We start from the raw sequence: 461373 nt of genomic DNA, 5'->3' as shown, positions 1-461373 counted from the left end.
ACTGGCTGGTGCGCGATCAGCTCAGTGCCGAAGTGCTACGCCGTTGCCTGCGTTATGCGCGCGAGCGTGGCCGTCTTAACGACACGGTGGAGCGTTTGGCCGAGCAGGATACGTTGACCGGGATTGCCAATCGCCAGGGCTTTCAAGCTTTGCTAGCCGCATGCTTGGGCGAGCAGGGCGGGCAGGGGCTGACCCTCGGCCATCTCGACCTGGATAACTTCCGCCGCGCCAACGATGCACTCGGCTATCAGGGCGGCGATAGTTTGATTCTGCAGGTAGTGGCGCGGATCAAGGCGCAGCTGCAAGAGGGTGACCAGGTGGCGCGCCTGGGCAGTGATGAATTTGCTCTATTGCTCGACAGTCGGCGCGACCCGCAGCGCGCCGAGCGTCTGGCTGTGAAACTCACTGAAGCCCTTGGCGAGCCTTACTGGATCGACGGCGAAAGCCTGTTGATCGGTTGCAGCCTGGGTCTGGCGCAGGCTCGCCCCGGCAGCAATGCCGACACGCTGATGTGGCATGCGCATATCGCCATGCAACAAGCCAAAAGTCATCAAGGCTGCAGCTTTTATATGTACGACGAGCGGGTCAACCGCAGCGCACGCAATCAGGCTGAATTAGAAAGCGAGCTACGCCGTGCTCTGCGCCGCGATGAGCTGGAGCTGCATTACCAGCCGCGCTTGTGTCTGCAGAGCGGCGTTATCGTCGGCCTGGAGGCGTTAGTACGCTGGCGGCACCGCGAGCATGGTCTGTTAGCGCCCAACGAATTCATACCGCTGGCCGAGGAAAGCGGGCTTATTGTGCCGCTGGGTTATTGGGTTATTTCGCGCGCTTTGCGCGACATGCAATGGCTGCTCGGGCGCGGTGTGCCGCCGCTGCACATGGCGATCAACCTGTCGTTCCGTCAGTTTCAGGACAGCCAGTTACTGCCAACCCTCAGCCGCCTGATTGAAGAGCGCGGCGTGGATGCGCAATGGCTGGAGTTCGAACTGACGGAAACCGCCGTGATGCGCCGCAGCGATCAGGTGCAGCAGACCATGCTGGCCCTCGCTCGCCTTGGTGTGCGTTTCTCTCTCGATGATTTTGGCACCGGCTTCTCGTCCTTTGTGCACTTGAATAACCTGCCGATCACCCTGCTGAAAATCGACAAGAGCTTTGTCGGCGGCATGGATGAACGCGCAGAGAATCGTCAGCTGGTGCGGGCGATGATCAACCTGGCGCACAACCTCGATCTGCAAGTGGTCGGCGAAGGTGTGGAAAACGCCGAGCAGCTGGCGCTGTTGCGCGAGTACGGCTGTGATCAGGCGCAGGGTTACCTGATCAGTAAGGCGTTGCCGCTCAGCGAGCTGGCGCGGTTTCTGGTGTTTGGCATGCGGCAGCCACTGCTGGGCCTTAACGGCTAATACGTGGCTTTGTCGACGTTGGCATGACGAGGCCCGGAATGACGCCGAGTCTGCTTCTTCATACCCCTACTGTGCTTTATGCGCCTCGCGCTGCGCCAGCTTCTGCTGGCGGTAGCTGATGGCGGCCGGCGGTACGGCGGTGACTTTGCCAGTCTCCAGCCAGCGCTTGAGGCGGTTGGCGTCGGCCATATGGGTGTATTTGCCGAAGGCATCGAGCACCACAAAGGCCACGGGGCGCTTATTCATCACGGTGTTCATCACCAGGCAGCGACCGGCCTCACCGGTGTAGCCGGTCTTGCTCAGCTGCACGCTCCAGCCAGGCTTGCGCACTAGGTTGTTGGTGTTGCGAAAGCCCAGGGTGTAGTTGGGTTTACGGAACGCCTGGGTTTTTTCCGAGGTGGTGGTGAATTGACGGATCAGCGGGTATTGATTCGCGGCCTTGAGCATCAGCACCAAGTCGCGAGCGTTGGAGACGTTGTGCTCCGATAGCCCGGTCGGCTCGGCGAAGTGCGAATGAGTCATGCCCAGCGCTTTGGCTTTGGCATTCATCGCCGCGACAAAGGCAGTGTGGCCGCCCGGGTAGTGGTGCGCCAGGCTCGACGCGGCGCGGTTCTCCGAGGCCATCAGCGCCAGCAGCAACATGTCGCGGCGGCTCAGCTCGCTGCCAATGCGCACGCGGGAGAACACCCCGTGCATTTCCTGGGTATCGCGGATCATGATGGGCAGCATTTGCTCCAACGGCAGCTTGGCGTCGAGGGTGACCATGGCGGTCATCAGTTTGCTTACCGAGGCAATCGGCACCACGCTGTCGGCATTACGCTCGTAGAGCACCTGATTGGTCTGCAGGTCGACCAGCAGCGCGCTGCCGGCGGCCAAGTCCTGTTGTTTGGGCGCGGCGGCCTGGGTATTCGATGTAACTACAACGCAGCTGCAAATCAGCAGCAGGTTTACGAGCGAATGGCGAATTTTCACAGAGGGCTTCACGGGCAGGTTAAAGGAGGGCGCAGAGCTGCCAAGTATACGGAAATCCAGGCCTGCGCTTGAGTGGCGAACCGACTTAAATTGTCATCAAAGCGCGCTATAGTGCGACCGCATTTATTGCCGTGAGTTGCGCCATGTCCGAGTCGTCTGCACACACCGCGCCGCCCGTAGTCAGCCTGCGTGAGGCCTTCTGGTTCTGGTTAAAACTCGGCCTGATCAGCTTCGGTGGGCCGGCGGGGCAGATCGCGATCATGCACCAGGAGCTGGTTGAGAAGCGGCGCTGGCTGTCCGAGCGGCGTTTTCTGCATGCGCTGAACTACTGCATGTTGCTGCCGGGGCCGGAGGCGCAACAACTGGCCACCTATATTGGCTGGTTGCTGCACCGCACCTGGGGCGGCGTGCTGGCCGGTGTGCTGTTCGTGCTGCCGTCACTGTTTATTCTGATCGGTCTGTCTTGGCTGTATATCGCCTACGGTGATGCGCCGCTGGTGGCGGGGCTTTTCTACGGGATCAAGCCGGCGGTCACCGCGATTGTGCTGCAGGCGGCCTGGCGCATTGGCTCGCGGGCGTTGCAGAACAACTGGCTGTGGGGGATTGCCGGGGCATCCTTTGTGGCGATCTTCGTCTTCAACCTGCCGTTTCCCTTGATCGTGATCGGCGCTGCGCTGCTCGGCTACCTCGGCGGCCGGTTCTTGCCCGAGCAGTTCAGCCTGGGCGGCGCGCATGCGGCGCAAAATAAGTCCTACGGTCCGGCGTTGATTGATGACAACAGCCCGCCGGCGGCGCATACGCGCTTTCGCGCCTCACGACTGGCGCTGTTGCTGTTGGTCGGCGCGCTGCTCTGGCTGCTGCCAATGGGCTTGCTGACTGCGCTGTATGGCTGGGGCGGTACGCTGACGCAGATGGCCTGGTTCTTTACCAAGGCCGCCCTGCTGACTTTCGGCGGTGCCTATGCGGTCCTGCCGTATGTCTATCAGGGCGCGATCGGCCACTACAGCTGGCTGACGCCAACGCAGATGATCGACGGCCTGGCCTTGGGTGAAAGCACGCCGGGGCCGCTGATCATGGTGGTGGCCTTTGTCGCGTTTATTGGTGCTTACCTGCAGCCGGTATTTGGCAGTGATTCGGGGTTTATCAGCGGCGCACTGGCAGCGGCGTTGGTTACCTGGTTCACCTTTCTGCCGTCTTTTCTGTTCATCCTCGCCGGCGGGCCGCTGGTGGAATCGACTCATGGCGAGCTGAAATTCACCGCGCCGCTGACAGCGATTACCGCCGCCGTGGTTGGGGTGATTCTCAACCTGGCGCTGTTCTTTGCCTACCACGTACTCTGGCCGCAGGGCTTTGCCGGCACATTCGACTGGCCGTCAGCGTTGCTTGCCCTGGCGGCTGCCGTGGCGTTGTTGCGCTTCAAGCGCGGAGTGATGGAGGTGCTGCTGGTCTCGGCGTTGGCCGGACTGGCGGTGTACTGGCTGCGCTGAAACAGCACACCCGCGGTGTAAGCCACGGATGTGCTGTGTGTCTGAGCGCTAGAGAAACCAGCGGTACTCCCGCGCGCTGACTTCCTGCATAAAGGCCAGATGGTCCTGGCGTTTGTTTTCGCAGTAGACCATCACAAACTCTTCGCCCAACCCCTGGTTGACCACCGGATGGTCACGCATGGCGCTGACCGCACCGAGCATGTCCTGGGGGAAGTCGATACCGCTGCTGCGGTCGTCGTTGAGCGGCGCAATCGGCTCTTTGCCAGCATCCAGGCCATGTTCCATGCCGATCAGGATGGCGGCCAGCACCAAGTACGGATTGGCGTCAGCGCCGGCCAGGCGGTGTTCGATGCGCAGGTTTTTACCGTCTGATTCGGGAATGCGGATGCACGCATCGCGGTCTTCATAACCCCAGCTGGCGCGGCTCGCGGCGTTAACCATGGCGCCGTAGCGGCGGAAGGCATTGTGGTTGGCCGAGAAGATCGGCATGCAATGCGGTAAAAGTTCCAGGCAGCCGGCCACGGCGTGGCGCATGGGGCGCTGGTCGTCGGCGGCCAGCAGGTTGTTGCCGGCGGCGTCATACAGGCTTACGTGCACGTGCATGCCGCTGCCTGGCGCCTGCAAGTAAGGCTTGCTCATAAAACTGGCACGCTGGCCGTGCTTAAGGGCTACGCCGCGGGTGCTGCGGCAGAACAAGGCGGCCCAGTCGGCGGCGCGCAGACCGTCGTCGCAATGACCGAAGTTGATCTCGAACTGGCCGGGCCCGAGTTCGGCGGTGATCACGTTGGCGTCTACGCCTTGCTCATTGGCGGCATCGACAATCTCGTGCAGCACATCGGCAAAGCGCGACAAACGTTCAATGTGCATGTTCGGCTGGTCATCTTCATCGCCGCACAGCGGATCGCGGGGGAACTGCGGCAGGCCGCCCTGCAGTTTTCGGTCGAACAGGTAGAACTCAAGTTCGAAGGCCACCACCGGGCGAATACCGCGTGCTGACAAGCGCTTGAGCACGCGGGCCAAGACCTCGCGCGGTTCGAACTCAATCGGTGCGGCGGTGCCGTCCGAGCTGATCAACATCTGCCCCAGCGGCTGACTTTCCCAGCGCACCGGCTTGAGCGTGCCGGGGATCAGCCGGCGCGGCGCGTCTGGGTCGCCGTCGTTAAAACAGTAGTCACCAATCGGATGCAGGCCACCCTGTACACCCAGCAGCACACAGTTTTGCGGGATTTTCAGCGGGCTGCCGGCGGCAACTTTTTCCAGCATGTCGATGGGGTAGCGCTTGCCGTAGAAATGCCCGGGAATATCCAGGCTGATCAGGTCGACGTAACGTACCTCAGGATGCGCGGCGCGGAAGGCGCGAACTTCGCTAAGCAGGTCGGGGAATTTCATTGTTGTTGTCATGGCGGTATCTGCGCGGATCAGGTGAAGATCCAAAGCACTCGTGTGGGTAAATCGGAAAGGTTGGCGTAGCGAAACTGTGCATGCGGCGGTAACTGGAAGCTGTCATTCGGGCCGAGCGTTACCGGTTCGGCGTCTTCGCCGTACCAGAGTGTCAGCTCGCCTTCGAGGACGAAGCCGCCTTGCTCGGAGCTGTCATTCAAGTGGCCCTCGCCGCTGGTGGCGCCGGACTGTAGGTGGCTTTCGAGCATTGAGAAGCCGCCGGCCATGGTCGGCGAGGCCAACACGTCGGTGATCCCGCCGGCGTAATACAGCGTGCGACGTTCACCGGGGCGGGTGACCCAGGGCACTTCACGCGGCTTGCTCAAGCTATAGAAGTAGGTGGTCGGCACACCGAGGATTTCGCTGATGGCGGTGAGGTCGGCCACGGTCGGGCGCGATAAGCCGCGCTCAACTTGCGAGAGAAAGCCCACCGAACGGTCGATGCGTGCGGCCAGCTCACCCAGGGTGATGTTCTTATGCTTACGCAGGTCGCGGATCAGGATCGCTAGACCTTCGATTTCTTCCTGCATGTCCATGGTTGGCCTTGTGATGGTGCCCGGAGGTCATCCGGGGATGGCTGAGCCGGATTACTTCCGGGCGTCAGGGTCAGATTGAATCGCGCAGCCGATACCAGGCCTTGCCCACCGCTTCGATAGGCGCAGCCAGCAGGTCGCCACCGGGGAAGCGTGGGTTGCTCAGCCCCTGATAGAGCTCAAGCAGGTCGCTGTCGCCAAGAATCGCGTCGCTGACTGCACGGGCGGCTGCCAGCGTCGGTAAGATGCCGTGGCCGGAGAAGCCTTGCAGCCAGTACTTCTGGCCCTGATGACCGACATCTGGAGTGCGCTGCATGGTGCAGTCGATATGCCCGCCCCAGCCGTAATCAATCTGCACACCGCGCAGTTGCGGGAACACCCGCTCTAGATAGGGTCGGGTGGCAGCGGGTACGTCGTTGGGAATGCCGCCGAGGTAGGTGCAGCCGCCGCCGAACAGCAGGCGGTTGTCCGGGGTGACGCGGAAGTAATCCGGCACGAACTGGTTATCGATGGCGCAGGTGCCGCGGGGGAACAGCGAGCGCGCCAGTTCTGGGTCCAATGGCGCGGTGGCGACTTGATAGGAGCCGACCGGCAGCAGGCGTTTCGCCAGTTGTGGGTCGAGCTTATCGATATAGGCGTTGCAGGCCAGTACCAGCAAATCGCTGCGTACTTCACCCTGTTCGGTGCGCGCCACATAGCCACCTGCGCTTTCGCGGTAGTCCAGCGCCTTGGTTTGTTCGAAAATCTGCCCGCCCGCGGCTTCAATAGCTGTCGCCAGGCCTTGGGCCAGTTTCAGTGGGTTGAGATGGGCTGCACCGGCGTCATGCAGGGCGGCCAAGTAACGCGGGCTGGCGATCCACTCGGGCAGCTGTTCTTTAGGGATAAAGCTCAGCTGCGAATAACCGTATTTCTGCTCGGCTTCTTCGAGGCTTTCCTGCAGCTGCTTCACCCGGCGCGGCAACACCGCGGTGTAGATTGCCCCGGTGCGGTAATCAATGTCGAAGTTGTGACGCTCAGGCAGCGCGCGCATTTCTTCGGTGGCCCAGACCATGCTGTCCCACAGGCGGCGCGCGCGCTCCAGGCCGAGGGCCTTTTCGAACGGTGGCATGTCGCACGACCAACCCGGCAACGCCTGCCCACCGTTACGCCCGGAGGCGGCCCAGGCCAGGCGACTGGCTTCCAGCACTACCACCTTCTTGCCGGCCAGGGCCAAGCGCAATGCGGTGTGCAGGCCGCTGAAGCCACCGCCGATGATCAAAACATCGCACTGCAATGGCGCCTGCAGGCGCGGACGCAGCGGGATTTGACCCGGGTAGGTGGCGGCGTAGTAGGTGCTGATGTGCTGGGCGGATTGTTTAAACATGGCGCGCCTCGTGAAATTATATTTAAATATTTTCATGAAAACTTACGCTATAAATTTCACAAAGCCAAGCTCGAGTGGCGTTCAGTGCTTACCCAATAAAAAAGGCCGACCCTAAAAAGGGGCGGCCTTTGTGTGTTTTGCGAATGGCTAAGCCTGCTGTTACTTGGGCAGCACCACCGAGTCGATGACGTGAATCACGCCGTTGCTGGTCTCGATATCCGCCGCAACGACCGAGGCTCCATCAACGCTGACGCCATTGCTGGTATCCAGCATCAGCTCACCACCTTGTACAGTTTTTAGCGCGGACTTACCGGCCAGGTCAGCCGCCATCAGCTTGCCCGGGACGACGTGGTAGGTGAGCACGGCCGTGAGTTTGTCCTTGTCAGCCAGCAAGGCGTCGAGGTCAGCCTTGGGGATCTTAGCGAATGCCGCATCATTGGGTGCGAAGACGGTGAAGGGCCCCTCACCTTTGAGGGTATCAACCAGGCCCGCTGCAGTGACGGCGGTTACCAGGGTGTTGAATTGACCGGCGGCGACAGCGGTGTCGACGATGTCTTTCTTATCGCCGTGCATGTCTGCAAAGGCCGGCATTGCCGCGACTGTAAGGGTGGCTGTCGCTAGCATCAGCGTGCGCTTGAGGCGTTGGGTGGTCGAAGTCAGTTGAGCAAACATAAAAATCTCCTGATACAGGGTTATTTGTTTTGCACAACGTTTGTACAATAATTTTGCACTGAGTTCCGGCTTCGACATGATTTGTAAAGTTTGATTGGCACGCGCAGATGCCGGCAAACACTTTGCCGGCAGTCTTAAGGGGTCGCGGGGTTGTGCTCTTCAGGCCGCTGGCGATAGGCCTAACGCACCTGATTACGGCCGCCATGTTTGGCTGCATACAGCGCCTGGTCGGCTTTCTCCAGCAGCTCGCTGGCGCTGTTTGAGGTGTCTGCGGTGGAGGCGACGCCGGCACTGAGAGTGACTGAGAATTCGCTGCCGCTGGCGATAAAGGTCAGTTCGGCGAACCGCTGGCGGATTTCGTCGAGCACCCCCCAGGCTTGCTCGGCAGTACAGTCGGGCAGTACCACGAGGAACTCCTCGCCACCGTAACGGCCTAGGCTGTCGATACGGCGCAGGCGCTGACGAAGCAAGTTGGCCAGGGCGCGGATTACGTTGTCGCCGGCGGCATGGCCGTAGTTGTCATTGACCTTCTTGAAAAAATCGATATCCAGCATGCCCACGCTGGCCGGTTTGCCGCTGCGCAGCGCGCGCTCCAGTTCGACGGCGGCTTGTTCTTTGATATCGGCGTGCTTAAGCAGACCAGTGAGGCTGTCGCGTGACAGCGCGTTACTCAGCAGCCGTGCGCGCTGGGCGCGTGAGAACACGGCGGCGACCAGGGCGTTATCGGAGATCGGTTTGGTGACAAAGTCATCACCGGCCTTGATCAGGGCACTCATTTGCCGGTTGATATCGGTTTCCGCTGACAGGTAGATGATCGGCACACGTAGCCACTCATCGTTCATGCGGATGATCTGTGCCAGTTCAGGGCCGGTACAGTCGGGCATATTGACATCCAGCAGGATGACTTCAGGGTTGAAATCACGCATGCGGGCAAAAATTTCGGCGGGCTCATACAGCATCTCTACACGCATGTTGGCGCCGCGCAGAATCAGGCTGAAACGGCTGGCCAATTCGCGGTCGTCGTCGATGACCAGCACCCGATAAGGTTCACCTTGCTGCTGGGAGAAACAGCGTTCCAGGCGGTTTTCTAGCTGCGGGATGTCTACCGGCTTGGTGAAGAAACCCATCGCGCCGACACGCACAGCTTCGAGGTGAGTGGCGAAATCGTTTTGGGTAGTGATCACCAGCAGCGGCAATGGCTCCGCCAAGCGCTCTTGCAGGCCAGCAGCATATTGCAGGCCGGTGAGGCTTTCGTCGGGCAGATTGACGTCGACGATCAAGGCATCCGGCAACTGCTGTTGCAAGGCGGCATCCAGCTCTGCGATACGCGAGAAGTGTTCAGCTTGGTAGCCGAAATTGTTGAGCGTTTGGCGCATGTTTTCGCCAATCGCCAGCTGATCTTCGAGTATGTAGATGCGCCGTGTGCTCTGCATAGGCTTGGTGAGAGGCGCTTTTTGTGGCGCTGGCATTTGTTTCGGATCGCTCTGAAACTCCTGCTTAGCCAGCAGTTGCAAGCTGTGGCTGAACGCCTGCAGACCCTGCTGTTCTTGCTGCAGGGTGTGCAGCCATTGATCGGCGTCCAGCTCCAGCTCGCGGGCACGTTGGCCGAGGCTGCTGAAGCCGAAGGTGCCGGCGGTACCCGCGAGTTTGTGCAGCTGGTCGCGCAGGCTCTGTAGCTGTTGTACCTGTTCCTGCGGGTCTGCGGTCTGCAGCAGGCGTTCGGCGCTCTGCCCCAGCGCGGGTAACTCTTCCTGCAGGCGCAAGGCGAAGGCGTCACTCAGTTGTTGCAGGTGCTGCTGCAATGTATTGGCCGCAGTATCGCCTTTACTCATGAACCTGGCTCCAGATTTTGCGCACCTGCGCGGCCAACTGCATCGGGTCAAAGGGCTTGATGATCACATCGCGGGCACCGAGGCTGCGGTAATGAGCAATTTCCGCTGGCTGCACCTTGGCAGTCATAAAGACCACCGGCACGTGGTTGATGTCGATTAGCCGCGCGATGCGCGCCAGCGTTTGCGGGCCGTCCATGTTCGGCATCATCACATCGAGGAGGATAAAATCCGGGGCAAAGCCCTGCAGTTGGTCCAGCGCATCTTGCCCGGATGAGCAGCTGAGCACCTGAAAGCCGCCGACTGCCTCCAAGGCGATTTTGGCCACGGCTTGGATCGAAGGATCATCTTCCACATGCAGGATACGTTGCAGGTCAGGCATGGCGGTTGTCCTCGGGTTGCTGTGGCAGCTCTGGCTGCGCTTTTGCGGCCAGATTAGTCAGTTCGAGCCAGAAAGTCGCGCCTTTACCCACGGTGGAGTCGAAGCCAATCTGCCCGCCCATGCGCTCGATGATTTCTTTGCTGATCGCCAAGCCCAGCCCCGTGCCACCTTTTTGCCGGGTGTCGGTGGCATCCGCTTGGGAAAATTTGCTGAAGATCCGCGCCTGGAAGTTTTCGGGTACGCCGGGGCCATGATCGGTCACGCTGATGCGCACGCCAGCGTCATGCTGTTGCACGCGGACTTCCACGCTCTGGCCCCGGGGCGAGAACTTCGCCGCATTTGACAGCAGGTTGGCCAGCACTTGGGCCAGGCGCAGTTTGTCGACGCGCACTCGGGCGTCGGTGGCCGGGCCTTGCAGCTTGAGCTGCACCTGGTAGCGGCTGGCGTACGGTTGGTTTTCTTCGATGGCCTGTTCCAGGAGCGGTTGCAGCGCCTCATCGTGCAGGGCGAAGAGCATCTTGCCCGCCACCAGTTTGTCCATGTCGAGCAGGTCGTTGATCAGCAGGTTGAGGCGCCCGCTATTGTCTTGGGCAATCTGCAGCATTTGCTGAATGGCGGCGGGCACTTCACCCAGCGCACCGCCGTTGATCAGACCCAGCGAACCCGCGATGGCGGTTAGCGGTGTGCGCAGTTCATGGCTGACGGTGGAGACGAACTCGCTCTTCATCCGCTCGATGCGTTTGCGTTCTTCGATATCGCGGATGACCGCAATAAAGCGACGTTCGCCCTGATAGCTGATCTGCGAGACGGCCAACTCGATGGTGAAGGATTCACCGTTGCTGCGCATGGCGCTCAGTTCGATGTCCTTACCGAGCATCTTCTGGATGCCGGTTTTCAGGAAGTGGCTGATATAGCGGGCACGCATCGAGCGGTGTGGTTCTGGCAGCAACAGGGTGGCACGGTGCCCTGAGACCTCCAGGTGGCTGTAGCCGAAAATGCGCTCGGCCGCGTGGTTGAAGGTTTCGATATAGCCCTGTTGGTCGACGGTGATGATCGCATCGAGGACGTTGTCGAGCAGGGCGCGCAGGTAGTCCTCGCGTTCGCGAATGGCCATTTCGGCGGCGATACGTTCGCTGAAGTCTTGAATCTGCGAGACGAAATGCACGGGTTGGCCGGCGCTGTCACGCACCAGCGACACGCTGAGCAAGGCCCAGATGATTCGTCCTTGGCTATCTAGGTAGCGTTTTTCCATCTCATAGGTGTTGATCTCACCGGCCAGCAACTCTTCTATATGCTGCAGGTCCGCGTCCAGGTCATCGGGGTGGGTGATCTGTTGGAAGCTGCTATGCAGCAGCTGTTCGCGGCTATAGCCGAGCATCTCGCAGAGCTGGTCGTTAACTTCCAGCCACTGCCCCTGCAGAGACACCAGCGCCATGCCCTGAGGGGCGGTACTGAAGGCGTTACGGAAGCGTTGTTGGCTCATTTGCAGCTGGTCTTCTACGCCTTTGCGGTCGCTGATGTCCCAGATAAACCCGGAGATCCATAGCAGTTGCCCCGCGTTGTCGTATTCCCCGCGGCCTTTTTCCCTTACCCAGACGCTATGGCCGTCGGCGTGTTGTACGCGGTAGGTGAGCTCGAAGGACTCTTGGCGCTCGATGGCGCTTAGTGCGTGGTAAGTAATAGGCAGGTCGTCGGGGTGCACCACGCTGGAAAAGCTGCGCACGCGATTGTTGATGAATTCATTGGCGGGGTAGCCACTGAGGGCGAAAACTTCCTCACTCAGGTAGCTCATGGTCCAGTTGGCATCGTTGCGGCAGCGGTATACCGCGCCGGGCAGGTTGGCCACCAGACCGCGGAAGCGGCTCTCGCTCTTCTGCAGGGAGCGGGTGGCTTGATGTAGGTCGTTAATATCGCTGGCAATGCCCAAGTAGCCGCTGATGGCGCCATGACTGTCGCGCATAGCACTGACGGTAAGATTGACGATGCGTGGTTCGCCATCCTTGCGCACATAGGTCCACTGGCGGGTTTCCGGTCCGCCCTTGTCCGGTATGCAGGTGAACACGTTAAAGCCGCTGATCTCGCAGCCTTCCTCGCGGCTGAGTTGAGCACCACGGGCCTGAATCTCATCGGCCAGGTGGAAGCGCACGGAGCTGTGCTGGCCAATGACGTCGGCGCTGTTATAGCCAAGCTGGCGTTCTGCTCCGGAGTTGAACAGGGTGATCTGACCCTGGATATCGGTGGTGATGATCGACACCCCGGTGGCCGAGTCGAGTACTGCCTGTAGAAAGAGCCGCGCTTCAAGGGCTTGCTCTTCATGGCGCAGGCGCTCCAGGGTGGCGCCGATCCAGCGGGCGAACAGGCGCAAGAACTCTTCATCCGCTTCATCGAAGGGAGCATGGCGTGCCTCACTGGCGGCATAGCACAGGGTGCCGAAGCGCTCACCGGCGACCCAGATGCTGGTGCCGATATAGCTTTCCAGGGCAAACAGCGGGTAGCAGGGGTGCGCGGCGTAGTGACTCTCGCCCATGTTCGCAATGGCCAGTACATCGTCGCCCTGCAGGGCGATGCTGCAGTAAGTGTCACCCAAGACAAAGCACTGACCATCATGCAGGCTGTCGGGCGGTGATACCTGAACCAGCACCTGGTAATTCTGCGCCTCAATCTGGCTGATGATGCCAATTGGCATGCCATAGAACTCTGCTCCCAATTGTAGGGCCTGACGCAGTTGTTCTTTTGTGCTCAGTTTGGGTAGTGCGGCAATTTCGTTGAGCGCGCGCAGGGCCGCCTGCTGACGCTGCCAGCGTTGTTGCGTCAGCGTCTGCTGACTGTCGCGGCGCAGCGCATCAAGCACCTGACCCAAGGTGGCCAGCAGTGGCTGCAGCTGTGTGATGAAGTCGTCGTAGCCGCCCTCGCGATTGGCCAGGCCGAGCATGCCGAGTAGTTCGCCATTGGCGTGAATCGGCAGACCAGCAAACGCCAGCAGCGGCGGGTGGCCTGGTGGCAAGCCAGCGCGTTTGGGATGGTTGACGGCATCGTTAGTGATCAACGGCTGACCGCTGCGAATCACCTGGCCAAACAGGCTGTCGAGGTTGCGAAATTCCAGGCCCTGCAGCATGTGGGCGTCATAAAAGGCACGGGTGTCTGCGTCCCAGGCGATATTGCTGATGGCGAAGGTGCGCAGAAAGCGCACGCCGCCATCGTCCTGCAAAATTTCACCGATAAAACCGAACTGACTGGCGCTAACTTCGAGAATCCGCACGAGTAATTTGTCGAAGGCTTCGCGCTGATTGTCTGTATTGATATAGACCGCCTGCGTCTCGGCGATCAGCGCCAGCAGTTGGCGTGACTGTTCAATGTGCTGGTTTTGCTCCTGCAGTGCGGCGTTGTGCTGACGGATCACCCGCTGGCTGCTGTGTCGGGTAGCCTGCAACAGCAATAACAACAGTGCTTCGGCGGCGCACCAAGCCAGCAGCCATTTACCCACCAGCCAACGCCGGTCGCTTTGGTGCTGGCTGAACAGTGTGCTGATATCGCGCCAGGTCAGGGCCAAGACCTGGCTGTCGCCACCACTCACGGCGGCTTGATAATCACTTAAACGCACCTGATTGAGCAGGTATGTGCGGCCTTGATCGTCCAGCAGTTTGAATGTATTGCCGGCCTCGGGCGCAGGCAGGCGCTGTTGCGCTTGCCAGTTCTGCACTTGCACCTGAGAGAAGCCTGCCAGGTGCCAGTATTCGCTGTTTGTAATGGGGGTGTGGCGCACGTCAGTGCTGCTGCCCGGCGCGCGGATCGAACGCTTGAACAGCAGGGCTACCCCCGCATCCAGTTCGTGATCCAGCTGTTGCAGGTAACCCAGTACATCGAGGCTGACTTCCAGCGCGCCGACGTTGGCGGGTCCCTCAAGGCTTGCTGCGCGCAGCGGCACGATGGCGCGCATGCTTAGGCTTTGCGCGCTGGCGATCAAACCAGCCGTCGTTGTGGACTGGGCCAGGCTGTCGAGCAGCATGGGTCGTTGCGCGCTGGGGAAGTCGGCAAACCATTGCGGCTTATGCACCCGCAGCAGCACCTCGGCTGCCGGGGCCAGGTGGACAAACAGAGCGAACGGACGAATGCTTTGCAGGTTGCGCCAGCGTGGGGCAAGGCGGGTGTAAAGCTGGTTACGAATGGCGTTGAGGCTTTGTATATCGATGGGTTCACTGCTTTGCAGGGCATGGGCCTGACGCACCAGTTCGATCAGCCAGGCGTCGGCGGCAATGGTTTCGGCCAGCAGTTGCGCCTGTTGCTGCAGCTCTTGCTGGCTGTTGCGCAAGGTCAGGCTTTGCAGCTCATGTTGCTTGGCGATCTGCTGGTCCCAAAGGGCTTGCTGCTGGTTTAGCGCAAGGCCGCCGAGGACGCTAAAAAATACCGCCAGACTGAGGCTGCCCAGGCCGACAATCCAGTGGATGGCGCTGAGCCTGTTCTGCTTATCCATCAAACGATCCCGTCATGCGCGTGCTCTTAAGTAAACGCATTCAAGCTAAACCTGCCAGCCTGCGCAGGCGTGCCTGCTCGGGGTCATCGTGGTTTGTGTTGAGTTCGCAGGCCGCGAGGCGCATTAGAATATTTTCACGTTTAACGTTACTGCTTGGCAGGGCGTAGCACGCGCCGATCAGTTCGCGTAGCTGCATGGGTAATTGCCACTGGGCCTTGATGCTGATGGCAAAGGGGCCGCTGAACTGGTCGAGCGCCTGCATGATTTGCTCTTCGCTGAAGCTCTGGCCACTGTCTTCCCACACCTGTGCCTGGTACAGCACGCACAGCTCTCCCATGCGGTGCAGCAGGGCGGCGCAATGGAACGGTGCCGGGTCCATGGCGCATTGCCGGGCGAGGCGGGTGCTGCGTTCGATCAGCTGTTCGGTGCTGTCCAGGTGCGCCTGGGCAAACAGGCTCAGCATGGGGTTCTGCAGCGCACTGGACTGGCGCAGCGCCAGGCCCATGGCCAGGTTGAGGCTGTTTTTGGCTCCCAGTTTTTGCAGGGCTTCGAGCAGGTTGGAGCAGGGCTTGCCGCCTGCGTTGTAGGCACTGCTATTGGCCACACCCAGCAGACGAACACTGAGTGCAGGGTCTTGTTGCCATTCACTGGCCAGCTGGCGCAGATCAATTTGCTCGCCTTTGAAACTTTGCAAAAGGCGGTCGCGCACCTGTGCGTTGAGAGGTAATTGCAGCTCGTTGCTAGGCAGGCTGTACAGGTGTGCAAGCAGGTCGTGTTGTGCGTCGTCGGCCTGCGGTGGTGGCTGGTCAATGTCTGGCGGCAGGAGGGTTTCCAGGCTGGCGGCAACATGCGCCGCTTGGAAGGGCTTGCTGATAAAGGCGTTGATCTTCAAGGCACGCACGGCCATTACGCTGGCGCGGTCGGAGCGCCCGGTAATCACCACTAGGGGCGTACTGCTGCTATCGCGGCGCACCTGCTCGAGCAAGCGGGTACCGGGCCCATCCGGCAGGTTCCAGTCACTGATGACCAAGTCGGCCGGTCGCTGTTGCCATTCCTGCAGGGCGGCGCTGACGCTGCTCAGGCACACCACTTGGCAATCAGGGCGTAGGCTGAGGACGATCTGTTTGAGCAGGTCGGCAATCCAGCTGTCGTCTTCAAGAATCATTACACGCATGGGTTACGCCTTGGTCGGTCGCGTGTCGACGCGAGATGTAAGCTGTGTGATCAGTTGTTCTGCCGGTTGAGGATGCCCGAAATAATAGCCCTGAGCATGGTCGCAACCGAGTTGCTGGAGCAACTCGACTTGCTCGACCCGCTCAATGCCCTCGGCCAGCACCTTGAGCCCGAGGCTATGACCGAGGGCGAGTACCGCGCGGGTGATCGCGACATCGCTCGGGTCGTGCGGCAGACCGCTAATAAAACTCCGGTCGATTTTCAGCTTATGCACCGGCAGGCGCTTGAGCCGTGCCAGGGAGCTGTAGCCGGTGCCAAAGTCATCGATGGCCAAGTGTATGCCGAGTGCGCGCAAGCGTTGGAGTAAGGCCAGTGCCGCGTCGGGGTTGTCCATCACCGCGCTTTCGGTCACTTCCAGCTCTAGGCATGCGGGGTGGAGGCCGGTAGCGCGCAGCACCTCGGCCACCCGTTGATCCAACTCACCACGGCTGAACAGCCGGCTGGAGACATTCACCGCCACAAACTTCAGGGCATGACCGGCGGTTTGCCAAGCGACCATCTGCCGGCAGCTTTGCTCCAGTACCCAGGCGTCGATCGTAGCAATCAGCCCGGTTTCTTCGGCTATCGGAATAAACTCACCCGGCGCAACTAGCCCGCGCTGCGGATGCTGCCAGCGCACGAGCGCTTCGACGCCGATCATTTCCTGGTTGCGCAGGCAGATCAGCGGTTGGTAGTAAACGCGCAGCTCTTGGTTGACCAGGGCGTGGCGCAAAGCGCTGGCCATATCGACACGCTGGCGTGCATGTTCAGTCAGCTCCTGGCTGTAGAAAGCATAGTTTTCTCGGCCGCTGTTCTTGGCCTTGAACAGCGCCGAGTCGGCATTGCGCACTATCTGTCCGGCGTCGTCGGCGTCGTCGGGGTACAGGCTGATACCGATGCTGGCGGTGATAAACAGCTCTTGCTGATTGACCTTAAAGGCCGCGCTCATGCAAACCTGCAGGCGCTGCGCCATCACCGCTGCCTGCTCGGCGCTGCTGCAGCCTTCGTCGAGCAGGCCGAATTCGTCACCGCCCAGGCGGGCCAGGGTCATGCGCTGACCGAGTTGTTGGCTAAGGCGTTTGCCAACATCCTTGAGCAGCAGGTCACCGATGTTGTGACCCAGGCTTTCATTGATGTGCTTGAAGTGATCGAGGTCGATCAGCAGCACCGCGCCGCTCTGGCCGTCGTGCCTGGCGCGCTCGAGGGCATGCTCGACACGTTCGGTGAATAGCAGGCGATTGGGCAGATCACTCAGCGGGTCGTGGTGGGCTAAATAGTCGAGCTCATTTTGTGAGCGTTTCAGTGCGCTGATGTCGGAGAACACCGCGACGTAGTGGCTGACCTCGCCCTGTTCATCGTGAATCACTCGGATGCATTGCCACTGCGGGTAAATTTCGCCGCTCTTACGCCGGTTCCACACCTCGCCGCTCCAAGCACCGTGGTTTTGCAGGGCATGCCAGAGGCTGCTGTAGAAGCTTTTATCGTGGCGACCGGATTTAAGGATGCTTGGCGATTGACCCAGAATTTCCGCTTCGCTGTAGCCGGTAATACGGGTGAACGCCGGGTTGCAGTGCACGACATGCTGCTGCGCATCAGTGACCAGCACACCTTCCTGAGTGGCATCGAACACCACCGCAGCTTGGCGCAGGCTGTCTTCGTCCTTGCGCTGCTGGGTGATATCGCTGGCGGTGCCGATCAGGTGTTCAGCGCGGCCTTGCTTGTCCAGCAGCAAACGCCCGCGTGCTTGAATCCAGCGATAGCTGCCGTCCTGGTGTTGCAGCCGGTAGCTCACCTCGTAAGGCGCTGTGCTGAGCGTGCTCATACGCCGCTGAATATTGCGCGCGAACGTCACGCGATCATCGGGATGCAGGCGTTGCTCCCAATGCTGACGGTTATCGCCCAAGGCTTCGGGGTGAAGGCCCAGCAGGGCGGTATAGCCGGGAGAAAAGTACACTTTGTGCTGTTGCAGGTCCCAGTCCCAAATGCCCCCCTCAGCAGCCTCCAGTGCTTGGTGCAGGCGCTTTTCACTGCGCTGCAGGGCTTGATGTCCTTGCTGCTGGTGCTGTTGATGGCTACGCAAAATCGAATACAGCAAGGCTGCGGTGAACAGTACAAACGCCAGCCCTTTGAGCAGCTGCGCGCGCTCCAGCTGCGGCAGTGGCAGGCTCAAGGTCATCAGGAATCCGTCGCTTAATAGCACCCAAATTGCTGCGGCACACGCATAGCTGAGGGTCAGGCGCCAAGCGCCTTGTGGAGCAGTCATGGGATAAACGCGAGTCCTTTACCTAAAGCCGGAAGTATAGATGCTGAGAGGCGGGCAACATTCTTATGCAAAAGACCAACTGGTTTTCTGATCAGGGTCAGGGATAATGCCTGTCGACGTGTGCTAATAATCGATACGTCTTTTCTTCTGCACGAGGCACACGGTCCATGTGGTACAACGGTTTTCTTGATCTGTCGGTCTGGCAGTTGGTCGCAGTTACCCTGCTGATGACGCACGTTACCATCGTTAGCGTCACGGTTTATCTGCATCGCTACTCGGCGCACCGCGCGCTGGAGCTGCATCCTGCACTGAAACACTTCTTCCGTTTCTGGCTGTGGCTGACCACGGCGCAGAACACCCGTGAATGGACCGCGATCCACCGCAAACACCACGCCAAGTGCGAAACCGTTGATGATCCGCACAGCCCAGTGGTCAAAGGCTTGAGCACTGTACTGCGTACTGGTGCTGAGCTGTACGCCGAAGAGGCAAAGAACCCGGAAACCCTGCGCATCTACGGTAAGAATTGCCCGGAAGACTGGATCGAACGCGACCTCTACTCGCGCTTCCCGGTTGCCGGCGTGATGCTCATGGGCTTTATCGATCTGGCCTTATTTGGTGCCGCAGGTATTACCATTTGGGCGGTCCAGATGATGTGGATACCGGTCTGGGCAGCGGGCGTGGTCAATGGTCTGGGCCATGCGGTCGGTTACCGCAACTTCGAATGCCGTGATGCTGCGACCAATCTGGTGCCTTGGGGCATCCTGATTGGTGGTGAAGAGTTGCATAACAACCATCACACCTACCCGAACAGCGCCAAATTGTCGGTGAAGAAGTGGGAGTTCGACATGGGCTGGTTCTGGATCAAGCTGTTCAGCCTGCTCGGCTTGGCCAAGGTACAGCGTGTCGCGCCCATCGCTCATCGCGTCGCCGGCAAGCGCAACCTGGACATGGACACTGCCATGGCCATCCTTAACAACCGTTTCCAGATCATGGCGCAGTACCGCAAGTTGGTGATCGCACCGCTGGTGCAGCAGGAGCTGGCCAAGGCCGATGCCTCTGTGCGCCACCACTTCTATCGTGCCAAACGCTTATTGTCGCGTGAGCCGAGCCTGCTCGATGACGGCCATCATGCGCGCATTCAGCGCATGCTTGAGCAGAGCCAAGCGCTGAAGGTGATCTACGAGAAGCGCCTGGCTCTGCAGCAGATCTGGGTCAAGACCAGCAGTAATGGCCACGACATGCTTGAGGCCATGAAGCTCTGGGTTAGCGACGCCGAGGCCAGCGGTATTCAGTCGCTGCGCGAGTTCGCCGAGCAGCTGAAAACCTATTCGCTGCGCCCCGCTAACGCCGCTTAATCCAGCGTCTGTTTGCATATACCCGCCACTCGGCGGGTTTTTATTGCCTGGCATTCAAGCAGATCAGGCTCCGGGTAGCATGGCGATAAACCGCCTTTTGTATTTATTGATAAGCAGAAATCCGCTTATTGCTGGCGCGGCAGTCCTTTCTACACCTGCTTGGATGGAAGCAGAGCCCAGTAGTACCAGGCTTGGCGAGCGCTTTGGCGTAGCTGGCATAGTATCTGCCTAGGACTCAGCGCATAACGGTCGGGATCAGCGGCCGACAATAACAATGAAGAGACCTGCACCATGATCTGCACCTGCCTATTGTTCTGTTCGCATTCTCCGGCTCGCGCCGAGCGCCCTCACGCGCCCACCTGATTTTGGTTATTGCACGATCGGCCCCTGGTCGCAGCACGCCTGTGCCTGCCTGCCGCCGGCCCCTGCAATAACCTCTCGAATTCGGTGCGTGCCTGCCGCTTCGCTGGTTTGAAGTCAGTTAGCGCACCGATGTGCAACCTACACATCACTGGAGAAAATATAATGAGAAAGACCTCCCTGGCACTGGCTGTTGCGGCCAGCACCTTGGGCTTGTCCCTGAGCCAAGCCGCCTTTGCCGACTTTATCGGCGACAGCAAAGCCACACTCGAAGCGCGTAACTTCTATTTCAACCGTGATTTCCGTGAAGGCACCGGCCAGTCCAAACGAGAAGAGTGGGCTCAAGGCTTTATTCTGCGCGCTGACTCTGGCTTCACCGAAGGCACTGTCGGCTTTGGTCTAGATGCCATTGGCATGGTTGGCTTCAAGCTGGATTCCGGTGGTGGTACCTCGGGTACAGATCTGCTTGTGCCAGATGGCCCAGCGAATATTCAGCCGAATGGCTCTCAGGATTACTCCTCTGATCTGGCCGTTGCCGCTAAAGCCAAAGTATCGAACAGCACGCTGCGCGTAGGCAGCATGCAGTTCAAAAACATGGCCATCGCTTCCAGCGACAGCCGCTTGACCCCGCAAGTATTTAGCGGTGGCCAACTGATCTCCCAGGAAATTAATGGGTTGACGCTGGATGCTGCGCGCATTCGCGAAGTGAACGATCGTAACTCGGGTGACTTCCAAGACATCCGCATCACTACCAGCAGCGGCGCGAATGGCGGCACTCGTGGTATCACCACGACCGGTGGTGCAGCCACTGACAAGTTCACTTACCTGGGTGGTACCTACAAGGTCAACGCTGATCTGACCGCGGCGTACTACCATTCCGAGCTGGACGATCTGTATAAGCAGAACTCGTTCAATTTGGTACACATGCTCCCGCTGGGCGACAAGCAGACCTTAAAAACTGATGTGCGCTACGCGCGCTCCACTGATGATGGTCGCAGCAACGTCGACAACAATGCGTTCGGCGCCATGATGACCTACGGTATTCAAGGTCACAGCTTCGGTCTGGGCTACCAGAAAATGAGTGGCGACACTGGTTTTGCCTACATCAACGGCACTGACCCGTTTCTGGTCAACTATGTTCAGATCGGTGACTTTTCCAATAAAGATGAGAAGTCTTGGCAAGCACGTTACGACTTCAACTTCGCATCGGTCGGCATTCCCGGTCTGACCTTTATGACTCGCTTCCTGAGCGGCGATAACATTGACCGTGGTAGCAACGTTTCTGAGGGCAAGGAGCGAGAGCGCAATACCGAGCTAATGTACGTATTCCAGGAAGGCGCGCTGAAGAACCTAGGTGTGCGCTGGCGCAACGCGGCGATGCGTAACAACTTCGGTCGCGATATCGACGAAAACCGCCTGATCGTCAGCTACACCCTGCCGCTGCTTTGATCGCGCGGTAACAGGCTAAGCGGTTATCCCCGCGCGGCCTAAGCAGAATAAAAAACCCGGACCTTGTTCCGGGTTTTTTGTGCGCGCTATTTATTAATGAGCAGTGAGTGCAGCGTCGTTGCTAAGGGCTGGGGAGGTTGAGCGCGCACCTAAGTAGAGGGTTGCTATTCAATATATAAAAGAATAGATTGTTTTTATCTTAATTGAGTTGCACGCCATGAACGCAGACGAAACCCCATTCGATATTCAGCAGTTGCGCGCCAATGCAGATGCGGCAGGGCAATTACTCAAAGCCCTGGGCAATCCGGATCGGCTGTTGTTGTTGTGTCAGCTTTCCCAGGGGGAGCGTAATGTCAGCGAGTTGGAGGCGCTGCTTGGTATTCAGCAGCCCACCTTGTCGCAGCAGTTAGCTGTGCTGCGCCGTGAGGGCCTCGTGGAGACCCGTCGCGAGGGCAAGCTAATCTATTACTGCATCAGCAGCCCGGCGGCGCTGGCGGTGATCAACACCCTTTATCAAGTGTTCTGCGCAGGTACCGAAAAATGACGATTGACTGGTACAACTTCACACCCTGGAGCGCCTTGGCCGGCGGCGCGCTGATCGGCCTGGCGGCGAGTCTGTTTGCCGTGATGAATGGCCGGGTGGCGGGTATTAGCGGTCTGCTCGGCAGCCTGTTGGGAGCCGGTGAGGGGCGCGGCGAAAAGGCCCTGTTTCTGCTCGGCATCCTGCTCGCGCCGTTGCTCTGGCAGCTGTTTAGCAAGCTGCCGGCAATTGAGATTCACACGGGCTGGTTGGCGCTGATAGTCGCCGGGTTGCTGGTTGGTATCGGTACCCGCTATGGCTCGGGCTGCACCAGTGGGCATGGCGTCTGCGGCTTATCGCGGTTATCGCCACGCTCATTGGCAGCCACTCTGAGCTTTATGGCGGCGGGCTTTGCCACCGTGTTTGTTTTACGTCACTTGCTGGGAGCCTGAGCATGCGCAAATTGATGGCGTTTCTCGCCGGTGTGATTTTCGGTATCGGCCTGCTGACGGCGGGTATGGCTAACCCGGCCAAAGTACTGGCTTTTCTCGACCTGACGGGCGCTTGGGATCCTTCGCTGGCGCTGGTAATGGCCGCAGCCATTGGCGTGGCGTTTTTGCCCTTCAGTTGGGCGGGCATGCAGCGCACCAGCCTGCTTGGCGCGCCGATGCAGTTACCCGGCAAGCGCGAGTTGGACCGCCGGTTAATCGGCGGCAGTCTGCTGTTTGGCATGGGCTGGGGGGTTGCCGGGATCTGTCCAGGCCCCGCGGTGGCGCTGCTGTTGACTGGACATGGGCAGGTGCTGGTGTTCGTGGCCGCGATGCTGGCGGGAATGCTTGTGTTTGCTGCGCTGGAACGCCAGCGCAGCTGAGTGAGGATCGGGAGATCACGATGAAAGCAAATATTGGCACCTTCGACCGCGCCCTACGCATTGCCGTAGGCCTTATTCTGATCGGCTTGAGCCTGAGCGGCGTGATTGGCTGGTGGGGGCTGATTGGCCTCGTACCACTGGCCACTGGGCTGTTTCGATCGTGTCCGGCGTATTCGCTGTTAGGCATCAATACCTGCAAGACCAAGCGTTAACCCACCGCGATACTGACCGGCTTAGCCGGTCAAGCTGGAGTTGCCATGTCACCGCTCATCCAGGCTTTTTTCCATTCCAACACCTCGACCTATAGCTATGTCGTCAGTGATCCGGCGACCGCGCAGTGCGCGATTATCGACTCGGTGCTCGACTATGACGCGGCTTCCGGGCGCACTGACTATGCCAGCGCCGATAAGCTGATCAGCGTCGTGCGCGAGCAGGGCCTCAGTGTGCAGTGGCTGCTGGAAACCCACGTGCATGCCGATCACCTGTCCGCCGCGCCCTATCTCAAGGCTGCCCTGGGCGGCCGCTTGGCGATTGGCGAGCAGATCCGCACCGTGCAAAACACCTTCGGTAAGTTGTTCAACGCCGGCAGCGAGTTTGCGGTTGATGGCCGCCAATTTGACCAGCTGTTCCAGGATGACCAGACCTTTCAGATCGGCACGTTGCATGCCCGCGCCCTGCATACGCCCGGACACACGCCCGCCTGCATGACCTACCTGATCAGCGATGCGGCGTTCGTTGGCGACACTCTGTTTATGCCGGATTACGGCACCGCCCGTTGTGATTTCCCTGGTGGCGATGCGCGCACGCTGTACCGCTCCATAAGCAAGCTGTTTGCCCTGCCGGGTAGCACCCAGCTGTTTATGTGCCACGATTACTTGGCCCCGGGGCGTGAGCAGCACTGTTATCAAACCACAGTGGCTGAGCAGCGAGCGCATAACGTGCATGTGCACCAGGGTATCGATGAAGAGGCATTTGTCGCCATGCGTCAGGCACGCGACGCCACCTTGGGCATGCCGGCGCTGATGTTACCGGCGGTGCAGGTGAATATGCGTGCCGGTCATTTGCCGCCTGCTGAAGACAATGGTGTGCGCTACCTCAAGGTGCCTTTGAATGTCTTATAAGTGGCCGCTGCTCAACACCGTGCGCGAATACGACCGCAGTCAGGCGGGCCGCGATCTATTGGCGGCCTGTTTAATATGCCTGTTATTGGTGCCGCAGGCGTTGGCCTACGCGCAGTTAGCCGGTCTCCCAGCCGTGGCAGGGATGTACGCGAGTATTTTGCCGTTAGTGGCGTATGCGCTGATCGGCGCAAGCCCCGGTGTGGCCTTGTCATTCGGCCCGGTGGCAGTCTTGGCGTTGATGACAGCTGCAGCGTTAGCGCCTATTGCTGCGGCCGGTACTGCGGCCTACAGTGCTGCCGCCGTGGGGCTAACCCTGTTGGTGGGTGCGCTGCTGCTGTTGATGGGCCTGTTACGCCTGGGCTTTATTGCCAATTTTCTCAGTCATCCGGTGATCTCCGGGTTTGTCAGTGGTGCCGCGGTACTCATTGCCGTGAGCCAGCTGCGCTATATCCTGGGCGTATCAGCCGATGGCCTGACCCTGCCGCAGGTGCTGCCTGCGCTGTATACCCAGTTAGCGGCGGTGCATCGGCCAACGCTGCTGTTGGGAGTGGCGAGCCTGGTGTTATTGGTGCTGCTACGTAACTTAAGCTTTTTAGGCATGCCTGCTGCTTGGGCGCAGCGGGTAAAACAGCTCAGCGCCCTGCTGGTTATGCTGTTGGCGATGGCCGTGGGTGCGCTGCTGCAGCTGGAAGAGCAAGGGGTCAAAGTGGTGGGGCAGGTGCCTGTTGGGTTGCCGACTTTGGGCCTGCCAAGCTTGGAGCTTGGCCTGTTGCGTGAACTGCTGCCCGCGGCGCTGCTGATTGCTCTGGTGGGGTTTGTTGAGTCGATCTCGATTGCCCAGAGCCTGGCCATGCGCAAGCGTCAGCTGATCAGCCCTGATCTGGAGCTGCTGGGGCAGGGCGCGGCCAACGTGGCCTCGGCTTTTAGTGGCGGGATGCCGGTGGCGGCGAGTTTTTCCCGTTCAGCGGTGGCTCGGCAAAGCAATATGGCCACGCCGCTGGTGGGGATCTTTGCTGCGGGCTTGATGCTGGCGGCAGTGCTGGGCCTGGCCCCAGTATTACGCCACCTGCCGCAGGCGGTCTTGGCGGCGAGTATTCTGGTCGCGGTGCTTGGCCTGGTCGATATACCGACCTTGCGCCACACCTGGCGCTACTCAAAGGCTGAGGGCGGTGCGCAGTTGGCCACCTTTTTCGGCGTGCTGCTGCAAGGGGTTGAGGCCGGCATCATGCTAGGCGTCGTGCTGTCGCTGTTGTTGTTTCTCTGGCGTACCAGCCGGCCACACATGGCAGTGGTGGGTCAGGTACCGGGCAGTCAGCATTTCCGCAATATCCAGCGCTATAAAACGGTACAGAGCGCCAGTGTGCTGTCGTTGCGGGTTGATGAAAGCCTGTATTTTCCCAACGCCCGTTATCTGGAAGCACGCATCGGCGAGCTGATTGCCGTGAGCCCTGAAGTACGCCATCTGGTGTTGATATGCTCGGGGGTCAACCAGATTGATGCCAGCGCGCTAGACGCTCTGGAGGCAATCGCCGAGCAGCTGAAGAGTGCCGAGGTGCAACTGCATCTGTCAGAGGTCAAAGGGCCGGTGATGGATCGGTTAAAACGCTCTGAGTTTCTCGAAAGCTTCGGCGGGCAAGTGTTCCTCAGCCAGTACCAAGCGTTGTGCACGCTGGATCCCTTGTGCGCGGTACGCGCACTGTCGCCTGAGTAACCGGCGTCTAGAGCAGTAGCACAGTGGCTAAGCCAAGGAAGGCGAAGAAGCCGACAACATCGGTCACCGTGGTCAAAATCACGCTGCCGGCCAAGGCGGGGTCGATGCCCATGCGATCCAGTATCAGCGGTATGGCCCAGCCCGCGAGGGCTGCACACAGCAGGTTGAGCAAAATAGCCGCGCCGAGTACGGCGCCGATGCCCCAATTGCCAAACCACCACACGGAAAGCAGGGCGATGACCACCGACCACAACAGGCCGTTGAGTATCGAGATGCCCAACTCGCGGTTGAGCAAGATGCGGATATTGCCTTTCTGCACTTGGCCCAAGGCCAGGCCGCGGATCACCAGGGTCAAGGTTTGGCTGCCGGCAATTCCGCCCATGCTGGCGACAATCGGCATCAGTACGGCCAGCGCCACCAGTTGCTCAAGGGTGGCCTGGAACAAGCCAATCACCCAGGCGGCACTGAACGCGGTGAGCAGGTTGATGCCCAGCCACACGGCACGTCGGCGTGAGCTGACCAATACGGGCGCGAAGATATCGGCTTCATCGTTCAAGCCGGCCATGTGCATCAGGGCGCGGTCGGAGTCTTCGCGGATCAAGTCGATAACATCATCCACAGTGATACGCCCGAGCAACCGGTTGTGTTCATCCACCACGGGCGCGGAAAGCAGGTCGTGATCCTGAAACAGCTGAGCCACTTGGTTACCGCTGGTGGTCACAAGGATGCCGGCGATGTCGTGGTGCATCAGCTCGCTAACCCGTTGCTCGAGTTCGGCCGTGACCAGCTCGCTGAGGCGCAAGGCGCCCTGATAATGGCCCTTACGGTCGACCACCATTAACAGGTCAGTTTGCGGCGGTAAGCGTTCCAGCAGGCGTAAGTAGCGCAGCACTGCGCTGGCGGTGACATCGGCGCGCACCTGAATTGGGTCGGCGTTCATCAGGCCGCCGGCCGAGTCCTCGGGGTAGGACAGCATCGACTCAAGTTGCTGGCGCTGCGCCGTGCTACTGGCATGCAGCAACTGGTTACCCAGTTCGGCAGGCAAGGCCTGGATCAGGTCGACGCGGTCATCCAGCTCAAGCTCAGCAGTGGCGGCGATCAGGTCTTCCGGGTCGAGTTCCCGGGCCAGTGCGGTGCGGATCTCGTCATGCAGGTAGGTGAGGACTTTGCCCGCTCGCTCGGTCTCTACCATGCTCCAGGCGTGATGGCGCTCTACCGGTGGCAAGGCTTCCAGCAAGCCGGCAACTTTGGCCGGGTGCATGCGGTGCAGCACTTTGCCCAGGCGTTTGAGTTTGCCCTGAGCCAGCGCTTGGCGCACCGCTTCCAGTTGGCTGCTCGGGGCGCTGTCCGTTTCGTCGTGCGGAGTCATGGCCTCAGCCGAATCGCCGGCCAACTGCGCCCGTAGGGTAGGACCCAGGTGATGCAGGGTGCGCTCTTCCAGTTCAGGACCGGTCTGTTGCCAGAGCTTCAGGCGCTGCTCTGTATCAAGCAGCTCTAGCAACGCGGCAATTTTACCGGGGTGCATGCGAGCCAGCAGTTTGCGTACGCGTTTATTCTTGCCGCTGCCCAGCGCCTGAATGATGGCGTTGGAGTCTGAGAGGCTGGGGTGGGACGCGTTATCACTGGAAGGGGGCGTGGATGATTTCATGGGCGTGAGAATAACACTCACATTGTGATGCAGGCATTTGCTTGCGCAGCGGGCGCGCAACAGCTGCCCCCAGGCCGCTAGAAAACGCCCGGCCTAGGCCGGGCGTTTGCGCTTAGCCGTGTTGCGGCGCAGGTTGCTGCTGGGTAATGCAGTGGATATTGCCGCCGCCCAAGAGGATCTCCCGGCCCGGCACCATGACTACGCGGTGCTGCGGGAACAGGCGCTGCAGGATTGCTTCTGCTTCGGTGTCCATCGGGTCGTCAAAGCTGGGCGCGATAATACCGCCGTTGACGATCAGGAAGTTGACGTAGGAACCCGCCAATCGGATTGACGGATCGCGTTCCTGGCTGCCCGCAACCAGATCGACGCCCGCGCATTCTTCGACGCTCGCATGCAGCGGGCCAGGAATCGGCATCTTGTGCACAATCAGCTGACGGCCTTGGGCATCACGGGCGCTCTCCAGCACGCGCATGGCAGCCTGGCAGCGTGGGTAGTTAGGGTCGTTTGCATCGTCAGTCCAGGCCAGCAGCACTTCGCCGGGGCGCACGTAGCAGCAGAAGTTATCGACGTGGCCGTCGGTTTCGTCGTTGAACAGGCCATCCGGCAGCCAGATTACCCTGTCGATGGCCAGGTGATCGGCGAGGTACTGCTCAATCTGCTCACGGTTCAGGTGCGGGTTGCGGTTGGGGTTGAGCAGGCATTCCTCGGTGGTGATCAGGGTGCCTTCACCATCCACGTGGATGGAGCCGCCTTCGAGGGTCAGCTCATCGGTGCGGTAGCGCTGCTGGCCTTCGATCTGCAGGATCTTGCGCGCCACCTGATCGTCACGTACCCAGCTGGCATAAAGGCCGCCATTGAGGCCGCCCCAGGCGTTGAACGCCCAATCCACACCGCGTACCTCACCGCTGTTGTTGGTGACGAAGGTCGGCCCGGTGTCACGTACCCAGGCGTCGTCGGTGCTGATTTCCACCACGCGGATATTGCTGTGGCTCAGGCGTTCGCAGGCGTTTTCGTACTGACTGGCGGATACACCAACGGTCACCGGCTCAAATTCGGCAATCGCTCTGGCTACGGCCGTAAACGCGGCTTGCGCCGGCTTGCCGCCCAGACGCCAGTTATCCGGGCGTTCGGGCCAGACCATCCACGTCTGGCTATGGGGTTCCCACTCGGCAGGCATGCGGAAACCGTCGGTGCGTGGGGTGCTGTTCAGGGTTGTCATTGGTTCACCAAAACATTGAGCGTAATCGGATGGGGTTAGCGTAGCGCTAGCCATCATGGGTATCACGCGCTGCGCGCATCGGCCCATCCTACAGGGTGGTCTTAGTCGCAGGCCAATTGGCCGTCGAGGGTCTTCAACGGTCCATAGAGGTTGGGCCGTCGGTCACGGAAGCTACCCCAGGCACTGCGGATATGCTCCAGCTGATCCAGGTCGAAGCTGTGCATCAGTACCGCCTCGTCGGTTTCGTTGGCTTCCTCAACCTTGGCGCCGAACGGGTCGGTAATAAACGACGAACCGTAGAAGGTAATGTGCGAGCCACTTTGCACTTCGCGGCCAATACGGTTGCTGGCAATCACCGGCATCAGGTTCGCCCCGGCATGGCCTTGCTGCACACGCTGCCAATGATCGCGCGAGCTGATGCTCGGGTCGTGCGGCTCACTGCCGATGGCAGTCGGGTAGAAGAGGATTTCCGCACCGAGCAGCGCCATGCTGCGCGCGCACTCGGGGAACCACTGATCCCAGCAGATGCCCACGCCAATCTTGGCGTAGCGGGTATTCCACACCTTGAAACCAGTATCGCCGGGGTTGAAGTAGTACTTCTCGTGATAGCCCGGGCCATCCGGGATATGGCTTTTCCGATAAATCCCGAGGTTACTGCCGTCGGCATCGATGATCGCGATGCTATTGAAGCGCGCGCGGCCGGCCAGCTCAAAGAAGCTGATCGGCAGTACCACCTGCAATTCCTTGGCGATTTTCTGGAAGTGCAGAATCGCCGGATTACGCTCAGCCGGGGTGGCCAGTTGCAGGTAGTCAGGGTTGGGCTTCTGGCAGAAGTACGGGGTTTCGAACAGTTCCTGCAGCAGGATGATCTGCGCGCCCTTGGCTGCGGCTTGACGCACCAGCTGCTCGGCCTTGGCGAGATTCGCGGCACTGTCCCAGGAGCAGGCCATTTGGGTGGCGGCGACGGTAACGATACGGGGCATTTCTTACACCTCAGGAGCCGTAGGGGCGTTTATCTGACGCTAGCGCAGGCCTGTGGCGGCGAAATAGCGCGCGCCGAGGCACTGTGGCTGGAGGGCTATTTATAGCCGATAAAAATCGGCTTTAAAAGTATCTGGAAGTAATTTTTTCCGCTTTAAACGATTTATATCGAATAAAAATCGAGATAAGCCGATGCGTCAGGCTGTTAAACCTTAGTGTGGGTGCGAAGGATTGCAGGCGTGGGGGGAGGCGCAGTGGGGCGGGTGAAGTGCAGGTGTGTGGTGGTGGGGAAGGTCAGGCGCTGTGGCGTTTATGCAGCTCGAATTGCTCGTGGCCGTCATCCCAGCCGGCTTCCCAGGCCGCAATCAATACATCCGCGGCGAGTGCGCGCGGGGTATTGGTTTGCCCGGTCAGCCCTGCCATGTAGCCCTGCTGGTAGGCCTTGTTGAGACTTTCCAGGCTCCAATGCTGGTCATTTTCAGTATTGCTGTCGGTGCAGCCCATGGTGGCAGCTCGCAGTGAATTCACACCTGCAATGCTAGTCGCAACGCCGGGGCGGGACTGTGCCGCTGATCCTGCTTTTGCCACCGCTGGCAGTTTATGTGATGCGGTTGGCAGCGTGCCGGCCGGGTGACGCCGGCACTTGCCTGGGCCTAATGCTGTTGCGGTTTAAATCGCCGGAGCGAGGATGCTGGCCTGATAGGCCGCAGCAAAGCTGTCGAAGTCGCCTTCTTCCTGGGCTTCCAGTTCGGCCTGATCAGCCAGCGACTTTGCTGCGCGGGCTTCAAAGAGGGTCTGCTGCTCGGCACTCAATGGCTGGCTGCGAAAGTACTCAGCGTGCAGTCTGCTCTGCTGCATGGCGAATGCGGTGAAGCTCAGGCCCTGTTGCAGCTGCGCGAGTACTTGTGCGGACGGCGTTAGGCTGGGGTCGGCGACCTTTGCCTGTTGCGCCTGCAAGGCTTGCCGGTGGGCGTTGCTGCCTTGGTTGTGGTCGAGTAACTCGGCCAGCGGCAGGATTTGCTCAAGCAGCTCACTGGCCCAGAGTTGTAGCGACACCGGCTGAGCATTGCGCTGCAGTTGCAGGCCTGGACGACGGCCTTCCTTGACCACGCTGAGAAAGTTATCGGTGCAGGCATGGCATTCAAGGTTTTCCAGCAGCGGGCTGTCCTGCATGGCGCAGAACAACAGGAAGGCATCAAGAAAGCGTGACTCAGTCAGGTCGATGCCCAGCGGCAGGAAGGGGTTGATGTCTAAGCAGCGCACTTCAACATACTGTACGCCGCGAGCCATGAGCGCCTGGATAGGGCGTTCACCGCTGTCGGTCACGCGCTTGGGGCGGATGTTCGAGTAGTACTCATTCTCGATCTGCAAGATATGCGTGTTCAGCTGCAGCCACTCGCCGTCGCGCTTCGCACCGATATCGACATAGGGTGGGTAGGGCGTGCCGACGGCCTGACGCAGGCTGTCGGTGTAGCTCTGCAGGTCGTTGTAGCAGGGGGTCAAATCAGCCTGGGCATTGCTTTGGTAGCCCAAGTCGCTCATGCGCAAACTGGTGGCATAGGGCAGATAAAGGGTCTCGGCGTCCAGTTCCTCTAACTGATGCGGGTTGCCACGCATAAAGCCCTTGTGCAGCGCCGGCGAGGCGCCGAACAGGTACATCAACAGCCAGCTGTAACGGCGGAAGTTACGGATCAAGGCGATATAACGCGCCGATTGATAATCGCGGGCGCTGCTGGTGTCATCTTCGGCCTGCTGTTGCCGCTGCCACAGCGCATCCGGCAGGGAAAAGTTGTAGTGAATGCCGGCGATGCACTGCATGGTCTTGCCGTAACGCAGCGCCAGGCCTTTGCGGTACACGTACTTGAGCTCGCCGATATGTGAATGACCATAGCGCGCGATGGGGATCGTTTCTTCGTCCGGTAAGGCGCAGGGCATCGACGGGCTCCACAGGTATTCGCCGTCGAGTTTGCTGTAGGCGAAGCGGTGGATCTGCTCAAGTTCGGCCAGGGTGGCCGCAGGGTCAGCCACAGCCGGGGTGATGAATTCCAGCAGCGATTCGGAGTAATCGGTGGTGATCTGCGTGTGCGTCAGTGCCGAGCCGAGGGTTGCAGGGTGCGGGGTCAGGGCGAGCTGGCCCGCGTCATCGACGCGCAGGCATTCGCGCTCTATGCCATGCAGGCATTGCGAGAGCAGGGAGAGGTTGGCCGGCTCAGCCAGGAGGGTCATGCGGCGGGAAAGAAGGTCGCTCAAGGTGTTTTCCTAGCTGGCAGGCGCCGAAAATATGGGGCAATTTTCACAATATGGGGTGCGTGTCTGCACTCTTCAAGTGGTTGGAGTGTACCCGTCGCGTCCTTGAGCGGATTGGCCGGAGGCGCCAATCGCCACCGGCTACAGATTGCCGTTCTGCGGATTATAGCTGCGGCTAACCGCAGCAATGCATCTTGTCACGGCAGCTCAGAGGCAGGCGAAGGTGCCTTGCGCCTTCGCGATCAGCTTGTCTTCCTGCCATACCTCGGCTTCGACCACCTGGGTGCGGCGACCGGCGTGGAGTACTTTGGCGTGGCACAGCACGCTGCCCTCAGCCACCGGACGGATGTAGTTGATCTTGCACTCCAGGGTGACGCTGCTTGGGCCGTCGTCTCCAAGGCTGTGACTGGCTTGACCCATGGCCGTATCAATCAGTGAGAACAGCGCGCCGCCATGCAGCTTGCCGTGCAAATTGCGCAGGTCGTCGGTGAGGGTCAGGCGCACACGTGCCTCGCCACCGCCGACCTGAAGAATAGCCAGGCCGAGCAGGCGGGAAAAGGCGCTGCTGGCGCCTACTGGGGTTGCCTCACTCATTTTTTCAACTGCTTGGCATTGGCAAACAGCGACGCCATGCCGCCGCTGGCCGGGGCCGGTTTGTCCTGGCTGGAGTGACGCTCGCTACGTGGCGCATTGCCGCCACCGCGGGATTGCCCGCCACGCGTCCCTTCGACTTTTTCGCCTGGGGTGTCGCCCATGCGCATCGACAGGGCGATGCGGTTACGTGGGATGTCCACTTCCATGACCTTGACCTTGACCACGTCGCCGGCTTTGACTGCTTCGTGCGGGTCCTTGATGAATTTTTCCGACAGCGCACTGATGTGTACCAGGCCATCCTGGTGCACGCCGATATCGACGAAGGCGCCGAAGTTGGTGACGTTGGTCACTACGCCTTCCAGCATCATGCCCAGCGTGAGGTCTTTGAGGGTTTCTACACCTTCCTGGAACTCGGCAGTCTTGAACTCTGGGCGCGGGTCGCGGCCGGGTTTTTCCAGCTCGCTGAGGATATCGCCGATGGTCACCAGGCCGAATTTATCGTCGGTGAACTGGTTGGGGTCGAGGCGCTTGAGAAAGCTGGAGTCGCCGATCAGTGAGCGAATATCGCGGCCGGTGTCGGCGGCGATGCGCTGCACCAGCGGGTAGGTTTCCGGGTGCACGGCGGAGGCGTCCAACGGGTTGCTGCCGTTCATCACGCGCAAGAAGCCCGCGGCCTGCTCGAAGGTTTTATCGCCCAGGCGCGGCACCTTGAGCAGTTCAGCGCGGCTGTTAAACGCGCCGTTAGCGTCACGGAAGGCGACGATATTCTGCGCCAGCGTGGTATTGAGCCCGGAGATGCGCGCCAGTAGCGCAGCGGAGGCAGTGTTCACATCGACGCCGACGGCGTTTACGCAGTCCTCGACCACCGCGTCCAGCGAGCGCGCCAGCTTGAGCTGCGAGACATCATGCTGGTACTGGCCGACGCCAATCGATTTCGGGTCGATTTTCACCAGCTCGGCCAGCGGGTCCTGCAGGCGGCGGGCGATGGAGACGGCACCGCGCAGCGACACGTCCATGTCCGGGAATTCTTTGGCGGCCAGCTCCGAGGCGGAATACACCGAGGCACCTGCCTCGCTAACCATGACTTTGGTCAGATTCAGGCCCGGTAACTTCTTGATCAGGTCGGCCGCCAGCTTGTCGGTCTCACGGCTGGCGGTGCCATTGCCGATCGAGATCAGATCAACGGCATGCTTGGCGCACAACTTGGCAAGGATCGCCAGGGTGCCGTCCCAGTCATTGCGCGGTGCATGCGGGTAAACCGTAGAGGTTTCCAGCACTTTGCCGGTGGCATCGACCACTGCCACCTTGCAGCCTGTGCGCAGGCCCGGGTCCAGCGCCAAGGTAGCGCGCGGCCCGGCTGGCGCGGCCAGCAGCAGGTCGTGCAGGTTACGCGCAAAGACGTTGATCGCTTCGTTTTCAGCGCCTTCGCGCAATTCGCCGAACAGGTCGGTTTCTAAGTGGGTGTAGAGCTTGACCTTCCAGGTCCAGCGCACCACTTCGCCGAGCCACTTGTCCGCAGCGCGGCCTCGGGCGCTGATGCCAAAGCGCTCACCGATCATGCCTTCGCAGGGATGCATGGCGCCGGGGGTTTCATCGCCGACCTTGAGACTGGCGCTGAGGATGCCTTCGTTGCGCCCGCGGAAAATCGCTAGAGCACGGTGCGACGGCGCGCCCTTGAGTTTTTCGTCGTGCTCAAAGTAGTCACGGAACTTGGCACCCTCGTTTTCTTTCCCGGTGATGACGCGGGCACTGAGGATGGCATGGTCTTTCAGGTAGCTGCGCAGGCTGGCCAGCAGGTTGGCGTCCTCGGCGAAGCGCTCCATAAGGATGTATTTGGCGCCTTCGAGCACCGCTTTGATGTCGGCAAAGCCTTTTTCGCCGTCGATAAAGCGTTCGGCTTCGCTTTCCGGCGTCAGCGTCGGGTCGTTGAACAGTGCATCGGCCAGTTCGCCGAGGCCGGCTTCCAGGGCGATCTGGCCCTTGGTGCGGCGCTTTTGCTTGAACGGCAGGTAGAGGTCTTCGAGGCGGGTTTTGGTTTCGGCCAGGTTGATTTCGCGGCTCAGCTCAGGCGTCAGCTTGCCTTGCTCATCAATGCTGGCGAGGATGCTGGCGCGGCGGTCGTCGAGTTCGCGCAGGTAGCGCAGGCGCTCTTCCAGGTTACGCAGCTGGGTGTCATCCAGGCTGCCGGTGACCTCTTTGCGGTAGCGGGCGATAAATGGCACGGTCGAGCCTTCATCGAGCAGCGCCACGGCTGCGGCGACCTGTTGCGGGCGTACGCCCAGTTCTTCGGCGATGCGGTTGTTGATGCTGAGCATATAAAAAGCTACCCACACTGAAACGAAAAACCGGCCACGCAGATCACGGGCCAGACACGAAAGCCGCGCATTATAAACACTGCCTGGTAGCGCACCGGGAACCGCACGGGGAAAAATCTGCTAACAATGGGCTGCACGTCAGCTGCGGCTCCTGAGCCATAATGCTGGCAATTGCACACTGCCAGCGCGTCCGCGCCCGGCGGATGCCTGGTCAAGGAGCTCCGAATGAGCAGCACTGCACTACCTGTTGAAGGCGAAAAAATCCTTATCGTCGATGACGACGCCCGCCTGCGCCGCTTGCTTGAGCGTTTCTTCGACGAGCAAGGCTATCGTGTGCGCGCCGTAGAGAACGTCGAGCAGATGGACCGCCTGCTGTCGCGTGAGTTGTTCCAACTGGTGGTGCTGGACTTGATGCTGCCGGGGGAGGATGGGTTATCCGCCTGCAAACGCCTGCGCGAAGCCAACAATCAGGTGCCGATCATCATGCTCACCGCCAAGGGCGATGAAGCCAGCCGGATTCAGGGCCTGGAGCTAGGCGCTGACGATTACTTGGCCAAACCGTTCAACCCACGCGAGCTGCTGGCGCGGATCAAGGCCGTGCTGCGCCGTCAGGCGCCGGTGGTGCCGGGTGCACCAGGCAGCGAGGATGAAAGCGTCAGCTTCGGTGAGTACGAACTATCCCTGGCCACCCGTGAGCTGAAGAAGGGTGATGAGGTGCATATGCTCACCACCGGCGAGTTCGCCGTGCTCAAGGCGCTGGTACAGCATGCGCGCGAGCCGCTGACCCGCGACAAGCTGATGAACCTGGCCCGTGGCCGCGAGTGGGACGCGTTGGAGCGCTCCATCGACGTGCAGATCTCGCGTCTGCGCCGGCTGATTGAACCGGATCCGTCCAAACCTCGCTATATCCAGACTGTATGGGGCGTGGGCTATGTGTTCGTGCCGGACGGTAATAAATAAACCGTGATTAAAACCCCGCTGTGGTTCCCGCAAAGTTTCTTCGCCCGCACCCTCTGGTTGGTGCTGATCGTGGTGCTGTTCTCCAAGGCGCTGACCTTGGTTTATCTGATGATGAACGAGGATGTGCTGGTTGACCGCCAGTACAGCCATGGCGCTGCACTGACCCTGCGCGCCTATTGGGCGGCAGACCCGGAAGATCGGGCCACCATCGCCGAGGCCGCCGGGCTCAAACGGGTGCCGCATGAGCAGGTGCCAGCCAACGAGCAGCATTGGCCTTACAGCGAGATTTTTCAGCGGCAGATGCAAACCGAATTGGGGCCGGAGACTGAGGTGCATGTCAGCGCCAAGAGCCCACCGGCGCTGTGGGTACATGCCCCGGCGCTGGGTGATGACTGGCTGCGTGTGCCGCTGTATCCGCACCCGTTGCGCGGGCAGCGGATCTGGAGCGTGCTCGGCTGGTTCCTGGCCATCGGTTTGCTGTCGACGGCAGCTGCCTGGATTTTCGTGCGTCAGCTCAGTGCGCCGCTCAAGCGCCTGGTGTTTGCCGCCCGGCAGATCGGTAAGGGCCGCAGCGTGCGCTTACCCGTCGGTGATACGCCGAGCGAAATGACCGAGGTGTATCGGGCCTTCAACCAGATGGCTGAAGATGTCGAGCAGGCGGCGCGCGAACGTGAGCTGATGCTCGCCGGGGTGTCGCATGACTTGCGTACGCCACTGACCCGGCTGCGCCTGTCCATGGAGTTTTTGCACACCGATTCGGAGCTGACCGAGGACATGGTCCGCGATATTGAGGACATGGACGCGATTCTCGATCAGTTCCTCGCGTTCATCCGCGATGGGCGTGACGAGCCATTGGAGCAACTTGATTTGCTTGAACTGGTTCGTGAAGTGGTCACCCCGTACAACCAGAAGCAGCAAAGCGTGCGGCTGTGCCTGGAACCCGTGCCAGCCTTTCCGTTGCGCCGAGTGTCGCTCAAGCGGCTGCTGGTCAACCTGATCGAAAACGCCCTGCGCTACGGTGGCAATGCGGTGGAGGTAGCGGTTTCCTTGTCGGGCGATCACAGCGCGCCCTATGTGGTGCTCAGTGTGCTTGATCGTGGCCAGGGGATTGATCCGGCCGAGCTGGGCAACATCATCAATCCCTTTATCCGTGGCGACCGCGCCCGTGGCGGCCAGGGTGCGGGGTTGGGGCTGGCCATCGTCAAGCGCATCGCTGCGTTGCATGGTGGCAGTGTCGAATTGCGCAACCGCTCCGGCGGTGGGTTGGAGGCGCGGGTTTGTTTACCGCTGGGGCTGCTATTGCCGCGCGACGCCGTATAAGCAGCGGCTTAGGCGTTGCCAGGTTAGGCAAAAGCGCGAATACCTGAGTGGCTAAACCGCTGGAAGGCCCCTTGGCATGCTGACCCTGTTACGCTGAGTCCTGTTTTATCAGCGCCACGACATGAGGTCCGCATGCCTGTCGTTCCACACCGCCTCTCGCTATGGACTTGGTTGCTGCCGCTACCATTGCTCTACCTGGCCACTTGGCTTGCCCTCGCAACTCAGTTCACTGACGGCGCGGCGCTCTGGTATCCACCGTTTGCCCTGGCCTTGGTCTTTGCCCTGTGGTGGGGGCCGCGCGTGCTGCTGGCGGTGTACCTCAATGCCATGTTGTCGATTCCGCTCTGGGGTCTCGAATGGCAATGGGCGCCCGTGTATGCCTTGCCAGAAACCCTAGGCGTAGCACTGGCTTGGGCGATGTTACGCCTGCGTCCATTTGATCCCGCCCTGCCTGACCTCAGCCATTTGCTGCGCTTTGTACCGCTAGGCGTGCTGCTGCCCGTCATGCCCATGGCGCTTGGGGTGCAAGGCAACCTTTGGCTGTTTGACCATGCGCTGCTGGAGCATGTGCCTGCGGGCAGCATGACCCTGTGGTTGGCCGATAGCCTGACGGCTCTGGCCATCAGCATCCCATTGCTGGTTTACCTGACGCCCTGGATGCGCCGCCGAGGCTGGTTGGCCGCGCCGGTGCTGAGCGGTTGCCAGCAGGTGCCTGAGGTGCTGCGTCAGGTGCCGCCTTGGCCATTGCTGTTATTGCTCTTAGCGGGCATGCCCTGGCTGCTTGGATTGCTGCCGCTGGCCCTGAATTTACCGCTGGTTGGCCTGATGATGCTGGCGCTGGCGCTGGTCTGGGGCTTTGCCGGTAGTATCTGCGGCGCGGTGCTCAGCGTGTTGATGATGTTGATCCTACCGTTGCTGCGGGGCCTGGGGGATGCGGCGGCCTGGCTCGACCCGCAGCGCTTGGAACTGCACGTCAGTGTGTTGTTGTTTATGCTCGCCACGCTGCTGGTGGGGCGCAGCTTGAGTGACCTGCGTCAGGCGCTGGCGCGCAGCGCGCAGATGCAGCAACAGTTGGCGCTGGCCAATTTGGCCCTGGAGGCCAGCCCGCTGGGCGTAATTATTGCTGATGCCCGACAGCCTGAGTTGCCGCTGATCTACTGCAACCCGGCCTTCGAACAGATTAGCGGTTACAGCCGCGATGAGGCCTTGGGCAACAGCTGGAGTTTTCTGTTGCGCGATGACCAGCAGCAACAGGACCTTAACCGTTTGCGCAAGGCGGTGCATGAGGGCATGGGCTGCGATGTGGTGCTGCGCAACTATCGCAAGAACGGTCAGCAGTTTTGCAATCAGATTACCCTCGCACCGATGCGTGATGAGCAGGGCATCAGCCACTTCGTTGCCCTGCAAAGTGATGTCACCGCCCGTGAGCAACTGGCAAGTCAGGTACGCTCGCAGAGTGATGAGTTGCTCAAACAGAGCCACCTGTTTAACCAGACCGAACACATTGCCAACCTCGGTGGTTGGGTGCTGAATGTGGCCGACAAGAGCATGGATTGGAGTGCCGGGTGTTTTCGCATTTATGAGCTTGACCCGAAAAACTTCACCCCGGACTTGGACAGCGCCTTGAGTTACCTGGATGCCAGTGGGCGCTTGCTTGCCGAGCAAACACTGCAGCAGCTAATTGATGGCCTCGAGCAATTTGATATTGAAGTACGCCTGTTAACGGGCAAGGGTAAAACCCGCTGGCTGCGCATTCGGGGTATTTCCGAGCGCGACGACGCCGGGCTGGTGAGGGTCTATGGAGCCCTGCAAGATGTCAGCGCGCGCAAGTACGCCGAACAGCAACTGCGCGAGCGTGATGAGCGCCTGCGGCTGTTCTTCGAAGCGCCGTTAATCGGCATGGCATTGACCAGCCCGACTCTTGCCTGGGATGAGGTCAATCACAAGCTCTGCAGCATTCTTGGGCGCAGCCGCGAGCAATTGCTAGCGTGCAGCTGGAACGAACTGTCACTGGAAGACGAGCTGCTGGTCGAGCAGCCGCTGCTCGACCAAGTACTCAGCGGCAGTCGTGAAGGCTTCGAGTTGGAAAAACGCTTTCGCCGTGCCGACGACAGCCTGGTGCACACACGGGTGAGCCTGCGTGCGGTGCGCCACAGCAACGGTCGGGCGCGGATGTTCCTGCTGTTGGTCGAGGACATCAGCCAGCGTCTGCAGGCCGAAGCGCGCTACCGTACCATCGTCGAGAATGCGCCTGAGGCCATCATGCTGTATGACCTGAGTGGCAGCTTTGTCGAGTGCAACGACAATGCCCTGCGTCTGCTGCGTTATACCCGCGATAACATTGCTAGCAAGCATGTGTATGAGCTCAGCCCGAACAAACAGGCGGATGGTCAGTTGACCTCTGAGTTAGGTCGGGTCTACCTGCATCGCGCGATAGCCGGCGAAACCCCAGTGTTCGATTGGCTTTACCGCGATAGCAAAGGCCGACAAATCCCCTGCGAAGTGCGCCTGGTGCTAATGCCCGGTGAGCCGGTGATGATTCGTTGCAGCATTACTGATATTTCCGATCGTCAGCGCTATCAGCGTGAGATTGAGCGACTGGCGTTCAGTGATGAGCTTACCGGCCTGCCCAACCGGCGCTTGCTGCTTGATCGCCTGCAGCACGCGATGAGCCGTGAGCTGCGTGAAAACACGCTCGGTGCGCTGCTGTTTATCGATCTCGATCACTTCAAAACGGTCAACGATAGCCTGGGACATCTGGTGGGCGACGGCCTCTTGCGCGAGGTGTCCGTGCGCCTGGCCAGTGGTTTGCGGGCCGAAGACACGCTGGCGCGCATGGGCGGTGATGAGTTTGTTGTGCTGCTTGAAGGGCTAGACAGCAACCCACAACTGGCGGCCGAAGCTGCGGCAATCACGGCGGGGAAACTGCTCAAAAGTCTGGTGGGCAGCTGCTGGATTGATGGCCATGAGCTGTCGATCAGCGCCAGTATCGGCATTGCCTTGCATCCGTTTGGCAGCCAAGTGGCCGCCGACGTACTGAAGCAGGCGGATACCGCCATGTATCAAGCGAAGCAGGGCGGGCGCAACGCCTTGCACTTCTTTGCTCCTGAGATGCAGGCTGCCATCGATCAGCGCCTGCAACTGCAGAGCGACCTGCGCCAGGCGGTGCAGCGTGATCAGCTGTATTTAGTCTTCCAGCCACAGTTAAGCCTGGCCAACCAGCAGATTACTGGCGCGGAAGTGTTGCTGCGTTGGGTGCACCCGGAGCGTGGCGAGATTATGCCAGGCGATTTTATCCCGCTGGCGGAAGAGACCGGGTTAATCGAAGAGTTGGGCAATTGGGTGTTGGAGCATGCTTGTGCAGCACTGGCGCGTTGGTTGCCGCAGTGGCCGCAGCTGGTGTTGGCGGTCAACCTCAGCCCGCGTGAGCTGCGCCAGCGCGGTTGCGTAGCGCGCATCAGTGAGTGTTTGCAGCGACACCAGGTGCCGGCTGCAGCCTTGGAGCTGGAGATCACCGAGGGTGTGTTGCTGGAGGATGTCGAGCAATGCATCAGCAATATGCAGGCGCTCAAGGCGCTGGGGGTGCGTTTTGCCATTGATGACTTCGGCACCGGCTATTCCTCACTGACCTACCTCAAGCGCTTACCGCTGGACCGTCTGAAAATCGACCGTAGCTTTACCTGGGACATGGACGGTGAAGATGGCAGCGGCCTGATGCTGGTGCAGACCATCCTGGTGATTGCCCGCAACCTGGGTTTGGAGTGCATCGCCGAAGGTATCGAAAGCCAGGCCCAGCTCGATTGTCTGCGCGAGCTGGGCTGCTCGCTGGGACAGGGTTATTACTTTAGTCGACCGCTTAGGGAGGCGGATTTTCTCGCCTGGGTGGAGCGGCACCCGCGGTAGGCTTGAGTCTGCGTTTCGACATTTCGGCCATCCTTGGCCGGGCTTTCGCCTAAGCGTGTATCAGCCCTTGCCCTTGGTGCGAGTCAGGTGCGGGCCACCATTCTTCTCGATGTACTGGATGATGATCCCAGCAACATCCTTGCCGGTGGTGTTTTCGATACCGGCCAGGCCGGGGGATGAGTTGACTTCCATCACCAGCGGGCCGTGATTGGAGCGCAGGATATCCACGCCCGCCACCGAGAGGCCCATGACCTTGGCGGCACGGATCGCGGTCATGCGCTCTTCCGGGGTGATTTTGATCAGGCTGGCGCTGCCGCCGCGGTGCAGGTTGGAGCGGAACTCGCCTGGCTTGGCCTGACGTTTCATCGCGGCGATGACCTTATCGCCTATGACCAAACAGCGGATATCGGCGCCGCCCGCTTCTTTGATGTATTCCTGCACCATGATGTTCTGCTTGAGGCCCATAAAGGCCTCGATCACCGACTCGGCGGCCTGCTGGGTTTCGCACAGCACCACGCCGATACCCTGGGTGCCCTCCAGCAGCTTGATGATCAGGGGTGCACCGTTGACCATCTCGATCAGGTCGGCGATATCATCCGGGGAGTGCGCGAAACCGGTTACGGGCAAGCCGATACCGCGCCGCGAGAGCAGTTGCAGTGAGCGCAGTTTGTCGCGTGAACGGCTGATGGCCACCGATTCGTTGAGCGGGAACACGCCCATCATCTCGAACTGACGCAGCACCGCGCAGCCATAAAAGGTCACCGACGCACCAATGCGCGGGATCACCGCATCAAAGCCCTCTAGCGGTTTACCACGGTAGTGGATCTGCGGCTTATGGCTGGCGATATTCATATAGGCCCGCAGGGTGTCGATCACCACCATTTCATGGCCCCGCGCTTGTCCGGCTTCGACCAGGCGGCGGGTTGAATACAGGCGCGGGTTGCGCGACAGCACGGCGATCTTCATTGGGCACCAGATGAGTCAGCAAGAATGGGTTTGTTTTGTACGTAAGTCAGCGCTGGGTTGACCAGCAACTGTCCGGCTATCAGCGCTTTTGAGCCTAGCAGCACGCGGTAGCGCATGGTCTTGCGGCACGTCAGGGTGAACTCCACCGGCCATTCGCGCTCGCCCAGGGTCAGATGGGTGCGGATCACATAGCGTGACTGGCTGTGGCCGTTTGAGCTTTTAATGGTTTTCAGCGAAACCAGCGGTGCCTCGCAGCGATGCCGACGTTGTACCAGGGTGCCAATGTGTGCGGTAAAACGTACCCAAGGCTCGCCATCGCGATCGAATGGCTGGATATCGCTGGCGTGCAGGCAGGACGTGCTGGCACCGGTATCGATCTTGGCACGCAGGCCGACCATGCCCAGCTGCGGCAGGTTGATCCATTCGCGCAGGCCGATCACACCCAATTGGTCAAATGTCTTCAAAGGGCCCATCCATCATATTTGCGCGCATTCTAGTTGGCCCTTATGACAACTGCATCAGGCAAAATGTCCACCTGCACCGCGTGAACAGTGAGGATTCGATGAGCGATACAAATGACGACAAGGTGCGCCTGGATAAATGGCTGTGGGCGGCGCGTTTCTTCAAGACCCGCGCCTTGGCCAAGGCCGCCATCGAGGGCGGCAAGGTGCATCACCGCGGCGAGCGTTGCAAGCCGGGTAAAGAGCCGAAAGTCGGCGACGTTTACCTGATTCGTAACGGTTTCGATGAGCGCAGCGTGGTCGTGCAGGCGCTGTCCGTGGTGCGCCGCGGTGCACCGGAAGCGCAAGCCTTGTATGCGGAAACGCCTGACAGTGTTGAGCGCCGCGAGCAGGCGGCGGCGCAGCGCAAAGCCGGCGCCTTGGGTATGCAGACCGATGGCCGGCCGAGCAAGAAGCAACGGCGGCAGCTGCATCAGTTTCGCGACAATCAAGAATAAAGCGCGGCGGTTGGCACAAGGCTAACCGCCGGTCAGCTCAGGCTAGCGTCCGCTGATGACGCTTAAACGGCCCAGTAGCGGGAGTTTGCTGAGCAAGCGCGTCAGCGGCTGAGTGGCCGCTTCCAGCCACTCACTGGCCTTGTAGGCAAAAGGTGTGAAGCAGGCCCAGGCCAGGCCCAGCAGTGCGAGGAATACACCGCCAACCAGGGCGTCCGAGCCCCAATGTGCGCCGGCCACTAGGCGTGGCAGCATAAACACCAAGGCCATTACCCAGATCAACAGTAAGCGCCAGTTACGCGCGAAGAAGCTCATAAACATCGCCCAGATCAGCAGCACTGAGGCGTGATCGCCCGGGAAGCTGCGGGTAGCGCTGTCTTTCATGTCCCAGCGCTCTTCCCAGCCGGGGAACAACTCGGTCAGCCGCGCCGCGCCTTCCACCACTAAGGATGCACTCGGGCGCTGCCAGCCCATCAGTTTGACCAGCTCGGCGAAGCCGACGCGAAACAGCAGCATGATGATCAGTGTCGCTAGGAAGGCATACAGCGCTTTGCGCACCTGTGCGCCGCTGAATACTAGGTCGGCCTTGAGCATCACGGCTAGCATCAGCACGCCAACGCCCATATCGACCGGCCGCATGCTGCCAATCGCCCAGGTTTTTGCCCACAGGCCAGTGTCATGTAAGGGCTGATTGAGCAGGTCGAAAAATTGCAGATCGAATTGATCCCAGAGCGCACGGCTCGGCGTCCATACCCAGCTGGCGAGCAGCAATAGGGCGGCAATATGGCAGGCGAGCAATGGGCGAGTGCGCCATTGATCATTGATAACGGGGCGGATCATGCAGAGGCATCCTTGTCATGGGTAGGGCTTAATGCGGCGGGAATCCTAGGGATTCAGTCTGCGGATTGCAAAGATTCGGGCCTCATTTTGTCGATAACTGTGATGCACGTAGCCGTCGATAGTTTTCGTCGGCAAGGCTGATAGATAAGAGGCGCTTGGTCAGGCGGGCGTTTGCGCCTAAAATCGCAGGCCGAGTCTCATCCAGTGAAGTTGGCATGCCTGATTTTTCCCAACGCTTCTTGTTCGACGACAGCGATATCCGCGGTGAGCTGGTCGGTCTGAACGACAGCTACAGCCATGTGCTGGCCAAACACAGCTACCCGCAACCGGTCGCTCAGCTGCTGGGTGAGCTGCTGGCCGCAGCCTCTCTGCTGATTGGCACAATAAAATTCGAGGGTCTACTGATCCTCCAGGCGCGCTCTTCTGGTGCGGTGCCGTTGCTGATGGTTGAGTGCTCTAGCGAAGGCGAGTTGCGTGGGATCGCGCGGTATCACGCTGAGCAGATTGGCGCTGATGCCAGCTTGCCTGAGCTGATGCCCGATGGCGTGCTGGCCATGACTGTTGACCCTAAAGCTGGGCAGCGTTATCAGGGCATTGTCGACCTTGAGGGTGAAACCTTGGCCGACTGCCTGACCAATTACTTCGCCACCTCCGAGCAGTTACCCACGCGTTTCTGGCTCAGTGCCGACGGCCAGGGCGCCCGTGGTCTGCTGCTGCAACAGTTGCCGGCCGACCGCTTGAAGGAAGCCGATGAGCGCGAAGCCAGCTGGCAGCATGCCATCGCCCTGGCCGATACCATCAAGGCTGAAGAGCTGCTGGGTCTGGATAACGAAACCTTGCTGCACCGCCTCTATCACCAAGAAGCATTGCGTTTGTTCGAGCCGCGCCCGCTGCAATTTGGTTGCAGCTGTTCGCGTGAGCGGTCCAGCCGTGCGCTGATCAGCCTCGGTCAGGCCGACGCTGAGGCATTGGTGCAGGAGCATGGTGGCCGCGTGGAAATCGACTGCCAGTTCTGTAACGAGCGCTACCTGTTTGATGCGGCCGACGTACTGCAGTTGTTTATCGATGGCAGCAGTGACGAACCATCGGATACGCGCCACTGAGACAAATAGCCGCAAACCGCGCCGCGGTGATCTGATCAGGAGCTGCACCTGCAGCCGGCTTTTCTGGCATAATCCGGCGCACTTTTTTCGCTGTAGTAGTGCGCCACTTTCTACTACAAAACGTTCGGAAGACTCGGCCGCTTGGCCGACGGGGACCCACATGACGCAAGCCAACAACGCCGTGCACACTGACATCAGCGCCGCCCAACTGGTCGAAGAAGCCCTTCGTCGCGGTGAAGGCGAGCTGGCCGCTAATGGCTCGCTGGTTGTTCGCACTGGCCATCGCACTGGTCGTTCGCCGGCTGACCGCTTCATCGTGCAAGAGCCGAGCACCGAGGCGAAAATCGCCTGGGGCGCGATCAACCGACCGTTCCCGGCCGACAAGTTCGACGCCCTGTGGGACCGCGTACAGGCGTTCTCCGATGCCCAAGACAGCTTCGTCTCCTACGTTCATGTAGGCTCTGCCGATGCGCACTACCTGCCGGTCAAGATGACCACTGCCACGGCTTGGCAGAACCTATTCGGCCGTTGCCTGTTCATCAACCCGGAGCAGTTCAATCCGGCGAGCAAAGACCAATGGCAAGTACTCAACGTGGCCAACTTTGAGTGCGTCCCCGAGCGTGACGGCACCAACTCTGACGGCTGTGTGATCATCAACTTCGCCGCTAAAAAGGTTCTGATCGCGGGCATGCGTTACGCCGGTGAGATGAAGAAGGCCATGTTCAGCGTACAGAACTTCCTGCTGCCGGACGCTGACGTACTGCCGATGCACTGTGCTGCCAACATTGGTGAAGAAGGCGACGTAACCCTGTTCTTCGGTCTGTCCGGCACCGGCAAGACCACCCTGTCCGCCGACCCGAGCCGTTACCTGATCGGTGACGACGAGCACGGCTGGGGTGTGGGCGTGGTGTTCAACATCGAAGGCGGCTGCTACGCCAAGTGCATCGACTTGTCTGAGAAGAACGAGCCGGTGATCTGGAAAGCCATCCAGTTTGGTGCCGTGCTAGAAAACGTCGTACTCGATGAGAATCGCGTACCGAACTACGCCGACGACAGCCTGACCCAGAACAGCCGTGCCGCCTACCCGCTGGAACTGATCGAGAAGCGCAGCGAGAAGAACCTCGGCGGCGAGCCGAATGCCGTGATCTTCCTGACCTGCGACCTGACCGGCGTGTTGCCACCAGTGTCGATCCTCAACGAAGAGCAAGCGGCTTACCACTTCCTCTCCGGTTACACCGCGTTGGTTGGCTCCACCGAAATGGGCAGCGGCGGCGGCATCAAGTCGACCTTCTCCACCTGCTTCGGCGCACCGTTCTTCCCGCGTCCAGCCGGCGAATACGCTGAGCTGCTGATCAAGCGCATCCGCGGCTTCGGTTCCAAGGTGTATCTGGTTAACACTGGCTGGACCGGTGGTGGCTACGGCGTGGGCAAGCGTTTCAACATCCCGACCACCCGTGGCGTGATCGCGGCTATTCAAAGCGGTGCACTAATCGGTACTGAAACCGAGCAGTTGCCGATCATCAACCTGAGCGTGCCGAAGTCGGTGCCAGGTGTTGAAACCAACCTGCTCAACCCGCGTAACACCTGGGCAGATCAGAACGCCTACGACGAAGCGGCTAAAGGTTTGGCGGGCTTGTTTATCGAGAACTTCAAAAAGTTCGACGTGTCCGCCGCCATCCGTAACGCGGGTCCACAGCTCTAAGCTGTAGCTCGTACGTTGAAAAACCGCCTTCACCGGCGGTTTTTTTATGCATGAGAAATCAATGTGATGGGCTGTAGGCGGCGCTTTAGCGGCGAGCTTCTCAGGGCTGCCGCGGCTAGCCGCTCCCACAACGAATAGGATCGTCAGAAACGGAAAAGCCACCCTGAGGTGGCTTTTTGTGCGTATCTGTAAGCAGATTAAGCACGTGGTTTACGTTGCATTGCATCTTGTTCGGGTGGCCGCTCTTCACGGCCTCAGTGTGGCTATGTAGTTGATTCGGGCCTCAGAACTAACGGGCTGGCAACTCAGGCTATTTCCAGTGCTTGTACCCCGTGGCTGTCGACTTGTGCATGGCTGGCTAGCGCCAGATAGGTGTCGATGTGTCACGGACAGCGCTGGGGCTTTCGAGTTGTATGGCAGCGTTAGCCTTTGGTCGGCACAGCTCACGGCGAACAGGCATGCTACCAACCGTTGTTCCCATCAGCCCGCTATTTGCAGGCGCCACTCCGTGTTGTTGGAGTGATGTGGTACGGCCATTTGGCCCTGATGAGCGATCTAGTTGGTAACCGGCAAGCTGCCGTTGAAACCAGATACCTGCATACTCGTTCCCTTTCTTTACCTACATGCATCCAATGTACCCCAGCAATCCCGGCTGCATTAGTTGGATTGGCAATAGCGCAATGTCTTGTAGGTCTTAATTGTTGTTTACCGCCGATGCGGTCAATGGAGTAACCGCTATGAGTACCCTCGAACGCGTATTTGGCTTTCAGCAACTGCGCCCAGGTCAGGAGCGGGTGGTGACTGCCGTGCTGGCGGGGCGTTCGGCGGCGGCGATCTTCCCCACCGGTTCAGGCAAGTCGTTGTGCTACCAGTTGCCGGCACTGCACCTGCCGCACCTGACCCTAGTGGTCTCGCCCTTATTGGCGTTGATGCAGGATCAGCTGGCGTTTCTGCATGGCCGAGGCATCAGCGCCGCCAGCATCGACTCGGCGCAAAGCCGCGAGGAGGCCAGTGCGGTAATGGCCAGGGCGAAATCCGGCGAGCTGAAGATTCTGATGATCTCGGTCGAGCGCCTGAAGAACGAGCGTTTTCGCAACTTCATCGCCCAGGTACCGATCTCTTTGCTGGTGATCGACGAGGCCCACTGCATTTCCGAGTGGGGGCACAACTTCCGCCCTGATTACCTCAAACTGCCGGATTACCAGCGCCAGTTCGGCATTCCCCAGGTGTTACTGCTCACTGCCACGGCGACGCCACCGGTGATTGCCGATATGCAGAAGAAGTTCGCTATCGCGGCAGATGATGTGGTCACCACCGGTTTCTACCGCGCCAACCTCAATTTGCTGGTCGAGCCGGTCAGCGGTGCCGATAAACAGCAGCGTTTGCAGCAATGGCTGGGCGCCAAAGCTGAGCAGCCGAGCATTGTTTACGTGACCCAGCAAAAAACCGCTGAGCAAGTGGCCGCGCGCCTGAGCCAGTGCGGTATTGCTGCCAGCGCTTACCACGCCGGCATGCCGCATGAGGCGCGCGAGGCGATACAGCGCCAGTTTATGGCGGGGCAGATTAACTGCATCGTCGCCACCATCGCCTTCGGCATGGGTATCGATAAGTCAGACATTCGCAACGTGGTGCACTTTGACCTGCCCAAATCCACCGAGAACTACAGCCAGGAAATCGGCCGCGCCGGGCGTGACGGCCAGCCATCCGACTGCCTGGTGCTGGCCAACCGCGACAGCCTCAACGTGCTGGAAAACTTCGTTTACGGCGATACGCCGGAGCTAGACGGCATTCGCTGTGTGCTCGATGAGCTGCTGAGTAGCAGCCAGGGCGGCGAATGGGAGCTGATGCTCAATCAGCTGTCCGAGCAGAGCAATATTCGCCAGCTGCCGCTGAAAACTCTGCTGGTGCAGTTAGAGCTGCGTGGCATCATCGCCCCGCGTTACGCCTATTTCGCCGAATACCGCTTCAAATACCTGCTAGAAACCGAGGCACTGTTGGCCAAATTCGACGGTGAGCGGCGGCAGTTTGTTGAGGCGCTGGTCAGTACTTCACAACGCGCGCGCACCTGGTCCACGGTGGATTTCGACCAGCTCTATGGGCAGCACCAAGCCGAGCGCGGCCGGGTGATCAAGGCGCTGGATTACTTCCAGGAAAAGGGCTGGATCGAGCTGGAAAGTAAGCAGATGACCGAGGTCTACGCACTGCTTGACCCCGCGTTTGATCCGGCGGCACTGAGCGCCGAATTACACGGCTATTTCAGCCAGCAGGAAGCCAGCGAAATTCGCCGGATTCACGCCATGCTCGCGCTGTTTGCCAGCGAGCAGTGCCTGAGCCAGCGTTTGGCTGCGTACTTCGGTGACGCCAATGCGCCGCAACAATGCGGGCACTGTTCGGTATGCCGTGGGCAGATTGCCCACCTGCCGGCGCCGCCGGCTTTGGCGCCGCTCAGCGAGAAGAGTTTGGATGAGCTGTGTGGCAGCTTTGTGCGCAAGCATCAGGAGCTGAAAGATTATGAGCCCAGCGCTGAGTGCTTGACGCGCTTTCTCTGCGGCATCAGCGTGCCGCTGTTTACCAAACTCAAGGCTCGCCAGCTCAGTGGTTTCGCGGCGCTGGGGGATTATCCCTACGCCGAGGTACGGGACTGGGCCGCTCGCCATAGAGCGCACGACTGATCGACCGCTTTGGTTTTAGGCCATTTACAGACCACGCATACCCTGCATCCATCACTGATAGCCGCGCGAGGGGCCGGTTAGCTCCGCGTCGACAACGCCTGTGCTTATCTTCTGGGCTGTCAGGGGCAGATCATGCGCCCACCGCTTGTGCACTGCTCAGTGTTATCCACCGCTGCCGTTTGCATGCGCACAGTAGCTTCGGAACTGACCACGAAACCGCGCCGGCTGCGGCAGATATCGCTGTATTCGTCGGTGGTGGCTTCTGACACCTCGCGGAAGCTACCGGCAACTTTTTTATGGTTGTACTTGGACGTCGAAACGAGCAAGTGATCGACCATGGGTACGATCAGCTTCATGCAGTACTGAACGCGGATTTTCAGCAGGTTGGCGTCTTGAATTGATACCGGGTTCTGTTGGGTGGGGCGGTACATGAGATTGTCGTTCGGAATGGCGTCCACATTCTCGCCATCACCCAGTAGGTTTGCGTGGCCTTCGGCCCATGCATCAAAGGCTGCGCTATCAGGGCTGACACGAGTAATCAGGACGAAGTTGTCGACCTCTTCAGCGGTGCGCTCGAGGGTGTTGGGGTTATCGAAGTGAGAGAACATCGGATACATGCCACGCAGCAGACCCCGACGCATGTCGGCGTACTGCGCATGGTTCATGGCGCCAATCCGCGCAGCTTGAAAGGTGGCGTAGTTCAGACCGTTTTTCGTTGAGTAGATCAATGCGGCTTGCACGGCACCGAAAATCAGCAAAATCAGCGCCGGGATGATGATGAGGAACTCCACCATTGCTTGAGCCTTCTGCGCTCGCCGGAACATCTTAAGGCTCCTTGACCGGGTCAGGGTCCGGTTGTGCGGTCAAGCGTAGTAGTTGCTCGGCATTGTGCAGTGCCTGTTCGGCGTGGGGCTGCTGGCGGTTGAGGTTGCGCTGCATTTCACTGGCGGTACGTAACGCTTCGCGCAATTGCACTTGTAGTAGGTTGTGCCATGCGCGGGCGTGTTGCGGGTCACGAACTAAGGCCTCCCGGTAGGCGCTGATTGCAGCGTTGACATCGCCCAGTCGAGCAAGGCTGTTAGCCATTTGGTAGCGTACGCCGGCATCGGTGGGCATGGCTTGAGCTAGGCGGCTGTAACCGTTGGCTGCCTGTTCATACTGCCCTGCTGCGTAGGCTTGGTCGGCACTCTTCTGTGTACTAACTAGGTCGGATGTTGGCAACAGGCCGGCGCAGCCGCTCAGCAGTAGGGCGCACAACGTGAGGATTAGATATCGCATAGCAAGTGATCTCCGGGTTCTATGCCTAGGCGTCGGGATTCTCCGGCAGCCAGTTCCAGTACGCTTGTGGCTCGCCAGCAGAGGCTGAACTGCCAGGGTGCGAGGGTATGGCGAATCTTTAGCACGCGCTGTTGGCTGTCGAGGTACAGCGCGTCAATTGCAAAGCGCATGAAGCAGCAGTGCACAGAGTTGCAGGGTTTAATCCACAAACCATGCCCCTGCGCCAAGGACCGCCGGCCGAGCAGGCCACGCAGCCGGGGAAGAGTGCTGAAGGCGAGCTCTAGCTGCAATTCCGTTGGCTTGCGTCCGGCGTGTTGATGGATCAGCTGGGCGTTCATGTCTGGCCCATGAACTTGACGACAATAGGGAACAGTAGGATCACGAAGGTCAGCGGGAAGATGAACATGATCAACGGGATGACCAGTTTCACCGGCGCCTGCATGGCGGTTTTCTCCGCACGCTGGAAGCGTTCCTCCAGGCGTTGCTGGGCCTGAATCTGCAAGGTGTTGCGCAAGCTGCTGCCCATCTTCTCGGCTTGGATCACAGATCGCACGAAGGTGGTGACATCCTTGAGATTGACGCGACTCTCCATGCGCTCCAACGCCTCGGCGCGCGGTAAGCCCGAGCGGATATCACGCAGCACGATACGAAACTCGTTCTTCATCGCGCCGTTAGGGCCTTTATCCACCGCTTGCTGCAGGGCGCCGAGGAAGTTCAGCCCAGCGTCCACGCACATGCTCAGGTACTCAAGAAACACCGGCAGATTACGGGTGATGTCGCGGTCGCGGCGCTTGTGCGTGTCGCTGATCCACATCATTGGCAAGGCGGCACCCATCAGCAGCATAAGCCCCAGCACCGGCCAGATAATGCCGGACTTACCGGTTGCCATGGGCACGGCCGCAACGATCGGGAAGAGCAGCGCCAAGGTAATGCAGAGCGCGAGGAAGTCTTCTGCGGTGAGCACATAAAGTGCGCCGGTTTTTTGCAGCTTGAGGTCCAGGCGATCCATGTGTTGCGGCGGGACGTTGCCGCAAAAAAAGTGGCTGATCATGCGTACCAGCGGCCAGATAGGCCGAACCCAGCCGGGCACCGGGTCCATGTAGGTGCGGTTCTCTTCGGGCAGAAGTGACAGCAGCCAGACGAACAGCAGCAGCGAACAGGTAACCGCGACGCCGAGGCCGGCGCTGCTGAGGAGAGCGAGCAGTTCAGTCATGGTTTAGGCGTCTATCCGGGTGATTCGTCTAATGGAAACAAAGCCCAGCACTTCCATAACCACCATCACGCACAACACCATTAGGCCGTTGCGGGTGGTATAGAGCTGGCTCATGGCCTCGGGTTCGATGGCACTAAGGATGCCGGCGAGGAACACCGGTAGCATCGCCATGAAGATGCCCTGGGCGCGGCCCTGAGCAGTCAAGCTGTCGATTTTGCCTTCCATCACGCGCTTGCGGCGCAACATCGCCGCCATGCTGTTGATGGTCTCCACCAAGTTGCCGCCGACCTCGCGGCTGATGCGGATGGCCGAGCTGGCCATGGTGAAGGAGGGCGTCGGGATGCGTTTTTCAAGCTGCAGCAAAGCATCTTCCAAGGTGACGCCCAAACGGATATTTTTGATCAGCAGGCCGAACTCTTGCGACAGCGGCGCCGGTGATTGCTGCACCACGTTCTCCAGCGCCATCGACAGGCTGGCGCCGGATTGCAGGCTGCCGGACAGCAGCATAAAGGCGTCCGGCAGTTGCTCTTCGAATTTCGCCAGGCGCTTCTTGTTCAGGTGTTTGAAAATCATCCGCGGTATGAACACCGCCACCACCGCGCCGCCCACCGTCAGCACCACAATTTGGAACAGCGCGTGGAGCAACAGCGGCACCAGCACCATCAGCATCAAGCTGACGATAAATAACTGGCGGCCGTTGGCGAAGATGAACATGTCCGCCATCTCGATTTCGGCGTTGCGCGAGAATTGTCGTTTGTAGAACGAAAAATAGTCCGAAATCCGATCGCCGAGTAGCACTGCAGCAATCCCAACCATCGCGCCGAGCGCGGCCAGGCAACCCAGTAGCAAGAGCTCGCTCATCGCGGAGCACCTTCGCGGAAAATTCCCAGATCAACTGGAATCCCGCGTTGCGCCAGTGCCTCATAGAACTCAGGTATTTGTCCGGTGGCCATGAAGTGGCCCTTAATCCGGCCATTCTCATCGAAGCCCGTTTGCTGGAAACGGAAGATTTCGTTGAGTTGAATGGTGCTTTGCTCCATCCCGGTGATTTCGCTGATGCTGGTTATGCGCCGGGAGCCGTCGCCGAAGCGGCTTTGTTGAACGATCAGTTGCACCGCCGAGGCGATTTGCTCGCGAATCGCTTGTACGGGCAGGTCCATGCCCGCCATCAACACCATGACTTCCAGTCGTCGCAACATGTCGCGCGGGTTGTTGGCGTGACCAGTGGTGAGCGAGCCATCGTGGCCAGTGTTCATTGCTTGCAGCATGTCCAGTGCTTCACCACCCCGGCACTCGCCGACCACGATGCGGTCGGGGCGCATCCGCAGGCAGTTGCGCACCAAGTCGCGGATGGTGACTTGGCCTTTGCCTTCCATGTTGGCCGGGCGCGCTTCCAGCGCGACCACGTGCGGTTGCACCAACTTCAGCTCGGCGGCGTCTTCCACGGTAACCACACGCTCTTCGATCGGGATGAAGTTGGAAAGGATGTTCAGTAGCGTGGTTTTACCTGAGCCGGTACCGCCAGACACGACGATGTTCAAGCGTTGCTCCACCGCGGTGCGCAGAAAGTCGACCATCTGCGGATTCACCGAGCCGTAGTTGATCAAGTCATCTGTGGTCAGCTTGTGGTCGGGGAATTTCCGGATGGTCAGACAGGCGCCGCGAAGCGCCAGCGGCGGGATGATGGCGTTCACCCGTGAGCCGTCTTTGAGGCGCGCATCGACCATGGGTGAGCTTTCATCGATGCGCCGACCCAGCGGTGAAATGATCCGCTCGATGGTTGAGAGAACGGCGGCGTTGGAGCTGAAGTTGATCGGCGTTTTCACCAGGCGGCCGGCGCGTTCAACGTAAATGTCGTTGTAGGCGTTGACCATGATCTCACTCACCGACTTGTCCGCGATCAGGTCTTCCAGCGGGCCTAGACCGACGGCTTCGTCGAGCACGATCTTGCGCAATGTTTCGGTATTTAGCGCCGGCATGCGACCGCCGACTTGGTTGAGAATCTCGTCGATCAGGTCAGAGAGGATCGTGCGCACCTGCCCCTGATCCATGCTGTCGAGGTTCATGCGGCGCAGGTCGAGGGCGCGGAACAGTTCAACCTGAACGAAACGCGACCACTCCATGTAGGACTGGTACAGGTCCTGCGATTCCTTAGCGTCGGATTCTTCTTGTGATTGGGCGTCTAGCAGGGCTGGGGCAATGCTCGGTGCGTCTTTGCTGAGTTCAGGTTGCAGAACCCGCACGCGTACTAGGTAGCCACCAATGGCAATGGCGTCCTCAGGTGCCAGAGGGCCGTGGCGTGACACTTGACTGCCGTTCACGCGAAGCTCGTAGCCGCGACTGACGTCTTCGACAAACAGGCCGGCCATGGATTGCTCAATGCGTGCATGAACCGCCGCAACCTTCCAGCCGCGCAGGCGGATTAAGCCGGTGCGCGCGCGTCCCAGTTCGCACTGGGCGCTGGTGCAGGTGAGTGTCTCCACCGGCTTGCCGTCACGGTAAGTGACTTCGATCTCGAACATGGGTGTGCCTTCAGTCAATCAGCTCGACGGAGCCGAAGTTTTCCTGGTAGCGCTGGAGCATCTTCTCTTCACGAGCGAGCTCTTTGGCGTTGGGCGAATCCGGTGCATCAGTGAGCAGGCGCGGGGTGATGAAAATCACCAATTCAGTGCGGTTGCCTTTGAAGCTCTTATTGCGGAAAAACGTGCCAATGAACGGCAGGTTTTTCAGCCAGACGATGCCTTCGTTGGCGGTTTGGCTGTCTTCGGTGACCAACCCGGAGAGCACCAAGGTCTCGCCGATTTTGAGCTGCACGTCGTTCTCAGTCCGGCGGGTTTTGAAGGCCGGGTACTCGCCGATTTGGTTGGCTTTGTCGAGCTGGCTGATCTCGGCTTTGACCTTGGTTGCAACTTGGTCCTTGCCGTACAGCTTGGGCTCGATGTTCAGCAGGATGCCGAAGTCTTTGTACTCAACAGAGGGGCCGCTGATGCTGCTGGTCACCACCGGTACTTCACCACCGACGGTCAGTTCGGCTTTGCCGCCGCTGCGTGCTGACAAACGCGGCGAAGCCAAGGTCAGTGCCGAACCGTTTCGCTCCAACAAGTTAATGCGCGAAGTCAGTTCGCTGGCAACCCCCCAGTAAGCATGTGGGGCGACGCCGCCGATAGTTTGGTTCAGAGCGTCGAACGTGCCAGTGCTGCTGGGAAACTGGCCGCGATATACGTTGTTGCTACCACCGTCAGCGTTGAACGCGAGGGTTGGGCCGTTGATCGAAGTGCTCCAGTTCACACCCAACTCTTCCACATCGTCCTTGGCGAACTCGGTGATGCGTACATCGAAGTAGATCATGGGCGAGTCGTATTCGGAGGCGGCTTGTGCCAGTACTAGAATGTCTTCGTAACGCTTCTGCACCAGCTCTATGCGATTCATATCCACTGCATCCAGTGCGCCATCGATGACGATTTGCCGCCCCACGGGCTGAATGCGAATACCTGGGATATGTCCTAGCATGGCGCGAACCTCTGCCAGCGCTTCGTCGGCATCGGCTCGGCCTGCGGCGCCGTTGTACTCTTCGGCCAGCACCACCACGTTGTCGTAGTACTTCACGGCCTCCTTGATCTGAGTGATGGCCTCTCGGCTCAGGCGGCCATCAATTACCACCTGCCGGCCGACCGTACGTAGGCGCACTCCAGGAATTTGCGACAGCATGGCGCGCAGTTCCGGCAGTTGACGATAGCCATTAGCTTTCACCACCACCACGTTCATCTGCGCTCGGGTACCGTCTTCGAACCAGAAGTGCACGGTGGTTTCGCCGCTTTCTTGGGCGGTCAGCACCACTTCTTCGTTTTTCAGCAGGGTAGCGCTGATGAGCTCTACGTTGCCCACGGCAACGCGCTCCACGCCGGGGGCTTCGAGGACGCGCACGTCGCCGTCGTAGAGCACCAGTGAGGACGGCAAGGAGTTTGCGTGAGCCGCCAGGCTCAAGAGCAGGGTGCCCAGTATTCCGACTAGAAATCGCATGGTGATTTGCCTTGTTGAATCGTGGTCATTCGTTGTGTCGCGGCCCCAGCGGGGGCCGCCGTTGGCTTATTCCAGACGCAAGGTCTGCACTGGCAATACGCCGGACTTGCCGGTGCCACCAGGGATGAACTGAATTGTGCGGTTGGCTTCACGACGCTGCGGGGTGCCGGCTACAGGTGCGCTTTCCACGCCGATCCGCACGTCTTTGGCGAGCACCTTGCCGGTGCTGTCGACGACCTTACCGTCGACTACCCGCCCGATGGCTTTGCCATCGGCGTTGTAAACGGTATCGCCGCGCACGGTGCCCAGTACGTTACCGTCGGCGTCGCGGACAACCAGTTCGGCGTCGCTCATCGGCTTACCGTCGCTGCCGAGCAGAGTTTGCTCGACCTTGCCCAGCACCTTGCCGTCGGCGCCCACTGCGACGCCGTTTTTGACGGTGCCAATGATTTTGCCGTCGGCGTCGATCAGTTGACCGTTGACCACTGTTCCGAGCACTGTGCCATCGGCGTCGCGAACCACTTCAGCGGTTTGCGCCAGCACGTTGCCTTGGGCATCAAGCAATTTGCCGTCGACCAGTTGTGCGCTGCTGCCGTCGGCACCGGGCAGTTGTGAGCGGCTCATGTCGATAATCCTGCCGCTGCTGTCCAGCGCGACATCGGTTTGCACCTCGCCGAGTTCTTTGCCATCCAGGCCAATGGCCTTACCGTCGGTGTAGGTGCCGATCACGTTGCCGAGTTGGTCCACCACCTTGCCGTCCACCACCTTGCCGATCACATTGCCGTCGGCATCACGCACCACTGTGGCACGCTCATGCAGGCGCAGCAGCGGGTCATCCTCGGCCAACCCACGGACGATACGGCCCATCACTTTGCCGTCTAGGCCGATGGCTTGACCATCGATAATGCGGCCGATGATTCGGCCGTTGGCGCCGACCACTTTGTCGCCAACGATACGTCCGAGGACCTTGCCGTCGGCGTCGAGCACCACGTCGACGGTTTCCGCCGGCAGCGGATCAAGCAAGCTCGAAACCATCACTTGGCCAAGCTTATCGGCGCTGGTGTCCTTAGGGTTGCGCAGCACTGCAACCAGCTCGCCGGCTTTCTCTGCCAGCTCAACGCGCGCGACCTGTTGTGGCGTGAGCGTCAGCGAGAGGGTTGAGAAGTTCATATTGAAGCCGTCGGGTGTGCTTCGATCGAAGTAGTTCTCGTACTTGCGGCCACCGGAGTCTTCGCGGCCAGCGGCCAACACCTCGATGTTTTCCAGAACCGTGATGACCACTTCATCGGAGTAGTTGAGCTGTTCCTGCATGCCGATGTCGGTGGCTGAGAAGGTGCCCAACAAATCAATGCGATCGCCGGGGCGGAGCATGCCGTCGAAGGAGTTGATTTTGCTGACTTTGACGGTCTTGACCCGTTTGCCCAGTTCGACTGTTTCGGAAAACCGCGACACGCCATCACGCTCCACGGCGTCCCAGGTGATCGGGCGACCGTTCTGCAGTGCCTGCAGGGTCATACGATTTTCAAGTTTGGGCCAGTCATCGGTGAGTACCGCATTGGAGGGCAAGTACTCACGCGGCATGTCCATGGCAGCAACGTTTTCGCGGGTCAACGATTGCGACTTGGGAATATCGACCTTTGGCACAATCACCGAGACTTTGACCTGGTCGACGGGCTTATAGGCGTCCCGGTATTGGGACTCCTTGGCCTTCAAGTATAGCCACCCGAGGGTTGCGGCAAGCACCCCGCAGCCGATAGCGATGATCAGCAGTTTTTTTCCGGAAACGGATGACATGTTGCTCCCCAATACTTAATCGGCCCAGTTGAGCCGGATCAAAATGTACGTTGCTCGACGAGTGTTCAAAGCCCACGGGTGTATCCCCGGTCGGCGGTTTATTTGCTAAGCATCCACTTCGATGTCACCGGGTCGTAGGTCGCTGTACTGAGACCGCCGCAGTCGCTGGCACTGGCATCGACGAAACCACCAGCACCTTTTATTGGACCAAGACTGAGACGCTGCGAGGGGTCGTTGAACTTGCTTTCCCACGCGCCGGAGAGCAGATCACCAGTCGCATAAATCGTGTTCCAGCCAGCTGGCATAACCAGGCATGGCTTGTAGCCGTCCCAGTTGCTGGTGGGGGCGACGTTGAATACCACGTTGACCAACTCTTCTTGCTGAGGGTCTTGGGTTTGGTCGAACGTGGGTTTTCCTTCTAACGTCTGCTTGATCGAATAGAGGCGGCCGTTGAGTTCGTAGCCGGTAACCTGAACCTTCCCATCCAGAATGTCGCTGGTCGTGCGCATCGGTTTGGCGCTGAGTCCGGTGGGCTGTGGGTCCAGTAGCTTGCGATCTGCGCTGGAGTAGTACTTACCTTTGTAGAGGTAGGCGAAGCCCACCACGTTGCCACCTAAGGTCATCGCCATCATCGGCAACTCGTTGCCGTTTTCGTCGACCCAGCGACGTTGGCTGGTGGCGCCCGGATAGAGGATGTTGCCGTCGGCGTCGACAAATACGCAGTCGCCGGCCGGCGTGCGCTGGCAAAATGCCAAGAAATCACCATTCTCATCGATCAGGGTGTCGCCCTTCATGCGCCCGATCGGCTTGTTGTACTGGTCGTACACCAGCTCGATCGAGGGCAGCTGTGAGTCTGCGTCGGGCAACTCCTCGTCGTAGGTCGGCGGCTTCTCCCCGTCGCCCTCACCTTCGGGCTCAGATTCGTTCTCGTTGAATTGCACCTTCGGGTTGTTGTAGACCTGAACCTTGTTCATTTCCCGTGACTGGTTTTCGTAGCCGTCGCGAACGTTGCTGTACAGCCGATTCACATCGCTGGTGGTAGCTACCAGAGCTGCACCGGTCACCCCGAGCACGACTAAGTACTCAGTCATGGATTGGCCGCATTGGCGAAAGCGATTCATCAACGATCCATCCTGTTGAGCAGTACCTGGGTTCGGCCTTGGGCGCGCAGCAGACCAACGGTCATGAGCTCACGGCCTTTGAGGTAGCTAAGGACGACCGCATGGTTCTGGGTGCTGCGTGACTCTAACGTCCAGCCTTGGGTTTGCAGTTCGGCCTCGTACCAGGCTTGGGTGCTGTGCAGGTCATTTTCACTGAGCAACAAGACCAGACGGCCTTTACGGATATCGTCGTCGCTGCGCATGTCGCTGATGACTTGCGCGTCATGGGGCACGGGCATGCCGCTGCCCAATGCGGTACTGCCGGCGTTGCGGGCTGGGGGGTTGGTCAACATCAGGTTGCCGTAGCTGTAGCGGTCGTTTTGAGCCTTAACCTGCAGCATCATCATGCAGTCCTTGTTGATGTGCAGAATCTGCTCCCAACCATTGAATTCGGTGTAGTCGACGGCGTCTTTCCATTGCTTGCCGTAATAGCTTTTGACTGCTTCAACGCTGGCTTGCACGCGGAAGCTGCGCCCGTTCAGGGCCATGTGGTTCCATTGCACGTTATTGCCCAGCGAGCTGACGAGCATGCCGTCCATGCGCGGGAAGTCGTCGTAATCGCAGTCCGCCTGAACACTCAGGCAGCACAGCAGGGCAAGGGCGGGTATGGGGCTTGGGCGCATAGTCAGTCTTTCGCGAAGTAGCAGTAACCAGTGAACTGGTTACAGTCGAAGTCGGTATCGGGCATGGGGTCGGTGTTGACCGGCGCAAAGTCGATTTCTTTGAAGGACGGCTCGAAGATGCCGATGATGCCGCGCAGGGTCTTCCAGATCGGGTTGTTCTCGACCGCTGTGCCGAGCACAAAGTTGCCGGCCTTGTCATGGAAGTGACTGTCGCTTTGCGCGACCCAGCCATCCGCCAACACTGCAGAGCGCGCCTTGATATCGAGATTACGCACGTGCCCTGGGAAGAGGTCTTGAGAGCCAAGCTTGCTGCCGGCCAAAGAAACAGGCAGCTCAACCTCAGACTTGTAAAAGTTGTGGATGGGATGGGCGACTTGGAGAAAGTCTTCGTCGCCTTGACCAAAGCTGAGAATGCTCACTACTTTAGCTACGCCGCCCATAACGTCGTTGTAGCTGTCGAGGATGGCGTAGGCGGTGGACGGCGTGCGCTCATTGCGTAGGCTGGAGTTGTCCGGCATCTCGCCACTGCTGAGCATGGATTGACCCTGGCCGTGGGTCCAACGCCAGAAGTGGTTGCTTTGGGTGCTGCTGTCGGCGCTGATGTCTTGCGGATCAAAGCTGTCGGCGGTGCTCTTGAACGACAGAATGCGGTGCTCGGCGGAGTTGAAAATCTGCGCGTCAGAGCGGGTCGCAAGGTGCCCCTCTGATGTGTCGATTTGTGTTGGCGTGGTTTCCCTGCCGCCGTTAGGGCCGTACCACACAGTGCGTTCCCATGCGGTGTAGCGGGCGACTTCTTGGGACTTGTAGGCCATGTCGGTCATCTTCGCGACTACCGGCACTAGCACGAATAGCAATAGCAAACAGCCCGCCGTCATCACGACGAACTCGGCCATTGCTTGTCCACGGTTAAGGCGCTGCATAGGAATCCAAGGCGCTGCCGATGCCTTCAACGGCTTTGTCGAGCACGGTGTCGGTGACGGTTTCGATGGCCGGTTTAGCAATCGGCTTGATCAAGGCTGGCAGTTTTTCCAGCAGGCGGTCACGGCCAGGATTGATCACGTAATCTGTGGCCAAACCGAGCATGAAACCGGAGACCGCTGACGGGGTGATGCTGTCCAGCCCCAGCACTTTGCGCAGGTCGATTTTGCCGGAGGCAATAAACTCCACGACTTTGCTGGGCTCGCGCAGGCGCGCATCCCAATAGGGGCTGTACTGATTGGGCGACTCATCGCGACCTGACGGTGGGGCAAAGTAAGTTTCCGCCGAGGAAATGCTCATCATCCGCTCGCCATCGCCCCACAGCAGTAGCAGCGGATTGTCCTGATCGCGCACTTTCTGGGTTTGCAGGGCAAAGGTACCGCGATTGATGTTTAGGCTTTCAGGGTTGTCGGCGGTACGTATCGAGCTCAGGGGCTTAGAAACCGCGACCGTAAACTCTTTACTGCGTCCAGTTTCGGCATGGTCCTCACCGAGCACGAAGAACGACGGCGAGCCGCTGTAGCCGTACTCTGTATCGCCTGGGCGGGCACCGTAAATGAACAGCGGTGGTACGAAGCCCCAGCCGTAGGTCACCGCATGCACCGGATGCATGGCTTCGCCATAAGGTCTTGGCTTGCCACTGATTAAACCTTGCGCTGGCGTGCCCCATTGCGTGGGCATTAGGTAGTTGTCGCCCTGATTGGTCACGAACTGATAAGTGGCGCCGCCCAACGGCAGGCCCAATCCAAAGTTGATGCCGTCGTCGAAAATGCTGATGCACCCCACCACCGGCATGCACAATTCAATAGCCAGTTTCAATTCCAGCTTGAAGCCCATTGAGCTGTAGTCGATGGAGCGCCAGCCGAACACCGGCATGCTTTTACCGGCAGCGGAAACGCTCAATGGGTTGTAGGTGTAGGCGGTACCGCCGTTGTTGAACACTCCAACCTGCAGGCCGAACTGGAACTTGATGTTGATGAACCCCAGCGGAATGGTTATTTCTGGTGTGCTGAGGTTGATCCCTGCAAACGGGCTGGTGGTGGGGTCGAAGCGACGGTCAGCCAGCCAAGTGTTGCGTTGTTCGTTAATTGTGGCGGCGAAGCGCCGCGACGCTTGCCGGGAACCCAAACCGTCCTTGGTGCCGGCGGCTGTTTTGCTATGCATTTCCGGGGCGAGGTTAACCAACATCGAACCGGGCGTGTGCGAGCCGACAAAGTCGGCTAGCAGATCGTCGGGTGCCTCTTCTTCAGTGCCCGCACCGCCTCCGGCTGCTCCACCGCCGGCCGCGCCGCCGCCAGCGGCATTGCCGCTGGCAGTTTGGGCACCACTGATCTGATCCAGCAGCATGTCCACCGGCAAGTAGTCGGCGAAGTAGGTAAGAATGAAGTTCTGCACGAGAAACAAACTGGAGAGCGGCGCCACTTCTAGGCGATCTCCAGGGCTCCCCTCAGGTCGTTCCATCTGGTGGCTGCGAACGATTTCGCCGGGTATTCGTGCTTGAGCCTCGAAGGTGGCGATGGCAAAGGCTTTTTGAAAGAAGCCCATGATGACGTTGAAGCTCGATACCACGTCTGGGTAGATCTTCATCACGGGGGTGGCCGCGGCGCGGACGCCGTAGCCAAGAATTTGGTAGGGCAGGGTAACGGCGTTGAGCACGTCGGCGATTGACGGCTTCGGCGGGATTAGCAGGATAGGCACCTGATACGCCGGGAAAGTGTTTACGAATGATGGGATTTCACTGTAGCGCTTGGCCCACGACATCAGTGCCACGACCTGTCCGAGGGACAGTTCGTTGGCGATGATCGCCCGGTTGGTGTAGGCAATCAGGTTCTGATGGCGAGCAAAAAGCTTGGCTTGCGAGTAAGCAGCAGCATCAGCAGCGTTTTCTACCTGCACGCGATCACGCGTGAGGATGCCCTGATTGAACACCAGAATCAGGGCTATCACGATAATGCCCATGAATAGCAGGCCAAATACCATGGCCTGCCCGCGCTGCTGCTTCACTGCGTCGCCTCCCTGCTAAGCCGCGCTTACTTGCGCTCTTCTTGCTTGAAGTTGCTCAGGTTGTGCTTGGTCTCGGCGGCGCCTTGGGCTGAAGCGCCGGTAGCCGCTGCGGTGCTTTTCGCTTCGCCGCCACCCAGCTCAGCCGCCATGTCGCCGACCTGCTCGCGCACGGTGCTGCCGAACAGGTTGTAAACCACGATGGCGGAGATCGCGATCAGGGCCACGATGATGATGTATTCAGTCATGCCTTGGCCAAGCTGACGGGTACGCGATTTGATCGACATGGAATTGCCCTCGGGACTCTGCAGAGTCGTGTGATGTTTATAAGTACAAGTAAGCGCGATAAGCGCCTGCTCGTTATTGACGGGCAAGTGCTATCAGCGGCCGATAGTTGCGCGACTTTCTTGGTCTCGAAAAGTTGCAGTCCCGCGTCGGTTTTTGACAGTAACGTAGGCCGACATAGAGCGCCCCCCCTGTTCAGATAGGTTCGGCAAAGATGGTGTGTTGGGGTGCGCGCGGGCTTATCGTGCGGCATGTTTTTTGCGCATGTCATGCCGTAGTCGAGTTGTCGCGCAACAATAATGCGTTACTCTCGGCCCGCTTAAGCCAAGCCAATACCGGCTGTGGTCATCGCGCCATGCGCGTTACAACACTGCATTTATTTCCTGGGGGGAGTATGTTTTGGTTGAGTAATTTTCGATCAACTAAAAATCGAATTAGTTGTTTTTTTGCTGCTATTTCATCTGCTTTTCGCCGATTTTCACTGATTTTTGTCCTGTGCGTGTCGCCTTTCGGGGCCGTGTCCGCAGCCTTGGACGAGGGGGCGACGGCCCCACTTTTGACCCTTCACGCAGATGGGCAAACGCTCGAACTGACTCAGGAGCAGCTTCTGGCATTGCCTCAGCAGCGGATTACCACCACTGCAGCCTGGCTGGAAGGAACCAAGGTGTTTGAGGGGCCGCTGGTGCGCGATGTACTGGCGCTGTTGGATGTTGAGCTGGGCGCCACGACGACTGTGACGCTGCGGACGCTGGATGACTACGAGATAACAGTCAGTCTGGAGGATTATCTGAGTTGGGATGTGATCATCGCCCATAGCATGGATGGCACTGCACTTTCGTTGCTCGACTATGGCCCTCTGTGGGTCGTTTATCCTCGCGACGACCATGCTGCATTGCAGGATTCGCGCTTCGATCATCGCTGGGCTTGGATGTTGAACAGCATCACCGTTAAACCTTAAGGAAGAGGCAGAACGCTCCTATGTCAGCCTGTATTTTGTGCATTGAAGATGAAGTCACGCTATTGGCTGACCTGGTTGAAGAATTGAATGCTGCCGGTTACCAGGTCATCGCTGCACACTCGGCTGATGAGGCATTGCTACTGCTGGAGCAGCAGCGCCCTGATTTGGTGCTGTGTGATGTCATGCTCGGTGGTGACAGTGCGCGGGACGGTTATTTTATTTACCACTACATTCGTGAGCAGCGGACTGACTTGGCAGATCTGCCGTTTATCTTCCTTACGGCGCTGGGGCAGCGCAGTGCCTTGCTGGACGCCAAGCGCATAGGCGTCGACGACTACCTGGTCAAACCTGTCGATTACGACATGCTGCTTGCTACCGTCAGTTCGCGGCTTGCACAGGTCAAGCGGTTGAATGGCTATTCGCTAAGCCGCCAAGGCAGTTTTCGTGAGCGTCTGCAAAGCATCTTCGCCCAGCTGCCGGGCGCGGTGTTGTTGTGTGACTCCGCGGGACAGTTGTTGTACGCCAACCCGATGGCGCAGCGCTTGGCGCAGGATGAGGGCGTTTGGACGCAGGACAGCCGTGGGCGACTGTGCTGGTTGGACATCACACCTGGCTCTTTGCAGACCTTTCAGCAGTACGCCACAGAGCTGAGTGCTGCTGCTTCCGGCGAGCGTCGGGTGCTGGCACTCGAGCGCTACAGTCACGCAGGTGCGGTGTTTATCAGTGTGTTGAGCTTGACTTCGGAGGTGCAGGCGCTGACTGACTCGACCGACAATCTGTTGGCGGTGTTTGTGTCCTGTGCGCAAAGTCGTTCGTTGCCAGAGTTGGAGACATTGCGCCTGATCTTCGCCCTGACGCCAACTGAGGCGCGGGTTGCCTTGTTGTTGGCGCAAGGGCAGCGCACGGATGAGGTGGCGCTTGCGTTGGGAGTCTCAGCCAGTACGGTGGCGTTCCACTTGCGTAATCTATTCTCGAAAACCGCAGTGACGCGTCAAGCGGATCTGGTCGCTCTGGTGCTGAGCGCCGGTTGGGCGCTGCCGGATTTGTCCGGTGCGGTGGCCCTAACGCCATGAGTCTGGAAGCTCAAAGTCGACAGCGGCTGCAATGGGCGGCGGTAGCTGCCGTGCTCTGTTTTGTCGTGCTACTCGGCTATACGCTCTACAAGCTACAGCGCTTGCAGGTGGAGTTGAGTACTGATGTTGGCGAGAACATGGTGTGGGCATTAAGCCAGGCGGTTTATCAAGGAGGCATGCTGCACCAGGCAGCACTGATTTCACCTACTGCGGCCAGTCATGCCGCGCAAGTTTTGCATCGCAACCTGCTCAAGGCCCGGCTAAAGATGCTCACCAGTGGTGGGCAATACGACTACATGAAGCGGGCGGGGGTTTTGTCAGAGTTGCAGCGTGCGGTGAGCATGCTTGAGCAGTCGCAGCTGGACTATGGCGGCGTGCAGAAGCTGATACAGCAGGTCGGTAATAAGGTGATGCTATCTGAGCGTGATATCGCCGGTGCGCGGCGTGATGCTCACCGCACATTGATGGTGCAGGTCATGCTTGCCGTGCTGGGCGTATTGCTTGCAGGCACCTTGCTGGGCTGGCAATTACTGAGCAGCCAGAGGCGCGCCAACGCCAGTTATGTAGAAATTGCCCGGCAACATGCGAAAACCCGTGAGTTGCTTGAGGCATTACAGCAGGAGCGGGCGAACAAGCTGCGTTATCGCGACTTCGTTTCATTGATGTCGCATCAATTGCGCACGCCGTTGGCGGTAATTGACTCAAGTGCGCAGCGTCTGCTGCGGCAGTTCCATAACGATGGACAGGTGCAAAATGTGAGTGATCGCTCTCTGCGCATTCGCAAGTCGGTTTACCAGCTCAATCAGCTTATAGGGCGTGTACTCGAGGGGTTGCGATTGGATGAGGATCTGGTTAGTAGCGGTGATCTGGCCTCTCTGGAGTTGCGCCGTTGTGATTGGCGAGAAGTGGTTGTAGACGCATTGGAGCGTTTCACTGAGTTACCAGTTTCGCGCTCTATTGAGTTGAGTGGTCTGGCTGTAGCTCAGGGCGAGGCCGCGCTGTGGGTCGACTGTGACCGTATGTGGTGCGTGGAAATTCTTAATAACCTGTTGTCCAATGCCGACAAATACAGCCCTGCTGGGCTGCCAATAGACGTGGCGGTTGAGGTGGCTGAGGGCACCTTGTATTGCCATGTGCGCGACTACGGGCAAGGGATCGCTGAGGGTGAGTTGGCGCGTGTATTCGAGCGTTTTTATCGGGGTGAGCAAACCCAGAACAGCGTCGGAGTCGGCTTGGGCCTTTCGATAGCGCAAACGCTTGCACACTGGCATGGCGGTAGTTTGACCGTGCGTAATACCGAGCAGGGCGGCGCGTGTTTTACCTTGGCACTGCCCGTGAGCACTACTGAATCAGCGCTTTTGCCGTCCTAGGTTCTGGGGTTAGGGCCTTTGTGCTGCTTGGCCTTGTTCTAAGGTCCATTCCAGCACCTCGCGGGCCAGTTGGTCGCTGGCCTGACCGAAGGCGTCGACTACGGCTGGCACCGAGGTGTCGTTGGCCGTTTGGCTGACGCTGAATCGGTGGCTGGCGAGGATGCGTCGCGTGCCACTTTGAACCAGTCGCGCTTCGAACAGGATGCGCGTGACCGGCTGGCCGTTCTGGTATTCGCTGTTAAAGGCGCGCAGGTCTCCGTTCAGTTCAAGGTCAGCCTGTAGGCGTGCGCTATCACTGCTGACTGCTTTGAGGCGGCCGTCATCGAGGAAGGCATCGATCAGCCGGTCGCGCAGCAGCAGCGGCGCGCGGTCACTCCAGCGTACGCCCTGATAGACACTGATCTGATCGCCGGGCGGCAGTACCGCAATCCGCGTGCTGTCGAGCAATTGGCTGCTGTACGGCGTGTTCACCCGCAGCGCCCAGTCGACGCTGGCTTCATGGCGGGGCAGGTTGGTGGCAGGCAGGCGGTAGGTGCTTAACACCTGGCTTTTCGGCAATACCGAGCAGGCGGCCAGGCTGCCAAGCAGCAACAGGGTGGCGAACAGGCGGAAGCGGCTCATGGTTGAAACTCCTTGATGGTGTCGCTGCGCAGCAGGTAGCCGGCCGGGTCTTCCTCCAGGCGGCGGGCGAAGGAGCGCAGGCTGCTGAGGGTTTCGCGCAGCTCGGCAATGGTCGGGCTCAGTTCGCCAATGCCCTGCAGGCCGCCGTCTAGCGCGCTGCGGTTGTCTACTAATAACTGTTCGACAGTGTTGCTGCTGCGCTCCAGCGAGGCCATCAGACGGCTGGCGCTGTCCATGGCCTCGCGGCCCTGGCCGCTGAGCAGTTGGTTGGCGTTTTGCATCAGGTCGGCGGCTTCCTGGCTGGCTTTGCTCATCTGCTGCAGGGCCTGGCGTAGTTCATCGCGCTGTGCAGCAACGCTCGCGCTGGTTTGCTCGATATTTTCTAGGGTGCGGGTAATACGCCCGATATTGTCACTGGAGAACAGCTGGTTGGCGCGGTCGAGCAGGCGCGTGACGCTGACGACCAGGTCTTCACCGTTAGCCATCAACCGCGACAGTGGCGAGGGGTCGGCGATGATTTCTGCGCGTTTGTTGTTCTGGCTTTCGAGTATCGGGCTCTCCGGGGTGCCGCCGTGTAACTGGATCAGCGCCGCGCCGGTAATCCCGGTAATCGACAAGCGGGCGCGGGTGTCTTGCTTGATCGGCGTATTGGCGTCGACCCGGATATGTGCGCGTACCTTGCGCGGATCTTGCGGGTCAAGGCGCAGGCTGATCACGTCGCCAACCTTGATGCCGCTATATTGCACCACGCTGCCTTTAGACAGGCCGCTGACGGCCTCGTTGAAAATCACGTCATAGTCGCGCAGTTCCTGATCCGATCCGGCGTTGCTCAGCCACAGGGCAAAGCCCAGCCCGGCTGCCGCCATTAATACGGTAAACAGGCCAATCAACACGTGGTGAGCACGCGGTTCCATTTAGTTTCTCCCTGGCGCGCCGCTGGCCGCCTGTTCGGCTGCGCGCCCGCGCGGCCCGTGAAAGTACTGGTGAATCCAAGGGTTGTCGGTGGCGGCTACGACGTCCAGGCGGTCGGCCACCAGTACGCGTTTTTCTGCCAGCACCGCGACCCGGTCGCAGATGGTGTAGAGCGTGTCGAGATCGTGGGTGACCAAAAACACGCTGAGACCCAGCGCATCGCGCAGGGTCAAAATCAACTGATCGAAGGCCGCGGCACCAATCGGATCAAGCCCGGCGGTGGGCTCGTCGAGAAATAGAATCTCCGGCTCCAGCGCCAGTGCGCGGGCCAGGGCCGCGCGCTTGATCATGCCGCCGGACAGCTCGGTCGGGTATTTGTCGCCGGCGTCGCGCGGTAGGCCGACCAGTGCCAACTTAACCTGAGCCAGGCGCTCGGCAGCTGCGCGGTTGAGGTTCGCGTGCTCGATCAACGGCAGGGCGATGTTCTCGGTCACGGTCAGCGAGGAAAACAGCGCGCCGCGTTGATAGAGCACGCCGAAACGCCGTTCCAGCTGTGAGCGCCGTTCGGGCGGCAGGCTCAGCAGTTCTTCATCGAACACCCGCACACTGCCGGCGTTAGCGCGGCGCAGGCCGAGAATGCTGCGCAGCAGCACCGACTTGCCGGTGCCCGAACCGCCGACCACACCCAGTACTTCACCGCGATAGAGGTCCAGGTCCAAGTCTTGATGCACGGTCTGGCTGCCGAAACGATTAACCAGCTGGCGCACTTCGATAATGGCTTCGTCTGTCACCAGCCCATCTCCATCAAAAATAGCGCGGCGAGGGCGTCGATCACGATCACCACAAAAATCGATTGGACCACGCTGGAGGTGGTGCGCTCACCGACCGATTGTGCGCTGCCGGTGACTTTGAAACCTTCCAAGCAGCCGATTACGGCGATCAGGAAGGCAAACACTGGCGCTTTGGCCATGCCGACCAGAAAGTGTTTGAGGGCGATATTTTCCTGCAGCATGGCCAGGTACATGGCCGGGGAAATATCCAGGCTCAGGGCGCACACCACTGCGCCGCCGAGAATGCCGCTGAGCATGGCAATAAAGGTCAGGATCGGCAGGGCGATCAGTAAGGCAAATACCCGTGGCAGCACCAGCAGCTCCAGCGGGTCGAGGCCTAGGGTGCGGATGGCGTCGATTTCCTCGTTGGCCTTCATCGAGCCAATTTGCGCAGTAAAAGCACTGGCCGTTCGGCCGGCTATCAAGATGGCGGTGAGCAGCACACCAAATTCGCGCAGGAAGGAGAACGCCACCAAGTCGACGGTGTAGATGCTCGCGCCAAAGTCCGCCAGCACCGTGGCGCCGAGAAAGGCCACCACAGCGCCGACCAGAAAGGTCAGTAGGGCAACGATGGGCACGGCATTCAGGCCGCTCTGTTGCAGGTGCGCGACCAGCGAGGTGATACGCCAGCGCTTCGGTCGCAGAGTGATGGCGGCCATTGCCGTCAGGGTCATGCCGATAAAGCCAAGCAGCGCCATGCCTTGCTGGCAAAGCTCTTCCAGGGACTGGCCGATTTGGCCGAAGAATTCGCGCCAGGCCGCGATGCGTTTGACCGGCGCGGCATCCCCAGCCTCGGCGATGGCGTTACCGACGGCCTGCAACAGCGCACGACGTTCGCTGGCCAAGCCCGGTGCATCCTTGGCCAATTTCGCCAAGCGCTGGCTACCGAGTAACTCCACCAGCAGGGCGGCGCCGGCGGTATCGAGTGCGCCGAGTTCTTGCAGGTCGACGCTGGCGGTGCTGCCCAGGGTGTCGCGCTGCGTCAGCACCTCAGCTTCTAGGCGGGCGTAATGCGCCAGCGTCCAGTCGCCACCGATGCGCAAGCCAGCGGGCGCATCCGTGCGATTGGATTCAAGCGGAGTCATAAACGGGGCTGTACTCATGGGCACAGCTTAACCTTGTCGTCGGCGTTACGCCCACCTGATGCCGCTAGGCTGCATGCCTACGCACGCTTAGCCTTGGCGAAATACCAGCGCTTTGAGTGCGCTGTCCGGCTGGCTGTCGGGAAATTCTGGCGGGTTGCTCAGGCGTTCGCTGAACTGCAGGCTGGGTGCTTCTTGGCCCATGGCCTGAATCAGATAGCCCGGACCAATTTCCGGCTCGTTGCTGCAGGCCAACACCAGGCCGTTATCGCTGAGCAAGTCGGGCAGGCGGCGCAGGACTTTCGGATAGTCCTTGCTCAGTACAAAGCTGCCGCGCTGGAAGGACGGCGGGTCGATAATGATCAGGTCATAGGGGCCGTACTTGGCCACCTTGCCCCAGGACTTGAACAGGTCATGACCGAGAAACACCACCTGGCTCAACTCATGCTGATTCAGCCGGTGGTTATCCCGACCCCGGCTGAGCGCGGCTTTGGCCATGTCCAGGTTAACCACCTGCTGCGCGCCGCCGGCCAACGCCGCCACTGAAAAGCCGCAGGTGTAGGCAAACAGATTGAGCACGCGTTTGCCCGCCGATTGCGCCTGCACCCATTGGCGGCCGTAGCGCATGTCGAGAAACAGTCCGGTGTTCTGCTTGCGGCCCAGATCGAGCCGGTAATGCAGGCCGTGCTCGTGGATGTCCCAGTGCTCCATGGGCTCGCCGAGTAACCATTGGGTGGGGCTTTCGGGCAGATAGCGTTGCTGCAGCAACAGACTGTGCGCGCCACTCTGTTGCCACGCAGTGGTTTGGCTGAGCGCCAGCAGCAGGGCCTGCAGCGCCTGCAGTTCGTCATCACTCACCGGTTTGAACAGCGCCACCAGCAGCACGCCTTGTAGCCAATCCACGGTGACCTGCTCCAGCCCTGGCCAGCAGCGACCACGGCCATGGAACAGGCGGCGGGTTTCTTGGGGCGCAGTATTTAGGGCGGTCATCAGGTGTTGCTGCAGGATGGCGAGAGCGGCTGGAGTCATGGGCATGGTCATTCTAGCGGGGTACGAATGTTAACAGGCCGTCGCGCAGGATCGCCTGTGTCGATGATTGTTATCGGTAAAGGCGTTTGGCATTGCCCCGACACAGTGCCTAGCATGGCTGCCTTTCTTAACTGCCCTGAAGGTACTCCCATGCATATTGATGAAGCCATTCGCAGCCGCCGCGCCGTCAAAGGTTATGACCCTGCATTCGCCCTCAGTGAGGCGGATAAGGACGAGCTGCTGCAGTTGGCGTTGCATGCGCCTTCGGCGTTTAACCTGCAGCATGTGCGCCTGGTTGAGGTCAGCGACCCGGCCCTGCGTCAGCAACTGCGTGAAGTGGCTTGGGGTCAGGCGCAGGTCACGGATGCGTCGATGCTGGTGGTGGTCTGCGCGCAAGTCGACAGCTGGCAGCAGAATGTCGGTCGCGTCTGGGAAGGTGCGCCTGAGGACGTGCAGAATTACATGACCGGCGCTATCGACACCTATTACCGCGACAAGCCCCAGGTGCAACGCGACGAAACCATGCGCAGCTGTGGCCTGACGGCGCAAACGCTGATGCTGGCCGCACGCGGCAAAGGCTTGGATTCCTGCCCGATGGATGGTTTCGATTTTGCTGCCGTGGCCAAGCTGATCAACCTGCCGGACAATTATGTGATTGCCCTGATGGTGGCGGTCGGCAAGAAAAGCCTCGAGCCGAAACCGCGCATCGGCAAGCTGCCATTCAATGAGGTGGTGCTGCGTAACCGCTTCTGATCGCGCCCAGGCTGCTTGTCTTACACGCATCGTCAGTCATCACTGTGATCAGCCTACGGCTATTCACACCCCTAAAGATGAGATGACAACGCGGTAGTTTGCAGCGACTCTGGCAGCTATGACTGGCCGACACTTATCGGCCAGTCATACATAAAAAGAAGCCCGAGGAGCCCGCATGTCTGTTGAACACTTGGACGTTTTGATCATTGGCGCGGGTTTGTCTGGCGTCGGTGCGGCCTATCACCTGATGAAGCATTGCCCCGGCAAACGCTTCGCTGTCCTCGAAGGCCGCGCGGCCCTGGGCGGCACCTGGGACCTGTTCCGTTATCCGGGCATCCGTTCCGATTCAGATATGTTCACCCTCGGCTACAACTTCAAACCCTGGACCCACCCGCTGGCGATTGCCGACGGCTCGTCGATCCGTCGATATATCGATGAAACCGCACGGGAAAACGGCATTCAGGAAAAGATTCGTTTTCAGCACAAGGTACTCAAGGCTGACTGGTGCAGCGAGCATGCCACCTGGACCTTACAGGTGCAGCGTGGTGATGATGCCGAGCCGATCAATTTGAGCTGCCAGCACCTGCTAATGTGCACCGGTTATTATCGCTATGAGGCGGGCTACACCCCTGAATTCAAAGGCCGTGAGCAGTTCCAGGGTGAGTTTATCCACCCGCAGCTGTGGCCGGAAAGCTTCGATTACAGCGGCAAAAACGTGGTGGTGATCGGCAGTGGCGCCACCGCCGTCACCCTGGTGCCGGCGATGACCGATAAAGCCAAGCATGTGACCATGTTGCAGCGCTCGCCAACCTATGTGGTGAGCCTGCCTGAGGGCGATCCGCTTTCCGCCTTCCTGCGCCGCTGGCTGCCGGAATCCTGGGTCTATCGTCTAGCCCGCACGCGCAATGTGGCCATGCAGATGGCTTTCTACACCCTTGCTAAGGTCTGGCCCAGCCTGGTGCGCAAGTTGCTGCTGGGCCTGGCCAAGCGCCAACTCGGCGCAGATTTCGACATGCGCCATTTCAGCCCACACTACAAACCTTGGGATGAGCGGGTGTGTGTGGTACCCAATGGAGACTTGTTCACGGTGCTTCGAGAAGGCAAGGCCTCAGTGGTGACCGAGCATATCGATGGGCTGACCGCCAAGGGAATCCGCTTGAAAACCGGTGAAGAACTGCCCGCAGATGTGATCATCAGCGCCACCGGCCTTGAGTTGCAGCTGTTTGGCGGCATGCAGGTAACGGTAGATGGTGTGCCCTTTGAGGCGGCTAAGAGCATGGGCTATCGCGGCATCATGCTGCGCGATCTGCCCAATGCTGCGGTAGTACTGGGTTACACCAACGCCAGCTGGACGCTCAAGGCTGACCTCTCCAGCGAGTATTACTGCCGCCTGATCAATCATATGGATGCCACGGGTATGCGCCAATGCACGCCGCGCGATCCGGCGCGGCAGATCAAGAACGCGCCATTTCTCGATCTGGCCTCCGGCTATATTCAGCGTGCGGCTGGCAAAATACCTAGTCAGGGCGACCGTGCACCCTGGAAGCTCTACCAGAACTACCTATTGGATTTAGCGCTGCTGCGTTACGGCAAGGTTGAGGACGGTTACTTGGCGTTCAGTTCACCGCAGGTCGGTACAACTAATGCTAGGGCCACAGCGGTCTAAGCTCAACAGCAAGGTAAGCCAGGCGCTATAAATAGGTGGTGCGTTATACCTATATAGGTGTGGTCACTTCTCACTTTGTGTCTGGGCATAAAACCGCTATTATTTTCAGCCGTTTTTACGGCTGAATGCCCAGCGTTCCTTGCTGTTGTTGCAGATGACGCCTTTAGAGGATGAGTGGAATGGAATCGTCTAATCAAGAACAACGCTACCTACCTGAGCTACGGGCTTATATAGACATGCTGCTAGCTAAGGGCTGGGTAATCGCCGAGCGTAACCCGTTGACCCTGCAATCTGGGCGTAAGAGTTGTAGGGTTATGCATGGGATGTTGATTGGTGATGCCACGATTTAGCGCCTGCCTTCGCTTTTATTAAGCCGCTGCCGATCATTGCTGATCAGCAGCGGCTTTTTTATACCGGTGCAATACCCCTGCGCGATGGCGATCAGTGGCGGAATTAGGCATACACCTTAAATCCGGCAACATGATGGTCATGGATTAAGCGAGACGTGACAGCTCAGGCGGGTAGGATGAACGCTATCCGCATGACTTATTACAACAAGAGGAAGCCTCATGCTGCCCTTTAGCTTTGCCACCACGGCGCAGATTCTTTGTGAAATCGGCGCGTCCCAGCGTTTGGCTGAACTTTGCCGCGAGCGCGGTGCGCAGCGGGTTTTGATTGTTACCGACCCGGGCATCAGCAAGCTGGGCCTGCTCGACGCGGTGTTGCCAGGCTTTGCGCCGGCCAGTGTCAGTGTCGAGGTATTCGATCAGGTAGTGGCCGATCCACCGGAGGCCATACTGCTCGCGGCGGTGATGCAGGCCAAAGTGCTCAAGGCGCAGCTGATTATCGGCTTTGGCGGTGGCAGCTCAATGGATGTCGCCAAGCTGGTGGCGCTGCTGGCGCACCCCGATTGCAGTCAAGAGCTGGCGCAGATATACGGCGTCGGTAATGCCCGTGGTCAACGCTTGCCGCTGATTCTGGTACCGACCACTGCCGGTACAGGTTCTGAAGTCACGCAGATTTCCATTATTACCACGGGCGAAACAACCAAAATGGGTGTGGTTTCGCCGCTGCTGCTGCCAGATTTAGCGCTGCTGGACGCCGAGCTGACCTTAGGCCTGCCGCCAGCAGTGACGGCCGCTACCGGGATCGACGCCATGGTGCACGCCATTGAGGCCTACACCAGCGCGCTGAAAAAGAATCCGCTGTCCGACCTATTAGCCCGTGAGGCCCTGCGCTTACTCGCCGCCAACCTTGATGAAGTGGTGCACAACGGCGCTAACTGCGAGGCGCGCCAGGCTATGCTGCTCGGCTCCTGCCTGGCGGGTCAGGCGTTTGCCAACGCGCCGGTGGCGGCGGTGCATGCACTGGCCTATCCACTGGGCGGGCACTTTCATATCCCTCATGGGCTGAGCAACGCGCTGGTGCTGCCGCATGTGCTGGGTTTTAACGCCAGCGTGGCCGCACCGCTGTATGCCGAACTGGCTCCGTTGGTAGTGGGCAAGCAGCTGCGCGCCGGCGGGGTGGTGCAGCAGACCGAGCAATTTATCGGTGCCCTCGCAGACTTCAGTGAGCGCAGCGGCTTACCAATGCGCTTACGCGATGCAGGCGTGCCGCAAGAGATGCTGCCAACTCTGGCCCGTGATGCCATGCAGCAGCAGCGTCTGCTGGTGAACAACCCGCGGGAAATGACCGAGGCTCATGCCCTGGCCATCTACCAAGTGGCTTACTGAGGTTGTTTCGCGGCTGAAGCTCTTCCCACAGGTGTGTTCTGCCCAGTGGAAGAGGCTTTGCCGCGATGTTTCTGTATTCCTGCCCCTTTCAAGGACTCCTGATGAGCCAACCCCAGCACCTGCGCAGCGATTACCGCCACCTTCAGCCGATCACCACGCGCTGGCACGACAATGATGTCTATGGTCATGTGAACAACGTGACTTATTACAGCTTCTTCGACAGTGCGGTGAACACCTACCTGATCGAAGTCGGGGGCTTGGATATCCACAGCGGTGATGTGGTCGGCTTTGTGGTCAGTTCGAGCTGTGACTACTTCGATTCCATTGCCTTTCCCGAACGTATCGAGATTGGCTTGCGCGTCGGCAAGCTGGGCAACAGCTCAGTGCAGTACGAGTTGGCGGTGTTCAAAGCGCGTGAAGACGAGGCCTGCGCGGCCGGACGCTTCGTGCATGTCTTTGTTGATCGCATCAGCAACCGGCCGGTGAGTATTCCCGAGAACCTGCGGGCGGCGCTGACAGTGCTGTTGATGGAGCCGACTGTGTCGGCTGCGCATTAGCGGCGAGCTTTGACGCTGCAGTCGCGGCTAAAGCGCCCCCACACAAGCAAAAAGCCGCTACTAGGCGGCTTTTTGCTGTTAGCGTTCATCACTTAGTGATGTTTGTGCTTCTTATGCTTCTTGTGTTTATTGCCATGGTAGTGGCCGCGATCGCGATCACCGCCGCCGGCGTATTCATTGGCCAGTGCGCCGCCGGCAGCGCCACCGAGGCCGGCACCGATAGTCGAGCCCGTGCTGCCGCCCACCTTGTTACCTAATACCGAACCACCGGCGGCGCCCAGACCGCCACCCAGTGCGGCTTCAGTCTTATTACCGTCACGCGCAGTAATCACGCCACCGGCAGCGCCGCCTAGGCCGGCACCAATGGCCGCGCCGGTGCTGCCGCCGACCTGCTGGCCAATCACGTTGCCCAAGGCGCCACCAATACCACCGCCAATGGCCACCTTGCCTGTGTCGCCAGCGAAGGCGAGAGGTGAGACCAAGGCACTGAATAACAGCGCAGAACATAATGTACGCATACGGCAACCTTCTTCGATAAATGGTCAGGCGGTGCGTTTGATTGACGCCCGCTGTATTCGGGCCCTGCATCCGCACCTCGGACCTTTTTTATAAAGTCCGAGGTGCAGCGTTAGACGCTGCATTAGCGGAAAATTCCCTGCCGCTGGTCGCGGTTGTGATTGCCGCCACACAACCAGTGGTTAAAGGATGCGGGTCTCGGCTTGGCTAGCCTGCAGGCGGATGGCGACGTACTTTGAGGTCGGGGTGAAGCTGCCGGTACCGTAGCTCTCCAGTGGCACCAACGGATTGGCCTCCGGGTAGTAGGCGGCCGCTTGCCCGGCGGGAATATCAAAAGCCAGCAGAGTAAAACCGGTGACCTTGCGCTCGATGCCGTCATCCCAGAGCGACTCGAGATCGACCTTCTGTCCCGGCTGTAAGCCCAGGCGCAGAATGTCTGCTTCGTTGGCAAACAGCACCTGACGCTGGCCTTTAACCCCGCGATAACGATCATCAAGGCCATAAATGGTGGTGTTGTACTGGTCGTGGGAGCGCAAGGTTTGCAGGATCAGGTCCGGCGTCTGCCCACTGTTACGCACCTGTGGAGGCAGCAAGTCGGCGGGCAGCGGGTTAGCCTTGAAGTTGGCTTTCTGGTTGGCCGTGAGCCAGCGCCGCTCTGCGGCGGCATTACCCAGATAGAAGCCGCCCGGGTGTTGCAGGCGTTGGTTAAAGTCGCTGAAGCCGGGAATGGTGTCGGCAATCAGCATGCGGATACGGCTGTAGTCAGCGATCAGCGCGTCCCAATCCACCGGGCGCTCACCCAAGGTGGCTTTGGCGATGCCCGCGACGATCGCCGGCTCCGAGCGCATCTGCTTGGATAGCGGTTCGAGCTGGCCGTAAGAGGCGTGGATCATGCTGAACGAGTCTTCAACCGTCACCGCCTGCGGGCCGTCGGCCTGGTGGTCGATGTCGGTACGGCCGAGGCACGGCAAGATTAGTGCATCCGTGCCGATGGTTAGGTGGCTGCGATTGAGTTTGGTGCTGATTTGCACGGTCAGCGCGCAACGGCTCAGCGCAGTATGGCTGCGTGGGCTGTCCGGGGTGGCTTGGGCAAAGTTACCACCCAGGCCAATAAACACCTTGGCCTGGCCATCGAGCATGGCGTTGATTGCCTCGACGGTGTTGTGGCCTTGCTGGCGCGGGACCTGAAATTTAAAACGCTGCTCAATGGCATCGAGGAAGGCGGTAGACGGCCGCTCATTGATGCCCATGGTGCGGTCACCCTGCACGTTGCTGTGCCCGCGTACTGGGCACAGGCCGGCACCCGGCCGGCCGAGGTTGCCGCGCAGCAACTGCAGGTTGACGATTTCCTGAATAGTCGCCACTGAGTTGTGGTGTTGGGTGATGCCCATGGCCCAGCAGATGATCACTCGCTCGGCGCGGCGGTAAAGCAGGGCCGCATGCTGCAGGTCATCCAGGCTGAGGCCGGATTGCTCCACCAGCGAGTCCCAGCTGCTGGCATCGAGCAACGCCAGGTAGTCGTCCACACCGTCGGTGTGTTCGGCAATAAAGGCCAGGTCGAATACCGCCGGCTCGCCTTTGGCCAGTGCCTCGCGGTGCCACTGCAGGAGGAACTTGGCCATCGCGCGCAAGGCCGCTAGATCGCCGCCCAGCGCCGGGCGGAAGAACGCGGTGTTCAATGGCTCGGAGCCATTGGTGAGCATTTCCAGGGCGTGTTGCGGGTGCTGAAAGCGCTCCAGGCCGCGCTCTTTCAGCGGGTTGAAGCACACCACTTGAGCGCCACGCTGCACCGCTTCGCGCAGGGGTTCGAGCATGCGTGGGTGGTTGGTGCCCGGGTTCTGGCCGAGCACGAAGATCGCGTCGCTGTGCTCGAAATCGGCGAAAGTGACGCTGCCCTTGCCCACACCGACACTCTGACCGAGGGCTACGCCGCTGGCTTCATGGCACATGTTCGAGCAGTCGGGAAAATTGTTGCTGCCAAAGGCGCGCACAAACAGCTGATACAGGTAGGCCGCTTCGTTACTGGCGCGGCCGGAGGTGTAGAACTCGGCCTGATTTGGGCTTTCCAGGTTGTTGAGATGCTGAGCAATCAGCTTGAAGGCGTCGTCCCAGCTGACCGGCAGGTAGTGATCGCTGGTCGCGTCATAGCGCATCGGCTCGGTCAGACGGCCCTGATATTCAAGCCAGTAGTCGCTCTGCTCGCGCAGCTGGCTGACGCTGTAGCGGGCGAAGAACGCCGCATCGACACGCCGCTTGGTGGCTTCCCAGTTAACCGCCTTGGCGCCGTTTTCACAGAACTTGATGTGGCCATCTTCCGGCGAGTCGCCCCAGGCGCAACCCGGGCAATCGAAACCGCCGTGCTGGTTGGTCTTGAGCAGCGCCCGCAGGTTCTTGAATGGCTGTTTACTGTCCAGCCAAAAGTGCGTGACGCTGCGCAGTGCGCCCCAGCCGGCAGCTGCACCCGAGTAAGGTTTATAACGTGGCTTGATTTCTTGCAGGCTCATGGTTACTTCGCTCCGGGCGCGGCTGGGCTGTAGACCCGCGGTGCACTCTGCTGGGGAATATGGATCAGGTTGAGGTTATGCCGGCGAGCCCATTGCACGCTCAGGCTGGTTGGCGCGGACAGGCTGACCAAGGTGCCAATACCGGCGCGCAACGCTTTGTGGATCAGTTCCAGGCTGCAGCGGCTGGTAACCACGGCAAAGCCCTGGCGCCGTTCACGGCCTTCGCGATGGAGGGCGCCGAGTAGTTTGTCGAGGGCGTTATGCCGGCCGATGTCTTCGCGGCACAGGCGGATCTCGCCCTGGCTGTCGACAAACAGCGCGGCATGCACCGCGCCGCTGTGACGGGCCAGGGTTTGTACACTTTGAATACGTTGGCGCAGCCCCTGCAAATGCGCGGCTGCAGGCAGTGTGCTGGGCGGCAGGCTGCACAGTTGCGGCAGGGCCTGTTCCAAGGCTTCCACCCCACATAAGCCGCAGCCGCTGGTGCCGGCCAGGGTCCGGCGTTGTTGCTTGAGTGCCCAGAACGCCCGGTTGCTGACCTGCACCTCGGCGCTTATGGCATTGTCATGTGGCTGGAGGCTGATGTCGTAGATGTCATCGAGCGAGTCGATCAGGCCGGCGCTGAGGCTGAAGCCGTAAATAAAGTCTTCCAGGTCGCTGGGCGAAACCATCATCACGCTGTGGCTGAGACCGTTATAGCTGATGGCCAGCGCAACTTCTTCGGCCAAAGCGGCGGCTCCGCCTTGCTGCTCGCAGGCCAGTTCGATATAGCTGTAGGCAGGTGCCGGTACCCGCGCAGGCGCTTGAGTGGTGCTGCTGGACGAAGCGTGATGGGGCATGGGCGAGAATTCCCGGCGACAAGATGTCTGTCCAGCCTAGGCCGCTATGCCGGGTGCGTCTAATTGTCGCTGCCGATGTAGTGATCGACGTGCTCTATCAAGCCTTAAGCGTGGGCCTTTCAGAGGCGCGCAGGCTGCAAAAGCCCCTGTGCCTCGGCGAAGCAGGCATCGGCCAGTGCGGAGCGCGGGGCGCTACGGCGCATGATCAGGCCCAGCGGAGCGAGGGTGTGGGCGTCTTCGATGGGCGTTAGCGCCAGGTGTTCGGTGAACTCTGCCAGGCCACTGTTGAGCGGCATGATCGCGCAACACAGTCCGGCGCTGACGGCTTGCAGCAGTTGGTGCACGGCGTCGGTTTCCAGCCGCGGGTTGGGCGTTAGACCGCGCGAGCGGAAGCTGTGATCGATGGACTGACGAAAATGCATGCCCGCCGAGAGCAGGCCGAGCGGCAGTTCGATCAGGCTTTCCCAGCGCAGGGCGGCACGGGTGAACTGAAAATGCCGACGGTCATACAGCAGGCCCATGCGCGTCTCGGCCAGTTCTAGGCTGTCAAAGTGCTCACGATCCAGGCGGTCGAGGTAAGACAGGCCGAGGTCCAGCTGATTACGCCCCAGGCGTTCGAGAATTTGCTCACTGCTCAGGGCAAACAGCTGAAAACGTAAGCCCGCATGCTGCTCGGCAAAAAACTGCACCAGGCGCATAGGGTCAAACCCGGCCAGCGGCACTACGCCCAAGCGCAGAGTGCCGACCAGCTGGCCACGACAGGCCGCCGCTTCGGCATACAGGCCGTCATGCGCGGCCATCAGGCTGCGGGCCCAGGCCAGAATGCGTTCGCCCTCGGCACTGAAGCCTTCGAAGCGCTGGCCGCGATGGACCAACTCCAGGCCCAGTTCATCTTCTAGCTGGCGCAGGCGCATGGACAAGGTCGGCTGGGTGATATGGCAACGTGCCGCCGCCTGGCCGAAATGCCGAGTCTCATCCAGGGCGATCAGGAACTTCAGCTGTTTGATATCCACAATGCATCCTTAAGGCCCAGGCTGTGCGGCGATTCTAGCAGGCTGCCGCAACGGATTTATCGCGCTGCAACCCAGTCATGTTTCAGGGTCTAGACTTTCAGCGCCGGGCATCATCGCTCGGCCCTTTCCCAAGGAATCAAGAGGAAGCCCTATGAGCCTATTTGCCTTTGTTAAAGATGCTGGTGTGAAACTGTGGGAGTCGCTGGTTGGTCAAGAAGCTCAGGCGGCTGAGTCGCTGGCGGCGCACATCACCAAGGTTGGTTTGGGCAACCCGGCTATTCAGTTGAGTGTCGAGGGTGAAAAGGTGACCGCCCGTGGCGAAGTGGCCAGCCAGGAAGAGAAGGAGAAAATTCTTTTGGCTCTGGGCAACGTTGCTGGCGTCTCTGAAGTAGAGGATCACATCACGGTGGCGACTCCGGCCCCGGCGGCACGCTTTGTCACGGTGAAGAAGGGCGACACCCTGAGCGCGATTGCCAAGGCTGAATACGGCAACGCCAACGCTTACCCGAAAATCTTCCAAGCTAACAAACCGATGCTCAGCCATCCGGACAAAATTTATCCGGGCCAGGTACTGCGTATCCCTGAGTAAGTTACGCTGTTTTGGGCGGCTGCGGCCGCCCATTCCCGTTGTTATAAGCCTTTCAGTAACGCCCGGTAATCCTCGACTGCGGCAAATTCCTCGGTATCTTTCGGCCCCGCTTGGCTGTCGGGCTGACGCACGGCCAGCAGGTGGCCGACGCCAAAGTGCGCGGCGCTGCGCAGAACCGGCAGGCTGTCATCGATAAACAGGCTGCGCGCCGCCGTAAAGGGGCAGTCCTGCTGCAGGGCGTGCCAGAACTGTTGGTCTTCCTTGGGGAAGCCATAGTCGTGGGAGCTGATCAGCCGGTCGAAATAGGGTGCCAGCTCGATGCGCTCCAGCTTCAGTGACAACGAGTCACGGTGCGCGTTGGTGATCATCACTACCTGCTTGCCGGCGTCGCGAATGGCGCTAATAAAGGTATCGGCATCTGGGCGCAGGGCGATCAGGTGCGCCACTTCACGCTTGAGATCGCGGATCGACAGGTTTAGCTCGCGGCTCCAGAAGTCTGTGCAATACCAGTTGAGCGTACCGGCGTGCTCCCGGAACAACGGCAGCAGTTCGGCGTCGGCGAGCGCACGGCTGATACCGTGGTGTTCGGCATAACGCTGCGGCAGGTGGTGCAACCAGAAGTGGTTGTCGAAGTGCAGGTCGAGCAGAGTGCCGTCCATATCCAGCAGGACGGTGTCGATGGCATTCCAGGGCAAAGCGGGCATGCGAACTCTTTGAGTGGGTGCGCAGGCGGTCGCGATTTGCGCCTTTGGCGTCGAGGTCGCGCAATCTCCTGGGCAGATAATAGGAAAAGGCACGTTATGATAACCCGCTATGTCCTGCCCAGGAGCTACCCCATGCGTCAGAAACCCACCGTGCTGGCCCGCGAAATTGTCGCCAGCAGCCGCTTGTTTCGTGTCGAAGAATTGCAGCTGCGCTTCAGTAATGGCGTCGAGCGCACTTATGAGCGCCTGGTGGGCAAGGGCTCTGGTTATGGCGCGGTGATGATTGTAGCGATGGCGGATGCTGAGCATGCCCTGCTGGTAGAGGAATATTGTGGTGGGACCGATGACTATCAGCTGTCATTGCCCAAGGGCTTGATTGAGCCGGGCGAAGACGTACTGGACGCGGCCAACCGTGAGCTTAAAGAAGAAGCCGGTTTTGGTGCGCGGCACCTGGAGCACCTTGCCGAGCTGAGCCTGTCGCCGGGTTATATGAGCCAGAAGATTCAGGTGGTATTGGCCCAGAATCTCTATGAAGAGCGCCTGCCCGGCGACGAGCCAGAGCCGATGCGCGTCGATAAAGCCAATCTGCGCGACCTGTCGGGCCTGATTCAGCAGCCACAATTCACCGAAGGCCGCGCCTTGGCAGCGCTGTATCTGGTCCGCGATCTGCTGATTCAACGTGGAGAATTTAAACTGTGAGCCACCCCCTGATTCCGGCCGTGATCGAGCTGGTGCGCCAAGCCGGTGCTGCCACCCTGCCGCACTGGCGGGCCAACGTAACGGTCAATGAGAAGGCCGACGCCTCACCGGTGACGGCGGCTGACCTGGCCGCACACCACCTCCTCAACGATGGCTTGCTGGCCCTCGTCCCGCATATCCCTGTGCTTTCCGAGGAGGCGGCTGACATTGCCTTGAGTGAGCGGGCGCAGTGGAGTACTTGGTGGCTGGTCGATCCGCTGGACGGGACCAAGGAATTTATCGCCGGCAGCGAGGAGTTCACTGTTAACGTCGCGCTGATCGAAAACGGTCGGGTGGTGTTTGGCGTGGTGGGCATTCCGGCCACCGGCCTGTGTTATTACGGCGGTGCCGGCCTGGGCGCTTGGCGCATTGATGCCGCGGGTGAGGGCGAGTCGATCAGTGTGCGTCTGGCGCCGCCGGAGACCTTTACCCTGGTCGCCAGCCGTCGCCATTCAAGTCCCGCGCAGGAAGCTTTGCTTGCAGGTTTGAGTGAGCGCTTCGGCGACTTGCAGATGGCTAACGTCGGCAGCTCATTGAAGTTCTGCCTGCTGGCCGAAGGCAATGCCGATTGCTACCCGCGCCTGGCCCCGACCTCGCAATGGGACACCGCAGCGGCCCAGGGCGTATTGGAAGGCGCAGGTGGCGAAGTGTTGACACTCAAGGGTGAAGCGCTGACCTATGAGGCGCGAGAGTCGTTGCTCAATCCGTACTTTCTTGCCCTGCCGGCTGCAGCCGCTTGGCGCGATGAGCTGATCCAGCTGGCCCGCGCGCTGGATTAAGCCAGCAACTTAGGATGGGTTAGCCGCCTAGCGGCGTTAGCCATTGCCGTATTTAAGGGGTGAGAGCGGTTGCTGGGTATCGCTGCGCTCAACCCAGCCTACGGCTACTGCTTAGGCTTGGCTCAGTCGAGCATGTCGCCGTAGCGTGCATCCTTCTTGAACACCAGCGGTTGGGCGAAGCCCGGCACCTTGATCTGCTCGGGGCTGATCTCGATCTGCTGATCGTCGATCAGATCGTTACCGAAGTTGTAGATGATCCCCAGTTGCCCCAGCAGTGCTTGCGCGTCGTAAGCCTGGGCGGCAGCTCGGGTGGCTTCGCGGCGCTGCAAGTAGGCGGCAAATGCTGCTTCACCATGGCGCTTGCGCAGCATGCGTTCAGCGACATGCGGTGCCAGCAGCAGGGCGCTGGCATTGTTGCCGCCAAAACCTTTGGAATTGATAAAGCACACATCCAGTTGCTGCGGCGCACGGGTGCGGTCAGTGGTGGCGAAGCTCAGGTGCTGCTGCCGTACATCGCCCGCCACCGCATCGATGGTTTTGATGCCGGGGATAATGCCGTACTTGAAACTGCCCAAGGCAGAGATCACTTGGTCGCCACTGGCAGCAGCCAGCGAGTGACCGACAAAGGCTTTTACCGCCGTCACCGGCCACTGTTCGATGGCAAAGGTGTTGGCGATCTGGTCGAGAATCACCGACTCGGTCACCCGGTTGGCCGGGGTGCTGGAACCGTGGGCGTGGACGAAGCTGCGCTCACGTACAGCCTCGATACCCAGCAGTTGCACGGCGCTGGCTACGGCCTTGGCCACCGTCAGGTAGTTGCCGGGGCCGGGGGCGGAGATGGATTTTTTGAAACCATCGGCGTTGATAAATACATCCGGCACGGCGCCGTGGATGTCGGCGCCCAGCTGCAGCGCCAGTTCATCATCCATCAGCACCACGAACTGGCAGGCTTCGGCCAGGGTAAAACCGCAGTTGTCGCCAAACGGGCGGCTGGCGCGGCGGAAGTCCACGTCATCGCTGCCTTGGATCTGCCGTAGGCCTTCCTCGGTGGCCAACGCGCCCATGGCGCCGTAACCCTCGATGCATTCCTGGTTGATCGGTGCTTCGCTGCTGCCAACGATGACCACCCGCGCCTTGCCCGAACTGATCTGCTCGATGCCTTTTTGCAGGTTGTAGAGGAAGCTGGCGCAGGCCCCGGTGATGCTGCCGGTGGTGCCGACGCTGCCCAGCACGTAGGCGTTGATAAAGTCCGCCGACATGGTGTTGAGGCCCAGGGCCAGCTGTTTGGCGGTGACCCGGCCGCCCTTGAGGCGGGACTGCATCAGGCCGCCGAAGCCGTTTTCGTCGAGCTGGCTCATGATGCAGCTGGAGAACACCGCGACTTCGTCGGGGGCCACGTGCTGCATGATGGTCTGCCAGTCGATGCCAGTGGCGCGCAGGGCATCGGTTACGCCGACAATGGTCATGGCCAGGCCGCGCGGGTGAAAGCGTGCGTTGTACAGCTCGCTCGGCTCGAAACCCGTAGGCAGCTGGCCGGCGGACTTCACCGGCAGGGCGCGGTAGCTGTCGACCTTGAACTCGCAGTTGTCATGCAGGGTGACTAGCACTTCGGTGGCGTTCAACTCGTCCACCGCCCAGTCCGACGGCAGTGGGTTTGGCAGGTGCTTGCGCAGGGTGATAAAGCTCAGCGGCTGGCCGGCTGTGGCGCTGATGTCGATGGTCTTCTGCCAGTGCGCTGCGTCGGGGTCCAAGTGCTGCTTCTCGATGCGGCGCACCAGGGTCGAGGCGATGATTTGCTCGGCGAAGCGGCTGTCGATCTCGGCCAGGCTGAGGAGGTTGCCCTGGTCGTCTTGGTAATCCTGATTAACCACTTTGACCAGCTTCATCATCACCGCCAGGCCCGCGAGGGTCTGCTGGCGGGCTGGCGTGTCCATGGATTCCAGCACCGTGCGGCGGAAACCATGGTGGAAGGAGCTACGCCCGGCTGCGTTATAGCCACCAAAACCAACGATCACAGGTAAACGTGAGGTCACTCGATAACTCCTTGAAAAGAAAACGCCGGACAAGCTCAGATAAAATGATGGCAGCTTGTCATGGCTGCTGGAGCGCTCTGCGGCGGGCGTTGTGCCTCGATGAGGTGCTCAGCATGGCTATGTGGATGCCTATGCTGACGTGATTGATGACCTGTGAGTCACGGTTTCGACCAAGGTAGCGCATCGCTAAAACCCCACCGCTGTTATGGTTTCTCCAGCCCAAGGTCCAGTTGGAGAATAACAATGCACAGCGTTAATCCTTACGAATACGGCATGCCGCGCGATGCGGCGAATTTTCAAGCGCTCAGCCCGTTGAGCTTTCTTGAGCGTGCCGCCAGTGTCTACCCGCAGCGCCTGGCGCTGATCAATGGCAGCCTGCGCCAGACCTGGGGTGAAACCTACGCCCGGAGTATCCGTTTGGCCTCGGCCTTGGCTCAACGCGGCATTGGTCTGGGCGATACCGTTGCGGTACTCGCGCCGAACGGCCCGGCAATGTTCGAAGCGCATTTTGGCGTGCCGATGTGCGGCGCTGTGCTGAATGCCATCAACACTCGTCTGGATGCCGAAGCCATTGCTTTTATCCTGCAGCACGGCGAGGCCAAAGTGCTGTTGGTGGATAAAGAGTTTGGCGAACTGGCGCAGCGGGTGGTCGGACACTTGCCGCAACAGCCGCTGGTGATCGCGATCGACGACCCCGAATACGCCGACGGCCTGCTAATTGGTCAGCTCGATTACGAGGCGTTGCTGGCTGAAGGCGACGCCGATTACGCCTGGCAGTTGCCGGTAGACGAGTGGCAGGCGATCTCGCTCAATTACACCTCTGGTACCACCGGCAACCCCAAGGGCGTGGTCTATCACCACCGCGGCGCGCACTTGAATGCGTTGTCTAATGCCATGTGCTGGGACATGAGCCGCTTCCCGGTGTACCTGTGGACGTTACCGATGTTCCATTGCAACGGCTGGTGTTTCCCTTGGGCGCTCGCCGCCTATGTTGGGGTTAACGTATGCCTACGCCATGTGCGCGCCGAGGCTATTTATCCAGCACTTGCCGAGCATGGCGTCGATCACTTCTGCGGTGCGCCGATTGTGCTGAACATGCTGTCCAACGCTTGCGATGAGTTGAAGGCGCTGAAGACTCAGCCGGTCAAAGTACTGACCGCCGGCGCTGCACCGCCAGCGGCGGTGATCGAAGCCATGGAGGCGTTAGAGTTCCGTGTCACCCACGTATACGGCCTGACCGAAACCTACGGCCCCAGCGTCGCTTGCGAATGGAAAAGCGAGTGGGACAGCGAAACGCCAGAGCAGCGCGCCCGCTTGAAATCCCGTCAGGGTGTGCGTGCGCCCTTGCTCGACGGCCTGATGGTGGCTGATCCGGACACGCTGCAGCCGGTGCCGAGGGATGGCCAAACCATCGGTGAAATCATGATGCGCGGCAACGTGGTGATGAAAGGCTACCTGAAGAACCCCACGGCCACCGCCGAGGCCTTTGCCGGCGGCTGGTTCCACTCCGGCGACCTGGCGGTGTGGCATGCCGATGGCTATATAGAGATCAAAGATCGCTCCAAGGACATCATCATTTCTGGCGGCGAAAACATTTCCTCCATCGAGGTGGAAGATGTGTTGTACCGCCATCCGCTGATTCTTGAGGCGGCGGTAGTGGCGATGGCCCACGCCAAATGGGGCGAAACGCCTTGCGCCTTCGTTACCCTAAAACCAGATGCCGAGCTGACGGCCGAGGAGTTGATCAGCTTCTGTCAGCAGCGTCTGGCGCGGTTCAAAGTGCCGGGTTACGTGGTGTTTAGCCCTTTGCCGAAAACCAGCACCGGCAAGGTGCAGAAGTTTGTTCTGCGTGAACAGGCCAAGGCTTTGGCCGCACAGCAGGCGGTGGCCTGAGCGCCGGGCTTTTAGCTCGCGTGGGCTAATGGTTGAACGGGCTTGTTACAGGTTTAGGTGTATGACGTGTTGAGAAACTAAATGCAATTCACTATTATTTGGCAACTTAACTCGTCTATACCAAGAGGCAGTCTCCATGCAGGTAAGCAAGTGTTTGTTAGCCGCACTCTCCCTCACGGCGTTGGCCGGCACCGTCCAGGCCGCCGATGAAGTGGTGGTTTACTCCGCGCGTATCGACGAGCTGATCAAGCCGGTTTTCGATGCCTACACCGCCAAGACCGGGGTCGCGGTGAAGTTCATCACCGATAAAGAAGCACCGCTGCTGGCGCGTCTCCAGGCTGAAGGTGAAAACACTCCGGCCGACATGCTGATCACCGTGGATGCCGGTAATCTCTGGCAGGCCGAGCAGCAAGGTGTGCTCAAGCCGCTCAAGTCTGCCGTGATCGATGCCAACATCCCGCCGCAATACCGTTCTTCCACCGGTGCCTGGACCGGTCTATCGCTGCGTGCGCGGACGATTTTCTACTCCACTGAGCGCGTTCAACCAAGCGAACTGTCGACCTACGAAGCCCTGGCCGACGAGAACTGGGAAGGTCGCCTGTGCCTGCGTACCAGCAAGAAGGTCTACAACCAGTCACTGACGGCCACTCTGATTGAGACCCATGGCGCGGCCAAGACCGAGGAAGTTATCAAGGGTTGGGTCAATAACCTCGCCACTGACGTCTTCGCCGATGACACCGCGCTGCTGCAGGCCATCGACGCCGGTCAGTGTGATGTCGGTATCACCAACACCTATTACTACGGCCGTCTGCACCAGCAGCAGCCGGATCTGAAAGTGAAGCCGTACTGGCCTAACCAGAATGACCGTGGTGTGCACGTCAATCTGGCCGGTGCCGGCGTAACCAAGTACGCCCCTCACGCCGACGCGGCGCAGAAGCTGCTGGAGTGGATGACCACCGAAGAGGCCCAGGCCCTGTTCGCCGGTCTCAACCAAGAGTTCCCGGCTAACCCGAAAGTACCGGCTTCCAAGGAAGTGCAGGCGTGGGGCAGCTTCAAGGCTGACGCCATTCCGGTTGAAGTGGCCGGCAAGCGTCAGGCTGAAGCCATCATGTTGATGGATCGCGCCGGCTGGAACTGATTCAGTTCTCGCATAACGTTGCCGTTATACTCGACGCCCCGGCTTAGTCCGGGGCGTTGTGTTTTCGCTGTCGAGCAAACTGTTTCGAGGATTTTGCGTGGCTCATCCCGCCCAGCGTCGCTGGTACCCCATCGCCTTTGCTGTTGCCTTGCTGGTGCTGCTACCACTGAGTGTTCTGCTGTTTAGCTGGCATGAAATCGACCAGAAGATCTGGGCGCACCTGTGGCAAACCCAGCTGCCGCGCTTGCTCGGCAATACCCTGGTGTTGGTGTTGGGGGTAGGCGTTGGGGTCACACTGCTGGGCGTCAGCCTGGCCTGGCTGACCAGCCTCTGCGAGTTTCCTGGGCGGCGCTGGCTGGATTGGGCGCTGATGCTGCCATTCGCCATTCCGGCCTATGTGCTGGCGTTTGTGTTTGTCGGCTTGCTGGATTTTGCCGGCCCGCTGCAAACCCTGCTGCGCGAGTGGTTCGGCAGCGGCGTGCGCTTCCCGCGTGTGCGCTCCACCGGCGGGGTGATCATCGTGTTGGTGCTGGTGTTCTACCCCTATGTTTACCTGTTGGCCCGTAATGCCTTCCTGGCTCAAGGCAAAGGGCTGATGGAAGCAGCGCGGGTCCTGGGCCTGAGCCCTTGGCGGGCCTTTTGGCGCGTTGCTCTGCCGATGGCGCGCCCAGCGATTGGCGCGGGGCTGGCGCTGGCGATCATGGAGACCTTGGCGGATTTTGGCGCGGTGTCGGTGTTCAATTTCGATACGTTTACCACTGCGATTTATAAGACCTGGTACGGCTTTTACAGCCTGACCAGCGCCACCCAACTGGCCAGCCTGCTGCTGCTGGCGGTGATGTTGGTGCTTTACGGCGAGCGGCGTGCCCGTGGTGCGGTGCGCCCGACTAATGAGCGGCCGCGCGGCAAGGCGCTGTATCACCTAAGCGGAGGCAAGGCCTTCGCTGCCAGTGCGTGGTGCGGCTTGGTGTTTGCCTGCGGGTTTGTCATTCCGCTTTTGCAGTTGATCGTCTGGTTCTGGCAGCGCGGCCGCTTTGACCTGGATGAGCGCTACAGCGCGTTAATCCTGCACACCCTGTATTTAGGCGCATTGGCGGCCTTGATCACCGTCAGCGTGGCGCTGCTGCTGGCTTTCGCCCGGCGTTTGGCACCGACTAGACTGATGCGCTCAACTATTGGCTTGGCCAACCTCGGCTACGCCTTACCCGGCTCGATGCTGGCGGTGGCGATCATGCTGGCTTTCAGTTACCTCGACCGTGAGCTGGTGATTCCGCTGTCCAGTTGGCTCGGTGGTGCTGGCAAGCCGGTGTTGTTAGGTAGCCTGTCGGCGCTGCTGCTGGCTTATTTGATCCGCTTTATGGCGGTGGCCTATGGCCCGTTGGAAAACAGCCTGGCACGCATTCGGCCTTCGCTGCCGGAGGCCTCGCGCAGCCTGGGCGTCGGCGGTGTCGGGCTGTTTTTCAAGGTGTACCTGCCCCTGCTGGTGCCGGGCGCATTGTCGGCCGCGCTGCTGGTGTTCGTCGATGTGCTCAAGGAAATGCCCGCGACCTTGCTGATGCGTCCCTTCGGCTGGGACACGCTGTCGGTGCGGGTATTTGAAATGACCAGTGAGGGCGAGTGGGCGCGTGCAGCGCTGCCAGCCCTGACCTTGGTGATGGTGGGCTTGTTACCGGTGGTTCTGCTGATCCGCCGTTCGGCGCGCCGCCTGGGCTAACGCGCCATGCGGCGGGGCTGGGATGACCGGCCCCGGTGTTGCGGCTACAATGCGCGCCATTCGCAGCGGCCCAGCCTTATTTTGCCCGCGCTTGCGCCCAATTCATCGGGTGTTAGCCGGGTTGCCGCTGCACTGCCCAGCCCGCAAGGAGATACTTATGGGACAGCGCACACCGCTCTACGACTTGCACCTCGCGTTGGGTGCCAAGATGGTTGATTTCGGCGGTTGGGACATGCCGTTGCACTATGGCTCGCAGGTCGAGGAGCACCACGAGGTGCGTCGCGACTGTGGGGTTTTCGATGTGTCGCACATGACCGTGGTGGATGTCAGCGGCAGCCAGGCTAAGGCTTACCTGCAACACCTGCTGGCCAACGATATCGAGCGCCTGCAAAGCATCGGCAAGGCCCTCTACAGCGCCATGCTCAACGAACAAGGCGGAGTAATAGATGATCTGATCGTCTATCTGATGGATTTCGGTTACCGCGTGGTGGCCAACGCATCGACCCGCGACAAGGACCTGGCCTGGATGCGCCTGCAAAGCGTCGACTTTGATGTGCAGCTGCTTGAACGTAATGAGCTGGCCATGCTGGCCATTCAGGGTCCACATGCCCGCAGCAAGACCGCCGAGCTTGTGAGCTCGTCCCGTGCCAGCCTTATCCAGGGCCTCAAACCGTTCGAAGGTCAGCCGGAGGGTGACTGGTTTATCGCCCGCACCGGTTATACCGGTGAAGACGGCCTGGAAATCATCTTGCCGGCCGGCGAGGTGGTGGCGTTTCTTAATGACTTGGTGGGTGCCGGTATTTCGCCAATAGGCCTGGGTGCGCGCGATACTCTGCGCCTGGAAGCCGGGCTTAACCTGTATGGCCAAGACATGGACGAAAGCGTCACGCCGCTGGTCGCTAACATCGGCTGGAGCATCGCTTGGGAGCCGGTCAACCGAGTATTCGTCGGCCGCAGCGCTCTGCACACGCAGCAGGCTAAGGGCGTTAATGCCAAGCTGGTAGGCTTGGTGCTGGAAGAGCGCGGCGTGCTACGTGCGCATCAGGTGGTGCGGGTTGAGGGGGTTGGTGATGGCGAAATCACCAGCGGTAGTTTTTCTCCAACCCTGGGTAAATCGATTGCCCTAGCGCGGGTGCCGGCAGCGACCAGCGAGCGTGCCGAGGTGGAAATTCGCGGTAAGTGGTACCCGGTGCGGGTGGTAAAACCGACCTTTGTACGTAACGGCAAGGCCCTTATCTGAGGGCCTGGCACGGATCTGCTGCACGTCGACGATACTGCGTTAAAAACAGCCTCGGCAAGCCGCTTACGGCTAACGCGCTTTAGCGCGATCCGAAGGATGAGGGGAACGAGTAATGCTCATTTACAATCAGTAAACTCTGTCTACTCGGCTGTTTTGCCTTGTCTCGCTCTAGCTCGCGAGATCCTGAAATATATTTTGAACACCAGGGCTGGCGCGAATAGTTGCATCAGACCTGTAGCCAGAAGGATCTGGGACGTCCCGCTAGCTGCTGCTGGGGCGGCTGTTACGAGTTAAAAGACTTTCTTTCGGTATGGCCAAGGCCTGCTAAATTTCCATGACGGCGCGGTCGCCGTCATGCCAGATAAGGAACCACACATGAGCAATATTCTCGCCGATCTGCGTTATGCCGCCAGCCATGAGTGGGCGCGCCTGGAAGCTGATGGCAGTGTTACCGTCGGTATTTCCGATCACGCTCAAGAAGCGTTGGGCGATGTGGTGTTCATCGAGCTGCCGGACGTTGGTAAAACGCTGAATGCTGGTCAGGAAGCGGGCGTGGTCGAGTCGGTTAAGGCTGCTTCGGATATCTATGCGCCGATCTCCGGTGAAGTGATTGCGATCAACGACGGCCTTGCCGACAGCCCGGAAAGCGTCAATAGCGATCCTTATGGCAGCTGGTTCTTCAAGCTCAAGCCGAGCGACGTCAGCGAGCTGGACAAGCTGCTCGACGCGGGCGCTTACAAGGCCACCGCCGACAGCGACGCCTGAGGCGTAGCGTTAAACGACAAAGCCCCGCATTGCGGGGCTTTGTCGTTTAACGGGCTTAAGATCAGCCCGGCTGCACGGCTTCAACCTGCAGCAGCACACCATTCTGACCGACCACCCGAACCGGCGTACCCGCCGGTAGGTCGGCGCCTACCACCAGCCACAAGCTGTCGCCGGCTTTAATCTTGCCGCGCCCGCCACTGATCGGCTCATGCAGCGCGAAGGTGCGGCCGACCAATTCGCTGCCGCGCTGGTTGAGTCCAGGTTGGTCAGAGGGTTTCGCCGCGCTGCGTTGACGCTGCCACCAGAACACCGCCGTCAGCACCGAGAGCAGGCCGAACAGAATGAACTGCCCAGCCCAAGGCAGGCCAGGGAACACAAACGTCAGCAGGCCGACGCTGGCAGCGGCCAAGCCGATCCACAGCAGGTAGCCACCGGCGCCGAACACTTCGAGAATTAGCAACAAGGTGCCGAAGGCCAGCCAGTTCCAGTACGACAGGTGCTGTAAAAAGTCCCACATGGATTAATCCTTCTTATCACCGAAGGTGGCCTTGACGATTTCGCCGATGCCGCCAACCGCGCCGATGACCTGGCTGGCTTCCAGTGGCATGAGGATCACCTTGCTGTTGTTGGCGCTGGCCAGTTTGCCAAGGGCTTCGATGTATTTCTGCGCAACGAAGTAGTTGACCGCCTGCACGTTACCGCTGGCGATGGCCTCGGACACCATGCGCGTGGCTTCGGCTTCCGCTTGGGCGGCCCGTTCGCGCGCCTCAGCTTCGAGGAAGGCTGCCTGGCGCTGGCCTTCGGCTTTGAGAATGTCACCCTGCTTCTGCCCTTCAGCGGTGAGGATGGCCGCTTGGCGCATGCCTTCGGCTTCAAGAATTTGCGCGCGCTTGATACGTTCGGCTTTCATCTGCCCAGACATGGCGGCCATCAGATCGGCGGGTGGGCTGATGTCTTTGATCTCGATGCGGGTGATCTTGATGCCCCAGGGCGCAGTAGCCTCATCGACGGTGCGCAGCAGCTTTTCGTTGATTGCATCGCGCTGGCCGAGCATGGCGTCCAGCTCCATAGAACCGAGGACGGTGCGGATATTAGTCATCACCAGGTTGCGGATGGCGTGCTCGAGGTTGTTCACCTCGTAAGCCGCCTGGGCCGCATTGATGATCTGGAAGAAGCAAATGGCGTCGATTTCTACCGTGGCGTTATCGGCGGTAATCACTTCTTGTGGTGGGATATCCAGCACATTTTCCATCACGTTGAGCTTGCGGCCAATTTTGTCCATCACAGGCACGATAATGTTGAGTCCTGGCTTGAGGGTGTTGGTGTAGCGGCCGAAGCGCTCGACCGTCCATTCCGAGCCTTGTGGTACAACCTTAAAGCCCATGAAGACGATGGCGACGGCGAGGCCGACAAACAGAAAAATGACGCTGCCGATTTCCATGTGGTGTAGCTCCTTGCTGAATGAAGAGTGCTGTTGAGTTATCTAAGCACAGTTGCTGTGAGAGCGGCTGTCGATGGTGTTGCAAGGTGCGCCGAGCAATCGACGTATCTGGCGATCAGGGCACATGCTGCGCCAGGGCCTGGATCAAACGGGCATCGCGGGCATAGATATCCGGGTAGTAGTGCAGAGTGCCATCGGCGCTGGCTTCGGCTGTCCAGTAGGCAATCAGCAGCGGCGCAGGACGCTGCAGCCGGTATTGCTGGGTCTTGCCACTGGTGATGCGCGTTTGTACCTGCTCCAGTTCACCCGGCATGAGTAACCAGGTGAGCAGGGTGTCGACGGCCTCAACCCGCACGCAGCCAGAACTAAAGGCGCGCGGTGCCTTGCTGAACAGCTGCTGGCTGGGGGTGTCGTGCAGGTACACCGCGAATGGATTGGCGAAGCGCAGTACAACCCGACCCAGCGGGTTGTGACTGCCGGACGACTGGCGCAGAAGTATCGCGCCGGGACGCTCCCAGTTAATGCTATTGGGGTCGAGCAGGTTGCCGTCGTAGTCGATTACGCTCATCTGGTGGCGTTCGAGGTAGCCAATGTCCTCGCGAATGGCCGGTAGTTTATCTTCGCGCAGGATGGTGGGCGGCACGGTCCAGGTCGGATTGAGGGTTAGCCGGTCAATGCGCGAGGTGAGTAGCGGTGTTTGCCGTTCGGCGCGGCCGACCTGGGTGCGGCTGCGCCAGAGCAGCTGATTGTGCCGCAGGACCTGTAACTCGGCGGCTGCGACATTGATCAGTACTTCGGCTTCGCGCATGTCATCGGCCAGCCAGCGCAGACGTTCGAGATTGGCGCGCAGTTGCTCGCGGCGCATCTGCGCGCTGATATTCAGCTCAGTCAGGCTGGCGGGGCCGAGAATGCCGTCTGGATTGAGGCCATGGTCGCGCTGGAAGTTCTCCACGGCAGACTGAGTGGCCTTGTCATAGACGCTGCCCAGTGTCTCGCCTGGCGCGTCCAGATAACCCTGAGCGAACAGCCGTGCGCGGAGTGCAGGCAGCCGCGCATCGTTGCCGTCGGGTTTGAGCAGTGGTCCGCCGGTCAGTGGTGTCCACAGGTTTAGCGGCTGCAGGCGGTATTGTGCGTAGGCGCTACGCAGCTGCTGGTATTGCACGGTGGCCGGCCGTGCGCTGGCAAAGGCTGCTGCAGGGGCTTGGAGGTGCAGCAAGGCCAGCGACAAGGTCGCCATGTTTAGGTCAGGATTGGTCTTGCCAGGTGCCTGCCAGACAGGTTCCAGCCGCTCTTGCAGCAAGCGGCCACGACGCAGATGCAGCAGGGCCTGTAGGTAACTGTGGCTGGTCAGCAGTTCGGCGCAATCGCGCTGCTCGTCGACGCCTTCCGCGACCAAGCTGGGCAGCTCATATTCGCTGGGCTGTAGGCCGTCATCAGCCAACTGCGTAAGCTGTTCGCGCAATTGCAGCAGTTGCGCGCCGCTTTGCCAGGCGGGTTGCCCGTCGCGTTGTGCATAGAAAGCCTGCAGCTGCCGCTGAGCATTCTCGTCTAGGCTGCTCGGTACTGCACTGCAATGCTGCGTCAGCTCAGCCAGTAACGGACGCAGATCGTCGCGGGTGGCGAAAGGCGCATCGGCAGCATTCGCGACCAGTGGCAGGGTGAGCAGGGCGATGCTCAGGTAAGGTGTGTGTTTTTTGAACAATCTACGGCTCCAGTCCTTGGCCTAAAAGCGGGTTTACCGCTGCCAGTATAGGGGGAGCAAGGTCAGATATTGTGGCCTTAGTTAGGCACTTGAGGTATTTGCGAATGTTTGGACGTGTTGGTCGGTTCTGCCTTATCAGTTTTTGTTTTTTTTGCATGCCGCTGGCCGCAATGGCAGCAGAAGATGGCCCGCTGAAGGACTTGTCGCGGATTGCCCCTGGGCTTAACCAGCAGGCCCTGCGCCATGCCCTGGCGGCGATGCAATGCGCGGTAAATCATGGCGCTGAACCGGCTCGCCGCTTAGCGGTGATCGATTATTCGCGGCCCTCCACCGAGCGGCGCCTGTGGATCTTCGATCTGCAAAGCAAGCGTCTGTTGTTACGCGATTTTGTCGCCCATGGCCGCCAGTCGGGAGAGAACTTTGCTGAGAGTTTCTCCAATCGCTTGGGTAGTCACCAGAGCAGCCTTGGCCTGTTTCGTACAGCCGAAAGCTACCGCGGTAAACATGGTTACTCCTTGCGCATGGACGGCTTGGAGCCGGGGCTGAATGATCTGGCCCGCGAACGCGCCATCGTCATTCACGGTGCGGCCTATGTCAGCCCGAGCCTGGTGCAAAGCCAAGGGCGGATTGGCCGTAGCCTGGGCTGCCCTGCGGTTCGCCCGGAGGTGGCGAGGATGGTGGTCGATCAGCTCAAGGGTGGTCAGTTTCTGTTTGCTTGGCACTCCAATCAGCGCTGGCTAGAGGGTTCCGCCTACCTGGATTGCAAACCGCAGCGGGTGGCGAGCAGCCCTGTCCGCCAGCCGCGGTTGCCACGAAGCTAAGCTTATTTCTGTTCGCTTTGCGGGGTCACCCGCAGTACTTCCTCAATTGTAGTCAGACCGGCGCCAACCTTCTGCGCGCCGGATAGACGCAGGCTGCGCATACCCTCCTTGAAGGCGTGCCGACGCAGGGCGATAAGGTCGGTGTCAGCGGTGATCAGTGGCTTCATCGCATCATTGATCAGCATGATTTCATACACCCCGGCTCGCCCGCGGTAGCCGGTGTCACGGCACTCCAGGCAGCCCACGGCCCGGTGCGCCTGGGTTGGTAGCGGCGCATTCCAGGGTTTAGTCAGGCTCTGCCAGTCGTCTTCACCCAGCTCATGCGGTGCCTTGCAATGCGGGCACAGGGTGCGCACCAGGCGCTGCGCCATCACCCCGAGCAGGGTGGCTTTGAGCAGGTAATGCGGCACGCCCAGTTCCAGCAGTCGCGTGATAGCGCTGGGCGCGTCGTTGGTGTGCAGGGTCGACAGCACTAGGTGGCCGGTCAGCGCTGCTTGGATCGCCATTTCGGCGGTTTCCAGGTCACGAATCTCGCCGACCATGATGATGTCCGGGTCCTGGCGCATCAACGCGCGCACGCCGCTGGCGAAGGTCAGGTCGATATTGTGCTGCACCTGCATTTGATTGAAGGCGCCTTCGATCATCTCGATGGGGTCTTCGATGGTGCAAACGTTAACTTCCTGAGTCGCCAGCTGCTTGAGCGTGGTGTACAGCGTGGTGGTCTTGCCTGAGCCGGTGGGGCCGGTGACCAAGATGATGCCGTTGGGCTGGGCGGTCATGCCCTGCCAGCGTTTCAGGTCATCGGCGGAGAAACCCAGCTGATCGAAGCTTTTCAGCAACACTTCCGGGTCGAAAATCCGCATCACCATTTTTTCGCCGAAGGCCGTCGGCATCGTCGACAGACGTAGCTCGACTTCGCCGCCGTCCGGGGTCTTGGTTTTGACTCGACCATCTTGCGGTTTGCGTTTTTCCGCCACGTTCATCCGGCCCAGACTTTTCAGGCGGCTGACGATGGCCATGGTCACTTGGGGCGGGAATTGATAAACGGTATGCAGCACACCGTCGATACGGAAGCGTACGCTGCCCTGCTCGCGGCGCGGCTCGATATGGATGTCGCTGGCGCGCTGGGTAAAGGCGTACTGGAAGAGCCAGTCGACGATATTGACGATATGCGCATCGTTGGCATCGGGCTCTTGGTCTTGTGCGCCAAGGTTGAGCAGCTGTTCGAAGTTGCCGCTGCCGCTGATTTTGCTGTCGCCGGCCGAGGCGCCACTGACCGATTTGGCCAGGCGATAAAACTCCACGGTAAAGCGTTGAATATCCGTTGGGCTGGCCACCACGCGCTTAATCGGGCGCTTGAGCACGTGGGTCAGGTCGATTTCCCAGCTCGACACCAAAGGTTCGCTGCTGGCGATGGTTACGCTGTCGTTATCCACCGCTACGGCGAGAATCTTATGACGTTGGGCGAAGGCATAGGACATCAGTGGGGTGATGGCGGCGACATCGATCTTCAGTGGGTCGATGCGCAGGAAGGGTTGCCCGCACTGCTCTGCTAGCCAGCGGGTCAGGCCTTCAATTTCGAGTTTTTTGCCTGGACGTTTGAGGTCGTCGAGGTGCTGGGCGGCGAGAAACTCCAACGGGTGTTGCTGGCTGCTGATGGTGCTACGGCGGATCGCCAGGCATTGCTCGGCATTGTCTTGATTGGTCCGGCCTTGGGCGACCAACTCACGCAGCAGGTCGGCGAGTTCCAACTGGCGATCATGGGTGGTCGAGACAAATGCGGACATAACGCTCCCTAGCGGTGCTGAAAACTAAGCAATGCCGGCAGCATGACGCCAAGCAGGCCGCCTGTCTGCCGACTTAATCCATTTTTGCATGGCCGCCGATACCTGCTTTGAGCCGGGTTTAGGCACGCTTGAGCGTTTTCACACCTTCAGCGGTACCGAGCAGCAGCAGGTCTGCTGGGCGTGCGGCAAACAGGCCGTTGGTGACGACGCCGACGATGGCGTTGATCTGGCTTTCCAATTCCGCCGGGTTGACGATCGACAGGTTAAATACGTCGAGGATGATATTGCCGTTATCAGTCAGCACGCCCTCGCGGTACACCGGGTCGCCGCCGAGTTTGACCAGCTGGCGGGCGACATGGCTGCGCGCCATTGGGATGACTTCCACCGGCAGCGGGAAGGCTCCGAGCAGGGGCACCAGCTTGCTGGCGTCGGCGATGCAGATAAAAGTTTGCGCCACAGCGGCAACGATCTTCTCGCGGGTCAGGGCTGCGCCGCCGCCTTTGATCAGGTTGAGGTGTTCGTCGCTTTCATCGGCCCCATCGACATAAAACTCCAGGTCGCTGACGGTGTTCAGCTCATACACCGGAATGCCGTGGCCCTTGAGGCGCGCGGCGGTGGCTTCGGAGCTGGCCACCGCACCGTCGAATTCGGTCTTGTGCTTGGCCAAGGCGTCGATAAAGCAGTTAGCGGTGGAGCCGGTACCGACGCCGATCACACTCTTGGCGTCGAGCTTGGGCAGAATAAAGTCGACGGCAGCCTGTGCGACGGCTTGCTTGAGTTGATCTTGATTCATCATGGGACACCTGGCGTGGGAGTGGGGGGAAGGGCTCAAATTATAGCGCGCCTGCGCCGCCAGTGAGCTGGCGGCCGGGAAAACCCCTGCGTTGTGTGGTCGTGCGGCGCGGCCCTGGGGTAGACTCGCGGACTTCCTGAAAAGACGCCTGCGATCACGCCATGCTCGAACAGTACGTTAAAAAGATCCTCACCTCGCGCGTTTATGACGTGGCGGTGGAAACTCCGCTGCACGTCGCTAACCAGCTTTCCGAGCGCTTGGGCAACCAGATTTTGCTCAAGCGTGAAGACCTGCAGCCGGTGTACTCGTTCAAGATTCGCGGGGCCTACAACAAGCTGGCGCAGCTGTCGGCTGAGGAGCAGGCGTGTGGCGTGGTCACTGCATCAGCGGGTAATCACGCCCAAGGTTTGGCGTTGGCGGCCAAGGTGCTGGGAGTCAAGGCCACTATCGTGATGCCTAAGACTACCCCGGAGATCAAGGTGCAAGGGGTGCGCTCGCGCGGCGGCAAAGTGGTGTTGCATGGCGACACCTTCCCCGAAGCGCTGGCGTATTCGCTGAAATTGGTCGACGAGAAGGGTTACATCTATATCCACCCCTACGACGATCCGCACACCATCGCTGGGCAGGGCACCATCGCCATGGAGATCCTCCGTCAGCAGCCGGGCAAGCTGGATGCGATCTTCGTTCCGGTTGGCGGCGGCGGGCTGATCGCCGGGATCGCCGCCTATGTGAAATACCTGCGTCCTGAGATCAAAATCATCGGTGTCGAGCCAGATGACTCCAATTGCCTGCAAGCTGCCATGGCCGCTGGTGAGCGGGTGGTGCTGTCGCAAGTCGGGCTGTTTGCTGATGGCGTGGCCGTGGCGCAGATCGGTTTGCACACTTTTGCGGTGTGCAAAGACTATGTCGATGAGGTGATCACCGTCAGCACCGACGAGATGTGCGCGGCGATCAAGGATATTTACGACGACACTCGCTCGATTACCGAACCAGCCGGTGCGCTCAGCGTGGCTGGGATCAAAAAGTATGTGGAGCGCGAAGGCTGTCGCGGCCAGGTTTTGGTAGGGATCGACTCCGGCGCCAATGTTAATTTCGATCGCCTACGCCATGTGGCTGAGCGCGCCGAGTTGGGCGAGAAGCGCGAAGCGATCATTGCCGTGACCATCCCCGAGCAGCCAGGTAGCTTCAAAGCGTTCTGCGAGGCCATCGGCAAACGGCAAATCACCGAATTTAACTACCGCTATCACCAAGACCGTGAAGCCCACATCTTTGTCGGCGTGCAGACTCATCCGGAGAATGATCCGCGTACTGCTCTGGTGCACGGCCTGCGTGAGCAAGGCTTCCCGGTGCTTGACCTGACCGATAACGAGTTGGCCAAGCTGCATATTCGCCACATGGTCGGTGGACATGCGGCGGCAGTGCCGGATGAAGTGGTGCTACGTTTCGAATTCCCCGAGCGGCCGGGCGCGCTGTTTAATTTCTTACAAAAGCTCGGTGGCCGCTGGAACATCTCGATGTTCCACTATCGCAACCACGGCGCTGCCGATGGCCGTGTGGTCGCAGGCCTGCAGGTGCCGAGCGCCGAGCGTCATCTGCTGCCGGCGGCGCTGGATGCCATCGGTTATCGCTATTGGGATGAGAGCGATAACCCAGCGTACAAACTCTTTCTTGGATAAGCCGGATACCCGGTAGGACTGAACTGATGGAACACTACCCGTTGCTGAAAATGCTGCACATGCTGCCCGGGATATTCTTGCTGCTGGGGGTTCTGGCGCATATTTTTATGCTGTGGAAGGCAGCGCGTAGCGGTGATACGGCCATATTGCAGCGCAAACTCAAACGGACCCGGCTGATTAGCCTGCCGGTGCTCGGTCTGCTGGCCTTGAGTTTGCCGGTAACGGGCTGGTGGCTAGTTGATTTAACCGGTTTACCCCTCAGCCAAACCTGGCTGCTGGCCAGCAGCGTGCTGTTTGCCGTGATGGTGCTGCTCGGTCTGTTGCTCAATGGCCGTCTGGCTGCTTGGCAAGCGTTGGGCGATCGCCCTGCACCCGCCAGCCTAAAGCGTCTTGCTGCAGTTTATGGCGTACTGATTATCGTGCTGTTGCTGACGATCATGGGCCTGATGGGCGCCAAGCCGGTTTGATTCTCTGACCCAGCAAAAACGCCGCCTGATTAGGCGGCGTTTTTCGTAGCGGCGGGTTTAGCGCAGCGAGATCACTGGCCAGCCACGTTTCTCGGCTTCGGCGCGCAGGTTCGGGTCGGGGTCGACGGCAAGCGGGTGGGTGACCTGTTCCAGTAATGGCAGGTCGTTCAGCGAGTCGCTGTAGAAGTAGCTATCGGCCAGGCTTAGACCGGTTTCGCCGAGCCAGCGGTTAAGGCGGGTGACCTTGCCTTCCTTGAAACATGGCACGTCGGTGGTGCGGCCGGTGTAGCGGTCATCAAGCATCTCGCACTCGGTCGCCAATAGGGTGTCGACCCCCAGGCGTGCGGCAATCGGCGCGGTAACGAAGCGGTTGGTGGCGGTGATGATGAGCAGCTTATCGCCGGCTTCGCGGTGCTCGGCGAGCAGTGCCTCGCCTTTTGCCAGGATGATCGGCTCGACGCAGTCGCGCATAAACTCGCGGTGCCACTGGGCCAGTTGAGCCATTTCGGTGCGGCCGAGGATTTCTAGGCTGAAATTCAGGTAGTCGGTGATGTTCAGGCACCCGGCTAAATAATCCTCATAAAACGCGTCGTTGCGCGCCTTGTAGGCAATGCCGTCGAGGATGCCACGCTCACACAGATAATCGCCCCAGGCGTGATCGCTGTCGCCGCCGAGTAGGGTGTTGTCGAGATCGAATAAAGCCAAACGCACGGGACACCTATGATCGCAAAGGTCTGAGGGGGCTGAGGATAACGGCTTTTAGAGGTCATTCCTATTACGCGGGCGGCTTGCGTTGCCGCTGCCGCAGCCTTTGTGGAACAATGCCGAAACATGCGTTTACGAGGTTGTGCGCCGTGATCGATTCTGATGGTTTTCGCCCTAATGTCGGCATCATTCTGACCAATGAAGTTGGTCAGGTGCTGTGGGCGCGTCGGATAAACCAGGACGCTTGGCAGTTCCCGCAAGGCGGGATTAATGACCATGAGTCGCCGGAAGACGCGCTGTACCGCGAATTGAACGAAGAAGTTGGCCTAGAGCAGCAGGATGTGAAAATTCTCGCCTGCACCCGTGGCTGGTTGCGTTATCGTCTGCCTCAGCGTTTGGTGCGCACGCACAGCCAACCGCTGTGCATTGGGCAGAAACAGAAGTGGTTTCTGCTGCGGTTAACTGGCACCGAGGACCGTGTGCGTATGGACCTGACCGGTAAGCCGGAATTCGACGGCTGGCGCTGGGTCAGTTACTGGTACCCGCTGGGCCAAGTGGTCACCTTCAAGCGCGAGGTTTACCGTCGCGCCTTAAAAGAACTCGCCCCGCGCCTCTTGGCGCGGGACTGATACAGGCTAGAGCCAAGCATGCTCAATACGCTGCGCAAAATTGTCCAGGAAGTAAACGCCGCCAAGGACCTTAACGCGGCGCTGGGCATTATCGTGCAGCGAGTGCGCGAGGCCATGGGCAGCCAGGTTTGCTCGGTCTACCTAATGGACTTGGAGACTAATCGCTTCGTGTTGATGGCCACCGAAGGCCTGAACAAGAAAGCCATAGGCAAAGTCAGCATGGCACCCAACGAGGGTTTGGTCGGCCTGGTCGGCACCCGCGAAGAGCCACTTAACCTCGAACACGCCTCCGAACACCCACGCTATCGCTACTTTGCCGAAACGGGCGAAGAGCGTTACGCCTCTTTCCTCGGCTCGCCGATTATTCACCACCGTCGGGTGATGGGTGTCTTGGTCGTCCAGCAAAAAGAACGACGCCAGTTCGACGAAGGTGAGGAAGCCTTCCTCGTCACCATGAGCGCCCAACTTGCCGGGGTTATCGCCCACGCCGAGGCCACCGGCTCGATCCGCGGCCTGGGTCGACAGGGCAAGGGTATTCAAGAAGCTAAGTTCGTCGGTGTGCCGGGCTCACCCGGTGCCGCTGTAGGTACGGCTGTGGTGGTGCTGCCACCGGCCGATCTAGACGTGGTACCCGACAAGTCCGTCGACGATATAGCCGCCGAACTGACCCTTTTTAATGACGCATTGGAAGGTGTTCGCAGCGACATGCGTGCGCTTTCGGCGAAGATGGCCACTCAGTTGCGCCCCGAAGAGCGTGCGCTGTTCGACGTGTACCTGATGATGCTGGAAGACGCCGCCCTCGGTAACGAGGTGGTCAAGGTCATCAAGACTGGCCAGTGGGCGCAGGGCGCGCTGCGTCAGGTGATCGGCGAGCATATCAATCGATTCGAGCTGATGGACGACGCCTACCTGCGCGAACGCGCCAGCGACGTCAAAGACCTCGGTCGGCGCTTGTTGGCTTATCTGCAGCAGGCACGGCAGCAAACACTGGTGTACCCGGACAACTGTATTCTGGTCAGCGAAGAACTGTCGCCTGCGATGCTTGGTGAGGTGCCGGAAGGCAAACTAGTCGGCTTGGTCTCGGTGCAGGGCTCGGGCAACTCGCATGTGGCGATCTTTGCTCGCGCCATGGGTATTCCCACGGTGATGGGCGCGGTCGATCTGCCGTATTCGAAGATCGATGGCATTCAGCTAATCGTCGACGGTTATCACGGCGAGGTGTTCACCAACCCCAGTGAAATATTGCGCAAGCAATACGCCGAAGTAGTTGAGGAAGAGCGTCAACTGGCCCAAGGCCTAGATGCATTACGTGGCTTGCCCTGCGAAACCCTCGACGGCCACCGCATGCCGCTGTGGGTTAACACCGGTCTGCTCGCCGATGTGAAGCGCGCCCAGGAACGCGGTGCAGAAGGCGTTGGCCTGTACCGCACCGAAGTGCCGTTTATGATCAAGGAGCGCTTCCCCAGCGAGAAGGAGCAGCTGGCGATTTATCGCGAGCAACTGGTCGCCTTCCATCCGCTGCCGGTGACCATGCGCAGTTTGGATATTGGTGGTGACAAGGCGTTGAGCTATTTCCCGATCAAGGAAGACAATCCCTTCCTCGGTTGGCGCGGCATTCGTGTGACCCTCGATCACCCGGAAATTTTCCTGGTACAAACCCGCGCCATGCTCAAAGCCAGCGAAGGCTTGGATAACCTGCGCATTCTGCTGCCGATGATTTCCGGCATTCAGGAGCTAGAAGAGGCGTTGCACTTGATTCACCGCGCTTGGGGCGAGGTGCGCGATGAAGGCACCGACGTGCCGCTACCGCCCATCGGCGTGATGATCGAAATTCCTGCTGCGGTCTATCAGGTGCGCGAGCTGGCGCGCCAGGTTGACTTCCTCTCGGTCGGCTCTAACGACCTGACCCAATACTTGTTAGCCGTGGACCGTAACAATCCACGGGTCGCCGACTTGTATGACTTCCTTCATCCAGCCGTGTTGCAGGCGTTGCAGATCGTTGTGGCAGGCGGGCATGCCGAAGGCAAGCCCGTGACCATCTGCGGCGAGATGGCCGGCGACCCTGCGGCGGCGGTATTGCTGATGGCCATGGGCTTCGATGGCCTATCAATGAACGCCACCAACCTGCCCAAGGTGAAGTGGTTGTTGCGTCAGATCAGCATGGGCAAGGCCCAAGAATTGCTCGCCCAAGTGATGAGCATCGACAGTCCGCAAGTGATCCACAGCACCTTGCAACTGGCCCTGCGCAACCTCGGCCTGGGTCGTATGATCAATCCGGCCTCGGATATTCAGGCCTGACAGGCGCTGAGCGGCTGATGGTCATTAGCAGCTCAACGCTACCTCGCCCAGATACGCCCCATTGACCCCAAAACTACGTTCCAGCAATTGGCGGCTGCCGTCTACATTGACGATCAATACCGTGCTGGCCCGTGTGCCGTAAGTCGGGCTGGCAATAAAGGCGCTGGACAGCAGGCGTTCGAAGGTCAGGCCGATACCGGTTTGCGGCAGGTCAGTGTCCGCCGCTTGGCTTGAGTCGGCCAATAGGTCGAGCAGTCGGTGTGGGTATGGCGCCTGCAGCTCGCTTTGCAGCGCGCTTTTGGTTCGTAACAGCTTGGGCCATGGCGTGTTTAGATCGGCATTCGATACTCCGTGCACGCCTTCAGCCAAGGCAGTGGCGCGTCTCTCCTGGGAGTTGAAGTGCCAGAGTTGTTGGTGATCACCCAGTAGCAAATTAAAACCGCTGTAGTGCGGGCTTTGCTCCTTCAGGTACTGGAGGAATTCGGCTGTACCTAGGTCGCCACCCAGAAAAGCTCGCGGTAACTCGCCTCGTGAGCGTGTGCCTAAGGCTAGGCTTGGGTTGCGGATATTGGTTAGGGCGGCAAAGCGCCCGTTTGGGCCGACACCCAGCCAGGTGCCGCCGGCCTGGAGATCGCGCCCGGCAAACACGCCCGGTGCATCAGGCCATTCGGCCAATACCTGGCTCGGGCGGTTATAGAATTCATCGCGGTTAGCCGCTACAAGCAGCGGCTGTGCATGGCCAGGGCGCCATGCTAGGACGATCAAGCACATGGCTTAGCTCCTTAATTTCGCCAGTACGCCGGCGCTGTCCAGCTCCGGCCCCATGTGCAAGCGTACCTTGCGCGCGCCGCAGCCCAGGCCAAGCTCCAGCAGAATACGTTCCTCGACCTGTGACAGGCCGCCTTCGAGCCGTTCCAATGGTTGAATTAATAGCTGTGGCGGTCGGCTCAGGCGCAGCAAACGCGTGGGCAGGAGTTCCGCTATTGCGCGCTGTAACAGGTGCTCGGCCACTGCAAAATCCGCCACCAGCAAGCGTTGATTGCTGAACGGTGGATCAGCTAGCAGGTGCAGCTCGCGGCCATTTTGCAGGTGCGTGAGGTGCATCTGGTTACAGCTCAACTTGAGGTACAGGGTCGGGCGCACGATGCTCTATTCCTTGGTCGCATCGTGGCACTGTACGCAAAGCCTGTGCGTACATCCATCGCCCAAACTAGAGTCCGGCCCTGTGCATCCGTTACCATGCTGGATTGTTTGCGGGGGTGCTGATGGAACTGCTGCTGTATTTAGTCTTGGGGGCTGCTGCTGGAACCTTGGCCGGGTTATTTGGCGTAGGGGGCGGCATTATCATCGTGCCGGTGTTGGTGCTGAGCTTTGCCGCGCAGGGCTTTGAGCCGGCGATCTTGACGCACCTGGCGGTCGGCACGTCGCTGGCGACCATCATCTTCACCTCGATCAATTCGGTGCTCGAACATCAGCGTAAAGGCGCGGTGTTGTGGCCGGTGTTTGCCTGGATGACTGTGGGCATTCTGCTCGGTGCCGGACTGGGCGCGATGACCGCCGCAGCCATTAAGGGCCCCATGCTGCAGAAGGTCATTGGTGTATTTGCCATCATCATCGCCCTGCAAATGGCCTTGGAACTGAAACCCAAAGCCAGCCGCACTGTCCCAGGCAAGCCCGGACTGGCCTTAGCCGGTAGCGTGATTGGCTGGGCCTCTGCAATTTTTGGGATTGGCGGCGGTTCGTTAACCGTGCCGTTCCTGACCTGGCGTGGTGTGGCAATGCAGAAAGCGGTGGCGACGTCTTCGGCTTGCGGCCTGCCGATTGCCATGGCCAGTGCCCTAAGTTTTATCTGGTTGGGTTGGCACAAGCCCGAGTTGCCGGAGTGGAGCCTGGGCTTTGTCTATCTGCCGGCGCTGGTGGGTATTGCTATTCCGAGCATGTACTTTGCCCGTGTCGGCGCACGCCTGGCGCACAAGCTGTCGCCACGCCTGCTCAAGCGTTTGTTTGCCTTGCTGCTGTTCAGCGTAGGCCTAAGTTTTCTGATTTGAGGAATTGAAATGCTGCCTTACCCGCAGATCGACCCGGTTGCACTAGCCCTCGGCCCGCTGAAAATTCACTGGTACGGCCTGATGTACCTGATTGGCATTGGCGGTGCCTGGTGGCTGGCTTCGCGGCGGGTCAACGCCTTCGCGCCGACCTGGAACAAGGAAAAACTCTCCGATCTGGTGTTCTGGGTGGCCATGGGCGTGATTCTCGGTGGCCGTCTGGGCTATGTGTTGTTTTACGACTTGGCGGCCTACATCGCCGAGCCGGTGCGCATGCTGCGCATCTGGGAAGGCGGCATGTCGTTCCACGGTGGCCTGATTGGCGTGATGCTGGCCACGTGGTGGTTCGGTAAGCGCAACAACAAGAGCTTCTTCGAACTGATGGATTTTATTGCCCCGTTGGTGCCGATCGGCCTGGGTGCCGGGCGCATCGGTAACTTCATCAACGCCGAGTTGTGGGGCAAGGCCACTGACGTGCCGTGGGCGATGGTCTTTCCCACTGACCCGCAGCAACTGGCGCGGCATCCCTCGCAGCTGTATCAGTTCGCCCTGGAAGGTGTGGCGCTGTTTGCCGTCCTCTGGTTCTACTCGCGTAAACCGCGGCCTACCATGGCCGTGTCCGGCATGTTCGCCGCGAGCTACGGGGTGTTCCGCTTTATCGTTGAATTTGTCCGCGTGCCGGATGCGCAGCTGGGCTACCTGGCCGGCGGCTGGCTAACCATGGGCCAGGTGCTCTGCGTACCGATGGTGCTCGGCGGCCTGGGCCTGATTGCCTATGCCTACAAACGTCAGGCTGCACAGGAGGCCGTGTAATGCAGCAATACCTTGACTTGATGCGCCTGGTGCGCAAGACCGGCACTTTCAAGGCTGACCGCACCGGCACCGGCACTTATAGTCTGTTTGCCCACCAGATGCGCTTCAACCTGGCCGATGGTTTCCCGCTGGTGACCACCAAGAAGTGCCACCTGAAATCAATCATTCACGAGCTGCTGTGGTTCCTCCAAGGCGACACCAACATCAAGTACCTGAAGGATAATGGGGTACGGATTTGGGACGAGTGGGCCGACGAAAACGGCGACTTGGGCCCGGTCTACGGCTATCAGTGGCGCAGTTGGCCGGCGCCGAACGGCGAGTCGATCGACCAGATCAGCAAACTGATTGAAATGATCAAAAAGAACCCGGACTCACGCCGCCTGATCGTCTCCGCGTGGAACCCGGCGCTGGTCGAGCAGATGGCGCTGCCGCCATGCCACGCGCTGTTCCAATTCTATGTGGCGGACGGCAAGCTCAGCTGCCAGCTGTATCAGCGCTCGGCGGATATTTTCCTCGGTGTGCCGTTCAACATCGCCAGCTATGCCTTGCTGACCCTGATGGTCGCTCAGGTCTGCGGCTTGCAGCCCGGCGACTTCATCTGGACCGGCGGCGACTGCCACCTGTACGCCAACCATATCGAGCAGACCGACTTGCAGCTGAGCCGAGAGCCGCTACCGCTGCCGACTATGAAAATAAACCCCGAGGTGAAGGACATTCTGGCCTTCAAATTCGAGGACTTCGAACTGCTCGGTTATCAGGCGCATCCGCACATCAGCGCGCCGGTGGCCGTCTGATCACGGGATGAGGCGGCTGTTTTTGTTACCCTGAGGCGTCTTTTAGTGGGGGAACAACGCATGCCGAGAGTTCTGATCGCCTTGTGGCTGATGCTGCTAGGGCTGAATGCGACGGCCGCAGAGCCGAACGAGCCTGTGCTGCGGGTGGGCATTACCGAGGTGCCGCCATTCGTGATCAAAGAGCCAGATGGCAGTTGGCGCGGCATCAGTATTGACCTGTGGAGCAGCGTTGCCAGTAAGGCGGGTTACCGGTTTGAGCTGCTGCCCATGCCGTTCGAGCGCTTGCTGCCGAGCCTGGAAGAGGGGCAGTTGGACGTAGTGGTGGGCGCGCTGACCATGACGGCCGAGCGTGAAGAACGCTTCGACTTTACCCATCCCTTTTATCGCACTGGCCTGGCTATCGGCTTACAGCGGGATGGCGACAAAAGTGGTTGGATGGCGCTTAAAGGGCTGTTGTCGTGGCAGTTTCTCAGTCTGATCGGCGGTTTAGCGGTGTTGTTGCTGCTGGTCGGTGCGTTGCTTTGGTTGTTTGAGCGACGCAATAACCAGGAGCAGTTTGGCGGTACGCCGGTGCAAGGCCTGGGCTCAAGTTTTTGGTGGGCGGCGGTGACCATGACCACTGTCGGTTATGGCGATAAAGCGCCGGTCACTCTGGGTGGGCGTTTGGTCGGGCTGGTGTGGATGTTTGCCGGCTTGATCATGGTGTCGACCTTCACTGCAGCGGTTGCCAGCATGCTCACCGTGGGTAATTTACAAGGCGGTATCCAGAGCGCCGAAGACCTGCGCCGCGCCCATGTGGCCAGTGTCGACAACACCTCCGGTGCGCTCTATCTGGAGAGCCAGCGTATTCGTCACAGCACCTACCCCAATGTGATAACAGCCATGCAGGCCGTTCAGCAAGGTGAGGCTGAGGCGGTGGTCTATGACTTGCCGATCATGCAGTACCGCAATGGTGAGCTAAACCAAGGTGGGCTGCGCTTGTTGCCGGGAACATTCGAGAACCAGTCCTACGCGTTTGCATTGGCCAGCGGTAGCCCTTACCGCGAGCGCATTAACCTGGAGTTACTGCGCGCGGTTGGCGAGGACGAATGGGCCAAGGTACAGCGGCTGTATTTGGGTGCGCCCTGAGTTCCGTGGCCTAGTCGACCTTTAGCAGCGCGGTTGCCAGCGCGTTGAGCTGTAGTTCGCGCTCGCTTTGTTGCAGTTGCGCAGCGGGATTGAGCGATGACCATTCAGGGTGGGCGCGGGCTTTGTGCAGGGCGTCCGGCAGTTTGCCTTCACGCCAGCTGGCGTCTTGCGGGGTGAGCAAGGTAATGGCGTCGACGGCGGCATGCCCGCGCGCTTCCAGCGCGTGCAGCAACCGCTGTTGGCGCAGGGCGAGCAAGCGCAGTACGGCGTCGTCGACGCTCAGCTCGCGCTGGCCTTTGAGTTTGCCTTTCAGCCGCTCGCCGTAGCTGCGCAGGGTTTGCGCGCTGCCGCCGATTAGTGCGCCGAGGGCGGCGGCTGCACCCAGGGTGATACCGCCGACCAGCAAATCAACGCCGACGCCGGTAGCTGCGCCTGCGGCCATACCGCCGCCGACTTTTACCCCAAGTTGCTTGAGGGTTTCCGGATTAAACAGGTCGTCACCCCAGCGACCGTCGAGCAAGGGTAGGTCGCCGGCTTTGGCGTCGTCTTGGCGGAAGGCGTATAGGCGCAGTAGCGCTTCCACGCTGCGTTGTTCGCGCTGACGAATGTTCTGGTGCAGATCGCGGATTGCGCCTTGCTCCAGCGTACTTTGCGCAGCCACGCTACGCCGATAGGCGGCGCAGTCGAGGAGCAGTTCGGCGATCAGTCGTGCGCCGTTGCTGCGGCGCAGTTGCCGTTGTGCCTGGTGGTCATCGATCAGCCGTTGCAATTGTGGTCGCGCTTTTTCCAGCAGCAATGCCAAGCTGTCGTACAGACGTCGCTCGCCGTCCAGCGGCGGCGCTACGCTGTCGAAGCACACCAGCGCATGCAGACCTAGCCGGGCCAGGGCCTCACGCCACTCTTGCTCGCGGTGCTGGCTGCTGCTGACAAAATTCAGTACCGGCAGTAGCGGCCGGCCGCACATGCTCAGCACGGCCAGTTCGTCACGGTATTTGGCCAGCACCGGTTCGCGGGCATCGATCACATACAGGCCGGCGTCGGAGGCGAGCAGTTGGCGCAGTACTTTGGCTTCCTGTTCAAAGCGTTGGCGCGCTTCGCTGCCATCCATAAAGCGCGACAATCGCGCCGGCCCATCCAAGCGTTCGCCAGGGCGATCCAGGCGTTCAAGGTAGTCGAGCAGGGCGATAGCGTCTTCCAGGCCCGGCGTGTCATAAAGCTCCAGCAGCGCCTCGCCATCGACAGACAGACGCGCCCCTTCGACATGCCGGGTGGTGCTGGGGCGATGCGAGACCTCGCCGAAGCCGACGTCGCGGGTCAGGGTGCGCAGCAACGAGGTTTTGCCGACATTGGTGTGGCCAACTACAGCCAGCTTGAGTGGTTTAGTCATGCCCATGCTCCAGCCAGCTGAACGGCGCACTGTCACTGTGGACAAGTTGCAGTTGCTCCAGCGCTCGGTGCCAGTCGCCCAAGCGAGCACTGTCCAGTGCTTCACCCGGTGGCGGTGGCAGCAGCCAGATGCGCGTGGCCGTGGCGCTGCGCGCCAGTTCGCCGAGCAGCGCCAGGCTACCGCGGTCCGGCGAGCGGCGCGGGTCACAGGCAATCAGCAGGCGCGCCGGAGGAAAACGGCTGAGTTGATCAAGCAGTTGCTTGCGCTGCTCGCGACTGTCTATTACCCCCGCATTGCTGATGCTATTGGGCAGTGCGGGCGGCCAGCTGCGTTGTGGGTCCAACTCGACCGCCACCAGCAACGCGCCCTGGCTATCGAATGCGTTATGCCCTGCCAGGGGCTGATGCAGTTGGGTGGGCGCGGCATCACATACGCCGAGACGTTCGCTGCTCGGTTGCAGGCGCTCACGCAGTAGGCTGTAGCCGGGTAAGTTGAGGTCCAGACTCAGTGCGGCACAGCCACGTCGCCAGCGCCACAGGCAAAACAGCAACAACCCTAGGCGCGGCAGCAGACCGTAGACCACCAGCACACCGACCAACCAGCCGGCCCAGCTCAGTCGCGCGCTTTCATTGGCCAGGGCGCTGTCGCCGCTGGCGCGGATCAGTTCGGCATCCGGCAGGCTGAAGCCGAGCAGCGCTGGCAGGCTGCCGAGGGCTTGGGTGAGGGCGATAAAGCTGTCGCCGCCGAGCAGGGTGCTTTCCCAGACAAAGCCGTAGCGCCGGGTAGCCAACAGGGCCAGCAGGGTCAGTAACGCTGTGAGCAGGGTCAGCAGCCAGAAGCCATGTACCAGCGCACCCAAGCCCCAGCGGCTCAGGCGTTGGCGTTGCAACATCAGTAACAGTGCGGGTGCCAGTTGCGCGGCTTGGGCGTCGCGGGCCAGTTTGGCGCTTAACCATAGCCAGAGATGCCCAAGAACACCTGCGCCGTCACGGCTCAGCAACAGGCCCAGCGCCCAGCCGAGCAGCAGAATTAAATTCAAACCGAGCAGGCTGCCCAGGGCCCAGAACACATTGACCGGACGCAAGCCGTCGCCCAACGCCGCCACCGCCAGGCCGCTGCCGCTGAGGATGGCCAGTAGCACCAGCAGCAAGCCGGCCAGGCGTGCGCCCTGCAGCCAATGCTGCAAAGCCTGCACCTGGCCATCGCGCTCGCCCAGTAGCCAGGCGCGGGTCTGGATGCGTTCGCCGAGTGCGCCGCCCTGGGCCTGGGTGTGGCGGATGATCTCGCTGTCTTCGAGGGGCCCGGCATGCTCTTCGCGCAGACGAATAGTTTCACTTAGCCAAAGGCGTTGTAGGCGGCTGGGCCGGGGGGGTTCGAGTGGGCGCACGCGACGTTCCGTAGGCGAGTGGTAAACAAAGGATAACCGCAGCAGGTGATGTATGGCACCGTTGTGCGCGTGTACGCTTGCGGTCAGCCCGTTAGGCTGTGGCTGCTATCGGATGCCGCATCGATCATTGCTGTGGGTCAATAACAATAAAAGCGAGTGCCATCGTGAAGTTACCGCATCTGGACTGGGTCAATCAGGACTCTCCGTACTTGCATCAGCATCAGCAGGGCTTTCGTTCGCTAAACTTTGACGGCGAGTTGGAGCAGGCGTTCAAGCGCTACCACGCTAATGTGTTCTTGCGTCGTATGCGCTGGGCGCTGCTGGTGGCGACGCTGCTGGCGCTGCTGTTTGTACTGCTGGATGCGATCAACCTGCCCGAGCCGCTGCGCAGTCGGGTATTGACGCTGCGCCTGGGGGTGATTCAGCCGCTGCTGTTGCTGGCCTGGTTGGCCACTTATCGGCGTGGTCTGCGTGATCATCTGCAGCTGATTGGCGGCGCTGTGGCACTGCTCTGCGGCCTGTCAGTGGCGGGGATTATCGGCCTGGCGCGTGCTCACAACTTTGCCCTGCCCTATGAAGGCATCATCCTGGTTACGGTGTTCTTCTACTTCCTCACCGGCTTACGTTTTACCACCGCAGTACTCTGTGGCTGGATAACTTTTCTGACGTATGTGGCCGTTGAGGTCGGTGTGGGGTTTGACGGCGAATTACTGCTGAGTAATGCCCTGTTTCTGCTCCTTGCCAATGTCATCGGCTCGGTCGGTTGTTATTCCCTGGAGTACTCCACGCGGCAGAATTTCCTTGCGCAGGGCTTATTACAGGATTTGGCTGAAAATGACTTTCTCACCGGGTTACTAAACCGTCGCGCTTTCACTGCGCGCGCCGAGCTCTGTTGGCGCCAGGCACAGCGTGAAAAAAAGCCACTGGGCGTGGTGATGATGGACGTGGATTTCTTCAAACGTTACAACGACCACTATGGCCATGCCGCCGGTGATGAAGCGCTGCGCCAAGTGGCTCAGGTTGTCGGTGAGCATGCGCGGCGGCCGCTGGATTGTGCGGCGCGTTATGGTGGTGAAGAGTTCGTGGGTATCTGGTATGGCCTGAGCGAAGAGCAATTGTTGGCGATTCTGGAAAGTATCCGCTCGGGCGTTGAGGCGTTGGCATTGAGCCATGCAGATTCAGAGGCGGCTAAAGTGGTTACGCTGAGTATCGGCATGGCGTATCTGTCGCCACAGCCGCAACACAGCTTGGAAGATGCTTTGCGGTTGGCCGATGTCGCGCTCTACCTGGCCAAAGAGCAAGGGCGTAACGGCGTCGTATCTAAGAAGCAGATCGGACGCGCAACTGGGTAGAGGTAAGGCTTCAATGATTGCAGCGGAGTCGGTATTCTCGCTGCTATGAAAAATTCATTGCCCCTCTGCTTGATTGCGGCCCTCGCGGAAAACCGTGTGATCGGCCGCGACAACCAACTGCCCTGGCACCTGCCAGCGGATCTCAAACACTTTAAGGCGCTGACCTTGGGTAAGCCGATCATCATGGGCCGTAAGACCTGGGACTCGCTCGGGCGGCCGCTGCCGGGCCGGCTCAATCTGGTGGTCAGCCGTCAGCCTGGTTTGCAACTGGAGGGTGCGGAAGTGTTTGCCAGCCTGGAGGCTGCACTTGAGCGTGCCGAGGCCTGGGCGCACGCCAATGATGCCGATGAGTTGATGCTGATCGGCGGCGCGCAGTTGTATGCGCTGGGCTTAGCCCAGGCCGAGCGGTTGTATCTGACGCGGGTTACGCTCAGCCCTGAGGGCGACGCCTATTTTCCTGCGTTGAATCTGACGCAGTGGCAGCTAAGTGAAAGTGCCGCACATACCGCCACGGCAGAAACCCCCGCTTATGTCTTCGAGACTTGGGAGCGGTGTATAGCGGGCTAACCCGATAGGCCGCCGCTACAGGGTTGGGCTTGAGTTAGAAGGCAAAACGCCACCTGAGTAGGTGGCGTTTTGCGTTAGGCGGTCGGTTTAGGTGTTGGCTTTGCTATCAGGAAGAAACCAGTTCATCAGCAGAGCGCAGATACCGCCGGTGGCAACGCCGGACTCCAGTACGTTGCGCAGTGCAGCGGGCATGTGCGCGAGAAATTCCGGCACCTGCGACACGCCCAGGCCCAAGGCCAGGGACACCGAGATGATCAGCAGGGCGCGGCGATCCAGATGTACGCCGGCAATAATGTTGATCCCGGCGGCGGCGACTGCACCAAACATCACTAACGCCGCGCCACCCAGTACCGGCTCTGGTACCGCTTGGATGACCCCCGCCACACTGGGGAACAAGCCGAGAATCACCAGCATGGCGGCAATCCACAGGCCAATGTGGCGGCTGGCGATGCCGGTCAGCTGAATCACCCCGTTGTTCTGCGCAAACACCGAGCTGGGGAAGGTGTTGAACAGCCCAGCCAGCAACGAGTTGGCCCCGTTGACCAGCACGCCGCCCTTGATCCGCCGCATCCAAACCGGGCCTTCGACCGGTTGACCGGAAATTTTACTGGTAGCGGTGACATCACCAATGGCTTCCAGCGAGGTCACCAAGTAGATCACCAGCATGGGAATAAACAGGCTCCAGGAAAAACCTAAACCAAAATGCAGCGGGATCGGCACCTGAAACAGCTCCGCTTCATGCATACCGGTGAAGTCCAAGCGGCCTAGATAACCGGCCAGGGCATAGCCGATCGCCAGAGCGATAACGATTGCGCAGCTGCGCAGCCAAACCAGCTGAATACGGTTGAGTACCACGATTACGCCCAGCACCACGCCGGACAGCAGCAGGTTTTCAGCGTTGGCAAAGGTGCCGTCGGCCATCGCCGAGAAGCCGCCGCCCATGCTGATCAGGCCGACCTTGATCAGGGTCAGGCCGATCATCAGCACCACGATGCCAGTGACCAGCGGCGAGATCAGCCGTTTGACGAACGGCAGGATGCGCGACACGCCCATCTCAATAAACGAACCGGCCATCACCACGCCGAAGATCGCCGCCATTACTGCTTCCACAGGCGTGCCTTGCTGCACCATCAATGCGCCGCCGGCAATCAGCGGGCCGACAAAGTTGAAGCTGGTGCCCTGCACGATCAGCAGCCCGGCACCGAAAGGTCCGAAGCGCTTGCACTGAACGAAGGTGGCGATCCCGGAGATCACCAGCGACATCGATACAATCAGGTTGGTATCGCGCGCTGACACGCCCAGCGCCTGGCAGATCAACAGGCCTGGGGTGACGATCGGCACAATGATCGCCAACAGGTGCTGCAAGGCCGCCAACAGGCTGATCAGGGGCTTGGGACGGTCTTCCAGACCGAACACCAATTCGTCGGTGGCAGGCGGTTTTTCGAGTGCGCTCATGGCGGTGCTCCGGAAAAAGAGCGCGATTCTACTGAGCAATACCCGCCTCGCCCAGCGCTGGCTGATACCTGGCCGCCGGTGGTGGTGTGCTGAATGGTCTTCGGGATGTATCGGCCACGCCCTAGCGGCAAGCGATATGTTTACAGCCAGCAGGGCTTAAGTTGCGGCATAAAAAACCCGGCGCAGGGGCCGGGTTCTTGTTGAGCTGGGGCCTAGGGCACCAGTTTCTCCAGCAACGCTTTATCGCGCACTGCACCTTTGTCAGCACTGGTGGCGAGTAGGGCGTAGGCCTTCAACGCCGTGGTGACTTTGCGTGGGCGATGTTCCACCGGCTTCCAGCCTTTTTTGTCTTGCTCGTGGCGACGGTGGGAGATTTCTTCGTCGCTGATCAGTAGGTTGATGGTGCGCTCGTGGATGTTGATCAGGATCTTGTCGCCTTCACGCACCAGGCCGATGGCGCCGCCTGCTGCGGCTTCTGGCGAGGCGTGACCGATGGACAGGCCCGACGTGCCGCCGGAAAAACGGCCGTCGGTGAGCAGGGCGCATTCTTTACCCAGGCCTTTGGACTTCAGGTACGAGGTCGGGTAGAGCATTTCCTGCATACCGGGGCCGCCTTTTGGCCCTTCGTAACGGATGATGACGATGTCGCCGGCCACCACTTCGTCCGCGAGGATGCCGCGTACCGCACTGTCCTGGCTCTCGAAGATTTTCGCATTGCCTTCGAAGATATGGATCGACTCATCCACGCCTGCGGTTTTCACCACACAGCCGTCGAGGGCGATGTTGCCGTAGAGCACGGCGAGACCGCCTTCTTGCGAGTACGCATGCTCGACGCTGCGGATGCAGCCGTTCTCTCGGTCGTCATCGACCGTATCCCAGCGTGTGCTCTGGCTGAACGCCGTCTGCGTGGGGATACCTGCCGGGCCGGCTTTAAAGAAGGTGTGCACGGCTTCGTCGGCCGTCTGGGTGATGTCCCACTTGGCGATGGCTTCGGCCATGGATGTGCTGTGCACGGTCGGCAGATCGGTGTGCAACAGGCCGCCACGGGCCAGCGAGCCAAGGATGCTGAAGATGCCGCCGGCGCGGTGCACGTCTTCCATGTGATATTTCTGGATGTTTGGCGCGACTTTGCACAGTTGCGGCACGACGCGGGACAGGCGATCGATGTCGCGCAGGTCGAAGTCGATTTCGGCTTCTTGGGCTGCGGCCAGCAGGTGCAGGATGGTGTTGGTCGAGCCGCCCATGGCGATGTCCAGCGTCATGGCATTTTCGAATGCCTTGAAGTTGGCGATATTGCGCGGCAATACCGACTCATCGTTGCCCTGGTAGTAGCGTTTGCACAGTTCGACCACGGTGCGCCCCGCTTGCAGGAACAGCTGCTCGCGGTCGCTGTGGGTGGCCAGGGTCGAACCATTGCCCGGTAGGGCCAGGCCCAGGGCTTCCATCAGGCAGTTCATCGAGTTGGCGGTAAACATGCCGGAGCAGCTGCCGCAGGTCGGGCAGGCGCTGCGCTCGTATTCGGCAACCGTCTCATCGCTGGCGCTTTCGTCAGCGGCAATCACCATGGCATCAACCAGGTCCAGGCCGTGGCTGGCCAGCTTGGTTTTGCCGGCTTCCATTGGGCCGCCGGAAACGAAAATTACCGGGATGTTCAGGCGCAGTGCAGCCATCAGCATGCCGGGGGTGATCTTGTCGCAGTTACTGATGCAGACGATAGCGTCGGCGCAGTGGGCGTTGACCATGTACTCGACGGAGTCGGCGATGATCTCGCGGCTCGGCAGCGAATAGAGCATGCCGTCGTGACCCATGGCGATGCCGTCATCGACCGCGATGGTGTTGAATTCTTTGGCGACGCCACCGGCGCGCTCGATTTCACGGGCGACCAGTTGTCCCATGTCTTTGAGGTGTACGTGGCCTGGTACGAACTGGGTAAAGGAGTTGGCAACGGCGATGATCGGCTTCTTGAAGTCTTCATCTTTCATCCCGGTGGCGCGCCACAGGGCGCGTGCGCCAGCCATGTTGCGGCCGTGGGTAGAGGTCTTCGAGCGGTAATCAGGCATGGCGATAAATCCTGCAAAGGCTAATCAGGTCACGCGTTCACAGACAATGGCGCTGTACTGGCAACGGGCTGTTAGTGCGTATGGTGAGCCGGGATCAGGCCCAAGGCAAACGCAAGTGTGCATTTGTGGGGCTGGGGCGCTGCTCGGCGCGGTGTTGGCGCTGGCGTGGCCGGGCTAAAGTCCGCCTAGATGTGGCAGGAGAACGCCGATTCTAATCCCAGGCGGCCTGAGGCGAAAGCGCGGGGTGCGCTTTCAATGTGCAGGGCGCTTATTCAATCTGCTCGATACCGCGCATGCGGGTGGCGCGTCGGCGCAGTAACTCGATGGTGATCAGCAGCACGATCGACATCAGAATCAGCAGGGTGGCGATGGCCAGAATGCTCGGGTTGATCTGCTCGCGCAGGCCCGAGAACATTTGCCGGGGAATGGTGCGTTGTTGTGGTCCGGCCATAAACAGGATCACCACTACTTCGTCGAACGAGGTGATAAAGGCGAACAGCGCGCCGCTAATCACGCCTGGACGAATCAGCGGCATGATGATGTCGAAGAACACCCGCAGCGGCGTTGCGCCCAGATTGATCGCGGCGCGCGCTAGGCTGTAGTCAAAACCGGTGAGGGTGGCGGTGACGGTGATGATCACAAACGGCGTGCCAAGGGCTGCGTGGGCAATGATGACGCCGAGGTAGTTACCGGCCAGGCCGAGGTCGGAATAGAAGAAGAACATGCCGGCGGCGGTGATGATCAACGGCACGATCATCGGAGACAGCAGCAGCGCGGTAATCAGCCGGCGCATCGGCATGTCGTCACGGGCCAAGCCTACCGCCGCGCAGGTGCCCAGCACGGTGGCCAGCAGGGTGGCGAAGAAGCCGATAAGAAAGCTGTTCTTGATTGCCAGCAGCCATTTGTCGTCGCTGAAAATCGCGCTGTACCAGCGCAGCGAGTAGGCCTCGGGCTGAAAGGTGAGCATGCCTTCGGTAAAGCTGAAAAACGGCTCGACGTTGAACGACAGCGGAATGATCACCAGGATCGGCATGATCAAAAACAGCAGCACCAGCCAGGAGCTGGTCTTCAACAACCAGCTACCCAAGTGATACCAAAAACCGTAATAGGCGGGAATCTTGGACATATCAGCTCATCCCAGTTTGATATTGCTGGCGCCGACAAAGCGGTCGTACAGCCAGTAGAGCAGCAGGATCAGCGCGAGTAGCAAGGAGCCCAGCGCGGCAGCCAGTTCCCAGTTGTTCGAGCGCTGCATGTGGAAGGCGATGATGTTGCTGATCATCTGCCCATCGGTGCCGCCGACCAGTGCCGGGGTGATGTAGTAGCCCACCGAGATGATGAACACCAGCAAAGCCCCGGCGCTCAGGCCCGGCAGGGTCATCGGGAAATAGATGCGGGCGAAGGCCGGAATCGGTCGCGCACCCAGCGACAGCGCCGCGCGCAGGTAGCTGGGATCGATGCCCCGCATCACGCTGTACAGCGGCAGAATCATGAATGGCAAGAGGATATGGGTCATTGCCACCACCGTGGCGAACGAGGTGTAGAGCATCTCGAAGGGTTGGCTGATGACGCCGATGCCGAGCAGGAAGGAGTTAATCACGCCATTGGTTTGTAGCAGCGCGATCCAGGCAGTGGTGCGCACCAGCAGCGAGGTCCAGAACGGCAACAGCACCAGCACCAGCAGCAGGTTGGCGCGGTTTTCCGGTAGGCGCGCCAGGTAATAGGCCAGCGGATAGCCGAGCAGGGCGCAAAAAATGGTGATGACCAACGCCATGCTCAGGGTCTTGCTGTACAGCTGCAGGTAGATCTGCGTGTCCTCGCGCACCTGGATGCCGTGTTCTTGGTCGAGTTCGAGGTCAAGGGCCGTCAGGTAGTAATCATAGGTATAGGGTTTGCCTGCGCGCTGGATGGCGAACCAGATATCCGGCCTGCTCCATTTGCGATGCGATTTGAGCAGGATCTCGCCACCTTGCTGTGCCAGTTGCTGGCTATCCAAGCGTGAGATTTTACGAGCGGTGGATTTGACCACGCTGGACATGCCAGCTGAAGCACGGTTGATTTCTTCGGCTAATTTGCCGGATTCACGCACTTTGGCCAAGCTGTGCAGCTCTTGGGCAAATACGTTCAGGGTTTGTTGGTCAGGAACCGTTTTGCCGTCCCAGCGTTGCAGCTCGCTCAGGGTCAGCGGAATCAGGGTGGCCACTGTGGGGTGGTGGACACTGCGCCAGAGCATGCTGGCAATCGGTGCAACAAAGCTCAGCAGGATAAAGATCAGCAACGGTACGACAAATAGAAAGGCGGTGAGGCGCTTCTTATTGCGGGCGCTGGAGGCTTGGCTGGCTTCGGTGCGGGTGAGAGTGGACAAGCGTTAACTCCTTAACCTGAAAGCGACACCCCGCGCCAATCCGCGCGGGGCGTCCGAGGTATTACTTCAGCAACCACTCGTTGAACTTCTCACCAAGGGACTCACCGTAGTCAGCCCAGAAGTCCGAGCCGGCCTGCATACCTTTGTCCAGGTGCGCGGTAGGCAGGTGTGGTGCCGCGCTCTGATCAGCCAGCGGCATGGAAGACTTGCGGGTCGGGCCATAGGCCACATCCGGCATGCCCGCTAGCGGCTTGGAGCCGGTGGCATAGGCGATGAACTTCAGGGCTAGGTCCTTTTTCTCCGAGCCTTTGACAATGGCCCAGGCGTCGAGGTCATAGACGTGGCCGTCCCAGACGATAACGAACGGCTTCTTCTCTTGGCGAATGGCGTCATAGAAGCGGCCGTTAGCGGATTGCACCAGCACGGCGCCGCCATCGTTGAGCAGCTGTGGAGCCTGCGACCACGAGTCGAACCAGACGATGTCCTGCTTGATGGTATCCAGCTTGGCAAAGGCGCGGGCCTGGCCTTCTGGGGTGGAGAGCATCTCGTATACGTCGCCCGGGGCTACGCCATCAGCCAGCAAGGCCCATTCCATGTTGACCTGTGGGCGTTTGCGCAGGGCCCGCTTACCAGGGATTTTGCTGGTGTCGAAGAAGTCGCTGATGCTCGCCGCCTTGGTGTCGCCGATGGTCTTCTCGTTGTAGGCGAACACTACCGACCAGACGATGTTGCCGACCGCGCATTCGCTGGCCAGCGCTTCGGGGATAAAGTCCTTGTCAGCAGGGACGCCATCGATGCCGGCCGGCAGGATGTCGTGAGGGATGGTTTCCAATAGCCCTTCGGAGCAGGCGCGCTCAAGATCGATGACTTCGAAGTCGACTACGTCCCACTGAATATTGCCGGATTCGACCTGGGCTTTGATCTCGGCGACGCCACCGGTGTAGTCCTCAAACAGGACTTTGTTGCCGGTGTCTTTCTGGAACGGATCAATCACATGTTTTTGCTGGGCTGCGCCATAGGCACCGCCCCAGGATACGACGGTCAGGGTTTCCTCGGCGCTGGCGGCGAAACTCGCCGTACCCAGTGCTGCTGCGAGGGCGAAGGTGGAAAAGCGGGTGGTCAGTGTTCTAGCCATTGCTAAGCTCCATTGCTTCTTATAGTTCAGGGTGTCGTGACGACGGGGCGATCAAGGGCTTGGCTGTCTTGCGGCAGCCAAGCCAGGGCGACTTCTTCCTTGGCACTGAGTTGCGGGGCGCTGCTGTCATTCATGTTCTTCACCACCAGCTCGGTGCCATCAGCAGTCATGAAGTGATAGCGAATGTATTCGCCGACATAGTGGCGGGTAACGAAACGTGCCATGACCTGATTGCCGGTGTTGCCGAGGCGCTCGGTAAAGCTGAGTTTCTCTGGGCGAATCGACACGGTCGTCGGCAGGCCGACTTCCGTGCAGTTGGCTTTCAGGGCGCTGATTAGGCCGCCAGCTTCAAGACGAACGTCTACGGTGTCCTCGTTAACGGCCTCGATCACGCCCTTGAGCTTATTGCTCTCGCCAATAAAGTCGGCGACGAATAGATTGGCCGGGCGCTCATACAGCACATGGGGCGCCGCGCATTGCTGAACGATGCCGCTTTCGAAGACGGCAATTCGATCGCTCATGGTCAGGGCTTCGGTCTGGTCGTGGGTCACGTAAATCACGGTGAAGCCGAGCTGCTCGTGCAGGCGCTTGATCTCGAACTGCATCTGCTCACGCAGCTTTTTGTCAAGGGCACCCAAGGGTTCGTCCATCAGCACGATATCTGGGGCGAAGATCAGCGCGCGGGCCAAGGCTACCCGTTGGCGTTGGCCGCCGGAGAGTTGACCAGGGAAGCGGTTGCCGAAATCCAGTAACTCGACCAGCGACAGGTATTCATCGACCTTCGCGTTAATCACGTCTTTGGGCTGCTTGCGGATCTTCAGCGGGTAAGCCAAGTTCTCGCGCAGGGTCATGTGCGGGAACAGTGCGTACTGCTGGAACACCATGCCGATATTGCGCTGATAAGGCGCGATGCTGGTGACTGAGCGACCGTTGATTAGGATCTCACCGCTGGTTAAGTCTTCGAAGCCAGCGAGCATCATCAAGCAGGTAGTTTTACCAGAGCCTGAAGGGCCGAGCAGAGTGATAAATTCGCCCTTGGCCACGTCCAGGTTGAAGTCCTTGACCACTAGGTTCTTGTGGTCATAGGTCTTTTTAACGTTGGTGAATTGCAGGAACGGTTTGTCCCCCGCTAGGTCAGCCATACCCCTCCCCAATTGTGTTCGGAACAGCTAGCGGCTTATGGTCGTTAGCTGAATGCTTGAGTCCGTCGGCTGCGGTGTTGAGCAGCGGGCAACGTGTTTGAGTGTTCAAACAAGGCAAGCACTGTGCCAGCACTGCTGCAGTGCATCGCGATCACTGCAGTACTGGCGTTTGAGCCTAGCCCAGTGGCGCGGTTGCGCCAGGCCGGTGTGGGGAGTTGTAACAGTGCGGGGCAGAAGGAAGCACTTGCCGAGATGCACTCGGCAGGTGCGCACGCTTAGACGTGATTGATATAACGGTGCACGTGCTGCGGAATTTAGCTGTTTGGCAGCAGGCGAACGGTCAGGCTCTTGATGTAACGGGTTTCGGCAATTGCTGGGTGGACAGGATGGTCCGGGCCTTGGCCGCCGCGTTCGAGTAGCTGGATATTGCGATCCAGATGACGTGCGCTGGTCAGCAGAATATTTTGCAGGTCATCTTCCGGCAGGTGCATGGAGCAGCTGGCGCTGATCAAGATGCCGTCCTTGTTGAGCAGGCGCATGGCTTGCTCATTTAGGCGGCGGTAGGCGCCTTCACCGTTCTTCAGGTCTTTCTTGCGTTTGATAAAGGCGGGCGGGTCGGCAACGATGACGTCGAAGCGCTCTTCCGAAGCCTTGAGCTGTTTCAGCGCTTCGAATACATCGCCTTCTACACAGGCCACTTTATCGGTCAGGCCGTTCAGCGCGGCGTTGCGCTCGACACCATCCAGGGCGAAGCCGGAAGCGTCGACACACATCACATCGCTCGCACCAAAGGCCGCAGCCTGAACACCCCAGCCGCCGATATAGCTGAACAGGTCGAGGACGCGTTTGCCTTTCACGTAGGGCGCTAGGCGTGCACGGTTCATGCGGTGGTCGTAGAACCAGCCGGTTTTCTGCCCGGCAATCACCGGGGCTTCGAACTTCACGCCGTTTTCTTCCAGGGCGACCCACTCCGGCACCACGCCGAACGAGGTCTCGACATAACGCTCAAGGCCCTCGGCATCGCGCGCTGCAGAGTCGTTCTTGAGCAGAATGCCGCTAGGCTTACACACCTGAATCAAGGCAGCGAGTACGTCATCCTTATGCCGCTCCATGGTGGCGGACGCCAGTTGCACCACCAGAATGTCGAAGAAACGGTCGACTACCAGGCCCGGCAACAGGTCGGAGTCGCCGAACACCAGGCGGTAGCAGGGCTTGTCGAAAAGCCGCTCGCGCAATGACAAGGCAACGTTAATACGATGCACCAGCAGCGATTTGTCCAGCACATGCTTGACGTCACGCGAGAGCAGGCGCGCGCAGATCAGGTTGTTCGGGCTCATCGCCACGATGCCCAGCGCTTTACCGCCGGCGGCTTCGAGGATGGCCTGGTCACCGGCCGCAAAGCCGCTCAGTGGCGTGGCGGCGACGTCGATTTCGTTGCTGTAGACCCACAGATGGCCGGCGCGCAGGCGTCGATCGGCGTTGGCTTTCAGGCGCAGGCTAGGCAGGGACATGCTGAGGGACTCCGAAAAAAGAGCGAAATTATAGCGGGTTAAGTAGCGTCGCGGCGGTTACAAAACACGTCTGTAGAAGTGTTGGGGTTTCGCTAAACTGCGCGCCACCTCTCATTTCGGTTTCCCCTGTCATGTCTCAAGAGCTCTCCGCCGACTATATCCGACAAGTACTGCAAGGCATCAGCGTGCCACCGCAGCCGCAGATCATGGTGGATTTGCAGATGGAACAGGTGATGCCCGATCCGGACCTGCGTGCAATCGCCAAGCTGATTGGCCAGGACCCGGGGTTGTCTGGCGCGCTATTGAAGCTGGTGAACTCACCGTTTTTCGGCCTGGCCAACCGTATTGCCTCAATTCAGCAGGCGGTTAACTTGCTGGGCTGCAATACGGTGATCAACCTGATCAATGCGCAGTCGATTCGCGGCGAGCTGACAGATGAAGCCATCGTCACCCTCAATCGCTTCTGGGATACCGCCCAAGATGTGGCCGTGACCTGCCTGAGTTTGGCCAAGCGCATCGGCTACCACTCGCCGGATGAGGCATACGCCCTTGGGCTGTTTCACAATTGTGGCATCCCGCTGATGCTCAAGCGCTTTCCCAATTATATGACTGTGCTGGAAGAGGCTTACGCGAGCGCCACCGATGAGCGCCGCGTGGTAGATACCGAAAATCGCCTGCTCAATACCAATCATGCGGTGGTCGGCTACTTCACCGCCAAGTCGTGGAACCTGCCGCTGCACCTGTGTGAGGCCATTGCCAGCCATCACAATGCCCTGGCGATCTTTACCGAAGACGCCAGTCGCGATGCGCAGTTGAAAACCCTGCTGGCGATTCTGAAGATGGCTGAGCACATTTGTGCCAGTCATCGGGTGCTTGGCAATCAAACTGAAGACTATGAGTGGCAGAGCATCGAGCAGCTGGTGTTGGAGTATGTCGGGCTATCGGAATATGACTTCGAAAACCTGCGCGAAAGCATTCGCGATATGGGCGCGCGTTAGCCCGCCTGGTTGCTTTCTGAGCATTCCTGCTAAGGTGAACGCCCCACTCGGATGGCTCCGCTGAGTACTTGTTATGCCAGAACTTCCTGAAGTAGAAACCACTCGTCGCGGCATTGCGCCCTATCTTGAGGGGCAGCGCGTCAGCCGGGTGATTGTGCGCGAACGGCGGCTGCGCTGGCCGATCCCCGAGGACTTGGATATTCAGCTGTCCGGGCAGCGTATCGAGTGCGTTGAGCGGCGTGCCAAGTACCTGTTGATCAAGGCCGAAACCGGCAGCCTTATTAGCCACCTAGGGATGTCCGGCAGCCTGCGCCTGGTCGAATGTGGCCTGCCGGCCGCTAAGCATGAGCACGTGGATATCGAGCTGGAGTCCGGACTGGCCTTGCGCTACACCGATCCACGCCGCTTCGGCGCGTTGCTCTGGAGCAGTGATCCGTTGGGCCATGTGCTGCTGAGTAAGCTGGGCCCGGAACCCTTGACCGATCTGTTCGGTGGCGAGCGCTTGTTTCAGCTGTCGCGCGGTCGGGTTATGGCGGTCAAACCCTTCATCATGGATAACGCCGTAGTGGTCGGCGTGGGCAACATCTATGCATCGGAGGCGCTATTTGCCGCCGGTATCGACCCGCGCCGTGAAGCGGGCTCTATATCGCGGGCGCGCTATTTAAAGCTGGCGACCGAGATCAAGCGCATCCTCGCCCATGCCATTGAGCGTGGCGGCACCACATTGCGCGACTTCGTTGGCGGCGATGGGCAGCCGGGCTACTTCCAGCAGGAACTATTCGTCTATGGCCGTGGCGGCGAGTTTTGCAAAAACTGCGGCAGTACCCTGCGCGAGATCAAACTGGGCCAGCGCGCCAGTGTTTACTGCCCGCACTGCCAGCGTTAGACCGGTTTAGCTGCTTAGGATTTGCTGCTGCGCCATGGCGAGACTGAGCCGAACACAATAATAAGAAACACCGAGGTCTTGATGTCCGCTAACTATCTGCCCCGTAACCCATTGGCTGAGTGGGTGGGGCGCACCGCTTTAAAGCTGCTGGGCTGGCGTGTTGACGGCGAGCTGCCGACGCTTGATAAGTTTGTTGTCATTGGCGCGCACCACACCTCCAACTGGGATTTCGTGATTTTTATCGCGGTGAAGTTCGTCCTGCGCCTGAATGCTCGTTGGTTTGGTAAACACACGATTTTTCGCTGGCCTTTTGGCGCGCTGATGCGTCTATGGGGCGGTATCGCCATTCGTCGTGAGCGCCAAGGCAATATCGTTGAACAAGCGGTGCGGGCGTTTAGCGAGCATGAGCAATTTGCGCTGATTTTGTCGCCAGAAGGCACGCGTAAAAAGGTTGAACGCTGGAAAATGGGCTTCTACCACATCGCCCAGGGCGCAGGCGTGCCGATCGTTCGTTGTGCTCTGGACTACCAGAATCGGCGAGTGTTTATCGGGCCGATTTTTATACCGACGGGGGACGAACCAGCTGACCTCGACACGATCCTGGCGTTTTACCGTCCATTTATCCCGAAAAAACCTGAATATGCCTTTTATGGGGATTGACGGGCGTCACGCTGACAATTGTTAATGCGCTGTTATAGTTAGTCTCACCGCCTCCTAATAGCTGAAGGATCGCCCCATGAAACTGTTCCGCTCAACCGCTGCTGCTCTGGCGCTGACCACTGGCCTGCTGGCGTTGCCAGCTCATGCTGAGGTAGCGCAGCAGAACACTAGCGGCGACCCTCTTTATACGGCCAACGCTCCAAAAGGCTATTCGATGATGGGTGACCTGCTGATCGCGCGGCCATTGCTGATCGGGGCAACTGCTATTGGCGTTGTGGCTTTTGTAGTTAGCCTGCCGTTCACTGCCCTGGGTGGCAATGTGGGTGAAGCCGCTCAATCGCTGGTCGTTGAGCCAGGTAAAGAAGCCTTTGTGCGCTGCCTGGGTTGCACCACCAGCGGTTATCGCCAGGACTGATAGCGTTGACTATGCCTGGCTACCGATTCAGGCTGGCGGCCAGGTGTGATTAAAGTGAGGCCCACCAGCAAGAGAATTACTGCGGTGCGTCCGGTTTGACTATCGCAGTGCCGATGCCTCTCGGGTCACTTGCCGCCTCAACACTCCCGTCCTGTTTGTCCCAGAACAGTACCTGCTGATTACCGTACTGTCGGCCTGTCGACTTTAACTGATGCCCCAGTGCGTTTAGCGCCGAGCGTTGTGCTGCGCTGAATGTGTCTGGCTCGTGCTCGATCAGGTCTGGACGGTACTGGTGGTGATACCGGCTGACGCTGGGCCAGCGGTCGATTGGCTGCTGATCCAGATACTCCAGCATCGCCAGCAGCACCATGCTGGGAATCCGGCTGCCGCCCGGCGTGCCGAAGCTGGCAAAGTCTTGACTGCTTTCGATAAAGCTCGGGCTCATGCTCGACAGTGGCCGTTTGCCGGCGGCAATGCTGTTGGCCTGACTGCCGCTCAGGCCATAGGCATTAGCACCTTGCACATCGGCGGCAAAGTCATCCATCTCATTGTTCAGCAATACCCCGGTACCCGGTACGGTGAAGGCCGCACCGAAGGGTAGGTTGACTGAGAGTGTCGCGGCTACCCCATTGCCCTCGGTGTCGAGCACCGAGAAGTGGGTGGTGTGATCGCCTTCTTTCCAAGGGTTGCTCGGCGGTAGACTGTCGCTCGGAGTGGCGTGATGCGGGTCGATGCTACTGGCCAATTGCTTCAGGTAGTCAGGGGCAAGCAGCTGGCGTGCAGGATTGCTGACAAAGTCGGGGTCGCCCAGTAAACCGCGATCACGATAGGCGCGCCGCAGGGTCTCGACGACCAGGTGGGTTCGCTGCACTGCGTCGGCCTGCCGCCAGGGTAGTTGCTGCAGCATCAGCAGGCTTTGCCCCAAGGCAATGCCGCCCGCTGACGGTGGCGGTGCGCTGATCAGCTCGCGGCCTTGATCAAGCTGGACGCGTAACGGCTGGCGTTCAACGATGCGGTACGCAGCCAGGTCGCTTAATGACCAGATGCCGCCTGCAGCTTGTACCGCCTGGACGAGTGTTTCGGCGACCTTGCCGTCGTAGAAACCTTGATGGCCCTCTGCGGCCAATTGCTCCAGCGTCAGGGCCAGTTCGGGTTGGCGCAGTAGGCTGAACTCTTCCGGTATTTCCCCTTTTTCGAGGAATAATCGCGCGGTTTCTGCATCATTGCGCATGGCCTCAATACGCCAGCTCACGCGCTCGCGATATACCCGGTCGATGCTGACGCCGCTGCGGGCCAGGCGAATGGCTGGCGCTAGCGAGTCGCGTAGTGGCAGGCGGCCGAAGCGTTCTGCCAGTTCCACCAGGGCTGCCGGCAAGCCGGGGATGGCGGCAGCTAGTGCGCCGTCTAGGGACAGTTTTTTGTCCACTTTGCCATCGACTTTGTACAAGTCGGCATCGGCTGCCAGTGGCGCACGTTCGCGCGCATCAAGGAAGCGATAAACTGGCGACTCGCCTGCTTCACGCAGCAGAAAGAAACCGCCGCCACCCAACCCCGAGCCGTAAGGTTCGACCACCGCCAGGGCGGCGCTGATCGCCACAGCCGCGTCAAAAGCATTACCGCCTAACGCCAGGGTTTCCTGGCCCGCCACGGTGGCGGCGGGATGCGCCGTGGCAATAGCAATGCGTTCAGGCTGAGTGGCGGCCTGCAGTTGCAAGGCACAAAAGAGGCCAAGCGCACCGAGTAGGTTGCGCCAGAGGAGGGGGCCGCGTATCAAGCGGCCGATCTTCATGCTTTACCAGTAATGATCAGGTACTTCTGCATCAGCTCATCCTTATTCTCGACATTGTTCTCGTCGAGTGGAATGCAGTCCACGGGACAAACCTGTTGGCACTGTGGCTCGTCGTAGTGGCCGACGCACTCGGTGCACAGGTTGGGGTCGATCTCATAAATTTCTTCGCCTTGGGAAATGGCGGCGTTAGGGCATTCGGGCTCGCAGACGTCGCAGTTGATGCAGTCGTCGGTGATGATCAGTGACATGAAATAACCACTCCTGCTGCAACACAGGGTTGCAGCCTTGAAAGACGCTTAGAGGCGATGCTGCAAATTGTGCCGTATCACGGCCGCGCATGCACGCGGCTTGCCTCGCTGTGCGGCTTAGCGTTTGAAGCGTTCGTTCAGTGCGGCGGCCACAGCCGGGTGCACGAAGTTGGAGATGTCGCCGTCCAGGGCAGCGATTTCTCGTACTAGCGTCGAGGAAATAAACGAGTATTTTTCCGATGGGGTGAGAAATAGACTTTCCACGTCGGGAACCAGCTGGCGATTCATATTGGCCAGCTGGAACTCGTATTCAAAGTCGGAGACTGCGCGCAGTCCACGCAAAAATACGTTGGCTCCTTGCTCCTTGGCAAAGTGTGCGAGCAAGGTAGAGAACCCCACCACCTCAACGTTGGGCAGGTGTTTGGTGACTTCCTGGGCCAGCTCTACGCGTTGCTCCAAGCTGAACAGTGGGTTCTTCTTCGGGCTGGCGGCTACCGCAATAATTACGCTGTCGAACAGCTTCGCGGCCCGCTCGACCAGGTCGCTGTGCCCCTTGGTGATGGGGTCGAAGGTGCCTGGGTATAACACTCGATTCATCGTGACGTCCTGGCGGGTCCGTTGGGGAGTCGGATGGTAGCGCAGTGATTCATCATGGCCAAGTCGGCTGCGGCTGAACAAGACTATTCACGGGCGCAGAGCGGCCCGTGAATACCTTGCCATCAGCTAGTTTTCAGGCGCTCGGCAAGTTTTGTCGCGAGTTTGGCGGTTAGGCCATATATCGACAGCTGTGGGTTGGCGCCGATGCTGGTGGGAAACAGCGAGCCGTCATGAATCGACAAATTGCTCAGTTGATGGTGACGACCCAGGCTATCGGTCACCGCGTGCTGTGGGTCTTCACCCATGGCGCAGCCACCCATCACATGGGCGCTGCCCAGGCGGGTGCGGTAGAGCTCCAGGCTAAGGCTGTCGATCAGGCTTTTCGCCTCGCCCAGTGTTTTCACGTAACCGGCGTCAGCATGCAACGGCAGCACGGCTTTAGCGCCGGCAGCGAACTGGACCTCGGCCATGGTATGGAACGCACGGCGTATCCCGTCCCAGGTGTAATCAGTCATCTGATAGTCGAGCACTGGGCTGCCATCACCGCGCAGCTCGACTTTGCCTTCAGCGCTGTTCGGGTGAAAACCATCGCGCATAAGGGCTAGCATCACATTGGTATTGGGTAACTGCTCCATGCGCATGGCGTTGTCGATGCCAAAGCGGCCGAGCATCGTGGCAGTGATGGCGGGTTGTAGCGGCGGCACTTCGAGCTTGTAGGACAGTCGCCCGGCTGCGCCGTCATCCCACTGGAAGTGGTCGGAATAAATTGACTGCGGCGCGCCATAGAACGGATTGATCACCTGCTCGAACAGCGCGGCCGAGAAATTCACCAAGTGCAGGTAGGTGCGTTTACCGGTGCGTTGATGCGGATCGGGAGCGCCCGAGCGCATGAGGATGCCCGGCGTGTTGATGCCACCGCCAGCGAGCACGTAGTGCTTGGCCTTAACGGTGATGCGGCGGCCGTTGGGCGTGACACTGCGTTCGTCCATGCCCAGGCATTCGATGCCCGTGACCTTGTCGCCCTCGAGCAGCAGGCGTTCGGCGCGCGCCAAATAGAGCAGTTCACCGCCTTTTTCCAGAGTCGCCGGAATGGTGGTGACCAGCATCGACTGTTTCGCGTTGGTCGGGCAGCCCAGACCGCAATATCCAAGGTTCCAGCAGCCGCGCACATTGCGCGGAATCACATGCCATCCATAGCCAAGTTTTTCGCAGCCGCTGCTGATCACGGCGTTGTTGGCGTTCGGTGGCACGGCCCAAGGCGCGACGCCCAAGCGTTGTTCCATCTGCTCGAACCAGGGCGCCATGTCTTGCGCGCTGTGACCTTTGACGCCATGTTCCGTGGCCCAGTGCTCTAGGGTCTGCGTGGGTGTTCGAAAGCTTGAGGTCCAGTTGATCAGCGTGGTGCCGCCCACCGCGCGACCCTGCATGATGGTAATCGCGCCATCCTTGCTCATGCGGCCGATGCCTTCTTGATACAGCTCGGCGTAGGCCTTGTCTTCGAGCATCTTGAAGTCGTCGCTGGTTTTAAGCGGGCCTTCCTCGATCAGCAGGACCTTAAAGCCTGCGGCGCTGAGGATTTCAGCTGTGGTGCCACCGCCTGCGCCGCTGCCAATGATGGCGACGTCGGCGTCAAGGGTCAGGTCGCTGTCCAGTTGCGAACCGTTATAGGTTTTCCAGCCGCTGGCCAGGCCTTGCTTGAACATGTCGGGTACAGGCATTTCGGATTCTCTTATGGTGCTGGACCGGCGTGCGGCTGTGCGATGGGTGTCGCAGTGCTCATCCCATCCTGCTTATGTATGGTTTTAGACAGTCGGTGGGCCGGGGTAGCCGCAGTGCGCCCACGACTCGGCGCGGCTGTACCAGCTCATCATCACCAGTTGCAGCAGTGAGGCATGGCCCATCTTCAGCTGCGCAAGAGAGCTGTTCTGCCAGCGTTCAAGAAATGCCACAACATCTGCCGGCGCTGCGTTTTGCCAGCTGCCCCATACGCCGGTGAGTGGCCCGCGGGTGAGGGGTAGAGTCAGCACATCGAACAGCTGTACGGTCAACTTGAGCAGTTCGGGCGACAGGTGGTTGAGGCTGTAATCAAGGTTCTCGATTGTGGCGCTAATAGCCTGCGGCATTTGCGCTGGAGCCACCGCGCCGGCAAGCATCACGGGTATCAGTGCTTGCAAAAAAGGCAGGTCAGACTCGCGAATCACCGCAAAGCCGGCTTTGGGTGTGTTCGCCGAACAGCCGCTGAGGGTGGCAGTCAGCCCTGCTGCTCCGAGCAGTGCTGTGCCCAACAGACCGACCTTGAGCAGGCTGCGGCGTGACAGGTTTGGCGAATCAAGCGTGGTGTCGTGCATTTATTGTTTTCACCCGATCAGGCCACTGCCCTGGTATGCCAGGGCAGGATGAAGTTAACGAACGAACAGTTTGTACACCAGTTTGTGTAGGGCTTTGCCGTAGGGCGGGTAGATCATTTTTGCAGCGTTGAAACGCTGCTTGATGAATACGCCCTTGGCCTTGCTGAAGGTCAGGAAGCCTTCATGGCCGTGGTAGTGGCCCATGCCGGAAGGGCCGACACCGCCGAACGGCATGTCGTCTTGGGCCACGTGCAGCAGGGTGTCGTTGAGGCACACGCCACCGGAGTGAGTCTCGTGGAGTACGCGTTGCTGTTCGCTCTTGTCATAGCCGAAGTAATAGAGCGCCAGCGGGCGGTCACGTTCGTTGATAAAGGCAAAGGCATCTTCCAGCTTGTCGTAGGGGATGATCGGCAGCAGCGGGCCGAAAATCTCGTCCTGCATCACCTTCATCTCATCGGTCACATTCAGCAGTACGGCATATGGCATGCGCCGACCCTGGGCGGCAGGGTAAAGCGGGATGACGGTAGCGCCCTTGCTTTCGGCGTCCTGCAGGTAGCCATTGAGGCGCTGCTGCTGACGCTCGTTGATGATTGCGGTGTAATCCGGGTTGTCCGCAAGCGTCGGGTAGAAGCTCTGCACCGCCGTGCGGTAGGCCTCAACAAAACCATCTACGCGGTCTTTCGGCACCAGCACGTAATCCGGGGCCACGCAGGTCTGGCCAGCGTTCATGGTCTTGCCGAAGGCGATACGCTCGGCTGCATCAGCCAGGGGTACGTCAGCACTGACGATGGCCGGCGACTTGCCGCCCAGTTCCAGGGTGACTGGCGTAAGGTTCTCGGCGGCGGCGCGCATCACGTGTTTGCCGATGCTGGTGGCGCCGGTGAACAGCAGGTGATCGAACGGTAATTTGGAGAAAGCCATGCCCACTTCGGCTTCGCCCATGACTACGGTCACCAGGTCCTCGGGGAAGACCTTGGTCAGCAGATCCTTGATCAGCTGCGAAGTCGCTGGGGTCGACTCGCTCATCTTGATCATCACCCGATTACCGGCTGAGAGTGCGCCGACCAGCGGGCCGATGGCGAGAAACAGCGGGTAATTCCACGGCACGATCACGCCAACCACGCCGAGCGGTTGGTAGATCACCCTGGCGGCGGCCGGCATAAATTGCATGCCGACACTGCGCCGTGAAGGTTTCATCCACTTCTTGATGCGTTTAGTGGCGTAGTGGATGCCATGCAAGCTCGGCATCAGTTCGGCAAGCAGGGTTTCATCGGCGCTGCGGTTGCTGAAATCCTGGCTGATGGCGCTGATCAACGCTTCCCGCTCGCTGCTGAGTAGCTCGCGCAGCGCGTTGAGCCACTGAATGCGCTGTTCCGCCGAGGGCATGGGGTTGGCTTTGTATGCCTGGCGCTGACGGGCAAAGCTGCTCTCCAGCTGGCTGATTTGCTGTTGGCTGTTGTGCAGGCTTTGTTCGAGATAAGAGACGTCGGCGACCATCATGCTGCTCCTTGGCGTTCTGGCAATGCGGTGCCTCAGATGAATTGAGACGACTGCCAAAAAGGTATGCTGGATTTTTAGAGCAATTGCTCTAATCTGTCAAATAACCTGTTGCGATCAGCCGACGAGCGCATATCAGTGAACTGAGCACCTTTGCTTGGGTTCGGCGCTGAGTAGCTCTTTAGGCGTGTGTGCGTGTACCTTTGCCGGGCTTTTGAATTGAGAATATTCCGCCTATGTCAGCCCCACTGAAAACCCGCGAACGCATCATTCAGGGTAGCCTGGCGCTGTTTAACGCCCAAGGCGAGCGTAGCGTCAGCACCAACCACATCGCGGCGCACCTGGGGATTTCACCGGGCAACCTGTATTACCACTTTCGCAATAAGCAGGCGATCATCGCTGAGTTGTTCGCCCTTTACGAAAGCCAGGTGGATACCTTCCTGCGCCGCCCTGAAGGCCGTACGCTGACTGTGCAGGACAAGACCTTCTATCTGGAGGCTCTGCTCGCGGCTATGTGGCATTACCGCTTCTTGCACCGCGACCTCGAGCACCTGCTGGAAAGCGATGCCGAGTTGGCTGAGCGTTACCGAATCTTTGCGCAGCGCTGCCTGGTGCAGGCGCAGTGCATCTATCAGGGGTTTGTCGAAGCCGGCATCTTGTTGATGGATGCGGCGCAAATCGAGGCGCTAACTCTCAATAGCTGGATCATCATGACGTCCTGGGTGCGTTTTCTCTGCACCACCCGCGGTAACCCCGGCGACCTCAGCGAAGAAATGCTCCGGCGTGGCATCTACCAAGTGCTGGCGCTGGAGGGAGGCTACACCGCCCCGCAGGCTCGTGAGGCGGTGGAGGCGTTGTACGCTAGGTTGCATGTGCCATTGGATAGAATTGTTCGCTGACTAAGGCCCCGGCAGTGCTTGACCATGCTCGGCTGGTTGTAGCTGAGCTGCCTGTCTTGGAAGCGGAGCAGTTTAGTGTCGGCGAGGCGCGTACACTAGATGCTTTAATATCTTATTCGCGTGTTGCGAAGTTACTGATTTGCATAAAATTAATGCAGTGTTGTCTGCAGATTATTGATCTTAAGTTTATATAAATCGTTGTTGCTTTTGGCGTCATTTAAATGGCGTTAGTGGTCGTAAGTTAGTTTGCTCTATGTGCCAGTATTGTGAATAATGGCGCGCCTTTATCGCGCTCTATTATTACAAAGTGAATGCGTAAGGCGTATCTAAGGATTTGTGTTAGGGATAATCAATTCAGCTTATGACCTTCAAGACTTTCCGCAAATATTTGCTGCCATATTTTGTTGGGCTATTGGCTGGTTTTTTTGGATCCTCCTCTTGGGCTTCTCAATCTCCAGGCGCGCCGCAGAGTGTCGCCTTCTGGTATGCCATCAACCCTCCTTTTAGTGAGCTCGCCCAGTTTGACTGGAGTGTGCTCGAGCCCGCGCATGTCCAAACAAAAGACATTGAGTTTCTGAAAGCGCAGGGTAATCAGCCATTTGCATATTTATCAGTCGGTGAGTTTGACGGTGACGTGACCTCGCTGGGGCAAGGCGCGCGAACCTCGACAGAAAAAAATGTGCGCAACCAGGCCTGGAACAGCCAGGTGATGCGCTTAACCTCACCCGTTTGGCGGGCGCATCTTTTAGCGCGAGCGGCATCACTGCGCAGTCAAGGCTATGTGGGCTTGTTTCTCGATACCCTCGATAGTTTCCAGCTATTGCCCGAGAGCGAGCGCGAGAACCAGCGTGTTGCCCTTAGAGATTTCCTGGTTGAGCTTCAGCAGCGCGAGCCCACCTTGAAGTTGTTTTTTAATCGGGGTTTTGAGGTGCTACCCGAGTTGCCAGGCGCTGCCGCAGCAGTAGCGGTGGAGTCAATTCATGCCGGCTGGGATGCGTCGCGGCGCTCATACCGGGTGGTCCCCCAGGCTGATCGTGACTGGCTTGAGGGGCACTTGCAGCCATTACGGGCCCAGGGTATCCCTCTGGTAGCGATTGACTACCTGCCGCCTGAGCGACGACAGGAGGCGCGTGAGCTAGCCAGGCAATTACAGGCTGAAGGTTTTATCCCGTTCGTTACGCTACCTGATCTCAACTATCTGGGCGTCAGCACTATTGAGGTTCAGCCGCGTCGAATTGCATTAGTGTTTGATCCTCGCGAAGGGCCGATTTACGAAAATGCGGGGCATACCTCCTTGGCAGGCCTGCTGGAATATTTAGGTTATCGGATCGACTATCTTCCGGCTGATGCATTGCCAGTCGAGCCTATGAGCGGCTTATATGCAGGCGTTGTGACCTGGATGACCAGCGGTTCGCCGGCCAATGCGCAGGCCTTCAATCAGTGGCTTTTAGCGCGTATTGATGAGCAGGTTCCGCTGGCGATTTTTGCTGGGCTGCCGACAGAAAATGCTGGCGTACTCAAGCGTTTGGGGCTGCGTTTCAGGTCTACTCCGTTGAGCGGCAAGGCCGAAGTTGTTGAGCATGATGCTGCGTTGCTGGGCAGCTTCGAAGCCCCTTTGGTCGTTCGTATTCGCGACCTTCCAGCGCTGACCACGCTCGAAGGTGGCCCGCAGCCTGCCTTGGCGCTAAAAGATGAAGAAGGTCGGGTGTTCACCCCCGTAGTGCTTGGGGATTGGGGGGGCTTGGCGCTTGCTCCATATGTATGGGAGGAGGGTGCTGATCAGCGCCGCTGGATCCTCGACCCTTTTGCGTTTATTCAGCGTGCGCTGCAATTGCCCTCGATCCCCCGGCCTGATGTGACCACCGAAAATGGTCGGCGCGTTGCGACTGTGCACATCGATGGCGATGGTTTTGTCTCACGCGCTGAGATTCCCGGTACACCCTACTCGGGCGTGGCGGTACTGAAGGATTTCATTCGGCCTAACCCCTTTCTGACCTCTGTCTCGGTGATCGAGGGTGAAGTAGGTCCGCGGGGGATGTATCCCCACCTTGCGCGCGAACTCGAGCCGATTGCGCGGGAGATTTTTGCCGACGACAAGGTTGAAGTGGCGACACACACGTTCAGTCATCCGTTTTTCTGGCAGCCGGAGCGGGCGGCAAAGCGTGAGGATTTTCAGGCCGAATACGGTTTAATGATGGCCATCCCCGGCTATAAAGAAATTGATTTCAAACGTGAAATCGAAGGCTCTCGGGATTACATCAATCAGCGTCTCACCACGGCTAAAAAACCCGTAAAAATGGTGTTCTGGTCAGGTGATGCCATGCCCGATGCAGCAACCATCAAGTTGGCCTATGACAATGGTCTGGCCAATGTTAATGGTGGCAATACCGCGCTGACTAACGCCTACTCTTCGCTGACGGGTCTTTACCCGCTGATTCGACCTACAGCTGGCGGTATTCACTATTACGCGCCGGTTATAAACGAGAACGTTTACACCAATCTATGGACTGGCCCGTATTACGGGTTTCGCGGTGTAATGGAAACCTTTGCCCTCACCGATAAGCCGCGCCGGCTTCGCGGTCTTCATCTTTACTACCATTTCTATTCGGGCACCAAGCAGGCCTCCATCAGGGCTATGCATGATATTTATCGCTCTATGCAGGCTGAAAAGCCCATTTCTCTGTGGATGAGTGATTACATTCCACGCATGCATGGGCTGCATCAGGCGAGCCTGGCCAAGCAAACTGATGGCAGTTGGCAAATTCGCGCCATGGACGGTTTACGTACTGTTCGCCTTGATCCGCAGTTAGGTTGGCCCGATCTGCGCCGCTCTCAGGGTATTGCCGGTGTGCGTGATATACCGCAAGGGCGCTATGTTCACCTCAGCAGCGATAATGCGTTGTTAGTGCTACGAGAAGACCGCGATAGTCGCCCGGCTCTAGAGGAGGCCAGCCTGCCATTGCAGGCATGGGACTATCTCGACGATAAGCGAGTGCGCCTTTCTTTTGCCGGTAATTTACCGCTGAGCTTCAGTGTGCGCGCGGCTGGCCGCTGCAGCCTGGTAGTGGCGGGTAAAACATACGCGGGTGTGCAACAGCAGGGGCTATGGCTATTTGATGTACCACAGACGCAGGTGCGCGATGCTCAACTCACCTGCCGTTAAAACCCGGCGTTTGCTCAGTCCTTGGGCACTCTTGCTGGTCGCACTCTTAATTGGCGGGTTATTGGTCCTGGTCTATAAGGGCGAAGATGTATTCCTGCCCGATGGCAAGCAGCCCGATGCTGTTTCCATCAACTATTCCGAACTTCTGCTTGAGGCGCACCCGCAGGATCAGGCGTTGCGTTTGACCCTCATTGAACAGTTGATTGCCCTTGGTGATTATCCGCGGGCGCGCAGTCATCTGCTGATGCTCGATCGAGAGGAAGTCGAAACCCTGGGCTTTTACCAGGCTGAACTGGATACCCTGCAAGCATTGGCCGACCCGGCGGGTATTGAACCTTCGCGTAAGCGTCAGTTGATTGAATTGTTTACCGCAGTCGAGCGCTCACCACTGTCCGACGCACAAAGGTTGCGTATCGCCAAGTACGCATTGGCGTTGGGCGCTCCGGGCATAGCGGCGCCTATTTACGAGCAAATGGCCGAGCGTGATCCAGACCGTCATGCCGAGTGGCTCGGAGAAGCCGCTAAGTGGTATCAGGCCAGTGGCGAGGCGGAGCACGCTGCGGGCCTTTATTTGCAGTTAATGGAGTCTGCCGTTACTGCAAAAGAGCGAAAGACTTATCTTGAGCAGGCCTTCTACAGCTTCTTGTCTGCTGATCGCAGCGAGCGTGCGGCTGAATTGCTGAGCCTGCACATGTCAGATTTAGCCGAAACAGATACCGTTTTGCTGGATGCTGCAGTGAGGGCTTCAGTCGGTAGCCATCGTTTTGATCTAGCCGCTTTATTTGTCCAGCGCTGGCGCACCTTGTTGCCACAAGACCCTGAGGCATTGGCGGTGGAGATGCGTCTGCATCTAGCCGCCGGTGATCTTGAGCGTGCCTGGGCCACGGGGCAGGTCATGCTTCAATCCCGTCCTGATGATCTTGAGTTGTTGACACAAATGGCCCAATTGGCAGAGTGGACTGCCCGGCCACAAGACGCCTTGCGCTATTGGGTAAGCGCCCTGCAGCTAAAAGAAGACAGCACCATTCGTGAGCATTCCTGGCGTCTGGCCGCCCAGCTGTTTGATTTTGATCAAGCCATTCCTTTATTGGCGCAGTTGGCTCAGCAGCGTCGGCTCTCCGATGAAGAGCTTGATGCGCTGGTGTACAGCCACCAATCACGCGGTACGCCTGAGCAAGGCGAGACCTGGTTGCGTAACTATTTGCGCTTTTATCCAGAGCAGAAGATAGCGTGGGTGCGTCTCCAGCAGATCTTGGAACATACCCTGCAGTATGACCAGGAGTCTCGAGTATGGGCTGAGATGGATAAGCGCTTCGGCCTGACTATCGCCCAGCGGGTCAGTTGGGCAGAGGTAGATTGGAAGCGATTTGATGTGCCTGCCGCATGGGCCACGCTGAATGCGATCGAACCTGACCAGGTGGAGGCCGATGCCTACTGGCGCTTGCGCGGCGACCTCGCGTGGGAGCTAGAGCGAGACGATGATGTGCGCATTGCCTATGAGCGGCTGTTGGCGCTGGGTGTGGCGTTGGGAAGCAATGCTGAAGAACGTCTGATTTTAATCTACACCAAGCAGGCACCCGAAAAAGCCCTGGCGCTGTTGATCGAGAGCTGGCAGCGGAGTGCAGATCAGCAGCGCTTGAGCAGCGCCTTAAACTTGGCCGAGCAACTCGGTGAATGGCAGCAGCTGCAAGCTTTGGTCGATCAGGCCAGTCGCCTGCCCAATGGTGCCCGCGTGTCCTCAGTGCTGAGTGCCCGCGGAGTGCTGGCCAGCCGCGCAGGGCGAATTGCTGAGGCCGAGCGTCTCTACCGCATGGGTTTGAGTCTATATCCGCGGCAAAGTGTGTTTCGTCAGCGTTTGCTTTGGCTGTTTATTGATCAGGACCGTAAAGACGAGTTACCGGTATTACTGGAGCAGTGGCAAAGTTTGGCGGCGGATGATGGTGGGCTATGGTTGCCCTTTGCCAGTGCCAATATGCTATTGAACCGAACTCGGCCTGCACTGGCTTGGTTCAGTGTGTACCTGAAAACGAATCCTCGTGACTGGCTGGTCCAGTCCGCCTATGCCGATGCGCTGGACAGTGCGGGCTATGCGGATAGAGCTATGCGCCTTCGCGCTTTCTTGGTTGCGCAGATCAAGCCCGTACAACTGGTCGGCAACCCAGAACGCTACAGCATGTACCTGCGCCTGTTGGCAAGTACGCAGTCACTGCGCAGCGCCAACCGGCAAGCACTGAGCTGGCAGGATGGCTCGTTGCCAATGCTACAGGTCTGGTTCACTCAATTCCTCGATCAATTAGACGCTAACAATCAGTCTGCGTTGAAGGATCACTGGATCGCTTGGGCGCGCAGTCAAGGATTGACCGTCAGCCGTTATGAACAGTTGCAAGAGGCGCTGCGCAATCAAAATCGTAATCAGTTGGAGCGCCTGCTCGCGGCAGGTGGGCTTGATCCTGCGCAGCGAGTCGAGACGCTCATGCGCCTTGCGCGCAGCGGCGCTGCGCTGGGCGAGGGCTTGGCTAATTTGTCTGATGAGCAGGCCTCAGTCGTACGTCAGCAGTTACTGCGCCAGACTGTGGAGCTGCACGAGCGCACGCCTCAAGGCGTGCAACTTGGTTGGCAGCAGCGAGACTTTGGTGGGCTTGAATTGTCCGGTCCGACACTGCAGGTAGCCCGCCATTTAGGCAATGACTGGTATGCGGACCTCAATCTCAGTCAAGGTCAATACGATGCAGATAGCCTCGACAGCCGGGTGTTGGGGACTGAGAGTAACGTCAAGCTGATGCTGCAGCGTGAGCAGCGTGATGGTGCTTACGCCCTCACTCTCGACGGTAGCTTGCGTGACGACGAGGACCGCCTTGGCTTTGGCGTGTCGCGGTCATGGCAAGTGTCTTCGCGTGACGAGCTACAGATCGAATTGGACTGGCACCGCGAGACCGACCAGGGCGGCTTGCTGCGTGCGCTGGGGATGCGTGACAGCCTGCGCTTGGGCGGACGTCACAGTTTATCGGCGCGCGACCAGCTCAACTGGTCATTGGGTCATCAGCGCTTTGCGACGCGCCAAGGTGATGCTGTCGGTAATGGCGAGGAACTCAATGTTGAGCTGACGCACGCGTTGTTTTTTGAAGGGCCGACGTGGCTTCTGCGCAGTGGCATGAGTTATCAGAAAAATCGGGTAGTAGATCAGCTCAATCCTGACTTACTCACCACGCGAGTGTTAACTATCAACGCGGGTACTGATGATGAAGATACGAACACTGAACCGGCTGAAGGTCCGCTGAACATTGAAGGGGCAGTGGGTAGCGATCTACTGCAAGACCGCTTTGGTCAGCTCTATATCGGCAGCACCTGGCGCCGTGGTTTTCCCGGCGCACTCAACCGTGGACGCGCTCAATACACCTGGCTGATAGATGTGCTTGCAGGCTGGCAGTGGACCGAGCAACAGTTTAATTACGCAATAAACACCGGCGTGGGAATGGAGGTGTTGGGTGATGACGAATTGGCCTTCACTTTCGGCTTTCAATCGGCACCGCAAAATACCGGTGGCGAGCCAGGTGGAACTTTTGGTGTGACCTACAGCGCCCGTTTCGGGCGTTGATCAGAGATTTAACAGGAGAAACGAACGATGTTATCCATTCGCTGCCTGGCCCTGGTGGCCGTTGCACTGTTAGCCACGGGCTGCTCCAGCTTTACTCGCGAAAGCGGTGAGACGTTGCCGCGTGACGCTCAGTGGGGGCTGTTGCCGCTGATTAATTTCTCCCAGGCGCCGCAAGCCGGTGAACGCAGTGAGCAGATTCTGCTCAGCGTTTTGGCAGAAGAAGGCCTGCGGCCGAGGATGTACCCAGTTGTGACGCAGAGCGAGATGCCGTTACTGGATGATCGCGAGCGCTTCAATCAGGCATTGGAGTGGGCGCGTCAGGAAAATCTCGACTACGTCGTCAGTGGCAGCGTCGAAGAATGGCAATACAAAAGCGGTCTGGATGGTGAGCCAGCGGTCGGTATCAGCCTGCAGGTTATCGAGCCGAATACGGGCCGTGTGGTCTGGAGCAACAGCGGCGCGCGCGCCGGCTGGTCACGCGAAAGCCTGGCAGGCACAGCGCAAAAGGTTTTACGTAAGCTTGTTGGCGACCTGACACTCGAGTAATGGGCATGGAATCGGCGCACAAGGACTTTACCCTGGCTCCACGCGCCAGTACGCGCGTGTCATGGCTGGAAACACTCTTATTGAGCGGGCTGGGCCTGGGGCTGGGCTATTGGCTGTCGCCCCAAGACCCGCTGCTTGTCCACAACACCTTCCCTTGGTTGGTGCTGGCACCCTTGCTGCTAGGTATGCGCTACGGCTTTGTACATGGCCTAGTCAGTGCAGTTTTACTAGTGCTGGCATTATTCGCCTACCGCACTGGCGGTTATGCGGTTTATCAAGATATCCCCGAGTCGTTTGTTGTCGGGGTCTTGGTCAGCGGTATGTTGGTGGGGGAGTTCCGCGATATCTGGGAACGTCGCTTGGAACGTCTGGACATGGCCAACGATTATCGGCAGTTACGCCTGGATGCCTTCACGCGTACGCACTACATCCTGCGAATCTCTCACGACCGTCTTGAGCAACGGGTGGCGGGTAATGATCGCAGCCTGCGCAGCTCGCTGCTGGGCTTGCGCAGTCAATTGCGTGCTCTGCCCCATGGCCATGATTCCCTGGCCACCCTGGCCGAAGCCATCATGAACTTGCTGGCGCAATATGGCTCGTTTCGAGTGGCAGGCCTTTACCGTGTCACGCCTGATGAGCAGATCGAGTTGCAACCACTGCACACCTTGGGCGTTTGCAAGCCCATGCAGGCTGACGATTTGCTGGTGCGGATGTGCCTCAAACGCGGCGAATTGGTCAGTGTGCGCGAAGACTTACTGGAGCGCGGCGAGAGCCGCGAGCACTCGCAGTACCAGGTTTGTATTCCGCTGATTGATACGGAAGGTCGCCTATTAGCAGTACTGGCTGTCGAACAGATGCCATTTTTCTCTTTTAACGACCGGACATTAAGCCTGTTGGCGATTCTCGCAGGTCACGTTGCCGACCTGTTACTGAGTGATCCGCAAGCGCTCCAGCTCGATGACAGCGATGCCCAGATATTTAGCCAAAACCTCAAGCGTTGCCTGCATGATGCCCGGCAGCATGACCTCGATGGTTATTTGCTGGGTTTTGAAGTCAGTCAGTCAGCTCATCGCGCAGAGTTGCTGAACCTGATTGAAAGCAGCCAGCGCGGTCTGGATTTGCACCTTAAATCAGCCGATCAATCTAATCCGTGCGTATTGGTGCTATTACCGCTTACTAGTGCGGAGGGCGCACAGGGCTACTTACAGCGGTTACACACCATGCTGACTGAGCGCTTTGGCTTGGACCAGACCCTAGAAAGCTTGGGTGTTCGCACCCATCGTTACGACATCGGTGTTGGACGAGAGCGTGAAGCGTTGCATCACTTCCTTTTCAATGAGTGTGGGTTCAATGATCAGCAAGTGGCTGTTTAGCGGCGCCGTTGTCTTTGAGTTAGGTAGTTGGGCGGCGTTATTGGATCGCATGTCGATCGAGGCCGCTACGCTTCTGTTTGTCTCTGCTCATGGTATGAGCAGCATTTTGCTGACGGCAGGTGTGTGGTTATTGCTACCCCGTCGTTATAAGTATCCCCTGCCGTGGAGTCCGCTGTTTATCTTCAGTCTGTCATTTTTTGTGCCTGTGCTGGGCGCTATTGGGGTCGCTGCTGCGGTCTTTCCCGCGCTGTACATGCCGCGCTCGCAGAAAGAAAAGGCCTGGGATTCTATGGGTGTGCCGGACCTGCCGTTTCGCCCTCAAGAACGTAACCGTGAACTGATGTTCCACGACGGCGGCTTGCAAGATGTGTTGCGCCATGCGCCTAACGCACAGAAGCGAGTTACGGCATTATTTGCTACTCGCCGAATGCCCAATAAAGACTCGATCCCGATCCTCAAGCTGGCGCTGCGCGACCCTGCGGACGACGTGCGATTGCTGGCCTACTCGATGCTTGATAAGCAAGAGGGCGATATCAACCACCGCATTCAGATTTCTTTGCAGCAACTTGACGAGGCCTCTGGCACTCACAAAGCAGCTGTGCATGCCACCTTGGCCCGATGGTATTGGGAGCTGGCATATCTCGGGCTGGCCCAAGGCAGTGTGCTTGAGCATGTGCTCAGGCAGGCCCGCGAGCATGTCGAGAGCGCTCTAGAGCTGGGGGCAGGCGATGGTGTGCACCTATTGGCGGGGCGCATCGCAATGGAGCTAGGCGACTTAGACCTTGCGGAGCAGCATTTGATGGAGGCCCAAGTGGCGGGGATCGATGTGGAAAAACTACTGCCTTTTCGGGCTGAAATCGAATTTTCTCGTGGCGAATACGGCGCGATTGCTGAGCAGTTGCGACAGCTCCCCGAGGAAATGCTGCAGCGCCCGCCTTTTGCAGCCTTGGCGAGATATTGGTTATGAAAACGCCTGCTACTGAGGCTCCTGTTGCAGATATCTGCCTGCTACTGGAGGGAACCTGGCCTTATGTTCGGGGCGGGGTGTCGAGCTGGGTCAATCAGCTGATTCTTGGCTTGCCTGAGCTGACGTTCTCGGTGTTTTTCATCGGTGGGCAAAGTGAGGCCTATGGCAAGCGGCAATACGCCATTCCAGCCAATGTGGTGCATATCGAAGAACACTTTCTCGAAAATGCCTGGAGGCCGGGCGATGCAGTGGTGGCTGCCAAGCGAGAAGGCCCGCGCAAGCTCATGCGCGATATGCATACATTTCTGCACCATCCTGACACCCCCAGCCTTGAACAGGGTCAGGCGATGCTGGAAAACCTAGCGAATGGTGTCATGAGCCTGGACGATGTGCTGCATAGTCGGGCGAACTGGGAGGCCATCACCGAAGGCTATATGCGCCATTGTAGTGATCCCTCTTTTGTTAATTATTTCTGGACGCTGCGCACCATGCAGGCACCATTGGTGATGCTGGCCGAAGCTGCTCGCCGGCTACCCAGAGCGCGAATGCTGCATTCTATTTCCACGGGTTATGCGGGGCTACTGGGCAGCATCCTGCAGCATCGATGGAAGTGCTCATACGTCATCAGTGAACACGGTATTTATACCAAGGAACGCAAGATTGACCTGGCCCAAGCCAGCTGGATTTCTGAAAGCCCAGATGAAATGCTGCGTACCGGCCTGGATGACGAGGTCAATTATATTCGTCGCCTGTGGATTCGTTTTTTTGAGCGAATCGGCTTGCTGGCCTATCGCTCCGCGGACCCGATCATTGCTTTATATGGCGGCAATCAGAAACAACAAATTACCGATGGAGCCGACCCTACTCGCACGCGGGTGATACCCAACGGTATCTCTATGGATGCCTGGAAAGACGCCATGCAGCTGCGACCCGAGGGTATTCCCAAGGTTGTGGGGTTAATTGGTCGAGTGGTACCGATCAAGGATGTAAAAACATTTATCCGCGCCATGCGTGGCGTGGTTAGCGCGATTCCAGAGGCTGAAGCGTGGGTCGTTGGACCGGAGGAGGAGGATCCTGAGTATGCGCAGGAGTGTCACAACCTAGTGCTTAGCCTGGGCCTGCAAGATAAGGTCAAATTTCTCGGTTTTCGCCAGATCCACGAACTGCTACCCACGCTGGGCATGATGGTGCTGACGTCGATCAGCGAGGCTCAGCCGTTAGTGATTCTTGAAGCCTGGGCTGCTGGTACGCCCGTTGTTACCAGTGACGTGGGCTCCTGCCGTGAGCTAATCGAAGGCGCGCCCGGCGAAGACAGTGAGCTCGGTCTTGCCGGTGAGGTAGTGGCCATCGCCGACCCGCAAGCGACTGCCCGGGCTATTGTCGAGCTGCTGAATAATCCGCAACGCTGGCATGCTGCCCAGGCGGTTGGGTTAGAGCGGGTTAACCGGTTCTATACCGAAACACTAATGCTAGAGCGCTATCGCACCCTGTACCGCGAAGCCATGGAGGCTGTTTGATATGGCGGGTATTGGCTTTGAACTGCGCAAAATTCTGTCTCGCGACTCCTATTCCGCAACGCTGCGGGCCTACTTATACGCCGGCCTGATCAGTTCCGGCCCCTGGGTGTTGTCGATCATCAGCGTGATGTTGATCGGGGTGATCAGTCTGGGAGTGGTAGTACCAGACAACACCGTGAGGCAGTTTCTGGTAACGGTGACGTACCTGATGGCCAGTTCGCTGATCTTTACCGGTGGCGCCCAGTTGTTTTTTACCCGGTTCATCTCCGACCGACTATTTGAAAAAAAGAACGACCGCATCCTGCCCAATCTACTGGGCATCATGTTGATTGTTACCTTGTCATCCGGGGTGCTGGCCAGCCTGGTGATGGGGCTGATGTTTGATGAGCCTTTCGCTTACCGGGTACTGGTGTTGGCTAACTTCGTCACGCTGTGCAATCTGTGGCTGGTGATCATTTTTCTGTCGGGGATGAAGGCTTACAACCGCATTATTGTGGTCATGCTGGTGGGCTATTCACTGATGGTGATGTGCGCGTTTTTGCTGCGTTTTTTGCACATGAGCGGGCTGTTGCTGGCGCTGTTGATTGGTCATGCCAGTCTGCTGTTTATGTTTCTGTTCGATATCTTGCGTGAGTACCCGGCGAAGCAGCTGATCGCCTTCGACTTTCTCAAGCGGCGTCAGGTCTTTATCAGCCTGCTAATTACGGGTTTTTGCTACAACTTGGGTATCTGGATCGATAAGTTCATCTTCTGGTTCAGCCCGCACACCTCGAGTCAGGTCATCGGCCCGTTGCGTGCCTCGATGCTCTATGACTTACCAATCTTCCTCGCTTATCTGGCAATCATTCCCGGTATGGCGGTGTTTTTGGTGCGTATCGAAACCGACTTTGCGGAGTGGTATGAGCGTTTGTTCTCGGCGATTCGTGGCGGGCAAACGCTGCAGCACATCGGCGTGCTCAAAGAGCAGATGATTCTCGCTATCCGCCAAGGTCTGTTGGAAATATGTAAGGTGCAGGGGCTGACGGTGGTTTTGCTGTTTCTCTTGGCGCCGGCAATGCTGGAGTGGCTGGGTATATCGGCCTATTACCTGCAGCTGTTCTATGTGGATCTGATCGGGGTCAGCATTCAGGTGGTCTTTATGGCGCTGCTGAATGTGTTCTTTTACCTCGATAAACGGGCCATCGTGCTGCAGTTGTGCGTGTTATTCGTGGTGCTCAATGCCGCTCTGACGCTGCTCAGCCTTTACATGGGGCCAACCTTCTATGGCTACGGCTTCACTCTGTCGCTGCTGGCGTGCGTGCTGCTCGGGTTGATGCGTCTTTCCAGCTCTTTGGAAGATTTGGAGTACGAAACATTTATGCTGAGTCGTTAACCCGATGACGCATAAGCCACTCAGGAATCCGCCGCTCCAGGTAGTAGCCCGGCTTGCTCAGGCTGCCTTCGACAAAACCGACATGGCCGCCGTGGGTGTGCAGTTCGAAGGTGATGCTCGCTGACAGCTCATTTGCTTCAGGCAGGCTGTGCGGGAATACGAAGGGGTCGTCAGCTGCATGGATGATCAGCGTCGGTGTCTCGATTTGGCCGAGGAAGTAGCGGCTGGAGGCGCGGCGGTAGTAGTCCTCAGCATCGGCATAGCCATGCAACGGCGCAGTGATGCGGCCGTCGAAATCCCAAAAAGTGCGCATGCCGTCCAGGGGGCCGAGTTTCTCTAGAGTAGAGAGCCGGTCGGTCATGCCTTGATGGGCGAACAGGCGCTGTTTGTCCTTCACGTAGGCGATCATCTCGCGCATAAAGCGGCGCTGGTAAACCCTGGAAAAGCCTATGCCGATGCGATCCGCGCACTGGTCCAAGCGAAACGGTACGGATACAGCTGCCGCACCCTGCAATTGGCTGTCCGCGCCGGTTTCCCCGAGGTACTTGAGCAGTACATTGCCGCCTAGCGAATAGCCCACCGCGTACAACGGCGCCATAGGTCGCTGGGCGCGCAGGTGGCGCACGGTTTCTGCGAGGTCCTCACTGGCGCCGGAGTGATAACCCCGGGCCAGCAGGTTGGGTTCACCGGAGCAGCCGCGCCAGTTTAGCGCCACGCTGGCCCAGCCTTGGGCCGCTAGTGTCTGCTGCAAACCCAGCACATACAGCGAGTCAGATGAGCCGGTCAGGCCATGCAACACCAGTACTAAGGGTGTGCTGGCTTCGTGCGGGCCGTGCCAGTCGAGGTCGAGAAAGTCGCCATCCTCCAACCACAGCCGTTCGCGCGTGCGCTCAAGCTTCGCCGGTTGCCGGCACATCGGGTTCCACAGTGTTTGCAGGTGCGGGCCGGGTAGCCACCAGGCGGGCTTGAAGGGCGTTTTCATGATTGCAGTATCAGGTGGCAAAGCGCTCAGGCTAGGGCCTGAGGCCGTGAAACGGAAGCGCTATGCGCCGGGCGAATGAGTGAACCTGAACGAGAGAGGGCTTCACGGTGTGAAGCCCGAGGGCTGTTCTTAGATCGCTGCCGTGCGCTGCCACAGCGCGTAATGCACCTGGCCTGCTTTCTGTTCGCGGTGTAAACGCCAGTTGCCAGGCATGCCGAGGCTGGAGGGCGAGTTTTCGCTTTCGGTGTAAACCCAGGCGTCGGCGGCAAGCCAGCCGTTTTGTTCCAGTAGGTTGCAGGCCGGGAGCAGCAAGTCCTGATTGAACGGCGGGTCGAGAAACACCAGGTCGAAAGCGATCGTTGCCGAGTGTTGCAGATAAGCCAGCGCATCGGTTTGCTGCAGTTGGCCGTTGTCGCATTGCAGCGTCAGCAGGTGGCTGCGCAAGCTGTTGACGGCCGCTGGATTGAGATCCAGTGCCAGAGCGCTGCCGGCACCACGGGACAGCGCTTCGAGAAACAACGCGCCGCTGCCGGCGAACAGGTCGAGCACCTTGGCCCCTTCCACGTAAGGCGCGAGCCAGTTGAACAGGGTCTCACGCACCCGGTTGGGTGTTGGCCGCAGGCCTGCAGCCATGGGGAAGTTGAACTGGCGCGAGCGCCATTGCCCGCCGATGATGCGCAGTTGGCCATCACCGCCATGGGCGGGTGCGGCTTTAGCTGGCTTGGGTCGCTTGCTCATCAATGCTCCGGGATTGCAGAAGGTTGTTCGGCGGGGGTATCGGTGGGTGGCGGCAGGTCTTTCTGCGCCACAGTCGGGCCCGCAGTGACGATCACCAGAGCATCCGTATCGAGGTGCTTGGCCATGGCGGCTTTGACCTGTTCGACGCTCAGCGCTTGCACGTCACGCATAAAGTCTTCCAAGTAGTTCAGCGGCAGGTCGTAAAAACCCATGGAGCCCAGCTGGCCGACGATGGCAGCGTTGCTGGCGGTGGACAGCGGGAAGCTACCGGCCAGCTCGCGCTTGGCGTTGTTCAGCTCGTCGGCAGTCGGACCGTTGGCGATGAAGTCGCTAAGCATGCTTTTTACCAGCAGCAGGGTGCCGTCGCTAAGTTCAGCGCGGGTCTGCAGGTTGATCATAAACGGCCCACGCGCCTGCATGGCGCTGAAGCCGGAGTAAACGCCGTAGGTCAGGCCACGCTTTTCGCGCACCTCGGTCATCAAGCGCGTGCCGAAGCCACCGCCGCCGAAGATTTGATTGCCCAAGTAAAGCGCAGCGTAGTCCGAGTCGCGGCGATCAATACCTAGCTGGGCGATCATCAGGTGGGTCTGGTTCGACGGAAACTCGATATGCTGCAGGCCGGCTTGCGGTGTTTCGGGCTGAGCGATACGTGGTAGCGCCGGGCCTTTAGGCAGCGCCGCAGACACCGCATTGGCCATGGCTTCAGCGTCGCTGCGCGAGAGGTCGCCGACCAGGGCGATGATCGCGTTATTCGCGGTGTAAGCCTTGGTGTGGAAGGCTTGCAGCTGTTCACGGCTGATGGCCGGGATCGACTCGGCGTTGCCGTCGCTGGGGTGGGCGTAAGGATGGCTGCCATAGAGCCGCTCGAACAGCGCCAGGCTGGCCAGCTTGCCGGGGTTCTGCTTCTGATATTCGAAGCCGGCCAGCAGCTGGTTCTTGATCCGCGCTAGCGAGTCTTCGGGGAAGGTCGGCTGGCCAATCACCTGATTGAACAGCTGCATGGCCGGCTCACGCTGCTCGGCGGCGCTGAGGCTGCGCAGGCTGGCGATGGCCATGTCGCGAAACGCGCCGTTTCCGAAGTTGGCACCGAGGTTTTCAAATCCAGCGGCAATCGCGCCGACATCCTTGCCCGGTACACCTTCGTTGAGCATGGCGTTGGTGAGCATGGCCAGGCCGGCGACGCCCTCGTCGTGGCTGCTGCCGGCGGCAAACGTCAGTTGCAGGTCGAACATCGGCAGCTCGCGGGCTTCAACGAACAGCACCTTGGCGCCTTCAGCGGTTTGCCAGGTCTGGATATTAAGGTCGCGGCGGCTCGGTGCTTGATCGCCGAGGGCGTCGAGGGATTCAATGCTGTTCGATTCTGCTGCTGGAGCAGGGGCTTGGCTGCTATCGGGGCGATTGATGATTAAGGCCAGCAGCGCTAGCAATATCAGTAGTGCCAGGCCGAGCAGGCCATAGCGTAGGCCGTTGCGCTCACTCATTGCCCTTCTCCTCAGGTAACACATGGGCGACGCTCAAGCGGTCGCGGGTGAAGAATGTCGTGGCGGCTTGCTGAATATCCGCCGGGGTGACGGCTTCTAGCTCGGCCAGCTCCTGATCGATTAGCTTCCATGACAGGCCAACGGTTTCCAATTGGCCGATGGCCGTGGCCTGGCTAGTGATGGAGTCGCGCTCATACACCAGCCCAGCAATCACTTGCGCCCGCACGCGCGCTAGTTCTTCGGCGCTGGGTGGGGTGTTCTGCAGGTCCTCTAGTTCACGCCACAAGCCAGCCTCCACTTGCTCCAGCGTCTTGCCAGTTTGCACGTTGGGCGTGGCGGACAGGATGAACAGGCTGTCGCCTCGGGAGAAACCGTCGTACCAGGCCGAAGCGCCAGACACCAGTTCTTCGCCACGCTCTAGGCGTGTTGGTAGGCGGGCGCTGTAGCCGCCATCCAGCAGGGCCGCTGCCAGACGCAGTGCATACACTTGGCGCGGCTGTTCGGCTGTGGCCAGGCCCGGTACGTTGAAGCCCATCATCAGGCTGGGTAGCTGGGTTTTCAGGTGAAGGGTGATGCGCCGCTCGCCGGGGGCGGCCAGCTCGCGTGGCACCTTGGCGGGGGGTACAGTGCGCTTTGGGATGGCGCCGAAATAACGTTCGGCAAGAGTCTTTACTTCAGCAACGCTGACGTCGCCGACCACCACCAGGGTGGCGTTGTTCGGCGCGTACCAGGCCTCGTACCAGGCGCGTAGTTCCTCAACAGTCATACGTTCAAGGTCGGCCATCCAGCCGATGGTTGGCGTGTGGTAGCCGCTGGCAGGGTAGGCCATGGCCTTGAAGCGCTCATAGGCCAGGCTTGAGGGTTTATCGTCGGTGCGCAGGCGGCGCTCTTCCTTGATGACCTCGATTTCTTTGGCGAATTCATCGGCTGGCAGCTTAAGGCTGGCCAGACGGTCGGCCTCCAGTTCCAGGGCGATGGCCAGGCGGTCACGGGCCAGTACTTGGTAGTAGGCGGTGTAGTCGTCACTGGTGAAGGCGTTTTCTTCAGCGCCGAGCTCACGCAGGATGCGCGAGGCGTCGCCTGGGCCAAGCTTGCGGCTGCCCTTGAACATCATGTGTTCGAGGGCGTGGGAGAGGCCGGTCTGGCCTGGCGTCTCGTAGCTAGAGCCAACTTTGTACCAGAGCTGGGAGACCACCACCGGGGCGCGATGGTCCTCGCGTACGATGACCTTGAGGCCATTATCCAGACTGAATTCGTGAGTCGGTTGCGGCGCGGCGGCAAAGGCCAGCAGCGGTGTACAGAGCACGCAGAGCAATAAGGCTGCAGTGCGTTGGGCAATCATAGGCATAGATTTTCGACCTGTCGGACGGGCCCGCTTGGATTTAGCGTCAGCGGGCGCGGAGGTGCTAGGATACGCATCCGTTTTACTGGCGACCACGCCTGCTAAAGCATCTGATTGTTACTGCGTGCACTCTTCAGCTTTTTACTGTTGCGTGAGTAATGCTTTTCAGAGCCTTAGCCCCGCGCGTCGCACCTTTGAGATAGCCGTCCTCCATGTTTGGTTCCAACGACGATAAGAACAAGCCCGTGCCCTCTGCGCCGGCCTCTGCCGAGAAGCCTGCGGAGAAAAAAGACCTGTTTGGCTGGCTGCGCAAGAAACCGCAAGCGCCGGTCAGCCCTGAGCCGCAACCAGTGCCTGCTAGTGAGGCTGCTGCCACGGCCGCTCCCGAGGTGCCCGCGCCCGCAGCCGTTGAACCAGTCAGCGACCGCCCTCTAGCCGAGGTGAAACCGCTCGACACTGCCACGACCGAGTCGCAACCTGCCCCGGTTGCCCCGGTTGCCCCGGTTGCCCCGGTTGCCCCGGTTGCCCCGGTTGAGCATGTTGCGGCTGCTCCTGAGGCGTCCGTGCAGCTTGAGTCGAGCACTGAGGTCCAGCCGCCGCGACCTTCGCGGTTTCGTATCAATGCCGGCAGCGAAGTGTTGCATGCCCATGTTGAGCCGCCTGTAGTCGCTGAGCCGGTCGTCGTCGAGCCGCCAGTCATCACTTTGCCAGCGGTTGAGCCGATTAAGAGTGCCGAAGAGAACCGCGCCGGTTTTCTCGAGCGTCTTAAGCAAGGCCTGTCGAAAACCAGCGCCAGCTTGGGCGAAGGCATGGCCAGCCTGTTTCTTGGCAAAAAGGCTATTGATGACGATCTGCTAGAGGACTTGGAGACACGCCTGCTGACTGCTGACGTTGGCGTCGAGGCCACTACGGCGATCATCGGCAACCTGACCAAGCGTGTCGCGCGCAAAGAATTGGCCGACAGCGGTGCGCTCTACAAAGCCCTGCAGGACGAACTGACCGCGCTGCTCAAACCAGTCGAGCAGCCGCTGAAGATTGATAGCAGCAAGCAACCCTATGTAATTCTGGTCGTCGGTGTGAATGGCGCGGGTAAGACCACCACCATCGGCAAGCTGGCGAAGAAGCTGCAACAGGATGGCAAGAAGGTCATGCTGGCCGCCGGTGACACCTTCCGCGCGGCGGCCGTCGAGCAGCTGCAGGTGTGGGGCGAGCGCAATAAAATCGCGGTGATCGCTCAACACACTGGTGCTGATTCCGCTTCGGTGATCTTCGATGCTGTGCAAGCGGCTAAGTCACGCGGTATGGACGTGCTGATCGCCGATACTGCTGGGCGTCTGCACACCAAAGACAACCTGATGGAAGAGTTAAAGAAAGTCCGCCGGGTGATCGGCAAGTTGGACGACACCGCCCCGCATGAAGTGCTGCTGGTGCTGGACGCTGGCACCGGGCAGAACGCGATCAACCAGGCCAAACAGTTCCACCAGACCGTCAACCTGACCGGCCTGACGCTGACCAAGCTGGACGGTACCGCCAAGGGCGGGGTGATCTTCGCCCTGGCCAAGCAGTTCGCCTTGCCGATTCGCTATATCGGCGTAGGCGAAGGTATCGACGACCTGCGCACTTTTGAGGCCGAGGCTTTCGTTCAGGCGCTGTTCGCGGAGAAATAGAATGATCAAATTCGAGCAGGTCGGTAAGCGCTATCCTAACGGCCACGTCGGGCTGCACGAACTGAGTTTCCATGTGCGCCGTGGCGAGTTCCTCTTCGTCACCGGTCATTCTGGTGCCGGCAAGAGCACGCTGCTTCGCCTGTTGCTGGCGATGGAGCGACCGAGCAGCGGCAAGTTGCTGCTGGCCGGACAGGACCTGTCGCACATCACCAATGCACAGATTCCGTTCCTGCGCCGGCAAATCGGCGTGGTGTTCCAGAATCACCAGTTGCTGTTCGACCGCAGTGTCTTCGATAACGTCGCGCTGCCGCTGCAGATCCTTGGCCTGGCCAAGGATGAGATCGGCAGCCGGGTGCGCACGGCACTGGAGCGCGTCTCTTTGGCTGACAAGGCCGAGCAGTACCCTGGCGATCTGTCCACCGGTCAGCAGCAACGCGTCGGCATCGCCCGCGCCGTGGTGCATCGTCCGGCCCTGCTGCTAGCGGATGAGCCCACCGGCAATCTTGACCCGCGTCTGGCGGCTGAAATCATGGGTGTGTTTGAAGACATCAACCGTTTGGGCACCACGGTACTGATTGCCAGTCACGACCTGGCACTAATCGCACGCATGCGCCACCGCATGCTGACCCTGCAGCGCGGCCGTTTGATTGGTGATGGGGAGGCTTTCGTATGAGCGCTACACGCATGCCGCCTCCGCAACCGGCGCAGCGCGTTGGCGCGGCGGCGAAAAAATCCGAGTCGCCGACCCCGGACGACGGCCCAAGCTTTTCCCATCAATTTCATGCCTGGCTGGAAAGCCACCGTGCGAGCCTAGTCGACAGCCTGCGCCGGCTGGGTAAGCAGCCGATTGGCAGTTTCTTTACCTGCCTGGTTATGGCCGTAGCCCTGAGTTTACCTATGGGCTTGGCGCTGCTGCTGGATAACGTCGAGCGCCTCGGTGGCTCCTGGCAGCGTGCGGCGCAGATCTCCCTGTTCTTGCAGATCGATGCCAGTGAGTCTCAGGGCCAGGCGCTGCGTGAGCAGATAGCCGCCATGGACGACGTAGCTGAGGCCGAGTGGATCAGTCGCGAACAAGCGCTGGCCGAATTCCAGCAGCAGTCGGGCCTCGGTGAGGCGCTAAAAGAGTTGCCGGATAACCCGCTGCCGGGTGTGATTGTGGTCACCCCGCAGGAGGTCGACAAAATTGCATTGGAAGCCTTACGTCTGCGCTTGGCCGAACTGCCACGGGTGCAGCAGGCGCAGTTGGATTTGGTGTGGGTCGAGCGCTTGAGCGCCATGCTCAAGCTCGGTGAGCGATTTGTCTTCGGTTTGACTCTGCTGCTGGTCATGGCGCTGTTGCTGGTGATCGGTAACACCATTCGCCTGCATATCGAAAATCGCCGCACCGAGATCGAGGTGATCAAGCTAGTCGGCGGCACCGACAGCTATGTGCGCCGGCCTTTCCTCTATATGGGTACGCTCTACGGCCTAGGTGCCGGGTTGCTGGCCTGGTTGCTGTTGGCTTATGGCCTTGGCTGGCTGAATGACGCGGTGGTGCGCCTAGCGGGTTTGTACGGCAGCGACTTTGCCCTGGATGGCGTGCCGGTAGCCGATGGTCTATCACTGCTGCTCGGCGCGGTACTGTTGGGCTATATTGGCGCCTGGCTGGCTGTCGCGCGGCACTTGAATGAATTGTCGCCTAGGTAGTAAGTTATTGTTTTGCTTGATGTTGACTATGTGTAAGGGAACTTGTAGGTACGCCCAAAGTCCCATTGAGCAGTGCTAGACTGCGTCACGATTTGTTAGTCGGAGGATCCAAATGTCCACTTCTTTGCAACCTGTTCATGCGCTGGTCCCGGGTGCCAACCTGGAAGCCTACGTGCATGCGGTAAACGGCATACCGCTGTTGACCCCTGAACAGGAGCGCGAGCTGGCGGAAAATCTTTTCTACAAACAAGACCTCGAAGCCGCTCGGCAAATGGTCTTGGCTCACCTGCGCTTTGTGGTGCATATCGCTCGTAGCTACTCTGGTTATGGCCTGGCCCAGGCTGACCTGATCCAAGAAGGCAACGTCGGCCTGATGAAGGCGGTCAAGCGTTTTAATCCGGAGATGGGTGTGCGCCTGGTGTCGTTCGCCGTGCACTGGATTCGCGCCGAGATTCACGAGTTCATCCTGCGTAACTGGCGCATCGTCAAAGTCGCCACGACCAAGGCGCAGCGTAAGTTGTTCTTCAACCTGCGCAGCCAGAAAAAGCGCCTGGCCTGGCTGAACAACGATGAAGTGCACGCGGTGGCTGAAAGCCTCGGTGTTGAGCCGCGTGAAGTGCGTGAGATGGAAAGCCGCCTGACTGGCCATGACATGGCCTTCGATCCGGCTGCCGAAGCGGATGACGAAAGCGCCTTCAAGTCGCCGGCCAACTACTTGGAAGACCATCGCTACGACCCGGCGCGGCAGTTGGAGGATTCCGACTGGAGCGACAGCTCCAGCGCCAATCTGCACGAAGCGTTGGAAGGCCTAGACGAACGCAGTCGTGACATCCTTTACCAGCGCTGGCTGGCTGAAGAGAAAGCCACGCTGCATGACCTGGCTGCCAAATACAATGTGTCTGCCGAGCGTATCCGTCAGCTGGAGAAGAACGCGATGAACAAGCTTAAAGGCACGATCGCCGCGTAAACCGCGCTACTGTCAGAAGCCGCACCCAGGTGCGGCTTTTTTATGGCCTGCCATCCCTGGCGGTCACCCTTCGGGCCGTCGCTGCGCGACGTTAAAAATCGCTCTCGGCGATTTTTTATGGTCAAGGAAAAACTCGATGAAATTACCGCCCATACGCCCGCAGCATTGGCTGATATTTGCCGTGGTTGCCGCCATGTTCTTTGCCTGGGGAGCGTGGTTGATGCGCCCGCAGCCGGCGGCACAACCTTTGCCCTGGCTGGCGCAGTGGCAAGCGGAGGTGCTTACGCCGCTTGCCGATGACAGGCTGAGTTTAGTGCACCTGCGTGATGCCTTAGACGGCGAGTTATGGCTGCAGCCCAATCTAAATGGTGCGCGCCTGCTGTATCGCGGCGAGCTGCAGGATGCTGATGGTAATTGGTCGCTGGAAGCGGAAGTGGGTCTGGAGCAAGCCGAGCGTGAGAGTCTGCTGGCGGCGGCCGGGCTGAAGCCGGCGGATAAAGAGCTGCTTCTTGGCAGTCAGCTGTTGGTGCCATTGGCTAATCGACCGATTGTAACGCTGACCCTGTTACCGCCAGCGCCGCTGGATGTGGCGCGGCTAGCTGCGAGCATCGGCCAGCCGCGCCTGACTCTGGAGCTGGCGGAGGGTCAGGCCTGGGTGTATCCCGAGCTGGGCATGACCGCGCATTTGCAAGATGAGCAGCTGTACTTCCTCTATGCCGTACCGCGCCATCTGCTCAAGCAGCGCTAGCTTGTCATCACTTAGGTAGCCACTCCCTGAACCAGTCTGGGCGATTTGATTGCAGACGGTTGAGGTAATGATTGCCGCCCAGTTGGCGCATTTGTTGGCGAATCCAGCTGGCGCGGCGGCTGATGTGGGCGCTGGGTCGGCTGGCGCTCCATTCGCGCGGGTTCGGCAGTACTGCGGCGAGCATACTTGCCTGCTGGCGTGACAGATAGGGCGCGCCGATGTTGAAGTGATGCTGCGCCGCCGCCTCGGCGCCGAATACGCCGTCACCCCATTCAACGCTATTGAGGTACACCTCAAGAATCCGCTGCTTCGGCCAAAGCAGTTCGACCAGCCCGGTGAACCACACCTCAATACCCTTGCGCAGCCAACTGCGGCCGGACCAGAGGAACAGGTTTTTCGCCACCTGTTGGCTGAGGGTGCTGGCGCCTCGCAGTGAGCCGCCTTGCTGGTTGTGCGCCAACGCGGCCTGGATCGCGGCGATATCGAAGCCCCAGTGCTCGGCAAACTTTTGATCTTCGCCGGCGATAACCGCCATCTTCAGGTCGTCCGGCAGTTCACTCCACGGGCGCCAGCTGCGCTGCAGATTGATGGGTTGGTCGTCGAGCCACGACTCGACCTTGCGCTCGACCATCAGCGCCGTGCCGGGTGGTGGTACCCAACGTAGCAACAGCACCAGTAAGACCGAGGCGAGCATCAACCAGAGCAGGAGTTTGAGCAGTCGACGGAGGAGGGATCGAAACATGCGAGCGGGGCCAGGCAAGGGTGCCGGGCATTATAGCGAGAGGTGAGGCGGGCACGCTGCTTTGTCGCGCCGTCAGTGGTCGATAGGTTTGCGTGCGCTGGGCGTATTAGTCGCGGGTCTGCCGCCGTCAGTGCCGGACGGCGGCAGTGGAGCAGCGGTTAAGCGAAGACGAAGTACTTGCGCACGGTTTCGACGACTTGCCAGGTACCGCGGAAGCCGACCTCAAGGACGAAAATATCGCCCGCTCGCAGGTGAACCGGTTCTTTGCCTTCCGGGGTGAGGATGCAGTAGCCCTCTTGGAAGTGGCAGTACTCCCAGCGGTCATATTCGACTTCCCAGGTGCCTGGCGTGCAGATCCAGGTGCCCATGATTTTCTTGCCGTCTTCAGAGGTGTAGGCGTTCAGGTTAACCGTGTGCGGGTCACCGGCGACTCGTTTCCACTTACACGCATCCAGCATGGGTACCGGCTGGGTGTCTCTGAGTACAGTAATAGAATTAGACATGATGCCTTCCATTGACAGGTAATCGGTGTGTTTGAGCGGCTACCATAGGCCAGCGCATACGCTCGGACATGTCTGTAACCGACCTGTTATGGCCTGGATTCCGTCCGGTCATTGCGCCGTGCGTATTGCTGCAGGATCAATCTGATATCCGATCACTCGAAGGAGTTGTGCATGCCACGTATTTATCTGCTGCTGGCCGCGCTGTTCGGCTTTAGTGGGGTTGCCTTAGGGGCTTTCGCCGCCCACGGCCTGAAAGCCCATTTGTCTGCCGAGTACCTGGTGGTGTTTCACACTGCGGTGCAGTACCAGATGATTCACGCTTTGGCGCTGTTTGGCGTCGGGCTGCTGGCCTTGCTGCGCCCGTCGCGCTTGGTCAGCTTCGCCGGCAGCTTATTTACTCTCGGTACCCTGCTGTTCTCTGGCAGCCTTTATGCGCTGACCTTGAGTGGTATCACTGCGCTGGGCATGGTTACCCCCTTGGGTGGCGTAGCGTTTCTCGCGGGTTGGGCATGTCTGGGTGTTGCTGCCTGGCAGCTGCCGGGCCGCTATGAGCCCTGACCCGTAAGTCAGAAAGCGTGACGGGCAGCAGCCTTTAGCCTTGGTCAACGCCGGTGATCAGGCTAGAATGCCGGCCCTTTTCCCGTTGGGAGCGAGCTGTCATGCGTATTCTGTTAAACGGTGAACCATTCGAATTGCCCGAGGGCGCAACCGTCGACGGGTTGATCGAGCGCCTGGATCTGGCCGGCCGCCGCGTCGCGGTAGAGCTCAATCTGGATATCGTGCCGCGCAGCCAGCACAGCGCCACCGCCCTGCGCGAGGGTGACCAGGTTGAGGTGGTGCATGCCATTGGTGGCGGTTGAAGGACGTTATCGTCCGCAGCCTGCCCGCCCATTTCAAGAGGATTACCCATGAGCCACGTTCCCAACGACAAACCCTTTACCCTGGCTGGCCGTACCTACCAGTCGCGCCTGCTGGTCGGTACCGGCAAGTACAAAGACCTCGAAGAAACCCGTCTGGCCATTGAAGCCTCGGGTGCCGAGATCGTTACCGTGGCGGTGCGCCGTACCAATATCGGGCAAAACCCGGACGAGCCGAACCTGTTGGATGTGATCAGCCCCGAGCGCTATACCATCCTGCCGAATACCGCCGGTTGCTACGACGCCGTTGAGGCGGTGCGCACCTGCCGTCTGGCCCGCGAACTGCTTGATGGCCATAAGCTGGTCAAGCTGGAAGTGCTGGCCGACCAGAAGACCCTGTTCCCTAACGTGATCGAAACCCTCAAGGCCGCTGAAGTGCTGGTCAAAGATGGTTTCGACGTGATGGTTTACACCAGCGATGACCCGATCATTGCCCGCGAACTGGCGGCCATGGGTTGTATCGCCGTGATGCCGTTGGCGGGTCTGATCGGCACCGGCTTGGGCATTTGCAACCCCTATAACCTGCGCATCATCCTCGAAGAGGCCACGGTGCCGGTATTGGTGGATGCCGGGGTCGGCACCGCATCCGATGCCACCATCGCCATGGAGCTGGGCTGCGAAGCGGTATTGATGAACAGCGCGATTGCCCATGCACAACATCCGATTTTGATGGGCGAGGCAATGAAGCACGCAATCATCGCCGGGCGTATGGCCTATCTGGCTGGACGCATGCCGAAGAAACTCTATGCCAGCGCTTCGTCGCCGCTGGATGGCCTGATCAAGTAAGAGCGCGTTTACGCTTTGCTGCGCTTCGGCCCTGCTGCGTTAAAAACAGGCTCGGAATGCTCATTTACAACTCGTAAACTCCGCTTCCTCGCCTGTTTTTGCCTTGCATGGCTCTAGCTCGCGAAATCGTAAAAGCACTCTAAAAGCACTTTAAGAGCACAGCATGACTGACTTGCCACAACAGCCCGAGCCGGCTGAAGACACCTCCAAGCACCGCGCGATCAAAAGTTTTGTCATGCGTGCCGGGCGCATGACTGAAGGGCAGCAGCGCGGCCTCGATCAAGGTTGGCCGAAGTTTGGCCTGCAACTGGAGGATGGCCTGCGCGACTTCGACCAGCTGTTTGGTCGCAGTGCGCCACGCACGTTCGAGATCGGCTTTGGCATGGGGCACTCAACCCTGGAAATGGCCGCCGCCTCGCCCGAGCAGGACTTTATCGGGGTTGAGGTGCACCGCCCCGGCGTTGGTGCGTTGCTCAACGGCCTGATGACGCAGAACCTCAACAACATGCGCGTGTACAGCTGCGATGCCATGGAAGTGCTGCGTGACTGTGTGGCCGATGCCAGCCTTGACCGCGTACTGCTGTTCTTCCCGGACCCATGGCACAAGGCCAAACATAACAAGCGCCGAATCGTCCAGCCGGCGTTTGCCGAACTGGTGCGGCAGAAGCTCAAGGTCGGCGGTGTGCTGCACATGGCCACCGATTGGCAGCCTTATGCCGAGTACATGCTGGAGGTGATGAATGTAGCCCCCGGCTATCAGAACCTGGCTGAAGATGGCCAATATGTGCCACGCCCGACAGAGCGCCCGACCACCAAGTTCGAACGCCGCGGCGAGCGCCTCGGCCATGGCGTGTGGGACTTGAAGTTCCAACGCATCAGCTGATTTTCCCCGCGCTGCAGCGACAGCGCTGCAAGACCATAAGCCAAGGATGATTGCACTAGATCGGAATAATCCGGCATCCGCTAGGACGGCGCCTCACCAAAACAACACATACACCTGGGCAGGATTGCCCGAGTCATAACAACAGCAGCCCTGCCACTGGCCAGGCTGCGAGGAGATCGCTGTGTTGAGAGTATTTACAATTCTGTTACTAGCAACCTGCGCGCTGCAGGCCCACGCCAAGGTCGACAGTGCCCAGGCCGCCCGCCTGGGCCAGGACCTGACCCCGCTGGGCGGTGAGCGCGCAGGTAATGCCGCCGGCACTATTCCAGCCTGGAACGGTGGCTTGGCGCAACCGCCGGCCAACTACCAACCGGGCATGCATCATCCCGACCCTTTCAGCAGCGACCCTGTGCTGTACCAGGTCAACAGTCAGAACCTGGCGCAATATCAGGCGCTGCTGCCGGCTGGGTTGCAGGCGTTACTGGAGAAGAACCCCGAGTACTTCCTGCGTGTGTTTCCAACCCGTCGCAGTGCGGCCGCACCACAGCGGATCTATGACGCCACGCGCTTCAACGCGCAGGCTGCCGAGCTGATTTCCGGCGGTAATGGGGTCGATGGTGTGGCGGCCGGGATTCCCTTCCCGCTGCCGCAAACCGGCCAGGAAGCGATCTGGAACCACATCATGCGCTACCGAGGTGACCAGATCAGCTTTGTCACCAACCAAGCGGCGGTGCTGTCTAACGGTGCTTACAACCTGCTCAAGCTGGAGCGTGATATTTACTTCCTCTACGGTCGTGAAGGCGTCACGCCGCAGGACCTGGACAACACCCTGTTCTACTACAAGTACAAGGTCGTCGCGCCGGCCAAGCTGTCCGGCTCGGCACTGGTGGTGCAGGAAACCCTCGATCAGGTGCTGGCGATCCGTAAGGCCTGGCGCTTCAACCGTGGCGAGCGCCGTGTGCGCCGCTTGCCGATGCTGGCCTATGACACCCTGCAGCCTGATACCAACGGCATGGCCACCGCCGACGTGGTTGACGCCTACAACGGTGCGCCGGACCGCTACGAGTGGACGCTGGTCGGCAAGCAAGAAAAACTGGTGCCGTACAACAGCTATGCCGTCCACCAGAAGGGCATTCCCTACGACAATATCCTGGGTCGCAACACCGTTAACCCTGACCTGTTGCGTTACGAGTTGCACCGCGTGTGGATAGTCGAAGCCCAACTGCGTAAAGGCTTCAGCCATCCGTACGCCAAGCGTCGCTTCTATATCGACGAGGACAGCTGGCAGGTGCTTGCCGTCGACCTGTATGACAAAAGCGGTGAGCTGAGTGGCGTGCAGGAAAGCCACCCGATCAGCTACTACGACGTGCCGATGTTCGGCAGCACCTTGGAAACCATCTACGACTTCAAAGGCGAGCGTTACTTTGTCGACGGCATGGACAACAACGAGCCGATGTACAACTTCAACGCCAAGCTGACGCCGCGCGATTTCACCCCGCAGGCGCTACGCCGCGAAGGAAACTGAGTTTCGGTTGCACGAAGAACCGCCTCTTCGTAGGCGGTTTTTTATTGGCTTTGCCAACCTTGGCCGGCGCAGATAGGCAATCCCGCAGCTTTCGATATGGGGGTTATTAGGACGATTGCTGGCGCTGACGCGGTGACAACTAAGCGTCCTCGTGTGTGATCCCAGCCGGGGGAGGGGCCGCATGACCGCCCCCGGCTATGTAAAATAGCCGCCGTCATCCTGGACTGGGTTAAGTGAGCGGTAGTTGTATGGATGTGGCATCCCCCCTGGCGGCCTATCGGCAGGCCATCGAGCAGCAGGGTTTCCAGTCGGATCAGGCGCAGTGGCAGGCCGCGCGTCTGCTGGAGGACTGCCAGCAGGCTTTGCACCGAGCCGACAGCGCTGAGTTAGTGCCGGCCGGGGTGTATCTCTGGGGCCCGGTGGGGCGCGGCAAGACCTGGCTGATGGATCAGTTCCATCGCAGCCTGCGGGTGCCGGCGCGCCGCCAACACTTCCATCATTTTATGAGTTGGGTGCATCGACGCCTATTTCAGCTGACTGGCACGCCAGATCCCTTGCGGGCGTTGGCGAGCGAGTTGAGTGAAGAAGTGCGAGTGCTGTGTTTCGATGAACTATTCGTCAATGACATCGGCGACGCAATGATTGTCGGCCCTCTGCTGCGTGCGATGTTTGAGGCAGGCGTGGTACTGGTCGCTACCTCTAATCAGCCGCCGCAGCAGCTGTATGCCGATGGCTTTAATCGTGAGCGCTTTCAGCCGGCGATTGCGGCGATCGAGCAGCACATGCAGGTGCTGGGCATCGATGGCGGTCAGGACCATCGGTTGCACCCCGGCGTTGTGCGCCAGCGCTATTGGGTTGCGCATCCGACGCAACCGAGTGGCTTGCATGAAGTATTCGAGCAGTTAGCCGCGGGACTGCCGGTATCCTGCGGACAGATTATGCTGGGTCGCCTAGCGATTAACGTGGTGCAGCACAGCGAGCAGGTACTCTGGTGTCGCTACGCCGAGTTATGTGAGCAGCCGCTGTCGGCCCTGGATTTCATCGGCCTGTGCGACCGTTTCGCCTCGATTGTGCTGAGCGAGGTGCCCAAACTGAGTGCGCAGCAACGCGCCGCGAAGATCGCCCGCGGCACTGAGGACGGCGTTGAGCGGGTGGCCGCTGGTGATCGCGAATTACCCGAGTTGTCGGTGCATGACGATAGTGTGCGGCGCTTTATCGCTTTGGTCGACGAATGCTACGACCGCCGCGTGCCGCTGTACCTGGAGGCCCAGGTGCCGCTGGAGCAGTTGTACACCCAGGGTTATCTGGCCTTCCCCTTCCGCCGCACCCTGAGCCGTCTGCATGAGATGCAGTTACAGCGCTTTACCGAAGCCTGAACGCGCCAGCGCCTGCCCTGTGGGCTGCCTACTAGTTACGGTCGGCGAGTATGCCGATGATAAAGAACACCAAGATCAGCATCGGCGCCAGGGTGAAGTTGTTAAACAAGCCCAGGCCCTTAGCCAGATAAGGCGTGGCGAAGATGATCAGCAAGCCATAACCCAAGGCGCAGAGCAACACGAAGATCAGCGTGCGCAAGATGAAGTTCATGCTGCTGGTGTTGCGTTGCACCCAGGCGTTGATGCCGGGGCCGAACAGCACCAGCAGGGTCGCCATGATGGTCAGCGAGATGTCGTAGAGGTGGCTGCGGCTCCAGCGCGACAGGGTGACGATCAGGTCGAGTAGCAGGTCCATCAAGGGTTCCTTAGCCGTGGTGGCGCGTGCGTTAGGGGAGAAAGTGTTGCAGCAGGTCGTTGAGGAACAACTGGCCTTCGCGGGTGGCGCTTAGGCGCGTCGGATCGCTGTGCAGCAGGCCGCGTTGCTGGGCCTCTGTACGTGCTGCCGCGAGCTGGCTCAACGGCAGGCCGGTGCGCTGAGTGAATAGCTCGCTGGCGGCGCCGTCTGTAAGACGCAGCACGTTCATCAGAAACTCGAAGGGCAACTCATCGGCACTCAGCACGCGCTCGCCGGCGTTGAAGCGCTTGCTGCTGTCGAGATAGTCCTTGGGCAGGCGGGTCTTCCAGCTGCGGCTAATGCGACCGTCTGGGCTGCTCAGCTTGGCGTGGGCGCCGGCACCGATGCCGAGAAAGTCGCCAAAGGTCCAGTAATTGAGATTATGCCGCGCCGCTTTGCCGGATTGGGCATAGGCCGAAACCTCGTACTGCGCATAGCCTTCAGCGGCCAGCAGGGCCTGCCCGGCCTCCTGAATATCCCAGAGGATGTCGTCCTCGGGCATCACCGGCGGCTGGTTCCAGAACACCGTGTTCGGCTCCACTGTCAGCTGGTACCAGGACAGGTGCGTCGGCTGTTGGGCGATGGCGATGCGCAAGTCGCTGAGGGCATCTTCAATGGACTGATCCGGCAGGCCGTGCATCAGGTCCAGGTTGAAATTATCGAAACCGGCGGCGCGAGCCATGTCGGCGGCGCACACGGCTTCATCGCCATCATGGATGCGCCCCAGCGCGATCAACTTGGGTGCCTGGAAGCTCTGCACGCCGATCGACAGGCGATTGATACCTAGGCTGCGGTAGTCGCGGAACTTGGCCTGCTCGAAGGTGCCTGGGTTGGCTTCCAGGGTGATTTCAATGTCTGGTGCAAACGCCACTCGCCGCTCAACGCCTTGCAGCAGGCGGCCGAGGGCCTTGGCTGAAAACAGGCTGGGCGTACCGCCGCCGAAGAAAATCGAGGTAAGTGGCCGGCCGTGTACCTGGCCCAAGTCGGCATCCAAGTCGGCGAGTAGGGCGTCGACGTAGGCTTCCTCCGGCAGATTCGGCCCGGCGGTATGGGAGTTGAAGTCGCAATACGGGCACTTCTTCACGCACCAAGGAATGTGCACATAGAGTGCCAGCGGCGGCAGCTCGAAGCCGCCGCTGGAGGAGTCGTTCATACCAGCCCCAACCGATGCTTCAGCAGGACCATGGCGCGGGCGCGGTGGCTGATCTGGTTCTTCTCGGCGGCCGGCAGCTCGGCGCTGGAGCAATCACGTTCGGGCACCCAGAACAGCGGGTCATAACCAAAACCTTCCACGCCCTGCGCGGTATGCAGAATGCGCCCGTGCCAGAGGCCTTCACAGATAATCGGCAGGGGGTCGTCAGCATGCCTTACCAGTGCCAGGCAGCAGACGAACTGCGCGCCGCGCTCGGCGTCCGGTACAGCCTGCAATACGTCGAGCAGCTTGGCATTATTGGCCGCATCACCCTGGCCATCGGCATAACGCGCCGAATAGATGCCCGGTGCGCCGCCGAGAAAGTCCACCGCCAGGCCGGAGTCGTCGGCCAAGGCCGGTAAGCCGGAAACCCGCGCCGCATTACGCGCCTTGAGAATGGCGTTTTCGATAAACGACAGGCCGGTTTCTTCCGGCTCGATGCTGGAAAATTCACCCACCGAGCGTACGCGAATGCTGCTGCCAAGCATGGCTTGTAGCTCTTTGAGCTTGCCGGCGTTATGGCTGGCCAGCACGAGTTCGTTGAAGAGGATCATTGGTCTGGGAAGACTTCCTGGTTGAACTCGATGCTATGCGCTACGCCATCGGCCGCGCGAACGGTGATGGTGAAACGCAGCAATTCTTGTTGATTGAAGGGGAACTGCGCCAGGTAATAGATGGCTTCACCTTCAGTCACCTGCTTGAAGGTCAGCGGCTGGTTGCGCCCGACCAGGTCTTTTACCTCGCCGCTGACGCTGGCGCTGCTGGCCTTGCCGTCCTTGAGCACGGAGATGTTGACCACGCCCAGGGTCTTGCTACGGACCAGGCCGTTGGCAGCGGCAATGTCCGGCTGCAGGAAGCTGGAGTTGAAGGCGATGTAGTGCACATCCAAATCGCCAAAGCTCTGCTTGCGTTCAGCGAGTGCGGGCAGACTTAGGCATAGGGCGATAAACAACAGGGCAATACGATGCATGGGGAATCTCCTGATTCAGTCTGAACAGCAGCCCTTTCAGCGGCTGGCGTGTGCGCCTAGGGGTGTTGCGCCGCTAATCCGGTAAATGCCGATTTCACCTAATAGATTAGGCCAGATACGACTAGCCCAGCCATGCCGGTGGTCGCGATCCACGGCCAGGCGGTCTTTGATTTTGGCCCCCTGGTCGTGGCACAGGTTTTCGAAATCTTCAAAGGTGCAGAAGTGGATGTTCGGAGTGTTGAACCAGGTGTACGGCAAAAAGTCCGACACCGGCATGCGGCCCTTGCTGGTGAGGTACCAGCGGCAGCGCCAGTGGGCGAAGTTGGGGAAGGTAATGATGCAGGTCTTGCCGACCCGGAGCATTTCCGCCAACACCCTGTCGGGGTAATGCAGGGCCTGCAGCGACTGGGTCATCACGACCACGTCGAAACTGCCGCTGGCAAAGTTGTTCAGGCCTTTATCGAGGTTCTGCTCGATCACGTTAACGCTTTTGCTCACGCACTGGGCGATATTGTCCGCGTCGATTTCCAGGCCGTAGCCGCTGACCTGCTTGTGTTCCGTCAGCCAGGCGAGCAACTCGCCGTTGCCGCAACCGAGGTCAAGCACGCGACTGCCGGCGGGAATCCACTCTTGGATGATTTCTAGATCCGCGCGCATGACTACACCTTAATCCGTTTCATATAGCTGTCGAATGCCTGCAGGTAACGCGGGATGGGGATCAGGAAGGCGTCGTGGCCCTGGGGGGCATCGATTTCCAAGTAACAGACGTTTTTCCGTGCGGCAGTCAGGGCATCGACGATCTCGCGCGAACGCAGCGGGGAAAAGCGCCAGTCAGTGGTAAAGGACATCACACAGAAGTCGGCGCTGACGCCGGCCAGGGTCTTGGCCAGGTCGCCCTCGTGATTGGCCGCCGGGTCGAAGTAATCGAGCGCTTTGGTCATCAGCAGGTAGGTGTTGGCATCGAAGCGGGTAGAGAACTCTTCGCCTTGATAGCGCAGGTAGCTTTCCACCTGGAATTCGACGCTGTGGAAGTCGTAGTTGAGCTTCTCACTCTTCAGCCCGCGGCCGAATTTCTCACCCATGGCGTCATCCGACAGGTAGGTGATGTGACCCACCATGCGCGCCAGCATCAAGCCACGCTTGGGAATCACGCCCTGTTCCTGGAAGTGCCCGCCATGGAACTGCGGATCGGTGAGGATCGCCTGGCGCGCGACTTCGTTGAAGGCGATGTTCTGCGCCGACAACTTGGGCGCCGAGGCAATTGCCAGGCAGTGGCGCACGCGCTCGGGGTAGCTGATGGTCCACTGCATGGCTTGCATGCCGCCGAGGCTACCGCCGACGACAGCGGCCCACTGCCGGATGCCGAGGCTATCGGCCAGGCGCGCCTGGCTGTGCACCCAGTCTTCCACGGTCATCACCGGGAAGTCCGCGCCAAACGGCTTGCCGGTGGCCGGGTTGAGGCTGCTGGGGCCGGTGGAGCCGTTACAGCCGCCGAGGTTGTTTAGGCTGACAACGAAAAATTTGTGGGTGTCGATGGGTTTGCCGGGGCCGATGCAGCTGTCCCACCAACCAGGCTTGCGGTCATCCACGCTGTGGTAGCCGGCGGCGTGGTGGTGGCCGGACAAGGCATGGCAGATCAGTACGGCGTTGCTGGCCGTGGCGTTGAGCTCGCCATAGGTTTCGAAGATCAGCTGATAGTCGGCCAGGCTGCGCCCGCAGGCCAATGCCAGCGGTTCTGCAAAGTGCAGAACCTGTGGAGTGACCAGGCCAACAGAGTCTTGGGGGAAAGCAATCGACATCGACCCTGCTCGCAATAAAGGAAGAGCCGCAGTCTAAAGAGCGCCGCCCCAGGCAGCAAGCGTGTGGGGCGGTGGAGACTGGCGGGGGAGTGTGTGCAGCTATTCGCCCATGCTCTGCGGGCGGGCGATTCCTGGCAGGTTGACCACCTTGGCTTGGCGTTGCACCGGTGCCGGGCGGCGCAGGACGCGCAGCATCTCGCTAGCCTGCGCCAGTTGCTGCTCCAGTTCGGTGCTGTAATGCGCCAGTTGCTGACCGCGCTGGCGCGCTTGCTGGGTTTCCTGGGCCAGGGCCTTGAGCCGCAGCATGTGGGTTTCCAGCAGCTGTTTGTGCTCAAGGGTGTGTTGCATCAAGGGCGTCAGTGCATCGCTGGCCCACTGTTCGGCGTCTTGACGCATGCGCTGGTGCAGGCCGATCACTTCCTGCACCAGGGTGGCGAAGAAGCGTCGGGTCAGGCTGCGTTGTTCGGTCAGCAGGGTTTTCAGCTGCAGGCGGAACTGGTCAGCCTTGCTCTGTTGTTGTTTGAGTTCACGCAGGTAGCGGCTAACGTTGAACTGCGGAGCGTCGACGCCATGCAACGGGTTCTCTTCGTTATGCCGGCGGTAGACGGCGGCGACCATTTTGTTAGCCATCTCCGCTTCTTGTACCAGGTTGTGCAGATCCTGCTCCACGCTGCGGAAAAATTGCAGGATCGCCTGGTTGATACCCAGGGTGGTCCAGCTGCCGGTGAGGCCCGAGCGCACCGTGTTCAGGTGTTCGTCCAGGCGCTCGCTACGCGATGCCTGGCGCAGTAGGTCGCCTTGTCGCTTGAGCAGGCGCTGGTTGGTTTTTAGACCCAACAAGCGTTTGTGGTGCTGGCTGTGGTCTTCCTTGGTTTTGGCGGTTAGCTCAAACAGCATCTGGCCATTATCGTGCTGGTGATTACTCAGCAAGGCCTGCTGTTCGTTAACCTTTTCTAAGCGCAGGTTGAGCACATGCTGGCTGTTTTGCAGCAGGGCCATGACCTGGAAGACCACGCGGTCTTCGAGCAGGCGCTCCTTTTGCGCGATGATGCGCTCGCACAGCAGGTTTTCCAGATTACTTATCTGGCTGCGCGTCAGCAGGTCGGCGTCTTTACGCACCTTGGCCAGCATCGCCTGCTTGGCCGACAGTGGCAGCACGTCTTCAGGGCGGATGCCCAGCTGCTTGGCGGTGTTGTTCTGAATGATACGGATCGCGTTTTGGACAAAGGCCTCACCCGCCAGGTCATCCCAGAGCACGTCGATCTTATTGAGTACGGCAAATAGGCAGGTCTGGGTGTCTTCGTCGAGTTGGCGGATATGCTGCTGCCAGACGGCCATGTCGCTGGCGGTGACGCCGGTGTCAGCCGACAGCAGAAAGATGATCGCCTGGGCGTTAGGTAGCATCGACAGGGTCAGTTCCGGCTCACTGCCGAGGGCATTCAGGCCGGGAGTGTCGAGGATGCGCAAGCCCTGACGTAGAAGCGGATGGTCGAAGTTGACCATGGCATGGCGCCAGGCGGGCACCAGTACTTCGCCTGGTCGGTGGGTGCTCTCCAGCATATCCGGGTGGAAGCCGAGGGCTATGGCTTGTTCAACCGGCATGGGCTTGCTGCGCGCCACTTGGTTAAAGGCCTGGACCATGTTGTCCGGGTCGCTGAGGTCCAGGGTGATATTCACCCAGTGCCGAGGCACACGCTTGAATTGCGCGATGCTGGCATCGGACACGCGGGTCTCGATGGGCAACAAACGAATATAAGAGCGTTCCGAATGCGGGTCAAAGAACAGCTCGGTGGGGCACATGGTAGTGCGCCCAGCCTGGGATGGCAGGATGCGCTGGCCATAAGACGAGAAGAATAGGCTGTTGATTAGCTCGGTTTTGCCGCGCGAAAATTCGCCGACAAAGGCCAGAGTAATGTGGTCGGTGCGCAGCAGTTTGAGCGCGCGTTCAAGCTTGCCTTCTACGGCCTCGGAGTTCAGCCGATTGCTCACCAGCCAGCTGCGGTAGCGGGTGATTTCGCGCATCAGCTCGCGCTTCCAGGCGACGTAGGCATCGACCTGCTGACTGAGACGTTGCATGCTCATCCTTGGCTTTCCTCTAGTTGGCGCATCCATTGTGGGGCTGTTGTGTGCGCCCTGATGAAACTGTGCACCGATTCAACGATGCCGCGCCTCAGGCTGGCGTGGCAGGCAATGGTTTAACTCCTGTGGAGTGGCGTCAGGCTCACTCAGTCCATGAATAAGCCTGCGAGGCATTATGCGGGTCGCAGCTGTGGCGTCAATTGCAGGCAGTCGCACGCCCGCCTTATGGTCGCTCAGGACGGCTGAATGGTTAGTTCGAGTGCGTCGGGTAGTTGCTGCGGCTGTTTGATGCGTACGCGTTTTTGCCGACTCTGCTGACCGCTTTCTAGGCTGACCTGGCTTTTACTCACGGCCAAGGCGCTGGCCAGAAAAGCCAGCAGGTGGGCGTTGGCTTTGCCGTCTACGGGCGGTGCGGTGAGGCGAATCTTCAAACGATCACCATGCAACCCCGCGAACTCGTCGCGGCTCGCCTTGGGCTGCAGGTGGCACTCAAGGATCAGGTCGTTGCCGTCCCAGCGGAAATGACTCATCTGCCGGTTAGATCGCCAGGCTTAAGCCTTTGAGCATGCCGGTCATGACCGCCAGGTTGCGGATCACCATCATGTCGATCAGGTTGAGAATCAAGAAGGCTACGATCGGCGACAGATCCAGCCCGCCCATGCTTGGCAAGATGCGGCGAATCGGCGACAGCAGCGGTTCGCATATTTGGTTGACCAAGCCTACCGCCGGGTTTTGGCTGCCTTGCGCGACCCAGGAGAGAATGACGCTGATGATCAAGGCAAAGAAGAACACCTTGAGGAACAGCGCGGTGACGCCAATGATCGACCAGACCAGCAACTGCACTGGGTTATCCAGGCCATAGCCGAGCAGCATCAGGGTCAGTGCCATCAGCACCAGCTGCACCAGAATCGCTAACACCAGCGACGCCAGGTCCAGCCCGGCAAGGCTGGGGATGACCTTGCGCAAGGGTTTCAGCAGCGGGTGAGTGGCGCGCACGATGAATTGGCTGAGCGGATTGTAGAAGTCCGCACGAACCAATTGCAGGATAAAACGCAGCAATACGATCAGCAGGTAAAGGCTACCAATGGTTTGCAGGATATAAACAGCAGCGGTGGTGAATCCAGTCATCTTCGTTCCTTATTGACCCAGTTGCTCGGCCAGTTCGGCAGAACGGTGGGCGGCAGCGTTAAGTGCTTTTTCGACCAATGCTTCGAAACCACCAGCCTGGAAACTCTTGATGGCAGCCTCGGTGGTGCCGGCGGGCGAGGTGACGCGGCGGCGCAGTTCGCTGGCATCGACATCGCTGGCCACGGCCATGCGCGCAGCCCCAAGGGCGGTGTGCAGGGTCAGTTGGGCGGCGGTGTCACGCGGCAGGCCGAGCTTCTCGCCGGCAGCAGTCATGGCTTCAATCAGCAGGAAGAAGTAGGCCGGACCGCTGCCAGAAACGGCCGTTACGGCGTCGATTTGCTCTTCTTTGTCCAGCCACAGTGCCAGGCCTACGGCGCTGAGCAGCTGTTCGGCCTGCTGACGCTGGTTTGGTGAGACCTGGGCGTTGCCATACAGGCCACTGACGCCCTGGCGCAGCAAGGCCGGGGTGTTGGGCATGCAGCGCACAATGGCACGTGGACCGAGCCAGTTTTCCAGGCTGGCGCAGCTGATGCCGGCGGCAATGGAGACCACCAGTTGCTGCTCGCCGATATTTGCGGCGAGGTCCAGGCAGACGTCTTTCATAACTTGCGGTTTTACCGAGAGCACGATGATGTCGGCATCTTTGATGGCGTCAGCGTTGGCGGCGAAGGTGTCGATGCCATGCTCGGTGCTAATTTTGCTGCGCTGTTCGGCTCCACGGTCACTGGCGCGAATGGCGCTGGCGTCGATGCCTTGCGCGCGCAGACCGCCGATCAAGCTGGCGGCCATATTGCCAGCGCCGATAAAGGCAATGCGGGGAGAGGTCATAGTGGTTTCCTTGGTCAGGATGAAGGCAAACTTAATCAGGGTGTGCTGTAGTCACGCGCGCCAAATAATGCGGTGCCGACGCGCACCCAGGTCGCGCCTTCGCCGATGGCCGCCTCCAAGTCATGGCTCATGCCCATGGACAAAGTGTCGAGGCCCAGGTTCAGACCTTGCTGCAGTTCGCGCAAACGGGCGAAAGCGGCGCGTTGCTCGGCGGGGTCGTCGGTGGGCTCAGGAATTGTCATCAATCCGCGCAGGTGCAGGTGCGGCAGTTGTGTAACTGCGTGTGCCAGTGCGCTCAGCTCGTCAGGGCTGCAGCCGGATTTACTGGCTTCGCCACTGACATTGACCTGCAGGCAGATATTTAACGGTGGCAGGTGCGCCGGACGCTGTGCAGACAGGCGTTCGGCTATTTTTAGACGGTCCACCGAGTGCACCCAGCTGAAGTGCTCGGCGATAGGTTTGGTTTTGTTGGACTGGATTGGGCCAATAAAATGCCAGGTCAGTGGCAAGTCATGCAGTTCGACCTGTTTATCCAGTGCTTCTTGCAGGTAGTTCTCGCCGAAATTCGCGGTGCCAGCGTTAAACGCCTGACGAATCGCCGCTGCAGGTTTTGTTTTGCTCACCGCGAGCAGGCCAATAGACCCACAATCTCGCTGTGAGGCTTGCGCCGCCTCACGTATGCGCACTCCGACCTTTGCAATATTCTCTGCTATCGTGGACATTACTCGCGCCCGCCGCCTGGGTTTAGCGGCATTCTACCTGCTTGTTTGTCATTAGGGAGTCCCATGGATATCACTGAATTGCTGGCCTTCAGCGCCAAGCAAGGTGCATCGGACCTGCACCTCTCCGCTGGCCTGCCCCCGATGATTCGGGTCGACGGTGACGTTCGCCGGATCAATTTGCCTGCACTGGACCATAAACAAGTGCATGCGCTGATCTACGACATCATGAACGACAAGCAGCGTAAGGATTTCGAGGAGTTCCTCGAGACCGACTTTTCCTTCGAAGTGCCGGGTGTGGCGCGCTTCCGGGTTAACGCCTTCAACCAGAATCGCGGTTCTGGTGCGGTATTTCGGACCATTCCGTCGAAAGTGCTGAGCATGGAAGACCTCGGCATGGGGGAGATCTTCCGCAAGATTTCCGATGTGCCGCGAGGTCTGGTGCTGGTTACCGGGCCGACTGGCTCGGGTAAGTCGACCACCCTGGCGGCGATGCTCGACTATATAAACAGCAATAAATACCACCACATTCTTACGGTCGAAGACCCAATCGAATTCGTGCATGAATCGAAAAAATGCCTGATTAACCAACGTGAGGTGCACCGCGACACCCTCGGTTTCTCCGAGGCCCTGCGCTCGGCGCTGCGCGAAGACCCGGACATCATTCTGGTCGGTGAGATGCGTGACCTGGAAACCATCCGCCTGGCCCTGACGGCCGCGGAAACCGGTCACCTGGTCTTCGGTACCCTGCACACCACCTCGGCGGCCAAGACCATCGACCGCGTGGTCGATGTATTCCCGGCCGAAGAGAAATCCATGGTCCGCTCCATGCTCTCCGAGTCCCTGCAATCAGTGATCTCGCAAACCCTGCTGAAGAAAATCGGTGGCGGTCGGGTGGCGGCCCACGAAATTATGATTGGTACCCCTGCCATCCGTAACCTGATCCGTGAGGACAAGGTCGCGCAGATGTACTCGGCCATCCAGACCGGCGGCTCGCTGGGCATGCAGACCCTAGATTCCTGCTTGAAGACTCTGGTTTCCAAGGGCATCGTCAGCCGTGAAGCGGCGCGCGAGAAGGCCAAGACACCGGAAAACTTCTAAATCGACAGTGCCTGGCAGGCAGTCGCCTGTCGGGTTCAGCCCAGCGGCAACACACGCGCCTGCCGCTGGCTCTTGCATAACCGCGTGATGCACATGGGCGAACAACGATGGAATTCGAAAAACTGCTGCGCCTGATGGTCGAAAAGGGCGGCTCTGACCTGTTTATTACCGCTGGCGTGCCGCCTTCGATGAAGGTTAACGGCAAGATCATGCCGATCACCAAGACACCCATGTCGCCTGAGCAGACCCGTGAAACCGTGCATTCGGTGATGAACGAACAACAGCGCCGCGACTTTACCGAGAATCACGAATGTAACTTCGCCATCAGCGCTCGCGGTGTTGGCCGTTTCCGCGTCAGTGCCTTTTACCAGCGTAACTTGGCCGGCATGGTGTTGCGGCGTATCGAGACCAATATCCCGACACTCGATGAGCTGAAACTACCGGAAATCCTCAAGAAGCTGGCGCTGACCAAGCGCGGTCTGGTGTTGTTTGTCGGCGCCACCGGTACTGGTAAATCGACCTCGCTGGCAGCGATGATCGGCTACCGCAACAAGAACAGCAGTGGCCATATCATCTCCATCGAAGACCCGATCGAATACATCCACCAGCATCAGAGCTGCATCGTTACCCAGCGTGAAGTCGGCATTGACACCGAATCTTTCGAGGTGGCGCTGAAGAACACTCTGCGTCAGGCCCCGGACGTGATTCTGATCGGCGAGGTGCGCACCCGTGAAACCATGGACCATGCGGTAGCCTTCGCTGAAACGGGCCATCTGTGTCTGGCCACCTTGCACGCCAACAACGCCAACCAGGCGCTGGACCGCATCATCAACTTCTTCCCGGCGGACCGGCAGAATCAGGTGTGGATGGACTTGTCGCTGAACCTTAAGGCCATCGTTGCCCAGCAGTTGATTCCGACGCCAGATGGCAAGGGCCGTCGCGCGGTGATCGAGGTGCTGATCAACACTCCGCTGGCGGCTGACCTGATTCGCAAGGGCGATGTGCACGAGCTCAAAGCACTGATGAAGCGCTCCACCGAGCTGGGTATGCAAACCTTCGATCAGGCGCTTTATACCCTCTACAGTCAGGGTGAGATCACCTACGAAGATGCGCTGCTCTATGCGGACTCGGCCAACGATCTGCGTCTGATGATCAAGCTCGGCTCGGAAACCGATGGTGATCACTTAAGTACTATGACCCAGGGGCTGTCGCTGGAAGTTAGTGATGAGGAGCCGGGTCGGCGTTTCCGCTGATAGGCGGTTTCTTCGCGACGTTGTAGCGGATGCTTTTGCCGGCTTGCTGGGCGACGGCTGTAGCCTGACCGTCGCGCTGAGCGCCCGCGCGGGCCTGGCTCATTAGCTGGGGAATCAGCGGACCTTCCGGCAGATTTTTCCAGAAGCGCACCGGTAGGCTGTTCTCCAAGGCGCTGCGGTTCAACCGTGCGGGATTAAAGGTGCTGCCGTAATAGGCCAGCCACAAAGCTTGCCCATCATCTTCCGGCGTTTGCGCCAGGCGCTGCCACTCATCCGGGCAGGGGCGCTGATAGTGCAAATGCCGGCCATCCCAGTAGATGCCGTCATCTGGCGTAGCAATCAGCCAGGTGCTGCGGCCCAGGCGTTCAGCGAAGTGTTCGCTGGCGCTGTGCAGAATGTCATGGGCGGGTTCGTGCCACGCCACCAGTTGCGGGCCTTCGACAGTCTCAGGGCGAGGGTGAAAGCGCACAAATGCATGCAGGTGATGGGCTTCACGGCGCACCGCTTTGAGTCGCTTATGCAGCTGGCTGCCGTCGATATCTCCGGGCAGCATGGCGGCGCGATCACCCTGAGCGACGCGCCAGAGAACTCGGTACAGCAGGCTCCAGCGATCTTCGACACGAAAGCATGCTGCGCTTTGCAGCAGCTCTAGCAGTTGCCTGGGAATTCGCGGCGGCTCAGCTGCAGGCTGAGTATTTACAGGGCTGGGTGCTTGGTCAAACAGGCCGCCGCTGTCGCCGTCACCCCGCCAGTTGACTTGATGCGGTGCCAGACCGTGGCACAGTAGCGTGCGAGCAGCCTCACGCCAGCCCGCAAAGCTGCCATCGAAGTGTGCGCTGTGCATTACCACAGCGCCATCTGGGCCGGTGCTTCACTCAATTGCTGGCGCAAGAGGAGTGACTCGCGGCTGGCCTGCAGTGGCCGGTAGTCTTGGGTGACGATAAAAGGCTTGGCCTTTTCCAGGGCGCAGCGCAAGCGCGTCAGGTCCTCAAAGCGGATACGTCGCTGGCGGCGTAGCGCGACCAAGCGTTTAGCGCTGAGTACGCCGATGCCGGGTACGCGGGCAATCATGGCGGGTTCGGCGCGGTTGAGATCAACCGGGAAATGCTCGCGGTTGTTCAGTGCCCAGGCCAGTTTAGGGTCGATATCCAGCGCTAGATTGCCAGGGCCACTGAGGAGCTCGCTGGCCTCGAAGCCATAACCGCGCATCAGAAAATCCGCCTGATACAGGCGATGTTCGCGCAGCAGCGGCGGCGCCTCGAAGGGCACGGTATTCGGGCTTTGCGGGATTGGACTGAAGGCTGAGTAGTAAACGCGGCGCAACCGATAGTTGTCATAGAGCGAGGCGGCGGTGTGCAGGATGGTGCTGTCATCGGTGGCGTCTGCGCCAATAATCATCTGCGTGCTTTGCCCCGCGGGAGCGAAGCGTGGCGCACGTACTTCAACACGGGCTTCGCTTTCACCCAGATGAATCGAGTGCATGGCCTGCTTGATGGTGCGCAGCTGTTTCTCCGGTGCCAGGCGGATCAGGCTGGCCTCGGTGGGCAGTTCGATGTTGACGCTGAGCCGGTCGGCATAGCGCCCGGCTTCGGCAATCAACAGCGGATCGGCGTCCGGAATGGTCTTGAGGTGGATATAGCCGCGAAACTCATGCTCTTCGCGCAGCAGTTTAGCCACGCGGATGAGCTGCTCCATGGTGTAGTCGGCGGAGCGAATGATGCCCGAACTGAGAAACAGCCCGCTGATGCAGTTGCGCTTGTAGAAATCGATAGTCAGGGTCACCACTTCTTCCGGGGTAAAGCGCGCGCGGGGCACGTCGCTGGAGCGGCGGTTAACGCAGTACTGGCAGTCATACAGGCAGAAATTAGTCAGCAGGATTTTCAGCAGAGCCACGCAACGGCCGTCGGGGGTGAAGCTGTGGCAGATGCCCATGCCGCTGGTTGAGCCAATACCGCTCTTGCCCTTGGAGCTGCGTGTGGGGGCGCCGCTGCTGGCGCAGGAGGCGTCATATTTGGCGGCGTCGGCGAGCACGGTGAGTTTTTCGATGAGTTGCATAACGGCGCTCGCTTAACTGGTTATGCATACAGTATTTAGCAATGTTAGGCGAGTATCAAGCGCTGGTATTGCAACCTGTTCTGTGGATTTCCCCGCTTGGCGAACCTTGCGTAGAGTGTGACGTCAGATATAACTCACGCCATATTAGGAGGCACGCATATGCAGCGACAGGATACGCACAGCAAACTTATCGGCTATTTGCTATGGATTTTTGGCTTTCTCGGCGCCCACCGGTTTTATTACGGCAAGCCGGTGACCGGGACCATTTGGTTCTTCACCTTTGGCCTGCTGTTTGTTGGCTGGATTGTCGATCTATTCTTGATCCCCGCAATGGATCGCGAGGCTGATCTGCGCTTTACCGCGGGCGATACCGACTACAACGTGGCCTGGATTTTGCTGACCTTTCTCGGCATTTTCGGCGTGCACCGCATGTACCAGGGCAAGTGGATAACCGGGATTATCTACCTCTGTACTGGCGGTTTATTCTTGGTTGGCGTGTTGTACGATTTCTGGACGTTGAATACCCAAGTTTCGCTCAAGAACGCTCAGTGAGTGTGAATACGTTGGCAAAAATAAGCCCGCCAATTGGCGGGCTTATTGCGTTTGACGTTCGGGTTTACGCCTGGTAGCTGATATGCCCATCAATCAGGGTGTAGCGCACCGCGCCGGGCAGGCAATGACCAATAAAGGGGCAGTTGCTGCCTTTTGAAAACCAGCTTTCGCCCGCCAGCGTCGACGCCTGTGGATCGAACAATAGCAGGTCAGCCGCTGCGCCGACCTTGAGCCGGCCAAGCGGCAGGCTCAAGGCATCTGCTGGGCCGTTGCTCAAGCGTGCCAGCAGGGTAGGCAAGTCGAGTAGGCCATCTTGCACCAGGCTCATGGCCAGTGGCAGCAGCAGTTGTACGCTGCTGATGCCCGGCTCTGTAGCACCGAACGGTGCTAACTTGGCATCGCGCTCATGCGGCTGATGGTGGCTGGCAATGGCCGAAATAACACCGCTTTTCACGGCGGCGCGCAGGCCCTCACGGTCCGCCGCCGTGCGCAGAGGCGGCTGCACATGGTAAAGGCTGGAGAACCCTTCCAAGGCTTCGTCGGTGAGGATCAGCTGGTACATCGCCACGTCGGCCGTCACTGGTAAGCCGCGTGCTTGGGCGTCGGCGATCAGCTGGGCACCACGGGCGCTGGTCAGTTGGCTGAAATGCGCGCGCACACCCGTCTGTTCAACCAGCAGCAGGTCGCGGGCCAGGGCCACGGTCTCGGCGCTTTCCGGAATACCCGGTAGGCCGAGGAAGCTGGCCATTGCGCCTTCATGGGCCAGGCCGTCTTCGGCTAGATCGTGATCCTGAGAATTGAAGATTACCGTCAGATCGAAGGTGGCCGCGTATTCCAGCGCGCGGCGCAGGGTGCGGTTATTGCGAAAGCTATCGAGACCGTTGCCGAAGGCCACGCAGCCGGCGTCGCGCAGCGCCACCAGTTCTGCAAGCTGCTCGCCTTCCAGGCCTTTGCTGAGGGCGCCGATCGGAAAGACTTTGGTGTGTCCAGCCTCACGGGCGCGGTCGAGAATCAGCTCGGCTACGGCCGGGGTGTCGAGCACGGGCTTGGTAAAGGGTGGGCAACACAGGCTGGTGACGCCACCAGCGGCGGCGGCCAGGGTTTCCGTGGCAATACTGCCTTTACGGCTGTAGCCCGGTTCGCGCAGGGCGACATTGAGGTCGACTAGGCCCGGCGCAGCGACCAGGCCTTGAGCGTCGATGCTCTGCTGTGGCACGAAATCGGCTGGCGGTTGGCCAATGGCGACAATCTTGCCGCTTTCGATAAAGATGTCGGCGAGTTGATCGAAGCCGCTGCTGGGGTCGATCACTCGGGCGCCAAGGATACGGATGCGCATCAGTTCTGCTCCTCGGCATCTTGATTGAGTTGGCGTTGGGCGTTTTGCCCGCTCATGGTCATGGACAGCACGGCCATGCGAATAGCGATGCCGTAGGTGACCTGGTTAAGGATCACCGATTGCGGGCCGTCGGCGACCGCTGACTCGATCTCAACGCCGCGGTTGATCGGCCCTGGGTGCATCACCAGTGCATCGGGTTTAGCCAGCTTTAAGCGCTCTTCGGTCAGGCCGAACAGGCGGTAGAACTCACCTTCGCTGGGCAGCAGGCCACCGGTCATGCGCTCACGCTGCAAACGCAGCATGATCACCACATCGACGTCCTTGAGGCCTTCAGCCATGTCGCTGTAAACGCTGACGCCGTATTGTTCGATACCAACCGGCAGCAGGGTCTTTGGCGCGATCACGCGGATGTCCGGGCAACCTAGAGTCTTCAGCGCCAGCATGTTGGAGCGTGCGACCCGCGAGTGCAGGATGTCACCGACAATCGCCACCGAAAGGTTCTCGAAACTGCCCTTATGGCGGCGGATGGTCAGCATGTCGAGCATGCCCTGAGTTGGGTGCGCGTGGCGGCCGTCGCCGCCGTTGATGATTGCTAGGTTCGGGCAGACATGCTCGGCGATAAAGTGCGCGGCTCCGGAGTCACCGTGACGCACCACGAAAATATCGGCGGCCATGGCTTCGAGGTTGCGCAGGGTGTCGAACAGGGTTTCGCCCTTGCTGGTCGAACTGGTCGACACATTAAGGCTGATTACGTCGGCGGACAGGCGTTGGGCGGCCAGCTCGAAGGTGGTGCGGGTGCGTGTGGAGTTCTCGAAGAACACATTGCACACGGTCTTGCCGCGCAGCAGTGGGACTTTCTTTACGGCCCTTTCGCCGACTTCAAGGAAGGAGTCGGCGGTGTCGAGAATTTCTGTCAGCAGTTCGCGCGGCAGGCCGTCGATGGACAGAAAGTGGCGCAGCTGGCCTTGGTCGTTAAGCTGCAGCGGGCGCTTGGTTGCTAGGGTCGTCATCGGGCGAGTCTCAGTTGGCAAGCGTCTGGAGTTCGAGGGTCAGCGGCGTCGGGCCGGACAGTTTTACCCGTTGATCCGCGGTCAGCGACAGGGTCGCGCCGACCACGTCGGGGCGTATCGGCAGTTCGCGGGCATCCAGATCGAGCAGGCTGACCAGGGTTACGCTGGCAGGGCGGCCATAGTCAAACAGCTCGTTGAGCGCGGCGCGGATAGTGCGGCCGCTCATCAGCACGTCGTCTATCAGCACCAGGTGCTGGCCTTCGATTTCGAACGGCAGTTCGGACGGCTGCACCTGTGGGTGCAGCCCGTTCTGGGTGAAGTCGTCACGGTAGAAGGACACATCGAGGATACCCAGCGCGTCGTCACGGTTCAGCGTCGCAAGCAGTGCTTGGGCCACCCAGACGCCGCCGGTGCGGATGCCAATAAAACGCGGCTCGCTGATCCGCCGCTTATTCAGGTGGCTGGTCAGCGCGGCGGCCATTTGCGGTAGCAGTTCGGCCGGGTTGGGTAAGCTCATGGCAACACTCCAGGTACAGATTCGGCGGGCAGTTAGCCCGAGCAATTTTCTTCTAGCCAGCCTTGCAATAACAACGCAGCGGCAAGGGCGTCGACCGGGCGTTCGCGGTAGCCGCTGGTTTGCCCCTGCTGCAGTCGTTGGCCCTTGGCCTCGTAAGTGGTCAGGCGTTCGTCATGGGTGTGTACGGGCAGGTTGAAGCGGCCGTTGAGGCGGCGGGCGAATTTTTCCGCGCGCTCGCTCATCTCGCTTTTCGTGCCGTCCATGTTCAGTGGCAGGCCGACGACAATGGCGTCCGGCTGCCATTCCTTGATCAGGGCCTCGACTTGCTGCCAGTCCGGTACGCCGTTCTGGGCCTTGAGGATGCACAGTTCACGGGCTTGGCCGGTGATGATCTGGCCGACAGCCACGCCGATCTGTTTGCTGCCGTAATCGAAGCCCAGCAGCAGTCGCAGTGGCTTTGCCTTGATTTCAGTCATCAGGCGTGTCCCGTTTGTGAGGTGAGCAGGCTGAGGTTGACGCCCAGGCGTGAGGCGGCGGCGTTGAGGCGCTGATCGAAGGGCAGGTCGAAGAGGATGCTCGCGTCCGCCGGGCACGTTAGCCAGGCGTTATCGACCAGCTCGGTCTCCAGTTGCCCAGCCTCCCAGCCGGCATAGCCGAGGGTAATCAGGTATTTCTCGGGGCCGCTGCCATCTGCAATCGCGAACAGCACGTCCTGAGACGTCGACAGACCCAGCTCGCCCAGTTCCAACGTCGCTTGGTACTGTGGACCACTGGGGTGTAAGACAAAGCCGCGATCAGTCTGCACCGGGCCGCCCGTAAAGATCGGCAGGCTCTGACACAACACCGGTGGCTCGTCATCCGGGCGCAGCTGTTCGAGAACGTCGGCCAAACTGAGGCCGTTGGGCTTGTTGATGATCAAGCCCATGGCGCCATGTTCGTTGTGGTCGATCAGGTAAGTGACCGACTGCGCAAAGCGCGGATCAGCCATGTGCGGCATGGCAATCAGGAAGTGGTGCTTGAGGTAGCTGGGGTTGGCATCTTTCATGAGGGTAGTTTGGAGCTTTGCGCGGCAAGCCTCAAGCTTCAAACTTTTAGCCTGGATTACAGCGAGCTGCTTTTGTGCGGTGGCTTAGTTGCTCGACAGCCGGTCACCGCGGGCGAAGCGCCAAGTGCGGATGATTTCCAGGCGGTCGACATCGGCCAGGTCCCCGGTGAAAGGGGCAAACGGCGCGGCCAGGCGCACGATGCGCAGGGCAGCCTGGTCTAGCAGGCGCTGCCCGGAGGATTCCAGTACCTGCACCTCGAATAGCGTGCCATCGCGATTGATGGATACCAGCAATCGCAGGTTGCCGTAGATGCCCTGGCGGCGAGCATCATCGGGATAGTTGAGGTTGCCAACGCGCTCGACCTTTTTGCGCCACTCATCTTTGTACCACGCGCCTTTGTCGCGCATGGTCGAGGCCGCGCTAATGCGATGGACTTTCGGTCGTTTGGCGTATTGCTGCACTTCTAGGGCGAGTTCGGCTTCCAGGCTGGCGATTTCCGAGGACAGTTGCGCGCTGTCGAATACGGGTACCGGTCGTGCTTGCGGTGTGGGTTTGGCTTCTTCGCGTTTGACCGGAGTTTTTTGCTGTTGCGGCGCGCGGGTGGCAACCGCTGCTTTGGGCGCTTGTTGGCGCACGGCGGGTTGTTGCGGGGCGGCGGGCGGCGTTATTCGTTTGACTTCGCTATCCTGAAACAGCGCCTGCTCAGTGGTTTTCGGTGCGGCTTTGTGTTCCAGGGTGCCGCTGCCTTGTTGATTGTCTTGGGCGAGGAAGTCGGCCTCTTTAGGCTTTTCCTCGCTTTTGAAGGTGGAGAGGGTGATCTCCAGGGTTTTACTGATCTGACTGGGCTCGGCCAGGGTAAACCCCAGGCCGAGGATCAATGCGGCATGCAGCACGGCGGCGAGGAACAGGGTAAAGCCCAAGCGGTCCGCCGGCTTGACGCCGGCGCTGGAAAGTTCAGGGAGTTGGGCTGCTGCGTTCATCGCACTTTAGGTCTGCTCAGGTTGCTGCGCAGTCTGCCGAGGGTGCATGGAAAAGTCTATGAAGCACTGCGCGCATTGAGCTTCTCGGCAATCTTGTCCATCAGGCGTTCGCCGATTCGCGTATCAAAGGCCTCGTCGATCTCGCGGATGCAGGTCGGGCTGGTAACGTTGATCTCAGTCAGGTGCTCACCGATCACGTCCAAACCGACAAATAGCAGGCCTTTCTCACGCAGTGTTGGGCCGACGGCCGCGGCAATTTCACGGTCGCGATCGCTCAGTGGCCTGGCTTCACCACGGCCCCCAGCGGCGAGGTTGCCACGGGTTTCGCCGGCCGCCGGAATGCGTGCCAGGCAATAAGGCACGGGTTCGCCGTCGATCATCAGGATGCGCTTGTCGCCATCTTTGATCGCGGGCAGATAACCTTGAACCATGATCTGTTGCTGACCGTGGTTGGTCAGGGCCTCGAGAATCACCGAAAGGTTAGGATCGCCCTCGCGATGACGAAATATCATCGATCCGCCCATACCATCGAGTGGTTTGAGAATGATGTCACGCTGCTCTTTGGCAAACTCGCGCAGAATGTCGCCTCTACGGCTCACCACGGTCGGCGGGGTGTATTCGCTGAACTGGGTGGCAAAGTACTTTTCATTGCAGTCGCGCAGACTTTGCGGACGGTTGACCACCAGCGTACCGGCTTGCTCGGCTTGTTCCAGCAGGTAAGTGGAGTAGACGAACTCGTTATCGAAGGGCGGATCCTTGCGCATCAGGATCACATCCAGCTCGCTTAGCGCGACATCCTGCTCAATGCCCAGCTCGAACCAGTGTTGCGGGTCGTTGAAAACATTAAGCTCTGAAAGCCGAGCGCGAGCTTCACCCTTGGCTTGGTAAAGGTCTTTCTGTTCCATATAAAAGAGGGTCCAGCCGCGCGCTTTGGCAGCTAGTAACATGGCCAGCGAACTGTCCTTCTTGAAGGCGATCTGGGCGATAGGATCCATGACAATGCCGAGGCGGACGCTCATGGCGGTGTTCTCCGTAAAATGGCAGCGATTAAAGTGTGTTATGACGCGATATGGCGTCAGGGTGGCGCTGACAAGTCAGGGGGTCAAGGAAAAACCTTGGCCCAGTCCGGCTTATAGATTGCATCTGGAGAGTGTGCTAAAAAGGCCCGACGATTGGGGGTTAGCCCGTCGGTGACAGGGCCTCAAGCGCACTGCTATAACGCAAAAATAACGATTCACCGAGGCGATGGTAGGGCAGACATGGAACAGCATTCCGAGGGTTTGAGGGTGATGGTGATCGACGATTCAAAAACGATTCGTCGTACCGCGGAAACCCTGCTGAAAAAGGTGGGCTGCGAGGTAATTACCGCAGTTGACGGTTTCGATGCTTTGGCAAAGATCGCTGATACCCATCCAAATATCATTTTTGTCGACATTATGATGCCGCGGCTCGATGGCTATCAGACCTGCGCCTTGATCAAGAACAACAGCGCTTTCAAATCCACTCCGGTGATCATGCTGTCTTCTAAAGATGGTTTGTTCGATAAGGCCAAGGGTCGCATCGTAGGCTCCGATCAATACCTGACCAAGCCCTTCAGTAAAGAAGAGCTGCTCGGTGCGATTAAGGCCCATGTGCCCGGCTTTGTACCGGTGGAACAAGCGTCCTGACGCCTAGCTGATCAGCTGGACGTCTTTTTAAAGTATTGGGAAGCACCATGGCTCGAATTCTGATTGTTGATGACTCGCCGACTGAAATGTACAAACTGACTGCCATGCTGGAAAAGCACGGCCATCAGGTACTGAAAGCGGAAAATGGTGCCGACGGCGTCGCCCTGGCACGCCAGGAAAAGCCGGACGCCGTCCTGATGGATATCGTCATGCCTGGCCTCAATGGTTTTCAGGCAACCCGTCAGTTGACCAAGGATGCTGACACCAGCCACATCCCGGTGATCATCGTCACCACCAAAGATCAAGAAACCGACAAGGTCTGGGGCAAGCGCCAGGGCGCGAAGGATTACCTGACCAAACCGGTGGATGAAGCCACTCTGGTTAAAACCTTGAATGCGGTATTGGCCGGTTAAACCGAGTCAGTCGGCAATTAAAAAAGAATAAGGCCGCAGCTGGCATGTCCGACGCGCAAACACCTTTTCAAACACTTCTGGATATCGATAGGCTCTGTCGTTCACTGGCTGCTGGGTTGCCTTCGCAGCAAGCGGTCGTGCAAACCTGGAGCGGTATCGGTTTTCGTATGGGTGAGCGGTTTTTCGTCGCGCCCATGGGCGAGGTTGGCGAGGTTCTGCATGAGCCGCGTTTCACCTTGCTGCCTGGCGTGAAAAGTTGGGTTAAGGGCGTAGCCAACGTGCGCGGCCGCTTGTTACCGGTCATGGATCTGTGCGGCTTCTTTGGCAACGAGTTGTCGCCGCTGCGCAAAAAACGCCGTGTGCTGGTGGTCGATCACCAGGACGTCTTTGCCGGCCTCACGGTCGACGAAGTCTTCGGTATGCAGCATTTTCCGGTGGACACTTTCTCCGAGCAGCTGCCGCCGCTCGAGGCATCCATCACACCTTTTATTCACGGAGTATTCCAACGTGAACAGCCCTGGCTGGTGTTCAGCCCACACGCGCTGGCCCAAAACTCGGGTTTTCTCGATGTGGCGTATTAACAGTTTATCGGTGGGGTCGGCATTGCCGGCCTTTTGGCGTTACATGGGAACCGTAGTGCGGTCGGTCCAGGCGGGGGCCAGTAAATGAAAAAACTAAATGCAGGTAATTTGTTAGCAGGTACGCGCAGTAGCACGTTGATTGCGGGGCTGTTTATTGTCCTGATTGTTTCGATTGTGTTGTTGTTCGCCAACTTCGCCTACATCAACACCCAATCCAACTACGACACAGAATACATCGGCCACGCCGGTGAGCTGCGCGTTTTGTCCCAGCGTATCGCTAAGAACTCTACTGAAGCCGCCGCTGGTACGCCAGAAGCGTTCGGCTTGCTGCGTGACGCGCGCAACGACTTCCAAGCGCGTTGGGGCTATCTGACTGATGGTAACGAAGAAACTGGGCTGCCTGCAGCGCCTGAGGCTCTGCAGCCACAGATCGCTGTGGTGCAACAGGATTGGGATACGCTGCGGCAGAACACCGACGCCATTCTGGCCAACGAACAGACCGTTCTGTCGCTGCACCAGGTAGCCGCCACTCTGGCGGAAACCATCCCGCAGCTGCAGGTCGAGTACGAGGAAGTCGTCGACATTCTGCTGGAAAGCGGTGCGCCGGCGGCTCAGGTATCCGTCGCTCAGCGTCAATCCTTGCTGGCAGAACGTATTCTCGGTTCGGTTAACAAGGTACTGGCCGGTGACCAAGATTCGGTGCAGGCTGCCGATATGTTTGGTCGTGATGCTAGCCTTTTCGGTCGCGTATTGAGCGCGATGCTGGAAGGCAACGCTGCCATGGAGATCTCCCAGGTAGCCGACACAGAAGCGCTCGAGCGTCTCGCTGAAATCTCCGAGCTGTTTGAGTTCGTTTCCGGTTCGGTGGACGAGATTCTGGAAACCTCACCTGAACTGTTTCAAGTGCGCGAGTCGGCGAACGTGATCTTTACCGTTTCGCAGACGCTGCTGGATAAGGCTTCCAGCCTAGCAGTCGGCTTCGACGATCAAGCCACTGGGCGTGCGATCAACACCTTGGTCGGCTATGTGCTCGCGGCGCTGGCGCTGGGCTCGATCATTCTGATCGGTCTGGTGATGGTGCGTGAAACTAACAGTCGCCTGGCCTCCACTGCCGAGAAGAACGAACGTAACCAAACTGCGATTTTGCGACTGCTCGACGAAATCGCTGACCTCGCCGATGGCGACTTGACTGTAGCGGCGACGGTAACCGAAGACTTCACCGGTGCCATTGCCGACTCCATCAACTACTCCATCGACCAGCTGCGTGATCTGGTAGCCACGATTAACCTGACCGCCGTTCAGGTAGCCGGTGCCGCCCAGGAAACCCAGGCCACAGCGATGCATCTGGCCGAGGCTTCCGAGCATCAGGCTCAGGAAATTGCCGGTGCCTCAGCGGCGATTAACGAGATGGCCGTGTCGATTGATCAGGTGTCTGCGAACGCCTCGGAGTCCTCCGCGGTAGCGGAACGCTCGGTAGCGATCGCCAACAAAGGCAACGAAGTGGTGCACAACACCATCACCGGCATGGATAACATCCGTGAGCAGATCCAGGACACCTCGAAACGTATTAAGCGTCTCGGTGAATCGTCCCAGGAGATTGGCGATATCGTTAGCCTGATTAACGACATTGCTGACCAAACTAATATCCTCGCACTGAACGCCGCGATCCAGGCCTCCATGGCCGGTGACGCAGGTCGAGGCTTCGCCGTAGTAGCGGACGAAGTACAACGCCTCGCAGAACGCTCTTCTGCCGCAACCAAGCAAATCGAGGCGCTGGTTAAGACGATTCAGACCGACACCAACGAAGCCGTTATCTCGATGGAACAAACGACTTCCGAAGTGGTGCGCGGTGCGCGTCTGGCGCAGGACGCCGGGGTCGCGCTGGAGGAGATCGAGAAAGTATCCAAGACCCTTGCGGCCTTGATTCAGAACATCTCCAACGCCGCACGCCAGCAGGCCTCTTCGGCAGGCCACATTTCCAACACGATGAACGTCATTCAGGAAATTACCTCGCAAACCTCGTCCGGTACCACTGCAACCGCCAAGAGCATTGGTAACCTGGCCAAGATGGCCAGTGAGATGCGTAAGTCGGTATCCGGCTTTACCTTGCCGGGCGGAGAGCAGGCCTAAGGTTGCCGTTGCAGTTGGCCGAAAGGCTGGCTGCAAAGGGCTATGGTCTTAAGCGAGGGGCACGACATGCAGTCAGGCGTTTGGGCCTTGCAGCCTCTGGCAGACATGACAGTCACGGAGTTTCGTGACTGGCAGGTGCTGCTAGAGGAGCGTACTGGGGTCGTTCTCAATGAGCGGCGACAGGCGTTTTTGCAAACCAATCTGAGTGCGCGCATGCGTGAACTGGGTGTGGCGGATTACGCCACGTACTACCAGCAGGTAACCGATGGCCCCCGCGGTGCAGTGGAGTGGTCGACCCTGCTGGATCGGCTGACTGTGCAGGAAACTCGTTTTTTTCGTCATCGCCCATCCTTTGACGTGCTCGAAGGTTATTTACGCGAGCGTTTGCAGCAAGGCATGACGCAACCATGGGAACTCTGGAGCGTGGGCTGTGCCAGTGGCGAAGAACCTTATTCGCTGGCTATCAGTGCTGCAGAAGTATTGCGTAACAGTGAGTATCCGGAGCATTTCGGCGTAACAGGCACCGATATCAGCCTGAATGCGCTGAGTAAGGCGCGTGATGGTCAATATGGCGCACGCCGTCTGGAGCAATTGGATGCTGACCTCTGCCAGCGCTACTTCCTGGCTCAGGATGATGGACGTTTCAAAGTGTTGCCGAGCCTGGCGGCGCGCGTGTGTTGCGCGCGGCTCAATGTACTCGAGCTGGCCAAGGCACCCATGTCCGGTATGGACGTTATTTTTTGTCAGAACTTGTTGATCTATTTTCGTCGCTGGCGTCGCCGCGAGATTCTCAACCGCCTGGCCGAGCGCCTGGCGCCCGGAGGACTGCTGGTGGTGGGGGTGGGCGAAGTAGCAGGTTGGCAGCATCCGGAGTTGATCCCGGTGGCCGACGAGCGAGTGCTGGCGTTTACCCGCAAGGGATAAGGCAGAAGAGCCAAGTTTATGAGTGGAGTGGCTATGGGTGATCGGCACGATTATGTCGCCCTGGAATGGGTTAAAGGCGAGATCGCGGAAACCCTGAAACAGGCGCGTCAGGCGTTGGAGGCGTTCGTTGAGAACCCCCAGGACGCTACGCGCATGCGTTTCTGCCAGACCTATGTGCATCAGGTGCTGGGTACCCTGCAGATGGTCGAGTTCTTTGGCGCGGCGCTGCTCGCTGAAGAAATGGAACAGCTGGCTGGTGCGCTGATTGATGGCCGGGTGACCAACCAGGGTGAAGCCCTGGAAGTGCTGATGCAGTCGATTCTGCAGTTGCCGGTTTACCTCGATCGTATCCAGACTGCTCGCCGCGACCTGCCGATGGTTGTGCTGCCACTGCTCAATGACCTGCGTGCTGCCCGCGGTGAAAAACTGCTCTCGGAAACTAGCCTGTTTGCCCCAGACATGTCCGGGCGCAACGCTGCACTCTCCAGTGATTCCATCGCGCAGCTGAGCACTGCCGAGCTGCCAGGACTGTTGCGTAAGCTGCGGCAGATGCTGCAGATGGCCTTGGTTGGGGTGATCCGCAATCAGGACGTGCCGACCAACCTGAGCTATATGGCACGGGTGTTCGCCCGCCTGGAAAACCTGTGTAAAGACTCGCCCCTGGGCCCTCTGTGGCAGATTGCCTCGGGTGTGGTCGAAGGCCTGGCTAACGGCAGCGTAGCCAACGGTTCTTCTGTGCGTACGTTATTACGCCAGGTGGATAAAGAGCTCAAACGCTTGCTTGAGCAGGGGGCTGAAGGTCTGAATCAGCCTGCACCTGATGAGCTGAGCAAGAACCTGCTGTTCTATGTGGCGAAATCCACGGCTCAATCGCCACGCGTACGTAGCCTTAAAGACCAATACCGCCTAGACGATGCACTGCCGGACAATGATGTTGTCGATGAAGAGCGTGCGCGCCTGGCCGGTCCCGACCGCGATGCCATGCGTTCGGTGGTGGCCGCGCTCTGTGAAGAGCTGGTCCGCGTCAAAGACAGCCTCGATCTATTTGTCCGCAGCGACCGCACCCAGGTGGTTGATCTGGAAGCGTTGGCCGCACCGCTCAAACAAATTGCCGACACCCTTGCCGTTTTAGGCTTTAGCCAGCCGCGTAAAGTCATTGTCGACCAACTCGATGTGGTCAATGGCCTGGCCAAAGGCCAAGGTGAACCCAGCGATGCGGTACTGATGGATGTCGCCGGGGCGCTGTTGTATGTCGAGGCAACGCTGGCCGGCATGGTCGGACCTGCACAGGATGGCGGTCGTGAAGAAAGCCATCTGCCGACCACCGACGTAGCGCAGATTCACCAGTTGGTGATCAAAGAAGCGCGCACCGGCCTGGAGCAGGCCAAAGACGCGATCATCGAATTTATCGCTTCTCAGTGGAACCATGAGCACTTGGCCCGCGTGCCGGAGCTACTGACTCAGGTGCGTGGCGGCCTGGCCATGATTCCGCTGCAGCGCGCCGCCGATCTGCTCAACGCCTGCAACCGTTATATCCAGGAACAACTGCTGGCGCGCAAGGCCGTACCTAACTGGCAAAACCTCGACACCCTAGCGGACGCCATCACCAGCGTTGAGTACTATCTTGAACGTTTGGCCGAAGACCATGCCAGTCAGGGCGACCTGATTCTTGATGTGGCCGAAGAAAGCCTGGAAAGTCTGGGCTACCCGCTGAAAGAAAAACCGTCGATTCTTGACCGTATTGAGCCGCCAGCAGAGACCTTCGCGCCATTGGCCGATCCGCTAGATGACATGGAGGTGCTGATTGACGAGCCGGAGCCGGCGGCCGAGCGCGAGCCGAGCCTAGAACCGCTTGACGAAGAGCCGTTGAGCCTGGATTTAGCTGATGATTTCAGCGCCGAGTTTGCTGATTTGAATTCGACCGCCCTGGATGCGCAGTCGGCTGAGCTTGAGCTTACAGATTTCAGTAGTGACCTGAGTGATACCGAGCTGTTGCCACTGGCTGAAACCCCGGAAGAGCAGTCATTTGCTGGCGAAGAGTTGCCGCTTGGCAGCTTTGACCTGGATGAAAGCGACAGTCCAGCCAACTGGGATGAGTCCGAGTTGGCCGCGCTAGAATTGCCTGAAGTTGACTTGCCGAGTGCCCTGCTGAACAACGAGTCGGCGCCGCCTGTCGCCGAAAAAGCCCTATCGATGGCTGATGTCATGGCCGCTCCCGTTCAGGCGATTAATCCCCCAGCACACGATGTGCCACCAAGCCTGTTGCCACCTCCGGCCGATGAAGAGCCGATTGATGAAGAGCTCATGGAGGTCTTTATTGAGGAGGTAGGTGAAGTACTCGAAACTATCGCCGAGTATTTCCCGCAGTGGTGCGTAAACACTGATCACAAGGATGCCCTAAGCGAAATCCGCCGCGCCTTTCATACGCTTAAGGGCAGTGGGCGCATGGTTCGTGCCCTGGTTATCGGTGAGTTGGGCTGGTCAATTGAAAACCTGCTCAACCGTGTGCTCGACCGCAGTATCCAGCCTGGCACCGAGGTGCAGCAGGTGATCGCCGATGTGGTCGCCCTGATGCCAGCTCTGGTTGATGAATTTGCCAATAAGGCACAGCGTCAGCGTGACGATGTCGACTATTTGGCGGCCACGGCCCACGCTTTGGCCAAAGGCCGAAGCCTCCCAAAACCTGAAGCCCCGGTTGAGCAGGTAGCTGAGCCCGAGGGTCTGCCGACCGCTACCGACGAGAGCGGCGCAGACGACGAAGGCCTGGACCCGCAGCTGTTGGAGATTTTCCGTAACGAAGCGGAGATGCATCTCGATACCCTTGTCGGCTTCCTAGCCGACTGTGCTCAAGAGTTGCCGCAGCCTGTCACTGACGATCTGCAGCGCGCCTTGCACACCCTCAAAGGTAGCGCCTCGATGGCCGGCATTCTGCCGGTGGCAGAGATCGCTTCGCCGTTAGAGAAGCTGGTTAAGGAATTTAAAGCCAACCTGATCCCCATGGACCTGGCTGAAGCGGAGTTGCTGAGCAGCGCCGAGAAACTCTTCCGCCTCGGGCTTGAGCAGCTGGAAAGCCAGCCGTTGGGCGTTTTGCCGGGTGCTGCCGAATTCCTTGAGCGCGTGCAGAAGTTGCACAATGAACGTCTCGAGCACGCGGAAAACAGTCGGCAGAGCGATCAGGGCGGAGGAAAGCGCGACCCGCAGATGATCAGTATCTTCTTGGCTGAAGGCATGGATATCCTGCTGGATGCCGAAGATCTGCTGCGCAAATGGCGCGAGCACCCGACCGAGCGCCAGGAACTCAGCTCCCTGCTGGACGAGTTGACCACCCTCGGCCGCGGTGCAGAGATGGCCGACCTGCCGCAAATTGACGAACTCTGCGAAGCCCTGCTCGACCTTTATGGTGCGGTTGAAGAGGGCCGCCTAGCCGTCAGCGAGCGTTTCTTCAGCGAGGCTGAGCAAGCCCACGAAGCCCTGATTGGGATGATGGATCAGGTGGCAGCCGGTTTGCAGGTCAGCGCTGCCCCTGAGCGCGTGGCGGCATTGCGCAGTTTGCTGATGGAAGCGCTGGACCCCAATACCCTGGCGCTGCTGTCCAATGACGGCGCATCCGGTATCGAGATTGTTGAGCTGGCTGATGCCACCGCAGCACTTGAAGCGCTCAGTGAGGATGAGTCGTCTGGCGCTGGCGTGCAGCTACCAGAATCTGTCGAGGTCGACAGCGAGGCGCCGACTGCTTCGCTCTACGAGTCCCTCGACGAGGAAATGGTGTCGATCTTTCTCGAAGAAGCCGTGGATATTCTGGACAGTGCCGGCCAGGCACTGGAGCGCTGGTTGGCTGATCCAGACAACAAAGCCGCACTGTCATCCTTGCAGCGTGATCTGCACACCCTTAAGGGTGGTGCACGCATGGCCGAAATTCGCCCGATTGGCGATCTCGCCCATGAGCTCGAATCATTGTACGAAGGCCTGGTGGATCGCCGTTACAGCGCCTCCCCAGCGTTGGCGAGTCTCTTGCAGCAAAGCCATGACAGCTTGGCGCAATTGCTAGAACAGTTGCAGGCCCGCGCGGTGATGCCTTCCCCGGTGGCGTTGATTGAAGCCATTCGCAGCTTCCGCCAGAGTGGTGGGCAAAGCTTGCCGGTCAGCCCCGCGATGCCTGAGCCTGCTGCCGAAGCCGAAGCCGAAGCCGAAGCCGAAGCCGAAGCCGAAGCCGAAGCCGAAGCCGAACCGGTGATCGAGTTGTTAGATCTGCTAGAGCCTGAGCTCGAAGCTGACGAAGAGATCGATTTTGGTATTCTTGCGGATGAGCCGCAAGACGCGCTGGACAGCCAGCCATTGGCAACCGAGTCGCTAGGAATCGAAGTGACCGAGCTGCCTGTCGTCGACCTCGACGACCCTGCTTTGGTCGAACCCGAAGCGGAAGCCGAGCTCGAAGGGGCTGCGCTTCCGGATATTACGTCCGAGCAGGCCGATGTAGCGCCGGCGCCCGCGGTCATTGAAGACGAGCGCGATCCAGAGCTTGTAGAGATCTTTCTTGAGGAAGGCTTCGACATCATCGACAGCGCCGGTGCGGCCCTGCAACGCTGGATGGACGACGTCAACAACAGCCTTGACCTGGAATCGCTGCAGCGTGATTTACACACCCTCAAGGGTGGTGCGCGCATGGCTGAAATCCGTGAAATCGGTGACTTGGCCCACGAGCTGGAGTTCCTCTACGAAGGTCTTGGCGACGGCCGGTTACGCGCCAGTCAAGAGCTGTTCAGCCTGCTCCAGGCCTGTCACGACAGCCTGGCGGAGATGCTGGAAGCTGTGCGCGGCAAGCACAGCGTGCCGAGTGGTGAGGCACTGATCGATACCATCAAGCGCTTCCGCGCGAACCCGGATGAGCAGCTGAGCATGCCGTCTGCGGTTGCTCTTAAAGCCGCCGATGACCAGCCGGATGAAGATGAGTCGGACATCCTCGACATCTTCCTTGAGGAAGCGGATGACCTGCTGGAAGCCATGGAAGTGGCGATTGGTCGCTGGGAGGCTGATCGTGAAGACGCCAGCGCCATCGATGATATGTTGCGCACCCTGCACACCCTCAAAGGCGGTGCACGCCTAGCTGGGCAAAAACGTTTGGGCGACCTCAGCCACAACCTCGAACACCATCTAACAGAGGCGCAGGCTCAAGGTGCACCTTGGCCGCAGAGCCTGTTTGTCGATGTGCAGTCGGGTTTTGAAGGGTTACAGCAGGAGCTCGAGATTCTGCGCCAACGCTTGAATGACAGCCTGCTCGACGACGCTGCGCCTGCTTCATCCGTCGCGCCAGCAGCGCGCCTGCCGGAGTTGAGCACGCCGATTGTGGCAGCCAGTGCCATGCCCGCTCAGGAGCTGGTGGCCAAGGTATTGCCATTCGTGCGCCGCGCACAAGAGGCTGCGCAGGAAGCCGCATCGCGTCGTGCGCCGCAGGAACTGGTCAAAGTACCTGCCGAATTGCTCGAAGGCCTGGTTAACCTGGCTGGTGAAACCTCGATTTTCCGTGGCCGTGTCGAACAGCAGGTGAGTGACTTCGGTTTCACCCTGAGTGAGATGGAGTCCACCATTGACCGCGTGCGTGATCAGCTGCGCCGCCTCGATACCGAAACTCAGGCGCAGATCCTCAGCCGCATCGAGGCTGAAGCGGAGCGTGTGGGCTATGAAGATTTCGACCCGTTGGAGATGGACCGTCACTCGCAGCTGCAGCAGCTGTCGCGTGCCCTGTTTGAGTCGGCTTCCGACTTGCTCGACCTGAAAGAAACCTTGGCGGCGCGTAACCGCGATGCGGAAACCCTGTTGCTGCAACAGGCGCGGGTCAACTCCGAGCTGCAGGAAGGCTTGATGCGTACGCGCATGGTGCCGTTCGACCGCCTGGTGCCGCGTTTGCGCCGTATTGTGCGGCAGATATCCGGTGAGTTGGGTAAGCAAGTCGAATTTGTCGTCGGCAACGCTGATGGCGAGATGGACCGTACCGTCCTTGAACGTATCGTCGCGCCGCTGGAACACATGCTGCGTAACGCCGTTGACCACGGCATTGAAGCCGCTGATGTGCGCCGCGCTGCCGGTAAGCCGGAGCAGGGCAGCATTCGCCTGGCGCTCGGTCGCGAGGGTGGCGATATTGTCATGACGCTGGCGGATGACGGCGGCGGTATTCGTCTGGATGCGGTCAAGCGCAAAGCCATTGAGCGCGGCTTGATGGACGCTGACTCCGACCTTACCGATTACGAAGTCCTGCAGTTTATTCTCGAGGCCGGTTTCTCCACGGCTGAGAAGGTCACGCAGATCTCCGGTCGTGGCGTCGGCATGGATGTGGTGCATTCGGAAGTGAAGCAGCTGGGTGGCTCGATGAGTATCGAGTCGCTGCCTGGCACCGGCACCACCTTTACCATTCGCCTGCCGTTCACCGTGTCGGTTAACCGTGCGCTGATGGTGTTGTCCGGTGAAGACCTGTACGCCATTCCGTTGAACACCATTGAAGGTATCGTGCGGGTTTCCCCCTACGAGCTGGAAGCCTATTACGCCCCCGATGCACCGCGCTTCGAGTATGCCGGGCAGAGCTATGAGCTGCGCTACCTAGGCGACCTGCTCAACAACGGCCAGCAGCCCAAGCTGGTTGGCCAGAGCCTACCGTTGCCGGTGATTCTGGTGCGCTCCAAGGAGCATGCGGTAGCGGTGCAGGTCGACTCCCTGGCCGGTTCCCGCGAGATCGTGGTGAAGAGCCTCGGCCCGCAGTTCGCCGGCGTGCACGGGATCTCCGGTGCCACCATCCTCGGTGACGGCCGCGTAGTGGTGATTCTTGATCTGCTGGCGACCATTCGTGTGCTGCACGCGCATCTGCTTACCCAGTTGCAACCGCGCCAGCTTAAGCAATCAGCCAGCGCCGCCGAGATCGAGGCGGATCGGCCGACGCTGGTCATGGTGGTCGATGACTCGGTCACCGTGCGCAAGGTCACTAGCCGTCTGCTTGAGCGAAACGGCATGAATGTGCTGACCGCTAAAGACGGTGTCGATGCCATTTCGCAGCTGCAGGATCGCAAGCCCGACATCATGCTGCTGGATATTGAAATGCCGCGCATGGACGGCTTTGAAGTCGCGACCCTGGTGCGCCACGATGAAGGCCTGAAAGACCTGCCGATCATCATGATCACCTCGCGTACCGGAGAAAAGCACCGTGAGCGGGCCATGAGCCTCGGCGTCAACGAATACCTGGGTAAGCCTTACCAAGAGTCCTTGTTGCTCGAAACCATTCAGCAACTGGTGGGTCGCCACCCGGTAAACCGCACATGATCGAGAAAACTGCAGCCCGCATCGCGGTGATTGCCGACACCTCGTTGCAGCGCCATGTGCTGCAGCAAGCCTTAACGGGTAGCGGCTATCAGGTGGTGATGAACAGCGATCCGGCACGTCTCGATCAGGCCACCCTGAGCGCTTGCGAGACTGATCTGTGGCTGGTTGATCTGGCGCAGTCGGATGATTCGCCGCTGATCGATAACTTGATGGAAAACGCCGTGGTTCCCGTGCTGTTTGGCGAAGGCCACGCACCTGAGCGTCATTCGGAAAACTACCCGCGCTGGGAGCGGCGGCTGTTCGGCAAGCTGAAGAAGCTGGTTGGCGACCCGTCGCAAGCCGTTGGCCAGAGCCTGGAAGCCTTGCTGGCTGAAGCGCAGCGTCCAACGCGTCTGGACTTGCCTGCCGCGCTGGCGGACACCCCGCTGGTGGCTGGTGAGCCGGCCCGGCAGGTCTGGTTGCTGGCGGCCTCCTTGGGTGGTCCGGCTGCAGTGAAAGCTTTTCTCGACGCTTTGCCGGGCGGATTGCCGGTGGGCTTCGTCTACGCCCAACATATTGATGCCAGCTTTGAGAACATGCTGCCGCAGGCGGTGGGCCGACACAGCCAATGGCATGTCAATCTGGCGCGCCAGGGTGATGCGCTGCGGTGCGGTGAAGTGGTGGTGGTGCCGATCAGTCACGAGCTGGGCTTCGACGATGAAGGCCAGATGCTGATAGCCGAACGCGGTTGGCCCGAACCCTACAGCCCGTCGATCGATCAGATGATGCTCAATCTGGCCCAGCATTTTGGCGCGCTGAGCGGCGTCATTGCCTTCAGCGGTATGGGCAGCGACGGCAGTGCGGCGGCGGCTTATGTGATCCGCCAGGGTGGCTTGATCTGGACCCAGCGCGGCGACAGCTGCGCCTGCCCGAGCATGCCGGACAGCCTGCGTGAAGCGGGCTACAGCAGCTTTAGCGGTGATCCGCGCGAGTTGGCCGCCGCCCTGGTCAACCACTTGGCCGAGCAGTGCCGTTAACCCGGGGCATCGCCCTGTACAGGATAAATTTATGAGCCAAGCCGTCGCCACGCAGAACAGCGCCACTAGCCTGACGGGCCTGTTGATGCAGTTGACTGATCGAACTTTGCTCCTGCCCAACGTGGCGGTCGCCGAGCTAATCCCTTACCGTGCGCCGCAGGTCAGTGAAGGTATGCCCAGCTGGTTTCTGGGGCAGATTGCCTGGCGTGATCTACGCCTGCCGCTGTTGTCGTTCGAGGCTGCGTCGGATGGCCAGGCGACTGTTAGCTCAGGCTCTCGAGTGGCGGTGATCAATGCCTTGGGCGGTCGTCCAGCGGTCAAGTTTATTGCCGTACTGGTGCAAGGTATTCCACGTTCGATCAAGGTCGGTGCCGAGCTGGTGCGGGCGGGTGTCACTTTGTCACCGCTGGAGCTGGATGCGGTGCAATTTGGTGAAGCCGTGTTGAAGATTCCGGATCTGCTTGGCTTGGAACAGAAGCTGGCTGACGCCGGATTGATCTGATCGCTAATAAACTAAAAAGCCCGCGTTAGCGGGCTTTTTTATGACTTGAGCTTACTTAGAAGTCGCCCCACAGCTGTTGCGCCACACTCAACGCCGCCACCGGCGCGGTTTCTGTACGCAGTACCCGCGGGCCGAGGCGCGCGGCATGAAAGTTGTGACTCTTGGCCAGCGCCACTTCGTTGTCGCTGAGACCGCCTTCCGGACCGATCAAGAGCGCCAGGGACTTAGGCTGCGGGTGACTGGCCCAGGGTTCGGCAACTGGGTGCAGCACCAGCTTCAACTCGGCGCTGGTGTGCACCAGCCATTCGTTGAGGCTGATCGGTGGGTGAATGATCGGCAGCACCGAGCGGCCGCATTGTTCGCAGGCGCTGATTGCCACTTGTCGCCAGTGGGCCATGCGCTTGTCAGCGCGCTCGTCCTTGAGGCGCACTTCACAGCGCTCGCTGACGATCAAGCTGATTTCATTGGCGCCCAGCTCGGTGGCCTTTTGAATCGCCCAGTCCATCCGCTCGCCGCGTGACAAGCCCTGGCCCAGGTGAGTATGCAGGGGTGATTCAGTCTGGCCGGTGAATGACTCGCGCAGCTCGACGCGCACGTTTTTCTTACCCACCTCGATCAGTTCGCCCAGGTATTCCTGGCCACTGCCGTCGAACAATTGCACCGCATCACCGACAGCGTGGCGCAAGACGCGGCCGATGTAGTGGGCCTGGCCTTCCGGCAGCTCGTGCTGGCCGAGGGACAGGGTGGCATCGATAAAGAAACGAGAGAGGCGCATGGAATGATCGCTGCAGCGGCACAGTTGAGGCGGCAAGCTTACCGCCTCAGCGGCGCCGCTTACAGTCGATCGACGGCGAAGGTTTAGCCTGGGTCACGAAAATCCGGGTAGTTGGCATTGCCTTGCGCCACGCTGACCGAGGTGCGGGTGGCGATGTCGATGCCCTCAGTGGCCACTTCGGCGAGAAAGTCGATCTGTTCGGGGGTGATCACGTAGGGCGGCAGGAAGTACACCACGCTGCCCAGCGGGCGCAGCAGCGCGCCACGCGTGAGGGCGTGCTGGAATACTTTGAGGCCACGACGTTCCTGCCAGGGGTAAGCAGTTTTGCTGGCTTTGTCCTGGACCATCTCGATGGCCAGCGCCATGCCGGTTTGACGTACCTCGGCGACATTTGGGTGGTCGACCAGGTGCGCGGTGGCGCTGGCCATGCGCGCGGCCAGCGCTTTATTGGCCTCGATTACATTGTCCTGCTCGAAGATGTCCAGGGTTGCCAGGGCCGCCGCGCAGGCCAGCGGGTTGCCGGTGTAACTGTGTGAGTGCAGGAAGGCGCGCAGGGTCGAATAGTCGTCATAGAACGCTTCATACACCTCGTTGGTGGTCAGGCACGCCGCTAGGGGTAAATAGCCACCGGTGAGGGCTTTCGACAGGCAGAGGAAATCCGGACGGATACCCGCCTGTTCGCAGGCGAACATGGTGCCGGTGCGGCCGAAGCCCACGGCAATCTCGTCGTGGATCAGGTGCACGCCAAAGCGGTCGCAGGCTTCACGCAGCAGCCTGAGGTAAATCGGGTGGTACATGCGCATGCCGCCAGCGCCCTGAATCAGCGGCTCGACTATCACCGCGGCGACCTCATGGCCATGCTCGGCCAGGGTCTGCTCCATATGGGCGAACATGACCCGCGAGTGGGCTTCCCAGCTCACGCCTTCGGGGCGGTGGTAACAGTCCGGGCTGGGCACTTTGATGGTGTCGAGCAAAAGCGCTTTGTAGGTGTCGGTAAACAGCGCGACATCGCCCACCGACATCGCCGCGATGGTTTCGCCATGGTAGCTGTTGCTCAGGGTGACGAAGCGCTTCTTCGCCGGTTTGCCGACGTTGAGCCAGTAATGAAAGCTCATCTTCAGCGCGACTTCGATGCACGAAGAGCCATTGTCGGCGTAGAACACCCGGTCGAGGCCAGCGGGCGTCATCTTAACCAGTCGCTCGGACAGCTCGATCACCGGTTGATGGCTAAAGCCGGCAAGAATTACGTGCTCCAGCTGATCAACCTGATCTTTGATGCGCTGGTTGATGCGCGGGTTGGCGTGACCGAACACGTTGACCCACCAGGAGCTGACGGCATCGATATAGCGCTTGCCGTCAAAGTCCTCCAGCCAAACACCTTCACCGCGTTTGATCGGCACCAGGGGCAATTGCTCGTGATCCTTCATTTGCGTGCAAGGGTGCCACAGCACCTTCAGGTCACGTTGCATCCACTGGTCATTCAGGCTCATCGGTTTATTCATCCCTCGACGCTTAATCTTCGGCACCAAGCCTATCAGAAGCACTGGCGTGGATGGACGGCACAGCGCTGTTCGATTGCCCTGGTCGCTTGCTGGCCGGCTCTATGCTGTAGCCTGTCGCCCAGCTACAGAACTTTACCGAGCCCCGCTAGACTAAAGTGGCTGAGGAAAATGACTGTAAGAAGCATCGTATTTCTCGATATTTCAAAGCGAAAAATTCCGCTTTTAGTCGATAGGTTTGTTGCTAGTCTTGCTTAGCTCGCGGCCCTGACCCTTATTTCTTGGAACGTTTGCAATGCAATGGCGCAATAGCTCTTCTCATTACGGTCTTGTCAGCATCCTGATGCACTGGTTGGTGGCAGTGGCCGTGTTCGGTTTGTTTGCTTTGGGCTACTGGATGGTCGGGTTGGACTATTACAGTGGCTGGTACAAGACTGCACCAGACCTGCACAAAAGCATTGGCTTGCTGCTGTTTGCTGTGATGTTGGGGCGGGTGTTGTGGCGTTGGATGAGCCCACCCCCGGCCAGTTTGCCGAACCATGGGCGGGTCACCCGCCTGGCCAGCAAGTTGGGCCATAGCGCGCTGTACCTGGGGCTGTTTGTGTTGATGATTGCCGGCTATTTAATCTCCACTGCAGATGGCCGTGGTATTGCGGTGTTTGGTCTGTTCGAGGTGCCTGCGACCCTGACCAGCATTCCCGACCAGGAAGATGTTGCTGGCCTGGTGCATGAGTACCTGGGCTGGGCGCTGGTGATCTTCGCTGGCATCCATGGATTGGCTGCACTGAAGCACCATTTTATTGATCGCGATCGGACGCTGATGCGCATGTTCGGGCGTTAGTTCTGGTTGTTGTTTCCGGGGCTGGGTTGGCCCCACCTCATATTCATAAGGAGCATGTCCATGTTGAAGAAAACTCTCGTAGCCTTGGCGCTTGGTGGTGCACTGATGGGCGCCGGTCAGGCGATGGCAGCGGATTACGCCATCGACAAGCAGGGCCAGCACGCCTTCGTTAACTTCAAGATCAGCCACCTGGGCTACAGCTGGCTGTACGGTACCTTCAAGGACTTCGACGGCAGCTTCAGCTTCGATGCGGCCAAGCCACAGGACAGTAAAGTCAACGTGACGCTGAACACCACCAGCGTTGACACCAACCACGCCGAGCGCGACAAGCACCTGCGCAGTGATGATTTTCTCAACGTTGGCGAGCATCCAACCGCCACCTTCGCCTCGACTGCAGTTAAATCAACGGGTGACGGTACTGCGGATATCACCGGTGACCTGACCCTCAATGGCGTGACCAAGCCGGTGGTGATTGCAGCCAAGTTCATCGGCGAAGGTAAGGATCCATGGGGCGGCTATCGCGCCGGCTTTGAAGGCAGCACCATGTTGAAACTGAAGGACTTCGATATCCAGAAAGACCTCGGCCCGGCTTCTCAAGAAGTTGAGCTGATCATCTCGGTAGAAGGTGTACGCAAGTAGGATGGCTTAACCGCGCAGCAGCGTAATCTATCGCTGCTTCAGCGGCAGCATCAACAAAAACGCCGCCCAATGGGCGGCGTTTTCGTGTGCGGCTAGCTGACTATGACTCTTCGCGGTTGCGCGTCAGCAGGGCCGGTTTTTCGCCACGCGGACGTGCGCTCGCCAGTTCGTCGAGCTGCTCGACCGTTGGCAGGCGATCCAGGCGTGAGCCTTTGTGCACGATCACCGGCTGCTTGTCGCGTGGGCTTTTCACTGCCGCTTCCGTGCGTGGCAGCTCATCGCGGTTCAGCGAGGTGGTGCGGGTGTCACGCGGCGGACGTGCACGGCCTGAACCATTACGGCCCTGAGCACCTTGTGCGCCTGAACCCGCGCTCTGGCGACGGCCTTGTGCGCCAGCGCCAGTACTTGTCGCGCCACCACCATTGCTGCGCGGCTTATTGGCCGGGCGAGCACCTTGACCGACGCCATTGCTCGCGCTTGGGCCAGTAGCAGGCGCGCCGGGCCGACGGCCACGGTTCTGCTGCTTGTTCTGGTTCGGGCTTACATAGTCGGCACGGTTGCCGAAATTATCGATTTCATCATCGCGAAACTCATCCGGCGCGCGATCCGGAGGCAGTGCGGGCACGGCTGGTGTGCTGGTGCGGGCCGATGACGTGGACGCGCTGCGGGGCTGTTGGCTGCGGCCGCCCTGGGGCTTACTGCGGCTGTTGTCACGACCGCTGTCCTTGCCTTTGTCCTTGCGGCCGCCGCCATGGCGTTCGCCTTCTGGCTTGGCGCCGCGCGGTTGGCGTGGTTTCTGCGGCTCACGCACTTCTGGGCGCTCGGCCTCAACGGTGCTGGCATCAAAGCCGAGCAGGTCGCCATCAGCGATTTTCTGCTTGGTCATGCGCTCAATGCCTTTGAGCAGCTTTTCTTCATCCGGAGCAACCATGGAGATCGCTTCACCGCTGCGGCCGGCACGGCCGGTGCGGCCAATGCGGTGCACGTAGTCTTCTTCGATATTCGGCAGTTCAAAGTTGACCACATGCGGCAGCTGGTCGATATCCAGGCCGCGGGCGGCGATATCGGTGGCAACCAGGATGCGTACATTGCCGGCTTTGAAGTCAGCCAAGGCTTTCGTGCGTGCGTTCTGGCTTTTATTGCCGTGGATCGCCACAGCCGTTAGACCGTGCTTATCCAAATACTCGGCCAGGCGGTTGGCGCCGTGCTTGGTGCGGGTAAACACCAGCACCTGTTCCCAGGCTCCGGCGGTTATCAGGTGTGCGAGCAAGGCGCGCTTGTGGCTGGCCTGGACGCGGAATACGCGCTGCTCGATACGCTCGACCGTAGTGTTTGGCGGCGTAACTTCGATGCGCTCCGGGTTGTGCAACAGCTTGCCGGCCAGGTCGGTGATGTCCTTCGAGAAAGTCGCCGAGAACAGCAGGTTCTGTCGTTTGGTCGGCAGCTTGGCGAGAACCTTCTTCACGTCATGGATAAAGCCCATGTCGAGCATGCGGTCGGCTTCGTCGAGGACAAGAATTTCCACGTGCGAGAGGTCGATGGCACGTTGGTTGGCCAGGTCGAGCAGGCGTCCGGGGCAAGCCACCAGTACGTCGACGCCTTTGGCCAGGGCCTGAACCTGAGGGTTCATGCCAACGCCGCCGAAGATACAGGCGCTGACGAATTTCAATTCGCGGGCATACAGCTTGAAGCTGTCATGCACCTGGGCGGCCAGTTCGCGGGTCGGGGTCAGCACCAGCACGCGCGGTTGTTTCGGGCCGTGTCGCTGTTCGCGATCCGGGTGGCCGTTGGGGAACAGTCGTTCGAGGATCGGCAGGGCAAAGCCGCCTGTCTTACCTGTACCCGTCTGGGCTGCAACCATCAGGTCACGGCCTTGCAACGCGGCGGGGATGGCCCGCTGTTGCACCGGAGTGGGTTGGGTGTAGCCGGCGGATTCGACCGCACGGACTAAAGCCTCGGAGAGACCGAGGGAGGCAAAGGACATGTGTAATCCTGTCTAGTGAGGGCATGGCCCTATGGGGTGTATTGCCTGGCTTGAATCACGCTTGGGGGGCGCAATCCCGTCCGGTACTACTGGCCTCTGGGGGCTAGCATCCGGGCGCAAGCCTGGCGGGAAGGCCAGAGTATAACAGAGCTAGGGTGATCTGCAGCATTGGCTTGCTTAACGGGTTGCGGCGTTACGCGATGCCGAGACTTGCTGAGCTTTTGCTGCAGGGTTGTAACGGGCGCTGAGGGCCGCATAGGCCGGTTCACGCTTGAAGTGGCGCAATTCGTGGCTGAAGCGTTGTGCGAATTCTGCCATATCATCTCTGCGGCTCAGGCCCAGATAAAGCTGGTCGCGGCTAATCACCTGTGGGTGATGGCTGACGTCACCTTGAATGCCCATCTGCTGGGTCAGGAAGATGCCGCCGCGCTTGTCGTTAATCACCAGGTCGACACGGTCGCGCAGCAGTTTACCGAGGTTGGCGTTATGGCTGGCCGCGGGCTCACGGGTGAACAGCTCGGATTCGCGAAAGTCGCGGTTGGCATACCAGTAACCGGCGGACACCCCGACTTTCAAGCCTTGCAGGTCTTGTAACTGGTTGAATGGATAAGGCCTGGCGGTCGCGTAGAACAGCACGAACTCGATCTGCGACATGGGTTCGTCGGGGTAGATGATGCTGGCTTCGCGTTCTGGGGTGCGGAAGATATCCAGGATGGCGTCAGCCTGCCCTTGCTCAACCGCCAACAGGCAACGCTTCCATGGCAGGAGCTGCCACTCAGCTTCGACGCCAAGGCGTTGCAGAACGATCTGTGTGGCCTCGTAGTCGAGACCTTTAAGTGTGCCTTGTTCTTCATAAACATAGGGTGCCCAGCTTTCACTGACGATGCGCAATGTCTGGGCGTGAGCGCAGAGGCTCAGGCCCATCAGGCACAGCGCGGCGATTAGGTGGCGCAGGGATGTTGGCATACAGCCAGAGTATCGATTTGAATCGATTCTGAGTAGTCATAGCGCGATGAATATTTGCGCTCAGGTGATCGCCGTCGTAACCGCTGACGGCGCTGCATGGGCAGCGCCGTTCGGGCTACTGCCCATACAACCAGGAGGCTATTTGGTCAGTTGGTAGCAGGGTACATAGGCGCTGTTGCCCGGCAGTTTCATCCGGTGTTGGTCAACGAAGGCCTGCAGCAGCGTATCGAGCTGCTGCATGATGTCGCGGTCGCCGGTGATTTCGTAAGGGCCGTGTTGCTCAATCAGGCGGATGCCCTTGTCCTTGACGTTACCCGCGACAATCCCGGAAAACGCTCGGCGCAGGTTGGCCGCCAGTTCGTGTACAGGCTGGTTGCGCGTTAGCTTCAGGCTGGCCATGTTGGCGTGCGTCGGCTCGAAGGGGTGCTGGAAGCTTTCGTCGATCTTCAGCAGCCAGTTGAAGTGGAACGCATCGTTATGTTCGCGGCGGAACTGTTTGACCGCCTTAATTCCTTCGGCCATTTCCCGGGCGACTTGGTCCGGGTTGTTGATGATGATGCTGTAGCGCTGCTGCGCCGCTTCACCCAGGGTTGTACCGATAAACGCATGTAACTGCTCAAGGTAGGCGGCGGCGCTACTTGGTCCGGTCATGATCAGGGGGAAGGGGATGTTCTGGTTGTCCGGGTGCATGAGGATGCCGAGGAAATACAGCAGCTCTTCCGCCGTGCCAGCACCGCCGGGGAAGATGATGATGCCGTGGCCAACGCGCACGAACGCTTCTAGGCGCTTCTCGATATCCGGCAGGATCACCAGCTCATTGACGATTGGGTTGGGGGCTTCGGCGGCGATGATGCCTGGCTCGGTCAGGCCCAGGTAACGGCCATGCACGTTGCGCTGTTTGGCATGGGAGATGGTCGCACCTTTCATCGGCCCCTTCATCACGCCAGGGCCGCAACCGGTGCAGATATCCAGCCCGCGCAGGCCCAGCTCGTGGCCGACCTTCTTGGTGTATTTGTATTCTTCGGTGCTGATCGAGTGGCCGCCCCAACACACGACAATCTTCGGTTCGGCGCCGGCGCGCAGGGTGTGGGCGTTGCGCAGCAGGTGGAAGACGTAGTCGGTGATGCCCTGGGAACTGCCGAAGTCGACCCGCTTGTTTTCCAGCTCGCTCTGCGTGTAGACGATGTCACGCAGGGCGCTGAACAGCATTTCGCGGGTGCTGGCGATCATCTCGCCATCGACGAAGGCGTCGGCCGGGGCGTTGAACAACTCCAGGCGGATGCCGCGGTCCTGCTGCAGGATACGGATTTCAAAGTCCGGGTAGGCTTCCAGAATCGTCTTGGCGTTGTCGCTGTGCGAGCCGGTGTTGAGAATCGCCAGCGCGCACTGGCGGAACAGCGCATAAACGCTACCGGAACCGGTTTCGCGCAGCTGCTGCACTTCACGCTGCGAGAGGGTTTCCAGGCTGCCTTTGGGGTTGACTGAGGCGTTAATCGTTTTACGTGCGGCCATTGCGGCGCTCCATGGTTGTGAACCGCGTAAGCCCTGCATGGCTAAACGCTTGCTGAAAGTAGGGTCACGGCTGAGTGCCTTGGCCTCTGTGTCGACCACCCCGTGCGTTACAAAAGGCTACCGCGGTTTGCCGGGTGCGTGGGGAAAAGACTGAGGCGCAGGAGGAGGGGCATGTCGAATGACCGGGAAAACCATCGGCACCCGCAAGGCGCAGGCACCGATGCTACTGCCATCAAGCTTAGCGTGGCAGCTTAAGGTTGTTCCAAATCGCCAGGCTCGGCTCAGCCTGATTCATGCTGTAGAAATGTAAGCCGGGTGCGCCGCCTTGCAACAGACGTTCGCACATCTCGCTAATGACCTGCTCGCCGTAGGCTTGGATGCTGCTGGTGTCATCACCGTAGGCTTCCAGTTGCTTGCGCACCCAGCGTGGAATCTCAGCGCCGCAGGCGTCAGAGAAGCGCGCCAGCTTGCTGTAGTTGGTGATCGGCATGATGCCGGGCACAACTGGGATGTCGACACCGAGTTTCTGTACGCGCTCGACGAAGTAGAAGTAGCTGTCGGCGTTGAAGAAATACTGGGTGATCGCACTGTCGGCGCCGGCTTTGGCCTTGCGCACGAAGTTGGCGATATCGTCTTCGAAGTTGCGCGCCTGCGGGTGCATTTCCGGGTAAGCGGCGATCTCGATATGGAAGTGATCACCGGTCTCAGCGCGGATGAACTCGACTAGCTCGTTGGCGTAGCGCAACTCACCGCTGGCCATGCCCATACCGGAAGGCAGGTCGCCGCGCAGTGCGACAATGCGCTTGATCCCGGCACCTTTGTACAGGCCCAGCAAGTCACGCAGATCGGCCTTGCTGTCACCTACGCAAGACAGGTGCGGCGCGGCCGGTATTTTGATCTCGCCATCGAGTTGCAGCACGGTGTTCAGCGTGCGGTCGCGGGTGGAGCCTCCGGCACCGTAGGTGCAGGAGAAAAAATCGGGGTTGTAGGTCGCCAATTGGCGCGCCACATTCATCAGCTTTTCGTGCCCGGCGTCGGTCTTGGTAGGGAAGAACTCGAAGCTGTAACGGCGTTCTTGAGACATGGAGAAGGTTCCGTTCAAACGAAGGGTGGGTTAGCCGCGTACGGCTAACCCACCCTGCGGGCTGCTAGTTAGTAGCGGTAAGCGTCCGGCTTGAATGGGCCTTCCACAGTTACACCGATATAGTCGGCTTGGGTCTTGGTCAGCTGAGTCACTACGCCGCCGAAACCTTTGACCATTTCCATCGCCACTTCTTCGTCGAGTTTCTTCGGCAGCACTTCCACAGTCAGGCGTTCGGCTTTCTTGGCGGCTGGCAGTTCGGCGTACTTCTGACCGAACAGGAAGATCTGCGCCAGCACTTGGTTGGCGAAGGAGCCGTCCATGATTCGGCTTGGGTGACCGGTCGCGTTACCCAGGTTTACCAGGCGGCCTTCCGACAGCAGGATCAGGTAATCATCGTTCTGCGCGTCGAAGGCGCCGGTGCCAGTGCGATGCACCTTGTGTACCTGCGGCTTCACTTCTTCCCATGCCCAGTTCTTGCGCATGAAAGCGGTGTCGATTTCGTTGTCGAAGTGGCCGATGTTGCACACCACAGCGCGTTTTTTCAGCGCTTTGAGCATGTTCGAGTCGCACACGTTGTAGTTGCCGGTGGTGGTTACGATCAAGTCGATCTTGCCCAGCAGCTGCGCGTCAATGCTGGCTTCGGTACCGTCATTGATACCGTCTTTGAACGGTGAAACCACTTCGTAGCCGTCCATGCAGGCCTGCATGGCACAGATCGGGTCGACTTCGGTGACGCGTACGATCATGCCTTCCTGGCGCAGCGATTGCGCCGAACCCTTGCCGACGTCGCCGTAGCCAATCACCAAGGCTTGCTTGCCGGCCAGCAGGTGGTCGGTGCCGCGCTTGATGGCATCGTTCAGGCTATGACGGCAGCCGTACTTGTTATCGTTCTTGGCTTTAGTCACCGAGTCGTTAACGTTGATCGCTGGGATTTTCAGCTCACCTTTGGCCAGCATCTCCAGCAGTCGGTGAACGCCCGTGGTGGTTTCTTCAGTCACGCCGTGAATACGCTCAAGCATTTGCGGGTATTTCTTGTGGATGATCTCGGTCAGGTCGCCGCCGTCGTCGAGGATCATGTTGGCATCCCACGGCTGGCCATCTTTAAGGATGGTTTGCTCGATGCACCACTCGTACTCTTCTTCAGTTTCGCCCTTCCAGGCGAATACCGGGATGCCGGCAGCGGCAATGGCAGCAGCGGCTTGGTCTTGAGTTGAGAAGATGTTGCACGACGACCAACGCACTTCTGCGCCTAGTGCCGTCAGGGTTTCGATCAGCACGGCGGTCTGAATGGTCATGTGGATGCAGCCGATGATCTTCGCGCCTTGCAGCGGTTGCTCGCCGGCATACTTGCGGCGCAGGCCCATCAGGGCTGGCATCTCGGATTCGGCGATGATGGTTTCGCGACGGCCCCAGGCGGCTAGGGACATGTCGGCGACTTTGAAGTCGTTAAAAGCTTCAGGCGTCATAACAGCACTCATAAATGAGTTCTCCATTCGTTGTCTGCGAATGGGCGCCGTTGATGCGTATGGTTAACGCCCCATCCGAGCCTGACAAATCCCTGCTGGGCAGAGTTTGCTGCAGCGCCCCTCGGACGGGTGGCGGGAGCAACCGAAGCGGTGTCGGTTGCGTGAAGCGAGGGTGATTATAGCGATGCTGAGGATTTAGCCAAAGGCTTTCCGTCGCTCCGGCTTGGCGCGGGTGGTAGCCTTGCGATATTGCCTAGTTACGGACCTGTCATGGCCAATCACAAAATCGAGATTCGCCGCCGCAACGTCGAAAAGATCCTGCTGGCCGCGGAAAAGGTCTTCGCCGAGAAAGGCCACGGCGGCACTGCCATGGGTGATATCGCCGTAGAGGCCGAGCTGCCGCGCTCCAACCTGCACTACTACTTCAGCACTAAGGACGAGTTGTACCGCGCGGTGCTGCTGGATCTGCTTGAGGTGTGGAAGCAGGACGCGCTGTGCTTCGAAATGTATGACGATCCGCGGGTGGTGCTTAGCACCTATATCCGCGCCAAGATGAACCACTCGCGCAGCCGTCCGCACGGCTCCAAGGTCTGGGCCAACGAGATCATCCATGGTGCGCCGATGCTCGGTACCACCCTCGACGACAGCCTCTACAGCTGGGCCAAGATGAAGGAAGCGAAGATCCGTCAGTGGGTTGAGGACAAGCGCATTCTGGCTGTTGAGCCCTCTGCCTTGCTGTATATGATCTGGGCCTCTACCCAGCATTACGCGGACTTCAGCCATCAGGTGGGCGTGCTTAACGACCACCGGGCGTTGTCTGAACTGCAGTACGAGCGGGCGGTGCAGACCGTGACCAGCGTGATATTGCGTGGGATTGGGCTGGAGCCTTGAGAATTCGTCCACTATCTACTGCGCGTGTTCATGCTGCGTTGAAAACAGGTTCGGCAAGCAGCCTTGCTGCTAACGCGCTTCAGTGCGGCCCCCAAAGGGGCGAGCGAGGCGAGTACTGCTCATGTACTGCTCGTACACTCCGCGTCCTCACCTGTTATCGCCTTGCCTGACCTGCGCTCGCTACGATCTTGAACGAATTCTACCGATCACTTTACGACGCTACGCGGTACGGATTGCGTGGGTCGTGGTTCCAGTCAAGGAAGGGTTTGCCGGTGTCCTGAGTCACCATTTCGATGCAGTTCTCCACCGGGCAGGTGATCTGGCACAGGTTGCAGCCCACGCACTCCTCGTCGATCACTTCGTACTTGTGCGTACCGTCGGCCTGGATCAGGCTGGCGATGGCCTGGTGTGAGGTGTCTTCGCAGGCGATGTGGCAGCGGCCGCAGCCGATGCACGAGTCCTGATCGATTTTAGCGATTACCTGATAGTTGATGTCCAGGTACTTCCAGTCAGTGGTATTGCCCACCGCGCGGCCGGAGAAATCCGCCAGGCTGTCGTAGCCCTGGCTGTCCATCCAGCGCGACAGGCCGTCTTTCATCTCTTCGACGATGCGAAAGCCATGCAGCATGGCCGCCGTGCACACCTGCACTGCGCCGCAGCCCAATGCCACAAACTCCGCCGCATCGCGCCAGTTGCCGATGCCGCCGATACCGCAGATCGGCAGGCCTTGGGTTTCCGGGTCGCGGGCGATTTCGGCGACCATGTTCAGTGCAATGGGTTTCACCGCCGAGCCGCAATAACCGCCATGGGTGCTCTGATTACCGACGATGGGGTGGGCGACCATGCGATCGAGATCGACGCTGGTGATCGAGTTGATGGTGTTAATCAACGACACCGCATCCGCGCCACCGCGATGGGCGGCGCGCGCGGACAGGCGCACGTCGGTGATGTTGGGCGTCAGTTTGACGATCACCGGCAGCGAGCTGTAGGTCTTGCACCAGCGAGTGACCATCTCCACGTATTCAGGCACCTGGCCGACCGCTGCGCCCATGCCGCGCTCAGGCATACCGTGGGGGCAGCCAAAGTTCAGTTCGATGCCGTCGCAGCCGGTGGCTTCCACTAGCGGCAGGATGCGTTTCCAGGACTCTTCGACGCACGGCACCATCAAGGAAACGATCATCGCGCGATCCGGCCAGTCTTTCTTCACCTGGGTGATTTCGCGCAGGTTGATTTCCAGTGAGCGGTCGGTGATCAGCTCGATATTATTAATTCCGAGGACGCTCCTGTTAGCCCCGAAGTGCGCCGAGTAGCGCGACGAGACGTTGACCGCTGCCGGGTCTTCGCCGAGGGTCTTCCACACCACGCCGCCCCAGCCGGCTTCGAAGGCGCGGATCACGTTGTAGGCCTTGTCGGTAGGCGGTGCGCTGGCCAACCAAAACGGATTGGGTGCTTTGATACCGGCGAATTCGATGGATAGATCGGCCATTTATGCGGCCTCCACATTGAGCATCAGGTGAGAGTGGATGGCCTCGGCGGCCAGCTTGCCGTGCTGCACAGCTTGTACGGTGAGGTCCTGCCCCAGGGCGGTGCAGTCGCCGCCGGCGTAGATGCCGGGCACGCTAGTTTGCTGCTGGGTATCGACCCAGATGCGTTCGCCCTCGCGCTTCAGCTCGCTGGCCAGTGGATCGCTCAGCGCTTGGCCGTCAAAGGCCTGGCCAATGGCGCTAAAGATGGCGTCGGCGACCAGTTCGAAGGTTTGCCCGGTGCTCTGCAGGCGGCCGTTCTCCACGCGGGTACGGGCGAAACGCATACCGCGCACCTGGCCATGCTCATTGAGCAGCACATCTTGCGGCTGTGCCCAGGTCAGCAGGCGCACCTGATTTGCTTTGGCAATGTCCTGTTCGTGCTCGGTTGCGCCCATCTCCTCGAAACCACGGCGATAGACCAGGTTGACGTCGCGTGCGCCGAGCTTGCTCATTTGCACCGCCATGTCGATAGCAGTATTGCCGGCACCGAGGACGATGCAGCGCTCGGCTACCGGTAGCTGGCTAAGGTCATCGCTCTGCCGCAGTTCGCGGATATAGTCGGTAGCGGCGAGCAGCCCCGGCGCGTCTTCGCCAGCCAGACCGAGGCGTTTGCTGGCCGCTAGGCCGATGCCGAGGAAGACCGCGTCGAACTGCTGGCGCAGGTCGCTCAGGCTGAGGTCGCCACCGAGTTTGTGCCCGTGACGAATCTCGATGCCGCCAATCTGCAGGAGAAATTCCACTTCGCGTTGAGCGAAATCGTCCACCAGCTTGTAGGCGGCGATGCCGTATTCGTTAAGACCACCGGCTTTCTCGCGCGCCTCGAAGACCACCACGTCGTGACCATGCATGGCCAGGCGGTGGGCGCAGGACAAACCCGCAGGCCCTGCGCCGACCACGGCGATACGTTTGCCGCTGGCTGGGGCGCGTTTAAACGGGTGCTCGCTGAACTGCGCGTTGTCGATGGCGTAGCGCTGCAGCAGGCCGATCAGTACCGGTGCGCACTCTTGTGCGTTATTACGCACGCAGGCCTGCTGACAAAGGATTTCCGTCGGACAAACGCGGGCGCAACTGCCGCCGAGGATATTCGCCGAGAGGATTTTCTCGGCCGCGCCCTGGACGTTTTCATGGCTGATATTGCGGATGAACGAGGGGATGTCGATCTCGCTGGGGCAGGCATTGATGCACGGGGCGTCGTAGCAGTACAGGCAGCGAGCGCTTTCCAGTGCGGCCTGGCGAGCGTTAAGCGGCGGGGCTAGATCGCTGAAGCGATCGGCCAGTTCGGCCGCGTCGGCATCCGGTCGTGGCAAATGGCTGAGGGTGTCTATCACGGTTATTGCCTCACGGTTTTGTGGCTTTTATTGGGCAGTTAACAGCTGATAAGCGGCCGTCCGGCCTCTGTGGGTCGGTGCGGCTAAGTCATGTGTGGTGCCAGTGCGCGGGCTTAGCGCTCGACGGCGGTAGGACGGTTTTGCTCAGCGCGCTTGCTCAGCAGGTCGAACACCGCGGGGTAGGGCGGACGCTCGATATAGCGACCGGCGCCGCGCTCGGCGCGCAGGTCGCCATCCACCCAAACCAGCTTGCCCCGGCTGATGGTGTGGCTGGGTATGCCGCGCACGGTCTTGCCTTCGAAGATGTTGAAGTCGACCTGCTGGTGGTGGGTTTTCGCAGAGATGGTGCGCGTGCCCTGTGGGTCCCAGAGCACCAGGTCGGCGTCGGCACCCACGCGTAGCGCACCCTTGCGTGGGAACAGATTGAAGATTTTCGCCGTATTGGTGCTGGTCAGCGCGACGAAGTCGTTGATCGACAGCTTGCCGCTATTGACCCCTTCATCCCACAGCACCGCCATGCGGTCTTCGATGCCGGCAGTGCCATTGGGGATTTTGCTGAAGTCGTCACGGCCAGCGGCTTTCTGCTCGGCGCAGAAGCAGCAGTGATCAGTGGCGGTGGTGTGCAGGTTGCCCGATTGCAAGCCGCGCCACAGGGCGGCTTGATGCTCTTTCGGGCGGAATGGCGGGCTCATCACATAGCCGGCGGCGGTCTGCCAATCCGGGTGGCGATACACGCTGTCATCGAGCAGCAGGTGGCCGGCCAGCACCTCGCCGTAAACCGGCTGGCCCTTGGCGCGGGCGTAGGTGATTTCATCCAGGGCCTCCTGGGTTGAGACGTGCACCAGGTACAGCGGCGTACCCAGGGTTTCGGCGATACGGATGGCGCGGCTGGCCGCCTCACCTTCGACCTGCGAGGGGCGCGATAGAGGGTGCGCTTCTGGCCCTGTAAAGCCTTGGGCTAAAAGCTTCTGCTGCAGGTGGTAGACCAGCTCACCGTTCTCCGCATGCACGGTGGGTACTGCGCCCAGTTGCAGGCAGCGCTCGAAGCTGGCGACTAGGGTGTCGTCGGCGGCCATGATGGCGTTTTTGTAGGCCATAAAGTGCTTGAAGCTGTTGACCCCAAACTTTGCCACCAACTCGCCCATCTCGGCGGCGACCTGCTCGCTCCACCAGGTGATGGCGACATGGAAGCCGTAATCGGATGCAGACTTTTCCGCCCAGCCGCGCCAAGTGTGGAAGGCTTCGAGCAGCGACTGCTGCGGGTTAGGAATCACAAAATCGATGATCGAGGTGGTACCGCCGGCCAGGCCCGCGGCGGTGCCGCTGTAAAAGTCTTCGCTGGCTACGGTGCCCATGAATGGCAATTGCATATGGGTGTGCGGGTCTATGCCGCCAGGCATCAGATATTGGCCGCTGCCATCAAGCACTTGGCAGCCGGCGGGGGCGTCGAGGTTGTCGCCAATGGCCTGGATCAGGCCGTCGGCACAGAGCACGTCAGCACGGTAGCTCTCCTCATGGGTAACCAGGGTGGCACCACGGATCAACAGCGACATAGCGAGTTCCTCTCAGGCTGACCGGTGCATGCCGGTTCTTGGTGTTATGGCCTGCCAGGCGAAAGGATTTTAATCCTGTCATCGCTGACAGGAATTGAATCTAGTCGCTGTTTAGTGATTGATCAAGAATATTTTTTAGGCTGCAATATTTTATATAAGTAATTGAAATATAAGATAAAAAATACTAAATAAGCAAAATGGTGCAGGCACTCACCATTTTGACGCACTTGACAAGAACCAAATATGAGCAAGATTTCCTATGCAAAATCAGGCGTTTGGGCCGAGTGGTGAACACGGCCCTAGTGGTAGAAAAAAGTTGCCTGCACCACTTTGAATCCTGACGGATAAGACAGGCTTATGGTGAGCCGCAAAACCAGGCCGGTAAGACGCAGCAGAAAAACTGATGCGTTTATAAAAGGCTATATAGATCAGCTATCTATAGTTTTTTATGGCAGGCGAAAGATGAGTAAACAGGTTCCCGGCACGCTTATTGATAGCTCTCGCTACCGAGCTGGCCGGTCCTGAGTTGAACGAGTACTCCGGCCATCGCGAGCGGCCATTTGGCAGTGCAGTCCCCGCCACGTGGTTAGTAATCCCGATGAGCAAATAATCAGAACAATGACTGGAGAGGCCCATGCAACAGAGCAGATCGCAAGTGACCGAACGCGATGGCTTGTACGAACTGGCCGCAGGCCCCGACGTACTCGACAGCCCACGCTATAACCCCGACATTGCGCCCACTCAGGTGCACGAGCGCACCTGGAACAAGTGGCATATCACTGCGCTCTGGGTCGGCATGTCGATCTGCGTGCCGACTTACACCCTGGGCGGCGTATTGACGGCCTACTTCGGCTTGTCGGTGGGCGAGGCGTTGCTGGCGATTCTGTTGGCCAACATCATCGTGCTGATCCCGCTGACGTTGAACGCCTTTCCCGGTACCAAGTACGGCATCCCCTTTCCGGTACTGCTGCGCTCCTCGTTCGGGGTGATTGGCTCCAACGTGCCCTGTTTGATTCGCGCGGTGGTGGCGTGTGGCTGGTTCGGTATCCAGACCATGTTTGGCGGCTTGGCCATTCACCTGTTGTTCGGTTCGATCTTCGAGGGCTGGAAAAGCCTGGGCGGCACCGGCGAGGTGATCGGTTTCATGATCTTCTGGACCCTCAACCTGTGGGTGGTGCTGCGCGGTGCAGAGTCGATCAAGTGGCTGGAAACCTTGTCGGCGCCGCTGCTGGTGCTGGTCGGTGCCGGCCTGCTGGTGTGGGCGTTACCCAATGTGTCGATGAGCGAACTGTTGGCGCAGCCGGCGAATCGGCCTGAAGGCGCCAGCGTCACCAGTTACTTTCTGGCCGGGCTGACCGCCATGGTCGGCTTCTGGGCCACTTTGTCGTTGAACATTCCTGACTTCAGCCGTTACGCCAAGAGTCAGAAGGACCAGATCATTGGTCAGATTATTGGTTTACCGCTGACCATGTTTCTCTTCGCTGCTTTGGGCGTGGTCTTGACTGCTGCGTCGGCTTCGCTGGTCGGCGAAACAGTGTCTGACCCCGTCACCCTGATCGGCCATATCCAGAGCCCTGGCTGGGTTGCCCTGGCCATGGCGCTGATCATCGTCGCCACGCTGTCGACTAATACTGCGGCGAACATCGTTTCACCCACCAATGATTTCCAGAACATCGCGCCCAAACTGATCAACCGCACCAAGGCGGTCATGCTGACCGGCGTAATAGGCCTTGCGCTGATGGGCCATGAGTTGTTGAAAAAGCTCGGCCTGCTGGTCTCTGACCTGAGTCTGGAGAGTGTCTATTCCAACTGGCTGCTGGGTTACTCCAGCCTGCTCGGGCCGATTGCCGGGATCATGGTGGTGGACTACTTCCTGATCAAAAAACAGCGCCTTGACCTGGCCGGCCTTTACCGTGATGACGTGTATCCCGCGTGGAACTGGATTGGTTTTGTCGCCTTTGCGGTGCCAGTGGCATTGACCCTGATGTCACTCGGCAGCAGCGCCTTCAGTTGGTTCTACGACTATGGCTGGTTTACCGGCTCGTTCTTCGGCGGGTTGATTTATTTCGCCCTGTGCAGCCTGCGCAGCACACAACCTGCCGTAGTCGATAGCGCCGCGTAAACCGCCATGGCGCGGGCAAGTGTTTGCCCGCGCCGCGATTCAGCTCGCTCGGCCTTATGCAACGGCCGAGTAAACATGACCGACCAAGGAGAACGCGATGAACACTGCCAGTGAGGTTCTGCAATCCACTCAGCCGCACATCAATAGCGAGCGTCTGTGGCAATCGTTGATGGAGCTGGCGCAGCTCGGTGCCACGGTTAAAGGCGGGGTCTGCCGACTGGCGCTGACTGATCTCGACCGTCAGGCCCGCGACCTGTTCGTGCGCTGGTGCGAGGAAGCAGGCTGCACGGTAAGCGTGGATGGCGTAGGCAATATCTTTGCCCGCCGCCCTGGGCGCAATGACGCATTGCCACCAGTAATGACCGGCAGTCACATCGACACCCAGCCCACCGGTGGCAAGTTTGACGGCTGCTTCGGCGTGCTGGCCGGCGTCGAGGTGCTGCGCACCCTGAATGACTTAGGCGTGCAGACTGAAGCTCCGCTGGAGGTGGTGGTGTGGACCAACGAAGAAGGTTCGCGTTTCGCCCCCTGCATGATGGGCTCCGGGGTATTTGCCGAGAAATTCACCCTGGCCGAAACCCTGGCCAAGTCTGACGCCGAGGGCGTCACCGTCGGCGAAGCGCTGAACGCCATTGGTTATGCCGGCACACGCGCTGTGAACGGGCATGCGGTGGGTGCTTATTTCGAGGCGCACATCGAGCAGGGGCCGATTCTTGAGGATCAGGAAAAAACCATCGGCGTAGTACTTGGTGCGCTCGGGCAGAAGTGGTTCGACCTCACTCTCAAGGGCGTTGAAGCGCATGCCGGCCCGACGCCGATGCACCTGCGCAAAGATGCGCTGGTCGGTGCGGCGGCGGTGGTGGCGGCGGTCAACCGGGTAGCCTTGGAGCACCAGCCGCATGCCTGTGGCACGGTGGGTTGCCTGCAGGCCTATCCAGGCTCGCGCAACGTGATTCCCGGGGAGGTGCGCATGACGTTGGACTTCCGTCATCTCGAACCAGCGCGGTTGGATTCGATGATCGCTGAGGTGCATGGGGTGATCGAAGACACCTGCGCCAAGCATGGGCTGAGCTTCGAGCTAACGCCGACGGCAGATTTCCCGCCGCTGTATTTCGAACAGGGCTGTGTTGAGGCGGTACGCAGTGCTGCACAGGGGTTGGGCCTGTCGCATATGGACATTGTCAGCGGTGCCGGGCATGACGCGATCTTTCTCGCCGAACTAGGCCCGGCCGGAATGATATTCGTGCCGTGCGAAGGCGGTATCAGCCATAACGAGATCGAGAATGCAGCGCCCGCCGACCTCGCCGCTGGTTGCTCGGTCCTGTTACGCGCGATGCTCGCGGCCTCTGTGGCGTTGGCCAAGGGAAAACTGGCGGCATGATTGGCTGAATTGTCGCCGTATTGCGGGATTCGGTCATGGACGCGGGCTAGGGTTGCAGGCCAAGCTTCAGCCTCTTTGTCCTGACCTCGGAGTTGCCATGACTGTTGCTTACTGGTGTGTGTTGATTGCGCTGTTCCTGCCCTACCTGTCGACCGTAACGGCCAAGGCCGTTAGCGGCGGGTTCAGCCCCAAGCACAACCATGACCCGCGTGCGCTGCTGGATAACCTCAGTGGCATCGGTCGGCGCGCCAACAATGCCCAGCTCAACAGCTTTGAGGTGACGCCGGCCTTTTCTGCTGCGGTGATCATTGCCCATCTAGCGGGCGGCGCCGAACAAGCGCTGCTCGATCAGTTGGCGATGGCGTTTATCGTCAGTCGCCTCCTCTATCTCGTCTGCTACCTGGCGGACTTGGCCCCCGTGCGCTCGCTGATGTGGTTCGTCAATATGGGGCTGATCATCAGCCTGTTTGTGGTCTCGGCCTGAGGTCTGCGGCAAAACACCACGCTTGGCCACTGGGCGGTGGGTGGCGATACTGTCACCCGTTATCCACCCGGTTGTTGGCAATGAAGGTGTTATGAAGCTTAAAACCCTGTCCCTGATTGTATTGGCGCTTGCTGTGAGTGGTTGCGGCGGTGTTGATCCCAACTCGCCACAAGGCCAACGCCAGACCATTTTTAAGCAGATGCTCAAGGTCAGCGAAAATCTTGGTGGCATGTTACGAGGGCGGATTGCCTTCAAAGAACCAGCCTTTGTTGCCGGGGCGGCTGAGCTCGACCAGTTGACGCGCAAGCCTTGGCAGCATTTCCCACAGGTGCGTGAAGACGAGAGTGGCGAGACCCGCGCCAAAGATGACGTGTGGCAGCGTCAGGCACGTTTTCAGGAGTTGGCGCGGGCGATGGAAGCTAGCACCGCGGCGCTAGTTACCGCGACTCATGCCCAGCCACTTACGCCCGAGTCGCTGGCGGCACCGATGCAGCGGGTCGAAGACAGCTGCAAGGCGTGCCATGAAGAGTTCCGCGCGTTTTAAACCGCAGCCCACGGGCGCTGCGCGTCAGTTCTGTTGGGCTAAAGCCGGATAGTCAGCGATTTTAGCTATTGGCCGAGCTCATCGCGGGCTCGCTGCAGTTCAGTGCGTGACTCCTGCAATTTGTGCTGGCGTTTGCTGATGTCGTTCTGATTGCCTTCGGCAAGCGCTTCGCGTAAATCCATCTCGCGCTCGTCAACTTCTTCGACGGCTTTGACCACCTTGGCTTCGCGCTCTGCGCGCAGGTCGGCATCGTTGCAGTGCTCTTCAACTGCCTTCAGTTCCTTCTCCAGGCCCGCTTGTTGATTGCTATTGCCGTAGCTTTTGGCGATTTCGAGTTGTTCGCTGATGGCGTGGCGTTTGCCGGCGCAGCCGCTGAGTGGCTGCGTTGCGCTTCCGGCCGCGTAGGCCAGTGCGCTGGTCAGTAGCAGGGCGCTTACTAGCAGGGGTTTGTGCATGGTCATTCTCTATATGGGCGCATGCAGTCGACCGCTGTGGTGGGGTAAAGTTTATCGATGTTTAAAAACCGGCGATCTGCGCTTCACGTAATTGCGCCCGCAAGGCCTGTACTTCCGGGTGTTGAAAAAACGCCTGCAGCTGCGCCGCCCGCCGCTGGCCGATACCCGGTTGGCGTTGCCAGTCGGCGCTACTGCGTTGCGCCAGGGTGTCCCAGTCAGCATCCAGCGTCACGTTACCCGGTACACCCAGAGCGCGCAGCCAGGTTTGTGGCGGGCGTTGGCGGGCCAGGTTGAAACTCTGCTGCAAGACGGCAGCGCTGCGTGGGCCGAGACCGGGCACGCGACTGAGCTGCTCGGTCGAGAGCTGCAGCCAGTCGGTAAGGCCATTGATGTACTGCGCGCGCAGCAGCTTATCCCAGGTGCCGGGGCCCACGCCCGGTAACGCCAGGCCCTGTTTGCCGCTGAGCCAGACCAGGCGCGCACGAAACTGGCTGGCGCAGGCTGTTGTGGCGCGCCAGCAGCTCAGGGCGTGAAAGGTCGCGGCGTCTGGCACCTGCAGCGCGGCGCGTTGCTGGGTGCGCCAGAGCACGCTGTCGAGGGTAGGGATGGTCAAGCCAGACAGGCGGATTACTACTTGGTCGCCGGGGCGGATGTCCAGCGTCTGCCAGCGCTGCAGGGAGTGAGCGCTGACATATTCGATGCGTCGGTCATCCAGCTTTACCGGTTGTACGCGCAGCACCGGGGTGATGCGCCCGCTGCGGCCAATGCGAAAATCCACCGCCTGCACCACCGCCAAGGCCTGGCTAGCCGGGTATTTCCAGGCCACGGCCCAGTGCGGCGGCTCAGCTTGCCAGCGGGCGGCTGCCGGGCGCTGAGCCTGGCGTAGCACCACACCATCGGTGGCGAAGGGCAGGGCGCTGTTGTACCAGTGCTCACGCCAATGGGCGGCTTCGCTGATCGTACTCATAGGTCGGCTGAAGCGCTGGCTGTCGGCAAAACCCAGTGCGGTGAGTTGTTCTAAGCGTTCTTGCATCTGCTCTGGGCCGTCCGGCCAGTCCCAGACAAACAGGCCGATACCCGCCGCCTCCTCAGTCGTCAGTGTTTGCCGGGCTAGCAGTCCGGCGACTTTGCTGCGCGCGCCCAGGCTTCCGGCCTGGTGTTGAATATGAGCAGGTAGCCGCCAATACAACTCGCCCTGCAACACCAAGTCCAGCGGGCTGGATAGCTGCTGAGGAATGGCCGGCAGTTGGCGCGCGCGTGCGGTCCAGTCCTGTCCGCTGCGGCCATCGCCGCGACTGACCAGTTGCTGCAACTGGCCCTGGCGGTACACCAGGCTGACGGCGACGCCGTCAACTTTTGGCTGAATCCATAGATCCGCGCGGCTGGCGATCCAGCGGGCGGCCGTGCGTTCGTTTGGCAGCTTGCGCAGCCCGGTGTGCGCAATAGGATGGGGCAGTGGTCCGCTGCTGGTGCTCAGCGGATTTTCCAGCGCCGGACCGATGGCGGGGAAACAGCTGCGCCAATGCTCCAGGTTGGCACTGGCTTGGTCATACAGTTCATCGGCGACAGGGCTTTGTCCCTGGCGATGATAGGCGTCGTCCCAGGCGGCCAGTTGCTGGGCCAGTGCGCTGAGTTCGAGTTCGGCGCGTGACGTAGGCCAGTCCGGGCAGGCGGCCCACAAGGGGTTGCTGAGTAGCAGTAGGCAGACGATTAGCGCTTTCATCATGAGCATCCTTGCTCGGCGGGTGGCTCGGTGAGCCTAGCTGCTCTTGCCTGTGCATGCTGAATGCCGCGCAATAAAAAAAGCCCCGCACTAGGCAGGGCTCCTGTTGTTGCCGTGAGGCTTACAGGCCGGCAGCGGCGCGCAGTTCGGCGGCCTTGTCGGTTTTTTCCCAAGTGAAGGTGGTGAAGGTGTCGTCGCCGACCGTTTTCTGCTGCGGCGTGCGGCCGAAGTGGCCATAGGCGGCAGTCTCTTGGTACATCGGGTGCAGCAGGTCGAGCATCTTGGTGATTGCGTAAGGGCGCAGGTCGAAGAGTTCACGCACCAGCTTGATGATCACGTCTTCTGCCACCTTGTTGGTGCCAAAGGTGTTGAGTGAGATCGAGGTCGGCTGGGCCACGCCGATGGCGTAGGACACCTGGATTTCGCAACGCTCGGCCAGGCCGGCGGCGACGATGTTCTTGGCTACGTAACGGCCGGCGTAGGCGGCCGAACGGTCAACCTTGGACGGGTCCTTGCCGGAAAACGCGCCGCCGCCGTGACGGGCCATGCCGCCGTAGGAGTCGACGATGATCTTACGGCCGGTCAGGCCGCAGTCGCCTACCGGGCCACCGATAACGAAGTTGCCGGTTGGGTTGATGTGGAACTGGGTGTCCTTGTGCAGCAGTTCAGCCGGCAGGGTGTGCTTGATGATCAGCTCCATCACCGCTTCGCGCAGGTCGTCCAGCGAGACATCCGGGTTGTGCTGGGTCGACAGCACTACGGCGTCGATGCCGACCACTTTGCCACCGTCATAACGGCAGGTGACCTGGGACTTGGCATCCGGGCGCAGCCACGGCAGCAAGCCGGACTTGCGTGCTTCGGCCTGACGCTCAACCAAGCGGTGACTGAAGACAATCGGCGCGGGCATCAACACGTCGGTTTCGTTGCTGGCATAGCCAAACATCAGGCCCTGGTCGCCGGCACCCTGGTCTTCCGGCTTGGCGCGGTCGACACCCTGGTTGATGTCCGGGGACTGCTTGCCAATGATGTTGATGATGCCGCAGGTATTACCGTCGAAGCCGACGTCGGAGCTGGTGTAGCCGATGTCGCAGATCACCTTGCGGGTGATTTCTTCCAGGTCGACCCAGGCGCTGGTGGTGACTTCGCCAGAGACGATGGCCACACCGGTTTTAACCATGGTTTCACAGGCGACGCGGGCGTGTTTGTCCTGGGTGATGATGGCGTCGAGCACGGCATCGGAAATCTGGTCGGCGATCTTGTCGGGATGGCCTTCGGAGACGGACTCGGAGGTAAAGAGGGAGTATTCGCTCATCGTTCGGGTTCCTGTGAGTGATCGATAGTTGCAGCCCGAGGGCCTTGAGGTGTGGAAGGTTTGGCGAAGTGCCGCACCTGAATTTGGAAGCCGTTGCGCAAGCCCACATAAAGGCTTTCGCAGGTGTTTAGCTCGGCGGCGCTGGCCCAGCGCGCCAGGTCGTCTTGTTCGAAGCCCAACCACAGATCGCCGCAGGCCTCGCGGGCCCAGCTCTGGTTGTGGCTGCATAGCTCGGTAATCAACAGGCTGCCGCCAGGCTTCAAGTGCTGTGCAAGCTGCTTGAGCGCCTCGGCGGGGGCGGCGAAGTGGTGCAAGACCATGTTCAGCACCAGGCAATCGGCCGCCGGGTAGTCGTCATGCAGGGCGTCGGCCAGCTGCAGTGCAACGTTATCCAAGCATTCTTCGGCGCAGCGCAGACGCGCCAGTTCGAGCATGGCGGCGCTGTTGTCCAGCGCCAGCACCCGTTGAAAACGCCGCGCCAGTTCCGGCAGAAAGCCGCCGTCGCCGGGGCCGACTTCCACCGCACAGGCATCGGCGGCAAAGTCCAGGGAATCGAGCAGGGCCAGTACGCTGTCACGGTATTGCGGCAGACCGGCAATCAAGTCCTGCTGCGCCTGGAAGCTCGCCGCGCTGCGGGTGAAAAATGCTTGGCTGGCGGCGGCGCGTTGGCGGTGTACAGCGGCAATGCGCTGTTGTATCTCGACCGGCAGCTGTAACTGGTCGACTTCATCCAGCAGGGCGCTGTGCAGGCGACTGCCTAGTTGCTCGCCCTGAGCCAGCGCGCGGCGATAGAAAATAGCATTACCTTCACGACGGGTGGCCACCAGCCCGGCCTGGGCCAGAACCTTTAAATGGTGACTGATGCCTGATTGGCCGGTGGCAAAAATCTGCGCCAGTTCCAGAACCCCGAACGAGTCGTTGGCCAGTGCGCGCAGGATGTTCAGGCGCAGCGAATCGCCACTGGCCTTGCACAGGGCAGCGAGGGCATCGACTGGCTCAAAGGCCAAAAAAGGGGCGCGCATATTCATAGGTGGGCCAGTCTAATCGGTCATTTTTTATCCAGCAAGACCAATATCAAAAAGTTTTGATATTGGTCTTGCTGCTGCTCAGGCCAGAAAACATTGGCTGTGCGACTATCTGTCATTGCCCCGGCAGGCCCCGCTGGGCGAAAATGGCCGCCTTTTTCGAGCCCAGTTGCCAAAGCAACCCGTAGGAGATTCAGTGATGCCCAGCCGTCGTGAGCGAGCCAATGCCATTCGTGCCCTGAGCATGGATGCCGTGCAGAAAGCCAACAGCGGCCACCCCGGTGCCCCGATGGGCATGGCGGATATCGCCGAAGTACTGTGGCGCGACTTCCTCAAGCACAACCCGAGCAACCCGAAATTCGCCGACCGTGACCGCTTCGTGCTGTCCAACGGCCACGGCTCGATGTTGATCTACTCGCTGCTGCACCTGACTGGCTATGACCTCGGCATCGAAGACCTGAAAAACTTCCGCCAGCTGCACAGCCGCACCCCGGGTCACCCGGAATACGGCTACACCCCAGGCGTGGAAACCACCACGGGCCCGCTTGGTCAGGGCATCGCCAACGCGGTCGGTTTCGCCATTGCTGAGAAGGTACTGGGCGCGCAGTTCAACCGTGACGACCACCAGATCGTTGACCACTTCACCTACGCCTTCCTGGGCGACGGCTGCATGATGGAAGGCATCAGCCATGAAGTCTGCTCCCTGGCCGGCACTCTGGGCTTGGGCAAGCTGGTGGCGTTTTACGACGACAACGGCATCTCCATCGATGGCGAAGTCGAAGGCTGGTTCACCGACGACACCCCGGCGCGCTTCGAGGCTTACGGCTGGCAGGTGATTCGCAATGTCGACGGCCACGACGCCGACGAAATCAAGATGGCCATCGAGACCGCGCGTAAAACCGACGACCGTCCGACGCTGATCTGCTGCAAAACCACCATTGGTTTTGGCTCGCCGAACAAAGGTGGCAAGGAAGACTGTCACGGTGCGCCATTGGGTATCGAAGAAATCGCCCTGACCCGCGCCACCCTGGGCTGGAACCACGGCCCGTTCGAAATTCCGGCCGACATCTACGCCGAGTGGGACGCTAAGCAAGCTGGTGCCGCTGCCGAAGCTGAGTGGGACCAGCGTTTTGCTGCCTACGCCGCCGCCTTCCCCGAGCTGGCCAGCGAGTTTAAACGCCGTGTCGCCGGTGAGCTGCCAGCAGACTTCGCCGAGAAGACCGCTGCCTATATTCAGGAAGTCGCCGCCAAAGGCGAAACCATCGCCAGCCGCAAGGCCAGCCAGAACACTCTCAACGCATTTGGTCCGCTGCTGCCGGAATTCCTCGGCGGTTCGGCTGACCTCGCTGGCTCCAACCTGACCCTGTGGAAAGGCTGTAAGGGCGTGTCGGCTGACGACGCGTCCGGTAACTACATGTTCTACGGCGTGCGCGAGTTCGGCATGAGCGCAATCATGAACGGCGTGGCCCTGCATGGCGGTTTCGTGCCGTATGGCGCAACCTTCCTGATCTTCATGGAATATGCGCGTAACGCGGTACGCATGGCCTCGCTGATGAAACAACGCGTGCTGTTCGTCTATACCCACGACTCTATCGGCCTGGGCGAAGACGGCCCGACGCACCAGCCAATCGAGCAGTTGGCTAGCCTGCGTGGCACGCCGAACCTCGACACCTGGCGCCCTTGTGACGCCGTGGAATCGGCCGTTGCCTGGAAGTACGCGATCGAGCGTAGTGACGGTCCAAGCGCGTTGATCTTCAGCCGGCAGAACCTGCCGCACCAGAGCCGTGATGCTCAGCAATTGGCGGACGTGGCGCGCGGTGGCTATGTGCTGAAAGACTGCGCCGGTGAGCCGGAGCTGATTCTGATTTCCACCGGTTCGGAAATTGGCCTGGCCGTGACCGCTTACGACAAACTGACTGCAGAAGGCCGTCAGGTGCGTGTGGTGTCAATGCCGTCCACCAGCGTGTTTGATCAGCAGGACGCCGGCTACAAGCAAGCCGTGCTGCCGCTGCAGGTGGGTGCGCGTATCGCTATCGAAGCCTCACACGCGGACTACTGGTACAAGTACGTCGGTCTGGAAGGCCGCATCATCGGCATGACGACCTTCGGTGAGTCCGCGCCGGCCCCGGCGCTGTTCGAGGAATTCGGCTTTACCGTCGAGAACATTCTGGAAACGGCTGCCGAGCTGCTGGAAGCCTGAGTGCGTAGGATGGGTCGAGCCGCGCAGGTTGAGCGCAGCGATACCCATCAACGTTCATGGTGGGTTACACCGCTGCGCGGCTAACCCACCCTACGCCTGCATCCACCATTGAGATCGCCATGCCTAAGCGCCCCTATCGAATTGCCCTCAACGGCTACGGCCGTATCGGCCGCTGCGTGCTGCGTGCGCTGCATGAGCGCGGTGCGGGTGCGCATCTGGAAATCGTTGCACTGAATGATTTGGCCGATCAGGCCAGTATTGAATACCTGACCCGATTCGACTCCACCCATGGCCGTTTTCCTGGCGAAGTGAGGGTCGATGGAGACTGTCTGCACATCAATGGCGACTGCGTAAAAGTACTGCGTCAGGCGACTCCGGAAGGGGTTGACTGGGCTGCGCTGGATATCGACCTGCTACTGGAGTGCTCCGGCCAGTACACCACGCGTGCCGATGCCCAACGCTTTATCAACGCTGGTGCGCCGCGGGTGCTGTTGTCGCAACCGATGGCCGGCGAAGCAGATATCGATGCTACCGTGGTGTTCGGGGTCAATCAGGCCAACCTGACCGGTCGCGAGCGCCTGGTATCCAACGCCTCCTGCACCACCAATTGCGGTGTGCCGTTGCTCAAGTTGCTTAATGAAACGGTGGGCATCGAGTACGTATCGATCACCACTATTCATTCGGCGATGAACGATCAGCCGGTGATCGACGCCTATCACCACGAAGACTTGCGCCGCACACGTTCGGCCTTTCAGTCGGTGATTCCGGTGTCCACTGGCCTGGCCCGTGGTATCGAGCGCTTGTTGCCGGAACTAAGCGGACGCATCCAGGCCAAGGCCATTCGTGTACCGACGGTGAATGTGTCGTGTCTGGATATCACCCTGCAGACCGCTCGCGACACCTCGGCAGCCGAGATCAACGCCGTGCTGCGTCAGGCGGCCGAGGCGGGCCCACTCAAAGGCTTGCTGGCTTACACCGAGCTGCCGCACGCCAGCTGTGACTTCAACCATGATCCGCATTCGGCCATCGTCGACGGCAGCCAGACGCGCGTCTCCGGACCGCGACTGGTCAACCTGCTGGCCTGGTTCGACAACGAGTGGGGCTTTGCCAACCGCATGCTCGATGTCGCCGAACATTTTCTTTCTCTGACTACAGCCCCCGTGAAGGACTGATGCTATGACCGTTTTGAAGATGACCGACCTCGACCTCGCCGGTAAGCGCGTGCTGATCCGCGAAGACCTCAACGTGCCGGTAAAAGACGGCGTGGTGAAGAGCGACGCGCGCATCCTCGCCTCCCTGCCGACCATCAAGCTGGCGCTGGAGAAGGGCGCAGCCGTGATGGTCTGCTCGCACCTGGGTCGTCCGACCGAGGGTGAGTTCAGCGCAGAAAATAGCCTTAAGCCGGTGGCGGATTACTTGAGCAAGGCGCTCGGTCGTGAAGTGCCATTGCTGGCTGATTACCTCAGCGGTGTTGAGCTTAAAGCCGGCGAAATTGTGTTGTTCGAGAACGTGCGCTTTAACAGCGGCGAGAAGAAAAACAGCGATGCGCTGGCCCAGCAATACGCCGCCCTGTGCGACGTGTTTGTGATGGACGCCTTCGGCACCGCTCACCGTGCCGAGGGCTCGACCCACGGCGTGGCTAAATTCGCCAAAGTCGCCTGCGCCGGCCCGCTACTGGCCGCTGAACTAGACGCCTTGGGCAAGGCCCTAGGTAACCCGGCTAAGCCGATGGCGGCAATCGTCGCCGGCTCCAAGGTGTCGACCAAGCTCGATGTGCTCAACAGCCTGAGCCAGATCTGCGACCAGCTGATCGTCGGTGGCGGCATCGCTAACACCTTCCTCGCTGCGGCCGGTTTCCCGGTCGGTAAGTCGCTGTATGAAGCAGATCTGCTGGAGACGGCAAAAGCCATCGCAGCCAAGGTCAGCGTGCCGCTGCCGGTGGACGTGGTGGTCGCCAAGGCCTTTGCCGAAGACGCTGAAGCCACCGTCAAACTGGTCGCCGATGTGGCTGAAGACGATATGATTTTGGATATCGGCCCGCAGACAGCCGCGCAGTTCGCCGAGTTGCTTAAGTCGGCAAAAACTATTTTGTGGAACGGCCCGGTCGGTGTGTTTGAGTTCGACCAGTTCGGTAACGGCACCAAGGTGCTGGCCCAGGCCATCGCCGAAAGCCCGGCGTTCTCCATCGCCGGCGGTGGTGACACCCTGGCGGCCATCGACAAGTACGGTATTGGTGCGCAGATCAGCTACATCTCCACCGGTGGTGGCGCGTTCCTCGAGTTCGTCGAAGGCAAGGTACTGCCGGCCGTAGACATGCTGGAACAACGCGCCAATGGTTAAGCCGATCAGCCTGCTGGCGTTGCTCAGTCTGCTTGGTGCGTGCGCCAGTCAGCCGACTCAGTCGGAAACCTGGACGCGCTGGGTGTGCGACAGCCAAGCCGAAGTGCTCTGGCGTGTGGCTGATCGCAATGGCGAGTCCGTTGATGTGCGCCTCAATGGCGGCGATAGCGTTTATCACCTGAAGCAGGAAGTCTCCGGTTCGGGTGCGCTGTACAGCGATGGTGTGCTGTCCTTTCATACCAAGGCTGAGGTAGGGCTGGTCTATTGGACGGCTAACGATGACCTGATTGGTCGTGGCTGTAAGGCACCTTAGTAACCCATTGAATGCAGGCCAGGCTTACCCCTGATCTGAATGACTTGAATAGCGCCTGCCCCTGCGGCAGGCTTGCACGATTAACGACCCCCACCGGGAGAAAGAACACCATGGCACTTATCAGCATGCGCCAGATGCTCGACCACGCCGCCGAATTCGGCTACGGCGTGCCGGCCTTTAACGTCAACAACCTCGAGCAGATGCGCGCGATCATGGAAGCGGCCGACAAGACCGATTCCCCGGTGATCGTCCAGGCTTCCGCCGGTGCGCGTAAATACGCCGGTGCGCCGTTCCTGCGTCACCTGATCCTCGCGGCCATCGAAGAGTTCCCGCATATCCCGGTGTGCATGCACCAGGACCACGGTACCAGCCCTGATGTATGCCAGCGCTCCATTCAGCTGGGCTTCAGCTCGGTGATGATGGACGGTTCGTTGAAAGAAGACGGCAAAACCCCGGCCGACTACGACTACAACGTGCGCGTAACCCAACAAACTGTCGCCTTCGCCCACGCCTGCGGCGTGTCGGTGGAAGGTGAACTGGGTTGCTTGGGCAGCCTGGAAACCGGCATGGCCGGTGAAGAAGATGGCGTTGGCGCCGAAGGCGTGCTCGATCACAGCCAGATGCTGACTGACCCTGAAGAAGCCGCTGACTTCGTTAAGCAGACCCAGGTCGACGCCCTGGCCATCGCCATTGGCACCAGCCACGGCGCCTATAAATTCACTAAGCCGCCTACCGGTGACATCCTCGCCATCGACCGCATCAAGGCGATTCATGCGCGTATCCCAGACACTCACTTGGTGATGCACGGCTCCAGCTCGGTACCGCAAGAGTGGCTGGCGATCATCAATCAGTACGGTGGCGACATCAAAGAAACCTACGGTGTGCCGGTTGAAGAAATCGTCGAAGGCATCAAGTACGGCGTGCGTAAGGTCAACATCGACACCGACCTGCGCCTGGCCTCTACCGGTGCCATGCGCCGCATGATGGCCGAGCACCCGAGCGAGTTTGACCCGCGTAAGTTCTTTGCTGCCACCGTAACCGCCATGCGCGACATCTGCATCGCCCGTTACGAAGCCTTTGGTACTGCCGGCAACGCCTCGAAGATCAAACCGATGAACCTGGAAACCATGTTCCAGCGTTATGCCAAGGGTGAGCTGGCCGCCAAGGTCAACTAAGCCTGTTGCTGTACTGAAAGCCCCGCTGATGCGGGGCTTTTTGCTATGTGGGGCGCGCTGAATACAGCGTTTGATCGGGTGTGCATAGCGCGGATTGAACCGTGCGGTGAGCAGTGTAGGAGCCGGGTGCGGCGTGGCAGGGGTATTCAGTGTGCGTTGCTGTGCTGGCGAATTGCCCCACAGGTAGGCGGTAGACATTCAGTTACACGTCTGTGCCCGCGCCTATCGGGTCTGTCCAGCGGTTTGGTAAAACCATGTAAAACACCGGGCACATGCCGTTCGGCGTGCGGGTCCATACTCGGGCCACTGTCGTTTCTGGATGTCCGCCTGCATGCCGAGCAAATCACGCACTTTGCTGCACTTCCTTCTGGCTGTCCTGCTCACGAGCGTACTGGGCGCTGTACTGCAGACGCAGTTCAATCTGGCTAACTTGCAGGCCCTCGGCGCACCGATACCGCTGATGGTGCGACTGCACACCACCGGCCTGGACCTGTTGGGTTTTAGCCCGACTTTCGCGGTGCTGGTCATCTGCGGTTTTGTTTTTGCCTTACCGCTGGCGGTACGGCTTGCGCGTAACTGGCCGGCTGGCCGCTGGCTGGTGTTTGCCCTGGCGGGGGCGCTAGCGGTGTGGTCGGCACTGACGTTAGCCAATGCGCTGCTGCCGATGCCGACGCTGATTGCCGCCAATCGCAGCCTGGCTGGCACCGCCGGGCTAATGGCCAGTGGCAGCCTGGGTGCGCTGTTGTTTGCCATGCTGAGGCGCCCTGTCGCGCCTGCGCAATCCTGACTTATCCACTTCGATGAAAAGGCCCGTGTCATGTTGAAGACGTCCCGTGCTCTATTATTGCTTGGCCTGCTCGGTAGCAGCCTGGTACACGCCATGGATTACCGCATCGAAACTGTTACCAGCGGCTTGGAACACCCGTGGTCGCTGGCTTTCCTACCGGATGGACGCATGCTGGTGACTGAGCGAGTGGGTCGCCTGCGCATCATTGAGCAGGACGGCAGCCTCAACCCGCAGCCTGTCGGCGGTGTGCCTAAGGGCTTTGTCGCTGCGCAGGCGGGGCTGATGGAGGTCATGCTTGATCCTGACTTCGCCAGCAATCAGCAGCTCTACCTGAGCTACGCCTACGGCACCGCTGAGGCTAACAACACCCGCCTGGCTAAGGCGTGCTTGGTTGATGGGCAGTTACAGGATGTGCAGGTGCTGTTCAGCGCATTGCCGGCTAAGAAGGGCGCTGCGCATTACGGCGGGCGGATGGCCTTTTTGCCGGACAACACCCTGGTGCTGACCTTAGGCGATGGCTTTGACTGGCGTGAGCAAGCGCAGAACACGAGCAATCATTTGGGCAAAATTGTGCGGCTTAATCGCGATGGCAGCATTCCTAAAGACAACCCGTTGCGGGGTCAGGCCGGGGTTGCCGAGGAGATCTACAGCTTCGGCCATCGCAATGTGCAGGGCATCGTCTATGACGACCAGCTAAAGCGTCTATACAGCCACGAGCACGGCCCACGCGGTGGCGATGAGCTGAACTTGATCGAGCCGGGCATTAACTATGGCTGGCCGCTGATTACCTACGGTATCGACTACAGCGGCGCGCAAATCTCACCTTACACTGAGCTGCCAGGCTTGCAACAACCGTTGCTGCACTGGACGCCTTCGGTGGCTCCGTCGAGCCTGACTCAGTACCGTGGTGCGTTGTTTCCCGAGTGGCAGGGCGACCTGTTCGCCTCGACCCTGGCCGAGCGCAGCGTGCGACGTATTCGGCTGCATAACGGCAAGCTGGCGGGGCAGGAGGTGCTGTTCGAGGAACTTGGCGAACGTATACGCGATGTCCGTGGCGGTCCGGATGGCGCTTTGTATTTACTGACCGACAACGCCAAGGGGCGTTTACTGCGCGTAGTGCCCAGCCAATAAACACGGGATCGTTAGTGCTAAAAGCCGCCGCCCTAGTCGGCGCGGCTTACGGCATAATCGTCGGCCTTATTGCGCCCTGTTACATCGATCATGACCCCGCTTAAATATCTGCAAGCCTACCCCGCCCAGCTGCAAGATAAAATCCGCCAGCTAATCGCCGAGCAGCGCCTGGGTGATTACTTAGCGCGCTCTTACAGCGGCCGGCATGGTATTCAGAGTGATAAGGCGCTGTATGCCTATATCCAGGGCCTTAAGCAGGAACACCTGCGCAATGCCCCGGCTATCGACAAGGTGCTCTACGACAATCGCCTCGACCTGACCCACCGCGCCCTCGGCTTACACACGGCGATCTCGCGGGTGCAGGGTGGCAAGCTCAAGGCGAAGAAAGAAATACGCGTGGCCTCACTGTTTCGCGAGGCGGCGCCGGAGTTTCTGCAGATGATCGTGGTGCACGAGCTGGCGCACCTGAAGGAGGCCGAGCACAACAAGGCCTTTTACAAGTTGTGCGAACACATGCTGCCCAGCTACCACCAGCTGGAGTTCGACCTGCGGGTTTATCTGACGTGGCGCGAGTTGCCCGGTACGACCGGCACGCTGCTAGCCCCGCAGCATTAGGTTGAGCTGATCAACCACCTCGGCCCAGTCAGCATCTTCACGAATCTCTTCACGTAGAAAAGCTGATTGGGCTTTGTCCCAAAAGGGCGCATCGGCGAGTTTGCAGTTTTCTGCCAGAGGCGAGTGTTGCTCGACAAAGCGCTCAATGGCGGCTTCGTCATGAGCCAAGCCGAGTTGCTTGAACAGGCTGGCAAGATCATGCGTCTGCGGGTACATGGCGGTCTCCTGAGGTGTGCGGGGCGGCTCTTAAGTTATAGCCGCTATCAGTCGACCGACAGAATCACCAACAGTTGCACGCCGCTGGCCACCCGCAAGGTGATCTCATCGTCGACGCCCTTGCCGAGCAAGAGTTGCCCTAGCGGCGCTTGTGGGCCAATCACCTGCACCGTCTGGCCGTCCTGCTGCAGCTTCATGGCCGCACCGTCTGGGCCGAGGAGCAGGCATTGATGCCTATCCTCGTCATCGCTCAGCGCGATCAGGGCGCCGAGTTGAATCCCCAGCTGTGGGTCAAAGGTACGCAGCACCAGCTGTTTCCAGTTCGTCAGGGTCTGGCGAATGGCTGCCGCCCGACGCGCTTGGCCGGTAGCCAAGTAGGAGGCTTCCAGGCCGAGGGTGTCGTATTTGTTCTCGGCGATGTTCTCTTTGGCGGTGGCGGTTTCGTAGGCGGTTAATGCCGCCTGCTGGGCTTGCAAGTGGTCATCTTCAAGGCGCTTGAGCACCTGTTGCAGCAGTTCAGTCTTGTTCATGGCGGGCACTGTGTGGACAGCTGTGCAGGGTAGCGGAAAAGCGTCAGGGCAGGGCCGCGATCCCGCGCGATCGAGTGGCGCATCATGCACCGCCTGGCACAGCGCGAGGCGGCATGGGCGGTTTAATCCTGATCCTGGCGCCTAAGCAGGTGCGCGGCGAGGGTGCGCAGTGGCCCGAGCTGTCGGCAGATCAGCGCCAGCTGGGTCTGTAGCAGCCGATGCGGGTCATCCAGTTCGTCGCTGAGTGTTTCCAGCTCGCTGGCTAGCTGCTCTTCCGCATCGCTGTGAATCGCCACCGGACGCTCGTCATGCAGGCAGCTGGCAATCTCGTCCAGGCTGGCAGCTAACTGGCTGGCGCTGGCCAGCAGTGGGTGGTCGCTGCTGCTCAGGCTAGCCTCACCGCGGTGGGCGCCGAGGCCCGAGAGGTAGCTCAAGAGGGTGTGCGACAGCACCAGAAAGCGAAAGCCGACATCTGTTTGCTTACGAAAATGCCCCGGCTCCATCAGCATATTGCCGAGCGCGGTCGACAGCGTGGCATCGGCGTTGTGTGCGTTACGCCGGGCCAGGCGATAGCTCAGGTCGTCACGCTTGCCGCTGGCGTACTGCTGGATGATCTGCTGCAGGTAACGGCTGTTGCAGCTCAGGGTATTGGCCAGAAGCCGATTAAGGCGGCGGCCTTGCCAGTCCGGCAGGATTAACAGCACCGCCAGACCGGCGATCAGGCTGCCGAGCAGGGTGTCGACCAGGCGCGGAATAAACAGCCCATAGCCATTGCCCACCTGATTGAAACAGAACAATACCAGCAGGGTAATGGCTGCCGTGGCCAGGGTGTAGCGGCTGCTGCGCAGGGCAAAGAACACCACCCCGGCAACCACCGCAAACAATGCCTGCACCAACTGATTCGGGAACAGGTCGAACAGCGCCCAGCCGAGCAGCAGGCCGAGCACGGTACCGCTGATGCGTTGCACCAGCTTACGCCGGGTGGCGCCGTAGTTCGGCTGACAGACGAACAGCGTGGTTAGCAGAATCCAGTAGCCCTGGGCTGGATGAATCCAGTGCAGTACGCCGTATCCGGCGGCCAGAGCAATGGATAGACGCAGGGCGTGACGAAACAGCAGCGAGGTGGGTGTCATCTGCAAGCGCAGGCGTTCCCAGACGTCCTTGAGTGACTGTGGCTCGCGGTCGAGCAGGCTGCTGTCCTGCTCTTCGGCCATGGCGTCGGGGTTACTGGCGTTGCCCAGTAGCGCATCCAGGCTGCGTAGGTTGCTGGCCAGTGCGCCGAGCGAGCGCAGCAGGTGGCGCCAGGTAGGGTTGCTTTGCAGGCGCAGGTGTTCGAGTGAGTCGTGCAGGTCGGTTAGCGCCTGGCGGCACAGCTCGCGGTATTCGAATGGTTGGCGCAGTTCAATGGCCTGAGCCAAGCGCAGGCAGGCTTCGCCATGCAGGCTTAGCAGGCGCTGGCAGCGAAACAACACATCGCTATGGAAGAAGGCTTCAGCCAGCTCGTTATAAGGGTAGTGCGAGGAGCTGGCGCGCTCATGAATGTCCTGGGCAAGGAAGTACAGTTTAAGGTAGCGGCTGACCTTAGGCCCCGGCCGGCCATTGCCGACGCGGTGCAGGATGATTTCCTTGGTCGCATTGAGCGCGGCGACCACGCGACCATTTTGTTTGGCCAGGGCCAGGCGCCGCTCAGCCACATCCAGCTGGCGCAGCGGCTCGAATAGCGCCGCTTTAAGCTTGAGGTACTGCCCCAGTTCACGAAATAGCCGGGCCAAGCTGTGCTGCACCGGCTGGTTGGCGAATAGCGCATGCCACAGCACCGATAGCGCGCCGTACCAGGCCGCGCCCGCAACCAGCAGCAGCGGTTCTTGCCACAGGCCAGCCGCGCCGCCGCGCTGCTCGACACCGATCATGCTGTACACCGCGAGAATCAAGGTCGCCGAACCGAGGGTGGCGTAGCGTTCGCCCAGCGCGCCGAGCATGGTCAACGCAAAGCTGGCCAGCGCCAGAGCAACGACAAATAACCCAGGGTAAGGGAACAGAAACTCCACCGTGTAGGCCGCCGCGCTGAAGCAGCCGAGGGTCACCAGCAGTGCCATCAAACGGCCCTGCCAGCTGTCATCGGTTTCTGCCAGGGCGCTAGCGATCACCCCGAGAAACAGCGGAATCAGCGCATGCATCCAGCCTTGCGACCAGCACAGCATTAATGTCCCGCTGAGGGCGATGAACACCCGCAGGCTGTAGCTAAATTTGTCCTGCGCCCAGAGGCGACGTAGCGAATGGCGCAGCGAAGGTGATGACATCAAACGGTAGCCTTAGGCGTGAGACGTGCGCTCAAGACTAATGCAATAGCCTTGCCGGCGGCACGCCCTGATGCGATCGAACACGCCAACTGCTAAAACGCTCAGCTTCACCAGCATGGGTCCGCCGCTGCACCAGCCGCAGCAATTCGTTAAAGCGGCCAGACCAGCAGCAACAGCGGCACGCTGACAAGTACCACAATGATTTCCATCGGCAGGCCAAGCCGCCAGTAGTCGCCGAAGCGGAAGCCGCCAGGGCTGAGAATCAGCGTGTTGTTCTGGTGGCCAATGGGGGTGAGGAATGAGCAGGAAGCGCCGATTGCCACCGCCATCAACAGGGAGTCTGGGTTGACCCCGAGTTGGCTGGCCGCACTTAAGGCGATCTGACACATCACCGCGGCGGTGGCGGCATTGTTCATAAAGTCCGACAGAGTCATGGTCACCACCAGAATCAGCGTCAGCACCACCACCGGATTACCCTGCGCCACATGCTCCATTAGCAGGCGCGCCAGCAGGTCGGCTGCACCCGTAGCGGACATGGCGCCGGCGACGGGGATCATGGCGCCGAGCAGAACGATCACCGGCCAGTCGATGGACTGATAGAGCAGGCGCAGAGGCACGATGCGCGCCACCATAAACACCAGTACGCCGGCGGCGAAGGCAACTGCCGCCGACAGCACGCCGAACGCCGCAAGAATCACGGCCAGCAGCATTACGCCGGCGGCGAAGCTGGCCTGAGCCGGATTAGGAATGCTGATGGCGCGGTCGGCCAGCGGCACGCAAGCATAGTCGCTGGCGAAGTCGCTGATATCGGCCGGTTCGCCTTGCATAAGCAGTACATCGCCGCGCTCGAACAGGGTCGAACGCAGGCGTTTAATCGAGCGATGGCTTTGCCGCGAGATCGCCAGCAGGTTGATGTTGTAACGATGGCGCAGGCGAATATTGCTGGCTGACAGCCCGATCAACTGCGAGTCCGGGCGCACTAGCAGTTCCTGCAGCACTCTGTCGTCACTGTTGCTGTCCTTCTTTTCCTCGGTCTTGCTCTCGGCTGCCGCGTCTTCGTCTTGGCTGTCCTCGTGCTCCTCATCCTCATCCGGCGAGGGCTTCTTGGCTGCTTCCAGCTTCAAGCCCAGCTTGCTGAGCACCTCACCGAGTACTTCAGGCTCGGCCTCGATCACCAATACGTCATCCACCTGGAGGATGCGTCGCGGGTTGGGGGCTGATAGACGCAGTTTGTTGCGCACCATGCCCACTACTTGGGCGTCGGCCTCTTCGAGCAGTTGTTCGACTTCGCGCAGGCTCTTGCCTTCGGCCTTGGCGCCTTCTTTTACACGAGCCTCGGTGATGTAGGTGCCCGTATCAAAGCTGGCCACGCCGACCACTTCCCGGCGTGGCACCAGCCGCCAGCCGATCAGCGTAATGAACAGCACGCCGGTCAGCGCCACGGCGACGCCCACGGGGCTGAAATCGAACATGGCGAACGGCCCTGCGCCGCTCTGCGCGCGGAAGCTGGACACGATCAAGTTAGGCGGTGTGCCGATCAGCGTGGTCATACCGCCGAGGATAGTACCGAAGGCCAGCGGCATCAGCAGGCGTCCCGGCGGCAGCTCTTGTTTGCTGGCGATTTTCAGGGCTATTGGCATCAGCAGGGCGAGTGCGCCGACGTTGTTCATAAAGGCCGATAACACCGCGCCAAGCCCGGTCAGTGCGGCGATCGAAAGCATGGGCCCGGCATTGGCGGGTAATACCCGCTGCGCCATGGCGTCTACTGCGCCGGTGCGTTGCAAGCCGAAGCTGAGCACCAGCACACAGGCCACGGTAATCACCGCCGGATGGCCGAAGCCGGTAAAGGCTTCTTGGTCTGGCACCAGGCCAGTGATTACGCAGGCCAGTAGCGCGCCGAGCGCGACGATGTCATGGCGCCAGCGGCCCCAGAGGAACAGGCCCATGGTGGCGGCGAGTATGGCGTAAATCAGGCCTTGGTCTTGGGTCATGCGGGCAAACCATCCTTAGAGTGGGCGCTAGGGTTGATGACTTAGCAACCTACGCTGGGCGAACTAGATGCCGCAGTTGCTGATTGAGGCTTACGCATATTGTGCCGCCGCGTAGCCCGAGGCCCAGGCCCATTGGAAGTTGAAACCGCCCAGGTGACCGCTGACATCCAGCACTTCGCCGACAAAATACAGCCCCGGGGATTTCAGCGACTCCATGGTTTTCGACGACACTTCGCGGGTGTCTACTCCACCCAGGGTGACTTCGGCCGTACGGTAACCCTCGGTGCCGGCGGGTACCAGTTGCCAGTCGCTCAACTGCTCGGCAACTGCCTTGAGTTCGGCGTGGGTGTACTGCTTCATTGGTTTGGAAACGAACCAGCTATCCGCCAGCAGCCCGGCCATTTTCTTGGTAAATAGTTCAGCCAGCAGGGTTTTCAGCTCGCTATTGGGTCGTTCGCGTTGTTGCTCGGCCAGCCACTCAGGCAGGTCGATATGCGGCAGCAGGTTGATGCTAATGACGTCGCCCGGCTGCCAGAACGAGGAAATCTGCAAAATCGCCGGGCCGCTGAGGCCACGGTGGGTAAACAGAATATTTTCCTTGAAGCTCTGGCCGTTGCAGCTCACCACGCAGTCTTCTACCGAGGTGCCGGACAGCTCAGTGCAGAGGGCTTTGAGTTGCGGGTCGGTAATGCTGAAGGGCACTAGGCCGGCGCGGGTTGGCAGCAGTTCGTGGCCGAATTGCTTGGCCACCTGATAGCCAAAGCCGGTGGCGCCAAGGGTTGGAATCGACAGGCCGCCGGTGGCGATCACTAAGGACTCGCAGCGCACAGCGCCGGCGCTGGTCTGCAGTTGATAACCGTTGTCTCGTTTGGCGATCTCACTGACCGAGGTGTCGAGACGCAGCTCAACGCCGGCGTCGTCGCACTCGCTAAGCAGCAAGCCGAGAATGTCGCTGGCCTTGTTGTCGCAGAACAGCTGACCGAGCTTCTTCTCGTGGAAGGCCACGCCGTGCTTGGCCACCAAGGCGATAAAGTCCCACTGGGTGTAGCGCGCCAGCGCAGATTTGCAGAAATGTGGATTTTCCGAAAGGAAGTTGTTCGGCTCGCTGTGCATATTGGTGAAATTGCAGCGCCCGCCACCGGACATGAGGATTTTCTTGCCGGCTTTGTTGGCGTGATCCAGCAGCAGCACCTGCCGCCCGCGCGCGGCAGCCGTCAGCGCACACATAAGTCCGGCGGCACCGGCTCCGATAATCACGACCTGGGGTGTAAGCACGGGGTTTACCTCAACATGCGACGGCGCCAAGGCTGGCGCAAAACAGCGCGCATCTTAACTGATGACCTGTGCCGTGTGGCTGCGTCAGTGATCGACTAGGCTTAGCTTTCTGCTCTTTTGGGACAGTCGTTGATGAACGCATTGCGTGCCTGCCTGCTGGTGTGGATGCTGATGCCTGCCGGCGTTAGCGTCGCAGAAACCTTGCGGTTGGTCGCGGATCCCTGGCCACCCTTTAATGATCAGACACTGCTGAACAATGGTGTGGCGTCTGATTTGGTGACCGAGGCCCTGAGCCGTGCCGGCTACACCACGCGCTATGCCCAGGTGCCATGGGCACGTGCGGTACGCGGGCTACAGCAGGGTAGCTATGACGTGCTGATTAACGCCTGGTACACCGATGAACGCGCGACCTTTGGTTATTACTCGCAGCCCTTTTTAATCAATCGCGTGCGCTTTTTACAGCGCAAGGGCAGTCATATCTCGTTCCGTCAATTAGCGGACTTGTACCCCTACCGCATTGCGGTGGTGCGTGATTACGCCTACTCCCGCGCGTTTGATCAGGACAGTCGCCTGAGCAAGATTGAGGTCGTCAGCTTTGCTCAAGGCGCGCGGATGCTGCAGGCCAAGCGGGTGCAGCTGGCGGTGGAGGATGAATTGGTGGCGCGCTTTTATCTCAACCGCAGCCTGATCGGGATTAGTGATCAGCTGGAATTTCTGCCGCAGCCATTGAGCGAGAACGGCCTGCATATTCTGGTCAGCCGCAAACACCCACAGCATGAAAAGATTGCCGATGACTTCAATCAGGCGATTGCGGCGATGCGTGCCGATGGGTCGTATGCGCAGATCTTCCAGCGCCACGGCCTCTAAAGGCCGTTGTTGAGCGCCTGATTAACAGCGCTTGGCTTTAATACGCGTGAGGTATTAGTGCGAGCAGCCACTCTCGCATTATGAGTAGGCTTTGCAGAGTGATCTTTCAACGCACTCTGACGCCTTGAAAGGCAGCGTTCAGTACCGCCGCTTGACGTGGCGCTACTGCCAGCAATTGCGCCCGCGGCCTTGAGTCTTAGCCTGATACAGACGCAGGTCGGCCTGGTGCAGCAGGCTTTCCAGGTCGTCGGGTGCGCCATGATAGATGCCGGCGCTGAAGCATAAGGGCGGTGCGCCTATAGCGTACTTCAGGGTGGCGCAGTGGTTGCGTAGCTGGTCGAGGGCGTCGCTCAGGGCCGCAGCATCCTGCTGGCTGACCATGGCAAACTCTTCACCGCCCAAGCGCCCGAGTAGTGCATCGGGGAATGTGGCGGAAAACGCTCGGGCGAAACCAATCAGCGCCGCATCGCCGCTGGCGTGGCCGTGCTCATCATTGATGCGCTTGAAAAAATCCAGGTCGATCATCGCCACGCTGAGATCGCGGCCGCCTGAGCGCGCTTGTTGAAACAGCTGCTGGCCATGCTCGTAGAATGCGCGGCGATTATTCAGACCGGTGAGCGCATCGAATTGTGCAGCTTGTTTGAGCGCGCGCAGCAGGTCGCGGCGTTCGAGAGTCGACATCACCCTACAGTTGAGCTCTTCCGAGCAGAAGGGTTTACGCAGGAAGTCATCGGCACCGTGTTTGATGAACTTGGCACTGAGCGAGCCTTTGGTGTCGGCTGACAGGCCGAGAATGATCAGCTCGTGGCGCTTCATTTTCTGCCGAAGCAATTTGACCAGGTCAAAGCCGCTGATGCCGGGCATGCTGTGGTCAACCACCAGCAAATCGATATCCGGCTGTTCCTTGAGGATGCGCAAGGCCTCGTCGCCATCACCGGCCTCGATGATCTGGTAACGATGCGGGGTCAGTACGTGGCGGATGTAATGGCGGGTGGCGTCGGAGTCCTCAGCGATGAGGATTTTCACAGCGCTGTTGCTCTCCAGGCGGTGCAGCAGGCGGAAAGCGTACTCGTAGGAGTGCTGACTTTCCTTGAGCACGTAATCGACCACGCCTTTGAGTAGCATCTGATCGCGGCGCTGCTCGTTGTAAGTGCCGCTGAGCACGATGCAGGGCAGCTTGTAGCTCATCACCACGTCGACGATTTCACCGTGTGGCGCATCTGGCAGATTAAGGTCGACGATGGCGGCGAAGAACAATTCGGCTGAGGTCTCCAGCATCACTCGTGCTTCGCCCATTGACGCGCAGAATATTGGCTGGAAGCCGGCCTCTTTACGAAACAGGTGCTCGAGAATTTTCAGCACCAAAGGGCTGTCTTCGACCACCAGAATATTGCGCAAGGGTGTGTTCCTCTGTTGCTGGCCGCACTACTGCGGCCGTCTGTTTACTCGGGGCTACAGGGTGCGAACGCGCAGCGAGCGGCCCTTGATCTTGCCCTCGCTGAGGCAGTTAAGTGCCTGTAAGGCGAGGCTGCGCTCAACCGCCACATAGGCCTGGAAGTCAAAGATGGCAATCTTGCCGACCTGCGCGCCAGGGATGCCCGCATCGCCGGTCAATGCGCCGAGAATGTCACCCGGGCGCAGTTTGTCTTTGCGCCCTGCGCTGATGCACAGCGTGATCATCGGCGGCTGCAGCGGCGCGCCACCCTGGTGTTTTAGGCTGCTCAAAGGGTGCCAGTTGAGCGGGGCTTTTTGCAGGGTTTCGATGGCTTGGGCACGATGGCCTTCGGCCGGCGCTACCAGGCTCATGGCCAGGCCTTTCTCGCCGGCACGACCGGTACGGCCGACGCGGTGAATGTGAATTTCCGAGTCGCGCGCCAGTTCGACGTTGATCACCATGTCTAGGGCGTCGATATCCAGGCCGCGCGCGGCGACATCGGTGGCCACCAGTACCGACAGGCTGCGGTTGGCGAACATTGCCAGCACTTGATCGCGGTCACGTTGTTCCAAGTCACCATTCAGCGCGGCGGCCGAGATGCCTTTGGCGGTGAGGTGGTCGACCACTTCCTGACATTGCTGCTTGGTAAAGCAGAACGCCACGCAGGATTGTGGGCGGTAGCAGTTGAGCAGCTTGACCACGGCGTCCATGCGCTCTTCTGGGGCGATTTCGTAGAAACGCTGTTCGATTTGCGTGTCGTCGTGAAAGGCGTCGGCTTTGACCTGCTGCGGATCACGCATGAATTTAGCGGACAGCTGTTTGATGCTGCTCGGGTAGGTGGCGGAGAACAGCAGGGTTTGCCGGCGTGCGGGGGTCTGTTCGATGATCTCGGCGATGCTGTCGTAGAAACCCATGTCGAGCATGCGGTCAGCCTCATCAAGCACCAGAGTGTTGAGGCCGTCGAGCTTCAGCGTGTCTTTGCGCAAGTGCTGCTGGATGCGCCCCGGCGTACCGACGATGATCTGTGCACCATGCTCCAGCGAGGCGATCTGCGGACCAAATGGTACGCCGCCACACAGGGTAAGAATCTTGATGTTGTCGGCGGAGCGCGCCAGGCGGCGCAGTTCTTTGGCCACCTGGTCAGCCAGCTCGCGGGTTGGACAGATTACCAAGGCCTGGCAGCCAAAATAGCGCGGGTTGAGCGGGTTGAGCAGGCCGATACCGAAGGCTGCGGTCTTACCACTGCCCGTTTTAGCTTGGGCAATCAGGTCCATGCCCTTGAGCATTACCGGCAGGCTCTGCGCCTGAATCGGGGTCATCTCGGTGTAACCGAGAGACTCGAGGTTCGCCAGCATGGCGGCGGAAAGCGGCAGAGAAGAGAAAGCGGTGTTGGTCACGGTGCAGGCCTGCTAAACGAAATGGCGTGCAGTGTAACAGGCTGGGCAGTGCCGCTTGTTTCTAACAGCCAGTCGGCGCGCAGCAGGCCGCAAGCGTTCTAGAACAGATCGATCGGGTCGACGTCCAACGACCAGCGCACTGCACGGCCGCTGGGCATCTGCTCCAGGGCCAGCATCCAGCTGTTGAGCAGGCGATGCAGCGGCGCGCGGGCGTTGGCCTGCACCAATAGCTGAGCACGGTAGCGGCCAGCGCGGCGCTCCATGGGCGCGGGGACCGGGCCGAGCAACTCGATGCCACCGAGTTTCAGCTCGCTTAGGAGTAATTCTGCTTCAGTACAAGCGTCGTCAAGAAAACCTTCGGCCTGTCCAGGTTTGTGTGCTTCGGCGCGCAGCAGGGCAAGGTGACAAAAGGGCGGCAGGCCAGCGCTACGACGTTCACTCAGGGCCTGCTCGGCGAAGGCGAAGTAGCCTTGCTCAGTCAGTTGCACCAATAAAGGATGGTCGGCCAGGTGGCTCTGGATAATCACCTTGCCCGGTTCTTCGGCGCGTCCGGCGCGTCCGGCAACCTGAACGATCAGCTGGGCCATGCGCTCGCTGGCGCGGAAGTCCGCGGAAAACAGGCCGCCGTCGGCATCCAAAATCGCCACCAGGGTGACGCGGGGGAAGTGATGACCCTTGGCGAGCATCTGCGTGCCAACCAGGATGCACGGCTCGCCGCGTTGCACGGTGTTGAACAGTGTGCTCATGGCCTCTTTGCGCGAGGTGCTGTCGCGGTCCACACGTAATACCGGCACATCGGGGAAGAGAATTCCCAGGCGTTCTTCTGCGCGCTCGGTGCCGGCACCCACTGGGCGCAGGTCGACGTTGTTGCATTTCGGACAGTTGCTCGGCTGGCGCTCGGCATGGCCGCAGTGGTGGCAGCGCAACTCGCGCGAGCGCTGGTGTACGGTCATACGTGCGTCACAGCGCGGGCATTCCGACAGCCAGCCGCAGTCATGGCACAGCAGCGTCGGGGCGAACCCGCGACGGTTGAGAAACACCAGCACCTGCTGGCCGGCTTGCAGCGTCTGGGCGATGGCCTGCTGCATCGGCCCGGAGATGCCGGAGTCCAGTGGCCGGCTTTTTACATCCAAGCGCAGAAAACGTGGCTGCTTGGCCCCGCCGGCACGTTCGCGCAGGTGCAGCATGGCGTAACGGCCGTTGTGGGCGTTGTGCAAGCTCTCCAGCGAAGGCGTAGCCGAGCCGAGCACGATCGGGATGTTTTCTTGATGTGCTCGCACCACGGCCAGGTCGCGGGCGTGATAACGCAGGCCTTCCTGCTGTTTATAGGAGGCGTCGTGTTCCTCATCGATGATGATCAGCCCCGGCCGCTGCATTGGGGTAAACAGTGCTGAACGAGTGCCGATGATGATGTCGGCCTCGCCATCACGCGCCGCCAGCCAGGCTTCTAGGCGTTCACGGTCATTAACCGCCGAGTGCAGCAGGGCGATACGGGCATTAAAGCGCTGCTCGAAGCGCGCCAGGGTCTGCGGGCCGAGGTTGATTTCCGGGATCAGCACCAGGGCCTGCTTGCCGGCCTCCAGGGTCTCGCGGATCAGCTGCAGGTAAACCTCGGTCTTGCCACTGCCAGTCACACCGGCCAAGAGAAAGGCATTGAAGCTGTCGAGACCCGAGCGAATCGCTTCGGTGGCAGCACGTTGCTCGGCATTTAACGGCAGTTCCGGTTGCGCCAGCCACTTGGCGTGGCGCTCGCTGGGGGCATGGCGGCGCACGTCGACCTGCACCAGGCCTTTTTCCAGCAGCAGATCGAGGCTGTCTTTGTTCAGCTGCAGTTTGCTCAACAGCGGATGAGCGACGCCATGCGGGTGCTGGGCAAGGGTTTTCAGTGCGTCACGCTGGCGCGGCGCGCGGCTCAGCCGCGGGTCGTCCAGCTGTGCGCCTTCGACCACGGACCAGAAGCGCTGCTGGCGTGCTTCCGCCGGTTCGCCTTGGCGCAGCAGCACCGGCAGTGCCCAGCTCAAGGTGTCGCCGAGGCTGTGTTGGTAATACTGGGCGGTCCACAGGCACAGCTTGAACAGTGCCTGCGGTAATGGCGACTGAGCGTCTAGCAGTTGCAGGGCCGGCTTGAGTTTGTCCGCCGGGACCTCGCTGTGGTCGGTCACTTCAATCAGGATACCGATCATTTCGCGCCGGCCAAACGGCACGCGCAGCCGCGCGCCCGGCTGCAGTGCGCTGCGCGGTACACCGGCAGGTGCACGGTAGTCGAACAGGCGACGCAGGGGCGAAGGCAGTGCGAGGCGCAAAATGACGTCGGACAAACAGTGGCTCCCGTGATCAGCCGCGGTCGGCGAGGCGCGATCTTAGCATGCAGCCAGTCGACGGCCGGCCTTGCGTCACTGCGTTGAGCTGGTATTATCGCCGGCCTAATTCCGTGCGGTACCCGACAATAGTGTCTGGTGGCGGCGCGACAGCCCTGAGGAATCACCATGAAAGCCGATATCCACCCGAACTATGTAGCCATCACCGCCACTTGCAGCTGTGGCAACGTGATTGAAACTCGCTCCACCCTAGGCAAAGCACTGCCTCTGGACGTGTGCAACGAGTGCCACCCGTTCTACACCGGTAAGCAGAAAATGCTGGATACCGGCGGCCGTGTTGATCGCTTCAAGCAGCGTTTTGGCATGTTCGGCGCCAAGCAAGAAGCGTAAGTGCAGCGACAAGCCTGATGGCTGGATTCGCAGTGCTGAAAAAGGCGTCCCTCGTGGGCGCCTTTTTTGTTTTCGGCTTTTATTTCGACGTCGCATTGGCCTTTTGTCCTGCACCTGGGCCGATGCCCAGCGTTCAAGTGCAGCGTGTGGTCGATGGCGATACGTTGCGTCTGGTGGATGGCCGCAATGTGCGCCTTATCGGCCTGAACAGTCCAGAAGTGGGTCGTCAGGGGCGCCCCCCTGAGCCCTTTGCTGAAGCCGCGCGCAAGCGCCTGCAGGTTTTGCTTGCAGCTAGCGGCGGGCGCGTTGCGTTGCAATTCGGCCAGCAGGCTAAGGATCACTATGGCCGTACCCTGGCGCATGCCTATGACAGCCTTGGGCGCAACCTAGAGACGCAGCTGCTCGGTGAAGGTTTGGCCTATCGGGTGGCTGTTGCGCCCAATCTGGCCTTGGTGCAGTGCCAGCTAGCGGCCGAACGCAGTGCCCGGCAGGCGCGGCTCGGTCTCTGGCAACGTTCGCCGGTGAAAACCCCAGCGCAACTGAAGCAAGGTGGTTTTGCTCTGCTTGAGGGGCGAATCAACCGTATTGAGCGCAATGGCGGCGGGATGTGGCTGGAAATGGGCGATGGGCTGGTGCTGCATATTGCCCGCCGTGCGCTGGGTGATTTCGACTTGCGCGCAGTCCAACGGCTTGAAGGTCGTAAGGTCGAGGCCCGTGGCTGGGTGATTGATCGTTCCACGCGGGGCAGCCTAGGCAAGGGTCAAGCACGCTGGATGCTACCGTTAACGGACAAGACTATGCTGGAGGTGCTGCCATGATCATGCGTGTACTGCTATTACTGGTGTTGCTGCAACTTGCCGGGTGTGCGGTGAATCCCGCCACTGGGAAAAGCAACTTCGTGATGATGAGTGAGCAGCAAGAGCTCGACCTCGGTCGCCGCTACAACCAGCAGATCCTCAAAGAAAACCCGCGTTACGCTGACGAGAAACTGCAGGCCTACGTACAGCAGGTTGGTGAGCGCGTGGCAAAATACAGCCACCGCAATCAGCTGGCTTATCAGTTCACTGTGGTCGATAGCCCGGACATCAACGCCTTTGCCTTGCCAGGCGGTTACATCTACATCCATCGCGGGCTGCTCGCCTACCTCAGCTCGGAAGCCGAGTTGGCCGCCGTGCTTGGTCATGAAGTGGGTCACGTGACCGCGCGCCATAGCGTTCAGCAACAAAGCCAATCCACTGCTTGGGGCCTGCTGGGTCAGGCCGTAGCCATCGGTACGGGCGTCGGTGCGGCTGCCGATGTTACCGGCGCGTTGGGCGGCGCTATTGTGCGTGGCTATGGTCGCGACATGGAACTGGAGGCGGACGGCCTGGGCGCACAATACCTGGCGCGCAGCGGTTATGACCCGCAGGCGATGATCGAAGTAGTCAAGGTGCTGAAAAACCAAGAAGACTTCGCGCGCGACCAAGCCGCTGAGCGCGGTGAGACGCAACCTGCCGGTGGCTATCACGGGGTTTTTGATACCCACCCGGATAACGACCGCCGTTTGCAGCAGGTGCTAGGCCCGGCGCGAGCTTTGGCTACCGGCCAGCAGGAGGTTAGCCGCGAGGTCTTTCTTAAGCGTCTGGAAGGTTTGCCTTTCGGCGACTCTGCCGAAACCGGAGTGCGCCGCGGCCAGCGTTTCTACCATGCGGAGTTGAACTTTACCCTGACCTATCCCCAGGGCTGGACGCTGCTCAATCGCCCGGACGCGCTAATCGGGCACACGGCCGATCAGCAGGCTTTTATCGCGATGACGCTGGAAGAAAATCCGCAGCAGTTATCGCCCGCGCAATTACTACGCCAGCGCGTTGGTAATCAGCGTCTGGTGGCGGGCGTCGAGTTACGGCAGGCCGGTTTGACGGGCTACAGTGCAGTAATTCCGGGCAACGCTGCCAAACGAGTGGCAATTATTCAGCAAGGTGCAAAGGTTTACTTGTTTGTTGCGGCGGTGCGCGGCCGAGCCTCACTGGAAAGCCAAGATCCGCAGTTTTTGAGCGTGATCGAAAGTTTCCGGCCGATGACCTCTGCCGAGCGCAAACAGGCGCAGCCATTGCGATTACACATGGTCAAGGTTAAGTCCGGGCAAACCATTGAGGCGCTGGCTAAGAACAGCACGTTGCCGGGTGATGCGCTGAAAACGTTGCGCCTGCTGAATAACCTCTACCCGACAGGTCAGCCGCGTGCTGGCGATTGGCTGAAGGTCGTGCGCTAGGGCCTGCGTGCGTATACCGACTCGCCAGTCTTGTGCAGTTGTATACAACTTGCGTATCCTCGGCCGCCTGCCTGTTCAACAGCCCAAAGCGGAAATGCCCATATGTCTGATTTGAAAACAGCCGCTCTCGAATACCACGCTAAGCCCCGTCCGGGTAAGCTGAGTGTCGAGCTCACCAAGCCCACCGCAACCGCACGCGACTTAGCTCTGGCTTACAGCCCGGGTGTCGCTGAGCCTGTGCGCGAAATCGCGCGTGATCCGGAGTTAGCGTATCGCTACACCGGCAAAGGCAACCTGGTGGCAGTCATTTCCGACGGTACCGCTATTCTCGGTCTCGGCGATCTCGGTCCGTTGGCGTCCAAGCCGGTTATGGAAGGTAAGGGCGTTTTGTTCAAGCGCTTTGCCGGTATCGACGTATTCGACATTGAAGTCGAGTCCGAGAGCCCGCAGGCCTTTATTGACACCGTGCGCCGTATCTCCATCACCTTCGGCGGCATCAACCTGGAAGACATCAAGGCACCTGAGTGCTTTGAAATCGAACGCACGTTGATCGAACAGTGCGATATCCCGGTGTTCCACGACGACCAACACGGCACCGCGATCGTAACGGCTGCGGGCATGCTCAATGCCTTGGAAATCGCCGGTAAAACGCTGCCAGACGCCAAGATTGTTTGCCTGGGAGCTGGTGCTGCCGCGATCTCTTGCATGCGCTTGCTGGTGAGCATGGGTGCCAAGGTTGAGAACATCTTTATGGTCGACCGCAAAGGCGTTATCCACGCCGGTCGCGACGACTTGAACCAGTACAAGGCGGTATTCGCCAGCGAAACCAGCAAGCGCACTTTGTCTGACGCGCTCGAGGGTGCTGACGTCTTCGTTGGTTTGTCCGGTGCTAACTTGTTGGCGCCTGTAGACCTCAAACGTATGGCGGCAAGCCCAATCGTATTCGCCTGCTCCAACCCGGACCCGGAAATTCAGCCAGAGCTGGCCCATGAAGTGCGTGATGACGTGATCATGGCCACTGGCCGTTCCGATTACCCGAACCAGGTCAACAACGTACTGGGCTTCCCGTTCATCTTCCGTGGTGCTCTGGACGTTCGCGCGACCCGCATTAACGAAGAAATGAAGATCGCAGCAGCCCTGGCTCTGCGTGACCTGGCTAAACTGCCGGTGCCGCAGGAAGTCTGTGATGCTTACGGTGGCATTGCTCTGTCGTTCGGTCGCGAGTACATCATTCCGAAGCCGATGGACCCGCGTCTGATCACTGTGGTCTGTGACGCTGTGGCCAAGGCTGCGATTGAGAGCGGTGTGGCGACCCTGCCGTACCCGAAGCATTACCCGTTGCAGTCGGTTAACGACGTTTTCAACGGTTAAGCGCTTAGTTAAGCGCAATAAAAAACCCGCTTCGGCGGGTTTTTTATTGTCACAACTTGGGCTCTATCAACGCTCACACACTTGCTGTGAAAGGCTTTAGAACAGGTCGATCGGAGCGATTTCATCGGCAGGCAGTGGGCTGCCAGGGATGTATGTGCCCGGCTCAAACTCACCCATTGGCGGCGGCGAGTCTTCACTCTTGAACAGCTCGAAGTAAGCGTTTGGGGTGTCGGGGGAGGCTGCGCGGCCACTGTGTGGATCAATGCGCAGAGTCAGTATGCCTTCAGGTTCTGGCAGCACGTGGCTGGGTTTGTCCTTCAATGCGGCGGCCATATAACTCATCCAGATTGGCAGGGCCACGGTGCCGCCATACTCATTCCGTCCTAGGCTTTCCGGCTGGTCGAAACCGGCCCAAACGGTGGTGATGTAGTCGGCGTTATAACCGGAGAACCAGCTGTCTTTCGATTCGTTGGTGGTGCCGGTTTTGCCCGACAAGTCGTCGCGACCCAGTGCCATTGCGCGGCGGCCGGTACCGCGTTTGATCACATCCTGGAGCAAGCTGGTCATGATGTAGGCAGTGCGCCCGTCGATAACCTGCTCGGCAAACACCGGCTCAGCTAGGAGGGGTGAGTCGTCAAGGCTGAGTGGTGCTGCGTTACTCAGCTCGGCGCGCTGGGCGATGCCTGCAGGCGACTGTGCCGGGTTAGCGTTGAACAACTGCTTGCCGGTGCGATCTTCGATCCGTTCAATCAGATACGGCTCAGTCTTGTAGCCGCCGCTGGCAAACACACTCCAGCCTTCGGCGATCTCCATGGGCGTTAGGCTAGCAGTGCCCAGAGCCAGGGATAGGTTGGGTGGCAGGTCCTTTTTCTCGAAGCCGAAGCGCTCAATGTAGTTCAGGGTGCTGTCGATGCCGAGGTCTTGCAATAGGCGAATGGAGACCAAGTTGCGTGAGCGATACAAGGCTTCACGCAGGCGAATCGGGCCAAGGAAGGTATTGTTGTCATTCTTCGGGCGCCAGGTCTGCGACTGGGCGTCTTCGGCAAACACAATTGGCGCGTCATTAATCAGAGAGGCGGCGGTGTAGCCTTTGTCCAGTGCAGCGCTGTAAACAAATGGCTTGAAGCTTGAGCCCGGCTGACGCTTGGCTTGTGCGGCGCGGTTATAGTTGCTTTGTTCGAAGGAGAAGCCGCCGACCAGGGCGCGAATTGCACCGTTGTTAGGGTCCAGTGATACCAGAGCGCTCTGCGCTGCGGGGAGTTGAACGAAGCGTAGGTTGTCGTCTGCTTGACGTTGCACGCGGATCAAATCACCGATCTGGCTAACATCAGCGGGGCGCTGTGGCCGTGGCCCGAGGCTGTTGGTATTAAGGAAGGGGCGCGCCCACTTCATACTGTCCCATGCGACGGCGTGCTCTTCGCCATTACGCAGCAGGACCATGATGCCGCTTTTCTCAACCCCAGTGACAATGGCCGGCTCTAAGCCGCCGAGGGATGACTGCTTGCTTAATTCGCTCAGCCAGTTTTCTTTGGCCATGCCCGGTAGGCGGCTTTCTGGGCCGCGATAGCCGTGGCGTTGATCGTAACTAATCAGTCCTTCACGGACTGCATTGTTGGCCGCTTGCTGCAGGTCGCTGGGCACCGTGGTGGTGACGTTAAAGCCTTCTGTGTAGGCCTCGCTGCCATAGCGGCCAACCATTTCAGCGCGCGCCATTTCGGCAATATACGGAGCGGCCAGTTCGGGCGTCGATACGTGATAACTGACATTGATAGGCTCGGCCAGCGCTTCTTCATAGCGCTGCTTGTCGATACGGCCAAGGCTGAACATGCGGCCTAAAATCCAGTCGCGGCGCTCCATCGAGCGTGCAGGGTTGGCCAACGGATTAAACCGGGAGGGTGCTTTAGGCAGGCCGGCAATCATGGCCATTTGTGCAAGGCTGGTATCGCGAATGGATTTACCGTAATAAACCTGAGCGGCCGCTTCGATGCCATAGGCGCGGTTACCCAAGTAAATCTTGTTTACATAAAGTTCAAGTATCTCGTTTTTACTGAGCTCTCGTTCAATTTGCAACGCAAGAAGTATCTCGTTGATTTTGCGGGAAAAACTTTTCTCACTGGTGAGGAAAAAGTTCTTCGCTACCTGCATGGTAATGGTGCTGCCGCCGGATTGAATCTGCCCGCTTTTCAAGATTTGCGTTGCAGCGCGCATCAGGCTGCTAAGGTCGACGCCATAATGGTTGGCAAAGTTGTCGTCTTCAGCTGACAACAAGGCGCCGATGAAGTCGGGTGGGATATCAGCGAAGGCTATAGGCGAACGGCGCATTTCGCCGAACTCGGCAATCAGCTTGGCGTCGCTGCTGTAAACGCGCAGAGGGATCTGCAGCTGAATGCTGCGCAAAGATTCGACGGATGGGAGGCTAGGGCTAAGATAGAGAAAGGCCCCGCTGAAACTGAGTACCACCCCACAAAAAACGGCGAGGCTAGACCAGCAAAAAAAACGCAAAAGACGCATCAAGATTTTTGGATTTCCAGATAAAAGAACGGGTTAAGCGAAATACAAGGTTAAAAGAGAAAAACTGATCACATTATAAGCGGTTTTTTTGCCGGGTAGCCATTTGCGCTTCTGTCAAGACTGTTATTTAATGTGAAAAAACATAAATAGTCCGTAAGTCGCGGATGCCAATAGGAAATCGGTCGTGCTAGGGCTCTTCAATAAGAAAGCGAATACGCTACTCGGGATCGATATCAGTTCGACTTCCGTCAAGCTCCTCGAATTGAGCCGCTCCGGAAGCCGCTACAAGGTAGAGGCTTACGCGGTCGAGCCGCTCCCGCCAAACGCGGTGGTCGAAAAGAACATCGCCGATCTGGAGGGGGTGGGGCAGGCCCTTTCGCGCGTGCTTGCCAAAGCCAAAAGCGGTGTGAAAATCGTCGCAGTGGCTGTGGCAGGATCGGCGGTGATTACCAAGACCATCGAAATGGAAGCCGGGCTTTCAGATGACGAGCTGGAAAATCAGCTGAAGATCGAAGCCGACCAATACATCCCTTATCCGTTGGAAGAAGTTGCGATCGACTTTGAGGTTCAAGGGGCGTCTGCGCGCAATACGGATCGCGTTGATGTGTTGCTTGCCGCTTGCCGCAAGGAGAACGTTGAAGTCCGCGAAGCCGCTTTGGCGCTTGCTGGTCTTAGCGCCAAAGTGGTTGATGTTGAAGCATATGCGCTTGAGCGGGCATACAGCTTGTTGGTTGAGCAACTTGGTGGTGGGCGTGATGAGCTGACTGTTGCCGTTGTCGACATCGGCGCAACCATGACCACGCTCAGCGTCCTGCATAACGGTCGAACTATTTATACGCGTGAGCAGTTGTTTGGCGGCAAGCAGCTTACGGAGGAAATTCAGCGTCGCTATGGTCTGTCCGTTGAAGAGGCCGGCCTTGCCAAGAAGCAAGGCGGTTTGCCGGACGACTATGACAGCGAAGTATTGCAACCCTTTAAAGAAGCAGTGGTTCAGCAGGTAGCTCGTTCTCTCCAGTTCTTCTTCGCCGCCGGCCAATTCAATGATGTCGATTACATCCTCTTAGCCGGTGGTACTGCGTCAATCCCGGATCTTGATCGCTTGATCCAGCAGAAAATTGGCACCCAGACATTGGTTGCCAATCCATTCGCGGAAATGGCGTTAAGTGGCAAGGTTAATGCGGGCGCACTCGCCAGTGATGCGCCGGCCTTGATGATTGCCTGTGGTCTGGCGATGAGGAGTTTCGACTAATGGCGCGGATTAACTTACTCCCCTGGCGCGAACAATTACGCGAAGAGCGTAAGCAGCGCTTCTTGGTAACACTTGCTGGCGTGTTCATTGTGGCCGCCGGCGCTGTGTTTCTAGGTGACCAGTACCTCAACAGTGCGATCGAGCAACAAACCGCTCGAAATGAATTCATACGTAAAGAAATTGCTGTTTTAGATGCTCGAATTAAAGAAATTAGTGAGCTTAAAACCCGTCGCCAGCAGCTTCTCGAGCGTATGAAAATTATCCAGGATCTGCAGGGTAATCGACCGATTATCGGTCGCGTTTTCGATCAGTTGGTTCGTACGCTGCCAGATGGTGTGCATTTTACTGGGGTAAAAATGACGGCGAAGAATGTCGCTATCGTCGGCGCGGCTGAATCAAATAATCGTGTCTCGAACCTGATGCGTAACTTGGATGCGTCTGAGTGGTTGACTGCGCCAAACCTTACCGAGGTTAAATCTGTAACAGCGGGAGCGGTTGATCAGGCAAATGTTTTTCAATTGAGTGTGCAGCAGACCCAGCCTGCGCTCGCAGCAGAGGAGGCTAAGCAATGAGTCTTAATGATTCCTTAGAAAGCCTGCGCCAGATTGATTTAAATGATCTTGATTTTAATAACGTCGGCTCATGGCCTGCGGCGGTAAAGTTTATTGCAGGAACTTTGCTGCTGATAGCCGTTGTTGCATTAGGTTATAACTTTCACCTCAAAGACCTGCAAGCTAGCCTTGAGGGAAAGCAAGCCGAAGAGGTTGTTCTGAAAGAACAATTCTCAAATAAAGCTTTCCAAGCTGCCAATTTAGATGCTTATAAAGAGCAGATGCAGGAAATGGAAGTTTCATTTGGAGCGCTTCTGAAGCAGCTGCCCAGTGATACGGAGGTTCCTGGTTTGCTTGAAGATATAACCCGAACAGGGCTGGGAAGTGGCTTGGAGTTTGAGGAGATTAAGCTTCTCCCCGAAGCAGCCCAGCAGTTTTATATAGAGCTTCCTATTCAGATCACTGTTGTCGGCGCCTATCACGATCTGGCGACCTTTGTCAGTGGAGTCGCAAGCCTTCCGCGGATTGTTACGCTGCATGACTTTGATCTTGTGCCCGCTAATGATAGCGGCTCATCTAAGCTGCGCATGAGTATATTGGCCAAAACTTATCGTTATAACGATAAGGGGGACGCGCAGTGAAGCCTCTTAAGCTGGTATTGGTTGTGTCATTTTTGTTTGTCTCTGGCTGCGATAGTCATGGCGGTTTTTCTGATCTTCAAGCCTATATGGACGAAGTGCGTGCGCGTCCTAAGGGTGAGATTGAGCCACTGCCAACATTTCAGCCTTATGAGAGCTTTACCTACAGCGCTGCTGCGCTGAGAAGTCCGTTTCAGCCGCCGGTTAAATTGGAGATGGCTGATAGGCAAAAGGGCTCTAAAGACGTAAAGCCTGATGAGGCACGCACAAAACAATTTCTTGAAGGTTTTAATATAGAAACGTTTGTCATGGTCGGTACCTTGGCGAATGATTCCGGCGCTTTTGCCCTTGTGAGTGGTGCAGGGGGTGTCCATCGGGTTCGAGTCGGTGACTATCTAGGCCGTAATCATGGCCGGATACTTGCCATTGACGAATCAAGGGTTGATGTAATGGAAATTGTTCCGGATGGCGAGGGTGGCTGGTTAGAGCGGCCGCGTAGTCTGTCCCTTAAGGAGCGCTCTTAAACGAGCGGAGTGAATATGAAAAAAAATAACCGATCTGCTCAGTGGAATATGATCATGAACATATCCCCCTCTTTTTTAGGGCTTTCACTTTTGGCAGCGCTTTTTTCGCCATCTTTAATGGCTGCCGATCTGCAAACGCTGGATGTTTCTGCGCTGCCCGGAGACAGGGTTGAGTTAAAGCTAACATTTGACGAGCCTGTGCTGGCGCCGCGAGGCTACACCATTGAACAGCCAGCTAGAATTGCACTTGATTTACCCGGAGTTTCTAACAAGCTCGGTGCAAAGACTAGAGAGCTCGGCGTAGGTAATGCGCGCAGTGTTACAGTTGTTGAGGCCAAAGACCGTACGCGACTTATCATAAATTTAACCAGTCTATCTCCGTACAGCACTCGCTCAGAGGGAAGTAGCATTTTCGTTGTAGTGGGGGACGGTGGTGGAAGTACAGCATCCACTCAGCCAGCGCCTCTTGCAGCGGTAGTCACTGCTAAAAAATATGCACCTCAGTCAAATGCAATTAGTAATATTGACTTTCAGCGCGGTGAGCTGGGCGAGGGTAATATTGTAATTACCTTGTCCGATGCCTCTGTCAGTCCAGACATACAAGACCAAGGTGGAAAAATCCGGTTGGATTTTGCAGGAACGCAGCTACCTGAGGCTTTAAGGGTAAAGCTGGATGTTAAAGATTTTGCTACGCCAGTTCAGTTTGTTAGCGCGACAGGTACCTCTAATAAAGCAAGTATTCTGATTGAGCCTGTAGGCGTTTATGATTATCTGGCGTATCAGACAGATAACAAGCTGACAATCAGTGTGAAACCCTTGACGCAGGATCAGGCGGAGCAACGTAAAGCTGATAGCTTTTCCTATACAGGTGAAAAATTATCACTCAACTTCCAAGATATTGATGTTCGTTCTGTTTTGCAGTTGATTGCAGATTTTACTGATCTCAACTTAGTCGCCAGTGATACGGTTGCTGGGAATATTACATTGCGCTTGCAGAATGTTCCGTGGGACCAGGCCTTGGATCTCGTTCTTAAAACCAAGGGGCTCGATAAGCGCAAAGTAGGTAATGTGCTGCTTGTAGCGCCGGCTGACGAAATAGCAGCGCGCGAACGTCAAGAGCTTGAGTCAAAGAAGCAGGTTGCAGACCTTGCTCCATTGCGTCGCGAGCTTATTCAAGTTAATTACGCCAAGGCGTCCGATATGGCTCAGCTATTCCAGTCGGTGACGAGTGCGGATGGTGCTGTTGCTGAGCGCGGTTCGGTGACTGTTGATGATCGGACCAACAGTATTATTGCCTACCAAACCCAAGAGCGACTTGATGAGTTGCGTCGGATTATTGCGCAGCTAGATGTGGCGGTGCGCCAGGTAATGATCGAGGCTCGCATTGTTGAGGCCAACGTTGATTATGACAAGGCCCTAGGTGTGCGTTGGGGTGGCGCGGCCACGCGTGGGAACTGGAGCGCATATGGCAAAGATGGTGCTCAATCCTTTAATGATGAAGGGCAGCGGCTTTTGCCTGGCACAGACACCATTGGTGGTTTCACTCTTGAGGATGGCGTAGCGCCTGTTCCATTTGTAGATATGGGCGTGCTGGGGAGTACGTCAGGTATCGGTATTGGCTTCTTGACCGATAATATCGTTCTGGATCTTCAGCTTTCAGCGATGGAAAAAACTGGTAACGGCGAAATTATTTCGCAGCCAAAGGTGGTTACCTCGGATAAGGAAACAGCGAAGATCCTCAAGGGTTCCGAAATCCCTTACCAAGAGGCAAGTTCCAGCGGTGCCAGCACGACCTCATTTAAAGAAGCGGCTTTGTCTCTTGAGGTGACGCCTCAAATCACCCCGGACAATCGAATTATCATGGAAGTTAAGGTCACTAAAGACGCGCCAGACTTTGCCCGAGCGTTGAATGGTGTTCCACCAATTAATAAGAACGAAGTTAATGCCAAGGTTCTCGTGAGTGATGGTGAAACGATCGTTCTAGGTGGGGTTTTCTCCAATACGCAAACTAAGGGTGTTGAGAAGGTTCCCTTCCTCGGTGACCTGCCTTACTTAGGGCGTTTGTTCCGTCGCGATATCGTCCAGGATAATAAGTCTGAGCTCTTGGTGTTCCTCACTCCGCGCATCATGAACAACCAAGCCATTGCGGTTAGTCGTTGATTCAGTGCGTAATCTGATTCTCGTCGGCCCGATGGGTGCTGGTAAAAGCACCATCGGGCGTTTGCTTGCCAAAGAATTGCGTTTGCCGTTCAAGGACTCTGATAAAGAGATCGAACAGCGCACGGGTGCGGATATTCCCTGGATCTTTGATGTGGAAGGTGAACAGGGCTTTCGTGAGCGTGAGCAGGCGGTAATCGCAGAGCTTTGCGATGTCGACGGTATGGTCTTGGCAACCGGGGGCGGGGCTGTAATGCGCGCTGATAATCGGCTTGCCTTGAGGCGGGGTGGTCATGTGGTTTATCTGCATGCTTCTGTTGAGCAGCAGGTCGATCGCACCTCACGTGACCGTAATCGTCCTTTACTGCGCGCTGCAGACCCGGGCAAGGTATTGTCCGAACTGTTCGCACTTCGTGATCCGCTTTATCGTGAAATTGCCGATGTAGTCGTCGAAACTGACGAGCGTCCGCCGCGCTTAGTAGTGCAAGAGATCCTAGAGCGCCTTGAGGCGCTTTCTCCCCGTTAAAGCGCAGGCTGAACTGCGTTATCCTAGGCCCCTTTGTTGCTTGGGGGCTTTATGCAGACTCTTCATGTCGATCTTGGTGAACGTGGCTACCCGATTTACATCGGTGCTGGGCTGTTGGCTCGTGGTGATTTGGTGGCTGCACACATCATCGGTCGGCAAGTTGCCATAGTGACCAACGAGACGGTTGCGCCCCTTTATTTGGCCGCACTTGAGCGCTCGCTCGCCGGCCACTCTATTACGACTGTGGTTTTGCCGGATGGCGAGAGCTATAAAACCTGGGAAACCCTGCAGCTGGTTTTTGATGGGCTGCTGGGTGCGCGGCATGATCGCAGCACGACGGTGATCGCTTTGGGTGGTGGTGTTATTGGCGATATGGCTGGGTTTGCAGCGTCGTGTTATCAGCGCGGCGTAAACTTTATCCAGGTGCCGACCACGCTGCTGTCGCAGGTCGACTCCTCTGTCGGCGGCAAGACGGGTATTAACCATCCGCTGGGAAAGAATATGGTGGGGGCCTTCTACCAGCCGCAAGCAGTGTTGATTGATACCAATACCTTGGCTACTTTGCCCGCTCGTGAGCTGTCTGCAGGTTTGGCTGAGGTGATCAAATACGGCTTGATCTGCGACGAGCCATTCTTGACTTGGCTTGAGGCGCATATGTCGGCCTTGCGTGCCCTTGACAAGGAGGCGCTGACTACGGCGATTGCACATTCCTGCGCCGCTAAGGCGCGCGTGGTGGCGGCCGATGAGCGTGAGTCAGGGGTGCGCGCGACGTTGAATCTGGGACACACCTTTGGCCATGCCATCGAAACGCATCAGGGCTATGGCGTATGGCTGCATGGTGAAGCAGTCGCGGCGGGTACGGTCATGGCGTTGGATATGTCTGAGCGCTTGGGCTGGATTACACGCGCCGAGCGTGAGCGTGGAGTTCGCTTATTTATTGCTGCTGGGTTGCCGGTTGTGCCGCCTGAGAACATGACGCCTGAGGACTTTATTGAGCATATGGCGGTCGACAAAAAGGTGCTTGATGGCAAGTTGCGTCTGGTTTTGTTGCGCGGCTTGGGTGAAGCAACTGTAGCCGGTGATTTTCCCCGAGAAATTTTGAATGCCACGCTGAGCGCAGATTATGCGGCGCAGCTGGCCCAGCTTAAAAATTAACGAGTACCCCATGACAAGTTTGCATGCTGACGAGGCGTTTCTCGACCACTACCAGTTCACTCATGATCCCTTTGCTTCGCGGGTGCCGGGGTTCAAGTTCTTTCCGGCGCAGCGTAAGCCTGTACTTGGGCAGCTGCACCATTTGGCGCGCTACAGTCAGCTATTGCTGGTGGTCAGTGGTCCCGATGGCAGTGGTAAAACCTTGCTGCGCCAGGCGCTGGTAGCGAGTACCAACAAGCAGGCTGTGCAGAGTGTGGTGGTGTCCGCTAAAGGGGCGTCTGACCCTTCAAGCATTTTGCGACAGGTCGCGCAGGGTATTCAGGTGCCGCGCCCGGAGTTGTCGGCCATTCTTGGTCAGGTCGGACAGTTGGCGTTAACCGGGCAAGAAGTTTACGTACTGGTTGATGACGCCGAAGATCTTAGTGATGCCGCCCTGAGCAGTCTGTTAAGCCTGGCTGCGGGCAATGCTGAAGGCCGTCCGCATGTGTTTCTGTTTGCTGAGACGCAGTTGCTGTCGCGACTTGAGCAGCTGGCGGCAGGCGAAGAATGTTTTCATGTCATCGAGTTACAGCCCTATAGCGAGCAAGAAACGCGAGAGTACTTGGCTCAGCGCCTCGAGGGCGCGGCGCAGGGCGTTGAGGTGCTTAGCGATGATCAGGTCGCCGATATTTACGAACAATCGGCTGGTTGGCCAGGCCTGATCAATCAAGTCGCACGCGAGTCGTTGGTTGAGGCAATGCTGGCGCAGCGCAGTGCGGCAGGTCGCGGTGGTTTTTCTTTCAGCTTGCCGCGTAAGCATCTGCTCGCGCTGTGTGTGGTAGCTATCGGGGTTCTGGCCGCGTGGTTTATGCAGGGGCGGATCATTAAGGATGTTGATGCGCCTGTGATCGCTCAGTTGCCCCTCGGCGAGGCTGCAACGCCAGCAGTGATTGCGCCGCCTTCGGCTGCAGCGATTGCACCAGCGATTCAGTTCGAGGGCGCAAGCCAGCCGTTGCCACTGCCTTTAGTGGGTGAGGCGCAGCCTGTTATTCGTGAGCCGTTGGCTCAGGCCGCAGGCTTGAGTGGTGCGGAAGAGGCTGACGCTGAAGGTGCTTCTCGTGCTGCGGACATCGCTATAGAGCCTTCGCCAGTCGTAGTGGCGAGCGTTCCGGTTACGCCTGTGATCGCCGGCGCGGCAAAGGTTGCGCCGCCAGTTTCGCCGCAGCCGGTCCCGGTACTTAAACCGGTTGCGCCCAAGGCCGCTATGGCTCCGGCAGCTGCTAAACCTGTTGCGGCGGGTGGGTGGTATGCCACCCAGGCGGGTTCGCGCTTTACCTTGCAGATACTCGGCGCGCGGTTGGAAAGTGCTGCACAGGCGTTTGTAAAAGCCCAGGGTGCGGATTACCACTATTTCAAGAAACAGCATCAGGGCAAGCCGCTTTACGTGGTCACCTATGGCAGCTTCAGCAGTCGAGACGCTGCGCAAGCGGCCTTGCGAGCCTTGCCTGCCAAGGTTCAAGCGGGCAAGCCGTGGCCGCGTAACTTCGCTGGTATCCAGCAGGAGATTGCTCAGGCGCGTTGATGGAGAGCTGACTTGCCGGTCGATAGCACGACCTTGCGGTCTTATCCTTCGCTTTAGCGACATAAGCTGTCATATTTTCGCCAGCTGGGTTTGTGGCAGCCTGAGTGGATATGTACAATGGCTGCCCTTTCGCCTGCGCAAAGCTGGTGCTTTGTCCTGCGCGCACGGTAAGTTATTGAATTAGAAAGTAATTGCCTTGCAAAAGGCCGTCTGGTGAGAGTCCCTATGAAAGCAGGTTTGTACCGTCCTGATGAGTTCAAGGATAACTGCGGCTTCGGCCTTATCGCCCACATGCAGGGTGAGGCTAGCCATCACCTGCTGCAGACCGCGATTGAAGCCCTGACATGCATGACCCACCGTGGCGGGATCAACGCCGACGGTAAAACCGGCGACGGTTGCGGCCTGCTGATTCAGAAGCCTGATGCTTTCCTGCGGGCCATGGCCCAGCAGCACTTTGCCGTCGAGCTGCCCAAGCAGTACGCCGTCGGTATGGTGTTCCTTAACCAGGACCCGGTGAAAGCCGAGGCTGCCCGCGAGAACATGAATCGCGAGATTCTAGCCGCCGGACTGAGCCTGGTTGGCTGGCGCAAAGTGCCGATCGATACCAGCGTGCTCGGGCGTCTTGCCCTTGAGCGCCTGCCGCAGATTGAGCAGGTGTTTGTCGGCGGCGAAGGTCTGTCCGATCAGGAGTTTGCGATCAAACTGTTCAGTGCTCGTCGTCGCTCCTCCGTGGCCAACGCCGCTGACAGCGATCACTACATTTGCAGCTTTTCGCACAAGACCATCATCTACAAAGGCCTGATGATGCCGGCCGATCTGCAGCAGTTCTACCCGGACCTGGGTGACGAGCGCTTGCAGACCGCCATTTGCGTATTCCACCAGCGCTTCTCGACCAACACCCTGCCGAAGTGGCCGCTGGCTCAGCCGTTCCGCTTTCTCGCGCACAACGGTGAAATCAACACCATCACCGGTAACCGCAATTGGGCGCAGGCACGCCGTCAGAAGTTCGCCAACGATCAGATCTTTGATCTGGACGACCTCGGCCCACTGGTTAACCGAGTCGGTTCCGACTCTTCGAGCATGGACAACATGCTCGAGCTGATGGTCACCGGTGGTATCGACCTGTTCCGTGGCGTGCGCATGCTTATTCCGCCAGCTTGGCAGAACGTTGAGACCATGGACGCCGACCTGCGTGCGTTCTACGAATACAACTCCATGCACATGGAGCCCTGGGATGGCCCGGCCGGTGTGGTCCTTACCGACGGTCGTCATGCGGTGTGCCTACTCGACCGTAATGGCCTGCGCCCGGCGCGTTGGGTTACGACCAAGAATGGCTACATTACCCTCGCCTCGGAAATTGGTGTGTGGAATTATCAGCCTGAAGATGTACTTGCCAAGGGCCGCGTCGGCCCGGGGCAGATCCTGGCGGTGGACACCGAAACTGGGCAGATTCTCGGCAGTGACGACATCGACAACCGACTGAAGTCGCGCCACCCCTACAAGCAGTGGATGCGCAAGAGCGCCCAGCGCATTCGGGCGACCTTGGAAGACCGCGACCACGGTTCGGCGTTCTACGACCAAAGCCAGCTCAAGCAGTACATGAAGATGTACCAGGTCACCTTCGAAGAGCGTGACCAAGTGCTGCGTCCGCTCGGCGAGCAGGGCCAGGAAGCGGTTGGTTCCATGGGTGACGACACGCCGATGGCGGTGCTCAGTCAGCGCGTGCGTTCGCCGTATGACTACTTCCGTCAGCAGTTCGCTCAGGTCACCAATCCGCCGATCGACCCGTTGCGTGAAGCCATTGTCATGTCGCTGGAGATCTGCCTCGGTGCCGAGCGCAACATCTTCGAAGAGTCACCCGAACATGCTGTGCGGGTCATTCTCAGCAGCCCGGTGATCTCTCCGGCCAAGTGGCGCGCATTGATGAACCTGGATCGCCCAGGTTTTGAGCGTCATTTGATCGACATGAACTATGACGAGTCTATGGGCCTGGAAGCCGCCGTGCGCAACATGGCGGACCAGGCTGAAGAAGCCGTGCGCGCCGGTAAGGTGCTGCTGGTGCTGTCTGACCGTAATATCGCGCCGGGCAAACTACCGGCTCACGCCTCTTTGGTCACCGGTGCAATTCACCACCGTCTAACTGAGAAAGGCCTGCGTTGCGATTGCAACATTCTGGTCGAGACTGCTACCGCGCGGGATCCGCATCACTATGCGGTGTTACTCGGCTTCGGCGCGTCGGCGGTCTACCCGTACCTTGCTTACGAAGTGCTGGGTGACCTGATTCGCACCGGCGAAGTGCTGGGCGATCTCTATGAAGTGTTCAAGTATTACCGCAAAGGCATCTCCAAAGGCCTACTGAAGATCCTCTCGAAGATGGGCATCTCCACAGTGGCGTCTTACCGCGGCGCGCAGCTGTTTGAAGCGGTCGGCCTGGCCGATAACGTCACCGAACTGTGCTTCCGTGGTGTGGCCAGCCGCATTAAAGGCGCGCGCTTCGTCGATATCGAAGCCGAGCAGAAGTTGTTGGCGGCTGAGGCGTGGAATGCACGCAAGTCGATCCAGCAGGGTGGTTTGCTTAAGTTCGTCTACGGCGGTGAGTACCACGCCTACAACCCGGATGTGGTGAATACGCTGCAGGCGGCTGTGCAGCAAGGCAGCTACGAGAAATTCAAGGAATACACCACGCTGGTTGATACCCGTCCGGTGTCGATGCTGCGTGACCTGCTGCAGTTGAAACTGGCTGATCAGCCGTTGCCGTTGGAGCAGATCGAACCGCTTGGTGAGATTCTCAAGCGTTTCGATTCCGCCGGTATTTCCCTCGGCGCGCTGTCGCCGGAAGCTCACGAAGCCATTGCCGAGGCGATGAACCGCCTGGGCGCGCGCTCCAACTCCGGTGAGGGCGGCGAAGACCCTGCCCGTTACGGCACCGTGCGCAGCTCAAAAATCAAGCAGGTCGCTACTGGCCGTTTTGGCGTGACCCCGGAATACCTGGTCAATGCTGAAGTGCTGCAGATCAAGGTTGCTCAGGGCGCCAAGCCAGGTGAGGGTGGCCAATTGCCTGGCGGTAAGGTTAACGGCCTGATTGCCAAACTACGTTATGCCGTGCCGGGTGTGACCCTGATTTCGCCGCCGCCGCACCACGACATTTATTCCATTGAAGACCTGGCGCAGCTGATCTATGACCTTAAACAGGTCAACCCGGCTGCGCTGGTGTCGGTCAAGCTGGTTGCAGAAGCCGGTGTCGGTACCATCGCCGCCGGTGTGGCCAAGGCTTATGCTGACCTGATCACCATCTCCGGCTATGACGGTGGTACCGGCGCTTCGCCGTTGACCTCGATCAAGTACGCCGGCGCGCCGTGGGAGCTCGGCCTGGCCGAAACTCACCAAACCCTGCGTGGCAACGATCTGCGCGGCAAGGTGCGGGTGCAGACTGACGGTGGCCTGAAAACCGGCCTGGACGTTATCAAAGCCGCGATCCTTGGTGCCGAGAGCTTCGGCTTCGGTACTGCACCGATGATTGCCTTGGGTTGTAAGTACCTGCGTATCTGTCACCTGAACAACTGCGCCACCGGCGTGGCGACGCAGAACGACAAGCTGCGCAAGGATCACTTCATCGGTACCGTCGAAATGGTGATGAACTTCTTCACCTACGTCGCCGAAGAAACCCGCGAGTGGCTGGCGAAGCTCGGTGTGCGTAGCCTGGAAGAGTTGATCGGACGTACTGATCTGCTCGATATGCTGCCGGGTGAGACCGACAAACAGCAGCATCTGGACCTGACGCCGCTGCTTGGCAGCGACCACATTCCAGCGGACAAGCCGCAGTTCTGCCAGGTTGAGCGTAACCCGCCATTCGACCAAGGCCTGCTGGCTGAGAAGATGGTCGAGATGGCCAAGCCAGCGATTGATGCGGCGAGCGGTGCCGAGTTCGAACTGGACATCTGCAACTGCGACCGCTCCATTGGTGCCCGTGTCTCCGGCGAAATCGCCCGCGTACACGGCAACCAGGGCATGGCCAAAGCGCCGATCACCTTCCACTTCAAAGGCACTGCCGGGCAGAGCTTCGGGGTGTGGAACGCTGGCGGTCTGAACCTCTACCTGCAAGGCGACGCAAACGACTATGTCGGCAAGGGCATGACCGGCGGCAAGCTGGTGATCACTCCGCCGCAAGGCAGCCCGTTCAAGACCCAAGACAGCGCCATTATTGGCAACACCTGCCTGTACGGCGCCACCGGCGGCAAGCTCTTCGCCGCGGGTACTGCGGGCGAGCGCTTCGCCGTGCGTAACTCCGGGGCGCATACCGTGGTGGAAGGTACCGGTGACCATTGCTGTGAATACATGACAGGCGGCTTTGTCTGCGTGCTGGGCAAAACTGGCTACAACTTCGGCTCGGGTATGACCGGTGGTTTTGCCTATGTGCTTGACCAAGACAACAGCTTCTACGACCGGGTAAACCACGAGCTGGTGGAAATTCAGCGGATCAGTAACGAGGCCATGGAAGCCTACCGTACTCACCTGCAGCAGGTGCTGACGGAGTATGTGCAAGAAACATCGAGCGAGTGGGGCCAAAACCTGCTGGAAAACCTGGACGACTACCTGCGCAAGTTCTGGCTGGTCAAGCCGAAGGCGGCAAGCCTGAAGTCGTTGCTCTCCAGCACCCGTGCCAACCCGCAATAAGAATGCGCCCGAAGTGGTTTGATGAGGTATTGCAATGACTGAACGTCTGAATAACGACTTCCAGTTCATCGAAGTCGGGCGCAAAGACCCGAAGAAGAAACTGTTGCGTCAGCGGAAGAAAGAGTTCGTCGAGATCTACGACAACTTCAAGCCGGCGCAAGCTGCGGACCAGGCGCATCGCTGCCTGGGCTGCGGCAACCCGTATTGCGAGTGGAAGTGCCCAGTGCACAACTTTATTCCCAATTGGCTGAAGCTGGTGTCCGAGGGCAACATCCTCGCCGCCGCCGAACTGAGCCACCAGACCAACACCCTGCCGGAAGTCTGCGGCAGGGTGTGCCCGCAGGACCGCTTGTGCGAGGGTGCCTGCACCCTTAACGACGGTTTTGGCGCGGTGACCATCGGTTCGGTGGAGAAGTACATCACCGACACGGCCTTTGCCATGGGCTGGCGTCCGGACATGTCCGGCGTCGTACCAACCGGCAAGCGTGTGGCGGTGATCGGTTCCGGCCCTGCTGGTCTGGGCTGTGCCGATGTACTGGTGCGCAACGGTGTGACGCCGGTGGTGTTCGACAAGAACCCGGAAATCGGCGGCCTACTGACCTTCGGCATCCCCGAGTTCAAGCTGGAAAAGACCGTACTCAGCCATCGCCGCGAAGTCTTTACCGGTATGGGCGTCGAGTTCCGTCTGAACACCGAAATCGGCAAAGACATCAGCATGGAGCAGCTGCTGGATGAGTACGATGCCGTGTTTATGGGCATGGGTACTTACACCTACATGAAGGGCGGCTTCCCCGGTGAAGACCTGCCGGGTGTGCATGACGCGCTGGATTTCCTGATCGCCAACGTCAACCGCAACCTCGGTTTCGAGAAGTCGCCGGAAGACTTCATCGACATGAAGGGCAAGCGCATCGTCGTACTCGGTGGCGGTGACACGGCGATGGACTGCAACCGCACCTCCATCCGCCAGAACGCCAAGAGCGTGACCTGCGCCTATCGCCGCGACGAAGAAAACATGCCGGGCTCGCGCAAGGAAGTGAAGAACGCCAAGGAAGAGGGGGTGAAGTTCCTCTTCAACCGCCAGCCCATCGCCATTGTTGGCGAGGATAAAGTGGAAGGCGTTAAGGTGGTCGAGACCCGTCTCGGCGAGCCGGATGCCCGCGGCCGTCGCAGCCCAGAGCCGATTCCCGGTTCTGAGGAAATCATCCCGGCGGAAGCCGTGCTGATCGCCTTTGGTTTCCGTCCAAGTCCAGCGGCCTGGTTCACTGACTTCACCATCGACACCGACAGCCAAGGTCGTGTGGTGGCGCCTGAGCAGAGCCAGTTCAAGCACCAGACCAGCAACCCGAAGATCTTCGCCGGTGGCGACATGGTCCGCGGTTCTGACTTGGTGGTGACGGCGATCTTCGAAGGCCGCAACGCGGCTGAAGGCATCCTCGACTACCTCGGCGTGTAAGCACCGAGCCGTCAGGCCGTCATGCACAAAGCCAGCCCCAGGGCTGGCTTTGTTGTTTCTGCTGCCCGCTACGCCTGCGCGGTAGCGCGGGTGTAGCTGAGCTGTCGAGTTGGTTTAGTTGCTTGGCGCGGGGCTAAAACCCACGGCTCTTAAGCGGCGGGTGCTCCATACCGCGCCAGCGACCAACATGACCAAGGTAATTGCCAGCGCGGCGGACGAGCCTACCGTGCCAAAGCCCAGGCCGCCGTGATCCAGCGGCTTGCTGAGGAAGTCGCCCAGGGTCGCGCCAAATGGTCGGGTCAGCACAAATGCCAGCCAGAACAACACAACGTGTGAAATACGGGTCACGTATTTAGCCACGACTACCACCGCAATCAGGCTGCCGATCAACAGCGCACCGCCTGCAAAGCCCAGGCCCGAGTCGTCGGCCAGGTAATCGCCGAGCGCGGTGCCCAGGGTGTTGGAAAACAGAATCGCCACCCAGTAGAACAGCTCACCTCGGCGGCTATCGATATGGTCAACCGACAGGGATTTTTCGCTCATGTACCAGATTGTGAAAATGCCTGCCAATAACGTCACCAGCAGCGCCGAGCCGGTGGCGTAGCCCAGGCCCAAGGTGCGGTCCATAAAGTCGGAAATGGTGGTGCCGGCAGTGCTGGTGGCCAGAATCACCGTCCAGTACAGCGCCGGGTTGTAGCTGCGTGCACGAAGCTGGCCGATCAGGGTGAGCAAAAACAGGCTGATAAGAATCAGCGAGCTCAGGGCATAGCCGACATCCAGGGTCATGGACAGCAGGTCCCCGGCGGTTTCGCCCAGTGTCGTGGCGCAAATCTTCATCACCCAGAAGCTCAGGGTGATGGCAGGCAGTTTGTTCATTGTCGGTGTCCGTCAGGCAAGGGAGGGGGAAGACGGTTGTCAAAGTAGGGTCGCAGACGTGAAAAAGGTGTTAAGAACTCATCAGCGATTCGTTATTTACCGCGGCTCTTTGCTTATTTCACTAGGCCGCACGGCGAGGCAAATCGTCGCAATGGATAAAACCCATGGCCGCCGCCGTGCCTTTTGTTATGCGCTTTGCGACAATGGCGCATCTTTTCGCCTATGGGCGGTGGACTTCCCCCGTATTGCGGGCGGTTCACAGTGCTAGGTGCCCACACTTTTTGTCGGATGCAGCCATGACCGTCTTGAAGAACGACCGTTTCCTTCGCGCCCTGCTCAAGCAACCTGTCGACGTCACCCCGGTGTGGATGATGCGCCAGGCCGGTCGTTACCTGCCGGAGTACCGTGCCACCCGCGCCAAGGCGGGTAATTTCGTCAAGCTGATGAAGAATCCTGAGATGGCCTGCGAGGTCACCCTGCAGCCGCTGGATCGTTACCCACAGCTGGATGCGGCGATTCTGTTCTCGGACATCCTGACCATTCCCGATGCTATGGGCCAAGGCCTGTATTTTGAAACCGGCGAAGGCCCGCGTTTCAATAAAGTCATCAGCTCCATGGCCGACATCGAAGCCTTGCCGATCCCCGATCCCGAGCAGGACCTGGGTTATGTGATGGACGCCGTACGCACCATTCGCCGCGAGCTGAATGGCCGCGTGCCCTTGATTGGTTTCTCCGGCAGCCCGTGGACGTTGGCGACTTATATGGTCGAAGGCGGCTCCTCAAAGGATTTTCGCAAATCCAAGGCCATGCTCTACGACAACCCGCAGGCCATGCATGCGTTGCTCGACAAGCTGGCACAGTCGGTTACCGCCTACCTCAACGGCCAGATCAAGGCCGGCGCGCAAGCGGTGCAGATTTTTGATTCCTGGGGTGGTTCGTTGTCCGCTGCGGCCTATCAGGAGTTTTCCCTGGCCTATATGCAAAAGATCGTCGACGGTTTGATCCGCGAGCATGACGGTCGCCGCGTGCCGGTGATCCTGTTCACTAAGGGTGGCGGTCTATGGCTGGAGTCCATGGCTGATACTGGTGCTGAAGCCCTGGGCCTGGACTGGACCTGCGATATCGGCAGCGCCCGCGCCCGCGTCGGCGATAAAGTGGCCCTGCAGGGCAACATGGACCCGAGCGTGTTGTATGCCAACCCGGCGGCGATCCGCGCCGAAGTCGGGCGCATCCTCGCCGCTTATGGCCATGGCAACGGTCAGGTGTTCAACCTTGGCCATGGCATCACCCCTGAAGTCGACCCGGCGCATGCCGGCGCTTTCTTTGAAGCGGTGCATGAGTTGTCGGCGCAGTACCACGTCTAGAAACGGTCTCGTATCTGCTGCGCCTCGGCGAGGCGGTATTAAATACCCGCTCGCACCAGCTAGGTAACGCTGAAGCGAGCTCTTAGATAACCCCGCTTAAAACAAAGGCCGCAGTCGCGGCCTTTGTTTTATCCATATCTTTTCAGGCGCAGCCTATATCGCGCTTCCTCGGCGTATTTGACGCAGTGGCCGTGCCAGGCCACCTCCATGATGTCGACGTCGAAGAACGGCAGAGATCATTGGGTCTCGCTTTGCAATAGGTCTTTGCTACGCATAGAGCCTCCAGTGTTGTGCGCGGATACGTACCAGGCACAGGCGCAGCTCGGCTTCCAGGGCGCGGTCTTCGATGACCGGATGGAAGTCCACGGCCAGCTGCTCGCGCATGGCGACAACTGGCGCGGGGATGTCGATCTTGCCGTCGCGCTGGCGCAACCACACACCTTGGTTGGCCGCCAGCAGGGCGGCGGCGGCGACCTGCTCGGTCAGCTCCAGGCTGCGCAGGGCATCGCGGGCGGCGATGGTGCCCATGCTCACCTTGTCCTGGTTGTGGCACTCGGTGGAGCGCGAGAACACGCTGGCCGGCATGGTGTTTTTCAGCGCTTCGGCAGTCCAGGCGCTGGTGCCGATCTGCACGGCTTTGAAGCCGTGGTTGATCATCGCACTGACGCTCGGTGCACCGGACAGGTTGCTCGGCAGACCATGGTTATAGCGGGTGTCGACCAGCAGGGCGAGCTGGCGGTCGAGCAGGTCGGCAACGTTACCCACCAAGTTCTTCAGACTGTCCATGGCGAAGGCGATATGCCCACCATAGAAGTGCCCGCCGTGCAGCACGCGTTCGGCTTCGGCATCGATCAGCGGGTTGTCGTTGGCGCTGTTCAGTTCGGTCTCGATGAACTGCCGGAGCAGCCCCAAGCTGTCGGCCAGCACGCCGAGTACATGGGGCGCGCAGCGCAGCGAGTAGCGATCCTGCAGGCGGTGCAGTGGCGAGGTCGGTGCATCGATGGCCAGGTCCTGACGCAGCCAGGTAGCAACCTGCATCTGCCCCGGATGCGGCTTGGCGGCGAACAGACGTTCGTCGAAATGCTCCGGGTTGCCTTCCAGCGCCACCACATTGAGCGCGGTGATGCGCGTGGCCAGCTTGAGTAGGTACTCGGCGCGGGAGAACGCCTGGCAGGCCAGGGCGGTCATCACCGCCGTACCATTCATCAATGCCAGGGCTTCTTTCGGGCGCAGGGTCAGCGGCGACCAGCCCAGCTCGGCGTGCACCTCGGCAGCGCTACGATGCTCCCCCTTGTACATCACCTCACGCTCGCCGCTGAGGGTGGCAGCCACGTAGGACAGCGGCGTCAAATCGCCGCTGGCGCCCACCGAGCCTTCTTCCGGGATCAGCGGCAGTACGTCATATTCGAGAAATGCCTGCAGGCGTTCGAGCAGCTCAACGCGTACCCCAGAGACGCCCTGGCAAAGTGACTGCAAGCGCGCCGCGAGCACGGCGCGAGTGGCGGGCTCATCCAGCAGTTTGCCCAGGCCGCAACCGTGGAAGGTATAGAGGTGGCGCGGCAGTGCCTCGACCTGATGCAGTGGCACGGCCACCACGCAGGAGTCGCCATAACCGGTGGTGACGCCGTAAATCACGCCTTCCTTGTCCAGCAGGCTCTCTAGGAAACGTGCGCCTTTGGCGATTTTTTCGCGGTAGGCGGCATCGTTTTGCAGCTGCGGCGCGGCGCTACGGCTGGCCAGGGCGACTACCTGCTCTATGCTCAGGGGGCATTCGCCAAACACGATAGGATCAGGCTGATATGTCGTCATATTCATTCCAGAGCGGGTAGAAATTGAACCATTGTAGGCGCGCATCCAGGCCGCCCGGGTGAACTGGTCTGCGAAGTATTTCTACAGAATAAATAAGGGCCGCAGATGCGGCCCTTATTTATTCTGTAGGGGTTAATCAGTTATAGCGATATTTCTGATCGACTTTGCGCTTGCTGAGTGTGTATTGAGTAATGTCGATCTGCCCAGTCTGCAGTTGTTCATCCAGGCCATTCAGCTCACGCTCATACTGGTTGTGAAGGTGTGCTTTGGTCGCTTGATAGTTAATCGATTGCGCAGCGTCAAAACCGCTGACCGGGTCCCAAAGGATTGAAATCGGCCAGAGCAACAAGTTGACGATACCGAAGCCATATTCGCGACCATAGAACGAACCACCTCCTGGAAGAATGCCCAGCGCCGCACCAAGCCCCGGATTCTTTTCTTCAACGGCTTGACCGCGCGCTTCAAAATGCTTGAGTTCAGCTTGCTGATGCGAATTGAGGCCGGATGCACAGCCTGTGCAGAGCAGCAACACGCTGGCTGCTGCGAGTAAATGTTTGATGCTCATACTAACTCCATGTTTTTGTTGGTAATCCTGCCGCCGCAAAGCGACGGCGGAGATTAGCATGGTGAGATGGCTTTTTGCCTGTATTGCGGGCTCTTATGGGTAGCGCTTGGTTAGGTATTTAATTGTTCGTCCAACTGACGGTTTTTTTGCATAGAATCCAAGCCCATTTCGGGGTTTATGTGGGATTCAGGGAGAGTGTTTTATGCGGCGTGTGATCTTCAATCAGAAGGGCGGAGTGGGTAAGTCCAGCATTGCCTGTAACCTGGCTGCGGTCAGTGCCTCCCAAGGCTATCGCACGCTGCTGATCGACTTGGATGCCCAGGCGAACTCGACCCACTACCTTACTGGCCTGACCGGCGATGACATTCCCATGGGCATTGCCGAGTTCTTCAAGAACAGCCTGTCTTCTGCGCCATTTGGCAAGAAAGGCAGCGTGGACATCTATGAAACGCCGTTCGATAACCTGCATGTGATCACTGCTACCGCCGAGTTGGCTGACCTCCAGCCCAAGCTGGAGCAGAAACACAAGATCAACAAGCTGCGAAAGCTGCTCGAAGATCTCAGCGAGGATTACGAACGGATCTACCTAGACACCCCGCCAGCGCTGAATTTCTATACTGTTTCGGCGTTGATCGCGGCGGACCGTGTGCTCATTCCCTTTGACTGCGACAGTTTCTCGCGTCAGGCGCTGTATGGCCTGCTGCGGGAAATCGAAGAACTCAAGGAAGACCACAACGAGGGTCTTGAGGTCGAAGGCATCGTGGTTAACCAGTTTCAGCCGCGCGCCACGCTGCCGCAGCAGCTGCTTAATGAGTTACTTGCCGAGGGCTTACCAGTGCTGCCGGTCAACCTGATGAGTTCGGTGAAGATGCGCGAATCGCATCAGGCCTGCACGCCACTGATTTACCTGGACCGCAACCACAAACTGACCCAGCAGTTTGTGGAGTTGCACGACCTGCTTGAGGCTGCGCCATAAGCGAGCCCGGCTAACGCGGCGGTGAGTCATTCGATGACGGTGGCGCGAACCCTTTCGGCAGGTAGGTTAAGCGTGCGTGGCGCTGAACGACCTCGGCAAACACCTGCTTTTTACGCAGTTCGTCCACTGCCTTCTTCAGTCGTTCTAGGGTCACATCGTCTGCGGTCCTGCGGGAATAAAACAACCAGAAGTACTGCTCGCCCAATACCAGTGGCTGGGAGAACTGCTCCTGGGTCAGCCCCATGCCTTCCGCAACGGTGTAAATACCCAGGTCAGAGCCGATTAAACCGTCCAGGCGGCCGCTGACCACCATTGATAAGCCTTGTTCGTAGTTGCTGATCGGGTATTTGCCGATGGCCACGTCAGCCGCGAATGCATCGTTGAAACGGCCGTCGCGCATAACCCCAATCATTAGACCATGCATGTCGCTAAGGCTGTGCAGCTGAGCACCGGCTGCACCCAGCACAATCACGCGCAGTGGAAATATCGGGGCTACTTTGATCGCAGCCTGGTCCAGGGCGTCGTTATCAAAGCGCAGCACGAAGTCGGCGCGGCCATGTTTCAGCTCAATGACCGTGCGTGCATATGGCAGCAGCATATTGTGTGAGGCAAAGCCTGCCTGGGCGGCGATGCGGTTGCTGATTTCGTACATGATGCCGTGCGGCTGACCATCCGCAAGCGCCATGCCGAATGGCGGTATGTCAATGGTGACAATATTCAGGGGCCGCGCTTGCGCAGGGTATGCGGCCAGCAACCATAGAGTAAAACCGAGCAGCACTTGTACTCGGTTCAGGGAGATTATGGCGGGCGGTTTTTTGGTCCTCATGCTTTGAGTCCTTTGGCGCTAGGCAGCAGGGACAGTCATGGGCTTACAGTCTTCAGCGCACTACGTAGATGTCGCAGGGGGCCTTGTGTAGAAAGTGCTGGGCCAGGCTGCCAAGTAGAGCTTGCGACAATGCGCTGCGGCCGTGGCTGCCGAGTACTAGCAGTTCGGTGTTGGTGCTTTTCAGGTGGGCTTGCAGGCAGCGAAGAATGCCGCCTTGCTCTACCGAGTGGTTTAGGGTCGGGCCCTTTTCCGGCAGATTTTGTGCTTCATCTTCCAGCAGCTGGTTGATCAAGGCTTTCTGCGTGGTCAGTTGCGCTTCGACCTGCTTGGCGGTGCCTTTGTCTGGCTCGAACACGTGCAGGGCATGCAAGTTGGCGGTTTCTGGCAGCAGACGATACGCCTGACCGAGGGCGCTGCAAGCGCACAGCGAGAAGTCGATGGCGGCCAGGGCGCGCTCATATGGGCGTGAGTTATTACGTGCCACCAGCAGTAATGGCACCGGGCAGTTACGCGCGATGCGGTCGAGGCTGGTGCCGGAGAAGAAGTCATGACGCTGGTGATGGCCGCCGAGTACCAGTAGGTCGCAGCCCAGCTCATTAAGCTGTTGCAGCACCGTGTCCGAGGGCTTGCTGCCCGTGCGGATCAGCAGCTGAGTGCCTGCGGGGGCATATTGGGTCAAGCTGCGGTCCAGTGCCTGTTTGGCCTGTTCCTGTTCCTGGCTGGTTTTGCTCGGATCGAGCACGTGCAGCAAGGTCAGTTTGGCGTTGAACTGGTTGGCCAGTTGTGCGGCGCGGCACAGCGCCATATCGGCGGTGTCGCGCAGGTCGTGGGCAATAAGGATATGACGGGGCATGAGCGACGATCTCCTGCCGATGCATGTCGGCATATTTATTCTGACCTCAAGTCATAGCTGGACTTTTGACCTAGGGCAAGGTCTGCGTCAGCGTGCGCGCAATTGGTACACGCCACGACTCTGGGCCACTACTTCACCACTGTCGTCGGTCATCTGCAACTCTAAAGCGTACTCAGCTTTGCCTTCATCTGTTGCCTGTTTTTGTAGGTGTTGGATTTCCTCCTTGCTAAGGCGCGCCTCGACGCGAATATCGCCGGTGGCCGGGCGGCGAAAGCGCAGGTTCATTTCCTTAATGATGGGATAGAACCGCTGGGCGTCGAAGCTGGTGAGGAACAATGCGCCACCGGGTATTTCCGCCAGGGTGAACAGTGCACCGGCGTACATGCTGCCAATGTGGTTCTGGTTGCCAGTAAGCGGCATACACAGGCGTACATAGCCGGGTTCAAGCGCCTCGGCTTTAAGGCCGCTGCGGTGGACGAAGGCGATCTGTTCTTCGGTGAGTTGGCGTACCAATTCAAGGGGCATCGACATGGCTGGCTCCACAGAGAGGGTTGTGCAGCCAGCCTAAAGGTTGCCCGGTGGTGGGGGAAATGACCGGGTGTTCGTTGCCGGGTTGACCGATTCGCTCAGATGCCCTGCTCGCGCAGCCAGCCGAGTAGTTGCGGCAACGGCAGTGCGCCGCTCTGGCGGGCGATCTCTACGCCGCCCTTAAGCAGGATCAGGCTGGGGATCGAGCGGATGCCCATCTCGGTGGACAGTTGCGGGTTGGCTTCGCTGTCCAGTTTCGCCAAGCGGCAGCGGCCTTGCAGCTGGCCGGCAGCCTGCGCAAAGATTGGCGCGAAACTGCGGCATGGCCCACACCAACTGGCCCAGACATCAATCAGTAAGGGCAGGTCGCCTTTGTTCTGCGCGGCGAAGCTGGCCTGGTTCAGCGCGAAGGGCACGCTCGGAAGTACCTCGGATTTGCAGCGGCCACAGCGCGGCGCATCGCTCAAGCGTTCGGCTGGAATGCGATTGAGGCCGTTGCAGTGCGGGCAAGGGATCAACAGAGGGTTGGACATGGGCGACTCCAGATTCGGGATAGTTCTAATCTGGAGTCGCCGGCGCAGATATCAAGTGCGGCGTGTCTGCTTAGATGATTTGCGCCGCCTGCAATGCCTGGCTGAGGTCGGCAAGAATGTCGTCGCTGTGTTCGATGCCAATGGACAGCCGCACCATGTCACGCGGAACGCCGGCGCGCTCCAACTCTTCGTCATTCAGTTGGCGGTGAGTGGTCGAGGCCGGGTGGCAGGCCAGTGATTTGGCATCACCGATATTGACCAAGCGCACCACCAGCTTGAGTGCATCGATAAAACGTGCCCCTGCTTCCTGCCCGCCAACAATGCCGAACGACAGGATAGAGGCCGGTTTACCCGCGCAATATTTCTGCGCCAATGCGTGCTCAGGGTGATCCGGTAAGCCGGCGTATTTAACCCAAGCCACTTGCGGATGATTGTGCAGGTAGTGCGCTACTTTCAGCGCGTTCTCGCAGTGGCGCTCCATGCGTAGGGCCAGAGTTTCCAGGCCTTGCAGGATCAGGAAGGCGTTGAATGGCGACAGTGCTGCACCGGTATTGCGTAGCGGCACCACGCGGCAGCGGCCGATAAAGGCCGCTGGGCCGAACGCTTCGGTGTAGGTCACGCCGTGGTAGGACGGGTCTGGTGTGTTGAGCAGCGCAAAGCGTTCTTTATTATCGGCCCAGGGGAATTTGCCGGAATCGACGACGATGCCGCCGATGCTGGTGCCGTGGCCGCCGATGTACTTGGTCAATGAGTGCACGACGATATCCGCGCCATGCTCGAATGGCCGACAGAGCATCGGCGTGGCCACCGTGTTGTCGACGATCAGCGGAACGCCGTGGCGGTGTGCGGCCTCGGCCAGGGCGGCGAGGTCAACGATGTTGCCGGCTGGGTTGCCGATCGATTCGCAGAACACCGCCTTGGTTTTGTCATCGATCAGCGCTTCCAGGGCAGCGATGTCGTCATGGGCGGCAAAGCGCGTCTGGATGCCGAAGCGCGGCAGGGTGTGCGCCAACAGGTTGTAGGTGCCGCCGTAGAGCTTAGCCACTGAGACGATGTTATCGCCGACCTCGGCCACGGTCTGGATGGCATAGGTGATAGCGGCCATGCCCGACGCCACGGCCAGTGCACCAACGCCACCTTCCAGTGCGGCTACACGCTCTTCAAGCACGGCGTTGGTCGGGTTCATGATCCGCGAATAGATGTTGCCCGCGACCTTGAGGTCGAACAGGTCTGCCCCGTGTTGGGTGTCGTCGAAAGCAAAGGAGCTGGTCTGGTAGATTGGCACCGCCACCGCCTTGGTGGTGGGGTCTGGGCTATAGCCGGCGTGGATGGCCAGGGTTTCCAATTTCATTCGCGCGTTCCTTCAGGGCAGATGGCAAGGCTTGCAGCATGGCTAAAGCCGCCATGCCCGGTCAATGCGCCAGCGCAATGAAACGGGCCTTTGCGGACTGAATGCCTGCTTTAGACCGGCACTAAGGGCCAGAACCAGGGGATGACAAAGCTGGCGACGATCCACAGGATGATATTCAGCGGGATGCCGACCTTCATAAAGTCGGTGAAGCGATAGCCGCCGGCGTTGTAGACGAAGGTGTTGGTCTGGTAGCCGATAGGCGTGGCGAAGCTGGCGCTGGCCGCAAACATCACCGCCACCACAAAGGCGCGCGGGTCGACGCCCAGGTGTTGAGCGACGCCGATGGCGATGGGCGTGACCAATACCGCCACGGCATTGTTCGAAAGCATTTCGGTGAGGATCGAGGTGAACAGGTAAATAAACGACAACATCAGTAGCGGGCCGGCCCAGGGCATCAGGGTCATGGTGTTCTCCACCAGTAGCTTGACCAAACCAACCTTGTCCATGGCGATGCTGATGGCCAGCATGCCGAAGATCAGGCTGAGGATCTTCCAGTCCACGGCCTTGTAGGCGTCTTCCACGTCCAGGCAGCGGGTCGCCAGTACGGTCACCGCACCGATGATCGCCAGGCCTTCGATCGGCATCACGCCCAAAGCGGCCATCAGCATCACGGCCAAGGTGGCGATAATGGCAATCGGTGCCTTGTCGCGGCGGAAGGCGCGTTCCTGCACGGCGTTGAGGCTGATCAGTTCACCGTTGTCGGCAAAGCGCTTAATCTGCGTCGGCGTGCCTTCCACCAGCATCACATCACCGAACTGCAACTCGAAGTCATCGAGGTTGCCTTGGGTGTTCTCATCCTGACGGTGCACGGCGAGTACGGCGATGCCATAGCGCGCGGTGAGGTCGAGGTCGCGCATCGGCCGATGGCTGTAGCGTGAGTTACGCCCAACGATGGCCTCGGCGAGGATCACGTCGTGGCTGCTGATGGTTTCAAACGCATCACTGCGGTTGAAAATCAGGTGGCCGCTTTCGCGCAGCTCGACCACATCCTTGACCTGGCCGTGCAGCACCAGTTGATCGCCGGCCAGCAGTTGGGTGTCGTTGCTGGGTTCGGTGAGCTGCTGCTCATCGCGGAATATTTTCAGTACCTTTAACCCGCTGCCGCCGTTGAGGTTGGCTTCGTGCAGGGTTTTGCCGATCACCGGCGAGTCGTGCGGCACCAGCAGCTCGGTCATAAAGGTGCGCGCCAGGTCCGGGCGTAGCTGCTTGGACAGCGTCTCGCGATCAGGCAATAAGTGCCGGCCAATGGTCAGCAAATAGGCCATGCCGGCGGTGGCGAGAATCAGCCCGGCGCCGGTGATTTCAAACATACCGAAAGGCTCTAAGCCGGCCTTGCGCGCCACACCGTCAACCAAGATGTTGGTCGAGGTGCCGATCATAGTCAGGGTGCCGCCGAGGATGGTGGCGTAGGACAGCGGGATCAGCAGTTTCGACGGCAGCGTGCCGGCGCGTCGGGCCAGGGAGATCGCCACCGGCGTGAGAATAGCCACCACCGGGGTGTTGTTGAGAAAGGCTGAGATCACCAATGCGGTAATGGTCAGGCCCGTCAGCACGCGGATTGGGCTGGTACCGACCAGATCGCCCAGCCAGTTGCCGAGGGCATCGATGCAGCCGGTGCGTTCCAGCGCAGCGGATAGCACGAACATGCAGGCGATGGTCACCGGGGCCGAGTTGCTCAGCACGCTGAGCACTTCTGCAGGGGTCAACAGTTGGGTAATCAACAGCGCAGCGACCGCGATAGCCGCGACGATATCTGGGCTCCACTTCTCCCGCACAAAGGCGTACAGCACCCAAACCAGCAGGGCGCCGACAAACAGCAAGGGCAGTGGCAGCGAGTCCCAGAACATTGACATCCTTAGCGGCGAATCTCGAGTGAGGTTTCGGGCGCGGTAAATCCAGAGGGTCTGGCCACGCAGGCGCAGAAGATAAGGGTTGCTGCTTAGAGAGTCTAAGAATGTTTGGGAAGGTTTATATGCCTTTTCGGCTTAATGAATAAAGCTGTACGGGCCGCTCTACCGTGCACTGTGCCTGTGCCATGACGCGCCGGCGGATTAGGCTGAGAACTTTGCGGCGAAGGAGGTGGCATGCGTCAGTTAGGCATCTTGGGCGGCATGAGCTGGGAGTCCACGGCCAGCTATTACCGCTTACTCAATCAGGGCGTGCGCGAGCGCTTGGGTGGTTTGCACTCGGCACCGCTGCTTTTGCACTCAGTGAATTTTGCCGAAATCGCTGAGCTGCAACGACGCGGCGACTGGGCCGCTGCGGGCGAGCTCTTGGCCAGGGCTGCGCAGGGGTTGCAGCAGGCCGGCGCGACAGCCTTACTGCTGGCGACCAACACTATGCATAAAGTCGCGCCCGCGCTAGAAGCCGCCGTGGATATCCCCTTGTTGCATATCGGTGATGCCGTCGGTCAGGCGTTGCAGCGCCAAGGCGTGCAACGCGCAGCCCTGCTCGGTACGCGCTTTACCATGCAGGAGGATTTCTATCGTCAGCGTTTGGCTGAGCGGTTTGCGATTGAGGTCATCACCCCAGCGCCGGTGCAGATGAGCGAGATCGACCGGGTGATCTTTGCCGAACTGTGCCAAGGCCAGTTTCTGCCGCCGGCCCGCGATTTCTATTTGGCGTGCTTGCGCACGCTGCGTGAGCAAGGTGCCGAAGTGGCGATTCTTGGCTGCACTGAAATCGGCTTGTTGCTGGAGGGCGTAGACGCGCCGCTGCCGTTGCTCGACAGCGCCGAGGTACATGTGGCGATGGGGCTAGAGTGGCTGCTGGGTTCGTAGGGTGGATGACGCTCTATCCATCCACCGGGGGAGTTGGTGGCTGAAAAAGGCGTCATTCACCTTATGGTTCTGCTCAGGATGAACAGCTGATTTCCAGATGCTTGCCCCACTCCGGTGGGCGCTGGGCGTAGCGCTCAAAGCCCGGCTGCTCGTCGAAGGGCTGTGACAGCACCTGATGCAGTTCACGCACCGGGGCATAGTTGCCCTGTTCGGCGGCCGCGATTGCGTCTTGCGCCAGGTAGTTGCGCAGAATGTATTTGGGGTTGACCGCGTGCATGCGCGTACGGCGCTGGGTTTGCTCGTCGCCATCTTGAGCGCTGCGTACCAGGTAGTCGGCGGCCCAGGCATCGAAGCTCGCCAGGTCGGTAAAGTCGTCGCGCAGGCGTGCCACCGCCTCAGCCGCCGGGCTGTCTCCCAGCTCACGGAAGAACAGGTTGTAATCCACCGCGCTGCTTTGCATCAGTTGCAGCAGGCGTTGCACCAAGGCCTCGTCGCCGGCATCGGCGCTTAGCAGGCCCAAGCGTTTGCGCATTAAGTCAAGGTAATGCGCTTGATACAGCGGCAGAAACAGGCTGAGGCTTTCGCGTAGGACGTCGACTTCAACCAGTGGCACTAGCGCTTGGCCGAGGGCGGCGAGGTTCCATTGGGCGATGGGCACCTGATTGCTGAAGCTATAGCGGCCTGTGTCATCCGAGTGGTTGCAGATGTGCTGGGCGTCGAAGTCATCGAGGAAGGCATAGGGGCCGTAGTCGAAGGTGATGCCGAGGATCGACATGTTGTCGGTGTTCATCACCCCATGGCAGAAACCGTAGGCCTGCCAGTAAGCGATCAGGGTGGCGTTGCGTTCGACGATTTCGCGGAACATCGCCAGGTACGGCAGTTCTTGCTGCAGGCATTCAGCGTAGTGGCTGTGCAGCACGTGTTCGGCCAGTTGCTTCAGCTGGTCATGCTGCTGGGTGTAATAGAAGTATTCGAAGTGGCCGAAGCGCACATGGCTGGGCGCCAAACGCAGGACCATGGCCGCGCTTTCCTGTTTTTCGCGCCACACCGGCGTGCTGGAACCGGTCACACACAGCGCGCGCGAGCTGGGAATACCGAGGGCATGCAGGTGTTCGCTGGCGAGAAACTCGCGGATCGATGAGCGCAGCACCGCGCGGCCATCGCCCATGCGCGAGTAAGGCGTCTGCCCCGCGCCTTTTAGATGCAAGTCCCAGTAGTCGCCGGCGTCGTTGACTACTTCACCCAGCAGCAGGCCGCGGCCATCGCCTAAGCGCGGGTTGTAGCCGCCAAACTGATGCCCGGAATAGACCATGGCGCGCGGCTCGGCCGTGCTCCAGAGTTTGTGCCCACTGAATATCTGCGCAAACACCGCGCTGTCGGCCTCACTTGGGTCGAGATCGAGCAACGCCATGGCCGCTGCGCTGGCCACTACTAGGCGCGGCTCGGCGATCGGCTCGGGCAATACGTCGCTGGAAAAGGCGTCGCCGAGGCGGGCGAAACGGTTGTCAAACTGCAGCTCGATGAGCGACTTCACGGTCAGGCTCCAGCCGGGCAGAACGGCCCGGCAGCGATGAGGGTTCAGGCCCGCAATGGCGGGCCGCGTCGCTGAGTTACAGCGGGTCTAAGGTGGGTGCTGGTGGCAGTTTTTCTTGCTTGGTGGCGGCCGCCGCGGCGGTGATCAGCTGGCCAGTGCTCAGGTTGAACTCCTGGCCTTGCAGGTTTTTGACCATTACATCGACCTGGTTGAACGCCATCTCCACGTTGTGCTCACGGAAGCTCAAGGCAATAGCCGTGAGTATTTCGTCGGTGCCCGCGTTACGGTCGCCCAGTTCACGCACATGGAAGCGCAGTTCGTAATCGAAGGTGCTGGCGCTGATGGTCAGGAAGAACAGCAGCGGGGCGGGATCGCGCAGCACCCGTGGGTTTTCCTCGGCAGCCTGCATCATCAGTTTGCGCGCCAGCGCCAGGTCAGTCTCGTAGGCTACGCCGATTTTTATAATGACCCGGGTGACGGTGTCATTCAGCGACCAGTTGATCAGTTGGTCGGTGACGAAGGTCTTGTTCGGCACGATGATTTCTTTACGGTCGAAATCGGTGATGGTGGTGGCGCGAATACGGATCTTGCTGACCGTGCCTGACAGGTTGCCAATGGTCACCACGTCACCGATGCGCACCGGGCGCTCGAAGAGGATGATCAAACCGGAAATGAAGTTAGCGAAAATCTCCTGCAGGCCGAAGCCCAGTCCCACCGATAGCGCCGCCACCAGCCATTGCAACTTGTCCCAACTGACCCCGAGTGTCGATAGGGTGGTGACAAAGCCGATCGCCACAATTAGATAGGACAGCAAGGTGGTGGTGGCGTAGGCGCTGCCTTGAGCCAGGTTCAGCCGTGACAGCACCAGTACTTCGAGCAAACCCGGCAGGTTCCGCCCTAGCGCCACAGTAATGCCGACTATGATCAGCGCGCCCAGTACATCGCTGAGGCTAATGGGCACTAATGTTGCGGCGTCGCCGCTGCCGCTGCTGTACTCATACAGCGCGATGTTATCCAAGTAGGCAAATACTGAGATCAGGTCTGCCCACACCCAGTACAGGCTGAAGATAAAGGCACCGAGTAAGGCCAGGCGAATGAGGCGCAGCGACTGCTGGTTAACCTGTTCGATATCCAGCGTGGGTTCTTCGACCACGCTTTCCGCGCCTTCACCCTCCTTACTCTGTGCTTCGCGCTTACTGATGGCACGCTGATACGCCAAGCGGCGTGCGGCCACCGAGAGGCCGCGGACGAAGGTGGCCTCAATAATCAGCCAGACAACCAGCAGATAGAGCGTGTCGATCAGGCGCTCACTGAGTTTCAGCGCGGTGTAGTAGTAGCCTAAGCCGACCGCGATGATCAGTGCCAGTGGCAGTAAGCTGAGGGCGATACCGATGAGCGTGCGCAACACGGAGGCGTGCTCACGTGCCGGGCCACTCAGCAGGAGCTTGTACAGCAGCCAGACCATCAAGACGTAGCAGCTAAGCACCACGGCCAGCCCGATGACGTCATCGCCGAGGCTTGCCGGCTGGTGCTTGGCAACCGTTACTACGGCCACCAGCGCCATCACGACCAAGCCCAGACGCCGCACCTGCTTATGCAGGAACGCCGCTTGCGGGCGGCCCCAGCGAAAGTGCAGCTCGGCTACGCCAGCATCGGCGAGGATGCGATACAGGGTGTAGAACACCAGCCAGGCCTGCGCCATCTGGAACAGTGCATCACCTAGGTTGACGTTTTGTCCGCGCGCATCCATTTGCAGGGCAAAGCCGCATAACGCCAGAAACAGGGTGCCGGGCAGTGCCAGGAGCATGTTGAGCATGATCGCCATCGGCGTATGCAACTGACTGTCGCGTTTGAAGTGGCCGATGTCTTGGTGCAGTTCACGCAGCTTGCGGTAGAGGAAGCCGCGCCGCCACAGCAGCACGATGATCAGCAGCAGCAGCGGCAGGAACAGCAGCGGCCGCTCGGTCAGGCCGGCACCTAGCTGGCGCAGGTTGGCACCCCAGGGTGACTCGGCTATCTGCCGCTCCAGCAGGCGCGGCGCGGACTTGAACCACTCCAGATCCAGCGGTTTGTTGCTGGGGATCCAAAACATCTGCTCATCAAGAGTGTCACGCAGGGTCTCGGCAGTGGTTTGCAGCTGTTTCTGATTGAGTTGCAGGGTGATTGATTCATTGAGCAGCGCGTTTAGCTCACGGTTCAGGCGGTCGATCAGTTCGCGGCGGGTGTTGATGATGTCCAGCAGGTCGTTATGCAGCGCCAGGTTATCGACAGCACTGCCAGGGGCGGCGCCGAGTAACTGGTCGACATATGCGCTGGGGTTGTTGATGTTTTCGCGCTGCTGGTTGAGTTCGAACTGGTACAGGCGCAAGTCGGCGATTTGGTCAGGCAGGCTGCTGTCGATCTGCAGCGTTGGCAGGGCCTGCTGCTGTTTGTAGAGAATGCGTGAGAGCAGCAGGCTGCCTTGCAACACGCTGATTTGCTCTGCCAGGGCTTGGTCACTCTGGTTCAAACTATCGAGTTGCTGCTTGGTCTGCAGGTTGAGGCGGGTCAATTCATTGAGGCGATCGGTGGCGCGCAGCAGGTAGTCGGAAAGCTTCAGGTTAAGCGCGCTTTCGCGGGCCAGAACGGTGCCGCTACCGGCCTTCTCGGCTTCGCGTGATTGCTCGGCAACGGTCTGCTCGGACAGGTTACGACGCTTTTCGTTGACCAGGTTTTGCAGGTCGAGGAGTTCCTGCTCGATGCGCTTAATGCGTTCTTCCAGCAGGGTCCGCTGGCTGTTGCCGAGCTCTTGCAGCAGGCTGTTGCCGGCCAGCTCCTGACGGCGCATTTGCGTTTGCGCGTCGAGTTTGGCCAGTTCGGCACTCAGCTGGTCACGGCGCTCGTTGCTCAGCGGCTTGTTGGCGTCGCGGCCACTTTTGAGGACGCTGTTGATTTCCTGGCTGCGGGTTTGGTTGCTGCTAATTTCGGCCTGTGCGCGGACCGGGCGGGTCTGAGCGGTGATCACTAAGCTGTTGGCGTCGATGATCTGCTTTTGCCATTCGTTGAGTTGCGTGTTGCGTTCGGCTAGCAGCTGTTCGAGCTGCGGCAGTGCACTTTTGCCATAGCGCAGGTTGACCTGGGTGGGGCTGCTTTTTTTTAGTCGTTCGTAATCACGCTGCGCTTCGCTAATTATGCGCGGAGCTTGCTGCAGCTGCTTTACAAGGGCGTCTAGGCGTTGCTCGCTATCGGCTTTTTCACCCAGCAGAGCCAGGGTTTTCTCCAGCGTCTGCTTGATCGCCAGTTGCTCGGCTTCCGGCAGCTGGCGTTCGGCTAAGCTATCCAGGCTGCTTTGTATGTCCGCGCTACGCGGCGGCTCGGCGGCGAATAGCTGGGAGGCGTTTAGGCAAAGCCCGAGCAGGGCAACGGCTAGGTAGGTGCGCAGAGAAGGCATAGTGGCAATCGTAGGCTCGAAAGACGCTGAGTTTAACAGGCGCTTAGCTAAGCGCCTGTCCGCAGGTAAGGGTTTACTAAAGGAATAGCCCGGGGCCCGGGCGGCTGCCTTCGGGGAATTTGACGCCGACTTTGCGGATCTTGTTCCCTTCCATTGCCGCCACTGTCCAGGTCAGGCCTTGCCACTCCACCTGGTCACCGATCACTGGCTCGCCGCCAATCTTGTGGGCGATAAAGCGCCCCAGGTGTAACTGGCCTTCTGCACCTTGCAGTTTCAAACCATACAGCGCCGCCACGGCTGCCAGCTCGGCATCGCCTTCGAGGACAAAGTCACCGAAGAAGCGCAGGTCTTGGCCGCGTGTCGGCGCCTGACTGAACAGCTTGCCGAGGGCGGGTAGGTCTATTTCATGGCCCACTACGCAGAGCAAATCGCCAGCTTCTAGGGTGGTGCTGCCGGAGGGGTGCAGTAACTCCGTGCCCCGGAATAGCGCCGCAATACGTGTACCTGCGGGCATTTTTAGCTCGCGCAGGGCTGCGCCAATGCACCATTTCTCTGCGCCGAGGCGGTATATGAACAGTTCCCACTGGCTAGTCGGGTGAACATCCAAACCGGCGCGTGACACCGGTGCGGGCTCTGGTGGCACCGTCACCCGCAGCAGCTTGGCGGCCCAAGGCAGGCTGGTGCCTTGCAGCAGCAATGAAACCAGCACGATAAAGAACGCCACATTGAAAAACAGCTGGGCATTCGGCAGCCCCGCCATCAGCGGGAACACGGCGAGAATAATCGGCACCGCGCCGCGCAGGCCGACCCAGGCGATAAACGCCCGCTCACGGTCATGGAAGGCGCGGAAGGGTAGTAAACCGAGGAACACCGACAATGGTCGGGCGAAGAGGATCATCCACAGCGCCAGACCCAGAGCCGGCAGCGCAATCGGCAGTAGCTCATGGGGGGTAACCAGCAGGCCGAGGACCAAAAACATGCCGATCTGCGCCAGCCAGGTCAGGCCGTCGAGCATATGCAGAATGCCATGGCGCGAGCGGATCGGACGGTTACCCAGGAGCAGGCCGCACAGGTAGATCGACAGAATGCCGCTGCCGCCCACTGCCGTGGTGATGGCGAAGATGATCAAGCCACCGCTGACCACCAACAGCGGGTAGAGGCCGTTGGCGAGTTCCATGCGATTGATCAGATTGAGCAGCAACCAGCCGCCGCCGAGGCCGAACAGTGCGCCGATGCCGAACTGTTGCAGCAGCTGCACCAGCAAGTTCCAGCTTATGCCGTCCTGGCCGCTGGCGAGCATCGCAATCAGGGTGACGGTGAGGAACACCGCCATCGGGTCGTTACTGCCCGACTCGATTTCCAGGGTGGCGCTGACCCGCTCGTTAAGGCCGCGCCCGCCGAGCAGGCTGAACACCGCAGCCGCGTCAGTGGAGCCGACGATGGCGCCGATCAGCAAGCCTTCCATCCAGGTCAGGTCGAACAGCCAGGCCGCAGCCACACCGGTCAGGCCGGCAGTGATCAGCACCCCGAAGGTGGCCAGCGTCAGCGAGGGCCATAAGGCCACGCGAAAGCTTGAGACCCGCGTGCGCATGCCGCCGTCGAGCAAAATGATCGCCAGCGCCAGGTTACCGACCAGGTAGGCCAGGGGGTAATTGTTAAAGACGATGCCGCCCGGGCCGTCGGTGCCGGCAAGCATGCCCACGCCGAGAAAAATTACCAGAATTGGGATGCCGAAACGCGAGCCGAAGGCGCTGACCAGAATGCTCATTGCGACCAGAACGCCACCGATCAAAAACAGATTATTGATGGTGCTGGCATCCAAGGCGCGTACTCCGTGCAGGGTGGTTGGCGTGCCACTATGCATGGCGCGTGCCACCGATTCTAACTGTTGCCTGATTTGATCGCTGAAAAAAAACGCCCCGCGTTAAGCGGGGCGTCAGGGTGCTTGAGTCTAAGCCGCGTTAGAACCAGGCCTCCTGCATGCCCAAGCATGTATCGTCGCGGGCTTCGAGTATGGCCAGGTCGTGGTGGCAGCTCGGCACTTCCCAGGTCAGGAAGTAGCGCGCGGCCTGCAGTTTGCCCTGGTAGAAGTCGCGATCAGCCGGGTTGCCCTTAGCCAGGCCTTCCTCAGCGCGGATCGCCTGTTCCAGCCAGCGCCAACCGATCACGGTGTGGCCGAACACCTTGAGGTACAGCGCCGAGTTAGCCAGGCCTTGGTTGACCTTGCCGCTCATCAAGTCGCCCAGCAGTGCCAGGGTCACCGCTTGCAGGCGCGCCAACAGTTGTTCCAGTGGCTGGCGCAGGGCTGTCAGCGACGCATGTTCTTTAGCGCGCTGGCAGGTGCCGTGGATCAGCTTAAGCAGTTGTTTGAGCGCGGCGCCGCCGTTCATCGAGACTTTACGCCCCAGCAGGTCGAGCGACTGGATGCCGTGGGTGCCTTCGTGGATAGGGTTGAGGCGGTTGTCGCGGTAGTACTGCTCCACGGGGTAATCGCGGGTGTAGCCGTGACCACCGAGAATTTGAATGGCCAGTTCGTTGGCCTTGAGGCAGAACTCCGAGGGCCAGGATTTGACGATCGGGGTCAGCAAATCGAGCAGCTCTAGGGCGGTGCTGCGCTCCTCTTCGCTGGCCAGGGTCTGGGTATCATCGAACAATCGAGCGGCATACAGACCGAGGTCGAATGAACCTTCCACGTAGGCTTTCTGGGTCAGCAGCATGCGTCGAACATCGGCGTGCTCGATGATCGCTACCTGGCTGGAGCTTGGATCTTTGCCGTCGGGCAGGCGGCCCTGCGGGCGCTGGCGGGCGTAGTCCAGCGAATACAGATAGCCGGCGTAGCCAAGCATCACTGCGCCCATACCCACGCCAATGCGCGCTTCGTTCATCATTTGGAACATATAGCTCAGGCCGTGATGCGGCTTACCCACCAGATAGCCGATGCAATCGCCGTTATCGCCGAAATTCAGTGCGGTGGAGGTGGTGCCGCGCCAGCCCATCTTGTGGAACAGCCCAGCCAGGATCACGTCGTTACGCTTGCCCAGGCTGCCGTCATCGTTAACCAGGAACTTCGGCACGATAAACAGGCTGATACCCTTCACCCCAGCGGGGGCGTCCGGCAGCTTGGCCAACACCATGTGTACGATGTTCTCGCTCAGCGGGTGGTCGCCACCGGAGATAAAGATCTTGTTGCCCTTGAGGCGGTAAGTACCGTCTTCGGCCGGTTCAGCGCGGGTGCGGATATCCGACAGCGAGGAGCCCGCATGCGGCTCGGTCAGGGCCATGGTGCCGAAGAAGCGGCCGTCGATCATTGGCTGCAGGAAGCGCTGCTTTTGCTCGGCGCTGCCGAAGTTCTCGATCAAATTAGCCGCGCCCATGGTCAGGAACGGGTAAGAGGTGGTCGCGGCGTTGGCCGACTGGAAGTGCGCAAAGCAAGCTTGCGACAGCAGGTTGGGCAGCTGCATGCCACCGACCTCGAACTCGCGAGTGGCATTGAGGAAGCCGGCTTCAAGGAAGGCATCCACCGCTGGTTTAACCTCGGGGATCAGCACCGCTTCGCCGTTGACGTACTCGGGTTCGTGCTCGTCATTCTTGCGGTTGTGTGGTGCAAACAGGTTTTCCGCGATGCTGCGCGCGGTGTCGATGGCCGCATCAAAGGTTTCGCGGCTGTGCTCGGCGAAGCGCTCGCGCTGGGTCAGGCCTTCGGCGTCTAGCACTTCGTAAAGCTCGAAGGCCAGGTTACGGGAACTGAGCAGGGACTCGGACATGCTTATACCTCCGGTTGCAATGGGCTGAGTTTAAGCAGCCCTGTGCACCGCTCCCAGCACTATCAATAAGCGTGATAACGGGCCGTAGGGCCGGGTTGGACGCCCGGGCGGGTTAGTTGTGTAGGGTGGATGGCGCTTTATCCATCCACCAGACCGCATTGGCGGATGAGCAGTAGGTAGGGTAGATAACGCCTTCTTCTCCACCAGTGCCCCGTGCAATTGGTGGATGGGTGAGGCGTCATCCACCCTACGAGGTTGTGCAGTAACGGTCGTGCTTATTGGATAAAGCCTCGGGCCAGTTCGGCGGTCAGCGCGGCGGCGCCGATGGCCTGGCAACCGCTGACATTCTGCCCGGCCCAGAGCGGTGAGAAATCGCCACTGCCGTGTTGCTCCGCCTGACTGCGCAGCGGCGCAATAGCCACCGTGGCCAGCGGGAAGGCCGGCGCCAGCGGGCTGATGGGGCCCAGCTCACGGATTAGCCGGTTGACGATGCCGCGCGCCGGACGGCCGCTGAACAGGTTGGTCAGCGCGGTGTGCCGCGCCGCCGGGCTGAGCAGGGCCGCGCGGTGGATGGCACTGGTGCTAGCCTCCGTGCAGCACAGATATGCTGTGCCCACTTGCACGCCGTCAGCACCAAGCGCCATCGCAGCGCGCACCCCCTGTGCATCGGCAATGCCGCCCGCAGCAATTACCGGCAGCTGCACCGCCGCAACCACCTGCGGCAGCAGGGCGAAGGTGCCGAGCTGGCTGCTCAATGCTTCGCTCAAGAACATGCCGCGATGGCCGCCAGCCTCCAGGCCTTGGGCAATGATCGCATCGGCGCCATGGGCCTCAAGCCAGCAGGCTTCTTCGACGGTGGTGGCTGAGGCCAGTACTTTCGCCCCGCAGGCCTTAACCCTTTCCAACAGTGCCGCACTGGGTAGGCCGAAGTGAAAGCTCACCACGGTCGGGCGAAACTCATCCAGCACATCGGCCATCTCTGCGCTGAAGGGTTGGCGGCCGGGGCCGCTGGCAATCTGCGACGGATCAAGACCCAGCTCTGCATAGAAAGGTTGCAGCGCAGCACGCCAGGCCGCCTCGCGGTTACTGTCGGCGAGCGGCGGGGTGTGGCAGAAGAAATTCAGGTTACAGGGTTTGTCGGTTTTCCCGTTGAGCGCGAGCAATTCCTTGCGCAGCCCGGCGGCATCGAGCATGGCGCAGGGTAGAGAACCCAGCGCGCCGGCATTCGACACCGCCGCCGCCAGGCTATGCAGCTGCACCCCGGCCATTGGCGCCTGGATCAGCGGAAGGTCGATGTTCAGTAAGCGTTGCAGGCGCATGCGGGCAATCTCCATATCAGGTGGCGTGCTGGGCGACAGCAGGCTGCGGAATTCTAATCCAAGCGGGTAGACTGTGCGGCCACAGGAGTCCACCAATGAACTACCGCCACGCCTTCCACGCCGGCAACCATGCCGATGTACTGAAACACTACGTCTTGAGCCGTCTGATTGCCATGCTGTCACGCAAGGAGGCGCCCTTTGCCTACCTCGACAGCCATGCCGGTATTGGCTTGTATGACCTGCGCGGTGACCAAGCCAGCCGCACCGGCGAGTGGCTGGAAGGCATCGCCCGGCTGTGGCAAACCACGGACGTGCCAGACCCGCTGCTGGATTATCTGGAAGTGATCCGCGCGATGAATCCGGATGGCGAGCTGCGCCATTATCCCGGCTCGCCGGAACTGGCGCGGCTGTTGACCCGCGAGCAGGACCGTTTACACCTTAATGAGAAACACCCGGAAGACGGCCGCCTGCTCAAGGAAAATATGCGTGGCGACCGCCGCGTGGCCGTGCACCTGGGCGAAGGCTGGCATGTGCCCCGCGCCTTGCTGCCGACCCGTGAGAAACGCGCGTTGCTGTTGATCGATCCGCCGTTCGAACAGGTCGATGAAATGGAGCGCTGCGCCCAGTCGTTGAGCGAAGCGATCAGCCGTATGCGCCAAGCCGTGGTGGCGATCTGGTACCCGATCAAGGATCTGCGTCAGCTGCGACGTTTTTACAGTGGCGTAGAAAAGAGCAAAGCGCCCACGCTGCTGCGCGTGGAGCTTTATGTGCACTCAACCGACGAGCCGACGCGGCTCAATGGCTCTGGCTTGGTGATCAGCAATCCGCCTTGGGGCCTGGAGGATGAGCTTAAGCAAATCCTGCCTTGGTTGGCCAAGCTGCTCGGGCAGACCCAGGGCGGCTGGCGCATGGATTGGCTGATTGAGGAAAAAACCGCCTAAACACTGCCGCTTTAGGAATGGCCGCATTCGTTTGGTTGCCACGTCACACACCGCAAGGAGCTGGTATGAGTTTGTCGCTGTTGAATCGCTATGCTTTTTTTGCGTTCTGCGTGCTGTTCACACTGGTCGGTTTGCCGTTTGTGGCGGGGCATACTTGGTTGTGGGCGCTGCTGCTGATAACCGCTGCGCTCAGCGCGGTGGGCCTAAATGACTTGCTGCAGAGCCAGCATGCGGTGCGACGTAACTACCCGATCCTCGGCAACATTCGCTATCTGGTCGAGGCGATTCGCCCGGAAATTCGCCAATACCTACTGGAGTCCGACAGCGAGCAACTGCCGTTCTCGCGGGCGCAGCGCTCGCTGGTGTATGCGCGGGCAAAAAATCAGAGTGCCGACAAGGCCTTCGGCACCCTTGCTGACGTGTACCAGGGCGGTTTTGAGTTTATCGGCCACTCGATGCTGCCGGCGGAGCATGTTGACCCCAGCGCATTTCGCGTGAGTATCGGCGGCCCGCAATGCACCCAGCCGTATTCGGCGTCGGTGTTCAATATCTCGGCCATGAGCTTTGGTTCGCTCAGCGCCAATGCGATTCGCGCGTTGAACCAAGGCGCCAAGCTCGGCGGCTTTTATCACGACACCGGCGAGGGCAGCATCAGCCCTTATCACCGTGAGCATGGCGGCGATCTGGTTTGGGAATTGGGTAGCGGTTATTTCGGTTGTCGCCAGGACAACGGCCAGTTTGACCCGCAGCGTTTTGCCGCGCAGGCCGCTAACCCGCAGGTGAAAATGATTGAGATCAAGCTCAGTCAGGGCGCCAAGCCCGGTCATGGCGGCATTCTGCCTAAGCACAAGATTACCGCCGAAATATCGCAAACGCGTGGCGTGCCCATGGGCCAAGATTGCGTGTCCCCAGCTAGCCACAGTGCGTTTTCCACGCCTATTGAATTGCTGCAGTTCGTCGCCCAGTTGCGCGAGCTGTCGGCGGGCAAGCCGGTGGGCTTCAAGTTCTGCCTGGGCCATCCGTGGGAGTTCATGGGGATTGCCAAGGCTATGCTGGAGACCGGCATTCTGCCGGACTTTATTGTCGTCGATGGCAAGGAAGGCGGCACCGGCGCGGCGCCTGTGGAGTTCGCCGATCACATCGGTGTACCGCTGCGTGAGGGGCTGCTGTTTGTGCACAACACCCTGGTTGGCATTGGCTTGCGCGACAAGATCCGCATCGGCGCCAGCGGCAAGATCGTCAGCGCCTTCGATATCGCCAGTGTGCTGGCGCTGGGGGCTGACTGGGCCAACTCGGCGCGCGGCTTTATGTTCGCCATTGGCTGTATTCAGAGCCAGTCGTGCCATACCAACAAGTGCCCGACTGGCGTGGCGACCCAGGACCCCTTGCGCCAGCGTGCGCTGGTTGTGCCGGATAAAGCCGAGCGGGTGCACAGCTTCCACCGTAATACCCTCAAAGCGCTGGCGGAGATGCTCGCCGCCGCCGGCCTTGAGCACCCCGCGCAGCTTGAGGCCAAGCACCTGGTGCGGCGCATGTCGGCGAGTGAGATCAAGCTCTACTCGCAGCTGCATGTATTCCTCAAGCCGGGTGAATTACTCACTGGTGAGGTGTCTGGGGCGTTCTATTCGCGGATGTGGCATATGGCCCAGGCCAGTAGCTTTGCCCCGGCCTAATCACGCCAAGCCAGCATAGCTGGCCGATTCAGTCGCGGTTTAATTCTTGCTCCACTTCTGCTGCCCACACTAACCAAGATTGTTCGCCGAGAATGCCACGGCGCAGGGTGAGGTAGGGCAGGCGCAGGGCGTTGCGTTGTGCGTCGGGTAGCGCTTGAAAGTCCTTTTCAATCTGCAGCAGGCTGGCCAAGGTTTTACGGTGCACGGCCACGTGCCGCTGCATCTCCTCGCGCAGGTTGTCTTGGCTGGTGTGCGCGCCGGCATAGAGCTTGACCAGCAGCGCATCGTTGATCTTGCTCGGCTGCACCGGCTCGCCCAGCCAGCGCAGCAGTTCGCTGTGGCCGGCGGGTGTCATGCGGTAGTTCTTTTTGTCCGGACGGGCGTCCTGCGCCTGCGCTTCAAACTCCAGCCAGCCTGCCTCACTGAGTTTTTTCAGCTCCAGGTAGACCTGCTGATGTTTGGCATTCCAGAAGTAGCCGAGGCCATCCTTAAAGCGCTTGAGCAGGTCGTAGCCACTGCCTGGCTCACTTTCCAGCAGGATAAGAATGGCGTGCTTGAGCGACATAGGCAGGTTTCACCGGCGGTAATGAGCGTGCGCGGCAGTATACGGATTATGCAAAAAGTTGCATGGGCAGCTCGATGCTGTCTAGTATGCAAAAAATTGCATAACAAGAATAACGCAGGAGTTATCCATGAAACGCACCGGTACTCGCTTCCGTTCACGCCTGGTGCGTGACGACTACGACGTCATCATCATCGGTTCTGGTATCGGCGGGCTGACTACTGCCGCGCTGCTGGCCAAGCTCGGTAAGCGTGTGTGCGTGCTGGAGCAGCATTACACCGCAGGGGGTTACACCCATAGCTATGAGCGCGAAGGCTACGAGTGGGATGTGGGCGTGCATTACGTCGGTGAGGTGCACAAGCCCTGGTCGACGATCCGCCGAGTGTTTGATGTGATCAGTGATGGCCAGCTTGAGTGGGCGCCGATGGATGCGCGTTACGACCGTATCGTGCTGGGCGATAACGTCATCGACTACGTGGCCGGGCGTGAAGAATTCAAAGCCGAGATGAAGCTGCACTTCCCGGATGAGGCGCAGGCGATCGACCGCTATGTGGCGTTGCTTAGTGAGGTCAGCGCTAAGGTGCCGCGTTTCTTCGCCGGTCAGGCACTGCCGCGCTCGCTGGGTGTGCTGTACAGCAAGCTGCGTCGCTACTGGTTGCCGGGCTACTTCTTCAAAACCACCCGTGAAGTCCTTGAAGGCCTGACCCAGAACCAACAGCTGATCGGTGCGCTCACTGCGCAGTGGGGCGATTACGGCTTACCGCCCGCCAAGTCCGCCTTCGTCATGCATGCCATGGTCGCCAAGCACTACATCAGCGGCGGTAACTACCCGGTGGGCGGTGCAACGAAGGTTTCCGAAAGCATTATCCCGGTGATCGAAGCCGCCGGCGGTCATGTGTTCACCTATGCCGGCGTCGATAAGATTTTGGTCGAGAACGGTCGCGCAGTAGGTGTGCGCATGCACAAAGATGGCGTAGAAATACGCGCGCCGCAGATCGTCAGCTGCGCCGGCTTAGTGCCCACCTACACGCGCTTGTTAACGCCGCAGGTGGCGAATGAATATGGCCTGCTAACGCATCTGCCCAAGGTCGAGCTGTCTGCCGCGACCCTTTGTTTGTACGCGGGTTTTAAGGGCAGTGCTGCCGAGTTGAATGTGCCGAAGACCAATTATTGGGTCTACCCAACCTTTGACCACGACCGCAACGTCATTGCGTTCAAAGCCGGGCGCACAGAGCAAACACCCCTGACCTATATCTCCTTCCCTTCAGCCAAGGATCCCGCCTGGGCCGCCCAGTACCCGCACAAGGCGACAGTGGAGATAGTCGCTTTAGCCTTGCCTGAGTGGTTCGCTCCGTGGAAAGGCAGTACTTGGGGCAAGCGCGGGGCTGAGTATGAGGCGCTAAAGGCCAAGCTGACCGACGACTTGCTGGAAACCCTCTACCAGCATCAGCCGCAATTACGTGGGGCACTGGATTTCTGCGAGCTGGGCACGCCGTTGTCCACTGAGTGGTATCAGTGGAATGAGCAGGGTGAGATTTATGGCATCGACCACACGGTACAGCGTTTTGAGCAGCACTGGATTCACAGCCAGACGCCGATCAAAGGGCTTTACCTGACCGGTGCGGATACCGTAACGGCTGGCGTCGGTGGTGCTCTGATGGCGGGCGTACTGACCGCCTCGCGCATGCTCGGCTGGCGTGGTTACCAGGTGGGCAAACTGTTGAAGCGTTGGACGCCTGCCACGCCTGCATAAGCAGCAGCGCAGACTCAGGCGCAGTGAGGTCCGGCCGGGTTCTAGGGCGCTAGAGGCCTTTGAACCCGAGTACGTTCAGGCTGGCAGGCACACGCCCGTGCCACTCAGGCCGCAGTAGCCGCCTGGGTTTTTCGCCAGGTACTGCTGATGGTAGGTCTCGGCGTAGTAGAAGGGCGGCGCTTCGCGAACTTCGGTGGTGATTAGGCCTAAACCGGCCTTTTCCAGCTCGGCCTGGAATTGCTTCTGGCTGGCTTGCGCCGCCGCCAGTTGCTCGGCACCGTAGCAGTAGATTGCCGAACGGTATTGGCTGCCGGTGTCGTTACCCTGACGCATGCCTTGGGTCGGGTTGTGTGCTTCCCAGAATACTTTCAGCAAGGCTTCATAGCTGGTTAGCTGCGGGTCGAACACCACCAGCACCACTTCGGTGTGGCCGGTCAGACCTGAGCAGGTTTCGTCATAGGTCGGGTTGGGCGTATGACCGCCGGCATAACCTGCCGCGCTACTCCATACGCCCGGCTGTTGCCAGAAGCGCCGCTCGGCGCCCCAGAAACACCCCAGGCCAAATACCGCCTGGTGCAAGCCTGCCGGGAATGGCCCTTGCAGCGCGTTGCCGTTGACGAAGTGCGCGGCGGTAACCGGCATGGCTTCGGCACGTCCGGGCAGGGCTTGCTCGGCCGTTGGTAGTTCGAGTTTGTGGGCGAGAATTTGCGAGCGCAGAACCATGAGCCATTTCCTCAGCAGAAGCATGTGTGACATAGACAGTCGAAATACCGGCTTGTTACAGGTGGGTCAGCCGCGACTTGGATAGCGCTTCAGGCTTTCCAGCAGGTCGCGACCGGGGATCGGTCGGTCGAACAGGTAGCCCTGGCCGATATCGCACCGATGGCGGCGCAGGAAGTTCAGCTGCGCGGCGGTTTCAATGCCCTCAGCCACCACCTTGAGTTTGAGGTTGTGGGCCATGGCAATCACTGCGGAGGTGATTTCCATATCGTCTTGGTTGTCCGGAATGTCTTTGATAAAGCTGCGATCAATTTTGATCACATCAATAGGGAATTTCTTCAAGTAACTGAGTGAGGAATAACCTGTACCAAAGTCATCCATAGCCAGCGTCAGGCCCAGACTCTTCAAACTATTGAGTTGCTGGCGCGTATCGTCGGAGGCTTCCAGTAGCAGGCTTTCGGTTAATTCTAGTTCCAGCAGGGCTGGGTCGAGTTGCTCTTCACGTAGGATGGCGGCGATTTCCCTGACCAGGTCAGGGTCTGAAAACTGTTTGGGCGACAGGTTAATGGCCATTTGCAGGGTCTTATGGCCGAGCTCGACCAGCTGCTTATTCATGCGGCAAGCTTGGCGTGCCACCCACTTGCCGATAGGGATAATCAGGCCGGTTTCTTCCGCCACGCCGATGAATTTATCCGGGCTGATCATGCCCTTTTCCGGGTGATGCCAGCGCAGCAACGCTTCCAGACCTAACAGTTTGCCGCTCTTAAGGCAGAGTTTTGGCTGGTAAAACACTTCCAGCTCGTTCTGCATCAGTGCGCGCCGCAGGTTGCTCTCGACGAACAGCTTGTAGTGCGCCTCGGCATTAAGCACATCGGTAAACACCTGCAGCTGGTTTTTGCCATTGGCCTTGGCTTTGTGCAGGGCCAGGCCGCTGTGCTTCATCAGGGCCTGTGGGTCGTCGCCGTGCTCGGGAGCGCAGGCCACGCCAATGGAGCCGGTGACGCTGATCAGCTGGTTGTCGACGAACAGCGGCTTATCCAGGGTTTTCAGCAGTTTCTGCGCCATCAATTGGCTGTCGGCTTGGTTAGCGTCGAGCAGAACTGCAAATTCGTTGCTGGCAAAGCGTGCCAACACACTGCTGGGCGATAAGGTGTTGCGCAAACGACGGGCCAAACTGACCAGCAGTTTGTCGCCGGTTTGGTGACCGAGGCTGTCGTTGATTCGCTTGAAGTTATCGATGTCCACCAGCAGCAAGCTGATCGGCTTGCCGGGTTGCTCGCGGAAGTGGCTTTCCAGCGAACGGATAAAGGCATAGCGATTGCCCAGCCCCGTAAGGTTGTCGCGAAAAGCCAGGCGCTCGATATGCTGCTGGGCCTGTTTGTTGGCGGTCACGTCTTCGTAGATGCCGATGTAGTGGGTCAGGCTGCCGTCATCGGCATACACCTTGGACAGCGATAACTGCCCCCAATACGGTTCGAGATTTTTGCGCCGACTCTTGAATTCGCCCTGCCAGCTGTTGTTTTCGGCCAAGCTGGACGTCGCATCGAACAGCAGGTCGCTGAGGTTGTCCAGCGCGGGTATTTCGGAGAGACGGCGGCCCTGTACTTCGCTGGCGCTGTACAGGGTGATGGCGGTAAAGCTCGGGTTGACGTACTCCACCAAGCCGTCGCGGTCGAGCAGGATAAAGGCGCTGGAACTCTGCTCGACTGCGCGCTGGAATAGGTACAAGGCGTTGGTGGCTGAGCGCCGTTGCTGGTTAGTCAGCACTTGCGCGTATTGGTCCGCCAGTGCGCCAGCAAAGGCAATTTCATCGGCCTGCCAGGTGCGTGCAGGTCCGGTATGTTCAATACACAATATGCCGACTATCTCACCGGCGATGCGTATGCCCGCATCCAGTATTGCGCTAATGCCCATCGGGTGCAGGTAGCTGTCACCAAGCTCACGCGTGCGCGGATCTTGCAACGCATCGCTGGCGTCCAGTGCGCGGCCGCTATGTAACGCCTGCAAGTAGGCGGGGTAGGCGCTGGCATCGATATCAGCCTGCGGTATGTGCTGCGCTTCTGCCTGCTGATACAACGCAACCGATTGCAGTATGTGGCCCTTGATGTTCCAAATGCCGACGCGGCTTACGCCATAGACCAGGCAGGCACTTTTGCTGATCAATTCAGCAGCCTCACGTAACGGCTCGCTATCGCTGTAGTGCTGGTGCGCGAGGGTGACGAGTAGCTGTTGCTGAGCGAGCGTGCGGCGCTGCTGGGCGTGCAGCTCGGCCTGGCTAGGCGGGTACAGTTCCAGTGTCGGTGGAGCAGCTGCGCTCTGCTCGGTCATCACCAGCAGGTAGCCACGGAGCATGTGCCGGCCGCGCTGCTTAAAGGCTTCGCCCGTTTCCATCAGGGTCAGGCTGCCGCGCGGTGTATGCAGGCGGTACTGCACGTTGTAATGCTTAAACTGGGCGAGCTGTTGCGCAATGTTGTCATGCAGCTGGTAGCGAACAGTGGGCTCCATCAGGCTGGCGTATGGGGCATCAAGCAGGGAGCAGAGGTCTTGGGCCGGCAGACCGAATTGTTGTTCGCAAGCAGAATCGAGATAAAGCAGCGTCCAGCTGGTTTCATTTAAACGCTCGAAACGCAGCAAGCCAAGGCGCGAAGGCACTGGCAACTGCGTCACAACCTCGGCCGCTAAACGACTCGCGGCATCGGGATGGCTTTTCATTCGATGGCTGGCTTCCAGTATGCTGATCGAGGCGGCAATCGACTCACTTCACTTATAGCGTCGGGTAAGGGTGCATCATGCAATTGCGACTGACAAGAAAACTAATAGGCGCAGCGCTACTAAGCGCCTGTATGGCCGCCTCGCCGGTATTTGCTGCTGAGCCCGGCGGCGGTTTGAGCAGTGCCGAGCAGGGCAATTATCTGCTTGAGCTTAAGCGTCTTTATCTGACCGAAAATGAACGCCAGGCGCTGTTAGCCCATTGCAATGATCTATTGAAAATCTATGCCCTGCGCGCGGCTTATCAGGTGGGCCAGGCGCAGCGCCAAGATTTACTCTACCAAGTGCGCCAAGGCGAGTCCGGCGAACTACTGCTGCGTGAGGAAACCCGTGGCCAGCAGGGCACCGATATAGCTGTGCGTAATCAGCGGATTGCGCTGTTTGGTGTCGATCCTTTTGTACGCTACGAGTGCCCCACCACCGGCATTAGCTGTGTGCTGCACAACCCCAATGATGGTAGCCCGCTGCTGAGTATTGTGCGTGATCACCAAGGCGCGGCCGAGTTGGCCAAAGCCCTGAGCTTTCTGATCCGTAATTTGCAAAAAGGCTAAGCGGCTGTTGTTCATTGCGCCGCGTAAGTTTTGAGGCAAAAAAACCCCGCCTACAAGGGCGGGGTCGAGGTTACGAGCGTGGCGGCTCGAAAGTTGAAGCGTTACAGCAGCATGGTGCGGATGTCCGTCAATACATCGCCCAAACGCTTGGTGAAGCGCGCGGCAGCGGCACCGTTGATCACTCGGTGGTCGTAGGACAACGACAGCGGCAACATCAGCTTAGGCTGGAAGGCTTTGCCATCCCAGACCGGCTGGATGGTCGCTTTGCTCACGCCAAGAATCGCCACTTCCGGGGCGTTGACGATCGGCGTAAAGCCGGTACCGCCAATGTGGCCGAGGCTGGAGATGGTAAAGCAAGCGCCCTGCATATCATCGGCAGACAGCTTCTTGCTGCGCGCCTTCTCCGCCAGAGCGGCGGCTTCAGCGGCCAGCTGCAGCAGGCTCTTCTGGTCGACATTCTTGATTACTGGGACCAGCAGACCGTCCGGGGTGTCCACGGCAAAGCCGATGTTCACGTATTTCTTGCGGATGATGGCCTTGCCGCTCGGTGCCAGCGAGCTGTTGAAGTCCGGCAGTTCCTTGAGCAGGAAGGCACAGGCCTTGAGCAGCAACGGTAGCACGGTGAGTTTCACCCCGGCCTTTTCTGCCACGGCCTTCTGCGCAACGCGGAAGGCTTCCAGTTCGGTGATGTCGGCCGAATCGAACTGAGTCACGTGCGGCACGTTGAGCCAGCTGCGATGCAGGTTATTAGCACCCACCTGCATCAGGCGGGTCATCGCCACTTCTTCGATTTCACCAAACTTGCTGAAGTCCACCACCGGGATCGGCGGGATGCCGGCACCACCGGTTGCACCTGCGGCTGGGGCTTCTTTGGCCTTCTGCATCATGGCCTTGACGTAAACCTGTACGTCCTCTTTGAGCACGCGGCCCTTCGGCCCGCTGCCTGGTACAACAGCCAGTTCGACACCAAACTCACGAGCAAGCAAGCGTACGGCCGGCCCCGCATGCACCTTGGCGCCGTCACGCTTAGGCATGGCCGTAACATTGGCGGCTGCAGCGGAAAGTGACGCAATAGCGCTGACTTCTGCCGCAATGGCCGGGCTCGCGCCGGCAGGCACCTTGTGCGTGTCGCTGTTGCTAGACGGCGTAGGTGCTGCACTTTTGCTCGGTTCTTCAGCCGGCTCTGCAGCCGCGTCACCCGCGACCTTGAGCTTGAGGATTAGGTCGCCGGTGCCAACATCGGCATCCAGTTTCACGACAATGCTTTCCACCACGCCGGCTGCCGGCGAAGGGATTTCCATGCTGGCCTTGTCCGACTCCAGGGTGATCAGCGACTGGTCGGCTTCGACCGTATCACCGACCTTAACCAGCACTTCGATGACCTTGGCTTTACCGTCCGAGCCGATGTCCGGCACGTGAATATCTTGCACGCTGCTGCTCGCCGCTTTAGCCGAGGGCTGTGCAGCCGCCGCAGGCGCCGCAGTAGCTTTCTCCGCGGGTTCGGGCGCCGCATCTGCAGGCTTTTCCGCAGCGGCCTCGCTGTCACCTTCAACTTCCAGTTCGAGCAGTCCATCGCCTTCTTTCAGGCGGTCACCGAGCTTCACTTTCAGGCTTTTCACCACGCCGGCTTTCGGCGCGGGGATTTCCATACTGGCCTTGTCCGACTCCAGGGTCAGCACGCTCTGATCAGCGTCTATGCGGTCGCCAACCTTGACGAACAGCTCGATCACTTCACCCTCACCGCCACCGATGTCGGGTACGCGAATCAATTCACTCATCGTTTCGCTCCTTAGCAGTCCAGTGGGTTGAGTTTTTCCGGGTTGATGCCGAACCGGACGATGGCCTCGGCCACCACCTTTGGTTCGATATCACCACGGTCAGCAAGAGCTTCCAGGGCAGCCAGGACCACCCAGTTGCGGTCCACTTCGAAGAAGTGGCGCAGCTTCTTGCGGCTGTCGCTGCGGCCGAAGCCGTCGGTGCCGAGTACTTTGAATTCCTTGCTCGGTACCCACTGGCGAATCTGTTCGGCGAACAGCTTCATGTAGTCGGTCGATGCAATCACTGGGCCTTTACGGCCGCCCAGGCATTCTTCCACGTAGGTCTGCTTGGGCTTCTGGCCCGGGTGCAGACGGTTGCTGCGCTCTACGGCCAGGCCGTCGCGACGCAGTTCGTTGAAGCTGGTGACGCTCCACACGTCTGCAGCGACGTTGAACTCGTCACGCAGGATCTTCGCCGCTTCACGTACTTCACGCAGGATGGTGCCGGACCCGAGGAGCTGCACGTGGTGCGCTGCTTCCTTCTTGTCTTCTTCGAGCAGGTACATGCCCTTGATGATGCCGTCTTCGACGCCGGCTGGCATGGCTGGCTGCTGGTAGGACTCGTTCATTACGGTGATGTAGTAGAAGACGTCCTGTTGCAGCTCGGTCATCTTGCGCATGCCGTCCTGAATGATCACCGCCAGCTCGTAGCCGTAGGTAGGGTCATAGGTGCGGCAGTTAGGGATGGTCGCCGCTAAAATATGGCTGTGGCCATCTTCGTGCTGCAGGCCTTCACCGTTCAGCGTGGTACGGCCGGCGGTGCCACCGATCAGGAAGCCACGGGTGCGGCTGTCGCCAGCGGCCCAGGCCAGGTCACCAATACGCTGGAAACCGAACATCGAGTAGAAGATGTAGAACGGTAGCATCGGCTGGTTGTGGCTGGAGTACGAGGTACCCGCCGCAATAAACGAGCTCATGGCGCCGGCTTCGTTGATGCCTTCTTCGAGAATTTGGCCCTTCTTGTCCTCGCGGTAGAACATCACTTGGTCTTTATCCACCGGCTCGTAGAGCTGGCCGACCGAGGAGTAGATGCCCAGTTGGCGGAACATGCCTTCCATGCCGAAGGTGCGTGCTTCGTCCGGGATGATCGGCACGATGCGCGAGCCAATGTCCTTGTCCTTGACCAGCTGCGCGAGGATCCGCACGAAGGCCATGGTGGTGGAGATTTCACGGTCGCCCGAGCCATCGAGAATGGCCTTGAGGGTTTCCAGTGGCGGCGTCGGGATGCTGAAGCTCTTGGCTCGGCGCTGTGGCACGAAACCACCCAGGGCCTCGCGGCGCTCGCTCAGGTAACGGGCTTCGGCGCTGCCTTCTTCCGGCTTGATGAACGGCAGGTTTTCCAGCTCTTCATCTTTGACCGGGATGTCGAAGCGGTCGCGGAAATGCTTGAGGCTGTCGACATCGACTTTTTTGGTGTTGTGCGCGGTGTTTTTCGCTTCGCCGGCGCCAGTGCCATAACCCTTAACGGTCTTGGCCAGAATCACGGTGGGCTGATTCTTGTGGTGAGTCGCCTGGTGGTACGCCGCGTACATTTTATATGGGTCGTGGCCACCACGGTTGAGCTTCCAGATCTCGTCGTCGGACAGATCGGCAACCATTGCCTTGAGTTCGGGCGTGTTGAAGAAGTGCTCACGGACGAACGCGCCGTCCTTGGCCTTGTAGTTCTGGTATTCGCCGTCGATCACTTCGTCCATGCGGCGCTGCAGGATACCGTCGACGTCCTTGGCCAGCAGTGGGTCCCAGAAACGGCCCCAGACCACCTTGTTAACGTTCCAGCCGCCGCCACGGAACACACCTTCGAGTTCCTGGATGATCTTGCCGTTACCGCGTACTGGGCCGTCAAGGCGCTGCAGGTTGCAGTTAATGACGAAGATCAGATTGTCCAACTTCTCGCGGCCAGCCAGGGAGATCGCGCCAAGGGATTCCGGCTCGTCGCACTCGCCGTCACCCATAAAGCACCAAACCTTCTGCTTGCCGGCTGGGATAAAACCGCGTGCTTCCAGGTACTTCATAAAGCGCGCCTGGTAGATCGCCTGGATCGGGCCGAGACCCATGGATACAGTCGGGAACTGCCAGAAGTCCGGCATCAGCCACGGGTGTGGGTAGGACGACAGGCCTTGACCATCGACTTCCTGACGGAAGTTGTTCATCTGGTCTTCAGTGATGCGGCCTTCCATAAAGGCACGGGCATAAATGCCGGGTGAAGCGTGGCCCTGGAAGAAGATCAGGTCGCCGCCGTGTTCCTCGGTCGGGGCCTGGAAGAAGTAGTTGAAACCGATGTCATACAGCGTCGCCGAGGAGGCGAAGCTGGAGATGTGACCACCCAGATCGGAATCTTTCAGGTTGGTGCGCATGACCATGGCCAAGGCGTTCCAGCGCACCAGCGAGCGAATGCGGCGTTCCATGTACAGGTCGCCAGGCATGCGTGCTTCGTGGGTGAGCGGGATGGTGTTGCGGTAGGGCGTGGTGATCGCGTAAGGCAACTGCGAACCGCTGCGGGTCGCGAGTTCACCCATACGGGTCATCAGGTAATGGGCACGGTCTTCGCCTTCTTTATCGAGAACCGATTCCAGGGCGTCCAGCCATTCCTGGGTTTCGACGGGATCGAGGTCTTGCATGGCTTGCTCCAGGGCTCAAAGGCTTCCAGAATCGGAGGCCAGGTTTCGCGGACGACTTCGTGAGTGGCCGCGTAAATTCTTGGATTGACCGGGGGTAGGACCGGCTGCGTGTAGTTTTACTACATTCCTGCGCCGATTTCAGCCTTTTGGATACAATCTTTGGTAGTAAAACTACAATTATTTTCTGCTAGTGCCTCGCCTGAGCCCTAATTGGGTGTCCCTATCGTTGCTCGGTGCACTGGCAGATCGCTAAAAAGGATAGACCATGAGCCTGCCCGCGCTGGCCTCTTTACCTGCTGCCTTAGTTCCGCTTGCGACACGTGCCGAGCAGTCTCTGCAGGCTGCATTCGCTGGGCTCTCCCCTGTGGCTGCGACGGCTTACGCGAGTTGGCCGAGCGAGCGTCACGCGGCCTTGCAGCGTGTGGCTGCCGCCAGTGATTTCGTCGTACAGCAGGGTGAGCGTGACCCGCAGATGCTGTTTGACCTGGCGGCCAGCGGTGAGCTGGAGCGCAGGCTCGGCGCTGGCGAGCTGCGCAGTCAGCTGGCGCACGCATTGGCGGAGTGTGCCGATGAGGATGAGTTGGGGCGACGCTTGCGGCGTTTTCGTAATCGGCAGCAGGTGCGCATCATCTGGCGCGATATCAGTCGCCAAGCTGACCTGATCGAAACCTGTCATGACCTTTCTGACCTGGCAGATGCCTGTATCGACCTGGCCTATCACTGGCTCTACCCGCAGCACTGTGCACAGTTTGGTACGCCGATGGGGCGGCGCTCTGGCGAGCCGCAGCACATGGTGGTCCTCGGTATGGGCAAGCTGGGGGCGCATGAGCTCAATCTGTCGTCAGATATTGACCTGATCTTCGGCTTCCCCGAAGGCGGTGAGACAGAAGGGGTGAAGCGGCCGCTGGATAATCAAGAGTTCTTTATTCGCCTCGGCCAGAAGCTGATCAAAGCGCTGGATGTGATCACCGTCGACGGCTTTGTATTTCGCACTGACATGCGCTTGCGACCCTACGGCTCCTCTGGCTCGCTGGTGTTCAGTTTTAATGCCTTGGAACAGTACTACCAGGACCAAGGTCGCGACTGGGAACGCTACGCGATGATCAAGGCGCGGGTGGTCGGCGGCGATCAAGCTGCCGGTGCGCAGCTGTTGGGGATGCTGCGGCCCTTCGTTTACCGGCGCTATCTGGACTTCTCGGCGATTGAAGCCCTGCGTGCGATGAAGCAGCTGATTCAGCAGGAAGTCCGCCGTAAAGGCATGGCCGAGAACATCAAGCTGGGCTCCGGCGGTATCCGTGAGGTGGAGTTTATTGCTCAGGCCTTCCAGCTGATTCACGGCGGACGTGATCTCAGCCTGCAGCAGCGCTCACTGTTTGCGGTGCTCAATACCCTGCGCGATCAAGGCTATCTACCGGCCGCGGTGACCGATGAACTGCGCGATGGCTATGCCTTTTTGCGTTATGCCGAGCATGCGTTGCAGGCCATCGATGACCGGCAGACGCAAATGCTTCCGGACAACGACGAAGATCGCATGCGGGTGGCCTTTATCATGGGCTTTGACAGTTGGCCGGCGTTTCACGAGTGCCTTATGCACTGGCGTGGGCGGGTTGATTGGCACTTCCGCCAGGTGATCGCTGACCCCGATGAGGAGGGTGGCGCGCCGGCTGAAGAAGCTGTGGGCGGTGAGTGGTTGCCGCTCTGGAATGATATGCAGGATGAAGAGGCGGCTTGCCGGCAATTGGCTGAGGCCGGCTTTGCCGAGCCACAATCTGCTTGGCGACGGTTGGTTGGCCTGCGTAACGGCAATCAGGTGCGCGCTATGCAGCGCCTTGGTCGCGAACGTTTGGATGCTTTTGTTCCGCGCCTGCTCGCGCAAGCGGTGGAGCATGCCGATCCGGATTTGGTGCTGGAGCGCGTCTTGCCACTGATCGAAGCCGTCGCGCGGCGTTCGGCCTACCTGGTGCTGCTCACGGAAAACCCCAGTGCGTTGCAGCGGCTGCTGACCCTGTGCGCGGCCAGCCCGTGGATCGCTGAGCAGATCAGCCGCTTCCCGCTGCTGCTGGATGAGCTGCTTAATGAGGGGCGTCTGTTTAGTCCACCCCTGGCGCCTGAGCTTGCCGCTGAGCTGCGCGAGCGGTTGATGCGTATTCCCGAAGAGGACCTTGAGCAGCAGATGGAGGTGCTGCGCCACTTTAAGTTGGCGCACCGCTTGCGCGTCGCTGCATCAGAAATTACCGGCACCTTACCGCTGATGAAGGTCAGTGATTACCTGACCTGGCTGGCCGAGGCGATTCTCGAACAGGTGATGGCCCTGGCGTGGCGGCATACCGTGAGCAAGTACGGCGCGCCGCAGCGTGTTGATGGCAGCCTCTGCGATCCGGACTTTGTCATCGTTGGCTACGGCAAGGTCGGTGGTATCGAGCTTGGGCATGGCTCAGACCTAGATCTGGTGTTTATCCATGATGGCGACCCGCACGCGGAAACCGATGGTGAGAAGGCCATCGACGGTGCGCAGTTCTTCAATCGACTGGGTCAGCGCATCATTCACCTGCTGACCACTCAGACCAACTCCGGCCAGCTCTATGAGGTTGACATGCGCCTGCGCCCGTCAGGTGCGGCGGGGCTGTTGGTCAGCTCGCTGGGTGCGTTTGAGCGCTATCAGCAGGGCGAGGCCTGGACCTGGGAGCATCAGGCATTGTTGCGCGCGCGGGTGCTGGTGGGCTGCGCGCGAGTGGGCAAGGCGTTTGAGGCGATACGCGCCGGTGTGCTGGGGCGCAAACGTGACCTGGCAGCGCTGCGCAGTGAGGTCAGCGAGATGCGCGCGAAGATGCGCGACAACCTCGGCAGTAAGGCGACAGCGGCCGGCACCGCGGCGAATGCCTTCGAGGCCACGGCCCGGTTCGACCTCAAGCAGGACGCCGGAGGTATCGTCGATATTGAATTTATGGTGCAATACGCGGCCCTGGCGTGGTCTTGCCAGTACCCGGAATTGCTTGAGTTCACTGACAATATTCGCATTCTGGAAGGGCTGGAGCGGGTCGGCCTGCTACCGGGCGAAGACGCCCGCTTACTGCAGGATATCTACAGGGCCTACCGTTCGGCCGCTCATCGTCAGGCCCTGCAAAAGCAGCCTGGGGTAGTCAGCGGTGAGCAGTTCGCCGAGGAGCGGCGTACGGTGGTGCGCATCTGGCGAACGCTGGGCTTGAGCTAAATATAAGGATGTCGGGCACGCTGGGTGGCCGGCCAACGTTGTACCAATCGAGTTTGAGGAGCAGGCAACTATGTCGATGGCCGATCGTGATGGCGTGATCTGGTATGACGGCGAGCTGGTACCGTGGCGTGACGCGACCACTCATGTGCTGACCCATACCCTGCACTACGGCATGGGCGTGTTCGAGGGCGTGCGCGCCTACAACACCCCGCAAGGCACGGCGATCTTCCGCCTGCAAGCGCACACCGACCGTCTGTTCGATTCGGCCCACATCATGGGCATGAAGATTCCTTACAGCAAAGACGAGGTCAACGAAGCCGCTCGCGCCGCCGTGCGTGAGAACAACCTCGAAAGCGCCTATATCCGTCCGATGGTGTTCTACGGATCTGAAGCCATGGGCCTGCGCGCCAGTGGTTTGAAAACCCGCATGATCGTCGCGGCCTGGAGCTGGGGTGCCTACATGGGTGATGAAGCCCTGCAAGTCGGTATCAAGGTGCGCACCAGCTCCTACACCCGTCATCACGTCAATATTTCGATGACCCGCGCCAAGGCTAACGGCAACTACATCAACTCGATGTTGGCGCTTCAGGAAGCCATCTCCGGCGGTGCCGATGAGGCCATGCTGCTTGATCCGGAAGGTTACGTAGCCGAAGGCTCTGGCGAGAACATTTTCCTGGTCAAAAACGGTGTGATTTATACCCCGGAAGTGACCTCCTGCCTGAATGGCATTACCCGTAATACCATTCTGACCCTGGCCGCCGAGCACGGCATTCAGGTAATCGAAAAGCGCATCACCCGTGATGAGGTGTACATCGCTGACGAAGCCTTCTTTACCGGTACTGCTGCCGAGGTCACGCCGATTCGTGACGTTGATGGCCGGCAAATCGGTGAAGGCCGCCGTGGGCCGATCACCGAAAAACTGCAAACCGCTTATTTCGACCTGGTGACGGGTAAAACCGATGCTCACGCTGAGTGGCGCACTCTGGTCAAGTAAGCGACATACTTCGCTGGAGGGGTTAAGCGCTGTGCGACCCATCCGGCGATGAAGGCTTGGCGGCTAGCCGAGCATGAGTCTGTCCGGGAGGCGAAAGCCTCCTTGGTCGTTTCTGGAAGTGGCATGAAAATACTGATCGTAGGCCCCAGCTGGGTGGGCGACATGGTGATGGCGCAGACGCTGTTTCAGTGCCTGCGGCAGCGCCACCCTGGCTGTGAAATCGATGTGCTGGCACCCGAGTGGAGTCGGCCGATTCTTGAGCGCATGCCCGAAGTGCGTCAGGCTTTGAGCTTTCCGCTTGGCCATGGCGTGCTGGAGTTGGCGACGCGGCGCAAGATCGGCAAGTCCCTGGCGGGCCAGTACGACCAGGCGATTCTGCTGCCCAATTCGCTCAAGTCCGCGTTGGTGCCGTTCTTCGCCGGTATTCCCACACGTACCGGCTGGAAAGGCGAGCTGCGTTACGGCCTGCTCAACGACATTCGCACGCTGGACAAAGAGCGCTACCCGCTGATGATCGAGCGCTTTATGGCGCTGGCGTTTGAGCCAGGTGCTGAACTGCCGCAGCCGTATCCGCGCCCGACGCTACAGATCAATGCGCAGAGCCGCGATGCCGCCCTGGCCAAGTTCGGTTTAAGCCTGGATCGGCCGGTGCTGGCGCTGTGTCCCGGTGCCGAGTTCGGTGAAGCCAAGCGCTGGCCGAGTGAGCACTACGCCAAAGTCGCCGAACTGAAGATCCGTGCAGGATGGCAGGTCTGGTTGTTTGGCTCGAAGAATGATCATGCGGTCGGTGAGGATATTCGCGGTCGGCTGATTCCTGGACTGCGTGAAGAAGCCAGCAACCTGGCCGGCGACACCAGCCTGGCCGAGGCGATCGACCTGATGTCGTGTGCGGGCGCCGTGGTCTCCAACGACTCCGGTCTGATGCACGTAGCCGCGGCGTTGAATCGCCCGCTGGTAGCGGTCTACGGCTCAACCTCGCCGGGCTTTACCCCGCCGCTGGCTGAGCATGTGGAAATCGTGCGTCTGGGCTTGGAATGCAGCCCCTGCTTCGACCGCACCTGCCGTTTCGGCCATTACAACTGCCTGGGCCAGCTCAAGCCGCGCCCGGTGATCGAGGCGTTGGATCGTCTGGTCAGTGATCCGGTTGAGGTTGAATAGTTTGCGGGTACTGTTGATCAAAACCTCCTCGCTGGGCGATGTGGTGCACACCCTGCCGGCGCTCACCGATGCCGCGCGCGCCATTCCCGGCATTCAGTTTGACTGGGTGGTGGAAGAAGGCTTTGCCGAGATTCCGGCTTGGCACCCGGCCGTCGCGCAAGTGATCCCGGTGGCGATTCGTCGCTGGCGCAAGCACCTCTGGCAGACGCTCAAGAATGGTGAGTGGCAGCGCTTTAAGCAGCGTCTCGGTGAAGCCCACTACGACCTGGTGATTGATGCTCAGGGCCTGCTGAAAAGTGCCTGGCTGACCCGCTACGTTACAGCGCCCGTGGCTGGCTTAGACCGCGATTCCGCGCGCGAGCCGCTGGCCAGCCGTTTCTATGACCGCCGCTATGCCGTACCGCGTGAGCAGCATGCGCTTGAGCGTACCCGTCAGCTGTTTGCTCAAGCGTTAGGTTATGCGCTGCCGGCAGGTGTCAGCGACTACGGCCTCAACCGCGCGCAGCTAGCCGATGCTGCGCCGCAGCCTTACCTGCTGTTTTTACACGGCACCACCTGGCCAAGCAAACACTGGCCGGAAGCCGATTGGCGCCAGCTAGCTGAGCAGATGAGTGCCCAGGGGTGGGCGATCCGTCTGCCTTGGGGTAACGCCAGCGAGAAAGCCCGCGCCGAGCGAATTGCTGTCGGTATTGAAAACGCTGCCGTGTTGCCCAAATTGAATCTGGCGGGCGTGGCCAAGGTGATTGCCGGCGCCAGTGCCTGTGTGGCGGTGGACACCGGCCTGGGGCACTTGGCCGCCGCGTTGGATGTGCCGAGTATCTCGCTGTATGGCCCAACACTGCCTGGGCGAGTTGGGGCCTATGGCCGTGGCCAAGTGCACCTGTGCGCCACAGGGCCGAACGCCGGTACGGGCGATCGACATAAACCCTGTTTCGAGGGCCTGGATGCTGAGCGTGTTGCTACGCATTTACTGGACCTGTTGCTGGCCGAGGGCGTTGTCTGATGCAGCTCGCATTTATCCTTTACAAGTACTTCCCGTTCGGCGGCTTGCAGCGCGACTTTATGCGCATTGCCCTAGAGTGCCAGGCGCGCGGCCATGCGATTCGCGTGTATACGCCGATCTGGGAAGGTGAGGTGCCGGCGGGCTTCGAGGTTGTAGTGGTGCCGGTCAAGGCGCTGTTCAACCACAAACGTAATGAAAAACTCACGGCGTGGGTCGAGGCCGACCTGGCCAAGCGTCCGGTGGATCGGGTGATCGGCTTCAACAAAATGCCCGGTCTGGATGTCTATTACGCTGCCGATGGCTGTTATGAAGATAAGGCGCAGACCCTGCGTAACCCGCTGTACAAGTACTGGGGGCGCTACAAGCACTTCGCCGATTACGAGCGGGCGGTGTTTGCCCCTGAGTCGAAGACTGAGATTCTGATGATCTCCGAAGTACAGCAGCCGCTCTTCATCAGGCATTACCACACCCCGCTGCAGCGCTTTCACCTGCTGCCGCCAGGTATCGCCCAGGACCGCCGTGCGCCGGCCAATGCCGCCGAGATTCGTGCCGAGTTCCGGGCCGAATTCAACCTGGCGGATGACGATCTGCTGCTGGTGCAGATCGGCTCCGGCTTTAAGACCAAAGGGCTGGATCGCAGCCTTAAGGCGCTGGCCGCCTTGCCGCGTGAGCTGAAAAAGCGCACCCGGCTGATTGCCATCGGCCAGGATGACCCCCGTGCCTTCCAGTTGCAGGCCAAGGCGCTGGGGGTGTCCGATCAGGTGCAAATCCTCAAGGGGCGCAGCGATATTCCGCGCTTTCTGCTCGGCGCTGATCTGCTGATTCACCCGGCGTACAACGAGAACACCGGCACCGTGCTGCTGGAGGCCTTGGTTTCCGGCTTGCCCGTGCTAGTCACCGACGTCTGCGGCTATGCCCATTACATTACCCAGGCGGATGCTGGGCGAGTGCTGAACGGGCCGTTCGAGCAAGAGCGGCTTAATCAGCTGCTCGCCGACATGCTGGCCGATGACTCGCGTCGTGCCCTCTGGTCATGCAATGGTCTGGCTTTCGCCGGCCGCGCCGACCTGTATTCCATGCCGCAACATGCGGCCGACATCATTCTGGCGACGCGCTCATGAAGTTGCTATTGGCTGAACCCTTTAAAAGCCTGTGGGCCGATCGCGATGCATTTGCTGCCGTCGAAGCCCTGCAGGGGCAGGTCTATCGCGAGCTGGAAGGCCGCCGCACACTGCGCGCCGAAGTGGCCGGGCGTGGTTATTTCGTGAAAATTCATCGCGGCATCGGCTGGGGCGAGATCGTTAAAAATCTGCTGACCGCCAAACTGCCGGTACTGGGTGCACGCCAGGAGTGGCAGGCTATCGAGCGCTTACATGAGGCCGGCGTGGCAACCATGACCGCCGTGGCCTACGGCGAGCGCGGCAGCAACCCGGCGGCGCAGCACTCGTTTATCGTCACCGAAGAGCTGGCGCCGACCATCGACCTTGAGCAGCTGAGCCTGAATTGGGCTGAGCAGCCGCCTGAGCCGCGCCTGAAATGGGCGCTGATCAAGGAGGTGGCGAACATGGTCGGCAGCATGCACCGTGCCGGGGTCAACCACCGCGACTGCTACATCTGCCACTTTCTGCTGCACACCGATAAACCGGTGACGGCGGATGATTTCCGCCTGTCGGTGATCGACCTGCACCGCGCCCAAGTGCGCCGCAAGCTGCCGTTGCGCTGGCGCAACAAAGACCTGGCAGCGCTGTATTTTTCGGTGCTGGATATCGGCCTGACCCGCCGTGATAAGCTGCGCTTCCTACGTGATTATTTTCAACAGCCGTTGCGCCAGACGCTCAGCAACGAGCGCTCGCTGCTGGTCTGGCTGGAGCGCAAGGCGGACGCGCTGTATGCGCGCAAGCAGCGTTACGGGGATGCGCTCTGATGGCGGGCTGGACGCTGGATACGCAGTACCAAGCACTGGCTGAAGACTTTGGTAGCTTGGAGTCGGTGTTTGCCTTGCAGGGCGAGCGCCTGACTAAAGACCCACTGTCTGAGGTGATTCGCATCGAGCGTGCGGGCGTGCGCTATTACGTCAAGCGCTACTGGGGCGGTGGCAAAGGGTTGCGTCGGTATATCGGCCGCCCGCGGGTCAAGGCCGAGTGGCAGAACCTCAAGTACTTCGCCAAGTGGGGTGTGGCCACGGCGCCGATTGTGGCGTTCGGCCTGGAGCGTCAGTTCGGGCGCTTTGCCCGGGGGGCGTTGATTACCCGCGAGATCAGCAATACCGAAGACCTGGGCTTGTTGGCCAATAACGATGACCCGCGTCTGCAGGAGCCTGGCTGGGTCGATACCGTCAGTCGTCAGTTGGCACGCGCCACGCGAATTTTGCATGAGCACCGTTTCACCCATAACGACCTTAAATGGCGCAACTTGCTGGTCAATGACCGGGTCGAGTTATTTCTAATCGATTGCCCGACAGGCACGTTCTGGTGGGGGCCTTTGTTGCGTTATCGCATCATCAAGGACCTGGCCTGCCTGGATAAGGTAGCTAAGTACAAATTGTCGCGTACTCAGCGTTTGCGCTTTTATTTGCAATACCGAGGTCGCAGTCGTTTGAGCGCCGCCGACAAGCATCGCGTTCGTCGGGTTGTGGGCTTCTTTGAGGGCCGTGAATGATGGACTTTATCGCGTCGCAGGATCGCGACCTGCTTGAGCAGCATGGCCTGGCCAGTTTTGATGCGCTGTGGGCGCTAAAGCTTGAAGCTGTTGATGAGCCCAATACCGAGCGCGGTGGCTGGAGCAGTGTCTATCGTCTGGACCTTGGTGAGACGGCTTTTTACCTCAAGCGTCAGAGCAACCACCTGACCCGCAGCGTGCTGCATCCGTTCGGTGAGCCAACCTTTGCCCGTGAGTTTCGCAATATTCAGCGCTATCAGCGCCTGGCTATTCCGGCGTTGCAGGCGGCGTTTTTTGCCCAGCGGCGAGTCGCGAGCGAGCAGCGGGCAATTTTGCTGACGCGCGCGTTGGATGGTTGGAGCGACTTGGATAGCTTGCTGGCGCAGTGGCGGGCACGCAGCGAATCGCAGCGCAGCGCTATTTTGCAGGCGTGCGGTACGTTGGCGCGGCAACTGCACGACGCCGGGCAAATGCACGGCTGCTTTTACCCCAAGCATATTTTCCTGCGCGAGACTTCTGGCTGTTTTGATGCGCAGTTGATCGATCTGGAGAAGACCCGGCCACTGCTGTTCGGTCGGCGTGATCGAGTCAAGGATCTGGAGCCCCTGTTGCGCCGCGCCAGCGTCTGGAGTGAAGGCGAGGTGCGTGTGTTGCTAGCGGCCTATCTCGATGGACACGCTGAACTTGACGCCTGGAGCAATCGCGTCGGCGCGCGTCGGCGCAACAAGGAGGCGCGTTGATGAGCCTGGCGAGTCTCGGTCAGGCTGGGCGTGCACCGGCATTGCCGCTGACCCTTGAACTGGCCGACTCGGCCGGTACAGCTGCGCTGACCCTGCAGCGGCTGCTGCGTGTCCTGCCTGGGCAGCGCTATGTGGGTCTGGCCGAGTGGCGCGGTCGCCCGGTGCTGGCCAAGTTGTTGGTCGGTGACAAGGTCGCGCGGCATTTTCTGCGTGAGCTTGATGGTGCGCGCCTGCTGGCTGAACAGGGGTTGCCTACGCCGCAGTTACTGGCCGATGGCTTGCGTGAAGGCGAGGGCGGTTGGCTGTTGTTTGAGTATTTGGACGGGGCCGAGAGCTTGTGGGATGCCTGGCGCGCAGTGGAAAACCAGGTGTTGCTCAGTAGCGATCAACACGCTGTATTGGCTGAAGCCTTGGCGTGCATTGCGCAAATGCACGCCAAGGGGCTCTGGCAGGCCGACCTGCACCTGGACAATCTTTTACGGCACAACGGTCAGCTTTTTGTTATCGATGGTGGCGGTATTCATGTTGAGGTGGCAGGGCAGCCGTTGTCGCGCAACAAAGTGCTGGAAAACCTCGGCGTATTCTTCGCCCAGTTGCCTGCCGAGCTGACGCCTTTTATTGAAGAGCTGTTGGTGCATTACCTGCTGGCTAACGGCGAGCATGCCTTGCCGCTGGAGGCGCTGCTCAACGAGGTGGCCAAGGTCCGTAAGTGGCGGGTGCGCGATTATCTGCGCAAAGTGGCCCGTGATTGCAGCCTGTTCGCCGCTAAAGTGGGAGCCTTCGGCATGCGTGTGGTGCGTCGTGAGGATGAGGCCGGTTTGCAGCCGTTGCTGGCGGACCTAGATCTGCTCACCGAGCAAGGCCACATCTACAAGACCGGTGGTGCGGCCACGGTGGCGCGAGTCGAGTTAGATGGGCGGCCCTTGGTGGTCAAGCGCTACAACGTGAAGAACGTCGCCCACTGGCTAAAGCGTTTTTGGCGACCCAGCCGCGCCTGGCACAGTTGGGTCGAGGGTAACCGCCTGCAATTGTTGGGCATTGCTACCCCGCAGCCATTGGCCGTGCTCGAGCAACGCTGGTGCTGGCTACGTGGGCGGGCCTACCTGATTACCGAATACTGCGGCGGGCAGGATATAATCGCGCGCTTTAGCAATTACCACGACGGATCACCCCCGGAAACCGAGCTGTTGGCGCTGGATCGTTTGTTCGCCGCCTTGCTGCGCGAGCGCATCAGCCACGGTGACTTCAAAGGGCACAATTTGTTTTGGGATGAACAGCTGGGTCGTTGGTCGTTGATCGACCTCGACGCCATGCAGCAGCACCGCAGTGCACGCAGTTTCGCAAGGGCTTATGCCCGCGATCGTGCCCGTTTCCTGCGTAACTGGCCTGCCGATACAAGGCTGTTCAAGCTGCTCAACCAACGTATACCGCTGACGCCCGTCGTCGGCTCAGCAGACTAAGAAGAGGCAAAACCAGTGGCACTGACCATTCTCGGCCTGTCTGGCGCCCTCAGCCATGACCCTTCCGCCGCCCTGTATATCGACGGCAAGCTGATCGCCGCCGTCGAAGAAGAACGCTTCGTGCGCGACAAGCACGCGAAGAATCGCATGCCCTACGAGTCGGCCAAGTTCTGCCTGGAACAGGCCGGGATCAAACCGTCCGATGTTGACGTGGTGGCCATTCCGTTTGCCCCGATCAGCATTTTCGAGAAGGCCCGCTGGCAGTACGCCAAGCGCTACTGGTACGCGCCGGACCGCGCGCTCGACGCCGTCCTCATGGGTAATCGCCGCTACAAGCGTTACTACAAAAACATCCAATGGTGCCTGCAGCAGCTCGGCTTTGACCTGAAGAAGATCAAAATTGAACCTGTTGAACACCACCTGGCCCACGCCGCCAGCGCGTATCACTGCTCGGGCTTTACCGAGAAGACCGCCATTCTTGGCATCGACGGCAAGGGCGAATACGCCACCACCTTCTTCGGCTACGGCGAGAACGGCAAGATTCACAAGATCAAAGAGTTCTTCGATCCGGATTCGCTGGGCGGCCTGTACGGTGCGATTACCGAGTTCCTTGGCTTTGAGATGCTCGACGGCGAGTTCAAGGTGATGGGCATGGCCCCTTACGGCGACGCCAGCAAGTACGATTTCTCGCGCTTGGCCAAATTCGAAAATGGCGAGTTGGTGATCAACACCGAGTACGCCAACGTCATCGGCCTGCGCCGCTACAAAGAAAACGGCAAGGGTTTCTACTTCTCCAAGAAGCTGATCGAGTGGCTAGGGCCTAAGCGCGAAGGCGATATTGCCGACGATCCCTACATCCACTACGCCGCCAGCATGCAGGCGCTGTTCGAGAAGCTGGCGCTGCAGATGATGGAGCACTACCTCGGTGACATCATCCGCGAAACCGGCAAGATCGCTTTCGCCGGCGGTTGTGCGCTGAACGTCAAGCTCAACCAGAAGATCATCGCCCGCGATGACGTCAAGGAGCTGTTCGTTCAGCCCGCTTCCGGTGACGCTGGCACCGCCGTCGGTGCGGCAGCGTACATCTCGCACCAGCGTGGTGTGCCGGTGGAGAAGATGGAACACGTCTACCTCGGCCCGTCCTACAGCAACGAAGATGTGATCGCCGCCTGCGCCCGTCATCCGAGCAAGCCGGTGTTCAAACAGATCGACAACATGCCGCAGCGCATCGCCAAAATCATGATCGACGCCAACCCGGTGGCCTGGTTCCAAGGCCGCATGGAGTTCGGCCCGCGCGCCCTCGGTGGTCGCTCGATCATCGGTTGCCCGAGCGTGCCGGGCGTGGCAGATCGGATCAACGAGCAGATCAAGTTCCGCGAGCGCTGGAGGCCCTTCTGCCCGTCGATGCTCGACACCGTTGGCCCACAGATGCTCAAGGTTGATCACCCGAGCCCATTTATGACGTTCACTTTCGAAGTGAACGACGAATGGAAAACCCGTGTGGGTGAAGTGGTGCACGAAGACGGCACCTCGCGCGCCCAAGTACTCAAGCGCGAATACAACCCGCGCTACTACGACATGATGCTCGAGCTGGAAAAACTCACCGGTAACGGCGTGTCGCTGAATACCTCGCTCAACCGCCGCGGCGAACCGATGATCTGCTCGCCAACCGATGCGCTGAACATGTTCTACGGCTCCGACCTGCAGTACCTGATCATGGAAGATATCCTCGTGGTCAAGGATGGCAAGGATTGGTATGACAACGTCTGAGGCCCCTGGCGCTGCTCAGCCGTGGATTTTGCAGTTCTGCCACGGCTACGACGGCCCCTTCCTCGATTGCGCGCGGCAGTATGCCGCGCTGTTTGCCGACACCCGTTATAAGGTCTGCACGGTCTACCTGACCGGCAAGCCGAGCGCCGAGGTCGAGCAGGGCTCGGCTTCTGACGAGGTGATTTTTCTCGACTACTCCAGTCGCGAAGTACGTGGCCTCAAGCTCAAGGCGATTCGCGATATCAAGCGCATCGTCGCTGCGCACGACTTCAAGCTGTGTATTGCCCATCGCTTCAAGCCGATTTATATCGCCTTGTTGGGCAGCAGCCTGCCAGTGATCGGCGTGCACCATGCGTTTGGCGATTATCAGCGGCTGTCGCGTCGGCTGTTCGCCAATGCCTTCAAACAGCGTTTGGCGCTGCTTGGGGTGTCGGATGCGGTGCGTGATGACATGCGTGCCTGCTTACCGGGCTGGTCGCCTGAGCGTATCCAGACCCTGTACAACCGCATCGATATCTCCGCTGTGCAGGCCGGGCAGGTTTCCCGCATCGACGCTCGCGAGCACCTTGGCTTGCCACAGGATGCCTGGGTTGTCGGCAATGTTGGTCGCCTGCATCCAGACAAGGACCAGGCCACCCTCATTCGTGGATTTGTCCAGGCGTTGCCGCAGCTGCCGAAAGGCAGCCTGTTGGTCATCATGGGCAGCGGCCGACAGGAAGCTGCGTTGAAAACTCTCGCTAACGAGCTGGCGGTGGCTGACTCGGTGCGCTTTCTCGGCCAGGTCGCTGAAGGCCGGCGTTACTTCAAGGCGTTCGATACCTTTGCCCTGACTTCCGATCACGAGCCCTTCGGCATGGTGCTGCTGGAGGCCATGGCGGCGGGTGTACCGCTGATCGGCAGCGACTGCGGTGGTGGGCGTGAGGTGGTTGAGGGCGTCGGCGTACTGTTTCCGTTGGGCGATATATCCGCGCTGGCTGCCGCCATGCGCCACATGGCCGGACTGGATGCTGAACAGCGCGAGCTGTGTGCCTTGCTCATGTTGCAGCGGCTCGAAGCTGGCTTCTCCGATCATGCCGTGCGTGAGGCCTTCTGGCGCCTCGGTCTGCTCGGCGGCTAACGGCAACACACAAAACCGTCGAGCTTAAGGGCTTGGCGGGTGACAGGACCGCTATGATGAATCAGCCAAGTATATGTTTCGTAATTCCCTACTTCGGGCGCTGGCCTTTCTGGATGCCATTTTTCCTCGAGAGCTGCTGCCGCAACCCAGATGTTGACTGGCTGCTGTTCAGTGACTGTGGTGTGCCGGCCGAGCTGCCGAGCAATGTGCGGATTGAAAGCATCAGCTACGCCGACTACTGCGCCTTGGTTGGCAAGCGTCTGGGCATTCCGTTTGCGCCGGAGAACGCCTACAAACTCTGCGATATCAAACCGGCGCTGGGCTTTATTCATCAGGATCGTCTGCAGGGCTATGATTTCTGGGCCTTCGGTGACATTGATCTGGTCTTCGGCCAGTTACGCGATTATTTCACCGCCGAGCGTCTGGCGCGCTTCGACCTGTTTTCCACCCATGAGCGGCGAGTATCTGGGCATTTATGCCTGATCCGGAATGTGCCGCGCATGCGCAAAGCCTTTATGCGTATGCCGAACTGGCAGGCGCGTTTCTGCGATCAGCAGCATCATGCTCTGGACGAAGGCGCATTCAGCCGGATTTTTCTCTGGCGCAAAAACTTCCCACAGCCGTTGTTCCGCCTTGTTGGGCTGTTCAACCCGTGGCGCCGTCGTAGCGAGTTCGTCGAGGCTTTCAGTACGCCTTCGGGGTGTATTCCCTGGATCGATGGCAGCGCCGAGTTCCCGACCTGCTGGTATTGGCGCGAAGGGCGCTTGAGCAATGACCTTGATCAGGGCCGAGCGTTTCCCTATTTCCATTTCGTCGTGTGGAAGCGTGATGCCTGGCCCGCACTTGGCGAGCCGTCGGCCGATACACTGCAAGCGTTGGCAAAACAGCCGCAATGGCGGATCAGCTCACAGGGTTTTGCGCAGGAGAGCCGATGAACAGGCGAATCAAGGTTTTACAGCTGCAGCCCGATTACAACGTTAAAGCGCATGACTTCGCCGATTTGGCCGAGCAGATCGTCAAGGCGTTGCCGTGCGAGCGCTATGAAGTGGTCGCGGCATTCTTGCGCGGTAAGCCGCAGCCGGGGGAACCGGTAAGCCGAGCCGCGCGCTCAGTGTATTTTGAGTTCGCCGATAAGCAACTTAAGGGGCTGCGGTTGCGGGCGATTTGGCAGCTCTATCAGTTTTGTCGCGCCGAGCAGTTCGATGTGGTGATCTGCAACCGCTTTAAGCCGGTCAATATGATGTTGCAGTTGAACCGCTGGCTAAAGGTGCCGTTGTGCATTGGCATTTCTCACGGCTTTGGCGAATACGACCGCTTTTACCGTCGTCGGCAAGCGTCGCGCCTGATCGACAAGGCCTGGCGTTTCGTCGGCGTATCGCCGGCGGTCAAACAATACCTGCTGGACTGTGCGTGCGGCTTTACCGAGCGCAATACCGTGGCCATCACTAACGCCATCGATATTGAGCAGGCCGCCGCCTTGCAGCATTCGCGCGAAGACGCTCGCCGCCTGCTGGGGCTTGACCCAAATGTGCGCCTGGTGGGGGCTCTTGGGCGCCTGGTGCCGGTTAAGGGGCATATCTACTTGCTGCAGGCGTTTGCCAAGCTCAAAGACCTTTACCCGCAGGTACAGCTGGCGATTATTGGCAAAGGTCGCGAAGAGTCGCGGCTGTTGGCTGAGGTTGAGCGGCTTGGCCTGGGTGGGCGGGTTCACCTGCTCGGCTTTCGTGAAAACGCCCTGCAGTATGTGCGCGCGTTTGATATCTGGACCATGCCGTCTCTGGCCGAAGGGCTGGGCTTGGCCTTGCTGGAAGGGATGAGCGGGCATTTGCCGGTAATCGCCTCGAATGTGCCGGCAATGCTGCCGTTGATCGAGGGCGCTGGCGGACTGGCGGTGCCCCCGGCTGACGTTGCTGCGTTGGCTCAGGCACTAGGCAGTTATTTACAATTGAGTGATCAGCAGTTGCAGGCAAAGGGTGAGCAGGCCTATGCCTACTTGTGTGCCCACCACGATATCGAAACCTTCCGTCAGCAGTACCGGCAACTCATTGATGAGTCGCTGAGTCAGGCGAGTGCTTCCCAATGAGTCAAAATTCCGAGTTGGTCAGCGTCATCATCGCCTCCTACAACCACGCGCCTTATATTGAAGAATGCATCCTCAGTGTGTTGGGGCAAACCTATCCGCATGTCGAGCTGTTGGTCGTGGACGATGGCTCGACCGACGACAGCGTCGAGCGTATTCGGCGTTTGCAGGCCGAGCACGGCTTCGACTTTCAGGTCCAGCAAAACCAAGGGCTGACCCGTACGTTGAACTCAGCAATCGCTCGCGCCAAAGGGGAGTTGATTGTGCCGTTTGGCTCGGATGATGTGATGCTGCCCGAACGCCTGGCCAAGCAGGTGGCCTATATGGTGGGTAAACCTGAGGTGGGGATTTGTGCCGGCAATATCGAGCTGATCGATTCGCAGGGCGTGCTATTTCCCGAGGCTCGCCAGCGCCGTGATGTGCCGTTTCGGCGGATGGATTTCGATGATGTATTTATGGAGCGCAAACCTTATGCGCCTGCCACAACCTTGATGATTCGTAAAGAGGCCTTGGCGGAAGTCGGCGGCTTCGATCCGGAGATTCGCCTGGAAGATCTGGCGATTGAGCTGAAAGTCACCCATGCCGGTTACACCATCGATTGCTTGGGCGAAGTGTTGGCGCGTTACCGCAAGCACGCCACCAACTCGTACAAGAACCATCGCTTTATGATCGACAGCATCCTGCGCATTTATGCGTTGTACCGCGATCATCCGCAGTATGAATTTGTCCGTACGCGCTTTCTCAGCTCAATGTTTCTCAAATGCTCCAATCGAGACCGTCAATTGGCTCGCGAGTTGTTGGCGCAGATTCCGTTTAAACAGTGGTCGAAGAAAACCTGGCGAGGCTTGGCGCGCCTGTACTTCTCACCTTTGGAAAAGGGCTGAATCGCATGGGTTTCTGGCAACGGTTCTTGGAAAAGCGCGCCAAAAAGCAGATTCGCCGGCTGCCCAAGTTCGAGCGCGGGCCTGCAAGGTTCCTGCAGCGCTATCCGCAGTATGAGGTGGGCGTTGGCACCTACGGTGTGCCTATGGTGCATGACTGGCAGGAAGGAACATCGCTCAAGGTCGGTAGCTATACATCAATAGCAATGAACGTGGAGATATTTCTTGGCGGTCACCACCGCACCGAATGGGTCAGTACGTACCCTTTTCCTGCCCTGATCTCAGAGGCTGCCGAGATTAAAGATTATGCAGTGAGCCGAGGGAATGTAGTGATCGGCAGCGATGTATGGCTGTGCAGCAATGCGGTGATCCTGTCCGGTGTCACTGTTGGGCATGGCGCCGTTGTCGCAGCCGGTGCTGTGGTCAGTCGAGATGTAGCCCCTTACTCGATAGTGGCAGGTAACCCGGCGCGGCACGTACGCTGGCGTTTTGCTCCTGAGATTTGTGCGGCGCTGCTTGAGGCTGCTTGGTGGGAATGGCCAGAGCAGGAGGTGCGCAGCATCAGCCCACTGCTGTGCAGTGACCAACTTGATACCTTTCTGCAATATGTACAACAGCGTGCTGCTCAGTCGCTTTAGGTTGCGTACGCCTTAGGCAAACAGTTTGCTTGCCTGCTTCTTGGCGATACGGCTGTAACCTGCTTTCAGCGCGTCACGGTGTTCCTCGAACAGCCACTTCTGGTCGTCGACATAGCGACGCATGTGTTTCAGGTTGCGCTGACGCTTGTGCAGGCTAAGTGCAAAGTGGCTGATGCGCATGTCGGCGAGATCAATCAAACCCAGCTGTCCGTCAGGTTGCACCAGTATGTTGCCCAGGTGCACCGAGCGGAAGTAGACGCCGCTGCCATGCAGCTTGGCCAGCAGCTCACCAAACAGCTCTACAAGCTCCTGACGTCGCTCACTAGAGCTGTTGCTCAGTATGTGGCGTAAGGTCTCTCCGGGGAGCGGCCAGTAATGCACTGCAGTTTTATTGATCGGGTCAACCAGCCAGTACACCTGGATGATTTTCGGGCTGCTAAACCCCAGACGTTGCAGGCATGCGGCGTTCTCTGCAAAGCGTTTGGCATAGGGCTTGATGGTTTCGCGGGAAAATACTGAGCGCTTTCGGAACAGCTTAAGAAAGCTGCCGTCTGTTAACTTCAGCACCTTGGGCCCAAGGCCGTCGAGCTCAAGCACGCTGGCGTTGGCGGAGAGTGCATTCAGCTCGGACTGAGAAAGCGTTTGCATCAGCGCTGGGTTCCTTGTGCTTGTCGCGTACGGATGCTGAGTGCAGCAATCAGTGCTAGGGGGATCCAGGTCATCAGCCAATGCTCTTTGGGTCTTGGCAGGATACCACCGCCCTCCGTCAAACCCGCACCGATGCCGTAAACCAGTAGCGCACCAGCCACAATGAATAAGTAATTGCTTCTGTGCTTCCAGCACTGGAAGAGGGCGAGACCGTGCATGGCGAGCCAGATTGCCAAACCGATAATGCCGGTGTAATACAGCACGCCTAGAGCAAAGTTGTGCGGCTCACTAAAACTCATATTGAGATCGGCGATAAGTATCGCCAGCTGTGCATCAAGGCCAAAACCTTGCCAGGGTTGTTGAGCAACCTTGCTGAGGGTTTGTGCCCACAGTCCTGGCCGATATGACAGACCACGCTCTAACAGGATTTCCGGGTATAGCCTTACCAGTGCGAGCGTCACTAGTACGCCGCAGAGCAACAGCCAAACGGAGCGTTTGCTCCAGCATGCGATTATCAACCAGGCGCAGGCCAGTGTTGTTGCTACGAGTGGAGTGCGTGAGCCTGTGGCCAATAATGCCAGCCCCATCAAACCGGCCGCAATCAGTGCGGGCCAGCTTTGGCGGGGCGTTAGAGTCATGCTCAGTGCCAGCCAGAAGGCGCAAAAAAAGCCGAACAAATGCGAGCTCAACAGGGGATTGTCTAGTGCGCCATAACCGATAAGCCGTTCGCCAGGTACCCCGCTGGCAATGAACATCGCCAGGCTGTAAGCAGTTAGCGGCAGCATCAATACTGCGGCGAGCAGTGTGCTTTGAGCGAGTCGCGCATTGGTTTGCAGCGCCATCAGCGCGCAAGCGGCAAACAACATTAAGATATACAGCGGCCGCTTGAGTAGCGTACCGAAGGACTGCTCGGTGTCCGACCAGCTGAAGCTGATCAAGGCCCAGGTCGAGAATAATAAGAAGGCGATGATCACGGGGTCTCGCAAGAACGCTTGCGCGCTACGAGGGCGCAATGCAAGAGCGAGTAAGGTCGGTGCGGCAATCAGCGCATAAAACATCTTGTGATAAAGGCTGCGCTCCGGCAGCGCGGCCAGCCCGACGAGCAACACGACAAAGCCTAGAGGCAGTAACCAATTGCAGATGAAGGCGAACGTTCGCTGCGTACATGAGTCGATCTGTGTGTGCATCTAGGTGTAAGTCCAGTCCGGCGGTTGAGTGGCGATTCTACAGGATCAAGTCAGACCTTTCCTTGGCTCGCCCGACTTTGTTCCCGGCAGCTTAGGGGGCTTAGTCTTTAAGCTGTTCCAAGTGGGCCTAATCGCAGGCCGGGTGGGCTATGTTAATATCCCGTTTTTACCGAATATGGGCGGGTTTATGAGTGGAAAAGCTGCAAGCCAAGACTCTTCATCGAGCCTAAAAATCTATCTGCGCTTGCTCACTTATATTCGTCCTTACCTGGGTTTTTTCGCACTGAGTATTCTGGGCTTTTTGATCTTTGCCTCGACTCAGCCGATGCTCGGTTACATCCTCAAGTATTTTGTTGATGGCCTGTCTAACCCAGATGCGAGCCTGTTTCCTAGCGTGCCCTACCTACGCGACCTGCAATTAGTGCAGGCCGTACCGCTGCTGATTGTGTTGATCGCATTTTGGCAAGGGGTCGGCTCCTTTTTGGGTAATTACTTCCTGGCCAAGGTCTCGCTGGGTTTAGTGCATGACCTGCGGGTAGCGCTTTTCAATAACTTGCTGACGCTGCCTAATCGCTATTTTGATAGCCATAACTCTGGGCATGTGATTTCGCGTATTACCTTTAACGTGACCATGGTCACTGGCGCGGCGACGGATGCAATCAAAGTGGTCATCCGTGAAGGCATGACGGTGATTTTCCTGTTCGCTACCCTGCTGTGGATGAACTGGATGTTGACCTTGGTGATGGTCGCGATCCTTCCGGTGATCGGCTTAATGGTGACCAGCGCGAGTAAAAAATTCCGCAAACAGAGCAAGAAAATTCAAGTGGCAATGGGTGACGTCACCCATGTTGCCTCGGAAACGATTCAAGGTTATCGAGTCGTGCGCAGTTTTGGCGGTGAAGCCTACGAGCAGCAGCGCTTTCTTGGTGCCAGTAGCAGTAACACGGAAAAACAGCTGCGCATGACCAAGACATCAGCGGTTTATACGCCGATGTTGCAACTGGTGATTTACAGCGCCATGGCAGTGCTGATGTTCTTGGTGCTGTTTATGCGTGGTGATGCTTCGGCAGGTGACCTGGTGGCCTACATCACCCTGGCGGGCCTGCTACCTAAGCCTATTCGTCAGCTGTCTGAGGTGAGCTCGACCATTCAAAAAGGCGTAGCAGGTGCTGAAAGTATCTTCGAGCAACTCGATGAGGCGCAGGAGGTTGATCATGGCACTCAGGCGCGTGAGCGGGTTAGTGGGCGTCTAGAGGTGAACAATCTGAGCTTTCAATACGCCAGCAGTGACAAGCCCGTATTGGACGACATTAGCTTTGTCGCCGAGCCTGGACAGATGGTCGCCCTAGTGGGGCGCTCGGGCAGCGGTAAGTCTACGCTGGCCAACCTGATTCCGCGTTTTTACCATCATGATCAGGGGCAAATTTTGCTCGACGGCTTGGATGTTGAAGACTACAAACTGTTAAACCTACGCCGCCATATCGCCTTGGTCACTCAGCACGTGACCCTGTTCAACGACACTGTTGCCAACAACATTGCCTATGGCGATTTGCAAGGTGCACCGCTGGATGAGGTGCGTGAGGCCGCAGAGGCAGCCTATGCCGCCGAGTTTATCGAGAAAATGCCGCAGGGCTACGACACCATGGTCGGTGAAAATGGTGTGCTGTTGTCCGGTGGGCAGCGCCAGCGCTTGGCCATTGCTAGGGCATTGTTGAAAAACGCTCCGCTACTGATCCTCGACGAGGCCACTTCGGCTTTGGATACCGAGTCGGAGCGGCATATCCAGGCAGCGCTGGATGAGGTGATGAAGGGGCGCACGACCCTGGTGATCGCTCATCGCCTGTCCACTATCGAGAAGGCCGACCTGATTCTGGTGATGGACCAGGGGCGCATCGTCGAGCGCGGCACGCATGCCGAATTGCTGGCGCAGAATGGTTACTACGCACGCCTGCATGAAAAAGACTTTGTTGAGGGCGATGACGCTGTGACGTTAGAGCGCGACGCCTGATGCTCAGTTATTTACGCGCCTGGCGTGAGCGCGGCTGGGCTCCGATTGATGCCGTTACTTATGCGCAGGCCTGGCAGCGTTTTGGCGGCAGCGTGGCCACTCATCCGCTGGTGGTCGAGCGCTTGGCGGGCCTGGCAGGTATTGATGTGCGTTACCTCGGCTGGTTTGCGCAGGGTGAGTTGCAGGGCGCTATGCCGACCTGGGGGCGGCACCTGGCGCTGTCCAAGGATGTGCTAAAGCAGCAAGGTAAGCGCGGTTTGTTTGATTTGGGCAATGCCGAAATCATCCTGCCGCTCGCCGCTGAGGTGCGCCTAGCTGTGCGGCATAAGGCGCGCTACCTGTCGGCCCTGAATGCCGAGCAGGTGCTTGGCCGTCGTGAGCAGCCGGAAGGCCTGGCGCTGGCCCGTGAGCCGGAGGAATACAGCAAAAAATTCCGCTACAACCAGCGCCGCGAGCAGCGACTGCTCGAAGAAGCCGGTGGGGTCATCCGGCCGATGCTGGAACTGTCTGCCAGCGAACAGGCGTTGATCTATGCCGATCTTTTTCAGCGCCGCTGGGGGTTTGAGGCGACCGGCAAGGCGCACCTGGCAGAGGTGTTCAGCCTGATGCGCGACTTTATGACTGGTTCGCTGATTTATCTGAACGACCAGCCGGTTGCGATCCAGGTGCTCTACCGCGTCGAGGCTCCGCAGTGGGTCAGTCTGGAGTACATCAACGGTGGCGTTGACCCACAAAACCGCGAGTTCAGTCCGGGCAGCGTGCTCAGTTTTATCAATACCCAAACGGCCTGGGCTGAGGCGCGAGAGATTGGTAAGCCGCTGCGTTATTCCTTTGGTCGGGCTGATCGCGAATACAAAGACCGCTGGTGCAACCGCGTGCCGGTCTATCAGGTTTGATTATGTCTGGACGCAAACAAGCCCTGCTCAAGCAGCATCGTCGACAAAAGCGTATTGCTCTGTTGTTGGCGCTGGTGCTGCTTGCACTGCTTGGCATCTTTGTCGCCTGGTGGTCTGCGCCGTTGCTCCTGCTAGTTGGCTGGGTTGCCCATGAGGCCTGGTTTGCCGACCACCTGTTTTACGCCCCTGGCGATGACTACAACTACACCTTTGCCGATGATGTGCCCGCAATCGCCGGGCGCATCGAGGCGCGATGCCTGCTTCTGGAGGGTGATATTGGCGCTGCCGATACGCTGATTCTGCAGGTGCAGCTCAAGGCTGGCTGGCTGGGGCGGTGGTTGGATCCCTATGTGGTGATTGGTCCGGATCGGCAGGATTTCGAGCGCGGCGTAAACGGTCGTCGTTTCCTCAACTTGTCCGGCCAGCAGAACGCGTTGTCCGGTGGAACATTGCAGGTGTTCGGCCGCTTCTGCCTGATTGAGCCGACTGTCACCCTGTATGCCCTAAGCAATCCTGATTACGCCGAACAGCGTCTGATGGTGATAGCGCCCCATGCCGATGATGCCGAACTGGCGGCATTCGGCCTGTATAGCCAGGTACGTGATGTCAGTATTGTCACCCTGACGCAGGGAGAGATTGAGGCCGAGTCCTACCAGGCGCTGGGGTTGGGTCCGGCCGACGCTGCTCGGCTCAAGGGCCGCTTGCGTGCTTGGGATAGCCTTGCCGTGCCGTTGTGGGGCGGTGTTCCGCAGAGCCAATGTGTGCAGTTGGGTTATTACTGTCTGCAGTTACAGGCGATGCAGGATCATGCCGCGTCAGCTTTTGCCTCGCGCGAGTCGGGCGATGACGATATTCGTAGCGTGCGTGCCGCAAACTCAATCCCGCTACCCGGTGATGCCGATGGGGTGCCCAGTTGGCGCAACCTCGTGGCCGATTTAGTGGCAAGTCTGGAGCACTTTCAGCCTGAGGTCGTGGTGACGCCGCACCCGCAGCTGGACCCGCACAGCGATCATGTGGCGAGTACTCAAGCGCTGCTGGCGGCGATTGAGCTGAGCCGCTGGAAGCCGAAAACACTACTGTTGTACGCCAACCATCTGCACGATAACGACCGTTGGCCAATGGGCCCGGCGGGCTTCGGGATTGCTTTGCCGCCAGCCATTGACGCACTGCCGGCTGATGGCCTGTGGAGTCCGAGTCTAAATGCAGCGCAGCAGTTGGATAAGGCCATGGCCTTATCCATGCAGCACGATTTACAGGGTGCATTACCACTCAAGCGGCGTATTCGCCGGCTGCTCCAGCGCTTGCTGGTGGGGCGTCGTTGGCCGGCAACCGGTGAAGATGAGTTCTTCCGCAAGGCCGTGCGTCGCCATGAATTGTTCTGGGTGCGTACGCTCGGCGGTTAGCCGGAGTATTGGCCTGCAAATGTTATTATCTGCCGCGATTTGCTTTTGCAGGCCGTTGAAAAACTACCTGCCTTGCCGGTGCGGCGTTGGGAAACAGGCTCGGAATGCTCATTTACAACTCGTAGACTTCGTTTCCTCGCCTGCTTTCATCTTGTCTCGGCGGCCCCGCCTACATTTTCAACGGCCTGTTAGCCGCTTCTGGAGTTTTTATGAAATTGTCCATGCCACGTTTCGACCAGGCCGCCGTTCTGGTGGTGGGCGATGTCATGCTCGATCGTTATTGGCATGGCGGCACTTCGCGGATCTCGCCAGAAGCGCCAGTGCCGGTTGTGAAGGTCGAGCAGATTGAGGACCGTCCAGGTGGTGCCGCCAACGTGGCGTTGAATATTGCCGCCCTCGGTGCGCCGGCAGTCTTGATCGGCGTAACCGGTCAGGATGAGGCCGCTGATAGCCTGAGCAACAGCTTGCACGCGGTTGGCGTGAAAACCCTGTTTCAGTGCATCAAGGATCAGCCCACCATCGTCAAGCTGCGCGTAATGAGCCGTCATCAGCAGTTGCTGCGCATGGACTTCGAAGAACCATTCCGCACTAACAACGCCGCACTGGCGGCCAGCGTCGAGGCGCAGCTGGAAGGCATCAAGGTGTTGATCCTTTCCGATTACGGTAAAGGCGCGCTGCAAAATCATCAGGTGCTGGTGCAGATGGCGCGCAGCAAAGGTATTGCCGTGCTTGCTGACCCAAAAGGTAAGGATTTCTCTATCTACCGCGGCGCCAGCCTGATTACCCCGAACCTCAGCGAGTTCGAGGCCATCGTCGGCCCTTGCCATGATGAGGCCGAGTTGGTGGCCAAGGGCGCGGCATTGATGGCTGAGCTAGAGCTGGGCGCGTTGTTGGTCACCCGTGGTGAGCATGGCATGACCCTGCTGCGCCCACAGCTCCCGGCGTTGCATTTGCCGGCCCGTGCGCGTGAAGTGTTCGATGTCACCGGTGCCGGCGATACGGTGATTTCCACCCTGGCTGCCAGCCTGGCCGCGGGTGAGGAACTGCCGCATGCGGTGGCGCTGGCCAACCTGGCTGCCGGTATCGTAGTCGGCAAGTTGGGTACGGCTGCGATCAGCGCACCCGAACTACGTCGTGCTATCCAACGTGAAGCCGGCTCCGAGCGCGGCGTACTGAGCCTCGATCAGCTGTTGTTGGCGATCGAGGATGCCCGCGCCCATGGCGAGAAAATTGTCTTCACCAATGGTTGTTTTGACATTCTTCATGCGGGTCATGTGACCTACCTTGAGCAGGCGCGCGCGCAGGGCGATCGATTAGTGCTGGCGGTCAATGATGACGCCTCGGTCAGCCGCTTGAAGGGCCCGGGTCGGCCGATCAATTCGGTGGACCGACGTATGGCTGTGTTAGCCGGGCTTGGCGCGGTGGATTGGGTTGTGAGCTTCGGCGAAGACACCCCGGAAAACCTGCTGCACGCGGTTAAGCCGGATGTGCTGGTTAAAGGCGGTGATTACGGCATCGAACAGGTGGTTGGCGCCGACATCGTCACAGCCTATGGTGGCGAAGTGCGGGTGCTGGGGCTGGTGGAAAACAGCTCAACCACCGCAATCGTTGAGAAGATTCGCAGCCGTTAATACGCGCCGACGACGGGCTAGAGCCCGTCGCCGGCCAAGTGCTGTCAGTAGCGTTGCTTGATCAGCCCCGTGGGTTGGCACTGAGTGTTCTAGCCGTGCTTAGGCGGGGCTTTTTGCGGCGCTGGGTTTTGTTGGGCTAGCCAGTCTTTCCAGCGGATGCGCTCATCGCGCACCAGCCAGCCGTCCTGAGTGGCAAAGCTTTCCGCCAACCACAGGCCGCGAGTACTGGCGGGCGACAGCTGGCCGTGCGTCAACGTCAGCAGCTCAGCGGTCGGGCGGCCCTGATCCAAAGGGATCAGAAACAGGTCGGGGCGGGCTCGGTTGAGGCGGGCGATCAGTTGGCCATCTTCTAAGTGCTCGTCGACATGCAGCAGGCTGAGCTCTCGAGTTTCCCTGGGCAAGTCCAAACGAAGGTCGTAGACCAGCTGTAGCGAAGCGGTAGGCAGATGCACATAGGCGCGTGGGCGCTCAAGCAGCTTGAGGCTGCCACTCTGCACCGGACGCGCTGCGCCGGATAAGGCGCTGAGGTTGAAGTGAGTGCTTTCCCGATAGTGCAGGCTCTTTTGGTAAGGCGTTGGTAGCCAGGTGTCGCCAAAGCGTCCGCCCAGCCAGCCTTCGGGGGTTTCCAGCAGGCACTCTTCGGCCACTTCCTGAATGGCGGTCAGCAGCGGCAGATTGAGTTCGTGAGCCGGCACGTACCCGGAGATCAGTTTGAGCACCACATCGCCGCGATCAGCACGGCGCTGGCGCACCAGCACCCAGTATTCTCGGCCCTGCCAGTTGAGGGTCAGGCGCACGGAAACCCCCAGGTTGGCCAGCTCAACGGTGAAGCGCTGGTTGTCGGTCACAGTGAGGGGTTTGCGCTTGTCGAGCATCTGCGCAAAGCTCAGCGGCATGCCCAAGCTCTGGTAGCTCAGGCTTTCAGGGCTGGCTTCGACTAGTAGTTGTAGGGTTTTGAAGGTGCCGGGATCTTTGCGCATCAGGGTGCGTGGCATGGCAACTCCTCGCGGTAGGTAGGGGCTGAGAGCTTGGCACAGATAGTGGATTGAGCGCGGTCAGGCAATATCCTGAATTACAGCGGCTGCGGTAGCGACGTTATGCGCCAGATGTTGCGGATTGATGGTGCCGATGATCGCACTGGTGGCTGCTGGGTGGCCGAAGATCAGCTCGAAGCTAGCGCGTACCGGGTCTTCACCCGCTAGGCAGGCATGGCCGCTGGCTAATGCTTTTTTGATCAGGATGCCTTTGCCGTGCAGTTCGGCGTAGTCCAGCACGGCCTGCTCGGCCTGCTCATTGAGGTTGTAGGTGACCATGGCGCAATCGCCCGTTTCCAGCGCCAGCAGACCGCCCGCAACCGTTTTGCCGGAGAGGCCGAAGCCGCGGATCTTGCCCTCGCGCTTAAGCTCAGCCAGCGCTTCGTACACGCCGCTGTCACGCAAAATAGCCACATCGTTGCCGTCTGAGTGCACCAGTACCAGGTCGATAAAATCGGTTTCCAGGCGCTTGAGGCTGCGCTCCACGGAGAAACGCGTATGCGCCGGGCTGAAGTCGAAGTGCGACTGACCGTTGTCAAACTCTTCACCCACCTTGCTAACGATGATCCATTGCTGGCGCTGGCCGCGTAGGAGCGGGCCAAGGCGGGTTTCGCTGGTGCCGTAGGCCGGCGCGGTGTCGATCAGGTTGATGCCCAGATCACGGGCCTGTGCCAGCAGTTCACGGGCGGCGGCGTCATCGGGAATGGTGAAACCGTTGGGGTACTTCACGCCCTGGTCGCGGCCCAGTTTGACCGTGCCTAAGCCCAGAGGTGAAACCAGCAGGCCGGTGCTGCCCAGCGGACGGTGCAGGTTGTGCAGGCTATGCATCAGACCAGCCCCTGCCAAAAGGGTGGGGCGACAGTGGGGTGCGGCAACGGGGGCAGTGGCGCGTGCGTCGCTGGCTGAATGCCGTCACGGTTAAATGCGGCTAGCACACGGTCGGCAAAATCCGGCGCCAGGGCCAGTTTGGTTGGCCAACCGACCAACAGATTATTCTGCTCGTGTAAGAAGGCGTTATCCGGGCGCACCAGGCCGGATTGTGACGGTTCGGCACGTTCTACCCGCAGCGTGGCCCACTGGGCGGCAGACAGGTCGACCCAGGGCAGCAAGTCGCTGAGTTCTTTCTGCGCCGCTTTGATCTGGCTGGCCTCGTCGCGGGCGACACCATCGGCTTCGGCCAGATCACCCCCCAGGTACCAGACCCACTGGCCGTCGGCAGCGGGGTGCGTGGTGATAGTCACGCGGGGCTTCGGTCCGCCACCCAGGCAGTGGGCATACAGCGGTTTCAGGTTAGGCCCTTTGACCAGCACCATATGCAGCGGCCGTAATTGCTGGGCTGGCTGGCTCAGGCCGAGGCTGCTGAGCAACTCGGCGTTGCCGCTGCCGGCGCTGAGGATGACGCGCTGCGCGCGAATTTCGCGGCCATCGACGCGCAGACCGACCAGCTCGCCATTTTCCTGCAGTGGGTCGATGCGTTCGGCAGCCAGCAGGCCATCGCCTGCCAGCTCGCTCAGGCGGCCGATCAGGCTCGGTACATCCAGCACCAGCTCGGCTAGGCGGTAGACCTTACCCTTGAAATTCGGGTGCTGCAGGGCAGGCGGCAGTTGCTCGCCCTTGACCTGATCGACGCGGCCGCGCACGGCTTTGCTGGCGAAAAAGCTGGTGATATTGCCGGCTAGGCTGCCGGGCGACCACAGGTAGTGGGCATCGGAAAGCAGGCGCACACCAGAAAGGTCCAGTTCGCCGTTGCCGGCCAGGGCTTCGCGCCAGCGCCGTGGCATATCGGCGATGGCTTCGGAGGCGCCGCTGAGTGCGCCGTGCAGGGCGTATTTGGCACCGCCGTGGATGATGCCTTGAGATTTCACGCTCTGTCCGCCGCCGAGACAGGCGTTTTCCACCAGCACGGTGGCAAAGCCCTGGCGGCGCAGGCGCGCGTTAAGCCAAAGGCCAGCAACACCGCCGCCAACGATCAAAACATCAGTGCTTAATGCTTGGGGCATGCATACGTCTCACCGGAAAAACAGGTGCGCAGTATAACCCGCCAGCGTCTGGGTCAATGGCCGACGCTTTGCGAGAACAGCTGAATCACCACCACCCCGGCAACGATCAACCCCATGCCGAGCATGGCTGGCAAATCCAGCTTTTGCTGGTAGAGAAACACCGCAGCGATGCTCACCAAGACGATGCCCAGGCCCGCCCAGACGGCATAGGCGACGCCTACCGGGATGGTTTTCACCACCAAACTGAGCATCCAGAAAGAGATGGCATAGCCAACCACCACCAGCAGTAAGGGGATGGGTTTGCTGAAGCCGTCCAGGGCTTTCATTGAGGTTGTGGCGATGACTTCAGCGGTGATGGCAACAGCAAGGTAGAGATAGCCGCTCATGTGCAGGCCTCCAAGTGGGTCTGCGGCCATTCTAGTGGTTGGGCTGATGGGATAAAGTGATTGCCTATCTGATTTGGAGATGGGTATGCAGTGGAACCTTGAGCAAATGCGCTTGTTTGTCAGTGTTGCAGAGGGGCAGTCGTTCTCTGCTGTTGGGCGGCAGATGCAGCGTGCGCAGTCTGCGGTGAGCAGCGCGATCGCCCAGTTGGAAGATGATCTTGGTGTGCTGCTATTTGCCCGTAGCAGCGGCCGCCAGCCGCGCCTGACCGATGCGGGGGCGGCTTTGCTGGAGGAGGCGCGCGAGGTGCTGCGCCAGTGTCAGCGCCTGGATGGTCGTGCGCTGGGTCTGGCGCGCGGTGAAGAAGTGCGGTTGCGCCTGGCTCAGGACGAGGCGATGCCCTATCAGCCGGTACTCGACAGCCTCGAAGCGCTGGCCCAGCAGTTCCCGCTGCTGGAGGTGCAGCTGGCCAGCGGTGCCCAGGGGGATGTTGCACGCAAGTTGCTGGAGCATCGCGCCGATCTCGGTCTTTTATTCCACCATGAGCACATGCCTGACGCCCTGGAGCGCCAGCGCTTGGGCACCATTGAGATGGTCACCGTGTGCGGTTCGGGGCATGCCCTGGCGGGTATGGGTCATGCAGACCGGCGCGAACTGGCGCGTCACCGGCAATTGCTGATGGCGCCCCAGGACAGTCATTACCCGGGCGGTGAGCAAATAAGCCCATCGATTTGGCGGGCTGACAGTTTCTATGCCATGGCTGAGCTGTTGATGCGTAATCTGGGTTGGGCCTGGCTGCCGCGCCATGTGGTGCAGTACCCGACGTATCAGGGCCAATTGGTTGAGCTGAGCAGCGACTGGACCCCGCCGCCACTGGTGGTGGAGCTGGTTTGCCGTCGCGATGAAGCACATGGGCCGGCAGCGTTGTGGCTGGCTGAGTGTTTTGCCAAGCACCTGCAGGCGATTGGTTGAGCGTGACTCGACGCCTTTTCCTAAAGTGCATAAGCTGCGCGCCATGAATAGAAGCCTCTACACCCTGCTGTTTCATCTTGGCCTGCCGCTGGTTGCTGGGCGTCTGGCCTGGCGGGCGTGGCGGGCGCCGGCCTACGCCAAGCGCATTGGCGAGCGCTTTGCTGTGGGCTTGCCGCCGCTGAAAGCTGGCGGCATCTGGCTGCATGCCGTGTCGGTTGGCGAGAGCATCGCCGCCGCGCCGCTGGTGCGCGAGTTGCTGCTGCGCTACCCGGACATACCAGTCACCATGACCTGCATGACCCCCACCGGCTCGGAGCGTATTCAAGCGCTGTTCGGCGGTGCGGAGTATGCCGGTCGGGTGCAGCACTGCTACCTGCCTTATGACCTGCCGTGGGCAGCCGCGCGTTTTCTTGATCGCGTACAGCCCAAGCTGGCGGTGATTATGGAAACCGAGCTGTGGCCTAACCATATTCATCAGTGTGCCCTGCGCGGTATCCCGGTAGCGGTGGCCAATGCGCGGTTGTCCGAGCGCTCGGCGCGTGGCTATGCGCGCTTTGCCAAGCTCACCGCGCCAATGCTCGCTGAACTGGACTTGCTTGCCGTGCAAACGGCACTAGAAGCCGAGCGTTTTCGCAGCCTGGGCGCTCGACCGGAGTGCGTTGAGGTCACTGGCTCGATCAAGTTTGATCTAACCATTGATCCAGATTTGCTCACACGCGCCGCTGCCTTGCGTGAGCAATGGCAGGCTACGCAGCGCCCGGTATGGATAGCAGCAAGCACGCATGCCGGTGAAGACGAGATCGTTCTCGCTGCTCACCGTGAGCTGCTCAAACACAAGCCCGATGCATTGCTGATTCTGGTGCCGCGTCACCCCGAGCGTTTCAGCACAGTGTTTGAGTTGTGCCAGCGCCAAGGCTTAAGCACCCGTCGGCGATCCACCGGAGATCCAGTGCACGCTGCTGATCAGGTGCTGCTTGGCGACACCATGGGCGAGCTGTTGTTTCTCTATGCCTTGGCCGATATCGCTTTTGTCGGCGGTAGCTTGGTGGCTAATGGTGGGCATAACCTGCTCGAGCCTGTCGCCTTGGGCAAGCCGGTGCTGAGCGGCCCGAATCTGTTCAATTTCCTGGAAATTTCTGCACAGTTGCGTGCTGCCGGTGCGCTGGGCGAGGTGGCAGATGCCGCCGCTTTGGCCCAGCGCGTGGCGCAGTTGTGGCGCGAACCTGAGGCAGCGCAGGCGATGCGTGCGGCCGGGCAGGGCGTGATGCAGGCTAATCAGGGCGCACTGACGCGCTTGCTGGCGGGGCTGGAGCGATTACTTAATAAGTAATCTGCAGCGCTAATCGCAGCCAATAAAAAGCCCGCTGAATTCAGCGGGCTTTTTCGTTTAGCAAACTCAGTAGTCTGAGTTGCCGCGCAGTTGTGCTTCGGCGGCTTTGGCCAGGTCGGGCGGCAGGAAGTCTTTGTCCGGGTTGTAATCGGATTTCAGGTACTGCTCCAGTGCAGCCAGGTCGTCTGGGCTGAGGGTGCCAGCGGCCTGCTTCAAGCGTAGGTTGTTGAGGATGTAGTCGTAGCGCGCGTTGTTGTAGTTGCGCACCGAGCTGTAAAGCTGGCGCTGGGCATCCAGTACGTCAACGATGTTGCGCGTACCGACTTGGTAGCCGATTTCGGTGGCTTCCAGGGCGCTCTGGTTGGAGATGATCGACTGCTTACGCGCCTGCACGGTTTCCACGTCGGTGTTGACTGCACGGTGCAGGTTGCGAGTGTTCTGCACCACTTGGCGGCGCAGACTTTCACGCAACTGCTCGCTCTGATTCAAGCGCTGGTAGGACTCGCGCACCTGGGAGCTGGTCAGGCCACCGCTGTAGAGCGGGATATTCAGTTGCAGGCCGATTGAACGCTGCTCAACATCACCATTGAAGCGGTTGACGGAGGCAGCGTTGTTGCTGAAGCCCAAGCCATCGTTATCACCTTTCTGGTAGCTGGCTACCGCATCGAGGGTCGGCGCATGGCCGGATTTACGCTGGCGCAGGGTTTCTTCGGCGGCTTCAACGGCGTAGTTGCTGGCTTGCAGGTTGAGATTCTGTGCGGCGGCGGTGTCGACCCAGGCTTTGGCGTCGTTCGGTGTCGGCGCGAGGATCGGCAAGCTGTGCTCAATGCCTTCAAGGGCGACGAAGTCACGGTTGGTCAGGGTAATCAGGGCCTGGAACGCGTCTTCCACCTGGCGCTGAGCAATAATGCGGTTGGCGCGGGCGGTGTCGAATCCGGCCTGGGCTTCTAGCACGTCGGTTTTATCCGACAGGCCGACATCGAAGCGCTCGTTGGACTGATCCAGTTGGCGCTTGAATGCTGCCTCTTCAGCTTTGGTCGAGGCCAAGTTGTCTTGCGCGCGAAGCACTGTGAAGTAGCTCTCGGCGCTTTGCAGAATCAGGTTCTGCTCGGTGGCCGACAGCTCCAGCGCCGCCTGCTCGTTGATCGCCTCAGCCGCTTGCAGCTGGAACCAGCGATCCGCGCGGAACAGCGGCTGGCTGAGGTTGGCCTGATAGACGATACCGCTGCGCGAGCTGGTATTGGCGGGCGAATCAACCTGAGTGCGGGTATCGCTCAGATTGGCACCAGCCGAAAGGTTTGGCAGCAGGCCGGCGCGGGCCTGGGGCACCACTTCGCTGCGTGCTTGATAGTCGGCGCGGGCCGCAGCCAGATCGGCGTTGTTGGCGGCGGCTTCTTGGTACACCGTAACCAGGTCAGTTTTGGTGGACAGCGGGGCTTGTTCAGCCCAGGCCACTGCGTTGGACGCGGCGGCCACAGCAAGAGCCAGAGAAAGTCTGCGCAGCATGAGGGTGATCCTGGATTTGGCGGTAATCAGCAAGGCTAAGGGCCCGTGCTCAGAGGGTCAAGGGCCGTGGTGGCAGCGGTAGTGTAGTTTGCAACAAGCTATGTTGCCTGGATGCAACAATGCAGCTGCGCACTCCGCTTCGTCATAAGCCGACGCGGCGGTCATGTTTTTTGACTCGTGGGTTGGTTTTATTGGCTGGGGTTGATTAGACTGATTGCGTTCTTGTCGGGGTGCCCTAATTGAGGGGCTGAGATTGGCTACTGCCGGATCCCGTTGAACCTGATCAGGTTAAAGCCTGCGTAGGGAACAAGATGTGCTCGCCTTTCCCCTGGCGAGCCTCTGGCACCGCCCTAGGTGCGCCTCTCGCCGCTCATCCGTCCAGGTTCGCTCCGACATTCAGCCCTGGAGAGCCGCCGATGAGCACACAAGAAAAAAACCTGAACCCGATGCTGAGTGAGTCAGCCCAGGTCGACCAGCAGTCGATCCAGCCCTTCACCCGTTCGCAGAAAGTATATGTCGAGGGCTCGCGCCCGGACATTCTGGTGCCGATGCGTGAAATCAGTCTGGATGTCACGCCTACTGACTTCGGCGGCGAGATCAACGCCCCCGTGGTGGTGTACGACACCTCCGGCCCTTATACCGATCCCAACGTCATTATCGACGTGCGCAAAGGCCTGGCTGATGTGCGTTCGCCCTGGATCGAGTCGCGCGGCGACACTGAGCGCCTGAGCGGCTTGAGCTCCAACTTCGGCCAGCAGCGCCTGGCCGATGCCGAGCTGACCAAGTTGCGTTTCGCCCACGTGAATAATCCGCGCCGCGCCAAGGCCGGCGCTAACGTCAGCCAGATGCACTACGCGCGCAAAGGCATCATCACCGCCGAGATGGAATACGTCGCCATCCGCGAGAACATGAAACTGGAAGTGGCGCGTGCCGCAGGCCTGCTCGAACAGCAGCACGCCGGCCACAGCTTCGGCGCCAGTGTGCCGAAAATCATCACCCCGGAATTCGTCCGTGACGAAATCGCCCGCGGTCGCGCGATCATCCCGGCCAACATCAACCACACCGAACTGGAACCGATGATCATCGGCCGTAACTTCCTGGTGAAGATCAACGGCAACATCGGCAACTCGGCGCTGGGCTCTTCCATTGAAGAAGAAGTGGCCAAGCTGACTTGGGGTATTCGCTGGGGCTCGGACACGGTCATGGACCTGTCCACCGGCAAGCACATTCACGAAACCCGCGAGTGGATCATCCGTAACTCGCCGGTGCCGATCGGTACCGTGCCGATCTACCAAGCGCTGGAGAAAGTCGGCGGCGCCGCCGAAGAGCTGACCTGGGAGCTGTTCCGCGACACCCTGATCGAGCAAGCTGAGCAGGGCGTGGATTACTTCACTATTCACGCCGGTGTATTGCTGCGTTATGTGCCGATGACTGCCAAGCGCGTCACCGGCATTGTTTCGCGCGGCGGTTCGATCATGGCCAAGTGGTGCCTGGCGCACCATAAAGAAAACTTCCTCTACACCCATTTCGAAGACATCTGCGAAATCATGAAGGCCTACGACGTCAGCTTCTCGCTGGGCGATGGCCTGCGTCCGGGTTCGATTGCCGACGCCAACGACGAAGCGCAGTTTGGTGAGCTGGAAACCCTCGGTGAGCTGACCAAAATCGCTTGGAAGCACGACGTGCAGTGCATGATCGAAGGCCCGGGCCATGTGCCGATGCAGTTGATCAAGGAGAATATGGACAAGCAGCTGGAGTGCTGCGACGAAGCGCCGTTCTACACTCTCGGCCCGCTGACTACCGACATCGCCCCAGGCTACGACCACATCACCAGCGGCATCGGTGCGGCGATGATCGGCTGGTTCGGTTGCGCCATGCTCTGCTACGTCACGCCCAAGGAGCACCTGGGCCTGCCGAACAAGGATGACGTCAAGACCGGCATCATCACCTACAAGATCGCCGCCCATGCTGCTGATTTGGCCAAGGGCCATCCGGGTGCGCAGATCCGCGACAATGCGCTGAGCAAGGCGCGCTTCGAATTCCGTTGGGAAGACCAGTTCAACCTTGGTCTCGATCCAGACACGGCGCGCAGTTACCACGACGAAACCCTGCCGAAGGATTCGGCCAAGGTCGCGCACTTCTGCTCCATGTGCGGGCCGAAGTTCTGCTCGATGAAGATCACCCAGGAAGTGCGGGTGTACGCTGAAGAGCAGCGTATCGCCGCGCTGGAGCTGGATGAGGCGGAATTGGGCATGCAGGCCAAGGCCGCTGAGTTCAAGTCGCAGGGCAGTGAGCTGTACCACAAGGTCTAGCCGAGCTGTTTTGATCGAAACACCACCCAGGGTTTGCGCCCTGGGTGGTTTTTATTTTTTCTGAGGTGGTTTTTATCGTGATGACGACCAACACCTACTCCCCGCACCAGAGCGTGGGTCTTGACCAGCGCGTACTGGGTACGCGGGACATGTTTTCGCTGTGGTTTTCTCTGGGTATCGGCTTGATGGTCTTGCAGCTCGGGGCCTTGCTGGCGCCGGGACTGGGCATGAGTGGCGCGTTACTGGCGATTGTCTGCGGCACGGCTGTTGGCGTGCTGTTGCTTGGCGCCGTTGCCGTCATCGGCAGCGACACCGGGCGTTCCAGTATGGCGGCTTTGAAGCTCAGCCTGGGCAGCAAGGGCGCGCTGCTGCCGGCCCTGCTCAATGTGCTGCAGCTGGTTGGCTGGGGCGCATTCGAGATCATCGTGATGCGCGATGCTGCCGGCGTTTTGGCCGAGCGCGCATTTGGCGCGGGTAGCGCCTGGAGTAACCCACTGCTGTGGACCTTGTTCTTCGGCACGCTGGCAACCCTGCTGGCAGTCACCGGGCCGCTGACCTTCGTGCGCAGAATATTGCGCAAGTGGGGCATCTGGTTGCTCCTCGGCGCCTGCCTGTGGCTGACCTGGAACCTGTTCGATAAGGCTGATTTGGCCAGCATCTGGGCGCGTGGCGGCGATGGCTCGATGCCCTTTGCCCTGGGCTTTGACATTGCGATTGCCATGCCGCTGTCCTGGTTACCGCTGATTGCCGACTACTCGCGCTTCGGCAAGAGCGCGGTGCGGGTGTTTGGTGGTACGGCGTTGGGCTTCTTCCTCGGAAATGTCTGGCTGATGAGCCTGGGCGTGGCCTATACATTGGCTTTTGCTACCGGTGCTGAGGCCAACGCGTTGCTACTGGCGCTGGCCGGTGCTGGCCTGGGCATCCCACTGCTGCTGATTTTGCTCGATGAGTCGGAAAACGCCTTCGCCGACATCCACTCTGCGGCGGTGTCTGCCGGTATCGTGCTGCCGCTGCGGGTTGAGCAGTTGGCCCTGGCGATTGGCGTGCTGTGCACCCTAATTGCCTGGTTGGCGCCGCTGGCCGAATATCAGAACTTCCTGTTGTTGATCGGCTCGGTATTTGCGCCGCTGTTTGGCGTGGTGTTGGTTGATCACTTTATTCTGCGCCGTCGTCGCGCAGAACTGGCTCCCGTGTGTGCCTGGCGTGGCGATACCTTGTTGGCCTGGGGCAGTGGTGCGGTGGTGTATCACCTGCTCAGCCATTATTCGCCAGAAATCGGTGCGACCCTACCGGCGTTCTTGTTGGCCGCAGGGCTGCAGTTGCTGCTGGGTGGGCTGAGCCGCAAGCGCCTGGCTACGATCAGCTGATAGGCAGGCCTTGGCAGCGGTAATCGTGCGGCAGTGCTGCGCCGCTGTTTGCCTGGCAGTCGCAATGGTGGCTTGCCAGGCGCCTAGAAACAGCGTGTAAGCTGTGCTGAATACGCGGGCCGGCAAAGCCGTCGCCGGTCGCGTCAGTCACGTTTTTGGAGTCCGTAGATGAATGCTCAAGACGATGTTCAAGTGATCGAGCGCGAAGCCTGTTTCAGCGGTTTCTATAAGCTTGATCGGCTGCGCTTGCGCCATCGCCAGTTTGCCGGTGACATGGGGCCTACGCTTACCCGCGAATTATTCGTGCGCCATGATGCGGTGTGCGTGCTGCCCTACGACCCGCAGCGTGATTGCGTGGTGCTGATCGAGCAGTTTCGCATCGGGGCGCTGGATAAAAGCGCCAATCCCTGGCTGCTGGAGCTGGTGGCTGGGCTGATCGATAAAGACGAGGTGCCAGAGGAGGTGGCGCGCCGAGAGGCGCTGGAAGAAGCCAATTTGGCGCTGACCTCTTTATGGCCCATCACGCAGTATTACCCGTCGCCTGGCGGCTCGGATGAGCGCGTGCATCTGTTTGTCGGCCGTTGTGACAGTGAAGGGGCTGGAGGCGTGTATGGCCTGGCGGAAGAAGGCGAGGACATTCGTGTGCATGTCTGGCCGCTGGAAGATGCCTTGGATGCGCTCAAGGACGGGCGTATCGACAATGCCGCGAGCATTATTGCCTTGCAGTGGCTGGCGCTGAATCGTACTGAAGTCAGGGGCCTATGGTCATGAACCTGCTGCGCGAGCGCTATCGGGTCGACCTGGTCGAGCTGCAAGCCGCTTGCGAGGCTAATTATGCGCGCCTGATGCAGCTGTTACCGGCAATGCGTGAGGGTGGTGAAACGCGGCGGGTAGCGCTGAGCCAAGGCGAGCAGCAGCTCGGGGTGCTGGCGCTGGACGTGCTAGAGACGTGCCCCTACACCTCGACCCTTTCGGTGCGCCAAGAGCACAGCCTGGCCTGGCTGCCGGTGCCACAGTTGGAGGTGCGCGTGTACCACGATGCGCGCATGGCTGAAGTGGTGGGCGCACAAAGCGCGCGGCGTTTTCATGGCCGCTACCCGTATCCGAATGCGGCGATGCACCAGCCGGATGAAAAGACTCAGCTCAACCTGTTTCTCGGCGAATGGTTAAGCCATTGCCTGGCTTGCGGCCATGAGTTGGCGCCGGTTCGCTAGCGTTCGCGCGCCATCAGCTGAATCCTGCTGCAGGTCAAGCGCCTCGACCGGGCTGGCCTTTAATGCAGGCGCTGGATTTACAGCGGGCGTTCTGTGACCTATTCCCCTTTAGCGGGTTTACCGCCGGCCGGGCTGCCAGCATAATTCATGCATTCCGCCCAAGGAGAAGGTCTTGCCGGACGCACTGACTAAAAGCACTGCTGTTGATCGCTCGGTACTGCTAGTGCAGTTATCCGACAGCCATCTATTTGCCGATACAGCAGGCAAGCTATTGGGTATGGATACCCAGGACAGCTTGCAACAGGTGATTGAGCGCGTGCTGCAAGAACAGCCGCAGATCGACCTGGTGTTGGCCAGCGGCGACCTCTCGCAGGATGGCAGCGCTGAGTCCTACCAGCGCTTTCGTGACATGACCGCGGCCATTCCCGCGCCGGCGCGCTGGTTTCCTGGTAACCATGATGAAGTGCCCGCCATGCAGGCCACCTGTGTCGGCACGGATCTGCTCGATCCGGTGATTGATCTGGGTAACTGGCGTGTGACGCTGCTTGATTCCTCTATTCCAGGGGCCGTGCCGGGCTATCTCGATGATCAGCAACTGGCGCTGTTGGAGCGCGCGTTGAGCGAAGCGCCAGATCGCCACCATCTGATCTGCTTGCACCATCATCCGGTGTCCATCGGCTGCAAATGGATGGAGCCTATCGGGGTGCGCAATCGCGATGCCTTGTTTGCCGTGCTGGAGCGTTTCAACAATGTGCGGGCGCTGCTTTGGGGGCATATCCATCAGGAGCTTGACCAGCAGCGCGGGCCGATTCGTTTGTTGGCGTCGCCTTCTACCTGCGTGCAGTTCGTCCCCGGTAGCGAAGAGTTCCAAGTCGATAAGAGCGCGCCCGGCTATCGCTGGCTGCGTTTGTTTGACGATGGCCGCCTGGAGACTGGAGTGTCGCGGGTTACGGGCATCACGTTCGAAATCGATTACACCATCAAAGGCTATTAAGGCGTTGCCTAGCGCAGCGGCGAAGCGGTTGCAGCCGGTCGCCGCTAACGGTTAGCCTCCCGCCCATGACCCCATCCATACTTTATCTCCACGGGCTTAACAGCTCGCCGGCTTCGCACAAGGCCAGCCTGTTGCTGCGCGCCATGCAGCAGCTGGGCTTGGCCGCGCAGCTGCGTGTGCCTGCTTTGCACCATCATCCGCGGCAGGCGGTTGCTCAGCTCGACGCGCTGATTAGCGAGCTTGGTCGCCCCGTGCTGGTTGGCAGCTCGCTGGGCGGCTACTATGCGACCTATCTGGCTGAGCGACATGGGCTGCCGGCGCTATTGATCAACCCCGCCGTGCGCCCGCACCTGCGTTTCGAGGGCTATCTGGGCCCGCAGAAGAACTATTACAACGATGAAACCTGGGAGCTAACCGCCGACCATCTGGCGGCACTGGCAGAGTTGGACGTTGCCACGCTACAAGATCCCGCGCGTTATCAGGTGTGGCTGCAGACCGCCGATGAAACCCTCGATTACCGTGATGCCCAGGCGTATTACCTGGCCAGCGCGCTGCGTATCCAGGCCGGTGGCGATCATGGCTTTCAGGGTTTTGCCGAGCGCCTGCCGATGCTTTTCGCTTTCGCCGGTATTCCTCGCCATCTGTGGCAGGATATCGACTTTTCCGCTCTCAATTGACGAACAAGAGACCCCATGGCCCAGCAAGGTTCTAGCTCTTACAACGCCGATGCCATCGAAGTCCTTTCCGGCCTCGACCCGGTGCGCAAACGCCCGGGCATGTACACCGACACCAGCCGGCCCAACCACCTGGCCCAGGAAGTCATCGACAACAGCGTCGACGAAGCGCTGGCCGGGCATGCCAAGTCGATTCAGGTGATCCTGCATGAGGACAATTCGCTGGAAGTGCTCGACGACGGTCGCGGCATGCCGGTGGACATTCACCCGGAAGAGGGCGTGCCGGGGGTCGAGCTGATCCTTACCAAGCTGCACGCCGGCGGCAAGTTCAGCAACAAGAACTACCAGTTTTCCGGCGGCCTGCACGGTGTGGGTATCTCGGTGGTCAACGCGCTGTCGACGAGCGTGGTCGTCACGGTCAAGCGTGACGGCAATGAATACCAAATGAGCTTCGCTGATGGCTACAAATCCAGCGACCTGGCGGTGATTGGCTCGGTGGGCAAGCGCAACACCGGTACCAGTGTGCACTTCTGGCCCGATCCCAAGTATTTCGACGCCTTCAAATTCTCGGTCAGCCGTCTCAAACATGTGCTCAAGGCCAAGGCTGTGTTGTGCCCAGGCCTGGCCGTCAGCTTTGAAGACAAAGCCAGCGGCGAGAAAGTCGAGTGGATGTATGAAGACGGCCTGCGCTCCTATCTGGTGGATGCGGTCAGTGAATTTGAACGCCTGCCCAATGAGCCCTTCTGCGGCAGCCTAGCGGGTAATAAAGAAGCCGTGGACTGGGCCCTGCTGTGGCTGCCGGAAGGCGGCGATGCAGTGCAGGAAAGCTACGTCAACCTGATTCCTACGGCTCAGGGCGGCACTCACGTCAACGGCCTGCGTCAGGGCCTGCTGGATGCCATGCGCGAGTTCTGCGAGTTCCGCAGCTTGCTGCCGCGCGGGGTCAAGCTGGCCCCGGAAGATATCTGGGAGCGCATCGCCTTCGTCCTCTCGATGAAGATGCAGGATGCGCAGTTCTCCGGGCAGACCAAGGAGCGCTTGTCGTCCCGCGAGGCCGCAGCTTTCGTCTCTGGCGTGGTCAAAGATGCCTTTAGCCTGTGGCTCAACGGCCACCCTGAGCTGGGCCAGCAACTCGCCGAACTGGCAATCAGCAACGCCAATCGTCGCCTTAAAGCGGGCAAGAAAGTCGAGCGCAAGCGTATTACTCAGGGGCCGGCATTGCCCGGTAAGCTGGCTGATTGCGCGGGCCAGGACCCGATGCGTTCTGAACTGTTTTTGGTCGAAGGTGATTCCGCCGGCGGCTCGGCCAAGCAGGCGCGCGATAAAGAATTCCAGGCGATTCTGCCGCTGCGCGGTAAGATTCTGAACACCTGGGAAGTCGATGGCAGCGAAGTGCTGGCCAGTCAGGAGGTGCACAACATCGCCGTGGCGGTTGGCCTCGACCCTGGCTCAAGCGACCTTTCTCAGCTGCGCTACGGCAAAATCTGCATTCTCGCCGACGCTGACTCCGACGGCCTGCACATCGCTACCTTGCTCTGCGCCCTGTTCGTTCAGCATTTCCGCCCGCTGGTGGACGCGGGTCACGTCTATGTGGCGATGCCGCCGTTGTACCGCATCGATTTGGGCAAAGAAATTTTCTACGCACTGGATGAAGCCGAGCGCGACGGCATTCTTGACCGTTTAGTGGCCGAAAAGCGCCGTGGTAAGCCACAGGTCACCCGTTTTAAAGGCCTGGGTGAAATGAACCCGCCGCAGCTGCGTGAAACCACCATGGACCCCAACACCCGGCGTCTGGTGCAACTGACCCTGGATGACTATCCCGGCACCCAGGAAATGATGGACATGCTGCTGGCGAAGAAGCGCGCAGGCGACCGTAAATCCTGGCTGGAGTCCAAGGGCAACCTGGCCGAGGTGTTGCTCTGATGCAACGGCTGTTGGCGGCCTGCCTGCTGTTTTGCGCCCCTTGGCTGGCCAGTGCCGCAGCGCTGGAAGAGCTGAAACTGCTCAACGAACAGCCGGTCAGTGGCGTCAGCGGTGGCAACCTGTCCGGCCTGGCCTGGTGCGATGGCGCGCTGTGGGCGGTTTCTGATCGTGATGATCAGCAGCTGTATCGCCTGGAGTCTGACGCCTCGCAGTGGCAAGCTTCAGCCGAGACCTTTGTGGCGCCGCCTGCTCCGGATGCCGCGCTGCCCTGGGGGCTGCGTATGCGCAACTGGGCCGCCGGGCAGGTGCGCGGTGGCGAGCTGGACTTCGAGGGCGTGAGCTGCGATGCCGCCGGTAACCGCTACCTGGTCAGCGAGGCCCATGCGGCTGTGCTGCAGTTGCCGGTGATAGGCGAGCCTAATTGGTTGAAGCTGCCCCCTAGCCTGGTGCGGCAAGCGCGCGCCAGCGGCATGTTGCTGCATTTCAACTCATTGCTGGAGGGCATTGCCGTTGATCCTGCGGGTGAGCGCTTGTACCTGGCGGCCGAGCGCATGCGCCGTGGCTTGCTGGTGGTGCACAAGCAGCGCTCCACGTGGCGCTGCACGGGCGGTTGCGTACTGTTTAGCGAGGCGGGTACGGCGCCTGCACCTGAGCAGCTGGGCGCCGAAGAGCAGCCGCGGGATTTCTCCGGTCTGGCCTTCCATAACGAAAAACTCTTCACCCTTGAGCGTCAGGCGCACCGTATCTGTCGGCGCAGCCTGAGCACTGCTGAGGTCGAGCGCTGTTGGTCGTTTGCCGCTGAGGCGCTGACCCCGGAGCGCCTCTATCCGCCATCTTATGGTCTGGCCGAAGCGCTGTGGGTGGATCAGGATGGCGCATGGGTCGGTGTCGATAATGGCCGTTTCAGCCGTGCCGACGGCGAGTCACGCCCGATCATTTGGCGCCTTTCCGCGCCTAAAGACGGTTGGGGCAGCAAGCCTTGAGCCGCCAGCCTGCAGGTAAGCGCGCCGGGCGAGTGATGCTGGTGCTGGCTTGGGGCGCGGCGTTGTTGCTGGCGACTAAGTTTTTTGGCGACTGGGAAGAAGGCCAGCACAACCCTAATCGCACGCCTGAGTCGCTGCATGGCAGTGGCTATGTGGAGGTTCAGTTGGCCAGCAGTCGCCAAGGCCACTACATGGCTGGCGGCACGATCAATGGTGAGGACGTGACGTTCCTCCTCGATACGGGGGCAACTTCGGTAGCGGTGCCTGTCGAGGTGGCCCAGCGCCTTGGCTTACAAACCGGCGCGGCGATCCTCATTAACACTGCCAATGGCCGCGCTACCGCCCATCGCACGCGCCTGCAGCGCTTGCAGCTGGGCGATATCGTCCTGACCGATGTAGATGCCTTGATTGCCCCCGGGATGGGCGGCGATGACGTATTGCTGGGCATGAGTGCCCTGAAACAACTCGAATTTACCCAGCGCGGCGGTACCTTAATGCTGCGCCAGACAACTTCGCAACAACCCCTTTCGCAGCAACCCACTTTGCAATGAGGCACGCATGAGCGACTCCCTCGATTTGAGCCTGGACGGTGTAGAGCGCCGTTCCCTTGCCGACTTTACCGAGCAGGCTTACCTCAATTACTCCATGTACGTGATCATGGACCGTGCGCTGCCGCATATTGGTGACGGCCTCAAGCCGGTGCAGCGCCGGATCATCTATGCCATGAGCGAGCTGGGTCTGGACGCCGACTCCAAGCACAAGAAGTCGGCGCGTACAGTCGGTGACGTGCTTGGTAAGTTCCATCCGCACGGCGACAGCGCCTGCTACGAAGCGATGGTGCTGATGGCCCAGCCGTTCAGTTATCGCTACACCCTGGTTGACGGTCAGGGTAACTGGGGGGCGCCGGATGATCCCAAGTCCTTCGCGGCCATGCGTTACACCGAGGCGCGTTTGTCGCGTTACGCCGAAGTACTGCTCACCGAGCTGGGCCAGGGCACTGTCGACTGGGTGCCAAACTTCGACGGCACCATGAACGAGCCGGCTACTTTACCGGCGCGTTTACCTAACTTGCTGCTCAACGGCACCACCGGCATCGCCGTGGGCATGGCCACTGATGTACCGCCGCATAACCTGCGCGAAGTGGCAACGGCTTGTATTCGTTTGCTGGACGAGCCGAATGCCACGGTCGAGCAGCTCTGCGAGCATGTGCTCGGCCCGGATTACCCGACCGAAGCGGAGATCATCACGCCGCGTGCGGATCTGCTGAAAATCTATGAGACCGGTAAGGGCTCGGTGCGCATGCGCGCGGTGTACCGCGTCGAGGATGGCGATATCGTCGTCACCGCACTGCCGCATCAGGTCTCCGGAGCCAAGGTGCTGGAGCAGATTGCCGCTCAGATGCAGGCGAAGAAGCTGCCGATGGTCGCCGACCTGCGCGACGAGTCGGACCACGAGCACCCATGCCGTATCGTCATCATTCCGCGCTCTAACCGTGTGGATGCCGCCGAGCTGATGCAGCATCTGTTCGCCACCACCGAGCTGGAGTCCAGCTACCGGGTCAACACTAACGTGATTGGTCTGGACGGTAAGCCCTCGGTGAAAAACCTGCGCACCCTGCTGACGGAGTGGTTGGTGTTCCGGGTGAATACCGTGCGCCGTCGTCTGCAGTTCCGCTTAGACAAAGTTGAGCGGCGCCTGCATTTGTTGGAAGGCTTGCTCACCGCCTTCCTCAACCTGGATGAAGTGATCCACATCATCCGCACCGAGGACCAGCCCAAGCCGGTGTTGATGGCGCGTTTCGGCCTCGACGATATTCAGGCTGACTACATCCTCGACACCCGCCTGCGTCAGCTTGCGCGCCTTGAGGAAATGAAGATCCGTGGCGAGCAAGACGAACTGGCCAAAGAGCGCGACAAGTTACAAGCCTTGCTTGGCAGTGAGGCCAAGCTGAAGAAACTGGTGCGCAAAGAGTTAATTGAGGACGCTGAGAAGTACGGTGACGACCGTCGTTCCCCCATCGTCGCTCGCGCCGAAGCTAAAGCCTTGAGCGAAACCGAGCTGATGCCGACTGAGCCGGTCACCGTAGTGATCTCGGAGAAAGGCTGGGTACGTTGTGGCAAGGGTCACGACATCGACGCCACTGGGCTGTCATACAAAGCCGGCGATGGCTTCAAAACCTCAGCGCCGGGCCGTTCCAATCAGTTCGCAGTATTTATTGACTCCACCGGGCGTAGCTATTCGTTGGCCGCGCACTCACTGCCGTCCGCACGCGGTCAGGGCGAGCCGCTGACTGGACGACTAACCCCGCCGCCGGGCGCGACCTTCGAGTGTGTGTTGCTGCCGGATGACAGTGCACTGTTTGTGATCGCCTCCGATGCTGGCTACGGCTTTGTGGTTAAAGGCGAAGACCTGCAAGCCAAGAATAAGGCCGGCAAAGCGCTGCTTAGCCTGCCAGCCGGTGCGCGGGTGGTGCCGCCGAAGCCGCTGGGCAATCGTGAAGAGGACTGGCTGGCGGCGGTCACTACCGAAGGCCGTCTGCTGTTGTTCAAGGTGGCCGACCTGCCGCAATTGGGCAAGGGCAAGGGCAACAAGATCATCGGCATCCCCGGCGAGAGAGTCGCTTCGCGTGAGGAATACCTCACCGACCTGGCTGTGCTACCGGCAGGCAGCACCTTGGTGCTCCAGGCCGGCAAGCGCACGCTATCGCTCAAGCCTGATGACCTCGAGCACTACAAGGGCGAGCGCGGGCGGCGCGGCAATAAGCTGCCGCGTGGTTTCCAGCGTGTCGATAGTCTGTTGGTTGAGGTTCAGGGCTAAGTGTTGGCGGCAAACCCAGCGTTCCACCGTGTGGCGCTGGAGTCGCGAGTGGCTTTCAAGGATGATGCTCAGCCGCAACGCGGGTTGGCTTAAGCAACCCGCCTGCCCCTAACTTTGTATGCGCGCCGGCAGATTTACCGGCTGGATGAATGAGATGACTGCACTGCGTTTTCCCGGGATTTTGCTGCTGGCCGGTGTGCTCAGCCTGGCGGGTTGTGTGCGCTATCAACAAGCGCCGCTTTACCAGCTCGATAGCGGCGATATCCGCGTACCTGCTGCCGAGCAGGGCATTGCCGTGTTGCTTGGGCCAGTAGCGATTGCTGATTATCTGCAGCGTGAGGCGCTGTTGCAGCGTCAGGCCGATGGCAGCCTGACTGCCGCAGAGAATGCGAGCTGGGCCGGTAGCCTGGCGTCTGATATCGACCAGCAGTTAGTGCGCCAGCTGGCCTCGCGTCTGAACAGTCAGCGCTTGGTGTTGGCGCCGACTACAGCGGGGTTCGTGCCGCAGGTTCGCCTGGGCTTGTCGATCACCCGTCTGGACTCCGGTCCGCAGCGACCGGCTGTGCTGGAAGCGCAATGGCGGCTGGCGGGGGCGGACGGTAAGTTGCTGGATGGGCGTTTGGTACACCTAGAAGAAGGCCACAATGGCAGCATCGTCGACCAGGTGCGGGCACAGAGTTTGGTGGTGCAACAGTTGGTCGAGCAATTGGCTGCGGCCGTCGAAACCCAGAGCATGCCTGCGCCTAAGGCACCTGCGCCGGCGCGTAAGCACGCACCGGTAAAGCCTGAGCCGCCGGTGCCACCGCGTATTCCGGTGGTGGAGCCAATGCGTGGGGAAAGCGAAGTCTTCCGCTTCTAGCGACACAGACTAAGCGCCTGTCCGAAGTGGTCAGGCAGGCGGCGGGTTGCTTTCGTGCATGTGCGCCAGTTGGCGCTCCAGCAGTGATGGATAAGGCTCTAGCAGGCGCTCCACGCAGCACGCACCCTGCGGGCTGGCGATGGCACGAATACGCGCCCGCTGGCTGATCAGCGCATCGTCGGCAACTCTGCGTTCGACCAGTAACAGGTTGCGACTGTGCTGAGACAGCGCCAGTGCACTCTGTGCTGTTTCACTTAGCAGCAGGTCGCCTTGGCTGAGGTTGCTAAGGTTTTCGCCGAGGGTCAGGCCGAGTTGCAGTTGCAGGGTGATGCCGCTGTCCGCCACTTCGATTTGCAGGGCATGGCCAAGGGCGCGCATCAGCTCGCCGCAACAGATGGCGTGGGTCAGATAATCCTCGCCGCAATCCAGTTGATGGAACAGCATCAGGCTGCTGCCATCGCTCAGGGTATGCAGTTCGCCTTGGTAAAGATTGGCGGCTCGGTCCAAGCAGTCGCGGTAGCGTTGCAGCAATTCCATCAGGCGCGCGCGCGGTAGGCGGCGCAGCTGCTCCTGGGCACCTAGCTGGATCGCCAGTACGGCGCTGGGCAGTGGTTGCTGGGCGACCGGCGCGTAAACGGGGGCTGGTTCGCGCTCGGCGTCATCGCGCAGTTCGGAAAAGGGATCATCCACGGCGCTGTCGAGGAAGTGCTCGGCGTCGGTATGCAGGGACTCAAGCGGTTCATCCTGCTCATCGAAGCGATCATCATTCAGATTGCGCACCTCGAAGTCGGGCTCATCATCGAACGATTCATCGAGGTAGTCGTCAGCCTCTTCGGTGCTCGGCTGGTCGTGGTAGAACGTTTGTTCTTCAGGCTTTACAGGTTTTTCCGGGACCAGGCGGGCTTGCAGCTGACGCGCCAGGTCGCCGATTTCATCCTGGCGACCGCTACCCGGGGCCGGGTCATCCGGGTCGCGCAGCCAGACACGCAGTTGCAGCAGTGGCGTGGAGATGTGCCGCCCCAGGCGCATGCTCAGCGATAAGGCCAGGGCCAGCAAAATCAGGCTGAGAATGCCCATGCTTTGCAGACTGATGGTCATCGGTTGTTGGAACTGCCGCATGTCCAGGCTGATACGCAGCTGCCCGGCTATTACTTCCTGGAAGGTGATGGGCGTGGAATACAGCCCTTCGGTTTCACCGAGCATGCTTTGGCTTGGCCGTGAGCCCGCCTCGGCGAGGATGCGGTTATCGACGCTGTAGATCGCCGCATGGGCTACCAGCGGATTTTTCACCAAATTATTCAACAACACATTGAGGCTGAGGATGTCGTTGGACACCAGCAGCTCGGTCGCCGAGGTGGCCGTCTGGGTAATCAGGCTGGTGCCCAAGGCTTCGGCCTGCTGCTGCATGGCATATTTGAATTGCATGCCGATGACCCAGCCATAGATCACCAAGGCCAGGGCCACTAGCAGTAGGCTATGACAGACAATACGCAGCGCCAGGGGGATGCGCTTTTGCCGCAGGGCCTGGAACAGCAGCAGAAAGAAATTATCGGGCTTTACGGGGGCGGGCCGGTTCACAGAGCTCGGCTCATGTCGACTGTAGGTGGCGCGCAGTATAGCGGTGCCTCAGCAGTGGGCAAAGCGCCGCGCGTGGCTGTTTATCGATGGAAATGGGTAGAATGTGCGCCTTTCCGTTGCTTGCGATCTGTTCTGCAAGCTGCTGCCCCTTCCACTGTCCCGGAGACCGAGCCTTGCGCGAAATCGTCCTGATCAATATCACCGGTGAAGACCGTCCCGGTTTGACCGCTGCTATCACCGGTGTACTGGCCCAGGGCGGGGTGAATATCCTCGATATTGGCCAGGCGGTGATCCATGACACGCTGTCGTTCGGCATCCTGGTCGAGATCCCGGACACCGAGCGAGCGTCGTCGGTGCTTAAGGATATTCTCTTCACCGCATACAAGCTCGATCAGCAAGTGCGCTTTACCCCGGTTTCCGAAGCGGATTACCAGCAGTGGGTTGGCGGTCAGGGCAAGGCCCGGCATATCGTCACCCTGCTGACGCGCAAGGTCACGGCTGAGCAGTTGCAGCGCGTCAGTGCGATCACGGCACGTTATGAGCTGAATATTGATCATATCGACCGCCTTTCCGGGCGCATGCCGTTGGACATGCCTGCCGAGCAAGGCAAGGGTTGTATCGAATTCTCGGTGCGGGGCGAGCCGGCGGATCCGGCAGCCTTACGCGCCGAGTTCCTTAGTGTGGCGCAGGAGTTAAATGTCGATATCGCCTTCCAGCGCGACTCGTTGTATCGGCGCAATCGCCGGTTAGCGGTGTTCGACATGGACTCGACGCTAATTGAAGCCGAGGTGATCGACGAGCTGGCCAAGGCCGCAGGCGTGGGTGAGCAGGTGTCCGAGATTACCGAGCGTGCCATGCGCGGTGAGCTAGATTTTGCCGCCAGTTTCCGCGAGCGCCTGGCACTGCTCAAAGGTCTGCCGGAAACGGTATTGGCCGATATCGGCGTATCGCTGCGGCTTACTGAAGGCGCTGAAACCTTGTTCAGTGAGCTGCGTCGTCTGGGCTACAAGACGGCGATCCTTTCTGGGGGGTTCACTTACTTTGCCAAGCAACTGCAGACCACGCTCGGTATCGACTACGTATTCGCCAACGAACTGCAGATTGTTGATGGTCTGGTCACTGGCGTCGCGGTGGAGCCGATCGTCGATGCTCAGCGCAAAGCCGATCTGCTGCGTGAGCTAGCGTTTAAGGAAGGCTTGCGCTTGGAACAGACGATTGCCGTGGGTGATGGCGCCAATGATTTACCCATGCTGGCGATCGCCGGCCTCGGTGTGGCCTTCCGTGCCAAACCGCTGGTCAAACAATCGGCTAAACAAGCGATCTCGACCCTAGGTTTGGACGGCATTCTGTATCTGCTCGGCTTTCGCGACCGCGACGGCCTGGAATAAATTACAGGCTAAAAAAGCCGCCCTAGGGCGGCTTTTTGCTTTCTGCGCGCGGTTACTCGTCGTCGGCTGAGAAGTCGTAATCCATCGACTGGCTCGGGCCCTGCAAGTAATGCCCCTGAATATAATTAACCCCGGCCTGCCAGAGCGTTGCCAGCACGCTAGCGGTCTCGACGAAGGGCACAATGGTTAGCTTCGCTTGGGCGTGTAGGCTGGCGAGCAAGGTTTTCAGGGTTTCCTGATTTTCCGCGCTGCTCAGGTCCTGTGAGAACGAACTGTCGACTTTGACGAAGTCGATATGCAGGTGCTTAAGGGTGTTGAAGGGGTTGAGCGAGCAGCCAAATTGGGTCAGCGCAGTCTTGCAGTGCAGCTCATTAAGGCCTTGAGTAATGGCCTTAGCCTGCTTCAAGTAGGCAATCGCGTCCGGCTCGCTGAACTGGAACACCAGCGAGTCAGACGGCAGGCGGGCGGCTTTCAAGGCAACGCTAAGCCACGGTAGCAGGGTTTGGTCCTGCACGCTGGCGCTCGAAAGGTGCACGAACAGACGCGTGTTATGGCCTTTGCTGCGGTGGTCGGCGAGCAGTTTGATTGAGTTGAGAATCACCCAGCGGTCAATTTTCTCGGCAAGCCCGGCGTCTTTCGCCGCACTGAACAGTTCTTTCGGCGGGATTTCTTCGCCTTGTGGGTTGATCAGGCGTAACAGCGCTTCATAGTGTTCAAAGCTATCGCCGCGCAGGCTGATGATCGGCTGGAACAGCAGGCGGAAGCTGTTTTTCTCCAGCGCCTGTTGAATCATCGCGGCGATGTTGCCTCGGTTGGCAGCAGCAGCCAGTTCGTCTGCGGGGTTGAACAGTTTGATGGCGTTGCCATCACTCAACTCGTCAGCACAGCGGTGGGCGCGGTTGACCACCTCTTGGGCTTTGGCGGTTTTTTCGTTGAGCCCAGCTACGCCAATCGACAGAGTGCTTTGTACGGTGCGGCCGCTGACGTCGAACAGGTGGCATTCGACTTTTTTCAGCAAGCTGCTGAGTTGTTCGTGGGTACTTTCCGGGCTGACGCCAGGCTGCAGCACAGCAAACACGTCATCACCAAAACGGGCCAGCTGCGCGTCAGCGCTGAAGTGCGTGCGCAGCAGGTTAGCCAGATCAGTGAGGAGGATGTCGATGCCCGCCAAGCCGATGTCGGCGAGCAGGCTGGCGTAGTGATCAACGCGGATATACGCCAGGGTCGCTGGCTGGCCTGCATTCACTGCACGCTCGGCGGCGTTATCCATTAGTTCTAGGAAATGCGTGCGGTTGAACAGGCCCGTGACCAAGTCCTGACTGCTGATCTCGCGCAGCTTCTCTTCCAGCTCGGCATTGCTGCTTTCGGCGCGAATCACCACCTGAATGCACGGTTCACCATCATAGGTGGCCGGGGAAAAACTCATCTGTGCTGGAAAGCTCTGGCCGTTAGCCTTCATTCCGTTGCACTTCAGTTCGGCATGACCTTCGGCGCTGTGATAATTCTTTAAGAAATCCTTGAAGTTCGCCTGGTCGCTGCTAACGATCAGGTCGATCATCGGCATGCCTTCCAGTTCGTCAGCATCCACGTAGGCGAACAGCTCAAGGTACGCGCGGTTGGCGTAGATGTGCATGCCCTCATGCACGTAGGTGATTGCATCGACTGAGCTTTCGAGCAGCAACTGGCAGCGTTTTTCCGCTTCACGCAGGGCGACTTCCGAAGCGCGGCGGGCACGGCGCTCTTCCAGGTTGGCCAGTTCGCGTTTAGCCACCAAGACCAAACGCTCGTCCTCGCCTTGCGGCAGAGCATCCTGGGCACCGAGCATCAGGGCTTCGGTGATGCTGTCGGAGTCGTTGTCGGCGAGCAGCTGAATGACCGGAATGTCTTTTGCCTGGCGGCGGATCGCACCAATCGCCTCACTGGGGGCAAGCTGTTCGCTGCTCGGTGCGCAGATCAGCAGGTCCCAGCTTTGCTGCAAGGCCTCGTTCAGATCATCGCTGGAGCTCAGGCGGTGCACTCGGGTGGCCCGTCCTGCGTTACGGAACAGGCTGACGAGGCGCTCGGCCTCGTTTTGCGAGTCTTCGAGTATCAGTAGCCGAATGGTTTTTTTTTCAATGGCCATGGTTTGGTATCAAATCTGCGCCGAACGGGCGCGAAAAGGCGACAAAAGGGAGTGCATCGGCAATCTACAGCGACTTCCAGAGTGAGTCAAAGTCTTCCTCCCCGCCTGGTGTACGGGTTTTCGGCGCTGTGACAGGCTTCCCGTGCTCGCTGCCGACCTGTTCGACGCCGCGGTATTCGAATTGATTGAAGCTGCCGGTGCTGGTTTGTCGACGGCTGAGTACCGCGCGGTGTTCGCTGCCATTTAGATTAATGCTGACCTTGTTGCCTTCCTGAAAAGGCAGGCGGGCAGTAATCAGGCTTGCCGGTCTCGAAATAGCGCTGATTTCCGGGAGTAAAAGTGCGCGCAGGTACTGGCTGCTCTGCTCGGCTTTACGCATCAGCTGTAGGCCGCAGGCCTGAGCGTGTGGTGCGATCAGTTCGATACCCATTTGTGTGCCGCCGCCGCGCACCTGGCGAATCCAGCGGACAACGGCAATGCTCCAACCTTGTTGCGGCAAGCCTTGTACGCCAAGCAGTTCGCCGGCCTGGAGTTGGCTGGGCACGTCTTTCGGCCAAGACAGGCAGTAGCCGCCGGGACTGATGTTGACAATAGTGACCTCGAAGCTCGGGTAACTTTCAACACCGTTGCTTTCCAGGCTGTCGAGGCTTTTCCCAGGCTTGCTGTACTGGATTTCCTCGAAGGGCAGGCCGTTTTCCCACTGGTTGTGCTTCTGTGCATCGAAGGCGTTCGACCAGATATCCTGCGGCCCTGCTTCGGCCTTGAATACCGCAGCATTGGCTTCAACGGGTAGCTGCAGCACCTCATTAAACGGGCGCTGACCTGCTAAGTAGAAGTGCAGTGCGCTCATGCCGATGCACAGGGTCAATGCGCCCTGGCCCTGGCTGCGTTGGAAGGTGCGCTCGGCGATATCGCCCCAAGCCGCGGCCAGGTGCTGAAGCATGTCGTGGCTGAACCCCTCGGGCACGGTCAGGCGCGACTGAGCAAGATCTTCGGCCGGGAGCAGCAGGTGTTCTTTGATCGTGTCCACTAACTGGCTGGGGTCTATCCCTACCGCGTTGTGCAGCTCGTTCTGCCGGAACAGCGATATATAGCGAGGGGGGCCATCCAATTGCGGCGCAATCGCGAATAGGCTGGAGGCTTCGTCGCCGGCCTGCAGAATGGCCAGTGCACTCCAGGGTTCGAGCACTTCGGCCAGGCGTGCAATGGCGCCCTGGCGCATTTGGTTGCAGCGTGCGCAACCAAGCAGTAGGGCAACCAGATAGCTTTGTTCAGTGCTCAGGCCTTGAGTGTGTGAGGCCTGGCTGTCTCGAATAATGCTTTTTTGCAGGTCGCGCGCTAGGGCAATTTGATACAGCTGGTGCAGCTCCAGCCAGAGGCCTTCGGGAACCGGGCAGTACAGTTGGCTGGCGCGAATCAATGGGCCACATAGGCTATGCGTGGCGCGCTGCAGGGCGATAGCAAGCAATTGCTGGCGTTCACGGCCTGGTTGGGAGGCTAGGCGCGCAACGATCAGTTTGTAACCAACGGCCAGGTGGTTCTGCAGGGCCTGGCAAAGGTTGGCCACCTTGCGTGGGCGCTCATCAAGAACAATGGCCTGCTTTAGGAAGTGTTTTTCCAGTTGCTTGCAGACGAAATAAACTTCCGGGCGAAGGATCTCCAGCAGTTGCAGGCGATTTTCCGAGGGCGTCACGAGCTGATTGAGTTCGACCAAGGCCTGATAGAGCTGGCGCGCGGTTTCACCAATATTGGCTTTGGGTAGGCCATCGACCCATTTTTTCAAATCACGAGGGCTGGCGTCGCAGAATGACAGGCTTTGCTTGTCCGGCGTGGTAACACGCAGCAGCAAGTGAGAATTCTGTTTATCCATCTAAATCGGATACTCCAGCGCACGGGCAAGGCAGATGGGTCTATGAATTATGGTTCGACTCTAGCAGCATCTAACGCGCCCCGCAGCCATGTCCTTGGCCGTATTGCCAAGCGACTGTGACAGGCTGATCAGCTGGAAGTCGTTGTTGTGACTGGTTTTCGTCTGCGCAGGTTCACTTTGCTCAGCAGCTGGCGCTGTCTGCACGTGCGGGCAGCGCCAGCTGAGTTGGTTAACCGCGAGGCAAGGCGAGTTTCTCACCCATCTGGACCGTGCTGTTGGCAGCCAACGCTTCGGCCCACTGCACCTGCTCAGGACCAAACAGCACGATGGCGGTCGAGCCCAGTTTGAAACGGCCCAACTCAGCGCCTTTCTCCAGGCTGATCGGCGCGCGCGCAGCTTCGTCATATTTGACGGTTTTCAGGACGCGCTTGGGCGGCGTTACCAGCCCTGCCCAAACGGTCTCGATCGATGCCACGATCATCGCGCCGACCAACACCACGGCCATAGGTCCGCGTTCGGTGTCGAATAAGCACACGACGCGCTCATTGCGGGCAAATAATTCAGGCACATTCTCTGCGGTGGTCTGATTAACCGAGAACAGTCGGCCCGGCACGTAGACCATCTCTGTGAGGGTGCCGGCCAACGGCATGTGCACGCGATGGTAGTCCTTGGGCGAGAGGTAGATGGTGGCGAAATCACCGCCCATAAAAGCAGCGGCGCGCTCACTGTCGCCGCCCAGTAGTTCGATCGCACTGAAGCTGTGGCCTTTGGCCTGAAAAATACGACCTTGTTCGATTTTGCCGAGTTGGCTGACGGCGCCATCGGCGGGGCAGAGTACTGCACCCGGTGTGCTGTCGAGCGGCCGTGCACCCTCTTTCAAGGCGCGCGTGAAGAAATCATTGAAGTGGGCAAACGCCGTCAGGTCTTCGACCTGGGCTTCGCTCATGTTGACTTGGTATTGCTTGGCAAACCAACCAATCAGGCGATTTTTGAACCAGCCCGCGCGGCATTCGGCGGCGTAGCCGATCAGACGCGAGAGCAGGTGGTGCGGCAGTACGTATTGGCTGAGGATAAACAAACGATCTTTCATGAGCATTCCTTAAAAAATGGCAGGCGATCTGGCGGGTGGCTCAACGCTCGACTGGGGTATCTGGATGGTTGCCCCACTCGCCCCAGGAGCCGGCATAGGCTTTTACCCGTGGATAGCCAAGGATCTTGGCGACCAGGTAAGTAAAGCCGGAGCGGTGATGGGTCTGGCAATGGGTAATGATTTCTTTGTCGGCGGTGATACCGAGGCTGTTGAGCTGCGCCTGAATGTCTTGGTTGATCCGCAAGGCGCGTGACGGGTCCATGCCAGCGGTCCATTCGAAATTAACCGCGCCAGGGATATGTCCAGCTTTTTGCGCCAGGACTTTCTCACCGCTGAATTCGCCGGGGGCGCGGGCGTCCCAGATCGCCAGGTCAGTCGCGCCGAGACGGCTTTGCAGGTACTCGCGGGTGGCGGTGGGGGCGGGATCGATGTTTAGGCAGATGGCTTGCGTACCAGCCGGCGGCACAGCGCTGCTCAGTTCGCGGCTTTCTGCCTGCCAGGCTAGCAACCCGCCATTAAGGTAGTGATAGTGGCGGTGGCCGATTACATCCAGCAGCCAGATAAAGCGCCCGGCCCAACCACCGCCTTCATCGTCATACACCGCGTAGACAGCGTCCGGATGGTGCCCGAGCTCAGCGAACAGCTGCTCAAGTTTCGCCTGCTCCGGCAATAGCCCTGGTGCGGGAGGCTGGCCTTGCTGGGTCCGCTTGGGGTCGACAAAGTGTGCTCCAGGGATATGCCCAGCGGCATAGCGCGCCTGGCTGGTCAGATCGACCAAAATCAGCTCGGGTGCATCAAGACGGCAGGCCAGTTGGGCGGGTTCGATCAGCAAGGGCAACTCAGCGAAGGCGGACATGCCGGGCCTCTTTTGACAATAAAGGGACAGAGTGTAACGGAAAGCCTAGCGCCCGCGGTTGGCAAAGCTGGTCAGGGCGCGCTCAATGCATTGCACGGTTTTGCCGAAGCCCTGCACGCTGATATCGCTCAGCGCTTGGCCGCCTTGATCCGCGAAGATCAGCATGACCACGCGGTTGTTGCTGGCGATCGAGCGAATCAGCAAGTGTTCGCTGGGGAATAGGCTTTTCAGCGTACCGGGCAGCATGGCGGAGAACTGCGCGATGTTGGTTGGGCTCAGTTTTAATTGTGCCGGAGTGCTCAGCAGGCGGCGCAGTACTTGGCTTTGCTGCGGGTCAAGGCTGAGGCTGGCGGCGGCTTTATCCAGGCCGCTCTGTTGCTGGGCGCTGAGGCGAGTGTGGTTGCGGTCGGCTAATAGGATTAGCACGCGCTGCATGCCGCAGGCCTGGAGCGCTTGGTTGGCGCAGGCGGTAAGTTGCAGCACATTGGTAAACGCGCTGGGCTGTGCCAGCAGTTGCGCACAGTGTTGTCGCCACTCACTCACCACAGCCACCTTGTGCGGCGCGATGATGGCGCGCAGATGCCGCGCTTGCCACGGCCATATCAAGGCTTCGGCAGGGTGCCAGAGGTCTGTGCCGGGCAGCTGGCGAGCGCTGCTGACGGCGTTTTGGTGCAGTAGTTGCTGCACATTACCCAGTGGCAATTGTAAGAATAAACCGGTCAGGCGCTGCCAGCGTAGGCTGTGCGGGCTGCTCCAAGCGAAGTGCGCCGAAACCGCCAAGCCGTTGGCCAGTAGAATGCTGTTGGCCGGATGGGTCAGCCAGCGACGCAAGTCGCTATCAGCGTCCAGGCACTGTTGTTGGTGCAGTGGGTGCTCATTATCACGGGCTATGTGTAAGGCTTTGACCAGTAAGCGTCGATCGTTAACCAGCAAGCGATAACCCTGGGTGACCCACTCGGGTAGGCGCCACTGCTCGCTCAATGCGAGGCATAGCTGCAATAAGGGTACGCCCAACAGCTCATGCTCGACCTTGGCCGCCGCCTCGCCTTTGATCAGCACCCGCTGCTCCCACGCCTCAAACAGCTCTGGGTGTGCGGTCAGTAACGCCCAGATCGGCGCGAGAAACAGCAGGCTGCCCCAATGCACTTCTTGCCACAGACGCGCTAAACGGCCGCCGAACAGGCCGTTTGCTTGCTGGCTGGCGTGCTGACTGATCAGCAGAATTTGCCTGAGGGCTTTAGGCAACTCCTGCTCGGGTAGGGCGGGTAGAAGATTGAGCAGGTCTTCCGTACGTTTGATGCCGAGGCGGTTGATGGCGGCTTCGAGGCTTTGAGTCTGCTCGCTGAGGCCGCTGCTCTTACGATTGGCCTCGCGCATTACGCTGAGTACCAGTGCCGGACAGCCCTGCATTAACTCCGCCAGCTCGCGCATCGAGCGATTACTGTCCGCCAGCGCACGGCGCAGCTTCTGCTGGCGGTCAATTGATGCAGGCAATAGCTGGCTGTCCAGCTGCTTGAGCCAGTCGGTCAGGGTGCGCGGATAGTGAATAGGCTTTGGCATGAGGGTTGAGACAAGCTGGCTTTTGACCTTAACTGGCTATAGTCTCGCGCAAATCTTCCGATAAATAGAAGGGTTGTTTTGCAAAGCCCCTTTCTACTCTCCGTGGCAAGTCTCTTTATATGGCAAAAATCATCGGCATCATTGTTGTATTCGCTAGCGTTTTAGGGGGGTTCATCCTCTCTGGCGGTAAGTTTATGGCGTTGGTTCATCCCTTCGAGGTGATGATCATTGGTGGGGCTGCCTTGGGGGCATTTCTGCAGGCCAATCCTGGCAGCATGTTCATGCAGGTGTTCAAGAAGTCGCTGAGCATGTTCAGTTCGCGCTTCACGCACACGTATTACCTTGAAGTGCTCAAGCTACTTTACGAGATTCTCAACAAGAGCCGTCGCGAAGGCATGATGGCCATTGAGGCTGATGTTGAAGACCCCGCTGCCAGCCCGATTTTTAGTAAATATCCCGGCATCCTCAAAGATCAGCGAATGATCGCTTTTATATGCGATTACCTGCGCATTATGTCGTCCGGCAACATGGCTCCGCATGAGCTTGAAGGGCTGTTCGACATGGAGATCACCAGCCTCAAGGAAGAGCTCGAACACCCCGCACATGCTGTGGCAAAGATTGCCGACGGCATGCCCGCCATGGGGATCGTGGCCGCGGTGCTGGGCATCGTGATCACCATGTCGATTCTCGCCGAGGCCGATAACGCAGAGATCGGTGAGAAGGTCGGCACCGCACTGGTGGGTACCTTCCTCGGGATTTTGGCATCTTATGGTTTCTTCGGGCCGCTGGCCGGCTCGCTCGAACACGATGCCAAGGAAGAACTGAACGTTTACGAGGCGATCAAGGCGGGTCTGGTGGCGTCAGCGTCGGGCATGCCGCCATCGCTGGCCGTAGAGTTCTCGCGTAAAGTGCTTTTCCCTGCACACCGCCCGAGCTTTGCTGAGCTTGAACAAGCCATGCGTGGGAGCTAACACGCAGCATGGAGAATAATCAGCCGATTATCGTCAAGCGCGTCAAGAAAGTTGCTGGCGGCCATCATGGTGGCGCCTGGAAAATCGCCTTTGCTGACTTCGCCACGGCGATGATGGCGTTCTTTATGGTGATGTGGCTGATGTCATCGGCCACGCCAGAGCAGAAAAAACTCATATCCGGCTACTTCCAAGACCCCGTCGGCTTTTCCGAAAGTGCCAGTCCTTATGTGATCGACCTCGGCGGTACGCCTACGCCAGCCCCCGATAAAACGCTGAACCCCGAGGCAAAAGATGACGACGCGCCGGCCGGTGATGCGCAAGGTGAAATCGATCAGCAGAAAGCCGAGTCGATAGCCGAAGAAGTCGAGCGCGAGCGTTTGGAGTTGCTGCTGCAGGAGTTGCAGAACAAGGTTGAGGAAAACCCTCAGCTGCAAAATTTCAAGGATCAAATTCTCTTCGAAATCACCCAGGACGGCCTGCGCATCCAGATTATGGACGCCGAGAATCGGCCGATGTTTGCCTCCGGGAGTGCTCGCTTACAGCCCTATTTCGAAGATATTTTGCTAGCGTTGACCGACACCATTGCGGCAGTGCCGAACAAAATTAGCGTCAGCGGCCATACCGATGCTCAGCCCTTTGTTGGGCGTGGCGGTTACGGTAACTGGGAGCTGTCCGCTGATCGTGCCAATGCGGCGCGACGCGTGCTGACCGCGGGTGGTTATGAAGACGATCAGGTCGCGCGGGTAGTGGGTTACTCGTCCTCGGCGTTGTTTGATCGAGAGAGCCCGCTCAACCCAGTTAATCGTCGTATCGATATTGTGGTGTTGACGAAAAAAGCCCAGCGCGCCATCGAGGGTGATGCAAGCGGTGATGCGCCTAAAGAGCCGGATGCTGCGGGTTTAGTGCCGGATGTGAGCGCGCCGGGTGCTCCGTTGCCGGATGGGCAGCTACGTGAGCGGCTCAATATTTTCGAAGAGGGTTTGCTGCAGTTCGATCAGCCTACCGAGTAGGCCTCGGCTGTAAGTAAAAGGCCGCGACTTATCGCGGCCTTTGTATTTCAGTAATCGGTTCCTGGCAGGCTGGCCAGTATTTGCCGGTAGCTGGCCATGCGCTGTGGGTGCAGGCGACCGTCTTCCAACGCCTTGAGTAGGGCGCAGCCTGGCTCGCGGTCATGTTTGCAGTCGCGGAAACGGCATTGCCCGATCAGCTCACCGAATTCGATAAAGCCGGCCTCGACGTCATCGCGGCTAACGTGTACCAGACCAAATTCACGAATTCCGGGGGAGTCGATTAACTCGCCGCCGCCGGGGAAGTGAAACAGCCGTGCCGTAGTGGTGGTGTGAGTGCCCAGGCCGGATAGCTCCGAAAGTGGGCCGACGCGGGTGTCTACATCCGGTAGCAGGGTATTAACCAGCGATGACTTACCGACACCCGACTGGCCTACAAAGACGCTGACGTTGCCATCGAGCTGTTGCTTGAGCTGCTCCATACCATCGCCGTGGTGCGCCGATACTTCCAGCAGTGGGTAGCCCAGCTGGCGGTATACGTCGAGCATGGCGTTTAGCGCGATACCGTTTTGCTCGTCGATCAAGTCGGCCTTGTTCAGCAGCAGCAACGGGCGGATGCCGGCGTGCTCAGCGGCGACCAGATAGCGGTCAATCAGGTTGGCGTGCGGCTCGGGTAAGGGCGCAAAGACGATTACGATCAGGCCGACGTTGGCCGCTACCGGCTTGAGTTGGCCACGCGTATCCGGGCGACACAGTTCAGTGCTGCGCGGCAGCTGCGCAACGATTACGCCAATGCCCTGGTTGCCCGCGCGCCACACCACCTGGTCACCGGTGACCATGGTTGGCAGGTTGGCGCGCAGGTGGCAGCGAAATACCTGGCCGGCGAGTTCGCCGTCCAATGCTTCAACCTCGATTTGCACGCCGAAGTGGGCAATCACCAGGCCGGTTTGTTCCGGGCCGAGATCGCCGCCTTCAAGAATTTGTACCGCTTGCGACTCGCGCTTGGCAGCGCGGGCGGCGCGTTCGCCCTGAATTTTTTCGATACGCCAGTTTTGCCGGCGGTTGAGTTGGCGTTTGGCCATGGGTCTTCCGAGAGTTGAGTTGCGCAATATACGGTCGCGAGTTTAGCACGGGCTGCCTATTGAACTGCTGGCGCGGCTAAACTGCGGCGCATCATCTATTGGGGCGGGAGTCTGCATGTTGCGCGTTGCTCGGCAATACCCTGCGCTGCGGGCCTTATGTGCGCAATTGGGCGCGACACTGCTGGTTGGCTTGGCGCTGTATCTAGCGGCGCAGGCAGCGCCCTGGCGGCCAACCTGGCTAGCGGCTGGCTTGGCGCAAGGCTTGCTGGCTGGCGGGTTGGCTCGTTACCTAGGCCTGTCGCGCTGGTGGTGCTGGCTGAATCTGCTATTTGTCCCCGCGTTGCTATTGGCCAGTGGCGCGCCGCTCCCGTCCTGGGTGTTTCTTTGCGGCTTTGTGCTGGTGTTGTTGCTCAACTGGAACAGTTTTGGCGAGCAGGTGCCGCTGTATCTGACCGGCGGGGGCGCGCGTAAACAGCTGGTGATCTTGCTGGAGCAGCAGCCGAACAGTTTCCGCTTTATCGACCTGGGTTGTGGTCCGGGGGGAACCCTGTTGAGCCTGGCGCGACAGTTCCCGCGCTCACAGTTTGTCGGGGTGGAAACCGCGCCGCTGTCTTTTCTCATCGCTTGGTTGCGGGCGCTGAATCGGCCTAACTGCGAGATCCGCTATGAAAGCCTCTGGCGCACCGACCTGGGCGCGTTTGATGTGGTTTATTGCTTTCTATCCCCCGCACCTATGCTTGAATTGTGGGCCAAGACCTGTGCGCAGATGCCGATTGGTAGTCTGCTCATCAGCAATACCTTTGAGATACCCGGCCAGCAAGCCGATCAGCAAGTCGAGTTGCATGATTGGCGCCAGTCACGCTTGCTGCTGTGGCGCATGCGCGGCTGATTTATTCGTTAAACTGCTGGCCTTAGCCTAGGAGCCCCGCATGCAGAACGCACAGAACTTGATCTGGATCGACCTGGAAATGACCGGTCTGGAGCCCGAAACAGACGTCATCATTGAAATGGCCACCGTCGTCACCGACAGCAACCTGAATATCCTCGCCGAGGGACCGGTGATCGCGGTGCACCAGAGTGACGAACTGCTTGCTGGTATGGATGAGTGGAACACCCGCACCCACGGCGGCAGCGGCCTTACCCAGCGGGTGCGCGAGAGCAAAATTAGCCCAGCCGAGGCGGAAGCCATGACCCTTGCCTTTCTCGAGCAGTGGGTACCCAAAGGTAAGTCGCCGATTTGCGGCAACAGCGTTGGTCAGGACCGGCGCTTCCTGTGCAAATACATGCAGAACCTCGATGCCTACTTCCATTACCGCGCTCTGGACGTGTCGACCGTGAAAATCCTCGCCGGCTTGTGGGCGCCGCAGGTCAAAGAGTCGTTCCACAAGCAGGGCACGCATCAGGCACTGGACGATATTCGCGAGTCCATCGCTGAGCTGCAACATTACCGCCAGCATTTCATCAAGATTTAGGGCGTCGACTGCGCATTTAGCAACGCCTGTACGCGCCTAGCGGTCTGCCCATAGCGTGCGTCGTGGTTTTTAGGCGCCCGCATGCTTTGGGTGCGCACCGGGGGCATGTAGACTGCGCGCCTTTTGGCAGGGGCTGACCGATGTTGCTGACTGTGTTGTACCTCATAGCGATCACCGCCGAAGCGATGACCGGTGCGCTATCGGCCGGGCGGCGCGGCATGGACTGGTTCGGCGTAGCATTGATCGCCTGCATTACCGCCCTGGGGGGCGGCTCGGTGCGTGACATGCTGCTGGGACACTACCCGCTGACTTGGGTCAAACATCCCGAATACTTAGTGCTGACCACCTTCGCCGCGCTGGTCACAGTGTTTGTCGCGCCCCTGATGCGTCATCTGCGCTCGCTGTTTCTGGTGCTGGACGCCATGGGGCTGGTGGCCTTCACCCTGATTGGCTGTCAGATCGCCCTGGACATGGGGCACGGCCCACTGATCGCAGCGGTCAGTGGGGTTATTACCGGCGTATTCGGCGGCATTTTGCGGGATATCTTCTGCAATGACGTGCCCCTGATCTTTCGCCGCGAACTGTATGCCAGTGTATCGTTCGCCTGTGCTTGGTGCTTTCTCGGCTGCGTCTACCTGGGTCTGGCCAACGAGCAGTCGCTGTTGATCAGCCTTTTCGGTGGCTTGCTGTTTAGGTTGCTGTCGATCCGCTTGCACTGGGAGATGCCTAAATTCGTCTATCGGGACGATCCTCAGGGTTGAGGCGTTAGGTCGCGCTGTGCATGTTGGTCGAGTGCCCACTCGACATGCTCGCGCACCAGCGCTGACGGGTATTCACGGCGCGCTATGAGTGCTTCCAGCACCGGGATGCTCGAGGGTGCATTGCCCAGGCCAACGGCCAGGTTGCGTAACCAGCGCTCGTAGCCAGCGCGGCGCAGCGGTGAGCCTTCGGTGCGGCTGAGAAACTCCTCTTCGCTCCAGCAGAACAGCTCGGCCAGCTCGGCATTGTCCAGGTTATGGCGCGGCTGGAAGTCGCTCTGCTCGCTGGGTTTGGCAAAGCGATTCCACGGGCAGACTATTTGGCAGTCATCACAGCCGAACACCCGGTTGCCGATGGGCGCGCGCAGGTCGATAGGGATGGGGCCTTTGAGTTCGATGGTCAGGTAGGAAATGCAGCGCCGCGCATCCAGCACATAGGGGCCGACAAAAGCAGCCGTCGGGCAGATATCCATGCAGGCTGTGCAGCGTCCACAGTGTTCACTGCTGTGTGGCTCGTCCACCGGTAATGGCAGGTCGACAAATAGCTCGCCTAGAAAGAAATAACTGCCTGCCTTGCGATTGAGTACCAGGGTGTTCTTACCGATCCAGCCGAGTCCGGCCTGTTCGGCGATGGCTTTTTCCAGCACGGGTGCGCTGTCAACGAAGGCGCGAAACCCAAAGGGGCCGATTTGCTGCTGAATACGCTCGGCCAGTTGCTGCAGGCGTTTGCGGATCAGCTTGTGGTAGTCGCGGCCTAAGGCGTAGCGCGATACGTAGGCTTTTTCCGGCTGCCCTAGGCGCTTGGCCATCTGTGTGTCGCCGGGCAGGTAGTCCATGCGTAACGAGACCACGCGCAAGGTGCCGGGCACCAATTGTTCTGGATGCGAGCGTTTGCTGCCGTGGGCGGCCATGTAGTCCATCTCGCCCTGATAGCCGGCGTCCAGCCATCGTTGTAGGTGCGCTTCGTGCTCGCCCAGCTGCACATCGGCAATGCCAATCTGCTGAAAGCCCAGCTCGCGGCCCCAGTCTTTGATCGATTGGGCGAGGGCGACAAGGTCGAGGGCATCACTGTTCATATGAAAACGGGTAACCGGGGCGGAGGTGCGTATAATTCTGCCAGACATCGGAGCCCACGCATGCCGCAATCTCCTGACAATCTTCCCCTGGCCCTTTACAGCGCTGCGCAAGTGCGAGAGCTGGATGCGCGGCTGATCGCTGCCGGCACGTCGGGTTTCGAGCTGATGAGCCGCGCTGCGAATACCATCTGGCGCGCGCTGCGCCGGCGTTGGCCGGCCGCGGGCGTGCTGACGGTGCTGGCCGGGCGCGGCAACAATGCGGGTGACGGTTACCTGGTCGCTGCTTTGGCGTTGCGTGCGGGCTGGCAGGTGCAACTGCTGGCGGTCGGTGATGCTATGCAGTTGCAGGGCGACGCTGCTTTGGCCCGTGACCAGGCGTTAACCGCGGGCGTGCTGATTCAGCCCTGGAGTGAGTGCGCTGAGTTGCGCGGTGTGGTCGTTGATGCCTTGCTGGGTACAGGCTTGCAGGGCGCGGTGCGTGAGCCCTATGCCCAGGCCATTCGCATGCTTAATAGCCTTGGTTTGCCCGTACTCGCGGTGGATATCCCGTCTGGGCTCTGTGCCGATACTGGGCAGGCGCTGGGCGTCGCGGTGAGGGCCGAGCTGACGGTTACCTTGATCGGCCTGAAAATGGGCCTGCTTACCGGGCAATCGGCTGATTACTGTGGCGAGTTGCAGTTCGATGATTTGCAGGCCGACTACCACATTGTCGGCGCGCAGGCCTACACCGCACAGCGGCTGGCGCAGGCTAATTTACCCCAGTTGCCGGCGCGCTCGCGCAACGTGCACAAAGGCCAGCTGGGGCATGTGTTGGTGGTCGGGGGGGAGCATGGCTTTGCCGGAGCCGGTCTATTGGCGGCGCAAAGTGCGTTGCGTGCGGGTGCCGGATTGGTCAGCCTGGCTACGCGCAGCGCGCACTTGTCAGCGGCGCAGGCGCGCTTGCCCGAAGTAATGGCGGTCGGCGTGGCTTCAGCTAATCAGCTGATGGCGCTGGGAGATGCTGCCAGCGTCTGGGTGGTGGGGCCGGGCCTCGGCCAGGGGGCATGGGCGCGCAGCCTGCTGTCAGCGGCGGCGGTCAGTGGCGCAGCGCAGATTTGGGATGCGGATGCGCTGAACCTGCTGGCACAGGCTGTGGTCCAGTTACCCGCTACTGTGGTGCTCACGCCGCACCCTGGCGAAGCCGCGCGGTTGTTGGGTATTAGCAGCGCCGCGGTGCAAGCGGACCGTCCGGCTGCTGCACGTGCTTTGGCGCAACGTTTTCAGGCAGTTTGTGTATTGAAAGGTGCCGGTAGCTTAATCGCCGCGCCAGGGGGTGAGCTGTGGCTGTGTGATCGTGGTCATCCGGTCATGGCTGGCGCGGGGCTGGGTGATGTACTGGCAGGCGTTATTGGTGCGCTGCTGGCCCAAGGGTTAGCAGCGCTGGACGCGGCAAAGCTGGCGGTCTATCTGCACGCCTGTGCCGGCGAGCAGCTGGCGCTGCAGGGCCGTGGCTTGGCCGCGAGCGATCTGTGTGCGGTTATTCGTGAATTATTGCAGGAGCAGTCTGCGTGTCTGAATTAGAACTGTTTGCCGCCGACGAAGAGGCGATGCTGGTGTTTGGGGCGCGCATCGCCGAGGTGAGTGGTGGTAATGGCTTGATCTATCTGCATGGTGATCTCGGGGCCGGTAAAACCACGTTGTCGCGTGGGATCATTCGTGGTCTTGGCCATGTTGGCGCGGTGAAAAGCCCGACCTTCACTCTAGTGGAACCCTACGAAATAGGTGCGTTGCGTGCCTTTCACTTCGACCTGTACCGTCTGGTGGATGCCGAGGAACTGGAATATCTGGGGATTCGGGATTATTTCGACGGCGATGCTTTATGCCTGGTCGAGTGGCCGCAGCGAGGTGCAGGCGTTTTGCCAAAGGCGGATATGGACATTACCATTACCCCACGCGGCGCAGGTCGGGCGCTGCGGTTGCAGGCGCAAGGTGAGCGCGGCAACGCCTGGTGCGCCGCTTTGGCCACCGGGACATGAATCAATTATGGGGTTGGCTATGCGCATAGGTGCGCGTTTCATCGCAGTTGGAGTGGTATTGGTCGGCTTGGCCGCCAATGTAATGGCCGCTTCGGATGTGCGCAGCGTGCGGCTTTGGCGTGCGCCGGATAACACCCGCCTGGTGTTTGACTTGTCTGGGCCGGTGCAGCACAGCGTTTTCCAGCTGACTGCGCCGAACCGCATCGTGATTGATGTTAATGGCGCAAAGTTGGCGACCAGTCTTGAGCAGTTGGCCCTGAGTAATACCCCGATTACCGGGGTGCGCTCGGCGCAGCGCACCCCGGAAGACCTGCGCGTGGTGATTGACCTGTCTTCAGCGGTCACGCCGAAAAGTTTTACCCTGGCGCCCAACCAGCAATATGGCCACCGTTTGGTAGTTGACCTGTTTGACCAAGAGTCGGGTGCTGCGCCGACTCTGCCGTCGACGAGTATTGCTAGCGCGCCTCAGGTTCCGCTAACGCCTACGCAGGCGCCACCCAAGCTAACTCCCGTGCCCAATGGCAAGCGCGATATTGTGATTGCCATCGACGCCGGCCATGGCGGCGAAGACCCGGGCGCTTTGTCGCCGGTTAAAGGCCAGTATGAGAAGCACGTGACCCTGGCAATTGCCAAGGAGCTGCAGCGTCAGATCAATGCCGAGAAGGGTTTTCGCGCCGAGTTAGTGCGCACCGGTGACTATTTTATCCCGCTGCGTAAACGCACTGAAATTGCCCGCAAGAAGGGTGCAGACCTATTCGTGTCTATTCATGCCGATGCCGCACCGCGTGCAGCGGCCTTTGGTGCGTCGGTGTATGCCCTGTCGGATCGTGGCGCCACCTCGGAAACTGCGCGCTGGCTGGCCGATTCGGAGAACCAGTCAGACTTGATCGGCGGTGCGGGTAACGTCAGCCTGGACGATAAGGATCGGATGCTCGCCGGTGTCTTACTTGACTTGTCGATGACCGCTTCGCTGTCATCCAGCCTCAACGTTGGTAACAAGGTGCTGGGCAATATGGGGCGGATCACCCCGCTGCATAAGCGCCGGGTGGAGCAGGCTGGCTTTATGGTGCTGAAATCGCCTGATATTCCGTCGATTCTGGTGGAGACCGGGTTTATCTCTAACCCCAATGAAGCCCGCAAATTGGCCAGTGCCGGTCATCAGCAGGCATTAGGGCGCTCGATCCTTAGCGGTGTGCGGCAATTCTTTCATGAAAATCCACCGCCTGGTACCTATGTAGCCTGGCTGCGCGACAGCGGCAAAATCACCTTGGGGCCGCGCGAGCATGTGGTCAGCTCGGGTGAGAGCCTGGCGCTGATTGCCCAGCGTTATCAGATCAACCTAGCGGCGCTGCGCAGTGCTAATTCGCTGAAAACAGACGTGATCAAAGTGGGGCAACGTATTCAAATTCCGGCTACTGCTCTGGCTGCACAGCCATGAGTGATGTTGTGCGTATCCAGCTGCTCAGTCCGCGGCTGGCGAACCAGATTGCTGCCGGTGAGGTGGTCGAGCGTCCAGCCTCGGTGATCAAGGAGCTGTTGGAGAACAGCCTGGACTCCGGCGCTAAACGCATCGAAGTCGATGTCGAGCAGGGCGGCGTCAAGCTGCTCAAGGTGCGTGACAACGGCAGCGGCATCTCTCCGGATGACCTTCCGCTGGCGCTGGCGCGACATGCCACCAGCAAAATCCGCGAATTAGAAGACCTTGAGCAGGTGATGAGCCTAGGTTTTCGTGGAGAGGCGTTGGCGTCGATCAGCTCGGTGGCGCGCCTGACCTTGACCTCGCGCACTGAGGGGGCCGAGCAGGCTTGGCAGGTAGAGACCGAAGGCCGCGATATGCAACCTCGCGTGCAGCCCGCGGCACATCCGGTCGGCACCTCGGTGGAGGTGCGTGATTTATTTTTCAACACCCCGGCGCGGCGCAAGTTTCTTAAAACTGAAAAGACCGAATTTGATCATCTGCAGGAAGTGATCAAACGCCTGGCATTGGCACGCTTCGATGTGGCTTTCCACCTGCGTCATAACGGCAAGACCGTGCTCGGTTTGCATGAGGCACCGGATGAAGTTACCCGTGCGCGGCGGGTGGCGTCGGTTTGTGGGGCGGCCTTCCTCGAACAGTCTCGGCCCATCGATATCGAGCGCAATGGCCTGCATCTGTGGGGCTGGGTCGGCTTGCCGACGTATTCGCGCAGCCAGGCCGACCTGCAGTATTTCTATGTGAATGGGCGCATGGTGCGCGATAAATTGGTCGCCCATGCGGTAAGGCAGGCTTATCGCGACGTGCTGTTCAATGGTCGTCATCCGACCTTTGTATTGTTTCTGGAAATCGATCCATCGGTGGTCGATGTCAACGTGCACCCGACCAAGCATGAAGTGCGTTTCCGCGACGGCCGTATGGTGCATGACTTCCTCTACGGCACGCTGCATCGCGCCCTGGGGGACGTGAGGCCGGAAGATCAGCTAGCCGCTCCGGCGGCGGTCGCCGAGATGGTACGACCTAGCGGTCAGGCTGCGGGCGAGTTTGGTCCGCAGGGTGAAATCGGTTTGGCCGCCAGCTTGCTGCAGTCTGCGCCGAACGCTTCGGTCTGGCGCTCGCCCGGTGCTGGCTATCAGGGCGCGCGTCCCGAGGCGGCTTTGCCGGCGGCGGAAGCCCAGGGGGCGTATCGCGAGTTTTTCTCGCCAATGGCTGCTGCGCCGTCCTCAGTCGGTCTGCCAGAGGCGCAGGGTGACATTCCGCCGTTGGGTTATGCCATCGCGCAACTCAAAGGCGTGTATATCCTCGCCGAGAATGTGCAGGGTTTGGTGGTGGTGGACATGCATGCGGCTCATGAGCGCATTACTTATGAACGCCTGAAAGTGGCCATGGCCAGTGAAGGTCTTCGCGGCCAGCCATTGCTGGTTCCTGAATCGATTGCTGTGAGTCAGCGTGAGGCCGATTGTGCTGAAGAGCATGCTGAGTGGTTTCAGCGGCTTGGCTTTGAGCTGCAGCGCTTGGGTCCGGAAACCCTGGCGATCCGGCAGATTCCCGCGTTGCTCAAGCAGGCTGAGGCCACTCGTCTGGTGCAGGATGTGCTCGGTGATTTGCTTGAGTACGGCACCACAGACCGTATTCAGGCGCACCTCAATGAGCTGCTCGGCACTATGGCCTGTCACGGCGCGGTGCGTGCTAATCGACGGTTGACCCTGCCGGAAATGAACGGCTTGCTGCGCGACATGGAAAGCACTGAGCGCAGTGGTCAATGTAACCATGGTCGTCCAACCTGGACGCAAATGGGCATGGATGACCTCGATAAGCTGTTCCTGCGTGGTCGTTAAGTCGTCGCGCCCTGCCATCTAGAGACCTTCGAGTATGTCTGAGCGCCTGCCTCCGGCGATTTTCCTGATGGGGCCGACTGCGGCCGGCAAGACTGATCTGGCTATTGAGCTGGCGCGAGTGCTGCCTTGCGAGTTGATCAGTGTCGACTCTGCGCTGATTTATCGCGGCATGGACATAGGTACGGCCAAGCCCGATAAAACCACCCTGGCCGAGTTCCCCCACCGTTTAATTGATATTCGAGACCCTGCGCAAAGTTATTCGGCGGCCGAATTTCGCAGCGACGCCTTGGCCGCGATGGCCGAGATCACTGCGCGCGGGCGCATTCCGCTGCTGGTGGGTGGCACCATGTTGTATTTCAAAGCGTTGCTCGAAGGCTTGGCGCAAATGCCCAGCGCCGATAAGGCGTTGCGCGCTGAGTTGGAAGCGCGCGCCCAGGTCGAAGGTTGGGATGTGCTGCACGCCGAGCTGCGTGCTGTCGACCCTGAGTCGGCGGCGCGTATCCATCCCAATGACCCACAACGGTTGATTCGCGCCCTTGAGGTCTATCGCGTGAGCGGTGAAAGCATGACCGCCCATCGTCTGCGCCAAGCTGCAGAAAATACTGCCGGCGGCGCGTCGATGGGCCAGCAATTCCCCTATACTGTTGCGCAAATGGCCATCGCCCCGGCGCAAAGGCAGCTGTTGCATGAGCGAATTGCCCTGCGATTTCGCTTGATGTTGGAACAGGGGTTGGTTGCCGAGGTCGAACACCTGCGACAGAGAAGTGACTTGCACGTTGGCTTGCCGTCCATACGGGCGGTGGGCTATCGACAGGTCTGGGATTATCTTGACGGTAACCTTGACGCTGAGCAGATGCAGGAGCGCGGTATTGTCGCCACGCGCCAGCTGGCCAAGCGACAGTTCACCTGGTTACGTGGTTGGCAGCAGGATGTGCATTGGCTCGATAGCGCTGATTGCGACAATCTGCCGCGCGCCTTGAAATACTTGGCAGCGGTCTCCATATTGACCTGAGATCTTGCCGCTGGCCGTCTATCCTTGGGGTATGACGGCCATAAGCCGTTAGTTTGTTTACTTAAATTATTGAAATTTGATCCTTAAAGGAGTGCGGCACATGTCAAAAGGGCATTCGCTACAAGACCCTTACCTGAACACCTTGCGCAAAGAGCGCGTCCCGGTGTCTATCTATTTGGTTAACGGCATCAAGCTGCAAGGCCAGATCGAATCCTTCGACCAGTTCGTGATTCTGCTGAAAAACACTGTCAGTCAAATGGTTTATAAGCACGCCATTTCCACTGTGGTGCCTAGCCGCCCGGTACGTCTGCCGAGCGCCAGTGAAACCGAGCAAGCTGAAGCTGAAGCTGAACTTGGTAACGCCTGATTTAGGAGGCTGTATTGTTCTTCGAGCGCCATGAAGGTGGTAATCGGGCCATTCTGGTTCATCTAGACGGCCAAAATCCCGAGGCGCGCGAGGACCCGCAGGAGTTCCAGGAGCTGGCCCTGTCGGCCGGTGCTGAAACTGCTGCGTTCCTCAGTGTTCCGAGTGGCCGGCTGACCGCTAAGTACCTGATCGGCAGTGGCAAGGTTGCCGAGTTGCGTGATCAGGTCAAAGCTACTGAGGCCGATCTGGTTATCTTCAATCATGTGCTCACGCCGAGTCAGGAACGCAACCTTGAACGCGTTTTTGAATGCCGAGTGCTGGATCGTACCGGTCTGATTCTCGACATTTTTGCTCAGCGTGCGCGTACCCATGAAGGCAAGCTGCAGGTCGAGCTGGCACAGCTTGACCACATGAGTACGCGGCTGGTACGGGGCTGGACCCACCTTGAGCGACAAAAAGGTGGTATCGGTCTGCGCGGCCCAGGTGAAACTCAGCTAGAAACCGACCGCCGTCTGCTGCGGGTGCGGATTCGTCAGATCAAGCAGAAACTTGAAAAAGTGCGCAGTCAGCGTGAGCAGGCCCGTCGTGGGCGTCAGCGTGCCGATATCCCTTCTGTGTCGTTGGTGGGTTATACCAACGCGGGTAAATCCACGCTGTTCAATGCGTTGACGTCCTCGGATGTCTACGCGGCCGATCAGTTATTCGCCACCCTTGATCCCACCTTACGTCGCCTGGATCTGGATGACCTGGGCCCGATTGTGCTCGCCGATACGGTGGGCTTTATCCGTCATTTGCCGCACAAGCTTGTCGAGGCGTTTCGTGCGACGCTTGAAGAATCGAGTAACTCTGATCTGTTGTTGCATGTTATCGACTCCCACGAGCCAGAGCGTGATCAGCAGATTGAGCAGGTGCTTGCGGTGCTGGGTGAGATTGGTGCACAGGACCTCCCGATGCTTGAGGTCTACAACAAACTCGACTTGCTTGAGGGTGTAGAGCCGCAGATTCAGCGCGATGGGGATGGTAAGCCACAGCGAGTCTGGTTGTCGGCGCGAGATGGTCGTGGGCTGCCGTTATTGCGTCAGGCCATCGCTGAGCTGTTGGGTGATGACCTGTTTATCGGTACATTGCAGTTGCCGCAACGACTTGCCCGCTTACGGGCGCAGTTTTTTGACTTGGGCGTGGTGCAGAGCGAATCTTACAATGAGGATGGCAGTAGCTTGCTGGCTGTGCGTTTGCCGCGCATTGAGTTAAACCGGCTTGTTAGTCGTGCGGGGCTTGAGCCGCAAGAATTTATCGAACAACACACTTTGCAATAAAGCCTGCGCCAGCGACTTTGCCGCTGGGTGCATGCATTCTGTAGCATTGGCTGACGCGCCGCGGGTGCGTCTTTGCTTTATCAGATGGAGAGCGCTATGGCTTGGAATGAGCCGGGTGGCAACTCGAATAATCAGGACCCATGGGGTGGCCGTAAGAACGGTGATCGCAAGGGACCACCGGATATCGATGAAGCCTTCCGTAAGCTGCAGGAGAGCCTGAATGGGCTGTTCGGTGGCGGCAAAAAACGAGGCAGCGAAGCTGGCTCAGGCGGTGGTGGCGGTTTCGGTCTGCTCTTTGTGGGCCTTGGCTTGCTGGCTGCGGTCTGGCTGTACAGCGCGATCTATGTCGTCGATGAGCAGGAGCAGGCAGTGGTGCTGCGCTTCGGTAAGTACTACGAAACAGTCGGCCCGGGCCTGAATATCTATTTCCCGCCGATTGATCGTAAGTTCCAGGAAAATGTCACCCGCGAGCGTGCTTACAGCAAGCAAGGGCAGATGTTGACCGAGGACGAGAACATTATCGAAGTGCCGTTGACCGTTCAGTACAAAATCAGCAACTTACAGGATTTCGTACTCAACGTTGATCAGCCGGAAATCAGCCTGCAGCATGCCACTGACAGTGCTGTACGCCACGTGGTGGGATCCACCGAGATGGATCAGGTGCTGACCGAAGGTCGTGAGTTGATGGCCAGCGAAGTTAAAGAGCGCTTGCAGCGGTTCCTCGACAACTACCGCACCGGTATTGCGGTCACTCAGGTCAACTTGCAGAGCGCGGCTGCGCCGCGTGAAGTACAAGAGGCCTTTGATGACGTGATCCGTGCCCGTGAAGACGAGCAGCGTGAGAAGAACCAGGCTGAAACCTATGCCAACGGTGTAGTGCCCGAAGCCCGTGGTCAGGCGCAGCGCCTGATTGAGGATGCCAGCGGCTACCGTGACGAAGTTGTCTCGCGCTCACAGGGTGAGGCGGATCGCTTCACTGCATTGGTGACCGAGTACCGCAAGGCGCCTGAGGTGACACGTGAGCGTCTCTACTTGGACACCATGCAAGAGCTAATGACCAACACCAGCAAGGTGCTGGTAACCGGTGATAAAGGGCAAAATAATCTGCTCTACCTGCCGCTGGACAAGATGATCGATGGTCGTAATTCGTCTGCGCCAAGCTCGATTTCCGGTTCCGCGAGTGCTGCGGATGTTGGATCGCGTGTGAATGTTGACCCGCGTCAGGTTGAGCTGCGTACAAGGGAGAGTCGCTGATGAGCAATAAATCACTGATTGCCCTGATTGTTGGCGTCGTTCTGGCGATCGTTGCCTGGAATAGCTTCTATATCGTGGCGCAGACTGAGCGGGCGGTGCTGTTGCAGTTCGGCCGTATCGTTCAGCCTGATGTGCAGCCGGGTCTGCATGTGAAGATTCCATACGTCAATCAGGTGCGTAAGTTTGACGCGCGCCTGCTGACGCTGGACTCCACCAGCTCTCGTTTTCTCACGCTGGAGAAGAAAGCATTGATGGTTGATGCTTTCGCCAAGTGGCGTGTGCTGGATGCTGAGCGTTACTACACCGCGACCTCGGGTATTAAGCAGATTGCTGACGAGCGCCTGGCGCGTCGTCTAGAGGCTTCGCTGCGTGACCAGTTCGGTAAGCGCACCCTGCATGAGTCCGTGTCGGGCGAGCGTGATGCCTTGATGGCTGACGTGACTGCATCACTGAATCGGGCTGCGCAGAAGGAACTGGGTATCGAGGTGGTGGACGTGCGCGTCAAGACCATCGACCTGCCGAAGGAGGTCAATCGCAGCGTATTCGACCGCATGGGCTCTGAGCGTGAGCGTGAAGCGCGTGAGCACCGTGCCAAGGGTCGTGAGCTTGCCGAAGGTATTAGAGCAGATGCTGATCGCCAGCGCCGTGTGTTGCTGGCAGACGCTTACCGTCAGGCTGAAGAGTTGCGCGGTGAGGGTGATGCCCAGGCTGCTGCAATCTATTCCAAAGCCTATGGTATGGATCAGGAGTTCTACTCGTTCTATCGCAGCTTGAGAGCCTATCGCGAGAGCTTCGCCGATAAGCGTGATGTGCTGGTGCTGGATCCGAGTAGCGACTTCTTCCGTTACCTCGAGAAGTCCAAGCCTTAAGTCGTCACCCCGGCGGGTAGCCGTCGGGGTGATCCTTTTGGAAAACGTGGTATGATGCGGCAGCCGGGGAAATCCCGGCTTTTTTGCGTCTGCGGGAAGCATGTGGCAGAAATAGGCCATCGCATCATGTCTTGTACTGGTGCTAGAGGGCTCCTGACCTTTCCGTGTTTGCGCCGTTGGCGTGACGCGCTTTTATTGTCTGAACGGCGGCTGCGTCTGATCGGGTTGGCCAGCATGCTGCTGGCAGCAACTGTTCTTTATTGGCGTTCACTGAGCGCTTGTGCTGCCCGATCCAAAAGGGGAATGGCGAAATGGCAACCGTAGACCGCTGGCTACTACCAGATGGCATCGAAGAAGTACTGCCGCCGTACGCGGGGTATATTGAAGTGGCACGCCGTCAGGTGCTGGACCTGTTCCAGCGCTGGGGCTATGAGTTCGTGGTGACGCCGCATATCGAATATCTGGAGTCGCTGCTCACGGGCGCAGGTCAGGATCTGGACCTGCGTACCTTTAAGGTGACCGATCCGTTGTCCGGGCGGCAGATGGGCTTTCGTGCTGATATCACGCCGCAAGTGGCGCGCATTGATGCGCATACCTTGCGTCGTGAGGGACCTAGTCGTCTGTGCTATGCCGGCAGTGTGGTCCATGCCCAGCCGCGTGCGCTGACAACGTCGCGCAGTCCAATTCAGTTGGGTGCGGAGTTGTATGGCGACGCCAGTCCGGCCAGTGATGTGGAAGTGATCAGCCTGTTGGTCAATACCCTTGAGCTGGCGGTGGTGCCGGATGTGCACATGGACCTTGGTCATGTCGGTATTTATCGCGGCTTGGCACGCGCCGCTGCGTTGTCGGGGGAGGTTGAGCAGCAGCTGTTCGATGCGCTGCAGCGTAAGGCTGTGGATGAGGTTGCCGAGCTGACCGATGCGTTGCCGGATGACCTGCGCAAAATGCTGCGCGCGCTCAGCGAGCTCTGTGGTGGGCGTGACGTGCTGGATCTGGCCCAGGCCTGCTTGGTTGATGCGCCGGATGATGTGCATGCGGCGCTGGATGACCTGATGGCGATAGCCGATGCATTGAGCCTGCGCTACCCAGAACTACCGCTGTACTTTGATCTGGGCGAGTTGCGCGGCTATCACTACCACACCGGTGTAGTGTTTGCCGCTTTTGTGCCGGGGGTTGGTTATGCGATCGCTCAAGGCGGTCGTTATGACGACATAGGTGCTGATTTTGGTCGCGCACGTCCGGCGACAGGCTTCTCTACCGACCTGAAAACCCTGGTCAGCCTGGGTCAAATGCAGTTAGGTGATGTGCCCGCGGGTATCTGGGCGCCAGATAGCCATGATGTATTTTTGTGGCAGGCGATTCAGCGTTTGCGTCTTGATGGGCTGCGGGTGGTTCAGGCTTTACCTGGGCAGGCCGCGGCTGATGCCGAGGTGGCAGGCTGCGATCGTCAGTTGTTGTTGCGTGATGGGCGTTGGCAGTTAGCTGCGCTGACAATCTGATTAGTCGTACGAAAAGATTCCGTCGGCTGTGGCCGGCATCCAGTTTGCGAAGAGGGTTAGTGTTATGGGTAAGAATGTCGTAGTCCTGGGCACCCAGTGGGGCGATGAAGGCAAAGGTAAGATCGTCGACCTGCTGACCGAACAGGCTGCAGCTGTTGTGCGTTACCAGGGTGGTCACAATGCGGGCCACACCCTGGTGATCGACGGCGAGAAGACCGTTCTGCACCTGATCCCCTCCGGCATCCTGCGCGAAAACGTGCAGTGCCTGATCGGCAACGGCGTGGTGGTTGCGCCTGATGCACTGATGCGTGAAATCCTCAAGCTGGAAGAGAAGGGCGTGCCGGTGCGTGAGCGTCTGCGCATTAGCCCATCTTGCCCGCTGATTTTGCAGTATCACGTGGCCCTGGATCAGGCGCGCGAAAAAGCACGTGGTGATGCCAAAATTGGCACCACGGGTCGTGGCATTGGCCCGGCCTATGAGGATAAGGTGGCGCGTCGCGGTCTGCGTATTGGCGACTTGTTCAACCCAGAGCGTTTCGCTACCAAGCTTGCCGAGCTCTTGGATTATCACAACTTCGTGCTGGTTAATTACTACAAAGAGCCGGCCATCGACTTCCAGAAGACGCTCGACGAGTGCATGGAATACGCCGAGCTGCTCAAGCCGATGATGACTGACGTAACTGCTGTGCTGCATGGCATGCGTCGTGATGGTAAGGACATCATGTTTGAAGGTGCACAGGGCTCGCTGCTGGACATCGACCACGGTACTTATCCCTACGTCACCAGTTCCAACACCACGGCAGGCGGTATTGCTACTGGCTCCGGTTTTGGCCCGATGTACCTGGATTACATCCTTGGCATCACCAAGGCTTACACCACGCGCGTGGGTGCTGGTCCGTTCCCGACTGAGTTGTTTGATGAAACTGGCGCCTTCCTCGCCAAGCGTGGTCATGAGTTCGGCTCTACCACCGGTCGTGCGCGTCGTTGCGGTTGGTTTGATGCCGTAATTCTGCGTCGCGCCATCGAGATCAACAGCATCTCTGGTCTGTGCTTGACCAAGCTCGACGTGCTCGACGGCCTGGAAACCATCCGTATCTGCGTTGGCTACAAAGATCAGAATGGCGATGTACTGGTTGATGCGCCTACTGATGCCGATAGCTACTTGGGTCTGCAGCCGGTTTACGAGGAGCTGCCAGGTTGGAGCGAGTCGACTCTGGGCGCCAAAACCCTGGAAGAACTGCCGGAGGCTGCGCGTGCTTACATCAAGCGTGTGGAGGAGTTGGTGGGTGCGCCGGTTGATATCGTTTCCACCGGCCCGGACCGCAACGAGACTATTGTGTTGCGTCATCCGTTTGCCTGATAGTCGCATGCAGTGCACAAAGGGTCGCTAATTGGCGACCCTTTTTCGTTTCTGGCGCAGGTAAAAATATCTGGGCTGGCCTTCATAAGTCAGCTTTGCCGCCGTTATAGGTAGTACCGTTGCTAGGAGTTTCTGCCGTGTTTGCCATTATTTCTGTATTGCGCAGTCGTTTGTTGCTGCCGGTGTTTTTGGCGCTGGGCGTAGCCCTGCTGGTTCAAGTTGTGGTTGCGGTGGCGCTAACGCGGACCACGGTGGCGACGCTTGAGGCTGAACTGGCTAAAGGGATGCAAGCGGATACCGCGCGGTTAGTAGATGAGCTGACGAAGGCCGGTGAGGAAGTGCGCGGTGGCTTGGACAGTCTTTCCATTAGTACTCAGGCCCAGTTAGCCAAAGGCCTTTCCGCTCGACTGGGTGAGGAGCAGGTGCAAATCCGCGCGGTGCTGGACAGTAACCTCAAGCGCTCTGCGGACGAGCTGGCGCAGCTGTTGTCGGCTGTTGCGCCCAAGGCAATTTGGGATGCCGACGTGCCCGCGCTGACCGAATTGGTGCGTGGCGCGCACCGCAATCCATCAGTTTTATTTGCGGTGTATCTCGATGCGCAAGGTAAGCGCCTGACGCGGCACCTTAACCGCCAGGATTCACGCGTGCGTGCGCTGCTGGCTAAGGGTGAGGGTGGCGGTGCGCTGGATAAAGTGCTGCAGGCGGCGGCGAGTGATTCAGGTGTGTACATCGCCGAGGCCACGATCAGTCCGATGGGTTCTGATATAGGCAAGGTTCTATTGGGGGTTTCCACTGCGTCGGTAGATGAAGAGTTGGCGAAGCTGGATGCGCGCTTCGTCGATCTGATCGGCAGTAGCGGGCGCTTGGTTTCTGACAGTTTAAGCGGTGCGGCCACCAGCAGTGCGGATGCGTTAGCGGCGCGTTTGAGTATTGCCCGTGATACGGCTGGCGGTATGGAGCAGAGCAGTCGTGAGGTGGTCCAACAGGCTGCCGCCGGGTTGCGCTGGAATATCAGTGTGGGGTTGATGGCGGTGGCGTTGGTGATTTTGCTGGTGTTGGCGCTGGTGCTGGGGCGGCGAGTGGTCAGCAAGCTGCATACCTTGATTGCGGTATTGAATGATTGGGCGGCGGGCGAGGGGGATCTGACTCGCCGAGTGGAGCTCAATAGCCGTGATGAAATTGGCGACATGGCGGCAGCGGTCAATCGTTTCGTCGCCAAGTTGCAGCCGATTGTACGTGAGGCGGGTGAGGTGGCATCACTCACTGGGCAGGAAATTGGTCATCTGGCGGCCCGTAGTGCAGCGGCCGAGTCGGCCGCTGAGCGTCAGCGCGATGAAGTGGCGGGTAGCCTGCAGGCCTTGGCTGAAATGGCAGGTGAGGCGCAGGCAGAAAGCCTGGCTATGCGTGAGGCTCTGCAGCGCGTCGGGGCGATTCGCCAGGCCGCGGACGAGAACGCTGCGATTGCGCTGCGTGTGGGTGGTTCGATCGAAGAGTTGGTGTTGCGTGTAGAAACTGGTTCGGCAGTGATCGAGCGGCTGGCTAAGCAAAGTGAGCAAATCGAAGTGGTGCTGACGGTGATTCGCTCCATCGCCGAGCAAACCAACCTGCTGGCGCTGAATGCCGCGATTGAGGCCGCGCGGGCGGGTGAAAGCGGTCGCGGTTTTGCTGTTGTGGCGGACGAAGTGCGGGCTTTGGCCAGTAAGACGCAGCAGTCCACGGGCGATATTCAGGCCCATATCGGTGCGCTGCAACAGGGCGCGCGCGAAGCGGTTGAGGCGATTGGTCAGGCGGGTAAGCAGGCGGGTCAGGGTTTGGCAGCGTTGCGTGAAAGTGCGCAGGTACAGCAGTCGGTGCGTGATGCGGTGGAGGAGGTGCACGGTGCAATCAATGCTGCGAGCGAAGCAGCGGCGCATCAGGCAAGCGGCGCGGATGCTGTGCGTGGCCGTGTCGAAGTGATACATGTCGAAGCGCAGCGTGCGGCGGAAGCGGTGGCGGCCACAGCCAATAGCGGTCGGGTATTGGATGGGCTGGCGAAGAAGCTCAAGGCTAGCTTGGGGCAGTTTCGCGTTTAAGTCGTCTTGCGGCGGATGGGCGCATGCGTCCGCCGTATTGCTTGGATCTGCTGTGTTAAATCGCGCCCAATAAAAAACCGAGCCAGTAGCTCGGTTTTTTGAATTGGTGCCCAGGAGAAGACTCGAACTTCCACGACCGTAAGGTCACCAGCACCTGAAGCTGGCGTGTCTACCAATTTCACCACCTGGGCATTGATTGCAAAAAAAGCTTATTTGCGATCAACTACAACTCGGTTAACTTCGTTTCCCGTCGTTGTGGCGCGCATAATACGGACCGGGTTTTTACTTGTAAACCCCTGTTGTTAAAATATTTTATTCTGTGTGCTGTGCTGACCTGGACAGTGGTTTCGCGCTTCAATAGGCACATGGCAAACCGAATTTGTGTAGATAAGGTGAATTACCTCTAATGGCCGATTGGCAATCCCTCGATCCCGAGGCCGCTCGTGAAGCGGAAAAATACGAAAACCCCATCCCAAGTCGCGAGCTGATCCTGCAGCACTTGTCTGACCGTGGCTCTCCTGCGAGCCGTGAAGAGCTGGCCGATGAGTTCGGTATGGCCACTGATGAGCAGCTCGAAGCGCTGCGTCGTCGTTTGCGCGCCATGGAACGCGATGGTCAGCTGATCTATACCCGTCGTGGAACTTATGCGCCGGTAGACAAGCTCGACCTGATTCTGGGGCGCGTCAGTGGCCACCGTGATGGTTTTGGTTTTCTGGTGCCGGATGACTGCAGTGATGACTTATTCCTGAGTCCTGCGCAGATGCGCTTGGTGTTCGATGGCGACCGTGCGTTGGCGCGAGTTTCTGGGCTCGACCGGCGTGGCCGTCGTGAAGGTGCTGTGGTGGAGGTGATCCTCCGCGCGCATGAAAGCATCGTCGGTCGTTACTACGAAGAAAGTGGTGTCGGCTTTGTTGTCGCGGATAACCCGAAGATCCAGCAAGAAGTGCTGGTGACGCCAGGGCGTAACGCAAGTGCTAAGCAGGGCCAGTTTGTTGAGGTGAAAATCACCCACTGGCCGACTACACGCTTCCAGCCGCAAGGTGATGTGGTTGAAGTGGTTGGTAACTACATGGCCCCTGGCATGGAAATCGATGTTGCACTGCGCAGCTACGATATTCCCCATGTGTGGCCTGAGGCTGTGGTCAAAGAGGCGGGCAAGCTCAAGCCGGAAGTTGAAGAGAAGGACAAAGAGAAACGTATTGACCTGCGCCATCTGCCGTTCGTGACCATCGATGGTGAAGATGCTCGTGACTTTGATGACGCAGTTTACTGTGAGAAGAACGGCAGTAACTGGCGGTTATTCTCTGGCGGCTGGAAGCTCTATGTCGCCATCGCTGACGTTTCTCATTATGTGAAAATAGATTCTGCGCTGGATGCTGAGGCTCAGGTGCGAGGCAACTCGGTGTACTTCCCCGAGCGCGTTATTCCGATGTTGCCAGAAGAGCTGTCCAATGGTCTCTGCTCGCTGAATCCGCAGGTAGATCGTTTGGCCATGGTCTGCGAGATCAGTATCTCGAAAACCGGCAAGATGACCGACTATCAGTTCTATGAGGCGGTGATCCATTCCCATGCGCGCCTGACCTACAACAAGGTCAGTGCCATGCTTGAACAGCCGAAAAGCACTGAAGGCAAAGCCCTGCGTGGGGAATACAACGAGGTGCTGCCGCATCTCAAGCAGCTGTATTCGCTGTACCAGGTCTTGCTGGCGGCGCGCCATGAGCGCGGCGCCATCGACTTTGAAACCCAGGAAACTCGGATCATCTTCGGTGCAGATCGCAAGATTTCGGATATTTGCCCGACTCAGCGCAACGATGCGCACAAGTTGATTGAAGAGTGCATGCTCGCCGCCAACGTCGCGACTGCAGCGTTTATGCAGAAGCATGAAATCCCTGCGCTGTATCGTGTGCATGATGGTCCGCCGCCAGAGCGTGTAGAAAAACTGAAAGCGTTCCTCACCGAGCTTGGTCTCTCGCTGCATCGCGGTAAGTCCAAAGACGGCCCTACGCCGAAGGACTATCAGCAGTTGCTGGAAAGCATTCGCGGGCGGCCTGATTACCACCTGATCCAGACCGTGATGCTGCGCTCCCTCAGTCAGGCGGTTTACAGTGCCGACAATCAGGGCCACTTCGGCCTGAATTATGAGGCGTATGCGCACTTCACTTCGCCGATTCGTCGCTACCCAGATCTATTGATCCATCGGGCGATTCGCAGTGTGATTCGCTCCAAGCTCGACACGCCGCACGTCAAGCGCGCGGGTGCTGCAATCATGCCGCGTGCGCGTATCTATCCGTACGATGATCCGATTCTCGAACAGCTCGGCGAACAGTGCTCGATGTCCGAGCGTCGTGCCGATGAGGCGACTCGCGATGTGGTGAACTGGCTCAAGTGCGAGTTTATGAAAGACCGCGTCGGTGAAACCTTCCCCGGTGTGATTACCGCAGTGACTGGTTTTGGTCTGTTCGTCGAATTGAAGGACATCTATGTTGAAGGGCTGGTGCACGTGACCGCCTTGCCGGGTGATTACTATCACTTCGATCCAGTGCATCACCGTCTGGCGGGCGAGCGCAGTGGGCGTAGCTTCCGTCTGGGCGATAGCATCGAGGTCAAGGTCATGCGCGTCGATCTTGATGAGCGCAAGATCGATTTCGAGTTGGCCGAAGAAAAGGTTGCAGCGCCTGCTGGCACGCGTCGCGGCGGTTTTGAATCGGCGGCGGGCAAGACTGGACGTCGCGGCGAGCGTAAAGCGTCGGCTGGCTCTGATGTAGACAAGAGTCGCGCGCTGAAAAAGTCGCTGCTCAATGATTCAAAGAGCAAGCCCGCCAAGGGTTCGCCCAAAGGCGAGTCGGCGGCAAAGCCGGGTAAGTCGAGCTCCCATCGTAAGGGTGCTGCTGCGGGTGGTGCGCCATCGTCAAGTGGGCCGCGCAAACGTAAGGCGAAGTCATGAGTCAGCTGGAAAAAATCTACGGCGTGCATGCGGTAGAGGCGCTGTTGCGTCATCACCCTAAGCGGGTTAAGCAAATCTGGTTAGCCGAGGGGCGTAATGACCCTCGCGTGCAGGTGCTCCTGGCCTTGGCTGCGGATTCGCGGGTTGCGGTCGGTCAGTGCGAGCGTCGCGAGATGGACTCGTGGGTCGAGGGTGTGCATCAGGGCGTTGTGGCTGATGTTAGCCCTAGTCAGGTCTGGGGTGAGGCCATGCTCGATGAGCTACTTGATCGTACCGAGGGTGCGCCCTTGTTGTTGGTGCTCGACGGTGTGACTGATCCACATAATCTGGGTGCTTGCCTGCGCACCGCCGATGCGGCCGGTGCGCTAGCGGTGATTGTGCCCAAGGATAAATCCGCCACACTCAACGCTACCGTGCGCAAAGTGGCCTGTGGTGCTGCCGAGGTGATTCCCTTGGTGGCGGTGACCAATCTTGCGCGCAGCCTGGAGAAGCTCCAGCAGCGTGGCCTGTGGATTGTGGGTACGGCCGGTGAGGCGGAGATGGACTTGTATGATCATGACCTGACCGGGCCGACCGTGCTGATCATGGGGGCAGAAGGCAAGGGCATGCGTCGTCTGACGCGTGAGCATTGCGATTACCTAGTCAAGCTGCCGATGGAGGGCAGCGTCAGCAGTCTCAACGTCTCAGTGGCGACCGGTGTTTGCCTGTTTGAGGCATTGCGTCAGCGCAAGGCTGGCGGCAAGAAGAAGTAACACTTGGGCTGGGCGCCAAGGGCGCTCGGCGTTCTTTGGCGGGAGAAAGATTACTTTTCTCGCTGACGCCTGATTGTTCAATTAATCACCAGTTCGTCTTGCGTGTGGCAGGGTGCTTCACTAGAATAGCGCCCCTTGCCGCTACGGCAGGCGTGTTTGCGCCTTTCTGTTTCAGCAAGACAAACAAGTGAAATTCACTCCTTGCCTGACCGCACTTCGCGGCAGGCTACAACCCGTAAGGAGCATTTATGCGTCATTACGAAATCATCTTTCTGGTTCACCCGGACCAGAGCGAGCAAGTCGGCGGCATGGTTGAGCGTTACACCAAGCTGATCGAAGAAGACGGCGGCAAGATTCATCGCCTAGAAGATTGGGGTCGTCGTCAGCTGGCTTACGCCATCAACAACGTCCACAAGGCTCACTACGTGATGCTTAACGTTGAGTGCACTGGCAAAGCTTTGGCTGAGCTGGAAGACAACTTCCGTTACAACGATGCCGTGATCCGTAACTTGGTCATCCGTCGCGACGAGGCCGTTATCGACCAGTCCGAGATGCTCAAGGCCGAAGAAAACCGCAGTGAGCGCCGTGAGCGTCGTGACCGTCCTGAAAACGCCGATTCTACTGATGGCGATGACAGCGACAACAACGACAGCGACAACGCTGACGAGTAATCCACGGATCTATTGAGGAGCCACTCTCATGGCACGTTTCTTCCGTCGTCGTAAATTCTGCCGTTTCACCGCAGAAGAAGTGAAAGAGATCGATTTCAAAGATCTCAACACGCTGAAAGCTTACATCTCGGAAACCGGCAAGATCGTTCCTAGCCGTATCACCGGTACTAAGGCTCGTTATCAGCGTCAGCTGGCTACCGCTATCAAGCGCGCCCGCTTCCTGGCCCTGCTGCCTTACACCGACAGCCACGGCCGCTGAGACCAGATGTTCGACAAGAAGTAAGGGATAAATTGCATGCGCGCCTTAGCTGAATTCATTATGCGCGGCCGTATGCAGGCCACTCTCGTAGTGGTGGTTTCTGCGGCATTGCCGTTGTTGTTCTGGTTAAGTGCTGCCGCTGGAAGCCTGGTGCTTCTGCGGCGCGGTTGGAGTGATGCCATTGGCATCCTCGTTTGGGCCCTGCTGCCGGCCATTGGCTGGTGGTATTTTGGTGAGCCGCGCACCCTGTTGGTGTTGCTCGGTGCGCTGGGGTTAGCGTTGTTATTGCGCGCTAATCTGTCCTGGAATCGTGTACTGCTTTGCAGTGTGGCATTGGGCTTGGTGTACGGGTTGGTCTTGGGCGCGGTGTTCCGCGAGCCCATCGAGGCAATGGCGCTTGAGCTGCAGAAGCTCATGCCGCAAATGCTCGAAGGGGTTCACCAGCAAATGTCGGTGGATGAGCGAGCGCGTTTGGATAGCCTGATTGCACCGGTACTGACCGGCTTGATCGCGGCGTTGTTGCAGATAGTCAGCTTGTTGAGCCTGATGCTTGGGCGCTTCTGGCAGGCGCAGTTGTATAACCCGGGTGGTTTTGGCAGTGAGTTTCGCGCGCTACGCCTCCCTCCACCGCTGGCGATGTTGCTGTTGGTCGGCATGCTGTTGGGGCCCAATCTGGGTCCGCAAATGGCCATGTTGACCCCGTTGTGCAGTGTGCCGTTAGCGTTTGCGGGTATCGCCCTGTTGCATGGGGTGGTGGCGCAAGGTCGGCTAGGCAAGTTCTGGCTGGTTGGGTTGTACATCACGCTGTTGCTGTTTATGCAGCTGACTTATCCGTTACTGGTGGTTTTGGCCATTGTCGACAGTCTGTTTGATTTTCGTGGTCGCTTTGAGCGTAAACAAGGCTCGGGCCCTACGAACGGTGAAGGTTAAAAGTTAAGAGGTTATTACCAAATGGAACTGATCCTGCTGGAAAAAATCGCCAACCTGGGCAACCTGGGCGATAAAGTGAATGTTAAGTCCGGTTACGGTCGTAACTTCCTGCTGCCGAAAGGCAAAGCTACTGCTGCAACCGCTGCAAACATTGCAACGTTTGAAGCCCGTCGCGCTGAGCTGGAAAAACTGGCTGCCGAGAAGAAAGCTTACGCTGAATCCCGTGCTGCTCAGTTGGCTGAACTGGAAGTCACCATTACCGCTACTGCGGGCGATGAAGGCAAGCTGTTCGGCTCCATCGGTACTCACGACATCGCTGAAGCCCTGACCGCCTCTGGCGTTGAAGTGGCTAAAGCTGAAGTGCGTCTGCCGAACGGCACCATTCGCCACCTCGGCGAATACGACGTAGCCGTGCACCTGCACAGCGACGTTGAAGCAACCGTTAGGGTTGTTGTTGTAGCCGCCTAATGGGCTGCTGAACGGGCTTGCACTTAGGTGTAGGCTCGCTAACATCGGGCACGGCATTGCGAAAGTGATGCCGTGCCCTTTGTTTTTCAAAAATAGAATTGTTTTCCTGAGCCTTATGAACGACATCAGCCTGCCCGAACAGTACGACCTGCAAACCTCTGCCCTGAAGGTGCCGCCGCACTCGATCGAGGCTGAGCAAGCCGTGCTGGGTGGCTTGATGCTCGACAACAATGCTTGGGAGCGCGTGCTTGATGCGGTGTCCGATGGTGATTTCTATCGGCACGATCACCGCCTGATCTTCCGTGCTGTCTTCAAGCTGGCGGAGCGCAACCACCCTTTTGACGTGGTGACTGTGTCCGAGCAGCTGGACCAAGAAGGGCAGCTTTCGCAGGTCGGCGGGTTGGCTTATCTCGGCGAGTTGGCGAAAAATATCCCATCGGTGGCCAACATCAAGGCCTATGCGCAGATCATTCGCGAGCGCGCTACGCTGCGCCAGCTGATCGGCATCAGTGGCGAAATCGCCGACAGCGCTTATATGCCGCAAGGCCGCACCGGTGCCGAAATTCTCGATGAGGCCGAGCGTCTGATCTTTCAGATCGCTGAGGCGCGGCCGAAGACCGGCGGCCCGATTGGGATCAACGATATTCTGGTCAAGGCCATCGACCGTATCGACACCCTGTTCAATAACGGCGATGCGATCACCGGCCTGTCCACTGGCTTTAATGAGCTGGACGACCTGACCAGTGGCTTGCAACCGGCAGACTTGGTCATTGTTGCCGGTCGTCCGTCCATGGGTAAAACCACCTTTGCCATGAACCTGGTGGAAAACGCCCTGATGCGCAGCGACAAGGTGGTGATGGTGTACTCCCTAGAGATGCCCTCCGACTCCATCGTCATGCGTATGCTCGCCTCTTTGGGTCGCATCGATCAAACCAAGGTTCGTGCCGGTCGGCTCGACGATGACGACTGGCCGCGGCTAACCTCGGCGGTCAATCTACTTAACGACCGCAAGCTGTTTATTGACGATACGGCTGGCATCTCGCCTTCGGAAATGCGCGCGCGCACACGACGCTTGGCCCGTGAGCACGGCGAGATTGGCCTGATCATGGTCGACTACCTGCAGTTGATGCAGATTCCCGGCTCCAGCAGCGACAGTCGAGTTAACGAGATTTCCGAAATCTCCCGCTCGCTGAAGGCCTTGGCCAAAGAATTTAACTGCCCGGTAATCGCCTTGTCACAGCTCAATCGCGGCCTCGAACAGCGCCCGAATAAGCGCCCGATCAACTCCGACCTGCGTGAGTCTGGGGCCATCGAGCAGGACGCCGACATCATCATGTTCGTTTACCGCGACGAGGTGTATCACCCTGAGACCGAGTACAAGGGCGTCGCTGAGATCATCATCGGTAAACAGCGTAACGGCCCGTTGGGAACCGCGCGGCTGGCCTTCCTCGGTAAGTATTCGCGCTTCGAAAACCTCGCGCCAGGCAGTTATCAGTTCGACGAAGATTGACGCTATGGCGTGCAACGCAGCGTCTTAGCGAGCCAGATCAATAAAAACGGGCGGCCAGTGGTTAAACTGGGCGCCCGTTTTTTTAAGGACATTGCTGTCATGCGCCCGCTTGTTGCCTCCATCGATTTGTCTGCGATCACTCACAATTATGCCGTGGCCAAGCGTTGCGCGCCGGGGCGACAGGCGTTTGCAGTGGTCAAGGCGAATGCCTATGGGCACGGCGTGCGCGAGGTGGTGACGGCCCTGCACGGTATCGCCGATGGCTTTGCTGTGGCCTGCCTGGAGGAGGCCGCTGAGGTGCGTGCCTTACATGGCGAAGCGCGCATCCTGCTGCTAGAAGGTTGCTTTGCTGCGGATGAATATCAATTTGCTGCGCAGCTAGGCCTGGACGTGGTGCTACACAATGCCCTGCAGGCACAGCAGTTGCTCGCGGCCACGCTGAGTCGGCCGTTGAATGTTTGGTTGAAACTCGACAGTGGTATGCATCGGCTGGGTTTTAGTGCGGCTGCGCTGCGTGAATGGCACGGGCATCTGCACGGCGCGGTGCAGGTCGCTGAGTTGAATTTGCTTAGCCACTTTGCCTGCGCGGATGAGCGCGGCAGTGAAACCATCGAGCTGCAGCTTGAGCAGTTTCTCGAGCTACTAGACCTGGATTTTGCCCAGCGCTCACTGGCTAACTCGGCGGCGATTCTGACCATTCCGGCGGCGCATATGGATTGGCTGCGCCCCGGCATCATGCTCTACGGCGCGACGCCATTCGCTGATTTGACTGCGGCAGAGTTGAGTGTGCGCCCGGCGATGAGCCTGACGGCGCAGCTGATTGCCTGTCGCGATGTGGCCGTTGGTGAGGCCGTCGGTTATGGCGCTAGCTGGTGCGCCGAACGGCAGTCACGTATTGGTACGGTGAGTTGCGGTTATGCCGATGGCTATCCGCGGCATGCTCCGACGGGTACGCCAGTGATCGTGCGAGGTCAGCGCGTAGCGCTGGTCGGGCGGGTATCGATGGATATGCTAAGCGTTGATTTGACCGACCTGCCCGATGCTGCTGAGGGTGATGTGGTGGAGTTATGGGGCGCGCAGTTGCCGGTAGATGAGGTGGCGCAGGCCGCTGGTACTATTGGCTACGAGCTGCTCAGCAAGGTCACTGCGCGGGTGCCGCGGCGCTATCGCAATAGCTGAGCAAGGTCGTACACCTGAGCGCAGCTCTCCTGCAGGCGTGCGCCGTTAGTCCCTGCGTCGCCTTCATCGCGCGGCTGATCTGAGTCGTGCTGGGCTTAGGGCCTCGAGTGGCGCGCGAAGCCTCTGAGGCGAGGCGGGCTGTTGGCAGCGGTACCACAGCCATTAATCCTAGTGTTTGAGTCGGGTTTGGTTAAATTTTGTGCTATATTACGCGGCCGCGATTTACCATCCCTGTTCGTCAACGCCGGTCACTTTCCATGTCCATGCAAACCGCCAAGCCGTTATTCGATTATCCAAAGTACTGGGCCGAGTGTTTCGGCCCTGCGCCTTTCTTGCCGATGAGTCGGGAAGAGATGGATCAGCTTGGCTGGGACAGCTGCGACATCATCATCGTCACCGGTGATGCCTATGTTGATCACCCCTCGTTTGGTATGGCGATCATCGGCCGGCTGCTAGAGTCCCAGGGCTTTCGGGTCGGCATCATCGCGCAGCCAAATTGGCAGTCGAAAGACGACTTTATGAAGCTCGGCGAGCCGAACCTATTTTTCGGCGTCGCGGCCGGCAACATGGACTCGATGATCAACCGCTACACCGCCGATAAAAAAATCCGCTCGGATGATGCCTACACCCCTGGCGGTATGGCCGGTAAGCGCCCTGATCGGGCCAGCTTGGTGTACAGCCAGCGCTGTAAAGAAGCCTATAAAAACGTGCCGATCGTGCTCGGTGGCATCGAAGCCTCGCTGCGCCGTATCGCCCACTACGACTACTGGCAAGACCGCGTGCGCAACTCGATCCTGATCGACGCCAGTGCCGATATTCTGCTGTATGGCAACGCCGAACGCGCCATCGTTGAAGTGGCCCAGCGTCTGTCTTACGGGCAGAAAGTCGAAGACATCACCGATGTGCGCGGCACCGCGTTTATCCGCCGTGACACGCCGCAGGGCTGGTACGAGGTCGACTCCACCCGTATCGACCGGCCGGGTAAGGTCGACAAGATCATCAACCCGTACGTGAACACCCAGGACACCCAGGCCTGCGCCATCGAGCAGGAAAAGGGCCCAGTTGAAGACCCGAACGAAGCCAAGGTGGTGGAGTTGCTGGCTAGCCCACGCATGACCCGCGATAAGACGGTGATCCGTCTGCCGTCGATGGAGAAAGTGCGTGGCGACGCGGTGCTGTATGCCCACGCCAACCGGGTATTGCACCTCGAAACCAATCCGGGTAACGCCCGTGCACTGGTGCAGAAACATGGTGAGGTGGATGTGTGGTTCAACCCGCCACCCATCCCGATGACCACCGAAGAGATGGATTACGTGTTTGGCATGCCCTATGCGCGTGTTCCGCACCCGGTGTATGGCAAAGAGAAAATTCCCGCCTACGACATGATTCGCTTCTCGGTGAACATCATGCGCGGCTGTTTTGGCGGCTGTACCTTCTGTTCGATTACCGAGCACGAAGGCCGCATCATCCAGAACCGTTCGGAAGAATCGATCATTCGCGAGATCGAAGAGATCCGCGACAAAGTGCCGGGCTTTACCGGGGTAATTTCCGACCTCGGCGGCCCGACCGCGAACATGTACCGCATCGCCTGCAAGAGCCCGGAAATTGAATCCGCGTGCCGTAAGCCGTCGTGCGTGTTCCCCGGCATCTGCCCGAACCTGAACACCGATCACTCGTCGTTGATTCAGCTGTATCGCAGCGCCCGTGCCCTGCCGGGTGTGAAGAAGATTTTGATCGCTTCTGGTCTGCGTTACGACCTCGCTGTTGAGTCACCGGAATATGTGAAAGAGCTGGTCACCCACCACGTTGGTGGTTACCTGAAGATCGCCCCGGAGCACACCGAGGAAGGTCCGCTCAATCAGATGATGAAGCCGGGCATCGGCAGCTATGACAAGTTCAAGCGCATGTTCGAGAAGTACTCGAAAGAGGCGGGCAAAGAGCAGTACCTAATTCCGTACTTTATCGCTGCGCACCCGGGCACCACCGACGAAGACATGATGAACCTGGCGCTGTGGCTGAAAAGCAGCGGCTTCCGGGCCGACCAAGTGCAGGCCTTCTACCCGTCGCCGATGGCCACGGCCACGGCCATGTACCATTCGGGCAAGAACCCGCTGCGTAAGGTCAGCTACAAAAGCGACAGCGTGACCATCGTTAAGAGCGAAGAGCAGCGTCGTCTGCACAAGGCCTTCTTGCGTTATCACGACCCGAAAGGTTGGCCGATGCTGCGTGAAGCATTGACCCGTATGGGCCGTACTGACCTGATCGGGCCGGGCAAGAATCAGCTGATTCCGCTGCATCAGCCGGCTACTGACGGCTACCAGAGCGCGCGGCGTAAAAACTCGACGCCGGCGGGCAGCCACAAAGTGGCCAAGGAAACTACCAAGGCTAAACCGATGTTGACCCAGCACACCGGCCTGCCGCCGCGTGACACCGGTGCGGCAGGTGGCAACCCATGGGACAAGCGTGAGCAGGCCAAAGCGGCTGCGCAGGTGCGCAACCAGCAGGCCGCCAAAGAGCGTTCCGATGCCGCCAAGGGTAAGGGCAAGAAACCCGTGAAGAAGCCAGCTGTGCCGCGCTGATTCTGCGCCATAAAAAACGCCAGCCTTGAGCTGGCGTTTTTTATGGCGATGGTTGCAGGCGTGGTGGGGACTGCGCAGCCGTAGGATGGGTTAGTCGCGTAGCGGCGTAACCCATCAAGTCGATAGTGTGGTGGGAGATGGGTATCGCTGCGCTCAACCCATCCTACGGCCTCAGCCGTACCGCTTCTGCGCTTCAATCGCCAAGCCATTGCCGATGCTGCCGAAAGTGTTGCCTTCGACATGGCGGGCATTCGGTAGCATCGCGGCCACGCTCTGGCGCAACGCCGGAATGCCGCTGGAGCCGCCGGTAAAAAACACCGTGTCGACCTGCGCAACGCTGACGCCAGCATCGCCGAGCAGCTGGGTGATACTGGCGCGTACGCGCTCAAGTAGCGGTTCGATGGCCGCCTCAAACAGCTCGCGGGTCAGTTCGGCGATCAGGCCTGGCTCAAGGCGGCCAAGGTCAATCGGTCTGGCATCCTGCTCGGTGAGGGCGATCTTGCTGTCCTCCACTTGCATGGCCAGCCAGTGGCCGTCGCGGCGCTCGATCAGTTGAAACAGGCGGTCGATGCCGGTGGGGTCGACGATGTCGTAGCGCATGCTTTGCAGCTGGCGCTGTGACTGCGCGGAATAGACCGCGTTGATGGTGTGCCAGGTCGCCAGGTTCAGGTGGGTGCTGGTGGGCATCGGCGCGGCGCTTTTCATTTTGCTGCCATAACCGAACAGCGGCATGACGCCGGCCAACGACAGCTGCTTGTCAAAATCGGTACCGCCGATATGCACGCCGCCGGTGGCGAGAATGTCGCTGCTGCGGTCGACGACGTTACGGCGCTCGGGGGCCAGACGCACTAAGGAGAAGTCCGAGGTGCCGCCGCCGATGTCGACGATCAACACCAGTTCTTCCTGGCTGATCCCCGACTCGTAATCGAAGGCCGCAGCAATTGGCTCGTATTGGAACGACACGTCCTTGAAGCCGAGCTTGTGCGCGACGGCGACCAAGGTGTTCTGCGCTTCAAGGTCGGCGACCGGGTCGTCATCGACGAAGAACACCGGGCGGCCCAGCACCACTTCTTCAAACGGTCGGCCGGCGGTGGTCTCCGCGCGCTTTTTCAGCTCGCCGATAAAGAAGCCAAGCAGGTCCTTGAACGGCAGGGCGCTGCCGAGCACGGTGGTTTCGCTTTTCAGCAGCTTGCTTCCCAGCAGGCTTTTCAGCGAGCGCATCAGGCGGCCTTCATAGCCCTCCAGGTATTCCTGCAGCGCCAAGCGGCCATACACCGGGCGGCGCTCTTCCATATTGAAAAACACTACGGACGGCAGGGTGATTTTACCGTCCTCAAGAGGGATCAGCGTCTCAGCGTCCGGCCGTAGCCAGCCGACGGTGGAGTTGGAGGTGCCGAAGTCGATGCCGCAGGCGCGGGCGGGAGTAGAAAGAGTCATGCGGCGCGCTGTTCCTGAAAAATAATCGGGAGATTTTTTGATGTCGCGCACTAACGGCCCCAAGGGTGACCGCCATAGAGGGCTGGTCACAAAAAAACGGGGAAACGCTCATGCGCGTAAGCCCGCAAGTCGAAGCACATGGATGTGCCGAACACAAAAAACGGCCGCGCATTCTATGCGAGTGCGCCGCGCAATGCTCCCCTAGTTATCTGGAGATTGGCGCGGCTTAGGGTTGGGCAGAGTGGGACTGTTTTCGCGACGGCTCTTCCACTGGCTCCACTCGAAGCCAACGACGATGAGCAGCGACAGTGCAAACGGCAGCAACAGATAAAAGCCGCGGAACACGATCAGCGCGGCGAGTACGTCCGCTGCCGGGAGCTCGGGCATGGCCGCGAGGAAGGTCACTTCGAGTACGCCTAAACCGCCGGGGGCGTGGGACAACAGCGCCAGCGAGAACGAAGCAAGGAACACGCCGAACACCACCAGATAACCCGGGTTGTGTTCGGCCGGCAGGGCAAAGTAGATGATGGCGGCGGCGCAGGCCAACTCCAATGGCCCTGCCAATAGCTGGCGCGCGACAATCCGCAGGCGCGGGTATTCGATATGCAGTTTGCGCCAATGCAGCGGTTTGAACTGCCGCCAGGAACCGAGCACATAGAGGGTGACCAACAGCAGTAAAAGCCCGCCGATGATCTCGGACACCCGCGGCGTGACCTTGGTCACGCGGTGAATCAGATCCGGTTCCAAGAGCAAAACGCAGCCGCTGGCTAGTAGCGTGCCGAGAATAAAGGTGAAGGAGCAAAAGACGATCAGGATGCCAATTTCCTGCGGCGTCATGCCTTTACTGCGGTAGGCGCGGTAACGCACCAGTGCACCAGAGAACACCGAGGCGCCAATGTTGTGAGCCAGCGCATAGGTGGTGAAGGAGCACAGGCTGATAAAGCGCCATGGGATTTTTTTACCCAGGTGGGCGAGGGCGATGCGGTCGTACCAGGCCAGAGCGCTATAGGCGCCCAGTGTGGCGGCACCCGCGAGTAGCCAATTCATGCGTGGAATGGCGCGCAGGCTGTCGGCGATTTCATCCAGGGAAATAGTGCGTACCTGGTGATAGAGCAAGTAGCACGACAGCACAACAGCGCTGAGGCCCACTAGGGTCCAGATCAGGTCGCTTCTTTTCATCTTGGCTGTAAGTCCACTGCACTCATTCCGTCGTTCTGCAACTGACCCCGCGCACGACCTGCGCGAGGTGGCGCAGTATCGCGGAGGCACGATAGATGCTCAACTTTGCCACTTACCGTTGGTGATATGGCGTCTGCCGCATAGCGCTAAATGCTGCTCCAGCCGAGAGTGAGGGCTGCCAATACAGCATAACGGGCGGTTTTCGCCAGGCTGACGATCAGCAGGAAAATCCACACGCGTTCGCGCATTACCCCTGCCACCAAGGTCAGTGGGTCACCGATCACCGGCACCCAGCTTAACAGCAGCGACCAGCGGCCGTAACGCGCATAGCCGCGCTGCGCTTGTTGCAGGCGCGCCTCGCTGACCGGGAACCAGGCTTTATGGCGAAAGTGTTCGAGGTAGCGGCCAAGTAGCCAGTTGAGTAGCGCGCCGAGGACGTTACCCGCGCTAGCAATGGCGACAAGCATCCAGGGCACGTAGGTGCCGCTCAGCAGCAGCGCCACCAGCACACTTTCCGATTGCAGCGGCAACAGCGTGGCTGCACCCAGCGCCGAGAGGAACAGACCGAGGTAAGCGGAGAGCGTCAGCATCCGTGGCGCACCAGTCAGATTCGCTTAGGGCTGCTTTTCCTGTTCGGCATTGGCCATCACATCTTCCAGCTTGAGGCCAGTGAGGCCGTGGATGGTGCGCCACAGGTAATAGAAGACGGCCATCAGCATGATCATCGAGGGGATCGCGATCATTGGATAGCTGAGCAGGTTCATCCGCCCAAGCTCGGCATTGAAGGCTTCACTGCCGGCCGGGCTGATCACAATCCACTTGGCCAGTGCGTAGTTCATCGCCGAGGAAAAGAAGAAGGTGCCGCTCAGCCAGTAAGTGGCCCTGAGCAGGCGCGCCTCGAACTGCGCGGTATTGCCGGCCTGCTCTAGGCACTCATGAATCTTGTCGACGTTGAGTACGTTCTTATTGAACAGCATGGTGCGAATTAACGGGTAGCGCGTGCGTGTCGACACCAGCACGGCGATACCGATCAGGCCGGGAATCGCCGCTTCTTTGATTGCCAGCCACTGGTTGTCCAGCTTGAGCAGGCCGATACCGCCGGTAAGCAGCACGCTGACCAGGCCGAGCAGAGCAATAAAGTTGAATTTGCGGTACTTGAGCAGCTCGAAACTGCCCCAGCCCAGCGGGAAGGCCAGTGCCAGCATCAGCGCACCGTCAGCGCCGAGTTTGGCCTCACCACTGAGCTTCATCAGAATCAAGGAGGGGATAATGATGCTGACCAGTAAATCGATCAGCGGGCGGGGTTTGTGCGTGGCCTGAGTGCTTTGCGTGGTATCGGTCATGTCATTCAAGGTGCAGGAAAGATCAGTGATCATCGCCTGCTTGGGCGGCGGCTACCAGCCCAGCTGTCGCCTTGAAGGTGAAAAAAACGCCGAGAGGTCTTTTTAGCCTTGGCCGGCGATGAGCAGACGGCTGAGCGTAGGGGCTGGCCATTAAAATTTAGCAAATGCGGATGTTATGGGTTTATCCCGCGAGTTCGGTGGATAACCGCTAGCGCGAGGCTCGGCGAGAGTCACGCTCTGATGCTAAATTGATATCAGTGACTCTGCAGTGACGCTCACTGCTTGTTTAGTTCAGCGTGAGCCGTGGCTACGTATTGGGAGTGATAGCTGATGCACAGGCGATGCGGGTCGAAATCTGCGCTGCTACTTATGATATTAACCAGTTGGGCTGTTAACGCATCGGCCAAGGAGTGTGTGGGCGTGGTGGCGGCTAGCACTGCGCCGTTTTGGTTGCAGGTAGAGGCCGGCACTCGGCAGGCAGCCAAAGAACAGGGGTTGGATATCTACTTTCGTGGCCCTAACCGCGAGGGGCGGGTCGAAACCCAGTTACAGATGATCAGCTGGACGTTGGCGCGTGGCTGCAAGGCGCTGGTTATCGCCCCCAGCGGTAATGCAATTACCGCGCGCGTGCAGCAATTGGCAGCCAGTGGCGTAATTACCATTTATTTCGACCGTGATATGCCCGGCAGCGCAGCGCGCGGCGTGGTGACTACCGACAATTTTCGTGCCGGCCTCGAGGCTGGCCAAACCATGGCGGCTGCGCTCGCTGGGCGAGGTAATGTCGCGCTATTGCGCTTGCAGGCGGATGTAACCTCGACCAGCGAGCGTGAGCGAGGTTTTCGCCAGGGCGCGCAAGAAGGCGGGCTGAATGTGCTGGTGGATGCTTACATCGGTAACGACAGTCAGGCTGCGGTAAATGCCTTGCGGGATGATCTGCCGCAGCTGGCCGGGATATTCACGCCCAATAGTGTCAGCTCGCGTGCGGCGCTGGCAGCGATGCGGCGGCTCGGTAAGGCGGGGGACGTTCTGCATATCGGCTTCGATGGCGATGCCTTGTTGCTCGACGCGTTGCGTAAAGGCGAGATTCACAGCCTGTTTATCCAGCAAGCCCATGCCATTGGTTATCGCGCCGTGCAGTTGGCTGCGCAAGGGTTGCGTGGCGAGTTACCCTCTGAACCGGTAAACATTGCGTTGCAGGTGAGGCAGGTAACTCGCGGTAATCTAGCTCAGTGGGAGCAGGACCTCGAGTTAGAGCTGTCTGGCAGTCCGTAATCGCTTGTGTTGGCTTGCCGCAAGACTGTATTGATGAGAGCTCCAGTGGCTGGCGACCAATCCTCGCAATTGGACTCGGCTAATTATTTTATGTTCTGTAGGTAGTGCCCCATGAGGTTGGCGATTTGGCTCGGCGTGTTGTTGCTTGGCTACTGTACTTCGGCGTTGGCGGCAGAATTGCGCCTGTATACCGAGGAATACCGCCCGCTCAGCTATATCGAAAATGGCACGCTAACCGGTATGGCGGTGGAAGTGACCGAATTGCTGATCCAGCGTACCGGGCAGGCTGCTCGGATCGAATTGGTGCCTTGGACCCGCGGCTATCACCAGGTGCAGCACGAAGCTAACAGCGGGTTGTTCGCTATGGTGCGTACGCCTCAGCGCGAGGCACTGTTCCAATGGGTTGGGCCGATTGCCCTGGGGCGCACCAGTTTCTACTCGCGGCGTGGTGCCGGGTTATCTATACGCGGGGTAAAGGATGTCGAGCAGTTCAGTACGCTGGTGGTGCCCAAAAATTGGTATTCCTACGAGTACCTTCGCGGGCAGGGCCTGAAAAACCTCTATGGCGTACCAACACCGCAGCATATGGTGAAGATGTTCAAGCATGGTCGCATCGAGTTGTTAGTAGCCAATAATCTGGTTCTGGATAACATGCTTGCGGAGCAGGGCATGCGCCGTGATGAGGTCGAGTTGCAGTACACCTTTATGGCTAACAACTCCTACATTGCCTTTTCCAAGAGCACTGACCCGGCGCTGGTGCAACGTTGGCAGCAAGCACTTGAGCAGTCGGGCCATGATGGTAGCTTGCAGCGTATTCATCAGCGCTGGTTCGGCGAGCCTTACAGTTTAGATGCCTTAATGCCGGCGCCTTAAGGCATCTACTCCGCCCTTAAGCGCGGCTAACTGAGCACCTAACGGTTGGTCGCCCATAACTTCCTGAGTCTGCTTATGCCCACCGCACGCCCTGCCCAGCTAAACTTTGCTGCGCGCGCCCAGTTGTTCGCTCACCTTGCTGCAATGGAACAGGCTGGCGTGCCGGTCGAGCGAGCGCTACTTAGCGTGAGTGTGCCCTTAGGGGCCAAGACTGCGCTGGCCAGCCTGCAAACGCAGATTGCCGTAGGTAGCGACATCGCCAGCGCCGGCTTACGCAGCGGTTTGTTTACCCCGCTGGACGCTACTCTGCTGCGCGCTGGCCAGGCCAGCGGTTGCCTGGCGACGATCTATCAGCGGCTGGCGGAGCGCTATACACACCAGGCGCAACAGGCCGCTGCCTTGAAATCACGCTTGCTGTTGCCTGGCGCTGTGCTGGTGTTGGCGCTGTTTATTCAGCCACTGCCGGCGCTGGTCGGTGGCCAGCTGAGCGGCGCGGGTTATCTATGGGGTGTGCTCTGGCCCTTGCTGGTGCTGGGCTCACTCTATGCCTTGGGGCGCGGGCTTTATCGGCGTCGCGAACACACGCCTGCCGGCGCAACTAGGGCTCTCGATAGCGTGTTTGCAAGGCTGCCGCTAATGGGGCCAGCACTGCTGCGGCGTAACCTGCGCGACTTTTTTGCCAGCCTGGGGCTGATGCTGGAAGCCGGTATGCCGATGCTTGAGGCCTTGCCCAAGGCCTGTGCGGTGATCAGCCATGCGCCGCTGCGCCAACGCTTCAGTGCTGTGCCCTTGGCTATTCAGCGTGGCCAGACCTTGGCTCAAGCGTTGGCGGCTCTCACCTTCCCCGGCCAGGGTTTGGCGCTTGGCTTGATTCGCTCGGGAGAGGCCAGCGGCACTCTCCCGGCCAGCTTGCTCAACTACGCCCGCGTGGAAACCCAGAAGCTGGATAGCTTGACCGAGCAGCTGACCACCTGGCTGCCGCGCATGCTGTATATCGGGGTGATGCTGTGGATGGCTTATGGCTTGCTCACTGGCGCCGGCTTTGGCCCACGTTTGCCGGTTGAGCTAGGCTGATGCAGGCGGCGTTGCGGTTTATGCGCTGAGGGCGGGGTGTAAGGTCGCTGGCCGATTATGTAGTTTTACTACATAATCGCTCGCCTAGATCCGACACATGACTGATGGTGCATTTCCATGCAAATAGCTTCGCATCACGACCTACGCGTGCAATTTCGTAAGCTTCTCGCTGCAAATAGCTGCTATCACACCGCCTCCGTATTCGATCCCATGGCAGCACGTATCGCCGCTGACCTCGGTTTTGAGGTCGGAATTCTGGGCGGTTCTGTAGCTTCACTACAAGTTCTGGCCGCCCCTGACTTCGCCCTGATCACCCTCAGCGAGTTTGCCGAGCAAGCCACCCGTATTGGCCGGGTCAGCCGCTTGCCGTTGATTGCCGATGCTGATCACGGCTACGGTAATGCGCTGAACGTGATGCGCACGGTGGTTGAGCTAGAGCGTGCGGGGGTTTCCGCGCTGACCATCGAGGACACCCTGCTGCCGGCACAGTTCGGGCGCAAATCCACAGACCTGATCAGCATCGACGAGGGCGTCGGTAAAATCCGTGCGGCCTTAGAGGCCCGTTTCGATTCAGACCTTGCGGTTATCGCCCGAACCCATGCAGGGCTGCTGGATATTAACGAGGTGATTCGCCGTACTCAGGCTTACCAAGCTGCAGGTGCCGATGCCATTTGCTTGGTCGGTGTCGAGGACTTTGACCATCTGGAGCAGATATCGGCTGCCTTGAGCGTGCCGCTGATGCTGGTCACGTATGGCAACCCCAAGCTGCGTGATAACACCCGCTTGGCGAGCCTTGGCGTACGTATCGTGGTCAATGGCCATGCGGCCTATTTCGCGGCTATCAAGGCCACCTACGATTGCCTGCGCGAGCAGCGCGGGGCGCAGTCCAGCGACCTCAGCGCGACCGAACTGACGCATACCTACACCCAGCCGGAGGACTATATCGTCTGGGCTAAAGAGTTTATGAATGTAAAAGAGTAAGTTGCCGATCAGCTGCGCTTGTAATGAGGCACAGTGGCGTCCATATCGTGTACTAAGGGCAATGCATGTGGAGGTGATCATGGCCGGCGGTTGGAGTAATGACGGCGCGGTACAGGAACAGATCGACAGCAGCATCGAGGACGCCATCCAGCGCGCCCGTAGCCAGCTGCCCAGTGGTGAAAGCCTGACGCACTGCGAAGCGTGCGATGCGCTCATTCCAGAGGCGCGACGCAAGGCTGTGCAAGGCGTGAGGTTGTGCGTGGTCTGCCAGGACGCGGATGATCAACAGCAGCAAGCCAGCGGTGGCTATAACCGACGCGGTAGCAAAGATAGCCAGCTGCGCTGATTGAGCTGGTCTTGGGTGAGCAACAACTCGGCGTCTTTTTTCGGGCGTGAGGCTGCTCGAAAGTCAGCAACGTGTTCATCTATACTTCCTAGCATTAATGACCTTCTGCTAGAGGGCGCGTGATGGTTAGTGCAGTGCGTGACTCTATCCTGACGGGTTACCGGCGCGACGCCCGCGCATGGTGGGTGATGTTGATGCAGCGCAGCGCCTTATGCGTGTGTTTGTGGCTGTCGGGTATCTCGTTGTTATCAGCGGCTGAGTTGCAGCTGTACACCGAAGAAAGTCCGCCATTGAATTTCAGCCGCGATGGTCTGATCACGGGCTTTTCCACTGAGCTGATTCAGCAGCTGGCGGTGCTTGCTGGGGATGAGGTGCGCATCGTACTGGCACCTTGGACGCGCGGTTATGCCAAGGCACAGGGCACCCCGAATGTAGGGCTCTTCACCGTGGCGCGTATTGCAGAGCGAGAAAAATCGTTCCAGTGGGTCGGGCCAATCTCCCTTTCAATCAACCGTTTCTATACCCGTAAAGGCTCTGGTCTGTTGATCGATAGCATGGCGGCGGCGCAACCTCGGCAATTGGTTCTGCCTCGCCAGTGGTACAGCTATCAATACCTGGCGGATCAAGGCTTCCGCAATATTTATACGGTGACATCCGCGGAGCGGATGATGGAAATGTTTCGCAGCGGTCGGGGCGAGGTGTTAGCGGCGAGCGACATCGCGCTGCCTGATCTACTCGGCTTAGTCGGCATGACGCCTGACCAAGTAGAGGCGCAGTGGGTGTTTCTCCTGCACGAGTCCTACTTGGTGTTTTCGCCGACCACTGACCCTGCGGTTGTGATGCGTTGGCAAGTCGCTCTGGATGAGATGAAGCGTGATGGCAGCTTCGCTCTTACTTTCCAGCGCTGGTTCCCCAGCCGGAGCTTGCCGTCTCGCTTGCTTGAAGTCAGTCGCTAGCTTCAGAACAGAAAATAACGCTGCGCCATCGGCAACACATCCGCCGGTTCGCACCAGAGCAATTGGCCGTCTGCCTTGACCTGATAGTTCTGCGCATCCACCTCGATGTTCGGCAAGTAATCGTTGTGGATCAGGTCGGTCTTCTGCACCTCACGACAGCCTTTGACCACACCAATCTTCTTCTTCAAACCGAGTTGCTCGGGTACTCCGGCATCAAATGCGGCCTGGCTGATAAAGGTGAAACTGGTGGCGTGGCGGCTGCCACCATAGCTGGCGAACATCGGTCGGTAGTGCACCGGCTGCGGCGTCGGGATCGAGGCGTTGGCGTCGCCCATCAGGCTGGCGGCAATCGCGCCACCCTTCAAAATCAGCGTCGGTTTCACGCCGAAGAAGGCCGGACGCCAGAGCACCAGGTCCGCCCATTTACCCACTTCAATCGACCCTACTTCATGGCTGATGCCGTGGGTGATGGCCGGGTTGATGGTGTATTTGGCGATGTAGCGTTTGACCCGGAAGTTGCTGTTGCCTGCACCATCGCCTGGTAGCGGACCGCGCTGCTTGTGCATCTTGTCGGCGGTCTGCCAGGTGCGGGTGATCACTTCGCCGACGCGGCCCATGGCCTGACTGTCTGAGCTGATCATGCTGAACGCGCCGAGGTCGTGCAGGATGTCTTCGGCGGCGATGGTTTCACGGCGAATGCGCGATTCGGCAAAGGCCACATCCTCGGCAATGCTCGGGTCGAGATGGTGGCAGACCATGAGCATGTCGAGGTGTTCGTCGATGGTGTTGCGGGTAAAGGGCCGGGTCGGGTTGGTCGAGGACGGCAGCACGTTGGGAAAGCCACAGGCCTTGATGATGTCCGGCGCATGACCACCGCCTGCACCTTCGGTGTGATAGGTGTGAATGGTGCGGCCCTTGAACGCGGCCAAGGTAGTTTCGACGAAGCCGGACTCGTTGAGCGTGTCGGTGTGGATCGCCACCTGCACATCGTATTGGTCGGCCACGTTCAGGCAGTTATCGATCGCCGCCGGGGTGGTGCCCCAGTCTTCATGCAGCTTGAGGCCAATCGCACCGGCTTTGACTTGTTCAATCAGCGGTTCGGGCAAGGAGGCGTTACCTTTGCCAGTAAAGCCTAGGTTCATCGGGAAGGCGTCAGCGGCCTGCAGCATGCGCGCCATATGCCAAGGCCCTGGCGTGCAGGTGGTGGCGTTGGTGCCGGTAGCCGGCCCAGTGCCGCCGCCAATCATGGTGGTCACGCCGCTCATCAACGCCTCTTCGATCTGCTGTGGGCAGATAAAGTGGATATGGCTGTCGATGCCGCCGGCGGTAAGGATCATGCCCTCACCGGCGATCACTTCGGTACCCGCGCCGATGGCAATGGTCACGTCGGGCTGGATGTCCGGGTTGCCGGCTTTACCGATGGCGGCGATGCGGCCGTCTTTCAGGCCGACGTCAGCTTTAACGATGCCCCAGTGGTCGATGATCAGCGCGTTGGTGATCAGCGTGTCGACCACATCGGCGGCGCACAGTTGGCCCTGGCCCATGCCGTCGCGTATGACTTTGCCGCCGCCGAATTTCACTTCCTCGCCGTAGGTGGTGAAGTCTTTTTCCACTTCAATCCACAGCTCGGTATCGGCCAGGCGCACCTTGTCGCCGACGGTGGGGCCGAACATATCGGCATAGGCTTGGCGGGAAATTTTCATGCTTTGAGTCCTGTCCGTAGGATGGGTTAGCCACGTAGTGGCGTAACCCATCGTTGCGAGATTATGGGTGTCGGTGCGCTCAACGGAGCGCCGCCCGCCCCACCCTACGAGTGGCTGTGTTCAGAGATCGCCCATCACCCGGCCAGCAAAGCCGAACACCCGGCGCTGGCCAGCGAGGTCGACCAATTCAACTTGCCGTGATTGTCCCGGTTCGAAACGCACCGCGGTGCCGGCCGGAATATTCAGGCGCATGCCACGCGTGGCGGCGCGATCAAATGCCAACGCGTCATTGGTTTCGAAAAAGTGAAAGTGCGAGCCAACCTGAATCGGTCGATCGCCGCTATTGGCCACCGTCAGGGCCAGGGTGCGACGGCCAACATTGAGCTCGATATCGCCGTCTTGGATCTGGTATTCGCCGGGAATCATTGCGCTAGTGCTCCAGCATCAATTGCATAAAAGTGAGATCGAGCCAACGGTCGAACTTACGGCCGACTTGCGGCATCTGTCCGGTGGTGACGAAACCGAGGCGCTCGTGCAGGCGGATTGAGGCGCTGTTGCCGCTTTCAATGGCGGCAACCATGACGTGCAGGCGAGCCTGTTGGGCGCGCTCGATCAGCGCCTGCATCAGCAGCGGGCCCAGGCCCTGACCGCGTTGGTCGCTGCGCACATACACCGAATGCTCAACGGTATGGCGAAAGCCCTCGATAGCGCGCCAGGTGCCATAGCTGGCGTAGCCAACCACGCTGCCTGCGTCATCATGGGCGACCAAGACCGGGAAGCCGGCAGCCGTGCGCTCGGCCAGCCAAGTCTGGCGGTTGGCCAGGTCAACTTGGGTCTCATTCCAGATGGCCGTGGTGTGCTCGACCGCGTCGTTGTAGATGGCGAGGATGGCGGGCAGGTCGGCTTGGGTAGCATCAATAATAGGCATGCTGATTACGCAATGGGCTGGTGGACGGTAACCAGCTTGGTGCCATCCGGGAAGGTGGCTTCAACCTGAATGTCCGGGATCATTTCCGGGATGCCTTCCATCACCTGATCGCGGGTCAGCAGGGTGGTGCCGTAGTGCATCAGGTCGGCCACGGTCTGGCCGTCGCGGGCGCCTTCCAGCAGGGCCGCAGAGATGTAGGCCATGGCCTCCGGGTAGTTGAGTTTCACCCCGCGTGCCAGGCGGCGTTCGGCCACTAACCCGGCGGTGAAAATCAGCAGTTTGTCTTTCTCTCTCGGTGTAAGGTCCATCGTTTTGCTCCGTTCGTAGGGAGGATGTCGTTTTTCACATCCACCTGTAGGTGGTGGACAACGCTGCGCGGTTGCCCACCCTACGTGCTCCAAATTCGTGGGGGGACGGCAGTGCGACCTAGCAACTCAGGGCGCAGTAGGCGCCAAAGATCGATCAACCAGGCGCGCGCTTGCAGCGCTTCGCTGGCCAGGCAGCGAGCGACCAACAGGCCGGGTAGTTGAGTCAGGTCGCCGCGCACTGGGTTGGGCAGCTCTCGACAGCTTTCAAGCAATTCGTTGTCGATTTCGCCGGTGATAAGCAATGTGGCGAATACCGGCTTACCGTCCAAGCCTATGGGCGACTCGAGCAGGCCATCGCCGCCGATGACGCGCTGGCGTTCGTGCCAAAGTAATTGGCCGTCGCGGCGAATATTTAGCTGCGCTTGAAAGTGCCCAGCGTCGAAACGCTCACCACTGGCCGGGCGACCGAGGGCGATGATGTCCCAGTACAGCAGCTTGGCGTCGCCCTCCAAGTCGATCTCGGTAGTGAGTTCGGCTTGGGCCGCTGAGTAGATGATGGTTTCCTGCGGCAGCCATTCCAAGGTGGCCCCGGCGGCCACGCGCAGGTTGAGCTGTTGGTAAGCAGGGCCGGCGGCGCGGTACCACTTGGCGGCGCCTGGGCTGGTCAGCTGCGCCCAGGCGTTAGCGCCGACCGTGGCGCAAATATCCAAGCGATCGCCGCCGGCAATCCCGCCCGGCGGGTGGACGATAATGTGCTGGCATACGTCCGGCCCTTCTGCATACAGGTGCTTCTGTACCCGTAGTGGGCCTTTATGGCGGCGCAGGGTGGGCCGTGTTGCCGCACCGTCGTGACCGTAGGCCAGTTCCAGCTCGGCCTGCCAGTTGGGCGTGAATACAGAGGCAGGTGCGTTCATTCGGCCACCTTGCGCCGCTGCCGCCAGGCTTGGCCAGCGGACAAGAGGGTTAGCATGAGCAAACCGAGGGTGACCCAGAGCCACCATTGCAGGTGCATGCCGTAGTAAGGCGGCGCGTGCATAAAGCCGCTCAACCAGAACCCGGCTATCGCCAGTGCAAGCAGGCTGGCGCACAGGGCGCGGCCCCACGAACGGCAATAGGAGCCGGGGCGCAGCACGGCCAACAGCAGCAGGCATTCGGCTAGGATAATCGCGCAGAAGGTCAGCACGGTCTGCAGCGGGTAGGCGGGCTCAGTGCCGGGCGGCAGGTGGCGGAGCATCCAGTAGTCAGGCATAAAGCCGCCCCAGATGACCATGCTCAGGCCAGCTATTGCGGTGAGTGGTAGAAGCAGGTGGCGCCAGATCATTATTGGGTACTCGGGCCATAAGCGAAGCGCCGATTATGCGCAAAGTGCAGGCTCGGCGTCGCCATTCAGATCGCAACCAGTCCGCGCACACCATCGGCTTCCATGCTTTCGCCGCGACCTTGCTGGACAACTTCACCGCGGCTCATCACCAGGTACTGATCGGCCAGTTCGGCGGCAAAGTCATAGAACTGCTCAACCAGCAGGATGGCCATGTCGCCGCGTTCGGCGAGCTTCTTGATTACCACGCCGATCTCTTTGATCACCGACGGCTGAATACCTTCGGTGGGCTCATCGAGGATCAACAGACGCGGCTTGCTCGCCAGTGCACGGCCAATCGCCAGCTGTTGCTGTTGCCCGCCGGAGAGGTCGCCGCCACGGCGCTGCTTCATCTCGCGCAGTACCGGGAACAGTTCGTAGATAAATTCCGGCACTACCTTGGCGTCGCTGCCAGGGAAGCGTGACAGGCCCATCAGTAGATTCTCTTCCACGGTCAGGCGGCCGAAAATCTCGCGGCCCTGGGGAACGTAGGCGATGCCCGCATGCACGCGCTGGTGTGGTTTGAGCGCAGTAATCGGCTGGCCTTCCCATTGCACCGCGCCTTCTTTGGCCGGGATCAGACCCATCAGGCATTTCAGCAAGGTGGTTTTACCCACGCCGTTGCGCCCGAGCAGGCAGGTGACTTCGCCGACCTTAGCCTCGAATGACAGGCCGCGGAGGATATGACTGCCGCCGTAATATTGGTGGAGCTGTTGGACTTGCAGCATGGTTGTGTCCTTGTTTCTGCGTAGGATGGATGGGGGCGCGTAGCTGGCGCTTTATCCATTCACCGTGCGCTGTCTTTGGTTGATGAAAACAGCGTCATCCACCCTACTGATGCGACGTAGGGTGGATGGCCAAAGGTTTACCGGCCGAGATAAACCTCAATCACCCGTTCATCGTTCTGCACCTGCTCCAGCGAACCTTCGGCCAGCACGCTGCCCTGGTGCAGCACGGTGACGTGGTCGGCGATGGAGCCAACGAAGCCCATGTCGTGCTCGACCACCATCAGCGAATGCTTGCGCGCCAGAGACTTGAACAGCTCGGCGGTGAACTCGGTTTCCGCGTCGGTCATGCCCGCCACCGGTTCGTCCAATAGCAACAGTTGTGGGTCTTGCACCAACAGCATGCCAATTTCCAGAAACTGCTTCTGTCCGTGGGAAAGCAAGCCGGCCGGGCGTTGGCGTGAGTTGTCGAGCTTGATCGTCTGCAGCACCTCATCGATGCGGTCTTGCTGCTCGCCGCTCAGTTTGGCGCGCAGGCTGGCCCACACTGACTTGTTGGTTTTCTGCGCCAATTCAAGGTTTTCGAACACGCTGAGTGCCTCGAACACCGTGGGCTTCTGGAACTTGCGGCCGATGCCGGATTGAGCAATGGCCACTTCGCTCATCTGGGTCAGATCGAGGGTTTCACCGAAGTAGGCCACGCCATTGTCGGGGCGGGTTTTACCGGTGATCACGTCCATCATGGTGGTCTTGCCAGCGCCGTTAGGGCCGATGATGCAGCGCAATTCACCGACGCCGATATATAGGGTCAGGTTGCTCAGCGCCTTGAAGCCATCGAAGCTGACGTTGATCTCTTCCAGGGTCAGGATGGTGCCGTGGCGAGTGTTCAGGCCCTTGTTGGCCAGGCTGCTGGCGCCAATAGCGTCGCGGCCGCTACCGGCGGCGTCGAAGGCTGGCTCAAGCATCAAGTCGGGTGTCGGAGTCGCGCGCATTATTGCTCTCCTTTCTTGCGCAGAAGGCCGATCACGCCTTTGGGCAGAAACAGGGTGACGACGATGAACAGAAAGCCCAGGGCGAACAGCCAGTATTCAGGGAAGGCCACGGTGAACCAGCTCTTCATGCCATTGACCAGGCCGGCGCCGAGCAGTGGGCCGATCAGCGTGCCGCGTCCGCCCAAAGCCACCCACACCGCGGCCTCGATGGAGTTGGTTGGCGACATTTCGCTGGGGTTGATGATGCCCACCTGCGGCACATACAGCGCGCCAGCCAGGCCGCATAGCACCGCGCTCAAGACCCAGATAAACAGCTTGTAGCCGCGCGGGTCGTAGCCGCAGAACATCAGGCGGTTTTCCGCGTCGCGCAGCGCCGTCAGCACCCGGCCGAATTTGCTCCGTGCCAGCCGCCAGCCGAGATAGAGACTGGCCACCAGCAGCAGTACGGTGGCGAGGAACAGCACCGCGCGGGTGTGGGTTGCGGTGATATCGAAGCCGAGAATCGTCTTGAAGTTGGTAAAGCCGTTATTGCCGCCAAAACCGGTTTCGTTGCGAAAGAACAGCAGCATGCCGGCGAACGTTAGCGCCTGGGTCATGATCGAGAAGTACACGCCCTTGATCCGTGAATTGAAGGCGAAATAACCAAACACCAACGCCAGCAAGCCGGGGGCCAGTACCACCAGGCACAGCGCCCAGAGGAAGTTGTCGGTGCCGGTCCAGTACCAAGGCAACTCGGTCCAGGCGAGGAAGCTCATAAAGGCCGGCAAACCATCGCCGGCCGCTTCGCGCATCAGGTACATGCCCATGGCGTAACCGCCGAGGGCGAAGAACAGACCGTGGCCGAGGGACAGCAGGCCGGCGTAACCCCAGACCAGATCGAGCGCCAAGGCGACGATGCAGTAGCAGAGGATTTTGCCGACTAGGGTCAGGCTGTAAGCGGAGATATGCAGGGCGTTGTCTGCGGGCAGCAGGTGCAGCACCGGCATGGCCAGCAGCACCAGCAACACCAGTAAGCCGATGGAAATTGACGCCTGCGGGCCAAGCTTGGCGCTGGCGCGGGCCAGCAGGGTTTGATTGAGTGGCATAGTCATCAGTCGATCACCCGTCCCTTGAGTGCGAAGAGGCCTTGCGGACGTTTCTGGATAAACAGAATGATCAGCGCGAGGATCAGAATTTTGCCGAGTACGGCGCCGATCTGCGGTTCGAGAATCTTGTTGGCGATGCCCAGACCAAAGGCGGCCATGACGCTACCGGCCAGTTGGCCGACGCCGCCGAGTACCACCACCAGGAAGGAGTCGATGATGTAGCTCTGGCCGAGGTCCGGGCCGACGTTGCCGATCTGGCTCAGGGCCACGCCGCCGAGGCCGGCGATGCCGGAGCCGAGGCCGAAAGCGAGCATGTCCACCCGCCCGGTCGGCACGCCGCAGCAGGCGGCCATGTTGCGGTTCTGGGTGACGGCACGGACGTTGAGGCCCAGGCGGGTCTTGTTCAGCAGTAGCCAGGTGAGCAGCACCACAAACAGGGCGAAGCCGATGATCACAATGCGGTTATACGGCAGCACCAGATTGGGCAGCACTTGGATGCCACCGGACAGCCAGTAAGGGTTGGCTACTTCGACGTTTTGCGCGCCGAACATCACCCGCACCAACTGGATCAGGATCAGGCTGATGCCCCAGGTGGCCAGCAGGGTTTCCAGCGGACGACCGTAGAGGTGGCGGATCACCGTGCGCTCCAGCGCCATGCCGATGGCCGCAGTGACGAAGAATGCCACCGGTAGCGCCACCAGCGGATAGAGCGCCAGGGCTTCCGGGGCGAAACGCTGGAACAGCACCTGCACCATGTAGGTGGAGTAGGCGCCGAGCATGAGCATTTCGCCGTGGGCCATGTTGATCACCCCGAGCAGGCCGAAGGTGATGGCCAGGCCCAGCGCGGCGAGCAGCAAAATCGAACCGAGTGACAGGCCGCTGAACGCCTGACCGAGCAGCTCGCCGACCAGCAGTTTACGTTTGACCTGCGCCAGGCTGGTCTCGGCCGCGGTGCGCACGCTGGGGTCGCTCTCGACGTCGGGATCCAGCAGGGTTTCCAGGCGAGTGCGCGCCAGCGGCTCGCCGGTTTCACCGAGCAGGCGCACAGCAGCCAAACGCACAGTTGGGTCGCTATCGACCAGCTGCAGGTTGGCCAGCGCCAGGGTCAGCGCGTCGCGTACCGCGTCATCGGCTTCGCGGGCCACGCTGGCTTCGAGTAACGCTAATTGCGCTGGCTTGGCGCGCTTCTGTAATTCCTGCGCGGCGGCCAGACGCAGCGCCGGGTCGTCGGATAGCAACTGGTGGCTGGCCATGGCGGTGCTGATCAAACCGCGCATGCGGTTATTCAGGCGCAGTTTGCGGGTCTGCCCAGTGGGGGCGGCATCACCTTCGACGGCGCGGTAGCTGCCGTCGTGTTCAATAAATGCCTGTTTGCTGCTGTCTGCGGCCACGCGGCCTTGTTGCAGCGCTTCGAGCAACGCTAAGCGCGCGCTGTCAGGGTTGGCCGACCACTGTTGCAGCAGGCTGGCCTGCTTGGCGGGGTTGGCAGCGGCAAAATCATTGGCGTCACCTGCTTGCGCAGCCATAGGCAGCAGCAACAGCAGGCTGAATAGAATTCGGCTAAAAGCAGTGGGCATTGCGGCAGTCCTTTGGAAATACCACCGGCAGCAGTGCTGCCGGCGATAAGCCGTGACCCGGACTCAGGCCGGGCTTGGCGTGCCCGGATAGGGGCCGGGTTTAGCGGGTGCTTAGTTCGATTTGACCGCGTAATCCGGCTTCTTGTCGTTGCCTTCGATGTAAGGGCTCCACGGCTGGGCGCGCAGCGGGCCTTCGGTCTGCCAGACGACTTCGAACTGCCCGTCTTCCTGTACTTCGCCGATCATCACCGGCTTGTGCAGGTGGTGGTTGGTTTTGTCCATGGTCAGGGTGTAACCGCTTGGCGCGGCGAAGGTCTGGCCGGCGAGGGCGTCACGCACCTTGTCGACGTCGGTGCTGCCGGCTTTCTCGACCGCTTGTGCCCACATGTTGATGCCCACGTAGGTGGCTTCCATCGGGTCGTTGGTCACGGCTTTGTCGGCGCCTGGCAGGTTCTTGGCCTTGGCGTAGGCCTTCCACTTGTTGACGAACTCGGTGTTGACCGGGTTCTCCACCGACTGGAAGTAGTTCCAAGCCGCCAGTTGGCCGACCAGCGGCTTGGTGTCGATGCCGCGCAGTTCTTCTTCGCCGACCGAGAAGGCCACCACCGGGATGTCGGTGGCTTCGATGCCCTGGTTAGCCAGCTCTTTGTAGAACGGCACGTTAGAGTCACCGTTAACCGTGGAGATCACCGCGGTTTTGCCGCCGGCGGAGAACTTCTTGATGTTGGCGACGATGGTTTGGTAATCGCTGTGACCGAACGGGGTGTAGACCTCTTCGATGTCTTTCTCGGCGACGCCTTTGCTGACCAGGAAGCTGCGCAGGATTTTGTTGGTGGTGCGCGGGTAGACGTAGTCGGTGCCGAGCAGGAAGTAGCGCTTGGCGGCGCCGCCGTCTTCGCTCATCAGGTACTCGACCGCCGGGATGGCTTGCTGGTTTGGCGCCGCACCGGTGTAGAAGACGTTAGGCGACATCTCTTCGCCTTCGTACTGCACGGGGTAAAACAGCAGGCCGTTGAGCTCTTCAAATACCGGCAATACTGATTTGCGCGACACGCTGGTCCAGCAGCCGAACACCACATCGACCTTGTCCTGGGTCAGCAGTTGACGGCCTTTCTCGGCGAACAGCGGCCAGTTGGAGGCGGGATCAACCACAACGGCTTCAAGCTGCTTGCCGTTAACGCCGCCCTTGGCGTTGATTTCGTCGATGGTCATCAACGCCATGTCTTTCAGCGAGGTTTCCGAAATGGCCATGGTGCCGGACAGCGAGTGCAGGATGCCGACCTTGATCGTCTCGGCGGCCTGCACGGTCCAGGTCATGCCCATGGCGGCGATAGAGGCGGAAAGGGTTAGGGCCTTGATCAGATTGCGACGTTGCATGGTGCGATCTCCATTCACAAAGATACTTTGTTAACTGCTGATTTGGGCTTATTGGTCTTGGCAGTGAAGCAACGGGGCATAAGCTGCACCCGGAAACGTCGACAGCGCTGCGCTGTCCCCGACAGGACTAGAGCAATTGCTGTGCCTGTTTGCGTAAGGCCAGGCAGATCGCGCCCGGCAACACGCGCGGATAGGCCCTGAGGTGCGCTATGGCCTGGGGAATGTCGTGGTTAACGGGCAGCCGCAGGTGTTGCGCCCCCCGGCTGTGCAGCCGGGGGGCGGTGTGATGGTTGTCGGTGTGGTTGCACCATGCAGGTGCGAAGGGCGTGTTGTGGTGCGTGGGTGTGTGCTGTGCTGGGGCGTGAAGGCTGAGTGTCAGCTGATCAGGTAGTTTTTTACCCCGGTAAAGATGATTTGCGCGGCCAGGGCGCAAACGAACAGGCCCATCAGGCGGCTGACGATCTGCAGGCCCTGATCGCCGAGCAAGCGCTCGAACTGGTTGGACATATAAAGCACCACGCCCACGGTGAAGCTGGCCAGGGCGATGCCTAGCACGGCCACGGCCTTGTCGCTCCAGTCCGGTTGGCTGGCACCCATCAGTAGTAGGGCGCCGATGGTGCCGGGGCCGACGGTCAACGGGATGGTCAACGGCACGATAGTCACGTCTTGCTGCACGTTATCGGTCTGTACGGCCGACTTACCCTGGGCCATGCCCAGCGCCGAGATAAACAGCACGCTGCCCGCACCGATGCGGAAGGCATCAATGGTGATGCCGAACAGGGTGAAGATGTGTTTACCGAACAGGTACAGCAGCACGCTGGCGATCAATACGCCAAGCGCGACCTTCCAGGCCAGGCGCTTACGCTCTTTGACCGTGTAGCCACGGCTCAAGCCAATAAAGCACGACAGCACGAAGAAGGGGCTGTAGAGCACCAACAGTTTCAAATACAGGCTGAATAGCGCGGACGCCATGACTAGGACTCGTCTCGATCAATAAGGGGAGGCAGGGTACGAGTGTAGAGGCCGCCGGGCAATCCCGGTGACCCTATCAGGATGGCAAGGCGGCGCGCTTGAGGCGGATTTCCCGCTCGGCCACCCAGTGCTCAATCAGTTCACGCAGTTGCGACATTTCCACCGGTTTGGACATGTGCCCGTCCATGCCGACCTGGCGCGCGCGTTCTTTGTGCTCATTGAGAATGTGCGCGGTGAGTGCCACCACTGGGGTGCGCGGGCGCTGCTCGGCAGCTTCCCAGTGGCGCAGCTGCTCGGTGGCGGAGAAGCCATCGAGCACTGGCATTTCGCAATCCATCAGCACCAAGTCATATTGCTGTGCTTTCATCGCGCTGAGTGCTTCTTCACCGTTGCTGGCGGTATCGGGCTGCAGGTTGAGCTTGCCGAGCATGCCGCGAATGACCTTGGTGGAGATGGTGTTGTCTTCGGCCACCAGAATGCGGAAGTCACTGGGCACATGCAGCGCTGTGCTCACCGTGACTGGGGTGAACATCGGCGAGTCGCCTTTGCCACGCTGCGCCAACTCATCGGCCAGGGTGGTTTTCAGGGTGTAGCCGGCCACCGGCTTGGCCAGGATGCGTTTGATTCCGGCGTTGCGCGCGATGATCTTGCTCGGTGCCTGGCTGATGCCGGTGAGCATGATCAGCAGGATGTCGTGGTTGATGTTGGCGTCTTCTTTGATGCGCGCCGCCAGCTGCATGCCGGTCATGCCGGGCATGTCTTGGTCCAGCAGCACGGCATCGAAGTACTCGCGCAGGTGCGCCTTAGTGCGCAGCAGGGCCATGGCTTCTTTGCCCGACGGTACGGCGCTGACCTGCATGCCCCAGGCGCTGCATTGTTGCACCAGGACCTTGCGGCAGGTGTCGTTGTCATCCACCACCAGCAGGCGTGCGCCTTGCAGCGAGGCGTCGATGTCCGCAGTGGGCAGTTCCAGGCGCGCGGCATCCAGCGGCAGGGTCAGCCACAGGGTTGAGCCTCGGCCGTTGCCGCCCTGGATACCAAACTCGCCGTCCATCAGGCGCACCAGCTGGCGCGCGATGATCAGGCCAAGACGACCGCCTAGCTTGGTCGCCGCGAGGAAGTCTTTACTGTGTAGCTCGGCATTCAGCAGCGCGTCGCGTTCGCTGGCGTCCAGTGGCTTGCCGCTGTCTTGCACGGCAATCCGCAGGCGCGCTGCGCCAGCATTGTTGTCGAGTGCTACCACCAGCAAAATTTCGCCTTCATCGGTCTGCTTGAAGGCGTTGTCCAGCAAGCTCAGCAGGGCTTGGCGCAGGCGTGTGGGATCGCCGCTGATCACCCTAGGCACTTGCGGCTGGATAAAGCTGATCAGCTCAACCTTCTGTTGCTCGGCTTTGGCGCGGAAGATGTCCAGGCAATCCTCAATCAGCGCGTTGAGGTCGAACTGCACGTCATCCAGCTCGATCTGCCCGGATTCAAGCTTGGAGATGTCGAGGATTTCGTTGATCAAGGTCAGCAGCTCATTGCCCGAGCTGTGGATGGTTTGCACATAGTCGCGCTGCTTAGCGGACAGTGGCGTGCCAAGCAACAGTTCAGTCATGCCCAGCACACCATTCATCGGGGTGCGAATTTCGTGGCTAATCTTAGCGAGAAATTCGGCTTTAGCTTTTAGTTCGGCAGTGCTGGCGGCGAGGGCGCTACTGGTGCTGAAGTGTTCCTGCATGATCCGCCGCTGCCGTTCGCTGGCGGCCATGCTGAGCATAAAGCCGCTGACTATGGTCGTGGCCAGCAGGCCGTAGGCGATCGATTCGCTCTGCACTGACCAGTAGCCGAAGAAAATCGGCAGGGCACAGATGAACGCCGCGCAGAACACCAGCGCTGCCAGGCTGAACAAGCGTGCCGGTTGGTAACCATGCCGCCAGTGGGTCAGCGAGACCAGCAGGATAGTCAAACCAGCAACCGCGTTGAGCAGGTAGACCAGTTGGTTGTACTGCAGATTGGTAGCCACCAGCAGTACCACGCAGGCGATGCCGATTAGCACCACTTCCCCGGCGAGCAGATAATTCAGCGGGGTGTTGAGGCAGACCTTATGGAAGAAGCTGGCGGTAAAGCACAGTGCGCAAAGCGCAACCAGCAACATCGATAGGTTGACGATCTGCGGCTGCAAACTTTGCAACTCACCCAGCCAGGGCGTGCTGATGCCCAGCAGGCTGAGCACCACGATCACTTGGCAGGTTTGCATGGCAGCCAACCACAGGCTGCTGGCGGCGCGGATGTACGCATAGCGTACAAGGTTATAAGCCACCAACATGCCCAGACAACCGAGCAACAAACCGAAAAGCAACGGGCGATTATCATCGGCCGCCATGGCTTGAGCGCTTTGCAGGGTAATGCTGGGGCGCAATGCTTGTTCCGACGTTAGGCGCAGGTAGATATCCAGCGCTTGCTCGGATTTTGGCAGCGGTAAAAGAAAGTCGCGGCTGGCCAAGGGTCTGCTGGAGAGCGGCAGGTTACTACCGGTGTGTTCCTGCGCGATGAGCTCATCGTTTTGCAGCACGTAGAGATCAAGGTAGGCCAGGTAAGGCGCAAATATACGCAGCATCTGCGCATCGGTATCAGCGGGCAGACGGTAATGCAGCCACAGCGCGCTATTGCCGCCGGGGGTGTAGAGCTGGGTGAGGTCGCTGGGGCGGAACTGCGCGCTGCGCTCGGGGCTGCGCACGTCATTAAGTTGTAACTCAGCGCTCGGGTCGCTAAGGCTTGACCAAGATGCCTGCGCACTTGCTTGCGCTGCCGCTGCAGTGAGGGCCATCAGCAAGGAGCTGAGTAGCAGGTAGGTGGCAATCCTCAGCCGGCGCACAGTGAATTCCCTTCAATATTAAGTGGACGGATTATAGCCAAGCTGTTCGTCCGGGTAATATGACAATGGTGGCCAATTAGCCACCATTGTCGTCTTTACCGTTACTTTTCTTCGTGTTCGCGGGCAATCGCGCGGTAACCGATATCGTTGCGGTAGAAGCTACCGCTCCAGCTGATCTTTTCGGCCAAGCGGTAGGCCTGTTGCTGGGCCTCCTCAACCGTGCGGCCGATAGCGGTGGCACACAGCACGCGCCCGCCGGCAGTGACAATCTGACCGTCCTTGAGCGCGGTACCGGCGTGGAAGACTTTACCGTCCAGTTGCGCGGCATCCTCGAGGCCTTCGATTACATCGCCTTTGGCGTAATCGGCTGGGTAACCGCCAGCGGCGATGACCACGCCCACGGTTGGGCGCGGGTCCCAGGTGGCTTCGACCTTGTCCAGTGCCTTGGCCAGTGCGGCTTCGACTAGCAGCACCAGTGACGACTCCAGGCGCACCATGATCGGTTGGGTTTCCGGGTCGCCGAAACGGCAATTGAATTCAATCACCTTCGGCTGGCCGGCTTTGTCGATCATCAGCCCGGCGTAGAGGAAGCCGGTGTAGACGTTGCCTTCGCTGGCCATGCCGCGCACGGTTGGGTAGATGACTTCGTCCATCACGCGCTGGTGGATCTCGGCAGTCACTACCGGTGCCGGTGAGTAGGCGCCCATGCCGCCGGTGTTCGGGCCGCTGTCGCCGTCGCCGACGCGTTTATGGTCCTGGCTGGTGGCCATTGGCAGCACGTTGGCGCCATCGACCATGACGATAAAGCTGGCTTCTTCGCCGTCGAGGAATTCTTCGATGACTACGCGTGAACCGGCTTCGCCAAAGGCATTGCCGGCGAGCATGTCGCGCACGGCGTCTTCAGCTTCCTGCAGGGTCATGGCGACGATCACGCCTTTACCGGCGGCCAGGCCATCGGCCTTGATCACGATCGGCGCGCCGACCTTTTGCAGGTAAGCCAGAGCCGGTTCGACTTCGGTGAAGTTCTGGTAATCGGCAGTCGGAATCGCGTGACGGGCGAGGAAGTCTTTGGTGAAGGCCTTGGAACCTTCCAGCTGCGCGGCGGCAGCGGTGGGGCCGAAGATATCCAGTTTGCGCGTGCGGAACAGGTCAACCACACCGGCCACCAGCGGCGCTTCCGGGCCGACTATGGTCAGCTGCGCATTCTGCTCGGCGAAGTCGGCTAGCGCCTGGATATCCAGCACGTCGATGGCGACGTTCTCGCATTTGGCTTCAGTGGCTGTGCCGGCGTTGCCTGGGGCAACGAAGATTTTAGTGACGCGCTTGTCTTGCGCCACTTTCCAGGCCAGGGCGTGTTCACGACCGCCGCTGCCGATGATCAATACGTTCATGTCTCTCTCCCAATGGAGGCGGGCCTTGGGCCCGTTCGGCGGATAGAAAAAGCGCTATCCACCCTACAAATATCGAGGTCGTGATCGGGCTGGTAGATGCAAGGCGCCTGGTGCTTCTTCCTGCGGAGTTGCCTACTGGCAATGAGCATTGAGGAAGGACCAGGCAACGCCGCAGATGCCTGTCCGAGTGCGGCCGTTTTTAATGCCTGAAATGGCGCATGCCGGTGAACACCATGGCAATCCCGGCTTCGTCTGCCGCGGCGATGACTTCTGCATCGCGCATCGAACCACCCGGCTGGATCACCGCGGTGACGCCATTGGCTGCGGCGTTATCCAAACCATCGCGGAACGGGAAGAAGGCGTCGGACGCCATCACCGAACCCGCCACTTGCAGGCCAGCATGCTCGGCTTTGATTGCAGCAATGCGCGCGGAGTTGACGCGGCTCATCTGACCGGCGCCGACACCGATGGTCTGACGGCCTTTGGCGTAGACGATGGCATTGGATTTGACGAACTTGGCCACTTTCCAGGCGAAGATCAGGTCGTGTACTTCCTGCTCGCTCGGCGCGCGCTGGGTGACGATCTTCAGGTCGTCGGCGGTGATCATGCCGATATCGCGGCTCTGTACCAGCAGGCCGCCATTAACGCGTTTGAAGTCCCAGCCTGGGCTGCGCTCAGCCGACCATTCGCCGCACTCGAGCAGGCGCACATTGGCTTTGGCGGCGATTACGGCGCGGGCTTCGACGCTGATTTTCGGCGCGATGATCACTTCGACAAACTGGCGCTCAACGATGGCCTGGGCAGTGGCGCCGTCCAGCTCGCGGTTGAAGGCGATGATGCCGCCGAAGGCCGACTCGGTGTCAGTGGCGTAGGCCCGCTCGTAGGCCTGGCGGATACCGCCTTCGCTGTCCAGCGCTACGGCCACGCCGCACGGGTTGGCGTGTTTGACGATGACGCAGGCCGGTTTGACGAAGCTCTTCACGCATTCCAGCGCGGCGTCGGTGTCGGCCACGTTGTTGAACGACAGCTCTTTGCCCTGCAGCTGCACGGCGGTTGCCACGCAGGCCTCGTCGGCATGCTCGACGTAGAACGCCGCTTTTTGGTGCGGGTTCTCGCCGTAGCGCATGTCTTGCGCTTTGATGAACTGGGTATTGAAGGTACGTGGGAACAGGTTGCGCTCGGCAGTCGACAGCGTGTCGCGGCTCTGCTCGATAGTGCCCAAGTAGTTGGCGATCATGCCGTCGTAGGCGGCCGTGTGCTCGAAGGCTTTCAGGGCCAGGTCGAAGCGCTGGGCGTAGCTCAGGCCGCCGGCTTTCAGCGACTCGACGATGCCGGCGTAATCGACAGCGTTGACCACAATGGCCACGTCTTTATGGTTTTTCGCTGCGGAACGGACCATGGTCGGGCCGCCGATGTCGATGTTCTCGATGGCGTCGGCGAGGTCGCAGCCAGGTTTGGCCACGGTGGCGGCGAACGGGTAGAGGTTGACTGCAACCAGGTCGATCGGCTTGATGCCGTGCTCGTCCATGACGGCGCCGTCGAGGGCGCGACGACCGAGAATGCCGCCGTGAATTTTCGGGTGCAGGGTCTTGACGCGACCGTCCATCATTTCCGGGAAGCCGGTGTAGTCGGCCACTTCCACGGCTTGCACGCCGTTGTCCTTGAGCAGTTTGTAGGTGCCGCCGGTGGACAGGATCTCCACATTGAGGGCGACGAGCTCACGGGCAAACTCAAGGATGCCGGTCTTGTCGGAAACGCTGATCAAGGCACGGCGAACGGGGAGGCGGGTGGTCTGGTCGGTCATTTCAGAGTCCATCAGGGCGGAAGTATCAGCAAAAAGGGCGGCTCATGTGGGCCGCCCTTTTCGGGAGTTGGGGGTTAGAGCAGGTCGTATTGCTTGAGCTTCTTACGCAGGGTGCCGCGATTCAGGCCGAGGAGTTCGGAAGCCTTGGTCTGGTTGCCCTTGACGTAATTCATCACGGTTTCCAGCAGCGGCGCCTCCACTTCGGTCAGCACCAGGTTGTAGACGTCACAGACGTCAGCGCCCTCAAGATGGGCGAAGTAGTTCTGCAGAGCTTTCTCAACACTGCCGCGCAAGGTTTGCCCCTCTTCACTCGGCGTATTGAGGTGCTGCTTCAAACTACTGTTTTCACTCGCAGGAGCCATGTCACTTCCTAAAGTCTCAGTCAACATCGTCATGCGGCCACCCCTTCTCCATTGTTATACCGTTCGCTGAGGAACTCGCGAACGTTGGCGCACTGCGCGTCCGTACTGTCCAGACGATTGAATTGGGCGCGAAACTCCTTGGCGCCCGGCAAGGTTGCGAGATACCAGCTGACATGCTTGCGGGCAATACGCACACCCATTACGTCGCCGTAGAAGGCATGCAGTGCAGCCAGGTGTTCAAGCAGAATGCGTTCCACCTCACACAAGCTGGGTGCCGGGAGGTGTTCACCGGTGCGCAGGTAGTGCTCGATCTCACGAAATATCCACGGCCGACCTTGCGCCGCGCGGCCAATCAGCAGGCCGTCCGCGCCGGTGGCACTCAGCACGGCCTTAGCCTTCTCGGGTGAATCAATATCACCATTGGCCAGCACCGGGATCGACACCGCCTGCTTGATCGCGGCAATGGTGTCGTATTCAGCGTCGCCCATGTACAGGTCGGCGCGGGTGCGGCCATGCACAGCCAGCGCAACAATGCCGGCGTCTTCGGCGATTCTCGCTACGCTGACGCCGTTCTTGTTCTCACGGTCCCAGCCGGTGCGGATTTTCAGGGTCACCGGCACATCGACGGCAGCGACCACCGCCTGAACAATCTCGCGAACCAATGCTTCATCTTTCAAGAGGGCGGAGCCGGCAGCCTTGTTGCAGACTTTCTTGGCCGGACAGCCCATGTTGATGTCGATAATCTGTGCGCCCAGTTCGACGTTCTTGCGGGCCGCCTCGGCGAGCATCTGCGGATCACCTCCGGCGATCTGCACCGAGCGTGGCTCGGGATCACCGTTATGCATCATGCGCAGGCTCGACTTGCGGGTATGCCACAGGCGCATGTCGCTGGTGACCATTTCCGATACCACCAAGCCGGCACCCATGCGCTTGCACAGCTGGCGAAACGGCTGATCCGTGACGCCCGCCATAGGGGCGAGGATCAACGAGTTTGGCAATGTATAAGGGCCGATGCGTAGCGCCGACATAGGGCTTCCCTGCTCAAGAGACGTGCTGTTGAGACCAATAGGAGAGTGCGAAAAAGGGTGGGCATGATACCCGCTCTGGATGACCGGAGAAAGGCTGTTTTGAACAAATTATGAACAGCTCTGGGCTTATCGCGATGGGTTTGGTCGTGGCGGATCCTCAACCAATCTGCTTGATCTTGGCTATTCCGGTGAGTGGAAGCTCAGGCTGTAATTCACCGCCTGGGTGCCTGGGTCGAGAATGTCCAGGGAGATGTGGATCGGCGTTTGCGGCGGCATTTCGGCGTTGCCGGCCAGCTCGCCGGCGAGGTATTCGCTGGGTTTGAAGCGGCGGCTGGCAAGCAGCTGGCCGTTGATATCAGCGAAGCGCATTTCCAGCAGCGGGAAGGGTTGCGAGAAGGGCGCGCGGTTGTAAAGGATGGCGTCGACCACCAGTGCGCCGCTGAACTCCGGATGGCTGCGCACCACCAGGTTGCTGCTCTTGATTTGGCTGATGTCGACCTTAGACGGCAGCTGGCAGCCGACTGCCGGGCACAGTTGCTCAAACCAGGGGCGGTACTGATCCTGGCGAGCCAGCTCATTGAAGTGATACGCCGTGTATTGCCCGGCCAGCGCGACTGCGCCCAGCAGATTCAGCAGGCCCCAGCCTATCCAGCGACCCCAGGGTTTTTGCGGCGGTTGCCAGTCCAGCTCTAGCGGCTCGTCGTCCAGCTCGAACAGATGCTCGTCGCGCAGTCCTGGCTCGTTGCGCTCGGGTTTTTTCGGCATGGCTGCGCGCGGCGCGTGTTCGAGCGGGGCATCAGTTAGCGCGCTAAAAGACTCGCGTTCGGCGTGCAGCTCAATGTGTTCGATTTCGGGCGCAGGGTCGTGGCTGTGACTGGCGGAAAGGTTGTCATCGGTTGCGCTGATCGACTCGACTGGCGGCGGTGTCAAGGGTTGCGGCTTCACGGGCAGGCTCGCGGCTGACGTGTTCAGTTCATTTTGCAGCAGCGCTTCGGCCCAGCGTTCGTCGTGTGGGTCGTGCTCTATGGCCGGCGGGGTGAGAAAGCTCTCGGCGTATTTAGGGGCGTCATCAATCGCTAGAAACTGCTTGGACAGCTGCTGCTCCTGGGCTTCTAACTTGGCCAACTCCTCGTCGAGATCAAGGCTGTCGAGGTCCAGATCATCATGAATCCATAGGGTATCGTTGGCTTTGTTGCTGGCAGGCGCTGCGTTGCTGGGCACTGCCTGATGGACTGCAGGCTGCGCAGGCGCTGGGTTAGGCTGTGGCGCGGGTGCTGGCGTCGGCACCGCCGGGCTGGCAGCCAGTTGCTGGCCCTGTTCGCGCAGCTGTTGCGCGGCGTTGAACACATGCAGGCAGGCTCCGCAGCGCACGGCCCCGTGCGCGGCACCCAGCTGCGTGAGGCTCACGCGAAAGCTGGTGCGGCAATGGGGGCACTGGGTGACGAAGCTCTGGGTCATGCGGCAATCCGAATAAACAAGGCGGTTAGTCTAGCGCAAGCGCTCGGCAATGCAGCGGTGCCTAGCGGCGCACGCCGCTGATGCGGACCCAGCCATCTTTGTCGGCTGTTGGGTCGAGGTCAAAAGAGTCGGCATAGGCAGCGCGCACTTCTTCGGCCTGTTCGGCGAGGATACCTGACAGCGCCAGGCGGCCACCGGCTTTAACCAGGCGGGTGATCTGCGGCGCGAGTGCCACCAGCGGGCCGGCGAGGATGTTGGCCACCACTACGTCTGCGGGGTCTTGTGGCATGTCCTCGGGCAGGTAGAGCGGGAAACGCGCCGGTTCGATGCCGTTGCGCCCGGCATTGTCACGTGAGGCTTCGATAGCCTGAATGTCGATATCGGTGCCGACCGCCTGTGGCGCGCCGAGCAGCAGGGCAGCAATGGCGAGGATGCCCGAGCCGCAGCCGAAGTCGATCACGCTGCAATCGTGCAGGTTTTGCCCATCTAGCCACTCAAGGCACAGGGCTGTAGTGGGGTGGGTGCCGGTGCCGAAGGCCAGGCCTGGGTCGAGCAGCAGATTAACCGCGTCGGGTTCGGGGGCGGCATGCCAGCTCGGTACAATCCACAAGCGCTGGCCGAAGCGCATTGGCTGGAACCCGTCCATCCAGCTGCGTTCCCAATCCTGATCAGCAATGACTTCGGCGAGGTGCTCCGGCAACTCGGCGCCGGTCAGCAGCTGCAAATGGGCAAAAACTGCGTGGGCGTCGGTATCGGCTTCGAACAGGGCCAGCAGGTGGGTGTGCGACCACAGGGGTGTGGTGCCCAGATCTGGCTCGAAAATTGGCTGGTCTTCGGCGTCCATAAAGGTCACCGATACGGCGCCCACTTCCAGTAGCGCGTCTTCGTAGGTTTCTGCCTGCTCTGGGGTGATGGCGAGACGGACTTGTAACCAGGGCATGGGAAACCTCGTGAGCGTTGTGGCGGAATGGCGCAAATTGGCGCGCAGCTTACTTGAAGGGGTGGTGCGGCTGCCACCGCCTAGCTACTGGAAACAACAAGGGCCGCCTAATGGCAGCCCTTGTTTAGCATTTCAGTAGCGCTGACAGGCAGCGGTTCTTAATGCTTATCCATACCCAGTTTTTTCTCTAGGTAGTGAATATTCACGCCGCCTTGGCAGAAGCCCTTGTCACGTACCAGCATGCGGTGCAGCGGTACGTTGGTCTTGATGCCGTCAACCACGATCTCGTCTAGGGCATTGCGCATGCGCGCCATGGCTTCTTCGCGGGTGGCGCCGTAGGTGATGATCTTGCCGATCAGCGAGTCGTAGTGCGGTGGAACGGTGTAGCCGCTGTACAAGTGCGAATCCACGCGCACGCCATTGCCGCCAGGGGCATGGAAGTGCTTGACCTTGCCGGGGCAGGGCATGAAGTTGTCCGGATCTTCGGCGTTGATCCGGCACTCCAGCGAGTGGCCACGAATGACTACGTCACTCTGCTTGAACGAGAGTTTGTTGCCAGCGGCGATGCTGAGCATCTCCTTGACGATATCGATGCCGGTAACCATCTCTGATACCGGATGCTCAACCTGCACGCGAGTGTTCATCTCGATAAAGTAGAAATTACCGTTTTCGTAAAGGAACTCGAAGGTACCAGCACCGCGATAGCCGATCTCGATGCAGGCATCGACGCAGCGTTGCAGTACTTCCGCACGGGCTTTCTCATCGATGCCTGGGGCTGGCGCTTCTTCCAGAACCTTCTGGTGGCGGCGCTGCAGTGAGCAGTCACGATCACCTAGGTGAATGGCGTTGCCCTGGCCGTCGGAAAGCACCTGGACTTCCACGTGACGTGGATTGCCAAGGAACTTCTCCAGATAAACCATTGGGTTGCCGAATACCGAACCGGCTTCGCTGCGCGTCAGCTTGGCCGATTTGATCAGGTCTTCTTCTTTGTACACCACACGCATGCCGCGACCACCGCCGCCGCCGGCGGCCTTGATGATCACCGGGTAACCGACTTCGCGGGCAATCTGTAGGGCGGTTTCCTCGTCTTCCGGCAGTGGGCCGTCGGAGCCGGGTACCACGGGGACGCCGGCCTTGATCATGGCGTGCTTGGCGGAAACCTTGTCGCCCATCAGGCGGATGGTTTCAGCGGTCGGGCCGACAAAGGCAAAGCCGGAGTTTTCCACCTGTTCGGCGAAGTCGGCGTTTTCTGCGAGGAAGCCGTAGCCGGGGTGAATAGCCGTGGCGCCGGTCACTTCAGCCGCGGCGATAATCGCTGGGATCTGCAAGTAAGACAGTGCGCCAGAGGCCGGGCCAATGCACACCGACTCGTCGGCCAGGCCCAGGTGCATCAATTCACGGTCGGCGGTGGAGTGCACCGCGACGGTCTTAATGCCCAGCTCTTTACAGGCGCGCACGATGCGCAAGGCGATCTCGCCGCGGTTGGCGATCAGAACTTTTTCCAACATCGCTGGCTCTCCTCGGTTCAAACGATGGTGAACAGAGGCTGGTCGTATTCCACCGGCTGGCCGTTTTCGCCCAGGATGGATTCGATCACGCCGCTAGTTTCAGCCTCGATGTGGTTCATCATTTTCATCGCTTCAACGATGCACAGAATGTCGCCTTTCTTCACGCTTTGGCCGACTTCGACAAAGTTGCCCGAGGTCGGGCCAGAGGCGCGGTAGAAGGTGCCGACCATCGGCGAACGTACCACAGTGCCGTTCAGCTTGGCGGCCACTGGAGTAGCGGCTTCAGCGGCTACGGGTGCTGCAGCCGGAGCGGCTGGGGCAGGCGCCGGGGCGTACATCGGTTGCTGCATGAAGGCGGGTTGTTTGCTGTGGCGACTGATGCGCACGGATTCTTCGCCTTCGCGAATTTCCAGCTCGTCGATGCCGGATTCTTCCAGCAGCTCGATCAGTTTTTTGACTTTACGAATATCCATAGTGGTTTAACTCCCGGTGAGGTCAGGGGCGCTTAAGTTCAAGTTGTTCGAGTGCAGCCTCCAGGGCCAGCCGATAACCACTGGCGCCAAGGCCGCAGATCACCCCTACAGCAACATCGGAAAAGTAGGAGTGATGGCGGAAAGCTTCGCGTTTGTGCACGTTAGACAAATGCACTTCGATGAATGGGATGCTCACTGCCAGCAATGCGTCACGTAATGCGACGCTGGTGTGAGTAAAAGCGGCCGGATTGATCAAGATAAAGTCGACACCTTCGCCCTGGGCGGCGTGGATGCGCTCAATCAATTCGTATTCGGCATTGCTCTGCAGGTACAGCAGATGGTGGCCGGCCTCGCGGGCACGGCGCTCGAGATCAAGATTGATCTGCTCTAGAGTCACTGCGCCATAAACCCCCGGCTCGCGGGTGCCGAGCAAGTTGAGGTTGGGGCCGTGCAATACCAGTAAGGTCGCCATGATCCTTAATCCTTGTTTTTCTACTGCGCAGGACTATGCCGCGACAGCGTCGGGCTGTCTAGTTCTCTGCAATAGTCGACACGATGAGTGCATATTGCGGCAGATGTGTGACTGCAGGTGCTAAAAACGTTCGCGCGCTGTGCTCAGGCGCGCTGCGAAGGTTTTGGCATCCACTTCCCCTACGACGCGCAGGTCGCGCCATTCGCCCCCCTTGCCATCGAACAGCAGAATCGCCGGTGGGCCAAACAGCTGGTAACGGTCGAGCAGGGCGCGCTGCGCGGGGTTACTGTCGGTGATGTCGAAGCGCACCAGCTGATAGTCGCCCAGTTGTCGGCCAACTTCGGGCGCGGTCAGCACCTCGCGCTCAATGACTTTGCAGCTGATGCACCAGTCGGCGTACCAGTCGAGTAGCAGTGGTTTGCCATCGCTTTTGGCAGCGAGCAAGGCGGCATCCAGCTCAGTGGGTGTGCTGATTGTTTGCCATTGGCCGGATTGCACTTGGGTGGCCTCGGCGCTGCTTACCATGCGCCCGAGTGGGCGCAATGGGTCGTCTTGGCCTTGCAATGCGCCGACCCAGGCGACTAGGGCGTAGACCAGCAAGGGCAGGCCGAGTAGCTGTGCGAGTTTTTGGTGGTGGGTTTTTGGGGTCAGCTCCAGTACGCCAAGCCAAAGTGCGGTGCCAGCCGCCAGCAGGCCCCATAGCGCCAAACTGACCTGGCCGGGTAGGACGCGCTCTAGCAGCCAGATGGCCACTGCCATCAGCAAGGCGCCAAACAGGTTGCGCACCGTAATCATCCAGGTTCCGGATTTTGGCAGTAAGGCGCCGCCGCCGACGGCGAATAACACCAGCGGTGCGCCCATGCCCATGCCCAGGGCCAGCAGTTTGAGGCCGCCACCGAGGGCGTCGCCGCTGGCGCTGATATACAGCAGCGCGCCGGCCAGTGGCGCGGAGACGCAGGGTGAAACCAGCACGCTGGAAAGCACCCCCAGTGCCGCGGCGCTCAATATCGTACCGCCCTGCAGGCGTTGGCTTAAGCGCTGCAGTGGGTCGTCGAGGGCGGCTGGCAAGCGTAGTTCGAGAAAGCCCAGGCTGGCCGCGCCGAACAGTGCGAAGAAAATCGCAAAGGGCACCAGTACCCAGGGCGATTGCAGGCGCGCCTGCAAATTCAACTCAGCGCCGAACAGCCCCATCAGCGCGCCGAGGATGGCAAAGCTCAGGGCCATTGGCAGTACATAGGCCAACGACAGCACCAAGCTGCGTAGACCGCCAGGCTGGCCGCGCAGCACCACGCCGGTGAGAATCGGCAGCATTGGCAGCACGCAGGGGGTGAAGGTCAGTGCCAGGCCACCGAGGAAGAACAGCGCCAGATCGGTCCAGCTCCACGGCGTTGCCGCATCAGGGCTGGCACTGCTGGCAGCTGCGCCGCCGCCAATCGCCAAGACCTCGGTTTCCGGTGGGTAGCACAGGCCTTTGTCGGCGCAGCCCTGGTAGTTAACGCTGAGGTTGAAGGGGCGATTGTCCGGGTTGTCGACCGGCACCTCGACATCCAGCACCTCGTAGTACACCTCGACATCGCCAAAGAACTCATCGTGCTTGGCCTTACCGGTCGGCAGAATGGCTTGGCTCAGACGGATGTCGCTCGGCTCGTTGCTAAAACTGAAACGGTGCCGATACAGGTAATAGCCTTCTGCAGCGACAAAGCGCAATTTGACCGAGGTGCTGGAGCTGTCGATCAGGCTCAGCTTGAACGCCTCGCTTACCGGCAGGAAGTCGGCGCTGTTATTCAGCGGCGTGCCCAGTTGCGCCGGTGCGGGCGGCTTGTCGAACAGGCTGGCGCTGGCAGGCAGCACGACCAATAGCAGAAGCAGGCTGAGTAAACGGTGCATGGCAGACTCGTGATGCGGGAATCGCCGCATCATAACGGAGGCGGGTGACTCAGGGCACGATCAAGGCTGTAAGCGGTGTTGTCTGCCGGTTAAATGGCCGCGACAGATTGCCGCGTTAAACCCGGAATGCCTGCACCGCAGTGTGCAGTTGGCCGCCGAGTTGCAGCAGCTGCTCACCCTGATGGCGCCCCTCGCCAATGCGCTGCAGGTTGTCGCCGCCCAGCGTGTGGATGCGCTCGCTGTGCCCGCGAATATCGCTGACCGCGCCGTTTTGCTGCGCCGTGGCGGCGGCGATGCGTTCGGCCATGCTGGCGATGGTGCGGATCGCGACGACGATTTCATCCAGTGCGCCATCAGCCGCAGCGGCCTGGCTGGCGGTGGTTTCGGCGTGTTCGACCTGGGCACGCATGGCCTGTACCGATTTTAGAGCGGCTTGTTGCAGGCGGCCGATCAGTTCCTGAATCTGCGCCGTTGCGCCGCTGGTGCGTTGCGCCAGTGATCGCACCTCATCGGCTACCACGGCAAAACCGCGGCCCATCTCCCCGGCTCGTGCCGCCTCAATGGCGGCATTCAGCGCCAGCAGGTTGGTCTGTTCGGCGACGCTACGAATGACGGTCAGTACGTCGCCGATTGCTGTGGTTTCTTCGGCCAGGCGTTCGATGGCCTGAGCATTGCCTTGCACTTGCTCGACCAGTGCATGCAGGCCGGTCAGGCTATGGCCGATTACGTGCTGGCCGTGCTCTAGCGCGCGGTTGGCATCGTGACTGGCTGCAGCGGCTTGGCTGGCGTCGCCGGCCACTTGCTGAATGGTCGCTTGCAGTTCGCCGAGGGCATCGCGGATCTGTGCAGTGTCGCCGGCCTGGCGTTCGGCACCGCCGTGCAAGCCGCCGCTGAGGTCGGCCAGGGTGCGGCTGGAGCCCACCACCTGTTCGGCATGCTGGCGAATGGTGCCGACGAGATCGACTAAATAGACGCGCAGATGGTTCAGCGATGCCTCGATGTCGCGTAATTCCTGGGTGCGTGAATCCAGCTGAATGTCTGCTGCGAAATCACCCTGGGCCCAGGTCGACAGGGCAGGCGCCAGATGGCTGAGTACCCGGGTCAGGCGGCGCTGCAGGGTGTCAATAATCAAGGCAATCAGCAGGATCAGGCCAATCATCAGGCCGAGGATCAACTGCACTTCGCCTTGGATACGCCCGTGTTCGGCGCGTACCCGTGGCTCCAGGGCCGCGAGTGCCTGCTGCACCTGGTCGACCTGAATGCGGGTGCTGCTGGCCAGCGCGGTGCGCTGCACGATCAGGTCGCGGGTGCGTTGCAGTTCGCCTGGGTAGCGCTTGAGTAGGCTGTCCAGGTCACGTTTAAGGGCGATGCCGCGATCTTCGGCCTGGTTGCTTTCGTTGCTTGCGTCTAGCCCTAGCAGGTCGGCAAAGGTGGTGTTGGATGATGGGTTGGCGTCGGTCACGCCGAGTAGCGGCAGGTCGCTGAGTGCCTGCGCCTGTTTGCCCAGGGCTGCCAGCTCACGTTCGACCTCACTGGCCAGTTCGCTGCGGCCGCTGCGCACCAGCTTGTCGCGGGCATGGGCCAAGCGCGTGAGGTGGCGGGCGGCACTGAGCAGCGGGCCGCGATAAAGGGCAGCGGCTTTGGTTTCGCCATTGTCGGCGTACTGCGCCAGCTGCTCTAGCGCCGCATCCATTTCACGTTCAGCCTGCAACAGCAGGCCTTGTTGGTCGGCAGAGAGCTTGCCGGCGGCCAGCAGCTGGCTGGCGCTGAACGCCTTGAGTTCGGTGAAGCTAGTGCGCAGGTTGGTCGCCAGTTCAGAAGGCAGCTCGGCAGTGGCCTGTTCGAGGTTATCCAGCGCTTGCAATGCTGCGTTGTGGCGCAGGGCATCACCGCTTTTCAGGTAGGCGTTGATGTTCTGCACGGCCTCGCCCTGAAATTGCTGCGACAGGCTCAGGTAGCGCGTCATCAGCAGGTAGGGACGCTCCAGGGCGCGCTGCGACCACCAAAGTGTCGCGGCCAGGGCAACGCAAACGGTGACCAGCAGCAGGGTGTTGAGGTTAGTCAGGGATTTCAGGCGCATAAGGCTCGACCGATAGCGAACGGTTCCGGCTGTCGACGCGGGCGTCAGGCAGCTGCTAAGCCTGAGAATTTATTGCTTTTTCGTGACCGTAATATGACGGTGCTGACTACGTCACAGTTTTCTGCGAGATGGTTGCTGCTTCTGGCTCAAATGTTCCGCGCGAGCGCACTCAGTCGTTCTGGTAAATCGCCACCTGATTGCGCCCGCCGTGCTTGGCCACATACAGCGCCTCATCAGCCTGTTGCGAGAGCAGGCTGCCGTTGCGTTGTGGGGCTAGCTGGCTGATGCCGCAGCTGAAAGTGCAAGACAGGTCGTGGGGCTGCGCCGAATATTGGATTTCGGCGAAGCGCTGGCGGATTTCATCGAGTACCCGGCGGGCTGATTCGGCGTCGGTGTCAGGCATGACCACGGCAAACTCTTCGCCACCGTAACGGCCAATATGGTCGCTCTTGCGCAGGCGCTGTTTAAGAAACAGCGCCAGGCTCTTGATTACCCGGTCGCCCATGGGGTGACCGTAGGTGTCGTTGACCTTCTTGAAGAAGTCGATATCGATCATCGCAAAGCTCAACGGTCTGCCGTCGCGTTCGGCGCGAAAGCGTGCATCTTCGAGCAGTTGCAGGGTATGGGTGTGGTTGTACAGGCCGGTCAGGCTGTCGCGCACCATACGTGCCTTGAGGCTGCGCGCACGAGCCGCGCGGTTGCGCACGGTGGCGATCAAATGGCGCGGCTTGATCGGCTTGGTGAGGAAGTCGTCACCGCCTTCACTCATCGCGTCGAGCTGCTTGTCCAGGTCGTCTTCGGCGGACAGGTAGATGATCGGTACGCTGACATAACGGTCATTGTGGCGTATCACCTGAGCCAATTCCGGGCCGTTGCACTCGGGCATGTACATGTCGAGGATGATCAGGTCCGGCTGAAAATCGGCCAAGTGGCTCATTGCCTGAATGGGCTCGGTCAGGGTACGGGTGATAATGCCGGCGCTATTGAGCACGCGTTCGGTGTGCGTGGCCTGGGCCCGCGAGTCGTCGATGATCAGCACCTTGTAAGGTTCGTATTGAGCGACATTGGTCAGCACTTCTATGCGCTCGAACAGGTTCGAGGCATCCAGGCTGCCAGTGAAAAATGCCTGGCCCCCTGCACGCACAGCGGACAAGCGGCTCATGGTGTCGGTGTCTTCGGCGCTGAAGAACAGCAGCGGAATCTTATGCTTCAGGCCTTCTTGCACGCTCTGCGCCAGCTGCAGGCCTCCGCCGGGGCCAGAGAAATCGACCTCAATCAGGATCGCCGCCGGATGGCGTTCAAGCATGGCATTGCGAAACGCGTTGGCTGTGTCCATGGCGATGGCCGTCATGCCAAAGAACTCCAGGCGCTGCACCAGTTGTTCGGCGCGCTCAATATGCTGCAAGGCCAGGTAGACCGGTTTTCGCAGCGGTGGCAGCACGCTTTGCTCGAAGCGGTCGCCGTGGCGCAGGCCGGTGCGTGACAGGCGCTGCAATAGCTCGTTGAGTTGGCTGATCAGTGGGCTATTAAGGCGACTGCGGTTGTCGGCTACCCGTTGTAAGCAGCTATTTATTTCCGCTGCCAGCTGGCTGTGCTCGGCCTGATCAAAGCGATCAGCATAGCGTTGCAGCAGCTGCGTCGCTTCGCGCAGCTCGCCCATGCCATTCTCGTTCCACTCACTGCGCTGCAGGCGCTGCCAGACTTCCAATACCTGCCGCGCCTGATTGATAACGCGCTGCGCGAAGTGCTGCTTGAGGCGGTCGCTGCTGGGGTCTTCGTGCTCGGTCATGGTGCGGGTTCGATTTGGTCGGCTTGTGCTGGGAGGTGATGGCTTATTGCTAGTAATCGTACCACCGACGAACGGTTTTGCTAGCGCCGTCGATCTTTTGACGTCGACCTTCTGTCTATGTGTTCACAGATATCACAGGGGGATTTGCGCTGCTAAGTTTGCCGTTCACGCTGCGCACTCGCCCGCGCTTCACTTATAGTGCAAGTCAGTCGCGCAACCCTGCGAGGGGATTGTGGTCGAACGAGCAGCTTACGGCCGGTCCTGCAGCAAAGCAGGGGTGGCCGATGCGACCTCGCTACTTGAGTAAAAAAGGACAATGCCATGCTGGATTGGAAGAATCGAACTGCCGCTGCGTCTGCTGGCGCAACCGGCTCAGCCGACAGTACCCCCACCAAGTCCTCCGCTAACTGGGTTCTGCGAACCCTAGGTGGGTTGCTCGGGCTCTTTCTGCTGCTGGCGCTGGTCGTCGGCTGGTACTGGAGCCAGGAGCCTGCACAATTTTCTGTGCAGCAACGCGCCGAAGCGGCTGCCCAGGCTCGCGGGCACAAGCTGGTGAATGGCTACACCACCGGCGAAACCCTCAAGCAAGTCGCCAGCACCCTGTTGAATAAACCGGGTGGTTACCTGTCTAACGACCTCGCGCCACCGGGCCTGTGGCTGGACAATATGCCGAGCTGGGAGTTTGGTGTGCTGGTGCAGGTGCGCGATATGTCGCGGGCGATGCGCAAGGACTTCACTCGTTCGCAGTCGCAGTCCACTGAAGATCCGGACTTGGCCAAGGCCGAGCCACGCTTCCACTTTGACCACAAAAGCTGGGCGCTGCCCGCTTCTGAGGCCGAGTATGCTGAAGGCATCAAGTCGCTGGACCGCTACCTGGCCCGTTTATCTGACCCGAGCCGCTCCGGTTCGCAGTTCTACACCCGTGCTGACAACCTAAACAACTGGTTGGGTGATGCCGCCACGCGCTTGGGGTCGCTGTCGCAGCGTCTCTCGGCCAGCGTTGGCCAGGTGCGTTTGAACACCAATGAAGTCGATCCGGCGCAGACTGACAGTGCCTCGCAGGAGAACTTTGTCGAGGGCGTGAACTACGAAACGCCGTGGTTGCAGATCGATAACGTGTTCTACGAGGCCCGTGGCCAAGCGTGGGCGCTGGCGCACCTGTTGCGCGCCATTGAGGTGGATTTCGCCGATGTACTGGCGAAGAAGAACGCCACCGTCAGTGTGCGCCAGATCATCCGTGAGCTGGAGGCCGCGCAGGAGCCCTTGTGGAGTCCGATGATCCTCAATGGCAGCGGTTATGGCTTGCTGGCCAATCACTCGTTGGTGATGGCTAATTACATTTCGCGGGCCAATGCAGGCCTGATTGATCTGCGCCAACTGCTGTCGCAGGGCTGATCGGTGGCCTGGTCTGAAGCCGAGGTGGCGCACCGCGCTGCCTCGGATAGCGAGCGCATCGCCTGGGTCGACGAGGATGATCAGTTGCTGGGCAGCGTACTGCGCAGCGAGTTACGCCAGCGACACTTGCGTGGTCGGGGCACCTATATTCTGCTGTTCAACAGTGCCGGCCTGCTCTGCGTACACCGGCGTACTTTGAGTAAGGCGCTGTATCCGGGTTACTGGGATGTAGCCGCCGGCGGTATGGTGCTCGCAGATGAAAGCTATGCCGAATCCGCCGCTCGCGAACTGGCGGAAGAGCTGGGTATCGGTGACGCGGTGCTAGTTGAGCATGCTCATTTTCGTTACGACTCGCCGGAAAGCCGACTTTGGTGCATGGCGTATTCGGCTGTGTCCGATGCGCCGCTGGTGTTACAGCCGGAAGAAGTGTTGGAGGCGCGATTTATCTCCATCGAGCAGGCCTTGGCGGAGACTCAGCATTTGCCTTATTGCCCCGATTCACTGGCCGCCTTGCAGCGTTACCTGGCTGCTATTACGTAGGATGGGTTGAGTGAAGCGATACCCATGCCGCCTGATTGGTGGGTATCGCAGGCTCAACCCATCCTGCGGCCTTAACCAGTGGTGCTAAACCCACGCCGTTTAAGGCTTTGTGCAGGATATGTAGACGGTTTGTTCGGCATCCTGCACAGCGTCGCCTATCCACCGAGTAATGGCGCATTTTTACACTTAGCAGCAGTGTTTTTTGCCGTTACACTGCGCCGCCTCCAAACCTTGGCTGTAAGCCTGGGTGCGCTGCCCCTGCCAGAGTGGGGCCTTGCGGTTGATCATTATCAGCCAGTCGCTATCCTGACCCCTTCGAGGACAAACCGGTGGTCAAGAAAGCTTCGTCATTAGCCGCCCTCAGCGGCTTGGTGTATTCCACCGACAGCGGCCGGCATTGCCCGGGCTGCAGTCAGCCAGTGGACGCCTGCACCTGCAAACAAACCCAGATCCCCGACGGTGATGGCATCGCCCGTGTGCGCCGCGAAACCAAGGGCCGTGGCGGTAAAACGGTGACCAGTATCAGCGGTGTGCCGCTGGCCGAAGAGCCGCTAAAAGAGCTGGTGGCCGCGCTGAAGAAGCGTTGCGGCTGCGGCGGTTCGCTCAAAGACGGGGTGATCGAGATTCAGGGTGATCACGTTGAGCTGCTGCTTGGCGAACTGATCAAACGTGGCTTCAAGGCCAAGAAGTCCGGCGGCTGATCCCGTCTTTTCAAACGTGCTCGGCAGTTACACTGTCAAGTGCCGAGCTATTGTCATTTCCAGACTTTAATCTGTATGCGCCTTGGTTATGCCAAGGCCACTATCGCCAGTAAGGGAGACTTCAATGTCTGCACGACGCACACGCAAAGATGACGGCAGCCAGTGGACCGTTGCGGACAGCCGCAGCGTTTATGGCATTCGTCATTGGGGCGCGGGTTATTTCGCGATCAATGAAAAAGGCCGTGTCGAAGTACGCCCGAATGGCCCGCAGAGCACGCCAATCGACCTCTATGAGCAGCTCGATGAGCTGCGCTCCAGCGGCCTGTCGCTGCCATTGTTGGTGCGCTTTCCCGATATTCTGCAAGACCGCGTGCGCCAGCTGACCGGTGCCTTCGATGCTAATATCGAGCGCTTGGAATACCAGAGCCAGTACACCGCGCTGTATCCGATCAAGGTCAACCAGCAGGAAGCGGTGGTGGAGAACATCATCGCCACGCAGAACGTCTCCATTGGTCTGGAAGCCGGTTCCAAGCCTGAGCTGATGGCGGTGCTGGCACTGGCACCCAAGGGCGGTACCATCGTCTGCAACGGTTACAAAGACCGTGAATTTATCAAGCTGGCGTTGATGGGGCAGAAGCTCGGCCACAACGTGTTTATCGTGATCGAGAAAGAATCCGAAGTGCAGCTGGTGATCGAGGAGGCGGCCGAACTCAAGGTCGCCCCACAGATCGGCCTGCGCGTGCGCCTGTCGTCACTGGCTTCGAGTAAGTGGGCGGATACCGGCGGCGAGAAATCCAAGTTCGGTCTGTCGGCAGCGCAGCTGTTGTCGGTGGTTGAGCGTTTCCGCGCGGCGGGCTTGGATCAGGGCATCCGCCTGCTGCACTTCCATATGGGTTCGCAGATCGCCAATTTGGCCGATTACCAGCACGGCTTCAAGGAAGCCATCCGCTATTACGGCGAGCTGCGCGGCCTCGGCCTGCCGGTCGACCATATCGACGTTGGCGGCGGCCTGGGCGTGGATTACGACGGCACCCACTCGCGTAACGCCAGCTCGATCAACTACGACATGGATGACTACGCCGGTGTCGTGGTCGGCATGCTCAAAGAGTTCTGCGACGCGCAGGAGCTGCCGCACCCGCACATTTTCTCGGAAAGCGGCCGCTCGTTGACCGCGCACCACGCCATTTTGGTGGTGCAGGTTACTGACGTGGAAAAGCACAACGACGAAATCCCCAAGGTCGAAGACGTCACCAGCCTGCCGGAAACCGTGCGTTATCTGGTTGAGCTGCTTGGCCCGACCGATATTGAGATGGTCACCGAAACCTACTGGCGCGCCACGCACTATATGAGCGATGTGGCCAGCCAGTACGCCGACGGCAAACTCAGCCTGACTGAGAAAGCTCTGGCCGAGCAGTGCTACTTCGCCGTGTGCCGCCGTTTGCACAATTCGTTGAAGGCGCGTCAGCGTTCGCACCGTCAGGTGCTGGATGAACTGAATGACAAGCTAGCGGACAAGTACATCTGCAACTTCTCGGTGTTCCAGAGCCTGCCCGACACCTGGGCCATCGGCCAGGTGCTGCCGATTCTGCCGCTCAACCGTCTCGACGAGGAGCCGCTGCGCCGCGCCGTGTTGCAGGACCTGACTTGCGACTCTGACGGCAAGATCCGTCAGTACGTTGACGAGCAGAGCATCGAAACCAGCCTGCCGGTGCACGAAGTGCGTGAGGGTGAGGACTACCTGTTGGGGATATTCCTGGTGGGTGCCTATCAGGAAATTCTTGGTGATATGCACAACCTGTTCGGCGACACCGATTCGGTGAACATCTACCAGAATCAGGACGGCAGCGTGTACCACGCCGGTATCGAAACTCACGACACCATCGAGGACATGCTGCGCTACGTGCACCTGTCGCCGGAGGAGTTGATGACTCATTACCGTGACAAGGTGGCCAGCGCCAAGATCAGCCCGCGTGAGCGCACCCAGTTCCTCGACGCATTGCGTCTGGGGCTGACCCGTTCTTCCTACCTGTCTTCTTGATCGGTTCTAGCAAGCGCTGATGTAACTGCAGCGGCCCCGTCTAGTGCGGGGCCGTTTGCGTTTAGGGTGCTAGGCGCTGTGGGTTTTTCATGCCCTCGTGCGCTGCCGCATATGACAGGTGTGACTGCGACTCTGGAAAAGTAATCCAACATCACGTTGCTACCGATTTGCGTAGCAGCGTGATGTTCGCAACTCCGTGATTTGGAGTGGCCCACCGAGGTGGTGCCGCTCTTTTTTTGCCTGAAAATCAGGGCGCAGTAATGCCTGGCGCTACGATCCCGCTTCACCCTTGAGTAGGGCGGCCTTGCGCTCCAGCCCCCAGCGATAACCGCTGAGGCTGCCGTTGCTAGCAATCACGCGGTGGCAAGGTATGAGCAGGCCCAGCGGGTTACTGGCGCAAGCGCGAGCCACGGCGCGCGGGTGGCTGTCGAGCTGTCCGGCCAGCTCGGCGTAGGTGCACGTTTGCCCCGCAGGAATCTGCTGCAAGGCGTGCCATACCTGCTGCTGATAAGCCGTGCCGCGAATATCCAACGGCAGCTGCGCCGCACGCTGCGGTTCGCTGAGCTGCGCCACTATTTGGCGCAGCCCGTCAGCCAAATCGAGATCATCGACCTGCAGTTCGGCGTCGGCAAAGCGCTGTTGCAGCTCAGCCAGAAGAGCGATGGGATCATCGCCAAACAGCAGTGCGCAGATGCCTTTGTCGCTACTGGCGAGTAATACAAGGCCGAGCGGGCAGGGCGCGATGCTGTAACGCAGCCGTTCACCTGCGCCACGTTGGCGGCGCTGCGCTGGGGTCAGGGTTGCAGGCTGCTGATAGAGCGCGCGGGTGCCGGAGTAACCCGCGTACAAGGCGGCTTCCAGCACGCTAGCGGCCATAGGTAGCTGCTGCTCCAGTCGAGCGCGGCGTTGTGCGTCGCTCCAGGTTTTCGGTGTCAGCCCGGTACGCGCCTTAAATGCGCGCGCCAGGTGCGAGGCAGATAGGCCGATGTGCTCGGCCAATTGGGTGAGGCTGAGCGGCTGTTCAGTGGTATTGAGCCGCTCACAGGCCGCCACAACCAGGGCATCCATATGTTCGGCCGGGCTCTGCCCGTGCGGCGCGCAGCGTTTGCAGGGGCGGAAACCGGCTGCAGTAGCTGCGGCGGCATCCGCATGGAAGCTGACGTTGTCCCGCTTGGGGCGTCGCGCCGGACAACTGGGCCGGCAGTAGATGCCGGTGCTGCGCACGGCGAACACAAACTGCCCGTCCTGTTCGGCATCGCGTGCACAGATGGCCTGCCAGCAGAAGGCGCTGTCGAGCATGGGCGGGTCTCCTTGAGTATGAGCGGATTGTCGACGGCGTCTGTCCGTTTGCCAATCCACTTCTGACTTTCAAAGCCGCGCTGAACTCAATGGTCTGGTCCTGCGCGGGTTTGCGGCGGCATATATAACCCCTAGCAGGCTTTCAGTACGGCGATACGTGGGCTATCAACGTTATGTTTTTAGGGAGACTTTGCAGCAATATTTCGTACGCCGTTGAGCCGCACTGCGCTGATGAGGGTGGGCGCTTGGCGCGGATTGACGTATAACGGGCGGCATAGCCGACTTGGGCAACACAGGACCCCTGATTAAAGCTGATGAAGACGCCAAAACGTATTGAGCCTCTGGTTGAGGCCGGGCTGGTCGATGAAGTGGTTCGCCCACTGATGAGCGGTAAAGAAGCCGCAGTGTATGTGGTGCGCTGTGGCGATGAGCTGCGCTGCGCCAAGGTCTACAAGGAAGCCAATAAGCGCAGTTTTCGCCAGGCCGCCGAGTACCAGGAAGGCCGTAAGGTGCGTAACAGCCGTGACGCGCGGGCCATGGCCAAGGGCTCGAAGTACGGCCGCAAGGGCCAGGAGGACGCCTGGCAGAACGCTGAGGTCGCGGCCTTGTTCCGCCTGGCTAACGCTGGCGTGCGGGTACCCAAGCCGTATGACTTCCTTGAGGGCGTGCTGCTGATGGAGTTGGTCAACGATGGTGAGGGTGATGTTGCGCCACGCCTCAACGATGTCGACCTGCACCCTGATGATGCCCGCGAGTTTCATGCCTTTATGATTCAGGAAGTGGTGAAGATGCTTTGCGCCGGCTTGGTGCATGGCGACCTTTCTGAATTTAACGTGCTGCTCGGTCCCGAAGGTCCGGTGATTATCGATTTGCCGCAAGCGGTGGATGCAGCCGGTAATAACCATGCCTTCAAGATGCTTGAGCGCGACGTGCACAACATGTCCGAGTACTTCGGTCAGTTTGCCCCGGAACTGCGCTATACCAAGTACGCCAAGGAAATGTGGGCACTTTTTGAGGCGGGAGAACTGACCCCAGAAAGTCCGTTGACCGGCGAGTTTGATGACCCCGAAGAAGACGCCGACATCGACGCGGTGATGCGCGAAATCAAGGCCGCACTGGCCGACGAAGAGCGCCGTCAGGCATTGCTTAACGCCGAAGACGCACCCAAAGGTGAAGAGCCCCCGCCCCCCTGGGCGCAGTAAGCGCAAGCGCTGCTAGATATAAAAATGCCGTTCACTTAAGCAGTAACGGCATTTTTTATGGCCGTTCTATTGTGGGGCAGTGCCTAGAGACGGGCAGCCTTGAAGGTATCGCAACGGCCGATATCACCGCCGTCGAAGCCGGTTTTAAACCAACGCACGCGCTGCTCGGAGGTGCCATGGGTGAAGGAGTCCGGCACCACCTGGCCACGGGCCTGCTTCTGCAAGCGGTCATCACCGATGGCGTTGGCAGCGTTCAACGCTTCTTCGATATCGCCCGGTTCCAACCAGTCATTGCGGCGCTGGCCGTGATAGGCCCACACGCCTGCCAGGCAATCGGCTTGCAGCTCCTGACGCACCAGTAAGCCGCTGGCACCTTCGACTCGCTCGCCACGCTGGCGGGCGGCGTTGACCTTGGCCGATACGCCGAGCAACGTCTGTACGTGATGGCCGACTTCGTGGGCAATCACATAGGCTTGGGCAAAATCCCCCGCGGCGCCAAAGCGCTGATCCAGCTCGCGGAAAAACGCCAGGTCGATATACACCCGCTGATCACCCGGGCAGTAGAACGGCCCGACTGCCGAGTCGGCGAAGCCGCAGGCGGAGTTGACTCCATCGCGAAACAGCACCAGGGTTGGATCGCGGTACTGTCGATTGGCGCCCTGGAAGATATCCCGCCAAGTGTCTTCGGTGTCGCCGAGTACGGCACGAACGAACTCTGCCTGTTGATCATTGCTAGCGGGCGCAGCGCTTTGTGGTGCGCCCACGGAGCCGCCCTGCATGGCTTGTCCGGCCAGTTGGCCGAGGATCTGCAAGGGGTCCTGGCCGCTGAGCAGGCCGATGACGACCACAATGGCCACGCCGCCCAAGGTCAGCCCTTTGCCGCCGCCCATTCGTGAGCTGCTGCCACGCGCATCCACCACGTTGTCACTGCGTCTTCCGCGTTTCCAGCGCATGGTTGTCGTCCTGTAATAAGTGGCGGGCGTGTGTGCTGGCTCGCCGTAGGCCAGTTATCCGTGGCTCAGTTGGCCGGATATTCATTGATTATCTGCTCGGCGCCCTGTTTATCCAGGCCGATGACCTGATAGGCGTCACGTACGTTGCCGTACTCCATGCCTGGCGAGCCGGTGGGCATGCCCGGTACTGCCGCGCCAAGGAGGTCGGGGCGTTGGCGCAATTTGAGAATATCGGCAGCCGGCACATGACCTTCGATAAACTGGCCACTGATCACCCCGGTATGACAGGACGCGAGGCGGGGCGGCACGCCCAGGCGCTGTTTAACCGCGCTCATGTCGTTCTCAACATGGTCGTTGACGGTAAAGCCGTTGTCTTGCAAGTGGCTGATCCAGGCTTTGCAGCAGCCGCAATTGGGGTCGCGATGGACGTCAATGGTCAGCGGTTCGGCAGCAACGCTCAGGCTGCTGAGTAGGCCGGCGAGAAGAATAAGCGGGCGCATAAGTGGGCTCCTAGAGTGATGCTGGAAGCTTACCGCCCAATCTGCAGAGCAACCACAGTGGATTTCCGAAACGCACGAAGTCCGCTTATGCTGCAAAGCCGATCCCCGGGCTAAGGATGCTGTTCATGCTATTTGCACGCGTAATTCTGCTGATTCAATTGCTGGCGTTGGCTGGCCTGGGTTTGGCTTATTTCATCAACCCCCATGAAATGGCCAACCTCAGCGGCATGCTGCTGATGTCGCCCGCGGCGGCGACCGACATGCGCGCGTTTTACGGCGGATTGCAGATCGGCCTGGCGGCGTTTATTGGGCTGTCACTCAGCCGCCTAGACCTGACCCGCGCCGCCTTGACCCTGCTGGTGCTGCTGTACAGCTCGTTGGCGTTGGCGCGTATCGGCGGCCTGTGGCTGGATGGCGGCGCGCAGCAGACCTTCAACTTCTACGCGCTGCTGCTGGAAGTGGTGTCTGTGGGGTTGTGCTTCTGGGCGCTGCGCGGGTTGCCGCGCCAGTAAAACTAGCGGCGCTCCAGCAGCACACCTGACTCCATGTGGTGGGTGTAGGGGAACTGGTCGAACAGCGCGCAGCGCGTCACTTTGTGGGTGTCGCTGAGTTGCGCGATGTTAGCGGCCAGGGTCTCCGGGTTGCAGGAGATATACAGAATGCGCTCAAAGCGGCGGGTCAGCTCGCAGGTGTCCGGGTCCATGCCGGCGCGCGGCGGGTCGACGAAGACGCAGCCAAAGTCATAGCTTTTCAGGTCGATACCGGCCAGGCGGCGGAACGGGCGCACTTCATTCAGCGCTTCGGTCAGCTCTTCGGCGGACAGACGCACCAGGGTGATGTTGTCTATGCCGTTATCCGCCAGATTGGCCAGGGCGGCATTTACCGAGGATTTGCTGATCTCGGTGGCCAGCACTTTGCGTACGCGCGTGGCCAGCGGCAGGGTGAAGTTGCCGTTGCCGCAGTACAGCTCGAGCAAGTCGTCCTGGCGTTCACCGAGCGCTTCAAAGGCCCAATTCAGCATCTTCTGGTTCACTTCACCGTTGGGCTGGGTGAAGGCGCCTTCTGGTTGACGATAGCTGAAGGTGCGGCCGGCGACGCTGAGCTTCTCCTCAACATAATCCTTGCCGATGACAATGCGCTTACCTTTGGAGCGGCCAATGATGCTCACCTGCAGTTCAGCGGCGAGCTGCTCGGCGGCCACCTGCCAGGCGTCATCCAGCGGACGGTGATAGCACAGGGTAATTATTCCGTCGCCGGCCAGGGTGGTGAGGAATTCGACCTGGAACAGCTTAAAGCTCAGCGCGCTGCTGGCTTGCCATGCCGCTTTCAAGCGCGGCATCAGGGTGTTGATCTGCGCGCTGGCAATGGGGAAGTCTTCGAAGAAAATCGGCGTGTGTTTATCGCCGGCTTCGAACATGGCGTAGTGACGGTCATCGCCCTCGCGCCACAGGCGAAACTCAGCGCGCAAGCGATAGTGCTCGCGTGCTGACTCGAATACCTCGGGTGCGGGGGCATTAAAAGGCGCCAGCAGCTCGATCAGGCGCTGCTGCTTTTCAGCAAGCTGGGCGGCGTAGTTGGCGGGATCGAACTGGGAACGGCTCATGCGGGGCTCTTTTCAAAAGGGTGCGGGTGGCTTGAAGCCACCCGCAAGGTCATCAGGCGAAGTACGCCAGCTTGATCACAAACAAGGCCGACAACACCACCAAGGCGGGGTTGAGGTCGCGCCAGCGGCCAGCCAGTAGCTTGATCACGGTCCAGGCGATAAAGCCAAAGGCAATGCCGTTGGCAATCGAGAAGGTCAGCGGCATAGCCAGGGCAGCGATAACCACTGGGGCGGCAACGGTGAGGTCATCCCAGTCGATCTGCGCCAGGCTGCTCATCATCAGCACCGCCACAAACATCAGTGCGGGGGCGGTGGCGAAGGCCGGTACGGCGCCTGCTAGCGGCGCGAAGAACAGGCTCAGCAGAAACAGCGCGGCAACCACGCAAGCCGTCAGGCCGGTGCGTCCGCCGGCACTGATGCCCGCCGCTGATTCGATATAGCTGGTAGTGGTCGAGGTGCCCAGTGCGGCGCCTGCCATGGTCGCGGTGCTGTCGGCCAGCAGTGCGCGCCCGAGCTTGGGCATTTTGCCGTCTTTGTCGAGCAGCTTGGCTTTCTGCGCGACGCCGATCAGGGTGCCAGAGGTGTCGAACAGGTCAACGAAGAGGAAGGCGAAAATCACGCTGAGCAAGCCGATATCCAGCGCGCCCATGATGTCCAGCTGCAGCAGCGTCGGCATCAGAGACGGTGGCATCGAGACCACGGCGTCGAGCTGCGACAGGCCGAGCAAAATCGACAGGCCGGTGACCAGCAAAATACCGATCATCACGGCACCGGTGACGCGGCGGTAAGCCAATGCGGCAATCACGAAGAAGCCCAGACAAGCCAGTAGCGCGCCGCCTTGGCTGAGGTCGCCCAAGCCGACTAGAGTCGCTGGGTTATCCACCACGATGCCGGCATTTTTCAGCGCGATGATCGCCAGGAACAAGCCAATACCAGCGGCAATACCAGCGCGTAACTCCATCGGAATGCTGTTGATGATCCACTCGCGAATTTTGAAGATCGACAGCAGGAAGAAGATCATCCCTGAAAGGAAGACCGCGCCCAGTGCCACTTGCCAGGTGTGGCCCATGGTCAGCACCACGGTGTAGGTAAAAAAGGCATTGAGGCCCATGCCCGGCGCCAGCGCGATCGGATAGTTGGCAACCAGGCCCATGATGGCCGAGCCGATGGCCGCAGCCAGGCATGTGGCAACGAACACAGCGCCTTTATCCATGCCGGTTTCGGCAAGGATGTTGGGGTTGACGAAGAGGATGTAGGCCATCGTCAGGAAGGTGGTCAGCCCCGCCAGCATCTCGGTGCGCACCGTGGTGTTGTGGGCCTTAAGTTGGAACAGTCTTTCCAGCATGTGGAACTCCCCAATTACGGCTGTGTGCGCCGTGTTTATGCAAACCGAAAGCAAAGCACATCCACGAGTCTGTGCATGTTTTTGCTGGTGATCTGGAAAAAGGCGCGCATCATATCAGCTCGTCTGGGTGCGGTGAATTTATGACCGGTCAGGCAGTTTACGCACGGCATTAATAAGGAGAACGGGATGACTGCGCGAGCCCTGATTAGCGTCGCTGACGGTGTCGAAGACCTTGAGTGCGTGACCCTGATCGATGTGTTGCGGCGTGCCGAGGTCGAGGTGATTGTGGCGAGCATTGAAAGCCGACGGATGATCACCTGCGCTCGTGGTACCCGCTTGACCGCCGACGTTATGTTGGTTGATGTGCTGGCCCAGCCCTTCGACCTGATCGTGCTGCCCGGCGGCATGCCGGGTGCGCAGCATCTGGCCGAGCATGAGCCGCTGGCCGAACGGGTGCGTGAGCAGGCCAAGGCTGGCAAGTTGTTTGCGGGTATCTGTGCCGCGCCTGCCTTGGCGTTGCAGCAGTACGGTGTGCTCAAGCAACGGCGCATGACCTGCTACCCGGCCTTCAGCGATCACTTGAGCGGCTGCGTGTTTGTCGATCAATCGGTAGTGGTCGATGGCAACTGCATCACCAGCCAAGGCCCTAGTACTGCGCTGGAGTTCGCCCTGACGCTGGTTGAGCAGCTGTGCGGCAAGGCGCGGCGCCAGCAAGTGGCCGAGGCCATGTTGGTGCGCTAAACGCCGCATGCGACGCACTGCAATCCTTGTGGCAGGCTGCCACGCGACAATCAACCACAGCGGAGCTTGCATGCGCGGGGGATACTCTTTAGTAAGGCCTTGACCTGGATCAAGGCCGTCGGATTCGTCATGTGGCCGAGCTACTGTCGGCGTAGGGCGCTCTGTCCGATGATTGCCCACGGTGTATCCGCTGGGCAGCAGGCTGTTTTACCTGACTGAGGAAGCACCATGTTCGGATTAGAGGCACTCGACCTCGCCCGTATCCAGTTCGGTTTCACTATCTCCTTCCACATCATTTTTCCGGCCATCACTATCGGCCTGGCCAGTTATCTAGCCGTATTGGAAGGCCTGTGGCTGAAAACCGGGCAGGAGGTATACCGCGACCTGTACCACTTCTGGGCGAAGATATTTGCGGTCAACTTCGGCATGGGTGTGGTCTCTGGCCTTGTCATGGCCTATCAGTTCGGCACCAACTGGAGTGCGTTCTCTGACTTTGCCGGTGCGATCACCGGGCCGCTGCTGACCTATGAAGTGCTCACGGCATTCTTCCTTGAGGCGGGCTTCCTTGGCGTCATGCTGTTTGGCTGGAACCGCGTCGGCCCCGGGTTGCACTTCTTTTCCACGGTAATGGTGGCGGTCGGCACGCTGATTTCGACCTTCTGGATTCTCGCCTCCAACAGCTGGATGCACACCCCGCAGGGCTTCGAGATTATCGACGGAAGGGTAATCCCGCTGGACTGGTTCGCGGTGGTGTTTAACCCCTCGTTCCCCTACCGACTAGCGCATACGGCGACGGCAGCGTTCCTCTCCACAGCGTTCTTTGTCGGTGCCTCGGCGGCCTGGCACTTGCTGCGCGGCCGCGACAATCCGGCAATTCGCAAGATGCTCTCGATGGCCATGTGGATGGCATTGATTGTGGCGCCTATTCAGGCGGTGATCGGCGACTTTCACGGGCTCAACACGCTCAAGTATCAGCCGGCGAAAATCGCCGCAATCGAAGGCCACTGGGAAAATCAGGGTGACGAGCCAACGCCGCTGATTCTGTTTGGCTGGCCAGATATGGAGCGCGAGGAAACCCGCTTCAAGATTGAGATCCCCGCGCTGGGCAGCTTGATCCTGACTCACAGTCTGGATAAGCAGGTACCGGCGCTCAAGGAGTTTGCCAAGGAAGATCGGCCTAACTCGACCGTGGTGTTCTGGACATTCCGGGTCATGGTTGGCATCGGCATGCTGATGATTCTCACCGGGCTCTGGGCTTTGTGGCTACGCGCGCGCGGCAAGCTGTTCCAGGCACGGCCGTTTCTGCACTTGGCGGTGTGGATGGGGCCATCGGGCATCATTGCCCTTCTTGCAGGCTGGTACACCACTGAAATCGGCCGTCAGCCTTGGGTTGTCTATGGCTTGATGCGCACTGCCGATGCTTCATCCGGGCACAGCTTTGCGCAAATGAGCCTGACCTTAGGGCTGTTCGTAGTGGTGTACTTTGCTCTGTTTGGTGCGGGCATTGGCTACATGCTGCGTCTGGTGCGCAAAGGGCCGATCACCGACGAAGGTCGCGAAGTCGCCGTGGGCGGACCTGGCCAGAAACGCACACCGTCGCGGCCTTTCTCGGCGGCCGAGGAAGATTTTGACGACGGCGACACTGACCTGCCGGCAGGGAGGAGTTGAACATGGGTATTGATCTCTCGCTGATATGGGCTGTGATTATTGCCTTCGGGGTGATGATGTATGTGGTCATGGATGGCTTCGACCTCGGCATCGGTATCCTTTTCCCTTTCATTAAAAGTGAAGGCGAGCGCGATGTGATGATGAACACGGTGGCGCCAGTCTGGGACGGTAACGAAACCTGGCTAGTGCTCGGCGGTGCCGCGCTGTTCGGCGCGTTTCCGTTGGCCTATGCGGTGGTGCTCAGCGCGCTCTATCTGCCGCTGATCTTTATGCTACTGGGGCTTATCTTCCGTGGTGTGGCGTTCGAGTTTCGCTTCAAGGCCAAGGCGGCCAAGCGGCATCTTTGGGACAAGGCGTTTATCGGCGGCTCGCTGACTGCGACCTTCTTTCAGGGGGTCGCGCTTGGGGCGTATATCGATGGTTTCGAAGTGGTTGATCGGGCCTATGCCGGTGGCGCGCTGGATTGGCTCACGCCGTTCTCGCTGTTCTGCGGCCTGGCGCTGATTGCGGCCTATGCCTTACTTGGCTGCACCTGGCTGATCATGAAGACTGAGGGCCGCTTGCAGGAGCAGATGCACAACATGGCGCGGCCGTTGGTGTTTGTGTTGCTGGGCGTGACCGGCATCGTCAGCCTGTGGACACCACTGGCGCATGCCGACATCGCCGAACGCTGGTTCAGCCTGCCGAATATTTTCTGGTTTATGCCGGTGCCGCTGCTGGTCATGCTCTGCACGTGGGCGTTGTTACGCGCGGTCGCGCGTAACGCTAACTACGCGCCTTTTCTGCTGACCTTAACTCTGATTTTTCTTGGTTACAGCGGTTTGGGCATCAGCCTGTGGCCGAACATAATCCCGCCGTCGGTGAGCATCTGGGAGGCGGCCGCGCCGCCGCAGAGCCAGGGCTTTATCTTGGTCGGGGCGCTGTTCATCATCCCGTTTATCCTGATGTACACCGCTTGGAGCTATTACGTGTTCCGCGGCAAGGTCACGGAAGAAGATGGCTATCACTGAGGTCCTGTCATCGGTCTGCTGCGCGTCGGCCCTGCGGCGTTAAAAACAGGCTCGGAATGCTCATGTACAAAAGTACACTCCGCTTCCTCGCCTGTTTTTGCCTTGCAGGACTCTAGCTCGCGAGACCTCGAGTCAGTTATGAGGCGACGCAAGATGAACGACATAGATGGGAAGAAGCCGCTGTGGCAGCGCCTCGGCTGGCTGGTGGTGATCTGGGTTGGCAGCGTGCTGGCCTTGGGCGCCGTGTCTTATGTACTGCGCTTGTTTATGCATGCGGCTGGGATGGGTACGCCGTAAGTTGGTACAGGTACTGAAGGAGCTGGTCTTTCTGGTACAAAAAAGCCCGCCGATTGGCGGGCTTTTCAGTTGCAGGCGTTAAGCCTTAGTTGCCGTAAACCGGGAACGTGGCGCAGACCGCTTTGACTTGCTCGCGGATGCGCGCTTCAACGGCTTCATCGCCCAGGTTGGCGAGGATCTCGCAGATCCAGCCGGCCAGTGCGCGGCACTGGTCTTCCTTGAAGCCGCGCGTGGTCACCGCTGGGGTGCCGATACGCAGGCCGGAGGTGACGAACGGCGAACGTGGGTCGTTCGGTACGCTGTTCTTGTTCACGGTGATAAAAGCGCGGCCCAGGGCGGCGTCGGCGTCTTTACCGGTGATGTCTTGCTTGATCAGCGAGAGCAGGAACAGGTGGTTCTCAGTGCCGCCGGAGATTACGTCGTAGCCCTTCTCAATAAACACGCTGGCCATGGCCTGGGCGTTTTTGATCACTTGCTGCTGGTAAGTCTTGAACTCAGGCTGCAGGGCTTCCTTGAAGCACACGGCTTTACCGGCGATCACGTGCTCCAATGGCCCGCCCTGGCCACCAGGGAAGACGGCGGAGTTGAATTTCTTCTCCAGCGCTTCGTTGGCGCGGGCCAGAATCAGACCGCCGCGCGGGCCGCGCAGAGTTTTATGGGTGGTGGTGGTGACCACGTCAGCAAACGGCACCGGGTTCGGGTACACGCCTGCGGCAACCAGGCCGGCTACGTGAGCCATGTCGACGAACAGGTAGGCACCGACTTTGTCAGCGATGGCGCGGAAGCGCGGGAAGTCGAGAATCTGCGAGTAGGCGCTGAAGCCGGCGATGATCATCTTCGGCTGGTGCTCAACGGCCAGGCGCTCGACTTCGTCGTAGTCGATCAGGCCGGTGACGGTATCGATACCGTACTGCACGGCGTTGTACACCTTGCCGGAGAAGCTGACGCTGGCGCCGTGGGTCAGGTGGCCGCCGTGGGCCAGGCTCATGCCGAGTACGGTATCGCCAGCGTTAAGCAGGGCCAAGTAGACCGCGCTGTTAGCTTGGCTGCCAGAGTGCGGCTGGACGTTGGCGTAGTCGGCACCAAACAGCTCTTTGGCGCGGTCGATGGCCAGCTGCTCGATGATGTCGACGTATTCGCAACCGCCGTAGTAACGCTTGCCCGGATAGCCTTCGGCGTACTTGTTGGTCAGTACCGAGCCTTGAGCTTCCATCACCGCTGGGCTGGTGTAGTTTTCCGAGGCGATCAGCTCGATGTGATGTTCCTGGCGCTGGGCTTCTTGCTCCATCGCGGCAAACAATTCGGCGTCATAACGGGCAAGAGTCAAATCACGGCTGAACATGGCATTCCCCTGAGAAAAATCAGTTGGGCGGTCTTAAAGAGGGGGCGAATTCTACCCCATTCGGCGCGAACAGGCATATGAAACGTGGTCATCTGGCGGACAAGTGGGGTTCATGCAGCCGCGCTGTCAGCCCAGCATAAACAGCGCGGTACCAGTAAAGAGTGCGGTGAACTGGTGCGCCGGCATCGGCCGCCCGAGCAGGAAGCCCTGTACTTCGTCGCAGTCATGGCTGCGCAAGAAGTCCAGCTGAGCCAGGGTTTCTACACCTTCAGCGATCACTGTGAGGTTCAGGCTGTGGGCCATGGCAATGATGGCGCGGGCAATCTGCCCGTCTTGCTCGCCATGAGGCAAGCCATCGACAAAGCTGCGGTCGATCTTCAGCACGTCGAGGGGGAACTGTTTGAGGTAGTTCAGCGAGCTGTAGCCAGTACCGAAATCATCGATGGCGATAAACACACCAAGCTGCTTGAGGCTGCTGAGGGTTTGCATGGCATTGGCCACGTCTTCCATCAGGATGCTTTCAGTCAGCTCCAGTTCCAGGCTGTTGGCGGGGATGCCGCTCTGCTCGAGGATCAGGGCAATGCGCTGGTGCAGGTCACCTTCGGCAAACTGACGAGCCGAGAGGTTGACCGAGATCTTCGGTACGCGAATGTTTGCCTGACGCCATTCAGCCAGCTGCCGGCAAGACTCACGCAGCACCCAATCACCGACCTGGACCACTAAACCCAGCTCTTCGAGCACCGGAATAAAGGCGTCGGGCGGGACCAGACCGCGCTGCGGGTGCTGCCAGCGCAACAGCGCTTCGGCCCCGGTCAGGCGTTTGCCATCACCGGAGAATTGCGGCTGGTAATACAGCTTGAACTCGTTTTGTTCGAGAGCGTGGCGCAGATCGCTTTCCAGCTCCAGGCGCTGCAAGGCACTGGCGTTCATGTCGGCCTGGTAGAACTGGAAGTTGTTTTTGCCGCGCTCCTTGGCGTGGTACATCGCCGTGTCAGCGTTCTTCATCAGTTGGCTCAGCTCGTTGCCATCCTGTGGGCTCAAGGCGATGCCGATACTGGCGGTGACGAAGAATTCGCGGCCTTCGAGGATAAACGGCTGCGCCAGGCTGGCGAGAATCTGCTCGCCGACATGAATCGCCCGAGTCAGCGCGCCTTCGCGAAGGGGCTCGGATTGCAGCAATAGGGTGAACTCATCGCCGCCCATGCGCGCCACGGTGTCGTCGCTGTCTACGCAGGCGCACAGGCGCATCGCCACTTCCTTGAGCATGCGGTCGCCGGCGGCGTGGCCGAGGGAGTCGTTGATCGGTTTGAAGCGGTCGAGGTCGAGGAACATCAGCACCACCCACTCCTGGTGCCGTTCGCCATGTTGTAGAGCGCTGTGCAGACGGTCTTGGAACAAGGTGCGGTTGGGCAGCTGAGTCAGCGCGTCGTAGTAGGCCAAGCGATGGATGCGCTGTTCGCTGGCTTTGCGCTCGCTGATGTCGCTGAAGAAGCACACGTAGCTGACCAGGTCGCCTTCATCGTCTTTAACCGCGGTGATGCCGACCCACGCGGGGAACTTCTCGCCGTTTTTACGCTTGAGCCACACCTCACCTTCCCAGCTGCCCTGTTGGTTGAGCTGCTTGATCACAAAGCCTAAGTGGCTGGCTTGTTGGGTGTCGGCGGTGAGCATGCTCGGTAGCTGGTCGAGGATCTGCTTGGAACTGTAGCCGCTGACCCGGCTGAAGGCATGGTTGACCTGGACGATATAGCCCGCCGGATCGGTGACCAGAATCGCCGCCGTGGAGTGTTCAAATACCGTGGCGGCCATGCGCAGGTCTTTCTCGGCGCGGCGCTGCAGGCTGATGTCGCGACCGACGCCAAGCAAACCTTCGAAGCGGCCACTGTCATCCCACATGGGCACCAGGCGCAGCTCCACAGGGATTTTCCGGCCGTCGGCGCGCAAGGCGTCAAAGACGAACAGTTGCGGGACAAAACGGCTGCGCAGTTCGGCCATTCGTTGCGGGGCGCCGAGGGCGTTGCGCACGCGCTCAAGCAGCGCATAGAAGCCGCTCAATTGCCGCGGATTGGTGGCCAGGCTTTGGAAGCCGTTGGCTAGCGCCCACTCGCTGTCATAGCCGAGCACCGGCATCACGGAGGGGCTCACGTAGTTGAGTTTCAGGTGGCTGTTGGTGGAAAAAATCACGTCGCTGATGCTTTCTGCTAGCAGGCGGTAGCGCTGCTCGCTGGTGCTCAGGGATTCGCTGCGGGTGATTTGCTCGGTGATGTCCTTGGCTACGCCGATCAACCGGCTGACGCGTCCGTTGTCATCGTGCGCCAGGGCTTGTTCGCGAATATCAAACCAGTGCCAGCTGCCATCGCGGTGGCGCCAGCGTAGCTCGAACTGCATCAGCCGGCCCTTGCCCAAGACCTGCTGAATATTGCGCATGCGTTGGTACAGCTCGACATCATCCGGGTGCAGCAGCTTTTCCCATAGGTGTTCGCCGAGCTGATGCATTTCCGCTTTGCTGTAACCCAGCTGCGGGCCCAGGTGGTTGTTGCTGTACATCACCCGCCTGGCGGTGATGTCATGCACATAAATGGTGTCGGGTACCGCGCTGACCACATCGGACCAGAAACGCTCGCGTTCGAGCAGTGAGGTTTCGATGCGCTTACGGTTGGTGATGTCGCTGATGCTTAGGGTTACGGCCCGCAGGTCATCGCTGCTGGACGGCAAGCGCAGTAATAGCCACAGGTGGCGCTCATGACCTTGTGGGGTGATGATCTGCCGCTCCATCTCCAGTTGCCCGCTGCCGCTGAGCAGGGTCTTGAGCAGTTGCAGGCGGAAGCCGTTTGGAAGCAGTGGCCCGCTGTCGAATAAGTGCCCCCAGGCCTGCTCGCTGGAGTTGACGCCTAGCAGTTGCAAGGCCACTTGGTTGGTTTCGGTTAGGCGCATGCGCTGAGAGAGTTCGGCGTGGTGCTGGGGGTCGCTTTCCAGCCAGCGCTGCAGGCGGGGGATGTCGTGCAGCTGCTGCGCCTTCAGGTACTCATGCAGTTCGCTCAGGTCGAGCACGCACAAGGCCGTACCGGTACCGTCAAAGATGTCTTGGTAGCGCCGCCGGGTTTCCTTCAGCACCTGTGAGGCCTGCTGCTCTTCGGTGACATCGCGCAGCACCCAGACAAATCCGGTGCGTCGATTGTCCTCACTGAGGTCGCTGCGGCTGATGTCGTAGAGGTGGACAAGGCCGTTGTGCTGGATTTCCACCAAGTCAGGGCCAAGATCATTGTGCAGCGCGGTCTCATGCAGCAGCAGGGGGTCAAGGCGTGGCAGCAGCTGCAGCAAGTGCCAGTCGCGCACCTCGTCGTTGCTCAGGCCAAACATGGCTTCGGCCTGCGGGTTAAGGTATTGCAGCTGGCCGTAGCGGTCGGTGACCAGCACGCGCTCTTCGATGGCGCTCAGCACGCTGGCCGCTTGCTGCAATGAACGTCGTGAGGCCTTGTTGAGGGCGCGCAGTGTGCCTTGCTCATGCAGCAAGCGAGACAGCGCCAGCAGCGTCAAGGTGGCACAGAGGATAAACAACAGCAGCTTGCTGGCCTGCTGTGGCAGTTGCTGGGCGCGCACCTTACGTTCATTGAACAGCGCACGCAGTTGCCAGTCACTGCCCTTGAGCGGGACTTCCAGCAGGCTTTGGTCGAGATTTTCTGCAGTCACCGGCGGCGCAATCATAAAGCCGTTAACACGCCGGACCTCGTTGCTGGCAATCACCCGCTTCACGTTGCGGTCTTCCAGCAGCCACTGGTGCGGGCTTAGATGGCGCTCCTGCAGCCAGCTGCTCAGTGCCTGATTGGTCATGCGTAGCACCCAGAAGCTACTGGCTGCGCCGACCGGGTTCTGCCGCAACAGCAGGTAAATACGGCCGTTGTCGTTAGCACTAAAGCTATAGAAGAAGCGCTCGCTGCGCCCGCGTTGGAACAGCTCGTCGATATACAGCCCATCCGCGCCGGTGGCACGGCTGTCAGCGAGGATGTCGCCTTGCTCGTTCAACCAGGCCAGGCTGAGCAGTGTCGGGAATACATTGCGTAAAGATTGTAGAAGCTCTTCTCGCTCGTCGGCATCGCCCGGCGCCTGCTTATGGCCTTGCAGCAGGGCGTGGCCAGCGCTCGCCTTGAGGTCCATGCTCAGGCCGAGGTGGTTGGCCAGCTGCGAGCTGTAGGCCAGGGTCAGTTGGCGCTGGTTTTCCAGCAGCTGCTGGGATTCTTGGCGTAGCTGCCAGATCAGCAACACCAGCATGCTCAGAACCAGCACCACCAGTGCGCCACGCGTCGGCCCGCGCATCACCTTAGCCGGTGCTGCGCCGGGGGAATGCGCTGAGGTTGGCGGCGTAACTGTTGGCAACGAGATGCATCCTAGGGGCTGGGCGGCAATAGGCGGGTCCCCGGCGGGCGCGCGATATGGCTGGCAAACAGGGGGCGGCTAGCATGCCATAATTGTGGCGAAGTGCCAGCGCCGCCGACGAGCGTGGTTTGCCCTGCATCGCGCATTCCGGTAGCTTTGCCCTACGCGCGCGCGACTATTTACGTTCAGTGCGTTGGCGTCGCCTGGCGGCTGCGTCCCCGCCGTGCAGTTTCACGCTGCACGCATTAGTTGGCGACTCTCTTTCGTTTCATTCCAGAATCAAGGTCATCATGGCTCAATACGTTTACACCATGCATCGGCTCGGCAAAGTAGTGCCGCCGAAGCGGGAAATCCTCAAGAACATCTCCCTGTCGTTCTTCCCAGGCGCGAAGATCGGTGTGCTCGGCCTCAACGGCTCAGGTAAATCCACCCTGCTGAAAATCATGGCGGGTGTCGATACCGAGTTCAATGGCGAAGCGCGGCCGATGCCGGAGCTGAACATTGGCTACCTGCCGCAGGAACCGCAGCTCGACCCGAGCAAAACCGTACGTGAAGTCGTTGAAGAGGCCGTGAGCCAGATCAAGGACGCCCAGGCGCGTCTGGATCAGGTGTATGCCGCTTACGCCGAGCCGGATGCCGACTTCGACAAGCTGGCCGCCGAGCAGGCCAAGCTAGAAGCCATTCTGCAAACCAGCGACGGCCACAACCTGGAGCGGCAGCTGGAAGTCGCTGCGGACGCCCTGCGCCTGCCAGCCTGGGACGCCAAAATTGGCGTGCTCTCCGGTGGTGAGAAACGCCGTGTGGCCCTGTGCCGCCTGCTGCTGTCGGCCCCGGACATGCTGCTGCTAGATGAGCCGACCAACCACTTGGACGCGGACTCCGTTGCGTGGCTGGAGCACTTCCTCCACGATTTCCCCGGCACCGTGGTCGCGATTACCCACGACCGTTACTTCTTGGATAACGTGGCCGGCTGGATTCTCGAACTCGACCGCGGCGCCGGTATTCCGTACGAGGGCAACTATTCCGGTTGGTTGGAAGCCAAGTCGAACCGTCTGGCCCAGGAGTCCAAGCAGCAGTCGGCTCACGAAAAAGCCATGAAGGAAGAGCTGGAGTGGGTGCGCAAAGGCGCTAAAGCCCGCCAGTCGAAATCCAAGGCACGCTTACAGCGCTTCGAAGAAATGCAGTCGCAGGAATTCCAGAAGCGCAGCGAAACCAACGAGATCTACATCCCGGTTGGCCCGCGTCTGGGCGACAAGGTCATCGATTTTGTGGGCGTCAGCAAAGGCTATGGCGACCGCGCGCTGATCGACAACCTGTCGTTCAGCATGCCAAAAGGCGCCATCGTCGGTGTGATCGGTGGTAACGGTGCCGGTAAGTCGACCCTGTTCCGCATGCTGATGGGCAAGGAGCAGCCGGATTCAGGCAGCATCGAAATCGGTGACACCGTGCAGCTGGCTTGTGTCGATCAGAGTCGCGACGACCTCGACGGCAGCAAGAGCGTGTGGGAAGCCGTGTCTGGCGGCTCCGACATGATCAAGATCGGCAACTATGAAGTGCCGTCGCGTACCTATGTGGGGCGCTTCAACTTCAAGGGTGGCGATCAGCAGAAGTTCGTCAAGGACCTCTCCGGTGGTGAGCGCGGTCGTTTGCACCTGGCGTTGACCCTGAAAGAGGGCGCTAACGTGCTGCTGCTGGATGAACCGTCCAACGACCTCGACGTGGAAACCCTGCGTTCGCTGGAAGAAGCGCTGCTCGACTTCCCCGGCGCGGCGATTGTGATCTCTCACGATCGCTGGTTCCTCGATCGCGTGGCGACCCACATCTTGGCGTACGAAGACGACTCGCACATCGAGTTCTTCGAAGGTAACTACACCGAGTACGAAGCCGACCGTAAAAAGCGCCTGGGTGATGCGGCCGCGCAGCCGCACCGCGTGCGTTACAAGAAGCTGGCGCAGTAAAAGCCACGCTGTACAACAAAACGGAGCCGCAAGGCTCCGTTTTGCGTTGCGCTATCCGCTGCCTGCGCTTTGGCTGCAGGGGATTAGTAGTGATACCAGCGCAGGGTCAGCATTAATTCGTTTTCGGGTGCCTGCAGATGGCTGAATTGGCGGCTGGCACTCAAGCGTAAGCCAAGGTTGTCGGCCAGCTCCCACTGCTGGTTGAGCGCCAAGCTGCGGCGTACTTCACCTTGCTGGAAATAGTCGCCCTTGGCTTCCAGGCTCAAGTTGCCCAATTGGTTGCTCCAGATCAGTCCCGTATTAAAGCCTGCGGCCGGTGCGATAAATGCGGCGAAGTCACTGTTGTGCTCAAGGCGCGCGGTGGCCATGGCGTAGGCTAAGGTCTCGCTGCCCAATTGCCAGGTACCACCTGCGCCGCCGTTAATGTGGCTGACCAGTTCGCGGCGCTCATTTTTTCCCGGTACCCGCTCCAGGCCAGCGGCAACTTGCCATGAAAGCGGTTGCAGCAGACGGTTGCGTGGAGTCAGTGAGCGAATAGTGGCCAGATCAAGGCGCTCTAGCTGCCAGTGGTTACTTTCATACTGACGCAGCTTGAGTTGCAGGATTTCGATTTGCGCGCCCAGCGGAAAACCCGCCAAGTTGTCATTCAGGTCGTGGTAGGCCATGCGCAGGCCGTATTCGGCAAAGCTGCGCTCGCCACGGCTGCCGGCGCCGAGTTGCCAGGTGCGCGACTGATGGCCGTTTTCCGGGAGTTCCGGGCGCGCCACTGACAGTTCACCAGGCGGGTTACGGTTGATCGCCTGCAACAGTTCAAAGCTGCGCTTGGCCTGGGCGCTGTCACGCTCAGCGCCGGTGGCGTGGTAGCGCACCAAACGGTAGGCCGCGTCCTGGATCAGCGCGCGGCGCGCTGGCGGTAAACCGAGGAAGGCCGGGTCATTCACTAGGTGGCTGTCGTCAGCCAGGGCGAGAGCCCAATCTTGCTCGGGGTCTTGCAGTTGGCTGGCACGAGCGAGCAATTCTTTTTCCCGCGAGGGGCGGTAGTCGATGCGCTCGACCAGGCCGGCCTGTTTGACTGCGCGCACGGTGTCGGTGGGGATGGCGGTCAGCGGGAACTGTGCGGTTAACGCTACGCCGGGGCGGGCGATTTCCAGCAGCTCAAGCAGGCGGAATGAGCAGTTCTCGTCGAAGAAGAAATAATCGAAGCGTACCTGTTTGAGCTCCCACACATGCTCGACCATGCGTCCGGTCTCAGCCGCTGTCAGGTTGAGCTGGTACTCCCACAAGTCGCGGTTTTCCAGGCGGCTGTACTCGGCCAACTTAGCCCGGTATGACACCAGCGAGAACAGCCCTGGGTAGCCGCCCATCAGGCCTTTCCAGGCATACAGCATGCTGTTATCCATGCCTTCTATGTAGGCGCCAAAGTTCAGTGCATAGCTGAGCAGCGCGGTGCCACTGGCATCGACGTCGGCCTGGTCAATGCGTAGCAAGGTATGGCCGAACATGGACGACGGGCTATTGAGGTAGGCTGCGGGGAAAATAAGCACGGCTCGGTGCGGGTTAATGTCATCGAACCAGCGTCGGTATTCGCTGCAGGTGGGCTGAGGTAGATCGCCCAGTTGCAGGCGTTCGCGTAACCAGCGGGTGCGCGCGGGGTAAACGCACTGGGGATGACTATCGCCTGCTTCGGCAGGCTGGTAGAGCGCTTGTAAGGTGGCATTGAGCTCGGCGGCAGGATCACTGTCACCGTTCTGCGCCAGGAAAAAACCGCTGTCATCAACATAGCTGCGCCAGCCGCCGAGCTTGCCGGTTTCGTAATGGCCGAGGGCAATCCAGTAAGGGTCGTTGGCGAGCGTTTCAAGTGCTTGCGGTGATACCGCAGGAGCGGCGAGTAGAGGCGAGCAGGCGGCGAGTAACAAGCTCAATAACAGGTGCTTGGGCATAGTCATCTACTAATGGCGAGGAGGCGCCCAAAGCGCTCAAGGTGACGCAAGGCGATGTAAAGAGTGTTGCCGGCTGCATGCAGCCGGCAGGAGCGTGCGGGTTATGCAGGCTGAGCGTACTTAGCCAGGCGGCTGTCACGCTTGATGACGCTCAAGGTAGCGGCATGCATCTGCTCACCGGTGATGTCGGCCGAGCTGAAGATTTCACTGAAGTGGCGGTGGGTAACGGCCGCGAAATGAGCGCGGTCTTGCTCGGCAACGCCCAGCAGCACGGCATAGGTGGTCAAGGCTTCGCCTTGGCCTTTGGCCATGTCTTCGGACAGTTCGTCGAGCATGCCGTTGATGGCCAACAGTGAGCGGCCACCGTAGGTCAGTGCACCATCGGTCGAGCAACCGTTAGTACCCGAGGTCATGCCGAAGGTGGCGTTGCCTGAGGTGCCGTTGGTGGTCGATGCAATAAAGTGCGAAGGCAAGCCGCGCTGGCCCTCAAATAACATGTTGCCCCAACCGCAACTCGGCCCGCCTGGTGCTTCAGCGAGTGCGGTTAGGGAGGTCATGGCGAGTAGTGAGCCGATCAGAATCCGTTTCATAATTATGTTCTCTTCAAGTGAGGGGTGTCGACCGACTACAGACTGGCCACGGCTTGAGCATTTTGCAATGCTGGTCTGCTGTCAAGTGCGCTGTCTAAAAGAACCCCTGGTTGTGATGGCGTGCCACCTATTAGGCATGCCTCATGGTAATCCCCGCTTGTCTGTCCAGTAGAAACCGCGCTGATGCCTTGCCAGTGCGCGTTGCACGGCGCGAGAATGGCCCATCGTTCCGCGGCCGTTGCCGCCTGTTAAGGATTTCCAATGCCAGACTCTGTCGCAGCTCATTTGCGCTTGGCTCCCGAAGCACTTACGCGTCCTTTTTCACCTGAACAGTTCAACTTCACCAATACCGAAGACCTCGAGCCCTTTCGCGGCGTATTGGGGCAAGAACGCGCCGTCGAGGCGTTGCAGTTCGGCGTAGCAATGCCGCGTCCTGGCTATAACGTATTTGTCATGGGGGAGCCCGGTACTGGACGTTTTTCCTTCGTTAAGCGCTACCTCAAGGCTGAAGCTAAGCGCCTGGAAACTCCGGCTGACCGGTTTTACGTCAACCATTTTGATGAGCCGCGTGAGCCGCGTGCGCTGGAGCTACCGTCCGGCAATGCGGCGGAGTTTCTGGCCGATATCAATGGCTTGATCGACAACCTGCTGGCGACCTTCCCAGCGGTGTTCGAGCATCCCTCGTTCCAGCAGAAGAAGAACGCCATCGACCGTGCGTTCAACAAACGCTACGACCAGGCGCTGGACATCATCGAGCGGTTGTCGTTGGAAAAGAGCATTGCCCTGTACCGCGACAGCAGCAATATCGCCTTCACCCCAATGCTGGAAGGCAAGGCGCTGGATGAGGCTGAGTTTGCCCAATTGCCGGAAGCCGACCGTGAGCGTTTCCATGCCGATATAGCCACCCTGGAAGAGCGCCTCAATGAGGAGCTGGCCAGCTTGCCGCAGTGGAAGCGCGAGTCGAGCAACCTGCTGCGCCAGCTCAATGAAGAAACCATCACCGTGGCCTTGCAGCCGTTGCTGACTCCGCTATCGCACAAGTACGCGGAAAACGCCGGGGTCAGCGCTTACTTGCAGGCGGTGCAGGTCAACCTGCTGAAAACCGTGGTCGAGCAGTTGGTCGAGGTGGACAAGATCGACGCGCAAACGCGCAAGCTGCTCGAAGAGCAGTACTGCCCAAGCCTGGTGGTGGGGCATCACGCCCAAGGCGGTGCACCCGTGGTGTTCGAGCCCCATCCTACCTATGACAACCTGTTTGGCCGCATCGAGTACAACACCGACCAGGGTGCGCTTTACACCAGCTACCGCCAGCTGCGGCCCGGCGCGCTGCACCGCGCCAACGGTGGTTTCCTGATTCTTGAAGCTGAGAAAATGCTCGGCGAGCCGTTTGTCTGGGATGCGCTCAAGCGCGCCTTGCAGTCGCGCCAGTTAAAGATGGAGTCGCCGTTGGGCGATCTCGGCCGCATTGCCACTGTGACCCTGACCCCAGAGGTGATTCCGCTGCACCTCAAGGTGGTGATCATCGGCTCACGTCAGCTGTATTACACCCTGCAGGACCTCGACCCAGACTTCCAGGAGATGTTTCGCGTTCTGGCTGATTTCGATGAAGACATCCCGCTGGCCGACGATAGCCTGGAGCAATTTGCCCAGCTGATGAAAACCCGCACCTCGGAGGAGGGTATGGCGCCAATGACCGCCGCCGCTGTGGCGCGGGTGGCCACCTACAGTGCGCGGTTGGCTGAGCACCAAGGACGCTTGTCGGCGCGCATTGGTGATCTGTTCCAGCTGGTCAGTGAGGCAGACTTTATCCGCAGCCTGGCCGGTGATGAGGTCACCGACGCTGGGCATATCGAGCGTGCGCTGAAAGCCAAGGCCACGCGCACCGGGCGTGTCTCGGCGCGGATCATCGATGACATGCTCGCCGGGATCATCCTGATCGACACCGCCGGTGCTGCTGTGGGCAAGTGCAACGGCCTGACCGTGCTGGAAGTCGGCGACTCGGCCTTTGGCGTACCGGCGCGAATTTCCGCCACGGTGTATCCGGGCGGCAGCGGCATCGTCGACATCGAGCGTGAGGTTAACCTCGGTCAGCCGATCCACTCCAAGGGTGTGATGATCCTTACCGGTTACCTGGGCAGCCGTTATGCCCAGGAGTTTCCATTGGAAATCTCCGCGAGCATCGCGTTGGAGCAGTCCTACGGTTACGTCGACGGCGACAGTGCCTCGCTGGGTGAGGTGTGCACGCTGATCTCAGCCTTGTCGCGTACGCCGCTCAAGCAATGTTTTGCCATCACTGGTTCGATCAACCAGTTTGGCGAGGTGCAGGCGGTGGGTGGGCTTAACGAGAAGATTGAAGGTTTCTTCCGTCTTTGCGAGGCCCGTGGCCTGACCGGCGAGCAGGGCGCAATTATTCCGCACTCCAACGTCACCACCCTGATGCTTGATGAGCGGGTGCTGCAGGCGGTACGCGCTGGGCAGTTCCATATCTATGCGGTGCGTCAGGTCGACGAGGCGCTGAGCCTGTTGGTGGGTGCGGATGCCGGCACGTCGAATGCAGAAGGCCAGTTCCCCGCGGGCAGCGTCAATGCGCGAGTAGTTGAGCGTCTGCGTGATATCGCCGCCATGGGCATGGACGACGACGATAAAGAAGAGCCAAAAAAGGAAGAGCCTGCAGCTGTAGTCAAAGAGAAGAAGCCTCGGGCGAAAAAACCGGCCGTTGAGTGACCACCGCGCGGCGAGCATTCCCCTGCTGGCTGGTCAGTTACTGAGCGAATGCTGCCGCCCTCCGATGCGCCTCGCTATGGAGGGCTTTTGCTCATTTAGTCCACACAGTTATCCACAGTATGTGGGGGTAACTGTTGGCTTCCCTCTGGCGCTTGCGCGGGTGTAGGCTGAAGACCTGCTCCTGAGAGGGTCGTCGCTATGTCGCGCAGCCTCAATCTCACCCGTCACTGCCTGGGCTTGGATACGCGCATTGAATGCGTGGTGTTGCCGCTGGCCGGCGACAATGGTCTCTGGACGCTGATCTGCGCCGCCGGTATGTCGGGCGCACAACCCTCAGCAGTCAAGGCGCAAGGCCCATTCCACGGGCCTTTTGTCGCAGAAGGTATCCTCACTGATATCGCCGAAAACCTACTAGGTATGGGCTACGAGCCCTGCACGGACGTGCCGATCTGGCGGCTGCACATTCAGGCCGAACTGCGCCGCCTGAACGCCGCGCGTGGCCACCACCTAGGTGATAGTCAGTTTTTGCCAGAAAGCTGAATGAGCACGTGGTGAGTATTTAACCCGTCGTCGCAACCCCTACAGATGGCTGGCTTTCAGCCATTGATCCTAAGCCTGCGCACAAGGTTATCCACAGTTGCCGGGGATAACTGGGCTTGTCATCTATTGCCACACTCCAGGGTTGTCTGGGCGAGGGCGCTGGGTATACTCGCCGCCAGTTTTAAACCCTGAGTGAGCCCCTATGGAACGCTTTATCGAAAACGCCATGTACGCTTCCCGCTGGCTGCTGGCGCCTATTTATTTCGGCCTTTCGCTTGGCCTGCTGGCCTTGGCACTGAAGTTTTTTCAGGAAGTCTTCCACTTACTTCCCAGTGTGTTCTCCATGGCTGAGGCCGATCTGATTTTGGTGATCCTGTCGTTGATTGACATGGCTCTGGTCGGCGGTCTGTTAGTGATGGTGATGATTTCCGGTTACGAGAACTTTGTTTCCCAGCTGGATATCGCCGAGGGCACCGAAAAACTTAGCTGGCTGGGCAAGATGGACTCCAGCTCGCTGAAGATGAAAGTGGCCGCCTCCATCGTGGCGATCTCCTCCATCCATTTGCTTAAAGTGTTTATGAATGCGCAGAACATCGAAACGGAATATTTGATGTGGTACGTGATCATTCATATGGCGTTTGTGCTGTCGGCCTTCGCCATGGGTTATCTGGATAAGCTGACCAAGCACTGATTCTCTCTTCGCGTTACCTACCGCCCGGCCGTGTAAAACGGACGGGCGGTTTGCGTTTTGCCTTGTGTTTTTGCTTTGTTGTACAAGAATTGTATTTGTACGATTTTTTGTATAACTTCGCCCGCCTGAGGTAATCGCTATGAATCTGCAAAACCTATCGCAGCACGCCCATGCCGGGCACATCGACGCGCTCAACCTTATTTCTATAGAGGGTGGTATCTACCTGCTGGAGGCGCATATGGACGGCCGTGCCCACCCACTTCGTGATGACAATGGTAAAACCCTGCACTTGCGCTCGGTTGAGCATGCCCGCGATCTGCTTACCGACATGCCGCCGATACCGTTCCATTTGGTGCATGCAGTGGTACATGACGAGATGTGTGGCATGCAGGACGGCACTCAAGATGTTCTGCGTGTGCCGATTTCTTTTAACTCCTCCTGGTAGTGATGTGACAGCAGCGGCCTCACTGTTTACCCGTGCGCTTGCCATCGTCGATGTGCAGATCACCGGTATGCACCCCGACAAGGATTGCATCTGGGAAGTGGCGGTGTTGCACGTTGATGGTGGCTCAGTCACGGCGCGGCATAGCTGGTTAATCAATCCTGTAGGCGGTTTGCCAGCCAGAGTCTCGCGCACATCAGGCGTGCTGCCGGCAGAGTTGCTCGACCAGCCGCGGTTTACCGAAATTGCCGCTGAGCTTGCGCGATGCTTGGAGGGGCGGGTTGTGGTGGGGCATAACCTGCGCGTCGCCCATGCATTTTTACGTCGCGGCTTTGCCTTGGCTGGGCAGCGTGTACGCTATCGTCAGTTGTGCACCTTGCAGTTAGCCCGTGCCGCTTGGCCTGACTTGCCCTGTCATAGCCTTGATGCGCTCTGCGCCGGTCAGGCGATCAACCGTTTTTTTCAACACCGCGCACTACCAGACGCCGAGGCTGTTTGGCAGCTGCTGTTAAAGCTGGTGGCACAGGTGCCAGAAGATGTATTGAGCCGGCAGGTCGGACGACAACTGCGTAAAGCCGCCGTGCCGCGCTTTATGACGGCTGAGCGGCTACAGGCCCTGCCTGCCCGCCCCGGTGTTTACTACTTCTACGGCGAGAATCAGGCCCTGCTGTATATCGGCAAGAGCCGCAATTTGCGCCAGCGGGTGCAGTCGCACTTCCAGAATGATCATCACAGCCGTCGCAGCCTGCAAATGGCGCAACAAGTGCGTGACATTCGCGTGCAGCCCACGGCTGGAGAGCTGGGGGCGCTGCTGCTGGAGTCAGCCGAAGTGAAACGGCTGCTGCCGCTGTATAACCGCCAGCTTCGCCGTCAGCGCGATCTATTGACCTGGGCGCTTATCGCCGGCGCAGATGGCCTGCAGCCTGAGCTGCAAGCCGTGGGGCAGGGCGCTGCAGAAATCAGCAGTGTCGGGCTGTTTCGCTCTCAGCGTCAGGCCCATGCTTGGCTGCGCAGTGAGGCCGGGCGCAGCCAATTGTGCTTACGCGTGCTGGGCTTGGAGCGCGGTAAGGGTGCGTGTTTTGCCACGCAGCTTGGCGCGTGTCGGGGTGCGTGCTGCGGGCGTGAGTCGCGCGAAGTGCACGATGCCCGCTTGCTCGCAGGCTGTGAGCAATTACGCATTGCTTCATGGCCATGGTCGGGGCCGGTGGCCCTGGTTGAGCGCGATCTGGAGCAGCGCGTGTGCCAATGGCATGTGCTCGATCAGTGGCGGCACGTGGCTACCGTCGATGATCCAGGGCTGATTGAGGCGGCCCGTCAGCAACCGGCACAGGCATTCAGCCTTGACGCTTATCACATCCTGCGCAGCCATTTAAGGCGCTTTCCGCACACCGAGGTCGTTGTTTTATGAGTGTTCGCCGTCTTGCCCTGATTCTGGGCGATCAGTTGTCGTTCGACTTGCCCAGCCTACAAGCGCTGGATCCGCAGCAGGATGCCGTGCTGCTCGCCGAGGTGGCGGCGGAAACCGATTATGTGCCGCACCACCCGCAGAAAATCGCGCTGATTTTCAGTGCCATGCGCCACTTTGCCGAGGCCCTGCGCGAGCGCGGCTGGTGTGTGCATTACGTGACCTTGGACGATGTGCAGAATAGCGGCTCGTTACCTGGCGAGCTGCAGCGTTGGGCGACGCAGTTGCAGGCTGCCGAGGTGCACCTGACTGAGTGCGGCGAATGGCGCTTGGAGGATCAGCTGCAGCACTGTGACGTGCCGATCATTTGGCATGCCGATCACCGCTTTGTCTGTGGTCGCGATGAGTTCGCCCAATGGGCCGAGGGCCGTAAGCAGCTGCGCATGGAGTTCTTCTACCGCGAGATGCGCCGTAAGACCGGGTTGTTGATGAATGGCGACGGTACGCCGGTGGGCGGCGCTTGGAACTTCGATGCGGAAAACCGCAAGGCGCTGCCCAAGCAGGTCAAAGCACCGATGACGGCGCGTTTTCCGGCGGATGCTATTACCCAGGAGGTGCTGGCGCTGGTCGCGGAGCGCTTCAGTCATCACTACGGCAGCCTGGCGTCCTTTGATTACCCGGTGACCCACGCCGAGGCCGAAGGCTTGTGGCAGCACTTTCTCGACTGTGCCCTGCCGGCATTTGGCGACTATCAGGACGCCATGGCCGTTGGTGAGCCGTTTCTGTTTCATGCGCGGATCAGTGCGGCGCTGAACATTGGCCTGCTGGATGTGCGCCGCCTGTGTGCGGATGTCGAGGCCGCCTATTGGCAGGGGCGAGTGCCGCTGAATGCCGCCGAAGGCTTTATCCGTCAGTTGATCGGCTGGCGCGAATACGTGCGCGGCATCTACTGGATGCACATGCCCGAATACGCCGAGCGCAATGCCTTCGGTAATACGCGGCCGCTGCCCGAGTTCTACTGGACCGGCAAAACTCGAATGAAGTGCATGAGCCAGGCCATCGGTCAGACTCTGGAGCACGCCTATGCCCACCATATCCAGCGACTGATGGTCACCGGCAACTTCGCCCTGCTGGCCGGAATCCAGCCCAGCCAGGTCTGTGACTGGTACTTGGCGGTGTATATGGATGCCTTCGATTGGGTCGAGTTGCCCAATACCCTTGGTATGGTCATGCATGCCGATGGCGGTTATCTGGGCTCCAAACCCTATTGCTCGAGCGGGCAATACATCAAGCGGATGTCCAATTACTGTGGCGACTGTGCGTACAAAGTGACCGAGAGTGTGGGTGAGCAGGCCTGCCCCTTCAATGCGCTGTATTGGCACTTCCTCATGCGTCACCGTGAGCAGCTGGGCGGAAATCATCGCTTAGGCATGGTTTACCGCGGCTTAGACAAAATGAGCGAGGCCAAGCAACAAGGCCTTTGGGCGCGCGGCGAGCAGCTATTGGCTCACCTAGATGCCGGTGAGGCGTTGTGAAGAAAGCCGATTTGCCGGTCAAGGCCTGCCAGGTTTGCGGCTTGCCCTTCGCCTGGCGTAAGAAGTGGGCGCGCTGTTGGAATGAGGTGAAGTACTGCTCAGAGCGCTGTCGCCGCCAGCGTTAGGGTAGGGCTGGTGGTTAGGGTGAGTAGAGCCTTTGTGCTAGGCTGACCGCCCTTTTTTAGCCCCTAGCGGAGCCGTGCTATGTCCGAAATCAATCTCTCGACTGATGAAACCCGCGTCAGTTACGGCATTGGCCGTCAACTGGGCGGTCAACTGCGCGACAACCCACCGCCGGGCGTGAGCCTGGATGCCATCCTGGCCGGCTTGACCGATGCGTTTAATGGCCAGCAAAGCCGTGTGAGCGAAGACGAGATGTCGGCCAGCTTCAAAGTAATCCGCGAGATCATGCAAGCCGAAGCTGCTGCCAAGGCTGAAGCGGCCGCTGGTGCGGGCCTGGCTTTCCTTGCCGAAAACGGCAAGCGTGACGGTATCACCGTGCTGGCTTCCGGCCTGCAATACGAGGTGCTGAGCGCGGGTACTGGCGCTATGCCGACCCGTGAAGACACCATACGCGCTCACTACCATGGCACCCTGATTGATGGCAGCGTCTTTGATAGCTCCTACGATCGTGGTGAGCCTGCTGAGTTTCCGGTGGGTGGCGTAATCGCCGGTTGGACTGAAGCCCTGCAGCTGATGAATGCCGGTAGCAAGTGGCGTTTGTACGTACCAAGCGAGCTGGCTTATGGCGAGCAGGGCGTGGGCAGCATCCCGCCGCACAGCGTGCTGGTGTTTGATGTGGAGCTGCTGGACGTTCTCTAACGCTCAGTCGCTTTCCCCTCGCGGGCATGGCCCGCTCCTACGAGGTTCCAGCAAGTCTGGTGTAGGAGCGGGCCATGCCCGCGATGCGTTTATATTCAGAGCGTCAGGGGCGCAATGCGCGGGTGTAGCAATAGAGAAATAAGTTACGCACCAACTCCTTGAGCACCAGCGGTTCGCTGGAGTTTAGTTCGTGTAAATCCAAATCCCCCTGGTCACGCAGCTCATCCAGTGCCTCTTCTTTAATCAGCGCGCAGACTTCGCCGGTGTTGCGATTGAGAATGCGTAGATACGGCTGCGGGCGGTCCAGCCAGGCATCGATCAAATAGGTCATGACTCATCTCCCTTTCAAGTGGTTAGATGAGAATAATTCTTATTATATTTATAGCAAGTATTAATCGCGGCCTTCCGTCGCGCAGAATAAACGCGGACATAAAAAAGCCCGTCATAGGGACGGGCTTAGTTTGTCGCTGTGCGCGTCAGTGCGTGCGCGCTACGGCAAAGCGGCTGAGCTCAATCAGCGCGTCGCGATATTCGCTAGCGGGCAAGGCGTCCAGGCAAGCAATCGCACGGTCTGCATAGTCACGGGCTTGCTTCGCGGTGTAGTCCAGTGCACCGGCCGCTTCGACGGCATTGCGGATGCTTTCCAAGTCCTCAAGGCCGCCCTTCTGGATCGCCTGGCGCACCAGGGCAGCCTGTTCCGACGTGCCTTCGCGCATGGTATAGATCAGCGGTAGGGTGGGTTTGCCTTCGGCCAGATCGTCGCCGACGTTCTTGCCCAAGGTGCTGGCATCGCCGCGGTAATCGAGCAGGTCGTCGACCAGTTGGAAAGCCACGCCGAGGTGGTCACCAAAGGTGCGCAGCGCTTCAGTTTGTTCGTCGTTGGCGTTGGCCAGGGCGGCAGCGCTGTGGGTCGAGGCTTCGAAAAGCATCGCCGTCTTGCCGCGGATGACCTCCATATAGGTTTCTTCCGTAGTGCTGGCGTCGCGGATCTTCGACAGCTGCAGCACTTCGCCTTCGGCAATGACACGGGTGGCTTTGGAGAGGATCTTCATCACCGGCATGGAGCCCAGCTCGACCATCATTTCGAACGAGCGCGAATAAAGGAAGTCGCCCACCAGCACGCTCGGCGCATTGCCCCATTGCGCGTTGGCCGTGCTGCGTCCGCGGCGCATGTCGGACATGTCGACCACATCGTCATGGAGCAGGGTGGCGGTATGCAGAAATTCGATGGTGGCGGCAAGCAGGCGCAGCTTGTTGCCATCCAGGCCCAGAGCTTTACCGCTAAGCAGAACCAGCAAGGGGCGCAAGCGTTTGCCGCCTGCGGAAATAATGTAGTCGCCGATCTTCTCTACCAGCGGTACACGCGACACCAGTTGGGCGCGGATGATGCCGTCGACGGCGGTAAAGTCATCCGCCACCACACGGTAGAAAGCCTGGGGTTGCATTGCTCATACCTGCTGTTCATGGGTTGCGCGGCATGCTATGGGGCAGGGTAGGGGCTGTCAAGGCAGACGGCTCGTGTGTGGGTGCCTGGGGCCTTGCGTCGTATTGGATGCTTGCGTACAATCGCGCACCCTGAACTTCCCCCTGGGTATTTCCCTGCCTTACGCAATTGCAAGGGTGTCTTTTAGGACCCAAGCAGCCATGCCAGCCGACACTTATTCCTATAAAGCGCTGGGTGAGCAGGATTAACGGAGATTTACCATGTACGCAGTAATTGTTACTGGTGGCAAGCAATACAAAG

General features: G+C 59.7%; 389 protein-coding genes, 1 tRNA gene, 2 pseudogenes and 2 riboswitches (2 of these 394 cut by a window edge). Of the genes and pseudogenes, 201 read left to right on the top strand and 191 right to left on the bottom strand.

Annotated features, from left to right (window positions below; genetic code table 11):
• Window positions 1-1400, top strand: the 3' portion of a protein-coding gene (locus tag BMZ32_RS06465; RefSeq protein WP_090240662.1) for a putative bifunctional diguanylate cyclase/phosphodiesterase. Its footprint begins 271 nt before the window's first position; the window shows 1400 of its 1671 coding nt (coding positions 272-1671); the start codon falls outside the window, past its left edge; its stop codon occupies window positions 1398-1400.
• A gap of 66 nt (window positions 1401-1466) precedes the next feature.
• Here the strand turns inward: BMZ32_RS06465 and pbpG are convergent, their stop codons facing one another.
• Window positions 1467-2366, bottom strand: coding sequence for a D-alanyl-D-alanine endopeptidase (pbpG, locus tag BMZ32_RS06460; protein ID WP_425272866.1), 900 nt, complete (start codon window positions 2364-2366; stop codon window positions 1467-1469).
• 149 nt (window positions 2367-2515) lie between these two features.
• Between pbpG and chrA the strand changes: the two genes are divergently transcribed.
• Window positions 2516-3859, top strand: a complete 1344-nt coding sequence (chrA, locus tag BMZ32_RS06455) for a chromate efflux transporter (protein WP_090240659.1) — start codon at window positions 2516-2518, stop codon at window positions 3857-3859.
• A 48-nt stretch (window positions 3860-3907) separates the two neighbouring features.
• Here chrA and BMZ32_RS06450 read toward each other — a convergent pair whose 3' ends face one another.
• From BMZ32_RS06450 to dibA, 9 genes are all read right to left on the bottom strand, one after another.
• Complete coding sequence (locus BMZ32_RS06450; RefSeq protein WP_090240658.1) at window positions 3908-5260, bottom strand: glutamine synthetase family protein; 1353 nt, start codon at window positions 5258-5260, stop codon at window positions 3908-3910.
• Between the two features lie 17 nt (window positions 5261-5277).
• Window positions 5278-5835 (bottom strand): helix-turn-helix domain-containing protein, encoded by a 558-nt coding sequence (locus tag BMZ32_RS06445; RefSeq protein WP_090240657.1) that lies wholly within the window; start codon window positions 5833-5835, stop codon window positions 5278-5280.
• 70 nt (window positions 5836-5905) lie between these two features.
• A complete protein-coding gene (locus BMZ32_RS06440; protein ID WP_090240655.1) occupies window positions 5906-7195 on the bottom strand; it encodes an NAD(P)/FAD-dependent oxidoreductase in 1290 nt (429 codons plus the stop codon).
• Window positions 7196-7354: 159 nt separating this feature from the next.
• Complete coding sequence (locus BMZ32_RS06435) at window positions 7355-7867, bottom strand: fasciclin domain-containing protein (RefSeq protein ID WP_167376722.1); 513 nt, start codon at window positions 7865-7867, stop codon at window positions 7355-7357.
• Between the two features lie 179 nt (window positions 7868-8046).
• Window positions 8047-9699, bottom strand: a complete 1653-nt coding sequence (locus BMZ32_RS06430) for a diguanylate cyclase (RefSeq protein ID WP_090240654.1) — start codon at window positions 9697-9699, stop codon at window positions 8047-8049.
• Window positions 9692-10078 (bottom strand): response regulator, encoded by a 387-nt coding sequence (locus BMZ32_RS06425; protein WP_090240653.1) that lies wholly within the window; start codon window positions 10076-10078, stop codon window positions 9692-9694. The genes BMZ32_RS06430 and BMZ32_RS06425 overlap by 8 nt, the downstream gene beginning before the upstream one ends.
• Window positions 10071-14549, bottom strand: coding sequence for a PAS domain S-box protein (locus BMZ32_RS06420; RefSeq protein WP_244153923.1), 4479 nt, complete (start codon window positions 14547-14549; stop codon window positions 10071-10073). The genes BMZ32_RS06425 and BMZ32_RS06420 overlap by 8 nt, the downstream gene beginning before the upstream one ends.
• Window positions 14550-14589: 40 nt before the next feature.
• Complete coding sequence (locus tag BMZ32_RS06415; protein ID WP_090240652.1) at window positions 14590-15723, bottom strand: HDOD domain-containing protein; 1134 nt, start codon at window positions 15721-15723, stop codon at window positions 14590-14592.
• Between the two features lie 3 nt (window positions 15724-15726).
• Window positions 15727-18024: a phosphodiesterase DibA gene (gene dibA / locus BMZ32_RS06410; protein ID WP_090240650.1), complete on the bottom strand. Its 2298-nt coding sequence runs from the start codon at window positions 18022-18024 to the stop codon at window positions 15727-15729.
• A 167-nt stretch (window positions 18025-18191) separates the two neighbouring features.
• On the opposite strand from dibA, the gene desA reads away from it, so the two are divergent.
• The 8 genes from desA (at window position 18192) to BMZ32_RS06370 (ending at window position 25411) form a co-directional block, all read left to right on the top strand.
• Window positions 18192-19379 (top strand): delta-9 fatty acid desaturase DesA, encoded by a 1188-nt coding sequence (desA, locus tag BMZ32_RS06405; protein ID WP_090240648.1) that lies wholly within the window; start codon window positions 18192-18194, stop codon window positions 19377-19379.
• A 525-nt stretch (window positions 19380-19904) separates the two neighbouring features.
• Window positions 19905-21188 (top strand): OprD family porin, encoded by a 1284-nt coding sequence (locus BMZ32_RS06400; protein ID WP_090240647.1) that lies wholly within the window; start codon window positions 19905-19907, stop codon window positions 21186-21188.
• 217 nt (window positions 21189-21405) lie between these two features.
• Window positions 21406-21732: an ArsR/SmtB family transcription factor gene (locus BMZ32_RS06395; protein ID WP_090240646.1), complete on the top strand. Its 327-nt coding sequence runs from the start codon at window positions 21406-21408 to the stop codon at window positions 21730-21732.
• The gene (locus BMZ32_RS06390; RefSeq protein WP_090240645.1) at window positions 21729-22160 is read left to right on the top strand and encodes a YeeE/YedE family protein; all 432 of its coding nucleotides are present in this window, start codon (window positions 21729-21731) and stop codon (window positions 22158-22160) included. The genes BMZ32_RS06395 and BMZ32_RS06390 overlap by 4 nt, the downstream gene beginning before the upstream one ends.
• Window positions 22161-22162: 2 nt before the next feature.
• Window positions 22163-22579 carry a DUF6691 family protein gene (locus tag BMZ32_RS06385; RefSeq protein ID WP_090240643.1) on the top strand — a complete coding sequence of 139 codons (417 nt, stop codon included), beginning with the start codon at window positions 22163-22165 and terminating at the stop codon, window positions 22577-22579.
• A gap of 20 nt (window positions 22580-22599) precedes the next feature.
• Window positions 22600-22791 (top strand): YgaP family membrane protein, encoded by a 192-nt coding sequence (locus BMZ32_RS06380; protein WP_090240642.1) that lies wholly within the window; start codon window positions 22600-22602, stop codon window positions 22789-22791.
• 45 nt (window positions 22792-22836) lie between these two features.
• Entirely contained in the window at window positions 22837-23700 is an 864-nt protein-coding gene (locus BMZ32_RS06375; protein ID WP_090240641.1) for an MBL fold metallo-hydrolase, read from the top strand.
• The gene (locus BMZ32_RS06370; RefSeq protein WP_090240640.1) at window positions 23690-25411 is read left to right on the top strand and encodes a SulP family inorganic anion transporter; all 1722 of its coding nucleotides are present in this window, start codon (window positions 23690-23692) and stop codon (window positions 25409-25411) included. Before BMZ32_RS06375 ends, BMZ32_RS06370 begins: the two co-directional genes overlap by 11 nt.
• Before the next feature lie 7 nt (window positions 25412-25418).
• Here BMZ32_RS06370 and mgtE read toward each other — a convergent pair whose 3' ends face one another.
• From mgtE to BMZ32_RS06335, 7 genes are all read right to left on the bottom strand, one after another.
• Window positions 25419-27080 carry a magnesium transporter gene (gene mgtE, locus BMZ32_RS06365; protein WP_244153922.1) on the bottom strand — a complete coding sequence of 554 codons (1662 nt, stop codon included), beginning with the start codon at window positions 27078-27080 and terminating at the stop codon, window positions 25419-25421.
• 91 nt (window positions 27081-27171) lie between these two features.
• Window positions 27172-28278: an agmatine deiminase gene (aguA, locus tag BMZ32_RS06360; RefSeq protein WP_090240638.1), complete on the bottom strand. Its 1107-nt coding sequence runs from the start codon at window positions 28276-28278 to the stop codon at window positions 27172-27174.
• Between the two features lie 101 nt (window positions 28279-28379).
• Window positions 28380-29261, bottom strand: coding sequence for an N-carbamoylputrescine amidase (gene aguB, locus BMZ32_RS06355; RefSeq protein ID WP_090240637.1), 882 nt, complete (start codon window positions 29259-29261; stop codon window positions 28380-28382).
• A gap of 292 nt (window positions 29262-29553) precedes the next feature.
• A complete protein-coding gene (rmf, locus tag BMZ32_RS06350; protein ID WP_090240636.1) occupies window positions 29554-29763 on the bottom strand; it encodes a ribosome modulation factor in 210 nt (69 codons plus the stop codon).
• Between the two features lie 165 nt (window positions 29764-29928).
• A complete protein-coding gene (gshA, locus tag BMZ32_RS06345) occupies window positions 29929-31509 on the bottom strand; it encodes a glutamate--cysteine ligase (RefSeq protein WP_090240634.1) in 1581 nt (526 codons plus the stop codon).
• A gap of 204 nt (window positions 31510-31713) precedes the next feature.
• Window positions 31714-32100, bottom strand: a complete 387-nt coding sequence (locus BMZ32_RS06340; protein WP_090240633.1) for a PaaI family thioesterase — start codon at window positions 32098-32100, stop codon at window positions 31714-31716.
• Window positions 32097-34415: a Tex family protein gene (locus BMZ32_RS06335; protein WP_090240632.1), complete on the bottom strand. Its 2319-nt coding sequence runs from the start codon at window positions 34413-34415 to the stop codon at window positions 32097-32099. Before BMZ32_RS06335 ends, BMZ32_RS06340 begins: the two co-directional genes overlap by 4 nt.
• 225 nt (window positions 34416-34640) lie before the next feature.
• On the opposite strand from BMZ32_RS06335, the gene ompR reads away from it, so the two are divergent.
• From ompR to BMZ32_RS06320, 3 genes are all read left to right on the top strand, one after another.
• Window positions 34641-35375 (top strand): osmolarity response regulator transcription factor OmpR, encoded by a 735-nt coding sequence (ompR, locus tag BMZ32_RS06330; RefSeq protein WP_090240631.1) that lies wholly within the window; start codon window positions 34641-34643, stop codon window positions 35373-35375.
• A gap of 6 nt (window positions 35376-35381) precedes the next feature.
• Window positions 35382-36695, top strand: a complete 1314-nt coding sequence (locus BMZ32_RS06325; RefSeq protein ID WP_090241570.1) for an ATP-binding protein — start codon at window positions 35382-35384, stop codon at window positions 36693-36695.
• 132 nt (window positions 36696-36827) lie between these two features.
• The gene (locus tag BMZ32_RS06320; protein ID WP_090240630.1) at window positions 36828-40598 is read left to right on the top strand and encodes a bifunctional diguanylate cyclase/phosphodiesterase; all 3771 of its coding nucleotides are present in this window, start codon (window positions 36828-36830) and stop codon (window positions 40596-40598) included.
• 60 nt (window positions 40599-40658) lie between these two features.
• On the opposite strand, the gene rimK is transcribed toward BMZ32_RS06320, so the two are convergent.
• Window positions 40659-41564, bottom strand: coding sequence for a 30S ribosomal protein S6--L-glutamate ligase (gene rimK, locus BMZ32_RS06315; protein ID WP_090240629.1), 906 nt, complete (start codon window positions 41562-41564; stop codon window positions 40659-40661).
• Window positions 41561-42028 carry a retropepsin-like aspartic endopeptidase RimB gene (gene rimB / locus BMZ32_RS06310; RefSeq protein WP_090240627.1) on the bottom strand — a complete coding sequence of 156 codons (468 nt, stop codon included), beginning with the start codon at window positions 42026-42028 and terminating at the stop codon, window positions 41561-41563. The genes rimK and rimB overlap by 4 nt, the downstream gene beginning before the upstream one ends.
• Before the next feature lie 98 nt (window positions 42029-42126).
• On the opposite strand from rimB, the gene BMZ32_RS06305 reads away from it, so the two are divergent.
• Window positions 42127-42522, top strand: a complete 396-nt coding sequence (locus BMZ32_RS06305; protein ID WP_090240625.1) for an RNA-binding S4 domain-containing protein — start codon at window positions 42127-42129, stop codon at window positions 42520-42522.
• Window positions 42523-42564: 42 nt separating this feature from the next.
• On the opposite strand, the gene BMZ32_RS06300 is transcribed toward BMZ32_RS06305, so the two are convergent.
• Complete coding sequence (locus BMZ32_RS06300) at window positions 42565-43359, bottom strand: phosphatase PAP2 family protein (RefSeq protein WP_090240623.1); 795 nt, start codon at window positions 43357-43359, stop codon at window positions 42565-42567.
• A gap of 215 nt (window positions 43360-43574) precedes the next feature.
• On the opposite strand from BMZ32_RS06300, the gene hslO reads away from it, so the two are divergent.
• The 3 genes from hslO to BMZ32_RS06285 all read left to right on the top strand — a co-directional run bounded on the left by hslO (window position 43575) and on the right by BMZ32_RS06285 (window position 48836).
• Complete coding sequence (gene hslO / locus BMZ32_RS06295; RefSeq protein WP_090240622.1) at window positions 43575-44462, top strand: Hsp33 family molecular chaperone HslO; 888 nt, start codon at window positions 43575-43577, stop codon at window positions 44460-44462.
• Window positions 44463-44622: 160 nt separating this feature from the next.
• Window positions 44623-46164 carry a phosphoenolpyruvate carboxykinase gene (locus tag BMZ32_RS06290; protein ID WP_090240620.1) on the top strand — a complete coding sequence of 514 codons (1542 nt, stop codon included), beginning with the start codon at window positions 44623-44625 and terminating at the stop codon, window positions 46162-46164.
• Between the two features lie 737 nt (window positions 46165-46901).
• Window positions 46902-48836, top strand: coding sequence for a RecQ family ATP-dependent DNA helicase (locus BMZ32_RS06285; protein ID WP_090240618.1), 1935 nt, complete (start codon window positions 46902-46904; stop codon window positions 48834-48836).
• Window positions 48837-48955: 119 nt separating this feature from the next.
• On the opposite strand, the gene BMZ32_RS06280 is transcribed toward BMZ32_RS06285, so the two are convergent.
• From BMZ32_RS06280 to BMZ32_RS06220, 13 genes are all read right to left on the bottom strand, one after another.
• Window positions 48956-49660, bottom strand: coding sequence for a TadE/TadG family type IV pilus assembly protein (locus BMZ32_RS06280; RefSeq protein ID WP_090240617.1), 705 nt, complete (start codon window positions 49658-49660; stop codon window positions 48956-48958).
• Between the two features lies 1 nt (window position 49661).
• Complete coding sequence (locus tag BMZ32_RS06275) at window positions 49662-50114, bottom strand: tetratricopeptide repeat protein (RefSeq protein WP_090240615.1); 453 nt, start codon at window positions 50112-50114, stop codon at window positions 49662-49664.
• Window positions 50102-50452: a DUF192 domain-containing protein gene (locus tag BMZ32_RS19760; protein ID WP_090240613.1), complete on the bottom strand. Its 351-nt coding sequence runs from the start codon at window positions 50450-50452 to the stop codon at window positions 50102-50104. The genes BMZ32_RS06275 and BMZ32_RS19760 overlap by 13 nt, the downstream gene beginning before the upstream one ends.
• The gene (locus BMZ32_RS06265; RefSeq protein ID WP_090240611.1) at window positions 50449-51327 is read right to left on the bottom strand and encodes a type II secretion system F family protein; all 879 of its coding nucleotides are present in this window, start codon (window positions 51325-51327) and stop codon (window positions 50449-50451) included. The genes BMZ32_RS19760 and BMZ32_RS06265 overlap by 4 nt, the downstream gene beginning before the upstream one ends.
• A gap of 3 nt (window positions 51328-51330) precedes the next feature.
• Entirely contained in the window at window positions 51331-52188 is an 858-nt protein-coding gene (locus BMZ32_RS06260) for a type II secretion system F family protein (protein WP_090240607.1), read from the bottom strand.
• The gene (locus BMZ32_RS06255; protein ID WP_090240605.1) at window positions 52185-53849 is read right to left on the bottom strand and encodes a TadA family conjugal transfer-associated ATPase; all 1665 of its coding nucleotides are present in this window, start codon (window positions 53847-53849) and stop codon (window positions 52185-52187) included. Before BMZ32_RS06255 ends, BMZ32_RS06260 begins: the two co-directional genes overlap by 4 nt.
• 10 nt (window positions 53850-53859) lie before the next feature.
• On the bottom strand, window positions 53860-55347 hold the full coding sequence (locus BMZ32_RS06250; RefSeq protein WP_090240603.1) for a type II and III secretion system protein family protein: 1488 nt from the start codon (window positions 55345-55347) through the stop codon (window positions 53860-53862).
• A gap of 66 nt (window positions 55348-55413) precedes the next feature.
• A complete protein-coding gene (gene cpaB / locus BMZ32_RS06245; RefSeq protein WP_090240601.1) occupies window positions 55414-57141 on the bottom strand; it encodes a Flp pilus assembly protein CpaB in 1728 nt (575 codons plus the stop codon).
• A gap of 98 nt (window positions 57142-57239) precedes the next feature.
• A complete protein-coding gene (locus BMZ32_RS06240; RefSeq protein WP_090240599.1) occupies window positions 57240-58262 on the bottom strand; it encodes a hypothetical protein in 1023 nt (340 codons plus the stop codon).
• The gene (locus tag BMZ32_RS06235) at window positions 58262-58924 is read right to left on the bottom strand and encodes a hypothetical protein (protein WP_090240598.1); all 663 of its coding nucleotides are present in this window, start codon (window positions 58922-58924) and stop codon (window positions 58262-58264) included. The genes BMZ32_RS06240 and BMZ32_RS06235 overlap by 1 nt, the downstream gene beginning before the upstream one ends.
• 2 nt (window positions 58925-58926) lie before the next feature.
• Window positions 58927-59817, bottom strand: coding sequence for a hypothetical protein (locus tag BMZ32_RS06230; RefSeq protein WP_139213939.1), 891 nt, complete (start codon window positions 59815-59817; stop codon window positions 58927-58929).
• A gap of 13 nt (window positions 59818-59830) precedes the next feature.
• Window positions 59831-61906 (bottom strand): pilus assembly protein TadG-related protein, encoded by a 2076-nt coding sequence (locus BMZ32_RS06225; protein ID WP_090240595.1) that lies wholly within the window; start codon window positions 61904-61906, stop codon window positions 59831-59833.
• A 26-nt stretch (window positions 61907-61932) separates the two neighbouring features.
• A complete protein-coding gene (locus BMZ32_RS06220; protein WP_090240594.1) occupies window positions 61933-62190 on the bottom strand; it encodes a Flp family type IVb pilin in 258 nt (85 codons plus the stop codon).
• 281 nt (window positions 62191-62471) lie between these two features.
• Here BMZ32_RS06220 and BMZ32_RS19310 point away from each other — a divergent pair, with 281 nt between their 5' ends.
• The 3 genes from BMZ32_RS19310 to BMZ32_RS06205 are packed head-to-tail and all read left to right on the top strand — an operon-like array spanning window position 62472 to window position 65589.
• The gene (locus BMZ32_RS19310) at window positions 62472-63146 is read left to right on the top strand and encodes a putative pterin-binding protein (protein WP_167376720.1); all 675 of its coding nucleotides are present in this window, start codon (window positions 62472-62474) and stop codon (window positions 63144-63146) included.
• Window positions 63147-63166: 20 nt separating this feature from the next.
• Entirely contained in the window at window positions 63167-64219 is a 1053-nt protein-coding gene (locus tag BMZ32_RS06210) for a response regulator (protein ID WP_090240592.1), read from the top strand.
• Window positions 64216-65589 carry a sensor histidine kinase gene (locus BMZ32_RS06205; protein WP_090240590.1) on the top strand — a complete coding sequence of 458 codons (1374 nt, stop codon included), beginning with the start codon at window positions 64216-64218 and terminating at the stop codon, window positions 65587-65589. Before BMZ32_RS06210 ends, BMZ32_RS06205 begins: the two co-directional genes overlap by 4 nt.
• Window positions 65590-65598: 9 nt before the next feature.
• Here the strand turns inward: BMZ32_RS06205 and BMZ32_RS06200 are convergent, their stop codons facing one another.
• From BMZ32_RS06200 to BMZ32_RS06180, 5 genes are all read right to left on the bottom strand, one after another.
• Window positions 65599-66210, bottom strand: a complete 612-nt coding sequence (locus BMZ32_RS06200) for an ABC-type transport auxiliary lipoprotein family protein (protein ID WP_090240589.1) — start codon at window positions 66208-66210, stop codon at window positions 65599-65601.
• A complete protein-coding gene (locus BMZ32_RS06195; protein ID WP_090240587.1) occupies window positions 66207-67124 on the bottom strand; it encodes an MlaD family protein in 918 nt (305 codons plus the stop codon). The genes BMZ32_RS06200 and BMZ32_RS06195 overlap by 4 nt, the downstream gene beginning before the upstream one ends.
• Window positions 67125-67913: an ABC transporter ATP-binding protein gene (locus BMZ32_RS06190; protein ID WP_090240586.1), complete on the bottom strand. Its 789-nt coding sequence runs from the start codon at window positions 67911-67913 to the stop codon at window positions 67125-67127.
• A complete protein-coding gene (locus BMZ32_RS06185; RefSeq protein ID WP_090240584.1) occupies window positions 67910-69055 on the bottom strand; it encodes an ABC transporter permease in 1146 nt (381 codons plus the stop codon). The genes BMZ32_RS06190 and BMZ32_RS06185 overlap by 4 nt, the downstream gene beginning before the upstream one ends.
• A gap of 69 nt (window positions 69056-69124) precedes the next feature.
• Complete coding sequence (locus tag BMZ32_RS06180; RefSeq protein ID WP_090240582.1) at window positions 69125-70063, bottom strand: class I SAM-dependent methyltransferase; 939 nt, start codon at window positions 70061-70063, stop codon at window positions 69125-69127.
• 150 nt (window positions 70064-70213) lie between these two features.
• On the opposite strand from BMZ32_RS06180, the gene BMZ32_RS06175 reads away from it, so the two are divergent.
• The 5 genes from BMZ32_RS06175 to BMZ32_RS06160 all read left to right on the top strand — a co-directional run bounded on the left by BMZ32_RS06175 (window position 70214) and on the right by BMZ32_RS06160 (window position 74772).
• Window positions 70214-70816, top strand: a complete 603-nt coding sequence (locus BMZ32_RS06175) for a nitroreductase family protein (protein WP_090241568.1) — start codon at window positions 70214-70216, stop codon at window positions 70814-70816.
• Between the two features lie 175 nt (window positions 70817-70991).
• Entirely contained in the window at window positions 70992-72482 is a 1491-nt protein-coding gene (locus BMZ32_RS06170) for a flavin-containing monooxygenase (protein ID WP_090240579.1), read from the top strand.
• A 179-nt stretch (window positions 72483-72661) separates the two neighbouring features.
• On the top strand, window positions 72662-72832 hold the full coding sequence (locus BMZ32_RS19420) for a hypothetical protein (RefSeq protein ID WP_167376719.1): 171 nt from the start codon (window positions 72662-72664) through the stop codon (window positions 72830-72832).
• A gap of 219 nt (window positions 72833-73051) precedes the next feature.
• Window positions 73052-74215 carry an iron-containing alcohol dehydrogenase gene (locus BMZ32_RS06165; protein WP_090240578.1) on the top strand — a complete coding sequence of 388 codons (1164 nt, stop codon included), beginning with the start codon at window positions 73052-73054 and terminating at the stop codon, window positions 74213-74215.
• A gap of 101 nt (window positions 74216-74316) precedes the next feature.
• Window positions 74317-74772 (top strand): acyl-CoA thioesterase, encoded by a 456-nt coding sequence (locus tag BMZ32_RS06160; protein ID WP_090240576.1) that lies wholly within the window; start codon window positions 74317-74319, stop codon window positions 74770-74772.
• A gap of 92 nt (window positions 74773-74864) precedes the next feature.
• On the opposite strand, the gene BMZ32_RS06155 is transcribed toward BMZ32_RS06160, so the two are convergent.
• The 4 genes from BMZ32_RS06155 to BMZ32_RS06140 form a co-directional block, all read right to left on the bottom strand.
• The gene (locus BMZ32_RS06155) at window positions 74865-75290 is read right to left on the bottom strand and encodes a glycine zipper domain-containing protein (RefSeq protein ID WP_090240575.1); all 426 of its coding nucleotides are present in this window, start codon (window positions 75288-75290) and stop codon (window positions 74865-74867) included.
• A 180-nt stretch (window positions 75291-75470) separates the two neighbouring features.
• Window positions 75471-77792, bottom strand: a complete 2322-nt coding sequence (locus BMZ32_RS06150) for an FdhF/YdeP family oxidoreductase (protein ID WP_090240573.1) — start codon at window positions 77790-77792, stop codon at window positions 75471-75473.
• Window positions 77793-77794: 2 nt separating this feature from the next.
• Window positions 77795-78631: a formate dehydrogenase accessory sulfurtransferase FdhD gene (fdhD, locus tag BMZ32_RS06145; RefSeq protein WP_090240572.1), complete on the bottom strand. Its 837-nt coding sequence runs from the start codon at window positions 78629-78631 to the stop codon at window positions 77795-77797.
• A gap of 119 nt (window positions 78632-78750) precedes the next feature.
• Window positions 78751-79644, bottom strand: a complete 894-nt coding sequence (locus BMZ32_RS06140) for a LysR family transcriptional regulator (protein ID WP_090240570.1) — start codon at window positions 79642-79644, stop codon at window positions 78751-78753.
• A gap of 151 nt (window positions 79645-79795) precedes the next feature.
• On the opposite strand from BMZ32_RS06140, the gene lysM reads away from it, so the two are divergent.
• Window positions 79796-80233 (top strand): peptidoglycan-binding protein LysM, encoded by a 438-nt coding sequence (gene lysM / locus BMZ32_RS06135; protein ID WP_090240569.1) that lies wholly within the window; start codon window positions 79796-79798, stop codon window positions 80231-80233.
• A gap of 41 nt (window positions 80234-80274) precedes the next feature.
• Here the strand turns inward: lysM and yrfG are convergent, their stop codons facing one another.
• On the bottom strand, window positions 80275-80937 hold the full coding sequence (gene yrfG / locus BMZ32_RS06130) for a GMP/IMP nucleotidase (RefSeq protein ID WP_090240567.1): 663 nt from the start codon (window positions 80935-80937) through the stop codon (window positions 80275-80277).
• A 132-nt stretch (window positions 80938-81069) separates the two neighbouring features.
• Here yrfG and nudE point away from each other — a divergent pair, with 132 nt between their 5' ends.
• The gene (gene nudE / locus BMZ32_RS06125) at window positions 81070-81636 is read left to right on the top strand and encodes an ADP compounds hydrolase NudE (RefSeq protein WP_090240565.1); all 567 of its coding nucleotides are present in this window, start codon (window positions 81070-81072) and stop codon (window positions 81634-81636) included.
• Window positions 81633-82454, top strand: coding sequence for a 3'(2'),5'-bisphosphate nucleotidase CysQ (gene cysQ / locus BMZ32_RS06120; protein ID WP_090240564.1), 822 nt, complete (start codon window positions 81633-81635; stop codon window positions 82452-82454). Before nudE ends, cysQ begins: the two co-directional genes overlap by 4 nt.
• Window positions 82455-82576: 122 nt before the next feature.
• Here the strand turns inward: cysQ and BMZ32_RS06115 are convergent, their stop codons facing one another.
• Window positions 82577-84487 carry a beta-ketoacyl synthase gene (locus tag BMZ32_RS06115; RefSeq protein ID WP_090240562.1) on the bottom strand — a complete coding sequence of 637 codons (1911 nt, stop codon included), beginning with the start codon at window positions 84485-84487 and terminating at the stop codon, window positions 82577-82579.
• A gap of 243 nt (window positions 84488-84730) precedes the next feature.
• Between BMZ32_RS06115 and BMZ32_RS06110 the strand changes: the two genes are divergently transcribed.
• The 5 genes from BMZ32_RS06110 (at window position 84731) to gcvH (ending at window position 91237) form a co-directional block, all read left to right on the top strand.
• Complete coding sequence (locus BMZ32_RS06110; RefSeq protein ID WP_090240561.1) at window positions 84731-86380, top strand: acyl-CoA synthetase; 1650 nt, start codon at window positions 84731-84733, stop codon at window positions 86378-86380.
• Between the two features lie 136 nt (window positions 86381-86516).
• Window positions 86517-87518 carry an extracellular solute-binding protein gene (locus BMZ32_RS06105; protein WP_090240559.1) on the top strand — a complete coding sequence of 334 codons (1002 nt, stop codon included), beginning with the start codon at window positions 86517-86519 and terminating at the stop codon, window positions 87516-87518.
• Between the two features lie 97 nt (window positions 87519-87615).
• A complete protein-coding gene (locus BMZ32_RS06100; RefSeq protein WP_090240558.1) occupies window positions 87616-89232 on the top strand; it encodes an ABC transporter permease in 1617 nt (538 codons plus the stop codon).
• A 157-nt stretch (window positions 89233-89389) separates the two neighbouring features.
• Window positions 89390-90472 (top strand): glycine cleavage system aminomethyltransferase GcvT, encoded by a 1083-nt coding sequence (gcvT, locus tag BMZ32_RS06095; RefSeq protein ID WP_090240556.1) that lies wholly within the window; start codon window positions 89390-89392, stop codon window positions 90470-90472.
• Between the two features lie 375 nt (window positions 90473-90847).
• A complete protein-coding gene (gene gcvH, locus BMZ32_RS06090; protein WP_090240555.1) occupies window positions 90848-91237 on the top strand; it encodes a glycine cleavage system protein GcvH in 390 nt (129 codons plus the stop codon).
• A 61-nt stretch (window positions 91238-91298) separates the two neighbouring features.
• Here gcvH and BMZ32_RS06085 read toward each other — a convergent pair whose 3' ends face one another.
• The 3 genes from BMZ32_RS06085 to BMZ32_RS06075 form a co-directional block, all read right to left on the bottom strand.
• Entirely contained in the window at window positions 91299-91754 is a 456-nt protein-coding gene (locus BMZ32_RS06085; RefSeq protein WP_090240553.1) for an NfeD family protein, read from the bottom strand.
• 3 nt (window positions 91755-91757) lie between these two features.
• A complete protein-coding gene (locus tag BMZ32_RS06080; RefSeq protein WP_090240552.1) occupies window positions 91758-92678 on the bottom strand; it encodes an SPFH domain-containing protein in 921 nt (306 codons plus the stop codon).
• 115 nt (window positions 92679-92793) lie between these two features.
• Window positions 92794-94380: a L,D-transpeptidase family protein gene (locus BMZ32_RS06075; protein WP_090240550.1), complete on the bottom strand. Its 1587-nt coding sequence runs from the start codon at window positions 94378-94380 to the stop codon at window positions 92794-92796.
• A 104-nt stretch (window positions 94381-94484) separates the two neighbouring features.
• Between BMZ32_RS06075 and BMZ32_RS06070 the strand changes: the two genes are divergently transcribed.
• A complete protein-coding gene (locus BMZ32_RS06070) occupies window positions 94485-95201 on the top strand; it encodes a murein L,D-transpeptidase catalytic domain family protein (RefSeq protein ID WP_090240548.1) in 717 nt (238 codons plus the stop codon).
• Between the two features lie 2 nt (window positions 95202-95203).
• Here the strand turns inward: BMZ32_RS06070 and tfpB are convergent, their stop codons facing one another.
• Together tfpB and rpiA are read right to left on the bottom strand one after the other, a co-directional pair.
• Window positions 95204-96988 (bottom strand): type IV pilus assembly ATPase TfpB, encoded by a 1785-nt coding sequence (gene tfpB / locus BMZ32_RS06065; protein WP_090240546.1) that lies wholly within the window; start codon window positions 96986-96988, stop codon window positions 95204-95206.
• Window positions 96989-97106: 118 nt separating this feature from the next.
• Window positions 97107-97781, bottom strand: coding sequence for a ribose-5-phosphate isomerase RpiA (gene rpiA, locus BMZ32_RS06060; RefSeq protein ID WP_090240545.1), 675 nt, complete (start codon window positions 97779-97781; stop codon window positions 97107-97109).
• Window positions 97782-97942: 161 nt separating this feature from the next.
• Here rpiA and ilvA point away from each other — a divergent pair, with 161 nt between their 5' ends.
• Together ilvA and BMZ32_RS06050 are read left to right on the top strand one after the other, a co-directional pair.
• Entirely contained in the window at window positions 97943-99457 is a 1515-nt protein-coding gene (gene ilvA, locus BMZ32_RS06055; RefSeq protein WP_090240543.1) for a threonine ammonia-lyase, biosynthetic, read from the top strand.
• 26 nt (window positions 99458-99483) lie between these two features.
• A complete protein-coding gene (locus tag BMZ32_RS06050) occupies window positions 99484-99924 on the top strand; it encodes a DUF2269 family protein (RefSeq protein WP_090240542.1) in 441 nt (146 codons plus the stop codon).
• A gap of 57 nt (window positions 99925-99981) precedes the next feature.
• Here BMZ32_RS06050 and BMZ32_RS06045 read toward each other — a convergent pair whose 3' ends face one another.
• Entirely contained in the window at window positions 99982-100635 is a 654-nt protein-coding gene (locus BMZ32_RS06045; RefSeq protein WP_090240540.1) for a histidinol-phosphatase, read from the bottom strand.
• Between the two features lie 143 nt (window positions 100636-100778).
• Between BMZ32_RS06045 and BMZ32_RS06040 the strand changes: the two genes are divergently transcribed.
• Window positions 100779-101258 carry an RNA pyrophosphohydrolase gene (locus tag BMZ32_RS06040; protein WP_090240539.1) on the top strand — a complete coding sequence of 160 codons (480 nt, stop codon included), beginning with the start codon at window positions 100779-100781 and terminating at the stop codon, window positions 101256-101258.
• An 18-nt stretch (window positions 101259-101276) separates the two neighbouring features.
• Window positions 101277-103556: a phosphoenolpyruvate--protein phosphotransferase gene (ptsP, locus tag BMZ32_RS06035; RefSeq protein ID WP_090240537.1), complete on the top strand. Its 2280-nt coding sequence runs from the start codon at window positions 101277-101279 to the stop codon at window positions 103554-103556.
• A 24-nt stretch (window positions 103557-103580) separates the two neighbouring features.
• Here ptsP and BMZ32_RS06030 read toward each other — a convergent pair whose 3' ends face one another.
• Window positions 103581-104327 (bottom strand): NRDE family protein, encoded by a 747-nt coding sequence (locus BMZ32_RS06030; RefSeq protein WP_090240535.1) that lies wholly within the window; start codon window positions 104325-104327, stop codon window positions 103581-103583.
• Between the two features lie 3 nt (window positions 104328-104330).
• Window positions 104331-104699 (bottom strand): hypothetical protein, encoded by a 369-nt coding sequence (locus BMZ32_RS06025; protein ID WP_090240534.1) that lies wholly within the window; start codon window positions 104697-104699, stop codon window positions 104331-104333.
• A gap of 122 nt (window positions 104700-104821) precedes the next feature.
• Between BMZ32_RS06025 and BMZ32_RS06020 the strand changes: the two genes are divergently transcribed.
• From BMZ32_RS06020 to BMZ32_RS06005, 4 genes are read left to right on the top strand one after another with little or no spacing between them, the layout of a single operon-like run.
• Complete coding sequence (locus BMZ32_RS06020; RefSeq protein ID WP_090240532.1) at window positions 104822-105604, top strand: sulfite exporter TauE/SafE family protein; 783 nt, start codon at window positions 104822-104824, stop codon at window positions 105602-105604.
• Between the two features lie 9 nt (window positions 105605-105613).
• Window positions 105614-106414: a prolipoprotein diacylglyceryl transferase gene (gene lgt, locus BMZ32_RS06015; RefSeq protein ID WP_090240531.1), complete on the top strand. Its 801-nt coding sequence runs from the start codon at window positions 105614-105616 to the stop codon at window positions 106412-106414.
• Entirely contained in the window at window positions 106414-107208 is a 795-nt protein-coding gene (locus tag BMZ32_RS06010; RefSeq protein ID WP_090240529.1) for a thymidylate synthase, read from the top strand. Before lgt ends, BMZ32_RS06010 begins: the two co-directional genes overlap by 1 nt.
• A gap of 60 nt (window positions 107209-107268) precedes the next feature.
• Complete coding sequence (locus tag BMZ32_RS06005; protein ID WP_090240528.1) at window positions 107269-108336, top strand: transporter substrate-binding domain-containing protein; 1068 nt, start codon at window positions 107269-107271, stop codon at window positions 108334-108336.
• Window positions 108337-108346: 10 nt separating this feature from the next.
• Here the strand turns inward: BMZ32_RS06005 and BMZ32_RS06000 are convergent, their stop codons facing one another.
• Window positions 108347-109723, bottom strand: a complete 1377-nt coding sequence (locus tag BMZ32_RS06000) for a DUF3482 domain-containing protein (protein ID WP_090240526.1) — start codon at window positions 109721-109723, stop codon at window positions 108347-108349.
• The gene (locus BMZ32_RS05995) at window positions 109716-111110 is read right to left on the bottom strand and encodes a DUF2868 domain-containing protein (protein ID WP_090240525.1); all 1395 of its coding nucleotides are present in this window, start codon (window positions 111108-111110) and stop codon (window positions 109716-109718) included. The genes BMZ32_RS06000 and BMZ32_RS05995 overlap by 8 nt, the downstream gene beginning before the upstream one ends.
• Window positions 111111-111274: 164 nt before the next feature.
• Here BMZ32_RS05995 and BMZ32_RS05990 point away from each other — a divergent pair, with 164 nt between their 5' ends.
• Together BMZ32_RS05990 and BMZ32_RS05985 are read left to right on the top strand one after the other, a co-directional pair.
• Window positions 111275-112462, top strand: a complete 1188-nt coding sequence (locus BMZ32_RS05990; RefSeq protein WP_090240523.1) for a GGDEF domain-containing protein — start codon at window positions 111275-111277, stop codon at window positions 112460-112462.
• Between the two features lie 45 nt (window positions 112463-112507).
• Window positions 112508-113029: a dihydrofolate reductase gene (locus tag BMZ32_RS05985; protein WP_167376718.1), complete on the top strand. Its 522-nt coding sequence runs from the start codon at window positions 112508-112510 to the stop codon at window positions 113027-113029.
• Window positions 113030-113116: 87 nt separating this feature from the next.
• Here BMZ32_RS05985 and BMZ32_RS05980 read toward each other — a convergent pair whose 3' ends face one another.
• The 7 genes from BMZ32_RS05980 to BMZ32_RS05950 all read right to left on the bottom strand — a co-directional run bounded on the left by BMZ32_RS05980 (window position 113117) and on the right by BMZ32_RS05950 (window position 122697).
• Entirely contained in the window at window positions 113117-114484 is a 1368-nt protein-coding gene (locus tag BMZ32_RS05980; protein ID WP_090240520.1) for a nucleobase:cation symporter-2 family protein, read from the bottom strand.
• 212 nt (window positions 114485-114696) lie between these two features.
• The gene (gene ilvD / locus BMZ32_RS05975) at window positions 114697-116544 is read right to left on the bottom strand and encodes a dihydroxy-acid dehydratase (RefSeq protein WP_090240519.1); all 1848 of its coding nucleotides are present in this window, start codon (window positions 116542-116544) and stop codon (window positions 114697-114699) included.
• Between the two features lie 268 nt (window positions 116545-116812).
• On the bottom strand, window positions 116813-117670 hold the full coding sequence (locus BMZ32_RS05970) for an ABC transporter permease (protein WP_090240517.1): 858 nt from the start codon (window positions 117668-117670) through the stop codon (window positions 116813-116815).
• A gap of 6 nt (window positions 117671-117676) precedes the next feature.
• Window positions 117677-118909, bottom strand: a complete 1233-nt coding sequence (locus BMZ32_RS05965; RefSeq protein WP_090240516.1) for an ABC transporter permease — start codon at window positions 118907-118909, stop codon at window positions 117677-117679.
• Between the two features lie 61 nt (window positions 118910-118970).
• Entirely contained in the window at window positions 118971-120044 is a 1074-nt protein-coding gene (locus BMZ32_RS05960) for an ABC transporter substrate-binding protein (RefSeq protein ID WP_090240514.1), read from the bottom strand.
• Between the two features lie 26 nt (window positions 120045-120070).
• Window positions 120071-121186, bottom strand: a complete 1116-nt coding sequence (locus BMZ32_RS05955) for an ABC transporter ATP-binding protein (protein ID WP_090240512.1) — start codon at window positions 121184-121186, stop codon at window positions 120071-120073.
• Window positions 121187-121500: 314 nt separating this feature from the next.
• On the bottom strand, window positions 121501-122697 hold the full coding sequence (locus BMZ32_RS05950) for a class I SAM-dependent rRNA methyltransferase (protein ID WP_090240511.1): 1197 nt from the start codon (window positions 122695-122697) through the stop codon (window positions 121501-121503).
• A gap of 185 nt (window positions 122698-122882) precedes the next feature.
• Between BMZ32_RS05950 and BMZ32_RS05945 the strand changes: the two genes are divergently transcribed.
• The 4 genes from BMZ32_RS05945 (at window position 122883) to BMZ32_RS05930 (ending at window position 125656) form a co-directional block, all read left to right on the top strand.
• Window positions 122883-123695 carry an HDOD domain-containing protein gene (locus tag BMZ32_RS05945; RefSeq protein WP_167376740.1) on the top strand — a complete coding sequence of 271 codons (813 nt, stop codon included), beginning with the start codon at window positions 122883-122885 and terminating at the stop codon, window positions 123693-123695.
• Between the two features lie 73 nt (window positions 123696-123768).
• Window positions 123769-124581, top strand: coding sequence for a bifunctional DNA-formamidopyrimidine glycosylase/DNA-(apurinic or apyrimidinic site) lyase (gene mutM, locus BMZ32_RS05940; protein ID WP_090240508.1), 813 nt, complete (start codon window positions 123769-123771; stop codon window positions 124579-124581).
• Window positions 124582-124662: 81 nt separating this feature from the next.
• Window positions 124663-125241 carry a lysophospholipid acyltransferase family protein gene (locus BMZ32_RS05935; protein WP_090240506.1) on the top strand — a complete coding sequence of 193 codons (579 nt, stop codon included), beginning with the start codon at window positions 124663-124665 and terminating at the stop codon, window positions 125239-125241.
• 76 nt (window positions 125242-125317) lie between these two features.
• On the top strand, window positions 125318-125656 hold the full coding sequence (locus tag BMZ32_RS05930; RefSeq protein ID WP_090240505.1) for a multidrug transporter: 339 nt from the start codon (window positions 125318-125320) through the stop codon (window positions 125654-125656).
• A 76-nt stretch (window positions 125657-125732) separates the two neighbouring features.
• On the opposite strand, the gene ggt is transcribed toward BMZ32_RS05930, so the two are convergent.
• From ggt to BMZ32_RS05900, 6 genes are all read right to left on the bottom strand, one after another.
• Window positions 125733-127445 (bottom strand): gamma-glutamyltransferase, encoded by a 1713-nt coding sequence (ggt, locus tag BMZ32_RS05925; protein ID WP_090240503.1) that lies wholly within the window; start codon window positions 127443-127445, stop codon window positions 125733-125735.
• Window positions 127442-127693 carry a YfhL family 4Fe-4S dicluster ferredoxin gene (locus tag BMZ32_RS05920; protein WP_090240501.1) on the bottom strand — a complete coding sequence of 84 codons (252 nt, stop codon included), beginning with the start codon at window positions 127691-127693 and terminating at the stop codon, window positions 127442-127444. The genes ggt and BMZ32_RS05920 overlap by 4 nt, the downstream gene beginning before the upstream one ends.
• A 117-nt stretch (window positions 127694-127810) precedes the next feature.
• Window positions 127811-128290: a pantetheine-phosphate adenylyltransferase gene (gene coaD, locus BMZ32_RS05915; RefSeq protein WP_090240500.1), complete on the bottom strand. Its 480-nt coding sequence runs from the start codon at window positions 128288-128290 to the stop codon at window positions 127811-127813.
• A 122-nt stretch (window positions 128291-128412) separates the two neighbouring features.
• Window positions 128413-130008 carry a GMC family oxidoreductase gene (locus BMZ32_RS05910; RefSeq protein ID WP_090240498.1) on the bottom strand — a complete coding sequence of 532 codons (1596 nt, stop codon included), beginning with the start codon at window positions 130006-130008 and terminating at the stop codon, window positions 128413-128415.
• 84 nt (window positions 130009-130092) lie between these two features.
• Window positions 130093-130638 (bottom strand): twin-arginine translocation pathway signal protein, encoded by a 546-nt coding sequence (locus BMZ32_RS05905; RefSeq protein ID WP_090240497.1) that lies wholly within the window; start codon window positions 130636-130638, stop codon window positions 130093-130095.
• Between the two features lie 54 nt (window positions 130639-130692).
• Entirely contained in the window at window positions 130693-132135 is a 1443-nt protein-coding gene (locus tag BMZ32_RS05900; protein WP_090240495.1) for a coniferyl aldehyde dehydrogenase, read from the bottom strand.
• Window positions 132136-132371: 236 nt separating this feature from the next.
• Between BMZ32_RS05900 and BMZ32_RS05895 the strand changes: the two genes are divergently transcribed.
• The 8 genes from BMZ32_RS05895 to pelG all read left to right on the top strand — a co-directional run bounded on the left by BMZ32_RS05895 (window position 132372) and on the right by pelG (window position 145567).
• Window positions 132372-133034 carry a TetR/AcrR family transcriptional regulator gene (locus tag BMZ32_RS05895; RefSeq protein ID WP_090240494.1) on the top strand — a complete coding sequence of 221 codons (663 nt, stop codon included), beginning with the start codon at window positions 132372-132374 and terminating at the stop codon, window positions 133032-133034.
• 361 nt (window positions 133035-133395) lie between these two features.
• Complete coding sequence (locus BMZ32_RS05890) at window positions 133396-136197, top strand: bifunctional glycoside hydrolase/polysaccharide deacetylase family protein (RefSeq protein ID WP_090240492.1); 2802 nt, start codon at window positions 133396-133398, stop codon at window positions 136195-136197.
• Window positions 136175-139792, top strand: coding sequence for a tetratricopeptide repeat protein (locus BMZ32_RS05885; protein WP_090240491.1), 3618 nt, complete (start codon window positions 136175-136177; stop codon window positions 139790-139792). Before BMZ32_RS05890 ends, BMZ32_RS05885 begins: the two co-directional genes overlap by 23 nt.
• A 27-nt stretch (window positions 139793-139819) precedes the next feature.
• The gene (locus tag BMZ32_RS05880; protein WP_090240489.1) at window positions 139820-140338 is read left to right on the top strand and encodes a penicillin-binding protein activator LpoB; all 519 of its coding nucleotides are present in this window, start codon (window positions 139820-139822) and stop codon (window positions 140336-140338) included.
• 5 nt (window positions 140339-140343) lie between these two features.
• Complete coding sequence (locus tag BMZ32_RS05875; protein WP_090240488.1) at window positions 140344-141711, top strand: PelD GGDEF domain-containing protein; 1368 nt, start codon at window positions 140344-140346, stop codon at window positions 141709-141711.
• Window positions 141689-142678 (top strand): tetratricopeptide repeat protein, encoded by a 990-nt coding sequence (locus tag BMZ32_RS05870; RefSeq protein ID WP_090240486.1) that lies wholly within the window; start codon window positions 141689-141691, stop codon window positions 142676-142678. The genes BMZ32_RS05875 and BMZ32_RS05870 overlap by 23 nt, the downstream gene beginning before the upstream one ends.
• On the top strand, window positions 142675-144195 hold the full coding sequence (pelF, locus tag BMZ32_RS05865; protein WP_090240485.1) for a GT4 family glycosyltransferase PelF: 1521 nt from the start codon (window positions 142675-142677) through the stop codon (window positions 144193-144195). The genes BMZ32_RS05870 and pelF overlap by 4 nt, the downstream gene beginning before the upstream one ends.
• Before the next feature lies 1 nt (window position 144196).
• A complete protein-coding gene (pelG, locus tag BMZ32_RS05860; protein WP_090240483.1) occupies window positions 144197-145567 on the top strand; it encodes an exopolysaccharide Pel transporter PelG in 1371 nt (456 codons plus the stop codon).
• Here the strand turns inward: pelG and BMZ32_RS05855 are convergent.
• The 4 genes from BMZ32_RS05855 to BMZ32_RS05840 form a co-directional block, all read right to left on the bottom strand.
• Window positions 145551-146549, bottom strand: coding sequence for a hydrolase (locus BMZ32_RS05855; protein WP_090240482.1), 999 nt, complete (start codon window positions 146547-146549; stop codon window positions 145551-145553). The genes pelG and BMZ32_RS05855 overlap by 17 nt on opposite strands.
• Window positions 146550-146678: 129 nt before the next feature.
• Window positions 146679-147287, bottom strand: a complete 609-nt coding sequence (gene rsmD, locus BMZ32_RS05850; protein ID WP_090240480.1) for a 16S rRNA (guanine(966)-N(2))-methyltransferase RsmD — start codon at window positions 147285-147287, stop codon at window positions 146679-146681.
• Entirely contained in the window at window positions 147287-148768 is a 1482-nt protein-coding gene (locus BMZ32_RS05845; RefSeq protein ID WP_090240479.1) for a M16 family metallopeptidase, read from the bottom strand. Before BMZ32_RS05845 ends, rsmD begins: the two co-directional genes overlap by 1 nt.
• Window positions 148761-150116: a M16 family metallopeptidase gene (locus BMZ32_RS05840; RefSeq protein ID WP_090240477.1), complete on the bottom strand. Its 1356-nt coding sequence runs from the start codon at window positions 150114-150116 to the stop codon at window positions 148761-148763. Before BMZ32_RS05840 ends, BMZ32_RS05845 begins: the two co-directional genes overlap by 8 nt.
• 206 nt (window positions 150117-150322) lie before the next feature.
• On the opposite strand from BMZ32_RS05840, the gene ftsY reads away from it, so the two are divergent.
• From ftsY to BMZ32_RS05815, 5 genes are all read left to right on the top strand, one after another.
• On the top strand, window positions 150323-151777 hold the full coding sequence (ftsY, locus tag BMZ32_RS05835) for a signal recognition particle-docking protein FtsY (protein WP_090240476.1): 1455 nt from the start codon (window positions 150323-150325) through the stop codon (window positions 151775-151777).
• Window position 151778: 1 nt separating this feature from the next.
• Window positions 151779-152450 carry a cell division ATP-binding protein FtsE gene (ftsE, locus tag BMZ32_RS05830; RefSeq protein WP_090240474.1) on the top strand — a complete coding sequence of 224 codons (672 nt, stop codon included), beginning with the start codon at window positions 151779-151781 and terminating at the stop codon, window positions 152448-152450.
• Window positions 152447-153463, top strand: coding sequence for a permease-like cell division protein FtsX (ftsX, locus tag BMZ32_RS05825; RefSeq protein ID WP_090240473.1), 1017 nt, complete (start codon window positions 152447-152449; stop codon window positions 153461-153463). Before ftsE ends, ftsX begins: the two co-directional genes overlap by 4 nt.
• Window positions 153464-153575: 112 nt before the next feature.
• A complete protein-coding gene (gene rpoH, locus BMZ32_RS05820; RefSeq protein WP_090240471.1) occupies window positions 153576-154430 on the top strand; it encodes an RNA polymerase sigma factor RpoH in 855 nt (284 codons plus the stop codon).
• Window positions 154431-154566: 136 nt separating this feature from the next.
• On the top strand, window positions 154567-155178 hold the full coding sequence (locus BMZ32_RS05815; RefSeq protein ID WP_090240470.1) for a hypothetical protein: 612 nt from the start codon (window positions 154567-154569) through the stop codon (window positions 155176-155178).
• 7 nt (window positions 155179-155185) lie between these two features.
• Here the strand turns inward: BMZ32_RS05815 and mtgA are convergent, their stop codons facing one another.
• Together mtgA and BMZ32_RS05805 are read right to left on the bottom strand one after the other, a co-directional pair.
• Window positions 155186-155920 carry a monofunctional biosynthetic peptidoglycan transglycosylase gene (gene mtgA / locus BMZ32_RS05810; protein ID WP_090240468.1) on the bottom strand — a complete coding sequence of 245 codons (735 nt, stop codon included), beginning with the start codon at window positions 155918-155920 and terminating at the stop codon, window positions 155186-155188.
• 158 nt (window positions 155921-156078) lie between these two features.
• Window positions 156079-156423, bottom strand: coding sequence for a cupin domain-containing protein (locus BMZ32_RS05805; protein WP_090240466.1), 345 nt, complete (start codon window positions 156421-156423; stop codon window positions 156079-156081).
• Window positions 156424-156594: 171 nt separating this feature from the next.
• Here BMZ32_RS05805 and BMZ32_RS05800 point away from each other — a divergent pair, with 171 nt between their 5' ends.
• The 6 genes from BMZ32_RS05800 to zapE all read left to right on the top strand — a co-directional run bounded on the left by BMZ32_RS05800 (window position 156595) and on the right by zapE (window position 161910).
• Window positions 156595-156981: a DUF423 domain-containing protein gene (locus BMZ32_RS05800; RefSeq protein ID WP_090240465.1), complete on the top strand. Its 387-nt coding sequence runs from the start codon at window positions 156595-156597 to the stop codon at window positions 156979-156981.
• A gap of 101 nt (window positions 156982-157082) precedes the next feature.
• Complete coding sequence (gene thiS, locus BMZ32_RS05795; protein WP_090240463.1) at window positions 157083-157283, top strand: sulfur carrier protein ThiS; 201 nt, start codon at window positions 157083-157085, stop codon at window positions 157281-157283.
• Between the two features lie 48 nt (window positions 157284-157331).
• Window positions 157332-158126, top strand: coding sequence for a thiazole synthase (locus BMZ32_RS05790; protein ID WP_090240462.1), 795 nt, complete (start codon window positions 157332-157334; stop codon window positions 158124-158126).
• A gap of 163 nt (window positions 158127-158289) precedes the next feature.
• A complete protein-coding gene (trmB, locus tag BMZ32_RS05785) occupies window positions 158290-159009 on the top strand; it encodes a tRNA (guanosine(46)-N7)-methyltransferase TrmB (protein WP_090240460.1) in 720 nt (239 codons plus the stop codon).
• Between the two features lie 181 nt (window positions 159010-159190).
• Window positions 159191-160534: a DUF1329 domain-containing protein gene (locus BMZ32_RS05780; protein ID WP_090240458.1), complete on the top strand. Its 1344-nt coding sequence runs from the start codon at window positions 159191-159193 to the stop codon at window positions 160532-160534.
• A 248-nt stretch (window positions 160535-160782) separates the two neighbouring features.
• Window positions 160783-161910, top strand: a complete 1128-nt coding sequence (zapE, locus tag BMZ32_RS05775; protein WP_090240456.1) for a cell division protein ZapE — start codon at window positions 160783-160785, stop codon at window positions 161908-161910.
• Between the two features lie 31 nt (window positions 161911-161941).
• Here the strand turns inward: zapE and BMZ32_RS05770 are convergent, their stop codons facing one another.
• From BMZ32_RS05770 to BMZ32_RS05720, 11 genes are all read right to left on the bottom strand, one after another.
• The gene (locus BMZ32_RS05770) at window positions 161942-162265 is read right to left on the bottom strand and encodes a DUF3392 domain-containing protein (RefSeq protein ID WP_090240455.1); all 324 of its coding nucleotides are present in this window, start codon (window positions 162263-162265) and stop codon (window positions 161942-161944) included.
• A 31-nt stretch (window positions 162266-162296) separates the two neighbouring features.
• The gene (gene hemW / locus BMZ32_RS05765; RefSeq protein WP_090240454.1) at window positions 162297-163457 is read right to left on the bottom strand and encodes a radical SAM family heme chaperone HemW; all 1161 of its coding nucleotides are present in this window, start codon (window positions 163455-163457) and stop codon (window positions 162297-162299) included.
• Window positions 163454-164050, bottom strand: coding sequence for an RdgB/HAM1 family non-canonical purine NTP pyrophosphatase (gene rdgB, locus BMZ32_RS05760; protein WP_090240452.1), 597 nt, complete (start codon window positions 164048-164050; stop codon window positions 163454-163456). The genes hemW and rdgB overlap by 4 nt, the downstream gene beginning before the upstream one ends.
• Window positions 164047-164466 (bottom strand): DUF4426 domain-containing protein, encoded by a 420-nt coding sequence (locus BMZ32_RS05755; RefSeq protein WP_090240451.1) that lies wholly within the window; start codon window positions 164464-164466, stop codon window positions 164047-164049. The genes rdgB and BMZ32_RS05755 overlap by 4 nt, the downstream gene beginning before the upstream one ends.
• Window positions 164467-164502: 36 nt before the next feature.
• The gene (metW, locus tag BMZ32_RS05750; protein ID WP_090240449.1) at window positions 164503-165123 is read right to left on the bottom strand and encodes a methionine biosynthesis protein MetW; all 621 of its coding nucleotides are present in this window, start codon (window positions 165121-165123) and stop codon (window positions 164503-164505) included.
• Window positions 165124-165125: 2 nt separating this feature from the next.
• Window positions 165126-166265 carry a homoserine O-succinyltransferase MetX gene (metX, locus tag BMZ32_RS05745; protein ID WP_090240447.1) on the bottom strand — a complete coding sequence of 380 codons (1140 nt, stop codon included), beginning with the start codon at window positions 166263-166265 and terminating at the stop codon, window positions 165126-165128.
• Between the two features lie 99 nt (window positions 166266-166364).
• Window positions 166365-168347, bottom strand: coding sequence for a dynamin-like GTPase family protein (locus BMZ32_RS05740; RefSeq protein ID WP_090240446.1), 1983 nt, complete (start codon window positions 168345-168347; stop codon window positions 166365-166367).
• A 230-nt stretch (window positions 168348-168577) separates the two neighbouring features.
• The gene (locus BMZ32_RS05735; RefSeq protein ID WP_090240445.1) at window positions 168578-168874 is read right to left on the bottom strand and encodes a DUF167 family protein; all 297 of its coding nucleotides are present in this window, start codon (window positions 168872-168874) and stop codon (window positions 168578-168580) included.
• 7 nt (window positions 168875-168881) lie between these two features.
• On the bottom strand, window positions 168882-169472 hold the full coding sequence (locus BMZ32_RS05730; RefSeq protein ID WP_090240443.1) for a YggT family protein: 591 nt from the start codon (window positions 169470-169472) through the stop codon (window positions 168882-168884).
• Between the two features lie 9 nt (window positions 169473-169481).
• Window positions 169482-170300, bottom strand: a complete 819-nt coding sequence (gene proC, locus BMZ32_RS05725; protein WP_090240442.1) for a pyrroline-5-carboxylate reductase — start codon at window positions 170298-170300, stop codon at window positions 169482-169484.
• Window positions 170301-170335: 35 nt separating this feature from the next.
• Complete coding sequence (locus BMZ32_RS05720) at window positions 170336-171022, bottom strand: YggS family pyridoxal phosphate-dependent enzyme (RefSeq protein WP_090240441.1); 687 nt, start codon at window positions 171020-171022, stop codon at window positions 170336-170338.
• A 63-nt stretch (window positions 171023-171085) separates the two neighbouring features.
• Here BMZ32_RS05720 and BMZ32_RS05715 point away from each other — a divergent pair, with 63 nt between their 5' ends.
• Window positions 171086-172120, top strand: a complete 1035-nt coding sequence (locus BMZ32_RS05715; protein ID WP_090240439.1) for a type IV pilus twitching motility protein PilT — start codon at window positions 171086-171088, stop codon at window positions 172118-172120.
• A 107-nt stretch (window positions 172121-172227) separates the two neighbouring features.
• Entirely contained in the window at window positions 172228-173373 is a 1146-nt protein-coding gene (locus tag BMZ32_RS05710; protein ID WP_090240438.1) for a PilT/PilU family type 4a pilus ATPase, read from the top strand.
• Here BMZ32_RS05710 and BMZ32_RS05705 read toward each other — a convergent pair.
• Window positions 173339-174217: a TIGR03915 family putative DNA repair protein gene (locus tag BMZ32_RS05705; RefSeq protein WP_090240436.1), complete on the bottom strand. Its 879-nt coding sequence runs from the start codon at window positions 174215-174217 to the stop codon at window positions 173339-173341. The genes BMZ32_RS05710 and BMZ32_RS05705 overlap by 35 nt on opposite strands.
• Complete coding sequence (locus tag BMZ32_RS05700) at window positions 174217-175428, bottom strand: putative DNA modification/repair radical SAM protein (RefSeq protein WP_090240434.1); 1212 nt, start codon at window positions 175426-175428, stop codon at window positions 174217-174219. Before BMZ32_RS05700 ends, BMZ32_RS05705 begins: the two co-directional genes overlap by 1 nt.
• A 159-nt stretch (window positions 175429-175587) precedes the next feature.
• Between BMZ32_RS05700 and BMZ32_RS05695 the strand changes: the two genes are divergently transcribed.
• Entirely contained in the window at window positions 175588-175980 is a 393-nt protein-coding gene (locus BMZ32_RS05695; protein WP_090240432.1) for an NINE protein, read from the top strand.
• 64 nt (window positions 175981-176044) lie between these two features.
• On the opposite strand, the gene BMZ32_RS05690 is transcribed toward BMZ32_RS05695, so the two are convergent.
• The 7 genes from BMZ32_RS05690 to gshB form a co-directional block, all read right to left on the bottom strand.
• Window positions 176045-177316 (bottom strand): dihydroorotase, encoded by a 1272-nt coding sequence (locus BMZ32_RS05690; RefSeq protein ID WP_090240431.1) that lies wholly within the window; start codon window positions 177314-177316, stop codon window positions 176045-176047.
• Window positions 177316-178326: an aspartate carbamoyltransferase catalytic subunit gene (locus BMZ32_RS05685; RefSeq protein ID WP_090240429.1), complete on the bottom strand. Its 1011-nt coding sequence runs from the start codon at window positions 178324-178326 to the stop codon at window positions 177316-177318. The genes BMZ32_RS05690 and BMZ32_RS05685 overlap by 1 nt, the downstream gene beginning before the upstream one ends.
• A gap of 10 nt (window positions 178327-178336) precedes the next feature.
• Entirely contained in the window at window positions 178337-178843 is a 507-nt protein-coding gene (pyrR, locus tag BMZ32_RS05680; RefSeq protein ID WP_090240427.1) for a bifunctional pyr operon transcriptional regulator/uracil phosphoribosyltransferase PyrR, read from the bottom strand.
• Window positions 178844-178875: 32 nt separating this feature from the next.
• Window positions 178876-179319: a Holliday junction resolvase RuvX gene (gene ruvX, locus BMZ32_RS05675; RefSeq protein WP_167376717.1), complete on the bottom strand. Its 444-nt coding sequence runs from the start codon at window positions 179317-179319 to the stop codon at window positions 178876-178878.
• Entirely contained in the window at window positions 179319-179888 is a 570-nt protein-coding gene (locus tag BMZ32_RS05670) for a YqgE/AlgH family protein (protein WP_090240426.1), read from the bottom strand. The genes ruvX and BMZ32_RS05670 overlap by 1 nt, the downstream gene beginning before the upstream one ends.
• A gap of 84 nt (window positions 179889-179972) precedes the next feature.
• Complete coding sequence (locus tag BMZ32_RS05665; RefSeq protein WP_090240424.1) at window positions 179973-180869, bottom strand: energy transducer TonB; 897 nt, start codon at window positions 180867-180869, stop codon at window positions 179973-179975.
• Between the two features lie 56 nt (window positions 180870-180925).
• Window positions 180926-181888 (bottom strand): glutathione synthase, encoded by a 963-nt coding sequence (gshB, locus tag BMZ32_RS05660; protein ID WP_090240423.1) that lies wholly within the window; start codon window positions 181886-181888, stop codon window positions 180926-180928.
• Between the two features lie 240 nt (window positions 181889-182128).
• On the opposite strand from gshB, the gene pilG reads away from it, so the two are divergent.
• The 8 genes from pilG to BMZ32_RS05620 all read left to right on the top strand — a co-directional run bounded on the left by pilG (window position 182129) and on the right by BMZ32_RS05620 (window position 195407).
• Entirely contained in the window at window positions 182129-182536 is a 408-nt protein-coding gene (gene pilG, locus BMZ32_RS05655; protein ID WP_090240421.1) for a twitching motility response regulator PilG, read from the top strand.
• Between the two features lie 47 nt (window positions 182537-182583).
• Window positions 182584-182949 carry a twitching motility response regulator PilH gene (pilH, locus tag BMZ32_RS05650; RefSeq protein ID WP_090240420.1) on the top strand — a complete coding sequence of 122 codons (366 nt, stop codon included), beginning with the start codon at window positions 182584-182586 and terminating at the stop codon, window positions 182947-182949.
• 44 nt (window positions 182950-182993) lie between these two features.
• Window positions 182994-183530: a chemotaxis protein CheW gene (locus BMZ32_RS05645; protein ID WP_090240418.1), complete on the top strand. Its 537-nt coding sequence runs from the start codon at window positions 182994-182996 to the stop codon at window positions 183528-183530.
• Between the two features lie 84 nt (window positions 183531-183614).
• The gene (locus BMZ32_RS05640) at window positions 183615-185660 is read left to right on the top strand and encodes a methyl-accepting chemotaxis protein (RefSeq protein ID WP_090240416.1); all 2046 of its coding nucleotides are present in this window, start codon (window positions 183615-183617) and stop codon (window positions 185658-185660) included.
• A gap of 66 nt (window positions 185661-185726) precedes the next feature.
• The gene (locus BMZ32_RS05635) at window positions 185727-186584 is read left to right on the top strand and encodes a CheR family methyltransferase (RefSeq protein ID WP_090241566.1); all 858 of its coding nucleotides are present in this window, start codon (window positions 185727-185729) and stop codon (window positions 186582-186584) included.
• A 33-nt stretch (window positions 186585-186617) separates the two neighbouring features.
• Window positions 186618-193889, top strand: coding sequence for an Hpt domain-containing protein (locus tag BMZ32_RS05630; protein ID WP_090240415.1), 7272 nt, complete (start codon window positions 186618-186620; stop codon window positions 193887-193889).
• Window positions 193886-194905 carry a chemotaxis protein CheB gene (locus tag BMZ32_RS05625; RefSeq protein ID WP_090240413.1) on the top strand — a complete coding sequence of 340 codons (1020 nt, stop codon included), beginning with the start codon at window positions 193886-193888 and terminating at the stop codon, window positions 194903-194905. The genes BMZ32_RS05630 and BMZ32_RS05625 overlap by 4 nt, the downstream gene beginning before the upstream one ends.
• A 31-nt stretch (window positions 194906-194936) precedes the next feature.
• Complete coding sequence (locus tag BMZ32_RS05620; RefSeq protein WP_090240412.1) at window positions 194937-195407, top strand: chemotaxis protein CheW; 471 nt, start codon at window positions 194937-194939, stop codon at window positions 195405-195407.
• A gap of 55 nt (window positions 195408-195462) precedes the next feature.
• On the opposite strand, the gene BMZ32_RS05615 is transcribed toward BMZ32_RS05620, so the two are convergent.
• Window positions 195463-196182, bottom strand: coding sequence for a 16S rRNA (uracil(1498)-N(3))-methyltransferase (locus tag BMZ32_RS05615; RefSeq protein WP_090240410.1), 720 nt, complete (start codon window positions 196180-196182; stop codon window positions 195463-195465).
• Between the two features lie 83 nt (window positions 196183-196265).
• On the bottom strand, window positions 196266-197672 hold the full coding sequence (locus BMZ32_RS05610) for an adenosylmethionine--8-amino-7-oxononanoate transaminase (protein WP_090240408.1): 1407 nt from the start codon (window positions 197670-197672) through the stop codon (window positions 196266-196268).
• A gap of 304 nt (window positions 197673-197976) precedes the next feature.
• Here BMZ32_RS05610 and BMZ32_RS05605 point away from each other — a divergent pair, with 304 nt between their 5' ends.
• Both BMZ32_RS05605 and BMZ32_RS05600 read left to right on the top strand, forming a co-directional pair.
• Window positions 197977-198522, top strand: coding sequence for a cytochrome b (locus BMZ32_RS05605; RefSeq protein WP_090240407.1), 546 nt, complete (start codon window positions 197977-197979; stop codon window positions 198520-198522).
• Between the two features lie 60 nt (window positions 198523-198582).
• A complete protein-coding gene (locus BMZ32_RS05600) occupies window positions 198583-199161 on the top strand; it encodes a YceI family protein (protein ID WP_090240406.1) in 579 nt (192 codons plus the stop codon).
• A gap of 100 nt (window positions 199162-199261) precedes the next feature.
• Here the strand turns inward: BMZ32_RS05600 and rhlE2 are convergent, their stop codons facing one another.
• The 5 genes from rhlE2 to ahcY form a co-directional block, all read right to left on the bottom strand.
• A complete protein-coding gene (gene rhlE2 / locus BMZ32_RS05595; RefSeq protein WP_090240404.1) occupies window positions 199262-201145 on the bottom strand; it encodes an RNA helicase RhlE2 in 1884 nt (627 codons plus the stop codon).
• 177 nt (window positions 201146-201322) lie between these two features.
• Window positions 201323-202111, bottom strand: a complete 789-nt coding sequence (locus BMZ32_RS05590; protein ID WP_090240403.1) for a substrate-binding periplasmic protein — start codon at window positions 202109-202111, stop codon at window positions 201323-201325.
• A gap of 138 nt (window positions 202112-202249) precedes the next feature.
• Window positions 202250-203623 (bottom strand): nucleotide 5'-monophosphate nucleosidase PpnN, encoded by a 1374-nt coding sequence (gene ppnN / locus BMZ32_RS05585; protein ID WP_090240401.1) that lies wholly within the window; start codon window positions 203621-203623, stop codon window positions 202250-202252.
• A 238-nt stretch (window positions 203624-203861) separates the two neighbouring features.
• Window positions 203862-204707 carry a methylenetetrahydrofolate reductase [NAD(P)H] gene (gene metF / locus BMZ32_RS05580; protein ID WP_090240400.1) on the bottom strand — a complete coding sequence of 282 codons (846 nt, stop codon included), beginning with the start codon at window positions 204705-204707 and terminating at the stop codon, window positions 203862-203864.
• 68 nt (window positions 204708-204775) lie between these two features.
• Window positions 204776-206185: an adenosylhomocysteinase gene (ahcY, locus tag BMZ32_RS05575; protein ID WP_090240398.1), complete on the bottom strand. Its 1410-nt coding sequence runs from the start codon at window positions 206183-206185 to the stop codon at window positions 204776-204778.
• 23 nt (window positions 206186-206208) lie between these two features.
• Window positions 206209-206302: riboswitch (S-adenosyl-L-homocysteine riboswitch) on the bottom strand.
• 141 nt (window positions 206303-206443) lie between these two features.
• Here ahcY and BMZ32_RS05570 point away from each other — a divergent pair.
• Entirely contained in the window at window positions 206444-207064 is a 621-nt protein-coding gene (locus tag BMZ32_RS05570; protein ID WP_090240396.1) for a TetR/AcrR family transcriptional regulator, read from the top strand.
• A 211-nt stretch (window positions 207065-207275) separates the two neighbouring features.
• Here the strand turns inward: BMZ32_RS05570 and preA are convergent, their stop codons facing one another.
• From preA to hydA, 3 genes are all read right to left on the bottom strand, one after another.
• The gene (gene preA / locus BMZ32_RS05565; RefSeq protein WP_090240395.1) at window positions 207276-208550 is read right to left on the bottom strand and encodes an NAD-dependent dihydropyrimidine dehydrogenase subunit PreA; all 1275 of its coding nucleotides are present in this window, start codon (window positions 208548-208550) and stop codon (window positions 207276-207278) included.
• A complete protein-coding gene (locus tag BMZ32_RS05560) occupies window positions 208551-209918 on the bottom strand; it encodes an NAD(P)-dependent oxidoreductase (protein ID WP_090240393.1) in 1368 nt (455 codons plus the stop codon). It abuts the gene before it with no gap.
• Between the two features lie 113 nt (window positions 209919-210031).
• On the bottom strand, window positions 210032-211471 hold the full coding sequence (gene hydA / locus BMZ32_RS05555) for a dihydropyrimidinase (protein WP_090240392.1): 1440 nt from the start codon (window positions 211469-211471) through the stop codon (window positions 210032-210034).
• A gap of 634 nt (window positions 211472-212105) precedes the next feature.
• Between hydA and BMZ32_RS05550 the strand changes: the two genes are divergently transcribed.
• The 4 genes from BMZ32_RS05550 to BMZ32_RS05535 all read left to right on the top strand — a co-directional run bounded on the left by BMZ32_RS05550 (window position 212106) and on the right by BMZ32_RS05535 (window position 216002).
• Entirely contained in the window at window positions 212106-213593 is a 1488-nt protein-coding gene (locus tag BMZ32_RS05550) for an NCS1 family nucleobase:cation symporter-1 (RefSeq protein WP_090240390.1), read from the top strand.
• A 97-nt stretch (window positions 213594-213690) separates the two neighbouring features.
• On the top strand, window positions 213691-214974 hold the full coding sequence (locus tag BMZ32_RS05545; RefSeq protein WP_090240388.1) for a Zn-dependent hydrolase: 1284 nt from the start codon (window positions 213691-213693) through the stop codon (window positions 214972-214974).
• Between the two features lie 97 nt (window positions 214975-215071).
• Entirely contained in the window at window positions 215072-215458 is a 387-nt protein-coding gene (locus BMZ32_RS05540; protein WP_090240386.1) for an MAPEG family protein, read from the top strand.
• 91 nt (window positions 215459-215549) lie between these two features.
• Window positions 215550-216002: a c-type cytochrome gene (locus BMZ32_RS05535; RefSeq protein WP_090240385.1), complete on the top strand. Its 453-nt coding sequence runs from the start codon at window positions 215550-215552 to the stop codon at window positions 216000-216002.
• Window positions 216003-216067: 65 nt separating this feature from the next.
• Here BMZ32_RS05535 and BMZ32_RS05530 read toward each other — a convergent pair whose 3' ends face one another.
• The 4 genes from BMZ32_RS05530 to BMZ32_RS05515 all read right to left on the bottom strand — a co-directional run bounded on the left by BMZ32_RS05530 (window position 216068) and on the right by BMZ32_RS05515 (window position 220520).
• Complete coding sequence (locus BMZ32_RS05530; protein ID WP_244153920.1) at window positions 216068-216457, bottom strand: DUF1090 domain-containing protein; 390 nt, start codon at window positions 216455-216457, stop codon at window positions 216068-216070.
• A gap of 61 nt (window positions 216458-216518) precedes the next feature.
• The gene (gene ligB / locus BMZ32_RS05525) at window positions 216519-218180 is read right to left on the bottom strand and encodes an NAD-dependent DNA ligase LigB (RefSeq protein WP_425272853.1); all 1662 of its coding nucleotides are present in this window, start codon (window positions 218178-218180) and stop codon (window positions 216519-216521) included.
• A 121-nt stretch (window positions 218181-218301) separates the two neighbouring features.
• Window positions 218302-219492, bottom strand: coding sequence for a methionine adenosyltransferase (metK, locus tag BMZ32_RS05520; RefSeq protein ID WP_090240380.1), 1191 nt, complete (start codon window positions 219490-219492; stop codon window positions 218302-218304).
• The gene (locus BMZ32_RS05515; RefSeq protein ID WP_090240379.1) at window positions 219489-220520 is read right to left on the bottom strand and encodes an ArsR/SmtB family transcription factor; all 1032 of its coding nucleotides are present in this window, start codon (window positions 220518-220520) and stop codon (window positions 219489-219491) included. Before BMZ32_RS05515 ends, metK begins: the two co-directional genes overlap by 4 nt.
• A gap of 196 nt (window positions 220521-220716) precedes the next feature.
• On the opposite strand from BMZ32_RS05515, the gene tkt reads away from it, so the two are divergent.
• The 8 genes from tkt to BMZ32_RS05475 all read left to right on the top strand — a co-directional run bounded on the left by tkt (window position 220717) and on the right by BMZ32_RS05475 (window position 229078).
• Window positions 220717-222717 carry a transketolase gene (tkt, locus tag BMZ32_RS05510; RefSeq protein WP_090240377.1) on the top strand — a complete coding sequence of 667 codons (2001 nt, stop codon included), beginning with the start codon at window positions 220717-220719 and terminating at the stop codon, window positions 222715-222717.
• A gap of 119 nt (window positions 222718-222836) precedes the next feature.
• Complete coding sequence (gene epd / locus BMZ32_RS05505) at window positions 222837-223889, top strand: erythrose-4-phosphate dehydrogenase (protein WP_090240375.1); 1053 nt, start codon at window positions 222837-222839, stop codon at window positions 223887-223889.
• 4 nt (window positions 223890-223893) lie between these two features.
• On the top strand, window positions 223894-225057 hold the full coding sequence (locus tag BMZ32_RS05500) for a phosphoglycerate kinase (RefSeq protein WP_090240374.1): 1164 nt from the start codon (window positions 223894-223896) through the stop codon (window positions 225055-225057).
• Window positions 225050-225370, top strand: a complete 321-nt coding sequence (locus BMZ32_RS05495; RefSeq protein WP_090240373.1) for an MliC family protein — start codon at window positions 225050-225052, stop codon at window positions 225368-225370. The genes BMZ32_RS05500 and BMZ32_RS05495 overlap by 8 nt, the downstream gene beginning before the upstream one ends.
• A 110-nt stretch (window positions 225371-225480) precedes the next feature.
• Window positions 225481-226545 (top strand): class II fructose-bisphosphate aldolase, encoded by a 1065-nt coding sequence (gene fba / locus BMZ32_RS05490; protein ID WP_090240371.1) that lies wholly within the window; start codon window positions 225481-225483, stop codon window positions 226543-226545.
• 331 nt (window positions 226546-226876) lie between these two features.
• A complete protein-coding gene (locus tag BMZ32_RS05485) occupies window positions 226877-227332 on the top strand; it encodes a hypothetical protein (RefSeq protein WP_090240369.1) in 456 nt (151 codons plus the stop codon).
• Window positions 227333-227362: 30 nt separating this feature from the next.
• Window positions 227363-228463: a PQQ-dependent sugar dehydrogenase gene (locus BMZ32_RS05480; protein WP_090240367.1), complete on the top strand. Its 1101-nt coding sequence runs from the start codon at window positions 227363-227365 to the stop codon at window positions 228461-228463.
• 90 nt (window positions 228464-228553) lie between these two features.
• Window positions 228554-229078, top strand: a complete 525-nt coding sequence (locus tag BMZ32_RS05475; RefSeq protein WP_090240366.1) for a YgjP-like metallopeptidase domain-containing protein — start codon at window positions 228554-228556, stop codon at window positions 229076-229078.
• Here the strand turns inward: BMZ32_RS05475 and BMZ32_RS05470 are convergent.
• The 5 genes from BMZ32_RS05470 to BMZ32_RS05450 all read right to left on the bottom strand — a co-directional run bounded on the left by BMZ32_RS05470 (window position 229061) and on the right by BMZ32_RS05450 (window position 235390).
• Complete coding sequence (locus BMZ32_RS05470; RefSeq protein WP_090240364.1) at window positions 229061-229294, bottom strand: DUF2789 domain-containing protein; 234 nt, start codon at window positions 229292-229294, stop codon at window positions 229061-229063. The two genes, BMZ32_RS05475 and BMZ32_RS05470, sit on opposite strands and share 18 nt — an antisense overlap.
• A 47-nt stretch (window positions 229295-229341) precedes the next feature.
• Window positions 229342-229824 carry a GreA/GreB family elongation factor gene (locus BMZ32_RS05465; protein ID WP_090240363.1) on the bottom strand — a complete coding sequence of 161 codons (483 nt, stop codon included), beginning with the start codon at window positions 229822-229824 and terminating at the stop codon, window positions 229342-229344.
• Window positions 229825-229946: 122 nt separating this feature from the next.
• A complete protein-coding gene (gene yccS, locus BMZ32_RS05460; RefSeq protein WP_090240361.1) occupies window positions 229947-232124 on the bottom strand; it encodes a YccS family putative transporter in 2178 nt (725 codons plus the stop codon).
• A 149-nt stretch (window positions 232125-232273) separates the two neighbouring features.
• On the bottom strand, window positions 232274-234115 hold the full coding sequence (locus BMZ32_RS05455) for an SLC13 family permease (protein ID WP_090240360.1): 1842 nt from the start codon (window positions 234113-234115) through the stop codon (window positions 232274-232276).
• Window positions 234116-234205: 90 nt separating this feature from the next.
• Window positions 234206-235390: a BaiN/RdsA family NAD(P)/FAD-dependent oxidoreductase gene (locus tag BMZ32_RS05450; RefSeq protein ID WP_090240358.1), complete on the bottom strand. Its 1185-nt coding sequence runs from the start codon at window positions 235388-235390 to the stop codon at window positions 234206-234208.
• A 132-nt stretch (window positions 235391-235522) separates the two neighbouring features.
• Here BMZ32_RS05450 and BMZ32_RS05445 point away from each other — a divergent pair, with 132 nt between their 5' ends.
• Window positions 235523-236257: a substrate-binding periplasmic protein gene (locus tag BMZ32_RS05445; protein WP_090240356.1), complete on the top strand. Its 735-nt coding sequence runs from the start codon at window positions 235523-235525 to the stop codon at window positions 236255-236257.
• A gap of 162 nt (window positions 236258-236419) precedes the next feature.
• On the opposite strand, the gene BMZ32_RS05440 is transcribed toward BMZ32_RS05445, so the two are convergent.
• The 3 genes from BMZ32_RS05440 to BMZ32_RS05430 form a co-directional block, all read right to left on the bottom strand.
• Window positions 236420-237655 carry a diguanylate cyclase domain-containing protein gene (locus BMZ32_RS05440; protein ID WP_090240354.1) on the bottom strand — a complete coding sequence of 412 codons (1236 nt, stop codon included), beginning with the start codon at window positions 237653-237655 and terminating at the stop codon, window positions 236420-236422.
• A gap of 54 nt (window positions 237656-237709) precedes the next feature.
• Entirely contained in the window at window positions 237710-239089 is a 1380-nt protein-coding gene (dbpA, locus tag BMZ32_RS05435) for an ATP-dependent RNA helicase DbpA (RefSeq protein WP_090240353.1), read from the bottom strand.
• Between the two features lie 98 nt (window positions 239090-239187).
• Window positions 239188-241407, bottom strand: coding sequence for a primosomal protein N' (locus tag BMZ32_RS05430; protein WP_090240351.1), 2220 nt, complete (start codon window positions 241405-241407; stop codon window positions 239188-239190).
• A 168-nt stretch (window positions 241408-241575) separates the two neighbouring features.
• Between BMZ32_RS05430 and rpmE the strand changes: the two genes are divergently transcribed.
• The 4 genes from rpmE (at window position 241576) to BMZ32_RS05410 (ending at window position 245419) form a co-directional block, all read left to right on the top strand.
• Window positions 241576-241797 (top strand): 50S ribosomal protein L31, encoded by a 222-nt coding sequence (gene rpmE / locus BMZ32_RS05425; RefSeq protein ID WP_090240350.1) that lies wholly within the window; start codon window positions 241576-241578, stop codon window positions 241795-241797.
• Window positions 241798-241814: 17 nt separating this feature from the next.
• On the top strand, window positions 241815-242615 hold the full coding sequence (locus BMZ32_RS05420) for a thermonuclease family protein (protein ID WP_090240349.1): 801 nt from the start codon (window positions 241815-241817) through the stop codon (window positions 242613-242615).
• A gap of 2 nt (window positions 242616-242617) precedes the next feature.
• Window positions 242618-244048 carry a M48 family metalloprotease gene (locus BMZ32_RS05415; protein ID WP_090241564.1) on the top strand — a complete coding sequence of 477 codons (1431 nt, stop codon included), beginning with the start codon at window positions 242618-242620 and terminating at the stop codon, window positions 244046-244048.
• 102 nt (window positions 244049-244150) lie between these two features.
• Window positions 244151-245419, top strand: a complete 1269-nt coding sequence (locus BMZ32_RS05410; protein WP_090240348.1) for a malic enzyme-like NAD(P)-binding protein — start codon at window positions 244151-244153, stop codon at window positions 245417-245419.
• 96 nt (window positions 245420-245515) lie between these two features.
• Here BMZ32_RS05410 and BMZ32_RS05405 read toward each other — a convergent pair whose 3' ends face one another.
• A complete protein-coding gene (locus BMZ32_RS05405) occupies window positions 245516-247930 on the bottom strand; it encodes a penicillin-binding protein 1A (RefSeq protein ID WP_425272865.1) in 2415 nt (804 codons plus the stop codon).
• A gap of 184 nt (window positions 247931-248114) precedes the next feature.
• Here BMZ32_RS05405 and BMZ32_RS05400 point away from each other — a divergent pair, with 184 nt between their 5' ends.
• From BMZ32_RS05400 to BMZ32_RS05355, 10 genes are all read left to right on the top strand, one after another.
• Window positions 248115-249179: a pilus assembly protein PilM gene (locus BMZ32_RS05400; protein ID WP_090240344.1), complete on the top strand. Its 1065-nt coding sequence runs from the start codon at window positions 248115-248117 to the stop codon at window positions 249177-249179.
• Entirely contained in the window at window positions 249179-249751 is a 573-nt protein-coding gene (locus BMZ32_RS05395; RefSeq protein ID WP_090240342.1) for a PilN domain-containing protein, read from the top strand. Before BMZ32_RS05400 ends, BMZ32_RS05395 begins: the two co-directional genes overlap by 1 nt.
• Complete coding sequence (gene pilO / locus BMZ32_RS05390) at window positions 249748-250371, top strand: type 4a pilus biogenesis protein PilO (RefSeq protein WP_090240341.1); 624 nt, start codon at window positions 249748-249750, stop codon at window positions 250369-250371. The genes BMZ32_RS05395 and pilO overlap by 4 nt, the downstream gene beginning before the upstream one ends.
• A gap of 11 nt (window positions 250372-250382) precedes the next feature.
• The gene (gene pilP, locus BMZ32_RS05385) at window positions 250383-250892 is read left to right on the top strand and encodes a type 4a pilus biogenesis lipoprotein PilP (protein WP_244153943.1); all 510 of its coding nucleotides are present in this window, start codon (window positions 250383-250385) and stop codon (window positions 250890-250892) included.
• Window positions 250893-250946: 54 nt separating this feature from the next.
• Complete coding sequence (locus BMZ32_RS05380) at window positions 250947-253052, top strand: type IV pilus secretin PilQ (RefSeq protein WP_090241563.1); 2106 nt, start codon at window positions 250947-250949, stop codon at window positions 253050-253052.
• A gap of 4 nt (window positions 253053-253056) precedes the next feature.
• Complete coding sequence (aroK, locus tag BMZ32_RS19565) at window positions 253057-253575, top strand: shikimate kinase AroK (protein WP_090240337.1); 519 nt, start codon at window positions 253057-253059, stop codon at window positions 253573-253575.
• A 51-nt stretch (window positions 253576-253626) separates the two neighbouring features.
• Window positions 253627-254730: a 3-dehydroquinate synthase gene (gene aroB / locus BMZ32_RS05370; RefSeq protein WP_090240335.1), complete on the top strand. Its 1104-nt coding sequence runs from the start codon at window positions 253627-253629 to the stop codon at window positions 254728-254730.
• A gap of 10 nt (window positions 254731-254740) precedes the next feature.
• Window positions 254741-256291: an SPOR domain-containing protein gene (locus tag BMZ32_RS05365; protein ID WP_090240334.1), complete on the top strand. Its 1551-nt coding sequence runs from the start codon at window positions 254741-254743 to the stop codon at window positions 256289-256291.
• A gap of 225 nt (window positions 256292-256516) precedes the next feature.
• Window positions 256517-260965: a glutamate synthase large subunit gene (gene gltB, locus BMZ32_RS05360; RefSeq protein WP_090240333.1), complete on the top strand. Its 4449-nt coding sequence runs from the start codon at window positions 256517-256519 to the stop codon at window positions 260963-260965.
• Between the two features lie 34 nt (window positions 260966-260999).
• The gene (locus BMZ32_RS05355) at window positions 261000-262418 is read left to right on the top strand and encodes an FAD-dependent oxidoreductase (protein WP_090240332.1); all 1419 of its coding nucleotides are present in this window, start codon (window positions 261000-261002) and stop codon (window positions 262416-262418) included.
• A 114-nt stretch (window positions 262419-262532) separates the two neighbouring features.
• On the opposite strand, the gene BMZ32_RS05350 is transcribed toward BMZ32_RS05355, so the two are convergent.
• A complete protein-coding gene (locus BMZ32_RS05350; protein WP_090240330.1) occupies window positions 262533-263294 on the bottom strand; it encodes a COG4705 family protein in 762 nt (253 codons plus the stop codon).
• Between the two features lie 296 nt (window positions 263295-263590).
• Between BMZ32_RS05350 and hemE the strand changes: the two genes are divergently transcribed.
• Complete coding sequence (gene hemE, locus BMZ32_RS05345; RefSeq protein WP_090240328.1) at window positions 263591-264658, top strand: uroporphyrinogen decarboxylase; 1068 nt, start codon at window positions 263591-263593, stop codon at window positions 264656-264658.
• Between the two features lie 267 nt (window positions 264659-264925).
• Here the strand turns inward: hemE and BMZ32_RS05340 are convergent, their stop codons facing one another.
• Both BMZ32_RS05340 and BMZ32_RS05335 read right to left on the bottom strand, forming a co-directional pair.
• A complete protein-coding gene (locus BMZ32_RS05340) occupies window positions 264926-266467 on the bottom strand; it encodes an HAL/PAL/TAL family ammonia-lyase (protein ID WP_090240327.1) in 1542 nt (513 codons plus the stop codon).
• Window positions 266468-266603: 136 nt separating this feature from the next.
• A complete protein-coding gene (locus BMZ32_RS05335) occupies window positions 266604-267032 on the bottom strand; it encodes a hypothetical protein (RefSeq protein ID WP_090240325.1) in 429 nt (142 codons plus the stop codon).
• A gap of 202 nt (window positions 267033-267234) precedes the next feature.
• Here BMZ32_RS05335 and BMZ32_RS05330 point away from each other — a divergent pair, with 202 nt between their 5' ends.
• On the top strand, window positions 267235-268008 hold the full coding sequence (locus BMZ32_RS05330) for a ParA family protein (RefSeq protein WP_090240323.1): 774 nt from the start codon (window positions 267235-267237) through the stop codon (window positions 268006-268008).
• Between the two features lie 10 nt (window positions 268009-268018).
• Here BMZ32_RS05330 and BMZ32_RS05325 read toward each other — a convergent pair whose 3' ends face one another.
• The 6 genes from BMZ32_RS05325 to BMZ32_RS05300 all read right to left on the bottom strand — a co-directional run bounded on the left by BMZ32_RS05325 (window position 268019) and on the right by BMZ32_RS05300 (window position 274054).
• Window positions 268019-268834 carry a substrate-binding periplasmic protein gene (locus BMZ32_RS05325; protein ID WP_090240322.1) on the bottom strand — a complete coding sequence of 272 codons (816 nt, stop codon included), beginning with the start codon at window positions 268832-268834 and terminating at the stop codon, window positions 268019-268021.
• A gap of 52 nt (window positions 268835-268886) precedes the next feature.
• Window positions 268887-269687 carry a universal stress protein gene (locus BMZ32_RS05320; RefSeq protein WP_090240321.1) on the bottom strand — a complete coding sequence of 267 codons (801 nt, stop codon included), beginning with the start codon at window positions 269685-269687 and terminating at the stop codon, window positions 268887-268889.
• Window positions 269688-269774: 87 nt separating this feature from the next.
• Entirely contained in the window at window positions 269775-270218 is a 444-nt protein-coding gene (locus BMZ32_RS05315; RefSeq protein WP_090240320.1) for a YiiD C-terminal domain-containing protein, read from the bottom strand.
• Window positions 270219-270313: 95 nt separating this feature from the next.
• Window positions 270314-270748 carry a thioredoxin TrxC gene (gene trxC / locus BMZ32_RS05310; RefSeq protein WP_090240318.1) on the bottom strand — a complete coding sequence of 145 codons (435 nt, stop codon included), beginning with the start codon at window positions 270746-270748 and terminating at the stop codon, window positions 270314-270316.
• A gap of 70 nt (window positions 270749-270818) precedes the next feature.
• Window positions 270819-272099, bottom strand: a complete 1281-nt coding sequence (locus BMZ32_RS05305) for a bifunctional O-acetylhomoserine aminocarboxypropyltransferase/cysteine synthase (protein WP_090240317.1) — start codon at window positions 272097-272099, stop codon at window positions 270819-270821.
• A 110-nt stretch (window positions 272100-272209) separates the two neighbouring features.
• Window positions 272210-274054: an SLC13 family permease gene (locus tag BMZ32_RS05300; protein ID WP_341862435.1), complete on the bottom strand. Its 1845-nt coding sequence runs from the start codon at window positions 274052-274054 to the stop codon at window positions 272210-272212.
• Between the two features lie 189 nt (window positions 274055-274243).
• On the opposite strand from BMZ32_RS05300, the gene BMZ32_RS05295 reads away from it, so the two are divergent.
• Window positions 274244-274939: an aspartate/glutamate racemase family protein gene (locus tag BMZ32_RS05295; RefSeq protein ID WP_090240314.1), complete on the top strand. Its 696-nt coding sequence runs from the start codon at window positions 274244-274246 to the stop codon at window positions 274937-274939.
• A 73-nt stretch (window positions 274940-275012) separates the two neighbouring features.
• Here BMZ32_RS05295 and selO read toward each other — a convergent pair whose 3' ends face one another.
• From selO to BMZ32_RS05270, 5 genes are all read right to left on the bottom strand, one after another.
• Window positions 275013-276473: a protein adenylyltransferase SelO gene (selO, locus tag BMZ32_RS05290; RefSeq protein ID WP_090240311.1), complete on the bottom strand. Its 1461-nt coding sequence runs from the start codon at window positions 276471-276473 to the stop codon at window positions 275013-275015.
• A gap of 76 nt (window positions 276474-276549) precedes the next feature.
• Window positions 276550-279903, bottom strand: coding sequence for a mechanosensitive channel MscK (gene mscK, locus BMZ32_RS05285; protein WP_090240310.1), 3354 nt, complete (start codon window positions 279901-279903; stop codon window positions 276550-276552).
• Window positions 279904-279979: 76 nt separating this feature from the next.
• A complete protein-coding gene (locus BMZ32_RS05280; protein ID WP_090240309.1) occupies window positions 279980-281725 on the bottom strand; it encodes a potassium/proton antiporter in 1746 nt (581 codons plus the stop codon).
• A gap of 139 nt (window positions 281726-281864) precedes the next feature.
• Window positions 281865-283667, bottom strand: a complete 1803-nt coding sequence (locus BMZ32_RS05275) for an acyl-CoA dehydrogenase (protein ID WP_090240307.1) — start codon at window positions 283665-283667, stop codon at window positions 281865-281867.
• A 275-nt stretch (window positions 283668-283942) separates the two neighbouring features.
• Window positions 283943-284986, bottom strand: coding sequence for an NAD(P)H-dependent flavin oxidoreductase (locus BMZ32_RS05270; RefSeq protein ID WP_090240306.1), 1044 nt, complete (start codon window positions 284984-284986; stop codon window positions 283943-283945).
• Window positions 284987-285081: 95 nt separating this feature from the next.
• Here BMZ32_RS05270 and BMZ32_RS05265 point away from each other — a divergent pair, with 95 nt between their 5' ends.
• A complete protein-coding gene (locus BMZ32_RS05265) occupies window positions 285082-285927 on the top strand; it encodes a 23S rRNA (adenine(2030)-N(6))-methyltransferase RlmJ (RefSeq protein ID WP_090240304.1) in 846 nt (281 codons plus the stop codon).
• A 65-nt stretch (window positions 285928-285992) separates the two neighbouring features.
• On the top strand, window positions 285993-287600 hold the full coding sequence (locus BMZ32_RS05260; RefSeq protein WP_090240303.1) for an FMN-binding glutamate synthase family protein: 1608 nt from the start codon (window positions 285993-285995) through the stop codon (window positions 287598-287600).
• Between the two features lie 28 nt (window positions 287601-287628).
• On the opposite strand, the gene BMZ32_RS05255 is transcribed toward BMZ32_RS05260, so the two are convergent.
• Entirely contained in the window at window positions 287629-288165 is a 537-nt protein-coding gene (locus tag BMZ32_RS05255; protein WP_090240301.1) for a PadR family transcriptional regulator, read from the bottom strand.
• Window positions 288166-288292: 127 nt separating this feature from the next.
• Here BMZ32_RS05255 and BMZ32_RS05250 point away from each other — a divergent pair, with 127 nt between their 5' ends.
• Window positions 288293-289915 carry a phytoene desaturase family protein gene (locus BMZ32_RS05250; RefSeq protein WP_090240300.1) on the top strand — a complete coding sequence of 541 codons (1623 nt, stop codon included), beginning with the start codon at window positions 288293-288295 and terminating at the stop codon, window positions 289913-289915.
• Between the two features lie 75 nt (window positions 289916-289990).
• Here the strand turns inward: BMZ32_RS05250 and msrA are convergent, their stop codons facing one another.
• Both msrA and BMZ32_RS05240 read right to left on the bottom strand, forming a co-directional pair.
• On the bottom strand, window positions 289991-290638 hold the full coding sequence (gene msrA / locus BMZ32_RS05245) for a peptide-methionine (S)-S-oxide reductase MsrA (RefSeq protein WP_090240298.1): 648 nt from the start codon (window positions 290636-290638) through the stop codon (window positions 289991-289993).
• 66 nt (window positions 290639-290704) lie between these two features.
• On the bottom strand, window positions 290705-293347 hold the full coding sequence (locus BMZ32_RS05240) for a putative bifunctional diguanylate cyclase/phosphodiesterase (RefSeq protein ID WP_090240297.1): 2643 nt from the start codon (window positions 293345-293347) through the stop codon (window positions 290705-290707).
• 131 nt (window positions 293348-293478) lie between these two features.
• Here BMZ32_RS05240 and BMZ32_RS05235 point away from each other — a divergent pair, with 131 nt between their 5' ends.
• Window positions 293479-293955 carry a hypothetical protein gene (locus BMZ32_RS05235; protein ID WP_244153919.1) on the top strand — a complete coding sequence of 159 codons (477 nt, stop codon included), beginning with the start codon at window positions 293479-293481 and terminating at the stop codon, window positions 293953-293955.
• Between the two features lie 101 nt (window positions 293956-294056).
• Here the strand turns inward: BMZ32_RS05235 and aceF are convergent, their stop codons facing one another.
• Both aceF and aceE read right to left on the bottom strand, forming a co-directional pair.
• Window positions 294057-295733 carry a dihydrolipoyllysine-residue acetyltransferase gene (gene aceF, locus BMZ32_RS05230; protein WP_090240294.1) on the bottom strand — a complete coding sequence of 559 codons (1677 nt, stop codon included), beginning with the start codon at window positions 295731-295733 and terminating at the stop codon, window positions 294057-294059.
• Window positions 295734-295744: 11 nt separating this feature from the next.
• Complete coding sequence (gene aceE, locus BMZ32_RS05225; RefSeq protein WP_090240293.1) at window positions 295745-298390, bottom strand: pyruvate dehydrogenase (acetyl-transferring), homodimeric type; 2646 nt, start codon at window positions 298388-298390, stop codon at window positions 295745-295747.
• Between the two features lie 265 nt (window positions 298391-298655).
• Between aceE and glnE the strand changes: the two genes are divergently transcribed.
• The 15 genes from glnE to BMZ32_RS05150 all read left to right on the top strand — a co-directional run bounded on the left by glnE (window position 298656) and on the right by BMZ32_RS05150 (window position 316100).
• Entirely contained in the window at window positions 298656-301601 is a 2946-nt protein-coding gene (gene glnE / locus BMZ32_RS05220) for a bifunctional [glutamate--ammonia ligase]-adenylyl-L-tyrosine phosphorylase/[glutamate--ammonia-ligase] adenylyltransferase (RefSeq protein ID WP_090240291.1), read from the top strand.
• Window positions 301602-301671: 70 nt separating this feature from the next.
• The gene (gene ilvE / locus BMZ32_RS05215; RefSeq protein WP_090240289.1) at window positions 301672-302595 is read left to right on the top strand and encodes a branched-chain-amino-acid transaminase; all 924 of its coding nucleotides are present in this window, start codon (window positions 301672-301674) and stop codon (window positions 302593-302595) included.
• Window positions 302596-302718: 123 nt separating this feature from the next.
• Window positions 302719-303753, top strand: coding sequence for a lipopolysaccharide heptosyltransferase II (gene waaF / locus BMZ32_RS05210; protein WP_090240288.1), 1035 nt, complete (start codon window positions 302719-302721; stop codon window positions 303751-303753).
• Window position 303754: 1 nt separating this feature from the next.
• Window positions 303755-304756, top strand: a complete 1002-nt coding sequence (gene waaC / locus BMZ32_RS05205; RefSeq protein WP_090240286.1) for a lipopolysaccharide heptosyltransferase I — start codon at window positions 303755-303757, stop codon at window positions 304754-304756.
• Complete coding sequence (locus BMZ32_RS05200; protein ID WP_090240285.1) at window positions 304756-305877, top strand: glycosyltransferase family 4 protein; 1122 nt, start codon at window positions 304756-304758, stop codon at window positions 305875-305877. The genes waaC and BMZ32_RS05200 overlap by 1 nt, the downstream gene beginning before the upstream one ends.
• Window positions 305874-306680, top strand: a complete 807-nt coding sequence (gene rfaP / locus BMZ32_RS05195) for a lipopolysaccharide core heptose(I) kinase RfaP (protein ID WP_090240283.1) — start codon at window positions 305874-305876, stop codon at window positions 306678-306680. Before BMZ32_RS05200 ends, rfaP begins: the two co-directional genes overlap by 4 nt.
• Complete coding sequence (locus BMZ32_RS05190) at window positions 306680-307414, top strand: lipopolysaccharide kinase InaA family protein (protein WP_090240282.1); 735 nt, start codon at window positions 306680-306682, stop codon at window positions 307412-307414. Before rfaP ends, BMZ32_RS05190 begins: the two co-directional genes overlap by 1 nt.
• The gene (locus BMZ32_RS05185) at window positions 307411-308154 is read left to right on the top strand and encodes a lipopolysaccharide kinase InaA family protein (protein WP_090240280.1); all 744 of its coding nucleotides are present in this window, start codon (window positions 307411-307413) and stop codon (window positions 308152-308154) included. Before BMZ32_RS05190 ends, BMZ32_RS05185 begins: the two co-directional genes overlap by 4 nt.
• Window positions 308154-309614 (top strand): lipopolysaccharide kinase InaA family protein, encoded by a 1461-nt coding sequence (locus BMZ32_RS05180; protein ID WP_090240279.1) that lies wholly within the window; start codon window positions 308154-308156, stop codon window positions 309612-309614. Before BMZ32_RS05185 ends, BMZ32_RS05180 begins: the two co-directional genes overlap by 1 nt.
• A gap of 15 nt (window positions 309615-309629) precedes the next feature.
• Window positions 309630-311384 (top strand): carbamoyltransferase family protein, encoded by a 1755-nt coding sequence (locus tag BMZ32_RS05175; protein ID WP_090240277.1) that lies wholly within the window; start codon window positions 309630-309632, stop codon window positions 311382-311384.
• The gene (locus BMZ32_RS05170) at window positions 311371-312501 is read left to right on the top strand and encodes a glycosyltransferase (RefSeq protein WP_090240276.1); all 1131 of its coding nucleotides are present in this window, start codon (window positions 311371-311373) and stop codon (window positions 312499-312501) included. Before BMZ32_RS05175 ends, BMZ32_RS05170 begins: the two co-directional genes overlap by 14 nt.
• Before the next feature lie 53 nt (window positions 312502-312554).
• Window positions 312555-313436, top strand: coding sequence for a DUF6625 family protein (locus BMZ32_RS05165; RefSeq protein WP_090240274.1), 882 nt, complete (start codon window positions 312555-312557; stop codon window positions 313434-313436).
• Window positions 313433-314584, top strand: a complete 1152-nt coding sequence (locus BMZ32_RS05160) for a glycosyltransferase (protein WP_090240272.1) — start codon at window positions 313433-313435, stop codon at window positions 314582-314584. The genes BMZ32_RS05165 and BMZ32_RS05160 overlap by 4 nt, the downstream gene beginning before the upstream one ends.
• Window positions 314581-315465 carry a glycosyltransferase gene (locus BMZ32_RS05155; protein ID WP_090240271.1) on the top strand — a complete coding sequence of 295 codons (885 nt, stop codon included), beginning with the start codon at window positions 314581-314583 and terminating at the stop codon, window positions 315463-315465. Before BMZ32_RS05160 ends, BMZ32_RS05155 begins: the two co-directional genes overlap by 4 nt.
• Window positions 315466-315470: 5 nt before the next feature.
• Complete coding sequence (locus BMZ32_RS05150) at window positions 315471-316100, top strand: CatB-related O-acetyltransferase (protein WP_090240269.1); 630 nt, start codon at window positions 315471-315473, stop codon at window positions 316098-316100.
• Window positions 316101-316112: 12 nt separating this feature from the next.
• Here BMZ32_RS05150 and BMZ32_RS19560 read toward each other — a convergent pair whose 3' ends face one another.
• Together BMZ32_RS19560 and BMZ32_RS19555 are read right to left on the bottom strand one after the other, a co-directional pair.
• On the bottom strand, window positions 316113-316748 hold the full coding sequence (locus BMZ32_RS19560) for a lipopolysaccharide kinase InaA family protein (RefSeq protein ID WP_244153918.1): 636 nt from the start codon (window positions 316746-316748) through the stop codon (window positions 316113-316115).
• A complete protein-coding gene (locus tag BMZ32_RS19555) occupies window positions 316748-317857 on the bottom strand; it encodes an O-antigen ligase family protein (RefSeq protein ID WP_244153917.1) in 1110 nt (369 codons plus the stop codon). The genes BMZ32_RS19560 and BMZ32_RS19555 overlap by 1 nt, the downstream gene beginning before the upstream one ends.
• 265 nt (window positions 317858-318122) lie before the next feature.
• On the opposite strand from BMZ32_RS19555, the gene msbA reads away from it, so the two are divergent.
• The 4 genes from msbA (at window position 318123) to hldE (ending at window position 323873) form a co-directional block, all read left to right on the top strand.
• Window positions 318123-319943: a lipid A export permease/ATP-binding protein MsbA gene (msbA, locus tag BMZ32_RS05140; protein ID WP_090240267.1), complete on the top strand. Its 1821-nt coding sequence runs from the start codon at window positions 318123-318125 to the stop codon at window positions 319941-319943.
• Window positions 319943-320839 (top strand): GNAT family N-acetyltransferase, encoded by an 897-nt coding sequence (locus BMZ32_RS05135; protein ID WP_090240266.1) that lies wholly within the window; start codon window positions 319943-319945, stop codon window positions 320837-320839. The genes msbA and BMZ32_RS05135 overlap by 1 nt, the downstream gene beginning before the upstream one ends.
• Window positions 320840-320841: 2 nt before the next feature.
• Window positions 320842-322242: a PIG-L deacetylase family protein gene (locus tag BMZ32_RS05130; protein WP_090240264.1), complete on the top strand. Its 1401-nt coding sequence runs from the start codon at window positions 320842-320844 to the stop codon at window positions 322240-322242.
• A gap of 209 nt (window positions 322243-322451) precedes the next feature.
• On the top strand, window positions 322452-323873 hold the full coding sequence (gene hldE / locus BMZ32_RS05125; protein ID WP_090240262.1) for a bifunctional D-glycero-beta-D-manno-heptose-7-phosphate kinase/D-glycero-beta-D-manno-heptose 1-phosphate adenylyltransferase HldE: 1422 nt from the start codon (window positions 322452-322454) through the stop codon (window positions 323871-323873).
• Between the two features lie 89 nt (window positions 323874-323962).
• Here hldE and BMZ32_RS05120 read toward each other — a convergent pair whose 3' ends face one another.
• Genes BMZ32_RS05120 through BMZ32_RS05105 form a run of 4 tightly spaced genes read right to left on the bottom strand, consistent with a single transcriptional unit; the run spans window position 323963 to window position 327293 of the window.
• Window positions 323963-324868 carry a metal ABC transporter ATPase gene (locus BMZ32_RS05120; protein WP_090240261.1) on the bottom strand — a complete coding sequence of 302 codons (906 nt, stop codon included), beginning with the start codon at window positions 324866-324868 and terminating at the stop codon, window positions 323963-323965.
• Window positions 324869-324928: 60 nt separating this feature from the next.
• A complete protein-coding gene (locus tag BMZ32_RS05115) occupies window positions 324929-325735 on the bottom strand; it encodes an aldo/keto reductase (protein ID WP_090240259.1) in 807 nt (268 codons plus the stop codon).
• Entirely contained in the window at window positions 325735-326907 is a 1173-nt protein-coding gene (locus BMZ32_RS05110) for an NAD(P)/FAD-dependent oxidoreductase (RefSeq protein WP_090240258.1), read from the bottom strand. Before BMZ32_RS05110 ends, BMZ32_RS05115 begins: the two co-directional genes overlap by 1 nt.
• Window positions 326908-326960: 53 nt before the next feature.
• Window positions 326961-327293: a DMT family transporter gene (locus tag BMZ32_RS05105; protein WP_090240257.1), complete on the bottom strand. Its 333-nt coding sequence runs from the start codon at window positions 327291-327293 to the stop codon at window positions 326961-326963.
• Between the two features lie 85 nt (window positions 327294-327378).
• Between BMZ32_RS05105 and BMZ32_RS05100 the strand changes: the two genes are divergently transcribed.
• Together BMZ32_RS05100 and waaA are read left to right on the top strand one after the other, a co-directional pair.
• Window positions 327379-328263, top strand: coding sequence for a LysR family transcriptional regulator (locus tag BMZ32_RS05100; protein WP_090240256.1), 885 nt, complete (start codon window positions 327379-327381; stop codon window positions 328261-328263).
• A 43-nt stretch (window positions 328264-328306) separates the two neighbouring features.
• Complete coding sequence (waaA, locus tag BMZ32_RS05095; RefSeq protein ID WP_090241561.1) at window positions 328307-329593, top strand: lipid IV(A) 3-deoxy-D-manno-octulosonic acid transferase; 1287 nt, start codon at window positions 328307-328309, stop codon at window positions 329591-329593.
• 66 nt (window positions 329594-329659) lie between these two features.
• On the opposite strand, the gene BMZ32_RS05090 is transcribed toward waaA, so the two are convergent.
• A complete protein-coding gene (locus BMZ32_RS05090; RefSeq protein ID WP_090240254.1) occupies window positions 329660-331099 on the bottom strand; it encodes a TolC family outer membrane protein in 1440 nt (479 codons plus the stop codon).
• Window positions 331100-331315: 216 nt separating this feature from the next.
• Window positions 331316-331422: riboswitch (TPP riboswitch) on the top strand.
• Between the two features lie 123 nt (window positions 331423-331545).
• On the opposite strand from BMZ32_RS05090, the gene thiC reads away from it, so the two are divergent.
• The 11 genes from thiC (at window position 331546) to BMZ32_RS05035 (ending at window position 344242) form a co-directional block, all read left to right on the top strand.
• Window positions 331546-333411: a phosphomethylpyrimidine synthase ThiC gene (gene thiC / locus BMZ32_RS05085; RefSeq protein ID WP_425272864.1), complete on the top strand. Its 1866-nt coding sequence runs from the start codon at window positions 331546-331548 to the stop codon at window positions 333409-333411.
• Between the two features lie 80 nt (window positions 333412-333491).
• The gene (gene cytX / locus BMZ32_RS05080) at window positions 333492-334778 is read left to right on the top strand and encodes a putative hydroxymethylpyrimidine transporter CytX (RefSeq protein ID WP_425272863.1); all 1287 of its coding nucleotides are present in this window, start codon (window positions 333492-333494) and stop codon (window positions 334776-334778) included.
• Window positions 334779-334946: 168 nt separating this feature from the next.
• Window positions 334947-335549 carry an NUDIX domain-containing protein gene (locus tag BMZ32_RS05075; RefSeq protein WP_090240251.1) on the top strand — a complete coding sequence of 201 codons (603 nt, stop codon included), beginning with the start codon at window positions 334947-334949 and terminating at the stop codon, window positions 335547-335549.
• On the top strand, window positions 335540-335992 hold the full coding sequence (locus BMZ32_RS05070) for a DUF1249 domain-containing protein (RefSeq protein WP_090240250.1): 453 nt from the start codon (window positions 335540-335542) through the stop codon (window positions 335990-335992). Before BMZ32_RS05075 ends, BMZ32_RS05070 begins: the two co-directional genes overlap by 10 nt.
• A gap of 172 nt (window positions 335993-336164) precedes the next feature.
• The gene (gene cpdA / locus BMZ32_RS05065) at window positions 336165-336986 is read left to right on the top strand and encodes a 3',5'-cyclic-AMP phosphodiesterase (protein ID WP_090240248.1); all 822 of its coding nucleotides are present in this window, start codon (window positions 336165-336167) and stop codon (window positions 336984-336986) included.
• 65 nt (window positions 336987-337051) lie between these two features.
• Window positions 337052-337663: a YqiA/YcfP family alpha/beta fold hydrolase gene (locus tag BMZ32_RS05060; protein WP_090240246.1), complete on the top strand. Its 612-nt coding sequence runs from the start codon at window positions 337052-337054 to the stop codon at window positions 337661-337663.
• A 15-nt stretch (window positions 337664-337678) separates the two neighbouring features.
• Window positions 337679-339583 carry a DNA topoisomerase IV subunit B gene (gene parE, locus BMZ32_RS05055; RefSeq protein WP_090240244.1) on the top strand — a complete coding sequence of 635 codons (1905 nt, stop codon included), beginning with the start codon at window positions 337679-337681 and terminating at the stop codon, window positions 339581-339583.
• Window positions 339583-340566 carry an esterase-like activity of phytase family protein gene (locus BMZ32_RS05050; RefSeq protein WP_090240243.1) on the top strand — a complete coding sequence of 328 codons (984 nt, stop codon included), beginning with the start codon at window positions 339583-339585 and terminating at the stop codon, window positions 340564-340566. Before parE ends, BMZ32_RS05050 begins: the two co-directional genes overlap by 1 nt.
• On the top strand, window positions 340563-341117 hold the full coding sequence (locus tag BMZ32_RS05045) for a retropepsin-like aspartic protease family protein (RefSeq protein WP_090241559.1): 555 nt from the start codon (window positions 340563-340565) through the stop codon (window positions 341115-341117). Before BMZ32_RS05050 ends, BMZ32_RS05045 begins: the two co-directional genes overlap by 4 nt.
• Before the next feature lie 7 nt (window positions 341118-341124).
• Entirely contained in the window at window positions 341125-343383 is a 2259-nt protein-coding gene (gene parC, locus BMZ32_RS05040; RefSeq protein ID WP_090240241.1) for a DNA topoisomerase IV subunit A, read from the top strand.
• Window positions 343384-343537: 154 nt separating this feature from the next.
• Window positions 343538-344242 (top strand): PqiC family protein, encoded by a 705-nt coding sequence (locus BMZ32_RS05035; protein WP_090240240.1) that lies wholly within the window; start codon window positions 343538-343540, stop codon window positions 344240-344242.
• A gap of 30 nt (window positions 344243-344272) precedes the next feature.
• Here BMZ32_RS05035 and BMZ32_RS05030 read toward each other — a convergent pair whose 3' ends face one another.
• On the bottom strand, window positions 344273-345820 hold the full coding sequence (locus BMZ32_RS05030; RefSeq protein ID WP_090240238.1) for an AhpA/YtjB family protein: 1548 nt from the start codon (window positions 345818-345820) through the stop codon (window positions 344273-344275).
• Window positions 345821-345993: 173 nt separating this feature from the next.
• On the opposite strand from BMZ32_RS05030, the gene serB reads away from it, so the two are divergent.
• On the top strand, window positions 345994-347208 hold the full coding sequence (gene serB / locus BMZ32_RS05025; RefSeq protein WP_090240237.1) for a phosphoserine phosphatase SerB: 1215 nt from the start codon (window positions 345994-345996) through the stop codon (window positions 347206-347208).
• 52 nt (window positions 347209-347260) lie between these two features.
• Here the strand turns inward: serB and BMZ32_RS05020 are convergent, their stop codons facing one another.
• From BMZ32_RS05020 to BMZ32_RS05000, 5 genes are all read right to left on the bottom strand, one after another.
• The gene (locus BMZ32_RS05020; RefSeq protein WP_090240235.1) at window positions 347261-349330 is read right to left on the bottom strand and encodes an EAL domain-containing response regulator; all 2070 of its coding nucleotides are present in this window, start codon (window positions 349328-349330) and stop codon (window positions 347261-347263) included.
• A 64-nt stretch (window positions 349331-349394) separates the two neighbouring features.
• Complete coding sequence (locus BMZ32_RS05015) at window positions 349395-351200, bottom strand: molecular chaperone (protein WP_090240233.1); 1806 nt, start codon at window positions 351198-351200, stop codon at window positions 349395-349397.
• A 229-nt stretch (window positions 351201-351429) separates the two neighbouring features.
• Window positions 351430-352296 (bottom strand): archaetidylserine decarboxylase, encoded by an 867-nt coding sequence (gene asd, locus BMZ32_RS05010; RefSeq protein ID WP_167376716.1) that lies wholly within the window; start codon window positions 352294-352296, stop codon window positions 351430-351432.
• 34 nt (window positions 352297-352330) lie between these two features.
• A complete protein-coding gene (locus tag BMZ32_RS05005; RefSeq protein ID WP_090240230.1) occupies window positions 352331-353146 on the bottom strand; it encodes a rhodanese-like domain-containing protein in 816 nt (271 codons plus the stop codon).
• A gap of 45 nt (window positions 353147-353191) precedes the next feature.
• Window positions 353192-354706 carry an HDOD domain-containing protein gene (locus BMZ32_RS05000; protein WP_090240229.1) on the bottom strand — a complete coding sequence of 505 codons (1515 nt, stop codon included), beginning with the start codon at window positions 354704-354706 and terminating at the stop codon, window positions 353192-353194.
• A gap of 119 nt (window positions 354707-354825) precedes the next feature.
• Between BMZ32_RS05000 and motA the strand changes: the two genes are divergently transcribed.
• Window positions 354826-355677, top strand: coding sequence for a flagellar motor stator protein MotA (gene motA / locus BMZ32_RS04995; RefSeq protein WP_090240227.1), 852 nt, complete (start codon window positions 354826-354828; stop codon window positions 355675-355677).
• Window positions 355678-355685: 8 nt separating this feature from the next.
• A complete protein-coding gene (motB, locus tag BMZ32_RS04990) occupies window positions 355686-356687 on the top strand; it encodes a flagellar motor protein MotB (RefSeq protein WP_090240225.1) in 1002 nt (333 codons plus the stop codon).
• Between the two features lie 47 nt (window positions 356688-356734).
• On the opposite strand, the gene rsgA is transcribed toward motB, so the two are convergent.
• Window positions 356735-357766, bottom strand: a complete 1032-nt coding sequence (gene rsgA / locus BMZ32_RS04985; RefSeq protein ID WP_090240223.1) for a small ribosomal subunit biogenesis GTPase RsgA — start codon at window positions 357764-357766, stop codon at window positions 356735-356737.
• 115 nt (window positions 357767-357881) lie between these two features.
• Between rsgA and BMZ32_RS04980 the strand changes: the two genes are divergently transcribed.
• The 3 genes from BMZ32_RS04980 (at window position 357882) to BMZ32_RS04970 (ending at window position 359999) form a co-directional block, all read left to right on the top strand.
• On the top strand, window positions 357882-358655 hold the full coding sequence (locus BMZ32_RS04980; protein ID WP_090240222.1) for a class I SAM-dependent methyltransferase: 774 nt from the start codon (window positions 357882-357884) through the stop codon (window positions 358653-358655).
• 40 nt (window positions 358656-358695) lie between these two features.
• Complete coding sequence (gene orn, locus BMZ32_RS04975) at window positions 358696-359238, top strand: oligoribonuclease (protein WP_090240221.1); 543 nt, start codon at window positions 358696-358698, stop codon at window positions 359236-359238.
• Between the two features lie 140 nt (window positions 359239-359378).
• A complete protein-coding gene (locus BMZ32_RS04970) occupies window positions 359379-359999 on the top strand; it encodes a trimeric intracellular cation channel family protein (RefSeq protein ID WP_167376715.1) in 621 nt (206 codons plus the stop codon).
• On the opposite strand, the gene queG is transcribed toward BMZ32_RS04970, so the two are convergent.
• Window positions 359990-361072, bottom strand: a complete 1083-nt coding sequence (gene queG, locus BMZ32_RS04965) for a tRNA epoxyqueuosine(34) reductase QueG (RefSeq protein WP_090241557.1) — start codon at window positions 361070-361072, stop codon at window positions 359990-359992. The genes BMZ32_RS04970 and queG overlap by 10 nt on opposite strands.
• A gap of 60 nt (window positions 361073-361132) precedes the next feature.
• Here queG and BMZ32_RS04960 point away from each other — a divergent pair, with 60 nt between their 5' ends.
• The 13 genes and pseudogenes from BMZ32_RS04960 to BMZ32_RS19750 all read left to right on the top strand — a co-directional run.
• A complete protein-coding gene (locus BMZ32_RS04960; RefSeq protein ID WP_090240220.1) occupies window positions 361133-362632 on the top strand; it encodes an NAD(P)H-hydrate dehydratase in 1500 nt (499 codons plus the stop codon).
• Entirely contained in the window at window positions 362620-363087 is a 468-nt protein-coding gene (tsaE, locus tag BMZ32_RS04955; RefSeq protein WP_090240219.1) for a tRNA (adenosine(37)-N6)-threonylcarbamoyltransferase complex ATPase subunit type 1 TsaE, read from the top strand. Before BMZ32_RS04960 ends, tsaE begins: the two co-directional genes overlap by 13 nt.
• A gap of 7 nt (window positions 363088-363094) precedes the next feature.
• Window positions 363095-364525: an N-acetylmuramoyl-L-alanine amidase gene (locus BMZ32_RS04950; RefSeq protein WP_425272852.1), complete on the top strand. Its 1431-nt coding sequence runs from the start codon at window positions 363095-363097 to the stop codon at window positions 364523-364525.
• The gene (gene mutL, locus BMZ32_RS04945) at window positions 364522-366399 is read left to right on the top strand and encodes a DNA mismatch repair endonuclease MutL (RefSeq protein ID WP_090240217.1); all 1878 of its coding nucleotides are present in this window, start codon (window positions 364522-364524) and stop codon (window positions 366397-366399) included. The genes BMZ32_RS04950 and mutL overlap by 4 nt, the downstream gene beginning before the upstream one ends.
• A 34-nt stretch (window positions 366400-366433) precedes the next feature.
• Window positions 366434-367411, top strand: coding sequence for a tRNA (adenosine(37)-N6)-dimethylallyltransferase MiaA (gene miaA, locus BMZ32_RS04940; protein WP_090240216.1), 978 nt, complete (start codon window positions 366434-366436; stop codon window positions 367409-367411).
• Between the two features lie 100 nt (window positions 367412-367511).
• Window positions 367512-367778 (top strand): RNA chaperone Hfq, encoded by a 267-nt coding sequence (gene hfq, locus BMZ32_RS04935; protein WP_090240214.1) that lies wholly within the window; start codon window positions 367512-367514, stop codon window positions 367776-367778.
• Between the two features lie 14 nt (window positions 367779-367792).
• On the top strand, window positions 367793-369094 hold the full coding sequence (gene hflX / locus BMZ32_RS04930; protein WP_090240212.1) for a ribosome rescue GTPase HflX: 1302 nt from the start codon (window positions 367793-367795) through the stop codon (window positions 369092-369094).
• A gap of 96 nt (window positions 369095-369190) precedes the next feature.
• The gene (hflK, locus tag BMZ32_RS04925) at window positions 369191-370348 is read left to right on the top strand and encodes an FtsH protease activity modulator HflK (RefSeq protein ID WP_090240211.1); all 1158 of its coding nucleotides are present in this window, start codon (window positions 369191-369193) and stop codon (window positions 370346-370348) included.
• The gene (hflC, locus tag BMZ32_RS04920) at window positions 370348-371217 is read left to right on the top strand and encodes a protease modulator HflC (RefSeq protein ID WP_090240209.1); all 870 of its coding nucleotides are present in this window, start codon (window positions 370348-370350) and stop codon (window positions 371215-371217) included. The genes hflK and hflC overlap by 1 nt, the downstream gene beginning before the upstream one ends.
• A gap of 311 nt (window positions 371218-371528) precedes the next feature.
• On the top strand, window positions 371529-372716 hold the full coding sequence (locus BMZ32_RS04910; RefSeq protein ID WP_090240208.1) for an ATP phosphoribosyltransferase regulatory subunit: 1188 nt from the start codon (window positions 371529-371531) through the stop codon (window positions 372714-372716).
• A gap of 64 nt (window positions 372717-372780) precedes the next feature.
• A complete protein-coding gene (locus tag BMZ32_RS04905; RefSeq protein WP_090240206.1) occupies window positions 372781-374076 on the top strand; it encodes an adenylosuccinate synthase in 1296 nt (431 codons plus the stop codon).
• Between the two features lie 284 nt (window positions 374077-374360).
• Window positions 374361-375290: pseudogene (locus BMZ32_RS19755) on the top strand (HAMP domain-containing protein); the annotation flags it as partial.
• A 357-nt stretch (window positions 375291-375647) separates the two neighbouring features.
• A pseudogene (locus tag BMZ32_RS19750) lies at window positions 375648-376148 on the top strand (methyl-accepting chemotaxis protein); the annotation flags it as partial.
• 104 nt (window positions 376149-376252) lie between these two features.
• Here the strand turns inward: BMZ32_RS19750 and BMZ32_RS04895 are convergent.
• A tRNA-Leu gene (locus BMZ32_RS04895) sits at window positions 376253-376339 on the bottom strand.
• Between the two features lie 215 nt (window positions 376340-376554).
• On the opposite strand from BMZ32_RS04895, the gene rnr reads away from it, so the two are divergent.
• From rnr to BMZ32_RS04850, 9 genes are all read left to right on the top strand, one after another.
• On the top strand, window positions 376555-379092 hold the full coding sequence (gene rnr, locus BMZ32_RS04890) for a ribonuclease R (RefSeq protein WP_090240203.1): 2538 nt from the start codon (window positions 376555-376557) through the stop codon (window positions 379090-379092).
• Complete coding sequence (gene rlmB, locus BMZ32_RS04885) at window positions 379089-379844, top strand: 23S rRNA (guanosine(2251)-2'-O)-methyltransferase RlmB (protein WP_090240202.1); 756 nt, start codon at window positions 379089-379091, stop codon at window positions 379842-379844. The genes rnr and rlmB overlap by 4 nt, the downstream gene beginning before the upstream one ends.
• 248 nt (window positions 379845-380092) lie before the next feature.
• Complete coding sequence (rpsF, locus tag BMZ32_RS04880) at window positions 380093-380515, top strand: 30S ribosomal protein S6 (RefSeq protein ID WP_090240200.1); 423 nt, start codon at window positions 380093-380095, stop codon at window positions 380513-380515.
• A 28-nt stretch (window positions 380516-380543) separates the two neighbouring features.
• Window positions 380544-380774, top strand: a complete 231-nt coding sequence (rpsR, locus tag BMZ32_RS04875; RefSeq protein WP_069519637.1) for a 30S ribosomal protein S18 — start codon at window positions 380544-380546, stop codon at window positions 380772-380774.
• A gap of 36 nt (window positions 380775-380810) precedes the next feature.
• Window positions 380811-381704, top strand: coding sequence for a YybS family protein (locus tag BMZ32_RS04870; protein WP_090240199.1), 894 nt, complete (start codon window positions 380811-380813; stop codon window positions 381702-381704).
• Window positions 381705-381725: 21 nt separating this feature from the next.
• Window positions 381726-382172, top strand: coding sequence for a 50S ribosomal protein L9 (gene rplI / locus BMZ32_RS04865; protein ID WP_090240197.1), 447 nt, complete (start codon window positions 381726-381728; stop codon window positions 382170-382172).
• Window positions 382173-382287: 115 nt separating this feature from the next.
• Complete coding sequence (dnaB, locus tag BMZ32_RS04860) at window positions 382288-383682, top strand: replicative DNA helicase (protein ID WP_090240196.1); 1395 nt, start codon at window positions 382288-382290, stop codon at window positions 383680-383682.
• A gap of 99 nt (window positions 383683-383781) precedes the next feature.
• Window positions 383782-384861: an alanine racemase gene (gene alr / locus BMZ32_RS04855; RefSeq protein WP_090241554.1), complete on the top strand. Its 1080-nt coding sequence runs from the start codon at window positions 383782-383784 to the stop codon at window positions 384859-384861.
• Window positions 384862-385124: 263 nt separating this feature from the next.
• Window positions 385125-387440 (top strand): YgiQ family radical SAM protein, encoded by a 2316-nt coding sequence (locus BMZ32_RS04850; protein ID WP_090241553.1) that lies wholly within the window; start codon window positions 385125-385127, stop codon window positions 387438-387440.
• 171 nt (window positions 387441-387611) lie between these two features.
• Here the strand turns inward: BMZ32_RS04850 and BMZ32_RS04845 are convergent, their stop codons facing one another.
• From BMZ32_RS04845 to BMZ32_RS04830, 4 genes are all read right to left on the bottom strand, one after another.
• On the bottom strand, window positions 387612-388877 hold the full coding sequence (locus BMZ32_RS04845; protein ID WP_090240194.1) for an Hsp70 family protein: 1266 nt from the start codon (window positions 388875-388877) through the stop codon (window positions 387612-387614).
• 201 nt (window positions 388878-389078) lie between these two features.
• The gene (locus BMZ32_RS04840; protein ID WP_090240192.1) at window positions 389079-390056 is read right to left on the bottom strand and encodes a lysylphosphatidylglycerol synthase transmembrane domain-containing protein; all 978 of its coding nucleotides are present in this window, start codon (window positions 390054-390056) and stop codon (window positions 389079-389081) included.
• A 146-nt stretch (window positions 390057-390202) separates the two neighbouring features.
• Window positions 390203-390646, bottom strand: a complete 444-nt coding sequence (locus BMZ32_RS04835; protein ID WP_090240191.1) for a YqaA family protein — start codon at window positions 390644-390646, stop codon at window positions 390203-390205.
• 24 nt (window positions 390647-390670) lie between these two features.
• Window positions 390671-391399: a VC0807 family protein gene (locus BMZ32_RS04830; protein WP_090241551.1), complete on the bottom strand. Its 729-nt coding sequence runs from the start codon at window positions 391397-391399 to the stop codon at window positions 390671-390673.
• A gap of 369 nt (window positions 391400-391768) precedes the next feature.
• Here BMZ32_RS04830 and BMZ32_RS04825 point away from each other — a divergent pair, with 369 nt between their 5' ends.
• From BMZ32_RS04825 to BMZ32_RS04800, 6 genes are all read left to right on the top strand, one after another.
• Window positions 391769-392671 carry an ABC transporter substrate-binding protein gene (locus BMZ32_RS04825; RefSeq protein ID WP_090240189.1) on the top strand — a complete coding sequence of 301 codons (903 nt, stop codon included), beginning with the start codon at window positions 391769-391771 and terminating at the stop codon, window positions 392669-392671.
• Window positions 392672-392782: 111 nt separating this feature from the next.
• The gene (locus tag BMZ32_RS04820; protein ID WP_090240188.1) at window positions 392783-393544 is read left to right on the top strand and encodes a substrate-binding periplasmic protein; all 762 of its coding nucleotides are present in this window, start codon (window positions 392783-392785) and stop codon (window positions 393542-393544) included.
• A gap of 75 nt (window positions 393545-393619) precedes the next feature.
• A complete protein-coding gene (locus tag BMZ32_RS04815) occupies window positions 393620-394618 on the top strand; it encodes a type II secretion system F family protein (RefSeq protein ID WP_090240187.1) in 999 nt (332 codons plus the stop codon).
• 117 nt (window positions 394619-394735) lie between these two features.
• Window positions 394736-395599 (top strand): isocitrate lyase/PEP mutase family protein, encoded by an 864-nt coding sequence (locus BMZ32_RS04810; protein ID WP_090240186.1) that lies wholly within the window; start codon window positions 394736-394738, stop codon window positions 395597-395599.
• A 79-nt stretch (window positions 395600-395678) separates the two neighbouring features.
• Window positions 395679-395945 (top strand): DksA/TraR family C4-type zinc finger protein, encoded by a 267-nt coding sequence (locus BMZ32_RS04805; protein ID WP_090241550.1) that lies wholly within the window; start codon window positions 395679-395681, stop codon window positions 395943-395945.
• Window positions 395946-396079: 134 nt separating this feature from the next.
• Complete coding sequence (locus BMZ32_RS04800) at window positions 396080-396901, top strand: substrate-binding periplasmic protein (RefSeq protein ID WP_167376714.1); 822 nt, start codon at window positions 396080-396082, stop codon at window positions 396899-396901.
• 2 nt (window positions 396902-396903) lie between these two features.
• Here the strand turns inward: BMZ32_RS04800 and ureC are convergent, their stop codons facing one another.
• From ureC to BMZ32_RS04675, 25 genes are all read right to left on the bottom strand, one after another.
• Window positions 396904-398604, bottom strand: a complete 1701-nt coding sequence (gene ureC / locus BMZ32_RS04795; RefSeq protein ID WP_090240182.1) for an urease subunit alpha — start codon at window positions 398602-398604, stop codon at window positions 396904-396906.
• A 120-nt stretch (window positions 398605-398724) separates the two neighbouring features.
• Window positions 398725-399030 carry an urease subunit beta gene (locus BMZ32_RS04790; protein ID WP_090240181.1) on the bottom strand — a complete coding sequence of 102 codons (306 nt, stop codon included), beginning with the start codon at window positions 399028-399030 and terminating at the stop codon, window positions 398725-398727.
• Window positions 399031-399034: 4 nt separating this feature from the next.
• Window positions 399035-399532 (bottom strand): GNAT family N-acetyltransferase, encoded by a 498-nt coding sequence (locus tag BMZ32_RS04785; RefSeq protein ID WP_279626724.1) that lies wholly within the window; start codon window positions 399530-399532, stop codon window positions 399035-399037.
• A 5-nt stretch (window positions 399533-399537) separates the two neighbouring features.
• Window positions 399538-399840 carry an urease subunit gamma gene (locus tag BMZ32_RS04780; protein WP_090240177.1) on the bottom strand — a complete coding sequence of 101 codons (303 nt, stop codon included), beginning with the start codon at window positions 399838-399840 and terminating at the stop codon, window positions 399538-399540.
• An 80-nt stretch (window positions 399841-399920) separates the two neighbouring features.
• On the bottom strand, window positions 399921-400754 hold the full coding sequence (locus BMZ32_RS04775; RefSeq protein ID WP_090240176.1) for an urease accessory protein UreD: 834 nt from the start codon (window positions 400752-400754) through the stop codon (window positions 399921-399923).
• Entirely contained in the window at window positions 400751-401161 is a 411-nt protein-coding gene (locus BMZ32_RS04770; RefSeq protein ID WP_090240174.1) for a hypothetical protein, read from the bottom strand. Before BMZ32_RS04770 ends, BMZ32_RS04775 begins: the two co-directional genes overlap by 4 nt.
• Before the next feature lie 65 nt (window positions 401162-401226).
• On the bottom strand, window positions 401227-401925 hold the full coding sequence (urtE, locus tag BMZ32_RS04765; protein WP_090240172.1) for an urea ABC transporter ATP-binding subunit UrtE: 699 nt from the start codon (window positions 401923-401925) through the stop codon (window positions 401227-401229).
• A 137-nt stretch (window positions 401926-402062) separates the two neighbouring features.
• A complete protein-coding gene (urtD, locus tag BMZ32_RS04760; RefSeq protein WP_090240171.1) occupies window positions 402063-402914 on the bottom strand; it encodes an urea ABC transporter ATP-binding protein UrtD in 852 nt (283 codons plus the stop codon).
• Window positions 402914-404005 carry an urea ABC transporter permease subunit UrtC gene (gene urtC / locus BMZ32_RS04755; protein ID WP_090240169.1) on the bottom strand — a complete coding sequence of 364 codons (1092 nt, stop codon included), beginning with the start codon at window positions 404003-404005 and terminating at the stop codon, window positions 402914-402916. Before urtC ends, urtD begins: the two co-directional genes overlap by 1 nt.
• Window positions 404005-405576, bottom strand: coding sequence for an urea ABC transporter permease subunit UrtB (urtB, locus tag BMZ32_RS04750; RefSeq protein WP_090240168.1), 1572 nt, complete (start codon window positions 405574-405576; stop codon window positions 404005-404007). Before urtB ends, urtC begins: the two co-directional genes overlap by 1 nt.
• 111 nt (window positions 405577-405687) lie before the next feature.
• Window positions 405688-406953 (bottom strand): urea ABC transporter substrate-binding protein, encoded by a 1266-nt coding sequence (gene urtA / locus BMZ32_RS04745; protein ID WP_090240166.1) that lies wholly within the window; start codon window positions 406951-406953, stop codon window positions 405688-405690.
• A 375-nt stretch (window positions 406954-407328) separates the two neighbouring features.
• The gene (locus BMZ32_RS04740) at window positions 407329-407925 is read right to left on the bottom strand and encodes a MarC family protein (protein ID WP_090240164.1); all 597 of its coding nucleotides are present in this window, start codon (window positions 407923-407925) and stop codon (window positions 407329-407331) included.
• A gap of 76 nt (window positions 407926-408001) precedes the next feature.
• Window positions 408002-410782 carry a hybrid sensor histidine kinase/response regulator gene (locus BMZ32_RS04735; protein ID WP_244153916.1) on the bottom strand — a complete coding sequence of 927 codons (2781 nt, stop codon included), beginning with the start codon at window positions 410780-410782 and terminating at the stop codon, window positions 408002-408004.
• A gap of 101 nt (window positions 410783-410883) precedes the next feature.
• On the bottom strand, window positions 410884-412173 hold the full coding sequence (gene purD, locus BMZ32_RS04730; RefSeq protein WP_090240163.1) for a phosphoribosylamine--glycine ligase: 1290 nt from the start codon (window positions 412171-412173) through the stop codon (window positions 410884-410886).
• Between the two features lie 199 nt (window positions 412174-412372).
• A complete protein-coding gene (gene purH, locus BMZ32_RS04725) occupies window positions 412373-413977 on the bottom strand; it encodes a bifunctional phosphoribosylaminoimidazolecarboxamide formyltransferase/IMP cyclohydrolase (RefSeq protein WP_090241548.1) in 1605 nt (534 codons plus the stop codon).
• A 74-nt stretch (window positions 413978-414051) separates the two neighbouring features.
• Window positions 414052-414372, bottom strand: coding sequence for a DNA-binding transcriptional regulator Fis (gene fis / locus BMZ32_RS04720; RefSeq protein WP_090240161.1), 321 nt, complete (start codon window positions 414370-414372; stop codon window positions 414052-414054).
• Complete coding sequence (dusB, locus tag BMZ32_RS04715; protein WP_090240159.1) at window positions 414369-415367, bottom strand: tRNA dihydrouridine synthase DusB; 999 nt, start codon at window positions 415365-415367, stop codon at window positions 414369-414371. Before dusB ends, fis begins: the two co-directional genes overlap by 4 nt.
• Before the next feature lie 180 nt (window positions 415368-415547).
• A complete protein-coding gene (locus tag BMZ32_RS04710) occupies window positions 415548-416825 on the bottom strand; it encodes a DUF3426 domain-containing protein (protein ID WP_090240158.1) in 1278 nt (425 codons plus the stop codon).
• A gap of 61 nt (window positions 416826-416886) precedes the next feature.
• Entirely contained in the window at window positions 416887-417765 is an 879-nt protein-coding gene (prmA, locus tag BMZ32_RS04705; protein WP_090240156.1) for a 50S ribosomal protein L11 methyltransferase, read from the bottom strand.
• A 158-nt stretch (window positions 417766-417923) separates the two neighbouring features.
• A complete protein-coding gene (gene accC, locus BMZ32_RS04700) occupies window positions 417924-419273 on the bottom strand; it encodes an acetyl-CoA carboxylase biotin carboxylase subunit (protein WP_090240155.1) in 1350 nt (449 codons plus the stop codon).
• 17 nt (window positions 419274-419290) lie between these two features.
• Window positions 419291-419746 (bottom strand): acetyl-CoA carboxylase biotin carboxyl carrier protein, encoded by a 456-nt coding sequence (gene accB, locus BMZ32_RS04695; protein WP_090240153.1) that lies wholly within the window; start codon window positions 419744-419746, stop codon window positions 419291-419293.
• Window positions 419747-419768: 22 nt separating this feature from the next.
• Window positions 419769-420218, bottom strand: coding sequence for a type II 3-dehydroquinate dehydratase (gene aroQ / locus BMZ32_RS04690; protein WP_090240152.1), 450 nt, complete (start codon window positions 420216-420218; stop codon window positions 419769-419771).
• A 120-nt stretch (window positions 420219-420338) separates the two neighbouring features.
• Window positions 420339-422105: a protein-disulfide reductase DsbD gene (locus BMZ32_RS04685; protein ID WP_090240150.1), complete on the bottom strand. Its 1767-nt coding sequence runs from the start codon at window positions 422103-422105 to the stop codon at window positions 420339-420341.
• A gap of 115 nt (window positions 422106-422220) precedes the next feature.
• A complete protein-coding gene (locus BMZ32_RS19745; RefSeq protein WP_425272862.1) occupies window positions 422221-423264 on the bottom strand; it encodes a methyl-accepting chemotaxis protein in 1044 nt (347 codons plus the stop codon).
• 1090 nt (window positions 423265-424354) lie between these two features.
• Window positions 424355-425974, bottom strand: coding sequence for a diguanylate cyclase (locus BMZ32_RS04675; protein ID WP_090240146.1), 1620 nt, complete (start codon window positions 425972-425974; stop codon window positions 424355-424357).
• Window positions 425975-426295: 321 nt separating this feature from the next.
• Here BMZ32_RS04675 and BMZ32_RS04670 point away from each other — a divergent pair, with 321 nt between their 5' ends.
• From BMZ32_RS04670 to speA, 4 genes are all read left to right on the top strand, one after another.
• On the top strand, window positions 426296-427369 hold the full coding sequence (locus BMZ32_RS04670; protein WP_090240145.1) for a DUF2333 family protein: 1074 nt from the start codon (window positions 426296-426298) through the stop codon (window positions 427367-427369).
• 3 nt (window positions 427370-427372) lie between these two features.
• Entirely contained in the window at window positions 427373-427909 is a 537-nt protein-coding gene (locus BMZ32_RS04665) for an NUDIX hydrolase (RefSeq protein ID WP_090240143.1), read from the top strand.
• Window positions 427910-428238: 329 nt separating this feature from the next.
• Window positions 428239-428610 (top strand): translation initiation factor Sui1, encoded by a 372-nt coding sequence (locus BMZ32_RS04660; protein WP_090240142.1) that lies wholly within the window; start codon window positions 428239-428241, stop codon window positions 428608-428610.
• Between the two features lie 124 nt (window positions 428611-428734).
• Entirely contained in the window at window positions 428735-430648 is a 1914-nt protein-coding gene (gene speA, locus BMZ32_RS04655) for an arginine decarboxylase (protein WP_090240140.1), read from the top strand.
• 270 nt (window positions 430649-430918) lie between these two features.
• On the opposite strand, the gene ada is transcribed toward speA, so the two are convergent.
• Window positions 430919-431947 (bottom strand): bifunctional DNA-binding transcriptional regulator/O6-methylguanine-DNA methyltransferase Ada, encoded by a 1029-nt coding sequence (gene ada / locus BMZ32_RS04650; protein ID WP_090240139.1) that lies wholly within the window; start codon window positions 431945-431947, stop codon window positions 430919-430921.
• Window positions 431948-432261: 314 nt separating this feature from the next.
• On the opposite strand from ada, the gene BMZ32_RS04645 reads away from it, so the two are divergent.
• A complete protein-coding gene (locus tag BMZ32_RS04645; RefSeq protein WP_090240137.1) occupies window positions 432262-433149 on the top strand; it encodes a PA4780 family RIO1-like protein kinase in 888 nt (295 codons plus the stop codon).
• Between the two features lie 83 nt (window positions 433150-433232).
• On the opposite strand, the gene ypfJ is transcribed toward BMZ32_RS04645, so the two are convergent.
• Entirely contained in the window at window positions 433233-434102 is an 870-nt protein-coding gene (gene ypfJ / locus BMZ32_RS04640) for a KPN_02809 family neutral zinc metallopeptidase (protein WP_090240136.1), read from the bottom strand.
• A gap of 65 nt (window positions 434103-434167) precedes the next feature.
• Complete coding sequence (locus tag BMZ32_RS04635) at window positions 434168-434602, bottom strand: DUF411 domain-containing protein (RefSeq protein ID WP_090240134.1); 435 nt, start codon at window positions 434600-434602, stop codon at window positions 434168-434170.
• A gap of 125 nt (window positions 434603-434727) precedes the next feature.
• Between BMZ32_RS04635 and BMZ32_RS04630 the strand changes: the two genes are divergently transcribed.
• Window positions 434728-435114: a DUF4345 domain-containing protein gene (locus BMZ32_RS04630; protein WP_090240132.1), complete on the top strand. Its 387-nt coding sequence runs from the start codon at window positions 434728-434730 to the stop codon at window positions 435112-435114.
• A gap of 2 nt (window positions 435115-435116) precedes the next feature.
• Here BMZ32_RS04630 and trmA read toward each other — a convergent pair whose 3' ends face one another.
• Together trmA and BMZ32_RS04620 are read right to left on the bottom strand one after the other, a co-directional pair.
• A complete protein-coding gene (trmA, locus tag BMZ32_RS04625; protein WP_090240131.1) occupies window positions 435117-436205 on the bottom strand; it encodes a tRNA (uridine(54)-C5)-methyltransferase TrmA in 1089 nt (362 codons plus the stop codon).
• Between the two features lie 52 nt (window positions 436206-436257).
• A complete protein-coding gene (locus BMZ32_RS04620; protein WP_090240129.1) occupies window positions 436258-437550 on the bottom strand; it encodes an NCS2 family permease in 1293 nt (430 codons plus the stop codon).
• A gap of 186 nt (window positions 437551-437736) precedes the next feature.
• Here BMZ32_RS04620 and BMZ32_RS04615 point away from each other — a divergent pair, with 186 nt between their 5' ends.
• From BMZ32_RS04615 to BMZ32_RS04600, 4 genes are all read left to right on the top strand, one after another.
• Window positions 437737-438291: a DJ-1 family glyoxalase III gene (locus tag BMZ32_RS04615; protein WP_090240127.1), complete on the top strand. Its 555-nt coding sequence runs from the start codon at window positions 437737-437739 to the stop codon at window positions 438289-438291.
• A gap of 228 nt (window positions 438292-438519) precedes the next feature.
• Window positions 438520-439959, top strand: coding sequence for a cytochrome ubiquinol oxidase subunit I (locus BMZ32_RS04610; RefSeq protein ID WP_090240125.1), 1440 nt, complete (start codon window positions 438520-438522; stop codon window positions 439957-439959).
• Window positions 439960-439961: 2 nt separating this feature from the next.
• On the top strand, window positions 439962-440969 hold the full coding sequence (gene cydB / locus BMZ32_RS04605; protein WP_090240124.1) for a cytochrome d ubiquinol oxidase subunit II: 1008 nt from the start codon (window positions 439962-439964) through the stop codon (window positions 440967-440969).
• A 153-nt stretch (window positions 440970-441122) separates the two neighbouring features.
• Window positions 441123-441266: a DUF2474 domain-containing protein gene (locus BMZ32_RS04600; protein ID WP_090240122.1), complete on the top strand. Its 144-nt coding sequence runs from the start codon at window positions 441123-441125 to the stop codon at window positions 441264-441266.
• Between the two features lie 85 nt (window positions 441267-441351).
• Here BMZ32_RS04600 and glyA read toward each other — a convergent pair whose 3' ends face one another.
• Both glyA and BMZ32_RS04590 read right to left on the bottom strand, forming a co-directional pair.
• Complete coding sequence (gene glyA / locus BMZ32_RS04595) at window positions 441352-442608, bottom strand: serine hydroxymethyltransferase (RefSeq protein ID WP_090240120.1); 1257 nt, start codon at window positions 442606-442608, stop codon at window positions 441352-441354.
• Between the two features lie 126 nt (window positions 442609-442734).
• A complete protein-coding gene (locus BMZ32_RS04590; RefSeq protein WP_090240118.1) occupies window positions 442735-446922 on the bottom strand; it encodes a bifunctional diguanylate cyclase/phosphodiesterase in 4188 nt (1395 codons plus the stop codon).
• Window positions 446923-447272: 350 nt separating this feature from the next.
• Between BMZ32_RS04590 and ettA the strand changes: the two genes are divergently transcribed.
• Window positions 447273-448940 carry an energy-dependent translational throttle protein EttA gene (gene ettA, locus BMZ32_RS04585; RefSeq protein WP_090240117.1) on the top strand — a complete coding sequence of 556 codons (1668 nt, stop codon included), beginning with the start codon at window positions 447273-447275 and terminating at the stop codon, window positions 448938-448940.
• 83 nt (window positions 448941-449023) lie between these two features.
• Here ettA and BMZ32_RS04580 read toward each other — a convergent pair whose 3' ends face one another.
• Together BMZ32_RS04580 and BMZ32_RS04575 are read right to left on the bottom strand one after the other, a co-directional pair.
• Complete coding sequence (locus BMZ32_RS04580; RefSeq protein WP_090241546.1) at window positions 449024-450880, bottom strand: Lnb N-terminal periplasmic domain-containing protein; 1857 nt, start codon at window positions 450878-450880, stop codon at window positions 449024-449026.
• A 101-nt stretch (window positions 450881-450981) separates the two neighbouring features.
• Window positions 450982-451470 (bottom strand): DUF3015 domain-containing protein, encoded by a 489-nt coding sequence (locus tag BMZ32_RS04575; RefSeq protein ID WP_090240116.1) that lies wholly within the window; start codon window positions 451468-451470, stop codon window positions 450982-450984.
• Window positions 451471-451731: 261 nt separating this feature from the next.
• On the opposite strand from BMZ32_RS04575, the gene BMZ32_RS04570 reads away from it, so the two are divergent.
• The 8 genes from BMZ32_RS04570 (at window position 451732) to bamJ (ending at window position 459629) form a co-directional block, all read left to right on the top strand.
• Window positions 451732-454194 carry a Lon protease family protein gene (locus BMZ32_RS04570; protein ID WP_090240114.1) on the top strand — a complete coding sequence of 821 codons (2463 nt, stop codon included), beginning with the start codon at window positions 451732-451734 and terminating at the stop codon, window positions 454192-454194.
• A gap of 198 nt (window positions 454195-454392) precedes the next feature.
• Entirely contained in the window at window positions 454393-454734 is a 342-nt protein-coding gene (locus tag BMZ32_RS04565) for a PA4575 family protein (protein WP_090240113.1), read from the top strand.
• Between the two features lie 202 nt (window positions 454735-454936).
• Window positions 454937-455425 carry a TIGR00645 family protein gene (locus BMZ32_RS04560; RefSeq protein ID WP_090240111.1) on the top strand — a complete coding sequence of 163 codons (489 nt, stop codon included), beginning with the start codon at window positions 454937-454939 and terminating at the stop codon, window positions 455423-455425.
• Window positions 455426-455564: 139 nt separating this feature from the next.
• Complete coding sequence (locus BMZ32_RS04555) at window positions 455565-455870, top strand: DUF6482 family protein (protein WP_090240110.1); 306 nt, start codon at window positions 455565-455567, stop codon at window positions 455868-455870.
• Window positions 455871-455874: 4 nt separating this feature from the next.
• Window positions 455875-457275, top strand: a complete 1401-nt coding sequence (locus BMZ32_RS04550) for a 3'-5' exonuclease family protein (RefSeq protein WP_244153915.1) — start codon at window positions 455875-455877, stop codon at window positions 457273-457275.
• A complete protein-coding gene (locus tag BMZ32_RS04545; protein WP_090240107.1) occupies window positions 457272-458807 on the top strand; it encodes a cryptochrome/photolyase family protein in 1536 nt (511 codons plus the stop codon). Before BMZ32_RS04550 ends, BMZ32_RS04545 begins: the two co-directional genes overlap by 4 nt.
• Window positions 458804-458932, top strand: coding sequence for a DUF2256 domain-containing protein (locus BMZ32_RS04540; protein ID WP_090240105.1), 129 nt, complete (start codon window positions 458804-458806; stop codon window positions 458930-458932). The genes BMZ32_RS04545 and BMZ32_RS04540 overlap by 4 nt, the downstream gene beginning before the upstream one ends.
• Before the next feature lie 79 nt (window positions 458933-459011).
• Entirely contained in the window at window positions 459012-459629 is a 618-nt protein-coding gene (gene bamJ, locus BMZ32_RS04535) for a BamJ family beta-barrel-assembly machinery protein (protein ID WP_090240104.1), read from the top strand.
• A 103-nt stretch (window positions 459630-459732) separates the two neighbouring features.
• Here bamJ and BMZ32_RS04530 read toward each other — a convergent pair whose 3' ends face one another.
• Window positions 459733-459960, bottom strand: coding sequence for a PA4570 family protein (locus tag BMZ32_RS04530; protein ID WP_090240102.1), 228 nt, complete (start codon window positions 459958-459960; stop codon window positions 459733-459735).
• 145 nt (window positions 459961-460105) lie between these two features.
• A complete protein-coding gene (locus BMZ32_RS04525) occupies window positions 460106-461074 on the bottom strand; it encodes a polyprenyl synthetase family protein (protein ID WP_090240100.1) in 969 nt (322 codons plus the stop codon).
• A 259-nt stretch (window positions 461075-461333) separates the two neighbouring features.
• On the opposite strand from BMZ32_RS04525, the gene rplU reads away from it, so the two are divergent.
• Window positions 461334-461373 carry the start of a 50S ribosomal protein L21 gene (rplU, locus tag BMZ32_RS04520; protein ID WP_090240099.1) on the top strand. 272 nt of this gene lie beyond the right edge of the window, so only the first 40 of its 312 coding nucleotides appear in the window; it begins with the start codon at window positions 461334-461336; the stop codon falls past the right edge of the window.

Source organism: Pseudomonas guineae, assembly GCF_900113745.1.
Classification (GTDB): Bacteria; Pseudomonadota; Gammaproteobacteria; order Pseudomonadales; family Pseudomonadaceae; genus Aquipseudomonas; species Aquipseudomonas guineae.
The sequence above is the reverse complement of the archived record's forward strand: the minus strand, read 5'-3'. Positions and strand labels throughout refer to the sequence as shown.

Bases quoted from the DNA above. Each gene is read 5' to 3' on its own strand.
- chrA (WP_090240659.1), top strand. From the start codon at position 2,516: ATGTCCGAGTCGTCTGCACACACCGCGCCGCCCGTAGTCAGCCTGCGT.
- BMZ32_RS06450 (WP_090240658.1), bottom strand. From the start codon at position 5,260: ATGACAACAACAATGAAATTCCCCGACCTGCTTAGCGAAGTTCGCGCC.
- BMZ32_RS06445 (WP_090240657.1), bottom strand. From the start codon at position 5,835: ATGGACATGCAGGAAGAAATCGAAGGTCTAGCGATCCTGATCCGCGAC.
- BMZ32_RS06440 (WP_090240655.1), bottom strand. From the start codon at position 7,195: ATGTTTAAACAATCCGCCCAGCACATCAGCACCTACTACGCCGCCACC.
- BMZ32_RS06435 (WP_167376722.1), bottom strand. From the start codon at position 7,867: ATGTTTGCTCAACTGACTTCGACCACCCAACGCCTCAAGCGCACGCTG.
- BMZ32_RS06430 (WP_090240654.1), bottom strand. From the start codon at position 9,699: ATGAGTAAAGGCGATACTGCGGCCAATACATTGCAGCAGCACCTGCAA.
- BMZ32_RS06425 (WP_090240653.1), bottom strand. From the start codon at position 10,078: ATGCCTGACCTGCAACGTATCCTGCATGTGGAAGATGATCCTTCGATC.
- BMZ32_RS06420 (WP_244153923.1), bottom strand. From the start codon at position 14,549: ATGGATAAGCAGAACAGGCTCAGCGCCATCCACTGGATTGTCGGCCTG.
- BMZ32_RS06415 (WP_090240652.1), bottom strand. From the start codon at position 15,723: ATGCGTGTAATGATTCTTGAAGACGACAGCTGGATTGCCGACCTGCTC.
- dibA (WP_090240650.1), bottom strand. From the start codon at position 18,024: ATGACTGCTCCACAAGGCGCTTGGCGCCTGACCCTCAGCTATGCGTGT.
- desA (WP_090240648.1), top strand. From the start codon at position 18,192: ATGTGGTACAACGGTTTTCTTGATCTGTCGGTCTGGCAGTTGGTCGCA.
- BMZ32_RS06400 (WP_090240647.1), top strand. From the start codon at position 19,905: ATGAGAAAGACCTCCCTGGCACTGGCTGTTGCGGCCAGCACCTTGGGC.
- BMZ32_RS06395 (WP_090240646.1), top strand. From the start codon at position 21,406: ATGAACGCAGACGAAACCCCATTCGATATTCAGCAGTTGCGCGCCAAT.
- BMZ32_RS06390 (WP_090240645.1), top strand. From the start codon at position 21,729: ATGACGATTGACTGGTACAACTTCACACCCTGGAGCGCCTTGGCCGGC.
- BMZ32_RS06385 (WP_090240643.1), top strand. From the start codon at position 22,163: ATGCGCAAATTGATGGCGTTTCTCGCCGGTGTGATTTTCGGTATCGGC.
- BMZ32_RS06380 (WP_090240642.1), top strand. From the start codon at position 22,600: ATGAAAGCAAATATTGGCACCTTCGACCGCGCCCTACGCATTGCCGTA.
- BMZ32_RS06375 (WP_090240641.1), top strand. From the start codon at position 22,837: ATGTCACCGCTCATCCAGGCTTTTTTCCATTCCAACACCTCGACCTAT.
- BMZ32_RS06370 (WP_090240640.1), top strand. From the start codon at position 23,690: ATGTCTTATAAGTGGCCGCTGCTCAACACCGTGCGCGAATACGACCGC.
- aguA (WP_090240638.1), bottom strand. From the start codon at position 28,278: ATGACAACCCTGAACAGCACCCCACGCACCGACGGTTTCCGCATGCCT.
- aguB (WP_090240637.1), bottom strand. From the start codon at position 29,261: ATGCCCCGTATCGTTACCGTCGCCGCCACCCAAATGGCCTGCTCCTGG.
- rmf (WP_090240636.1), bottom strand. From the start codon at position 29,763: ATGGGCTGCACCGACAGCAATACTGAAAATGACCAGCATTGGAGCCTG.
- BMZ32_RS06340 (WP_090240633.1), bottom strand. From the start codon at position 32,100: ATGAGTGAGGCAACCCCAGTAGGCGCCAGCAGCGCCTTTTCCCGCCTG.
- BMZ32_RS06335 (WP_090240632.1), bottom strand. From the start codon at position 34,415: ATGCTCAGCATCAACAACCGCATCGCCGAAGAACTGGGCGTACGCCCG.
- ompR (WP_090240631.1), top strand. From the start codon at position 34,641: ATGAGCAGCACTGCACTACCTGTTGAAGGCGAAAAAATCCTTATCGTC.
- BMZ32_RS06320 (WP_090240630.1), top strand. From the start codon at position 36,828: ATGCCTGTCGTTCCACACCGCCTCTCGCTATGGACTTGGTTGCTGCCG.
- rimK (WP_090240629.1), bottom strand. From the start codon at position 41,564: ATGAAGATCGCCGTGCTGTCGCGCAACCCGCGCCTGTATTCAACCCGC.
- BMZ32_RS06305 (WP_090240625.1), top strand. From the start codon at position 42,127: ATGAGCGATACAAATGACGACAAGGTGCGCCTGGATAAATGGCTGTGG.
- BMZ32_RS06300 (WP_090240623.1), bottom strand. From the start codon at position 43,359: ATGATCCGCCCCGTTATCAATGATCAATGGCGCACTCGCCCATTGCTC.
- hslO (WP_090240622.1), top strand. From the start codon at position 43,575: ATGCCTGATTTTTCCCAACGCTTCTTGTTCGACGACAGCGATATCCGC.
- BMZ32_RS06290 (WP_090240620.1), top strand. From the start codon at position 44,623: ATGACGCAAGCCAACAACGCCGTGCACACTGACATCAGCGCCGCCCAA.
- BMZ32_RS06285 (WP_090240618.1), top strand. From the start codon at position 46,902: ATGAGTACCCTCGAACGCGTATTTGGCTTTCAGCAACTGCGCCCAGGT.
- BMZ32_RS06280 (WP_090240617.1), bottom strand. From the start codon at position 49,660: ATGTTCCGGCGAGCGCAGAAGGCTCAAGCAATGGTGGAGTTCCTCATC.
- BMZ32_RS06275 (WP_090240615.1), bottom strand. From the start codon at position 50,114: ATGCGATATCTAATCCTCACGTTGTGCGCCCTACTGCTGAGCGGCTGC.
- BMZ32_RS19760 (WP_090240613.1), bottom strand. From the start codon at position 50,452: ATGAACGCCCAGCTGATCCATCAACACGCCGGACGCAAGCCAACGGAA.
- BMZ32_RS06265 (WP_090240611.1), bottom strand. From the start codon at position 51,327: ATGACTGAACTGCTCGCTCTCCTCAGCAGCGCCGGCCTCGGCGTCGCG.
- BMZ32_RS06260 (WP_090240607.1), bottom strand. From the start codon at position 52,188: ATGAGCGAGCTCTTGCTACTGGGTTGCCTGGCCGCGCTCGGCGCGATG.
- BMZ32_RS06255 (WP_090240605.1), bottom strand. From the start codon at position 53,849: ATGTTCGAGATCGAAGTCACTTACCGTGACGGCAAGCCGGTGGAGACA.
- BMZ32_RS06250 (WP_090240603.1), bottom strand. From the start codon at position 55,347: ATGCGATTTCTAGTCGGAATACTGGGCACCCTGCTCTTGAGCCTGGCG.
- cpaB (WP_090240601.1), bottom strand. From the start codon at position 57,141: ATGTCATCCGTTTCCGGAAAAAAACTGCTGATCATCGCTATCGGCTGC.
- BMZ32_RS06240 (WP_090240599.1), bottom strand. From the start codon at position 58,262: ATGAATCGCTTTCGCCAATGCGGCCAATCCATGACTGAGTACTTAGTC.
- BMZ32_RS06235 (WP_090240598.1), bottom strand. From the start codon at position 58,924: ATGCGCCCAAGCCCCATACCCGCCCTTGCCCTGCTGTGCTGCCTGAGT.
- BMZ32_RS06230 (WP_139213939.1), bottom strand. From the start codon at position 59,817: ATGGCCGAGTTCGTCGTGATGACGGCGGGCTGTTTGCTATTGCTATTC.
- BMZ32_RS06220 (WP_090240594.1), bottom strand. From the start codon at position 62,190: ATGTCGATCAAATCGCGTACCCGTCAGCTTGGCCAAGGCATGACTGAA.
- BMZ32_RS06210 (WP_090240592.1), top strand. From the start codon at position 63,167: ATGTCAGCCTGTATTTTGTGCATTGAAGATGAAGTCACGCTATTGGCT.
- BMZ32_RS06205 (WP_090240590.1), top strand. From the start codon at position 64,216: ATGAGTCTGGAAGCTCAAAGTCGACAGCGGCTGCAATGGGCGGCGGTA.
- BMZ32_RS06200 (WP_090240589.1), bottom strand. From the start codon at position 66,210: ATGAGCCGCTTCCGCCTGTTCGCCACCCTGTTGCTGCTTGGCAGCCTG.
- BMZ32_RS06195 (WP_090240587.1), bottom strand. From the start codon at position 67,124: ATGGAACCGCGTGCTCACCACGTGTTGATTGGCCTGTTTACCGTATTA.
- BMZ32_RS06185 (WP_090240584.1), bottom strand. From the start codon at position 69,055: ATGAGTACAGCCCCGTTTATGACTCCGCTTGAATCCAATCGCACGGAT.
- BMZ32_RS06180 (WP_090240582.1), bottom strand. From the start codon at position 70,063: ATGACTCCAGCCGCTCTCGCCATCCTGCAGCAACACCTGATGACCGCC.
- BMZ32_RS06175 (WP_090241568.1), top strand. From the start codon at position 70,214: ATGCATATTGATGAAGCCATTCGCAGCCGCCGCGCCGTCAAAGGTTAT.
- BMZ32_RS06170 (WP_090240579.1), top strand. From the start codon at position 70,992: ATGTCTGTTGAACACTTGGACGTTTTGATCATTGGCGCGGGTTTGTCT.
- BMZ32_RS19420 (WP_167376719.1), top strand. From the start codon at position 72,662: ATGGAATCGTCTAATCAAGAACAACGCTACCTACCTGAGCTACGGGCT.
- BMZ32_RS06165 (WP_090240578.1), top strand. From the start codon at position 73,052: ATGCTGCCCTTTAGCTTTGCCACCACGGCGCAGATTCTTTGTGAAATC.
- BMZ32_RS06160 (WP_090240576.1), top strand. From the start codon at position 74,317: ATGAGCCAACCCCAGCACCTGCGCAGCGATTACCGCCACCTTCAGCCG.
- BMZ32_RS06155 (WP_090240575.1), bottom strand. From the start codon at position 75,290: ATGCGTACATTATGTTCTGCGCTGTTATTCAGTGCCTTGGTCTCACCT.
- BMZ32_RS06150 (WP_090240573.1), bottom strand. From the start codon at position 77,792: ATGAGCCTGCAAGAAATCAAGCCACGTTATAAACCTTACTCGGGTGCA.
- fdhD (WP_090240572.1), bottom strand. From the start codon at position 78,631: ATGCCCCATCACGCTTCGTCCAGCAGCACCACTCAAGCGCCTGCGCGG.
- lysM (WP_090240569.1), top strand. From the start codon at position 79,796: ATGAGCCTATTTGCCTTTGTTAAAGATGCTGGTGTGAAACTGTGGGAG.
- yrfG (WP_090240567.1), bottom strand. From the start codon at position 80,937: ATGCCCGCTTTGCCCTGGAATGCCATCGACACCGTCCTGCTGGATATG.
- nudE (WP_090240565.1), top strand. From the start codon at position 81,070: ATGCGTCAGAAACCCACCGTGCTGGCCCGCGAAATTGTCGCCAGCAGC.
- BMZ32_RS06110 (WP_090240561.1), top strand. From the start codon at position 84,731: ATGCACAGCGTTAATCCTTACGAATACGGCATGCCGCGCGATGCGGCG.
- BMZ32_RS06105 (WP_090240559.1), top strand. From the start codon at position 86,517: ATGCAGGTAAGCAAGTGTTTGTTAGCCGCACTCTCCCTCACGGCGTTG.
- gcvT (WP_090240556.1), top strand. From the start codon at position 89,390: ATGGGACAGCGCACACCGCTCTACGACTTGCACCTCGCGTTGGGTGCC.
- gcvH (WP_090240555.1), top strand. From the start codon at position 90,848: ATGAGCAATATTCTCGCCGATCTGCGTTATGCCGCCAGCCATGAGTGG.
- BMZ32_RS06085 (WP_090240553.1), bottom strand. From the start codon at position 91,754: ATGTGGGACTTTTTACAGCACCTGTCGTACTGGAACTGGCTGGCCTTC.
- BMZ32_RS06080 (WP_090240552.1), bottom strand. From the start codon at position 92,678: ATGGAAATCGGCAGCGTCATTTTTCTGTTTGTCGGCCTCGCCGTCGCC.
- BMZ32_RS06070 (WP_090240548.1), top strand. From the start codon at position 94,485: ATGTTTGGACGTGTTGGTCGGTTCTGCCTTATCAGTTTTTGTTTTTTT.
- tfpB (WP_090240546.1), bottom strand. From the start codon at position 96,988: ATGTCCGCATTTGTCTCGACCACCCATGATCGCCAGTTGGAACTCGCC.
- rpiA (WP_090240545.1), bottom strand. From the start codon at position 97,781: ATGAATCAAGATCAACTCAAGCAAGCCGTCGCACAGGCTGCCGTCGAC.
- ilvA (WP_090240543.1), top strand. From the start codon at position 97,943: ATGCTCGAACAGTACGTTAAAAAGATCCTCACCTCGCGCGTTTATGAC.
- BMZ32_RS06050 (WP_090240542.1), top strand. From the start codon at position 99,484: ATGGAACACTACCCGTTGCTGAAAATGCTGCACATGCTGCCCGGGATA.
- ptsP (WP_090240537.1), top strand. From the start codon at position 101,277: ATGCTCAATACGCTGCGCAAAATTGTCCAGGAAGTAAACGCCGCCAAG.
- BMZ32_RS06030 (WP_090240535.1), bottom strand. From the start codon at position 104,327: ATGTGCTTGATCGTCCTAGCATGGCGCCCTGGCCATGCACAGCCGCTG.
- BMZ32_RS06020 (WP_090240532.1), top strand. From the start codon at position 104,822: ATGGAACTGCTGCTGTATTTAGTCTTGGGGGCTGCTGCTGGAACCTTG.
- lgt (WP_090240531.1), top strand. From the start codon at position 105,614: ATGCTGCCTTACCCGCAGATCGACCCGGTTGCACTAGCCCTCGGCCCG.
- BMZ32_RS06010 (WP_090240529.1), top strand. From the start codon at position 106,414: ATGCAGCAATACCTTGACTTGATGCGCCTGGTGCGCAAGACCGGCACT.
- BMZ32_RS06005 (WP_090240528.1), top strand. From the start codon at position 107,269: ATGCCGAGAGTTCTGATCGCCTTGTGGCTGATGCTGCTAGGGCTGAAT.
- BMZ32_RS06000 (WP_090240526.1), bottom strand. From the start codon at position 109,723: ATGACTAAACCACTCAAGCTGGCTGTAGTTGGCCACACCAATGTCGGC.
- BMZ32_RS05985 (WP_167376718.1), top strand. From the start codon at position 112,508: ATGAAAAATTCATTGCCCCTCTGCTTGATTGCGGCCCTCGCGGAAAAC.
- BMZ32_RS05980 (WP_090240520.1), bottom strand. From the start codon at position 114,484: ATGAGCGCACTCGAAAAACCGCCTGCCACCGACGAATTGGTGTTCGGT.
- ilvD (WP_090240519.1), bottom strand. From the start codon at position 116,544: ATGCCTGATTACCGCTCGAAGACCTCTACCCACGGCCGCAACATGGCT.
- BMZ32_RS05970 (WP_090240517.1), bottom strand. From the start codon at position 117,670: ATGTCCAAGATTCCCGCCTATTACGGTTTTTGGTATCACTTGGGTAGC.
- BMZ32_RS05960 (WP_090240514.1), bottom strand. From the start codon at position 120,044: ATGGCTAGAACACTGACCACCCGCTTTTCCACCTTCGCCCTCGCAGCA.
- BMZ32_RS05955 (WP_090240512.1), bottom strand. From the start codon at position 121,186: ATGGCTGACCTAGCGGGGGACAAACCGTTCCTGCAATTCACCAACGTT.
- BMZ32_RS05950 (WP_090240511.1), bottom strand. From the start codon at position 122,697: ATGTCCCTGCCTAGCCTGCGCCTGAAAGCCAACGCCGATCGACGCCTG.
- mutM (WP_090240508.1), top strand. From the start codon at position 123,769: ATGCCAGAACTTCCTGAAGTAGAAACCACTCGTCGCGGCATTGCGCCC.
- BMZ32_RS05935 (WP_090240506.1), top strand. From the start codon at position 124,663: ATGTCCGCTAACTATCTGCCCCGTAACCCATTGGCTGAGTGGGTGGGG.
- BMZ32_RS05930 (WP_090240505.1), top strand. From the start codon at position 125,318: ATGAAACTGTTCCGCTCAACCGCTGCTGCTCTGGCGCTGACCACTGGC.
- ggt (WP_090240503.1), bottom strand. From the start codon at position 127,445: ATGAAGATCGGCCGCTTGATACGCGGCCCCCTCCTCTGGCGCAACCTA.
- BMZ32_RS05920 (WP_090240501.1), bottom strand. From the start codon at position 127,693: ATGTCACTGATCATCACCGACGACTGCATCAACTGCGACGTCTGCGAG.
- coaD (WP_090240500.1), bottom strand. From the start codon at position 128,290: ATGAATCGAGTGTTATACCCAGGCACCTTCGACCCCATCACCAAGGGG.
- BMZ32_RS05910 (WP_090240498.1), bottom strand. From the start codon at position 130,008: ATGCCTGTACCCGACATGTTCAAGCAAGGCCTGGCCAGCGGCTGGAAA.
- BMZ32_RS05905 (WP_090240497.1), bottom strand. From the start codon at position 130,638: ATGCACGACACCACGCTTGATTCGCCAAACCTGTCACGCCGCAGCCTG.
- BMZ32_RS05900 (WP_090240495.1), bottom strand. From the start codon at position 132,135: ATGGTCGCCGACGTCTCTTATCTCGAACAAAGCCTGCACAACAGCCAA.
- BMZ32_RS05895 (WP_090240494.1), top strand. From the start codon at position 132,372: ATGTCAGCCCCACTGAAAACCCGCGAACGCATCATTCAGGGTAGCCTG.
- BMZ32_RS05890 (WP_090240492.1), top strand. From the start codon at position 133,396: ATGACCTTCAAGACTTTCCGCAAATATTTGCTGCCATATTTTGTTGGG.
- BMZ32_RS05885 (WP_090240491.1), top strand. From the start codon at position 136,175: ATGCTCAACTCACCTGCCGTTAAAACCCGGCGTTTGCTCAGTCCTTGG.
- BMZ32_RS05880 (WP_090240489.1), top strand. From the start codon at position 139,820: ATGTTATCCATTCGCTGCCTGGCCCTGGTGGCCGTTGCACTGTTAGCC.
- BMZ32_RS05875 (WP_090240488.1), top strand. From the start codon at position 140,344: ATGGAATCGGCGCACAAGGACTTTACCCTGGCTCCACGCGCCAGTACG.
- BMZ32_RS05870 (WP_090240486.1), top strand. From the start codon at position 141,689: ATGATCAGCAAGTGGCTGTTTAGCGGCGCCGTTGTCTTTGAGTTAGGT.
- pelF (WP_090240485.1), top strand. From the start codon at position 142,675: ATGAAAACGCCTGCTACTGAGGCTCCTGTTGCAGATATCTGCCTGCTA.
- pelG (WP_090240483.1), top strand. From the start codon at position 144,197: ATGGCGGGTATTGGCTTTGAACTGCGCAAAATTCTGTCTCGCGACTCC.
- BMZ32_RS05855 (WP_090240482.1), bottom strand. From the start codon at position 146,549: ATGAAAACGCCCTTCAAGCCCGCCTGGTGGCTACCCGGCCCGCACCTG.
- rsmD (WP_090240480.1), bottom strand. From the start codon at position 147,287: ATGAGCAAGCGACCCAAGCCAGCTAAAGCCGCACCCGCCCATGGCGGT.
- BMZ32_RS05845 (WP_090240479.1), bottom strand. From the start codon at position 148,768: ATGAGTGAGCGCAACGGCCTACGCTATGGCCTGCTCGGCCTGGCACTA.
- BMZ32_RS05840 (WP_090240477.1), bottom strand. From the start codon at position 150,116: ATGCCTATGATTGCCCAACGCACTGCAGCCTTATTGCTCTGCGTGCTC.
- ftsY (WP_090240476.1), top strand. From the start codon at position 150,323: ATGTTTGGTTCCAACGACGATAAGAACAAGCCCGTGCCCTCTGCGCCG.
- ftsE (WP_090240474.1), top strand. From the start codon at position 151,779: ATGATCAAATTCGAGCAGGTCGGTAAGCGCTATCCTAACGGCCACGTC.
- ftsX (WP_090240473.1), top strand. From the start codon at position 152,447: ATGAGCGCTACACGCATGCCGCCTCCGCAACCGGCGCAGCGCGTTGGC.
- rpoH (WP_090240471.1), top strand. From the start codon at position 153,576: ATGTCCACTTCTTTGCAACCTGTTCATGCGCTGGTCCCGGGTGCCAAC.
- BMZ32_RS05815 (WP_090240470.1), top strand. From the start codon at position 154,567: ATGAAATTACCGCCCATACGCCCGCAGCATTGGCTGATATTTGCCGTG.
- mtgA (WP_090240468.1), bottom strand. From the start codon at position 155,920: ATGTTTCGATCCCTCCTCCGTCGACTGCTCAAACTCCTGCTCTGGTTG.
- BMZ32_RS05805 (WP_090240466.1), bottom strand. From the start codon at position 156,423: ATGTCTAATTCTATTACTGTACTCAGAGACACCCAGCCGGTACCCATG.
- BMZ32_RS05800 (WP_090240465.1), top strand. From the start codon at position 156,595: ATGCCACGTATTTATCTGCTGCTGGCCGCGCTGTTCGGCTTTAGTGGG.
- thiS (WP_090240463.1), top strand. From the start codon at position 157,083: ATGCGTATTCTGTTAAACGGTGAACCATTCGAATTGCCCGAGGGCGCA.
- BMZ32_RS05790 (WP_090240462.1), top strand. From the start codon at position 157,332: ATGAGCCACGTTCCCAACGACAAACCCTTTACCCTGGCTGGCCGTACC.
- trmB (WP_090240460.1), top strand. From the start codon at position 158,290: ATGACTGACTTGCCACAACAGCCCGAGCCGGCTGAAGACACCTCCAAG.
- zapE (WP_090240456.1), top strand. From the start codon at position 160,783: ATGGATGTGGCATCCCCCCTGGCGGCCTATCGGCAGGCCATCGAGCAG.
- BMZ32_RS05770 (WP_090240455.1), bottom strand. From the start codon at position 162,265: ATGGACCTGCTACTCGACCTGATCGTCACCCTGTCGCGCTGGAGCCGC.
- hemW (WP_090240454.1), bottom strand. From the start codon at position 163,457: ATGAACGACTCCTCCAGCGGCGGCTTCGAGCTGCCGCCGCTGGCACTC.
- rdgB (WP_090240452.1), bottom strand. From the start codon at position 164,050: ATGATCCTCTTCAACGAACTCGTGCTGGCCAGCCATAACGCCGGCAAG.
- BMZ32_RS05755 (WP_090240451.1), bottom strand. From the start codon at position 164,466: ATGCATCGTATTGCCCTGTTGTTTATCGCCCTATGCCTAAGTCTGCCC.
- metW (WP_090240449.1), bottom strand. From the start codon at position 165,123: ATGCGCGCGGATCTAGAAATCATCCAAGAGTGGATTCCCGCCGGCAGT.
- metX (WP_090240447.1), bottom strand. From the start codon at position 166,265: ATGTCGATTGCTTTCCCCCAAGACTCTGTTGGCCTGGTCACTCCACAG.
- BMZ32_RS05740 (WP_090240446.1), bottom strand. From the start codon at position 168,347: ATGAGCATGCAACGTCTCAGTCAGCAGGTCGATGCCTACGTCGCCTGG.
- BMZ32_RS05735 (WP_090240445.1), bottom strand. From the start codon at position 168,874: ATGAGTCATTTCCGCTGGGACGGCAACGACCTGATCCTTGAGTGCCAC.
- BMZ32_RS05730 (WP_090240443.1), bottom strand. From the start codon at position 169,472: ATGACTGGATTCACCACCGCTGCTGTTTATATCCTGCAAACCATTGGT.
- proC (WP_090240442.1), bottom strand. From the start codon at position 170,300: ATGACCTCTCCCCGCATTGCCTTTATCGGCGCTGGCAATATGGCCGCC.
- BMZ32_RS05720 (WP_090240441.1), bottom strand. From the start codon at position 171,022: ATGTCCACGATAGCAGAGAATATTGCAAAGGTCGGAGTGCGCATACGT.
- BMZ32_RS05715 (WP_090240439.1), top strand. From the start codon at position 171,086: ATGGATATCACTGAATTGCTGGCCTTCAGCGCCAAGCAAGGTGCATCG.
- BMZ32_RS05710 (WP_090240438.1), top strand. From the start codon at position 172,228: ATGGAATTCGAAAAACTGCTGCGCCTGATGGTCGAAAAGGGCGGCTCT.
- BMZ32_RS05705 (WP_090240436.1), bottom strand. From the start codon at position 174,217: ATGCACAGCGCACACTTCGATGGCAGCTTTGCGGGCTGGCGTGAGGCT.
- BMZ32_RS05700 (WP_090240434.1), bottom strand. From the start codon at position 175,428: ATGCAACTCATCGAAAAACTCACCGTGCTCGCCGACGCCGCCAAATAT.
- BMZ32_RS05695 (WP_090240432.1), top strand. From the start codon at position 175,588: ATGCAGCGACAGGATACGCACAGCAAACTTATCGGCTATTTGCTATGG.
- BMZ32_RS05690 (WP_090240431.1), bottom strand. From the start codon at position 177,316: ATGCGCATCCGTATCCTTGGCGCCCGAGTGATCGACCCCAGCAGCGGC.
- BMZ32_RS05685 (WP_090240429.1), bottom strand. From the start codon at position 178,326: ATGACGACCCTAGCAACCAAGCGCCCGCTGCAGCTTAACGACCAAGGC.
- pyrR (WP_090240427.1), bottom strand. From the start codon at position 178,843: ATGAGCTTACCCAACCCGGCCGAACTGCTACCGCAAATGGCCGCCGCG.
- ruvX (WP_167376717.1), bottom strand. From the start codon at position 179,319: ATGACTGAAATCAAGGCAAAGCCACTGCGACTGCTGCTGGGCTTCGAT.
- BMZ32_RS05670 (WP_090240426.1), bottom strand. From the start codon at position 179,888: ATGAAAGATGCCAACCCCAGCTACCTCAAGCACCACTTCCTGATTGCC.
- BMZ32_RS05665 (WP_090240424.1), bottom strand. From the start codon at position 180,869: ATGAACGCAGCAGCCCAACTCCCTGAACTTTCCAGCGCCGGCGTCAAG.
- gshB (WP_090240423.1), bottom strand. From the start codon at position 181,888: ATGAGCGTCCGCCTCGGCATTGTCATGGATCCTATCGCCCAGATCGCC.
- pilG (WP_090240421.1), top strand. From the start codon at position 182,129: ATGGAACAGCATTCCGAGGGTTTGAGGGTGATGGTGATCGACGATTCA.
- pilH (WP_090240420.1), top strand. From the start codon at position 182,584: ATGGCTCGAATTCTGATTGTTGATGACTCGCCGACTGAAATGTACAAA.
- BMZ32_RS05645 (WP_090240418.1), top strand. From the start codon at position 182,994: ATGTCCGACGCGCAAACACCTTTTCAAACACTTCTGGATATCGATAGG.
- BMZ32_RS05640 (WP_090240416.1), top strand. From the start codon at position 183,615: ATGAAAAAACTAAATGCAGGTAATTTGTTAGCAGGTACGCGCAGTAGC.
- BMZ32_RS05635 (WP_090241566.1), top strand. From the start codon at position 185,727: ATGCAGTCAGGCGTTTGGGCCTTGCAGCCTCTGGCAGACATGACAGTC.
- BMZ32_RS05630 (WP_090240415.1), top strand. From the start codon at position 186,618: ATGGGTGATCGGCACGATTATGTCGCCCTGGAATGGGTTAAAGGCGAG.
- BMZ32_RS05625 (WP_090240413.1), top strand. From the start codon at position 193,886: ATGATCGAGAAAACTGCAGCCCGCATCGCGGTGATTGCCGACACCTCG.
- BMZ32_RS05620 (WP_090240412.1), top strand. From the start codon at position 194,937: ATGAGCCAAGCCGTCGCCACGCAGAACAGCGCCACTAGCCTGACGGGC.
- BMZ32_RS05615 (WP_090240410.1), bottom strand. From the start codon at position 196,182: ATGCGCCTCTCTCGTTTCTTTATCGATGCCACCCTGTCCCTCGGCCAG.
- BMZ32_RS05610 (WP_090240408.1), bottom strand. From the start codon at position 197,672: ATGAGCCTGAATGACCAGTGGATGCAACGTGACCTGAAGGTGCTGTGG.
- BMZ32_RS05605 (WP_090240407.1), top strand. From the start codon at position 197,977: ATGCAATGGCGCAATAGCTCTTCTCATTACGGTCTTGTCAGCATCCTG.
- BMZ32_RS05600 (WP_090240406.1), top strand. From the start codon at position 198,583: ATGTTGAAGAAAACTCTCGTAGCCTTGGCGCTTGGTGGTGCACTGATG.
- rhlE2 (WP_090240404.1), bottom strand. From the start codon at position 201,145: ATGTCCTTTGCCTCCCTCGGTCTCTCCGAGGCTTTAGTCCGTGCGGTC.
- BMZ32_RS05590 (WP_090240403.1), bottom strand. From the start codon at position 202,111: ATGCCAACATCCCTGCGCCACCTAATCGCCGCGCTGTGCCTGATGGGC.
- ppnN (WP_090240401.1), bottom strand. From the start codon at position 203,623: ATGGCCGCACGTAAAACGATTAACGCCTCAGTCAACCCCAAAGGCAGC.
- metF (WP_090240400.1), bottom strand. From the start codon at position 204,707: ATGTCTCAAGAACGCCGTTACAGCTTCGAGTTCTTCCCTACCAAGACC.
- ahcY (WP_090240398.1), bottom strand. From the start codon at position 206,185: ATGAGTGCTGTTATGACGCCTGAAGCTTTTAACGACTTCAAAGTCGCC.
- BMZ32_RS05570 (WP_090240396.1), top strand. From the start codon at position 206,444: ATGGCCAATCACAAAATCGAGATTCGCCGCCGCAACGTCGAAAAGATC.
- preA (WP_090240395.1), bottom strand. From the start codon at position 208,550: ATGGCCGATCTATCCATCGAATTCGCCGGTATCAAAGCACCCAATCCG.
- hydA (WP_090240392.1), bottom strand. From the start codon at position 211,471: ATGTCGCTGTTGATCCGTGGTGCCACCCTGGTTACCCATGAGGAGAGC.
- BMZ32_RS05550 (WP_090240390.1), top strand. From the start codon at position 212,106: ATGCAACAGAGCAGATCGCAAGTGACCGAACGCGATGGCTTGTACGAA.
- BMZ32_RS05545 (WP_090240388.1), top strand. From the start codon at position 213,691: ATGAACACTGCCAGTGAGGTTCTGCAATCCACTCAGCCGCACATCAAT.
- BMZ32_RS05540 (WP_090240386.1), top strand. From the start codon at position 215,072: ATGACTGTTGCTTACTGGTGTGTGTTGATTGCGCTGTTCCTGCCCTAC.
- BMZ32_RS05535 (WP_090240385.1), top strand. From the start codon at position 215,550: ATGAAGCTTAAAACCCTGTCCCTGATTGTATTGGCGCTTGCTGTGAGT.
- BMZ32_RS05530 (WP_244153920.1), bottom strand. From the start codon at position 216,457: ATGCACAAACCCCTGCTAGTAAGCGCCCTGCTACTGACCAGCGCACTG.
- ligB (WP_425272853.1), bottom strand. From the start codon at position 218,180: ATGAAAGCGCTAATCGTCTGCCTACTGCTACTCAGCAACCCCTTGTGG.
- metK (WP_090240380.1), bottom strand. From the start codon at position 219,492: ATGAGCGAATACTCCCTCTTTACCTCCGAGTCCGTCTCCGAAGGCCAT.
- BMZ32_RS05515 (WP_090240379.1), bottom strand. From the start codon at position 220,520: ATGAATATGCGCGCCCCTTTTTTGGCCTTTGAGCCAGTCGATGCCCTC.
- tkt (WP_090240377.1), top strand. From the start codon at position 220,717: ATGCCCAGCCGTCGTGAGCGAGCCAATGCCATTCGTGCCCTGAGCATG.
- epd (WP_090240375.1), top strand. From the start codon at position 222,837: ATGCCTAAGCGCCCCTATCGAATTGCCCTCAACGGCTACGGCCGTATC.
- BMZ32_RS05500 (WP_090240374.1), top strand. From the start codon at position 223,894: ATGACCGTTTTGAAGATGACCGACCTCGACCTCGCCGGTAAGCGCGTG.
- BMZ32_RS05495 (WP_090240373.1), top strand. From the start codon at position 225,050: ATGGTTAAGCCGATCAGCCTGCTGGCGTTGCTCAGTCTGCTTGGTGCG.
- fba (WP_090240371.1), top strand. From the start codon at position 225,481: ATGGCACTTATCAGCATGCGCCAGATGCTCGACCACGCCGCCGAATTC.
- BMZ32_RS05485 (WP_090240369.1), top strand. From the start codon at position 226,877: ATGCCGAGCAAATCACGCACTTTGCTGCACTTCCTTCTGGCTGTCCTG.
- BMZ32_RS05480 (WP_090240367.1), top strand. From the start codon at position 227,363: ATGTTGAAGACGTCCCGTGCTCTATTATTGCTTGGCCTGCTCGGTAGC.
- BMZ32_RS05475 (WP_090240366.1), top strand. From the start codon at position 228,554: ATGACCCCGCTTAAATATCTGCAAGCCTACCCCGCCCAGCTGCAAGAT.
- BMZ32_RS05470 (WP_090240364.1), bottom strand. From the start codon at position 229,294: ATGTACCCGCAGACGCATGATCTTGCCAGCCTGTTCAAGCAACTCGGC.
- BMZ32_RS05465 (WP_090240363.1), bottom strand. From the start codon at position 229,824: ATGAACAAGACTGAACTGCTGCAACAGGTGCTCAAGCGCCTTGAAGAT.
- yccS (WP_090240361.1), bottom strand. From the start codon at position 232,124: ATGTCATCACCTTCGCTGCGCCATTCGCTACGTCGCCTCTGGGCGCAG.
- BMZ32_RS05455 (WP_090240360.1), bottom strand. From the start codon at position 234,115: ATGACCCAAGACCAAGGCCTGATTTACGCCATACTCGCCGCCACCATG.
- BMZ32_RS05445 (WP_090240356.1), top strand. From the start codon at position 235,523: ATGAACGCATTGCGTGCCTGCCTGCTGGTGTGGATGCTGATGCCTGCC.
- rpmE (WP_090240350.1), top strand. From the start codon at position 241,576: ATGAAAGCCGATATCCACCCGAACTATGTAGCCATCACCGCCACTTGC.
- BMZ32_RS05420 (WP_090240349.1), top strand. From the start codon at position 241,815: ATGGCTGGATTCGCAGTGCTGAAAAAGGCGTCCCTCGTGGGCGCCTTT.
- BMZ32_RS05415 (WP_090241564.1), top strand. From the start codon at position 242,618: ATGCGTGTACTGCTATTACTGGTGTTGCTGCAACTTGCCGGGTGTGCG.
- BMZ32_RS05410 (WP_090240348.1), top strand. From the start codon at position 244,151: ATGTCTGATTTGAAAACAGCCGCTCTCGAATACCACGCTAAGCCCCGT.
- BMZ32_RS05405 (WP_425272865.1), bottom strand. From the start codon at position 247,930: ATGCGTCTTTTGCGTTTTTTTTGCTGGTCTAGCCTCGCCGTTTTTTGT.
- BMZ32_RS05395 (WP_090240342.1), top strand. From the start codon at position 249,179: ATGGCGCGGATTAACTTACTCCCCTGGCGCGAACAATTACGCGAAGAG.
- pilO (WP_090240341.1), top strand. From the start codon at position 249,748: ATGAGTCTTAATGATTCCTTAGAAAGCCTGCGCCAGATTGATTTAAAT.
- BMZ32_RS05380 (WP_090241563.1), top strand. From the start codon at position 250,947: ATGAACATATCCCCCTCTTTTTTAGGGCTTTCACTTTTGGCAGCGCTT.
- aroB (WP_090240335.1), top strand. From the start codon at position 253,627: ATGCAGACTCTTCATGTCGATCTTGGTGAACGTGGCTACCCGATTTAC.
- BMZ32_RS05365 (WP_090240334.1), top strand. From the start codon at position 254,741: ATGACAAGTTTGCATGCTGACGAGGCGTTTCTCGACCACTACCAGTTC.
- gltB (WP_090240333.1), top strand. From the start codon at position 256,517: ATGAAAGCAGGTTTGTACCGTCCTGATGAGTTCAAGGATAACTGCGGC.
- BMZ32_RS05355 (WP_090240332.1), top strand. From the start codon at position 261,000: ATGACTGAACGTCTGAATAACGACTTCCAGTTCATCGAAGTCGGGCGC.
- BMZ32_RS05350 (WP_090240330.1), bottom strand. From the start codon at position 263,294: ATGAACAAACTGCCTGCCATCACCCTGAGCTTCTGGGTGATGAAGATT.
- hemE (WP_090240328.1), top strand. From the start codon at position 263,591: ATGACCGTCTTGAAGAACGACCGTTTCCTTCGCGCCCTGCTCAAGCAA.
- BMZ32_RS05340 (WP_090240327.1), bottom strand. From the start codon at position 266,467: ATGACGACATATCAGCCTGATCCTATCGTGTTTGGCGAATGCCCCCTG.
- BMZ32_RS05335 (WP_090240325.1), bottom strand. From the start codon at position 267,032: ATGAGCATCAAACATTTACTCGCAGCAGCCAGCGTGTTGCTGCTCTGC.
- BMZ32_RS05330 (WP_090240323.1), top strand. From the start codon at position 267,235: ATGCGGCGTGTGATCTTCAATCAGAAGGGCGGAGTGGGTAAGTCCAGC.
- BMZ32_RS05325 (WP_090240322.1), bottom strand. From the start codon at position 268,834: ATGAGGACCAAAAAACCGCCCGCCATAATCTCCCTGAACCGAGTACAA.
- BMZ32_RS05320 (WP_090240321.1), bottom strand. From the start codon at position 269,687: ATGCCCCGTCATATCCTTATTGCCCACGACCTGCGCGACACCGCCGAT.
- BMZ32_RS05315 (WP_090240320.1), bottom strand. From the start codon at position 270,218: ATGTCGATGCCCCTTGAATTGGTACGCCAACTCACCGAAGAACAGATC.
- trxC (WP_090240318.1), bottom strand. From the start codon at position 270,748: ATGTCCAACCCTCTGTTGATCCCTTGCCCGCACTGCAACGGCCTCAAT.
- BMZ32_RS05305 (WP_090240317.1), bottom strand. From the start codon at position 272,099: ATGAAATTGGAAACCCTGGCCATCCACGCCGGCTATAGCCCAGACCCC.
- BMZ32_RS05295 (WP_090240314.1), top strand. From the start codon at position 274,244: ATGCGTCAGTTAGGCATCTTGGGCGGCATGAGCTGGGAGTCCACGGCC.
- mscK (WP_090240310.1), bottom strand. From the start codon at position 279,903: ATGCCTTCTCTGCGCACCTACCTAGCCGTTGCCCTGCTCGGGCTTTGC.
- BMZ32_RS05275 (WP_090240307.1), bottom strand. From the start codon at position 283,667: ATGTCCGAGTCCCTGCTCAGTTCCCGTAACCTGGCCTTCGAGCTTTAC.
- BMZ32_RS05270 (WP_090240306.1), bottom strand. From the start codon at position 284,986: ATGCGCCTGCAACGCTTACTGAACATCGACCTTCCGCTGATCCAGGCG.
- BMZ32_RS05265 (WP_090240304.1), top strand. From the start codon at position 285,082: ATGAACTACCGCCACGCCTTCCACGCCGGCAACCATGCCGATGTACTG.
- BMZ32_RS05260 (WP_090240303.1), top strand. From the start codon at position 285,993: ATGAGTTTGTCGCTGTTGAATCGCTATGCTTTTTTTGCGTTCTGCGTG.
- BMZ32_RS05255 (WP_090240301.1), bottom strand. From the start codon at position 288,165: ATGTCGCTCAAGCACGCCATTCTTATCCTGCTGGAAAGTGAGCCAGGC.
- BMZ32_RS05250 (WP_090240300.1), top strand. From the start codon at position 288,293: ATGAAACGCACCGGTACTCGCTTCCGTTCACGCCTGGTGCGTGACGAC.
- msrA (WP_090240298.1), bottom strand. From the start codon at position 290,638: ATGGTTCTGCGCTCGCAAATTCTCGCCCACAAACTCGAACTACCAACG.
- BMZ32_RS05240 (WP_090240297.1), bottom strand. From the start codon at position 293,347: ATGAAAAGCCATCCCGATGCCGCGAGTCGTTTAGCGGCCGAGGTTGTG.
- BMZ32_RS05235 (WP_244153919.1), top strand. From the start codon at position 293,479: ATGGCCGCCTCGCCGGTATTTGCTGCTGAGCCCGGCGGCGGTTTGAGC.
- aceF (WP_090240294.1), bottom strand. From the start codon at position 295,733: ATGAGTGAATTGATTCGCGTACCCGACATCGGTGGCGGTGAGGGTGAA.
- aceE (WP_090240293.1), bottom strand. From the start codon at position 298,390: ATGCAAGACCTCGATCCCGTCGAAACCCAGGAATGGCTGGACGCCCTG.
- glnE (WP_090240291.1), top strand. From the start codon at position 298,656: ATGAGCCTGCCCGCGCTGGCCTCTTTACCTGCTGCCTTAGTTCCGCTT.
- ilvE (WP_090240289.1), top strand. From the start codon at position 301,672: ATGTCGATGGCCGATCGTGATGGCGTGATCTGGTATGACGGCGAGCTG.
- waaF (WP_090240288.1), top strand. From the start codon at position 302,719: ATGAAAATACTGATCGTAGGCCCCAGCTGGGTGGGCGACATGGTGATG.
- BMZ32_RS05200 (WP_090240285.1), top strand. From the start codon at position 304,756: ATGCAGCTCGCATTTATCCTTTACAAGTACTTCCCGTTCGGCGGCTTG.
- rfaP (WP_090240283.1), top strand. From the start codon at position 305,874: ATGAAGTTGCTATTGGCTGAACCCTTTAAAAGCCTGTGGGCCGATCGC.
- BMZ32_RS05190 (WP_090240282.1), top strand. From the start codon at position 306,680: ATGGCGGGCTGGACGCTGGATACGCAGTACCAAGCACTGGCTGAAGAC.
- BMZ32_RS05185 (WP_090240280.1), top strand. From the start codon at position 307,411: ATGATGGACTTTATCGCGTCGCAGGATCGCGACCTGCTTGAGCAGCAT.
- BMZ32_RS05180 (WP_090240279.1), top strand. From the start codon at position 308,154: ATGAGCCTGGCGAGTCTCGGTCAGGCTGGGCGTGCACCGGCATTGCCG.
- BMZ32_RS05170 (WP_090240276.1), top strand. From the start codon at position 311,371: ATGACAACGTCTGAGGCCCCTGGCGCTGCTCAGCCGTGGATTTTGCAG.
- BMZ32_RS05165 (WP_090240274.1), top strand. From the start codon at position 312,555: ATGATGAATCAGCCAAGTATATGTTTCGTAATTCCCTACTTCGGGCGC.
- BMZ32_RS05160 (WP_090240272.1), top strand. From the start codon at position 313,433: ATGAACAGGCGAATCAAGGTTTTACAGCTGCAGCCCGATTACAACGTT.
- BMZ32_RS05155 (WP_090240271.1), top strand. From the start codon at position 314,581: ATGAGTCAAAATTCCGAGTTGGTCAGCGTCATCATCGCCTCCTACAAC.
- BMZ32_RS05150 (WP_090240269.1), top strand. From the start codon at position 315,471: ATGGGTTTCTGGCAACGGTTCTTGGAAAAGCGCGCCAAAAAGCAGATT.
- BMZ32_RS19560 (WP_244153918.1), bottom strand. From the start codon at position 316,748: ATGCAAACGCTTTCTCAGTCCGAGCTGAATGCACTCTCCGCCAACGCC.
- msbA (WP_090240267.1), top strand. From the start codon at position 318,123: ATGAGTGGAAAAGCTGCAAGCCAAGACTCTTCATCGAGCCTAAAAATC.
- BMZ32_RS05135 (WP_090240266.1), top strand. From the start codon at position 319,943: ATGCTCAGTTATTTACGCGCCTGGCGTGAGCGCGGCTGGGCTCCGATT.
- BMZ32_RS05130 (WP_090240264.1), top strand. From the start codon at position 320,842: ATGTCTGGACGCAAACAAGCCCTGCTCAAGCAGCATCGTCGACAAAAG.
- hldE (WP_090240262.1), top strand. From the start codon at position 322,452: ATGAAATTGTCCATGCCACGTTTCGACCAGGCCGCCGTTCTGGTGGTG.
- BMZ32_RS05120 (WP_090240261.1), bottom strand. From the start codon at position 324,868: ATGCCACGCACCCTGATGCGCAAAGATCCCGGCACCTTCAAAACCCTA.
- BMZ32_RS05115 (WP_090240259.1), bottom strand. From the start codon at position 325,735: ATGCATAGCCTGCACAACCTGCACCGTCCGCTGGGCAGCACCGGCCTG.
- BMZ32_RS05110 (WP_090240258.1), bottom strand. From the start codon at position 326,907: ATGCCCCAAGCATTAAGCACTGATGTTTTGATCGTTGGCGGCGGTGTT.
- BMZ32_RS05105 (WP_090240257.1), bottom strand. From the start codon at position 327,293: ATGAGCGGCTATCTCTACCTTGCTGTTGCCATCACCGCTGAAGTCATC.
- BMZ32_RS05100 (WP_090240256.1), top strand. From the start codon at position 327,379: ATGCAGTGGAACCTTGAGCAAATGCGCTTGTTTGTCAGTGTTGCAGAG.
- waaA (WP_090241561.1), top strand. From the start codon at position 328,307: ATGAATAGAAGCCTCTACACCCTGCTGTTTCATCTTGGCCTGCCGCTG.
- BMZ32_RS05090 (WP_090240254.1), bottom strand. From the start codon at position 331,099: ATGCTGCGCAGACTTTCTCTGGCTCTTGCTGTGGCCGCCGCGTCCAAC.
- thiC (WP_425272864.1), top strand. From the start codon at position 331,546: ATGCTGAGTGAGTCAGCCCAGGTCGACCAGCAGTCGATCCAGCCCTTC.
- cytX (WP_425272863.1), top strand. From the start codon at position 333,492: ATGACGACCAACACCTACTCCCCGCACCAGAGCGTGGGTCTTGACCAG.
- BMZ32_RS05075 (WP_090240251.1), top strand. From the start codon at position 334,947: ATGAATGCTCAAGACGATGTTCAAGTGATCGAGCGCGAAGCCTGTTTC.
- BMZ32_RS05070 (WP_090240250.1), top strand. From the start codon at position 335,540: ATGGTCATGAACCTGCTGCGCGAGCGCTATCGGGTCGACCTGGTCGAG.
- BMZ32_RS05060 (WP_090240246.1), top strand. From the start codon at position 337,052: ATGACCCCATCCATACTTTATCTCCACGGGCTTAACAGCTCGCCGGCT.
- parE (WP_090240244.1), top strand. From the start codon at position 337,679: ATGGCCCAGCAAGGTTCTAGCTCTTACAACGCCGATGCCATCGAAGTC.
- BMZ32_RS05050 (WP_090240243.1), top strand. From the start codon at position 339,583: ATGCAACGGCTGTTGGCGGCCTGCCTGCTGTTTTGCGCCCCTTGGCTG.
- parC (WP_090240241.1), top strand. From the start codon at position 341,125: ATGAGCGACTCCCTCGATTTGAGCCTGGACGGTGTAGAGCGCCGTTCC.
- BMZ32_RS05035 (WP_090240240.1), top strand. From the start codon at position 343,538: ATGACTGCACTGCGTTTTCCCGGGATTTTGCTGCTGGCCGGTGTGCTC.
- BMZ32_RS05020 (WP_090240235.1), bottom strand. From the start codon at position 349,330: ATGGCCATTGAAAAAAAAACCATTCGGCTACTGATACTCGAAGACTCG.
- BMZ32_RS05015 (WP_090240233.1), bottom strand. From the start codon at position 351,200: ATGGATAAACAGAATTCTCACTTGCTGCTGCGTGTTACCACGCCGGAC.
- asd (WP_167376716.1), bottom strand. From the start codon at position 352,296: ATGCTCATGAAAGATCGTTTGTTTATCCTCAGCCAATACGTACTGCCG.
- BMZ32_RS05005 (WP_090240230.1), bottom strand. From the start codon at position 353,146: ATGTCCGCCTTCGCTGAGTTGCCCTTGCTGATCGAACCCGCCCAACTG.
- BMZ32_RS05000 (WP_090240229.1), bottom strand. From the start codon at position 354,706: ATGCCAAAGCCTATTCACTATCCGCGCACCCTGACCGACTGGCTCAAG.
- motA (WP_090240227.1), top strand. From the start codon at position 354,826: ATGGCAAAAATCATCGGCATCATTGTTGTATTCGCTAGCGTTTTAGGG.
- motB (WP_090240225.1), top strand. From the start codon at position 355,686: ATGGAGAATAATCAGCCGATTATCGTCAAGCGCGTCAAGAAAGTTGCT.
- rsgA (WP_090240223.1), bottom strand. From the start codon at position 357,766: ATGGCCAAACGCCAACTCAACCGCCGGCAAAACTGGCGTATCGAAAAA.
- BMZ32_RS04980 (WP_090240222.1), top strand. From the start codon at position 357,882: ATGTTGCGCGTTGCTCGGCAATACCCTGCGCTGCGGGCCTTATGTGCG.
- orn (WP_090240221.1), top strand. From the start codon at position 358,696: ATGCAGAACGCACAGAACTTGATCTGGATCGACCTGGAAATGACCGGT.
- BMZ32_RS04970 (WP_167376715.1), top strand. From the start codon at position 359,379: ATGTTGCTGACTGTGTTGTACCTCATAGCGATCACCGCCGAAGCGATG.
- queG (WP_090241557.1), bottom strand. From the start codon at position 361,072: ATGAACAGTGATGCCCTCGACCTTGTCGCCCTCGCCCAATCGATCAAA.
- BMZ32_RS04960 (WP_090240220.1), top strand. From the start codon at position 361,133: ATGCCGCAATCTCCTGACAATCTTCCCCTGGCCCTTTACAGCGCTGCG.
- BMZ32_RS04950 (WP_425272852.1), top strand. From the start codon at position 363,095: ATGGGGTTGGCTATGCGCATAGGTGCGCGTTTCATCGCAGTTGGAGTG.
- mutL (WP_090240217.1), top strand. From the start codon at position 364,522: ATGAGTGATGTTGTGCGTATCCAGCTGCTCAGTCCGCGGCTGGCGAAC.
- miaA (WP_090240216.1), top strand. From the start codon at position 366,434: ATGTCTGAGCGCCTGCCTCCGGCGATTTTCCTGATGGGGCCGACTGCG.
- hfq (WP_090240214.1), top strand. From the start codon at position 367,512: ATGTCAAAAGGGCATTCGCTACAAGACCCTTACCTGAACACCTTGCGC.
- hflK (WP_090240211.1), top strand. From the start codon at position 369,191: ATGGCTTGGAATGAGCCGGGTGGCAACTCGAATAATCAGGACCCATGG.
- hflC (WP_090240209.1), top strand. From the start codon at position 370,348: ATGAGCAATAAATCACTGATTGCCCTGATTGTTGGCGTCGTTCTGGCG.
- BMZ32_RS04910 (WP_090240208.1), top strand. From the start codon at position 371,529: ATGGCAACCGTAGACCGCTGGCTACTACCAGATGGCATCGAAGAAGTA.
- BMZ32_RS04905 (WP_090240206.1), top strand. From the start codon at position 372,781: ATGGGTAAGAATGTCGTAGTCCTGGGCACCCAGTGGGGCGATGAAGGC.
- rnr (WP_090240203.1), top strand. From the start codon at position 376,555: ATGGCCGATTGGCAATCCCTCGATCCCGAGGCCGCTCGTGAAGCGGAA.
- rlmB (WP_090240202.1), top strand. From the start codon at position 379,089: ATGAGTCAGCTGGAAAAAATCTACGGCGTGCATGCGGTAGAGGCGCTG.
- rpsF (WP_090240200.1), top strand. From the start codon at position 380,093: ATGCGTCATTACGAAATCATCTTTCTGGTTCACCCGGACCAGAGCGAG.
- rpsR (WP_069519637.1), top strand. From the start codon at position 380,544: ATGGCACGTTTCTTCCGTCGTCGTAAATTCTGCCGTTTCACCGCAGAA.
- BMZ32_RS04870 (WP_090240199.1), top strand. From the start codon at position 380,811: ATGCGCGCCTTAGCTGAATTCATTATGCGCGGCCGTATGCAGGCCACT.
- rplI (WP_090240197.1), top strand. From the start codon at position 381,726: ATGGAACTGATCCTGCTGGAAAAAATCGCCAACCTGGGCAACCTGGGC.
- dnaB (WP_090240196.1), top strand. From the start codon at position 382,288: ATGAACGACATCAGCCTGCCCGAACAGTACGACCTGCAAACCTCTGCC.
- alr (WP_090241554.1), top strand. From the start codon at position 383,782: ATGCGCCCGCTTGTTGCCTCCATCGATTTGTCTGCGATCACTCACAAT.
- BMZ32_RS04850 (WP_090241553.1), top strand. From the start codon at position 385,125: ATGCAAACCGCCAAGCCGTTATTCGATTATCCAAAGTACTGGGCCGAG.
- BMZ32_RS04845 (WP_090240194.1), bottom strand. From the start codon at position 388,877: ATGACTCTTTCTACTCCCGCCCGCGCCTGCGGCATCGACTTCGGCACC.
- BMZ32_RS04840 (WP_090240192.1), bottom strand. From the start codon at position 390,056: ATGAAAAGAAGCGACCTGATCTGGACCCTAGTGGGCCTCAGCGCTGTT.
- BMZ32_RS04835 (WP_090240191.1), bottom strand. From the start codon at position 390,646: ATGCTGACGCTCTCCGCTTACCTCGGTCTGTTCCTCTCGGCGCTGGGT.
- BMZ32_RS04830 (WP_090241551.1), bottom strand. From the start codon at position 391,399: ATGACCGATACCACGCAAAGCACTCAGGCCACGCACAAACCCCGCCCG.
- BMZ32_RS04825 (WP_090240189.1), top strand. From the start codon at position 391,769: ATGATATTAACCAGTTGGGCTGTTAACGCATCGGCCAAGGAGTGTGTG.
- BMZ32_RS04820 (WP_090240188.1), top strand. From the start codon at position 392,783: ATGAGGTTGGCGATTTGGCTCGGCGTGTTGTTGCTTGGCTACTGTACT.
- BMZ32_RS04815 (WP_090240187.1), top strand. From the start codon at position 393,620: ATGCCCACCGCACGCCCTGCCCAGCTAAACTTTGCTGCGCGCGCCCAG.
- BMZ32_RS04810 (WP_090240186.1), top strand. From the start codon at position 394,736: ATGCAAATAGCTTCGCATCACGACCTACGCGTGCAATTTCGTAAGCTT.
- BMZ32_RS04805 (WP_090241550.1), top strand. From the start codon at position 395,679: ATGGCCGGCGGTTGGAGTAATGACGGCGCGGTACAGGAACAGATCGAC.
- ureC (WP_090240182.1), bottom strand. From the start codon at position 398,604: ATGAAAATTTCCCGCCAAGCCTATGCCGATATGTTCGGCCCCACCGTC.
- BMZ32_RS04790 (WP_090240181.1), bottom strand. From the start codon at position 399,030: ATGATTCCCGGCGAATACCAGATCCAAGACGGCGATATCGAGCTCAAT.
- BMZ32_RS04785 (WP_279626724.1), bottom strand. From the start codon at position 399,532: ATGCCTATTATTGATGCTACCCAAGCCGACCTGCCCGCCATCCTCGCC.
- BMZ32_RS04780 (WP_090240177.1), bottom strand. From the start codon at position 399,840: ATGGACCTTACACCGAGAGAGAAAGACAAACTGCTGATTTTCACCGCC.
- BMZ32_RS04775 (WP_090240176.1), bottom strand. From the start codon at position 400,754: ATGAACGCACCTGCCTCTGTATTCACGCCCAACTGGCAGGCCGAGCTG.
- BMZ32_RS04770 (WP_090240174.1), bottom strand. From the start codon at position 401,161: ATGATCTGGCGCCACCTGCTTCTACCACTCACCGCAATAGCTGGCCTG.
- urtE (WP_090240172.1), bottom strand. From the start codon at position 401,925: ATGCTGCAAGTCCAACAGCTCCACCAATATTACGGCGGCAGTCATATC.
- urtD (WP_090240171.1), bottom strand. From the start codon at position 402,914: ATGCGCGCGACTCCGACACCCGACTTGATGCTTGAGCCAGCCTTCGAC.
- urtC (WP_090240169.1), bottom strand. From the start codon at position 404,005: ATGACTATGCCACTCAATCAAACCCTGCTGGCCCGCGCCAGCGCCAAG.
- urtB (WP_090240168.1), bottom strand. From the start codon at position 405,576: ATGCCCACTGCTTTTAGCCGAATTCTATTCAGCCTGCTGTTGCTGCTG.
- urtA (WP_090240166.1), bottom strand. From the start codon at position 406,953: ATGCAACGTCGCAATCTGATCAAGGCCCTAACCCTTTCCGCCTCTATC.
- BMZ32_RS04740 (WP_090240164.1), bottom strand. From the start codon at position 407,925: ATGGCGTCCGCGCTATTCAGCCTGTATTTGAAACTGTTGGTGCTCTAC.
- purD (WP_090240163.1), bottom strand. From the start codon at position 412,173: ATGAACGTATTGATCATCGGCAGCGGCGGTCGTGAACACGCCCTGGCC.
- purH (WP_090241548.1), bottom strand. From the start codon at position 413,977: ATGACCGACCAGACCACCCGCCTCCCCGTTCGCCGTGCCTTGATCAGC.
- fis (WP_090240161.1), bottom strand. From the start codon at position 414,372: ATGACGATGTTGACTGAGACTTTAGGAAGTGACATGGCTCCTGCGAGT.
- dusB (WP_090240159.1), bottom strand. From the start codon at position 415,367: ATGTCGGCGCTACGCATCGGCCCTTATACATTGCCAAACTCGTTGATC.
- BMZ32_RS04710 (WP_090240158.1), bottom strand. From the start codon at position 416,825: ATGACCCAGAGCTTCGTCACCCAGTGCCCCCATTGCCGCACCAGCTTT.
- prmA (WP_090240156.1), bottom strand. From the start codon at position 417,765: ATGCCCTGGTTACAAGTCCGTCTCGCCATCACCCCAGAGCAGGCAGAA.
- accC (WP_090240155.1), bottom strand. From the start codon at position 419,273: ATGTTGGAAAAAGTTCTGATCGCCAACCGCGGCGAGATCGCCTTGCGC.
- accB (WP_090240153.1), bottom strand. From the start codon at position 419,746: ATGGATATTCGTAAAGTCAAAAAACTGATCGAGCTGCTGGAAGAATCC.
- aroQ (WP_090240152.1), bottom strand. From the start codon at position 420,218: ATGGCGACCTTACTGGTATTGCACGGCCCCAACCTCAACTTGCTCGGC.
- BMZ32_RS04685 (WP_090240150.1), bottom strand. From the start codon at position 422,105: ATGCACCGTTTACTCAGCCTGCTTCTGCTATTGGTCGTGCTGCCTGCC.
- BMZ32_RS19745 (WP_425272862.1), bottom strand. From the start codon at position 423,264: ATGATTGGCCTGATCCTGCTGATTGCCTTGATTATTGACACCCTGCAG.
- BMZ32_RS04675 (WP_090240146.1), bottom strand. From the start codon at position 425,974: ATGACCGAGCACGAAGACCCCAGCAGCGACCGCCTCAAGCAGCACTTC.
- BMZ32_RS04670 (WP_090240145.1), top strand. From the start codon at position 426,296: ATGCTGGATTGGAAGAATCGAACTGCCGCTGCGTCTGCTGGCGCAACC.
- speA (WP_090240140.1), top strand. From the start codon at position 428,735: ATGTCTGCACGACGCACACGCAAAGATGACGGCAGCCAGTGGACCGTT.
- ada (WP_090240139.1), bottom strand. From the start codon at position 431,947: ATGCTCGACAGCGCCTTCTGCTGGCAGGCCATCTGTGCACGCGATGCC.
- BMZ32_RS04645 (WP_090240137.1), top strand. From the start codon at position 432,262: ATGAAGACGCCAAAACGTATTGAGCCTCTGGTTGAGGCCGGGCTGGTC.
- ypfJ (WP_090240136.1), bottom strand. From the start codon at position 434,102: ATGCGCTGGAAACGCGGAAGACGCAGTGACAACGTGGTGGATGCGCGT.
- BMZ32_RS04635 (WP_090240134.1), bottom strand. From the start codon at position 434,602: ATGCGCCCGCTTATTCTTCTCGCCGGCCTACTCAGCAGCCTGAGCGTT.
- BMZ32_RS04630 (WP_090240132.1), top strand. From the start codon at position 434,728: ATGCTATTTGCACGCGTAATTCTGCTGATTCAATTGCTGGCGTTGGCT.
- trmA (WP_090240131.1), bottom strand. From the start codon at position 436,205: ATGAGCCGTTCCCAGTTCGATCCCGCCAACTACGCCGCCCAGCTTGCT.
- BMZ32_RS04620 (WP_090240129.1), bottom strand. From the start codon at position 437,550: ATGCTGGAAAGACTGTTCCAACTTAAGGCCCACAACACCACGGTGCGC.
- BMZ32_RS04615 (WP_090240127.1), top strand. From the start codon at position 437,737: ATGACTGCGCGAGCCCTGATTAGCGTCGCTGACGGTGTCGAAGACCTT.
- BMZ32_RS04610 (WP_090240125.1), top strand. From the start codon at position 438,520: ATGTTCGGATTAGAGGCACTCGACCTCGCCCGTATCCAGTTCGGTTTC.
- cydB (WP_090240124.1), top strand. From the start codon at position 439,962: ATGGGTATTGATCTCTCGCTGATATGGGCTGTGATTATTGCCTTCGGG.
- BMZ32_RS04600 (WP_090240122.1), top strand. From the start codon at position 441,123: ATGAACGACATAGATGGGAAGAAGCCGCTGTGGCAGCGCCTCGGCTGG.
- glyA (WP_090240120.1), bottom strand. From the start codon at position 442,608: ATGTTCAGCCGTGATTTGACTCTTGCCCGTTATGACGCCGAATTGTTT.
- BMZ32_RS04590 (WP_090240118.1), bottom strand. From the start codon at position 446,922: ATGCGCGGGCCGACGCGTGGCGCACTGGTGGTGCTGGTTCTGAGCATG.
- ettA (WP_090240117.1), top strand. From the start codon at position 447,273: ATGGCTCAATACGTTTACACCATGCATCGGCTCGGCAAAGTAGTGCCG.
- BMZ32_RS04580 (WP_090241546.1), bottom strand. From the start codon at position 450,880: ATGCCCAAGCACCTGTTATTGAGCTTGTTACTCGCCGCCTGCTCGCCT.
- BMZ32_RS04575 (WP_090240116.1), bottom strand. From the start codon at position 451,470: ATGAAACGGATTCTGATCGGCTCACTACTCGCCATGACCTCCCTAACC.
- BMZ32_RS04570 (WP_090240114.1), top strand. From the start codon at position 451,732: ATGCCAGACTCTGTCGCAGCTCATTTGCGCTTGGCTCCCGAAGCACTT.
- BMZ32_RS04565 (WP_090240113.1), top strand. From the start codon at position 454,393: ATGTCGCGCAGCCTCAATCTCACCCGTCACTGCCTGGGCTTGGATACG.
- BMZ32_RS04560 (WP_090240111.1), top strand. From the start codon at position 454,937: ATGGAACGCTTTATCGAAAACGCCATGTACGCTTCCCGCTGGCTGCTG.
- BMZ32_RS04555 (WP_090240110.1), top strand. From the start codon at position 455,565: ATGAATCTGCAAAACCTATCGCAGCACGCCCATGCCGGGCACATCGAC.
- BMZ32_RS04545 (WP_090240107.1), top strand. From the start codon at position 457,272: ATGAGTGTTCGCCGTCTTGCCCTGATTCTGGGCGATCAGTTGTCGTTC.
- bamJ (WP_090240104.1), top strand. From the start codon at position 459,012: ATGTCCGAAATCAATCTCTCGACTGATGAAACCCGCGTCAGTTACGGC.
- BMZ32_RS04530 (WP_090240102.1), bottom strand. From the start codon at position 459,960: ATGACCTATTTGATCGATGCCTGGCTGGACCGCCCGCAGCCGTATCTA.
- BMZ32_RS04525 (WP_090240100.1), bottom strand. From the start codon at position 461,074: ATGCAACCCCAGGCTTTCTACCGTGTGGTGGCGGATGACTTTACCGCC.